399 protein-coding genes, 3 tRNA genes and 8 pseudogenes (1 of these 410 cut by a window edge) are annotated in these 459,501 nt (G+C 62.0%); 240 read left to right on the forward strand and 170 right to left on the reverse strand.

Annotated features, from left to right (window positions below):
- Positions 1-85: 85 nt before the first annotated feature.
- The 7 genes from phbB (at position 86) to CLU92_RS05100 (ending at position 8,573) form a co-directional block, all read left to right on the forward strand.
- Entirely contained in the window at positions 86-808 is a 723-nt protein-coding gene (gene phbB / locus CLU92_RS05070; RefSeq protein WP_101480996.1) for an acetoacetyl-CoA reductase, read from the forward strand.
- A gap of 72 nt (positions 809-880) precedes the next feature.
- Complete coding sequence (locus tag CLU92_RS05075; RefSeq protein ID WP_101480997.1) at positions 881-3,013, forward strand: [FeFe] hydrogenase, group A; 2,133 nt, start codon at positions 881-883, stop codon at positions 3,011-3,013.
- Positions 3,014-3,171: 158 nt separating this feature from the next.
- The gene (locus CLU92_RS05080) at positions 3,172-3,618 is read left to right on the forward strand and encodes an Hsp20/alpha crystallin family protein (RefSeq protein ID WP_101480998.1); all 447 of its coding nucleotides are present in this window, start codon (positions 3,172-3,174) and stop codon (positions 3,616-3,618) included.
- A 230-nt stretch (positions 3,619-3,848) separates the two neighbouring features.
- A complete protein-coding gene (locus CLU92_RS05085) occupies positions 3,849-5,501 on the forward strand; it encodes a sensor domain-containing diguanylate cyclase (RefSeq protein WP_180338432.1) in 1,653 nt (550 codons plus the stop codon).
- Between the two features lie 281 nt (positions 5,502-5,782).
- Positions 5,783-6,028 carry a hypothetical protein gene (locus tag CLU92_RS05090; RefSeq protein WP_143452540.1) on the forward strand — a complete coding sequence of 82 codons (246 nt, stop codon included), beginning with the start codon at positions 5,783-5,785 and terminating at the stop codon, positions 6,026-6,028.
- A gap of 230 nt (positions 6,029-6,258) precedes the next feature.
- Positions 6,259-7,917, forward strand: coding sequence for a PAS domain S-box protein (locus CLU92_RS05095; RefSeq protein WP_101481001.1), 1,659 nt, complete (start codon positions 6,259-6,261; stop codon positions 7,915-7,917).
- Positions 7,914-8,573, forward strand: a complete 660-nt coding sequence (locus tag CLU92_RS05100) for a response regulator transcription factor (RefSeq protein WP_101481002.1) — start codon at positions 7,914-7,916, stop codon at positions 8,571-8,573. The genes CLU92_RS05095 and CLU92_RS05100 overlap by 4 nt, the downstream gene beginning before the upstream one ends.
- A 60-nt stretch (positions 8,574-8,633) precedes the next feature.
- Here the strand turns inward: CLU92_RS05100 and CLU92_RS05105 are convergent, their stop codons facing one another.
- Positions 8,634-9,464, reverse strand: coding sequence for a helix-turn-helix domain-containing protein (locus CLU92_RS05105; RefSeq protein ID WP_101481003.1), 831 nt, complete (start codon positions 9,462-9,464; stop codon positions 8,634-8,636).
- Between the two features lie 319 nt (positions 9,465-9,783).
- Between CLU92_RS05105 and CLU92_RS05110 the strand changes: the two genes are divergently transcribed.
- Both CLU92_RS05110 and CLU92_RS05115 read left to right on the forward strand, forming a co-directional pair.
- On the forward strand, positions 9,784-10,422 hold the full coding sequence (locus CLU92_RS05110) for a response regulator transcription factor (protein ID WP_101484499.1): 639 nt from the start codon (positions 9,784-9,786) through the stop codon (positions 10,420-10,422).
- 234 nt (positions 10,423-10,656) lie between these two features.
- Positions 10,657-11,022, forward strand: a pseudogene (locus CLU92_RS05115) (thymidine phosphorylase); the annotation flags it as partial.
- A gap of 41 nt (positions 11,023-11,063) precedes the next feature.
- On the opposite strand, the gene CLU92_RS05120 reads toward CLU92_RS05115, so the two are convergent.
- The 4 genes from CLU92_RS05120 to CLU92_RS05135 all read right to left on the reverse strand — a co-directional run bounded on the left by CLU92_RS05120 (position 11,064) and on the right by CLU92_RS05135 (position 13,621).
- Positions 11,064-11,507 carry a universal stress protein gene (locus CLU92_RS05120; protein WP_101481005.1) on the reverse strand — a complete coding sequence of 148 codons (444 nt, stop codon included), beginning with the start codon at positions 11,505-11,507 and terminating at the stop codon, positions 11,064-11,066.
- 70 nt (positions 11,508-11,577) lie between these two features.
- A complete protein-coding gene (locus CLU92_RS05125; RefSeq protein ID WP_101481006.1) occupies positions 11,578-12,411 on the reverse strand; it encodes a Crp/Fnr family transcriptional regulator in 834 nt (277 codons plus the stop codon).
- Positions 12,412-12,413: 2 nt separating this feature from the next.
- Positions 12,414-13,109, reverse strand: a complete 696-nt coding sequence (locus CLU92_RS05130) for a Crp/Fnr family transcriptional regulator (protein ID WP_101481007.1) — start codon at positions 13,107-13,109, stop codon at positions 12,414-12,416.
- An 83-nt stretch (positions 13,110-13,192) separates the two neighbouring features.
- Positions 13,193-13,621, reverse strand: coding sequence for a hypothetical protein (locus CLU92_RS05135; RefSeq protein ID WP_143452541.1), 429 nt, complete (start codon positions 13,619-13,621; stop codon positions 13,193-13,195).
- A 311-nt stretch (positions 13,622-13,932) separates the two neighbouring features.
- On the opposite strand from CLU92_RS05135, the gene CLU92_RS05140 reads away from it, so the two are divergent.
- Positions 13,933-14,577, forward strand: coding sequence for a SagB/ThcOx family dehydrogenase (locus CLU92_RS05140; RefSeq protein WP_208327735.1), 645 nt, complete (start codon positions 13,933-13,935; stop codon positions 14,575-14,577).
- A gap of 36 nt (positions 14,578-14,613) precedes the next feature.
- Here CLU92_RS05140 and CLU92_RS05145 read toward each other — a convergent pair whose 3' ends face one another.
- The 4 genes from CLU92_RS05145 to CLU92_RS05160 all read right to left on the reverse strand — a co-directional run bounded on the left by CLU92_RS05145 (position 14,614) and on the right by CLU92_RS05160 (position 17,601).
- Positions 14,614-14,982, reverse strand: a complete 369-nt coding sequence (locus CLU92_RS05145; RefSeq protein ID WP_101481009.1) for a hypothetical protein — start codon at positions 14,980-14,982, stop codon at positions 14,614-14,616.
- 170 nt (positions 14,983-15,152) lie between these two features.
- Positions 15,153-15,623, reverse strand: a complete 471-nt coding sequence (locus tag CLU92_RS05150; RefSeq protein WP_101481010.1) for a pyridoxamine 5'-phosphate oxidase family protein — start codon at positions 15,621-15,623, stop codon at positions 15,153-15,155.
- Between the two features lie 408 nt (positions 15,624-16,031).
- A complete protein-coding gene (locus CLU92_RS05155; protein ID WP_101481011.1) occupies positions 16,032-16,676 on the reverse strand; it encodes a BON domain-containing protein in 645 nt (214 codons plus the stop codon).
- 85 nt (positions 16,677-16,761) lie between these two features.
- Positions 16,762-17,601: a universal stress protein gene (locus CLU92_RS05160; protein WP_101481012.1), complete on the reverse strand. Its 840-nt coding sequence runs from the start codon at positions 17,599-17,601 to the stop codon at positions 16,762-16,764.
- Positions 17,602-17,833: 232 nt separating this feature from the next.
- Here CLU92_RS05160 and CLU92_RS05165 point away from each other — a divergent pair, with 232 nt between their 5' ends.
- From CLU92_RS05165 to CLU92_RS05180, 4 genes are all read left to right on the forward strand, one after another.
- A complete protein-coding gene (locus CLU92_RS05165) occupies positions 17,834-20,086 on the forward strand; it encodes an AAA family ATPase (protein WP_180338433.1) in 2,253 nt (750 codons plus the stop codon).
- Positions 20,087-20,472: 386 nt separating this feature from the next.
- A complete protein-coding gene (locus tag CLU92_RS05170; RefSeq protein WP_180338434.1) occupies positions 20,473-22,044 on the forward strand; it encodes a phage tail sheath C-terminal domain-containing protein in 1,572 nt (523 codons plus the stop codon).
- Positions 22,045-22,064: 20 nt separating this feature from the next.
- Complete coding sequence (locus CLU92_RS05175) at positions 22,065-22,544, forward strand: phage tail protein (RefSeq protein WP_257560979.1); 480 nt, start codon at positions 22,065-22,067, stop codon at positions 22,542-22,544.
- Complete coding sequence (locus CLU92_RS05180) at positions 22,541-25,168, forward strand: AAA family ATPase (protein ID WP_101481015.1); 2,628 nt, start codon at positions 22,541-22,543, stop codon at positions 25,166-25,168. The genes CLU92_RS05175 and CLU92_RS05180 overlap by 4 nt, the downstream gene beginning before the upstream one ends.
- A 62-nt stretch (positions 25,169-25,230) precedes the next feature.
- On the opposite strand, the gene CLU92_RS05185 is transcribed toward CLU92_RS05180, so the two are convergent.
- Together CLU92_RS05185 and CLU92_RS05190 are read right to left on the reverse strand one after the other, a co-directional pair.
- Positions 25,231-25,767 carry an ankyrin repeat domain-containing protein gene (locus tag CLU92_RS05185; RefSeq protein WP_101481016.1) on the reverse strand — a complete coding sequence of 179 codons (537 nt, stop codon included), beginning with the start codon at positions 25,765-25,767 and terminating at the stop codon, positions 25,231-25,233.
- 39 nt (positions 25,768-25,806) lie between these two features.
- Positions 25,807-27,006 carry a YbfB/YjiJ family MFS transporter gene (locus tag CLU92_RS05190; RefSeq protein WP_101484502.1) on the reverse strand — a complete coding sequence of 400 codons (1,200 nt, stop codon included), beginning with the start codon at positions 27,004-27,006 and terminating at the stop codon, positions 25,807-25,809.
- A gap of 306 nt (positions 27,007-27,312) precedes the next feature.
- Between CLU92_RS05190 and CLU92_RS05195 the strand changes: the two are divergent.
- The 7 genes and pseudogenes from CLU92_RS05195 to CLU92_RS05220 form a co-directional block, all read left to right on the forward strand.
- A pseudogene (locus tag CLU92_RS05195) lies at positions 27,313-27,707 on the forward strand (CsgG/HfaB family protein); the annotation flags it as partial.
- Positions 27,708-27,729: 22 nt separating this feature from the next.
- Positions 27,730-27,984 (forward strand): annotated as a pseudogene (locus CLU92_RS05200) (GNA1162 family protein); the annotation flags it as partial.
- 720 nt (positions 27,985-28,704) lie between these two features.
- Complete coding sequence (locus tag CLU92_RS05205; protein ID WP_101481018.1) at positions 28,705-29,238, forward strand: hypothetical protein; 534 nt, start codon at positions 28,705-28,707, stop codon at positions 29,236-29,238.
- A gap of 121 nt (positions 29,239-29,359) precedes the next feature.
- Positions 29,360-29,782 carry a hypothetical protein gene (locus tag CLU92_RS05210; protein ID WP_101481019.1) on the forward strand — a complete coding sequence of 141 codons (423 nt, stop codon included), beginning with the start codon at positions 29,360-29,362 and terminating at the stop codon, positions 29,780-29,782.
- A 319-nt stretch (positions 29,783-30,101) separates the two neighbouring features.
- Entirely contained in the window at positions 30,102-30,431 is a 330-nt protein-coding gene (locus tag CLU92_RS27390; protein ID WP_143452542.1) for a hypothetical protein, read from the forward strand.
- 505 nt (positions 30,432-30,936) lie between these two features.
- Positions 30,937-31,599 (forward strand): response regulator transcription factor, encoded by a 663-nt coding sequence (locus tag CLU92_RS05215; RefSeq protein WP_101481020.1) that lies wholly within the window; start codon positions 30,937-30,939, stop codon positions 31,597-31,599.
- Positions 31,599-32,906: an ATP-binding protein gene (locus CLU92_RS05220; protein ID WP_101481021.1), complete on the forward strand. Its 1,308-nt coding sequence runs from the start codon at positions 31,599-31,601 to the stop codon at positions 32,904-32,906. Before CLU92_RS05215 ends, CLU92_RS05220 begins: the two co-directional genes overlap by 1 nt.
- A gap of 57 nt (positions 32,907-32,963) precedes the next feature.
- On the opposite strand, the gene CLU92_RS05225 is transcribed toward CLU92_RS05220, so the two are convergent.
- Both CLU92_RS05225 and CLU92_RS05230 read right to left on the reverse strand, forming a co-directional pair.
- Positions 32,964-33,602, reverse strand: coding sequence for an NAD(P)H-dependent oxidoreductase (locus CLU92_RS05225; RefSeq protein ID WP_101481022.1), 639 nt, complete (start codon positions 33,600-33,602; stop codon positions 32,964-32,966).
- 107 nt (positions 33,603-33,709) lie between these two features.
- Positions 33,710-34,714, reverse strand: coding sequence for an aldo/keto reductase (locus CLU92_RS05230; RefSeq protein WP_101481023.1), 1,005 nt, complete (start codon positions 34,712-34,714; stop codon positions 33,710-33,712).
- A 114-nt stretch (positions 34,715-34,828) separates the two neighbouring features.
- On the opposite strand from CLU92_RS05230, the gene CLU92_RS05235 reads away from it, so the two are divergent.
- Positions 34,829-35,716, forward strand: a complete 888-nt coding sequence (locus CLU92_RS05235) for a LysR family transcriptional regulator (RefSeq protein ID WP_101481024.1) — start codon at positions 34,829-34,831, stop codon at positions 35,714-35,716.
- Here the strand turns inward: CLU92_RS05235 and CLU92_RS05240 are convergent, their stop codons facing one another.
- Positions 35,717-36,802: an ATP-binding protein gene (locus CLU92_RS05240; protein ID WP_101481025.1), complete on the reverse strand. Its 1,086-nt coding sequence runs from the start codon at positions 36,800-36,802 to the stop codon at positions 35,717-35,719. It lies immediately after the preceding gene.
- Positions 36,802-37,554, reverse strand: a complete 753-nt coding sequence (locus CLU92_RS05245; protein ID WP_101481026.1) for a response regulator — start codon at positions 37,552-37,554, stop codon at positions 36,802-36,804. Before CLU92_RS05245 ends, CLU92_RS05240 begins: the two co-directional genes overlap by 1 nt.
- Before the next feature lie 133 nt (positions 37,555-37,687).
- Between CLU92_RS05245 and CLU92_RS05250 the strand changes: the two genes are divergently transcribed.
- The 3 genes from CLU92_RS05250 to CLU92_RS05260 are packed head-to-tail and all read left to right on the forward strand — an operon-like array spanning position 37,688 to position 43,421.
- The gene (locus CLU92_RS05250) at positions 37,688-38,851 is read left to right on the forward strand and encodes an efflux RND transporter periplasmic adaptor subunit (protein WP_101481027.1); all 1,164 of its coding nucleotides are present in this window, start codon (positions 37,688-37,690) and stop codon (positions 38,849-38,851) included.
- Positions 38,852-38,895: 44 nt separating this feature from the next.
- Positions 38,896-42,042 (forward strand): efflux RND transporter permease subunit, encoded by a 3,147-nt coding sequence (locus tag CLU92_RS05255; RefSeq protein WP_101481028.1) that lies wholly within the window; start codon positions 38,896-38,898, stop codon positions 42,040-42,042.
- The gene (locus CLU92_RS05260; RefSeq protein ID WP_101481029.1) at positions 42,042-43,421 is read left to right on the forward strand and encodes an efflux transporter outer membrane subunit; all 1,380 of its coding nucleotides are present in this window, start codon (positions 42,042-42,044) and stop codon (positions 43,419-43,421) included. Before CLU92_RS05255 ends, CLU92_RS05260 begins: the two co-directional genes overlap by 1 nt.
- Here the strand turns inward: CLU92_RS05260 and CLU92_RS05265 are convergent.
- Positions 43,369-43,860, reverse strand: coding sequence for a hypothetical protein (locus tag CLU92_RS05265; protein ID WP_180338436.1), 492 nt, complete (start codon positions 43,858-43,860; stop codon positions 43,369-43,371). The two genes, CLU92_RS05260 and CLU92_RS05265, sit on opposite strands and share 53 nt — an antisense overlap.
- Before the next feature lie 21 nt (positions 43,861-43,881).
- Positions 43,882-44,169 carry a DUF6150 family protein gene (locus CLU92_RS05270; RefSeq protein ID WP_101481030.1) on the reverse strand — a complete coding sequence of 96 codons (288 nt, stop codon included), beginning with the start codon at positions 44,167-44,169 and terminating at the stop codon, positions 43,882-43,884.
- 197 nt (positions 44,170-44,366) lie between these two features.
- On the opposite strand from CLU92_RS05270, the gene CLU92_RS05275 reads away from it, so the two are divergent.
- The 8 genes and pseudogenes from CLU92_RS05275 (at position 44,367) to CLU92_RS28140 (ending at position 50,551) form a co-directional block, all read left to right on the forward strand.
- Positions 44,367-46,034, forward strand: a complete 1,668-nt coding sequence (locus CLU92_RS05275; protein ID WP_257560980.1) for a DUF4394 domain-containing protein — start codon at positions 44,367-44,369, stop codon at positions 46,032-46,034.
- A 121-nt stretch (positions 46,035-46,155) separates the two neighbouring features.
- Positions 46,156-47,436 carry an arsenic transporter gene (locus tag CLU92_RS05280; RefSeq protein ID WP_101481031.1) on the forward strand — a complete coding sequence of 427 codons (1,281 nt, stop codon included), beginning with the start codon at positions 46,156-46,158 and terminating at the stop codon, positions 47,434-47,436.
- Positions 47,437-47,495: 59 nt separating this feature from the next.
- Positions 47,496-48,080 carry a TetR/AcrR family transcriptional regulator gene (locus CLU92_RS05285; protein ID WP_218973447.1) on the forward strand — a complete coding sequence of 195 codons (585 nt, stop codon included), beginning with the start codon at positions 47,496-47,498 and terminating at the stop codon, positions 48,078-48,080.
- Positions 48,081-48,154: 74 nt separating this feature from the next.
- A complete protein-coding gene (locus tag CLU92_RS28130) occupies positions 48,155-48,352 on the forward strand; it encodes a hypothetical protein (protein WP_257560981.1) in 198 nt (65 codons plus the stop codon).
- A 66-nt stretch (positions 48,353-48,418) separates the two neighbouring features.
- On the forward strand, positions 48,419-48,766 hold the full coding sequence (locus CLU92_RS05295; RefSeq protein ID WP_257562362.1) for a nuclear transport factor 2 family protein: 348 nt from the start codon (positions 48,419-48,421) through the stop codon (positions 48,764-48,766).
- Positions 48,767-48,831: 65 nt separating this feature from the next.
- Complete coding sequence (locus CLU92_RS05300; RefSeq protein ID WP_101481032.1) at positions 48,832-49,461, forward strand: NAD-dependent dehydratase; 630 nt, start codon at positions 48,832-48,834, stop codon at positions 49,459-49,461.
- A gap of 46 nt (positions 49,462-49,507) precedes the next feature.
- A pseudogene (locus tag CLU92_RS28135) lies at positions 49,508-49,945 on the forward strand (GNAT family N-acetyltransferase); the annotation flags it as partial.
- Positions 49,946-50,551 carry a flavin reductase family protein gene (locus CLU92_RS28140; protein ID WP_257562364.1) on the forward strand — a complete coding sequence of 202 codons (606 nt, stop codon included), beginning with the start codon at positions 49,946-49,948 and terminating at the stop codon, positions 50,549-50,551. It abuts the pseudogene before it with no gap.
- Here CLU92_RS28140 and CLU92_RS05310 read toward each other — a convergent pair whose 3' ends face one another.
- The 5 genes from CLU92_RS05310 to CLU92_RS05330 all read right to left on the reverse strand — a co-directional run bounded on the left by CLU92_RS05310 (position 50,552) and on the right by CLU92_RS05330 (position 54,625).
- Positions 50,552-51,472, reverse strand: coding sequence for a DUF2145 domain-containing protein (locus CLU92_RS05310; protein ID WP_101481034.1), 921 nt, complete (start codon positions 51,470-51,472; stop codon positions 50,552-50,554). It lies immediately after the preceding gene.
- A gap of 8 nt (positions 51,473-51,480) precedes the next feature.
- On the reverse strand, positions 51,481-51,912 hold the full coding sequence (locus tag CLU92_RS05315) for a hypothetical protein (RefSeq protein ID WP_101481035.1): 432 nt from the start codon (positions 51,910-51,912) through the stop codon (positions 51,481-51,483).
- A 92-nt stretch (positions 51,913-52,004) separates the two neighbouring features.
- Positions 52,005-52,838 carry an HDOD domain-containing protein gene (locus tag CLU92_RS05320; RefSeq protein ID WP_257560982.1) on the reverse strand — a complete coding sequence of 278 codons (834 nt, stop codon included), beginning with the start codon at positions 52,836-52,838 and terminating at the stop codon, positions 52,005-52,007.
- Positions 52,839-52,971: 133 nt separating this feature from the next.
- Positions 52,972-54,069: an acyl-CoA dehydrogenase gene (locus CLU92_RS05325; RefSeq protein WP_101481036.1), complete on the reverse strand. Its 1,098-nt coding sequence runs from the start codon at positions 54,067-54,069 to the stop codon at positions 52,972-52,974.
- Between the two features lie 226 nt (positions 54,070-54,295).
- The gene (locus CLU92_RS05330) at positions 54,296-54,625 is read right to left on the reverse strand and encodes a hypothetical protein (protein ID WP_101481037.1); all 330 of its coding nucleotides are present in this window, start codon (positions 54,623-54,625) and stop codon (positions 54,296-54,298) included.
- A gap of 160 nt (positions 54,626-54,785) precedes the next feature.
- Here CLU92_RS05330 and CLU92_RS05335 point away from each other — a divergent pair, with 160 nt between their 5' ends.
- Entirely contained in the window at positions 54,786-56,447 is a 1,662-nt protein-coding gene (locus tag CLU92_RS05335) for a SulP family inorganic anion transporter (protein ID WP_101484506.1), read from the forward strand.
- A gap of 49 nt (positions 56,448-56,496) precedes the next feature.
- On the forward strand, positions 56,497-57,117 hold the full coding sequence (locus CLU92_RS05340; protein WP_101481038.1) for a ParB-like protein: 621 nt from the start codon (positions 56,497-56,499) through the stop codon (positions 57,115-57,117).
- 6 nt (positions 57,118-57,123) lie between these two features.
- Here CLU92_RS05340 and CLU92_RS05345 read toward each other — a convergent pair.
- Positions 57,124-57,372, reverse strand: a pseudogene (locus CLU92_RS05345) (DUF4337 family protein); the annotation flags it as partial.
- Positions 57,373-57,531: 159 nt separating this feature from the next.
- Between CLU92_RS05345 and CLU92_RS05350 the strand changes: the two are divergent.
- Positions 57,532-57,984: a PaaI family thioesterase gene (locus CLU92_RS05350; RefSeq protein ID WP_101481040.1), complete on the forward strand. Its 453-nt coding sequence runs from the start codon at positions 57,532-57,534 to the stop codon at positions 57,982-57,984.
- Positions 57,985-58,006: 22 nt separating this feature from the next.
- Here CLU92_RS05350 and gstA read toward each other — a convergent pair whose 3' ends face one another.
- Together gstA and CLU92_RS05360 are read right to left on the reverse strand one after the other, a co-directional pair.
- Positions 58,007-58,621, reverse strand: a complete 615-nt coding sequence (gene gstA / locus CLU92_RS05355; protein ID WP_101481041.1) for a glutathione transferase GstA — start codon at positions 58,619-58,621, stop codon at positions 58,007-58,009.
- Between the two features lie 270 nt (positions 58,622-58,891).
- A complete protein-coding gene (locus CLU92_RS05360; protein WP_101481042.1) occupies positions 58,892-59,752 on the reverse strand; it encodes a LysR substrate-binding domain-containing protein in 861 nt (286 codons plus the stop codon).
- Between the two features lie 122 nt (positions 59,753-59,874).
- Here CLU92_RS05360 and CLU92_RS05365 point away from each other — a divergent pair, with 122 nt between their 5' ends.
- From CLU92_RS05365 to CLU92_RS05395, 8 genes are all read left to right on the forward strand, one after another.
- On the forward strand, positions 59,875-61,413 hold the full coding sequence (locus CLU92_RS05365; protein ID WP_257560983.1) for an MFS transporter: 1,539 nt from the start codon (positions 59,875-59,877) through the stop codon (positions 61,411-61,413).
- 72 nt (positions 61,414-61,485) lie between these two features.
- Positions 61,486-62,313, forward strand: a complete 828-nt coding sequence (locus CLU92_RS05370; protein WP_101481043.1) for a hypothetical protein — start codon at positions 61,486-61,488, stop codon at positions 62,311-62,313.
- A gap of 176 nt (positions 62,314-62,489) precedes the next feature.
- Positions 62,490-63,002 carry a DUF1579 domain-containing protein gene (locus tag CLU92_RS05375; protein WP_101481044.1) on the forward strand — a complete coding sequence of 171 codons (513 nt, stop codon included), beginning with the start codon at positions 62,490-62,492 and terminating at the stop codon, positions 63,000-63,002.
- A gap of 336 nt (positions 63,003-63,338) precedes the next feature.
- The gene (locus CLU92_RS27395) at positions 63,339-64,007 is read left to right on the forward strand and encodes a hypothetical protein (RefSeq protein ID WP_143452544.1); all 669 of its coding nucleotides are present in this window, start codon (positions 63,339-63,341) and stop codon (positions 64,005-64,007) included.
- Between the two features lie 172 nt (positions 64,008-64,179).
- Positions 64,180-65,025: a hypothetical protein gene (locus CLU92_RS05380; RefSeq protein WP_101481045.1), complete on the forward strand. Its 846-nt coding sequence runs from the start codon at positions 64,180-64,182 to the stop codon at positions 65,023-65,025.
- A gap of 225 nt (positions 65,026-65,250) precedes the next feature.
- Positions 65,251-65,640, forward strand: a complete 390-nt coding sequence (locus CLU92_RS05385) for a hypothetical protein (protein ID WP_143452545.1) — start codon at positions 65,251-65,253, stop codon at positions 65,638-65,640.
- 127 nt (positions 65,641-65,767) lie between these two features.
- Positions 65,768-66,172 (forward strand): hypothetical protein, encoded by a 405-nt coding sequence (locus CLU92_RS05390; protein WP_101481047.1) that lies wholly within the window; start codon positions 65,768-65,770, stop codon positions 66,170-66,172.
- An 88-nt stretch (positions 66,173-66,260) separates the two neighbouring features.
- A complete protein-coding gene (locus CLU92_RS05395; RefSeq protein WP_101481048.1) occupies positions 66,261-66,803 on the forward strand; it encodes a GNAT family N-acetyltransferase in 543 nt (180 codons plus the stop codon).
- A 286-nt stretch (positions 66,804-67,089) separates the two neighbouring features.
- On the opposite strand, the gene CLU92_RS05400 is transcribed toward CLU92_RS05395, so the two are convergent.
- Positions 67,090-68,151 carry a nitronate monooxygenase family protein gene (locus CLU92_RS05400; RefSeq protein WP_101481049.1) on the reverse strand — a complete coding sequence of 354 codons (1,062 nt, stop codon included), beginning with the start codon at positions 68,149-68,151 and terminating at the stop codon, positions 67,090-67,092.
- Positions 68,152-68,250: 99 nt separating this feature from the next.
- On the opposite strand from CLU92_RS05400, the gene CLU92_RS05405 reads away from it, so the two are divergent.
- Together CLU92_RS05405 and CLU92_RS05410 are read left to right on the forward strand one after the other, a co-directional pair.
- On the forward strand, positions 68,251-69,126 hold the full coding sequence (locus CLU92_RS05405; RefSeq protein ID WP_101481050.1) for a LysR substrate-binding domain-containing protein: 876 nt from the start codon (positions 68,251-68,253) through the stop codon (positions 69,124-69,126).
- Positions 69,123-70,262: a YbfB/YjiJ family MFS transporter gene (locus tag CLU92_RS05410; protein WP_257560984.1), complete on the forward strand. Its 1,140-nt coding sequence runs from the start codon at positions 69,123-69,125 to the stop codon at positions 70,260-70,262. The genes CLU92_RS05405 and CLU92_RS05410 overlap by 4 nt, the downstream gene beginning before the upstream one ends.
- 155 nt (positions 70,263-70,417) lie before the next feature.
- Here CLU92_RS05410 and CLU92_RS05415 read toward each other — a convergent pair whose 3' ends face one another.
- The 3 genes from CLU92_RS05415 to CLU92_RS05425 are packed head-to-tail and all read right to left on the reverse strand — an operon-like array spanning position 70,418 to position 73,277.
- Positions 70,418-71,470 (reverse strand): serine hydrolase, encoded by a 1,053-nt coding sequence (locus CLU92_RS05415; protein ID WP_101481051.1) that lies wholly within the window; start codon positions 71,468-71,470, stop codon positions 70,418-70,420.
- Positions 71,461-72,264: an alpha/beta fold hydrolase gene (locus tag CLU92_RS05420; protein ID WP_101481052.1), complete on the reverse strand. Its 804-nt coding sequence runs from the start codon at positions 72,262-72,264 to the stop codon at positions 71,461-71,463. Before CLU92_RS05420 ends, CLU92_RS05415 begins: the two co-directional genes overlap by 10 nt.
- Positions 72,261-73,277, reverse strand: coding sequence for a M14 family zinc carboxypeptidase (locus tag CLU92_RS05425; RefSeq protein WP_101481053.1), 1,017 nt, complete (start codon positions 73,275-73,277; stop codon positions 72,261-72,263). Before CLU92_RS05425 ends, CLU92_RS05420 begins: the two co-directional genes overlap by 4 nt.
- Before the next feature lie 451 nt (positions 73,278-73,728).
- On the opposite strand from CLU92_RS05425, the gene paoA reads away from it, so the two are divergent.
- The 6 genes from paoA to CLU92_RS05455 all read left to right on the forward strand — a co-directional run bounded on the left by paoA (position 73,729) and on the right by CLU92_RS05455 (position 82,853).
- The gene (gene paoA / locus CLU92_RS05430; RefSeq protein WP_101481054.1) at positions 73,729-74,385 is read left to right on the forward strand and encodes an aldehyde dehydrogenase iron-sulfur subunit PaoA; all 657 of its coding nucleotides are present in this window, start codon (positions 73,729-73,731) and stop codon (positions 74,383-74,385) included.
- On the forward strand, positions 74,382-75,341 hold the full coding sequence (locus tag CLU92_RS05435; protein ID WP_101481055.1) for a xanthine dehydrogenase family protein subunit M: 960 nt from the start codon (positions 74,382-74,384) through the stop codon (positions 75,339-75,341). Before paoA ends, CLU92_RS05435 begins: the two co-directional genes overlap by 4 nt.
- A 4-nt stretch (positions 75,342-75,345) precedes the next feature.
- Positions 75,346-77,544, forward strand: a complete 2,199-nt coding sequence (gene paoC / locus CLU92_RS05440; protein WP_101481056.1) for an aldehyde oxidoreductase molybdenum-binding subunit PaoC — start codon at positions 75,346-75,348, stop codon at positions 77,542-77,544.
- A gap of 122 nt (positions 77,545-77,666) precedes the next feature.
- Positions 77,667-79,304, forward strand: coding sequence for a response regulator (locus CLU92_RS05445; protein WP_257560985.1), 1,638 nt, complete (start codon positions 77,667-77,669; stop codon positions 79,302-79,304).
- Entirely contained in the window at positions 79,301-80,326 is a 1,026-nt protein-coding gene (locus CLU92_RS05450; protein WP_101481058.1) for an ABC transporter substrate-binding protein, read from the forward strand. Before CLU92_RS05445 ends, CLU92_RS05450 begins: the two co-directional genes overlap by 4 nt.
- 10 nt (positions 80,327-80,336) lie before the next feature.
- A complete protein-coding gene (locus CLU92_RS05455; RefSeq protein ID WP_101481059.1) occupies positions 80,337-82,853 on the forward strand; it encodes an ATP-binding protein in 2,517 nt (838 codons plus the stop codon).
- Positions 82,854-83,082: 229 nt separating this feature from the next.
- On the opposite strand, the gene CLU92_RS27400 is transcribed toward CLU92_RS05455, so the two are convergent.
- The 4 genes from CLU92_RS27400 to CLU92_RS05470 form a co-directional block, all read right to left on the reverse strand.
- Positions 83,083-83,280, reverse strand: a complete 198-nt coding sequence (locus tag CLU92_RS27400; protein ID WP_143452546.1) for a hypothetical protein — start codon at positions 83,278-83,280, stop codon at positions 83,083-83,085.
- Positions 83,281-83,327: 47 nt separating this feature from the next.
- Positions 83,328-85,748: a TonB-dependent receptor gene (locus CLU92_RS05460; RefSeq protein ID WP_257560986.1), complete on the reverse strand. Its 2,421-nt coding sequence runs from the start codon at positions 85,746-85,748 to the stop codon at positions 83,328-83,330.
- 62 nt (positions 85,749-85,810) lie between these two features.
- Positions 85,811-86,779 (reverse strand): FecR domain-containing protein, encoded by a 969-nt coding sequence (locus tag CLU92_RS05465; protein WP_101481061.1) that lies wholly within the window; start codon positions 86,777-86,779, stop codon positions 85,811-85,813.
- 1 nt (position 86,780) lies between these two features.
- Positions 86,781-87,293, reverse strand: a complete 513-nt coding sequence (locus tag CLU92_RS05470) for a sigma-70 family RNA polymerase sigma factor (RefSeq protein ID WP_101481062.1) — start codon at positions 87,291-87,293, stop codon at positions 86,781-86,783.
- A gap of 186 nt (positions 87,294-87,479) precedes the next feature.
- Between CLU92_RS05470 and CLU92_RS05475 the strand changes: the two genes are divergently transcribed.
- The gene (locus CLU92_RS05475) at positions 87,480-88,466 is read left to right on the forward strand and encodes a magnesium and cobalt transport protein CorA (RefSeq protein ID WP_101481063.1); all 987 of its coding nucleotides are present in this window, start codon (positions 87,480-87,482) and stop codon (positions 88,464-88,466) included.
- Positions 88,467-88,620: 154 nt separating this feature from the next.
- Here CLU92_RS05475 and CLU92_RS05480 read toward each other — a convergent pair whose 3' ends face one another.
- From CLU92_RS05480 to CLU92_RS05500, 5 genes are read right to left on the reverse strand one after another with little or no spacing between them, the layout of a single operon-like run.
- On the reverse strand, positions 88,621-89,163 hold the full coding sequence (locus CLU92_RS05480) for a cytochrome b (protein ID WP_101481064.1): 543 nt from the start codon (positions 89,161-89,163) through the stop codon (positions 88,621-88,623).
- A 49-nt stretch (positions 89,164-89,212) separates the two neighbouring features.
- Positions 89,213-90,439 (reverse strand): TolC family protein, encoded by a 1,227-nt coding sequence (locus CLU92_RS05485; protein WP_101481065.1) that lies wholly within the window; start codon positions 90,437-90,439, stop codon positions 89,213-89,215.
- On the reverse strand, positions 90,436-90,762 hold the full coding sequence (locus CLU92_RS05490) for a DUF3240 family protein (RefSeq protein ID WP_101481066.1): 327 nt from the start codon (positions 90,760-90,762) through the stop codon (positions 90,436-90,438). The genes CLU92_RS05485 and CLU92_RS05490 overlap by 4 nt, the downstream gene beginning before the upstream one ends.
- The gene (locus tag CLU92_RS05495) at positions 90,749-93,853 is read right to left on the reverse strand and encodes an efflux RND transporter permease subunit (protein WP_101481067.1); all 3,105 of its coding nucleotides are present in this window, start codon (positions 93,851-93,853) and stop codon (positions 90,749-90,751) included. Before CLU92_RS05495 ends, CLU92_RS05490 begins: the two co-directional genes overlap by 14 nt.
- Positions 93,853-95,034, reverse strand: a complete 1,182-nt coding sequence (locus tag CLU92_RS05500) for an efflux RND transporter periplasmic adaptor subunit (protein WP_257560987.1) — start codon at positions 95,032-95,034, stop codon at positions 93,853-93,855. Before CLU92_RS05500 ends, CLU92_RS05495 begins: the two co-directional genes overlap by 1 nt.
- A gap of 137 nt (positions 95,035-95,171) precedes the next feature.
- Between CLU92_RS05500 and CLU92_RS05505 the strand changes: the two genes are divergently transcribed.
- The 3 genes from CLU92_RS05505 to CLU92_RS05515 are packed head-to-tail and all read left to right on the forward strand — an operon-like array spanning position 95,172 to position 97,954.
- Positions 95,172-95,849: a response regulator gene (locus tag CLU92_RS05505; RefSeq protein ID WP_101481068.1), complete on the forward strand. Its 678-nt coding sequence runs from the start codon at positions 95,172-95,174 to the stop codon at positions 95,847-95,849.
- Positions 95,846-97,243, forward strand: coding sequence for an ATP-binding protein (locus tag CLU92_RS05510; protein ID WP_101481069.1), 1,398 nt, complete (start codon positions 95,846-95,848; stop codon positions 97,241-97,243). The genes CLU92_RS05505 and CLU92_RS05510 overlap by 4 nt, the downstream gene beginning before the upstream one ends.
- 12 nt (positions 97,244-97,255) lie before the next feature.
- Positions 97,256-97,954 carry a VIT family protein gene (locus CLU92_RS05515; protein WP_101481070.1) on the forward strand — a complete coding sequence of 233 codons (699 nt, stop codon included), beginning with the start codon at positions 97,256-97,258 and terminating at the stop codon, positions 97,952-97,954.
- 5 nt (positions 97,955-97,959) lie between these two features.
- Here CLU92_RS05515 and CLU92_RS05520 read toward each other — a convergent pair whose 3' ends face one another.
- The 7 genes from CLU92_RS05520 to CLU92_RS05550 form a co-directional block, all read right to left on the reverse strand.
- Entirely contained in the window at positions 97,960-98,805 is an 846-nt protein-coding gene (locus CLU92_RS05520; protein ID WP_101481071.1) for a universal stress protein, read from the reverse strand.
- 31 nt (positions 98,806-98,836) lie between these two features.
- Positions 98,837-100,654: an alpha/beta hydrolase gene (locus CLU92_RS05525; protein WP_180338438.1), complete on the reverse strand. Its 1,818-nt coding sequence runs from the start codon at positions 100,652-100,654 to the stop codon at positions 98,837-98,839.
- 62 nt (positions 100,655-100,716) lie between these two features.
- Complete coding sequence (locus CLU92_RS05530; protein WP_101481072.1) at positions 100,717-104,265, reverse strand: response regulator; 3,549 nt, start codon at positions 104,263-104,265, stop codon at positions 100,717-100,719.
- Positions 104,262-105,407, reverse strand: a complete 1,146-nt coding sequence (locus CLU92_RS05535; RefSeq protein ID WP_101481073.1) for an FIST signal transduction protein — start codon at positions 105,405-105,407, stop codon at positions 104,262-104,264. The genes CLU92_RS05530 and CLU92_RS05535 overlap by 4 nt, the downstream gene beginning before the upstream one ends.
- 14 nt (positions 105,408-105,421) lie before the next feature.
- Complete coding sequence (locus CLU92_RS05540; RefSeq protein ID WP_101481074.1) at positions 105,422-106,480, reverse strand: HD domain-containing phosphohydrolase; 1,059 nt, start codon at positions 106,478-106,480, stop codon at positions 105,422-105,424.
- Between the two features lie 52 nt (positions 106,481-106,532).
- The gene (locus CLU92_RS05545; RefSeq protein WP_101481075.1) at positions 106,533-107,036 is read right to left on the reverse strand and encodes a chemotaxis protein CheW; all 504 of its coding nucleotides are present in this window, start codon (positions 107,034-107,036) and stop codon (positions 106,533-106,535) included.
- Positions 107,037-107,096: 60 nt separating this feature from the next.
- Entirely contained in the window at positions 107,097-108,002 is a 906-nt protein-coding gene (locus tag CLU92_RS05550) for a GGDEF domain-containing protein (RefSeq protein ID WP_180338439.1), read from the reverse strand.
- Positions 108,003-108,359: 357 nt separating this feature from the next.
- On the opposite strand from CLU92_RS05550, the gene CLU92_RS27405 reads away from it, so the two are divergent.
- Positions 108,360-108,632, forward strand: coding sequence for a hypothetical protein (locus CLU92_RS27405; RefSeq protein WP_133991842.1), 273 nt, complete (start codon positions 108,360-108,362; stop codon positions 108,630-108,632).
- Positions 108,633-108,639: 7 nt separating this feature from the next.
- On the opposite strand, the gene CLU92_RS05560 is transcribed toward CLU92_RS27405, so the two are convergent.
- The 8 genes from CLU92_RS05560 to CLU92_RS05595 form a co-directional block, all read right to left on the reverse strand.
- Entirely contained in the window at positions 108,640-109,926 is a 1,287-nt protein-coding gene (locus CLU92_RS05560) for a DUF445 domain-containing protein (protein ID WP_101481078.1), read from the reverse strand.
- Positions 109,927-110,001: 75 nt separating this feature from the next.
- Positions 110,002-111,399 carry an amino acid permease gene (locus CLU92_RS05565; RefSeq protein ID WP_101481079.1) on the reverse strand — a complete coding sequence of 466 codons (1,398 nt, stop codon included), beginning with the start codon at positions 111,397-111,399 and terminating at the stop codon, positions 110,002-110,004.
- 208 nt (positions 111,400-111,607) lie between these two features.
- Positions 111,608-113,401: an MFS transporter gene (locus CLU92_RS05570; protein ID WP_101481080.1), complete on the reverse strand. Its 1,794-nt coding sequence runs from the start codon at positions 113,399-113,401 to the stop codon at positions 111,608-111,610.
- A gap of 38 nt (positions 113,402-113,439) precedes the next feature.
- Positions 113,440-114,534 (reverse strand): N-acetylglucosamine-6-phosphate deacetylase, encoded by a 1,095-nt coding sequence (locus CLU92_RS05575; RefSeq protein WP_101481081.1) that lies wholly within the window; start codon positions 114,532-114,534, stop codon positions 113,440-113,442.
- 3 nt (positions 114,535-114,537) lie between these two features.
- The gene (locus CLU92_RS05580) at positions 114,538-115,305 is read right to left on the reverse strand and encodes a DeoR family transcriptional regulator (protein ID WP_101481082.1); all 768 of its coding nucleotides are present in this window, start codon (positions 115,303-115,305) and stop codon (positions 114,538-114,540) included.
- Positions 115,306-115,340: 35 nt separating this feature from the next.
- Positions 115,341-116,684, reverse strand: a complete 1,344-nt coding sequence (locus CLU92_RS05585; RefSeq protein WP_101484511.1) for a D-tagatose-bisphosphate aldolase, class II, non-catalytic subunit — start codon at positions 116,682-116,684, stop codon at positions 115,341-115,343.
- Positions 116,684-117,637 (reverse strand): ROK family protein, encoded by a 954-nt coding sequence (locus CLU92_RS05590; protein WP_101484512.1) that lies wholly within the window; start codon positions 117,635-117,637, stop codon positions 116,684-116,686. Before CLU92_RS05590 ends, CLU92_RS05585 begins: the two co-directional genes overlap by 1 nt.
- Entirely contained in the window at positions 117,624-118,772 is a 1,149-nt protein-coding gene (locus CLU92_RS05595; protein WP_101481083.1) for an SIS domain-containing protein, read from the reverse strand. Before CLU92_RS05595 ends, CLU92_RS05590 begins: the two co-directional genes overlap by 14 nt.
- A gap of 347 nt (positions 118,773-119,119) precedes the next feature.
- On the opposite strand from CLU92_RS05595, the gene CLU92_RS05600 reads away from it, so the two are divergent.
- Both CLU92_RS05600 and CLU92_RS05605 read left to right on the forward strand, forming a co-directional pair.
- Complete coding sequence (locus tag CLU92_RS05600; protein ID WP_101481084.1) at positions 119,120-122,470, forward strand: TIM-barrel domain-containing protein; 3,351 nt, start codon at positions 119,120-119,122, stop codon at positions 122,468-122,470.
- A gap of 100 nt (positions 122,471-122,570) precedes the next feature.
- Positions 122,571-125,516 (forward strand): TonB-dependent siderophore receptor, encoded by a 2,946-nt coding sequence (locus CLU92_RS05605; protein ID WP_101481085.1) that lies wholly within the window; start codon positions 122,571-122,573, stop codon positions 125,514-125,516.
- Here the strand turns inward: CLU92_RS05605 and CLU92_RS05610 are convergent.
- The gene (locus CLU92_RS05610; protein WP_143452547.1) at positions 125,513-125,800 is read right to left on the reverse strand and encodes a hypothetical protein; all 288 of its coding nucleotides are present in this window, start codon (positions 125,798-125,800) and stop codon (positions 125,513-125,515) included. The two genes, CLU92_RS05605 and CLU92_RS05610, sit on opposite strands and share 4 nt — an antisense overlap.
- Before the next feature lie 224 nt (positions 125,801-126,024).
- On the opposite strand from CLU92_RS05610, the gene CLU92_RS05615 reads away from it, so the two are divergent.
- The 3 genes from CLU92_RS05615 (at position 126,025) to CLU92_RS05625 (ending at position 131,898) form a co-directional block, all read left to right on the forward strand.
- Entirely contained in the window at positions 126,025-129,066 is a 3,042-nt protein-coding gene (locus CLU92_RS05615; RefSeq protein ID WP_101481087.1) for a TonB-dependent receptor, read from the forward strand.
- A 66-nt stretch (positions 129,067-129,132) separates the two neighbouring features.
- Positions 129,133-130,527 (forward strand): Gfo/Idh/MocA family protein, encoded by a 1,395-nt coding sequence (locus CLU92_RS05620; protein ID WP_101481088.1) that lies wholly within the window; start codon positions 129,133-129,135, stop codon positions 130,525-130,527.
- Between the two features lie 63 nt (positions 130,528-130,590).
- Entirely contained in the window at positions 130,591-131,898 is a 1,308-nt protein-coding gene (locus tag CLU92_RS05625) for a DUF3472 domain-containing protein (protein ID WP_257560988.1), read from the forward strand.
- A gap of 6 nt (positions 131,899-131,904) precedes the next feature.
- On the opposite strand, the gene CLU92_RS05630 is transcribed toward CLU92_RS05625, so the two are convergent.
- Positions 131,905-132,417 carry a hypothetical protein gene (locus CLU92_RS05630; RefSeq protein ID WP_101481089.1) on the reverse strand — a complete coding sequence of 171 codons (513 nt, stop codon included), beginning with the start codon at positions 132,415-132,417 and terminating at the stop codon, positions 131,905-131,907.
- A 192-nt stretch (positions 132,418-132,609) separates the two neighbouring features.
- Here CLU92_RS05630 and CLU92_RS05635 point away from each other — a divergent pair, with 192 nt between their 5' ends.
- From CLU92_RS05635 to CLU92_RS05645, 3 genes are all read left to right on the forward strand, one after another.
- Positions 132,610-133,122: a sigma-70 family RNA polymerase sigma factor gene (locus CLU92_RS05635; RefSeq protein ID WP_101481090.1), complete on the forward strand. Its 513-nt coding sequence runs from the start codon at positions 132,610-132,612 to the stop codon at positions 133,120-133,122.
- Positions 133,095-134,096 (forward strand): FecR domain-containing protein, encoded by a 1,002-nt coding sequence (locus CLU92_RS05640; protein WP_257560989.1) that lies wholly within the window; start codon positions 133,095-133,097, stop codon positions 134,094-134,096. The genes CLU92_RS05635 and CLU92_RS05640 overlap by 28 nt, the downstream gene beginning before the upstream one ends.
- A gap of 85 nt (positions 134,097-134,181) precedes the next feature.
- Positions 134,182-136,644 (forward strand): TonB-dependent receptor, encoded by a 2,463-nt coding sequence (locus CLU92_RS05645; RefSeq protein WP_101481092.1) that lies wholly within the window; start codon positions 134,182-134,184, stop codon positions 136,642-136,644.
- Between the two features lie 4 nt (positions 136,645-136,648).
- Here the strand turns inward: CLU92_RS05645 and CLU92_RS05650 are convergent, their stop codons facing one another.
- Together CLU92_RS05650 and CLU92_RS05655 are read right to left on the reverse strand one after the other, a co-directional pair.
- Positions 136,649-137,026, reverse strand: a complete 378-nt coding sequence (locus CLU92_RS05650; protein ID WP_101481093.1) for a SirB2 family protein — start codon at positions 137,024-137,026, stop codon at positions 136,649-136,651.
- Between the two features lie 87 nt (positions 137,027-137,113).
- Entirely contained in the window at positions 137,114-137,560 is a 447-nt protein-coding gene (locus tag CLU92_RS05655; RefSeq protein ID WP_101481094.1) for an N-acetyltransferase, read from the reverse strand.
- Between the two features lie 282 nt (positions 137,561-137,842).
- On the opposite strand from CLU92_RS05655, the gene CLU92_RS05660 reads away from it, so the two are divergent.
- From CLU92_RS05660 to CLU92_RS05670, 3 genes are read left to right on the forward strand one after another with little or no spacing between them, the layout of a single operon-like run.
- A complete protein-coding gene (locus CLU92_RS05660; protein ID WP_101481095.1) occupies positions 137,843-139,087 on the forward strand; it encodes a nitrate/nitrite transporter in 1,245 nt (414 codons plus the stop codon).
- Positions 139,088-139,095: 8 nt separating this feature from the next.
- Entirely contained in the window at positions 139,096-140,481 is a 1,386-nt protein-coding gene (locus tag CLU92_RS05665; protein ID WP_101484514.1) for a NarK family nitrate/nitrite MFS transporter, read from the forward strand.
- 54 nt (positions 140,482-140,535) lie between these two features.
- A complete protein-coding gene (locus tag CLU92_RS05670; RefSeq protein ID WP_071077551.1) occupies positions 140,536-141,228 on the forward strand; it encodes a carbonic anhydrase in 693 nt (230 codons plus the stop codon).
- A 121-nt stretch (positions 141,229-141,349) separates the two neighbouring features.
- Here CLU92_RS05670 and CLU92_RS05675 read toward each other — a convergent pair whose 3' ends face one another.
- Positions 141,350-141,721, reverse strand: a complete 372-nt coding sequence (locus CLU92_RS05675) for a ribonucleotide reductase subunit alpha (RefSeq protein WP_101481096.1) — start codon at positions 141,719-141,721, stop codon at positions 141,350-141,352.
- Positions 141,722-141,950: 229 nt separating this feature from the next.
- On the opposite strand from CLU92_RS05675, the gene CLU92_RS05680 reads away from it, so the two are divergent.
- From CLU92_RS05680 to CLU92_RS05720, 9 genes are all read left to right on the forward strand, one after another.
- The gene (locus CLU92_RS05680; RefSeq protein WP_101481097.1) at positions 141,951-145,649 is read left to right on the forward strand and encodes a nitrate reductase subunit alpha; all 3,699 of its coding nucleotides are present in this window, start codon (positions 141,951-141,953) and stop codon (positions 145,647-145,649) included.
- Position 145,650: 1 nt separating this feature from the next.
- On the forward strand, positions 145,651-147,201 hold the full coding sequence (narH, locus tag CLU92_RS05685) for a nitrate reductase subunit beta (protein WP_101481098.1): 1,551 nt from the start codon (positions 145,651-145,653) through the stop codon (positions 147,199-147,201).
- A gap of 21 nt (positions 147,202-147,222) precedes the next feature.
- Complete coding sequence (gene narJ / locus CLU92_RS05690; protein WP_101481099.1) at positions 147,223-147,879, forward strand: nitrate reductase molybdenum cofactor assembly chaperone; 657 nt, start codon at positions 147,223-147,225, stop codon at positions 147,877-147,879.
- Positions 147,880-147,906: 27 nt separating this feature from the next.
- Complete coding sequence (gene narI, locus CLU92_RS05695; protein WP_101481100.1) at positions 147,907-148,593, forward strand: respiratory nitrate reductase subunit gamma; 687 nt, start codon at positions 147,907-147,909, stop codon at positions 148,591-148,593.
- 14 nt (positions 148,594-148,607) lie between these two features.
- Entirely contained in the window at positions 148,608-149,369 is a 762-nt protein-coding gene (locus CLU92_RS05700; protein WP_101481101.1) for a peptidylprolyl isomerase, read from the forward strand.
- A 102-nt stretch (positions 149,370-149,471) separates the two neighbouring features.
- Positions 149,472-150,458 carry a GTP 3',8-cyclase MoaA gene (gene moaA / locus CLU92_RS05705; protein ID WP_101481102.1) on the forward strand — a complete coding sequence of 329 codons (987 nt, stop codon included), beginning with the start codon at positions 149,472-149,474 and terminating at the stop codon, positions 150,456-150,458.
- 122 nt (positions 150,459-150,580) lie between these two features.
- Positions 150,581-152,482: a type IV pili methyl-accepting chemotaxis transducer N-terminal domain-containing protein gene (locus CLU92_RS05710; protein WP_101481103.1), complete on the forward strand. Its 1,902-nt coding sequence runs from the start codon at positions 150,581-150,583 to the stop codon at positions 152,480-152,482.
- A gap of 24 nt (positions 152,483-152,506) precedes the next feature.
- Positions 152,507-153,169 carry a response regulator gene (locus CLU92_RS05715; protein ID WP_180338441.1) on the forward strand — a complete coding sequence of 221 codons (663 nt, stop codon included), beginning with the start codon at positions 152,507-152,509 and terminating at the stop codon, positions 153,167-153,169.
- A gap of 135 nt (positions 153,170-153,304) precedes the next feature.
- Positions 153,305-154,516 carry an NnrS family protein gene (locus CLU92_RS05720; protein WP_101481104.1) on the forward strand — a complete coding sequence of 404 codons (1,212 nt, stop codon included), beginning with the start codon at positions 153,305-153,307 and terminating at the stop codon, positions 154,514-154,516.
- A 129-nt stretch (positions 154,517-154,645) separates the two neighbouring features.
- Here the strand turns inward: CLU92_RS05720 and CLU92_RS05725 are convergent, their stop codons facing one another.
- The 9 genes from CLU92_RS05725 to CLU92_RS27410 form a co-directional block, all read right to left on the reverse strand.
- Positions 154,646-158,104: a response regulator gene (locus tag CLU92_RS05725; RefSeq protein WP_180338442.1), complete on the reverse strand. Its 3,459-nt coding sequence runs from the start codon at positions 158,102-158,104 to the stop codon at positions 154,646-154,648.
- 126 nt (positions 158,105-158,230) lie between these two features.
- On the reverse strand, positions 158,231-159,940 hold the full coding sequence (locus CLU92_RS05730) for an ATP-binding protein (RefSeq protein WP_257560990.1): 1,710 nt from the start codon (positions 159,938-159,940) through the stop codon (positions 158,231-158,233).
- A gap of 142 nt (positions 159,941-160,082) precedes the next feature.
- Positions 160,083-162,305 (reverse strand): hybrid sensor histidine kinase/response regulator, encoded by a 2,223-nt coding sequence (locus tag CLU92_RS05735; protein ID WP_101481107.1) that lies wholly within the window; start codon positions 162,303-162,305, stop codon positions 160,083-160,085.
- Positions 162,302-162,664 carry an Hpt domain-containing protein gene (locus CLU92_RS05740; RefSeq protein ID WP_180338443.1) on the reverse strand — a complete coding sequence of 121 codons (363 nt, stop codon included), beginning with the start codon at positions 162,662-162,664 and terminating at the stop codon, positions 162,302-162,304. Before CLU92_RS05740 ends, CLU92_RS05735 begins: the two co-directional genes overlap by 4 nt.
- A 34-nt stretch (positions 162,665-162,698) precedes the next feature.
- On the reverse strand, positions 162,699-163,325 hold the full coding sequence (locus CLU92_RS05745) for a response regulator (RefSeq protein WP_101481109.1): 627 nt from the start codon (positions 163,323-163,325) through the stop codon (positions 162,699-162,701).
- A 74-nt stretch (positions 163,326-163,399) separates the two neighbouring features.
- Entirely contained in the window at positions 163,400-164,314 is a 915-nt protein-coding gene (locus tag CLU92_RS05750) for an HDOD domain-containing protein (protein WP_101481110.1), read from the reverse strand.
- Entirely contained in the window at positions 164,311-164,949 is a 639-nt protein-coding gene (locus CLU92_RS05755; protein WP_101481111.1) for a hypothetical protein, read from the reverse strand. The genes CLU92_RS05750 and CLU92_RS05755 overlap by 4 nt, the downstream gene beginning before the upstream one ends.
- A 93-nt stretch (positions 164,950-165,042) precedes the next feature.
- Positions 165,043-166,740 carry a methyl-accepting chemotaxis protein gene (locus CLU92_RS05760; protein WP_101481112.1) on the reverse strand — a complete coding sequence of 566 codons (1,698 nt, stop codon included), beginning with the start codon at positions 166,738-166,740 and terminating at the stop codon, positions 165,043-165,045.
- Between the two features lie 63 nt (positions 166,741-166,803).
- Positions 166,804-167,055 (reverse strand): hypothetical protein, encoded by a 252-nt coding sequence (locus CLU92_RS27410; protein WP_143452548.1) that lies wholly within the window; start codon positions 167,053-167,055, stop codon positions 166,804-166,806.
- Here CLU92_RS27410 and CLU92_RS05765 point away from each other — a divergent pair.
- Complete coding sequence (locus CLU92_RS05765) at positions 167,054-169,504, forward strand: membrane-bound PQQ-dependent dehydrogenase, glucose/quinate/shikimate family (RefSeq protein ID WP_101481113.1); 2,451 nt, start codon at positions 167,054-167,056, stop codon at positions 169,502-169,504. The genes CLU92_RS27410 and CLU92_RS05765 overlap by 2 nt on opposite strands.
- 97 nt (positions 169,505-169,601) lie before the next feature.
- Entirely contained in the window at positions 169,602-169,958 is a 357-nt protein-coding gene (locus CLU92_RS05770; protein WP_101481114.1) for a hypothetical protein, read from the forward strand.
- A 66-nt stretch (positions 169,959-170,024) separates the two neighbouring features.
- Here the strand turns inward: CLU92_RS05770 and CLU92_RS05775 are convergent, their stop codons facing one another.
- Positions 170,025-173,501: a DUF748 domain-containing protein gene (locus CLU92_RS05775; RefSeq protein WP_257560991.1), complete on the reverse strand. Its 3,477-nt coding sequence runs from the start codon at positions 173,499-173,501 to the stop codon at positions 170,025-170,027.
- Between the two features lie 244 nt (positions 173,502-173,745).
- Here CLU92_RS05775 and CLU92_RS05780 point away from each other — a divergent pair, with 244 nt between their 5' ends.
- The 9 genes from CLU92_RS05780 (at position 173,746) to CLU92_RS05815 (ending at position 183,416) form a co-directional block, all read left to right on the forward strand.
- Complete coding sequence (locus CLU92_RS05780) at positions 173,746-175,890, forward strand: TonB-dependent siderophore receptor (protein WP_180338444.1); 2,145 nt, start codon at positions 173,746-173,748, stop codon at positions 175,888-175,890.
- Between the two features lie 180 nt (positions 175,891-176,070).
- Positions 176,071-176,469 carry a DUF2946 domain-containing protein gene (locus CLU92_RS05785; protein WP_101481115.1) on the forward strand — a complete coding sequence of 133 codons (399 nt, stop codon included), beginning with the start codon at positions 176,071-176,073 and terminating at the stop codon, positions 176,467-176,469.
- An 89-nt stretch (positions 176,470-176,558) separates the two neighbouring features.
- Entirely contained in the window at positions 176,559-178,646 is a 2,088-nt protein-coding gene (locus CLU92_RS05790) for a TonB-dependent receptor (RefSeq protein ID WP_101481116.1), read from the forward strand.
- Positions 178,647-178,873: 227 nt separating this feature from the next.
- Positions 178,874-179,095 (forward strand): hypothetical protein, encoded by a 222-nt coding sequence (locus tag CLU92_RS27415; protein ID WP_133991750.1) that lies wholly within the window; start codon positions 178,874-178,876, stop codon positions 179,093-179,095.
- Positions 179,064-179,537 carry a hypothetical protein gene (locus tag CLU92_RS05795; protein WP_101481117.1) on the forward strand — a complete coding sequence of 158 codons (474 nt, stop codon included), beginning with the start codon at positions 179,064-179,066 and terminating at the stop codon, positions 179,535-179,537. Before CLU92_RS27415 ends, CLU92_RS05795 begins: the two co-directional genes overlap by 32 nt.
- A 121-nt stretch (positions 179,538-179,658) precedes the next feature.
- Positions 179,659-180,990 carry a D-serine ammonia-lyase gene (locus CLU92_RS05800; protein ID WP_101481118.1) on the forward strand — a complete coding sequence of 444 codons (1,332 nt, stop codon included), beginning with the start codon at positions 179,659-179,661 and terminating at the stop codon, positions 180,988-180,990.
- Entirely contained in the window at positions 180,990-181,928 is a 939-nt protein-coding gene (gene dsdC / locus CLU92_RS05805; protein ID WP_101481119.1) for a DNA-binding transcriptional regulator DsdC, read from the forward strand. The genes CLU92_RS05800 and dsdC overlap by 1 nt, the downstream gene beginning before the upstream one ends.
- A gap of 72 nt (positions 181,929-182,000) precedes the next feature.
- A complete protein-coding gene (locus CLU92_RS05810) occupies positions 182,001-182,816 on the forward strand; it encodes a ferritin-like domain-containing protein (RefSeq protein ID WP_101481120.1) in 816 nt (271 codons plus the stop codon).
- Between the two features lie 375 nt (positions 182,817-183,191).
- Positions 183,192-183,416 (forward strand): hypothetical protein, encoded by a 225-nt coding sequence (locus CLU92_RS05815; protein ID WP_101481121.1) that lies wholly within the window; start codon positions 183,192-183,194, stop codon positions 183,414-183,416.
- Here the strand turns inward: CLU92_RS05815 and CLU92_RS05820 are convergent.
- Positions 183,376-184,473: a DNA topoisomerase IB gene (locus tag CLU92_RS05820; RefSeq protein WP_101481122.1), complete on the reverse strand. Its 1,098-nt coding sequence runs from the start codon at positions 184,471-184,473 to the stop codon at positions 183,376-183,378. The two genes, CLU92_RS05815 and CLU92_RS05820, sit on opposite strands and share 41 nt — an antisense overlap.
- A 92-nt stretch (positions 184,474-184,565) precedes the next feature.
- On the opposite strand from CLU92_RS05820, the gene CLU92_RS05825 reads away from it, so the two are divergent.
- Positions 184,566-184,949: a YkvA family protein gene (locus CLU92_RS05825; RefSeq protein WP_101481123.1), complete on the forward strand. Its 384-nt coding sequence runs from the start codon at positions 184,566-184,568 to the stop codon at positions 184,947-184,949.
- On the opposite strand, the gene CLU92_RS05830 is transcribed toward CLU92_RS05825, so the two are convergent.
- From CLU92_RS05830 to CLU92_RS05840, 3 genes are all read right to left on the reverse strand, one after another.
- Positions 184,946-186,136: a serine hydrolase gene (locus CLU92_RS05830; RefSeq protein WP_101481124.1), complete on the reverse strand. Its 1,191-nt coding sequence runs from the start codon at positions 186,134-186,136 to the stop codon at positions 184,946-184,948. The genes CLU92_RS05825 and CLU92_RS05830 overlap by 4 nt on opposite strands.
- Before the next feature lie 122 nt (positions 186,137-186,258).
- Entirely contained in the window at positions 186,259-187,554 is a 1,296-nt protein-coding gene (locus CLU92_RS05835) for a sodium:proton antiporter (RefSeq protein ID WP_101481125.1), read from the reverse strand.
- A 73-nt stretch (positions 187,555-187,627) separates the two neighbouring features.
- Positions 187,628-188,743 (reverse strand): mechanosensitive ion channel family protein, encoded by a 1,116-nt coding sequence (locus CLU92_RS05840; RefSeq protein ID WP_101481126.1) that lies wholly within the window; start codon positions 188,741-188,743, stop codon positions 187,628-187,630.
- Positions 188,744-189,002: 259 nt separating this feature from the next.
- On the opposite strand from CLU92_RS05840, the gene CLU92_RS05845 reads away from it, so the two are divergent.
- The 3 genes from CLU92_RS05845 to CLU92_RS05855 are packed head-to-tail and all read left to right on the forward strand — an operon-like array spanning position 189,003 to position 193,919.
- Complete coding sequence (locus CLU92_RS05845) at positions 189,003-191,270, forward strand: trehalose-6-phosphate synthase (RefSeq protein ID WP_101481127.1); 2,268 nt, start codon at positions 189,003-189,005, stop codon at positions 191,268-191,270.
- Positions 191,270-192,061: a trehalose-phosphatase gene (gene otsB, locus CLU92_RS05850; protein WP_101481128.1), complete on the forward strand. Its 792-nt coding sequence runs from the start codon at positions 191,270-191,272 to the stop codon at positions 192,059-192,061. Before CLU92_RS05845 ends, otsB begins: the two co-directional genes overlap by 1 nt.
- A complete protein-coding gene (locus tag CLU92_RS05855) occupies positions 192,033-193,919 on the forward strand; it encodes a glycoside hydrolase family 15 protein (protein WP_101481129.1) in 1,887 nt (628 codons plus the stop codon). The genes otsB and CLU92_RS05855 overlap by 29 nt, the downstream gene beginning before the upstream one ends.
- Before the next feature lie 54 nt (positions 193,920-193,973).
- Here the strand turns inward: CLU92_RS05855 and CLU92_RS05860 are convergent, their stop codons facing one another.
- Positions 193,974-194,891, reverse strand: coding sequence for a LysR family transcriptional regulator (locus CLU92_RS05860; protein WP_101481130.1), 918 nt, complete (start codon positions 194,889-194,891; stop codon positions 193,974-193,976).
- A gap of 115 nt (positions 194,892-195,006) precedes the next feature.
- On the opposite strand from CLU92_RS05860, the gene mdcA reads away from it, so the two are divergent.
- Genes mdcA through mdcH form a run of 9 tightly spaced genes read left to right on the forward strand, consistent with a single transcriptional unit; the run spans position 195,007 to position 202,314 of the window.
- The gene (mdcA, locus tag CLU92_RS05865) at positions 195,007-196,683 is read left to right on the forward strand and encodes a malonate decarboxylase subunit alpha (RefSeq protein ID WP_257560992.1); all 1,677 of its coding nucleotides are present in this window, start codon (positions 195,007-195,009) and stop codon (positions 196,681-196,683) included.
- The gene (locus CLU92_RS05870) at positions 196,683-197,579 is read left to right on the forward strand and encodes a triphosphoribosyl-dephospho-CoA synthase (protein ID WP_257560993.1); all 897 of its coding nucleotides are present in this window, start codon (positions 196,683-196,685) and stop codon (positions 197,577-197,579) included. Before mdcA ends, CLU92_RS05870 begins: the two co-directional genes overlap by 1 nt.
- Positions 197,566-197,874: a malonate decarboxylase subunit delta gene (locus tag CLU92_RS05875; protein WP_101481131.1), complete on the forward strand. Its 309-nt coding sequence runs from the start codon at positions 197,566-197,568 to the stop codon at positions 197,872-197,874. The genes CLU92_RS05870 and CLU92_RS05875 overlap by 14 nt, the downstream gene beginning before the upstream one ends.
- Positions 197,871-198,725, forward strand: a complete 855-nt coding sequence (locus tag CLU92_RS05880) for a biotin-independent malonate decarboxylase subunit beta (protein ID WP_101481132.1) — start codon at positions 197,871-197,873, stop codon at positions 198,723-198,725. The genes CLU92_RS05875 and CLU92_RS05880 overlap by 4 nt, the downstream gene beginning before the upstream one ends.
- Positions 198,722-199,534 carry a biotin-independent malonate decarboxylase subunit gamma gene (gene mdcE / locus CLU92_RS05885; protein WP_101481133.1) on the forward strand — a complete coding sequence of 271 codons (813 nt, stop codon included), beginning with the start codon at positions 198,722-198,724 and terminating at the stop codon, positions 199,532-199,534. The genes CLU92_RS05880 and mdcE overlap by 4 nt, the downstream gene beginning before the upstream one ends.
- A 60-nt stretch (positions 199,535-199,594) precedes the next feature.
- The gene (gene madL / locus CLU92_RS05890) at positions 199,595-200,008 is read left to right on the forward strand and encodes a malonate transporter subunit MadL (protein ID WP_101481134.1); all 414 of its coding nucleotides are present in this window, start codon (positions 199,595-199,597) and stop codon (positions 200,006-200,008) included.
- On the forward strand, positions 200,001-200,765 hold the full coding sequence (madM, locus tag CLU92_RS05895) for a malonate transporter subunit MadM (RefSeq protein WP_101481135.1): 765 nt from the start codon (positions 200,001-200,003) through the stop codon (positions 200,763-200,765). Before madL ends, madM begins: the two co-directional genes overlap by 8 nt.
- Positions 200,765-201,382: a malonate decarboxylase holo-ACP synthase gene (locus CLU92_RS05900; protein WP_101481136.1), complete on the forward strand. Its 618-nt coding sequence runs from the start codon at positions 200,765-200,767 to the stop codon at positions 201,380-201,382. Before madM ends, CLU92_RS05900 begins: the two co-directional genes overlap by 1 nt.
- Positions 201,379-202,314, forward strand: a complete 936-nt coding sequence (gene mdcH / locus CLU92_RS05905) for a malonate decarboxylase subunit epsilon (RefSeq protein ID WP_101481137.1) — start codon at positions 201,379-201,381, stop codon at positions 202,312-202,314. Before CLU92_RS05900 ends, mdcH begins: the two co-directional genes overlap by 4 nt.
- Here mdcH and CLU92_RS05910 read toward each other — a convergent pair.
- Positions 202,311-203,573 (reverse strand): PepSY domain-containing protein, encoded by a 1,263-nt coding sequence (locus CLU92_RS05910; RefSeq protein ID WP_101481138.1) that lies wholly within the window; start codon positions 203,571-203,573, stop codon positions 202,311-202,313. The two genes, mdcH and CLU92_RS05910, sit on opposite strands and share 4 nt — an antisense overlap.
- A gap of 415 nt (positions 203,574-203,988) precedes the next feature.
- Between CLU92_RS05910 and CLU92_RS28145 the strand changes: the two genes are divergently transcribed.
- From CLU92_RS28145 to CLU92_RS05925, 4 genes are all read left to right on the forward strand, one after another.
- Positions 203,989-204,117, forward strand: coding sequence for a hypothetical protein (locus tag CLU92_RS28145; RefSeq protein ID WP_257560994.1), 129 nt, complete (start codon positions 203,989-203,991; stop codon positions 204,115-204,117).
- Between the two features lie 25 nt (positions 204,118-204,142).
- On the forward strand, positions 204,143-204,664 hold the full coding sequence (locus CLU92_RS05915) for a hypothetical protein (protein ID WP_101481139.1): 522 nt from the start codon (positions 204,143-204,145) through the stop codon (positions 204,662-204,664).
- 3 nt (positions 204,665-204,667) lie between these two features.
- Complete coding sequence (locus CLU92_RS05920) at positions 204,668-205,612, forward strand: protein phosphatase 2C domain-containing protein (RefSeq protein ID WP_143452549.1); 945 nt, start codon at positions 204,668-204,670, stop codon at positions 205,610-205,612.
- 68 nt (positions 205,613-205,680) lie between these two features.
- Positions 205,681-206,379, forward strand: coding sequence for an aspartate/glutamate racemase family protein (locus CLU92_RS05925; protein ID WP_166674796.1), 699 nt, complete (start codon positions 205,681-205,683; stop codon positions 206,377-206,379).
- Between the two features lie 50 nt (positions 206,380-206,429).
- Here the strand turns inward: CLU92_RS05925 and CLU92_RS05930 are convergent, their stop codons facing one another.
- The 4 genes from CLU92_RS05930 to CLU92_RS05945 form a co-directional block, all read right to left on the reverse strand.
- The gene (locus tag CLU92_RS05930; RefSeq protein ID WP_101481142.1) at positions 206,430-207,647 is read right to left on the reverse strand and encodes an MFS transporter; all 1,218 of its coding nucleotides are present in this window, start codon (positions 207,645-207,647) and stop codon (positions 206,430-206,432) included.
- 283 nt (positions 207,648-207,930) lie between these two features.
- Positions 207,931-208,404, reverse strand: a complete 474-nt coding sequence (locus tag CLU92_RS05935; RefSeq protein ID WP_101481143.1) for a DUF6328 family protein — start codon at positions 208,402-208,404, stop codon at positions 207,931-207,933.
- Between the two features lie 73 nt (positions 208,405-208,477).
- Positions 208,478-209,185 (reverse strand): hypothetical protein, encoded by a 708-nt coding sequence (locus tag CLU92_RS05940; protein WP_133991691.1) that lies wholly within the window; start codon positions 209,183-209,185, stop codon positions 208,478-208,480.
- Between the two features lie 109 nt (positions 209,186-209,294).
- A complete protein-coding gene (locus tag CLU92_RS05945; protein WP_034751103.1) occupies positions 209,295-209,507 on the reverse strand; it encodes a hypothetical protein in 213 nt (70 codons plus the stop codon).
- Positions 209,508-209,768: 261 nt separating this feature from the next.
- Between CLU92_RS05945 and CLU92_RS05950 the strand changes: the two genes are divergently transcribed.
- Positions 209,769-210,188, forward strand: coding sequence for a YidB family protein (locus CLU92_RS05950; RefSeq protein ID WP_101481145.1), 420 nt, complete (start codon positions 209,769-209,771; stop codon positions 210,186-210,188).
- Between the two features lie 177 nt (positions 210,189-210,365).
- Here the strand turns inward: CLU92_RS05950 and CLU92_RS05955 are convergent, their stop codons facing one another.
- A complete protein-coding gene (locus tag CLU92_RS05955) occupies positions 210,366-211,442 on the reverse strand; it encodes a LacI family DNA-binding transcriptional regulator (RefSeq protein ID WP_243858093.1) in 1,077 nt (358 codons plus the stop codon).
- A 470-nt stretch (positions 211,443-211,912) separates the two neighbouring features.
- On the opposite strand from CLU92_RS05955, the gene CLU92_RS05960 reads away from it, so the two are divergent.
- The 5 genes from CLU92_RS05960 to CLU92_RS05980 all read left to right on the forward strand — a co-directional run bounded on the left by CLU92_RS05960 (position 211,913) and on the right by CLU92_RS05980 (position 216,438).
- On the forward strand, positions 211,913-213,163 hold the full coding sequence (locus CLU92_RS05960) for an Hsp70 family protein (protein ID WP_101481147.1): 1,251 nt from the start codon (positions 211,913-211,915) through the stop codon (positions 213,161-213,163).
- A 37-nt stretch (positions 213,164-213,200) separates the two neighbouring features.
- Positions 213,201-213,830: a PolC-type DNA polymerase III gene (locus tag CLU92_RS05965; RefSeq protein WP_180338445.1), complete on the forward strand. Its 630-nt coding sequence runs from the start codon at positions 213,201-213,203 to the stop codon at positions 213,828-213,830.
- Positions 213,831-214,006: 176 nt separating this feature from the next.
- Positions 214,007-215,395 (forward strand): tetratricopeptide repeat protein, encoded by a 1,389-nt coding sequence (locus CLU92_RS05970; RefSeq protein ID WP_101484521.1) that lies wholly within the window; start codon positions 214,007-214,009, stop codon positions 215,393-215,395.
- A gap of 126 nt (positions 215,396-215,521) precedes the next feature.
- Positions 215,522-215,998, forward strand: a complete 477-nt coding sequence (locus CLU92_RS05975) for a DUF4262 domain-containing protein (RefSeq protein WP_101481148.1) — start codon at positions 215,522-215,524, stop codon at positions 215,996-215,998.
- Positions 215,995-216,438, forward strand: a complete 444-nt coding sequence (locus tag CLU92_RS05980; RefSeq protein ID WP_133991689.1) for a DUF6386 family protein — start codon at positions 215,995-215,997, stop codon at positions 216,436-216,438. The genes CLU92_RS05975 and CLU92_RS05980 overlap by 4 nt, the downstream gene beginning before the upstream one ends.
- Positions 216,439-216,469: 31 nt before the next feature.
- Here the strand turns inward: CLU92_RS05980 and CLU92_RS05985 are convergent, their stop codons facing one another.
- Positions 216,470-218,257, reverse strand: a complete 1,788-nt coding sequence (locus CLU92_RS05985; protein WP_101484522.1) for a GGDEF domain-containing protein — start codon at positions 218,255-218,257, stop codon at positions 216,470-216,472.
- A gap of 416 nt (positions 218,258-218,673) precedes the next feature.
- On the opposite strand from CLU92_RS05985, the gene CLU92_RS05990 reads away from it, so the two are divergent.
- Positions 218,674-220,863 carry a prolyl oligopeptidase family protein gene (locus tag CLU92_RS05990; protein ID WP_208327726.1) on the forward strand — a complete coding sequence of 730 codons (2,190 nt, stop codon included), beginning with the start codon at positions 218,674-218,676 and terminating at the stop codon, positions 220,861-220,863.
- A gap of 75 nt (positions 220,864-220,938) precedes the next feature.
- Here CLU92_RS05990 and CLU92_RS05995 read toward each other — a convergent pair whose 3' ends face one another.
- From CLU92_RS05995 to CLU92_RS06020, 6 genes are all read right to left on the reverse strand, one after another.
- The gene (locus CLU92_RS05995; RefSeq protein ID WP_101481150.1) at positions 220,939-221,838 is read right to left on the reverse strand and encodes an STM4011 family radical SAM protein; all 900 of its coding nucleotides are present in this window, start codon (positions 221,836-221,838) and stop codon (positions 220,939-220,941) included.
- On the reverse strand, positions 221,832-223,211 hold the full coding sequence (locus tag CLU92_RS06000; protein ID WP_208327725.1) for an STM4012 family radical SAM protein: 1,380 nt from the start codon (positions 223,209-223,211) through the stop codon (positions 221,832-221,834). The genes CLU92_RS05995 and CLU92_RS06000 overlap by 7 nt, the downstream gene beginning before the upstream one ends.
- Positions 223,208-224,050, reverse strand: coding sequence for an STM4013/SEN3800 family hydrolase (locus CLU92_RS06005; RefSeq protein ID WP_101481151.1), 843 nt, complete (start codon positions 224,048-224,050; stop codon positions 223,208-223,210). The genes CLU92_RS06000 and CLU92_RS06005 overlap by 4 nt, the downstream gene beginning before the upstream one ends.
- Positions 224,043-225,143, reverse strand: coding sequence for an STM4014 family protein (locus CLU92_RS06010; RefSeq protein ID WP_101481152.1), 1,101 nt, complete (start codon positions 225,141-225,143; stop codon positions 224,043-224,045). The genes CLU92_RS06005 and CLU92_RS06010 overlap by 8 nt, the downstream gene beginning before the upstream one ends.
- A gap of 29 nt (positions 225,144-225,172) precedes the next feature.
- The gene (locus CLU92_RS06015; protein WP_101481153.1) at positions 225,173-226,099 is read right to left on the reverse strand and encodes an STM4015 family protein; all 927 of its coding nucleotides are present in this window, start codon (positions 226,097-226,099) and stop codon (positions 225,173-225,175) included.
- A gap of 91 nt (positions 226,100-226,190) precedes the next feature.
- On the reverse strand, positions 226,191-226,766 hold the full coding sequence (locus tag CLU92_RS06020; protein ID WP_071323776.1) for a helix-turn-helix domain-containing protein: 576 nt from the start codon (positions 226,764-226,766) through the stop codon (positions 226,191-226,193).
- 220 nt (positions 226,767-226,986) lie between these two features.
- Between CLU92_RS06020 and kbl the strand changes: the two genes are divergently transcribed.
- The 3 genes from kbl to CLU92_RS06035 are packed head-to-tail and all read left to right on the forward strand — an operon-like array spanning position 226,987 to position 230,645.
- Positions 226,987-228,210 carry a glycine C-acetyltransferase gene (kbl, locus tag CLU92_RS06025; protein ID WP_101481154.1) on the forward strand — a complete coding sequence of 408 codons (1,224 nt, stop codon included), beginning with the start codon at positions 226,987-226,989 and terminating at the stop codon, positions 228,208-228,210.
- A 20-nt stretch (positions 228,211-228,230) separates the two neighbouring features.
- On the forward strand, positions 228,231-229,196 hold the full coding sequence (locus tag CLU92_RS06030; RefSeq protein ID WP_101481155.1) for an NAD-dependent epimerase/dehydratase family protein: 966 nt from the start codon (positions 228,231-228,233) through the stop codon (positions 229,194-229,196).
- Between the two features lie 48 nt (positions 229,197-229,244).
- A complete protein-coding gene (locus CLU92_RS06035) occupies positions 229,245-230,645 on the forward strand; it encodes an L-serine ammonia-lyase (protein WP_101481156.1) in 1,401 nt (466 codons plus the stop codon).
- A gap of 122 nt (positions 230,646-230,767) precedes the next feature.
- Here the strand turns inward: CLU92_RS06035 and CLU92_RS06040 are convergent, their stop codons facing one another.
- Positions 230,768-231,511: an AAA family ATPase gene (locus tag CLU92_RS06040; protein ID WP_166674795.1), complete on the reverse strand. Its 744-nt coding sequence runs from the start codon at positions 231,509-231,511 to the stop codon at positions 230,768-230,770.
- A gap of 287 nt (positions 231,512-231,798) precedes the next feature.
- On the opposite strand from CLU92_RS06040, the gene thrC reads away from it, so the two are divergent.
- The 3 genes from thrC to moaD are packed head-to-tail and all read left to right on the forward strand — an operon-like array spanning position 231,799 to position 234,787.
- The gene (gene thrC / locus CLU92_RS06045) at positions 231,799-233,295 is read left to right on the forward strand and encodes a threonine synthase (protein WP_101481157.1); all 1,497 of its coding nucleotides are present in this window, start codon (positions 231,799-231,801) and stop codon (positions 233,293-233,295) included.
- A complete protein-coding gene (glp, locus tag CLU92_RS06050) occupies positions 233,295-234,521 on the forward strand; it encodes a gephyrin-like molybdotransferase Glp (protein ID WP_101481158.1) in 1,227 nt (408 codons plus the stop codon). Before thrC ends, glp begins: the two co-directional genes overlap by 1 nt.
- An 11-nt stretch (positions 234,522-234,532) precedes the next feature.
- Positions 234,533-234,787, forward strand: a complete 255-nt coding sequence (gene moaD / locus CLU92_RS06055) for a molybdopterin converting factor subunit 1 (RefSeq protein WP_101481159.1) — start codon at positions 234,533-234,535, stop codon at positions 234,785-234,787.
- 48 nt (positions 234,788-234,835) lie between these two features.
- Here moaD and CLU92_RS06060 read toward each other — a convergent pair whose 3' ends face one another.
- Positions 234,836-235,078 (reverse strand): hypothetical protein, encoded by a 243-nt coding sequence (locus CLU92_RS06060; protein ID WP_101481160.1) that lies wholly within the window; start codon positions 235,076-235,078, stop codon positions 234,836-234,838.
- Between the two features lie 155 nt (positions 235,079-235,233).
- Between CLU92_RS06060 and CLU92_RS06065 the strand changes: the two genes are divergently transcribed.
- Entirely contained in the window at positions 235,234-236,475 is a 1,242-nt protein-coding gene (locus CLU92_RS06065) for a TIGR03862 family flavoprotein (RefSeq protein ID WP_101481161.1), read from the forward strand.
- Between the two features lie 33 nt (positions 236,476-236,508).
- Here the strand turns inward: CLU92_RS06065 and CLU92_RS06070 are convergent, their stop codons facing one another.
- The 6 genes from CLU92_RS06070 to hpnC all read right to left on the reverse strand — a co-directional run bounded on the left by CLU92_RS06070 (position 236,509) and on the right by hpnC (position 241,553).
- Positions 236,509-237,315, reverse strand: coding sequence for a head GIN domain-containing protein (locus CLU92_RS06070; RefSeq protein WP_101481162.1), 807 nt, complete (start codon positions 237,313-237,315; stop codon positions 236,509-236,511).
- Positions 237,316-237,325: 10 nt separating this feature from the next.
- Positions 237,326-238,105, reverse strand: a complete 780-nt coding sequence (locus CLU92_RS06075; protein ID WP_243858091.1) for a DUF1700 domain-containing protein — start codon at positions 238,103-238,105, stop codon at positions 237,326-237,328.
- Between the two features lie 28 nt (positions 238,106-238,133).
- Positions 238,134-238,289: a hypothetical protein gene (locus CLU92_RS27700; RefSeq protein WP_166674794.1), complete on the reverse strand. Its 156-nt coding sequence runs from the start codon at positions 238,287-238,289 to the stop codon at positions 238,134-238,136.
- A 130-nt stretch (positions 238,290-238,419) separates the two neighbouring features.
- Entirely contained in the window at positions 238,420-239,784 is a 1,365-nt protein-coding gene (gene hpnE, locus CLU92_RS06085; RefSeq protein ID WP_306821359.1) for a hydroxysqualene dehydroxylase HpnE, read from the reverse strand.
- 7 nt (positions 239,785-239,791) lie between these two features.
- Positions 239,792-240,625: a presqualene diphosphate synthase HpnD gene (gene hpnD, locus CLU92_RS06090; protein WP_035818538.1), complete on the reverse strand. Its 834-nt coding sequence runs from the start codon at positions 240,623-240,625 to the stop codon at positions 239,792-239,794.
- A 46-nt stretch (positions 240,626-240,671) separates the two neighbouring features.
- Complete coding sequence (gene hpnC / locus CLU92_RS06095; RefSeq protein ID WP_101481165.1) at positions 240,672-241,553, reverse strand: squalene synthase HpnC; 882 nt, start codon at positions 241,551-241,553, stop codon at positions 240,672-240,674.
- 287 nt (positions 241,554-241,840) lie between these two features.
- On the opposite strand from hpnC, the gene CLU92_RS06100 reads away from it, so the two are divergent.
- The 11 genes from CLU92_RS06100 to CLU92_RS06150 all read left to right on the forward strand — a co-directional run bounded on the left by CLU92_RS06100 (position 241,841) and on the right by CLU92_RS06150 (position 256,387).
- A complete protein-coding gene (locus CLU92_RS06100) occupies positions 241,841-243,004 on the forward strand; it encodes an efflux RND transporter periplasmic adaptor subunit (RefSeq protein WP_101481166.1) in 1,164 nt (387 codons plus the stop codon).
- Positions 243,001-246,099 (forward strand): efflux RND transporter permease subunit, encoded by a 3,099-nt coding sequence (locus tag CLU92_RS06105; protein WP_101481167.1) that lies wholly within the window; start codon positions 243,001-243,003, stop codon positions 246,097-246,099. Before CLU92_RS06100 ends, CLU92_RS06105 begins: the two co-directional genes overlap by 4 nt.
- Before the next feature lie 174 nt (positions 246,100-246,273).
- Positions 246,274-246,356, forward strand: a tRNA-Leu gene (locus CLU92_RS06110).
- Between the two features lie 725 nt (positions 246,357-247,081).
- A complete protein-coding gene (gene tig, locus CLU92_RS06115) occupies positions 247,082-248,422 on the forward strand; it encodes a trigger factor (RefSeq protein ID WP_101484527.1) in 1,341 nt (446 codons plus the stop codon).
- 84 nt (positions 248,423-248,506) lie between these two features.
- Positions 248,507-249,124 carry an ATP-dependent Clp endopeptidase proteolytic subunit ClpP gene (gene clpP / locus CLU92_RS06120; protein WP_373629889.1) on the forward strand — a complete coding sequence of 206 codons (618 nt, stop codon included), beginning with the start codon at positions 248,507-248,509 and terminating at the stop codon, positions 249,122-249,124.
- Positions 249,125-249,323: 199 nt separating this feature from the next.
- The gene (gene clpX, locus CLU92_RS06125; RefSeq protein WP_101481168.1) at positions 249,324-250,592 is read left to right on the forward strand and encodes an ATP-dependent Clp protease ATP-binding subunit ClpX; all 1,269 of its coding nucleotides are present in this window, start codon (positions 249,324-249,326) and stop codon (positions 250,590-250,592) included.
- 273 nt (positions 250,593-250,865) lie between these two features.
- Positions 250,866-253,277, forward strand: a complete 2,412-nt coding sequence (lon, locus tag CLU92_RS06130) for an endopeptidase La (protein ID WP_101481169.1) — start codon at positions 250,866-250,868, stop codon at positions 253,275-253,277.
- Between the two features lie 204 nt (positions 253,278-253,481).
- Positions 253,482-253,754, forward strand: coding sequence for an HU family DNA-binding protein (locus CLU92_RS06135; protein ID WP_010398442.1), 273 nt, complete (start codon positions 253,482-253,484; stop codon positions 253,752-253,754).
- 125 nt (positions 253,755-253,879) lie between these two features.
- A tRNA-Asp gene (locus CLU92_RS06140) sits at positions 253,880-253,956 on the forward strand.
- Positions 253,957-253,973: 17 nt separating this feature from the next.
- A tRNA-Asp gene (locus CLU92_RS06145) sits at positions 253,974-254,050 on the forward strand.
- A gap of 411 nt (positions 254,051-254,461) precedes the next feature.
- Positions 254,462-256,387 (forward strand): SurA N-terminal domain-containing protein, encoded by a 1,926-nt coding sequence (locus CLU92_RS06150; protein WP_180338446.1) that lies wholly within the window; start codon positions 254,462-254,464, stop codon positions 256,385-256,387.
- A gap of 200 nt (positions 256,388-256,587) precedes the next feature.
- Here the strand turns inward: CLU92_RS06150 and CLU92_RS06155 are convergent, their stop codons facing one another.
- Entirely contained in the window at positions 256,588-257,277 is a 690-nt protein-coding gene (locus tag CLU92_RS06155; RefSeq protein WP_101481171.1) for an arylesterase, read from the reverse strand.
- Between CLU92_RS06155 and CLU92_RS06160 the strand changes: the two genes are divergently transcribed.
- The gene (locus CLU92_RS06160; RefSeq protein WP_373917509.1) at positions 257,276-258,028 is read left to right on the forward strand and encodes an ABC transporter ATP-binding protein; all 753 of its coding nucleotides are present in this window, start codon (positions 257,276-257,278) and stop codon (positions 258,026-258,028) included. The genes CLU92_RS06155 and CLU92_RS06160 overlap by 2 nt on opposite strands.
- A gap of 117 nt (positions 258,029-258,145) precedes the next feature.
- On the opposite strand, the gene CLU92_RS06165 is transcribed toward CLU92_RS06160, so the two are convergent.
- The gene (locus CLU92_RS06165) at positions 258,146-259,696 is read right to left on the reverse strand and encodes an NAD(P)H-hydrate dehydratase (RefSeq protein WP_101484529.1); all 1,551 of its coding nucleotides are present in this window, start codon (positions 259,694-259,696) and stop codon (positions 258,146-258,148) included.
- Positions 259,697-259,826: 130 nt separating this feature from the next.
- Between CLU92_RS06165 and CLU92_RS06170 the strand changes: the two genes are divergently transcribed.
- Positions 259,827-263,399 (forward strand): hydantoinase B/oxoprolinase family protein, encoded by a 3,573-nt coding sequence (locus tag CLU92_RS06170; RefSeq protein ID WP_101481172.1) that lies wholly within the window; start codon positions 259,827-259,829, stop codon positions 263,397-263,399.
- Here the strand turns inward: CLU92_RS06170 and CLU92_RS06175 are convergent.
- On the reverse strand, positions 263,381-264,325 hold the full coding sequence (locus CLU92_RS06175) for an AraC family transcriptional regulator (protein ID WP_101481173.1): 945 nt from the start codon (positions 264,323-264,325) through the stop codon (positions 263,381-263,383). The two genes, CLU92_RS06170 and CLU92_RS06175, sit on opposite strands and share 19 nt — an antisense overlap.
- Positions 264,326-264,503: 178 nt before the next feature.
- Here CLU92_RS06175 and CLU92_RS06180 point away from each other — a divergent pair, with 178 nt between their 5' ends.
- The 3 genes from CLU92_RS06180 (at position 264,504) to CLU92_RS06190 (ending at position 268,852) form a co-directional block, all read left to right on the forward strand.
- Positions 264,504-265,550 (forward strand): NAD(P)-dependent alcohol dehydrogenase, encoded by a 1,047-nt coding sequence (locus CLU92_RS06180; RefSeq protein ID WP_101481174.1) that lies wholly within the window; start codon positions 264,504-264,506, stop codon positions 265,548-265,550.
- A 306-nt stretch (positions 265,551-265,856) separates the two neighbouring features.
- The gene (locus CLU92_RS06185; RefSeq protein WP_257560995.1) at positions 265,857-268,202 is read left to right on the forward strand and encodes a membrane-bound PQQ-dependent dehydrogenase, glucose/quinate/shikimate family; all 2,346 of its coding nucleotides are present in this window, start codon (positions 265,857-265,859) and stop codon (positions 268,200-268,202) included.
- Between the two features lie 11 nt (positions 268,203-268,213).
- Positions 268,214-268,852 (forward strand): TetR/AcrR family transcriptional regulator, encoded by a 639-nt coding sequence (locus CLU92_RS06190; RefSeq protein ID WP_101481176.1) that lies wholly within the window; start codon positions 268,214-268,216, stop codon positions 268,850-268,852.
- Between the two features lie 168 nt (positions 268,853-269,020).
- On the opposite strand, the gene CLU92_RS06195 is transcribed toward CLU92_RS06190, so the two are convergent.
- Both CLU92_RS06195 and CLU92_RS06200 read right to left on the reverse strand, forming a co-directional pair.
- Positions 269,021-269,977: a sensor domain-containing diguanylate cyclase gene (locus CLU92_RS06195; RefSeq protein ID WP_101481177.1), complete on the reverse strand. Its 957-nt coding sequence runs from the start codon at positions 269,975-269,977 to the stop codon at positions 269,021-269,023.
- A gap of 338 nt (positions 269,978-270,315) precedes the next feature.
- Positions 270,316-271,941 carry a tetratricopeptide repeat-containing response regulator gene (locus CLU92_RS06200; protein WP_101481178.1) on the reverse strand — a complete coding sequence of 542 codons (1,626 nt, stop codon included), beginning with the start codon at positions 271,939-271,941 and terminating at the stop codon, positions 270,316-270,318.
- Positions 271,942-272,292: 351 nt separating this feature from the next.
- Between CLU92_RS06200 and CLU92_RS06205 the strand changes: the two genes are divergently transcribed.
- Together CLU92_RS06205 and purL are read left to right on the forward strand one after the other, a co-directional pair.
- The gene (locus CLU92_RS06205; protein WP_101481179.1) at positions 272,293-273,357 is read left to right on the forward strand and encodes a diguanylate cyclase; all 1,065 of its coding nucleotides are present in this window, start codon (positions 272,293-272,295) and stop codon (positions 273,355-273,357) included.
- Positions 273,358-273,561: 204 nt separating this feature from the next.
- Positions 273,562-277,611, forward strand: coding sequence for a phosphoribosylformylglycinamidine synthase (purL, locus tag CLU92_RS06210; RefSeq protein ID WP_101481180.1), 4,050 nt, complete (start codon positions 273,562-273,564; stop codon positions 277,609-277,611).
- Between the two features lie 106 nt (positions 277,612-277,717).
- Here the strand turns inward: purL and CLU92_RS06215 are convergent, their stop codons facing one another.
- Both CLU92_RS06215 and CLU92_RS06220 read right to left on the reverse strand, forming a co-directional pair.
- A complete protein-coding gene (locus tag CLU92_RS06215) occupies positions 277,718-278,863 on the reverse strand; it encodes a DUF3800 domain-containing protein (RefSeq protein WP_101481181.1) in 1,146 nt (381 codons plus the stop codon).
- A 44-nt stretch (positions 278,864-278,907) separates the two neighbouring features.
- A complete protein-coding gene (locus CLU92_RS06220) occupies positions 278,908-279,714 on the reverse strand; it encodes a lipid II flippase Amj family protein (protein ID WP_101484530.1) in 807 nt (268 codons plus the stop codon).
- A 313-nt stretch (positions 279,715-280,027) separates the two neighbouring features.
- On the opposite strand from CLU92_RS06220, the gene CLU92_RS06225 reads away from it, so the two are divergent.
- Complete coding sequence (locus CLU92_RS06225) at positions 280,028-280,483, forward strand: tellurite resistance TerB family protein (RefSeq protein ID WP_096235317.1); 456 nt, start codon at positions 280,028-280,030, stop codon at positions 280,481-280,483.
- 366 nt (positions 280,484-280,849) lie between these two features.
- Here CLU92_RS06225 and CLU92_RS06230 read toward each other — a convergent pair whose 3' ends face one another.
- The 4 genes from CLU92_RS06230 to CLU92_RS06245 all read right to left on the reverse strand — a co-directional run bounded on the left by CLU92_RS06230 (position 280,850) and on the right by CLU92_RS06245 (position 283,226).
- A complete protein-coding gene (locus tag CLU92_RS06230) occupies positions 280,850-281,293 on the reverse strand; it encodes a hypothetical protein (protein ID WP_101481182.1) in 444 nt (147 codons plus the stop codon).
- Positions 281,294-281,439: 146 nt separating this feature from the next.
- Positions 281,440-281,859: a hypothetical protein gene (locus CLU92_RS06235; protein ID WP_101481183.1), complete on the reverse strand. Its 420-nt coding sequence runs from the start codon at positions 281,857-281,859 to the stop codon at positions 281,440-281,442.
- A gap of 6 nt (positions 281,860-281,865) precedes the next feature.
- Positions 281,866-282,315, reverse strand: a complete 450-nt coding sequence (locus CLU92_RS06240; RefSeq protein WP_143452550.1) for a hypothetical protein — start codon at positions 282,313-282,315, stop codon at positions 281,866-281,868.
- Positions 282,316-282,500: 185 nt separating this feature from the next.
- Entirely contained in the window at positions 282,501-283,226 is a 726-nt protein-coding gene (locus tag CLU92_RS06245) for a helix-turn-helix transcriptional regulator (protein WP_166674791.1), read from the reverse strand.
- A gap of 277 nt (positions 283,227-283,503) precedes the next feature.
- Between CLU92_RS06245 and CLU92_RS06250 the strand changes: the two genes are divergently transcribed.
- The 6 genes from CLU92_RS06250 to CLU92_RS06275 all read left to right on the forward strand — a co-directional run bounded on the left by CLU92_RS06250 (position 283,504) and on the right by CLU92_RS06275 (position 291,419).
- Positions 283,504-284,187 carry a VWA domain-containing protein gene (locus tag CLU92_RS06250; RefSeq protein ID WP_101481186.1) on the forward strand — a complete coding sequence of 228 codons (684 nt, stop codon included), beginning with the start codon at positions 283,504-283,506 and terminating at the stop codon, positions 284,185-284,187.
- Between the two features lie 14 nt (positions 284,188-284,201).
- Positions 284,202-284,960 carry a PP2C family serine/threonine-protein phosphatase gene (locus tag CLU92_RS06255; protein ID WP_101481187.1) on the forward strand — a complete coding sequence of 253 codons (759 nt, stop codon included), beginning with the start codon at positions 284,202-284,204 and terminating at the stop codon, positions 284,958-284,960.
- The gene (locus tag CLU92_RS06260) at positions 284,957-287,305 is read left to right on the forward strand and encodes a hypothetical protein (RefSeq protein WP_143452551.1); all 2,349 of its coding nucleotides are present in this window, start codon (positions 284,957-284,959) and stop codon (positions 287,303-287,305) included. Before CLU92_RS06255 ends, CLU92_RS06260 begins: the two co-directional genes overlap by 4 nt.
- A gap of 9 nt (positions 287,306-287,314) precedes the next feature.
- Positions 287,315-288,661 carry a toxin-antitoxin system YwqK family antitoxin gene (locus CLU92_RS06265; protein WP_101481189.1) on the forward strand — a complete coding sequence of 449 codons (1,347 nt, stop codon included), beginning with the start codon at positions 287,315-287,317 and terminating at the stop codon, positions 288,659-288,661.
- Positions 288,646-290,019, forward strand: coding sequence for a toxin-antitoxin system YwqK family antitoxin (locus CLU92_RS06270; protein WP_180338447.1), 1,374 nt, complete (start codon positions 288,646-288,648; stop codon positions 290,017-290,019). The genes CLU92_RS06265 and CLU92_RS06270 overlap by 16 nt, the downstream gene beginning before the upstream one ends.
- Positions 290,020-290,414: 395 nt before the next feature.
- A complete protein-coding gene (locus CLU92_RS06275; RefSeq protein WP_101481191.1) occupies positions 290,415-291,419 on the forward strand; it encodes a DUF3800 domain-containing protein in 1,005 nt (334 codons plus the stop codon).
- 433 nt (positions 291,420-291,852) lie between these two features.
- Here CLU92_RS06275 and CLU92_RS06280 read toward each other — a convergent pair whose 3' ends face one another.
- Both CLU92_RS06280 and CLU92_RS06285 read right to left on the reverse strand, forming a co-directional pair.
- Positions 291,853-293,088, reverse strand: coding sequence for a hypothetical protein (locus tag CLU92_RS06280; RefSeq protein WP_101481192.1), 1,236 nt, complete (start codon positions 293,086-293,088; stop codon positions 291,853-291,855).
- A gap of 566 nt (positions 293,089-293,654) precedes the next feature.
- Positions 293,655-294,881: an FAD-dependent monooxygenase gene (locus CLU92_RS06285; protein WP_101481193.1), complete on the reverse strand. Its 1,227-nt coding sequence runs from the start codon at positions 294,879-294,881 to the stop codon at positions 293,655-293,657.
- 137 nt (positions 294,882-295,018) lie between these two features.
- Between CLU92_RS06285 and CLU92_RS06290 the strand changes: the two genes are divergently transcribed.
- A complete protein-coding gene (locus tag CLU92_RS06290) occupies positions 295,019-295,960 on the forward strand; it encodes a LysR family transcriptional regulator (RefSeq protein ID WP_099419983.1) in 942 nt (313 codons plus the stop codon).
- 355 nt (positions 295,961-296,315) lie between these two features.
- Here the strand turns inward: CLU92_RS06290 and CLU92_RS06300 are convergent, their stop codons facing one another.
- The 3 genes from CLU92_RS06300 to nadB form a co-directional block, all read right to left on the reverse strand.
- Positions 296,316-297,557 carry a hypothetical protein gene (locus CLU92_RS06300; protein ID WP_101481195.1) on the reverse strand — a complete coding sequence of 414 codons (1,242 nt, stop codon included), beginning with the start codon at positions 297,555-297,557 and terminating at the stop codon, positions 296,316-296,318.
- 142 nt (positions 297,558-297,699) lie between these two features.
- Positions 297,700-297,990 carry a hypothetical protein gene (locus tag CLU92_RS06305; protein WP_101481196.1) on the reverse strand — a complete coding sequence of 97 codons (291 nt, stop codon included), beginning with the start codon at positions 297,988-297,990 and terminating at the stop codon, positions 297,700-297,702.
- A 137-nt stretch (positions 297,991-298,127) separates the two neighbouring features.
- Entirely contained in the window at positions 298,128-299,741 is a 1,614-nt protein-coding gene (gene nadB / locus CLU92_RS06310; RefSeq protein WP_101481197.1) for an L-aspartate oxidase, read from the reverse strand.
- A 203-nt stretch (positions 299,742-299,944) separates the two neighbouring features.
- Between nadB and CLU92_RS06315 the strand changes: the two genes are divergently transcribed.
- From CLU92_RS06315 to CLU92_RS06340, 6 genes are all read left to right on the forward strand, one after another.
- Entirely contained in the window at positions 299,945-301,333 is a 1,389-nt protein-coding gene (locus CLU92_RS06315) for a TIGR03013 family XrtA/PEP-CTERM system glycosyltransferase (protein WP_101481198.1), read from the forward strand.
- A complete protein-coding gene (gene prsK / locus CLU92_RS06320; RefSeq protein ID WP_101481199.1) occupies positions 301,330-303,381 on the forward strand; it encodes an XrtA/PEP-CTERM system histidine kinase PrsK in 2,052 nt (683 codons plus the stop codon). Before CLU92_RS06315 ends, prsK begins: the two co-directional genes overlap by 4 nt.
- Positions 303,382-303,393: 12 nt before the next feature.
- Positions 303,394-304,749 (forward strand): PEP-CTERM-box response regulator transcription factor, encoded by a 1,356-nt coding sequence (prsR, locus tag CLU92_RS06325; RefSeq protein WP_101481200.1) that lies wholly within the window; start codon positions 303,394-303,396, stop codon positions 304,747-304,749.
- 105 nt (positions 304,750-304,854) lie between these two features.
- Complete coding sequence (locus CLU92_RS06330) at positions 304,855-305,298, forward strand: hemerythrin domain-containing protein (RefSeq protein WP_101481201.1); 444 nt, start codon at positions 304,855-304,857, stop codon at positions 305,296-305,298.
- A gap of 35 nt (positions 305,299-305,333) precedes the next feature.
- Positions 305,334-306,281, forward strand: a complete 948-nt coding sequence (locus CLU92_RS06335; protein ID WP_101481202.1) for a hypothetical protein — start codon at positions 305,334-305,336, stop codon at positions 306,279-306,281.
- A gap of 201 nt (positions 306,282-306,482) precedes the next feature.
- A complete protein-coding gene (locus CLU92_RS06340) occupies positions 306,483-307,052 on the forward strand; it encodes a DUF1439 domain-containing protein (RefSeq protein WP_101481203.1) in 570 nt (189 codons plus the stop codon).
- A gap of 1 nt (position 307,053) precedes the next feature.
- On the opposite strand, the gene CLU92_RS06345 is transcribed toward CLU92_RS06340, so the two are convergent.
- Positions 307,054-307,290: a hypothetical protein gene (locus CLU92_RS06345; RefSeq protein ID WP_101481204.1), complete on the reverse strand. Its 237-nt coding sequence runs from the start codon at positions 307,288-307,290 to the stop codon at positions 307,054-307,056.
- Between the two features lie 156 nt (positions 307,291-307,446).
- On the opposite strand from CLU92_RS06345, the gene CLU92_RS06350 reads away from it, so the two are divergent.
- On the forward strand, positions 307,447-308,169 hold the full coding sequence (locus CLU92_RS06350) for a hypothetical protein (protein ID WP_133991607.1): 723 nt from the start codon (positions 307,447-307,449) through the stop codon (positions 308,167-308,169).
- A 118-nt stretch (positions 308,170-308,287) separates the two neighbouring features.
- Complete coding sequence (locus tag CLU92_RS06355; protein ID WP_101481206.1) at positions 308,288-310,336, forward strand: M13 family metallopeptidase; 2,049 nt, start codon at positions 308,288-308,290, stop codon at positions 310,334-310,336.
- 45 nt (positions 310,337-310,381) lie between these two features.
- On the opposite strand, the gene fdx is transcribed toward CLU92_RS06355, so the two are convergent.
- From fdx to lpxO, 3 genes are all read right to left on the reverse strand, one after another.
- A complete protein-coding gene (gene fdx / locus CLU92_RS06360) occupies positions 310,382-310,714 on the reverse strand; it encodes an ISC system 2Fe-2S type ferredoxin (RefSeq protein WP_101481207.1) in 333 nt (110 codons plus the stop codon).
- Positions 310,715-310,775: 61 nt separating this feature from the next.
- Positions 310,776-311,174 (reverse strand): DUF6331 family protein, encoded by a 399-nt coding sequence (locus CLU92_RS06365; RefSeq protein ID WP_101481208.1) that lies wholly within the window; start codon positions 311,172-311,174, stop codon positions 310,776-310,778.
- A 95-nt stretch (positions 311,175-311,269) separates the two neighbouring features.
- Positions 311,270-312,169 (reverse strand): lipid A hydroxylase LpxO, encoded by a 900-nt coding sequence (gene lpxO, locus CLU92_RS06370; RefSeq protein ID WP_101481209.1) that lies wholly within the window; start codon positions 312,167-312,169, stop codon positions 311,270-311,272.
- A gap of 144 nt (positions 312,170-312,313) precedes the next feature.
- Here lpxO and CLU92_RS06375 point away from each other — a divergent pair, with 144 nt between their 5' ends.
- From CLU92_RS06375 to CLU92_RS06385, 3 genes are all read left to right on the forward strand, one after another.
- Positions 312,314-312,739, forward strand: a complete 426-nt coding sequence (locus CLU92_RS06375) for a hotdog fold thioesterase (protein WP_101481210.1) — start codon at positions 312,314-312,316, stop codon at positions 312,737-312,739.
- 255 nt (positions 312,740-312,994) lie between these two features.
- Positions 312,995-314,575, forward strand: a complete 1,581-nt coding sequence (locus CLU92_RS06380; protein ID WP_101481211.1) for a methyl-accepting chemotaxis protein — start codon at positions 312,995-312,997, stop codon at positions 314,573-314,575.
- A gap of 80 nt (positions 314,576-314,655) precedes the next feature.
- Positions 314,656-315,192 carry a CPBP family intramembrane metalloprotease gene (locus CLU92_RS06385; protein WP_101481212.1) on the forward strand — a complete coding sequence of 179 codons (537 nt, stop codon included), beginning with the start codon at positions 314,656-314,658 and terminating at the stop codon, positions 315,190-315,192.
- On the opposite strand, the gene CLU92_RS06390 is transcribed toward CLU92_RS06385, so the two are convergent.
- Positions 315,174-316,673, reverse strand: a complete 1,500-nt coding sequence (locus CLU92_RS06390) for an MFS transporter (RefSeq protein WP_101481213.1) — start codon at positions 316,671-316,673, stop codon at positions 315,174-315,176. The genes CLU92_RS06385 and CLU92_RS06390 overlap by 19 nt on opposite strands.
- Before the next feature lie 110 nt (positions 316,674-316,783).
- Between CLU92_RS06390 and CLU92_RS06395 the strand changes: the two genes are divergently transcribed.
- The 5 genes from CLU92_RS06395 (at position 316,784) to CLU92_RS06415 (ending at position 320,866) form a co-directional block, all read left to right on the forward strand.
- On the forward strand, positions 316,784-317,677 hold the full coding sequence (locus tag CLU92_RS06395) for a LysR family transcriptional regulator (protein WP_101481214.1): 894 nt from the start codon (positions 316,784-316,786) through the stop codon (positions 317,675-317,677).
- A gap of 147 nt (positions 317,678-317,824) precedes the next feature.
- On the forward strand, positions 317,825-318,322 hold the full coding sequence (locus tag CLU92_RS06400) for a VOC family protein (RefSeq protein ID WP_101481215.1): 498 nt from the start codon (positions 317,825-317,827) through the stop codon (positions 318,320-318,322).
- 111 nt (positions 318,323-318,433) lie between these two features.
- Complete coding sequence (gene purT / locus CLU92_RS06405; protein ID WP_101481216.1) at positions 318,434-319,663, forward strand: formate-dependent phosphoribosylglycinamide formyltransferase; 1,230 nt, start codon at positions 318,434-318,436, stop codon at positions 319,661-319,663.
- Positions 319,663-320,112 (forward strand): DUF6678 family protein, encoded by a 450-nt coding sequence (locus CLU92_RS06410; RefSeq protein WP_243858085.1) that lies wholly within the window; start codon positions 319,663-319,665, stop codon positions 320,110-320,112. The genes purT and CLU92_RS06410 overlap by 1 nt, the downstream gene beginning before the upstream one ends.
- Before the next feature lie 16 nt (positions 320,113-320,128).
- Positions 320,129-320,866: a hypothetical protein gene (locus CLU92_RS06415; RefSeq protein ID WP_101481217.1), complete on the forward strand. Its 738-nt coding sequence runs from the start codon at positions 320,129-320,131 to the stop codon at positions 320,864-320,866.
- Here CLU92_RS06415 and CLU92_RS06420 read toward each other — a convergent pair.
- Genes CLU92_RS06420 through CLU92_RS06445 form a run of 6 tightly spaced genes read right to left on the reverse strand, consistent with a single transcriptional unit; the run spans position 320,853 to position 325,590 of the window.
- Positions 320,853-321,569 (reverse strand): tetratricopeptide repeat protein, encoded by a 717-nt coding sequence (locus CLU92_RS06420; RefSeq protein ID WP_133991585.1) that lies wholly within the window; start codon positions 321,567-321,569, stop codon positions 320,853-320,855. The genes CLU92_RS06415 and CLU92_RS06420 overlap by 14 nt on opposite strands.
- Positions 321,566-322,855 carry a glycosyltransferase gene (locus CLU92_RS06425; RefSeq protein WP_257560996.1) on the reverse strand — a complete coding sequence of 430 codons (1,290 nt, stop codon included), beginning with the start codon at positions 322,853-322,855 and terminating at the stop codon, positions 321,566-321,568. Before CLU92_RS06425 ends, CLU92_RS06420 begins: the two co-directional genes overlap by 4 nt.
- Positions 322,849-323,736 (reverse strand): hydrolase 1, exosortase A system-associated, encoded by an 888-nt coding sequence (locus tag CLU92_RS06430; RefSeq protein ID WP_101481219.1) that lies wholly within the window; start codon positions 323,734-323,736, stop codon positions 322,849-322,851. The genes CLU92_RS06425 and CLU92_RS06430 overlap by 7 nt, the downstream gene beginning before the upstream one ends.
- Positions 323,733-324,590, reverse strand: coding sequence for a hydrolase 2, exosortase A system-associated (locus tag CLU92_RS06435; protein ID WP_101481220.1), 858 nt, complete (start codon positions 324,588-324,590; stop codon positions 323,733-323,735). The genes CLU92_RS06430 and CLU92_RS06435 overlap by 4 nt, the downstream gene beginning before the upstream one ends.
- The gene (locus tag CLU92_RS06440) at positions 324,587-324,832 is read right to left on the reverse strand and encodes an acyl carrier protein (RefSeq protein ID WP_101481221.1); all 246 of its coding nucleotides are present in this window, start codon (positions 324,830-324,832) and stop codon (positions 324,587-324,589) included. Before CLU92_RS06440 ends, CLU92_RS06435 begins: the two co-directional genes overlap by 4 nt.
- Positions 324,811-325,590, reverse strand: coding sequence for a hypothetical protein (locus CLU92_RS06445; RefSeq protein ID WP_101484532.1), 780 nt, complete (start codon positions 325,588-325,590; stop codon positions 324,811-324,813). The genes CLU92_RS06440 and CLU92_RS06445 overlap by 22 nt, the downstream gene beginning before the upstream one ends.
- 186 nt (positions 325,591-325,776) lie before the next feature.
- Here CLU92_RS06445 and CLU92_RS06450 point away from each other — a divergent pair, with 186 nt between their 5' ends.
- The 3 genes from CLU92_RS06450 to CLU92_RS06460 all read left to right on the forward strand — a co-directional run bounded on the left by CLU92_RS06450 (position 325,777) and on the right by CLU92_RS06460 (position 330,601).
- Positions 325,777-327,381 (forward strand): acyl-CoA ligase (AMP-forming), exosortase A system-associated, encoded by a 1,605-nt coding sequence (locus tag CLU92_RS06450; RefSeq protein ID WP_101481222.1) that lies wholly within the window; start codon positions 325,777-325,779, stop codon positions 327,379-327,381.
- Between the two features lie 113 nt (positions 327,382-327,494).
- On the forward strand, positions 327,495-328,673 hold the full coding sequence (locus CLU92_RS06455) for a pyridoxal-dependent decarboxylase, exosortase A system-associated (RefSeq protein WP_101484533.1): 1,179 nt from the start codon (positions 327,495-327,497) through the stop codon (positions 328,671-328,673).
- Positions 328,670-330,601, forward strand: a complete 1,932-nt coding sequence (locus tag CLU92_RS06460) for an asparagine synthetase B (RefSeq protein ID WP_101481223.1) — start codon at positions 328,670-328,672, stop codon at positions 330,599-330,601. The genes CLU92_RS06455 and CLU92_RS06460 overlap by 4 nt, the downstream gene beginning before the upstream one ends.
- On the opposite strand, the gene CLU92_RS06465 is transcribed toward CLU92_RS06460, so the two are convergent.
- A complete protein-coding gene (locus CLU92_RS06465; protein ID WP_101481224.1) occupies positions 330,510-331,445 on the reverse strand; it encodes a polysaccharide deacetylase family protein in 936 nt (311 codons plus the stop codon). The genes CLU92_RS06460 and CLU92_RS06465 overlap by 92 nt on opposite strands.
- Positions 331,442-332,740 carry a putative O-glycosylation ligase, exosortase A system-associated gene (locus CLU92_RS06470; RefSeq protein WP_101481225.1) on the reverse strand — a complete coding sequence of 433 codons (1,299 nt, stop codon included), beginning with the start codon at positions 332,738-332,740 and terminating at the stop codon, positions 331,442-331,444. Before CLU92_RS06470 ends, CLU92_RS06465 begins: the two co-directional genes overlap by 4 nt.
- A gap of 152 nt (positions 332,741-332,892) precedes the next feature.
- Between CLU92_RS06470 and CLU92_RS06475 the strand changes: the two genes are divergently transcribed.
- The 6 genes from CLU92_RS06475 to CLU92_RS06500 all read left to right on the forward strand — a co-directional run bounded on the left by CLU92_RS06475 (position 332,893) and on the right by CLU92_RS06500 (position 341,404).
- Positions 332,893-334,977: a glycosyltransferase gene (locus tag CLU92_RS06475; protein WP_257560997.1), complete on the forward strand. Its 2,085-nt coding sequence runs from the start codon at positions 332,893-332,895 to the stop codon at positions 334,975-334,977.
- Positions 334,978-334,992: 15 nt separating this feature from the next.
- Positions 334,993-336,462, forward strand: a complete 1,470-nt coding sequence (locus CLU92_RS06480) for an oligosaccharide flippase family protein (RefSeq protein WP_101481227.1) — start codon at positions 334,993-334,995, stop codon at positions 336,460-336,462.
- A 37-nt stretch (positions 336,463-336,499) separates the two neighbouring features.
- Entirely contained in the window at positions 336,500-337,573 is a 1,074-nt protein-coding gene (locus tag CLU92_RS06485) for a glycosyltransferase (RefSeq protein ID WP_257560998.1), read from the forward strand.
- Complete coding sequence (locus tag CLU92_RS06490) at positions 337,563-339,116, forward strand: MBOAT family protein (RefSeq protein WP_101481229.1); 1,554 nt, start codon at positions 337,563-337,565, stop codon at positions 339,114-339,116. Before CLU92_RS06485 ends, CLU92_RS06490 begins: the two co-directional genes overlap by 11 nt.
- 2 nt (positions 339,117-339,118) lie before the next feature.
- Entirely contained in the window at positions 339,119-340,312 is a 1,194-nt protein-coding gene (locus CLU92_RS06495; protein WP_101481230.1) for a hypothetical protein, read from the forward strand.
- 87 nt (positions 340,313-340,399) lie between these two features.
- The gene (locus CLU92_RS06500) at positions 340,400-341,404 is read left to right on the forward strand and encodes a 2-hydroxyacid dehydrogenase (protein WP_101481231.1); all 1,005 of its coding nucleotides are present in this window, start codon (positions 340,400-340,402) and stop codon (positions 341,402-341,404) included.
- Here the strand turns inward: CLU92_RS06500 and CLU92_RS06505 are convergent.
- On the reverse strand, positions 341,393-341,755 hold the full coding sequence (locus CLU92_RS06505; protein WP_101484534.1) for a TfoX/Sxy family protein: 363 nt from the start codon (positions 341,753-341,755) through the stop codon (positions 341,393-341,395). The genes CLU92_RS06500 and CLU92_RS06505 overlap by 12 nt on opposite strands.
- A gap of 135 nt (positions 341,756-341,890) precedes the next feature.
- On the opposite strand from CLU92_RS06505, the gene CLU92_RS06510 reads away from it, so the two are divergent.
- The 4 genes from CLU92_RS06510 (at position 341,891) to CLU92_RS06525 (ending at position 343,603) form a co-directional block, all read left to right on the forward strand.
- Entirely contained in the window at positions 341,891-342,124 is a 234-nt protein-coding gene (locus tag CLU92_RS06510; protein ID WP_101481232.1) for a hypothetical protein, read from the forward strand.
- Positions 342,121-342,603, forward strand: coding sequence for a MepB family protein (locus CLU92_RS06515; protein WP_101481233.1), 483 nt, complete (start codon positions 342,121-342,123; stop codon positions 342,601-342,603). The genes CLU92_RS06510 and CLU92_RS06515 overlap by 4 nt, the downstream gene beginning before the upstream one ends.
- Before the next feature lie 161 nt (positions 342,604-342,764).
- Positions 342,765-343,154, forward strand: a complete 390-nt coding sequence (locus tag CLU92_RS06520) for a GNAT family N-acetyltransferase (protein ID WP_218973448.1) — start codon at positions 342,765-342,767, stop codon at positions 343,152-343,154.
- A gap of 8 nt (positions 343,155-343,162) precedes the next feature.
- Positions 343,163-343,603, forward strand: a complete 441-nt coding sequence (locus CLU92_RS06525; protein WP_101481235.1) for an SUKH-3 domain-containing protein — start codon at positions 343,163-343,165, stop codon at positions 343,601-343,603.
- A gap of 299 nt (positions 343,604-343,902) precedes the next feature.
- On the opposite strand, the gene CLU92_RS06530 is transcribed toward CLU92_RS06525, so the two are convergent.
- Positions 343,903-344,112 (reverse strand): hypothetical protein, encoded by a 210-nt coding sequence (locus CLU92_RS06530; protein ID WP_208327723.1) that lies wholly within the window; start codon positions 344,110-344,112, stop codon positions 343,903-343,905.
- A gap of 227 nt (positions 344,113-344,339) precedes the next feature.
- Here CLU92_RS06530 and CLU92_RS06535 point away from each other — a divergent pair, with 227 nt between their 5' ends.
- The 6 genes from CLU92_RS06535 (at position 344,340) to CLU92_RS06565 (ending at position 351,491) form a co-directional block, all read left to right on the forward strand.
- Positions 344,340-345,902 (forward strand): M28 family metallopeptidase, encoded by a 1,563-nt coding sequence (locus CLU92_RS06535; protein WP_143452552.1) that lies wholly within the window; start codon positions 344,340-344,342, stop codon positions 345,900-345,902.
- A 271-nt stretch (positions 345,903-346,173) separates the two neighbouring features.
- Positions 346,174-347,538: a chitinase gene (locus tag CLU92_RS06540; RefSeq protein WP_257560999.1), complete on the forward strand. Its 1,365-nt coding sequence runs from the start codon at positions 346,174-346,176 to the stop codon at positions 347,536-347,538.
- Between the two features lie 638 nt (positions 347,539-348,176).
- Positions 348,177-349,232 (forward strand): sensor histidine kinase, encoded by a 1,056-nt coding sequence (locus CLU92_RS06550; RefSeq protein ID WP_101481236.1) that lies wholly within the window; start codon positions 348,177-348,179, stop codon positions 349,230-349,232.
- The gene (locus CLU92_RS06555; RefSeq protein ID WP_306821360.1) at positions 349,229-350,014 is read left to right on the forward strand and encodes a LytTR family DNA-binding domain-containing protein; all 786 of its coding nucleotides are present in this window, start codon (positions 349,229-349,231) and stop codon (positions 350,012-350,014) included. The genes CLU92_RS06550 and CLU92_RS06555 overlap by 4 nt, the downstream gene beginning before the upstream one ends.
- A 166-nt stretch (positions 350,015-350,180) precedes the next feature.
- Positions 350,181-350,912 carry a DUF4386 family protein gene (locus tag CLU92_RS06560; protein ID WP_101481238.1) on the forward strand — a complete coding sequence of 244 codons (732 nt, stop codon included), beginning with the start codon at positions 350,181-350,183 and terminating at the stop codon, positions 350,910-350,912.
- Positions 350,913-351,062: 150 nt separating this feature from the next.
- The gene (locus CLU92_RS06565) at positions 351,063-351,491 is read left to right on the forward strand and encodes a DUF2061 domain-containing protein (protein ID WP_101481239.1); all 429 of its coding nucleotides are present in this window, start codon (positions 351,063-351,065) and stop codon (positions 351,489-351,491) included.
- 113 nt (positions 351,492-351,604) lie between these two features.
- Here the strand turns inward: CLU92_RS06565 and CLU92_RS06570 are convergent, their stop codons facing one another.
- Positions 351,605-353,044 carry an amidase gene (locus tag CLU92_RS06570; protein ID WP_101481240.1) on the reverse strand — a complete coding sequence of 480 codons (1,440 nt, stop codon included), beginning with the start codon at positions 353,042-353,044 and terminating at the stop codon, positions 351,605-351,607.
- Between the two features lie 101 nt (positions 353,045-353,145).
- Here CLU92_RS06570 and CLU92_RS06575 point away from each other — a divergent pair, with 101 nt between their 5' ends.
- The 3 genes from CLU92_RS06575 (at position 353,146) to CLU92_RS06585 (ending at position 357,647) form a co-directional block, all read left to right on the forward strand.
- Positions 353,146-354,069 (forward strand): LysR family transcriptional regulator, encoded by a 924-nt coding sequence (locus CLU92_RS06575; RefSeq protein ID WP_101481241.1) that lies wholly within the window; start codon positions 353,146-353,148, stop codon positions 354,067-354,069.
- Between the two features lie 177 nt (positions 354,070-354,246).
- Positions 354,247-356,265 (forward strand): c-type cytochrome, encoded by a 2,019-nt coding sequence (locus tag CLU92_RS06580; protein ID WP_101481242.1) that lies wholly within the window; start codon positions 354,247-354,249, stop codon positions 356,263-356,265.
- An 80-nt stretch (positions 356,266-356,345) separates the two neighbouring features.
- On the forward strand, positions 356,346-357,647 hold the full coding sequence (locus tag CLU92_RS06585) for an NRAMP family divalent metal transporter (RefSeq protein ID WP_101481243.1): 1,302 nt from the start codon (positions 356,346-356,348) through the stop codon (positions 357,645-357,647).
- 3 nt (positions 357,648-357,650) lie between these two features.
- On the opposite strand, the gene CLU92_RS06590 is transcribed toward CLU92_RS06585, so the two are convergent.
- Entirely contained in the window at positions 357,651-358,445 is a 795-nt protein-coding gene (locus tag CLU92_RS06590) for an SDR family oxidoreductase (protein WP_101481244.1), read from the reverse strand.
- 70 nt (positions 358,446-358,515) lie between these two features.
- Between CLU92_RS06590 and CLU92_RS06595 the strand changes: the two genes are divergently transcribed.
- The 7 genes from CLU92_RS06595 to CLU92_RS06625 all read left to right on the forward strand — a co-directional run bounded on the left by CLU92_RS06595 (position 358,516) and on the right by CLU92_RS06625 (position 363,465).
- Positions 358,516-358,908 (forward strand): MerR family transcriptional regulator, encoded by a 393-nt coding sequence (locus tag CLU92_RS06595; RefSeq protein ID WP_101481245.1) that lies wholly within the window; start codon positions 358,516-358,518, stop codon positions 358,906-358,908.
- Positions 358,909-358,911: 3 nt separating this feature from the next.
- Entirely contained in the window at positions 358,912-359,562 is a 651-nt protein-coding gene (locus CLU92_RS06600; protein WP_101481246.1) for an SMI1/KNR4 family protein, read from the forward strand.
- Between the two features lie 99 nt (positions 359,563-359,661).
- Positions 359,662-360,213 carry a DUF4142 domain-containing protein gene (locus CLU92_RS06605; RefSeq protein WP_101481247.1) on the forward strand — a complete coding sequence of 184 codons (552 nt, stop codon included), beginning with the start codon at positions 359,662-359,664 and terminating at the stop codon, positions 360,211-360,213.
- 67 nt (positions 360,214-360,280) lie between these two features.
- On the forward strand, positions 360,281-360,703 hold the full coding sequence (locus CLU92_RS06610) for a hypothetical protein (protein WP_101481248.1): 423 nt from the start codon (positions 360,281-360,283) through the stop codon (positions 360,701-360,703).
- Between the two features lie 10 nt (positions 360,704-360,713).
- Positions 360,714-361,151 carry a hypothetical protein gene (locus CLU92_RS06615; protein ID WP_101481249.1) on the forward strand — a complete coding sequence of 146 codons (438 nt, stop codon included), beginning with the start codon at positions 360,714-360,716 and terminating at the stop codon, positions 361,149-361,151.
- A 227-nt stretch (positions 361,152-361,378) separates the two neighbouring features.
- A complete protein-coding gene (locus tag CLU92_RS06620) occupies positions 361,379-361,843 on the forward strand; it encodes a cache domain-containing protein (protein ID WP_257561000.1) in 465 nt (154 codons plus the stop codon).
- Positions 361,844-361,914: 71 nt separating this feature from the next.
- Positions 361,915-363,465, forward strand: a complete 1,551-nt coding sequence (locus CLU92_RS06625; RefSeq protein ID WP_257561001.1) for a methyl-accepting chemotaxis protein — start codon at positions 361,915-361,917, stop codon at positions 363,463-363,465.
- On the opposite strand, the gene CLU92_RS06630 is transcribed toward CLU92_RS06625, so the two are convergent.
- Together CLU92_RS06630 and cadR (CLU92_RS06635) are read right to left on the reverse strand one after the other, a co-directional pair.
- Positions 363,462-364,544: a hypothetical protein gene (locus CLU92_RS06630; protein WP_101481251.1), complete on the reverse strand. Its 1,083-nt coding sequence runs from the start codon at positions 364,542-364,544 to the stop codon at positions 363,462-363,464. The two genes, CLU92_RS06625 and CLU92_RS06630, sit on opposite strands and share 4 nt — an antisense overlap.
- 12 nt (positions 364,545-364,556) lie before the next feature.
- Entirely contained in the window at positions 364,557-364,988 is a 432-nt protein-coding gene (gene cadR, locus CLU92_RS06635) for a Cd(II)/Pb(II)-responsive transcriptional regulator (protein WP_034787498.1), read from the reverse strand.
- Positions 364,989-365,086: 98 nt separating this feature from the next.
- On the opposite strand from cadR (CLU92_RS06635), the gene CLU92_RS06640 reads away from it, so the two are divergent.
- The 3 genes from CLU92_RS06640 (at position 365,087) to CLU92_RS27420 (ending at position 368,104) form a co-directional block, all read left to right on the forward strand.
- Entirely contained in the window at positions 365,087-367,363 is a 2,277-nt protein-coding gene (locus CLU92_RS06640) for a heavy metal translocating P-type ATPase (RefSeq protein ID WP_101481252.1), read from the forward strand.
- 83 nt (positions 367,364-367,446) lie between these two features.
- Entirely contained in the window at positions 367,447-367,803 is a 357-nt protein-coding gene (locus tag CLU92_RS06645) for a hypothetical protein (protein WP_101481253.1), read from the forward strand.
- Positions 367,691-368,104, forward strand: coding sequence for an alpha/beta hydrolase (locus tag CLU92_RS27420; RefSeq protein WP_143452553.1), 414 nt, complete (start codon positions 367,691-367,693; stop codon positions 368,102-368,104). The genes CLU92_RS06645 and CLU92_RS27420 overlap by 113 nt, the downstream gene beginning before the upstream one ends.
- On the opposite strand, the gene CLU92_RS06655 is transcribed toward CLU92_RS27420, so the two are convergent.
- A complete protein-coding gene (locus tag CLU92_RS06655; RefSeq protein ID WP_101481255.1) occupies positions 368,094-369,596 on the reverse strand; it encodes an MFS transporter in 1,503 nt (500 codons plus the stop codon). The two genes, CLU92_RS27420 and CLU92_RS06655, sit on opposite strands and share 11 nt — an antisense overlap.
- 109 nt (positions 369,597-369,705) lie before the next feature.
- Positions 369,706-370,290, reverse strand: coding sequence for a GNAT family N-acetyltransferase (locus tag CLU92_RS06660; RefSeq protein ID WP_166674785.1), 585 nt, complete (start codon positions 370,288-370,290; stop codon positions 369,706-369,708).
- A gap of 97 nt (positions 370,291-370,387) precedes the next feature.
- Between CLU92_RS06660 and CLU92_RS06665 the strand changes: the two genes are divergently transcribed.
- The 3 genes from CLU92_RS06665 to CLU92_RS06675 all read left to right on the forward strand — a co-directional run bounded on the left by CLU92_RS06665 (position 370,388) and on the right by CLU92_RS06675 (position 372,200).
- The gene (locus CLU92_RS06665; protein ID WP_180338448.1) at positions 370,388-371,269 is read left to right on the forward strand and encodes a LysR family transcriptional regulator; all 882 of its coding nucleotides are present in this window, start codon (positions 370,388-370,390) and stop codon (positions 371,267-371,269) included.
- A 207-nt stretch (positions 371,270-371,476) separates the two neighbouring features.
- Positions 371,477-371,698, forward strand: a complete 222-nt coding sequence (locus CLU92_RS06670; protein WP_101481258.1) for a DUF6434 domain-containing protein — start codon at positions 371,477-371,479, stop codon at positions 371,696-371,698.
- Positions 371,699-371,741: 43 nt separating this feature from the next.
- Positions 371,742-372,200 (forward strand): hypothetical protein, encoded by a 459-nt coding sequence (locus tag CLU92_RS06675; protein WP_143452554.1) that lies wholly within the window; start codon positions 371,742-371,744, stop codon positions 372,198-372,200.
- Positions 372,201-372,217: 17 nt separating this feature from the next.
- Here CLU92_RS06675 and CLU92_RS06680 read toward each other — a convergent pair whose 3' ends face one another.
- Both CLU92_RS06680 and CLU92_RS06685 read right to left on the reverse strand, forming a co-directional pair.
- Positions 372,218-373,270: an FAD-binding oxidoreductase gene (locus tag CLU92_RS06680; RefSeq protein WP_101481260.1), complete on the reverse strand. Its 1,053-nt coding sequence runs from the start codon at positions 373,268-373,270 to the stop codon at positions 372,218-372,220.
- 22 nt (positions 373,271-373,292) lie between these two features.
- The gene (locus tag CLU92_RS06685; RefSeq protein WP_101481261.1) at positions 373,293-373,835 is read right to left on the reverse strand and encodes a GNAT family N-acetyltransferase; all 543 of its coding nucleotides are present in this window, start codon (positions 373,833-373,835) and stop codon (positions 373,293-373,295) included.
- 96 nt (positions 373,836-373,931) lie between these two features.
- Here CLU92_RS06685 and CLU92_RS06690 point away from each other — a divergent pair, with 96 nt between their 5' ends.
- Genes CLU92_RS06690 through CLU92_RS06705 form a run of 4 tightly spaced genes read left to right on the forward strand, consistent with a single transcriptional unit; the run spans position 373,932 to position 376,588 of the window.
- Positions 373,932-375,143, forward strand: coding sequence for a citrate synthase (locus CLU92_RS06690; protein ID WP_257561002.1), 1,212 nt, complete (start codon positions 373,932-373,934; stop codon positions 375,141-375,143).
- 45 nt (positions 375,144-375,188) lie between these two features.
- Positions 375,189-375,680 (forward strand): MarR family winged helix-turn-helix transcriptional regulator, encoded by a 492-nt coding sequence (locus tag CLU92_RS06695; RefSeq protein ID WP_101481262.1) that lies wholly within the window; start codon positions 375,189-375,191, stop codon positions 375,678-375,680.
- 33 nt (positions 375,681-375,713) lie between these two features.
- The gene (locus CLU92_RS06700; protein ID WP_034748275.1) at positions 375,714-376,166 is read left to right on the forward strand and encodes a PaaI family thioesterase; all 453 of its coding nucleotides are present in this window, start codon (positions 375,714-375,716) and stop codon (positions 376,164-376,166) included.
- Positions 376,163-376,588, forward strand: a complete 426-nt coding sequence (locus tag CLU92_RS06705; RefSeq protein ID WP_101481263.1) for a GNAT family N-acetyltransferase — start codon at positions 376,163-376,165, stop codon at positions 376,586-376,588. Before CLU92_RS06700 ends, CLU92_RS06705 begins: the two co-directional genes overlap by 4 nt.
- On the opposite strand, the gene CLU92_RS28470 is transcribed toward CLU92_RS06705, so the two are convergent.
- The 3 genes and pseudogenes from CLU92_RS28470 to CLU92_RS06720 all read right to left on the reverse strand — a co-directional run bounded on the left by CLU92_RS28470 (position 376,585) and on the right by CLU92_RS06720 (position 377,985).
- Entirely contained in the window at positions 376,585-376,764 is a 180-nt protein-coding gene (locus CLU92_RS28470; RefSeq protein ID WP_101481264.1) for a pirin-like C-terminal cupin domain-containing protein, read from the reverse strand. The two genes, CLU92_RS06705 and CLU92_RS28470, sit on opposite strands and share 4 nt — an antisense overlap.
- Positions 376,761-377,357, reverse strand: a pseudogene (locus tag CLU92_RS06715) (NADPH-dependent F420 reductase); the annotation flags it as partial. The pseudogene CLU92_RS06715 and the gene CLU92_RS28470, both read right to left, overlap by 4 nt.
- 19 nt (positions 377,358-377,376) lie before the next feature.
- Entirely contained in the window at positions 377,377-377,985 is a 609-nt protein-coding gene (locus CLU92_RS06720) for an FMN-dependent NADH-azoreductase (protein WP_101481266.1), read from the reverse strand.
- 313 nt (positions 377,986-378,298) lie between these two features.
- Between CLU92_RS06720 and CLU92_RS06725 the strand changes: the two genes are divergently transcribed.
- On the forward strand, positions 378,299-379,201 hold the full coding sequence (locus CLU92_RS06725; RefSeq protein ID WP_101484539.1) for a LysR family transcriptional regulator: 903 nt from the start codon (positions 378,299-378,301) through the stop codon (positions 379,199-379,201).
- Positions 379,202-379,213: 12 nt separating this feature from the next.
- Here the strand turns inward: CLU92_RS06725 and CLU92_RS27705 are convergent, their stop codons facing one another.
- Positions 379,214-379,375 carry a hypothetical protein gene (locus CLU92_RS27705; protein WP_180338449.1) on the reverse strand — a complete coding sequence of 54 codons (162 nt, stop codon included), beginning with the start codon at positions 379,373-379,375 and terminating at the stop codon, positions 379,214-379,216.
- A gap of 55 nt (positions 379,376-379,430) precedes the next feature.
- Entirely contained in the window at positions 379,431-380,450 is a 1,020-nt protein-coding gene (locus CLU92_RS06730; protein WP_101481267.1) for a tyrosine-type recombinase/integrase, read from the reverse strand.
- 221 nt (positions 380,451-380,671) lie between these two features.
- On the opposite strand from CLU92_RS06730, the gene CLU92_RS06735 reads away from it, so the two are divergent.
- Positions 380,672-381,694, forward strand: a complete 1,023-nt coding sequence (locus CLU92_RS06735; RefSeq protein ID WP_257561003.1) for a DNA-binding protein — start codon at positions 380,672-380,674, stop codon at positions 381,692-381,694.
- Between the two features lie 203 nt (positions 381,695-381,897).
- Here the strand turns inward: CLU92_RS06735 and CLU92_RS06740 are convergent, their stop codons facing one another.
- From CLU92_RS06740 to CLU92_RS06750, 3 genes are read right to left on the reverse strand one after another with little or no spacing between them, the layout of a single operon-like run.
- On the reverse strand, positions 381,898-382,461 hold the full coding sequence (locus tag CLU92_RS06740) for a hypothetical protein (RefSeq protein WP_101481269.1): 564 nt from the start codon (positions 382,459-382,461) through the stop codon (positions 381,898-381,900).
- On the reverse strand, positions 382,458-382,892 hold the full coding sequence (locus CLU92_RS06745) for a DUF1801 domain-containing protein (RefSeq protein ID WP_101481270.1): 435 nt from the start codon (positions 382,890-382,892) through the stop codon (positions 382,458-382,460). Before CLU92_RS06745 ends, CLU92_RS06740 begins: the two co-directional genes overlap by 4 nt.
- 14 nt (positions 382,893-382,906) lie before the next feature.
- Positions 382,907-383,287: a hypothetical protein gene (locus tag CLU92_RS06750; RefSeq protein WP_101481271.1), complete on the reverse strand. Its 381-nt coding sequence runs from the start codon at positions 383,285-383,287 to the stop codon at positions 382,907-382,909.
- A 331-nt stretch (positions 383,288-383,618) separates the two neighbouring features.
- Here CLU92_RS06750 and CLU92_RS06755 point away from each other — a divergent pair, with 331 nt between their 5' ends.
- The 3 genes from CLU92_RS06755 to CLU92_RS06765 all read left to right on the forward strand — a co-directional run bounded on the left by CLU92_RS06755 (position 383,619) and on the right by CLU92_RS06765 (position 387,462).
- Positions 383,619-384,581: a DUF535 family protein gene (locus tag CLU92_RS06755; RefSeq protein WP_143452555.1), complete on the forward strand. Its 963-nt coding sequence runs from the start codon at positions 383,619-383,621 to the stop codon at positions 384,579-384,581.
- An 11-nt stretch (positions 384,582-384,592) separates the two neighbouring features.
- Positions 384,593-385,966, forward strand: a complete 1,374-nt coding sequence (locus tag CLU92_RS06760; protein WP_101481273.1) for a serine hydrolase — start codon at positions 384,593-384,595, stop codon at positions 385,964-385,966.
- A 131-nt stretch (positions 385,967-386,097) separates the two neighbouring features.
- Positions 386,098-387,462 (forward strand): serine hydrolase, encoded by a 1,365-nt coding sequence (locus tag CLU92_RS06765; protein WP_101481274.1) that lies wholly within the window; start codon positions 386,098-386,100, stop codon positions 387,460-387,462.
- Between the two features lie 3 nt (positions 387,463-387,465).
- Here CLU92_RS06765 and CLU92_RS06770 read toward each other — a convergent pair whose 3' ends face one another.
- The 3 genes from CLU92_RS06770 to merR form a co-directional block, all read right to left on the reverse strand.
- Positions 387,466-387,819 carry a hypothetical protein gene (locus CLU92_RS06770; protein ID WP_101481275.1) on the reverse strand — a complete coding sequence of 118 codons (354 nt, stop codon included), beginning with the start codon at positions 387,817-387,819 and terminating at the stop codon, positions 387,466-387,468.
- On the reverse strand, positions 387,816-388,925 hold the full coding sequence (locus CLU92_RS06775) for an EAL domain-containing protein (protein ID WP_257561004.1): 1,110 nt from the start codon (positions 388,923-388,925) through the stop codon (positions 387,816-387,818). The genes CLU92_RS06770 and CLU92_RS06775 overlap by 4 nt, the downstream gene beginning before the upstream one ends.
- 628 nt (positions 388,926-389,553) lie before the next feature.
- A complete protein-coding gene (gene merR, locus CLU92_RS06780; RefSeq protein ID WP_071080209.1) occupies positions 389,554-389,952 on the reverse strand; it encodes an Hg(II)-responsive transcriptional regulator in 399 nt (132 codons plus the stop codon).
- Positions 389,953-390,017: 65 nt separating this feature from the next.
- Between merR and CLU92_RS06785 the strand changes: the two genes are divergently transcribed.
- The 3 genes from CLU92_RS06785 to CLU92_RS28155 are packed head-to-tail and all read left to right on the forward strand — an operon-like array spanning position 390,018 to position 390,866.
- Positions 390,018-390,362 carry a mercuric transporter MerT family protein gene (locus tag CLU92_RS06785; RefSeq protein ID WP_101481276.1) on the forward strand — a complete coding sequence of 115 codons (345 nt, stop codon included), beginning with the start codon at positions 390,018-390,020 and terminating at the stop codon, positions 390,360-390,362.
- A gap of 11 nt (positions 390,363-390,373) precedes the next feature.
- Positions 390,374-390,649: a mercury resistance system periplasmic binding protein MerP gene (gene merP / locus CLU92_RS06790; protein ID WP_071080211.1), complete on the forward strand. Its 276-nt coding sequence runs from the start codon at positions 390,374-390,376 to the stop codon at positions 390,647-390,649.
- Between the two features lie 4 nt (positions 390,650-390,653).
- Positions 390,654-390,866, forward strand: coding sequence for a GDCCVxC domain-containing (seleno)protein (locus CLU92_RS28155; RefSeq protein ID WP_081344990.1), 213 nt, complete (start codon positions 390,654-390,656; stop codon positions 390,864-390,866).
- Positions 390,867-390,991: 125 nt separating this feature from the next.
- On the opposite strand, the gene CLU92_RS06800 is transcribed toward CLU92_RS28155, so the two are convergent.
- Both CLU92_RS06800 and CLU92_RS06805 read right to left on the reverse strand, forming a co-directional pair.
- Positions 390,992-391,195, reverse strand: a complete 204-nt coding sequence (locus CLU92_RS06800; RefSeq protein ID WP_071080212.1) for a hypothetical protein — start codon at positions 391,193-391,195, stop codon at positions 390,992-390,994.
- Between the two features lie 179 nt (positions 391,196-391,374).
- On the reverse strand, positions 391,375-392,406 hold the full coding sequence (locus tag CLU92_RS06805; RefSeq protein WP_071080213.1) for a DNA-binding protein: 1,032 nt from the start codon (positions 392,404-392,406) through the stop codon (positions 391,375-391,377).
- A 252-nt stretch (positions 392,407-392,658) separates the two neighbouring features.
- Between CLU92_RS06805 and CLU92_RS06810 the strand changes: the two genes are divergently transcribed.
- Positions 392,659-393,609 carry a site-specific integrase gene (locus CLU92_RS06810; protein ID WP_071080214.1) on the forward strand — a complete coding sequence of 317 codons (951 nt, stop codon included), beginning with the start codon at positions 392,659-392,661 and terminating at the stop codon, positions 393,607-393,609.
- Between the two features lie 234 nt (positions 393,610-393,843).
- Here the strand turns inward: CLU92_RS06810 and cadR (CLU92_RS06815) are convergent, their stop codons facing one another.
- Entirely contained in the window at positions 393,844-394,278 is a 435-nt protein-coding gene (gene cadR / locus CLU92_RS06815) for a Cd(II)/Pb(II)-responsive transcriptional regulator (protein ID WP_071080215.1), read from the reverse strand.
- A gap of 85 nt (positions 394,279-394,363) precedes the next feature.
- Here cadR (CLU92_RS06815) and CLU92_RS06820 point away from each other — a divergent pair, with 85 nt between their 5' ends.
- The 3 genes and pseudogenes from CLU92_RS06820 to CLU92_RS06830 form a co-directional block, all read left to right on the forward strand.
- Entirely contained in the window at positions 394,364-396,766 is a 2,403-nt protein-coding gene (locus tag CLU92_RS06820) for a heavy metal translocating P-type ATPase (RefSeq protein ID WP_071080216.1), read from the forward strand.
- Positions 396,763-397,839, forward strand: a complete 1,077-nt coding sequence (gene lspA, locus CLU92_RS06825) for a signal peptidase II (RefSeq protein WP_071080217.1) — start codon at positions 396,763-396,765, stop codon at positions 397,837-397,839. The genes CLU92_RS06820 and lspA overlap by 4 nt, the downstream gene beginning before the upstream one ends.
- Positions 397,840-397,871: 32 nt before the next feature.
- A pseudogene (locus CLU92_RS06830) lies at positions 397,872-398,185 on the forward strand (Tn3 family transposase); the annotation flags it as partial.
- 899 nt (positions 398,186-399,084) lie between these two features.
- On the opposite strand, the gene CLU92_RS06835 reads toward CLU92_RS06830, so the two are convergent.
- Genes CLU92_RS06835 through CLU92_RS06850 form a run of 4 tightly spaced genes read right to left on the reverse strand, consistent with a single transcriptional unit; the run spans position 399,085 to position 405,146 of the window.
- Entirely contained in the window at positions 399,085-399,414 is a 330-nt protein-coding gene (locus CLU92_RS06835; RefSeq protein ID WP_071080219.1) for a P-II family nitrogen regulator, read from the reverse strand.
- A gap of 48 nt (positions 399,415-399,462) precedes the next feature.
- Positions 399,463-402,555 (reverse strand): efflux RND transporter permease subunit, encoded by a 3,093-nt coding sequence (locus tag CLU92_RS06840; RefSeq protein ID WP_071080220.1) that lies wholly within the window; start codon positions 402,553-402,555, stop codon positions 399,463-399,465.
- 9 nt (positions 402,556-402,564) lie between these two features.
- The gene (locus CLU92_RS06845) at positions 402,565-403,779 is read right to left on the reverse strand and encodes an efflux RND transporter periplasmic adaptor subunit (protein ID WP_071080542.1); all 1,215 of its coding nucleotides are present in this window, start codon (positions 403,777-403,779) and stop codon (positions 402,565-402,567) included.
- Between the two features lie 47 nt (positions 403,780-403,826).
- Positions 403,827-405,146, reverse strand: a complete 1,320-nt coding sequence (locus CLU92_RS06850) for a TolC family protein (RefSeq protein ID WP_101481277.1) — start codon at positions 405,144-405,146, stop codon at positions 403,827-403,829.
- A gap of 542 nt (positions 405,147-405,688) precedes the next feature.
- Here CLU92_RS06850 and CLU92_RS06855 point away from each other — a divergent pair.
- From CLU92_RS06855 to CLU92_RS06925, 14 genes and pseudogenes are all read left to right on the forward strand, one after another.
- On the forward strand, positions 405,689-407,641 hold the full coding sequence (locus tag CLU92_RS06855) for an FTR1 family protein (RefSeq protein ID WP_071080221.1): 1,953 nt from the start codon (positions 405,689-405,691) through the stop codon (positions 407,639-407,641).
- Positions 407,642-407,868: 227 nt separating this feature from the next.
- A complete protein-coding gene (locus CLU92_RS06865) occupies positions 407,869-408,411 on the forward strand; it encodes a cell wall metabolism sensor histidine kinase WalK (protein ID WP_257561005.1) in 543 nt (180 codons plus the stop codon).
- Positions 408,412-409,167: 756 nt separating this feature from the next.
- Complete coding sequence (locus tag CLU92_RS06870; protein ID WP_071080223.1) at positions 409,168-410,493, forward strand: TolC family protein; 1,326 nt, start codon at positions 409,168-409,170, stop codon at positions 410,491-410,493.
- Complete coding sequence (locus CLU92_RS06875; RefSeq protein ID WP_071080224.1) at positions 410,490-412,010, forward strand: efflux RND transporter periplasmic adaptor subunit; 1,521 nt, start codon at positions 410,490-410,492, stop codon at positions 412,008-412,010. Before CLU92_RS06870 ends, CLU92_RS06875 begins: the two co-directional genes overlap by 4 nt.
- A 14-nt stretch (positions 412,011-412,024) precedes the next feature.
- Positions 412,025-415,210: a CusA/CzcA family heavy metal efflux RND transporter gene (locus CLU92_RS06880; RefSeq protein WP_071080225.1), complete on the forward strand. Its 3,186-nt coding sequence runs from the start codon at positions 412,025-412,027 to the stop codon at positions 415,208-415,210.
- A gap of 376 nt (positions 415,211-415,586) precedes the next feature.
- Positions 415,587-415,829, forward strand: a complete 243-nt coding sequence (locus CLU92_RS27425) for a hypothetical protein (protein ID WP_071080226.1) — start codon at positions 415,587-415,589, stop codon at positions 415,827-415,829.
- 247 nt (positions 415,830-416,076) lie between these two features.
- Positions 416,077-416,469 carry a hypothetical protein gene (locus CLU92_RS06890; RefSeq protein ID WP_081344992.1) on the forward strand — a complete coding sequence of 131 codons (393 nt, stop codon included), beginning with the start codon at positions 416,077-416,079 and terminating at the stop codon, positions 416,467-416,469.
- 45 nt (positions 416,470-416,514) lie between these two features.
- Entirely contained in the window at positions 416,515-417,282 is a 768-nt protein-coding gene (locus CLU92_RS06895; protein ID WP_242428561.1) for a ZIP family metal transporter, read from the forward strand.
- Between the two features lie 112 nt (positions 417,283-417,394).
- The gene (locus tag CLU92_RS06900; protein WP_101481278.1) at positions 417,395-419,986 is read left to right on the forward strand and encodes a heavy metal translocating P-type ATPase; all 2,592 of its coding nucleotides are present in this window, start codon (positions 417,395-417,397) and stop codon (positions 419,984-419,986) included.
- A 338-nt stretch (positions 419,987-420,324) separates the two neighbouring features.
- Positions 420,325-422,241 carry a DUF4158 domain-containing protein gene (locus tag CLU92_RS06905; protein ID WP_071080229.1) on the forward strand — a complete coding sequence of 639 codons (1,917 nt, stop codon included), beginning with the start codon at positions 420,325-420,327 and terminating at the stop codon, positions 422,239-422,241.
- Positions 422,127-423,083 (forward strand): annotated as a pseudogene (locus tag CLU92_RS28160) (transposase); the annotation flags it as partial. The gene CLU92_RS06905 and the pseudogene CLU92_RS28160, both read left to right, overlap by 115 nt.
- 112 nt (positions 423,084-423,195) lie before the next feature.
- Entirely contained in the window at positions 423,196-423,624 is a 429-nt protein-coding gene (locus CLU92_RS28165) for a tyrosine-type recombinase/integrase (RefSeq protein ID WP_242428562.1), read from the forward strand.
- A 156-nt stretch (positions 423,625-423,780) separates the two neighbouring features.
- Positions 423,781-424,452, forward strand: a complete 672-nt coding sequence (locus tag CLU92_RS06920; RefSeq protein WP_071080232.1) for a heavy metal response regulator transcription factor — start codon at positions 423,781-423,783, stop codon at positions 424,450-424,452.
- Entirely contained in the window at positions 424,449-425,876 is a 1,428-nt protein-coding gene (locus CLU92_RS06925) for a heavy metal sensor histidine kinase (protein ID WP_071080233.1), read from the forward strand. The genes CLU92_RS06920 and CLU92_RS06925 overlap by 4 nt, the downstream gene beginning before the upstream one ends.
- Before the next feature lie 42 nt (positions 425,877-425,918).
- Here CLU92_RS06925 and CLU92_RS06930 read toward each other — a convergent pair whose 3' ends face one another.
- From CLU92_RS06930 to CLU92_RS06965, 8 genes are all read right to left on the reverse strand, one after another.
- On the reverse strand, positions 425,919-426,404 hold the full coding sequence (locus CLU92_RS06930) for an arsinothricin resistance N-acetyltransferase ArsN1 family B (protein ID WP_071080234.1): 486 nt from the start codon (positions 426,402-426,404) through the stop codon (positions 425,919-425,921).
- 103 nt (positions 426,405-426,507) lie between these two features.
- Complete coding sequence (locus tag CLU92_RS06935; RefSeq protein ID WP_218973449.1) at positions 426,508-427,167, reverse strand: NADPH-dependent FMN reductase; 660 nt, start codon at positions 427,165-427,167, stop codon at positions 426,508-426,510.
- 78 nt (positions 427,168-427,245) lie between these two features.
- A complete protein-coding gene (arsH, locus tag CLU92_RS06940) occupies positions 427,246-427,989 on the reverse strand; it encodes an arsenical resistance protein ArsH (RefSeq protein ID WP_071080235.1) in 744 nt (247 codons plus the stop codon).
- Positions 427,982-428,413: an arsenate reductase (glutaredoxin) gene (gene arsC, locus CLU92_RS06945; RefSeq protein ID WP_139174851.1), complete on the reverse strand. Its 432-nt coding sequence runs from the start codon at positions 428,411-428,413 to the stop codon at positions 427,982-427,984. Before arsC ends, arsH begins: the two co-directional genes overlap by 8 nt.
- Before the next feature lie 14 nt (positions 428,414-428,427).
- The gene (locus CLU92_RS06950) at positions 428,428-429,711 is read right to left on the reverse strand and encodes an arsenic transporter (RefSeq protein ID WP_071080238.1); all 1,284 of its coding nucleotides are present in this window, start codon (positions 429,709-429,711) and stop codon (positions 428,428-428,430) included.
- A complete protein-coding gene (locus CLU92_RS06955) occupies positions 429,705-430,214 on the reverse strand; it encodes an arsenate reductase ArsC (RefSeq protein WP_071080239.1) in 510 nt (169 codons plus the stop codon). Before CLU92_RS06955 ends, CLU92_RS06950 begins: the two co-directional genes overlap by 7 nt.
- Positions 430,215-430,283: 69 nt before the next feature.
- Entirely contained in the window at positions 430,284-430,784 is a 501-nt protein-coding gene (locus CLU92_RS06960; RefSeq protein WP_071080240.1) for an arsenate reductase ArsC, read from the reverse strand.
- Between the two features lie 57 nt (positions 430,785-430,841).
- The gene (locus CLU92_RS06965; protein ID WP_101481279.1) at positions 430,842-431,168 is read right to left on the reverse strand and encodes a helix-turn-helix transcriptional regulator; all 327 of its coding nucleotides are present in this window, start codon (positions 431,166-431,168) and stop codon (positions 430,842-430,844) included.
- A gap of 554 nt (positions 431,169-431,722) precedes the next feature.
- Here CLU92_RS06965 and CLU92_RS06970 point away from each other — a divergent pair.
- Positions 431,723-432,067, forward strand: coding sequence for a CzcE family metal-binding protein (locus CLU92_RS06970; RefSeq protein WP_081344994.1), 345 nt, complete (start codon positions 431,723-431,725; stop codon positions 432,065-432,067).
- 39 nt (positions 432,068-432,106) lie between these two features.
- On the opposite strand, the gene CLU92_RS06975 is transcribed toward CLU92_RS06970, so the two are convergent.
- Positions 432,107-432,535, reverse strand: a complete 429-nt coding sequence (locus CLU92_RS06975) for a DUF4440 domain-containing protein (RefSeq protein WP_081344995.1) — start codon at positions 432,533-432,535, stop codon at positions 432,107-432,109.
- Between the two features lie 459 nt (positions 432,536-432,994).
- Between CLU92_RS06975 and CLU92_RS27430 the strand changes: the two genes are divergently transcribed.
- The 10 genes from CLU92_RS27430 to CLU92_RS28410 all read left to right on the forward strand — a co-directional run bounded on the left by CLU92_RS27430 (position 432,995) and on the right by CLU92_RS28410 (position 442,864).
- The gene (locus CLU92_RS27430; protein WP_139174853.1) at positions 432,995-433,348 is read left to right on the forward strand and encodes a hypothetical protein; all 354 of its coding nucleotides are present in this window, start codon (positions 432,995-432,997) and stop codon (positions 433,346-433,348) included.
- A 1-nt stretch (position 433,349) separates the two neighbouring features.
- Entirely contained in the window at positions 433,350-434,735 is a 1,386-nt protein-coding gene (locus CLU92_RS06980; RefSeq protein ID WP_071080242.1) for a TolC family protein, read from the forward strand.
- Positions 434,732-436,123, forward strand: coding sequence for a multicopper oxidase family protein (locus CLU92_RS06985; protein ID WP_071080244.1), 1,392 nt, complete (start codon positions 434,732-434,734; stop codon positions 436,121-436,123). Before CLU92_RS06980 ends, CLU92_RS06985 begins: the two co-directional genes overlap by 4 nt.
- Positions 436,124-436,147: 24 nt before the next feature.
- On the forward strand, positions 436,148-436,477 hold the full coding sequence (locus tag CLU92_RS06990; protein WP_071080246.1) for a copper-binding protein: 330 nt from the start codon (positions 436,148-436,150) through the stop codon (positions 436,475-436,477).
- 21 nt (positions 436,478-436,498) lie between these two features.
- On the forward strand, positions 436,499-436,867 hold the full coding sequence (locus CLU92_RS06995) for a copper resistance CopC family protein (RefSeq protein ID WP_071080248.1): 369 nt from the start codon (positions 436,499-436,501) through the stop codon (positions 436,865-436,867).
- Positions 436,868-437,767 carry a copper resistance D family protein gene (locus CLU92_RS07000; protein ID WP_071080250.1) on the forward strand — a complete coding sequence of 300 codons (900 nt, stop codon included), beginning with the start codon at positions 436,868-436,870 and terminating at the stop codon, positions 437,765-437,767.
- Between the two features lie 41 nt (positions 437,768-437,808).
- Positions 437,809-438,312 (forward strand): plastocyanin/azurin family copper-binding protein, encoded by a 504-nt coding sequence (locus CLU92_RS07005; protein WP_373918910.1) that lies wholly within the window; start codon positions 437,809-437,811, stop codon positions 438,310-438,312.
- Positions 438,313-438,411: 99 nt separating this feature from the next.
- The gene (locus tag CLU92_RS07010) at positions 438,412-440,793 is read left to right on the forward strand and encodes a heavy metal translocating P-type ATPase (RefSeq protein WP_081344997.1); all 2,382 of its coding nucleotides are present in this window, start codon (positions 438,412-438,414) and stop codon (positions 440,791-440,793) included.
- A 42-nt stretch (positions 440,794-440,835) separates the two neighbouring features.
- On the forward strand, positions 440,836-442,227 hold the full coding sequence (locus CLU92_RS07015) for a hypothetical protein (protein ID WP_232731428.1): 1,392 nt from the start codon (positions 440,836-440,838) through the stop codon (positions 442,225-442,227).
- Positions 442,228-442,324: 97 nt separating this feature from the next.
- A complete protein-coding gene (locus CLU92_RS28410) occupies positions 442,325-442,864 on the forward strand; it encodes a flagellar basal body protein (RefSeq protein ID WP_306821361.1) in 540 nt (179 codons plus the stop codon).
- 161 nt (positions 442,865-443,025) lie between these two features.
- Here the strand turns inward: CLU92_RS28410 and CLU92_RS07025 are convergent, their stop codons facing one another.
- The 5 genes from CLU92_RS07025 to CLU92_RS07040 are packed head-to-tail and all read right to left on the reverse strand — an operon-like array spanning position 443,026 to position 449,779.
- Positions 443,026-443,286: a hypothetical protein gene (locus tag CLU92_RS07025; protein ID WP_070289049.1), complete on the reverse strand. Its 261-nt coding sequence runs from the start codon at positions 443,284-443,286 to the stop codon at positions 443,026-443,028.
- A 58-nt stretch (positions 443,287-443,344) separates the two neighbouring features.
- Positions 443,345-443,704 carry a hypothetical protein gene (locus tag CLU92_RS27435; protein WP_131687601.1) on the reverse strand — a complete coding sequence of 120 codons (360 nt, stop codon included), beginning with the start codon at positions 443,702-443,704 and terminating at the stop codon, positions 443,345-443,347.
- A 5-nt stretch (positions 443,705-443,709) separates the two neighbouring features.
- Positions 443,710-446,865 (reverse strand): efflux RND transporter permease subunit, encoded by a 3,156-nt coding sequence (locus tag CLU92_RS07030; RefSeq protein WP_071080257.1) that lies wholly within the window; start codon positions 446,863-446,865, stop codon positions 443,710-443,712.
- Positions 446,862-448,433: an efflux RND transporter periplasmic adaptor subunit gene (locus tag CLU92_RS07035; protein ID WP_071080259.1), complete on the reverse strand. Its 1,572-nt coding sequence runs from the start codon at positions 448,431-448,433 to the stop codon at positions 446,862-446,864. Before CLU92_RS07035 ends, CLU92_RS07030 begins: the two co-directional genes overlap by 4 nt.
- Positions 448,430-449,779: a TolC family protein gene (locus CLU92_RS07040; RefSeq protein ID WP_257561006.1), complete on the reverse strand. Its 1,350-nt coding sequence runs from the start codon at positions 449,777-449,779 to the stop codon at positions 448,430-448,432. Before CLU92_RS07040 ends, CLU92_RS07035 begins: the two co-directional genes overlap by 4 nt.
- A 755-nt stretch (positions 449,780-450,534) precedes the next feature.
- Here CLU92_RS07040 and CLU92_RS07045 point away from each other — a divergent pair.
- Positions 450,535-453,507 carry a Tn3 family transposase gene (locus CLU92_RS07045; protein ID WP_070289053.1) on the forward strand — a complete coding sequence of 991 codons (2,973 nt, stop codon included), beginning with the start codon at positions 450,535-450,537 and terminating at the stop codon, positions 453,505-453,507.
- Here CLU92_RS07045 and CLU92_RS07050 read toward each other — a convergent pair.
- On the reverse strand, positions 453,483-454,019 hold the full coding sequence (locus CLU92_RS07050) for a CSS-motif domain-containing protein (RefSeq protein WP_257561007.1): 537 nt from the start codon (positions 454,017-454,019) through the stop codon (positions 453,483-453,485). The two genes, CLU92_RS07045 and CLU92_RS07050, sit on opposite strands and share 25 nt — an antisense overlap.
- Positions 454,020-454,120: 101 nt before the next feature.
- On the reverse strand, positions 454,121-455,617 hold the full coding sequence (locus CLU92_RS07055; RefSeq protein WP_101481280.1) for an MFS transporter: 1,497 nt from the start codon (positions 455,615-455,617) through the stop codon (positions 454,121-454,123).
- A 72-nt stretch (positions 455,618-455,689) separates the two neighbouring features.
- Between CLU92_RS07055 and CLU92_RS07060 the strand changes: the two genes are divergently transcribed.
- Positions 455,690-456,577 (forward strand): LysR family transcriptional regulator, encoded by an 888-nt coding sequence (locus CLU92_RS07060; RefSeq protein WP_166674885.1) that lies wholly within the window; start codon positions 455,690-455,692, stop codon positions 456,575-456,577.
- 12 nt (positions 456,578-456,589) lie between these two features.
- Here CLU92_RS07060 and CLU92_RS07065 read toward each other — a convergent pair whose 3' ends face one another.
- Positions 456,590-457,159: an XRE family transcriptional regulator gene (locus tag CLU92_RS07065; RefSeq protein ID WP_101481281.1), complete on the reverse strand. Its 570-nt coding sequence runs from the start codon at positions 457,157-457,159 to the stop codon at positions 456,590-456,592.
- Positions 457,160-457,250: 91 nt separating this feature from the next.
- Here CLU92_RS07065 and CLU92_RS07070 point away from each other — a divergent pair, with 91 nt between their 5' ends.
- Complete coding sequence (locus tag CLU92_RS07070) at positions 457,251-457,781, forward strand: GNAT family N-acetyltransferase (protein WP_101481282.1); 531 nt, start codon at positions 457,251-457,253, stop codon at positions 457,779-457,781.
- 69 nt (positions 457,782-457,850) lie between these two features.
- Here CLU92_RS07070 and CLU92_RS07075 read toward each other — a convergent pair whose 3' ends face one another.
- Positions 457,851-459,035: a low temperature requirement protein A gene (locus tag CLU92_RS07075; protein WP_373918912.1), complete on the reverse strand. Its 1,185-nt coding sequence runs from the start codon at positions 459,033-459,035 to the stop codon at positions 457,851-457,853.
- A 50-nt stretch (positions 459,036-459,085) separates the two neighbouring features.
- Positions 459,086-459,501: the final stretch of a 2-hydroxyacid dehydrogenase gene (locus CLU92_RS07080; protein ID WP_101481284.1), read on the reverse strand. 538 nt of this gene lie beyond the right edge of the window; only the last 416 of its 954 coding nucleotides appear in the window; its start codon lies off the right edge, out of view; its stop codon occupies positions 459,086-459,088.

Below are 459,501 nucleotides of genomic sequence, written 5' to 3' on the forward strand. Positions count from 1 at the left end.
CGGTAGTGGCCACGCTTGCCGCCATGAGCGTGTGGGATTAAGCTGCCGCAATATCGACCGGATTGCCACCATGGGAGTAATTTTCATGCAACGAACCGCACTCGTCACTGGTGGCACCCGAGGCCTGGGCAAAGCCATTTCGCTCGCATTGCAAGCAGGCGGTCACCGGGTCGCCGCTGTCTACCACAGCAATGCGGACACCGCCGCTACCTTTTCCGAGGCCACAGCGATTCCCGTATTCCGATGGGATGTCAGCGATTTCAACGCCTGCCGCGACGGCATTGCCGCTGTGGAACAGCAACTGGGACCCATCGATATCCTGATCAACAATGCCGGCATCACCAGCGATGCGCTATTGCACCGCATGGACCCGGATCAGTGGTGGCAGGTCCTCAATACCAATCTCGGCTCGATGTTCAATATGTGCCGTCATGTCATGGAAGGCATGCGGGCGCGCGAGTTCGGCCGTATCGTCAATATCAGTTCGGTCAATGGAGAGAAGGGCCAGCTTGGGCAGGCCAACTACGCCGCCGCCAAAGCCGGTATTCTCGGTTTTAGCAGGGCGCTGGCGCTGGAGGGTGCGCGCAAGAAAATCACGGTCAACGCGGTCGCTCCCGGCTATTGCGATACCGACATGGTGGCCGAGGTCGCCCCCGATGTCTTGCAAAAAATCATTGCCGGCATCCCCGTTGGGCGGCTCGGCACGCCCGAGGACATCGCGCGCCTGGTGGCATTCCTGGCCGACGACGCCAGTGGCTTCATCACGGGGGCAACCTTTGATGTCAATGGCGGCCAATACATGGGCTAGCGCTACCCGTAGCCGCGCATGCCGCTTGACGCGGTGCAGCGGCGTCTTTGCGGTAGGCCGGGGGTGGCTCGCATGATCTCGCTGACGGTCAATGGGCGGGCTGTTGACGTCGAGGAAGGCGCGACCTGCCTCGATGCCGCCAGGGAGGCAGGCGTGCATATTCCCACGCTTTGCTACTATCCGCGCTTGCCCACTCATGCCGTGTGCCGCATGTGCCTCGTGCATGTCGCAGGCCAGCCGCAGCTGCAGCCGGCCTGCATCACGCTGGCAAAAGCAGGCGACGTTGTCGAGACGGCATCGCGCGACCTGCAAGCATTTCGCGCAATGGATGCACAATGGCTGCTGGCGCGCCATCCGAACGATTGCCTGCGCTGCGAAGTCAACGGGTCTTGCCGCTTGCAAAGCCTGATCAGCGAAAATCAATGGGAAGAGCGCTGGGAAAAGATGCCGCGCGGCTCGGTGGCGCATCCCGAGCACCGCTTGATCGATCATACCTCGCCGAGTATCTGGCGCGACCTGTCCAAATGCATCGAATGCGGCCTGTGCGTGGAAGCGTGCGGCGCGTCGGGACAGCAGCAATACGTGATCGGCTTTGCCGAACGCGGCTCGGGGCGCTTGCCGGTGACTGTGTTTGACCATACCCTGGCCAATACTCAATGTGTTTCCTGCGGTCAATGTACGCTGGTCTGTCCCGTCGGGGCGCTCGTCGAGACGCCGCACTGGCATGCGGTGCTCCACACCCTGGATGCGCACAAGCGCGTCTCCGTGGTGCAAGTTGCGCCCGCCACCCGCGTTGCCATCGGCGAAGAATTCGGCATGCAGGCCGGCAAGGTCAGTACGGGAAAAATGATCAATGCCTTGCGACAACTTGGTTTTGACTACGTGTTCGACACCAATTTCGGCGCCGACCTGACGATCATGGAAGAAGCCAGCGAGTTGCTGGCGCGTATACAAGGGCAGGCAGGAAACGCGCAGCCCTTGCCCCTGTTGACTTCCTGTTGCCCGGGATGGGTGAACTGGGTGGAAATCAACCGGCCCGACCTGCTGGACCACCTGAGCACGACCCGGTCGCCGCAGCAAATGCATGGCGCCTTGACGAAGCGCAGCGCCTTCGCGCGCACGCTCGGTCCCGCCTTTGCCGAGGGCAGGGAGGAGCCTTACGTGGTCAGCGTCATGCCCTGCACGGCCAAGAAGGATGAGGCGGTCCGGCCCGGCCTGTCCGGCGATGTCGACCATGTCCTGACTACGCGGGAACTGGCCAGGATGATCAAGTCGCGCGGCATCGCCTTTCATGCGCTGACCGACGATGGCGCATTCGACGACCCCTTGGGGGAAAGCACGGGTGCCGCGCAGATTTTCGCCGCGTCGGGCGGCGTCATGGAGGCCATGCTGCGTACCGCCGCCTACTTGCTCGGCAGGCCAGAGCCGCTGGCGCTGGCGTGGCTGCCACTGCGCGGCATCGGGCCAGGGATCAGGACAGCGCAGATCGCCGGCTTGGGGGCGGTCGCCATTTGCAATGGCATCGCCGCGGCACAGCATCTGCTGGAGACAGAGGCCTGGCGCGATCAATTCGTCGCCATTGAGGTCATGGCCTGTGTCGGGGGCTGTCTGGGCGGCGGTGGCGAGCCCAAATCGATGGATCCCCTGGTGCTGGACAAGCGCATGCGGGCGATTTACGCACTCGACGAGCAGGCAGCGCAGCGCAGTGCACATGAAAACCGGGCCGTGCAAACCTGGTACGCCACTGAGCTGCAGGAACCCCATGCCGTCCAGGCGCGCGCGCTGCTGCACACAAGCTATGCCGCGCGCAATTCCAGGCGCCTGTTGTTGATGCAATTTCTCGATTGCGTGGACCGGCGCGACGGCGCGCAGGCGGCAGCCTTGCTGCATCCTGATGCGTGGTGGTCGACGGCGTCACCATTCGGCGACGTTCACGGCGCCAGCGCGATCCAGGCGCTGATCGATACAAAGTTGCCTCCACGCAAGTATGGACCGGCGTTCGCCCGGCACCGGATGGTATCGGTCGCCGATGTGGACGACCTGGCCGTCATCACCCCGATGGGCGAGCTGTGCAGCTTCAGCGTGGAGGTTGACCGCAGCCAGTCACCGATGGTGATCAGCAGGCTGGTGCGCACCATGCGCCAGGAATGCGTTCTGTTGTCAGCTGCTGCAGATCCGGCCCTCCTGGCAAAGGGAACGGGGTGAGACAGCGGCTTTCCGTGGTGAAATGGCTGGCGCCGCCGCGCTTTCCGGCATAAGGATCCTTGCGCCGTTTGATGTGCATCATTCATTTTCCTGTAGCAAATCAATATCATAAGTTCAAGCATCTATCCGGGTGCCGGTAAAAGGGAGGGAACATTGTCATGGTTAATCGTCTGACTCGATTCGATCCATTTTCTGACATCGCACGCTTCGAACCCCTGAACGGCATCGAGGACTGGTTTCGCGATTTTCAGCTTCGACCCTCCTTGCGCGACTGGAATGTGGAGCCGCGCATCAAGATCGATGTGTCGGAAACGGATGTGGCGTATACCGTGAAGGCGGAGATTCCCGGCGTGAAGAAGGAGGACATCAAGGTGGACGTCGAGGGCGGTGTCGTGTCGATCACGGCCGAATTGAAACACGAGAGCGAAGTGGAAACCGGCAAGTTGCTGCGTACGGAGCGTACATACGGCGAACAGCGCCGCAGTTTTACGCTGGCGCAGGATATCGACGATGCCAAGGTGGTCGCCAGTTATGCCGACGGCGTGCTGACCCTCAGTTTGCCGAAAAAGAGTGGCAAGGCAAGCCAGCACATCCCGATCAGCTAGGACTGTTGCGCGGCGGGTATGAGGCTGTCCTGACATGCGCGCCAGCGTAGGAACTGCATGCCGGGATGCAACAGGAACGTTGCCGGGGGAGGGGGCGCCGCATGCTGCATCCCATGTGGGCAATGTGGCTGCGACGAGCCACCGGGCACTTCCAGTGACGCCAGGGCCGCGTTCACCGCGCATCGTTTCCGTCTTGCTGCATCTGTATGCCGAGTGAAAAGGGCGAGTCTATGTCTGCTACGGTGCGTTCTGCCACCCATCCAGGGTGGATTGTTTTCCGGAAATTTTCCCTGGTCGCGTTGGCGGCTGGATGTGTAGTGCTGGCATGCCTTTTTATCCTGGCGATCCAGTTGTCGACGATATGGCGCGCGCGCGAAGTGCGGTTGCACGAGGCGGGCGACGCGGCTGCGAATGTCAGCCAGGCGGTCGCACAGCATGCCTATGACACGCTCAAGGAGGTCGATACGCTGTTGCTTGGACTGGTCGAGCGCGGCGACATTTTGGGGCCGTCAGACATCGATCGTTCCCGCATGCAGGCGCTGTTGAGGAGCCGCGTCGCCGAACTTCCCCAATTGCAGGCAATCGTCGTGTTTGCCGATGACGGCAGGGCGCTGATCAGTTCCGGTACGGGCATGCCAGTCCATTTCGATAGCGCAGACAATGAATATCTTGGCCACCATCGTCAGCAGAATGACTTGCAGCCGTATATAGGGATGGGGGTGGGAAACCAGGCAAATGGTGACTGGATCATGGCAGTGTCGCGCCGAATCAATCTGCCCGACGGGCGGTTCGGCGGCGTTGTGCTGGCCACCCTCCGCCTCGACTATTTTAGAAAGTTCTACGAAGAGTTTTCCATCGGCGAGCAAGGGGCGATCCTGATGCAAAGCGCTGCTGGCCGTATCGTGCTGAAAAGGCCATTTGATGGTGACCTGCCAGAAATTGAGACACGGCCATCGACTTTCTTTTCGGAAGCCCTGGCGGCGGTGAAGCTCAAGGAAACGCGCGCCAGCCAGGGGCAAGACGGGAAATCAAGGATCATCAGCTATCGTAAAATCACCGACTATCCATTGGTCGTATTGACTGCCTTGTCACAGGATGAAGCCTTGAGGGCCTGGCGTAATGATGGCTGTCTGCAAATTGCGGCGTTGAGCGCCCTGATCCTGCTCATCGGATTTTTGGGCTGCCGCATGATCAGGCAGCTGACTTCGCGCCTGATCATCGAGGAGGAATTCAAGGAGTCGAGCGATGAATTAAAAGTATCCAACCAGCTTCTGACGCACCTCGCCCTGCAGGATGGATTGACGGGCTTGGCAAATCGACGCAGTTTTGATGACGCATTGACTGTGGAGTTCAGTCGTGCCCAGCGCGCGGGAAATTCCCTGGGCCTGATGATGGTCGATGTTGATTTTTTCAAGCAATATAATGACCTTTATGGCCATGTGGCCGGTGATGAATGCTTGAAGAAAATTGCCTGCGTGGTCGCCACAGGCATGCGCAGGGCGGGCGATATGGCGGCACGCTATGGCGGCGAGGAAATGGTGTTGTTATTGCCAGGATCGGATATCGCCGGAGCCGTATCGCTTGCGGAAACCATACGTCATGGCATAGAGAGTTTAGGCATTTCCCATCTTGGCAGTCCCCTGTGCAAGGTGACTGTAAGTATCGGGGTGGCGGTGTTCCCCCTGATTAAAATGGATACGATGGCCATTACCCTGCTAAATGCTGCCGACCATGCCCTGTACAAGGCCAAGGCCTCGGGGCGCCATAATGTATGTACCTGCGATTCGCGCGAAAAGAAGTTCTTCCGCAGCAATGCCGTTGAAATCAATGAGAACTGGTGCCAGGAATATGTGGCACAGGCAGACGTGCGTTCGGAACGTTAGCGACGGCTGCCAGGCAGATCCGCAAATGGCATGAGAACCAGCTTGTCCATCGGGCGAGAAAATTCCAATATATAACATTCTATTTTTGATAACTGTGTTGTTGTCAGGCTCAGTTATTCGCCTCATTGATGTAGATCATTCATCTGCCGTGACTGTACCTATTTGGAACGATACAGTACACATCAGCAAGCACCCCATTCACCCTTCCCCAGCAACGGCTTGGGTCGACCCAAGGCAGAGCCCAGCACAGCGGGCATATGCACAACGATAGGAAGCTCTCCATGCATGCAGATATCTGGATAGTTCGGAACGGTAGCGATTATCTCTTGTTGCATGGCCATTTGCGCCTGCATTCCACCTTGAACGGCGAGGGTGCCGCCTATGTCGAGGTGGCGGACGAAGGTATCGTCAAGATCACCTGCGTATCGGGCTGCCTTCAGGTCGATTCCGGCAATGCGCTGTCACCACTTTGTGTCCAGGGGGCAACAGTCAAGGCCCTGGGCGAAAACCTGCCCAACGCTTGGTGACGGACAGCGGCCTGGCGAGCCACAGCGCCGGGCGATCACATCGATCCATGCGGGTTATTCTGGCCGCATGTTGTGCAAAAAAACGGCATATTTTTTTCGCGACTATGACTGAGCTCGCTATTGCGCTAATATAAATTAGATTGCTTGTTAGTACATTCCATCCATGAACCTTGCCAAGATGTGATGCGGCAGGGGGACAACTTGCTAACGATGGATATGGTTAACGAATTATGTGCGCGAAGCGAAGAAAGTATTTTGCCGCTCCCTTTCAGACTGAGCAATATTGGCACTCATTGCGTCAGCATGCGGAGCAGCGGCTGAAATTACAACAGGGATCGTCCAGGCGTCTCTCTCATGAGCGTTATCCCGCGTCGCTGCAAGCAGTGCGGCGAGAAATGAGCGTGCGGGAGATCGAGCTGGAAATGCAGAACGATGAACTGCGCGCCGCCCAGGCCGCATTGAAGAATACTGGCGAATTGTATAACCGCCTGTACGACCAGGCGCCCGTCGGCTATGTCAGCATGGATGCCCGCGGCATCATCATCCAGTCGAATCTCACCGCTTCGGCCTTGCTGGCCATTTCGCCGGAAATGCTGCCTGGCCAGCCGTTCACGCGTTTCATTGTGCCGGATGACCAGGATATCTTTCACTTTTTACGCCAGCGCCTCCTCGCTGGCACCGCATCGTGTTCGGCCGTACTGCGCATGAAAAAGGGCGAGGGTGCCACATTTTCAGCGATGGTGGAGGCCAAGCTGAGCCAGGAACATTTTGGGCCCGGCGTCGTGTTGTTGGTACTCAATGATATTACCGAGCGCACCGTGGCGGCGGCACAGTTGCATGCCAGCGAGGAACGTTTTCGCGGTGTGTTTGAAAACGCCACACTGGGCATGATCATTGCTGACATGCATGGCAGCTGGGTCAATGTAAACCGGGCGCTGTGCGAGATGCTGGGCTACACGGGGCCGGAACTGCTGGCGAAGGGATACCTGAAACTGACGCACCCCGACGACGTGGACAATAGCGTGCAGTTCGGGCGGCGCCTGTGCAGCGGCGAGATCGGCAGCTATCGCATCGAAAAACGCTATGTGCACAAGGATGGCACTGCCATCTGGACCGTGCTCAGCGCCACGACGGTATGCGATGCCACCGGGCTTACCCGGCAGTACGTGGGTTTGGTGGAAGATATCAGCGTGCGCAAGCTGGCATTGGAAACGCTGGAACTATCGCATGAGAAACTGCGCCAGTTCATTGCCCACCAGGAGCGCGTGAAGGAAGGGGAGCGTATACGGATTGCCCGGGAAATGCACGATGAACTCGGTAGTGTATTAACTGGGGTCAAGGCCCACCTTTCCGTTGCCCTGATACATGACCAGCGCAATGGCGGCACGCTGCAACCCCGCCTTGACGATGCCTGTTCCTTGCTCGATACGGCGACCGCCGCCGTGCGCAGGGTGATTACCGAACTGCGCCCCAGCGTGCTCGACCAGCTTGGTGTCTGGGCAGCGCTGGATTGGCACGCGGAGGAGGTCTGTGCCAGGGCGGGACTCATTTGCCATGTCCGCCTTCATCCTGAAACTGTTCTGCTGGAGATCGACCCCGAGCGCAGTACCGCCTTGTTCCGTATCTTGCAGGAAGCGCTCACCAATGTCGTCCGCCATGCCGGGGCAACGCGGGTGGACGTGCGCGTCAGTCATGCCTACTCATCGATCCGGCTGGAAGTGGAAGACGATGGCAGGGGCATGGATTGCGAAAGCCTGTTGACGGCCAACTCCTGGGGGCTGGCGGGCATGCGGGAGCGCGCTCATCATTTTGGTGGCGATATCCGTTTCATGGCGGTCGAGCGTGGCACCTTGCTGGTTTTGCAGTTGCCGATACGGGGGGGCGCATGAGAAGCGGAAAAATCAGGGTGCTGCTGGTGGACGACCATGTTGTCGCCCGCAACGGCATTCGGCTGATGCTGGGCACGGATGATGGCATCGAAGTTGTGGCCGAGGCCGAAACTGCGCGTGCGGCATTGTATCTGCTGCAGTCTCAGCAATTTGACCTTGCCATTGTCGATATCGGACTCCCCGATCAGAACGGTTTGCAATTGCTGAAGCAATTTCGCCGGGAGCAACCACGCCTTGCCGTGCTGATGCTTTCCATGTATGCCGAGACGGTGTACGCCGTGCGGGCCCTGCAATACGGCGCTGCCGGCTATCTGACCAAGAACTGCAACGCGTCCGTACTGCTCGGGGCGGTACACAAGGCTGCCTCCGGAGGGAAGTACATCAGCTCGGCAGTGACGGAAGATCTCGCCGACATGATCAGTGGCAGCAGGATGGCCTGGCACGAGAAACTCTCGGACCGCGAGCTGGAAGTCCTGCGCCTGCTTGCCGCCGGCGAAGACCTGGCTGATATCGCGCAAATATTGCATTTGAGCATTAATACCGTGGGGACTTACCGGGCGCGCCTGTTGGAAAAGACGCGCGCCAAGAACAATGTGCAGCTGACGCGCTTCGCCATCGAACATGGCGTCGGTCCGCCGATTCTTGGCGGCGCTTAGCCTGTGCGCCGGCACCGATGCAAGGCCGCTGGATCCGGCACTGCATCGATGTGGCGCTGCTCAAGCCTGCTTCGCTGTCCTTGAAATGGAGGCCAGTATCGCCGTGGTGTGCTCCGTGAGCGATTCCATGCCTGATACTGTTTCCATGCTTTCGCCGTTGGCCAGCGCCGCGATGGCGGCATGATTGAGGATATGCAGGTCTTTGCCGTCCGTGCTGATCCAGCCCTGGCGGCGGAACTTCGACATCAGGCGACTGACGCTTTCCATCGTCAAGCCGATATAGTTCCCGATGTCTTCACGTGACATCAGCACCGTGAAGTCGTAGCGCGAATATCCCCGGGCCGCGAAACGGTTCGACAGATCCAGCAGGAAAGTGGCAAAGCGCTGCTCGGCCGAGCTGCCCAGGAAGCGCATGACGCGCTGGTCGCGATTGATTTCCTCACTCAAGATGCGGTGGAAATGTTGTTGTAGTGCTGGAATGCTGGCGCACAGGATCTGCAGCTGGGCAAAGGGAACTTCGCAGACCTCGCTATCTTCGAACGCCATCGCATTGCTGTCATGAATGCCGGTACTGATGGCGTTCATGCCGAGAATTTCGCCTGCCATGTGAAAGCCCATCACATGCTGCTTGCCATGTGCGCTATCGCGGAACGTCTTGAACTGGCCGCCGTGAATAATGTACAGGCAATGAAAGGGTTCGCCTACCCGTATCAGCAGCTCATTGCGTTCCACCCAGTGGCGTTTGCCGATAATTCTGTCGAGCTGAGCGACGCCGCGCTCGTCCAGGCCAAATGGCAGGCAGCGCAGCTTCGAACTGCATTTCGCGCAGGTATTGTTTGCCGTGTAGTTTTTCTCTGGCAACGATTGACAGGTCGAGAGTTGGACGTTCATGGGATCCTCTTATTGCTGTTCATGGTTTGCATTGAGCGTCTTGTGTTTCTGATTACATTGTTTGCTACATGCTTAATAGTATGTGCGCACGCAAGCACCGTGCATATAAGACTTAACCCCTGCCTCGCGTAGCAATTTCCTCATATCGAAGAGTAGGGGAATCCCTGCAAGCATCCTTGGCCCCCTACGCATGGGCTTTGTTTGCCGCGCAGGCACGCCGGTTTCAGCCTGGCGTTGACGCCGCTTGCCGTTGGGCGCAGAATCAAATGCATGAAAATCATCGATTCACGCTAGGCTAGGCATGTTCAGGACGTCGGTCATGGAAGCGAAAAACATTCGGGTGCTCTTGGTTGACGACCATGCCATCGCGCGCAATGGCGTGTCGCTGATGCTGGGCACGGCAACGGACATTTGCGTTGCCGCCCAGGCGGCATCCTTTGACGACGCGAGCGAACGTATTGCTTCCGAGGAATTCGATGTCGCCCTCGTTGACATTGCCATGCCAGGCAAGAGCGGTTTGCAACTATTGCAAATGCTGCGGTTGACCAGGCCGCGCATGCCAGTGGTCGTACTGAGTCATTACTCGGAGGAAGTCTATGGCTTGCGGGCGCTGCATTTGGGGGCAGCGGGCTACCTGACCAAGGATGTTTCAGCCGACGTGCTGGTGCAGGCCGTGCGCAAGGTGGGATCTGGAGGGAAATATGTCAGCGAGGCAATGGCGGAGCGGCTGGGAATGCTGGTTGCGCAGGGACCGCTGGGTGCGCACGAGAATCTGTCCGAGCGCGAATTGCAAGTGTTCCAGCGCATCGCCGCTGGCCAGTCGCTGGTGCAGATCGGCACCGCATTGAATTTGCGCCCGAATACCGTCACCAGTTACCGTGCACGCGTTCTGAAAAAGATGAAAATGGCATGTAACGCCGATTTGACCCGCTATGCGCTGGAACTTGGCATGCTGTAGGCTAGTCAGGGCTCTGTCGGCAGGGAAGCCGCGTCACACGCGCGCCATGGGACGGGACGTTCAGTAGCGACTGAACGTTGTGCTGCTGACTTGGGGGCAATGCTGCAACTGACGTTTTTGGGCGCGACGGGGACGGTCAATGGTTCGCAATATCTGCTCACCAGCGGGAATGAGCGGATTCTCGTCGATTGCGGCCTGTTCCAGGGGTATAAGCAGTGACGCTTCGGCAGAAGACGCGGCATCGGTCCGGCGCGCGAAGCGCTCGACGTGCTGGCCGTGTTGCAGAATCACAGCGGTGGGCCGGATGACTTGCGCCAGCGGGCGCTGGCCGCAGGCTTGCTGGAGCTCGCCGGCAAGGCGTCCCAGGGTGCCGGCACGGTCATGGCCATCGACAACCGACTGCTGGCCCGGACAGCCAAGCTGGCCGGCGCACCCAAGACGCCGGCGGCAGGCATGGTATTTCATGCGCCGCTAGGTACGCTGGTGGCGGTGGGGCAACCGCTGTTTACCTTGCACGCAGGCTCCCCCGGCGAACTCGCGTATGCGCTTGCCTATGCACAGTCGCAGGATAATCTCATCACGATCGGCGAGGCGGGGTAGGCGCCGGTCTGGCCGGCGCTGGACCAGGCTTCCGCGCGTGCTCAGGCGGCACGAAAGACCAGCACCGGCAGAGGGCTGTGCACGAGGACTTTGTGTGTTTCGCTGCCCAGCAGCACGCCTTTCAAGCCGAATTTGCTATGCGTCCCCATGGCGATCAGGTCGCAGCCGTTTGCCTCGGCCGTCTCGAGTATTTTTTCGTGGGGGTGATCGGAGCGCGTCAGGAAGGTGCCACACTCGACACCGGCTTCGCGCGCCTGCCCGCAGACGAAATCGAGCACTCTCTTGCCGTTCTCCATGCTTTCGTCCAGATAAGTTGTGCGGGTCGCCTCCAGCATCTCCGTATCATGGCTGAGGACGTGAAAATCCGGCACCACATGCAGCGCGGTAATGCGCGCGCCGCACGAGCGCGCCAGCGCGATGGCCGACAGCAGCGCAGGCCTCGAGGCGGGCGAACCATCCGTTGGAACCAGTATGTGCTTGAACATGGTGCTCTCCTCAAACTTGTTGTGGTGCGTCCAGTGTGACGTTTATACTGCAGAGTAACCATGATCCTGATCATTCTGGCGACAGCAAATGTATGCCTGGCATGGGCTGCCACGCCGGGTGATGGTCGGTATTGTCGCTTGCCGTACTCGCACTTCCTTTCGATGCAGGATGCTGCCCTGCGGCAATCTGATGCAGGCCAGGGCGGTCGAGCAGGCGAAGCTGGCGATATCTGACGGAGATGATGCCGAGCTCCTGCAGGCGCGAGATCATGCGCGTGACGGTGGCATGCGTCAGGTCAAGATAGTCGGCAATCTCCTTGCGCGACAAGGCAAGGTGCAATTGAGGCACGTGGTCGTTCTGGTCGCCGCCTTTCCAGGCCTGGTGCGACAGGAACTGCGCGAATTTCTGTTCCGCATAATCACACCGGACCAGCAGGCCCAGCTCCTGCTGTTGCCCCAATTGCTTGCTCAGCCGCCATTCCAGCGAACGCGCAAGTCCAGGAAAGTGCCGCGCCGCTTCAATGAGTTGGGGATAGGAAAACTCGCACACTGTGCTGTCGCAGAGCGCCGTCGTTGAGTCGGTGTAGCGATCGAGGTCGAGGCTGTCGAGTCCCAGCAGGTCTCCTTCACTGGCGAACCTGGTAATACAGGGTTTTCCATGCTGGTCTGCCTGAAAGGACTTGAACTGGCCACTGCGAATGGCATACCAGCGACCGCGCACCGGTTCATTGACACCTTGCAAGGCATCGCCCCGCACCAGGTGATGCTGCTGCAGCACCAGGCCGCTGACCCTGCCGCAGTCCGCGTCGCTCATGTCTGCTGGCAAGCATACGCCGCGCGTGCTGCACTCGGAGCATGGAAGAGGAGAGGCCGCATCGCTGGCGGAACTGGAGGTCTCGTACATGATTAGCTCGTCGAAGAGTGGCTGATGGCAAAGGGGGAGCGGGCAGCATGGGGTGAAGCTGGGTGCGCGGCAGTGGCGATCGTTTCCATTGCGCCGGCATCAAGGAGCACGATATAGCGGTTTTCCAGCAAAATGAGACCGGCTTGCTTGAAGTGATGCATGACCCTGCTGACGCTTTCCGGCGACAGGTGCAGGTAGTTACCGATGTCGCAACGCGACATGGGCAAGCGATAGCATGGCGGCGTGCCTTCCAGGCGGGTGTGCCTGGCCCGCTCAAGCAGAAAAGCGGCCAGTCGCTGCTCGGCCGTGGCCTGATGCATTTGCACTGTGCCTGCGCGCATTTCCCGGATGCTCAATGCGAGCAGGTGGTGCAATATGGTCAGCTGCTGGCGCAATATGGCGTAGCTGATCACATACACTTCGCTGTCTTCCAGCGCCACGGCGGTACAGGGATGCCAGTCAAGCCCGATACTGTCGAGCGCAAGGAAATCCCCGCGGGCAGGGAAACAGGTGATTTTCCTTGCCCCCGTCTCATCCGTACGATAGTGCTTGAAACTGCCGGCGTGTATGAAAAACACGCAATCGGTGACGCGATCTCCAGAACGATACAGGCTGGTATTGCGCCTGATCCACTGGCGCTGCCCACCGGCGATGTGATCGGGAAACCCGCGAGCGGCAGGTGTAGTGTCATTGTGCATTACGTCCTCGCTTGCCAGGGCGCGCGAACCAGCCGCCTGTGCACTAAGATAGTCAGGGAAACCATCGCCTCATGCTCCCGCCGCTAGCGGTCCGGCATTGCGCAGTCGTTGAGCGACAGGGACACGAATGGCCCCGCTTCCACGCCGGTCTGCAGCCCGGTGCCCAGTTTGAAGAAGGCGGGAGCGCTCCAGCTGCCATTCTCCCGCTTGCGCAGCAGTACACCGGTGCCGCCGCTGGCGCCGAAGGCCAGCGTGGCGCGGCGGCAGGAGGGCAGTATGAAGACTCCTTTCGACCAGCGCAGCGCTTCCGTCATCAGCGTATCCTTTTCCAGCAAGGCCACAGCAGTGCGCGCGTTGTCGACATGCTCATTTGCCGTCGCTTGCAACTGCACTCTTGCGATTTCCTGGTCGGACGCAAGTCCATCCTTCGGCTGGGTTAGGGCGAGCATGGGAACGCAAGCGAGCAGGATGCCGCACAGCACGCTGCCAAGCGGTTTTATATGGGCAATCATGGCCTTACTCCTGTTTTAGGGGGGCAACTGCCTTTCACACTACAGGCAGGCAGCCACCGCTTGCCATGATCTGTATCAATACCGCGCTTGAATAGTGTTGTGCAGCCCCTGTGCCATCCGCGATGGCTGTCACCCGGGCAAGGTCTGCGTCTGCCGATTACCGTCGCTTTTGATATCGATCATTGTTCGGACAGACAAGTGGAAATTCACCCTTTATAGTGAGCTTGGGTACACGGTTGCCGCTGCCCGCGAACGCCCGGCGATACGGCGACGGGAGCTTGGCCAGCCGATTTTCAGGTAATGGAGGGGAAGTGAAGAAAAATGCACTGACAAGCGAACCTTTGCCGTTGATGGGGCCGGGTACGTTCGAACTCGATGCCGATATCAGTGCCCTGGGCATGGCCCTCATCGAGGTGTTGAAATTGCGCCAGTCGCAGCGCGAATTCAGCGAGCACGAGCTGTCCTGGTACCGGCTCTCGCGCCTGCTGTGGGCCGCCGATGGCTGCAACCGCCCCAGCACGGGCCATCGAACGGCGCCATCCGTTTGCAATGCGCAGGAAATTGAGATTTATGTCGCCATGTCCAGCGGCCTGTACCGATATGATCCGGTGGCGCCATCACTGCGGCAACTGAGCACTGTCGATATCCGGGCCGTGACGGGGAAGCAGGATTTCGTGGCGACGGCGCCCGTCAACCTGCTGTATGTCGCCAATTTGTCGCGGATGCCGCCCGAGGAGCAGGCCAGGCAGTTGCTGTTTGCCGCCCTCGACGCCGGTCACATCAGCCAGAACGTGTACCTGTTTTGCGCCGCCGAGGGCCTGGCGGTGGTATCGCGTGGCTGGTTCGACCAGGGAGAGCTGGCCGCGGCCATGGGCTTGGCGGATGGACACCACGTGATGCTGGCGCAATCGCTTGGCCATCCGCTGGCTGTCGCGGCGCCACCGCGCTACTCCTGAGTGTCGGGGCGGCTGGGGAGGGCATGCGGCACCTGACTAGGACGAGCCGATTTTCTGCCACTGCTTGTAGCCGTCATAGAGGGTCGAACTGCCGCCTTCCACCAAGGTGCGTTGCATGTCCAGCAGGATGGCGAACAGATTCACGCGGTAATCATCGCCCAGTGTGCATTGCGCTTTCAAACTGGCAGCATCGAACTCGTACAGGTGGGCGACGCCTTTCTCTTGCACGCGCTGGAGCAGCGTGTTCATGTTTGCCTGTGACAAGTCTTGCAGGTAATGCAGTGTCAGGCGCGCGGCGTCTGCGCCATTGTCGAGTGTGTGCTCCGCCATCGCATGGTAGTGATCGAGCAAGCTGCTGCTGCCCGAAGTGAGCAGCTTGGCAAAGTTGATGTTGATGTCGGGCATGTTGGCTCTCCGGCGTAGGCGTGTCGCGGCACGCAGGGTTTGCTGCGGGAAACGCAGTGATGACGTCAGTGTAGTAGCCGGCATCCGCAGCGGAAGGCGGTGAATTGATGCGTATCAAGCGCGACATTAATCTGCCATGCCCAGGCGCAAAGCCGGTGACGCGCCATGTATCAGCTGACAGCAAATAATTCGGTGTTGCCGAACCCCAGTTCATAGTTCAGCAAGGAAATGACGCTTGGCTTGATGCGCAGGAAGACGAGGCCAGGCCACGGCGCGGCCGTGTTGGCCCCCATGACGTCGCGCAGTTGGGGAAAGCGAAACAGCATCAGGTCGGCCACCTGCTCGTTTTCGCTGGCATTGTCGACCAGGGTTGCCGTGCCCGCCATGGAAAGGCCGCGGATATGCTGCCAGTCATGGTACGGGGGCGTAATGGCCAGAGAGACCTTGTCGTGCTGCCGGATATTATGCGCTTTCTGGCTGTTCAGGCCGATGCTGCAATACAGCGTCAGGTCGTCGTGCACGTAACTGACCACCGTCGTCTGAGGGTAGCCATCCGGACGCACGGTGGCCAGGGCCATGTCCGGCGTGGCTGCGAGTATATCGGCAATGAACTGGCGATGGGATGAGTCCAGCGGCATCATGATGGCTCCTTGACGCAATGCACGGTGGGCGCACTGGGCCCGGACTTTGATAGTAGTAAGTTGCACGGTGTTTGGCAAGGCGCCAGATCATGTGCCTGCGATGTTGCCCGGCCGGCGTGCCGCAGACGCCAGCGACTTTGTAGCGTTAATGTGATATGCCTAAAATTGCCAGGAAGGCAACGTTATCGCGACGCGCTACAGTGGACGGGTGGCGGCGCGAACATGCTGCTCAGACTACATCAAGGTGCGGCAGCCATGACTCAGCGTAATCGCAAACGGCAGGCGCGTATCGAGCAACTGGAGCAGGAGCCGGGACACGATGGGCGGCAGCGGGAAACCGTAGCGCCATGCGCACTGAAGGGCTGCCGAATCCTCGATGCCGGTGTCCCGCCCATATGGGCGGACGCTTCAGTTGCCAACCTGAAGCTGGTTCGTGACGGCAGTGATGCCAGGCGCCATCCAGGCCGCGCGCTCGACCTCGTCGCGTTCAGTCCAGGAACGTACCTTGCCGCTCAGGATGACCGCATCGCCATCCGCCTCGACCTTGATGCCGCTGGCCTCGATCAGGGCGCTGCGCTTGAGGGCTGCCTGGATGCGCGCCTTGATATCGGCCGGGATGGCCTTGTGGCTGATATCGATGGCGCTCTCGATGCTGCGTATGCCATGGACATGGCGCAGTGCCAGCTGGGCGTGCTCGCGCTGGTAGTTCCAGTCAACCGTGCCTTCCAGCCTGACATGGCCATGCTCGACGATGACCTTGATCGTTTTTGACGACACGGGCAGTTGCAGTGCGATGGCGGCGATGGCATCGTGGGCAATTTCCGCGTCCAGCCGCGAGTGGGGGCGCACCTCGATGTCATTGGCCACGCCCAGCACGCCAGCGAGGCATTGCGCGTCGCGCTCGGCGTGCAGCTTGTGGCTGTAGGCATGCACAAAGCCCGACAGCGTGACGACACGGTCGTTGACCGAGACGCCGATGTGGCTGGGATTAATGCGTGCATCCCACAGTAATTCCTGTTCGACTTGCGCCTTGATGTCGTTGTCGGTGATCATGAGTGTGCTCCCTGGAGGATGAAAAGGCGCTTGCTGCCTGCGCCTCGGCATCAGCAGTGCGCAAGCGGCCGGGCGGCGACGCCGCTCAATGGCCCAGCAATACCGGCAAGCGTGACTGGCTCAGCAGGCTTTGCGTCGTCCCGCCGAGCACCCATTCCTGGAAGCGGCTGCGGCCGAAAGCCCCTGCCACAATCAGGTCCGCGCCGCTCTCCTGGGCCAGGCGGCACAATGCCGTACCGCATTCTTCGGTGGTTTCGCTGCGAATGACTTCCGCCCGCACGCCATGGCGCACCAGGTAGGTGGCCAGGTCGGCTCCTGGCTCCTGCCCATGCTGCGCATAATGCTGGCGCGGGTTCAGGACGACGATTTGCACACGCTGCGCCCGACGCAGCAGCGGCAGCGCGCCAGCCACCGCGCGGCTGGCCTCGGCAGTGGCATTCCAGCCGATGACGATGGAGCGGCCGGGGATGGTCACCGGGCCATCGCCATCGGGTATGACCAGCAAGGGACGGGCGCTGTGCAGCGCGAGATACGCGGGCAGGCGGGTCGACCAGATGAGCGACCGGTCGCTCAGGTCGCTCTGGCCCGTAATGAGCAGATCACAGTACAGCGATTGCAGTATCAGTGCGTCGGCCGCGCTGCTATCTTGAAAGCGGGTTTCGTACGAGGCGACGCCGAGCTGGCGGCAGCGCTCGTCGAAGCGGGCCAGCTGTTCCCGCGCCGCGTCGCGCAAGGGCTCGTGATCGATCGGCGGGGGCGGCGCCAGCGTTACCGCCCCGTAGACCAGGTAATCGAGTTGCGGCCCGCCGCTGGCCACAGTGCCTATCAAATGCGAGTCGGCTTCGCTGGCGAGTGCCGCCGCCACTTGCAGGCGCCGTTCGAAACCGGAAAACTGGTCGGCATACATCAGGATGGTTTTGTACATGGTGGCCTCCAGAAAAGACTTACGATACGTGTTTCAGCCTTGCTTGTAATGAGCGCCAACTGATCCAGGTCAAGCCAGCCATCAATTCATGGGTTTTGGGAACTGGCGCCGGGCAAGCAGTGATCCGGATCATGTTTTCTGGCGGAGTAGCCATGCTAGGATCACTGCCGGAAAGCTGATGCACAGCAAGAAGTGGCGGTTTGCCCGAAGCGTCTGGCCCCAGGAGGAAAGCATGTTGACCGATGCTCAAGTCAAGCAAAATGTAGAGCATGAACTCAGCTTTGTTGCCCGGATAGGGCCGCCTTCCATCGTGGTGTCCGTCAATCACGGTGTCGTCGCCTTGTCGGGACGCGTGCATTGTTTTCCCGATAAGATGCGGGCCGGGCGCTGTGCCGCAGGCATGGCCGGGGTGGCTGGCGTGCTCAATAACATCGAGGTGGCGCTGTTGGGCGAGAAGCGCCCGGATGCGGACCTGGCGCGCGCGGCGGTGGCGGCCGTCAAGGCGCAATTTCCCAGCTCCGCCGACGCCATCGCGGTGCTGGTACAGCACGGCATGCTGCGGCTCGAAGGGACGCTGTGCTGGAACTATCAGCGCAAGCGGGCCGAGGAAGCAGTGTATGCCTTGTGCGGGGTGCGCGGCGTCGAGAACCGCATTGCCCTGGCGCCCGCAGGCCCTTGCAGTGAAATACGATGGAAAAGACGGCTGCCTTCCCATGTCAATGGCGACATCCATGCTCTCCGGAAAAACCCGGCCGCGCAGGCCAACGCTGTGCGATTCGGCGACAAGGCAGCCAGGCAGACCGGTGTACTGCCCCTCGTCGCGCAGGGGCCGATGCACATGCCGCAAAGCGAGCAGCAGTGGCCGGATAGCAGGCAAAGCCACGTGGAGGAGTACGAGGTTTTGCGGCAAACCAGGCTATTGCGCCGTCTGGCCCATCGCCTCGACAGCGAAGGTGCGCCGGTGCAGGTCATCGTCACCGATATTTCACGCATCATGCTGGTGGGCGACCTGGCCTACAAGTTCAAGACGGCCCTGCATCGCGACGTGCTCGATTACAGTACCCTGTCAGCGCGGCGGTATGCATGCGAGGAAGAGTTGCGCTTGAATCGGCGCCTGGCGCCGGAATTGTACCTGGGCTTGGCAAGCATTACCGGTACGCGGGCCTGTCCCGCCATCGACGGCGAGGGCCCGGTAATCGAGTACGCCGTGCGCATGCGTCGCTTTGAGCAGTCCGCCCTGTGGCAGGCGCGCTTGAATGCCGGCCAGTTAGGCGTGGATGAAGTCAGCGCTCTTGCGTTGTTGCTGGCGGATTTTCATGCGGGCGCTGCGCGGGCGACACGCCAGTCGCCCTGGGGCAACGGTGCATTGATCGTTGCCCGCACCCACGAGGATGTGGCTGGCATTGCCGCCGTACTCGACGACACGCGCCAGCGAGCCATGCTCGACGAGATTGCTGCCTGGTTGACGCGGCAGGAGCAGGCCCTGGCGCCGCTGTTTACCCGCCGCAAGGCTGATGGCTGGGTGCGCGAATGCCATGGTGATTTGCATTGCAGCAACATCCTGACCCTGGCCGGACAGGTTCGCGTGTTTGACGGCATTGAATTTAACACCGCATTGCGCTGGATCGACGTGGCGCAGGACCTGGCGTTTGCCTGGATGGACTTGCAATGCCAGGGCCGCCGCGGTCTGGCCGCCCGCTTGCTGAACAATTATCTGGAGCGTTGCGGTGACTACGGCAGCCTGGCGCTGCTGCCGTATTACCGGGTGCAGCGGGCACTGGTGCGCTGCAAGGTGTTCCTGTTGCGCTCCCGGGCTGGCAGCCGTGGACGCTCTGCGGCGTTGCTGCAGGCGCAGCGCTATCTGGCCTTCGCGCATGCGTGCATCGCACCGGCCTCGCCGGCGCTGCTGATCTCCTGCGGACTGGCCGGCAGCGGCAAGTCATGGCTGTGCAATGCGCTGGTCGAAGGGCTGGAGGCGGTGCGTATGCGCTCGGATGTCGAGCGCAAGCGCCTGTTTGCGGGGCCGGCCGCCACCGGCACCACAGCTTCGCCTGCGCAGGGAATGTATGACCAGGCCTGTAACGCAGCGACCTACCGGCGGCTGGCGCAGCTCGCACAGCAAGGGCTGGCGGCCGGCTTCGTGATGGTGGTGGACGCCACTTTCCTGGAGCGCCGCCGGCGCCTGGCCTTTCGCGCCTTGGCGCGCCGCAGCCAGGTGCCGTTCCTGCTGCTGCACGTCGATGCGCCGCTGCCCGTGCTGGCGTCCCGTCTGGCCTCCCGTGCGCGAGCCGGTACCGACCCATCCGATGCGGACATGGCCGTTCTCGCCGGCCAGATCGAGCGCTGCGCCGGTCAAGGCTTGCGTCCGGACGAAGCGGCTGACGTCATCGAGATCGCCAACGGTCCCGAATTTGACGCCGCAGCGTTGGCGTTGCTGGTGGAACAGCTGCGCCAGGCCTTGCTGCGGCGCGCCGCAGCATACTAGCCGCATCGGAACACGACATGATCTGCCTCCACGGGAGCCGTGTGGTGTGAACTGCTGAAGCGGCTCCGACGCCCATCCACTGCGACTTGACCCGGCGCCCACGGCCCGGAAGCGGTGCGCTGAACGCGAACAAGCGCCGGGGGGGCGGTTGATCTACGCTCTGTTTGCGCAATGTCTCTTTTTAACTGTGGATACAGCAATATTCTTTTAATTTATTAAAAAGCAAAATTTCATATTAAAATTACTACTTGATTGCCAGGGCTGTGCCAACTTGGCTAGTCACGAATCACTGACACGGTGATTTTTGCCGTTGTTATTTGTATGTTGATAGTCAGCTTGCGGCCGCCGCGACAGCCTCCAAGCCCAGTATCGGACAAGGAGTGATGATGCAATTGAAGACCCCCGGCGTGTATATCGTCGAGCAGGATGCATTTCCCAATACGGTCATCGAGGTGGCCACGGCAATACCGGTGTTTCTTGGCTACACCGAAAAGGCTGTCGATGGAGCGGTTCCCAAGGCTGGCATTCCCACCTGTGTAGGCTCGCTGCTGGACTATGTGCGTATCTTCGGCGGCCCACCGGTGCCGAGGTTTTCGCTGGCCCCCAGCGTCGGCCAGGAGACCCTCACCGCCGCATTGGCGCAGCAGTTTTTCCTTTATCACGGTGTGAAGCTGTACTTCATGAACGGCGGCGGACCGGCCTACGTGCTATCGGTGGGAACTTTCGCCAGCGTCAAGGCTAATGGCATCCAGGCCTCGGATTTCATGCCGGAACCTGATCCCGCTAGTGATAGGGTAGCACCGTTCGATGCCTTGGAAAAAGTGCCGGAGGTGACGCTGATCGTGGCGCCAGACAGCACCCTGCTCGATAGCGCAGACGATTGTTACAGGTTCTGGCAGGCGGCGCTCCAGCATTGCAGCACGATGCAAAGCCGCATGGCGCTGATCGACATCCATGCCGGCGGCATGAAACGTAGCCATGACCCGGACGGTGATGTTATTTCCGGCAAGAACGATGGTTTTCGCGAGAAAATCGGCAGCAATTTCCTCAATTACGGCGCAGCCTATTATCCGTGGCTTAATTTTGATGTCGTTGACGCAGGCAGCATTAGCTACGACAACCTGACAGACGCAGGGCTGGCGGTGCTGGCTGACGCGCTCAAGGGCGAACTGGCGGCGATGAAGCCGCAACCCTCCGCGCAGATGCAAGTCCGCATGAGCACCCTGTATGCCGCCATCCGACTGCGGCTGCCTGCCGACACCGCTCCGCTGCCAGCCGGCACGGAAAGCCGCACGGCGGTCATCGCGCGCGGCCATCAGCAGCTCATGCAGGTGAGTTCCCTGTACCAGCGCGTGGCGGCCGACATGCTGACGCTGGCCAACCAACTGCCGCCTGCCTGTGCCATGGCTGGCGTGTACGCGCAGACGGATGCAAACAGGGGCGTGTGGATGGCGCCGGCGAACACCAGCATCGTGGGGGCGGTCTCGCCGATGGTGGATATCTCGCAGGACGACCAGGAGGATCTGAACATGCCGCTCGACGGACGGGCGGTCAACGCGATCCGCACCATTCCCACGCGTGGCCTGGTGGTGTGGGGCGCCCGCACGCTCGATGGCAATAGCGACGACTGGCGCTACATCAATGTGCGGCGCACGCTGCTCATGATGGAGCAATCGATCAAGAACGCGATGCTCGCCTATATCTTCGCGCCCAACGTGGCTACCACCTGGGTGGCGGTGCAGAACATGATTTCCAACTTCCTGATCAACTTGTGGGCGCAGGGTGCGCTGGCCGGCGCCAAGGCGCAGGATGCGTTCAGCGTCCAGGTCGGTCTGAACAGCACCATGAGCAGCGACGATATCCTGAACGGCTATATGCGCGTGTCGGTACGCGTGGCATTGGTCCATCCGGACGAATTCATCGTGCTGACATTCCAGCAGCAACAGCCGGTTTCCTGAGCGCTTATTGAGGAGTCATTATGATGGCAGGTGAAGCGCAAGACGCAGGCATATGGCCGTTGCCGAAGTTCCATTTTTCGGTGGACATCGGCGACATGAAGGACCTGGCGTTCCAGGAAGTGAGCGGATTGGAGGCGGAGGCGCAGATCATCGAGTACCGCGCCGGCAACAGCAAGCAGTTCTCCGGCGTGAAGATGCCCGGCATCGCCAAGTGCGGACATGTCACGCTGAAGAAAGGCGTTTTCGCCAGGGACAACAGCTTCTACGCCTGGTACGCGCAAATCTCGATGAGCCTGATCAAGCGGGTAACGATGGTGATCAGGCTGCTCGACGAGAAGGGCAACCCGACCATGGTCTGGACCTTGCAGAATGCCTGGCCTACCAAGGTCAGCGGCACCGACCTGAAAGCCGACGGCAACGAGGTGGCGGTCGAGACGCTGGAAGTCACCTACGAGAGCCTGGTCATTGCTGTTCCGCCGCCACCCGGGGGCGCCGCATGAATGTTTCGCCGCTGGACGGCGAGACTGACCTGGTGTCGATGACGGTCATGCTGAACGGGCATGCCATGTCAGATGACTATGTAGTCGAATGCATGCACGTCACGCGCGAGGTCAATCGCCTGGGCACGGCCCGCATCGTGCTCGCCGACGGCGATCCATCGATGGGGGGATTCAAGCTCAGTACGGCAGACACGCTGGCACCCGGCGTGATGGTGGAGGTCAGAATGGGCTACCACCAGAACACCAGCACCGTGTTCAAGGGCATCATCGTCAAGCACGGCGTGAGGATGGACCAGCAGGGCCGTTCGCAGCTGGTACTGACCTGCACCGACAGCGCCGTCAAACTGACGGCGGGCCGCAAGAGCGCCGTGTATCGCGGCCAGTTCGAGGCCGATATCTGGCGGGCACTGCTGGAGGCGCAGGGGCTGACGCTGGTGCAGGGCGGGGCAGCCGGAACAGGGGAGGGTGCGGTGGCCGGACCGTCGGACCTAGTGCGCTATGACAGCAGCGACTGGGACTTCATGCTGGCCCGCGCCGAGGCTGGCGGCCTGGTGCTGCTGGTGGACGACACCGAGGTCGCCATCGGTGCGCCGGTGCATGCCGACAACGGCTGCGGGCTGCTACTCGCCTATGGCGTGTCGATGATCGCGTTCAATGCCGAGATCGATGCGCGCAACCAGCTCAGCGCGGTAAGTGCCGGCGAGGTGCCCGGCGCAGGCGTGCGCGGTACGGTGAGTTTCCAGGGCAACGCACTGGCGGTGCCGGGCAAGACCATCAAACTTGCCGGACTGGGTGGGCGCTTCGACGGCGACGTGTATATCGCCCGTGTGGAGCACACGCTGGAACAAGGTAACTGGGTGACCGAGGTCGCTTTCGGCCTGCCGCCGCGCTGCTTCGCCAGTGACGACGCGCAGGTGTATGCCCCGGCCGTGTTGGGCTTGCAGGTTGGCAGCGTGCAGCAGATCGAAGCCGCCCCCCAGGGCCAGTTGCGCGTCCGTGTCAGCTTGCCCATGCTTGACGCCGAAGACAAAGGCGTGTGGGCACGGCTGGGCACGCCATACGCGACGGACCAGGGCGGGTTGACGGTATTGCCGGAGGATGTCAGGAAGATCACCACCATCAGCACGCCGGGCGGCCATACGCTGGTGCAGGATGATGACGGCCAGTCAAACACCATCACCGACTCGGATGCGAAGATGGTGGCCATGTCGAAGGAGGGCGTGGTCCAGTGCAGCAAGACCCGGCTGCCCCTCAGCGCCGACGGGGACAGCGAGATCACGGCCGCCAGGGCGCTGGAGGCCGAGCTGGCTTGGCTGGATGGCGTCATCGCGTCGTCGATGGCGCATCATTTCCAGTGCGCCGACGCTCCTTGCATGCTGGAGCCGCCCACCTTGCCGGCGCACGCGCCGTATGCCTTGGCGTTGCACAAATGGGGGCTGAGTGCCGAGGAGCGGCTGGTGCTGATACTCGCGCTGGCGCCGCATGTGCGTCCGCAGGCGCTGGACAGTTTTCTGATTCGCAACGCCAGCCTGGATTTGCCGTTCAGCGAATTCGGCGGGCAGGGCGGTAGCCACCGGGGCTTCTGGCCGACAGCCGAGACCGCGTCATTTCTGCTGGCCGGCGACCGGCTGGCGGCACGCGTGGCCACGCAGCGCCTGTTCGGCGCCGGCGCGCCGCTGCGCAGGCTGGGCTTGCTGGCCTGGGATGAGTGGCCAGCCGACGGCGCTGCGCCCCGGGCCCTGTTCAATCACCCGCTGACACTGGGACGCGATGCGCTGTCGTTGCTGGTCACCGGAGAGTCTTGGCAGCCCGACTATGACGGCGACTTTCCGGCCCGGCGCCTCAGTACCACCTTGGACTGGGACCAACTGGTGCTGGCGCCGCAGCTGCAGGACCAGGTGGACGAAATCCGCGCCTGGATCGAACACCGCGACACGCTGCTGCGTGGCTGGGGATTGGAGCGGCGCATCCAGCCGGGCTTCCGCAGCCTGTTTTATGGCCCGCCCGGCACCGGCAAGTCGCTCACCGCCGCGCTGCTGGGCAAGCAGAGCGGCTTGCCGGTGTACCGCATCGACCTGTCGATGGTGGTGTCGAAGTATGTCGGCGAGACGGAGAAAAACCTGGCGCGCGTGTTTGAACAGGCCGAGCAGCAAGACTGGATCTTGTTCTTCGACGCGGCTGATGCACTGTTCGGCAAGCGCAGCGGCGGCTCCGGCGTCAACGGCCGCTACGCCAGCGAGGACGCTGCCCGCCTGTTGCAGCGGATAGAGGATTACCCAGGCGTGGCCATTCTGGCGACTAATCTCAAGGACGATATCGACGAGGCCTACGCGCGGCGCTTCCAGTCGATGCTGCATTTCCCGATGCCGGACCGCGCCGAGCGCCTGCGGCTATGGCAGGACGCCTTTGCGCCGCCGTGCCGGTTGGCGCCGGACTGCGTGCTCGATGTGCTGGCCGATGAATTTGAACTGAGCGGCGGCGCCATCATCAACGTGCTGCGCTACGCGGCGTTGGCTTGCCTACGACGCGGCAGCGAGGAGATCGGCATGGACGACGTACGCCAGGGCGTGCGGCGCGCGTTGCGCCAAGACGCTTGCCTTCCCCTTCTGGAGAAACGATGTTAGGGCAGAGCGTTTCCTGAACTCTCCAACGGCAGTCGCAAAACTGCCGGCGATACCTGCATCGACTACTCTGTCGTCTGCCCCAGGCTGACCAGGCGAGCCAGCGTCTCCTGTGCGTTCATTGACTTGGCCAAGGAAACGGCAGTCATGCCGCGGCTGTCCACGGCATCGATGCGCGCGCCGTGCTGCAGCAGCAGGTCGAAGATGGCCAGGCGGTTGAACATGGCAGCCATCATCAACGGTGTCTTGCCGTCCGGGCTGGCGCCTTCCACGCTGGCGCCGTGCTGCAGCAGCAGTTCGGCGATCTTCAGATAGCCCTTGTAGGCCACGCCGGCCAGCGGCGTCTGGCCCTGGTCGTTGGGCACGTTGGCGTCGGCGCCCGCTTCGAGCAGCAGGCGCGACGTTTCCAAGTGGCCGAGGTAGCTGGCCAGCATGATCAGGCTGTCGCCTTTTTCGTTGCGGAAGTTCACTGGCACGCCGTGGGCGAGCATGACGCCCAGTTGCTGCGTGTCGCCTTCGCGCACCAGGGCGAACAGGCCCTGGATGAATTCCAGCGTTTCGGCATCCATCGTTGCCGGGATTTTTCGTGCATCGGTGTTCATCGTATGTTTTCCGCAAAGGTGGGTCATGCCTGTAGTCTACTATGTGGCTGGCGCCAGCGCCTTTTGCCGCGAGGCCAGCGCAGCGCCGATGAAAAGGGCGATGGCCGAGGCGATCAGCCCCCGCTCCAGGCCGGCGGGCCCGTCGGCGATCCAGCCGACCACGATGGGGCCGACGATCTGGCCCAGCGCGAATACCGTCGTGTAAGCGCTGATGCCGGCCGTCCAGGATTGCTGCGGAAGGTTATGCCGCACCAGGGCCGTGGTCGACGCCACCACCGACAGGAACACGGCGCCGAAGACCAGTCCGGACAGGAACACGACGGGGACAAAGCTGGTTAGCGCAGGCAGGATGGTGACCACGCCCAGCACGCCATTCAATATAGCCAGCGATTCGCCGCCCCTGTAGCGGTCCAGCATGCGTGCCCAGATGCGCGACGACGCCACCACCGCCAGGCCCAATACCGTGTAGAACACGGTGATCAAGGCAGGCGGCATGCCTTGCTGCTTGAGCAGGGCGATGACGAAGGTCATGTAGCCGATGTAGCCGACGCCGAACATGAAGTAGCCGGCCAGGCTGGGGAAAAAGTCGCGCCAGGCGAAGCGCAGCGGCGTGTCGAGGGTGCGTGGCGCTTCGCCGATGGCTTTCGCCGGCAGGGCCATGATGGCAGTGGCGGCCAGGCAGGCGATGCCCAGTGCCAGCCATGGCCATTGCCAGGCATGCGCGGCGCCATGCTCCTGTGCAGATGTCAACGCGGCCGGCACCAGCAAGGCCGACAGCGCGATGCCGAAACCCGTGCCGCCGTAGTACAGGCCGATATAGAAGCCGGCGCGCTGGCTGTGCATGGAACCGAGGCGCGCCGCCAGCACGCCACCGGCGATGAACATGAAGGCGCTGGCCACGCCCGCACACACACGCTGCAGGAACAGGGTAGTCGTATCGCTGACGAGGCCCGACATCAGCATGAAGATGCTGGCCAGCACGGAGCCGGCGATCAGCAAGCGCCACACGCCCAGGCGGCGCATCAGCGCTGGCGTGGCCAGGGCACCGAGAAAATAGCCGAGCGCATTGAAGGTGTTCATGGCGCCGGCCAGCAGGTAGGACCAGCCCAGGTCGGCACGCATGGGCGGCAGCAGCAAGCCATAGGAAAAACGCGACAGGCCCAGGGCCACGGCGGCACCCAGCGAGAGTGCCAGCGCCGTGGCCAGCGGATGGGAGGGGGAATGATCGTGTGACGGCATGGCCTGGTGACCCATCTAGAGGAAAGCGTGCGGTGGAGTTGGCGCCGGGGCTGGGCGCGGTGCAAGGTCTGTCGGTCGCGGTGGCACTCACCATACGCCGTTTTTTACTGCCAAGTTAATGAATTGAGCTTGAGAAGTCAAGCATGCGCCGTAGCTGCATGGCACTGGCAATAAGGCAATCCTTTCCGCCTTTACTTTTGGAAAAGATTATGAAACACGCAATCCCATTTGATTGCAAGCAGAAAATTAACTTTCTTGCAATTAATTTTGCAGCTTGCTCCTGATCCTCCATGGCATAAGGGCACTATGAACAAGAACAAACCTGGCGCATTGTTGGCTGGCTGCGCTTCGGAGTCGTCGCAAGCCCTGGCTGTCCTCACGTTGGTCCACGCACCCTGAGCGCTGTCGGCAAGTTCGACAAGCGCGAGAATTTCATGCGCGCCATCTTTTCCGATGGCATTGACCGTCTGGGCAGCCAGTTGAAAACGTTTTTGATTGTGCACCTGCAGACGTCCAACCGTTTCAATGTGCTCAACCGCGATAACGTGGCCGAACTCAAGCAGGAAGCGCAGTTCAAGAAGGATGGCCAGAATATCAAGAGCGCAGATGTCGTCGTCACGGGCGACGTGACCGAATTCGGCCGCAAGGAAGTGGGCGACAAGCAATTGTTCGGCATCGTGGGCCGCGGCAGGACGCAAGTGCGCCAGCAAGCAGGCTGCTGATGACTATATGGCGTTCAAGGCGGCCAAGCCCCGTTCCATCGTGGTCTTGCCGCCGTTGAACAACTCGCCGGAAGTCAATGCCGGCAACAGCGTTTACGCGCAAGTGAGCTATCAACTGGCCGAGGCAGGCTACTATGCGTCGCCGGTTGCCATGGTCGGTGAAACCTTCAAGCAGAACGGCTTGACGAACGCGGCCGATATCCACGGTGTCGATGCCAAGAAGCTCAACGAGATTTATGGCGCCGATGCGGGCCTGTAAACTGCTGCACAGGCCCTGCATCTGCCAGGGCCTGTTGTGGGCAGTGGCATGCGAGCGACGCCGCATCGTTTGCAGTGACGACCAGTGCCAGAGGAAATCGCGGACTCGTCGTCCGGCGCTGCTTTTCTTGAGTCCGGGAAGAGCCTAAGAGAGAGCAAACGATATCTTGCCTGATTCTTGCCGTGCTAGGAATCTATGAGTATGAAAATGGCACAGCAGGAATTGGTATTGCGACTGCGGTCATCACAGAGTTCGCTCTAGCGGTAGTATTTTTCAATCTTTGGCGAAGTGACCGGACGCTGTTAGCGCGCATGCTGATCGGCCGTACATAAATCTGACAGGATGTTAAAGGGTAAGCGCTGCCGTAGTCTGATATCGCCAGGAGCAGACCTATTGCGAGGCTACGCCTTAACTCGTCATGTAGTCGTTACATCGAATTCTCATTGTTCGTTGTTCGACTTCAGAGATAATCATCAGTAACCCCAGATTCAGCATCCTCCAAACGTAGCAAGAAAGGATTCAATGCGCCGTCTCGTCACCTTAATTCCCCTGATGTTTTGCACTCCTATGGCCTTTGCTGCCGTACCAGTGAATATTCACGTTCCACCTAATGTACAAGCGTGCACTCGTGCGCAACCCTGTCCAGTTGCAATCCTTAGCCCAGGATATGGGCTTTCCGGTTCAGACTACTCATTCGTCACACGAAATCTCAACCGAATGGGTTACTTGGTTGTCGCGTTGCAAGATAGCTCTGGCGGCATAGAGTTAGATCGAGACGCGCCGATTAGGAAGCAACTACAGGCGATGGCCCGCGTAGCTTCACGGTCGATCTCCACCGTGATCGACGGGACCTCAGTCCGCTATCCTCAGTTCGATTGGCGACACTTGCTTCTCGTCGGGCACTCCCTTGGTGGCGACAGTTCGGCTCAGTTTTCCGCTGACAACCCGAGCCGCGTATCCAGCTTTATCAGCCTCGACAGCCGTCGGGTCGCGTTGCCCCGCTCAGCTGGTATCCACGTCCTGACAATTCGTGCCAGTGACACCACTGCCGACCCCGGTGTACTGCCGAACAAGAAAGAGCGCGGCTACTACGGTACATGCGTGGTCCACATCAAAGGCTCGCGCCACAAGGATATGCAAGATGCTGGTAGTGAACAATTGAAGGCCAAAATTGTATCCGCTATCGATACTTTCCTCGCTCCAGCGCAGCACCCTAAATACGCTTGCGACCGAGACTCAAAGCTCGAATAATGTTCAGGCGATCATTTTGATATTGCAAAGTCCGCTAAGGGGTGGAACCTGCCGATGACTGCGACCGGCCAGGAGCGGACAGTCGGTAATTGACCAATCAAACTTTACTCAGAAAGTCAGCATGTCTCACCTTGATCCTTTTGATGTTATTTCATGCACCGTTGATCTGGATGATCCGGCAGAGCACGGTGATGCTCAACGCTTTATGGTTAACGCCCTGGCTCGGGTGATCGGATGTCTACCCGTTACCGCGCAATCTTCTGTTTTGGCTGCTAAACGATATCTTGAGGGCGCGGCAACGGATAGCGAGGCCTTAGCTGTCCGGGCGAGGCTTTGGGAGGCCATCCGAGGACGCGATTTGTCGGATGACCCTGAGGTGTTGCGCATCAGAACCACGATTTGTGCGCTGCACGGCATGGACGCTGAAGCTCCTTACGACAAGTTGGAATACTTTCTGACGTCTTGGGAGCGCAGCGGCTTAAGCATGGTCGAGCTAGCTGGAGCGATGTTCGACACATACGGCGTTGTATATCACGACGCTTAATCGGCTGCGGTGACATATGTCGAATGCGCCAGAACTATGTCTCTATGTCTGCTTCGAGGCGGAGCCTGGCAACGATGGCAACCGGCCCAGCGGACTTAAGTACTGCATGAAAATTGATAAATATTTGATCACACGACTGCCAAAGAACGGTAAGGATGTGGACGCTGCCAAAGAACTGTTGGCCTTAGAGCAAGATGTCCATTCGGGGCGATAGTGGTCGTTTTGCGAGGCTACTTTGAGCCGAGCTGCTCGAAAGCAGAGGCTCGCTAACCCTGTCGCCCCTGTTGAATGTCCGCTTAGTTTATTTAAGGAAGAATTGATGTCAAAAATATCTATATCGCTCGCAATGCCAAGTAATAATTTGGATGCTGTGAAATTGATTCATAAGGTAACGGGGTTGCCACTTGGTGTGGCAAAAGAAAAGATTTTGATGGGTGAAAAGGGAGTATTTTATTCTGCTGAATTATTCCTTAATGATCACGTCACTAGGGACAAAGAAATTAGAGCACTAATCCATGGACTTCATGAAATTGGTCTCGATTTGTATATTGCTGAAATACCTTATGATCAAGATTGGGATGCTGCAGTTGATATCGGTCGTATAGATGAAGAAATATTGGAGAATATGTTGGATAGCGCATACGATTAGAAAAGGAACAAGAAGGCCGGCCCTGTGGCTCCTGCGGGAATATGCGTCAGGGGAGCTTCCGCTTTGGGGTGCAGACGGTCGCCTGACGTGATGTGTCAGCTCAAGTCTGAGCTACTGCAATTCAGGTCAGCTTCAACGTGGTATCGGAAGAGATGCGGGACAAGACCGCGCTGGTCTTCCTGAAACCGCAGAACCCGCAGAGCAAATGCCAGATCCATGCCTGGCAAGTGTTGACGGGCGTGCCTGACACCACCAAATCTTTCGTCTACCCCCATATCCAATTCGACGGCAACTGCTACGTCGTCGCCAGACCCGTCGGGCCATGCAATATGTCGATGCGCACTCGGCCACGATGCAGAGCGTGGCGCCGGTCCCGGCCGGCGTCAGTTGGCAGCGGCGACAATGCCTGCGTACCGGGTCACTTGCTTGCTGACCTGGCAGGCGGCAGCCGGCTTCTCCCAGCCGCGTTAAGATAGCGGTATTTTCAAGACTGTGAGGGGCCTGCGTGCGCGTGTTACTGGTGGAGGATGATCCGATGATCGGGGAAAGCCTGGTCGAGGGCTTGCGCGGTGAGTGCTATGCCGTGGACTGGGTGCGCGATGGCCACGATGCGGAGCTGGCGCTGGCCGGTTTCGCCTACGATTTGATGCTGCTGGACCTGGGCTTGCCCGGCAAGGAGGGCATGGAGGTGTTGCGCGCCATGCGTGCGCGGGGCGCCGAATTGCCCGTGCTGATCATCACGGCGCGCGATGGCACGCCGGCACGCGTCGATGGACTCGACAGCGGCGCAGATGACTACCTGATAAAACCGTTCGACCTCGATGAATTGCTGGCGCGCATACGCGCGCTGCTGCGCCGCAGGGTCAGCCGTTCGCGCTCCGTCATTGAACATGGCGCGCTGACCCTGGACCTGGCCAGCCACGACGTCACTTATGAAGGTGCACAGATCAAGCTGCCGCCGCGCGAGTTTTCCGTGCTGCGCGCTTTGCTTGACCATCCGGGCAAGGTGGTGTCGAAGCGCCAGCTGAGCGAAAAGCTGTACGGCTGGGATAGCGAAGTGGAAAGCAATACCGTTGACGTGTATGTCTACCAGCTGCGCAAGAAGCTGGGCGCGGACAGCATCCAGACCGTGCGCGGCGTGGGCTACAAGATGCGGGTAGTAGCTTGATGACCATCCGCCGCCAGTTGCTGCTGGGTTTACTGGCGGCCACCTTGCTGTGCGTGCTCGGCGCAGGCATTTCGCTGTTCCGTTCGCTGCTGGAAGAAGCCAATGAACTGGCCGATTTGCAGCTGCGCCAGCTGGCCGTGGCCTTGCCCGACGAGTTCGAGCCGCAAACGGGCCTGGCCGCCGCGCAAGAGCCGGAAGAAGCGTTCGCGCTGCAGGCGTGGGACGAGGACGGCCAGCCGCTGTCCGTCTTGCCGGACCAGCCGGCACTGCCGCGCTATGCGCTGGCCGGCTTTGCCGATGTCACCTTGCGCGGCGAGGACTGGCGCCTGTACGGCGAGACGCGGCGCGGCCGCTACGTGCAGGTGGCGCAGGCGCAGGCCGTGCGCGACCAGCTGGCCTGGCAGATGACGATGCGCGCTGGCGCACCCCTGCTGGTGTTCGCGCTGATCCTGGCGTTGCTGATCGTCGCCGTGGTGGGACGCGCGCTGGCGCCCCTGCACCGGCTGGCCGAATCGGTGGCGGGCCGTTCGCCGGATACCCTGACGCCGCTGGTGGCCGACGCCATGCCGCCTGAGCTGCGGCCCGTGGCGCTGGCGCTGAATGGATTGATGGGGCAGTTCGAGGCGGCGCTGACGGCGCAGCGCACCTTCGTTGCCGATGCCGCGCATGAATTGCGTTCGCCGCTGACGGCGCTGAAATTGCAGCTGCAGGTGGCCGAGCGGGCGGGCAGCGAGGAAGAACGCCGCGTCGCGCTGGCGCGTCTGCATGAACGGCTGGACCGCAGCACGCACCTGGTGCGGCAACTGCTCAGTCTGGCGCGCCACGAAACGGCGCTGGCGGCCAGCCAGCTGCACACGGTGGACCTGGGGCAGTTGCTGGAAGCGGCCGTGGCCGATCACAGCGCGCTGGCCGACAGCCGCGCCATCGACCTGGGCGTGGTGGATACGTTGCCGGCCAGGGTGCTGGTGCAGGCCGATCCCGATGGTTTGCAAGTGTTGCTGAATAACCTGATTGACAACGCCTTGCGTTACACGCAGCAGGGCGGAAGGGTCGACTTGCAGGCGGCGGTGGAAGAGGGCCGGCCCGTGCTGCGCGTCTCCGACAACGGCCCCGGCGTGCCGCGCCAGCACCATGCACGCCTGTTCGACCGCTTCTTCCGTCCCGACGGCAACGACGCCTGGGGCTGTGGCCTGGGCCTGTCCATCGTGCGCCATATCGCCGAGCACCACCGGGCCGATATCGCGCTGGCCGATGGGGAAGCGGGGCGGGGCCTGCAGGTGACGGTGCGCTTTCCGCAGCCAGCCTGAAAGTAAAAAAAGCGGATGCCGTCGCCAGCATCCGCTTTGCAGTCACGGGCGAAGCGCTTACGCCAGCTCGGTGATGAACTGCTCGCGCGCAGGGCGCACTTTTTTCAGGTCCACCAGCCAGTCGCCCTCGTCGGCGCGGTAGCCCAGCGGCAGCATGACGACGGAACGCAAGCCTTTTTCGCGCAGATTCAGGATTTCATCGACCTTGGCCGGATCAAAACCTTCCATCGGCGTCGAATCGACTTTTTCCTGCGCTGCGGCGATCAGAGCCGTGCCCACGCCGATATACGCCTGGCGCGCCGCGTGCTGGTAGTTGGTTTCCGCATCGCGCTGCGGATACGTGGCCAGGATTTGCTGGCGGTACGCTTCCCAGCCTTCATTCTTGAAGCCGCGCACGGTGTTGACCAGGTCAAAGCGCGCGTTGATGCGTTCTACCGTGTAATTGTCCCAGGCGGCAAACACCAGCAGGTGCGAGGCGTCCGTCACTTGCGACTGGTTCCATGCATGCGGCTTGATCTGCTCGCGCAGGGCCGGATTCGTCACGACGAATACTTCATACGGGTGCAGACCGCTGGAGCTGGCTGTCAGGCGCACGGCTTCCACAATGCGCTCGACCTTGTCTTGCGGCACCGTTTTCGTCGGGTCCATCTTCTTGGTGGCGTAGCGCCATTGCAGTGTTTCGAGCAAATCGGACATGTAAGTCCCTTTCATAATGAATAGTTCAGATTGGAAATGATAGCGGATTCAGGCATTTCAAGTGCAAAGGGCCAAAGAACTTGTATAGCGCACTCAAACGGGGTTGTCTACAGGCCAAGCATGGCAAGCTCATGCTGTGGATAGCGCGCGCCCTGCACGCTGGCGGGCGCAAAGGCGGCGCCGATGGCGGCCAGTTCGGTTTCGCTCAGGGTGATCTGCGCAGCAGCCACATTCTCTTCCAGGTGCGTCACGCTGCGGGCGCCAGGAATGGGCACGAGATCGGTGCCCTGGGCCAGCAGCCAGGCCAGTGCCAGCTGGGCCGCTGTGGCGCCGCGCGCCGCCGCCAGGCGCTGCAGCTCGGCAATCATGTGCGCGTTGGCCGCCATCGCCAGCGGCTGGAAACGGGGCAGGCTGTGGCGGTAGTCATCCGGCGCCAGTGCGGCGCTGGACGTGAGCTGGCCCGTCAGGAAGCCCCGGCCTAGCGGGCTGTAGGGGACGAAGCCGACGCCCAGCGCGCGGCAGGCGGGCAGCACTTCGGCTTCCACGTCGCGGCTCCACAGCGAATACTCGGATTGTACGGCCGCAATCGGGTGCACTGCGTGGGCGCGGCGCAGGGTGGAGGCCGATACTTCCGACAGCCCCAGGTTGCGCACCTTGCCCGCGCGCACCAGATCGGCCATGGCGCCCACGACGTCCTCGATGGGCACGGCGGGGTCCACGCGGTGCTGGTACAGCAGGTCGATACACTCGATGTCCAGCCTGGACAGCGATGCTTCCACGGCGCGGACGATGTGCTCGGGGCGGCTGTCCACGCCCGCCATGCGTTCCACACCCTGGCCGTGGGGCAAGATCTTGAAGCCGAACTTGGTGGCCACACTGACCTTGACTTTGCCGCGCAGCTGCTTCAGGGCGCGGCCCACCAGCTCTTCGTTGGCGTAGGGGCCGTAGACTTCCGCCGTATCGATCAGGGTGACGCCCAGTTCCACGGCGCGGTGCAGCACGCGCAGCGAGGTGGCTTCGTCGGCGCCGCCGTAGGCAAAGCTCATGCCCATGCAGCCCAGGCCGATGGGGGCGACGCGCAAGCCGGACTTGCCCAATGTTCTGTATTCCATTTCCATTCCTCGTCAAAAAAGATGCAATGAGTATGGACGAAGCAACAGCATGCGATAAGATCACTTATTCTGCATGTATTACTGAATATGGCTCATTAATCTTTTTCCTCCATCATGGCTGACCTGAATGAATTGACGGCCTTTGCCGCCGTCGCCCGCCTGCGCAGCTTTCGCAAGGCGGCCCTCGAACGGGGCGTGTCCGCCTCGGCCCTGAGCCATGCGCTGCGCACGCTGGAAGAGCGCCTGGGCGTGCGCCTGCTGAACCGCACCACGCGCAGCGTCACGCCGACCGAGGCGGGGCAGCAGTTGCTGGCGCGCCTGGCGCCGGCCATGCGCGAAATCGATGATGCCTTGCTGGACCTGAGCACCTTGCAGGATGTGCCTGCAGGCAAGCTGCGCCTGAACGTGCCCCGTCCGGCCGCGCGGCTGCTGCTGGCGCCCATGCTGAGCTGTTTTGTGGCCCGCTATCCGCGCGTGCAAGTGGAACTGGTTACCGATGACGGCATGATCGATATCGTGCGCGACGGTTTTGACGCGGGCATCCGCTTCGGCGAGCAGGTGGCGGCCGATATGATTGCCGTGCCTGTGGGCGCGCCGCAACCGTTCTTGGTGGTGGCGTCGCCCGCCTACCTGGCTGCGCATGGCGCACCGGCCACGCCGCACGTGCTACTGGAGCATGCCTGTATCGGTCGGCGTTTTCCCAGCGGGCGCCAGTATGCGTGGGAGTTCGGGCAGGAGGGGGAAGCCGTCAGCATCGCCGTCAGCGGTCCGCTGGTATTCGACGATGATGAGCTGATGCTGCGCGCGGCCCGCGATGGCGCGGGACTGGCGTATGTGTACGAGGCCGATGCGCGCGCCGATATCGCGGCGGGGCGCCTGGTCAATGTGCTGGAGCGCTGCTTGCCGCCGCCGTCCCGTTACTTCCTGTATTACCCCAGCAGGCGGCAGATGCCGGCCGTATTGCGCGCCTTTGTCGACATGCTGCGTGCGCCGCCGGTGTAGTCAGCCGGTGGCCGGCGGCGCGCCATGCTCGACCGGCCACTTGATCGTAAACAGGCTGCCGCCCGCCTTGCCGCGCGTGCACACCGCGCTGCCGCCATGGGCGCGGGCGATGGCTTCGACCACGGCCAGCCCCAGGCCGCTGCCCGCGTTCAGGTCGACACGCGCGCTGTCGCCGCGGCGGAACGCCTCGAACACGTGCGGCGCCAGTTCCTCGGCAATACCGGGACCCGCATCCTCGACGCTCAGGTAGTACTGGCCGGCCTGTACGCGGGTGCGCAGGCGCAGCAGGCCCGGATGCGCATAGCGGCGCGCGTTGTCGAGCAGGGCCAGCACGATTTGCCGGATGCGCGCGGCGTCGCAGCAGACGGGATGGTCGGACAGGTGCAACTGCAGGGAAAAGCCGGCCGCTTCCATGTCCGGCGCCAGCAGGCGGCCCACTTCCTCGATTTCCAGCGTCAGGTCCGTCCACGCCATGCGCAGCTGCATGTAGCCGCTGTCGGCCAGGCTCAGGGTGCGCAAGTCCTCGATCAGGCGGCCCAGGTCCTCGACTTGCGATAGCAGGCTGGAAAACGGCACTTCTTCGGGCTTGAAGACGCCGTCGACCACACCCTGCAAGGTGCCGCGCAGGATGGTCACGGGCGTGCGCAGTTCGTGCGCGATGGCGGCATTCCACGTCTCGCTTTCCTTGGCCGCCCGCTGCAGGCGCTCGGCCATGCTGTTGAAGTCATCGACCAGCATGGCCGTCTCGCCCAGGCTGCGGTCGCCCGCGAAGGCGCGCGCGGACAGGTCGCCATGCGCCACGCGGCGCACGCTGTCCATCACCGAATTGATGGGTTTCAGGATGCGCGAAGCGAGTTTGATGGCGAAAAACGCGGCCAGCAGCAAGCCGAAGATGGTGATGGCGAAGATCCACAGCCACTCGACGGTACTGGGCGACCAGTCGTCGGGTTCGGACAGCATGTTGGGGTCGATCTTGAAGGCGACGGCAAAGAAGATCCATGAACCCATCCAGATGAGCAGGATGCTGCTGACCATCAGCACGGACATCGACAGCACGATCTGCCGGTTCAAGCCTGTGAAGCGCATCAGTCGCTTTCCAGCCGGTAACCTACGCCGCGCAGGCTGGCCGGCATGTTCATGACGCCCGCTTCCTCGAGCTTCTTGCGCAGCTTGCTGACATGGCTGTCCACCGTGCGTTCCAGCGAATTGCTCTCGGGCATGCACGACTCCAGCAATTCCAGGCGGCTGCAGACGCGCCGCGGCGTGCGCGCCAGGTGGGCCAGCAGGCGAAATTCCGTCAGCGTCAGGCTGAGCATGAGGGGCTGGGGCGCGCCTTCGCGCAGCACGCTGGCCACATACGTTTCCTGGTCGATTTCGATGGCCCCGCAGCGCAGGCGCTGGCCGCCCACCGGGTGGTGGCGCACGCGCGAGCGGCGCAGCACGGCCGCCACGCGCGCCACCACTTCGGCTGGATTGAAGGGCTTGATGATGTAGTCGTCGGCGCCCACGCGCAGGGCGGCCAGCTTGTCCGCATCCTGGTCGCGCGCCGTGAGCATGATGACGGGCGTTTCGCCGCGCCGCCGCACTTCCGTCAGCACGCCCCAGCCATCGACCTTGGGCATTTGCACGTCGAGCAGCAGCAGGTCCGGCGCCAGCGCCAGGTGCTGCTGCAGCGCTTCCTGGCCGTCCAGGGCGAAGGCCGTGCGGTAGCCATCTCGCTCCAGGTAACCGGCGAGGATGCGGGCGATTTGCGGTTCATCTTCAGCGATCAGGACGAGGGCGGAAGGGGGTATGGTGGCAAGAAACGAGGGCTGCGTGGCGCTGTGATGATAGTTCATATAAATAGTCTAGCATTCTTCGCGCTCTCCATCGAATCTCCACATTTCTTTGACGAAACATCCACGCAAGGCTTTTATGCTGCGCTTATCTGTCGACCGGACCGCCGGTTGGGATCCGCCATAGAGAAAAGTCATGCCAGTAAAGTACCTCACCAGGAAAAACATATTCATCGCCGCGGCACTGCTCAGCCTTGCCGCCTGTTCCAAACCCGCGCCGGAAGAAGGCGCCGCACCGCCCGCCGCCGTGACGGTGCTCAAGCTGCAAGCGGCGCCCGTGGTCCTCAGCGACGAATTGCCGGGCCGCGTGGCCGCCTTCCGCACGGCCGATATCCGCCCGCAGGTGGGCGGCATCGTGCTGCGTCGCCAGTTCGAGCAGGGCGCCGAAGTGAAGGCGGGGCAGAAGCTGTTCCAGCTCAACCCCGCGCCGTTCCAGGCGGAAGTCGATTCGGCCGCCGCCGCCCTGCAGCATGCGGTGGCCACGGCGAACCGCGCCAGCAGCCAGGCCGACCGTTTGAAACCGCTGGTGGAGGCGGACGCCATCAGCCGCCAGGCATATGACGATGCAGTTGCCCAGCGCGAGCAAGCCGTGGCCACCGTGGCGCAGGCGCGGGCCAGCCTCGCGCGCCGCCGCCTGGACCTGGCCTTTGCCAGTATCGAGGCACCGATTGCCGGGCGCATCGGCTCCGAACTGGTGACCGAAGGCGCGCTCGTGGGCCTTGCCGATGCAACGCCGATGGCGCGCATCCAGCAAATCGACAAGGTGTATGTCGACGTGCGCCAGCCAGCCGCCGCGCTGGCAGCGCTGCAAGCCTCAGGCAACGGAGGCGCTGACAAGCTGCCCGTGACGATCCTGGGCGCGGACGGCCAGCCGCATCCCGTGACGGGGCGCATCCTGTTCTCGGGCATCAGCGTCGATGCGGGCACGGGCGACGCCGTCATCCGCGTGCTGGTCGACAATCCGCAGCGCCAGCTCTTGCCGGGCATGTTCGTGCGTGCCCGCATCGCCCGCGCCGTGCAGGCAAATGGCGTGCTCGTGCCGCAGCAAGCCGTCTTGCGCAGCAGCGATGGCCAGGCGCAGGCCTGGGTGCTCGATGGCACGCACAAAGCCAGCCTGAAACCGATTGCCGTGGGCGACGTGGTCGAGCACCAGTATGTGGTCAACGGCGGATTGAAGGCCGGTGAAACCGTCGTCATCGAAGGCCAGGAACGCCTGCAGCCAGGCGCCACCGCCGCGCCCCAACCGTGGAAGCGCGCCGCCGCCGTTGCCAAAGCACCTCCCGTCAGCGCCGTGCGCTGACCCGTACGCATTGAAAGTGTACTTACTGAAAGTGGTTTAATCACATGCCTCAATTTTTCATCAACCGCCCCGTCTTTGCGTGGGTGGTGGCGGTCTTCATCGTCCTGTTCGGACTGATCGCCATACCGCAATTGCCGATTGCGCGCTTTCCTTCCGTGGCGCCGCCTAGCGTCAGCATCAGCGCCAACTACCCTGGCGCCACGCCGCAAACCATGAACGATTCCGTGGTGGGCCTGATTGAACGCGAGCTGTCTGGCGTCAAGCACCTGCTGTATTTCGAGTCGTCCACCGATACGTCGGGTTCGGCCTCGATCACCGTCACTTTCCAGCCCGGCACCGATCCGGAAATGGCGCAGGTGGATGTACAAAACCGCCTGAAAGCCATCGAACCGCGCCTGCCGCAAGCCGTGCGGCAAAATGGCCTGACGGTGGAATCTGCGTCGTCGGGCTTTTTGATGATCGTCAGTTTGATCTCCGAGAATGGCCAGCACGATGAAGTGGCGCTGGGCGACTACCTGGCGCGCAACGTGACGGAAGAACTGCGCCGCATTCCCGGCGTGGGCAAAGTGCAGCTGTTCGGCTCCGAGCGGGCCATGCGCATCTGGGTCGATCCGGCCAAGCTGGTATCGTACAACATCGCCATGGGCGAGCTGACGGCCGCCATCGCGCAGCAAAATGCGCAGATTGCCCCGGGCCGCCTGGGCGACTCGCCCGCCGTCGAAGGCCAGCGTGTCACCATTCCGCTGACGGTGCAGGGCCAGCTGCAAACGCCGGCCGAATTTTCCGCCATCGTGCTGCGCGCGAATGCGGATGGCTCGAAAGTGACGATTGGCGACGTGGCGCGCGTGTCCTTGGGGGCGCAAAGCTTCAACTTCAGCATCCGCGAAAACGGACAAGCCGCGTCTGGCGCCGCCATCATGCTGTCGCCGGGCGCCAACGCCGTGCAGACGGCGGCCGCCGTGCGTGCGCGCATGGCCGAGTTGGCGCACACCATGCCTGCCGGGATCAAGTACTCGGTGCCGTTCGACACGGCGCCGTTCGTGAAAATCTCGATTGAAAAGGTCATCGTCACCTTGCTGGAAGCGATGGTGCTGGTGTTCCTTGTCATGTACCTGTTCCTGCAAAAGATACGCTACACCCTGATTCCCGCCATCGTCGCGCCGATTGCCCTGATGGGCACTTTTACGGTGATGCTCCTGGCCGGCTATTCGGTCAACGTACTGACCATGTTCGGCATGGTGCTGGCCATCGGCATCATCGTCGATGACGCCATCGTGGTCGTGGAGGCGGTGGAGCGCCTGATGGCCACCGAAGGCTTGTCGCCAAAAGAAGCGACGTCGAAAGCGATGCGCGAAATCACGGGCGCCGTGGTCGGCATCACCCTGGTGCTGACTGCCGTGTTCATCCCCATGGCCTTGGCCAGCGGTTCCGTGGGCGCCATCTACCGCCAGTTTACGCTGGCCATGGCCGTGTCGATCCTGTTTTCGGCGTTTTTGGCGCTGACCCTGACGCCGGCCCTGTGCGCCACCATGCTGAAACCGATCGGCCTGCACGACCACGATAAAAAGGGATTTTTCCTGTGGTTCGACCGCCAGTTCGAGCGCATGACGGCCCGCTATGAAAAGGGCGTGGTGGCGATGCTGAAACGCGCCGGCCGTTCGATGGTGCTGTATGGCGCCATCGTCGCGGCGCTGGGCGTGGCCTTCATGCAGCTGCCATCGGCCTTTTTGCCCGAGGAAGACCAGGGCTATTTCATCACCTCGATCCAGCTGCCGTCCGACGCCACCATGGAGCGCACGCTCGATGTCGTCAAACTGTATGAGCAGCACGTGGCCACGCGACCCGGCATTGAGGTGAATCAATCGATCCTCGGCTTCAGCTTTTCCGGCGCGGGACCGAATGCGGGCCTGGCGTTCACCATGCTGAAGGACTGGAAAGAGCGCAAGGGCGCCACGGCGCAGGAAGAAGTGGCGCTGGCGCAGGCCGCCATGTCGCAGGCGAAGGAGGGCGTGATCATGAGCCTGATGCCGCCCGCCATCGATGAACTGGGCAACTCGTCCGGCTTTTCCCTGCGCCTGCAAGACCGCGCCAACCAGGGTATCAACGCTTTGCAGGCGGCGCAGAACCAGTTGCTGGGCCTGGCCGCGCAAAGCAGCAAGGTGGCGGGCGTGTATCCGGACGGCTTGCCGCCCGGCGCCAGCGTGCGCCTCGATATCGACCGCACCAAGGCCGAGGCATTGGGCGTGTCATTTACAGCCATCGCCGACATGCTGACGGCGGCCATGGGCTCGACCTATGTCAATGATTTCCCGAATGCTGGCCGCATGCAGCAAGTGATCATCCAGGCCGATGCTGCCGCGCGCATGCAGTTGAACGACGTGCTGGCCTTGCGCATCCGCAACAACGCGGGCGGCATGGTGGCCTTGGGCGAGCTGGTGCGCCCCGTGTGGAGCGAATCGCCGCTGCAACTGGTGCGCTACCAGGGTTATCCGGCGGCGCGCATTTCGGGCAGCGCGGCGCCCGGCGTGTCCAGCGGCGACGCCATGCTGGAAATGGAACGTCTGGTGAAACAGCTGCCGCCCGGCTTCACGCTGGCGTGGACGGGACAGTCGCTGCAAGAGAAGGAATCGGCCTCGCAGGCGCCCATGCTGATGGCGCTGTCGATGCTGGTGGTCTTCCTCGTGCTGGCGGCCCTGTATGAAAGCTGGTCGATTCCCGTCTCCGTGATGCTGGTGGTGCCGCTGGGATTGCTTGGCGCCGTGCTGGCCGTGATGGTGCGCGGCATGCCGAACGATGTGTTCTTCAAGGTGGGCATGATCACGATCATCGGCCTGTCGGCGAAGAATGCCATTTTGATCGTCGAATATGCGCGCCAGTTGCAGGCGCAGGGCAAGGGGCTGGTCGAAGCGACAGTGGAAGCGGCCCGCTTGCGTCTGCGCCCGATTCTGATGACGTCTTTGGCGTTCGCGCTGGGCGTCGTGCCGCTGATGCTGGCCACGGGCGCCAGCGCCGAGACGCAGCATGCAATCGGCACGGGCGTGTTCGGCGGCATGATCACCGCCACCGTGCTGGCCGTGTTCTTCGTGCCCGTGTTCTTTGTCGTGGTGCTGGGCGCCGTGGACAAGATGGGCAGGTACTTCAACAAACGCAGTAATCGCATCGCCGTCAAGGCGGTGGAAGGAGAGTTGTAATGCGTTTATTTTTTATTACGCCGCTGGCTGCGCTGGCCTTGTCGGCGTGTTCCTTGACGCCGCCGCTGGTCAAGCCGGCGCCGCCCATTCCCGCCAGTTATGAGGCGACGCCGACAGTGGCGCCAGGCATGGCTGACACTGCGGCCGACCTGGGCTGGCGCCAGATGCTGCTCGATGCGCGCCTGCAGCGCCTGGTCGACATCGCACTGGAAAACAACCGCGACTTGCGCGTGGCCTCGCTCAACGTGGAAGCCGTGCGGGCCCAGTACCAGATCCAGGATGCGGGCCGCACTCCGGCCATCGGCGCCAATGCGGGCGGTGTGCGCCAGCGCGGCACCGATGCGGTGACACAGAATCAGTTCACTTCGGGCATCGCCATGAGCGCGTTCGAGATCGACCTGTTCGGCCGCCTGCGTTCCCTGTCGGACGCCGCGTTTGCCCGCTACCTGGCCACGCAGCAGGGCCAGCGCGCCGCGCACATGGCCTTGATCGGGGCCGTGGCCGATGCCTACCTGGAACAGCGGCTGGCGGAAGAGCAACTGGCGCTGGCCCGGCAAACCCTGGCCGACTGGCGCCAGGCTTTGATCTTGACGCAGCGCCTGCACGGCGCGCAGCAGGGCAGTGGCCTGGACGTGGCGCAGGCCGAAGGGCAGGCCGCCACGGCGGAAGCGGATGTGCAGGCCCGGGAGCGGGCCAGCGCCTTGGCGCGCAACAACCTGGAGCTGCTGCTGGGCGCGCCCCTGCCAGCAGATTTGCCGGCCGGCCGCGCACTCGACGGCCAGCCCGTGCTGACGCAGCTGCCCCCCGGGCTGCCGTCGGACTTGCTGGTGCGCCGGCCCGATATTTTGCAAGCCGAGTACACGCTGGTGGCGGCAAATGCGGAAATCGGCGCCGCCCGCGCCGCCTTCTTCCCCCGTCTATCCTTGACGGCGTCGCTGGGCATGGCCAGCCCGGAGCTCGGTGACCTGTTCCGTGGCAGCGCGCGCAGCTGGTCGTTCGCGCCGCAAATCACCCAGCCCCTGTTCCAGGGCGGCCAGCTGCGCGCGGAGCTGCAACTGTCGCGCCTGCGCAAGGACGTGGCCGTGCTGCAGTACGAGCAAGCGATCCAGGCGGCGTTTCGCGACGTGCGCGACGGCCTGGCCGGCAGCGCCACGTATGCGCAGCAAATCGATGCGCAGCAGCGCGTGGTGGTGGCGGCGCAGCAGCGCCAGCGTCTGTCGCAGCTGCGCTACGACGCGGGCCAGGACAGTCGCCTGGAATTGCTGGATGCGCAGCGCCAGTCCTATGCGGCCCAGCAAACCTTGCTCGACGTGCGGCGCGACCAGTTCAAGTCGGCCGTGGCCCTGTACAAGGCGCTGGGGGGAGGGCTGGAAGAGTAGTTGCTGCGCGGGCCTGGCCCGTACATGCCCCGATCGATCGCTTGCGCGCCAGGCTCCAGCCCGTCGTGTGTTCGGCTGCAGGCTGGCCGTCCGCCTGGTGCAGGCTGTAGGTCCAGAGGCTTTCCGTCAAGCGCAGCTTGAACTGCTCGGTCGGCATGTCATTGGGATGGGTTTGCAACTCGATTTCGCTGATCAGGGCGTCGCGCAGGGCGATGGCGATGACGGGGCGCCCCTGGGTGCGCGCCGCGTTGCTGACGTCTGTCGTTAACTGCAGCTGTATGCCCTGGACCTGGTGCAGCGAAACCAGTTCGATGCAGTTCGTCCTATCCTGGAATGTGGCGCCATCGCCCCAGATGGCATCGTTGCCACTGCTGCCGTCGTTCGGCGCCTTGCCGAACACGAGGTCAGGGTTGGCGGGTTCCGGCAAAATCAAATCCATGACGCGCTCCTCCGCCTGATGTCAGGCGCCGCCGTGCGACAGGCAGCCCTTGTACCGATGTGGCCTGGCCCAGCCTGCTTCGCTGGCCTGGTCGACAAAACAGATGGTCAGATGCGCAAAGCCTTGCGAGGTGAAATACACGCTGGCCGTGGCATCCTGGCGCTCACGGGTGATGAACCACTGCGCGTCGCCATGCGCCAGGCCCAGGCTGGCAACGCGGTGCACGAACAAGTCGGCGTTGCCGCGCGGCACGATGGCCACCCGCAAGTCGGCTTCGGCCATGTTGTTGGTCTGAAAGATGCGCGCCACTGTCCTGCCCCCTGTTTCAATCGTGCCTGCGACTATACATCGATTATGTTGCTTAACGACAATCAAATACGGCGGTGGTGACACTTTTTTTCCACCGCTGCATCCAAAAGCGCGCATGGGGGGTAGTACCGGGGTGCGCTCGCTGCAACAGCGGCTTGGGCGGCACTTCCATTCACTCACTTACCGGAGTCACGCTCATGTCCACACTGCCATCCTTGCCATTTGCCAAGCTGTTGCTCGCTTCCGCCGTCGCCATCACCTTGTCCGCCTGCGGGGGCGGCGACAGCCACGATGATGTCGTCGTCACGCCTCCGCCGCCACCGCCGCCAGCGGTCGTCACGGGCGACGTGTTTGTGCTAACGGCCAGCAACAAACTGTTGTCGTTCGACCGCGCCGCGCCGGGCACCATTCGCAGCGCGGTCACCGTGACGGGCTTGCAGGCGGGGGAAAACCTGCTGGGCATCGATTTCCGGCCCGCCGATGGCCAGCTGTATGGCGTTGGCAGCACGGGCCGCATCTACACCTTGAATGGCAGCACGGGCGCCGCCACCGTGAAAGCCAGCCTGGCGGCCGATGCAGCCGACACCACGGCGCCCTACACGGCGCTGGCCGGCACGGAATTTGGCGTCGATTTCAACCCCGTCGCCGACCGCCTGCGCATCGTCAGCAACACGGGCCAGAGCCTGCGCATCAATGTCGATACGGGCGCCACCACCACGGATGGCAACATCAATGGCGGCGTGGCCAGCACCGCCATCACGGCTGCCGCCTATACCAACAGTTTCGCGGGAACGGCCAGCACCACTTTATTTGTCATCGATGGGGTCAACGCCACCCTGTACACGCAAAATCCGCCGAACAACGGCACCCTGGCCGGCGCCGTGCCGCTGGGCGTCACCGCCACGGCGGTGGCCGGTTTCGACATCGATGCGCGCACGAACACGGGCTACGCCGTCATGACGGTGGCCGGTGCGCGCAATCTGTACAGCGTCAACCTGGCGGCGGCCAGCGCCCCGGCGACCCTGGTAGCGGCCATCGGCGTGACGGAAGAGCTGCGCGGCATCGCCTTGACGCCGCTGGCGGCGCCCGTCGCCTACGGTTTGACGGACGATGGCCGCGTCGTCACCTTCAAGACGGCTACGCCAAACACGCTCGATGCCAACGTGGCCGTCACGGGCCTGGCGGCGGGCGAGCGCCTGCTGGGCTTTGACATTCGTCCCAAGGATGGCCTGCTGTACGGGATATCCTCGACGGGCCGTATCGTCACCATCGACCCGGCTACGGGCGCCGTCACCGTCAAGGCGACGCTGGCGGCCGACGCGGCGGACAGCAGCGCACCATACACGGCCATCGCCGGCACTGCCTTTGGCGTGGATTTCAACCCTGTCGCCGACCGCCTGCGCGTGATCGGTAACACGGGGCAAAGCCTCCGCATCAATGTCGATACGGGCGGCACCACCACCGATGGCGCCATCAACCGCGCGGGTGCGGCGCCTGTCGTCACGGCTGCGGCCTATACCAACAGCTTTGCGGGCACGGTGACGACCATGCTGTTCGATATCGACACGGCAAGCGCCAGTCTCGCGCTGCAAAACCCGCCGAATGACGGCACCCTGGCCAATGTGGGGCTGCCGGGCGCGCTCGGTGTCGCCGTGGCGGGCGACGTAGGCTTCGATATCGCGGGCGGCGCCAACGGGCTGGCGCTGGCGGTCCTGCGCACGGCGGCCGGCGGCCCCAGCTCGCTGTACCGCATCGACCTGGCGACGGGGGCGGCGGTGCTGAGCGGCGGTGCGGCCACGCCGGCCCTGTCGGCTATCGGCAATGGGACGGTGGGATTGAGCGATATCGCCATCGCACTGAAATAGGGCAGCTTCGCCGCAGCCTTTGCATCCATTCAATAATTCCAGTATTATGGAATTATTGTTGACATTCACAGGCTGCGGCGCATGGTGCCCGCGATGCCGCATCGCACGGGACCATAGCCGCATGCTGACCGCTTTCCTCATCTTTCTCGCTACCCTGATCCTCGTCATCTGGCAACCGCGCGGCCTGGGTATCGGCTGGAGCGCCGTCATCGGCGCTTGCGTCGCCTTGCTGGCCGGCGTGATCCACTGGGGCGACATCCCCGTCGTCTGGCATATCGTATGGAACGCCACCGGCACCTTCGTCGCCGTGATCATCATCAGCCTGCTGCTGGACGCGGCCGGCTTCTTTGAATGGGCCGCCTTGCACGTGGCGCGCTGGGGCGACGGCAGCGGGCGCAAGTTGTTTGTCTTGCTGGTCTTGCTGGGCGCCGCCGTGTCCGCCGTGTTCGCCAACGATGGGGCCGCGCTGATCCTGACGCCCATCGTCATCGCCATGTTGCGGGCGCTGAAGTTTTCCACCAGGGCCACGCTGGCCTACGTGATGGCGGCCGGTTTCATCGCCGACACGGCCAGCTTGCCGCTGGTGGTGTCGAACCTGGTGAATATCGTCTCGGCCGATTTCTTCAAGATCGGCTTTGCCGAGTACGCTTCTGTGATGGTGCCCGTCAACGTCGTCGCCGTGCTGGCAACCTTGGCGGCCTTGCTGCTCTTCTTCCGCCAGGATATTCCACGCGACTATGAAGTGGCGCAGCTGAAACGCCCGGACGCCGCCATTCGCGACCTGGCCACCTTCCGCGCCGGCTGGGCGGTGCTGGCGCTGCTGCTGGTGGGCTTTTTTTCCCAGGAACACCTCGGCGTGCCGATCAGCCTGATCGCCGCCGCCGGCGCCGCACTGCTGCTGGGCGTGGCGGCCAAGGGCCACGTGATTTCCACACGCCACGTGATCCGCCATGCGCCGTGGCATATCGTTGTCTTTTCGCTCGGCATGTATCTGGTCGTGTATGGCTTGCGCAATGCGGGCTTGACGGCTTACCTGACGGGCATGCTGAATCACTTTGCGCAGTACGGCGTGTGGGGCGCGGCCATGGGCACGGGCGTGCTGACGGCGTTATTATCTTCCGTGATGAACAACCTGCCGACGGTGCTGGTGGGCGCGCTGGCCATCGACCCCACGACGGCGCAGGGAGCTGTGCGCGAAGCAATGATCTACGCGAACGTCATCGGCAGCGACCTGGGGCCGAAGATCACGCCTATCGGCAGCCTGGCTACCTTGCTGTGGCTGCATGTGCTCGACAGCAAGGATATCCACATTTCCTGGGGCTACTATTTCCGTGTCGGCATCGTGCTGACCGTGCCCGTGCTGCTGGTGACCCTCGCGGCATTGGCGCTGCGCCTGGGGTGATGCCAGAGGCGAATATCGTTTACTAGACGATCGGTCAGATTTGTTGCTATACTGGTCGCATGAGCAAAAAATCCTCCGCTGACATGCGCCAGCACCTGATCGATATCGCCAAGGCACTGATGGCAGAGAAGGGCTACACGGCCGTGGGCCTGGCGGAACTGGTGGCGGCGGCCGGCGTGCCGAAAGGTTCCTTTTACTATTATTTCAAGTCGAAAGAAGAGTTTGGGCAAGCCTTGCTCGACGATTATTTCAGCAGCTATCTGCAGACGGTCGACGCCTTGCTGGCGGGGCCTGGCAATGCCCGTGAGCGCCTGCTGGCCTATTTTGACAACTGGAGCGCGACCCAGGCAAGCAGCGCGCCGGAAGGCAAATGCCTGGTGGTCAAGCTGGGTGCCGAAGTGTGCGACTTGTCGGTGGACATGGGCGCCGTGCTGCAGCGAGGCACGGGCGCCATCCTGGAACGCCTGACGCTGGGCGTGGAAGCTGGCCATCTCGACGGTTCCGTGGCGACGACGACACCGGCGCGGATGCTGGCGGAGTCCCTTTACCAGTTGTGGCTGGGCGCTTCCCTGATGGTCAAGGTCGCCCGGAGCGGCGGGCCGTTCGACTCGGCGATGGTGACCACGCAACGGCTGCTGTCGTAGCCGTTTTTTTAATCACAAATTAGACGACCGGTCAGTTATTTCGGTTTTTTCTCACAGAACATGAAAGCAATACGATGATCGAGCAGCATGAAAGCGATTTGTTTTCTCCCGTCAAACTGGGTGCGCTCGCCCTGGCGAACCGCATCGTCATGGCGCCGCTGACGCGCAGCCGCATGGACGACGATGGCGTGGCGCTGGCCGTGGCGCCGCGCGAGGCGTACTACGGTCGTGGCGCCCATGGCTACACCGACTGGCCCGCAAGCCCATACTGATTTCTTTTTCACCCACCCAGGGAGCGCAACATGAACAACACCACTTATGTGTAGGATTACCAGGCGATTGTCGCCGTGCTGAATCAATACAATGCGGGCGGCGCGCAGGCCGACAGCAGCATCATGCGCCCGGCTTTCAGCAGCCAGGCCACCATTTTCGGCGTCGATGGCGAAGATAAGCTGACGGGCGGGCCTATCGAGGGCCTGTTCGAGATCATCGACAGTGCCTTCCGGCCATCGCCGCAGGCGCAGGCGGCCATCGTGCGCGTCGATATCGTGGGCACGGCCGCCAGTGCGCGCGTCGACACGGATGATATCTCGGGTTTCCGCTTCACCGACTTTTTCAACCTGCTCAAGGTGCAAGGCGAGTGGAGCATCGTCAGCAAAATCTATCACACGCACGCAGGCGCCTGACGCACAGGCGGGTACAGGGGCATCAGATGCTGTATCGTGTGGCGTCGAGCATGCGGGGAGAAGGAATGAAACTGATACTGATAGGCGCCACCGGCCTGGTGGGCCGCGAAGTACTGCGCCTGGCGCTGATGGATGCCCGCGTCAGCAAGGTCGTGGCGCCAGCGCGCAAGGCTTTGCCGGCGCATCCAAAACTGGAAGCGCCCGTCGTCGACTTCGACCGCTTGCCGCCCGACGCGCCCTGGTGGCAGGCGGATGCCGTCATCTGCACCCTGGGCACGACCATGAAGGTGGCCGGCACGCGGCAGATGTTCATGCGCGTCGACCACGACTATCCCCTGGCCGTGGCGCGCCTGGCACTGGCGGCCGGCACGCGCACGTATGCGCTCAACTCCGCCGCCGGCGCCAACGCCGCTTCGCGCTACTTCTACAACCGGGTCAAGGGCGAGCTGGAACGCGACCTGGAAGCGCAGGGCTTTGCCTCCCTCACGCATGTGCGCCCCGGCCTGATCGGCGGCGAGCGCGACGTGGCCCGGGCGGGCGAGGGCGCCGCCTTGCGCCTCCTGCGTGTGCTGGGCCCCGTGCTGCCGCGCCGCTGGCGCATCAATCCCGCACCGCGCATCGCCCGTGCCTTGCTGGAGGCTGCCATCGCCGCTGCGCCAGGCGTGCATGTGGTGACGTCGGAACATCTGCTGTGAAGGGCGGAGCCGACTAATTTCCCTTCCTGTTTTTGAAAGGATAGCAATGCAGACAGTACGTCCTTACCGGGCCAGTGACCGCGATAGCTGCCTGGCCCTCTTCGATGGCAATACGCCGCGTTTTTTCGACCTCTCGGAGCGCGCCGGCTTTGCCGCCTGGCTCGATACATCGACGCACCCGTATCTGGTCATCGAGCGCATCGTCGATGGTGACGCGCGCATCGTCGCCTGCGGCGGCCATGCGCTGGACGCGGGCGGCGCCGTTGCCAGCCTGTGCTGGGGCATGGTGGCGCAGGATCTGCATGGGCAGGGACTGGGCCGCGCGCTGACGCAGGCGCGCCTGGACGCCATCCGTGCCGTGCCGGGAGTCGCCGGCGTGAGCATGAATACCAGCCAGCACACGCAGGGTTTTTATGCGCGCTTCGGTTTTGAGACAGTTAAAGTGACGCCGGACGGCTTCGGGCCAGGCATCGACCAGTGGGATATGCACCTGTCCCTGAAAAACGAGGAGCCTGAACATGGTCATATCGCCCCCGTGCCACTGGAAAAAGCCTATCGCCTGCTCAACCACGGCCCGTCCATCCTCGTCTCGGCCCGCCATGCTGGCATCGACAACGTCATGGCCGCCGCCTGGGCTTGCGCCCTCGATTTTGCGCCACCGAAACTGACCGTGGTGCTGGACAAGGCCACGCGCACGCGCGCGCTGGTCGAGAGCAGTGGCACGTTTGTCATCCAGGTGCCGACGGCGGCGCAGCTGCAACTGACGCATGCCGTGGGCACGCACAGCCTCGACGCGCAGCCCGACAAGCTGGCGCGCGCCGGCGTGCAGCTGTTTCACATGGCAGGCTTTGATTTACCGTTCGTGGCGGGCTGCTCCGCCTGGCTGGCCTGCCGTTTGATTCCCGAGCCGCACAACCAGGCTGCGTATGATCTGTTCATCGGGGAGGTGGTGGGTGCCTGGGCCGATACGCGCGTGTTTCGCGACGGGCATTGGCATTTCGAGGAGGCCGATCCATCCTGGCGCAGCCTGCACTATATCGCGGGCGGGCGCTTTTACGCGATTGGCGAAGCGCTCGACGCGGATACCTAACTAATCGAGGGCGATGATCCGGTCGTTTGCTCCGGGCACGCAGCCGTCGGCGATCGGTTCCCAGCCCCGGTGCACCACCACCTGCTTGCCGTCGTGGCAGATTTCCACGCGTTCGCTGGCGGGCAGGCGCTGGCGCGCGAACGCTTCCAGACTTGCCGGCAGGCTCACTGCCAGCTGCATCGTGCCGATGGCCTCCTGCGGGTGGTCGTCCATATGTACCAGGGGGACGAAAATCGAACCGAGCATCAGCCAGCGCGCGCCCACGTCGACGGGGGCGGGCGCATACGGCGCGGCGCGCAACCAGTCCTGGGCGCGCGCGCGCAAATCGCTGCCCTCGGCCAGCTCGCCCCAGGCGGCGGCCAGCAATTCCACCACCCATTGATTGCAATTCTGGTATTTCAGGCTGAACGCATAGGCGTTGGCGCTGTAGCGGCCAGCCAGCAACTGCTGCACGCGCACCGGGTCGAGCAGGGCGCGGCGCAGGGGCGGCACGGTTTCCGCAGGCAGTTTCACGACAGAGATGTAGCCGAGTGAGGGATTGTCCGTACCCATGGCGAAACCGGCCGTGCCCTGGTCGAAGATGCGCGGGCGGCCTTCGTCGCAGGCGTAGTAGAGCTGGCGCGCGGACCAGCCCTTGTCATCGTCATGACGCCAGGCAAGCGCAGCGTGCGAATAGCGGATGCCGAAGCGGGCCAGGTCCAGGCCGGAGCGGCTGATCAGGGCCACGCTGCCTTCGCTGGCGGCCAGCTCCTCGCGCACCACGGCGGCAAAGCGCAACAGGCGATCCTGCTCCGTGGCCGTGAGTTCCTGTGCGCGGTCGCAAAAGCGCGATGAGGCGAGCGAAGTAGCTGCCTGGGCGGTGCCAGCCAGGACCAGGGTGGCGCAGCAGGCCAGCAGCCGCGCCAGGTGACGCGAGGTCAAACGAGGGATCAAAGGCTGACGGGACGCGTGGCCAGTTCGCCGTACCAGTCATCGGCCAGCACGAGGAAGAAGGCGGCGCGCGTGTCGTTGCGCGAGAATTCGATGCCGTAGGCGCGGTTTTGCGCATGCACCATGTCGCCCTGCGCCAGCTGCTGCTTGTCGAGCGCCGCTTGCGGCAAGTCCAGCACCAGCGGCGTTGCCGTGGCATCGGCCTGCATCGTCAGGCGCGTCATGCCGTCGCGGCCCGGCATGGCGGCCACGTCGATGATGCGGTAAGGGCCATTGGCCACCTTGTTGTCGCGCGAGGAGCTGTTGCTCGAACCGTTGAGCGAATCGGAAATGCTGCCGCTCGACTGGGAACCGGCGCTGGAGGCCGAAGAAACGAAGCTGTCGGCGTTGGCGTTGCACGCCATGGTCAAAGCTGCGGCCAGGCCGAGCATGCGTAAGGAGGTAGTCAAGGCAGTTTTCCAGTGGACGTCAATGAAAGCGGGCCGGGTCTATCCCAGCCTGCGCCATCATAGCAGATCGGCTATCAGCTGAGCAGTACCTCGATCAGGCCCTTTGCTTCGGCCGACGGCTCGGTGCGCAGCGCCTGCAGCACGGGATCGTGCTCCAGGTAGGCTTGCAGCGGAGCGCTGACGGTGACGTTGGCCTGCGGTAGCGGCGAGGGCACGGGCGCGAGCGCCTTGGCCAGCAGCAGGGTATCGCGCAAGCCTTCGGGCGGCAGCATGATGGTCGAGCCGGGCAAGGCATTGACGGCATCAGCGACGGGCAGCGGCACGTTCAACTGGCGCATCAGCGCGCGGCCAATCACTTCCAGGGTGGATGCCATCTGGATTTCCAGCTGGGCGTACAGGCCCGGAGTCTTGTCGGCCTGGGCCAACATGTAAAAGCCGGCCACTTCATGCACGATGCCGGCGAACAGGGCCGTATCGGCATCCGTGTGCGTGACGGCGCCGGCCAGCGCATGCGCCAGCGCCGCCACGTGCACGGTGTGTGCCCACAGCTGGGTGGCCCGGGCGCGCAAGGCTTCGTCGCGGATGCCGGCGTTCAACTGGCGGATCACGGCTGCCGTCGCCAGCGCATACAGGTTGCGGTGGCCAAGCCGTTCGACGGCGGCGCGCACGCTGGTGATGGAGGGCGCCTGGCCCGGCGAGAACAGGGCCGAATTGGCCAGCGCCACGGCACGTGCCGACAAGGTCGGTTCGCACAGCAGCAGCCGGCTGATGTCGGACGAATGGCAATCCGGGTTGGCCAGTTCCTTTTGCAGGAGCAGGGCCGTGTTGATGCTGGTGGGAAAGGCCAGGGTTTCCGTTTCGGCACTGGCCAAAAGTTGCGCCAGGCTGCTGAGCGTGTTGACGTGCATGGATAGGGGGGAGCGAGAAGTAGCAATGCCCCATCTTATCAGGCAATCCGGCCCGCATGGCGCCCGCCAGCCTTTTCAGCCATGCGCCTGCCCGGGGGCAAGCTGTTGCGCGGCGTTGCCGAGGCCGTCACTGTCAAGGCAGCAGCAGCGTATGCTGGCTGGCCGTATGAAAATCGCGCCACACGCGGTTGATGGTGCTGTCTTCGCGGGCTGCGTACAGGCCGCAGTAAGGATACAACGCGTCGACGGCCGCGCGGCAGACGGCCACCAGGGCCAGCGAAGTGGTTTGCACGGCCTGCATGGCGTCGTCGTCCAGCGCCGCGCCGGCAGCCACTTGCGCCCAGCTGTCGTCCAGCACGGTGTAGTAGCGGGTGCGGGCGGCGGTGAACGCATCTTTCCTGTCCTGCAACATGTTGGCCACTTCCGGCACGTCCAGCAGCGGCAAGCCGGCGCGCGCATGGCGGCGATGGCGCATGCATGCTTCGGCCAATTCCATGAAATGCCCGGCCATGCCGGCCATATTCGCGGCCAGGGTCACATAGGCTAGCGAGTAAAACGGGTAGCGGTACAGGGGGCCGCCAGCCGTCGCGGCTGCGGGGCTGATCGTAAAACCGTGTTCCTTGCTCAGCCACTGGCCGTCGATGCGGTAGCTGTGCGAGGCGCTGGCGCGCATGCCGATGCTGTTCCACGATGGCACCAGTTGCACCAGCGCGGCAGGGACCAGGAAGGCGCGGATGCGCGGCTTGCCTTCTGCATCGAGCAGGGGCTGGCCATCGCGCTGCAGCCGGGCGTTCAGGGTGAAATGCGTGGCCATCGGCGCGCCGCTGGCGTAATCCCAGCTGCCCGTGATGCGGTAGCCGTCGCCTTCCTCTTCCGCGCAGCCCGTGGCCGCTCCGCTGCCGCCCAGGCAGACACGGGGCGTGCCGATGATGCTGCGCGCCATGTCAGGGGCCAGAAAACCCGCGAACCAGCCCGCGCCCGCGCACAGGGTCAATACCCAGCCCATGCTGCCGTCGACGCCGGCCACGGCTTCTTCCAGGCGCACCACGTGCGGCAAGGGCAGCTCGGCGCCGCCCGCGCTGCACGGCGCCAGCATCGTCAGCCAGCCGCGCCGGTGCAGCAAGGCTTGCTGGGCCGGATGCAAAAAGCGGGCGGCGTCGGCTGCCGGCGCATGGCGGGCGATGCGGCGGGCGTCGCGCTCGCAAAGGGTATCGATGACAGCGTGCGGCATGGGCAGAATCCGGCAATGGCGAAGGCGGGCATTTTCGCACAGCCCGGCGCGCCGGGGCCAGCCTTCGCCCGTTATCGTCCCAGTCCGGCGCCTCCAAGCTGCAGGAAAGGGGACGCCATGAGCAGATCGGGAACGTCATCTATGCCACCACCGCAGTGCTGCGCAGGTGACAGCGGTGACCGTTCCCGTCGTACAACAAGGGGGGCGATAGGGACGGACGGCAAGGCTATTTGCCGATTTGTTTGCTGACCACATTTTCCTGCTGGTTCAGGGCGCGCTGGTCCGCCTTGGTGATATGGCCGTTATCGAGCTTGGCCATACTGCGCTCTTCGCGGCGGATACTGCGGTCTTCGCGGTGCAGGGCGGCCGCCTGCCCTTTGGTGATGTCGCCTTCCTTGACTTCCTTGTGGATGCGCGCGTTTTGATGCGCGAGGCGGTTGTTCACCTGTTCGCGGCGCGGATGGTTTTTCTGCCAGGTCGTTTCTGCGGCAAAGCTGGTGGCGGTAGCCGAGGCAAGAGTCATCAGGAGGATGGCGGACAGAGTGGTGGTTTTCATTGCAGTCTCCAGGTGGATGGTCAGGGATGTGACCCTGCTCAAACGTGCCGCCGGGGCCGCTGGTGCACAGCATATTTGTTTCAAATGTAAGCAAATGTGGCTGGAACGGCGGTTTTGCCGCATCATGGAGTGGACCAGTGCCACCACCAGGAACATCGCCATGAGCGCATCGGCTGCGACGCAATTGAACCGCTGGCAAGATGTCAGTGCCGGCCTGTCGATCGCCGGCCTGCTGCTGCCGGAAGCGGTGGCGTATGCCAGCATCGGCAATCTGGCGCCACAGGCGGGTATCCTGGCCCTGTTCGCGGGCTTGCTCTGCTATGGCGTGCTGGGCACGAGCCGCTTTGCCATCGTTTCAGCCACGTCGTCATCGGCCGCCGTGCTGGCCGCCGCCATGGCGTCCATGCCGGGCGGTACGGCGGGGCACCGGCTCATGCTGATGGCGGGATTGGTGATGTTGACGGGGGCATTTTTCCTGCTGGCCTGGGTGGCCAGGCTGGGCAGCGTCACGCAATTCATCGCCAAGCCGGTATTGCGGGGCTTTTCCTTCGGCCTGGCCATCGTCATCATCGTGAAACAGTTGCCCGGCGTGCTGGGCGTGCAGCCGCCGCAGGGCGACATGCTGCACCTGGTGCCCGGCTTGCTGGCGCGGGCAGGGCAGTGGAACGGGGTTGGCGCGGGCCTGTGCGCGGCGGCCCTGCTGTTGCTGTTCCTGCTGCGGTGCTGGCGGCGCTGGCCCGCCGGCCTGATCGTCATTGCGCTGGGCATAATTGCAGGCCGCTGGCTGGATCTGCCTCGCCACGGCGTGGCCCTGGTGGGCGCCATCGATGTCAGCCTGGCCATGCCCGTCCTGCCGCGCCTGACGCAAGAGGAATGGACGCGCCTGGCCGAGCTGGCGTTTGCACTGGCGCTGATCCTGTATGCCGAATCGTATGGCGCCATCCGCAGTTTTGCCTTGAAGCACGGCGACCCTGTGGCGCCCGAGCGCGACTTGCTGGCGCTGGGCGCGGCGAATGTGTTGGCGGGATTGCTGCAAGCCATGCCGGTGGGCGCCGGCTATTCGGCCACCTCCGCCAACGAGGCGGCGGGCGCCACCTCGCGCCTGGCGGGCCTGGTGGCCGCCGCCGTGGTAGGCCTGATCGTGCTGACCCTGCTGCCGCTGGTGGCGTTCACGCCCCTACCCGTGCTGGCCGCCGTGGTCATCCACGCGGTCAGCCATACCCTGAATCCTGTTTCTTTGCAGCCATACTTTGCCTGGCGCCGCGACCGCCTGCTGGTGCTGGCGGCGATTGCCGGCGTGCTGCTGTTCGGTGTCCTCGACGGCTTGCTGGTGGCCATCGCCATCAGCCTTCTGCTGATGCTGCGCCGCCTGTCGCGGCCGGGCATGTCCGTGCTGGGGCGGCTGGGCAACAGCCACGACTACGTCAAGCTGGCGCTGCATCGCGATGCCCGGCCGCAGCCGGAGCTGCTGATACTGCGTCTCGATGAACCCCTGTTCTTTGTTAACGCCGAGCGCAGCCTGCACCTGGCGCGTGCCATGCTGGAAGAGCGGGCCGGTCCGCTGCGCAAGGTAATCCTCAGTCTGGAAGAGTCGCCCGACCTCGATGGCAGCAGCGTCGAAGCCTTGCGCGACTTTGCCGCGTTTGTGCGTCAGCAGGGGCTGGCGCTGGCGCTGGCGCGGCTGAAGGAGCCGGCCTGCAGCGTGCTGCAACTGGCCTTGCGCGACATGCTGGCTGTCCAAGCCGGGCCGGCACTGCTGCTCAGTGAATTGAGCGTGGCCGAGGCCGTGCGACTGCTGGACTGCCCCACGCCTGAACAGTAGCGGCGACTATGCTACGCTGGCGGCCAGGCGATGCACCTGGGGAGATAGCATGACAAGCGCGAAACCGCAACTGGTCAAGGCAAGGCTGAACAAGCTGCTGCCCACGCAAATCACGGTCGGCATGGCTGAGGTGGCGCTCAAGCGCGCGCACTGGGCCAGCCTGGGCAGGAAGGCACGGACGGCGGCGCTGGCCGATCACTGGTTTCCCAGCATCATCGGCCCGGAAGGACGCCACTACATCGTCGACCATCACCATTTCGGCCTCGCGCTGCACCAGGAAGGCGTGAAAACCGTCAGCCTGATGATACTCAAGGATTTGTCCTGGCTGGAGCCGCTGCACTTCTGGCATGTAATGGACCACCACCAGTGGGTGCACCCCTACGACAACGAAGGCTTGCGCCGCGATTTTTCCGCCATTCCCCGGCACCTGAGCGGTTTGCACGACGATCCTTACCGCAGCCTGGCCGGCGAATTGCGCGGCGCAGGCGGTTATGCCAAGGATGTGACGCCGTTCAGCGAGTTCCTGTGGGCCGATTTCCTGCGCAGCCGTATCGCGCCCGCAAGCCTGCAAAAGAATTTCCCCAAGGCACTGGCGCAAGCGATGAAGCTGGCGCGCGGCCAGCAGGCGCGCTATCTGCCAGGCTGGAGCGGCGTCGTGCCACCGGCCTGACAGCGTCTACAGCAGGAAGGCGCTGCCGGCCGCCAGTATGCCGGCCGCGGCAGCGCCCACGGAGCCCCACAGCAGCCAGCGGCGCCGCGTCAGCACCGTGATGGCGGCCAGCGCGACGGCGATCTGGATGAAGGTCAGGGCCACGGCCAGGCGTTCGTGCGGGCGCAGCCTGGCTGCCGATTCCTCGCCCAGCTTTCTTGATTGAACTTCCAGCTGGTGCGTGATGGATTGCACCACCAGTTTTTCCCTTTCCTGCCTAGCCTGCTTTTCGCGGGGGCAGGTGGGAGCGAAGAAACTGGTATTGACATGATGTCACTACCGCATCCGCCATGCAAGCTGGCGAGCGCCGCAACATGGTGCGAACAGGCATAAGCGGGTACAGTACAGCGTTCCGTCCCTGAAAGCGTATAGCCCATGAGCACGTCCCGTCTTCCCGACCCGCAATTTGCCGACAGAGTCCGCGCCAGTTTTGATTTGCAGAATGCCATGACCCTGATCCAGGCCAGCCTGCCCGTGGTGGCGCTTGGCAGCACGGAAATCCACGTGCCGCACTGGAGCGGCATCGAGCAGCAGCACGGTTTTGTGCATGGCGGCGTGGTGGGCATGATCGCGGACTCGGCCGCCGGCTACGCGGCCATGAGCATGGTGCCGGACGGTGCTTCCGTGCTGACAGTGGAATACAAGATGAATCTGGTGGCGCCAGCCGATGGCGAGAAACTGATCGCGCGCGGCAAGGTGGTGCGCCCGGGCCGAACCCTGATCGTCACGCAGGCCGAAGTGTTCGCCGTCAAGGATGGCCGGGAAACGCTGTGCGCGCTGATGCAGCAAACCATCATGGTGATGCACGGCAAGTCGGAAAAAATCTGAACCGTACACCACGGCACGCGATTCAAGCGGCTTTTGCCAGGCCTTCCGCTTCCCAAGCAGCCTTGACGCTGTCGCGCTGGGCAATTCTGCCCAGGAAGGCCTGCATATTTGCCAGGCCCGACAAATCCACGCCCACGCGCGGCGCCCAGCCCGTGATGACGAACAGGTAGGCATCGGCCACGGTGAACGTGTCGCCCGTCAGGTAGGCCTGGCCTTCCAGGCGGCTGTCCACCCATTTGAACTTCTTGCCAAGTTGCTCAATGAATAAGGCCTTGGTGGCGGCGTCGTAGCGGGGATCGAACAGGGGACTGAACGATTTGTGCAGCTCGGACGTGATGTAGTTCTGCCATTCCAGCACCTTGTAGCGGGCAAAGTTGCCCACAGGGGGCAGCAAGTCCTGCCTGCCCGCCAGTTCGGCGATGTATTGGGCGATGACGGGGCCTTCGCTCAATGTCGTCCCATTGTCGAGCGCCAGCAGCGGCACCTGCCCCTTTGGGTTAAGTTCGTAGTAATTGCCGCCTTCCTGCGTCTGGTGCTGGCCCAGGTCGACCTTGACCAGGGTGAATGGTGTGCCCGTTTCGCGCAGGATGATGTGCGGTGCCTGGGAGCAGGCGCCCGGCGAGTAAAAGAGTTTCATGGCGATCCTTGAACAGGTGGGAAAGAAGCCACTATAGACCTGCATCGCCGCACGGTAAACGCGTGTTCGTGTGGTGACTGTGCACGTCGTGTGTCGTTTGCGCGTCAGTACGTTGTTCGAGCAAGCCACGCATAAAGAAAGTCGAGGTCACGTCCAAGTCCTATCCTTCCTCCTGTGGCTAGGGGGGCGATCACAGGAGCCGCACGACTGGCACGGTGGCTGTAGTGGACGGTGAGATTTTTCATCAAGCTGCCTTTGCTGCTGCTACTGTCATATCGCCGCAGCCGCTGACCACTCGCGCAGCAATTGCCCGAACGCTTCGGCCGCCGCCGTGGTACTCGCGGCACGCCAGAGCAGCTGGAACTGGGCGGCGGGCAGGGCGGGCAAGCCATGCTGGCCATCGATGACCACCATGCCCGGCTCCAGATCGCCCTGTGGCAGGGCCGTGATCGCCAGGCCCGCCAGCACGGCGGCGCGCAAGCCCTGCTGGCTGGGCGAGGTGAACGCCACGCGCCAGTCGAGGCCGGCGCCGTCGAGGGCGTCGACGCCCACTTGCCGGTGCATGCACGGCGCCGGTGAAAACGCCAGCGGCAGCGGCGCCTGGCCGTCATGGCGAAAATCCTGCGCCGCCGCCCAGACGAAGCGCGTGCGGCGCAGCACGGCCGGCTCATCTTGCCCGCCGGCCAGCGCCATGACGACGGCCAGGTCCAGCGCATCGGCGGCGACCAGTTTCTGCAAGTCGAGATACGTGCCGACTGTCACATCCAGGCGCACGGCGGGAAACAGGTGCGCAAACTGCGCCAGCAGGGCCGGCAGGCGCGCACCCATGAAATTTTCCGGTACGCCAAAACGCACGGCGCCAGCGATCGAGGAACGCTGGAAGCGCCGCGACAGCGCATCCTGGGCCGCCAGGATTTGCCGTGCGTGGCGCAGGAAATCCTCGCCATCTTCCGTCAGGCGCAGGCTGCGCGTCGTGCGTACCAGCAGCGCGGCGCCCGCCTGCTCTTCCAGGCGGCGGATCTGGTGGCTGATGGCGGACTGGCTCAGGTGCAGCCGTTCGGCGGCGCGCGTAAAGCCGCCTGTGTCCTGGACGGCGACGAAGGCGCGCAGCAGGGCGGTATCGAAGTCCATCGTGTCTGGCTCCTGTGATTCATGATGAAAATGAATGAATTGTACAAAACTTTATCATTTCCCTCATGAGTCGATGCTTTCTAAAATGGTGGCTCCAGCGCGCCGGCACCACGCGCTCCTCCATGACTACCGACATCAAGGCTTCGATGCACCTGACTACTTCGCAACAAAATGCACTGACCCTGGCCGCCGTGTGCCTGGCCTCGCTCATGTTCGGCCTGGAAATTTCCAGCGTACCCGTCATCCTGCCCACCCTGGAAACCGTGTTGCACGGCGACTTCAAGGACTTGCAATGGATCATGAACGCCTACACCCTGGCCTGCACCACGGTGCTGATGGCAACGGGCACCCTGGCCGACCGTTATGGCCGCAAGCGCTTGTTGCTCGCCAGCCTGGCACTGTTCGGCCTCAGTTCGCTGGCATGTGGATGGGCCGGCAGCACCGGCCTGCTGATCGCCGCGCGCGCGCTGCAGGGCATGGCCGGTGGCGCCATGCTGATTTGCCAGGTGGCCGTACTGTCGCAGCAATTTCCGGCCGGCGCCGCGCGGGGCAGGGCGTTTGGCGCCTGGGGCATCGTCTTTGGCCTGGGCCTGGGTTTTGGCCCTATCATAGGCGCGGCCATCGTCGCGCTGTCAAACTGGCAATGGGTATTTCTCGTGCACGGGCCGCTGGCGCTGGCGGCCCTGCTGCTGGTGGCGCTGTGCGTGAGCGAATCGCGCGATCCGCAGCAGCGCAAGCTGGACGTGGCGGGTATCTCCACCCTGTCGCTGGCCGTGTTCAGCCTGGCATGGTGCCTCACGCAGGGGCCGGCGCTGGGTTTCACGGACCCGCTCACGGTGGCCAGCCTGGCCGTGGCGCTGCTCAGCCTGATGCTCTTTGTCATGATCGAGCGGCGCCAGCCTGAACCGATGATCGACTTCAGCGTATTTCGCATTCGCCGTTTTTCGGGAGCACTGCTCGGTTCGGCGGGCATGAACTGCAGTTTCTGGCCGCTGATGATTTATCTTCCCCTGTACGTGCAACATGGCCTCGGCTACAGCAGCCTGGGCACGGGCCTGACCTTGCTGGCCTACACCTTGCCCACCTTGCTCGTGCCGCCCCTGGCCGAACGGCTGGCGCTGCGCTACCAGGCCGATACGGTCATTCCTGCCGGCTTGCTGGCCATCGGCCTGGGTTTTCTGCTGATGCTGTGGGGCAGCAGTGTGGATGCCGCCAACTGGCTGACGATCTTGCCCGGCTGCCTGCTGGCCGGCACGGGCCTGGGCTTGACGAATACACCCGTCACCAACACGACGACGGGCGCCGTGCCCGGCGAACGGGCCGGCATGGCGTCCAGCATCGACATCAGCGCGCGCATGGTCAGCCTGTCGATCAATATCGCGCTGATGGGCTTTATCCTCGTCGAAGCCATACAGTCCGCCTTGCGGCCCCATCTGCCAAATGGACTGGACGCGGCCACATTGCGCGCCATGGCGGAAGATTTGTCTGCCGGCAAGGGGGCCGTCGAACTGCCGGCCGGCGTGGCGCAGCTTGCGCTGGCACAAGGCTTCGGCGCCGTGATGCTGTACGGCGGCGTGGCCGCCTGCCTGTTCGCCGTGGCCAGCTGGCTGGTATTTGGCGCCGGGCGGACGCGGCAGGCAGCCGGGCAGCCGGTGCGCTGAAATCCAGGAGCAGGGGAGGCTATAATCTGGGCACGTTGGCAAGTGTTGCTCAACGTCATAACGAGGCTGCCCATGCATAAACTGATTTCCGAACTCACCCGCCTGTACCTGTTCGAGGAACAGCAGCATTATCTGGATGCGGATGGCGGCGCGCAAGCGCTGACGCCGGCTGTGCTGGCGCGCCATCTGTCGGGCGAGCAGACGGTGGCCGTAGAACTGGTACAGGATCGCGGCCATGGCGGGCTGACGCGCGCGCTGGTGCTGGAGTTTGGCGGCAAGGGCGGCGGCGAAGCGCACTGGAGCGCGCTGTGCACGATCGCCAATGCCGTGCAGCACGAGCTGGACTTGCCGGCGCCCGCCGTCAGCATCTCGGGCACGGCGTTCCAGTTATGGCTGTCGCTGGCCACGCCCGTACCCGTCGCCCAGGCGCGCCAGTTCGTGCAGCTGCTGCGCTCGACCTTTTTACCCGCCGCGACCGACATCCTTGCCGTCGCGCCGCCAGGCGACGTGGAACAGGTGGCGCTGCCGCCATGTTTGCAGCCGTCGGGCAAGTGGGCAGCTTTCATCCACCCCAGCATGGGGGCCGCCTTTGTCGACGAACCGGGCCTGGACATGCCGCCACCGCCAGCCGCCCAACTGGGCTTCCTGGAAAGCTTGCGCAGCATCAACCCGGCCCAGTTCGCGCAGGCGCTGGCGAAGTTGCAAAGACATGCGGGCTTGCTTGATGTCGTGTCAACTTCCGTGCCCGTGCCCGTGCCCGCTCCCGTCGCCGCCGCATTGCCAGCGCCTATGCCTGTTACACAACCAGGCTTGCTGCTGCAGGACGCCACCCTGGAAGACATCGTGCGCTGGCTGCACGCGCGCAATATCGAGCCCACTTTCCGGCACCGGCTGCCGTAACGGGGGAGCCTGCAGATAACGGCAGCGGGCGGCCAGCAGTGGATATTTCCACTGGTGTGACAATGTATGCATTTTTCTTACCGGCAATTTGCTATCGTTCACGGCCGCTCTCGACTCATGTTTTCAATGAAAAGCCAGGCCGAGCATCGCAACAAATCAAATCCAGGAAACCGTCAATGCAACTGCCAGCCGATAAAAATGCCCCCCGGGATTTTGATTTCATCATCGGTGACTGGCTCGTGAAACATCGCCGGCTCAATTCCAGATTCACCGATTGCAAGGAATGGACGGAATTTGACGGGCTATCTTCGACCGTAAAGACACTGGGTGGCTTTGGAAACCTGGAGGATAACGTACTCTACTTCCCGGAAGGCAGCTTCCGCGCCCTTGCACTGCGCTCGTTTTGTATTAAATCCGACACCTGGTCGATCTGGTGGCTCGATGCACGCAAGCCGACAACGCTCGATGTCCCAGTTGTTGGAAAATTCTCCAATCACGTCGGCGTATTTTTTGCCGATGACCTACTCGATGGTCAAGCAATAAAGGTGCGCTTTACCTGGACTGCAACACCTGGGAAAAATCCTCGCTGGGATCAGGCTTTTTCCAAGGACCAGGGAAGAACATGGGAAACGAACTGGACTATGGATTTCATGCGCACCGCACAGGCAAGGGCACCCATTCAGCCTTGAAGGCTGCCACTGCCAACGGTAGCAAGCGGCCAGAAGCGGACGTAGTGAAAATGAGGACAGATGGTTATGCTTCCAGCTATACAGATCTTCACAGCCATCATCAGTGCAGCGTGCGCCGTTATGATCGCCTCGTATGCAACGTGGTTGTTGATGCATCGGCTGAGGCAACAAGAGTCCAAACGCCTCGCGTTTAGAAATTGGGTTCGTCATCTCTTCGAGGCTGTTATGGGCCTCTAAGATTTATAGTGCTTGCGCCGGGTGAATGTCCGCAGGCGGAACCTGGCAACGGCGGCAACCGGCCACAAGCGGCCAGTCAATTTACCCTAGGCAAGCGGAATGAACAGAATCCCACGTGAATGGCTGAAACTTACTTACCATCGCCCTAGAATAATCTTAAATGGGTTGAGACGCATTCAATGTGGCGGACAGTTAAACGGCTTGCCATATACAATTGCAGCGCTTCGTACTCGTGAATTGAAGCCATTTTTGGAAGGTCGTCAAGCAGCTCTTTTTTGCCATGGCATTGGAACGCGTATCGGTCGGGAAGTGTCCTTCGCTCTCTTCGAGTCAGCGGACTATGACATTGTGGCTAGATACGAAGATGGCGGCGTTATGAGAATGGTGCCGGTTCAATTAAAAGAGCTTCCGCCTTCGGCGGTCAATTCAAATGTCGATTTACAGCAGATATTGGATAAGCTTGGAAAGAAGCTTCCAGACTCTAAGGATCTCGTGGTGGCCATTCACCTGAATCGAGATATACAGGGATTACATACAGAGGGGTTACGAATACCGACAGGGTTTGGTCAAATCTGGTTGTATGGTGGAAAAGATCATACGCAGCAGGCTTGGTCTTTGATAGGTGATTTGCTAAAGAATTCGAACCTTGTTAGCGACTTCCACTATCCTTCCGATATGATCTACTCGGCAATGTGGCAACAGGACATAATAGGACGTTGTTTAGGAAGCATCAGTTTGTCATTTGGATTAAATCCTATATGTCAGTAAAAAATATGAGCGTCTGCAAATTCGCCGGTCCGCAAGGGAGCGGCTTCAGCCCGGCGTGACAATTCGATAGCTTCTCACATAAGCAAAATGCTACCCCTGCTATGGACCGAGTTCGGCCAATAGCAGCCTCCGACATGAAATTTAAATTTTCAAACTTACCTCCGGTCCTTAAATGCATATAGTGAATTTCGTTGCGCGTGCGCCAACTGCCGCCGTTGGGTGGAGTGTATATGTTCCGTTGTATAGTGCACTCATAGCTTCGTTTGTAACAATTCTGGGGATAATCTTAAATAATTATTTTTCGCGGGTACACAAGAAGGAAGAACAAGCGCACTCCATTAAAAAGGAGATTTTTTTAAATTTTGCCGAATATATTTCTAGTTCGATGGCATTGTTGCAGTCTGTGGCAGACCCGAATTCTGACCTGCAAGGTCTACTTTCGAAGTATAAGGAGCAGACTGGGGTTATCGGAAAAATGTATGTGGTTGCAGAGCCAAGTCTTTTACTTGAGGCGAGGGCGCTGGTAACAGAACTCGAAGAATGCGGCTCTGAGATGGTTGCATTGCGCCAAGGTGTGGATCAAATAAAATTAAAGGTCGAAAGTTTGAAGGGGCAGCGTGTGGATACCTCGAAGGCGCTTGATAATCTTACCAATCATCATTTATCGCTGATTAGGACGGGAGTAATGCCTCCTGAAAATGTTCAGCTTGCTCTTCAGTGGGAACGTGATTTTACGACGAAGCGATTGGATAGTCTTAGCGATGAGATTTATAAAGCCGAGGTTGAGGCATATCATTCGGCATTATCTCTTTTCGAATTCGGTATCCTGGCCTCTCAGAAGGTGGAAGCCAGTACGTTACCAACTTTACGGCGAATAAAAAGTGAATTGGGCATTCCTCATGACGCGCTTAACTATGAAAAGGTAGTTGAAGCGCAGAATAAGAGGAGAATTGAAGCGGCGAGGAAGCAAATTGGGTTGCAAAAGACTACCAACCCTGATGCTCAGAAAAATGACTGAAATACATTGCCTCCAATTTTTCTCCAGCAATAGTCAAATCTCGAATTCCGCAAATTGCGGAAGGTCGGCTTTGGGGCGAATCCAGCATGACGATGCAGCCGCTAGATTTTCACCCTGACAACCTGCTATGCTGCCCGAACGGCCGGGTTCGGCCACAAGCGGTCGTTGATCATGAGTAGATCGTTGTACGGTAACGTTAATCATAGCGTGCGAAATAGGATGTATATGCCAATCAAAGCTAGACCATTTGGCTGTCGAGAACAATTCGACTGGGGGGCGGACATTCATTCAGTTACCTACAATGGACAATTGGTAATACGTGTCGTCCGCAACCATCACAAGGACGATGGAATCGAGGTCACATTTGCTCAGGTGAATGGCTTCAGGCTCTTGGATGAAGTGCCGCTCGCAGAGTACTGGACCGATGAGGACTTTCCTTCTGGGTATCCGGTCCTTGAGGTATTCGATGGCGGATGGGCGATGGAAGAAGATAGGCGGCTTGGCTATACGCAGAAGCAGCGAGAGTGGATCATTGTCACAGCTGGGGCATGTGTCAGCGTTTTCTCAGAACACGAACCAATGATTCGCGACGCAGCCGGTCCCGCCGAAACCTAGCCGTTGATACAAGCTACGCACCTTCAGCTGGCAAGTATTTTGTCAACCGTCTTTATATTCGCCACGGGGCGGAAGCAGCCAAAGACGGCAACCGGCCAGAAGTATACAAAAAACCACAGGAAGGCCCATGAAGATCAAACCCTTCCCTATGAAATCCTTGTTTTTGGCGCCGCTGTCGAGTATCCCGGCAGTCACATTGGCAGGTATCGGAAGCTCCGATGCAGGTATCGCGTCTGATGTCGGGATCGGACTTCTTTTTTCCGTACTACTCGCTGTTCCGATGTCATTTGCGGGTTTGGCACTGGTGGGCCTGCCATTGCTCATACTCCTGCGCAAATATGATTCTCTGCTGCTGCTGGCCACCTGTATTGCCGGGTGCGGTGTGCCCTACATAATGTTTCTGGATGCACCGACTCGCACAGCGCTAAGTGCAATCGCTGCTGGTCTTACCGTCGGCATTACAGCCTATCTCCTTCGTCCAGTTGTACGGAACAATGAACTGGACGACCGTTCGAACCCTCATCAAATTTAAGTATCAATGTCCGCAATGGGGCGATTGCTGACGTAAAATCTGCGCTGTAGAATGAAGTAAATTTCAGAACTGTGTTAAGGATTTTTCAATGTTCCTATCTCTTCCAGATGTGTTGCGTACGCAAAGAATGATATTGCGTAAACCGCGTCAATCAGATGTCCGGATTATTTTTGATGCATATGCCCAAGATGTTGAAGTAGTACGCTACATGGTATGGCGTCCACACCGCACATTGGCCGAGACTGAAGCCTTCATTTCATATTGTATCGAGGAGTGGGATAGTGGTCGTAGCCGTCCTTATGTTTTGGCCCTTGAGGAAAATGACGACGAGCCAATTGGTATGTTGGAAGCAAGTTTGCATGATCACATGATAGATATTGGATACGTTTTGCAACGCAAGTATTGGGGCGCGAAACTCATGTCCGAGGCAATAAATACTTTGAGTGAAGCAGCCTTGGCGCTGCCGCACTGTTTTCGTATTCAGGCAACCTGTGACACAGAAAATTATGCATCTGCGCGTACATTGGAAAAGTCCGGGTTTGTACTTGAGGGCAAGCTTGCGCGACACCTGGTTCTACCAAATCTTGCTGACGAACCTCGGCCATCTCTGATGTATGCCCGCTGCAGGTAAGGCGCCAAAGGTACGGACTTGAAAGGAGGTCGCTACCGTTCAGGAGCAGATTTTTAAGAATCCGTATGCGTGTACCTTATGATTGCGCTCAGAAAATGTATACTCACTAGACATTCAATAGTTTGCGATAGGTGCCAGTGTGCATCTTCTGACGATTGGATGTCCGCAAAGGCGAAAGCGGACACTCCTGTGTAGCCGTAGCGCCGGGCCACCTTTTTATCTCCAGGTAACACATGGCCTGTGGCATAGCTGTCCTGGCGGCAATCATGTCAACGGCATGCTGAAATCAGCGCGCCATTTCCCTAGCCAAAGTCAACACCAGTTCCTCCGCGCCCATTTCCCGCGCCAGCGGCGCGCCCTGGCCGGCCCATTGCGCGGCGAATTCACTGTTGCCGTGCTGGCTGGCTGCTGCGTTCAATTGTTTTGCGGCATCGTAGGCGACCGGGTAGTCGGCCGGCGGTGGGCTGCCTGGCGCTTCGCCATGTTCGATCAAGCGGTTCACCATGCCGCGCGCCAGCCGGCCCGACAAGGTCGCCGTCAATCGCGTACTGGCGGCCCGTTCGCTTTTCAGGTTGGCGCGGTAGCCCGCGTTGGCCGCCGATTCCGGGCATAGCACGAATGCCGTGCCCAGTTGGACGGCGGCGGCGCCCAGGTCCAGCGCGACGCGGATGCCTTGTCCATCCATGATGCCGCCGGCGGCGATGAGGGGCAGGGCAGTGCGGCCCGCCAGCAGGCGCAGCAGCACGCTGGTGCTGTGGCGCTCGTCGTGCGCTTGCGGATCGAAGACGCCGCGATGCCCGCCCGCTTCCACGCCCTGCGCCACGATGGCGTCGACCCCTGCCTGTTCGATCAGGATCGCTTCGCGCACGCTGGTGGCCGTGGCCATCGTGTAGATGCCGGCCTGGCGCAGGGCGGCAATCTGCTGCTGCGTCGGCAAGCCAAAATGAAAGCTGACGACGGCAGGGCGCTGCTCCAGCAACAGGGCGAATGCCGCCGCATCGCCGATAAACGTCCGGTAGATTTCTTCCAGTCCTGCCGGCACGGCCGCGCCCAGCTCCGCAAACAGGGGCGCCAGATGGGCCAGCCAGGCCGCTTCGCGCCGCGCATCCCTTGCCGCAGGCGCATGGCAAAACACATTGATGTTGAAGGGGCGGTCCGTCAGCGCGCGCGTGTCTGCGATCATCTGGCGCGCCTGCGCCACGCTGCCGGCGCCAATGCCCAGCGAACCGAGGCCGCCCGCATTCGAGACGGCGGCGGCGAGGCGCGGCGTGGAGACGCCCGCCATTGGCGCCTGGATGATGGGCAATTGCAGGCCGAGGCGGTCGAGGAAGCGCTGGGACGAGCTCATGATGTTTCCTTCAGGAAGTTGAGGATGCTGTGTCGTACGCATATTCGTATTCGTATTTTGAGAATATAATAGCATAATCATTTCAAATGAGAGAACATCATGGAGTTGGAGTCATTGACGATTTTTTGTGCCGTGGCCAGTGAACTGAGCGTCACCCAGGCCGCAGCCAGGCTGGGCCGCGCGCCGTCCAGCGTCACGACGCGCATCCAGCAGCTGGAAGCCGATATAGGCGCCGAACTGTTCGTGCGCACGAACAAGCGCATGGCCCTGACGGCGGCCGGCGAGCGCTTTCTCGAGTATGCGCAGCGTCTGCTGGCGCTGGCAGAAGAGGCCAGGCATGTCGTCACGGGCGGGCGCGAGGGCGGCACCTTGCGCGTCGGCAGCATGGACAGCACAGCGGCCAGCCGCCTGCCGGCGCTGCTGGCCGCATATCACGCCCGCTATCCGGCGACGCGGCTGGCGCTGAGCACGGGGCCGTCGCGCCCCCTGATCGAGCAGGTGCGCACAGGTTTGCTCGACTGTGCTTTTGTCGCCTTGCCGCCATCCTTCGGCGGCGCCGCCGCCTTGGCGGAGCTGGGCCTGGCCGCGACAGCCGTGTGGCGCGAGGACCTGTGTTTGCTGCTGCCGGCCAGCGAAGCGCAGGCGCGCCGCGCCGCGGACGTGCGCACGCGCTCGCTGGCGGCGTTTCCGCAGGGCTGCACCTATCGCGGCATCGCCGAAGAGTTGCTGGGCGTGGCCGGCGGCACGCAGTGGCGGGTGCAGGAAATGAGTTCGTATCACACCATGATCGCTTGCGTGGCGGCCGGCGCCTGCGTGACCCTGCTGCCGGCGAGCGTGCTGGCGCTGTCCGAGGCGCCGGCCGCCTTGGTGACGCTTTCCGCTGGACAAGCCGACACCTTGCTGGTGTGGCGCGCCGGATTCGACGTGCCCGCCTTTCAACACTTGCTGGCGCAGCTGGGCGAGGTGGCGCCGTGAGCGCGCCAGCCAGGCTGCGTGCAGCCATCGCCGCAGCGGCCATCCTCGCCATCGGCATGGGCTTCGGACGCTTCGCCTTCACGGCCATCTACCCGCATATGCTCAGCGAAGGCGTGCTGACCTTGCGCGATGGCAGCCTGGCCGCTTCGGCCAACTATGCCGGTTACTTGCTGGGCGCCATCCTGGCCATGCGCGCGCGGGCCCACAGCGCGCACCGGCTATGCCTGTGGTCGGTGGCCGGTACGGCGCTGTGCCTTGGCGTGCTGGCCTTGACTATGCCGGTCTGGCTCATCGTGACGGTGCGGGGCGTGGCGGGCGTCTTCAGCGCCCTGGCCATGGTCGCCGCCTCGCTGTGGCTGCTGGAACAGCGCCGGCATGGTCGCGGTGCGCCGCTGCTGTACGCGGGCGTGGGCGCTGGCATCGCCGGGTCGGCCGAATTGCTGGTGCTGGCATCGCACCTGGGCTGGCGCAGCGCCGGCATGTGGCTGCTGCTGGCCGGCGTCACCGTGCTGCTGGGGCTGGCGGCTGCGCCCGCCATCGCCGCCAGTGGCCAGCCTACGCTGGATGCGCCGCCGCATGCCGCTGCATCGACCTTGGCGCCCGTGGCGCCGTGGCCGCTGGTGCTGATCTACGGACTGGCGGGGCTCGGTTACATCGTTACGGCTACGTATCTGCCCGTGATGGTGGGCGTGGCCTTGCCCGGGCTCAATTCCGCCCATGTGTGGGCCATGTTCGGCCTGGGCGCGGCGCCGTCGTGTTTCCTGTGGCACCGGCTGCACGAGCGTCTGGGCACGCGCCAGGCACTCAGGCTGAACTTGCTGCTGCAGGCGCTGGGCGTGGCCTTGCCCGTGCTGGCGCCTTCGGCCGCCGCTTATCTGCTCAGCGCCATCCTCGTCGGCGGCACGTTTGTCGGCACGGTGACCATCGCCATGCCCGCCGCGCAGCGGGCCGCCGGCAAGGTGGGCAAGTTTGGCACCAACATGATGGCCATCATGACGGTGGTGTATGGCATCGGCCAGATCATCGGCCCCGTGCTGGCGGCCAGCCTGTATGCGCAGTCGCACAGTTTTAATAGTGCGCTATTGGCGGCGGCCGGCGCGCTGCTGCTGGCCATCGCCGTGAGCTTGCGCCTGTAAGAACGCCTATCAACACCTGCTGCGCGTCGTAATTTGCGGCCTGCGATGCTCGCTGACTCGGCGTCCCCGTACCTTCGTACAGTTGCGCTTCTCGAGCCAACGGGGGCGCCGAGCCTTCCTTCCGCTCGCTACGGTTTTGTTAGGCGTTGTAAAACTTAGAGACCGAATGCGCAGCGCATGACGTCGCTCCGCAGCGCGTTGATCCTGGTGAAATCGCGCGTGTAATACAGCTTGTTCGTCAGCAGCACCGCATAGCGGGCGCGCCTGGGGCTGATCCACATGGCCGTGCCGGTGAAGCCCAGGTGGCACCAGACGTCGTCTTCCGGCCCGGTGCCTGCCGCCGGATGCCAGAACAGGCCGCGCGACGGAGTCAGCGAACCGGTCTGCACCGTCAGCGAAGCGCGCACCCAGTTGGCGTCCAGCACCTCGCCCTGCAGGTCCTGCGCCAGCATCGCCTGCAGGAAGCGCTGCAGGTCGGGTACGTTCGAAAACAGCCCGGAGATGCCGCACACGCCCCCCAGCAGGCGGGTGGAGAAATCATGCGTGACGCCAGAAAGGTGTGCGCCCGCCTGCTCGCAATATTCAGTCGGCGCGACCTGCTTGCCATGCGCAGCTGCCAGCGGGCCGAAGCCCGTGGCAGCCATGCCCAGCGGCCGCAGGACATGCTCGGCCAGGGCCTGGTCCAGGGGCAGATCCAGCAGCCGCTCGATGACCAGGCCGAGGATCAGGGCCGCGCGGTCCGTGTATTGCACGGCTAGTCCCGGCGTGCCTTCCAGCGGCTCGCGCAGTACGCCACGCACGATATCGTCGTACACCTCGCCATAGCTGGCGCGCAGGCGGGCGCGCAACGGCAAGCCAGCCGTATGGGTGAGCAGCTGGAAAATCGTGATGGGCGCCAGCGCATGGCCCTGCGTGCCGGGCAGCACGTCGGCCAGGCAGCTGTCCAGGCGCAGGCGATTTTTGCGCAGCAGCCAGCCCGTCAGCGACCAGACGCTGATGATCTTGGTCAGCGAAGCGATGTCGAACAAGGTGTCGACCTGCATCGCTGCACTGCCGGGCTCGGGCGTGAGCCGCCCGGCCGCGCCCGCCACGCCGTGGTCGCTGGTGCCCATAGCCCAGGCCGCGCCTGGAAAAATCTGTTCCTGCACGCCGGCTTGCACCAGCGCTGTCAGCTGTTCTGTATGGTCTGTCAGGTTTGCTATTGGCATATTGATTGTGTCGTGGAGGTCTTGTCATGCACTGCCGCGTCCACCCCCAGCCAGCGCGCCACCGATTGCGCCACCCATTCCCCTTCATCCAGCGGCAAGTCGTGCCCGGCGTCGCGGTGGATCAGGCAGTCGGCCTGCCAGGCGCGCGCCAGGCGCTGCGAGCAGCGGTGGTCGACCAGCTGGTCTTGCGCGCCGGCCATCACCAGCACGGGCATGGCGGGGCGAATGAGGGGCGCGCGGTAGCGGGCGGCCGACAGTAGCTGGCGCAGCGCGTTGCGGCGGCTGACGGGATACTCTTGCTGATATGCACACCAGTCGGCAAGCAGGGCGGCGTTGCCCTGTGCATGCCGGCGGCTGGTCAGGCGCAAGATCAGCGCTTCCTGGCTGCGTTGGTCGCCCAGCAGTAGTTGGCGCAGCAGGGCGCCGTAGTTTTGCCAGCGCAGGCGCCGGTAAAACGGATTGAACGGCCGCATGCTGGTGTTGAGCAGCACGCAGCGGGCGATTTCCTGCGGGTAGCGGCTAGCCCATTCGACGGCCACCATGCCGCCCAGCGACAGGGCCAGCAAGTGGTACGGTGCAGCGATGCCCCGCGCCGACAGGTCCTGGCGGCAGGCTGCCACCATATCTGCCACACGGGTGGCGCTGTCCTGCGCGTGGCGCCTGCCATTGCCGGGCAAGTCGGGCGTGACAATGCTGGCGCCGGGCAGGGCGCGCGCCAGGGTGGCGGGGAAGTCACCCCAGTGGCGTTGTTCGCGCATCAGGCCGCGCAATAAAATCCAGGTGGGCTGCGTCATGACTCATACCATTGCGCCAGGGCGCGCCGGCGCTGCGCCTTGCGCAGCAAGCCTTCCGGCATCCAGCGGCCGTGGCTGCTGGCGGCGCGCATGAGGAAATCGAACCACACCAGGTGCCGCCGCAACACCCGCTGCAGGCGGTGCGCGGCCGTGGGGTTGAAGATGCTGACCCGGTTGAACAGCTGGCGCGGGTTTTTCTTGACCCACAGCCACGAGCCCATTTCCAGGGTCAGCGGCAGGAACACGCGCCCGCTGTAGCTGGTGCCGTTCAGGTACAGATAGTCCCACAGGTCGCCATGCGTGCGGTATTGCCGGCTTTGCGGCTCGAACACATAGTTGTGGTTGGGGTAGCTTTGGCTGAACAGTTCTTCCAGGGCGCCGATCTCGGCCAGGTGCTCTATCGGCACCTTGGTATGCGCATGGGGAAACCAGATGCGGTCGCGCAAGCCGAAGCCGGAATGGCAATCGAGGGCGATGCTGAACTGGCGCGACAGCAGCTCGCGCTCGACCAGGTCGCACACGGCCTGGCTTTCCTGCTCCATGGGCGCATCGGCTGCGCCCCGGTACCAGGGCAGTCGGGCGCTGTAGCGCTGTCCACCCAGCATGAACGGCACTTTTTCGCGCGCGCTCAGCGGTGCGTTGCGCATCAGGTCCACGCCGCGCGGATTGCAGCGCGTGGCTTGCCACATGCCGCCCGGGTTGACCAGCGGCATGAATACGAGGCGCATGGTTTCCAGCTGCTGGTGCAGGGTGGCATCCCAGCGCAGGCGCGCGATCAGGCTTTCCAGGAAGGACAAAAGCACTTGCGTGCCGATGCGTTCAAGGCCGTGGATGCCGCCAAAAAAGCCCAGCGCGGGCACGTCGGGGCCGGGATTGCCCAAGGCGATGGAGTACACGGGAAAGTCGCGCCCATCCATGGCGATGCTGCAGGGCGCGGCCACTTCCAGGTGGCTGCCGCCCTCGTCGATGAGACGCTTCAGCATGACCAGTTCGGGCAGATTCTTTTCGATCATCAGGCGTCAGAAAGGGAAAGTAACAGCCAGTGTAGCCGAAATAATTGCTGCGCCAGACGTCCCGCATGGCGAAATTTATTGATGGCAAGCATGTCACGAAGCCGTCATGTTTGCTGTGTAGGCTATTGCAGCTGACACAAGAATTATTACTCGGCACTACCCCATTGCCACGCCGTTCCACCCTCACGCAATAGCGACACGATAGCAATATGACAGGCAGCCCGGCATCCGTCCATGTGCTGGCGCTGGGGGATATCTGGTGCTGCCGGGCTTCCTGGTTGCGGTAGGGCCCGCACGGGCCATGCGGCGCTGGGCGGCGTCTGCGCGACCCGGCGCAGCCTGAGGCTGAACGTTCGTTCGCGTACAGACGCGTCACATTCCTGCCGCCAGACTGGCACTTCGGGCCTGCAAGCGCCCACCCAGCCAGTCCACAGCCAGGAGGAAGCGCGAGATGACAGAGTGTAATCACATCAATGCCGGCCGGCGCGGTTTGCTGATCGCCGGCGCGCTGTCGGCCACGGCCGTGGCTGTGCCCGGCGTGGCCGGGGCCGCTGAAGCTGCCCATGCTGCGGCCCAAGCCGGCCAGGCGCCGCCCGTCCTGATGAAGGTCAATCTGGATATCAACGGCCAGCGCCATAGCCTGGAACTCGACACGCGCACCACCTTGCTCGACGCCTTGCGCGAACACCTGCATCTGACGGGAACCAAAAAGGGCTGCGACCACGGCCAGTGCGGCGCCTGCACCGTCATGCTGGACGGCCAGCGCATCAACGCCTGCCTGAGCTTGGCCGTGATGCACGAGGGCGCCCGCATCACCACCATCGAGGGACTGGGCACGCCCGACAAGCTGCACCCGATGCAGGCCGCCTTCATTGCGCATGACGGCTATCAATGTGGCTATTGCACACCGGGGCAAATCTGCTCTGCCGTCGCTGCACTGGGAGAAATCCGCCAGGGCATCCCCAGCCACGTCAGCGTGGACTTGAACGCTGCCCCGCAGGCGACGCCGGAAGAGTTGCGCGAACGCATGAGCGGCAATCTCTGCCGCTGCGGCGCCTATTCCAACATCATCGAGGCGATTTCCGAGGTGGCGGGGAGGCCGGCATGAGAGTGTTCAGCTACCAGAAGGCTGCCACGCCGGCCGAAGCGGCGGCCGCCGCCTTGCACACGCCGGGTGCCCGCTTTATAGCCGGCGGCACGAATCTGCTCGATCTGATGAAACTGGAGATCGAAACGCCTACGCATTTGATCGATGTCAATGGCCTGGCTTTGGACAAGGTGGAAACGACTGCGGACGGCGGCTTGCGCATCGGCGCCCTGGTACGCAACACGGCGCTGGCCGCCCACGCCACGGTGCGGCGCGATTACGGCGTATTGTCGCGCGCCTTGCTGGCCGGTGCTTCGGCACAATTGCGCAACAAGGCGACGACGGCGGGTAACCTGCTGCAGCGCACCCGCTGCCCGTATTTTTATGACACCAACCAGGCCTGCAACAAGCGCGTGCCGGGGAGCGGCTGCTCGGCCATCGGGGGTTTCAGCCGGCCGCTGGCCATCCTGGGCGGCAGCGATACCTGCATCGCCACGCATCCCAGCGACATGGCCGTGGCCATGCGCGTACTCGACGCCGGCATCGATACCGTGCGGGCCGACGGTGCCGTGCGCACCATCCCGATTGCCGATTTTTACCGCTTGCCGGGCACCACGCCGCAGCTGGAAACGCTGCTGCAGCCGGGCGAACTGATCACCAGCGTGACCTTGCCCCCGCCCGTCGGCGGCACGCACGTCTATCGCAAGGTGCGCGACCGCGCTTCTTACGCGTTCGCGCTGGTGTCCGTGGCGGCGATTATCTTGCCCGATGGCACGGGCAGGCTGGCTCTGGGCGGCGTCGCGCCGCAGCCGTGGCGGGTTGCCGGCGCGGAGCAGGCGATGCCCGCTGGCGCCGCCGCCGTGAACGAACGCCTGCTGGCCGGCGCCAAACCGACTGCCGACAATGCCTACAAGCTCATCCTGGCGCAGCGTACCGTGGCAGCCGTGTTGAGGGAAACACCAGTAATGAAAGGCTAAGTCCATGAAATTCACGACACCCGCCACCACCAACCCCGTCGACCAGCTGAAAGTCGTAGGCCGCCCCACGGACCGCATCGACGGCCCCCTGAAAACCACGGGCACGGCGCCGTACGCGTACGAGCAGCACGCCGCCGCGCCGCATGCCGCCTACGGCCATGTCGTCGGCGCGGCCATCGCCAAGGGGCGCATCGCCTCCATCGACACCAGCGCCGCGCGGCGCGCACCGGGGGTGCTGGTCGTGGTGACGGCGGAATCCGCAGGAAAACTGGGCAAAGGCAAGATGAACACGGCGCATCTGCTGGGCGGCCCGGAGATTGAGCACTATCACCAGGCCATCGCGCTGGTGGTGGCGGAAACCTTCGAACAAGCACGCTCGGCCGCGCAGTTACTCGACGTAAAGTACATCGAGCAGCCGGGCGCGTTCGACTTGGCCAAGGCGAAGAACACGGCGGCCAAGCCGAAGGACGGCAAGCCCGACAGCAAGGCTGGCAATTTTGCCGGCGCCTTTGCCCATGCCCCCGTGCGCCTGGACGCCAGCTACACGACGCCTGACCAGTCACATGCCATGATGGAGCCGCACGCCTCGATTGCCGCCTGGGAGGGGGGCAAGCTGACGCTCTGGACGGCGAACCAGATGGTGGACTGGAGCAGGGGCGACCTGGCCCGCACCCTTGGCATTGCGAAAGACCAGGTGCGCATCGTCTCGCCCTATATCGGCGGCGGTTTCGGCGGCAAGCTGTTCTTGCGCGCCGAAGCGCTGCTGGCGGCCCTGGGCGCGCGCGCGGCACAGCGTCCCGTAAAGGTGGCCCTGACGCGGCCCTTGATGTTCAACAACACCACGCACCGGCCCGCCACCATCCAGCGCCTGCGCATTGGCGCCACGCGCGACGGCAAGATCACGGCCATCGGCCACGAATCGTGGTCGGGCGACCTCAAAGGCGGGCAGCCGGAAACTGCCGTGATGCAGACGCGGCTGCTGTACGCGGGGCCAAACCGCATGACGGCCATGCGCCTGGCCGTACTCGACTTGCCGGAAGGTAACTCCATGCGCGCGCCGGGCGAGGCGCCGGGCTTGATGGCGCTGGAAATCGCCATGGACGAGATGGCGGAAAAGCTGAACATGGACCCCGTCGTCTTGCGCATCTTGAACGACACGAAAGTGGACCCGGAAAAACCGGGCCGCCCGTTTTCCCAGCGCCGCCTGATCGATTGCCTGCGCACGGGCGCCGTGGAATTTGGCTGGAAGGAGCGGCAAGCACAGCCCGGCAAGCGGCGCGACGGCCGCTGGCTGGTGGGCATGGGCGTGGCGGCTGCCTTCCGCAATAATCTCGTCATGCGGTCCGCCGCCCGGGTGCGCCTGGACGGCAAGGGCATGATCACGGTGGAAACGGACATGACGGACATCGGCACGGGCAGCTACACCATCATTGCCCAGACGGCGGCGGAAATGCTGGGCGTGACCCTGAACCGCGTCGTCGTGCGCCTGGGCGACTCGGATTTTCCCGTCTCGGCCGGTTCGGGCGGGCAATGGGGCGGCAACAGTTCCACGGCGGGCGTGTATGCGGCTTGCGTGCGCTTGCGCCAGGCCATCGCAGGCAAGCTGGGCTTTGACGAAAATCAAGCGCGCTTTTCCGATGGGCAAGTAAGTCAGGGCGAGCGCAGCGTGCCGCTCGCTGCCGCTGCCTTGCATGGCGATGTGGTGGCGGAAGACCACATGGAATACGGCGACCTCGACAAAAAATTCCAGCAATCCACGTTTGGCGCCCATTTCGTGGAAGTGGGCGTGGACAGCGACACGGGCGAAGTGCGCGTGCGCCGCATGCTGGCCGTCTGCGCGGCCGGCCGCATCCTGAATCCGAAAGCGGCGCGCAGCCAGGTGATCGGCGCCATGACCATGGGCGTGGGTGCGGCCCTGATGGAAGAACTGGTGGTCGACCGGCGCCGCGGCTTTTTCGTCAACCACGACCTGGCCGGCTACGAAGTGCCCGTGCACGCCGACATCCCGCACCAGGACGTCATTTTCCTGGACGAAACAGACCCCATATCCTCGCCCATGAAAGCCAAGGGCGTGGGCGAGCTGGGCATCTGCGGCGTGGCGGCGGCCATCGCGAATGCCGTGCATAACGCCACGGGGGTGAGGGTGCGCCACTATCCGCTGACCCTGGACAAGCTGCTGCGTGGGCTACCCGAGGTCACCTAGCACCGTTGCGCCGCCGCGCGCGTGACAAAGCGTGTATTTTTGGTAATTTTCAAGTGCTATGCTCGGAACGCATGCTGCGGGGCAAGTTCCCGGTCCGCAAGGTCATGCCGCCAGGAGAATGCATGAATAGCTCATCAATGCCGCCGCGTATCCTCATCGTCGATGACGAACTGGCGCATGTGCACGCGCTGTGCGATACCTTGCGGGGGCAGGCGTATGACACGACGGGGCTGGCTTCGGGCGAGGCGGCGCTGTCCCTGCTAGCCGTCGAATCGTTCGATCTGCTGCTGGTCGACCTGATGATGCCGGGCATGAACGGCATCGCCGTGGTGGAAGCGGCGCGCCTGATCGATCCGGACCTGGCCTGCGTCATCATGACGGGCGAAGGCACGATTGCCTCGGCCGTGCAGGCCATGAAGGCGGGCGCGCTCGATTATGTGGTCAAGCCGTTCAAGGTATCGGGCATCCTGCTGATACTGGCGCGGGCGCTGGAAACACGCCAGCTGCGCATCGCCAATGCGCGCCTGGAATTGCTGCTGCGCCAGCACACGGCCGAACTCGACGCCATGAACAAGGATTTGCAGCTGGCCCGCGAAGTGGCCGAGCGGGCGAACCAGGAAAAGACCAATTTCCTGTCCAGCATGAGCCACGAGCTGCGCACGCCGCTCAACGCCATCCTGGGCTTTTCGCAGATGCTGATGTCCGATTCCATCCCCTCGACGGCGCAGGAAAAGAAAACCTTTGCCTCGCACATTTTCGGCGCGGGCCGGCATTTGCTGACCCTGATCAACGATATCCTCGATATCGGCAGGATCGAGTCGGGCAATATGTCGCTGGCGATGGAAGCCGTGGAACTGGCCGGCATCTACCATGAATGCTGGCAAATGATGGAACCGCTGGCGCACAAGCGCGGCATCACCTTGACCTTCGTCGATGCGGGCGGCATGCATGTGCTGGCCGACCGCACGCGCCTCAAGCAGGTGCTGCTCAACCTGCTGTCGAACGCCGTCAAGTACAACCGTGAACAGGGCGAGATCCACGTTGATTGCCAGCCCGTCGATGCGCGGCAACTGCGCCTTTCCGTGCGCGACACGGGCGGTGGCATGAGTAGCGCGCAGCTGGAGGCGCTGTTCCAGCCCTACAACCGCCTGGGACGCGATGCGCGCGACGAAGAGGGCACGGGCCTGGGGCTGGTGGTCAGCAAGCGCCTGGCCGAAGCCATGCAGGCCAGGCTGGGCGTGGACAGCACGCCCGGACGCGGCACCACCTTCTGGCTCGATATCGCCAGTTGCCCGGCGCGCCAGCCGCTGCAGGAAAGCCCACGCCTGTCCGCCATTGCCCGACCCGCAGAAACGATACGGCTGCCGGACCGCAAGACGCTGCTGTATGTGGAAGACAATCCCCTGAATCTGGCCCTGGTGGCGGGCCTGATCCATTTTCGCCCCGATCTTGACCTGCTGTCGGCCGGCGACGGCCAGACGGGCCTGGAGCTGGCGCGCCGCCACCTGCCGCAACTGATTCTGATGGACAGCGACCTGCCCGATATCAGCGGCACGCAAGTCATGCAGCTGCTGCGCGCCGATGCCCGCACCGCGCATATCCCCGTCATCGCCCTGACGGCCATGGCCGGGCCGGGAGATGTACGCCAGGGGCTGGCGGCGGGCTTCTACCGCTATCTCACCAAGCCGATCGACGTGGTGGCGTTTTCCGAGGCCATCAACAGTGCGCTGGAATCGGCCACGGCGCAGCGCAGCGCATGAATGGCGAGGCGCCGGTGCGGCGGGCGATCTGGCTGGCGGCCGCAGTGCTGCTGGCGCTGGCCGCTGCAGCCGTCTGGCTGCTCAATGCCCGTCCTGGCCCGCCGCCCGGCCCCGTGGAAGTATTGCGCGTGGCCGTGAATGCGGAATATGTGGGCAGCTGCCCCGTGCTGGCCGCGCGCGCACAGGGCTATTTTGCGCGTGAAGGCATCGACGCGCTGCTGCAACCGTATTCCTCGGGCAAGGCGTCGATGGAAGCCGTGTTGGGGGGCAGGGCCGACCTGGGCACCGTTTCCGACATCCCCGTGGTGCTGGCCAGCCTGAAGAACCAGTCCGTCGTCATCATCGCCAGCATTTTCGAGGCCGAGCGCGACCACGGCATCGTGGGGCGCCTGGACCGCGGCGTGTCTACGCCCGCCAGCCTGAAAGGCAAGCGCATCGGCGTCACCCTGGGCACCTCCGGCCATTTCACGCTGGACGCTTTTTTGAACCGCCAGAAACTGTTGCCCGCTGAAGTCACCTTGCGCAACTACACGCCGGACAAGCTGGCCGGTGCGCTGGCCCGGGGCGATGTCGACGCGGCGGCCGGCTGGGAACCGTTCCTGACGGGCATGACGCATGCTATCGCTGGCAACGCGGCCATCTTCTATGGCGAAGACGTGTATGCGGGCCTGTTCAACGTGGCCGGCACGGGCGATTATGTGCGCAGTCATCCGGCGACGATGCGCAAGGTGCTGCGCGCGCTGCTGGCCGGGGCGCGCTTTTGCCGCGACGAACCCGACGCCGCGCGCGCCCTGTTTACCACGGCGTCGGCCAGCGAGGCGGCGCGCCTGCAAGCGGCCTGGCACGGTTATCAGTTCGGCATCGTGCTCGACCAGGGCTTGCTGCTGGCGCTGGAAGACGAGGCGCGCTGGGCCATCAAGAACCGGCTGGCCGAACGCGGCGAGATGCCGAACTTCCTCGATGCCGTCTACCTGGACGGCCTGGAAGCCGTGGCGCCATCGGCCGTGACGGTCATTCATTGAGAAAGCCACCGTGAAAATCGTAACGCGCTTCAAGCTGGCAGAACTGTTTTGCGTGGTGCTCGTGGCCATCATCGTCGCCATGCTGTTCTCCACCACCATGGCGATGCAGCGCGAACTGGCGAAGAACAAGGCTGCGGGCGATATCCTGCAAGCCGTCACGTCGCTGCGCTACCTGTCGATCGAATATGCGCTGCACCACGGCGCGCGCACGCGCGCCCAGTGGCAGCTGCGCAGCGAATCGCTGTCCACGGGCTTGCTGTCCACGCCCGCCTTCAGCACCGGCGAGGAGCGCGCGTTGCTGCGCGAATTGCAGACCGACCTGGCCGGCGTGGGCGCTCTGTTCGAGCTGTTTGTGGCGAATCACCGCGAGCTGGGGCAGGACCCGCTGCGGCGCGAGGTGCTGGGCGAACTGGAGTCGCGCCTGTCCGGCCAGATCATGGGCAAGGTGCAGGGCATGATCTCGGATGCGATGCGGCTGTCCGAATTGAGCCGGCAAGGCGTGCTCGATGCGCAGCAGCGGGCCAATGTCGCCGTGATGTTGTTTGGCGGCGTGATCATCGCCCTGGTGGCCGGCCTGATTTACTTCACCATGACCAGCGTCACGGGACCGCTGGAAAAGCTGCGCCAGGGGACCTTGATCGTCGGCGCCGGCAAGCTCGATTTTGCGCTGGGCGTGCACACCAAAAATGAAATCGGCGACCTGGCGCGCGCCTTCGACGGCATGACGGAAAAGCTGCGCCGCACCACCGTCTCGCGCGACGAGCTGGCGCACACGAATGCCGCCCTGGAAACGCAGATCGCCGAGCGCCAGCTGGCCGAGCGCAAGGTGCATGAGCAGCTCGAGCGCCTGAACCTGCTGCAGCAGATCACGCGCTCGATCGGCGAGCGGCAGGACTTGCGCAGCATCTTCCAGGTGGTGGTGCGCAGCCTGGAAGACCAGCTGCCCATCGATTTCAGCTGCATCTGCCTGTACGAGCCGTCCCAGCACGCGCTGCAGGTAACGTGCGTGGGCGTGCGCAGCGAAGCGCTGGCGCACGCCTTCATGATGGGCGAACAGGCGCACATCCCCATCGACGAGAATGGCCTGTCGAGCTGCGTGCGCGGTAAGCTCGTGTATGAATCCGATATCGCCGAGGTAGCGTTTCCGTTTCCACAGCGGCTGGCGCAAGGGGGCTTGCGCGCCCTCGTCATGGCGCCGCTGCTGGCCGAAAACACGGTTTTCGGTATCCTGATCGTGGCGCGCCGCACTGCGCACAGCTTCACCAGCGGTGAATGCGAGTTCCTCAGCCAGCTGAGCGAGCACGTGGCGCTGGCCGCCAACCAGGCTCAGCTCTACGGCGCACTGCAGCGCGCGTATGATGATTTGCGCCAGACGCAGCAATCGGTGATGCAGCAGGAACGCTTGCGCGCGCTGGGGCAGATGGCCAGCGGCATCGCGCACGACATCAATAACGCCATTTCCCCCGTGGCCCTGTACACGGAATCGCTGCTGGAGACGGAAACCAGCCTCAGTCCACAGGGCCGGCATTGCCTGGAAGTGATCGAGCGCGCCATCGACGACGTGGCCGCCACGGTGGCGCGCATGCGCGAATTCTACCGCCAGCGCGAACCGCAACTGGCGCTGTCGCCCATCAATGCCAACCTGGTGGTGCAGCAGGTGCTCGACCTGACGCGCGCGCGCTGGAGCGACATGCCGCAGCAGCGCGGCATCGTCATCGCCCTGCGCACGAAGCTGGCGGACGAGTTGCCCATGCTGCCCGGCAGCGTGGGCGAACTGCGCGAAGCGCTGACCAACCTGGTCTTCAATGCCGTCGACGCCATGCCGGACGGCGGCACCCTGACTGTGCGCACCAGCTGCATCGGGGTGCCCGGCCAGGCGGCGCGCCAGGTGCAGATCGAGGTGGGCGATACGGGCATCGGCATGGATGAGAATACGCGCCGCCGCTGCCTGGAACCGTTTTTCACCACCAAGGGCGAGCGGGGAACGGGCCTGGGCCTGGCCATGGTGTACGGCATGATGGAGCGCCATGGCGCCAGCATCGACATCCTCACGGCGCCGGGGCAGGGCACGGCGGTGCGCCTGGCTTTTCCCGCCTGCGCGGCAGGCGAGGGGGAGGAAGCGCCCGACACGGCCCACGCCGTGCCGCCGCGCCTGCGCATCCTCGTGGTGGACGATGATCCGATGGTGCTCAAGTCCCTGCGCGACATCCTGGAAATCGATGGCCACGAAGTGGTGTCCGCCGATGGGGGGCAGGCCGGCATCGATTGCTTCCTGGCCGCGCGCGACCGGCACGAACACTTTGCGGTGGTCATCACGGACCTGGGCATGCCCCACGTGGACGGGCGCAAGGTGGCCAGCGCGGTGCGCCAGTGCTCGCCGGACACGCCCATCATCATGCTCACGGGCTGGGGCCAGCGCCTGGCTGCCGACAGCGATTTCCCCGAACACGTCGACTGCGTGCTGGGCAAGCCGCCCCGGCTGAAGGAGTTGCGGCGCGCGCTGAACGCGGTCATGTCGATGGGGTAATGCCATGCAGGGAGGAGCAAGGCCGTCGGCGCCTTGCCGCGTTGCCGGCCGGGGAGGGGCGTACTATGCTCCCGTGCAAGTCGTTTCGGTCATATTCAAATGTGCGGGATTGATGCGGGCATTCAGGCGGAATTCCCGGCCCCGTCCAACTGGCGCATCTTGCGTGCTATAGATGCCGGCGCCGCCATCATGTGCGGCACCGGGACCCGTGATGATGCCCTGGTTAAGATTAGCGTGTGTGCCGATGCCCCAGATACGGGTAGTGGGCGAGGCCAGATATCTGCAAGGTATCGCCGGCGCCGTCGGCGATCTGTCCCAGCGCCTGCGAGCCGGTTGCACACTTCCACTTGCCGTCCGATGTACCGCTGCTGATGGCCGCGATGCGCGATGGCGCGGTGGCATCGCCACCGCTATCGCTCTCTAGCAATGTAAAAAACCGGAGCCGTCGCGCCTGGCCTGCTCCGGTGCCGGGGTTCAGAACCGGTACGTCAAGGTTCCCCGCACGCTGCGCGGCGCGCCATACGTGCCTTGCGCATAGGTATTGATGTTGATGTATTTTTTATCCAGCACGTTTTCCACGTTCAGCTGGGCCGTCAACTGGCGCGACAGCTGGTACGTGGCCATCAGGCTCACCGTGCTGTAGGCCTCCTGCGTCACGCGCTCCTTGCCGTTCGGCCCTTCGTCGTCAAAGTAGAACTTGCTTTGCCAGTTGACGCCGCCGCCCACGGTGAGGCCGGGCTTGACTTTCCAGGTGGTAAACAATCGCGCCGTCGAGCGGGGCGACAGGGTGTTGATGTCCTGCTGCTCGCGGTCCCTGGCCCGGAAGTGGCTGGCGCTGGCCGTCACATTCCAGCCCGGCGCCACGCGGCCCGACAATTCCCCCTCGATGCCGCGGCTGGTGGCACCCCGCGCCGCATAATACGCTTGCGTGGTGGTGCCGGGGACGCGGTGCGCGCCGTCCGGCTGGGCCAGCTTGTCCTGCTTGATTTCAAAGATGCCGATGGAACCGTTGGCCCGGCCCTCCGCCAGTTCTCCCTTCAAGCCCACTTCCATGCTTTGCCCTGTCAGCGGGTCCAGCCAGGCACCTGTGCGGTCCTGGTTTTCCTGAGGGCGGAAGATGTCCGTGTAGCTGGCATACAGCGAATACGTGTCGTTGAGGTCCACCACCACGCCCGCGTAGGGAACAAACTTGCTCTTGGCGAAGGCAAAGCGGGCGCTGCCGTCAAAGCCGATGCGCTCCTTGTCCCAGCGGCTCAAGCGTCCACCGAGGATCAGCTTGGTGTTCTCGGCCAGATTCAGGCGCGCGGCGCCATACGCGCCATATTGCTTGGTGGTATATTTTTCCGACAGCACGGGTTCGCCCCAGGCCGGCTGCGGGTAGCTGCCATCCCAGGCGAGGAAATTGCCGATCGGTTCAGGGTCGAGCGCTTCCTTGACGCTGAACTCGGCGTGCTGCAGCGTGTAATTGGCGCCGACGATGACTTCATGCTGGCGTCCGCCCAGGGTAAGCGGGCCGGACAGCTTCACGTCGGCGCTGCTCTGGTCGCGCGCGCCGATGTAGCGGTTCGGGTAGCCGAGCATGCCCAGGCCCGTGATGCGGTCCGGCCGCTCGGCCAGGAACACCAGCGGCGTGTCTTCCGTGTGCTTGCTGTACATGGCTTGCGCCTGCGCCTTCCAGCCCTGGCCCAGCGCGTGTTCCAGGGTGGCGTGCACATTCGTCTGTTCCGTGGCCCAGGCGGCCCAGCGGGGCGCCGTCGTGACGGAACGGTCGAAATCGGTGCGCGAGCCGTCGCTGTACCACAGGGGGAAGCCGCCCCAGTTGCTGCCTTTCGGATCGTTCTTCTGGTAGCTGGCGCCCACCATGGCCACGCTGCCGGGAGCCAGGTCCGCCTCGACGGTCGCGTAGGCGAGCTGGCGCTGGTTCGAATAGCCATTGGTAAACGATTTGCGGTCCTGCCAGGCGCCCGCCACCCGGCCGCGCACGGAGCCGTCCCCGTTCAGCGGCGTGGCCAGGTCGAGCGTGCCCCGGTAATCGCTCCACGAGCCGGCCGCCAGCGACCATTGCCCTTCGAATTGCCTGGCGCTGGCGCGCTTGCGCACCAGATTGATCGAGGCCGACGGGTAGCCGGCGCCCGTCAGCAAGCCCGTGGCGCCCCGCGTCACTTCCACGCGGTCGTAGATCAGCGAGTCCATTTCCGACTCGCCGCCAGAATACTGCACCTTGTAAGTGGTGGGCACGCCGTCGTACTGGAAATTGTCGACGTCGAAGCCGCGCGCGGAAAAGGTGCTGCGTTCCGTGTCGAACTGGTTGACGGCGATGCCGGGCGTGTTGCGCAGCACGTCGCGCACTGTCAGCAAGTCCTGGTCGTCCATGCGCTGGCGCGTGATGACGCTGACCGATTGCGGCGTCTCGCGCAGCGACAGCACCAGTCCCGTGGCGCTGGCCGTGGCCGGCGTCGTGTACGAACCCGTGCCTTCCGTGCTGGTGCTGCGTTCGGCCGTGGCGCGCACGGAGATGCCGGGCAGGGTGGCCGCGTCGGCTATCGAGGGCAGCCTGCGCACGGCGTAGTGGCCGCCGCCCTGGTCGACGGCAATGAGGCCGCTGCCATCGAGCAGGCGGGCGAAACCGTCAGCCACCTGGTAGTTGCCGTTCAAACCGCGGCTGTGCAAGCCCGCATACAGGCTGGCGGCGCCGGAAATGCTGACGCCGGCGTCGGCCGCAAACGCGGACAGGGCCGTGCCGATGGGGCCGGGCGCCACCTGGTAGTGGCGCGCGGGCGCCTGCTGCGGTTGCTGCTGGGCGAATGCGGGCGCGGCCAAGGCCAGGCTGCCCAGCAGGGCCAGGGTCATGGTAGTGTGGCGGGGGTGCTTCATCAGGTGTTTCCCTTCGTTCATGTGTTGGTCCTGTGTGGATTGACGGGGTACATGCGCGAAAGGGACATACTTTTCCAAAAACTTTATGCGGACTCGACAGAAATCCACCAACGGCTGTGGCGCCGTACGCGGATGGGCAGCGACGCCTGCAACAGGGCCAGCAGGGCGTCCGTGTCGCGCAACTGGTACACGCCCGACACGCGCAGCCGCGCCACGACCGGATCGCAGCGCACCACGCCGGGGCGGTAGCGGGCCAGCTGCGTCAGCACGTCGGCCAGCGGCGTGTCGTCCGCGTACAGCAGGCCCTTGAGCCAGGCGGCCGCATGCGGTGCCAGCGGCCGCGGCGCGCTGGCGGCCATTCCATCGAAACTGGCTTGCCAGCCCGCCTGCACGATGACGGGCCTTCCATCGGCGGGCCGCACTTCGACGGCGCCCTGTGACACGGCCACGTGGGTATGCGCGCCCAGCAGGCGGTCCTCCTGGCGCACCGTGAAGCGCGTGCCGATGGCGCGGATGCTGCCATTGCTGGTGCGCACGAGGAAGGGCCGCCGCAGGGAATCGGGGCTGGTCGCCACGTGGATTTCGCCGGCACGCAGGTGCACCAGGCGCAGGGACGCGCCGAAGACGATGTCGGCGGTACTGGCCGTATTCAGGCTCAGCGCGCTGCCATCGGCCAGGGGGACATGGCGGATTTCTCCCGTGGCCGTGTGCAGGTCGGCCGTCCATGCCTGCCATGGCGCCACGCGCAGCAAGGCCCAGCCGGCTGGCCCGGCGACGATCAGCACGGCCAGGGTTCTCAGGATGGCGCGGCGCTGGGCGCGGGCCGGGCGGTCCAGCACTTGCCTGGACAACGGCATGGCCAGCGGCGGGGGCAGCATGCCAAAGGTGCGGCACACTTGCTCGGCCCGCTGCCACGCCGTTTCATGGTCGGCGTGAGCGGCGCGCCAGCGGGCCAGTCCCTGTTGCGCGGCAGCGTCCAGTTCGCCGCCTTGCAGGCGCATCATCCAGTGCGCCGCTTCGCGCGCGGCGCGCGCATCGAGGGCTGCGCTCATGTCAGGCCAGCAGCAGGATGCATCGTTCGAACGCCTGCACCATGTAGCGCTTGACAGTGCGCTCGCTGACGCTCAGGCGCGCGGCGATGTCCGCATACGCCATGCCTTCCAGCTGCGACAGCAGGAAGGCCGTGCGCACTTTCGCACCCAGGCCGTCGAGCATGGCGTCGATCTGGTGCAGGGTTTCCAGGATCAGCAAGCGGTCTTCCGCCGACGGCGTGACGGGGGCGGGCAGCTGCGCCAGGGTGGCCAGCCATGCCTGCTCCAGCGACTGGCGACGGTAATGGTCGATCAGCAGGCGGCGCGCCACGGTAGTCAGGTAGGCGCGCGGCTCGCGCAGGGTGACGGCGCGTTCGTCGGGCGTGGCCAGCAGCTTGACGAAGGTATCCTGCGCCAGGTCGGCCGCGTGATCCGTGCAAGACAATTTTCCGCGCAGCCAGCGCAGCAGCCAGGGGTGGTGCTGGACATACAGATGAGCTAAAGAATCGGCGGCAGGCGATACGGCATACGTCACGGCACACTCCAGGTTGGCGCGAAAGTCCCGTGCCGCTGGCGCATGCAGGCCCTTCTTAAATGCGAATGGTTCTCATTTTACATTGGCGCGCCTGAATGTCAATGCGGCAAGCTCCGTTGGCAGGGCAATCACGGTCTTTCCGCTATACTGGCCCCCCGATATTGCCGCCATTCTTAGAAAATCACCATGGACCTGAGTACCCACGCCGCCGTCGTCAATTGCGAAGCCTATCGCGATGGCAAGAAAATCGCCCATTTCGACATCGACAAGGTGGGCGACTTCCTCGGCGACTCCGATTGTTTCGTCTGGATCGGCATGGCCAGCCCCGACGTCACGGCCATGCAGGCGTTGCAATCGGCCTTCGGCTTGCATGAACTGGCGGTCGAGGATGCGCAGGGCGCGCACGAGCGGCCCAAGCTGGAAGAATACGGCGACACCCTGTTCATGGTGATGCACACGGCCACCCTCGACGGCGACGCCATCGTTTACGGCGAAACCCACGTCTTTCTCGGCCCCCGCTTCATCATCACGGTGCGCCACGGCGCCTCGGCCGGCTATGCGAAGTTGCGTGAGCGCAAGGAAAGCGTGCCCGAGAAACTGGCGAGCGGCCCCGGCTACGTGCTGTATTCCATCATCGACTTCATCGTCGACCAGTACCAGCCCTGCATCGACCATTTGCAGTCCCGCTTCCAGCACTATGAGCTGCAACTGTTCAAGCCCAGTCTCTCCGAAGACAAGCTGCAGGATTTCTACCAGCTCAAGACGGAGCTGCTGAAGCTGGACGCGGCCGTCAATCCCCTGCATGACATTTGCACTCAGCTGATCCGTTTCCATGGCGATATCGTGCCCAAGGAAAACCGCATCTATTACCGCGACATTCTCGATCACGTCAAACGGGTCACGCACACGGCGGGACAGATGCGCGAACTGGTCAATTCGGCCATGCAGGTGGCGCTGGGGCAAATTTCCATCCGCCAGAACGAGGTGGTCAAACGCCTGGCCGCCTGGGCCGCCATCCTGGCCGTACCCACCATGGTCTTCAGCCTGTACGGCATGAACTTCGAATTCATGCCGGAGCTGAAGTGGCGCGGCAGCTATCCGGCCGTGATCGTTGTCATTGTCGCCGGCTGCTACTGGCTACACCGGCGCTTGAAGCGCGAGGGCTGGCTGTAGGCAGCAGGCCGATTCTTAGGCCACCGCGCCGCTTCCTGGATCGACGCAGCCGCTTCTGCTTATGTGCTACCCCCTGGTGTGGGGTGGGAACATCGGCGCCCTGCATGAAGCACGGCTAAGCGCCGCATGAAGACAGGCTGAAGGGCGGTGCGCGCTACAGCATGCGCTGGAAGACGCCGTCCTTGTCCAGCAGCAGATGTTTGACGCCCGCCAGTACATGCAGCACGATCAGACCGGCCAGGGTCCAGGCGCCCAGTTCATGCAGGCCGAACCACTGTTCGGCCAGCGCATGGTTGGGCGCAAACCAGCGCGGCAGCACCAAACCGAAGAAGGCCACGCCGCTCTTGCTTAGCAGCGCCCCCGCCAGGCCAGCGGCAGGCACCAGCAGCATGCCCGCGTACAGCAGGCAGTGGCCCAGGCGCGACAGGCGCGCTTGCCACGGCGCCACGGACGGCGGCAGGCTTGCCGGCCTGTGGCCCAGGCGCCAGGCGGCGCGCGCGGCGAGCAGCAGCAATAGCAGCAGGCCCAGCGATTTATGCAGATTGAAGTACACCTCGCTGCCGGGATCGTCTTCGACCTCCATCATATACCAGCCCAAGGCCAGCATAACGGGGATCAGCACCGCCATCAGCCAGTGCAGCAGGCGTGCCGGAGCTGCATAGCGCCAGTCTTGCGTCGTCCATTTCTCGGTGTTCATGGTGTTTCCTTTTCGGTGAGTCGCATGGATGAATCGTGTAAGCGCCGCATCAGTCGATGGACCAGATGGCGTGGGCGTCGAGCTGCAGGCGCGCCTGGGCCGCCAGCGCCTCGATCTGGGCTGTCTGCGCCGTCAGCGCCGCGTCGAGCGCCTGCCGCCTGCCGGCCAGCGCTTCGGCCAGCGTGCATTCGCCCGCCTGGTAGGCGCGCTGCATCAGTTCGGCCTGGCGGATGGTTTGTTGTTGTACCTCTTGCAATGTAGTCCATATTGCGTGGCTATGCACGCTGTCGCTGGCGGCACGCCGGGCCGCCAAAGCGACGCGCAGCTGTGTCTGCGCCACCCGTTCGCGCGCCATCGAAGCCTTGATGGCCGCCGCCGACTTGTCCGCTGCACGTCCGGCGCCGGGCAGGGGAAACGACAGGCTGACGCCGAATACCCGCTCCTGGCCGTCGCGCTCGCGCGCGGCCCGCAGTGCCAGCGTCGGGTCGGGCATGGCGTCGCTGGCCAGCCGGCTGGCGCGCATGGCGTACAGGTCCGCTTCCGCCTGGGCCAGCTGCAGTTCGTGGTTGTCGTGCACGATGCGCTCGGCCAAGCCGTCTACGGCTTCGCTGCCGGCTTGCGGCAGTGGCAGCGAGTCGGCCAGCGGACGCGGCAAGCCGGGGTAGCTGATGGCCAGCAGCGCGAGCGTCTGTTCGCTGCGCTGGCGCGCCTGTTGCAACAGGGCCAGCACGCGCCGCTGTTCCGTGTCGGCCTGCAGCAAGTCGAGCGCGGCGCCGTCGCCGGCCTGCACGCGGCGCGCAGCAATCGATTGCAAGCGCTGCGTCACGGCCAGCTGCTCTTCCAGCCGCGCTACGCCGGCCAGGTCGCGCAGCGCGTCGAACCAGTCGCGCAGCAGGGTGCGTCCCGCCTCGTGCCAGGCGTCGCCATGCAGCGCGCGCGCCACAGTCAGCCCTTGCTCGCCCAGCGCCTGGTCCAGGCTGGCCTTGCCGAACCAGCGCAGGGGCCGTTCCAGCGCCACTTCCTGCTCCAGGTAGCGTTCCGCGCCGGGGGCGGTGCGCCGGCTGGCGCCGGCACGCACCGTCCATTCATAGGGGCCGGCCGCCAGTTTGGCCCGTTCCGCGCCGGCCAGTTCGGTGTTTTGCATCCCCTGGCGCAGCGCAGGCAGGCTGGCCAGCACGCGCCGCACCTCGGCTTCGGGCGGCAGCGCGGAAGGGTTGCCAGGCGCCGCCTGCGCTCCCGCCGCGAGGAACAGCAGCGCCAGGGCGCGCGCCTTCATGCCAGCCTCCCGTGGCACAGCACGGGGCTGATCCAGTAGGCGATGTCGGGCTTGGGCAGCTGTGCCGCCAGCGCCTGCACGAGCAGGCGCAAGTTGGTATCGGCGCCGGCGATCAGGACCAGCTTGCGCCGTCCCCGTCCCCGTACTTGCTCCAGGCTGGAGGGGTAGGCGGCGCCCGGTCCCATGCCTTGCGCATCGAGCACGGAAAAACCGGCCGCCCAAGCCGGGTGCAGCAGCAGGAAATCGAGGACGTCCTCTTCGAGGGCTACGGGCATGGCCAGCGTCAGCATGGCGTCGCAGGGGGAATGGTCAGGGTGCTGCATGGTGGGCTCCAGTCAGGGCAATGGTAGGGACAGATGGCCGCGCCACGCCGTAGCGGCGGAACAGCAGGGGCAGCAGCACGAGGGTCAGCACGGTGGCGCTGAGCAGGCCACCGATGACGACGATGGCCAGCGGCTTCTGGATTTCCGAGCCAGGCCCCGTGGCCAGCAACAGCGGCACCAGGCCCAGGCCTGTAATACAGGCCGTCATCATGACGGGACGAAAACGCCGGACGGCGCCTTGCAGGACCAGTTCGCCGACGGCCGCGCCGCGCGCATGCAGATCGTTGAAACAGGTGATCATCACCAGGCCATTGAGCACGGCGATGCCCATCAGCGCGATGAAGCCCACCGAGGCGGGCACGGACAGGTATTCGCCCGTCAGGGCCAGCGCATACACGCCGCCCGTCAGCGCGAACGGGATGTTGACCAGCACCAGCAGGGTTTGCCGGATGCTGCGCAAGGTACAGAACAGCAGCAGGAAGATCAGTGCCAGCGCCACAGGCACGACCAGCGCCAGGCGGGCTGCCGCACGCTGCTGGTTCTCGAACTGGCCGCCCCAGGCAATGCGGTAGCCTGGCGGCAGCGGCACCTGGCGCGCCACCAGGGCCTTGGCCTCGTCGACAAAGCCGACCAGGTCGCGGCCGCGCACATTGGCGCGCACCACCACCAGGCGCGCGGCGTTTTCCCGTTCCACCTTGACGGGGCCGTCGACCGTGCGCAGGCTGGCCACCTGGCTCAAGGCGATGGCCGGGCCGTCGGCCATGGGCAGCCGCAGCTGCTGGAACAGGTCGGCCGACAGCTGCAGCTGTTCGCCGCCGCGCAGCAGCAGGGGCAGTCGCTTGCCGCCTTCGATGACGATGCCCGCCTGGCGCCCTTCGACAAGGGTGCGCAAATCGCCCTGGATCTGTTCCACGGAGAGGCCCAGGCGGGCGGCCGCCACGCGGTCGATATCGACTTGCAGGTATTGCACGCCCGAGTTTTGAGTCGTCAGCACATCTTCACTGCCGGCCAGCGTTTGCAGCTGCGTCACGATGCGCGCGGCCAGCGCGCCCAGCGCCTTGCTGTCCGGGCCGTAGATCTTGACGGCCACGTCGCCGCGCACGCCGGACAGCATTTCAGAGGTACGCATTTCGATGGGCTGGGTAAAGCTGATGTTGACGCCTGGAAAGCTTGCCGTGGCCGCCCGCAAGGCATCGACCAGCGCTTCCTTGTCCGCGCTGCGCCATTGCGCGCGCGGCTTGAGCACGAGGAAGGAGTCCGTTTCGTTCAGGCCCATGGGATCGAGTCCCAGTTCGTCCGACCCCAGGCGTGCCACGATGCGCTGCACCTCGGGCACCTGTTCCAGGATGCGGCGCTGGATGGCCTGGTCCAGGCGCGCCGATTCCTGCAAGTTCACGGATGGCAGTTTTTCGATCTGCATGATGATGTCGCCTTCGTCCAGCGTGGGCATGAACGATTTGCCCACGTGCAGGAAGACGCCGGCGGCCAGCAGCAGCGCCGCCACGGCCACGCCGCCGACCAGGCGCTCGCGGCGCAGGGCGCGCCCGAGCAGAGCCAGGTAGGCCGCTTCCATTTTCTGCACCAGGCGCGGCGTGCCCGCGTGGCGTTCGGACAGCAGCAGCGAGGCGAGCACGGGAATGACGGTCAGCGACAGCAGCAGCGAGGCGGCCAGCGCGAAGAGGATGGTCAGTGCCACGGGGGCGAACAGCTTGCCTTCCAGGCCCTGCAGGGTCAGCAGGGGCAGGAAGACGATCATGATCACCAGCATGCCGGCGCTGACGGGCAGGGCAACCTCGCGCACGGCCCGGTAGATGCGGTGCAGGCGCGGCACGCCCGGCTGGGCATGGGCGCCATGGGCCTCGATGTTTTCCACCACCACGACGGCCGCATCGACCAGCATGCCGATGGCGATGGCCAGGCCGCCCAGCGACATCAGGTTGGCGCTCAGGCCATATGCCTGCATAAGCAGGAAGGTGCCCAGCGCCGCCAGCGGCAGGATGCAGGCGACCACCAGCGCCGAGCGCAAGTTGCCCAGAAAAACAGTCAGCAGCACGATCACCAGCACGGTGGCTTCGGCCAGGGCGCCCGTGACGCTGGCCACGGCCCGCTCCACCAGCTTGCCGCGGTCGTAGAAGGTGCTGATGCGGGTGCCTTTGGGCAGGCTGGGGCCCAGCGCATCGAGGCGGGCGCGCACTTGCTGCACCACTTGCTGTGCATTCGAGCCGCGCATGGCCAGCACCAGCGCCTGCACGGCTTCGCCGCGCCCGTCCTGCGTGACGGCGCCGTAGCGCGTCAGCTGGCCGATGCGCACCGTGGCCACCTGGCCCACGTTCACCGCCATGTCGCCGCGCCGCGCGATGCCGATGGCGCGCACGTCAGCGAGCGTGCGGATGCCCGCGTCGCTGCGGATCAGCAGCGCCTCTTCGCCGCTGCCCAGGCGGCCCGCGCCGTCGCTGCGGTTGTTCGCTTCCAGTGCCTGCTGCAGCTGGGCCAGCGACAGGCCGCGCGCGGCCAGGGCGGCCAGGTCGGGTACCACTTCGAAGCTGCGCACCATGCCGCCAAGGGAATTGACGTCGGCTACGCCGGCGATGTTGCGCAGCTGTGGACGGATGGTCCATTCGAGCAAGGTGCGTTTTTCCATCAGGCTCAAAGGCCCCTCGATGGTGAACATGAAGATTTCACCCAGCGGCGTGGTGATGGGCGCCAGGCCGCCGCTGACGGAGGCAGGCAAGTCCTTCAGCACGCCAGCCAGCCGCTCGCTCACCTGCTGGCGCGCCCAGAAGACGTCCGTGCCTTCCTGGAAGTCCAGTGTGATGTCGGCGATCGCATACTTGGACTGCGAGCGCAGCACGGCCTGGCGCGGTATGCCCAGCAGTTCCTGCTCGATGGGGGCGACGATGCGCGCCTCGACTTCTTCCGGCGTCATGCCGGGCGCTTTCAGGATCAGCTTGACCTGGGTGCCGGCGACATCGGGAAAGGCGTCGATGGGGAGCGCGCGGAAGGCTTGCACGCCGGCCGCCGCCATCAGCGCGGCCAGTACCAGTACCAGCATGCGCTGCGACAGCGACAGGGCGATCAGGCGGGCCAGCATCACTTGCCTCCTTGGGCGGGCGCGTCCGCAGCTTGTCCCAGGCCGCTCCAGCTGCCCTTGAGGGCCGCCAGGCCGCGTACCGCCACCGCGTCGCCTGCGGCCAGTGCGCCGCGCACCCAGGCCATGCCGCCGCCGGCCGGCGTGGCTTGCACGGGGGTGACCAGGAAGCCCCTGGCGTTGGCGACAAAGACATAGTCTTGCCGCGCCTCGCCCATGCCGTGCACCAGCGCCACGGCCGGTACGGCCACGCCGCCCACCGCGCCCGCCCGTTGCGCCGGGCGCAGCAGGCGCGCTTCGACAAAGGCGTTCACCTTCAGGCACGGATCCTGGCCCACTTGCTGTGCGCGCAGCTGCGCGCTTTGCGTGGCGCCGTCGACGACGGGAGAGATGGCCGTCACGCGCAGCCTTGCGCAGCCGTCCACCTGCAGCAGGTCGCCCACGTGCAGCAGCGGCAGTTGCACACGGCTCGCCTGCAGCTGCACCCACAGGGGGCCGCTGGCGGCCATGCGGGCCAGCAGCGCGCCCGCTTCGACATGCTGCCCCTCCTCGACAGGCAATGCCAGCACGCTGCCGGCGCGGCTGGCGCGCACCGTCAGAAGGGGCGACAGCGTGCGTTGTTCGCGCAGGCGCCGCAGCGCCACGCCATCGAGGCCGGCGCTGCGCAGCGCCTGTTCGCGTTCGCTGGCCGCCAGCGTGGCCAGCTGCGCCGCATCGCGGCTTTCATCAAGACGGGCACGGGCGATGATGCCGTCGCCGTACAGTCCTTCGTCGCGCGCCAGCCTGGCATGCGCCAGCCGCGCCGCACTGGCCTTTTCCAGGTAGGCGCGCTGCCACTCCAGCCAGCCCTGGCTGTACAGGGTTAGCAGCGGCATGCCTGCACGCACCTGTTGCAGCGGCGTCACGTGCACCTGCTGTACCACGCCGCCCTGCACGGCGCTGGCCACGGCGCCCGAGCTGGGCGGCGCCACCACGGTGCCCGACAGGACCAGGTCGTTGCCCGCCGGCGTCCCTTCGCCGGCCAGCGTGGCGACTGCCGGCGTGGTGGCGATGCCGGCACGGCTGATCTGTTGCGGATTCAGCAGAAGTTGCTGTGGCGCGGCCGCCGATAGCAGCGGCCAGCCGAACAGGGCCAGTATTGTCCAGCAAGGCTGGCAGCGGTTAAGATGGGGAGAAGCGGGCATGGGAGGCAGCCGGAAGTGGATGATGGACGGATAGTCGCCAGCAGATGTTAAGAAGTTCTTAATGTCCGGCGCCTACGCTGCCAGCATGAAATTCGGACACGACAGCCGGACACGACATCCAGACAGGACAAGCCACGATGCGCATATTGCTGACAGAAGACGACCCCCAGCTGGGGCGCGCCACGCAGATGGGGCTGGAGCAGGCCGGCTATGCGGTCGACTGGGTACAGACGGCTGAAAGCGCGCATATGGCCGTGCGCCTGCACCGCTATGGCTGTTTGCTGCTCGACCTGGCCCTGCCGGGCGAGGATGGCATGCAGGCGCTGGCGACCCTGCGCCGCGGCGGTTACGACGGGGCGATCCTGATCGTCACGGCGCGCGACCAGATCGCCGACCGCGTGACGGGCCTGGATGCGGGCGCCGACGACTTCATCGTCAAACCCTTCGACCTCGATGAGCTGGCGGCGCGCATGCGCAGCGCCTGCCGCCGCGCGGCCGGGCGCACGCACGAAGAACTCGTGCATGGCGATATCGTCATCGATGTCGCCGCCCGCCAGGTGCGTCAGGCTGGCGTGGCGGTGCCAGTGACGGGCAAGGAGTTCAGCATCCTGCTGATGCTTGTCGAGCAGCGCGGGCGCATCCTGAGCCGCGTGCAGCTGGAAGAAGGCGTCTATAGCTGGGGCGAGGAAGTCGACAGCAACGCGCTGCAGGTACATATCCACCATTTGCGGCGCAAGCTGGGCAAGGCGCTGATCCGCACCGTGCATGCCATCGGCTACAGCATCGACAAACCTGATACCCAGGAGTGTCCATGACGACGCGCGCCCTGCGCGCCGCCGGCGCATGGTCGCTGCGGCGCACGCTGCTGGCCGTGTTGCTGGGACTGACGTTCACCTTATGGGGCTTCAGCGCCGCCATCGTGTACCTGGAAGCGGGGCGCGAAAGCCAGGAACTGTTCGACCAGTCGCTGGCCGAGACGGGGCATTTGCTGCTCTCCCTGGCCGAGCACGAGGTGCAGGAACATGGCGCGAGCACGTCGCTGGTGATGCCGGTGGCGCAGAACCGCAACCACCGCCAGTATCTGCTGTTCCAGGTGTGGGATGCGCAGCGGCGTCTGTTGTACAAGAATGCCGGCGCGCCGGACCAGGCGTTCGCCGCGCCGGCCGATGTCGGCTACAGCTGGCACGACAACGATGGCCAGCTGTGGCGCATCTACACGAGCTGGAATCATGACGCGCAGCTGCAGATCCAGGTGGCGGAACCGGCCAGCCACCGCCAGGAAATCAGCAGCCGCTTCGCCCTGAAGCTGCTGGCCATCGGCTTGCCGATGGCGGCCCTGGCGGCGCTGGCAATCTGGTGGAGCATCAACCGCGTGTTTCGCGCCCTGCGCCGTAGCGCCGATGAAGTGGCGCAGCGCACGCCCGACGATCTCGCCAGTGTCAGCGTGACGGGCGCGCCGCTGGAAGTGCAGCCGCTGCTGCAGGCCATCAACCGCCTGTTCGTGCGCGTGCGCCAGACGCGCGAGCAGGAGCAGCGCTTCACGGCCGATGCCGCGCATGAATTGCGCACGCCGCTGGCGGCCATCAAGACCAACCTGCAGGTGTTGCAGCGCGCGCGCAGCGATGCGGAACGCAGCGAGTCCGTGACGGGCCTGGGCTTGAGCGTGGACCGTGCCACGCGCCTGGTGGGGCAGTTGCTGACCCTGTCCCGGCTCGACCCGCAGTCGCAGCCTCCGCCCGACCTGCCCGTGCTGGACCTGGCCGCCGTGCTGGCTGAACAGCTGCCTGGCTGGATGGCGCAGGCGCAGCGCCAGGATCTGCAACTGCGGGCCGACCTGGCCACGGCGCCGTGCCGCCTGCAGCTGGACCATGTCCTGATCCTGGTGCGCAACCTGATGGACAATGCCATGCGCTATACCCCGGCCGGCGGCACGCTGATGCTGGCCTGCCGCACCGAGGCCGATGGCGTGCTGCTGCGCGTGAGCGATACGGGGCCCGGCATCGCCGAGCAGTTGCGCGAGCGCGTGTTCGAACGCTTTTTCCGCGCCGCCGGCGCGCACCAGCCAGGCAGCGGCTTGGGCTTGTCGATCGTGCGGCGCATCGCCGAAACGCATGGCGCCAGCGTGCAGCTGGCCGCCGGACCGGATGGCGCGGGCCTGGTGGTGACGGTGCACTTCCCCGCGCCCGCCGGCGCGCCCATTCATGAATAAAGGAGGCTGACCATGCCATTGCGACACCGCGAGTTTCACCGGATGGACAACGTGGGCTGGCTGCGCGCCGCCGTGCTGGGCGCCAATGACGGCATCGTTTCGACGGCCAGCCTGGTGCTGGGCGTGGTGGCGGCGCACGCCACGCACGACAGCATCCTGGTGGCCGGCGTGGCTGGCCTGGTGGCGGGCGCCATGTCGATGGCCACGGGCGAATATGTCTCGGTGCAGTCGCAGGCCGATACGGAACAGGCGGCGCTGGAACGCGAGGGCGGCGAACTGTTCGATGATCCCAAGGGGGAGCTGCACGAGCTGACGCACATTTATGTGGCGCGCGGCCTGGAACCGGCGCTGGCCGCGCAAGTGGCCAGGGCCCTGACGGCGCACGACGCGCTCGGAGCGCATGCGCGCGATGAACTGGGCATCACCGAAAGCATGCGCGCGCGCCCGCTACAGGCGGCGCTGGCCTCGGCGCTCAGTTTTGCCGTCGGCGCGGCGTTGCCGCTGCTGGTGGTGCTGCTGGCGCCCATGCCCATCCTGGCGCCGGCCATCGTTGCTTCCGCGCTGCTATTTCTGGCGCTGCTCGGTGGCTTGGCGGCCAGGGCCGGCGGCGCGCGCTTGGGCCGGGGCGTGCTGCGCGTGGTGTTCTGGAGCGCGCTGTCGATGGCGGCGGCATCGGGCATCGGGGCGCTGTTCGGCGCCACGGTCGCGTGATGCTGTCAGTGTGATACCAGCACCGGCAAGGTCATCTCCTGTAACACCGTGCGCGTGACGCCGCCTAGCAGCGTCTCGCGCAGGCGCATGTGGCCGTAGCAGCCCATCACCACCAGGTCGCAGCGCCGCTGCGCCGCCATCGCCAGCAGGGCCGTGCCCACGTCCTGGGCAGGCGGCGTGTCATGCTGCAGCACTTCGACGTTGACGCCGTGGCGCGCCAGGTACAGGGCCAGGTCGGCACCCGGCTGCTCGCCGTGCGCGGCCGGCTGGGCGTGCGAATTGACGACGGCCAGGCTGACCTGCTGCGCGCGTTGCAGCAGCGGCAGCGCGTCCGTGATGGCGCGCAGCGCTTCGGCGCTGCCGTTCCAGGCCAGCAGGGGATGCTGCGCGCTGCCCGATAGTGCGGCGGACGGGGCGTGCGGCACCATCAGCACGGGCCGGCCGCAATGGAGCATCAGGTATTCGGGCGTGCCGGCGATGACGCGCGACGGCGTATCCTGCGCGTCGGTCTGGCCGAGGATCAGCAAGTCGCAATAGCGCGCCTGCAGCAGCAGAGCGCCTTGCGCGTCGTCGTCGACGAAGCGCGTTTCGTAGGTGCCCAGGCCTTCTTCGCGGGCGATGCGCTCGAATTCGTGCAGGGCTTCGCTGGCCTGGCTGCGCAGCGCCTGCATCTGCGCCGGCGCAAATTGCAGCGCGTTGACGCCGCCGCCATACGCATAGCGCGAGATGCCGCTCATGGCCGAGCCGATCAGGTGGGCGCCTTCTGCGACGGCCAGGCGTACGGCCAGGCGGATGCGCTGGGCACAGTGGCGGGAATTGTCTACGTGGACCAGCAGGGTAGTGTAGGGCATGGCGTTTTCCTCGGTTGTCTGAAGTCGGTTGTCAAGTCTGCAGCACGTAGTTGCCCGGCGCGTCGCCCAGGTCTGGGCGCATGGCTGGCGGCGCCACCTGCGCGCCCGAGCGCTCTGCCAGCCAGGCTTGCCAGGCAGGCCACCATGAACCGTCGTGACGCGTCGTGTCGCGCTGCCAGCTGTCCGCGTCGATGTAGGGCGCGTCGTGGGCGTGCGTGGCCAGCTGGTAGCTGCGGCGCGCCTGTCCCGGTGGCGAGACCACGCCTGCATTGTGCCCGCCCGAGGTGAGCAAAAAGGTGACGTCCGTGTCGGTCAGCAGCTGCAGCTTGTACACAGAGCGCCATGGCGCCACGTGGTCCGTCAGCGTGCCGACGGCAAAGATGGGCGCGTCGATGTCCGGCAGGGCGATATGGCGGCCTGCCGTGCGGTAGCGGCCTTCGGCCAGGTCGTTGTGCAGGAAAAGGCGGCGCAGGTATTCCGCATGCATGCGGCAGGGCATGCGCGTGGCGTCCGCATTCCAGGCCATCAGGTCGCTGTCCTGCTCGTCCAGCCCCAGCAGGTAATGGCGCAGCCGGCGCGACCAGATCAGATCGTTCGAACGCAGCAGCTGGAAGGCGCCCGCCATCTGCCGCGTATCGAGGTAACCCTGCTTCCACATGGCCGCCTCCAGGAAGCTCACCTGGCTCTCGTCGATGAACAGCGACAGTTCGCCCGGTTCCTTGAAGTCCACCTGCGACGCCAGCATGGTGAGGCTGGCCAGGCGCGCATCGCCGTCGCGCGCCATGCTTGCTGCGGCAATCGCCAGCAGGGTACCGCCCAGGCAGTAGCCGGCCGCGTGCGCCTGCGGCGCGCCCGTGATGCGGGCAATGGCGTCGAGCGCGTCCATCACCCCCAGCTGGCGGTAGTCTTCCAGCGACAGCTCGCGGTCTTCTTCGAGCGGATTTTTCCATGAAATCATGAACACCGTGTGGCCTTGTTCCACCAGGTAGCGCACCAGGGAATTGTGCGGCGACAGGTCGAGTATGTAGTATTTCATGATCCAGGCCGGCACGAACAGCAGGGGCGTGGCATGCACGGTCGCTGTCGCTGGCGCGTACTGCAGCAGCTCGATCAGGTCATTGCGGTAGACCACCTTGCCGGGCGTGACGGCCACGTTGTCGCCTGCCTTGTAGCTGCGCTGGTCGGGCGCATGCGCGCCCATGGCGGCGCGGCGCCAGTCGTCAGCCAGATGCCGTGCGCCATTCGCCAGGTTGGCGCCGCCGCTCGCCAGGGTTGCCTGCTGCACCACGGGATTGGTCAGCATGAAGTTCGACGGCGCCAGCATGTCGAGCCACTGGCGCACGGTGAACGTGACGACATCTTCGTGATGCGGCGAGACGCCGCGCACGCCAGTGGTGGCGCGGTGCCACCACTGCTGCTGCAGCAAGAAGCCCTGGTAGGCCAGGTTGTAGGGCCAGCGCTGCCAGGCCGGGTCTTCGAAGCGCCGGTCCTGCGGCAGCGGCGCGATGCAAGGCGGCTCACTGGCGCTGCCGGTCTGGGCCGATTGCAGCGCAGATTGCAGCGCGTACTGCTGCCAGCGGCCGATCTTCTTCCACGCTTCCTGCAGCAAGGTTAGCTGCTTCGATGGCGCCAGTGCCAGGTGGCTGAGCCAGTCGGCATAAGCATTGCCCAGCGCGGCCGGCGAAATGCCGCCCGTGAACTTGCCCAGCCAGGCGTTTAGCAGCAGGTCGAGAGTGGCGCCTTCCGGTGCGCTCTCCGGATAGTCGGGCGCCGGCACGCCTTGCCAGGCGCTGCCCTGGCGCTCATGTTCAACTTTTTGCTCCGCATTGCTCGGCTGCGTCTTGCTCATCCAGGACTCCTGTCATTTTTTTACAGGATAGCAAGAGCTTGTTCAAAAAATTATGATCTACATCAAGTTTGCCCGGATGCGTGCAGTGTCCCGCCTGTCGCCTCGATGGCCGCGCCCGTTTCCTGCACAAACAGCCGTAACTGTTCCTCTAGCGCGTCGAGGCGCGCCAGCAACGCCGTTTGCGGGGCCTGGGCTGCTTCGCGCTCGATGGCTGAGACGATGGCGACGGCGGGGAGGGCATGGAAGTTGGCCAGCAAGCCAGCCAGGGTATGTGCCTGCCGGCTCGCGGTGGGCCGGTCGCTCGCCAGCATGGCTGCGCGCAAGGCCGTCAGTTGCTCCGGCAAGCCGGCCAGGAAGGAGGCGCCGATGATGCCGATCACGTCGGCGTCGGCGTTGGCCAGCGCGGCGGCGTAGTCGAAGTGCGGCGCGCTGCCGGTGGCCGGCGCTGCCACTTCCGGCGCCATGGCGGGCGGCAGCGTCAGCTTGCTTATCTGCAACACATGCTGCTCGATCAGACTTTGGAAGGCGGCGGTGCGGAAAGGCTTGGACAGGTAATCGTCCATGCCGCCGGCGATGCAGCGTTCGCGGTCGCCTTCGAAGGCGCTGGCCGTCATGGCGATGATGACGCTCTTCGGCATGCCTTGCGCTTCGCGCTGGCGTATCTGCGCGGTGGCTTCGAAACCGCCCATTTCCGGCATCTGCAGGTCCATCAGGATCATGTCGAAATGGGCTGCCGCCTGGCAATCGAGGGCGATGCGGCCGTTCGCCGCATGCGTGACCCGGTGGCCCGCATTGGACAGCAGTACGGTGGCCAGTTCGCGGTTCATGGCGTTGTCCTCGACCAGCAGGATGTCCAGGCTGGACGTGCCTTCGCGCACGGAATGGCGCGTCACCACGGGCGCAGCGCTGGGCATGCCGCGGCAAGTGCCCAGCACGCTCATGGTGATGGCCAGCAATTCCTCGGGGCTGGCCGGCTTGAGCAGGTAGCCCTGGATGCCCAGTTCGCGGCAGCGCGCCGCATCGCCCAGGCTGCCGCTGGAGGACAGCATGACGATGGGCACCTGGCTCCAGTGGGGCAGGGCGGCGAGGGCCGCTGCCGTGTCGAAGCCATTCAGGCCGGGCATGGCAAAGTCCATGATGATGCAGTCGACCGGCAGGGCGGTGCGGCAGTGCTCCAGCGCCGCCTCGCCCGACTCGCAGGCGGTGACGCTGGCGCCGCTGTGCTCGAAGATCTTGCGCAGGATGGTCAGGCTGCTGGAATTGTCGTCGACCAGCAGGATCGCCCGCCCCGCCAGCGAGGCAGCCGGCGGCGGCAGGCACGGCTGATTCTCGCCGATGGGCAGGGCCAGATCCACGGTGAAGCTGCTACCCTTGCCCAGTTCGCTCGACAGGCCGATGCTGCCTTCCATCATCGTCACGAGGCGGCGCGTGATCGACAAGCCCAGTCCCGTGCCGCCGAAGCGCCGCGTGGTCGAACCGTCTTCCTGCTGGAAGGCATCGAAGACGGCCTCCTGCATGTCGGCGGCGATGCCGATGCCGGTGTCGCGCACGCACAGCTGCACCCGGGCCATGCCATCGGCGCAGGCGCGCAGCTGGGCACTGACAGTCACCTCGCCGCGGGGCGTGAACTTGATGGCGTTGCCCGCCAGGTTGGTCAGCACCTGGCGCAGCCGGCCAGGGTCGCCGAGCAAGGTTTGCGGCAGCGCGGGATCGACGTCGAGCACCAGTTCCAGGCCCCTGGCCTGGGCCCGCATGGCCAGTGCCCGCATGGTTTCCTGCATCAGCTGGCGCAGATTGAAAGGAATGCTTTCCAGGGTCAGCATGCCCGCCTCGATCTTCGAGAAGTCGAGGATGTCGTTGATAATGCACAGCAGGGCGTCGGCTGAAGCCTTGACGATTTCCAGGTATTTGCGCTGGTGGACGTCGAGTTCGGAATCGAGTACCAGATCCGTCATGCCCAGGATGCCATTCATCGGCGTGCGGATTTCGTGGCTCATGTTGGCCAGGAATTCGCTCTTCGAGCGGCTGGCCGATTCGGCCACTTCCTTGGCCAGCAACAGCGCGCGCTCGGCCGCCTTTTGGCTGGAAATGTCGACTATGGTGCCCACCAGGCCGAGCAGGCTGCCGTCCGACTTCAGCAGGGCCGCCTTGCTGAACAGGACATCGACCTGGCGCGTGCCGATGGTCAGGCGGTCTTCAAACGTCTGCTTGCCCTGGTCCTGCAGCAGGTGGCAATCGTGCAGAATCACTTGCTGCGCCCCCTGCTGCGGCAGGATGTCGGCCATCGTCATGCCCAGGATGTCCGTTTGAGCGAGATCGAAGAAGGCGCAAAAGGCGCGGTTGGCGCGCAGGTAGCGGCCCTGCACATCCTTCAGGTACAGGGGAATCGGGATGGTCTCGATCAGTGCATCGACGAAGTTGAGGTTGTGCTGCAGGTCGCGCGCCGCCAGGCGCCGTTCGGTGATATCGGTCAGGCTGCCGGTGATGCCAGCCAGGCGCCCCTGGCCATCGCGTTCGGCGCGTGCGCACACGTCGACCCAGCGCATGTTGCCGTCCTTGGTGACGTAGCGCGCTTCATGGCGCATCGTGTCCACCTGGCCGGCCAGAAGCTGTGCCAGGCCGATGCCGGCGCGCTCCCGGTCGCGCGCATCGATGAATTGCAGGACATTCTTGCCCATGCTGTCGGCGGCGCTGAAACCGGTGATGGTGTGCCATGCGGGGTTCAGGAAGGTCCAGGCGCAGTCCAGGTCTGTGCGGAAGACCACTTCATTGAGGCTGTTGACGACGTTGCGGTATTCGCGCTCGCTTTTCGCGATGGTTTCGGCCATGCGCTTGCTTTCGCTGATTTCCGTGCGGATGGCGATGTACTGATAGGGCTTGCCGGCCGCATCGAGGAAGGGCACGATGGTGGCGTCGACCCAGTATTGCCCGCCATCCTTGGCGTGGTTGCAGATTTCCCCGTGCCACACCTGGCCGGCGGTAATGGTTTGCCACATCTGCGCAAAGAAGGCGTCAGGATGCGTGCGCGAATTGATCAGGCGGTGCGTCTTGCCGATCAGCTCTTCGCGCACGAACCCGCTGATGGCGCAGAACTTGTCGTTGACGTAAATGATGACGCCGGCTGTGTCGGTAATGCTGATAATGGCATGCTGGTCCATCGCAAAGCGCTGGTTCTGCAGTTCGATGCGGCGCAGTTCCTGTTGCGACACCAGCTCGGCGAGCAGCACCGAGAGGCCTTCGATATCGCCTTCCTGCGGCAGGTGCTGGCCGGAATCGTCGTTGTCTAGCAGGTGCACGGCCGCCACGCGCAGCGATTGCAGGACGCGGTTGCGGCTGGCCAGTTCCGTGCGCAGCAGATCGTTGGTCATGCTCAGTTCTGTCGAACTCAGCTCCAGGCTGCGCGAGCGCAAGTCCAGGTCGCGTTCGGACTGTTCGTAGGCGCTGTCGATGCGCAGCAGCAGGGCCGGCAGGCCGGCCAGGAAAGCGGCCAGTTCGGGGGGCGTGCCGGCTTGCGCCCCCAAGGTTTGGGCCTGTTCCAGCAAAGCGATGCAGGCGCTTTCCGAGTCGATATTGCAGACGCGGCTCAGTTGGCGGGCAAGGGTACGGTTCATGCTTCGCTCAGCACGGTCACGGTCATCGTCTGGTTATGCAGCTGGCACGCGCCATGCGGCTGCGTGATGCCGATTTCGCCGTTCGAGTAGAAACCGGCGATACAGGTGGCACCGCTGCCCAGTACGTCGGCCACCGCTTCGACCTCTTCCTCGACACTGTCGCCCATGACCAGCTTGCGCCCCACGCAGCTGACCAGCAGGGCCAGCTGGTCGCCCACCGTATCGGCGTGGTGCTGGACGCTGCGCGCGGCCGTTTCGGCCCCGTCTATCAGCCGGTTGGTGCTGGAATGCATTAATTTCAGGTAGCCGTCGGCGAGGATGTCACCAGCCAGTGTCAGCGAACCCTGTTCTTCATCGACGGCGAGGATGGTGCGAAATACATTGCTTTTTTCATGCGCCGCCGTGAGCATTTCAAACGGAAACAGCAGGCCCGAGCCCGGCAGGTCGCGCGCATAGTCGCCCAGGTACAGTTTGTAGATGTCCAGCGCCCGCGCGCCATCCAGCCCATACAGCACGTTGTCGACGCAGCGCGTCACCTTGCGCGCCGGACCGAACGCTTCCCAGCCCGCATGGCTGCCGTAGCCGAGGCGGATATGCTCGCCGTACAGGCCGATGGCGACGATGGTATTGTCGGCCGTACCGCGCGGACCCAGGGTCCAGGTCTGGAGGAAGGCGCCGCCGTCGGCGGCCAGCCCGCCGGATATGGTGACGCCCGGGGGCAGATTCGCCTGCAGGCCAGCGATGAGGGCACTGCCGTTAATGGCCACGCCCGTGCCCAGCATGAAGACCGCCGTCAGGTTTTCCTGCGGCAGCGCCTGCGCCAGGCGCTCGCCCGCATCGTGCGAGTCCGCCATGTCGCAGATAATGGCGTCGGCGATGGCCACCGCCGTGTGCGCGAAGGCGATGGCGGTGATGACGCAGCTGTCGTCATAGACGCGCTTGCCGGCGATCTCGCCGGCCGTGGAGCAGCCGGCGATAACGGCGCCGGGCAGTTGGCGGCGCAGCGCCGTCGTCAGTTCCGGGGTGGAGAAATAAGTGCAGGCGCCAAAGACCAGCACCAGCTGCGGTTGCATGGCGGCCAGGGGCGCCAGTGCGGTATCGATGTCGTCACGGTTTTTCAGGATCAGTTGTTGCACGCGCATGGCAGGGTCCTCGCTTACAGTGGGTGGGCGTGATGCTGGACGGGGTCGGGCAGGCTGCTGCGGATATCGAGCACCTCGTCCCAGGCGCCCAGGAAGGCGTCGATGCAGCGCGGGCAGAAATGACTGCCCGTATTCTGTTGGAGGAACAGGTACGCCTGCTCCACCGGCCAGGCCGGCTTGTACGGGCGTTCCGAACTGAGCGCGTCGAAGACGTCAGCCACGGCGACGATGCGCGCCGACAGTGGTATCTGTTCGCCCGCCAGGCCGTCCGGATAGCCGCTGCCGTCGTATTTTTCGTGGTGGCCGCGGGCGATTTCCTCGGCCAGCTGGATCAGCGGGGCATCGCTGCCGGCGAGGATCTGGCCGCCGATTTCCGCGTGCTGGCGCATGATGGCCATTTCCTCGCGGTTCAGTCGCCCCGGCTTGAGCAGGATATGGTCGGGCGTGGCCAGCTTGCCCACGTCGTGCATGGGCGCTGCCTTGAGCAGCAGTTCCTGCCATTGCGCATCCATGCCCAGGTCCCTGGCGATCAGCGCCGAGTAGCGGGCCATGCGCATGATGTGAGCGCCCGTTTCAGGGTCGCGGAATTCGGCCGCCCGCGCCAGGCGCGTGACCAGTTCCATCTCGCGCGCCGTGACGTTGGCGATGGCCTCGCTCACTTCATGCTCGAGCAGCTTGGCGCGGTCGGCCAGCATGGTTTGCGCCGTGCGCAGGGCCAGCAGATTGCGCACACGCAGGCTGAACTCGATGGTGTCGACGGGCTTGGTGAGAAACTCCGTGACACCGAGCGAAAATGCCTGTTTGCGCACGGCGCGGTCGTTCTCGGTGGTGACCATGATGATGGGGATGTCGGCCATGCCTTGCATCTTGCGGAAAATGCTGAGAAATTCATTGCCCGACAGACTGGGCATCCGGTAGTCGAGCAAGACCAGGTCCGGCACATGCGACTCGCACCAGGTCAGCGCATCGATGGGGTCGTTCATGCAGACGGGCTCGATGCTGCTGGCCTTGCGCGCCAGGGTCGATAGCAGGCTCAGGTTGGTGTCGTTGTCATCGACGATCAGGATGCTCATGTTGTCTCCGGAGGGGGGCTGTCAGGTGGCGGCCGGGATGGCGATGGCTGCCTCAGGCAGCCAGTTTGCCCGTGGCGGGCATGCCCAAGCCTGACAGCAGGCTGTCCATGTCGAGCACGATCAGCAGCCGTTCATCCAGGCTGCCGATGGCCGTTACATGGCCGGCCATCGCCGAGCCGTGCAACTGCGGCGGGGGCTTGAGCTGTGCCGGCATCAACGGCACCACATCGGCCACGCGGTCGACCACGATGCCGGTGGCGCCATGCGCGAAGATGAGGATGATCACCACGGTCGAGGCGTCGTATGCGGGCGCGGCCTGGCCCAGTGCAATGCGCAGGTCGATCAGCGGCACGATGCTGCCGCGCAGGTGGATGAAGCCCTTGAGGAAGGCGGGCGCATTGGCGATACGGGTCACGGCGCCGTAGCCGCGGATTTCCTGCACCAGGCCGATGTCGATGGCGTATTCCTCATTGCCAAGGCCAAAGACCAGCAATTCCCGGGCGCCCGCTTGTGCCAGCTGGCTTGCTGCTGCTGAATGTGTCGTGGTGGTTTCCATGTGCTTGCTCCTGTCAGGTGATGCGTGATGCATGAAACTGCGAGGGTTGCCGGGTGGTGCTCAAACCTGCTCGATGCGGTTGCGGCCATTGCTCTTGGCCTGGTACAGGGCGGCGTCGGCTTGCATGAAGCCGGCTTTCCAGTCACCGTCTGCCGGCAGCGGCGCCAGGCCGATGCTGATCGTCACCGTGATGGGCGTGTGCTCGAAGTCGACGCACGTTGCGGCCACGGCAAGACGGATGCGTTCGGCCACCTGGCGCGCCATGACCATGTCTGTATGGAGAAACAGCAGGCCAAATTCCTCGCCGCCCATGCGGGCGACGACATCGGATGCCCGCGCCTGGCTCTGGAGCACGGCCGAGATGGCTTGCAGCACGGCGTCGCCGGCGGCGTGGCCATGCCGGTCGTTGACGAGCTTGAAGAAATCGATGTCGGCGATGCCGATGGTCATCGGACTACCCGCGCGCCTGGCCCGCGTGGACGAACGCACGGCGTCTATCTCGAAGGCGCGGCGATTGGGCAGGTGAGTCAGGGGATCGCTCAGGGCGATGCGCTGCAACTGCTGCCAGCGAGCCGCGTTCTGCAGTTCGATGGCGCGTTCGTGGCGCTGGTCGATGAAGAAAGCGCCCATGTAGTTTTCATTATCCAGCTTGCCCAGGTCCATGGCCTTGAGCATGATGGGCAGCATCGTGCCATCGCGATGGCGAATGGCGAAACGGCGCTTGTTGCCCAGCACCTTGGGGTTCTTGCAGCTGCCGGCCAGATAGGCGCCGACCTGCTCGCCATGCTGTACGCGCACGGCGTTGGGCAGCAGCGTTTCGATCTGCTGGCCCGGCAGGCTGCCTGCGTCATAGCCGCTCAGCGCATACATGGCATCATTGGCATAGTGGATGCGTGAAGCGGCATCGATGATGATGGCTGCGTCGTCGGCGACGTCGAGCAGGCGCAAGGCCAGGATTTGGTTCATGTACTTCTCCCCTGCAAAGAATACGGAGATGCCGGGTGGTCGAGGCTGCGATAGCTGTTGCACCACTTTGATTTCTCCTTGGAAATCATCATACATCAAATAAAATTGATTTCAACAAATATTTTGATTTTCATGATTTTATTTGGTTTTTTTGCACGCGACAAAATCCCGCTCTTGATCGCCTTGCCAGCGTATCGGTCGTCATTTCACTCTCCGGGTAGCTGTATTTTCCCAGTATTCGTTTGCCTGTCGGCAAAGGAAACTATATTTTTCGGGTATATATTTATTGTATTTGGTAAATTTATGCAGCAAAATACCAGGGATACAGGTTGGTCACTGAGGATGGAGGAGATGGACATGCGTACGAAGATGCCGGTCAGGGGCAGGGCAGTGGTGCACAAGGGCGGGCCGGCATCCGGCAGCGCTCCCCATCGGCACAGGCTGGGCGATGGCGTCTCCCGTTCAGCGTCGCGGCGCCTGAAGGCGATCGCCTGTCTGATCTTGTTGCTGGCCGTGATACCGGCCGCGACTTGCATCGCCACGGGGCACGCCGGCGTGCCGAAGCTGTTCAGCACCGTGTGCGGCGTGGTGTCGTGCGCGGCCGCGGCTGGCAGCGTGCACGGCTGGTAGGTGGCGCTTACAGCGCCTGGCTGGCGGCGTAGATCAGCAAGCCGGCCAGGCCGCCCACGATGGTGCCGTTGATGCGGATGAATTGCAGGTCACGCCCGATGGCCAGCTCGATGCGCTCGCTCATTTCTTCCTTGCTCCACAGGTCCAGCCGGCTGGCGATGAAGGCGCCCACTTCGCCACGGTAGCGGCGCACCAGCGCACCGCTGCCGGTGACGATGGCGTCGTTCAGCCATTGCCGCGCAGCCGTATCCGCGGCCAGCACCTGGCCCGTGTTGCGCGCCAGGCTGGCGATGGCTTGCGCCAGCACAGGCTGGGCCGCGTGCAGGTCGGCCAGCAAGCGCGTACTGAGGTTGTTCCAGACGTCGCCCAGCATCGCTTGCACCGTATCGCTGGCGATCAGCTGCAGCTGGTAGCGGCGCACGGTCTCTTGCCACTGCGGGTCGGCCTTCAGGTGCAAGGCGCTGTCGGCGATCCAGCCGGCGATGCGCTGGCGCAGCGGGTGCTGCGGATCGACGCGCACGGCGAGGGCAAATTTTTGCAGCGAGGCGATCATGCGCGGCTCATACGCTTTCACGGCTTTTTTCACCAGCGTGTTTTCGATCTGGAAGGCGCCCAGCACGAAGTCGCCGATGGCGGCGTGGTGGCGCTCGTCGTCCAGGTAGGCGGCGCTGCGGTCGAGCATGAAGTCCAGCAGTTCCTGCGGCTTGCCGTCAGCGATCAGCGCGTCGATACAGTCCGCCGCCACCTCCGATACATTCAGTTGGCCCAGGTAGTTGCTGGCCTGTACACGCAGCAGCCGGCCCAGTGCTTCGTGGTCGGCCATTGCCAGCAGTTGCCTGGCGACGCCGGCGCTGGCCATGCCCAGCTGCTGCGCATGGGCAGGCTGGGCCAGCCAGGTGCCCAGGCGTGCGGCAGGATCGGCCTGCACGATGCGTTCGGCGATGCCTTGTTCGGTAATGAAATGGTTTTCCACGAAGGCACCCAGGCTGCGGCCGATGTCCGCCTTGCTGTTCGGGATGATGGCCGTATGCCACAGCGGGATGCCCAGCGGGTGGCGGAACAGGGCCACCACGGCGAACCAGTCGGCAATCGCACCCACCATAGACGCTTCGGCGAATGCCTCCACATAGCCCCAGGCGGGATGGCTGCCGCGCTGCGAACGGGCCACGGCGAAGACCAGCGCTGCGAGCAGCAGCAAGCCGACGGCCAGCCACTGCATGCTGCGCAGGCGCGCGCGCTTGAGCTGGTCCGTGCTCTGGTCCAGTTGTTTGATGAGGTCGGGGGAACGTTGCATGGATGGCGGCCTGTATTGCTGCGAGACCGCCATCTTAACTGGGACAGCGACAGAATATGTCGCTGCAGGGACTTTTTACTGCGGCGGGTGCAGCAGCGAGCGCCGGCGCGCGTAGCCGAAGTAAATAACCAGGCCGATCGCCAGCCAGATGCTGAAGGCCATCCAGGTGACCCAGCTGAGGAAGGTCATCAGGCCCACGCACAGGATCACGGCCAGCGCCGGTACATAGGGCACGCCGGGGCAGCGGAAGGCGCGTGGCAGGTCGGGACGCTTCTTGCGCAGCACCACCACGGCGACGGAGACCATGGTGAAGGCGGCCAAAGTACCAATGTTGATCAGCTCGGCGAGGATATTGAGCGGGATCACGGCGGCGATCAGGCCGAAGACGATGCCGACCAGCCAGGTGGCGAAGAACGGCGTGTGGAAGCGCGGGTGCACGGTCGACAGGCGCTTTGGCAGCAAGCCGTCGCGTGACATGGCGAAGATGATGCGCGTCTGGCCGAAGGCCATCACCAGGATGACGGTCGTCATGCCAAGGATGGCGCCCAGGTCGACGAAGCCGGCGATCCAGTTTTCGCCCGCGTATTGCAGGGCCAGCGAGACGGGATGGTCGACGCCGAGGAATTTCTGATACGGCACGATGCCCGTCATGATGGCCGAGACCACCACGTACAGCACGGCGCACACGGCCAGGGAGCCGATAATGCCGATCGGCAAATCGCGCGATGGTTTCTTGACTTCCTCGGCGGCCGAGGTGACGGCGTCAAAGCCGATGAAGGCGAAGAACACGAGCGCGGCGGCGCTCAGCATGCCGTGGTAGCCGAACGGCATGTAGGGCTGCCAGTTCGCCGGCTGCACGTGGCGCGCACCGAAAATGATGAACAGCAGCACCACGCCCACCTTGATGGCCACCATGATGTTGTTCAGGCGCGCCGATTCGCGCACTCCCCAGCCCAGCATGGCCGTCAGCAGCAGCATGATGACCAGGGCCGGCAGGTTGATGAAGGTGGTGACGCCCGGCAGCGCGCCCGGCGCGGCCGTCAGGGCCGCAGGCAGGGCGATGCCAAAGCCCGACAGCAGCGACTGGAAGTAGCCGGACCAGCCGACGGAGACGGCGGCCGCGGCCAGGCCGTATTCGAGCAGCAAGTCCCAGCCTATCATCCAGGCGGCCAGCTCGCCCAAAGTCGCATAGCTATAGGTGTAGATGGAGCCGGCCACGGGCACGGTGGAGGCGAATTCCGCATAGCACAGGGCGGCGAAGCAGCAGGCGACGGCGGCCACGACAAACGACAGCGAGAGGGCGGGGCCGGCCGTCAGCGCACCCGTGCCGGTGAGCACGAAAATGCCTGTGCCGACGATGGCGCCTATGCCCATGAGCACCAGGTCGAAGGGCCCAAGCACCTTGGCCAGTCCTCCCGGCTTCTTGCTGTGGGCAATCATGTCATCCAAATTCTTGGTTCTAAATAAGCTCACTGTGTCTCCTGGTAGTTTTTGTCATGGCGCCATTGCCGCCTCGTGAGTAGCACGACGCAGCCAGATTCTAGCCCAGGCGGCGCGCATTCCAGAAGGAAAACTGTACTGTGCCGTGCCTGCCCGCCTGCAAGCTTGTCTGGCAGGCAAAAAAAAGCCCCGGGATGATGGACCGGGGCTGTAAAGGAGACTGCTTTATTTATCTATTTTGCTATTTTGCAAAATGGGCTTCGATCTCTTCCAGGGTCTTGCCCTTGGTCTCGGGCAGCAAAAACGCGGCCGCCAGGAAGTACAGCACGGTGCAGCCGGCGCCGAAGAAGAACAGTGTCGAATAGCCGTGCAAGCCCACCGTCGGCAGGAAGATGGCGGCGATCACCGTCGAGACGAACTGGTTCACCAGCAGGGCGATGCTCATGCCATTCGAGCGGATACGGGTCGGCATCAGTTCGGACAGGGCCAGCCATACGCACACGCCCGGTCCCACGGCAAAGCTGGAGACAAACACGCAGATGGCGATCGCCACCAGCCAGCCGTGCGTGGACGAGGGCACGGGACCCAGGCTGGCCTTCTCGATCCGCAGCGGCGCTTCGCGTCCGGCGGCCGGGTCGGCGAACGGGTTCAGGTGCAGCTTGCGGAAGAACACGCCGATCACGCTGTCGGCCTGCACGGCGTCTTCGCGGGCGATGCTGACCTGGCGCAGCACGGGATCATCGCTGCGCAGGCTTTTCACATTCGTGAACGGGCCGTAGGCGTAGGCGATGGTCAGCTGCTGCGGCGTGCCGTCGGCCGCCGCGCCCAGGGCGGTCAAGGCGGCCGCATCGAGGCGCACGGCCAGGGCGTCGTTCTGCACCTGGGTGGCGATGGCGGGGCGCACGTCAACCAGATGCGCTTCGGCGCCGCGGAACAGCAAACCGGCCGCCAGCAGAGAGACGACGATGCCGCCCGTGCCCAGCATCAGCAGGAATTTGCGGCCCTTGCGGTCTACCAGCAGCACGGCCACCACCGTCATCACGGCATTCAGTACTTTCAGCAGGACGTCCGCCATGTTGGCCGAGGCGCCCGACAGCCCCGCCTGGTTGAGGATGTTGACAACATACGCGAGGATGGAATTGATGCCCGTCGCCTGCGTGCAGGCCAGGATCAGGCAAGCGAGCAGGAAGGGCAGCACATAGCGGCGGCTCAGCAGCGGGTCTTTCGCCTTGCCGTTTCCGCTGGCCTTGGCCGCATTTTCGGGGGTATCGAGCATTTCGCGCAGCTCCAGGTCGGCAACGGCGGGCAGGCGCGTGCGCAGCAGCGACTGGCGCGCCTGGTCGATGCGGCCGCGTTGCGCCAGCCAGCGCGGCGATTCGGCCAGCAGCAGGGCACCGATGGTAAACACCAGGCCCGGCGTCAGGCAGACCCAGAAGATGCTGCGCCAGGCGTGGTCCTTGGCCGTGAAGATGGCGGCGATGCGGCCCGCTTCCGGCAAGGCTTGCGCCGCTTGTGTGGCCGTTTCCACCGTCTGCGCCTGCTGCAGGCCGATCAGGGCGGCGGCTACCAGGCCGATGGTCAGCAGCAGCTGGAACAGGGCGGCGCCCCGTCCACGCTGTTGCGCGGGCAGGCATTCGGCCAGGTACAGGGGCACGACGACGCCGATCAAGCCGCCGCTGATGCCTTGCAGCAGACGGCCCAGCAGCAGTGGCGTGTAGCCATCGGCCAGGGCGATCAGGGGAATGCTGGCGCTAAACAGGGCGCCGGCCAGGAACATCACCCAGCGCCTGCCGAGGAGATCGGCCAGGGCGCCGGCGAACAGCGAAGAAAGGACTGAACCCAATAGCACGGCGGCGACGATAAAACTCAGCTGCTGGGCCGTCAGTTTCCACGCCACCGAGGCCGTCGATTCCAGGTAGGGCAGGGCGCCTGCGATGATGCCGATGTCTATGCCGTACAGCAATCCCCCCATGCCGGCAATGAATAGCAGGTAGCGCATGGCCCACACGGGGGCCTTGTGTGACGTGTCGTGCATGAAAACTCCGGGACGGGGTTGAGGTAGGTTGAGGTGGTCTAGCGGGTGGAAAGATCGATGGCCGCGCCTTCGACGAAGACGGACACTGGCTGCAAGTTGGTATCGAGGACAACGATATCGGCCCAGGCGCCGGGCGCCAATCGGCCCCGTTCGGATTCGCCCAGGTAATCGGCGGGGTACAGCGACAGGCGGTTCGATGCGTCGGCCAGGTCGAGGCCCAGCTCGACGAAATTGCGCAGGGCCTGGTCCATGGTCAGCACGCTGCCTGCCAGCGACCCTGTGGCCAGGCGCACGCAGCCCAGGCATTTGTAGACGCGCTGCGTGCCCAGGCCATATTCGCCATCGGGCATGCCGGTGGCCGAGGTGGCGTCCGTCACGCCGTACAGGCGCGGAATGGCGCGCAGGGCCGCGCGCAGGGCGCCCTTGGCCACGTGCTGCAGGTCGGGGATGATTTCCGCGTACTCGGCATGCGCCAGCGCGGCGCCCACCATGCCCGGGTCGTAATGGGTCATGCCCGTCATGCCGTTGTACAGGTGGGTAAAGCCGGAGACGCCGGCTTTCAGGGCCGCCACGCCTTCGTCATACGTGCCGGCGCTATGGCCGATCTGCACGCGGATGCCCATCGCCGCCAGTTGCGGGATCAGTTCCATGTGGCCGGGGATTTCCGGGGCCATGGTGAGCACCTTGATGGGGGCGATGGCGTGAAAACGCTGCACCAGCGCCAGGCTGGCTTGCACTACGTCGGGCGGCTGCGCGCCCAGGCGGTGCAGGTTTAAAAAAGGTCCTTCCAGGTGCACGCCCAGCATGCGCGCGCCGTTGGCCGGGCGCTCGGAGATGACGCCGGCCAGACCTTGCAGGGCGCGCAGGATCGAGGGTTCCTTGGCCGTCAGGGTGGTGCCCAGCAGGGCGGTGGTGCCGTGGCGCGCATGCACTTGCGCCACGGTGGCGCCCGCGTCGCCCCCTTCCATGATGTCGACGCCGGCCGCGCCATGCACGTGCAGGTCGATAAAACCGGGCAAAATGGTCAGCGCGCTGTCGGCGGCAGGGTCTTCTTGTATCTGGACGATACGCTGGTCAAAAGTGATGGTGCCCGTGATCCAGCCAGATGGGGTAAGGATTCTGCCGCTCAGCATGTGTTATTCCGCTATAAAAAGTTCGATGCCCAGCTTTTGCAGCCCTTCGCGGTATTCCTGGCTGATGCTGGCATCGGTGATGACGGTATCGACGCGGTCCAGCTGCACGATGCGGTGCAGGCTGACGCGGCCGAACTTGGAGGCGTCCGTGAGGACGATGATTTTCTTGGCCCGTTCCACCATCTTGTGGTTCAGGCTCGCTTCCGCTTCGTGGTGGGTGGTGACGCCGAACTGCAGGTCGAAGCCGTCCACGCCCAAAAACAGCTTGTCGAAACTGTAGGCTTGCAAACAGGTTTCCGCCTGGCTGCCCTGGATCGACAGCGATTGCTTGCGCAGCAGGCCGCCCGTGAGGATCAGGTCCACGCCGGGCGCGTCGGCCAGTTCCCACGCGATGTTGAGGCCATTCGTGGCCACCGTCACGCCGGTTGCATCGCGCAAATGGCGCGCCAGCGAGATGGTGGTGGTGCCCGAGTCGATGATGATGTTGTCGCCCGGTTCCACCAGCCGCGCCGCATAGGCGCCGATGCGCTCCTTTTGCTCGTGGTTGATGGCGTCCTTCTGGCGTATCGTGTGCTCGGGCGGCGGCGTGCGCGTCAGGGTCGCGCCACCGTGGCTGCGTGTGGCCATGCCTTGCGCTTCCAGCGCATTCAAGTCGCTGCGGATGGTGACCGCGGACACGCCGAGTTTTTCCACCAGATCGGTGACTTGCACCGAGCCCTGCTGGGTAAGCATTTGGAGGATGGATTCACGGCGTTGGCTGGTATTTCGCATGGTGGCGGGCTCAGTAAAAAATGAAAATATCGAGCTTAACAGATTGCCGCTTCGGCAACGACGGGGACTGCCGTATTGCGGTTGCAGGCACGCGCGTATTGCGCCAGCAGGCTGCCGATCTTGTGTTCGATCAAGGCCGGCGCCTCCGCCCTCAAGCTGCCCTGCACCACAGCCAGGTACTGCTCCGGCAAATGCTGGCTCAGGAGCGGCAGTGGAATCGTCAAGGCGTCCAGGTTGGCCAGCAGCTTGTCGACGGTGGCTGCCACTTCCGGCTCGCCCCAGTAATAGCGGCAACGGTCGCTCAAGCCGTAGCGGCGCATCAGACGCTGTTCTTCCGGCGTGCCCAGGTAATGCTTGATCCAGTTCTTCGGCTTGGCCAGCATCACGTCGTCGAGTACCTGCATCAGCCGCGAGGTGGCGTGCGCCGGCAGCAGTTCCTCCTCGATCTGGCATAGTGCATACAGCGCCTCGCGCAGGGCGAAGGTGGCGGCCGGACCCACTTTCAGGATGGCGAAATGGTCGCGCACCATGGCGTGCAGGGCCGATTCGCGCTGGTAGTCGGTGGAATGGGCTTCGAACACGAGGCCAGGCTGCTCAGCCACGAAAGCCGACAGTTCGGCGGCGGCCGGCGCATCGTAATGCTGGATGCTGCTCTGGTCAAAATCAACGCCCGGCTGCACCACCATGGCGATGACGCGGCGCCAGGCGCCGTGCAAGTCATTTTCCAGGAAGGCGCTGCGGTGCACGTCCAGGGTACGGCGCGCGGCCTGCGGGCTGGTGACGGCGCCGGCCTGCGCCAGCGATGCTTCGCCGCCGGGTATCGGCACTTCCGTGCCGATCACGTAGACGGGCGGCGCGAAGCCGGCGGCGGCGGCGGCCGCTTCGGCGACGATGCACAGGCGCGCCGAACGGGCGGCCACGGTTTCATCGTCGAGCTGCAAAGGGTCATCGGCACAGCGCATGCTGCAATCGAGGTGTATTTTATGGAAACCGGCCGACGCATACGCGGCGATCAGGGTCTCGGCGTGGTCCATGGCGGTGGCCGCGTCGAGGTGCTGCCAGGCGTTCGGGCCAAGATGGTCGCCGCCCAGCACCAGGCGCTCGGTCGGGAAACCCTGTTCCCGCGCCAGTGCCAGCATGGTATCGCGGAAAACGGCCGGCGTCATGCCCGTGTAGCCGCCGAACTGGTCGACCTGGTTCGAGGTCGCTTCGACCAGCAGCACGGTGTCGTAGTCGCTGGCCACGCGCATGGCGGCGCGCAGCACGCTCGGGTGGCTGCAGCAGACGGCGTACAGTCCCACGCGTTCGCCGCGGCGGTGCGCCTTGATCACTTGCTGGATGGGGGAGAGTGTAAAGGTCGGGTTTTCCACTTGCTTCATCATGTTGACGCCTTTGTATGTTGTCGTATCAAAAGGGCCGCGCCGCGCGCGCCGCCGGCGTCGCCAAAGCGGGGCGGCAAAATGGGCGGCACGTGCACGCCGGGGAACAGATGGCGCTTGACGGCGGCCGGCAGCCTGTCGTACAGGTGGGGCAGCTTGGACAGGCCGCCACCGAGCACGATGACGTGCGGGTCGTATGCCAGCACCAGGCCGGCCAGGGCGTGGCCCAGCACATCGAGGTGCACGGCCACCGTGCGTTCGGCCACGGCATCGCCCATGTTGGCCCGGGCCACGATGGCCAGCGGCTCGGCGCCGTCGCCGCCGAAATGCGCGTGGATTTTGCTCATGGCTGGGCCGGAGACGTAGCGTTCCAGGCAACCCGTCTTGCCGCACGGGCAGGGGTATTCTGCCAGGCCGTGCTGTGCCAGCAGGGTGGCGGGCAGGCTCCAGTGGCCCCATTCGCCGGCCACGCCGTTAAAGCCGCGCAGCAGCTGGCCGCCCACGCAATAGCCGCCGCCGGCGCCCGTGCCGAGGATGGCGCCGAACATGCTGGCGGCATTCTCGGCCGCGCCGCCTTGCGCTTCGGACAGGGCGAAACACTGGCAATCGTTGCCGATGGCAACCGGGCGCTGCAAGGCCTGTTGCAGGGTTTGCGCCACCAGCCGGCCGTTCAGGGCGGGCACGTTGGAACTCAGTTGCCGGCCGCTGGCGCTGTCGATCACACCGGGCAAGCCGATGCCGACAGGCGCCGCCGTGCCCAGGGCGGCGTCGCCGCGCGCTACCAGGTCGACGATGGCTTGCACGAAGGCGGCAAAATCGTCACCGGGCGTGGCCACGCGTTCGCGGAACATTTCCGTCAGCGTGCCGTCGCGGTCGGCAAAGGCCACCAGCTCCATCTTGCTGCCGCCGATGTCGATGCCGTGGTAGCCCGCGGTAGGGTTAGAATTGGTCATGGCCATAGATGGTGACGCCCTGCACGACACGGTTGACGATGCCGCCGGCAAATGGATTGTCGGGGCGCAGTTGCAGCAGCGCGGACTGGTGCAGCGCATATTGCTGCGCCATCAGCAGCCACAGCGGGGCCAGCCACGCATCGGGCCAGGCCGGTGCATCGGCCGCTAAGGTGGCAGATAAGTCGCCGCCGATGCCCACCGTCAGGCAGCGCTGTGCCACGCTGTCGCGCTGCAGCTCTTTAAGTAAGTCATCTTCATACTGGCGCGCCAGCGGCTTGCTGCTGCGCAGCAGTATCACCAGCGACTCCGTGGTGACGGCCGATTTCGGGCCGTGGCGGAAACCCAAAGGGGTATTCGCCATCGCCATCACGCGGCCACCCGTCAGTTCCAGGATCTTCAGGGCCGCTTCCTTGGCCAGCGCTTCCAGCGGACCGCTGCCCAGGTAGACGACGCGCTGCACCGGGGTTGATCCCAGGTCCGCTACAGGCGCCGACCAGTCGCACAAGGCTTGTTCGCCCAGTTGCGCCAGCGTCTCCAGGCGGGTCAGGTCCGTGTCCTTGCCCAGCACCGACAGGGCCGCCAGCAGCATGCTGCTAAAGCTGCTGGTCATGGCGAAGCCGCGATCACAGCTGCCTTCCGGCATCAGCAGGTTATAGGTATTGCTGTCATTGGCGCCCTGGCGCGCCAGCTTGCCGTCCGCGTTGCAGGTGATGTTGAGGAAGCGCGCGCCGGGCACGACCTGGCGCAGCAATTCCACGGCGGCCAGGCTTTCCGGGCTGTCGCCGCTGCGGGCAAACGAAACGAGCAGGGTGGGCGCGTCCGCTTCCAGGTACAGCTCGTGGTGCGTCAGCAGGGTGGTGGTGGCGATGGCGCGGATCTGCGCGGGCCAAGCGGCATTCAAGGTGTCGACGACGATTTCGCCCACGTAGGCCGAGCTGCCGGCGCCCGTCAGGATGACGCGCTGCACGGGATTGGACAGCGCGTCGCCCAGGAAGGCGGCCAGGCTGGCCTGCTCGCTGCGCAAAATGCCGGCCAGCGCACGCCAGATGGCCGGCTGGTGGGCGATTTCCTCGGCCGTGTGCAGGCCGCCGATGTCGCGCCAGGTTTGAATGTCACGCTGAAGTAGGGTAGTCATGGAGTGTCAGTAAAGTGTTTGTTGGAGAAAGCATAAATACTAAATTTCGAAAAGTCAAATACGAAAGCAAAACGAAAGTAAATTGTTTTTCGACTTGCGAAATAATGTCGTTTTATCGGGTCTGTATCGTGTTGCGGTGCCGCATGAAACCCAGTTGTGCTGCTGCTTGTCGCTGAAATGCGACGATAACGAAAGTATGTTTTGTGACATTTTGGTGAAACGTAAGAAAAATGCGCCAATTTTGGGCATTTTATTAATAAATTGCTTGCAAAACTTTGTTTTGATTGACGATATTTATTTTTCTTCTTAAAGTATTTCCATCACTTCGATTTTCTGAAAGCCGCCTGATGAAACCACTCCCGCTTCCCCGCCGCGTCCTTGCCGCCTGTGTCCTCGCCGCCCTTGCCACCCTGGCTGCCCCTGGCCTGCATGCCGCGCCGCTCGGCAATTTGCAGTCGCTCTCCGCCGTGCACCTGGCCGACGTGGCCAAGGGCGAGGCGCTGGGCTGGGATGTGCGCAGCGATACGGGCATGCAGTTGCGTATCAGCCTGCCACAGGTGGACGTGCTGCGCATCCAGGCGGGCGGCAAGGCCGGTTTGACGGGGCCGGGCGACAAGGCCGCGCCCATCGTTGTCGGTCAGCCTGCGGCGCAGGTGGCGTATCAGCTCAGCGAGCAGCCCGACCATGTCCTGATCAGCACCGAGGCCCTGAGCTTGCGCATCGACCGCAAACCCTTGCGCTTTACCTTGTTCCGCAAGGGCGACGCGGTACCGCTGTGGCGCGAGGTGCAGCCTTTGTCGCTGGACGACAAGCAGGGCGTGCAGGTGCTTTCCAGCCTGCCGGGAGAACGCTATTTCGGTGGCGGCCAGCAAAATGGCCGCTTCGAATTCAAGGGCAAGCAGGTGCCCGTATCGTATTCGGGCGGCTGGGAAGAGGGCGACCGCCCGAATCCCGCGCCATTTTTGATGAGTTCACGGGGCTGGGGCATGCTGCGTAATACCTGGTCCGACGGTAATTACGACTTGCGCGACAAGGAGCAGATCTCGCTGCAGCACGCGGAAGGCCGCTTCGATGCGTATTTCTTTGTTGGCAAGGACCTGCGCGACGTCGTCGCCCGCTACACGGACTTGACGGGCCGCGCGCGCATGTTGCCCCGCTGGGCACTGGAATACGGCGACGCCGATTGCTACAACGACGGCGACAATGTGAAAAAGCCCGGCTCCGTGCCGAAGGGCTGGACCGATGGCCCCACGGGCAAGACGCCGGACGTGGTGGAAACGGTGGCGCGCCAGTACCGCGAACACGACATGCCGGGCGGCTGGATCTTGCCCAACGATGGCTATGGCTGCGGCTATACGAACTTGCCGGAAACGGTGAAGGGACTGGCTGGCTATGGCTTCCGCACGGGCCTGTGGACGGAAAATGGTGTCGACAAGATCGCCTGGGAAGTGGGCCAGGCGGGCAGCCGCGTGCAAAAGCTGGACGTGGCGTGGACGGGCAAGGGCTACCAGTTCGCCATGGATGCGAACAAATCAGCCTACGACGGCATCCTGAACAATTCCGACAGCCGCCCCTTCCTGTGGACGGTGATGGGTTGGGCCGGTATCCAGCGCTACGCCGTGGCGTGGACGGGTGACCAGAGCGCCAGCTGGGACTACATCCGCTGGCACATTCCGACCCTGATCGGTTCGGGCCTGTCGGGCCAGGCGTATGCGTCCGGCGACGTCGATGCCATCTTCGGCGGCAGCCCGGAAACCTATCTGCGCGACCTGCAGTGGAAAAGCTTTACGCCCGTCCTGATGGGCATGTCCGGCTGGGCCGCGGCCGAGCGCAAGCATCCGTGGTGGTTCGATGAGCCGTACCGCGACATCAATCGCCGCTATTTGAAACTCAAGATGCGTTTGACACCGTATATGTATACGCTCGTGCGCGAAGCGGAGCAATCGGGCGCGCCGCTGGTACGCGGCCTGATGTGGGATTACCCGCAAGACCCGGCCGCCTACACGGAAGCGTACAAATACCAATTCCTGCTGGGGCGCGACGTGCTGGTGGCGCCCGTTTATCGCAGCCAGGCCGTCAGCGGCGGCTGGCGCAAGGGCATCCACCTGCCGCAAGGTACATGGTACGACTACTGGGATGGCCGCCAGGCCACGGCGGACGCGAAAGGGCGCGACCTGGATATGCAGGTGACGCTGGACAAGCTGCCCGTGTTTGTGCGCGCTGGCGCCATCCTGCCCATGTATCCGGAAATGCTGTACGACGGCCAGAAGCCCAAGGATCAGCTGACCCTCGATATCTACCCGCATGGCGATTCCGCGTATACGCTGTATGAAGACGACGGCAACACGCGCCAGTACCAGGGCGGCGCCTTCAGCCAGCAAGTCATCCGCATGCGCCAGACGGGCGGCGATGTGCAGGTCGACATCGGCGCCGTCGATGGCAAGTACCAGGGCCAGGAGGCGCGCCGCGTTTACGCGCTGCGCATGCTGGCGGGCAAGGCACCGGCCGCCGTGCGCGCAGGTGAGCGCCTGATCGCGGCATCCGGTGACCGTGCCGCCTATGACAAGGCGATCGAAGGCTGGTATTTCGACGCGGCAGAGCGGCAAGGCACCCTGCACGTGAAAGTGGCGTCGCAGGACATCCGCCAGCCTTTGATGCTGCAGGTCGCTGGTGCGCTGGCCGTGGCGAGAATCGATGCAGATTTCCCGGCCGCCCCCGTGCCGGGCCGCGCCTTGCCGGCCGACGCCATGCAGGTGGTGGCGCGTCCGTTTGAAGAAAGCGGCTATCCGCTGGAAAACGCCTTCGATGGCAAGCCGGAGACATGGTTCCGCACCGTGCGTAGCCCGTCCGTGAAAAGCGGTCCGCACGAATGGGTGATCGGCTTTACGGAACGGCGTTTGGTGGACGGCATCGAACTGGCGCCGCGCAACGACCAGCACTGGAAGCATGGCCAGGTGCGCGACTATGAAATCTACATCGGCGACAACAACGGCGAGTGGGGGGCGCCGCTGGTGCGCGGCACCCTCAAGCTGCAGGAAGGCACACAGACGATCAATTTCCCCGCCACGGCCGGGCGCTTGCTGCGCTTCCGCGTCATGAGCACGCAAAATCCGGAAGGCGACGGCGCAGCGTCCACCGATCCGATGGTCACTGCGGCGCAAGCGGGGCCGGTGGCGCGCGCGTTTGATGCGGCGCTGGCGACCGATGTGGCGCCAGTGACCTTGTCCGAATTCCGCGTGCTCGAACACCGCATGGCCGAAGGCGAGGAGGTGCAGCGCTACCTGTCGGACCTGGCGCTGCCGAAGAGTATCGCGAAAGACCGGCCGGCCGGCAAGGCGGCCGAGATGCGCATGAACGGGCTGTGGTTCCGCAAGGGCCTTGGCGTGGGACCTGCCAGCCGCATCGACTTGCAGCTGGCTGGCAACTGGAATCTGCTGCGCGCCGACCTGGGCGTGGACGATAGCTGCCGCAGCGCGGGCGGCTTGCAATTCCAGGTATGGAGCGGTGAGCGGCTGCTGTACGACAGCGGCCTGGTCACGGCTCCCGGGGTGGTCAAACCCGAAATCGACGTGCGCGGCCTGAGCCAGCTCAGTTTGCGCACTCTGGGCGCGCGCGGCGTCCGGCCGGCCCAGGTTTGCGGCAACTGGGCCAATGCCGTACTCACCGGCACGGAAGGCGCGACAGTCAAGCCGCGCTAACCAGCCTTCAATCATTTCACTAAAAACGAGCCCCTCTTCGGACCGGGGAGGGGCTCTTGCAGCCTGACGAAAACAAATCACTTATAAGAGGGAGATGGGAATGCACTTGAAAAAACTGATGGCCGCCATGGTGGCGGTAGGGTTGGCGTCGACAGCGCTGGCGGCGGAGGAGGAGAAACTGGCGCGCGTCGAAGTGACGGGCTCGAGCCTGAAGCGCATCAACGCGGAAACGGCGTCGCCGGTACAGGTGATCAATGCCAAGCAGATCGAAAACATGGGCGCGCTCACCTTGCTGCAGGTGCTCGACAACCTGCCCGCCGCCCGCCCGGCGCAGCAGGACTTCCGCTCGATGTTCACGGGCTCGGACGGCGGTTCGCAAGCGAACTTGCGCGGCCTGGGGGCGCAGGGCACCTTGGTGCTGCTGAATGGCCGCCGCCTGTCGTTCTATGGCGCGCCAGCCGGCTTCCAGACCATGTTCGTCAATATCGACGCCATTCCTGCCGCCGCCATCGAGCGCATGGAAATTTTGACGGACGGCGCGTCGGCCGTGTATGGCTCCGACGCCGTGGCCGGCGTGATCAACGTGATCACCAAAAAGAGCTACCAGGGCCTGGAAGCGCGCGCCAATGGCGAGTTTTCTCCCCGCGTGAAAGCCTATGGCGAGCGCCAGGCCAGCGTGCTGTACGGCCTGGGCGACCTGGCCAGCGACGGCTACAACGTCTACGGTTCCGTGAACGTCTACCAGCGCGACCGCATCGCGCTGGCCGATACCTACCAGAAGCGTCCCTCGTATTTTTATGTAAACAATCCCAATTTCATTCCGAACATGCGCGTGGGCGTCGGCAGCGAACCGGGTGTGATGAATCCCGGGACCTTCTTTGTCTTCGACAAGGCCAACAACAATGCCCGCACCCAGCGCGCCGCGCCAGGCTGCAACAACAGCATCACCGAGGCGTCGGGTAGTCGCTGCGTGTGGAATGCGCTGCCCAACCAGCTCGACACGGGCCCGACCTCGGAGCGTGCAACGGCTTACCTGAGCGGCCGGCTGAAACTGGGTGGCGACATGGAAGCGTTCGCGGAAGGCGCCTTCACTCACATCAAGATGCGCGGCGAGAATGGTCCGTCCAGCTTCAACAGTGGCAGCACGAATAACTGGTTCGCGCGTAACACAGGCAATACCCTCAACACCTTCGCCACGCCTTTCCTGAGCCCGAACAACGTCTACCTGAAAGGCAAGCTCGATGCCGACATGGTGGCCAAAATGGGCGGCGCGGCCGGCTTGAATTACCTGTTGCAGGATGCGACGAGCCACTTCGGCCAGAAGAATGTCGATGAAAACTACCGCGCGCTCGTCGGCTTGCGCGGCAGCATCGGCGGCGGCTGGGATTTTGAAACGGCGCTGAGCGTGGCGGGCAGCCACTCCACGCTGTTCCAGACGGCGAATATCAACATCAAGGGTTTTGAACAGGCGTTTGGCCCGTTCACGAAAGACCCTGTCAGCGGCCGCACGTATATCTCGGACAATCCCGCCTACAAGTTCGGCGAAATCAGCGACGCCAACGCGGCGCTCCTGCGTGCCGCCTACCCGACCTTCGCCATCGAATCCTGGACCAAGCTGATGACCTGGGATGCGAAGCTGGAAGGCACCTTGTTCAAGCTCGGTGAGCGCGAAGTGCGCGCCGCCGTGGGTACCAACATCATGCGTGAGAGCTTCCTCACGCCCGGCAACGCGGACGCGGCCAATGGCCTGATCACGCAGCAGGGCGGTTCCTGGTTTGATGGCCGGCGCACCATCGCCGCCGTGTTTGGCGAAGTGGTGGTGCCGCTCAGCGACACGCTGGAAGTCAATGCGGCCGCGCGCCTGGACAAATATCCGCATTTCGCCGCCAACCTGGCGCCCAAGCTGGGCGTGATCTGGCGCGCGCGGCCTGACCTGATGCTGCGCGGGACATATTCCGAGGGCTTCCGCGCGCCCAATCTGGCTGAAGCGGGTTCGGGCGGCGTCTTTGCGCAGGTGGGCGGCATCCGCGACACTGTGCGCTGCGATGAAACGAACGCCATGGCGCGCGCCCTGATGAAGTCCCGGGTGGCGACGGATGCGGACCTGGGCAAGAGCTTGCTCAATTCGAATTGCTCGACGACCGTGGGCGGCCTGACCCCGCCGAACCAGAACCTGCGTCCGGAGAAGGCCAAGATTTCGACCGTGGGCCTGGTCCTGCAGCCGGCCAAGGACGTGAGCATTTCGCTCGATTACTGGTTCATCAACCGCCGCGACGAAATCGTGCGCCAGGACTTCAACGAGCTGTTTACGGAGTTGGTGGACAAGTATGGCCCCACCCTGGCCGGTACGTCGAGCGCCATCCGCAATGGCTTGACCGACGCGGACCGGGGCAACATGGCGGCGGTGGCGGCCATGTGCGCCAATCCCGCCAACGCGGGCGTGTGCGCGGCTGGCGTGCCGGGCTACTCGGTGGGCAACCTGGGCGGCTTGATCAACTCGTATTCGAATCGTGGCCGTACCCTGATGGACGGCGTGGACATCGATGCGCGCACGCGCTTTGCGCTGGGCGACTGGGGCAAGCTGAGCACCGGCATCGCGGCCACCATCCGCAAGCGCGACACCCATGACAGCGAAGACGGCAGCGACATCAAGGGCAATACCGTCGGTTACTACGATTCGCCGCGCTACCGCGCTACCGTCAACGCCGACTGGAGCTACCGCAACTTCGTCAGCAGCGTGTTCGTCAATTACTCGGGCAAGACGCGCTGGGCGTATGGTCCTTGGGACAAGGACAACACACCGGAAAACTGCACTGCGGCCTCCGTGGCCCTGCCTGCAGGACAGTGCAAGGGAGCGCCGTCGTACACCACGGTCAACCTGGCCTTCAGCTGGAAGCCGATCAAGCACCTGGACGTGGGCCTGAACGTGAAAAACGCGTTCAACAAGCAGCCGTACTACGACCCGAACGGATGGGAAGGCTACAACCATAGCCAGGACCTGTTCGGCCGCCAGTTTGCCCTCTCGGCCAGCTACAAGTTCTTTTAAGACGTGATGATGCCCCGGCCCGTCAGCGCGACCTGCGTTATGGCGAGCTGGGCTACTGTCATGAAAAGAAAAAGACAGCATTCCGAAATGCGCAATACGAAAGATAAGCGTAAGCGAAAGTGGATAGCCATGTCCACTTTCGCGTTTTTCTCCCCCGGTTCCTGTGCGAAATATGCGCTGCCGACCTTCTCCTTGCGTTCAGGTGTATCTGCCACACCACGGTAACGAAAGTTACCTGCCCCGACACTCATGAAATCGAAAGATAAATCGCCTTTTCGTGCCACGTTTAACGATAATTTTGCCTTATAACTTTCTTTTCATTGACGATACTTATTTTTCTTTTTAAAGTAATCCCAAGAAAACGAAAATCGGCCGATACGGACCGATTTCCCGAAAGGTGCGGTTGCCTGGCTGCACCGGCCGACGACCACCATAAAAATTGCGCCCCCGACTCCGCCCTGGAGCTGGGAGGGCGCGTAAAACCCTCGATATAGACGGAGAGACAATCATGCATACCACCCGACTCAAATTGCGCGACATCAGCCGCGCCGCCGCGATCGTGATCGCACTGGCGGCCGGCGTGCCAGGCCAGGCCTGGGCACAGTCGAACGCCACCAGTACCATTTTCGGCGAAGTGAGCGCACCTGCCGGCGCCACCGTGGTGCTGGAAAACCTGGCGACGGGCGTGCAGCGTACCCTGACGCCGGATACGTCGGGCCGCTATGTGGCCAACTCCATGCCGCCAGGCCGCTATGCGGTGCGCGTGCTGCGTGCCGGTTCCGTCGAGGCATCTCAGGAAGTCGAAGCGCTGATCGGCGCGGGCGCCGAAGCCAACTTCGGCCCTGCCAGCGCGGCTGGTACCGTGGGGCAGGAGCAGACCGTCGTGGTGAAAGCGTCGCGCAATCCGATCGACGTGTCGAATACGAACAATGGCGTGATCTTCACCGCCAAGGAATTGAAAGCGCTGCCAGTCGGTAACGACGTGGCTTCCATCGTGCAGCTGACGCCGGGCGTGGCGCGCGGCACCAACAGCGTGTACGGCAATGCGCCATCGATCGGCGGCTCGGGCCAGTCGGAAAACGCCTTCTACGTCAACGGCTTCCCCATCACCAACATCCTGACCCAGGTGGGCGCGTCGGAGCTGCCGTTTGGCGCGATCTCGAACCTGCAGGTGCTGTCGGGCGGCTATGGTTCGGAGTTTGGCCGCTCCACGGGCGGCGTGATCAACATCACCACCAAGAGCGGCGGCAACAAGGTCGAATTCGGCGGCAAGGTGTCCATCATCCCCCGCTCGCTGAAGGGCGAGCCGGAAAACACCTATTACCCGAATACGGGCGCCAATCCCAAGACGGACGGCAATCTGCTGTACTGGAACCGCGACAATGGCAGCACCAGCAAGGTGGTGGGCTTGTACGGCAGTGGCCCCCTGATCAAGAACAAGCTGTTCGCCTTCGTGGCGCTGGAACAGACGCGGACCGACAGCCAGGCCGTTGCCGCCACGGCCGACTCGGGCACGGCCCTGGCGCGCGGCTGGAGCACCAGCCAGAGCAAGGTGGACCGCATGATGGCCAAGCTGGACTACAACCTGACGGACGACCATCACTTCGAATACACCAAGCTGTACGACCGCACGAAGACGGACAGCCAGGCGTATGGCTACAGCTACGCCACGCATGCGAGCAACGGCGTACAGGCAGGCAAGGGCGAGACGACGGTCAACTGCTGCGGCTCATCGGCCGCGCCGGGCGCCAATATCGACATCTTCAAATACACGGGCTACCTGACGGACAATCTGACGGTGACGGCCATGATGGGCGAATCGCGCACTTCGCACACCCGTACGCCCAATGGCTACAATCCGCTGCTGGCGCAAACGTCGTCGAATGCATCGACACAGGTGCCTGGCCTGGCGTACGCCAATCCGCAAACGGTGACAGGCACCCTGGTCGACCCGTCGTCGGAAGACCGCCAGAAAGCCAAGCGCCTGGATCTCGAATACAAACTGGGCCAGCACTCCCTGCGCGGTGGCATCGATCGCATCGACGTGGAATCGAAGGTGGGCCTGAGTCTGGCCGGCGGCTACCGCTGGAGCTACCAGCGGGCGACCGATCCGAACCGGGCTATCAACGGCGCTTTTGAGACGCCGGCCCAGGGGGGCGGCTATGGCGCGCAAGGCTATTACGTCAGCAAGGACCTGAACGCCAACCTGGCGCGTCCGACCAGCGTGCAATCGGCGCAATACATTCAGGATCACTACCAGGTCACCGAACGGGTGCTGCTGGATCTGGGCTTGCGCCGCGAACAGTTCACCAACTACAGCACCGATGGCGTGGCTTTCATTTCGCAGCGCAACATGATTGCCCCGCGCTTGGGCGCCACCTGGGATTACCTGGGCGACGGCACCCTGAAATTCTTTGCCAACGGCGGCCGCTACCACTTGCCGGTGCCATCGAATTTGTCGAGCAACATGGCCAGCCCCTTCCTGGCCACCAGCGAGATGTACACTTACACGGGCGTCGATCCCGTCACTGGCGCGCCGACGGGCCTGCATGCGATCAGCAAGCCATATTCGGCCAACAACGCTTATGGCCAGAGCCGCGATGCGCGCGAAGTGACCGCCATCGGCCTGAAACCGCTGTCGCAGGATGAATTCTCGCTGGGCTTCGAACGTGCCCTGAGCAAGAAACTGGTGGTGGGCGCCAGCGTCCTGTACCGCAAGCTGAACGACACCAACGACGACGTCTGCGACGCGCGTCCGCTGCAAGCCTGGGCCACGCGCAACAGCGTCGACACGAGCAACTGGGGCGGCTTCCAGTGCGCCATCATCAACCCGGGCCGCGACAACAGCCTGATGGTGGACTTCGATGACGGCAAGGGCTTGCGCCGCGTGGATATCTCGGCGGCAGAGTGGGGCAATCCGCTGCCATCGCGCACCTATCGCGCCTTGAACATGTTCGTCGAACATCCTTACACGAACGGCTGGTACGGCAAACTGACCTACACCCTGTCCGCGCTGAAGGGCAATATGGAAGGCCAGACGGACAGCATCGGCGGCGGCGACGTGGGCCTGACAGTCAGCGACGACCACAAGGAACTGATGTACAACGCCTATGGCTACTTGCCGGGCGACCACCGCCACGCCTTCAAGGCCTACGGCTTCATGCAGGTCATCCCGGACGTGACGGTGGGCGCCAACCTGTCGCTGACCTCGGGCGCGCCGCGCAACTGCATCGGCGCGCTGCCCGATAACCTGAAGTTCGAGAACGATTACGGCGATTCCTACTTCTATTGCAATGGCAAGCCGGCGCCACGCGGCAGCCAGGGCCGCCTGCCATGGCAAGCCCAGCTGGACATGAATGTGGCCTATACTCCCAGCGCCGTCAAGGGCCTGAGCCTGAAAGTGGACGTCTTCAATGTGTTCAACAGCCAGACCGTGACCCGCTATAACGAGACGCGCGAAGACCATGGCGCCATCGCCCGCAGCTATTTGCAGGTGGCCGGCCGCACGGCGCCGCGGTCCGTGCGCTTCACTGCTGAATACACCTATTAAACTGCAGCCGGTCTGCCAAGCGGCGGGCCGGCGACGATCATTACCAATGGAAGCGAGAAGAGACCAATGACGACAACACAATTCAATCGACGCAATTTCCTGTCCGCCAGCGCCGCGCTGGCCGGTGGCGCCATGGCCGGCAGCGCATTGCTGCCTGGCGACGCCAACGCCGCCCCTGCCGCCGGCCGCGACAAGGTGCGCCTGGGCCTGATCGGCACGGGCATGCGTGGCCAGGTGCTGCTGGCGGAACTGGTGCGCCGCGATGATGTGGAAGTGGTTGCCCTGTGCGATATCGAACCGATCATGCTGAAACACGCGCTGGGCCAGGTGGAAAAAGCCGGCAAGCCGCGGCCGCGCACGTATGGCGAAGACCGCGACCAGAAAGCCTACAAGCGCATGCTGGACGCGGGCGGACTCGATGGCGTGATCATCGCCACGCCGTGGGAATTCCATGCGCCCATGGCGATCGCCGCCATGCAGGCCAAGATACCCGTCGGTTGCGAAGTGGTGGCCGGCATCACCCTGCAAGACCACTGGGATGTGCTCAACACCCAGCTGAAAACGGGCACGCCCTACATGTTGCTGGAAAACGTATGCTACCGCCGCGATGTGATGGCCGCGCTGCAGATGGTGCGCGCGGGGCTGTTCGGCGAACTGCTGCACCTGCAGGGCGGCTACCAGCACGATCTGCGCGCCGTCAAATTCAACAGCGGCAATCCGGCCAAGCCATATGGCGGTGGCGTGGAATTCGGCGAAAAGGGCTGGTCGGAAGCCCATTGGCGCACGCAGCACTCGGTCGAGCGCAATGGCGAACTGTATCCTAGCCACGGCATCGGCCCGTGCGCCATGTACACGAACATCAACCGCGGCAACCGTTTTACGCGCATCAACGCCTTCGCCACCAAGGCGCGCGGCCTGCACGACTACATCGTCAAGCAGCCGGGCGGCGCGCAGCATGCGAATGCCAAGGTGAAATTCAAGCTGGGCGATATCGTCACCACCACGCTGGCGTGCGAAAACGGCGAAACCATCATCCTGCAGCACGACACGAGCCTGCCGCGTCCGTATTCGCTGGGTTTCCGGGTGCAAGGCACGGACGGCCTGTGGATGGACTTGAACAACTCGATTCACATCGAAGGCGTCAGCAAGCCGCACCAGTGGGACGACTTCAAGGCCTACCAGGACAAGTATGACCACCCGGTCTGGCGCAAGTACGCGGCGCAGGCGGAAGGCGCGGGCCACGGCGGCATGGACTTCTTCGTCATCCACGCCTTTGTCGAAGCCCTCAAGGCCAACGCGCCGATGCCGATCGATATCTACGATGCCGTGACGTGGAGCGCCATCACGCCGCTGTCCGAACAGTCTATTGCCGCCAACTTCCAGACCCTGGACTTCCCGGACTTCACGGGCGGGCAGTGGAAATCGCGCAAGCCGATCTTTGCCCTCGACGGCAAGTACTAAGCCTTCACAACCCGCTACCGCGCCTGCCGCCGTAGCGGGTTTTTTCTATTCCAGGAGACGTTGATGAAACACCGAGGTTCATTGCTGTACGCAGTCCTTCCCGCCATGCCCTTGCTGCTGGCAGCCTGCGGCGGCGCCACCGCCACCAGCACGGGCGGAACCGCGTTGCTGGCCGCCAGCGTGGCTGCGCCGGCCACGTCCGCCAGCGTGGAACTGGCCGGCAATGCTTTCATCACCAGCGGGCAGGAGGGCGCCGTCATCGGCGAACATGGCCTGGCCGGCTGGAGCAATCCGGCTGCAATAGCCAGTACGTATTTCCGTGTGGACGGGGCGGGCCCCGTCCAGGTGGCGCTCGATGCCAGCCTGGCCGATGGCGGCAACAGCACCATTCGCGTGAAGATCAATGGCACGCCGTTCGACGTCAAGCTGGCCGGCAAGGCCAGCAAGACCTACGCCGTCGGCACGGTCAATGTGCCGGCGGCCGGCTATGTGAAGGTGGACTTGCAGGGATTGACGCGCGCCAAGGCCACGTTCGGCGACGTCACCGCGCTGAAAGTGACGGCGAATGCCGCGCTCAATTATGCCAACGATCCGGCTAATTATTACTGGTCGCGGCGCGGACCTTCCGTGCACATGGGCTACACGGTGCCGGCCAATACCGAGTATTTTTATAACGAGATGACGATACCCAAGGGGCAGGATGCCATCGGCTCCTATTTCATGGCCAACGGCTTCGGCCAGGGCTATATGGGCATCCAGGTGAAGTCACCGAGCGAGCGCTGGATATTGTTCTCGGTGTGGGATGCCGACAATGGCGCGAAGACCACCCTGGTCAGCAAGGGCGCCGGCGTGGTCGATAATGCTTTCGGTGGCGAAGGCACGGGTGGACAGACTTATCTGTCGTATGACTGGGCGGCAGGCACCACCTACCGTTTCATCACGCGCGCGCGGCCAGATGGCAAAGGCGGCAGCGATTACTCGGCCTGGTTCTTCGCGCCCGAAACGGGCAAGTGGCGCTACATCGCCACCTGGAAGCGACCGGCGATTTCCACGTATTTGACGGGCGTGCATTCCTTCCTCGAGAACTTCATCGATACCCTGGGGTACACGGAGCGCCGCGTCCAGTTCGGCAACCAGTGGGCGAGGAACGTTGCCGGCACCTGGTCGGAAGTGACGGCAGGGCGCTACACGGGCGACGCCACGGCCACCAACGCGCAGCGCATGGATTACGCAGGCGGCCTGGAAAACGGCAAGTTTTACCTGCATAACGGCGGCTTCTTTGCCGATGTCGTGAAAACCGGCCAGAACTTCACACGCCCGGCCACGGGCCAGGCGCCGGCCGTCGATGTGGCAGCCTTGCCGATGCAATAGGCGCCCTTAGCCCAGCCGCTTGCCCACCATCGCGTCGATGCCGCGATAGTAGGTGAGTGGCCGGCCTATCGTCACTCCCATCAACGCTGCCGCCTGAATGATGTCGTTTGTATCGCGCCTGTACACCAGCAGCGCATCCATTTCGTCGGAACCGTTGCCGTCGATCTGGATCAGGTCATAGCCGCCTTCTTCCACGGCGCGCTGCGCCAGTTCCGTGTCCAGCCACTCGAAATAGGGCAGCGCGCTGCCGCCACTTTCCTTGAGCAGTTCGTACGGGAAGTCGGGGAATTCGTCGAACATGTCTTGTATCTGTTCGTGCAGTTCATCGAGCTTGTCGCTCGACGCGATATAGTCGGCCAGGTGCGAGAGGATCGCGACCGCGTAGGCTTGCGCATCGCTGTCGATCCACTCGTCGCGTGGAGCGGAGGGCGCATCGGTGATGGCGGTGACAGCCTCGTCGAGCTCCTTTCCTTCCAGGTCACCGCAGGTCAGCTTGGTCAGCAGTTCAGATAGCAGCATGTTTGCCTTTCGATGGGGGCGGCATGGCCGGGATGGCCAGCTTGTGCAAGATGTCATAAATACTATCATTGCCGTGCAAGCTGGCGCGTTCTGCAGAACCGATCACGCGCCCTCCGCCGACCGCTTGCGCCGCAGCACCGCCTAGATATAGAATGCGAATCATTATTATTTGCGAACCAGGGAGTATGCGACGTGTCGGCTGCCCAATCCGGCGTCCACCAGGAGGTGGGCAGCCTGTATCACGAACACCACAGGTGGCTGCAAGGCTGGCTCAGGCACAAGTTGGGCAATGCGTTTGACGCGGCCGACGTGGCGCACGACACCTTCATGCGCCTGCTGAGCCGCGACGAGGCCATCGCCGCGCGCGAGCCGCGTGCCTTTCTGACGACGGTGGCCAAAGGCGTGCTGGGCAATCTGTACCGCCGCCGCGACCTGGAGGCGGCCTACCTGGAAACCCTGGCCAGCCTGCCGTCGCAAAGTGCGCCCGATCCCGAGGCGCAGGCGATTTTGCTCGAAGCCCTGTTCGACATCGACCGCCGCCTCGATGGCCTGGCGCCTGCCGTGCGCCGCGCCTTTCTGCTGTCGCAGCTCGATGGCATGCCGCAGGCGGCCATCGCGCTGGAACTGAATATCTCACTGGCCACCGTACAGCGCCACCTGGTTAAAGCCATGCACCAGTGTTTCTTTTCCCAGCCGGCGCCGTGATGGGCGCCTTGACGCCGGAAGCGGCCAGCTTGCAGGCGGTCGAATGGCTGGTGCGCCTGCAGGACGGTGACGCCACGCCGGAAGTGGAGCAGGCGTGGTGCGCCTGGCGCGGCAGCGACCCGAAAAACGAGCAAGCCTGGCAGCATGTGGAAGGCTGCATGGCGCGCATGCGTGCCTTGCCCGCGCCGCTGGCGCACGGCATCCTGGCGCGCAAGCCCGCGCATGCGCAGGCCAATGCGGCGCGCCGGCAGTCGCTCAAGTTGCTGGCGCTGCTGGCCGTGGGTGGCGGCGGCTGGCTGGCGGGCGGCGATGAGCAGGCGCGATACTGGCTGGCCGATTACCGCACCGGCACTGGCGAATTGCGCCACGTCGTGCTGGCGGACGGCACGCGCATCACCCTCAATACGGCCACCTCCATCGACGTGCGCTACGACGCGGACCAGCGCCTGGTGACCCTGTTAAAAGGCGAGATCATGGTCGCTACGGCGCGCGATGTGGCGGGCCCGCCTTTTTTCGTGCGCACGGCCCACGGCCGCTTGCAACCCGTGGGCACGCGCTTTGCCGTGCGAGCTGGCAGCGAAGTCACGCGCCTGGGCGTGTTTGCGGGCGCCGTCGACATGGTGCCGGAACAAGCGCCCGATGCGGCGCGCAGGCTGCAGGCCGGCCAGCAAACCAGCTTTACGGCGGCGCAGATCGGTGCAGTGCAAGCCCTGCCTGCCGGCGCGGATGCGTGGACGGCAGGCATGCTGGTGGCGCACGACATGCCGCTGGCCGATTTTGTCGGTGAGCTGGCCCGCTACCGCCATGGCCGCCTGGCCTGCGATCCCGCCATCGCCCACCTGCGCGTTTCGGGCATCTATCCGCTGGCCGATACGGGGCAAGTACTCGACATGCTGACGCGCACCTTGCCCGTCGACGTGCGCGAGAGCACGCGCTTCTGGGGGACCGTGGTGCCGCATCGGAAGAATTCATGATTATTTTCTGAAAAACTGAGGGGTTTTCGATTTTCGCGTGACATAGCAAGTGAACCCTTCATTCACTTTCAGGAAAACAGTCCGCATGCCCAGCACAACACCTATTTACGCCTCTTCCGCTTCCAGCACATGCCGCCGCAGCGTGGTGGCGCTGGCCGTCAGCCACGCCCTGTGGCTGCTCGCCGCCAGCGGCGCCTCGGCTGCCGCACCTATTGCCCAGGCAGCCAATGCGGCGCGCATCGAACTGGCGATACCCGCCGGCACCCTGGAACAGGTGCTGGTGCGCTTCGGCCAGGAGACGGGCACCATGATCTCTTACCAGGCCGCCACCGTGGCGGGCAAGCGCAGTGCCGGACTGACGGGCAGCTACAGCGTGCCCGAGGCGCTGGGCGCCATCGTCGCCGGTTCCGGCTTGCGCGCCGTGCCGCAGGCAAATGGCGGTTATGTGCTCGACGTGGCTGCGGCCGATGGCGGCCAGACCATGCCCGAGATGAAGGTCAGCGCCAGCGCCGAGGCGAATGGCGCGACGGAAGGCAGCGGCTCGTATACGACGCAGACCATGCGCTCGGCCATGCGCCTGGGCCTGTCCGTGCGCGAGACGCCGCAAGCCGTCAGCGTTGTGACGCGCCAGCAGATGGACGACCAGAATTTACAGACGGTGGAGGAGGTGCTGCAAAACGCGGCCGGCGTGGCCATCAACCGCTACGACAGCGACCGTACTTCATTCTTTGCGCGCGGCTTTTCCATCGCCAGCTACCAGTACGACGGCATTCCCACCACGGTCGACAATGCCTACAACGTGGGTGACAGCACTCTGGACATGACGGCCTACGACAGGGTCGAGATCGTGCGCGGCGCCACGGGCCTGCTCACTGGCGCTGGCGAGCCGTCGGCCACCATCAACCTGGTGCGCAAGCGCGCGTCTTCGAGGCAGCTGGCCGGGAATGCCGCCCTGAGCCTGGGTTCCTGGAACAATGCGCGCGCCAGCGCCGACCTGTCCACGCCCTTGAGCAGCGATGGCAAGGTGCGTGGGCGCGTCGTGGCCAGCTACCAGGACAGCGAATCGTATGTGAACCTGTATCACGGCAAGAAAGCCATGGCCTACGCCACCGTGGAAGCGGACCTGGCGCCCGGCAGCGTGCTGATCGCCGGCTATGAATACCAGGATAACCGCCCGCGCGGCGGCATGTATGGCGGCTTGCCGCTGTGGTATGCGGATGGCGAGCACGCCACGTTTTCCCGCTCCACCACGACGGCAGCCACCTGGAGCCGCTGGTTCAGCACCAGCCAGACGGCTTTCCTGCGCCTGCAGCAGGACCTGGGCAAGGGCTGGAACCTGACGGCCATGCTGAATCGCGGCTGGGGCAATTATTCGGCCGCCGAGACCTTCGCCTATACCTGGCCAGACAAGGCCACGGGGCAGGGCGTGACGGGCAGCCCCGGGTTTTACTCGGGCACGCGGCGCCAGGATAGCGTCGACGCCTATGTGCAAGGGCCGCTGCAGCTGCTGGGCCGCACGCACGACCTGGCGTTCGGCGTCTCGGGCAGCAACCAGTTCGCCAGCAATCCTGGCATTTCGGGCGGCAGCGTCGATTACGCCAATTTCCATCAGTGGCAGGGCGTGGCGCCGGAGCCGGACTGGAATGACCCGAATTTTTACCGCTGGAAGCTGCTCGATACGGTGCAGCAGCGTGGCATCTATGGCACGGCGCGCTTGTCGCTGGCCGACCCATTGAAATTGATCGTCGGCGCGCGCTACAGCCGCTACAAGGCTGACCACGTCGATGACTGGGGCGGCAACTACTCCTATGCCAAGCACGCCGTCACGCCCTACGCGGGCCTCGTGTGGGATATTGATGCACAGCATGCGCTGTACACCAGCTACAGCAAGATCTTCAAGCCGCAGGGCTACCAGGACCGCTTCGGGCGCTACCTTGATCCCGTACAATGCAAGAATCTGGAAGCGGGCGTGAAGGGCGAGTATTTCGGCGGCAAACTCAATGCGGCGCTGGCCGTGTTCCGCATCGCGCAAGATGGCCTGGCGCAGGAAGACACGGGCCATTTTGTCGGCAATTCGCTGACGCAGGCGTATTACGCGGCATCGGGCACCACCAGCAAGGGCGTGGAACTGGACGTCTCGGGCGAGCTGGCACAGGGTTGGAACGTATCGGCCAGCCTGTCGCACGCGGCGGCCGAGGACAACAAGGGAGCGCGCCTGAACAGCTATGTGCCGCAAACCCTGGCGCGCGTGTTTTCCACATACCAGCTGCCTGGCGGCTGGCGCGCATTGTCCGTGGGCGGCGGCGTGAACTGGCAAAGCGGCGCCTACCGCGACGCCACCGGACCGAAGGGCACGCAGCGCGTGGAGCAGGGCGGTTATGCCGTGGCCAGCCTGATGGCGAAATACGCGCTGTCGCGCCAGTTGTCCCTGCAGGCGAACATCAACAACCTGTTCGACAAGCATTACTACAGCCAGCTTGGCATGTACAACCAGGGTTACTGGGGCGCCCCGCGCAACGCCAGCGTCACCCTGCGCTATATCTTCTGATGTATCAGAGTGGCCATGCCTGTTTGGTGACGGCCACGGCGACGATGTAGGCAAATACCAGCACGGCGAGTGCGAAGGCGGCGCCGCGCACGGCTGGCGTCTTGCCACGTTTCAGGGCGATGGTGCCCAGCACGATGTAGGCCACCAGCGCGCACAGCTTGGCGGCCAGCCAGGGCTGGCTGCCCGGCGACTGGCCGCTCCACACGGCCAGGGCGATGGCGCTGGCCAGCAAGGCCGTGTCGACCAGGTGCGGCAGGATTTTTACCCAGCGCTGCTGCAAGGCGGGCGAGGCGCGCAACATCCAGGCGCCACGCAAGAGGAAAAGAAAGCCGCTGGCAGCGGCGCAACCCATGTGGAAATGCTTGAGGCTCAGATAATCCATGCGTGATGTGATGGGCGTTGATTGACGATGGCGCCAGCATAGCCGCCTTTGACGTGCCGCGCCATACGCCGTCGGGAGGACGCGCAGTCAGCGGCACCATTTCACGTACACCAACTCCGGATCACCCTCATCGAGATGGTCGATCTGGCCGCTGCGCACGAAGCCCGCGCGGGCGAACAGCTGTTGCGCTGCCAGGTTGGACGCGTTGGTCGAGGTGAACAGTTTGGGCGTCGTGCAGGCGTCTTCGGCGGCCGCCAGCAGGCGCAAGCCCACGCCTCGCCGCTGCTGCCCGGGAGCAACCACCACCAGCGACACAAAACCGTAGCCGAAGAAGTCGTCGTGCGTGAGGACATAGCCGGCCACCTGGCCGGCGCAAATGGCCACCTGGCAGTGGCCCTTGCCTACGGCGGCGCCCACGGCATCGCCCCGGCTGGCGTGCGCCTGCGCGTACGCATCGCAGGCCAGCATGGCTTCCACATCGCCAGCCTGGGCGGCGCGCGTGCGGACGGTGTCTGTTTCGTTCCTGTTCTCCATGCCGCTCCTTTTCTCCAGGCGCCGAGTGTGCCAAAAATACGTCCGTTTGTAAAACGCCCGCCATCCAGGCTAGGTCCGCGTGCCTGCATCTAGTCACTTTTGCCGATGCGGCTATCCAGATTGCCTTCCCAAAATCACCCTGTGGCCGATAGTGCCTTTCGTCACTGCCACGTAAGCTGGTCGGGACGGCTGGCCAGACGGCCAGTGCATTCATGGAGAAACATCGTGGTTACCCTAGATGGCACTAAGAACAACAGTAGTAACAAGGCAGTCGAACCGGGCATGCGGCGCAAGCAGGCGTCCGTGCTGATCAGCAGTACCTTCGCGTTTACCATCTGCTTTGCGGTATGGATGATGTTTGCCGTGCTGGGCATCCCGATCAAAACCAGCCTGGGCTTGACGGAGACGCAATTCGGCCTTCTGGCCGCCATGCCCGTGCTGACGGGCTCCCTCGTGCGCGTGCCGCTGGGTATCTGGACGGACAAATACGGCGGACGCCGCGTTTTCTTCCTGCTGATGCTGGCCAGCGTGGTGCCGATTTACCTGATTTCCTACGCCACCGCCTATTGGCACTTCCTCTTGCTGGGCATGTTCGTGGGTCTGGCGGGCGGCTCGTTCTCCGTCGGTACGCCGTATGTGGCGCGCTGGTATGAAAAGGAGCGCCGCGGCCTGGCAATGGGCATTTTCGGCGCGGGGAACTCCGGTTCGGCGCTGACCAAGTTCGTCGCGCCGGGCATCGTCGCCGCCTTTGGCTGGCAAATGCTGCCGAAGGTGTATGCGGTGGCCATGCTGGCCACGGCCATCATCTTCTGGCTGTTTTCGTACACGGACAAATCGCACCTGGCACCATCGGGCGAAAGCTTCTCGGCGCAAATGAAGGTGCTGAAGGACCCGCGCGTGTGGCGCTACTGCCAGTACTACTCGGTGGTGTTCGGCGGCTATGTGGCGCTGGCGCTGTGGATGACGAAGTACTACGTGGCCGAATACGGCTTCGACCTGAAGCATGCGGCGCTGCTGGCCGCCTGCTTCTCGCTGCCTGGCGGCGTGCTGCGCGCGCTGGGCGGCTGGATCTCGGACAAATACGGTGCGGCAAAGGTGACGTGGGCCGTGATGTGGGTGTGCTGGGTGTGCTTCTTCCTGCTGTCGTATCCGCAAACGCAGATGGTGGTGGAAACTGTCACGGGGCCGCTGGCTATCCACATCGGCCTGTCGCCGCTGTGGTTCACCGCGCTGCTGTTCATCGTCGGCATCGCCATGGCCGTGGGCAAGGCGTCCGTCTTCAAGTTCATCGGTGATGACTTTTCCGACAATATCGGTGCCGTGTCGGGCGTGGTGGGCCTGGCGGGAGGTCTCGGTGGCTTCATCTTGCCCGTGATGTTCGGCGCCCTGGTGGACTTCACCGGCGTGCGCTCGAGCGCCTTCATGCTCCTGTACGGCACCGTCTGCGTTTCCCTCGTCTGGATGTATTTCTCGTTCAAGCCGCTCCGTGCGGCGACTAACCCTCAACCTGCAGGAGTAACGTTATGAGTAAGCTCGTGAGCCGCTACATGATCAATACGTGGGAGCCGGAAACCCCGAGCTTCTGGCAAAACACGGGCAAGGCCACGGCCGCGCGCAACCTGTGGATTTCGATTCCCGCGCTGCTGCTGGCGTTCGCCGTGTGGATGGTGTGGAGCGTGGTGGTCGTCAACCTGCCCAACATCGGTTTCACCTACAGCAACAACCAGCTGTTCTGGCTGACGGCCTTGCCTGGCCTGTCCGGCGCCACCTTGCGCATCTTTTATTCGTTCATGGTGCCCATCTTTGGCGGCCGCCGCTGGACGGCCATTTCCACGGGATCTCTCCTGATTCCCGCGATCGGCATCGGCCTGGCCGTGCAGGATGTAAACACGGGCTATCCGACCATGCTGATCCTGGCGCTGCTGTGCGGCTTCGGCGGCGGCAATTTCGCCTCGTCGATGGCCAACATCAGCTTTTTCTATCCGAAGGCGAGCAAGGGCTTCGCGCTGGGCATGAATGCTGGCCTGGGCAACCTGGGCGTGTCGGTGGTGCAGTTCGTCGTGCCGCTGGTGATCACCTTCGCCGTCTTCGGCGCCTGGGGCGGCGATTCGCTGACCTGGGTCAAGAATGGCGTGAGCAAGGACATGTGGCTGCAAAACGCGGGCTTCATCTGGGTGCCGTTCATCGCCTTGAGTACCTTGCTGGCCTGGTTCGGCATGAATGACCTGGCTTCGGCCAAGGCTTCGTTTTCCGAACAGGCCGTGATCTTCAAGCGCAAGCACAACTGGCTCATGTGCTGGCTGTACACGGGCACCTTCGGCTCCTTCATCGGTTATTCGGCCGCGTTTCCGCTGCTGATCAAGATCCAGTTTCCCGACGTGAACCCGCTCGATTACGCCTTCCTGGGCCCCCTGGTGGGTGCGCTGGCGCGCGTGGCCGGCGGTGTGATTTCCGATAAATTAGGCGGCGCCCGCGTCACCCTGTGGTCTTTCCTGCTGATGATAGGCGCCGTGCTGGGCGTGCTGTACTTCATGCCGCAAGCTGGCGTGGGTGGTAGTTTTAGTGGCTTCTTCTGGATGTTCATGCTGCTGTTCGCCGGCACGGGCATCGGCAATGCGTCGACCTTCCGCATGATTCCCGTGATCTTTTTGACGGAGCATCAGCGCGCGGCCGCCGGCAAGGGCAAGGCGGCGCAGGAGCAAGCCATCGTCGACGCCAACAAGGAGGGCGCGGCAGTCCTGGGCTTCACGTCGGCCGTGGCGGCCTACGGTGCCTTCTTCATTCCGAAAAGCTATGGCACCTCGATTTCGCTGACGGGCAGCCCCGATGCGGCCCTGTGGTGCTTCATCGGCTTTTATGTCAGCTGCATCGCGATCACCTGGTGGTGCTATGCCCGCAAGAACGCGCCGATGCCTTGCTAGTTAGAACGTCTGGCAAGTCGTTCTTGCCAGACGTTGAGGAAATGAAAGTATGTCATGGAAGAACTGGAAAAATTCGTCAACGGCTTCAGCCTGTTTCAGCAGCAGTACTTCAGCGAGCCGCAGACCTTGTACGACAGCTTGCGCGATGGGCAGCGGCCCACGACCTTGCTGATCGGTTGCTGCGATTCGCGCGTCGACCCCATGCTGCTGACGGGCAGCGACCCGGGTGACATGTTCGTCGTGCGCAATATCGCCAACCTGGTGCCGCCGTGTACGCCCGACGCGCCGCCCGGCGTCAGCTCGGCCATCGAGTTCGCCGTCTGCAAGCTCGAAGTGGCCAGGGTGATCGTGCTCGGACATGCGCGCTGCGGCGGCATCCGCGCGCTGCTGGAACCGCAGCCGCGCGCGGAAGGACAGGAAACGGACTTCGTGGGCCAGTGGATGCGCATTGCCGAACCGGTGGCGCAGCGCGTGCGGCGCGAGCTGGCGCACCGCTCATCGGAAGAGCAGCACCATGCGTGCGAACTGGCCAGCATCCTGCAGTCGCTGGACAATCTGCTGACCTACCCTTGGCTGAAGCGCCGGGTGGAGCAGGGGGTGTTGAAACTGCATGGCTGGTATTTCGACATCGACAGCGGCGCCCTGATGGCGTATTCGGCGCGCCAGCAGCAGTTTTTGCCCCTGGTATGCCCGATAGAAAGGGCGCGCCACCTGCACGAGCGCCCGTGGCCCGATGCGGCCAGGTAATCCGAAACGTGCCGCCAACAATGTGTCGGATTACGCTACGCTAATCCGACCTACCTTGCATAATTGGTGGAAGAATGATGTAGGTCGGATTAGCCCGCAGGGCGTAATCCGACAAGTTCCCTCAGCTAAAACGTAACAAATCCCCGCTGCGGTCAAACGCCAGCAGGCCGTCGATGCGCCCTTGCTCGATGGCTGTCACCATGGCGCGCAGGGGCGCTTCGCATTCCTGCGCGGCGGGCGGCTGGCCGTCCTGGCCCGCCAGTCCCGCCACGAAGACCACGTCCCAGTGCGTCTGCATCTGTTTCGACTCCTCCTTCAATGTCTCGAAGCTGTCCAGCTCCTCGGGCAGCTTGTCTGCGCACATCACAGGCGTGAGGGACTTGCCCTGGCCGCCAGGCTGGGCCTGCGCCTGGGTAAAGGTGAACAGCAGGCGTTGCGGCTGCTCCTGGTTGCGGGCGCTGCGCAGCAGGCTGGCGTAATCGGTGATGGACATGGTTTTCTCCTGGTTGAACGATGGCGACAGGTATACCGCAGCAGGTCTGCGGTGCCCATAGGCAATAGTGACTACCCGCCTATGCATTCCTGGTGCGGGAAACCGACTTCTTGCCAATACCGCCGAGCAGGGCGCATCGATAGACTGTTTGTATCGACGCTTGAGCCATCCTGCTTGCAGCGTTTTTTAAGACCTGGCGCCGCTGTCCGCGGCGTAATGTGGAGGTAGCATGAGTCACTTTCTGGACCGCCTGAAATTTTTTAGCAAGCCCGCCGAGCCGTTTTCCAACGGCCATGGCACCGTGGTCGATGAAGACCGTACCTGGGAAAACGCCTATCGCCAGCGCTGGCAGCACGACAAGATCGTGCGTTCCACGCATGGCGTGAACTGTACCGGCTCGTGCAGCTGGAAGGTGTATGTCAAGAATGGCCTGATCACCTGGGAAACCCAGCAAACCGATTACCCGCGCACGCGGCCCGACCTGCCCAATCACGAGCCCCGCGGCTGCCCGCGCGGCGCCAGCTATTCCTGGTACGTGTATTCGGCGCAGCGCGTGAAGTATCCGATGGTGCGCGGCCGCCTGATGGAAATGTGGCGCGAGGCGCGCAAGACCATGGACCCCGTGACGGCCTGGGACTGGATCAGCCAGGATCCCGTGCGCTCGCAGCAGTACAAATCCATCCGCGGCCTGGGCGGCTTCGTGCGCGCCACGTGGGAAGAATCGAATGAAATCATCGCCGCCGCGAATGCGCTGACGATCAAAAAATATGGCCCGGACCGCATCGTCGGCTTCTCGCCGATTCCCGCCATGTCCATGGTCAGCTATGCCTCCGGCACGCGCTACCTGTCGCTGATCGGCGGCGTGGCCCTGAGCTTCTACGACTGGTACTGCGACTTGCCGCCCGCCAGCCCGCAAGTGTGGGGCGAACAGACGGACGTGCCGGAATCGGCCGACTGGTACAACTCGACCTATTTGATGGTGTGGGGCTCGAACGTGCCGATGACGCGCACGCCGGACGCCCACTTCTACACGGAAGTGCGCTACAAGGGCACGAAAACCGTGGCTATCTCTCCCGATTACGGCGAAATGGTGAAGTTCGGCGACATCTGGCTGGCGCCTAAACAAGGCACGGACGCCGCGCTGGCGCTGGCCATGGGGCACGTCATCCTCAAGGAATTCCACTCGGAAGGGCAGAGCGCCTACTTCCGCGAGTATGCGCGCCAGTACACGGACTTCCCCATGCTGGTGCTGCTCAAGGAGCATAACGGCACCCTGGTGCCCGACTACTTCCTGCGCGCTTCGCACCTGGACAACAACCTCGACGAAACCAATAACCCGGAATGGAAAACCCTGGTCATCGACGAAACCACGGGGACAATCACGGCGCCGGCCGGCTCCATCGGCTTCCGCTGGGGTGAGTCGGGCAAGTGGAACCTGGAACAGAAGGCGGGCGGCAGCGGCGTGCCCATCGTGCCGATGCTCTCCATGATCAACGACAGCGACGCCGTCACGGAAGTGGGTTTCGCCTACTTCGGCGGCAAGGATGCGGCTGACATGCTGCTGCGCAAAGTGCCGGTGAAGACCATCCGCCTGGCCGATGGCACGACGGGCCTGGTCACCACCGTGTTCGACCTGACCCTCGCCAACTACGGCATCGACCGTGGCCTCGGTGGCGGAAACGTGGCGGAAAGCTATGACGACGACGTGCCTTACACCCCCGCGTGGCAGGAAAAGCACACAGGCGTGAAGCGCGCCGACGTCATCACCGTGGCGCGCCAGTTCGCGCAAAACGCGGACCAGACGCGCGGCAAGAGCATGGTCATCGTAGGCGCCGGCCTGAATCACTGGTACCACATGGACATGACATATCGCGGCATCATCAACATGCTGATGATGTGCGGCTGTATCGGCCAGTCCGGCGGCGGCTGGGCCCACTACGTGGGCCAGGAAAAACTGCGTCCGCAAACGGGCTGGACGCCTTTGGCCTTCGCCCAGGACTGGGTGCGTCCGATGCGCCAGATGAACGGCACCTCGTTCTTCTATGCCCACACCAGCCAGTGGCGCCATGAAAAGCTGGAAACGGGCGACATCGCCTCGCCATCGGCGGCCGGCGGCACGGGCGACCTGACCCTGCTCGACTATAACGCCAAGGCTGAACGCATGGGCTGGTTGCCATCGGCGCCGCAGCTGCAAACCAATCCGCTGGAAGTGGCCAGGGCCGCCAAGGCGGCAGGGCAGGCACCGGCCGCATATGCGCTCGATCAGATCAAGGCGGGCCAGCTGCAGTTCTCGTGCGACGATCCGGACAATCCAGCCAACTTCCCGCGCAATATGTTTGTCTGGCGCTCGAATATCCTGGGCAGCTCGGGCAAGGGCCACGAGTACTTCCTCAAGTATTTGCTGGGCACGCAGAATGGCTTGCTCAGCGACGAAGACGACTGCATCACGCCAAAGCAGGTGAAAGTGCGTCCCGCCGCCGAAGGCAAGCTCGATCTGCTGGTGGTGCTGGACTTCCGCATGTCGACCACGTGCCTGTATGGCGACGTGGTGCTGCCGACGGCCACCTGGTATGAAAAGGATGACTTGAATACGTCGGACATGCACCCCTTCATCCACCCGCTGTCGGAAGCCGTGCAGCCCCTGTGGCAATCGAAGTCGGACTGGGAAATTTACAAGGGCATCGCCGAGAAATTCTCGGAAATCGGTGGCGAACTTCTGGGCACCCAGCAAGACATCATCCTCACGCCGCTGATGCACGATACGCCAGGTGAGCTGGGCCAGCCTTTCGATCCCAAGGACTGGCGCGCCGGTGAATGCGAGGCCATCCCGGGCAAGACCATGCCGAATATGACGGTGGTCGAGCGCAATTACCGCGACGTGTACAAGAAGTTCACCTCGATCGGACCACTGCTGGAGAGCATCGGCAACGGCGGCAAGGGCATTTCCTGGAAAACGGGCCATGAAGTCGAGGTACTGCGCGGCATCAACCGCACGGTGCTCGATGAAGGCGTGTCGAAGGGCCAGCCGCGCCTCGACACGGCCATCGATGCGGCCGAGATGATCCTGACGCTGGCGCCGGAAACGAATGGCCACGTGGCAGTCAAGGCCTGGGCCGCGCTGTCCGCCATCACGGGACGCGAGCACACGCATCTGGCCAAGCCGCGCGAGCATGACAGCATCCGCTTCCGCGATGTACAGGCGCAGCCGCGCAAGATCATTTCCTCGCCCACCTGGTCAGGCCTGGAAAGCGAAGAAGTCAGCTACACGGCCGGCTATACCAACGTGCATGAAATGATCCCATGGCGCACCCTGACGGGCCGCCAGCAGTTTTACCAGGATCACCTGTGGATGCGCGATTTTGGCGAAGGGCTGTGCGTGTACAAGCCGGCCATCAACACGAAGACGACGGAAGCGCTGTTGGGTACCAAGCCGAACGGCAACAAGGAACTGGCGCTGAACTTTCTGACGCCGCACCAGAAATGGGGCATCCACTCCACGTATTCGGACAACCTGCGCATGCTGACCCTGTCACGCGGCGGGCCGCACGTATGGCTGTCGGAAATCGATGCGAAAACGGCCGGTATCGTCGACAACGACTGGATCGAAGTCTTCAACGTGAATGGCAGCCTGACGGCGCGTGCCATCGTCAGCCAGCGCATCCCGGCCGGCATGACGATGATGTACCACGCCCAGGAAAAGATCATCAACGTGCCCGGCGCGGAGATGACGGGCAAGCGGGGCGGCATCCATAACTCGGTGACGCGCGCCGTGCCCAAGCCGACGCACATGATCGGCGGCTACGCCCAGCTGGCCTACGGCTTCAATTACTACGGCACGGTGGGCTCCAACCGCGATGAATTCGTATTGGTGCGCAAGATGAACAAGGTTGACTGGCTCGAAGGCCCGTTGCAGGAAGAAGGAGCATAGTATGAAAATCAGAGCGCAAATCGGCATGGTGCTGAACCTGGACAAGTGCATCGGCTGCCACACCTGTTCCGTCACCTGCAAGAACGTATGGACCAGCCGCGACGGCGTCGAGTACGCATGGTTCAACAACGTTGAAACCAAGCCCGGCATCGGCTATCCGAAGCAGTGGGAAAACCAGGACAAGTGGAATGGCGGCTGGCGCCGCACGGACGCGGGCAAGATCGAGCCGCGGCAGGGCAGCCGTCTGAAGATCCTGGCGAATATCTTCGCCAACCCGAACCTGCCGGCCATCGACGAGTACTACGAGCCGTTCACCTACGACTACGAGCACCTGCAAAGCGCACCGCTGTCGCAGACGCCGCCGACGGCCCGTCCGATCTCCGTGCTGACGGGGAAAAAGATGGAAAAAATCGAGTGGGGTCCGAATTGGGAAGATGACCTGGGTGGTGAATTTGCCCAGCGCAGCAAGGACAAGCTGTTCGACAATATGCAGAAGGAGATGTACGGCACCTTCGAAAACACCTTCATGATGTATCTGCCGCGCCTGTGCGAGCATTGTCTCAACCCGACCTGCGTGGCGTCCTGCCCGTCCGGCTCCGTGTACAAGCGCGAAGACGACGGCATCGTGCTGATCGACCAGGACAAGTGCCGCGGCTGGCGCATGTGCATCTCCGGTTGTCCGTACAAGAAGATTTACTACAATTGGTCGTCAGGCAAGGCGGAGAAGTGCACCTTCTGCTTCCCCCGCATCGAGGCAGGCCAGCCTACCGTGTGCTCGGAAACGTGCGTGGGCCGCATCCGCTACCTGGGCGTGCTGCTGTACGACGCCGACAAGATCGAAGCTGCCGCCTCCGTGCCGCAGGAGCAGGACTTGTACCAGGCGCAGCTGGACCTGTTCCTCGATCCGCACGACCCGGCCATCATCGCCGAGGCGCGCCGCCAGGGCATTCCCGACCTGTGGCTGGAAGCGGCCGTCAAGTCGCCCGTCTACAAGATGGCCGTCGAGTGGAAAGTGGCGTTCCCGCTGCATCCCGAGTACCGTACCTTGCCGATGGTGTGGTACGTGCCGCCCCTTTCGCCGATCCAGGCGGCTGCCGAATCGGGCAAGCTGGGCGTGAATGGCGTGTTGCCGGACACGCAAAGCCTGCGCATTCCCGTGCAATACCTGGCCAATTTGCTGACGGCGGGCGACCAGCCGCCCATCATCTCGGCGCTGGACCGCATGCTGGCCATGCGCGCCTACATGCGCAGCAAAACCGTCGAGAAGGTGGAGAACCTGACGGTATTGAAACAGGTGGGCCTGACCAAGGCGCAGGTGGAGGACATGTACCACATCATGGCCATCGCCAATTACGAAGACCGCTTCGTCATTCCCAGCAGCCACAAGGAAATGGCGGAAGACAGCTTCAACGAGAAGGGTTCGTGTGGCTTCAGCTTCGGCAATGGCTGCTCGGACGGCAGCAGCGAACCGACCTTGTTCGGCAAGAAAAAACATGGTTCGGCCATCTTCATGCAGATGCCGAAGTCGCGCAAAACGGCGCCAGGCGCTTAAGGAATCGATATGACACACGCTATGAATCACTATCAAATCCTCTCGCGCCTGCTGCTGTATCCCGAGCCCGAGCTGATCTCGCACCTGCCGCAGCTGGACGCGGCGCTGGCCGCCATGCCGGAACAGCACGCCTTGCTGCGGCCCTTGCTGTCGCACCTGGAAAGCAGCAGCCTGATCGACCTGCAGCAGCAGTACGTGGCCACGTTTGACCGCAATCCATCGCACTCGTTGCACCTGTTCGAGCATATCCACGGCGAATCGCGCGACCGGGGCCAGGCCATGGTTGACCTGATGGAGGAATACAAGCGCCATGGCTTGCAGATGACGGGGGACGATCTGCCCGACTTCGTGCCCTTGTTCCTGGAATTCCTGGCGCAGCTCGACGCGGCGGCATCGGCGCCGCTGCTGGGCGACGCCGTCCACGTACTGGCGCATATCGGCCGCAAGCTGACGGCCAACGGCAGTCCATATGCGCCCGTCTTCACGGTGCTCGAACGACTGAGCCCCGTGGCAGCCGAAATGCTGGCCGAACCGCCCATCCGCGACATGGATGAAGCGCTGGAAACCTTCGGTCCTGGTGCGGATGGCGTCGAGCCATTGCTGCGCCCAGGTCAGGGCCAGGTCGCAGGCGGCGTCCATCCCGTGCATTTTCACCCGCAGCCGCGGCGCGCAGCTTGAAGCGCGCCCGCATGAGGAGAGTACATCATGAATAATTATCTGCATCAATTTGTGTATGGCATCTATCCATACATCGCGCTGGCCATCTTTTTCCTTGGCAGCCTGATCCGTTTCGACCGCGAGCAATACACGTGGAAGTCCGACTCCAGCCAGCTGCTGCACCGTGGCAGCTTGCGCCTGGGCAATATCCTGTTCCACATCGGCATCATCGGCCTGCTGTTCGGCCATGCGGCCGGCTTGCTTACCCCCGTCTGGGTGTGGGATACCCTAGGCATCACGCACAGCCTGAAGCAGGGCGTGGCCATGGCGGCAGGCGGCATCATGGGCGGACTGTGCCTTGCCGGCCTGCTGATCCTGCTGGTGCGCCGCTTTTCCAATGACCGGCTGCGCGCCGTCACCACGGCCGGCGACAAGCTGGTGATGGTGTGGATTTTGCTGACCTTGCTGCTGGGCTTGTCGTCGATCTTTGTCTCGGCTTCGCACATGGATGGCCACATGATGGTCTTGCTGATGAATTGGGCGCAGCACATCGTCACCTTCCGCGGCGACGCGGCCAGCTTCATCTTTGACGCGCCGCTGGTCTTCAAGCTGCATCTGTTCATGGGCATGTCACTGTTCGTCATCTTCCCGTTCACCCGTCTGGTGCACGTGTGGAGCGGCTTTGGCGCAGTTGCCTATTTGGGCCGCGCCTATCAACTGGTGCGCCGCCGCTAAGAAAGGAGTCAGTCATGGGAATCTCCGTCAATGGCATCGATATCGACGATGCCGACATCGCGCAGGAACTGCCGCATCACGACCGTGCCGGCAATCCGCTGAAACAGGCTGTGCATGAACTGGTGCTGCGCCGGATGCTGCAAGACGAGGCCGAGCGCCTCGATGTGTCGGGCGACAGTATCGACGACCGCATCGAGGCGCTGTTTGAGCAGGAAGTGCGCGTACCACCCGCCGACGATGCGGCTTGCCGCACCTTTTATGCGCAGCGTCCGCAGCTGTTCCGCAGCGGCGCGCTGGTCGAGGCGCGCCACATCCTGTTCCAGGTGACGCCGGAAGCGCCACTGGAGCTGCTGCGCGCGACGGCACAAGCCGTGCTCGATGCCCTGAAACAGGCACCGGAACGCTTCGCCGAACTGGCAGCGCAGTATTCGAACTGCCCGTCAGGCGCGCTGGGGGGCAACCTGGGCCAGCTCTCACCGGGGCAGAGCGTGCCGGAATTCGACGCGCTGCTGTTCCGCCTGGAGGCGGGTGCGCTGGCCGGGCACTTGCTGGAAACGCGCTTCGGCTACCACATCGTGCAGGTGCAGCGCCGGGTCGAAGGCCAGGCTATCGCCTACGAGGCGGTGCAGGCACAGATCGCCGACCGCCTGTCGCGCGCCGCGTGGCAGCGCGCCGTGCACCAGTATCTGCACATGCTGGTGGCGCGCGCCGAGATCTCGGGCATTGAACTGGAAGGTGCAAGCGTCGAAGGCACCGCCAGCCCGCTGGTTCAGTAGGCTGAAATGCCTAGGCCGGAAGGCGTAGGCCGCTAGGCCTTATGGGGCACAGTCAGATCGTGCCCCAGCCTTTACAATCAAGGAAGAAACAGGAGTAGCGTCATGGGTAGCGTCAAGTTGCAGGACCGTTTTGGCCGTTCGATCGATTATGTGCGGCTGTCCGTTACCGACCGCTGCGATTTGCGTTGCAGTTATTGCATGCCCAAGGGCTTTCGCGGCTTCGAAGAGCCGAAGGACTGGCTGACGTTCGATGAGATCGAGCGCTTGCTGGGTATTTTTGTTCGCCTCGGCACGCGCCGCGTGCGCCTGACGGGCGGCGAGCCGCTGTTGCGGCGCGACCTGCCCGAACTGGCGCAGAAGCTTTCCGCGCTGCCCGGTTTGCAGGATTTGTCGCTGTCGACGAACGCTACCCAATTGGGCAAGCATGCCAAGGCACTGCGCGCGGCGGGCGTGGACCGCATCAATGTCAGCCTGGACTCTTTGGACCGCGCCTGCATGCAGCAGATCACGGGACGTGACAGCCTGCAGCCTATTTTGGACGGCCTGATGGCGGGCAAGGCGGCCGGTTTCGACCCGATCAAGATCAATATGGTGGCCATGCGCGGCATTAATGACGGCCAGATCGAAGCCATGGCGGCCTTCTGCATCGAGCAGCAGTTCATCCTGCGCCTGATCGAAGCCATGCCCATGGGCAGTACGGGCCGCAATGCCAGCTACATGCCCCTGGGGCCCGTGCGCGAGCACCTGGCGTCCCGCTTTGGCCTGGTGCCGCAGGCGATGGAACTCGGTGGCGGGCCGGCGCGTTACATGGCGACACCCGATGGACGCTCGAGCATCGGCTTCATCACGCCCATGTCGCAGCATTTCTGCGCCAGCTGCAACCGCGTGCGCCTGTCCGTCGATGGTACCCTGTATCTGTGCCTGGGCCAGGAAGAAAAATTCGCCTTTGGCCCCATGCTGCGTGGCGGGGCCACGGATGCGGAGATCGAAGCGGCAATCCGCGCCGCCATCGAACTGAAGCCGCAGCAGCATGATTTCAATACGCAGCCGGACAAGATCGTGCGCTTCATGGCGCAGACGGGCGGCTGAGTGGAGGTGTCACTGCTGGGGTCAGACCCGCCGGGTCTGACCCCGGATCTTGGCCTGTGGGTGGAGTGATGTCGCTGACTTGACTGCATAAGGGCCACAAACAGGCATTTATTAGGGGTAGTATGAAAATCAAGGCGATGTTTTCCTCCTGGCAGAAGCTGTCGACCAAGATCGTCGGCGCGCTGCTGCTCATGCTGGTGCTGGCCTTGAGTGCCATCGGCTGTACCCTGTTCCTGTCGTGGCAGCTCGAAGGCAGCTCGGCCGCCATCAACGAGACGGGCCGATTGCGCATGCAGACTTACCGCCTGACCCTGCTGCTTGCCAGCGACGCCGATGAGCAGGCACGCCAGCAAGTGCTGCTGATCGACGAGACCCTGGCCAAGATCGGCCACGGCGACCCGCAGCGCCCCTTGTTCCTCCCCCCCAGCACGGCCATCAAGTCGGAATTCGAGCGCATCAGCGCCGCCTGGCGCGGCGCCTTGCGCCCGGCCGCCCTGGCTGCCGCTTCCGCCGCGCGCGCGCGCCAGTTCGAGCACGACGCCGATACCTTTGTCGGCCAGGTCGACCAGCTGGTGCGCCTGATCGAGCATGATAGTGAACAGCGTACCTTCTGGCTGCGCGCCTCGCAGCTGATCCTGGTGGGCATGGCCGTCATCGGCACGGTCAGCATGATTTACCTGATGTTCATGCTTATCATCGAGCCTGTGACGCGGCTGCGCCTGGGCATGCAACGCATGAAGGAACGCGATTTCAGCGTGCGCCTGGCCGTCGAAAGCAATGACGAATTCGGCCAGCTGGCCAGTGGCTTCAATCAGATGGCCGACCGTCTGCAGGCCCTCTACGGCAACCTGGAAGAGGGCGTGCGCAGCAAGACAGCTACCCTGGAGTACCGCAACCGCGAATTGGCCCTGCTGTACGAAAGCTCCGCTTTCCTGCAGCGCCCCCAGCCCCTGGAAGATCTTTGCGGGGGCTTCATGCAGCGCATCGTCGATTATTTCGAGGCGGACGGCTCCACCGTGCGCGTGCTCGATGCGGAGCGGGGCAACCTGCACATGGTGGTGCACCACGGCCTGTCCGAGGAACTGGTGGCGTCCGAGCATTGCCTGAAGGTGGGCGACTGCCTGTGCGGCACGGCCGTCGAGATGAAGGTGGCGAAGGTGCACGACATGCGCCGTATCGACAAGGCACACGAGCTGCGCTGCCACCGCGAGGGCTTTGCCACCGTCTCCGTCTTTCAACTCCACGCGCACGAACAGCACCTGGGCTTCTTCAACCTGCATTTCCGCCATGCGCGCGTGTTTTCCGCGCGCGAGCTGGCTTTGCTGGAAACCCTGGGCCAGCTGCTGGGTATCGCCCTGGAAAACATGCGCCTGGCCGCGCGCGAGCGCGAGATGGCCATTTCCGAAGAGCGCAACCTGGTAGCGCAGGGCCTGCACGACAGCATCGCGCAAAGCCTCAATTTCCTCAACCTGCAAGTGCAGATGCTCGACGATTCCGTGCGCAATGCGCGCTTCGATGAAGTGGCGGGCATCGTGCCGGCCCTGCATGCGGGCGTGAAGGAAAGCTATGAAGACGTGCGCGAACTGCTGGCCAACTTCCGCAGCCGCCTGATGGAGGATGATCTGATCGGCTCCCTGCGCGCGGCAATCGATAAATTCCGCCGCCAGACGGGCATCGAGGCCGAGCTGCTGGCCGATGTCGACGGCGCGCCATTCCCCCGGGAACAGCAATTGCAGTTACTATTCATCGTGCAGGAAGCGCTGTCGAACATCCGCAAGCACGCCCAGGCCAGCCATGTCGAGGTGCGCCTCGCTGATCACCAGGACTTTACGCTGACGATCAGCGACAATGGCGTCGGCTTCGATGCTTGCGCCTTGCTGGAAAAGGGCGACAGCCATGTCGGCATCCATATCATGCGCGAGCGCGCGCAGCGCATCGAAGCGACGTTCGACGTGCACGCCTGTCCCGGTGGCGGTACGACCGTCGAACTGCATCTGTCGCGCGAGCAGCGCCGCGCCGCCTAAGCCACTATCTGAAAGTACAAAAAAATGGAGATTCCCGATAAACCGATCACCGTCATGCTGGTGGACGACCACGCGCTGTTCCGCAGCGGCATACGCTCGTTGCTGCAGCGGCATACCGAATTTTCCGTGGTGGGCGAGGCGGCCGATGGCGTGGAAGGCATCAAGCGCGCCATCCAGCTGCAGCCCGACGTGGTCCTGCTGGACCTGAACATGGCCGGCATGTCGGGCGTCGAAGCGCTGCAGCTGATGCAGCATGACTGTCCCGACACGGCCATCGTCATGCTGACCGTGTCCGAAGATGCCGAGGACCTGGCGACAGCCCTGCGCGCGGGCGCCTGCGGTTATCTGATCAAGAATATCGACGCCGACTACCTGGTGCGCGCCATCCGCCGCGCGGCCGCCGGCGAAGTCGTCATCGCCGAAGCCATGACGGGCAAACTGGTGGCGCAGCTCCAGGCGGGCACGCGGCGCGAGGAACCTGTGTCGGAACTCGACAAGCTCACGCCGCGCGAAAAGGAAATCATCGACTGCCTGTCACGCGGCGAGAGCAACAAGGGCATCGCGCGCACCCTCGACCTGGCCGAAAGCACGGTCAAGATCCACGTGCAGAACGTGCTGAAAAAACTCAATCTCACCAGCAGGGTGCAGGCGGCCGTGTATGCGGTTGAGCACCGCCAGGGCAAGTAGCCCGGTAAATGGGGGCTGACCCGCCGGGTCGGACCCCATGCCCACTTCCATCTATTTCGCTAGTTCTTTTTGCCGATAGCCGTCTTTGTGCTTTTAAAGTAGTATATTGAATATATCTTTAAAAACGAGTCCATCATGGCCATCACCCCGATCAGCGAACCTACCCCATCCTCCACGACAGCCGGCGCCGCGCCCTGGCATGCCCGCCATGCCGTCTGGCAGCTGGGTTTTCGACCGTTCTATCTGCTGGCGGCCGTGTTTGCGGCCCTCAGTATTCCGCTGTGGCTGGCCAGCTATGCCGGCTTGTTGACGGGCAGCCTGCAAGTGGGCCTGGGCTGGCACATGCATGAAATGGTGTTCGGCTTCGCGCTGGCCGTCGTCGTGGGCTTTTTGTACACGGCGGGCCGCAACTGGACGGGCTTGCCCACGCCGCATGGTGCCCAGCTGATGGCGCTGCTTGGCCTGTGGTTGGCGGGGCGCATCGCCATGCTGTGCGGGCCCGGGCTGTTGGCGGCGCTGGTCGATTGGCTGTTCCTGCCGCTGGCCGCCTGGCCCCTGTATCAGGTGCTGCGCCGCTCGGGCAATACGCGCAATCTGTTTCTGGTGGGGCTGCTGGCCTTGCTGGCGTTGGCCAATGGCCTGTTCCACGCGGCCGTGCTGGGGTGGCTGACGCTATCCGTATTCCTACCCGTGCAGGCGGCCATCTTCCTTATCGTGCTGATCGAATCGGTGATCGGCGCGCGCGTCATTCCCATGTTTACCCGCAATGGCGCGCCTGGCAGTACGCCCGTGGCCAGCCCGAAGCGTGCGCTGGCGGCCGTGGCCTGCATGGCGGCGGCGGCCAGCGCGTGGCTGGCCGGCGCGCCAGCCTGGCTGACGGCGCCGCTAGCCCTGGCGGCAAGCGGCGTGTCGCTGGCCAATCTGCTGGCCTGGCAGCCGCATCGCACCGTGCGCGTGCCCTTGCTGTGGATTTTGCACCTGTCGTATGCGTGGATAGGCGTGGGCTTTGCGCTGCTGGCGCTGGCCAGCCTGGGGCTGCTGCCGGCCAGCGCCGTATTTCACGCGCTGACGGTGGGCTCGATGGCGGGATTGATCATCGGCATGATGACGCGCACCACGCTGGGCCACACGGGCCGCCCTTTGACGGGCGGCCGGGCAGAAGCGGCGATGTACTGGCTGATCCAACTGGGCGCGCTGGCACGCCTGCTGGCCGCCGTCGGTCCAGCAGCACTGGCCATGCCACTGCTGCTGGCTGCCGGCACGTGCTGGTCGCTGGCCTTTGGCGCGTATGTGTGCGTGTATGCGCCCTATCTGTGGCGTGCCAGGGTGGACGGGCGAGAAGGGTAGGCGGCTGTCAGAAAGGGCGCCAGGCCATCAGTTTCCTGATTTCCGGCGTCCAGTAGGACAGCGATTCGCCCACGACGAATAGCAGCAGGCCCAGCATCAAGGCTCTCAGTAGCACATCCCTGCACCAGATCATAGCGTCCCCCGAATTTTCATATTGGCAAGTTTACCATTGGTATGCGCTGGCAGGTTAAGTTTATGGCGCTGACCCTGGTCATTGCAGGCACAGCTTGCCAGGTTCATTGCACCACTCCTGCCCCCACGGCTGGCTGGCTGGCTGGGTGGCGGTGTTTGCGCCGTGAAGGCAGCGACGGCATCGATGGCGCGCGCCAGGGCCTGTTCCAGTGTATCGAGCGCGGCCGACGCATCGTCGCCGGCATGCAGCAACTGCTCTGCTTGCTGTGCAGCCTGCAGGGTGGCGGGCAGGGCCAGGCTGCCAGCCTCGCCCGCCAGCTTGTGCGCGAGCGCGGCGGCATCGTCGCGCGCGTTGGCCGCCAACAGTTCGCGCATGGCGCCCACCGCGTTGCGGTAGTTGCGGCCAAAGCGCGACAGATGCTGGCGGTAGGGCGCCTCATCGAGCCACTGCGCCATGCCTTGCGCCAGGTCGATCACGGATGCCGCGCCGCATGGCGGCACGGGCATCGTCGCTTCGGCCACGACCGGGGCCAGGGCTGGCAGACCTTGCGCATGGCGGCGATGCGCGCGCGCGATCAGGGCGATGGTCTGCGGCACGTCGAATGGTTTGCTGATGAAATGATTCACGCCCGCTTCGAGTGCCGCCGTGCGCTGTGCCTGGAACGCCCCGGCCGTCAGCGCCACCACGGGCAAGTCTTGAAACTGCGGTAGCTGGCGCAACGCGCGCGTCGCCTGCAATCCATCCATGACGGGCATCTGCACATCCATCAGCACGATGTCGACGTCGGCGGGGTGGGCCTGCAGCCAGTCCAGCGCCTGCCTGCCATCGCAAGCGAACGATGGCACTGCCCCCTGGTCGCACAGGATATGGTTGACCACATCGCGGTTGATTTCGCTGTCGTCGACCACCAGCACCCGCACGCCGGCAAGCACGCGTCCTTCCAGCGTACCCGGGCTGGCATCCACGCCGGCCGCCCGGGCGCGCTGCTGGCGCGCTTCCATCGTCGCGTTGTACAGGCTGGAAGCCGTCACCGGCTCGTTGAGGACGGCGTCGGCAGGATCGGCCGGGTCACTATGGCGCCGCGCCGGCCGCGTGGCTGGCACGTCGCTGGCCGCCAGGATGATGACGGGGCAGTCCTGCGGTGGCAGGTGTTCGCGCAGCGCGCGCGCCGTGGCTTCGCCGTCCAGCTCGGGCATGCGCGCGGCCAGCAGGACGACGCCGGGCCGCGCGCCCTCGGCGCAGGCGAGCGCATAGTCGAGGGCCGCCCGCCCGCCGGACACGGCATGCACGCTCCAGCCCAGGCCGCGCGCCACGGCGGCAACGGCATCGCGCGTGTCGGCATTGGCATCGGCCAGCAAGGCATGCAGGGCTTTCATGTCCGGCGAGGACAGGGCGCCGGCGGGCAGTAGTTGCAGCGGCACCGTGAAACTGAAGTCGCTGCCCTGGCCCAGGCCGCTTTCCAGGCGCAGCGAGCCGCCCATCAGGCTGACCAGCTGGCGGCAGATGGTCAGGCCCAGGCCCGTGCCGCCGAAGCGGCGCGTGGTGGATGTGTCTGCCTGGGCGAAGGCGGAAAAGATCGTCTCCTGCACCTCGGGGGCGACGCCGATGCCCGTGTCGCGCACGCTGAAACGCAGTACGGCGGCGTCGCCGTCGCGGCGCTCCAGTGTGGTCAACAGCGCGACCGTGCCTTGCGGCGTGAACTTGATGGCATTGCTGGTCAGGTTGACCAGCACCTGTTCCAGCCGCAGCGCGTCGCCCAGCACCTGGTCCACGCCATCGGGCAGCGGCCCGATGCGCACGGCGATGGGTTTGTCATGCGCGGCAACGTCCATGCTGGCGGCGATCTTCTCGATCACCTCGGCCAGGCGGAACGGCGCTTGTTCGATGGTCATGTGGCCTGCCTCGATTTTCGACACGTCGAGCACGTCGTTGATGATGCCCAGCAAGGATTGGCCGGCGGCGCGGATCTTGCGCGTCATCTCGAGTCCTTCCCCGTCGAGCCTGCCACGTTCCAGCAGCCATGCCATGCCGAGGATGGCGTTCAGCGGCGAGCGGATTTCATGGCTCATGTTGGCGAGGAATTCCGCCTTGCTGCGGTTGGCCGCTTCGGCCGCATCGCGCGCCAGCAGCATGGCCTCTTCGGCCTGCTTTTGCGCGGAAATATCCTGCGCAAAGATCAAGGTGGCCGGTCCATCCTTGAGCATCACGCGCGTGGTGGTCTTGAACACGGGCACGGAAAGGCCCTGCTTGCCCAGGCCGATGGCTTCGAATACCTGTTCGCTGGGCGAGTCCGCCTCGATCAACGCCTCGTTGGTAGCCAGTGCCGCCTGCGATTGTGCGGAAATCATGGCGGACCAGGGCAGGCCGTTCAAATCGTCTTCAAACGAGTAGCCATGCAGCCTGCGGTAGCGGGGATTCGAGTAGATGAAGCGTCCGTGGCGCAGGATGGCGATGGCCACGGGCGCATCTTCGATCAGCGTGCGAAAGCGCGTTTCGCTGTCGGATATGGCTTGCATGGCCTGGCGCTCCGCTTGCTGTTTCGCATGCCAGGCCGCCTGCTGCCGGCGCCGCCGCTGGCTCCAGAACAGCAGGCTGGCCGCGGCCAGCGCCAGCACGGCAAAACAGAGGGTGTAGGCCAGCGCCTGCCGCCGCAATGGGGCGGCGATGGCCGCTTCGTCGCGGCTCAGACCAATGATGATGGCGCGGTCCATGTGCAGCGCGGGAGGCGCGATGGTCGCCATGGCCATGATGCGGGGTGCCGCCACGCTGGCGCCGGCGATCTCGACGCCGCTCAGCACGCCAGCCTCATAGCCGCTGTCGCGGAAGCGCCGCAGGAAGCTGCCGGGGACATCCATATTGCCGCCATCAGCAGTCCTGGCAGGATAGTTCAGGAATTGCCGGCCGTCGCCATGCAGCAGCACGGCCCAGACATCGGGGGCATACATGGCGGTGCGGAACTTGGCCGTGAAGTATTCGGGATCGAGGGTAGCCACCACCACGCCGGCAAAGCGGCCCTGCTTGTCCTGCACCATGCGCGACGCCGTGATGACCAGGTCGCGCTTGAAAGACAGGAAGGGGGCCGAGATGTACAGCATGCGCGCATCAGGGGCGTCGCGCGCCGTCTGGTAGTAGCCGCGGCGCGAAAAATCCTGGTCGGCCAGTTCCGGGATATTGGTGGCGATAGGCTTGCCCTTCGCATCGATGACCAGCATGGTGCGCACGCCCGGCATGGCGTCGACCACTGCGGCCAGGCGCCGGGGCAGGGCTTGCGCGGAGTCCGTAGCGCCGGCGGCAAGATAGTCGCGGATCACGCCGTCGAGCACCAGGTTGGTCGCTGCCAGGTCGACTTCAATATTTTTTGCCAGCAGTGCCGTCAGCACGCTGAGCCGTTCACGCTCGGCCGCGTCGTGCCGCGCCGCTTCGGCCAGATGCGCGTAGGCAAGGGCAGCCGCCACGAGGAGCAGCCCGAGGAGTAAGAAAAGCCATTCGATCCATCGTCTGCGTACCGCCGCCGCATCTGTGTGGTAGGTCATGGGACGATGCTATACCCGATATGCACGGAGGACAACGTTTGCGTACGACTACGCATGCGATAGTGTGGTCAATTTGCCGCCAGCCGCCATCGCGCCGGCCGTGCCGCCGAGCGGCAGCCGCAGGCGGAAGGCGGCGCCGTGGCCCGGCGCGGATGCCACGCCGATGCTGCCGCCCATCAAGGTGGCGAGCTGGCGCGCGATGGCCAGCCCCATGCCGGCGCCACCATGGGCGCGGCTCGGCGAGTCGTCCGCCTGCGAGAATTTGTCGAAAATGGTGGCTTGCTGCGCCTGCGCAATGCCGATGCCCGTATCGCGCACCTCGAGTTGCAGGTCCGCGCCATTGCGCATGACGTGGACATCGACCCGCCCAGCGGACGTGTAGCGGATGGCATTGTCGAGCAGTATATCGAGCACGCGCACCAGGCGGACCCGGTCGCAATCGATGCTGAGCGGCGTTGCGGGCGCGACGTGCGAGGCCAGCAGCAGGCCCTTGTGCGCCGCGCGCTGCCGGTGCGGCGCCAGCGCCAGCGCCAGCAGCTGGTCCAGCGGCACGGCGCCAGACTCCAGCCGCACCTGGTCGTTTTCGAGCGCGCTCAGTTCCATCGCGGCCTCGACCATGCCAAGCAACTGGCGGCCGCTGTTCTGTATCGTTTGCGCGTAGGCGGCCTGTTCCGGCTCGTGCAGCTGCTCCAGCAGCAGCTCGGAGAAACCCAGGATGGCATTGAGGGGCGTGCGCAATTCATGCGACATGTTCGACAGGAAGCGCGACTTGGCCTCACTGGCGGCGATGGCCCTGGCGCGGCTGCCGACGAGGCGGCCGATCAGCAGCACCAGCGCAGCCCAGGAAAGCACGATCAGCGCGCTCGTGACTGCGGCCATCAGCAAGGCCTGGTTGCGGCGCGACACATAGTCTGCCAGCACCGTGTCGTGGTCCAGTCCGACCAGCATGTAGAGCGGGTAGTTGGCCAGTTTTTCGAAGGCGTAAATGCGCAGGGTGCCGTCGACGGGACTGCGCTCGGTGAAGCTGCCCCGCGTGTTACCTTGCATCAAGCCAAATACCTTGCTGCCGCTGACATCCTGGCCGATGGTGTTGTCGGCGCCGACCCGGCGCGCGCGCACCACGCCGTCGCTGCCGACGAGCGTGATGGAACTGTTCGCGCCCAGGTCGACTTCGTCATACAGGCGCGTAAAGTAATACGGGTCCATCGAGACCACCACCACGCCCTTGAAGTGGCCGTCGGCATGGTTGATGCGGCGCGTCATCTGGATCGACCATTTTTTCGACACGCGGCCCAGCACCGGCTTGCTGATATACAGTTCGCTGCTGTCGCCTTGCATGTGTACCCGGATGTGTTCGCGGTCGGCCAGGTTGGTCGGTTTGAAGGGGCGGCTCGACAGTACTGTGTCGCCACGTTCGTCGACGATGGTAAACAGGTTGTACAGGGGGCCGGGATTGAGGCCTTGCTGCAGGTCCGCCACGATGTCGAGTTGCTTGCCCAACGCCTGGTAGCGGCTGCGCAGGTAGGTGACCGCCTGGTCCGCCGCCTCGATCGTGCGGATCGCGTGTTCGTCGAAGACGCGCGCCATGCTGCGCGCATCGCGTCCGGCATCGGTGATGGCGGTATCGTGCGCGCGCTGCAATTGCAGCAAGGTGATGCTCCACAACCCTGCCAGCAGGACCGCCATGAAGAGCGACAGTAGGCTGCGCGTATCGCAGCGCTCCCAGGCCATGGCTTTCCAGTATCTGTACTCCCGCATGCTGCCTCCGCAAGGTCTGCCGTTCGCCTGGGTACCCGGCGTCACCGGCGCGTTGATTTGTCAATTATAGCGAATATAATTGATTTCATCAAATAAAACGATTTTTATGAGGAGGTGTTGTTTTCAGCGCAGGCCCGCGGGGCTAGCGCATTGCCGCCTGGCGCGTCAGCCAGTGCTCCACCGTCGCGCGCAACTGGGCGGCGGTAAAGGGTTTGGAGAGATAGTCGTCCATGCCGGCCGCCATGCAGCGCTGCCGGTCGTCCTCGGTAACGCCGGCCGTCAGGGCGATGACGGGCAGGCGTGCCGCGCCGCTGGCCGTTTCGCGGGCGCGCAAGGCCTGGCAAGCCTGGTAGCCATCCATGACGGGCATCATGCAATCCATCAGGACCAGGTCGTACTGCTGTTCAGCCAGCGCTTCCAGGCCCAGTGCGCCGTTCTCCGCAGTGTCGATGCTGTAGCCGCGGCCGGCCAGCTGCAGGCATACCAGTTGGCGGTTCAGCGCCGTATCCTCGACCAGCAGGATGCGTGCGACCGGCACGGATGCCGATGCGGGTGTGGCTGCGGGTAGTGGCGCAGGACCCGGCTCCGGCATGGAAGCGGCCGTTGTCTGGGCCACCTGGCAGGGAATGCGCACGGTGAAGCGGGAGCCGGCGCCGGGCTCGCTGCTGCAGAAAATTTCGCCGCCCAGCAACGCCACCAGGTGCTTGCAGATGCTCAGACCCAGTCCCGTGCCGCCATAGGCGCCGCTGATGCTGTCGTCGGCCTGGCAAAACGGCTCGAAGATGCGGCTCAGCTGCTGCCCGGTCATGCCGATGCCCTGGTCGTTGACGCTGGCGACGAGGCAGGGGCCGGCGCCGTCCGGCGTGGCCGGTTCCAGGTGCAGGCGCACGGTCACGCTGCCGGAGGGCGTAAACTTGATGGCGTTGCTGAGCAGGTTGCCGAGGATTTGCGCGATGCGCGTGCGGTCCGAGCACACCAGCTGCGGCACGCTGTTGCCGATTTCGCTGGCAAGTTGCAGCTTCTTCCTGTCGGCTTGCGGGCGGTGCAGCGCCAGCACGTCATCAAGCAGCAGGCGCGGGTCGAAGTCGCGCAGTTCGATGCTCATCTGGCCTGCTTCCACCTTGGACAGGTCGAGGATGTCATTCAGGATGCGCATCAGGTGCTGCACGCCATCGCCGATGCGGTGCGCATATTGCTGCTGCGAGGCGTCGAGTTCGGTTTCCCGCAGCAGTTCGCCCATGCCGGCGATACCGGCCATCGGCGTGCGGATCTCGTGGCTCATGATGGCCAGGAAGCGCGACTTGGCCGCATTCGCCGCGTCCGCGCGCGCCTGCAGTGCCAGCGCCATGGCCGCGTCGCGTTCCTGGCGCCGCAGCAGGGCCATGATCAGCGCAATGGCCAGGGCCAGCACGAGCAGGCTGATGACCGCGGCGCCGCCCATGGTGCGCAGCATGCGCCGCCAGGCCGCCAGGTAGACGTCGTCGCTAATGGTCACGTTGATGGCCAGCGGATAGTCGCGCACCAGCCGTACGCCGGCCAGGCGGTCGACCGTGCGCCCCTGCTCGGCCGTGCGCGGCGAGTCCACCTGCAGCACGCCATCGGTCTTGCCCTGTTCCAGCAGGCGGTAGGTGCTGCCCGTCAGGTTGCGCTTGCCCATCATCGCGGGTACGGCTGGCCATCGCGCCAGCAGCGTGTAGTCGCTGCGATACAGGGAAAAGGCCGTGTGCTCGCCGATGCTGGCGTTCTGGAAGAACTTGCTGAAGAAATCGCACGACAGGCCCACCAGCACCACGCCCAGGAAGCGGCCGTCGGGGCTGCTGATGCGCCGGCTGATATAGAAGGTCCAGGCGCCATTGCCCTTGTTTTGCACGGGTGCGCTGACATGCATGCCGCCGTCCGGGTGGCGCCGGTGATATTCGAAGTAATCGCGCTCGTCGAGGCGGATGGGCGGCGCGGGATACGCGCGGCTGAAGGCCAGTACGCTGGCATCGCTGCCGACGATGGATACGACGTCCACTTGCGGTACGCCGCCGATCTTGTGCAGCAGCATCTGGTGCATGGCCGGGGTGCCGACGGCGGCCGCCAGCGCGTGCGCGTCTGCGGGGGCGGCGGCCTGGATGTCGCTGCTGACGCCGTCGAGCACCAGGCGGGCCGCCGTCATGCTTTGCGCCGTGTTTTCCGCCAGCAGCAGCGACAGGTTGGACAGATCCTGCTTCCAGTCATCGACAGCTTCGCGGTGCAGCAGTACGCCGGAAACGACGATGCGCAGCGCCAGCAGGCACACCAGCACCAGGCCCACTACGGCTGCCGTGCTGCGCGGGCGATAGCGGTGCGCCAGGCGCAAGACGGCCTGGCGTGGGTTCATGCCTGCGCGCCCGTGTACTCGCGCATGCTGCGGCGCACCTCCTGCTCCACTGCGCCGACCAGTGCTGCCGTTTCCGCCAGCCAGCCGGCTGCCGCCACGCCCTGGTGGCGCACCAGCTGTTCCAGTTCCGCCAGGCGCGCTACCAGCGCGCTGGCGCCCAGCAGGGCCACGGTGCCGCGCAAGGTATGGCAGCTATGCACGATGGCTTGCGCCGCACCGCCCCGTACGGCCTGTTCCACGCGCGCGAACATGGCCGGTGAAGTGTCGAGGTAGGTCTGGGACAGGGCGCGGAACATCTCCAGGTCATGGCCGGTGGCCTGGAACAGCACGGCTGGATCGATGTGGCGATAGGCTTGCATGGCGGCTCCGTGGCGAGGGAAAAACGGTGGCGGGCTAGGCGGCCAGGCTGTTGCGCCGCGCATGGCCGGCGCAGCAGGCGCGCAGATAGCCACGCAGCTCGTCGTAATTGACGGGTTTGGCAAAGAACACCACGCCGGGCGGCACGCCACCGCGTTCTTCCAGTTCCTCCGGCGTCAGGCTCGACAGCATGGCGATATGCATGTCCGCCAGCAGCGGGTCGGCCAGGATGGTACGGATGACCTCGTAGCCATCGATGCCTTCCATGACGATGTCGGCCAGCAGGATGTCGGGCTGGTCGCGGGCGATTTCCATCAACGCCTGGTAGCCGTTCTCGCAAAAGCGCAGGCTTGCCTGCAAGCCCCATGAACCGATCTGCTTTTCATACAGCGCACGTTCGATCGGATTGTCTTCGATCACCAGGATGGACGGCGGGCGGCCCGATGGTGCGGGGCGGCTGGCGCGTGCCGTGCGCTGATCCTGGCCTTGCTGGCCCGGGTTGCCCTTGTAGGCCTCGACGGCCGCGAGGGGAATGCGGCGGTGGCCGCCCTTGGTCTTCCAGGCTTCGATAACGCCGGCCTCGACCAATTGCTGCACCGATGTGACCGAAATGCCGAGGATTTCGGCGGCCTTTTGGGTAGTGCATACGTCTGCAGTGTGCATGATGGACTTTATGGTCGAGGATGAGGATGAATGGAATGATACGCAATCACGCTCAAAAAATCAATTTCAACAAATTAGATGAATTCACTAAAAACCTGCCGCGCGGCGGGCCCGATTCTGATGCGCGTGCGGCAAAGGGCAATATGGGCGTGCGGTTCGAGGATCTCGCGCCATTCGCTCCACTCCGCGTTGCTGTGGCGCAGCAGGGTTTCCATGTGGTCCACATCCAGCCCCAGTACTTGCGCTGCGGCCGTGGCCGGCCCCCGCGGTCCCTGGCCATTGCGCAGTATCAGGTCGGCGAAACTGCTGGCCAGTTTCAGCAGCCAGGCCAGGTCTGTCATGCGTCCGGCCTGCCCGAAACCGGGTGGCGCGGCATGGCAGCGCACGGCGTCGCACAGGATGTCCGGCATGCCCCAGCCCCGCATGAGGCTAGCTGATAGCGCCAGTTGATGGTGGCCGAAACGCCGCGATTCCTCGCGCAGCAGCAGCGCCCTGGCAGTGCTCCCGTGCTGGTCCAGCAGTTGATCATACGCTTGCGGATGCAGCACAGCCAGGGCCAGTTGGCCGGTATTGGCCAGCAAGCCGCAAGTGTACAGCTCTTTGGGCGGCGCCAATTTCAGCGCATCGCCCGCCACGCGGGCAGCGCAGGCCATGGCCTGCGAATGCGACCAGTAACGCTGTTCGTCGAAGTGCGCACACGTGGCCGCTGGCAGGGCCGGGATGGCGAACGCCTGTCGCAGGGCGGGCAGGCCGATGGCTTCCAGCATCGCGGCGTCGACTGCCGCATGCTTGTGCCCGCCCGGTGGCTCGGCCCCATTCGCCAGGCCGATGATCTTGCCGGTCAGGGCCGGATCGCAGCCCAGTTGTTCTGCCATTTCATCGAACGGTACCTGCTGCTGGCATAGCGTCGCCAGCCAGTGGCGCCGCCAGGCGGGCGAGGGCAGGATGGCGCCGCCGAGCAGGCGCGCCAGGTCGATGTGCGCGCTCATGGCCGGCTCTCTACGCCGTCGCGATCATCGGCCAGTACCGCGCCCGTTTGCAGGGCGGTGACCGCTTGAGACAGGGCATCGAGCGCCATCAGCAGGTCCGCGTGCAGGTGGCGCAGCGCGCCGATGTCGTTGGAAAAGCCAGCATGCACGGCCTTGCGCGCCAGTGCCTGCAAGGGAAGCAGGCCCATGGCCTGGCTGCTGTCGAGAATTTCCTGCGCCAGTACGCGTGCCGGGGCGGGGCGTTCGCAGCGCAGCGCATGGGCGATGCCGGCCAGGCGGTCGCGCGTCTCGGCCACGAAGAGGGCCAGAATTTCACCCTGCAGGCGCCGGTCGTGGCCGAACATGGCGTCCAGGCGGGCCAGCTCGAACGGCGGCCTGTCCAGTGCCTCTGGCTCTGGCGGCGGTGCCGTGTCTGCCGCCTTGGCCGGCTGGTTGGCCTTGCGCATTTGTAGCAACTGATGCAGATCGACAGCTGTCGCGTTGGCGGCAGGTGCACAGCCGGCCTGGCGCCAGCGGAGGCGGCGCCAGAGCAGGGCGGCCAGCAGCAGCATCAGGCCTGCCAGGGCCAGCGCCGGCCGCATCAGCGAGACGTCGTCGCAGCGAAGGAATGGTTGGGCGGCGAGGAAGGCGTTCATGGCAAGGCCTGCATGCAGTAAGAATGGTTGGAAACGGATGTCATGGCGATGCTCCAGGATGATCGATGCTGATGTAGCTGCGTGCTGGCTGGGTCAGAATTCTTCCCAGTCGCCGCCGGCACTGGTACTGGTCGTGCTGCGGGCATGGCCGGGGTCGCGCTGCGCGACCAGCTTGAGCCGCGCCACCTTGCGCGCTGCAGGCGGCTTGGCGGCTGGGGCTGGGCGCACCGGCGTGCTTTGTTGCACCGCGTTGGCTTGACCATGCGCCAGCTTGAAGGCGCCGACCAGGTTGGCCAGGTTGCCTGCCTGCTCCTGCAGCGATTGCGATGCCGCCGCTGCTTCTTCGACCAGGGCTGCATTCTGCTGCGTGACTTCGTCCATCTGCGTGATGGCGCGGTTGATTTCGTCGATGCCCGTGCTTTGCTCGGCGCTGGCGGCCGAGATCTCGCTGACGATGTCGGTGACGCTGCGTACCGTGTCGACCACTTCCGTCATGGCCGCGCCGGCTTGCTGGACCAGCTTGCCACCTTGTTCCACCTGCTCCACGGAATCGCTGATGAGTGCCTTGATTTCCTTGGCCGCCGCCGCCGAACGGTGCGCCAGGTTGCGCACTTCGGTGGCCACGACGGCAAAGCCGCGTCCTTGTTCCCCCGCCCGGGCCGCTTCCACGGCCGCATTCAGGGCCAGGATGTTGGTCTGGAAGGCGATGCCGTCGATGACGCTGATGATGTCGGCGATCTTGTTGGACGAGCTGTCGATCGCTTCCATGGTGCGGATGACGTCGCCCATCACCTCGCCGCCCCGCACCGCCTTGTCCGAGGCGCTGACGGCCATTTGCTTGGCCTGGCGGGCGTTGTCCGAGTTTTGCCGCACAGTAGCCGTCAGTTCTTCCATGGCCGAGGCGGTTTCTTCCAGCGAGCCGGCCTGCTGTTCCGTGCGTGCCGACAGGTCCAGGTTGCCTGCCGCGATCTCGCCCGAGGCCGTGTTGATGGTCTCCGTGCCGGAGCGCACTTCGGAGACGATGCGCACCAGGCTCTCGCTCATGTCGGCCATGGCGGTCATCAACTGACCTACCTCGTCGTTCGAGGCGGCGCTGATCTGCACGCTGAGATCGCCGCCTGCAATGGTGCGGGCAACACCGACGGCGCTGGCCAGCGAGGAGGCGATGCGCCGTGCCAGCATCAAGCCCATGCCGGCCACCAGCACCGTCACGGCCAGGGCCAGGACTATGGAAATCCAGCGCGCACTGGCAGCGGCAGCGGCGCCGTCGGCGGCGCCCTTGGTGGCCAGGCTTTCGTTGTAGTGGTGGTGGGCGGCGAGGGCGTCGACCAGTTCCTTAATGATGGGCTGGTTCTGCATCAGCAAGTCGCGTGCCGCGTCGAGCTCACCCGCCTTCGACAGCGCCAGTACCTTGTCGCGCACGCCATCGTAGCGCAGCAATACGGCACGGTCCGTGGCCAGCAGCGCTTTGTCTTGCTCGTCGGAAATATCCTCTTTTTCATATTTGTCGAGCGCCTGGCTGACTGCCGCGCGCGCTTCATTGATGCTCGCTTCCAGCTTGGCGCGCGCGGCGGCATCCTTGCTGGCCATATGTTGCCAGACGGCCGTGCGCATCTGTGTAAAGGGCACGAAAGCCTGGTTCAAGGTCAGCAGGCTGGGAACGGTGTTGACCGTGGCATAGCTGGCCGCTGTGTAGACGCGGTCCATTTCATAGATGCTGAAGCCCGTCAGCGCGGCGAGTCCGAGGACGACGGAGAGTATTAATGCATACAGGCGTTTTGCGATTGTCATGATGGGTGCCGCTCCACGTGAAGGTTGAAAATCGGGAAAATCGGTTGCAAAAGTTCATATTTTTCATTTTACGGGAAAAATTTGATTTATTCGAGAAATTTGTGATTTATTTGATTTATTTTGTGTTTTTTTGAAATCACAAGATGAAGGGGCTGCTGGCGGGGACGGATTGTGATGAAAAGCAACACCGCGCGGATATCGCTTTCTGGCGTGTGCCACGCTTGGCAAAATAGTGAAAAAATGGAACTCCTTGATTGCCATCAAATACGGTGCGCAGGCGCGTGCCGCCGACCGACTCTTGTAAAGGAGCATCATGACTGCCTCTGCCCGGCCTGGACCCTTGCTTATCCTCACCGCAGTCATCTTCATCTTGCTGGGCCTGGCGCTTGCCGGCGGCGGCGCCTGGCTCGTCAGCCTGGGCGGCTCCTGGTATTACGTCGTGGCCGGCATCGGCATGCTTGTCGCCGGTGCGCTGGTATGGCGAGGGCGGCGCAGCGCACAGCTGTGTCTCGCGCTGCTTTTGTTCGCCACCCTGATCTGGTCCGTGATCGAAGTGAAGTTCGACTGGTGGCAATTGCTGCCCCGCCTCGATATTTGGTTTGCCGCTGCCGTCTGGCTGCTGCTGCCCTTCATCGACCGCCGCCTCGATCCGCCATTGACGGCCGGGGCGAAACCGCGCGACGCCGGCAAGAGCGCCCTGGCCGCCGCGGTGCTGCTGACGGCGGCCGTGGGGGTGTTCTCGCTGTTCCAGGATTACACCACCTTGCACGGCGAAGTGCCGGCCGAGAACATGGCCGCCGCGCCGCAAGGCGATTTTGCGCCTGGTGTGGCGCCCAACGACTGGGCTGCGTATGGCCGCTCCGGCTATGGCGATCGCTACGCGCCGGCCGCGCAGATCACGCCGGCCAACGCCGCGCAGCTGAAACAGGCGTGGGTGTACAACACTGGCGACTTCAAGGGGCCGAACGACCCGGGCGAGATCGCCAATGAAGTCACGCCCCTGAAAGTGAACGGCATGCTGTATCTGTGCACGCCGCATAACATCGTCATCGCGCTGGACCCCGACACGGGCAAGGAAATCTGGCGCCACGATCCGAAGATCAACCGCGACGCATCCAGCTATCAGCACATGATCTGCCGCGGCGTCTCCTACTGGGATGTCAACGCTGGCCGTGCCAAGGATGATCCGGCGCCCGAGGCGGCAGGCATGGAATGCCCGCGCCGCATCTTCGCTCCCACCATGGATGCGACCCTGATTGCCGTCAATGCCGATACGGGAGTAGCGTGCAAAAGCTTTGGCGAAAACGGGGTGATTGGCCTGTACCACGGCATGGGCATGAAGAAGCGGGGCTTTTTGATGCCGACGTCGCCGCCGGCCGTGGCGCAAAACGTGGTGGTGATGGCCGCCAGCGTGACGGACAACTTTTCCACGGAAGAGCCGTCGGGCGTGATCCGTGGTTACGATCCCGTTACCGGCAAGCTGATGTGGAACTGGGATGCTTCGAATCCGGACGACACGGCGCCGATTGCCGAGGGCAAAACTTACACGAACAATTCGCCCAATTCCTGGGGCGTGTCCAGCGTGGATGAAAAACTGGGCATGGTGTATATCCCGATGGGTAATGAAACGCCGGATACCTGGGGCGGCAACCGCAATCCAAACGGAGAGAAATACAATAGCGCCATCGTCGCGCTCGATCTTGCCACCGGCAAGGTGCGCTGGGTCTACCAGACCGTGCACCACGATATCTGGGACATGGATATCGGCGGCCAGCCCACCCTGGTCGACATCGACACGCCGAAAGGCAAGGTCCCGTCCGTGGTCGCCACAACCAAGCGGGGCGACATCTATGTGATCGACCGCCGCGACGGTAGCCTGGTCGTGCCGGCGCCGGAAAAACCCGTGCCGACCGCCAACGCGGCCCCTGGTGACAAGCTGTCGCCCACGCAGCCATTCTCGGCCCTCACTTTCCTGCCCGAGAAAAACATCAGCGAAACGGATATGTGGGGCACGACGCCGTTCGACCAGCTGGCGTGCCGCATCATCTTCCGCCAGCACCGCTATGAAGGGCCGTTCACGCCGCAGACGGTGGCCGAAGGCAAGATCAAGGGCGCCATCATCTCGCCGGGTCCGCTGGGCATCTTCGAGTGGGGCGGGGCGGCCGTCGATCCCGTGCGTCAGTTGCTGTTGGTCAATCCCGACTACATGGGATTCCTGGAGCGCCTGGTGCCGCGCGCGCAAGCCAACGCGAAAGGCGGCACGGGCACGGAAATGGGCTTGCAGCCGCAGACGGGCGTGCCGTTTGCCGTGGAAATCAAGCCCTTCCTGTCGCCACTGGGCTTCCCATGCCAGGCGCCGCCGTGGGGCTATATCGCCGCCGTCGACCTGCGCACCATGAAAAAAGTGTGGATGCACAAGAACGGCACCACGCGCGACAGCGCGCCCGTGCCCATCGCCTTGCCGCTGGGCGTGCCCAGCCTGGGCGGCATGAGCACCACGGGCGGCGGCGTGGCCTTCCTCAGCAGCACGCTCGACTACTACATCCGCGGTTACGACGTGCGCAATGGCAAAACCGTCTGGAAAGCCCGCTTGCCGGCCGGCGGCCAGGCTACGCCGATGAGCTATGTCTCCGACAAGACGGGCAAGCAATATGTCGTCGTCATGGCTGGCGGCCACGGTTCGCTGGGCACCAAGATGGGCGATAGCCTGGTGGCGTTTGCCTTGCCGGATGAAGCGGTGAAGGAGGCGGGGAAAACGAAATAGAGCATGGACGGTGCGGCGCCATCGCGTGGATGGTGCCGCATGCAATTGCGCATGGCGGCACTCGGCCACCTGCGCTTGTTTTATTTGAAAGGCAGCCATGAGTACAGCCAGGACCAGATTGATTGGAGCGCTCAGTGCCGTCCTGAGCTTTCTCGCGGTATTTCTCGTCTACACGAGCTTTGAAAATTTCCCAGGCATGGTGCATGTATTGGCCATCGCTTCATGCGGATTGGTCATCGGCATATGCCAGGGTTTTTTTATCCAGCGTCCACAACATCGAACCATCGGCATGGCGACCTTCGTCGGTGTGTTGATTTTATGGCTGCCGGTGGTCTTTGTTACTTACGGGTTTGCCTTGCTGGCACTGCCCCTGCTGGCTGCATTTTCGCTGCTGGTCTTCTACGGTGCCAGACTGGGTAGCCATATACGCGCGTCGGCTTGCCGGTCCGCATAGCAAGCAGCCGGCACTGCTGCCGCTTGCATGGCGTTGCCGCAAGCTTGTTGCGGCAACGCCTGTCGATTACTGCGCAGCCAATCCCAGCTTCAGGCCCACTAGCTTGCCCGGCGCGGCCTCCGTTTTTTCCGGGGGGCCCGCGCTGACCCTGGCTGCTGGCGTTCCGTCCTGCTGCAGGGCCGCCAGGATGGCTGCGCTGCGCTGGGTACCCAGCTTGCTCAAGGCATCGGCAGGCAAGGGCTGCTTGGCTTCCAGCTGTTCGCGCAAGCCGGTATAGAAGGCGCCCGTATCGGCCACTTGCGGCTCGCCTTCAATCAGCTTGCCCAAACGTTGGAAGACGGGGATTTTTGCCGCTGCGGGAGCGGAGGCGGCAGATGAGGCCGCCGCTGTCGCCGGCGCGGCCGATTCCGCCGCCTTCTTCTGCTTGTCCAGCTCGGCCTTGCCGAAGCGTTCGCCGTACAGGTCGCGCAGGGCGCCCCGTATCTTGCGTTCGCCCAGGTTCAACGGTCCCGGTTCTTCTCCCGCTTCCAGCTTGATGCCGGCCTTGGCGGCGACGGCGCGGCGCACGGCTTGGGCGCGCAGGGCAGCCGCATCCGTGTCGCTGTACTGGCCCGGCACGGCCAGCTTCAGCTGTTCGCGTTTGGCCAGGATTTGCGCCACCTGTTTGAGCTTTTCCCGTTCGGGCGGCAGCAGCACGGCGCTGCCCGCGTCGAAGTCGATGGCTTCGAGCTTGTCGGCGCTGATGCCCAGCAAGTTGCCCAGCGCGCGGAACGGCGCCGTGACGATTTTTGTCAGCACATTGCCCAAGGCTTTCCAGATCAGGGCGCCATAGCTGAATTGCGGGTCGTTCATGTCACCCGACACGGGCAAACCGAGGTCGATGCGCCCGTCGCTATCCTTGAGGATGGCCAGCGCCAGTTCCAAAGGCAGTTTCAGGGCGTCCGGGCTGTCGATGCGCTCGCCCAGGGTCAGCTTGTCGAGCACGATCTGGTTGGTGCCGTCGAGCTGGCGGTTGCGCACCTTGTATTGCAAATCCAGCGAAATCTTGCCTTCGGCCACCTTGTAGCCGGCGAATTTCATCGTGTACGGCGAGGCGGACACCATGTCGACGTTCTTGAAGACCACATTCAAGTCCGTGTTGTCGGTGGGCGCGAACGGGTTCAGCTGGCCGCGCACGCGGGCCAGGCCGAATTCGTCGATGCGGCCATCCAGTTCGATCTGGCTGCGCGCATCGCGTTTCGTCGACAGGCTCGTGACGACGCCATTGAGTTCATAGATCTTGGCGGCGAACTGGGGCCGCAGGCTGAGGTCGGCGAAGTCCAGCTTGGCGTTTTGCAGGCGCACGCGGCGCACGCGCACGGGGAAGGCGGCGTCGGCCGCCGGCGTGGCGGTGGCGACGGGGGCGGCGGCGGACGGCGCTGTTGCCGGCTCCGGCGCCTTGACCAGCAGGCGCTGCGCATTGAGGCTGCGGTCGTTTTCGATGATCAGCTGGGCGTTCGGTTCCACCACGCGCAGTTCGGGGATGTCGACAAAATCGGGGCCCACGCTGGCCGTCAGCTTGTCGGCGCGCACGCTCTTCCACGACGCAAAACGCTTGCCATCCGTTTCATTGAGCACCAGGCCGGCGATATCAACGCCGCCCTCATAGCGTACTTTTGGCGCTTTCGGCGCACCGCCGCCCGTCGTCAGGCGGCCGCTGCCGGAGAGCGAGCCGCCCGCCAGTTTCAGCTTCACATGCTGCGCCAGCAAGGGTTGCACTGGCGCCAGGGTCAGCTGTTTCAGGTTCAGCTGCGCATCGACGGCGCCCGTGCCAGGCACGAACTTGCCATTGGCCGTGAGCAAGCCGCCTTCGCGCAAGCCCACGCCCAGCTCGAACGGCAGCGCCTGTTTCATGTCGTTGCTGACGTTGTGCAGGGACAGGCGTGCATCCTGCAAGTTGCCCTTGATGCCAGTGCCCGCATCATCGAAACGGGCGCCGAACTTGCTCAGTTCCACCTTGTCCACCTTGGTGGACCATGGTGCGGATGGTGCGTCCTTGTTTGCGTCGGCTTTGCCGGAGCCAAAGACCGGTAGCTTTTGCGAAATTGCAAATTCCCCCTGGCGGTTGCGCGCCAGGTCGATCTGCGCGCCACTGGCCGTCAGCACGCCCAGGTGCACGGTATGCGCTGCCAGATCGATCTTGCCTGCCGTAAAGCCCAATTGGTCCAGCTTGAACGGTGTTTGTGCACCGCGCTGCATGGTGAGATCGGCCAGGCCGAAACTGGCGCCATCGACAATGATGCTGTTCCCCGCCTGCGCCTGCTGCAAGGCCAGTTGCAGGTTCAGCTGCAGCTGCCTGGCGCTCAGTTGCAGGGCCGGCGAAACGGTTTCATCAATGGCGAACACGTCCACGTTGGCCAGCGCCAATTGCTTCAAGTCCACCTTCCACCTGCCAGGCTTGGATGGTGGGGTAGGCGCGGCGGAGCTTGTCGGTGCAGGGTTGCCTGGCAGCATCAAATTTGCCACGTCGATTTCGCCCCTGGCATCGCGGCGCACGGCCACCTTGCCGCCATACAGATTGATTTTATCGACGGTGACGTTCTGGTGCGCCAGGTCGGCGTTCACGCCGGCAATACCCAAGGTGTTCAGCGACGTAAATGCTTCTCCCTTGCCGTCGCGTACCAGCGCCAGGTCGCGCAAGGCCAGGCCAGCGCCTTTGACCGTGGCTTCCAGCTTGCCGTCGGTATAGGAAAAGGCGTAGGGCAGGCGCGCGGACAGCTTGCCGCTAGTCACTTGCGCGCGCGTATAGGCTTTCAAATACGCGGCCAGGCCGGGCAGGGAGGCGTCGTTCAGGATCAGTTCGCCTTCGCCACGGATGGGGCTGAGCGAGGCCGTGCCGCGCCAGTGCAGCTTGCCGCCGCGCGCCGCATCGGCGCTGAGGCTATAGCTGCCGTTGGCGTCGGGCAGGGTGGAGATATTATCGAGCGTGAAGTTGATCGGCGTGAAGTTGTCCGCATAGCCGGCCTTTTGATCTTGCCAGTCCACTTTGCCTTGCTCCAGCGCAAAGTGGGCGATGACGAGGCGCGGCATGCCGCCGTCGGTCTTTTCCGGGTGATTGCGTTGCCAGGTGGCCAGCACTTCGGCCAGGTTGAACTTGCCGTCGGGCGTGATCGTCATATGCGTTTGCGGTGCCGTGATGCGGATTTCTGCCAGGCTCCAGGCGCGGCGCACGATGGACTTCCATTCCAGTTGCACGGCCAGCGCACCAATGGACAGCAGCGGCGCACCGGTTTTGCCATCCGCGCTGGCCGCTTCCTTGAAATCGATCTTGTCCGCTTCCAGGCGCAAGGTAAACGGGTTGAAGCGTACGTCGTCTATGCTGGCCTGGCGCGCGAGTTCTTTTTCGGCAAATTTGGGTAACTGGTTTTTGATGACGTAGGGCACCAGCCAGAAGCCGGCCGCACTGTAGGCGGCCAGGGCGCAGCCTGTGCCAACGGCCCAGCGCTGCCAGCGTTTCCAGCGAAATGTTTTCGTCTGCACGCTTTTGTTGTCGATTGTGTTCACGAACTTACCTTTTGATCTTGTTGGGCGGCGCACCTGTGCGCCGTGACTGTCAGTATGCCTCTTTGCGGCCTCGTCTGCAAAATCCAAACGTGTTCATGTGATAACAGGCGCCAGAGGGAGCTTGTTTCTTCTGTAAAACTCACACAAACTCACCATTTCTTGATAATGATTCTCATTACGAGTATCATGCTCGCTTACCGTAAGTTTCCATTTGTACATATTTTCTCATTGAAAGCCCGATGTCATGCCTGTCGTTTCTCTCCGCACCCGCCTGCTTCCACTCGCCGCTTCGCTGTCGCTGGCCTTCGCTCCCCACGCCGCGCTGGCGGTCAATGGGGCCAGCGGCCAGGACGACTTGACGGCGGACGATGCGAAAGTCATGCAAGCCGTGCAAGTGACGGGCGCACGGGCACAAGGTCTGGTGCCCGTCACTACGGAGGCGGGCAGCTTTCGCGGCGCCAACATCATGGATGTGCCATCGACCGTTAACGTGATCACGCGCGAATTGCTGGAACAGCAAGCCGTCTCCGGCCTGTACGATGCCGTGCGCAATACGGCCGGCGTGACTCGCCAGCAAAATGGCGGCGAAACCTGGGACCAATTGGTGATACGCGGCATCGCCGTGGAAAACCGCACGAATTACCGCCTCAACGGTTCCATGCCCATCATGAACTTCTCGCAAGTACCCATGGAAAACAAGGAAAGGGTGGAAGTGCTGAAAGGCGCTTCGGCCCTGTACTACGGTTTCACCTCGCCGGCCGGCGTCGTCAACTTCGTCACCAAGCGGGCCGGCAGCCAGCCCGTCACCAGCATGGGCCTGAGCCTCGATGACCGGGGCAGTGCCGTGGCGAACGTCGACGTGGGCCGCCGTTTTGGCGCCCAGCAGGAATTCGGCGTGCGTCTGAATGCGGCCGGTGGCACCCTGGGTTCTTACCTGGACCATGTCGGCAACGGCAACCGCCGTTTTATCTCCACGGCGCTGGACTGGCGCGTGACCAACAAACTGCTGCTGAAGGCGGACCTGGAATACGAGCGCCGCAAGGTGACGGAGCAGGCGGGCGTGGCCTTGCCGGCCGCCGTGAAAGGCGTGATCACCTTGCCTCGCGCCGTCGATCCGCGCCAGCTGATCGGCCCCGACTGGTCCGCTTTCGAGGCGCAAACGAAAAACGCGCAATTGCGCGCCGATTACGCCATCACGGATGGCTGGGCCTTGACGGTGGAGGCGGGCCACTCGGAAACGGCGCGCGACCGCCGCCTGGCCATCTTTCGCCTGAACAATGCGGCGGCACTGGCCACGGGCGCGGGCCGCATCACGGGCAATATCCAGCACAGCGTGACGGCGTCGGACTTGCTGCGCTTTGAACTGGCCGGCAATTTCCACACGGGTTTGATTGCCCATGAACTGACCCTGGGCGCCTCGCGCACGGACAAGTCGCAAGACCCGATTTACCAGAGCAATTACACGATTGCGTCGCAAAACCTGTACAACCCTGTGCCCGTGACGAATGTCGTGTTCGGTCCCAAGCCAACTTCGCCCACGACGGCTGCGCTCGACACGCGCGATACGGGCTTGTACGCGCTCGACCGCATGGTCTTCAGCCCGCAATGGCAAAGCGTCATCGGCGTGCGCCGCAGCAGCTATCAAAGCGACCAGGGCGCCAGCCACTACGACGTCAGCAAGACGACGCCGATGGCCTCGCTGATTTACAAGGCCACGCCCGAACTGTCGTTCTACGCGTCCACGGCGCGGGGGCTGGAAGAGGGAGAGACAGGCCCGACGGGCACCGTCAACCAGGGCGTCAAGATGGCGCCCGGCGTGAGTAAACAAAAGGAACTGGGCGCGCGCTGGCTGACGCCTGCTGGCACCTTGCTGTCGGCCGCGCTGTTCGACATCACGCGCCCCGGCTATTACACGGATGCCAGCAATGTGTTTACGTCGGATGGCGAACAGCGCTACCGCGGCCTGGAACTGTCGACGCAGGGCAAGCTGACGCGCCAGCTGTCGTGGCAGACGTCGGCCCAGTTCCTCGACCCCAAGTTTGCCAATATCAATGCCGATTACAACGGCAAGGCGCCGGAAAACGCTTCCAAGCGCACGGCCAGCGCCTTCCTCGCCTACGCGTTTGACGCTGTGCCGGGCCTGTCCGTCAACGGCGGCGCGTATTACTACAGCGCCCGTCCCGTCAACGATTTGAACCAGGCCTTCCTGGGCGGAGTGACACTGTTCAGTGCGGGCGCCCGCTATGCGAGCCGCGTGATGGACAAGTCTGTCGTGTGGCAGCTGAACGTGGAAAACCTTGCCGACAAGCGCTACTGGGCCGGCGCCGGCACGCGCCTGGCCTCGGGTGCGCCGCGCGCCATCAAGCTGTCGATGAAGGTGGATTTGTAAGAACGCCTATCAAAACCTACTGCGCGTCGGTATAGGCGGCCTGCGATGCTCACCGTGCTCAAGCACGGTTGCGCTTCTCAGCCACCTCTTCCTTCCGCTCGCTACGGTTTTGTTAGGCGTTGTAAGTCAGGTTTGACCTGCGCCCTGTGCGCAGGGTGCTTGCCCTGATACAATGTTGCCATGTTCATCAGCAAAAGCAAGGCTAGCATCGTCCTGTGGATCGCGTGTATCGCCATCTTCCTGGCCACGCTCGCCCCTACGGTGTCGCGCGCGCTGACGGTCGCCAGCGGCATGGCCGTGCCCAGCCTGGAAATCTGCTCGGTGGCGGGCGGCATGCAAGCCATGCCCATCCGCTACAGCGCGGAGCAGCCATCGGCGCCTGAAAAATCGGGCATGCGCATGGCTGATTGCCCCTGCTGCAGCATGCATGCTGACACTTTATCGATTCCGCCCACCTCTCTCGTGCTCGCTTCCGGAGAACTGCTCACGGGCTTGCTGCCCGAGCTGTTCTACCAGTCCGCCACGCCGCTGTTCGCCTGGACGCCCGTCCAGCCCCGTGGCCCGCCCGCCGCTTTCTGATCTGTCTCTTTTCCTGAACAGCCTTGCGCCGCGCGTGTCGTGCGCTTGCGTCTGTTCGACTTACCTATACAGAATTTGAAAGCAGCACCATGAAACATTTACCGTTATTGATTTCCCTCGCCATCGCCATGCCTGCCTTGGCGCAATCCCGCAATGAAGCAGATAGCACCGTCCTGCCCGAGATGAAAGTCATCGTTACGGCCATTGGTGATGGCTACCGGCCCGTCGCCGACACGGCGCTGATGCTCAGCAGTACGCCTGGCTATAGCGTGGCGGCAGGCGGCGGGGTGTCCGGCTTGCCAGTGGTCAATGGCTTTGCGGATGACCGCATCAAGATTCGCATCGACGGCATGGAATTGACGTCGGCCTGTGCCAATCACATGAATGCGCCGCTTTCCTACATTGATCCGCAACAAGTGCAGCGCATACGCCTGATCGCCGGCGTCACGCCCGTCAGCGCGGGCGGCGACAGCATAGCCGGCACCATCGAGGTGCAATCGAACGTACCCGTGTTCGCCCAGCCCGGCGCGCCGCTGTTGACGCAAGGCAGCTTTGCCGTGTCGGGCCGCAGCGTCAACAATAGCGTGGCGACCAGCGTGCATGCCTCGGCCGCCAGCGACAGCCTGAGCGTCGGCTACAGCGGCGCCTATACACGCGGCCACAGCTATGACGATGGTCATGGCAACAAGGTGCTGGGCAGCATGTTCGAGAGCATCAACCAGGCCATCGTGCTGGCGGCAAAAGGCCAGGGCCAGCAGCTGACCCTGCGCGCCGGCGTGCAGCACATCCCGTACCAGGGCTTTCCGAACCAGTATATGGACATGACGGACAACCACGGCCAGTTCGCCAATCTCGCTTACAAGGGCGAATTCGGCTGGGGCGTGCTTGATGCGCGTGCCTACTGGCAACAGACGGACCATGAAATGGGCTTTTTTACGCCCGAGCGCACTGGCACGATGCCGATGCTGACGCACGGGCGCAACACGGGCTATGCGTTGATGGCCAGCCTGCCCACGGGCATGGGCGAGTTGCGCCTGGGGCAGGAGTGGCACGGTTTTCGCCTCGACGATTACTGGCCGGCCGTACCCGGTTCCATGATGATGGGGCCGCGCACCTATCTGAACATCAACGACGGCAAGCGCGACCGCACCGTGCTGTTCGGCGAACTGGAAACGCGCCACGATGCGCGCTGGACGAGCGTGCTGGGCTTGCGCGGCGAATCCGTGCGCATGGACACGGGCGACGTGCAATCGTATGGGACCAATATGATGAACATGCCGGACGTGATGGCCGCCAGGGCCTTCAATGCGCGCGACCGGAGCCAGCGCGACACGAATATTGATGCCTCGGCGCAAGCGACCTTCACACCGGACGCTGCCAGCAACTATGCATTCGCGCTGGCGCGCAAGGTGCGCTCGCCGAATCTGTACGAGCGCTACTCGTGGGGCCGCGGTTCGATGGCCATGACCATGACCAATTGGTTTGGCGATGGCAACGGTTACGTGGGCGATATCGACCTCAAGCCCGAGACGGCTTACACGGCAGCCTTCACGGCCGACTGGCATGGCGGCGGCGAGGAGGGCTGGTTCCTGCGCGTCAATCCCTATTACAGCAAGGTCGACAATTACATCGATGTCGATGTGCTGGCGTCTTTCCACCCGTATATGAAAATGGGCGCGAACGGCAATTTGCTGCGCTTCGCCAACCACGACGCCAAGCTGTACGGCGCCAATGTGGCATGGCAGCTGCCGCTGGCCAGCAGCGCACGCTGGGGCCGCTTCATGGCGACGGGCAATGCTGCTTACACGCGGGGCAAGCGCAGCGATGGTGGCGACCTCTACCGCATGATGCCGTTCAACGCCTTGCTGGCCGTCGAGCACAAGCTGGGCGCCTGGAGCAGCCGCATCGAAACGAAGATCGTTGCCCGCAAGGACAAGGTCGACGCCCGCCGCTTTGAGCCGGAAACGGGCGGCTATGCCCTCGTGAACCTGCGCAGCAGCGTGGCATTGAGCAAGATGGCTAGCCTGAGCGCGGGCGTGAGCAACCTGTTCAATCGCACGTATGCGGACCCGCTCGGTGGCGTGTATTTGTCGGGCTTGAAGGCGAACGGTGGCGAGCTGCAAGCCTTGCCGGCCGAGGGCCGGTCGATTGATCTAGGGCTGCAGCTCAAGTTCTAAGGTTGCCATCAGAAAGGGCGTCTTCCTGCTGCCGATGCCGGGAGCGGAAGGCGCCCGCTGACTTTTCGTATCGGCGACAGCCAGATGTTCGTGACAATGTGCGCATGTTTCGTTTCGGTAATTTGTTATTGTTTACAACTTACTGTTTCCGGCATTTTCCACACAGGAGTGCAATAGCGAGGCTCGTCGTTGTCGGTGGATGATGCTGACTTGCAAAAAGGGTGTACATGATCGCATTTAAAGATTTTCGTTCGTCGACTTCAGGCAGTCCTCTCTCCGATGGCATCGACAGATCGCTGGTATTGGCCAATGAATGGCTGCAGAAAACGGGTGTCCGTCCTGTCAACATCGAAACCATCACGGAAACCAGGGGCTCGATGACGATAACCTTGGTTGAGCGGGGTCTGCGGGTGTGGTATGAAGTGGGCTCCATGCCGCTTACTCCGTAAGGGGATTGGTATTTTTCCCCGCAAACTGCTAGGCGAAGACGCCGCCGCCATCGTGCTGTCCCTGACCGTTGTCGCGTATGTGGCATCCTTGTTGTTAACGGCAATCGTGGACTCCCACGAAGTCTTGCTGGGTGGGGGCGTGTTATTGCTCGGCTGGTTAGGGCCGTTGACCGGCAGTTTTGCCTGGTTTGCCAATCCGCTGCTTATTTTTGCCATGTACTTCTCGAAAGAGAAGCCCAGTGCCGCAATGGTGGCCGCCTTTTTTGGCTTTGCACTGGCACTGACTACCTTTGGCATCAAGACAATTCCCATTGATAATGGTTACTACACGGCGCTGGGGTTCGGTGCCGGATGCTATCTTTGGCTGGGCTGTTTTCCAGCCGTGTTCATCGCATCGTTCTTAAGCAGCAGAAAATCCACGGCCCTTGCTCCTGGCGAATAGCATGGTGTTTTCTGTAGCAGCATGACAGATGACCTCTCGTCATCCATTGCTTGATCAACCATCCTTTGCCAGCGGCGCCCGGATGCGGTCTAATCATGGCTTGTTCCTTCACGAGGTTGCCATGCTGCCCACTTCCGCCATCGCCGCGCTGCGCGAAAAATTTCCCCTGATTACAGACCTGATGGCCTTGCAGCCCTTGAGCTGGTTCAATCCCGGCATCGCGCCGTCGGCCGAAGCCTTGAACGACGTGGGCTTGACGGCTGCTGACGTGGCGGACGCCAGCGCGCGCCTGGCGCGCTTTGCGCCGTATCTGGCCAAGGCATTTCCTGAAACGCAGGCCAGCGGCGGCATCATCGAGTCGCCCGTCGTGCCGCTGCCTGCCATGCAGGCGGCGCTGGGTTTGGCGTTAGGCATGACGAGCGGTCAGCTATGGCTCAAGCAGGATAGCCATTTGCCCATTTCCGGCTCCATCAAGGCGCGTGGCGGCATCTATGAAGTGCTGAAGCACGCGGAAATGCTGGCGCTGGACGCGGGTTTGCTCAAGGAGGGCGACGATTACAGCCTGCTGGCCAGCGACGCCGTGCGGGCGTTTTTCGGCCAGTACGCGATCGCCGTCGGTTCCACGGGCAATCTGGGCTTGTCGATCGGCATCATGAGCGCGCGTCTGGGCTTTCGCGCCACCGTGCACATGTCGGCTGACGCGCGCCAGTGGAAAAAGGATAAATTGCGCAGCCATGGCGTCACCGTCGTCGAGTACGCGACCGACTACAGCGTGGCCGTGGAAGCGGGGCGCAGGCAGGCGGAGAGCGACCCGACCTGCCACTTCGTCGACGATGAAAATTCGCACGATCTGTTTCTCGGCTACGCGGTGGCGGGCCAGCGCCTGAAAGCCCAGTTCGACGCAAACGGCGTCAATGTGGATGCGGATCACCCCCTGTTCGTGTATTTGCCGTGTGGCGTGGGCGGCGGCCCCGGCGGCGTGGCCTTCGGCTTGAAGCTGGCGTTTGGCGATGCTGTTCACTGCGTCTTCGTCGAACCGACCCACTCGCCGTGCATGCTGCTGGGTGTGTACACGGGCTTGCATGAAGCCATCAGCGTGCAGGAGATCGGCATCGACAACCTCACGGCCGCCGATGGCCTGGCCGTGGGCCGGCCTTCCGGCTTCGTCGGGCGCGCCATGCAGCGGTTGATCGACGGCTACGCCACCGTCACGGATGAAGAACTGTACCGTTTGCTGGCGACGCTTGAGCAAACGCAAGGCTTGCGTTTGGAACCGTCCGCCGTGGCCGGTTTCGCGGGCATAGCACCTGTGCTGGCCGCGCCGCAATATCAGCAGCACCTGGAAACGGCGACGCACCTGGTGTGGGGTACGGGCGGCAGCATGGTGCCGCAAGAGGAAATGGCCGCCTACGTGGCCCGTGGCCGCGCACTGCTGGTGGCCGGAGCCGCCTGATGCCGGCCGGCGCGCCGCTCAAGGCCACGCTGACGGCCAGCCAGTTCGCCAACCTGCACACCTTCCTGGTGGCGGCGCGCCACGCCAGCTTCGCGCTGGCCGCGCAGGAACTGGCGCTCACGCCCAGCGCCGTCAGCCACCGCATCGCCCGCCTGGAAGCGAGCCTGGGCCTGCGCCTGTTCGAACGATTGACGCGGCAGGTAAAACTGACGCAAGACGGCGAACGCATCTTCGCCGCGCTGCAAATTGGCTGGGATGGCTTGCATGCGGCCATTGCCGGCGGCGATACGCTGGCGGGCAGCATCACCGTGCATGCGCGCCCCTCGGTGGCGCAATGCTGGCTGGTGCCACGCCTGGCAGGGTTCGCTGCGCAATATCCGGCATTGTCGATTGACTTGCGTGTGGGCAATGATAGCGTGGACTTTCGCGCGGGCCAGGTCGACCTGGCCTTGCACTATGGCGACGGCAGCTTCCCCGGCCTCGCATCGCGCAAGCTGATGGACGAATGGCTGGCCCCCGTGTGCAGTCCCGCGTATGCACGCGAGCACGGCTTGTTTGACGCGCCGCAACAGCTGTCCGGCGCGACGGTGCTGCACGACACCCTGGCCTGGCCCGCCTGCGCGCCCGATGCCGAGTGGCGCCTGTGGCTGGACGCGCAGGCGCCAGAGGTGAACTTGCCCGTGCGCAGCCTGCGTTTCGACCGCGCCGACCTGTGCGCGCAGGCGGCCATCCACCACGCGGGCGTGGCCATGGGCCGGCGCCAGCTGGTGCAGCCGTGGCTGGCTAGCGGCCAGCTGGTCTTGCCGTTTGGCGGATTTACCCTGGCCAGCCCGCAGGCGTATTACCTCGTGCATGCCGCCCGGCCACTGCCGGCGAGAGTGCAGGCGCTGCTGGATTGGTTGCTGGGGCAAGGCCGGGGTCAGACCCGGCGGGTCTGACCCCAGTACGCCACTTCAGCCACATTTGATACACTGCGGCCCTTGCTGGAATCAGCGCAGGAAGGAAGCACCATGCACGCATCATCTTCATTGACCTCCACGCCGCCACAGGAATTGCGCACGTATGCGCTTGCTTGCCTGCTCGAACCAGACCCGGCAACCAAGGTGGCGATGGTGGCGGCCATGGCCGAGGCGCCACTGGCACTCGATGCGCAATCGCCTTTGGCCCCCACCGGCCCCGTGCCGGGCCGTCCCGAGCGCCCGGAATTGGTGCCGCCGCGCCTGGTGGGGCGGCGTTCAATGATCACGTCGGAAGGGCGCGCCATGCTCGTGCATGCGCTCGCGCATATCGAATTCAATGCGATGAACCTGGCACTCGACGCCCTGTGGCGCTTCCCGGACCTGCCCTTTGACTACTACACGGACTGGCTGCGCGTGGCCAAGGAAGAAGCCACGCATTTCGCCATGCTGCAGGCGCATCTGCAGGTGCTGGGCCATACGTATGGCGATTTTCCCGGGCACGACAGCCTCTGGGAAATGGTCGACAAGACGCGCGGCGACGTGCTGGCGCGCATGGCGCTGGTGCCGCGCACCCTGGAAGCGCGGGGCCTGGACGCGATTCCACCGCTGCGCGCCAAGCTGGCGCAGGCGGGCGACATGGCCGCCGCCGCCATCCTCGACATCATCCTGCACGATGAAGTGGGGCATGTGGAAATCGGCAACCGCTGGTATGGCTACCTGTGCCAGCAGCGGGGCCTGGAGTTGCGTGCCACGTATGCCGAACTGGCCCTGCGCTATGAAGCGCCCACCCTGCGCGGCCCGTTCAACCTGCAAGCGCGGCGCCGGGCCGGGTTTTCGGAGCTGGAACTGTCCGATTTGCCGGCCTGATTAAGCGACCCACATACTGTCGGGTGGGATCAACGCGCCCGCGTTGACCAGGTCCGGCGTGGCTGGCTCATGCGGCGGTTTCCCGATGACGATCCAACGCTGCCAGGGCAGGTGGAAGACGTGAACCGGCCGTGGCACTACGACCATATCCCTCCGCAAGGCTTGCTTTGCAATGAAATGCCTGGCGCGCTCCGTGACTGGCCGCGCTCGCTTGGACATTTGCGCAGGATGATACCTTAACCATGAACCGCGATTGTTGAGCCTGTCAGCGTTGTCCTACCCGTCTTGTCGAAACTGTCTGATTGTATGCCTTGTGGAAACACGCGATGATCGTGTTCAAGCTGCAACAGCCAAACCAATCCGATGGAGTATGCGATGCACAAGCCAGACCAGTCCATTCACGTGAACAAGCCTTTCCTGCTGATCTGCCTGTTCACCTTCTCGACCCTGGCGGCGACGTTGATGAGTACTGGCGAAGCGCAGTCGAGCGATGCCACACCGGCCGCCGTGGCGCGCGATGCGGGCCACGGCGCCTTGCCGGTGTGCAGCAGCGATGCCCTCAAGCTGTCGGCACACTGCCAGCCTGGGCGCCAGGCTTGACTTGAGCTGCCCCTTGCAGCCGTTGCTGCAGCAAGGCCAGCACGGCCGCTTCTTCCGGCGCCAGCGCCGGCAAGTCTTCCTGCAACTGCTGGCGCGCCCGTACGCGCATGCCTTCCAACAGACTGCCATCCAGATACGACGCCAGCACGGCCGGGTGCACATAGCACTTGCGGCAGATTGTCGGCGTGTTGCCTAGTTTTTTTGCCACCGACTCGATCGCCTGCACGATGTTCTTCTTGGCCTGCGCCTGGGAATCGACTTGCTCGAACGCCTGCAGGGCCAGCGCGGCGAGCACGGTGCCGGACCAGGTGCGGAAATCCTTGGCCGTGTAATCCTCGCCCGTCACCTCGCGCAAGTAATCGTTGACGTCGCCCGAATCGATGCCGTGGCGCTCGCCGTTTTCATCGACATATTGAAACAGTTCCTGCCCCGGCAGCTCGCGCATGCGTTGCAGCACCCTGGCCAGCTTGCGGTCGCTCAGGCGGATATCGTGGCGCACGCCGCTCTTGCCCCTGAAGTGAAATGCCACGGCGCTGCCATCGACCTGCACGTGGCGCGTGCGCAGGGTGGTCAGGCCGAACGATTTATTCGTGCGCGCATATTCTTCGTTGCCGATGCGCATCATCGTCAATTCCAGCAAGTGCACGATGGTGGCCAGTACCTTTTCACGGGGTAAGCCAGGCAGCTGCATGCCGCGCGCGACGGCGGCGCGGATGACGGGCAGGGCGCCGCCAAAGCTGAGCATGCGCTCGTACTTGGCCTCGTCGCGCACCGCGCGCCAGCGCGCATGGTAGCGGTATTGCTTGCGGCCCCGCGCATCGCGCCCCGTCGCCTGCAGGTGGCCGTTCGCACGCGCGCAGATCCACACGTCCGTCCAGGCCGGGGGGATGGCCAGTGCCTTGATGCGCGTCAAGGTGGCGGCATCGCGCAGGAGCTGGCCTTCGCCGTCGCGGTAGCGGAACTTGCCGGGCTTGCCCAGGCGGATGATGCCGCTTTGATGGTCGCCCGTGTAGCGCAGGCCGGCGGCGCGGGCCGTAGTGGTAGCAGATATTTCCATGACGATAGCTTACCTTGCACACCGCCCGTCCGGCGCGCCGTTATGCTAAGGTGCGCATTCGTAACGCCGTGCGCGGCAGACAGGAGCAACAGATGTTTGGCAGAAAAAAGAATCTGGAAGAAGACCACGCCCCCCAGGCCGACAAACAGTATGAAAAGAAATACACGGAAGACAGCTTCTGGGACAAGGTCGTCAAGTTCGCCAAGACGGCAGGGCGCGAAGTCATCGAGAAAGCCCTGTGGCTATACTACGCGGCGCAGCAGCCGAACACCCCGCTATGGGCCAAGACGGCCATTTACGGCGCGCTCGGCTACTTCATATCCCCCATCGATGCGATTCCCGACATCACGCCCGTGATCGGTTATGCGGATGACCTGGCCGTGCTGGCGGCGGCCGTTGCCACGGTCGCCACCTATATCACGGCCGACGTCAAGGAACGCGCCGCCGAGAAACTGCGCGGCTGGTTCGGCGCCTAGCCTTTCTTGACAGCACGCGCGCCGCTGCCGCCATGCGCCAGCAGGCGCAGCACGACTTCTTTCTGGAACGAACGAAACTCCTTGTCGGCGCCGACGTTGGCGAAGGCGAGCACGGCGGTCTTGCTGGCGCGGTCGACGCAGACGACGGACGCGGCGCCCGGGTCGCCACCACTGTGCGTGGCCAGCGCCTTGCCGTCGACATCGCGCAGCAGCCACACCAGGGCCTGGCGCACGGACGAATCGGCAGGCACGACGGCAGCCGTTTGCGGGGCAAAAAATAATTGCAGGGTGGCATCTTGCAGGTAGCGGTGGCCATCGACCCGGCCACCATTGCTGAAAATGGCCAGGAAGCGGGCAAAATCATGCGCCGAGCTGCGCAGCAGGCCGGCCGGCCAGTCCGGATAGCCGACTGGCGGCAGCACTTGCAGGCCCGGCTCCTTGTGCGCATATGGCTGGGCAACGATGGCCCGCCGCGGCAAGCCGGCCAGATTCCAGGCTGTGCTGTCCATGCCCAGTGGCTCGAACAGGTGCTCGTGCGTGTAGGCATCAAGACCGTCGGGGTTCAAGCGGCCCACCAGATAGCCGAGCAGGGCGATGGCCACATTGCTGTAGCGCCATTCCGTGCCGGGCCGGGCGGCAAACGATACATCCGCGTCATACCAGGCGCCGCCGCGCGACAGATAGCCCTTGACGAAGTCGCGCAGGGGTAATCGCGGATCGCCCTGCACGGCAAACGCCGTCGTCTTTTCGTACACGGCATCGGAAATGCCTGACGTGTGGCTGAGCAAATGGCGAAAGGTGATGGGCACGTCGGGAAACTTCGGATGCATGAGCGGGAAGTCCAGATAGGCGGCCACCTTGTCGTCGAGCTGGAAGACGCCCTGTTCCATCAGCATCATGACGGCCGTGGCCGTGACGAGCTTGCTGACGGAGGCGACATGGAACACCGTGTTGGCATCGGCCTTCTTGCCGGCCTGGATGTCGGCCCAGCCATAACCGCGCGCGAAAATGGTTTGCTCTCCGCGCACCACGGCCACGCTCATGCCCGGCGTTTCCGTGCGGGCCAGCCCGTCGCGCATGAAGCCGTCAAATTCTGTTTCCCACGCCAGCCTGGCCGGATCGGTGGCGCAGCCCGTTTGCAGCAGGGCCAGTGAGACACCCAGTCCCAGCACGCTTCTTCGTTTCATTGATTCTCTCTTTTACCGTTTTTAATTATCTTAACAATATTTCCGCCCGTCATAGGGGCAATTGACAAAACATTGCTTTGCAGCAATGACAAAGGGGGCTGACCAGTGCTTATTTGCACCAGTTATTTGCGCCAGTAGCGTTCCAGCAGGGGTTTGACGGTCAGGCCGTGCGCGACGATGGAGAGGATGACGACGACGATGGTGATGTCGGCCAGTTCGCGCGCCAGGGTGCGCGGCAAGCCATGCGCGATGGCATAGCTGAGGTAGTACAGCGAGCCGATGCCGCGCACGCCGAACCAGGCGGCCAGGCCCCGCAGGCGCACGCTGGTGCCCGAAGCCAGCAAACCGAGCATCACGCTGGCCGGGCGCGCTACCAGCAGCAGGAACAGTGCCACGCTCCACGCCTGCCAGCTCCAGGCGGCCGCCGTGACAGTACCGCCCAGCAACAGCACCAGGGTCAGTTCGGACAGGCGTTCCAGGTGTTCCTTGAAGACGAGCGATTCGCCGCTGACGGTCAGCGGCACCTCGCTGTCGTGCGGCTTGGTGGCGGACACCGCGTGGGTTTCCTCCGCTTGCAGCAAGCCTTGCCTGTCCTTCGGCGCGCCGGCCAGCCGCAGTTCCGTCTGGCGCAGGGCCACGCCGGCAAAGAATACGGCCAGGAAGCCCCAGGCGTGCAGCCACGTCGCCACGCCATACACGAGGGCGATCAGGCCCAGGGCGGCCAGGTCGTCCAGCATCGCGTGTTTCGGTTCCTTGGCGCGCACCTGCCAGCCCAGCCAGGCCAGCAGCGCGCCGCCGGCCGCGCCCAGGGCGATGGCGGCCCCGCTGGCCCAGAATAAATCGCGCCACAGCCAGGTGGCGCCATGCGGCCCCAGCTCATGCAGGCCCAGCAAGCCCAGGCCCAGCATGACGAAAGGAAAGCCGCTGCCATCGTTCATGCCCGCTTCGCTGGTCAGCATGAAGCGCAATTGCTCGCTGTCGCCCGCATGGCGCAGCTGCACGTCGGTAGCCAGCACGGGATCGGTGGGCGCGAGGATGGCGCCCAGCAGCACGCCCGCACCCAGGGGCAGGCCCAGCACCAGGCACGCAAAGGCCGCCACCAGCGCCACGGAGACAGCCATCGATAGCCAGGCCAGGCGCAGCGACGGCAGCCAGCGTGCCAGGCTGAAGGGGACGGGCATCTTGACGCCGGCGGAAAACAGGGAGATGAGGACGGCGATTTCCGTCAGGGTTTCCAGCAGCGGGGCCTGCTGCAGCAGGTCGAACGCAAACAGGCCGAGAAACATGGGCCCCAGCAGCAGGCCCACGCCCAGGTAAGCCATGGCCGAAGTCAATGGCAGGCGCGCGATGCGGTCGGCGCCCAGGCCACGCGCCAGCATCAGGCAGCCGATCAGGATGAACCAGGCGGTGGTGCTCATGCGGCCATTGTAGCGGCGCGTGGGCCAGGGCAGCGCGCCGCAGGTTTTTTCAAGCCTGGTTTTTAGCCTGGTCCTAAGCCTTGTACAGCGACACGCTGTCGTTCTGCGCCTGCATCTCGCGCACTTCGATGGGGTCGTGCGTGGAGCGCAGGCGGGGCAGGCCGTGCGGGTAATTGGCCGTAATAAATGCCAGCATCTGCTCGCGCACGATGCAGCGCAGTTCGAAGGCCGTGCCCGAATCTTTCGCACTGATCAGAAAGCGTACGCGCACGGCCCGCTCGTTCGAATCCGTCGCCTGCACCGTGCAGACCCGGCCATCCCATTGTGTGGCGGACTCGCAGATGCGCGTCAGTTCCGCGCGCAGCGGCTTGATCGGGATGCTGAAATCGAGCCACAGAAACACCGTGCCCAGGATGTCCGAAGAGGTATGCGTCCAGTTTTCGAACGGATTTTCGATGAACCACTGCAGCGGCACGATCAAACGCCGTTCATCCCACACGCGCACGACCACATACGTGCCCTTGATTTCCTCGACCGTGCCCCATTCGCCATTGACGATCAGCACGTCGTCGATGCGGATGGGTTGAGAGAACGCAATTTGCAGCCCTGCAATGAAATTACCGAGCACGGGGCGGGCGGCGATACCGGCCACCAGGCCTGCCACGCCGGCCGAAGCGAGCAGGCTGGCGCCAATCTGCCGCGCGCCCGGCAGGGTCAGCAGTACGAAGGACAGGCCTAGGATGACGACGATGGCGTGTGCGCTGCGCGTCAGCACGCGCGCCTGGGTGATCCGGCGCCGCGCGCGCAGGTTGTCGGCCGCGTCGACGGGATTGATCTGGGAAATCGTGATGGAAAGCGACTCGATGCATTGCATGGCTAGCCAGGTCAGCGCGATGATCAGCGCCACGCTGGTGAGATGCGACATGGCGACCAGGCCCGGCGTGTCGTCGGGCGCGCCGGCCAGCACCATGCGCAGGCCGAAGACGATCATGCACAGCTGGCTGGCGCGGAAGGCCACGCGCGCGACGTTGCTGGTGAACGGGTGGCCATTGGCCAGTTTTTTCAGCAAGCCGATGCCGGCCCGGTGCACGACGATGGCGACCAGGGTGACGAGCAGGGCGGAAACGAGCACGGTCAGCGCCGAGCGCAGCGGGCCTCCCATCAGCGAGTGGAACGTGCTGAGATCCATAGGCGAAAACTCCTTGAAATGGTGAGATGGATATCGGAAGCGGCTATTTTACGGGCAGATGACGTCGCGGGGGCGTGCGTTGCCGTACGGATAAGACTTGGATCAAGGTAGATACTGGCAGAAATTGCTGCGGTGCGCCATGTCACGTTGACGTTTCAATACGCAAAGCAAACGGGCGCCGCCTTTTTGGAAATGTAGCCATACTTGCAATGGTTGTTTATGTCTGCAAAGGAAAACGATGATAGTACGATCACTCCGAATGTCCTTGCGCTTCATCCTGCCACTGGCCCTGGTGCTGGGATTGTTTGCTTATATTGTGGTACCCCTGCTCGATAATATTACCTTGCGCTGGTATGTGCGCGACCTCGACAGCCGGGCGGAATTGCTTGCTGGAACACTCCGGCCCTCGCTCAGCGAATACCTGCCCGCCCAAGACGCCACGCGCGTCAAAGAACTGTTCCAGGGCGCCACGCGCGACGAACGCCTGATCGCCATCGGCTTTTGCGACAATGCGGGCCACCTCGTCTACCAATCCGCGCAATTCCCGGCCTCCATCGGCTGCTGGACCACGCCTTCCACGGGCGGCCTGTACAAATCCCTGGCGCAGTTGCCGCAAGGGCAAGTCCACATCAGCGAAACTCCCGTCATGCAGGACGCGACCCAGCTGGGCCGCCTGGTGCTGGTGCAGGACATGAGCTTTGTCGAGCGCCGCAATACGGATACCAAGCGTTTCATCTTTGCCTTCCTGGCCGTGCTGGCCGTGCTGATTTCCCTGATGACCGTGTTCGTGGCGCATCTGAGCTGGCGCGGCTGGCTGTCGGCCGTGAAGGATATATTGCGGGGCGAGTTGATGCCGCGCAGCGCCATGGCCGTCCAGGCCGCCGATGCGCCCGCCGCCGCGCCCGCGCCGCCGCCGGAAATGCAGCCGCTGATCGGCGACTTGCGCGAATTGCTGCAGGAGTACCATCTGGAACGCCAGGGCGACAGTGGCTGGACCTCGGAATGGACGCCGGAAAAACTGCGCGGCTTGCTGGAAGCGGATCTTGCGGGAGATCAAGTGCTGGTGGTATCGAACCGCGAACCGTATATCCACACCAAAACGGAAGATGGGATAGCGGTGCAGCGCCCGGCCAGCGGCCTGGTCACGGCCGTGGAAGCGGTGATGCGCGCCTGCTCTGGCACTTGGATCGCGCATGGCGCCGGTTCCGCCGACCGCGAAACGGTGGATAAACTCGACCACGTGCCCGTGCCGCCCGATCATCCCAGTTATACCTTGCGCCGCGTGTGGCTGACGGAAGAGGAAGAGCAGGGCTATTATTATGGCTTCGCCAATGAAGGCATGTGGCCGCTGTGCCATATCGCCCACGTGCGCCCCGTGTTCCGCTCGTCCGACTGGGATCAGTATGTGAAGGTCAACCGCCGCTTCGCCGAAGCCGTGATCGCCGAGGCGAAGACGGACAATCCCGTCGTGCTGGTGCAGGATTACCACTTCGCCTTGCTGCCGCGCATGGTGCGCGAAGCCTTGCCGAAAGCGACGATTATTACCTTCTGGCATATCCCTTGGCCTAACTCGGAATCGTTCGGCATTTGCCCGTGGCGCGAAGAAATCCTCGACGGTTTGCTGGGCAGCACGATCCTCGGCTTCCACACGCCATTCCACCGCAAGAATTTCCTGGAAACGGTGGACCGCTACCTGGAAACCCGCATCGAGCCGGAAGCGTCGACGATTTCGTATGGCGGCGAGATGACGCAGGTGGAGGATTACCCGATTTCCATCGCCTGGCCGGAAGTTGATCCGGCACAGCCCGACGTGGCTACCTGCCGCGCGCAAATCCGTGCCGAGCTGGGCGTGGCGCCCGATCACTTGCTGGGCATCGGCGTGGATCGCCTCGATTACACGAAAGGCATCGTCGAGCGCTTCCAGGCCGTCGAGCGCATGCTGGAACAGCAGCCTGGCATGGTCGGCAATTTTACTTTCGTGCAAATTGCCGCCCCCAGCCGTGCTTCCCTGGACGAATATCAAAGTTTCGATGCCCGCGTGCGCAAGATGGTCGAGCGCATCAACCGCCGCTTCGGCAGCGGCAACTACGTGCCCATCCTGCTGAAAGCCGAACACCATGGCCAGGACGACTTGCAGCGCTATTTCCGCGCTTCCGAGGTGTGCATGGTGACAAGCTTGCATGACGGCATGAATCTGGTGGCCAAGGAATTCATCGCCGCGCGCGACGATGAGATGGGTGTGCTGGTGCTGTCCCAATTCACGGGCGCGGCGCGGGAACTGCATGAAGCGCTGATCATCAATCCGTATCATATCGAGCAGGGCGCTGATGCCTTGTACCGTGGCCTGGTGATGCCGCCCGTGGAGCAGCGCGAGCGCATGAAGAGCATGCGTGCCCGCGTGAAACATTTCAATGTCTACCGCTGGGCCGGCCGCATGCTGCTGGACGCGGCCCGTTTGCGCCAGCGCGACAAGGTCATGACCAAGATCGACGCCCACAGCCGCATCAAGCGGCGCAAGGGGATTTGATGACGGACATGCCTGACGATAGCGCTGCCCTTTTGGCGCTGCTGAGTACCCCCGGCAGCGCCGTCTTTCTCGACTTCGACGGCACCCTGGTCGACCTGGCGCCCACGCCCGATGGCGTGCGCCTGGAACCGGGTGTGGTGGAAGCGCTGGCGCTGCTGGCCGAGCGCCATGGCGGCGCGCTGGCCCTTATTTCCGGGCGTCCCGTGGCGCAGATCGATGCCATGCTGGCGCCCCTGGTCTTGCCGGTGGCGGGCGTGCATGGCGTGGAGCGGCGCGGCGCGGACGGCGCGCTGCATGTAGCGGTGACGCCCGACGTGTCGCCCGTGCTGGCGCGCGCCCGGGCGCTGGCGGCGATTCACCCCGGCTTGCTGGTGGAGCAGAAGCGGGGCGCCGTGGCCCTGCATTACCGGCTGGCACCCGAACTCGAACATTTGTGCTCGCAGGAAATGACGGCCGCCGTGCAAGCGTGCCCGGGGGTGTTGCTGTTGCATGGCAAAATGGTCCTGGAAGCCAAGCCGGCCGCCACCGACAAGGGCGGCGCCATCGCCGCCTTCATGCAGGAAACCCCATTCGCCGGCCGCCGGCCCGTATTCGCGGGCGACGACACCACCGATGAGGCAGGCTTTGTCTTTGTACAACAAGTTGGCGGGCAGGGCGTGAAAGTGGGCAGCGGCCCCAGCGCCGCCACCCTGCGCCTGGCCAGCCCCGGCACCCTGCGCACAGCGCTGCTGGCCGCCTCCGTATCCCCAGAAGGAGTAAATGATGACGCAATCCCAGGAACAACCGTATGACACGCCCAGCGGCGCCGCCGATTCGCTGGCTGCTTCCGCCACTGCCGCAGCCAGCGCGTCGGCACCCGTCACGCCCATCCAGGCTAGTCTCAACTGCGGCGTGGTGGGCAATTGCGCCTTCAGCGCCCTGATCGACCAGGCAGGGCAGGTCGTCTGGTCCTGCTTGCCCCGTTTCGATGGCGATCCCGTGTTCAACAGCCTGCTGGACGCGACGGAAAACGGCAGCGTGTGGGGCATCGATATTGAAAACTATGCGCGCAGCGAGCAATTCTACGAGCCGAACACGGCCGTGCTGCGCACGCGCCTGTACGACACGGAAGGGCGCGGCGTGGAAATCACGGATTTCGCGCCCCGTTTTCTCAGCCGCGACCGCATGTTCCGCCCGCTGATGCTGATCCGCCGCGTGCGTCCGCTCGATCACGCCGTGCGCATCAGGGTACGCCTGCGCCCCCGCTACGACTGGGGCAAGCTGGCGCCGCAGATCACGCAGGGCAGCCACCACATCCGCTATGTGGGGCCGGAACAGACCTTGCGCCTGAACACGGATGTATCGCTCAACTATGTACTGAGCGAAACGTATTTCGTGCTGGGGGGCACCGCCAACTTCCTGCTGGGCCCTGATGAAACCCTGGCTGGCGGCATCGACGAGACGGCGCGCATCTTTGAAAAGGAAACCGTCAACTACTGGCGCACCTACACGCGCCGCCTGGCCGTGCCCCTGGAATGGCAGGATGTAGTTATCCGCGCCGCCATCACCCTGAAACTGTCGCTGTATGAAGACACGGGCGCCATCATCGCCGCCATGACCACCAGCATCCCGGAAGCGCCGGGCAGCAGCCGCAACTGGGATTACCGCTATTGCTGGCTGCGCGACGCTTTCTTTGTCGTGCGCGCGCTGAACAGCTTGTCCGAAGTGGGCACGATGGAAGAGTACTTGCGCTGGCTGACGAATATCGTCGCCCGCTCGAAGGGCGGCCATATCCAGCCCCTGTACGGTATCGGCCTGGAAGAGCAATTGCCGGAATCGACGCTAGCCCACTTGCCCGGCTACCGGGGCAACGGGCCCGTGCGCGTGGGCAACCAGGCGCAGGAACACTTCCAGCACGATGTCTACGGCAATATCGTCCTGGGCGCGGCGCAGGCTTTTCTTGACCACCGTTTGTTCCACCGGGCCGGCAAGGCCGAGTTTGCCGCGCTGGAAGCCGTGGGCGACCAGGCATTCCGCTTGCATGCGGAACCGGACGCGGGCATGTGGGAGTTGCGCACGCGGGCGCGTGTCCACACTTCGTCCATGCTGATGAGCTGGGCCGCCTGCGACCGTCTGGCGAAAGTGGCGTATAAGCTGGGCTTGCCGGACCGGGCCGACCACTGGAACAGCCGCGCCGTGCTGATCCGCGAACGCTTGCTGCGCGAAGCGTGGAGCGAGGAGCGCCAGGCCTTCGCCGAAAGCCTGGGTGGGCGCGACCTCGACGCCTCCGTCTTGCTGATGGCGGAAGTCAACTTCATCGACCCCATGGACCCCCGTTTCATCGCCACCGTCGACGCGCTGGAAGCATCGCTGTGCGACGGTCCCTACATGCGCCGCTACGAGGCGCCTGACGACTTCGGCAAGCCCGAGACCGCCTTCAACATCTGCACCTTCTGGCGCATCGACGCCCTGGCGCGCATCGGCAGGAAAGACGAGGCGCGCAAAATTTTTGAGACCATGCTGCTGGCGCGCAACCACCTGGGCCTGCTGTCGGAAGACACGCATCCGGTGACAGGCGAAATGTGGGGCAATTTCCCGCAGACGTATTCGATGGTGGGCTTGATTAACTGCGCCGTGAGGTTGTCGGCGCCGTGGGATAGCGCTATTTAAGTGCGGGCCTGGATCGCGGGCCCGGGGAGCCCGAGGTTTCGGGCTTCGATGTAATCATGCGCTTCGCTCGCCACGCCCATACAAGCGGCACTCGGCCGCCAGCGCCAGCAAATTCGGGTCGCGCTCGCGGCTGCTCAGCATCAGCAGGGTGATCTGCTGGTGCGAGCCGTAGCGCGCGTCCAGCGGCAGCAGTTCGATGCGCGAGCTGAAGGCGCGCACCCGGCCGGGCAGCAGGCTGTAGCCGATGCCGCCGCTGACCAGGTTGATCAGCGAGAAGATATCGCCCACGCGCATGGCCGTGTCGGGCACGAAGCCCGCCAACTCAAACGCGTGGTTGAAGCTTTGCGAGGTGACGAAACCCTCGTTGAGCGTGACGAATTTATCGTCGCGCAGCTGCTGCAAGTCGACCGATGCGGCTCCCGCATAGGGCGAGGCTAGCGGCGCGGCTAGGTAGACGTCGTCCTGGAACAGGGGCACCGCTACCAGGCCCGCATGCTGTTCGTCTTCCTGCACGCCGATGATGATGGCGTCCAGGCGGCCGTCAGCCAGGCTTTGCAGCAGGTCGCGGTTCGAGCCCAGGGTCAGGTCGATGTCGAGACCGGGCCGGCGCAGCTTCAGGGCGATCACCAGCTGCGGGATGCAGTGCAGGGTCAATGAATACAGCGAACCGATCTTCAGGCGCACGGGGTTGATGCCCGACATTTCGCGCACCTTGCGCACGCCTTCCTCGCATTCGGCCAACGCGCGCCGGGCCGATTCGGCAAAGGTGTAGGCCGCATGCAGGGGGATCAGGCTGCGCCCCTCGCGCTTGAACAGGGGGCAGCGCAAGCCGTCTTCCAGCGAGTGCAGGGCGCGGTGCACGCTGACGGTGCTCTGGCCAAGTGCATCGGCCACCCGCGCCAGGTTGTTCAATTCCATGAAGCTGAGAAAAACTTCCAGCTTTTTCAGGGTAATTTCTTCGTTGATGGCCATGGCTAGCCCCTTCCAAGGGAGTTCATTAACTTCAGGGTAATGAACATGGTAGCAGCTTGATTGTAGTGGTGCCGCCTTTTCACTATCGTTGAAGTTCGATAGCTAACAGGGAGGCATGATGTCAACCGCCACAGCAGCGCCAGCGCAGCGGCAAAAACAATGGGACACGCGGCGCACCGAGAAACGCCGCCGTCTCGACGCCGTGCGCCATTACGCGAACGGTCCCGTCCTGCAACAGGGGGACATGGTCGCCGTGCTCGAAGCCTTGCTCGCGCCGGGCGACCGCGTTGTTCTTGAAGGCAATAACCAGAAGCAGGCCGATTTCCTTGCCCGCATGCTGACCCAGGTCAACCCCGACAAGATCCACCATCTGCACTTGATCATGCCCAGCGTCAGCCTGCCCGAGCACCTGGACCTGTTCGAACGGGGCATCGCCCGCAAGCTGGACTTTTCCTTTGCCGGCACGCAAAGCCTGCGCATCGCCCAGTTCCTGCAGGATGGCTTGCTGGAAGTGGGCGCCATCCATACCTATATCGAGCTGTATGCGCGCCTGTTCGTCGATCTCACGCCCAACGTCGTCATGGTGGCCGGCTATATGGCTGACCGCCAGGGCAATCTGTACACGGGCCCCAGCACGGAAGACACGCCCACCCTGGTGGAATCGGCGGCCTTCCGCGACGGCATCGTCATCGCCCAGGTGAACCAGATCGTCGATGATGTCAGCGACTTGCCCCGGGTCGACGTGCCCGGCTCGTGGGTCGATTTCGTCGTGCAGTCCGACAAACCGTTCTTCATCGAGCCTCTGTTTACCCGCGACCCGCGCGTGATCAAGCCCGTGCACGTGCTGATGGCCATGATGGCGATTCGCGGCGTGTATGAAAAACACCAGGTGCAGTCGCTCAATCACGGCATCGGCTTCAATACCGCCGCCATCGAGCTGATTTTGCCCACCTACGGCGAGCAGCTGGGGCTGAAAGGCAAGATTTGCCGCAACTGGGTGCTGAACCCCCATCCCACCCTGATACCGGCCATCGAGACGGGCTGGGTCGAGAGCGTTCACTGCTTCGGCGCGGAGCTGGGCATGGAAGGCTATGCGGCCGCGCGGCCCGACGTGTTTTTCACGGGCCGGGACGGCTCCATGCGCTCGAACCGCGCCCTGTGCCAGCTGGCGGGCCAGTACGCGGTCGATCTGTTCATCGGTGCGACCCTGCAGATGGATGGCCTGGGCAACTCGTCGACCGTGACGAATGGCCGCCTGGCGGGCTTCGGCGGCGCGCCCAATATGGGCCACGATCCGCATGGCCGGCGCCACCCGACACCCGCCTGGCTGGACCTGATCGAGACGGACGACCCTCTGGCACGCGGCAGGAAGCTGGTGGTGCAGATGGTCGAGACGTTCCAGGATGGCGGCCAGCCGACCATCGTCGAATCGCTCGATGCGGTGGCCGTGGGCCAGGCCAGCGGCATGCCGCTGGCGCCCGTGATGATCTATGGCGACGACGTCACCCACGTGCTGACGGAAGAGGGCATCGCCTATCTGTACAAGGCCCGCTCGCTCGACGAGCGCAAGGCCATGCTGGCGGCGGTGGCTGGCGTGACGCCCATCGGCCTGCGCCACGACCCGAAAACCACGGCCAGGCTGCGCGCCGACGGCCTGATCGCGCTGCCCGAGGATATCGGCGTGCAGCGCGGCGACGCGAATCGCTCGCTGCTGGCGGCGAAAAGCATTGCCGATCTGGTCGAATGGTCCGACGGCCTGTATCAACCCCCCGCCAAATTCAGGAGCTGGTAATGACCACAATGATGACAATGACTATCGCGATGCCGCTGCGGGAACGCTCTGCCGCGCTGGCGCGGCAGGTGCTGCAGGCGCTGCTCGACGAAGTGACCCTGACGCCGAAACCGGGCCTGGTCGATTTGCGCAGCCGTGGCGCCCACACGGACTTGAACTGGGCCCTGATGTGCCATTCGGCCTGCGCGCTGCAGCCCGTGTTTGCCGCCATGGCGCAAGCGGGTTGGGAAAGTAACGATGACGACGATGACGACGGCCTGCGCCAGCGCATCGGCGCCATCGGCCGCGATGGCGAAGCGCTGATGCTGGCGGCCACGGATGGCGTGAACACGCACCGGGGCGCCATCTGGGCACTGGGATTGCTGGTGACGGCGGCGGCGCAGCTGAGCGCGCGCGGCGCGTCGCTGGCGCCGCGAGCCGTGGCGGCGCGGGCCGGTGCGCTGGCCCGTTTGCAGGACCGCAGCGCGCCCGGCGAGACGGGTAACAAGGGCGAGCTGGCGTGCCGCCAGTACCAGGTTGGGGGCGCACGGGGCCAGGCCCGCGCCGGTTTTCCCCTGGTGACGGGCGTCGGCTTGCGGCAGCTGCGCGCCTCGCGGTCGCGCGGCGACAACGAAACGACGGCGCGCCTGAATGCCTTGCTGGCCATTATCAGCCAGCTGGACGACACCTGCGTGTTGTCGCGCGGCGGCGAGACAGCCTTGCTGGAATTGCAAGCGGGAGCGGCGCAGGTGCTGGCGGCGGGCGGCGCGGCCACGGCCGCCGGGTCGCAGGCGCTGCTGGCGCTGGAAGCGTGCGCGCTGGCGCGCGGCGTGTCACCGGGCGGCGCGGCTGATTTGCTGGCGGCGACCCTGTTCCTGGATCGATTGACTGAAGGAGAAGCGCATGGAAACGCGTGACTATACATTCCCGGCCGGGAAGCCGGCGGCAGGGCGCGCCTTGGCCGGCGTCGTCGGTTCGGGCGACCTGGAAGTGCTGCTGCAGCCTGGCGACGATGGCGTGACACGCATCGTCGTCAACACTTCCGTCGATGGCAAGGGCGCTGTCTGGGATGCGCTCCTGCAGCGCGTCTTCGGCGGCGAGCCACTGCCAGCGGCCAGCATCGCCATCAACGATTGCGGCGCCACGCCGGGCGTGGTGCGCATGCGCATCGAGCAAGCCTACGAAGAATTGCAAGCGGGGAGGGCGGCATGAGCACATTGAAGGAATTACTCGCGCGCGACAGCTTCATCGAACGGAGCGCGCGCAGCCGGGCACGCGCCTTGCTGGACGCAGGCAGCATGCGCGAACTGCTCGACCCGTTCTGCGGTATCGCTTCGCCCTGGCTGCCGCAGCAGGGTGTCACGGCGCAGGCGGACGACGGCGTGGTGGTGGCCAAGGGCCTGTTCGACGGCCAGCCGGCCGTAGTGCTGGCCATCGAGGGCGCCTACCAGGGCGGCAGCATGGGCGAAGTGGGCGGAGCAAAAATCGCCGGCGCCCTGGAACTGGCGGCGCGCGACAACCGCCAGGGCGTGCCGACACGGGCCGTGATCCTGTTCGAGACGGGCGGCGTGCGCCTGCAGGAAGCCAACCTGGGCCTCGCGGCGATTGCCGACATCCATGCGGCCATCGTCGACCTGCGCCGCTACCAGCCCGTGATCGGCATCACGGCCGGCACGGTCGGCTGCTACGGCGGCATGTCCATCGCGGCGGGCCTGTGCAGCTACCTGGTGGTCACGCGCGAAGCGCGCCTGGGTCTCAACGGCCCGGCCGTGATCGAGCAGGAGGCGGGAGTGGACGAATTTGACTCGCGCAACAAGCCCTTCATCTGGAGCCTGACGGGCGGCGAGCAGCGCTTTCACAGCGGCCTGGCCGACGCCTATGTGGCAGACGACACGGCGCAGATGCGCGCCACGGTGGCTGACTTGTTCCGCCGCGGCCTGCCGGCGCAGCACCGCAGCGATCAGGCAGAGGGCTTTCTGGCCTGTTTGGCCGAAGTGGACGCCAGCGTGCAAGCGACGCCGGACGCCGTGCGCACCATCTACAGCAAAGGAGTCGCAGCATGAACGCCATCACCGACACGAGCCGCGGCGCCACCTGGCTGGCGGCACTCACGGATAACACTGCGCCGCTGGAAGGCTATCCGCTTTCCGTGCGCGTGGTGGACGCGCCACTGGCGGGCGAACTGGCGCGCTACCTGGCCGTGCTGCCGGACCCGGACAACCGCTTTACGCGCGCGCGCACGGGTGAAATCGGCCTGGTCGAAGCGTGGCAACTGGCGCGCGCCGTGCAGCAGGTGGTTCATGAAGACCACGCGCTGGCCGTCAAACGTCCCATCGTCGCCGTCATCGACGTGGCCAGCCAAGCGTATGGCAGGCGCGAAGAGGCGTATGGCATCCACCAGGCGCTGGCCGGCGCGGCGGGAGCTTATGCCAGGGCGCGCCTGGCCGGCCACCCCGTCATCGGCCTGATCGTCGGCAAGGCCATGTCGGGCGCTTTTCTGGCGCACGGCTACCAGGCCAACCGGCTGATCGCGCTCGACGATCCGCAAGTGATGGTGCACGCCATGGGCAAGGCGTCGGCGGCGCGTATCACCTTGCGCACTGTGGAGGCACTGGAAGCGCTGGCCGAGACCATCGCGCCCATGGCCTACGACATCAGGAATTACGCCACCCTGGGGCTGCTGTGGCAAACCTTGCAGGTGGCGCAGCCGGACGCGCCGTCAGCGCTTGATCTGGCGCAGGTGCGCGCCAGCCTGCAGGCAGCGCTGGCCGACATCCGCGCCGACCCGCTGCCGGATCTCTCCAGCCGGCTGGGCGCACCGCACCGCCAGGCCTCGGCCAGGGTCAGGGAGGTGCTACGGCAGCAATGGTAGGTGAAACAAAAGAGAAGACAAAAAGTCATTCCTATTCCTCATCCTGTAACGGAGACAATCATGATCATTTACGGAACCGCACTGCTGGCCCTGTGCCATTTGCTCGGCATCTTCCTGGGCGACTTGCTCGGGCAGCTGATGGGCGTCAAGACCAACGTGGGCGGGGTGGGCATCGCCATGCTGCTTTTGATCTGCGCCCGGCTCTACATGCAGCGGCGATCCTGGCTGCCGCAGATGACCGAACGGGGCGTCGAATACTGGGGCGCCATGTATATTCCCGTGGTGGTGGCCATGGCGGCGCAGCAGGATGTGGTCGCGGCGCTGCGCGGCGGCCCGGTGGCCGTGCTGGCCGCCATCGGTTCCGTGCTCGTCTGCGGCGCCGTGATTTCTCTGATGAACAGGATGGAAAGCCCGGCCGCCGTCGCCGCCGCCGAAGCTGAGTCGATTCTGATCAAGGAGCACCGTCATGCTTGAAATTTTTGAAAAAGCCGCCATCCACAATGGCTTGGTGACGGCATTCGCCTTTGTCGGCCTGATCATGCTGCTGTCGGTGGCGCTATCGAAGTATCTGACCCTGGGCCGCGTGCACGGCTCGGCCATTGCCATCGTGATCGGCCTGGGCCTCGCATACTGGGGCGGGGTGCATAGCGGCGGCCATAAGGGCCTGGCCGATTTGTCGCTGTTTGGCGGCATCGGCCTGATGGGCGGTGCCATGCTGCGCGACTTTGCCATCGTTGCCACCGCTTTCGAAGTGCAGGCGACGGAGGCGCGCAAGGCTGGCCTGATCGGCGTCGTGGCCCTGATGCTGGGCGTGGTGCTGCCCTTTCTCGTCGGCGCTGGCGTTGCCTATGCGTTTGGCTACTCGGACGCCGTCAGCATGACCACCATCGGCGCCGGCGCCGTCACGTATATCGTCGGCCCCGTCACGGGCGCGGCCATCGGCGCCAGTTCGGATGTCATGGCCTTGAGCATCGCGGCGGGCTTGATCAAGGCCATCCTGGTGATGGTGGGCACGCCCGCAGCGGCGCGCTTCCTGCGCCTGAAAACGCCGCGTTCGGCGATGGTCTTCGGCGGCCTGGCCGGTACCGTCAGCGGCGTGTCGGCCGGCCTGGCGGCAACCGACCGCAGGCTGGTGCCGTATGGCGCGCTGGTGGCCACGTTTCACACGGGCCTGGGCTGCCTGCTGGGTCCATCCTTGCTGTTCTTTGCCGTCAAGGCGCTGGTGGCCTGATGCAAAATCTTCGCGCGCATGATCTGCTCTGGGCATCCGGCCTGCCTGAGGGGGCGCCGTTGCCCGCCTGGCTAGACGCGCTCTGGCTGCGGGCGGCGCCGCTGGTGGTGCGGCGCGCCAGCTGCGCGCCCGGACGCATTCCCGTTGGCGTGCGCAGCATGCTGCGCAGCGAGCGGCACGCGTGCGAAGTGGAGGCCGCCGCCGTGCTGCACCGCGTGACGCCGGAAATGCTGGCGCGGCTGGCGCACGCGCCGCTGCCTGGCTTTTCCTGCGCTGCGCTCGATGCGCTGCGGCAGGTGGCGCCCCTGCTCGACGCCACGGGCTGGAACTGGGGCCCGACGGGAGGCGTGGGTTTCGCGCTGGCCAGCGGCTTGCCCGTGCTGCGCGCCGACAGCGACCTCGATCTGCTGCTGCGCATCGCCGCGCCGCCGGATGGCGCGCAAACCGATTCCCTGCGCGCCATCGCGGCGAGTGTCACGGCGTGCCGGCTGGACTTGCAGATCGACACGGGCATAGGCGGCTTTGCGTATGCCGAATGGGCGGCGGACCGGGGCAGGGTCTTGTTGAAAACGGATCGCGGCCCGCTTCTGACGGCCACGCCCTGGGAGCTTGCATGAGCGTGTTATTTACCTTTCCGGGCCAGGGGGCCCAGACTCCGGGCATGCTGCATGCGCTGCCGGACGATGCGGCCGTGACGGATACCCTGGCCGCAGCGGCGGCCGTGCTGGGCCGCGATCCGCTGGCGCTGGACACGGTCGCCGCACTGGCCTCGACGCGGGCCGTGCAACTGTGTTTGCTGATTGCCGGCGTGGCGATGGCGCGTTCCCTGGCCACGCGCGGCGCGCTACCGGACATGGTGGCCGGCTTTTCGATCGGCGAGTATGCGGCGGCCGTCGTCGCCGGCGCGCTCGATTATGCCGATGCCCTGCGCCTGGTGGCGCGGCGCGGACAATTGATGGAACAGGCGTATCCCAGCGGTTATGGCATGGCGGCCATCATCGGGCTTGACTTGGCGCGACTCGAATCGTTGCTGGCGCAAGTGCACGGCGCCGCCACGCCCGTGTATATCGCCAACCTGAATGCGCCGCGCCAGATCGCCATCGCCGGCAGCGAACCCGCCCTGCAAGCCGTGATGGCGCTGGCCCTGGCGCATGGCGCCAGCAAGGCCAAGCGCCTGGCCATCAGCGTGCCGTCGCATTGCCCGCTGCTGGACGGTGCCGCGACCGACATGGCCGCCGCCTTCGATGGCGTGATTGTGCGCCGGCCGTCGCTGGTCTACCTGAGCAGCAGCACAGCGCGCGCGCTGTTCGACCCGGCCCGCATCCGCGACAGCCTGGCCGCCAACATGGCGCAGCGCGTGCAGTGGACCGCTACCTCGCGCCTTGCATGGGAGCGGGGCGCCCGGCTGGCGCTGGAAATGCCGCCGGGCAGCGTCCTGACGCGCCTGACGGCGCCTGACTTCACCGATGGCGTGGCCGTCTGCTGCGACGGCAACCGGGGCGACAGCCTGCTGGCGCTGGTGCACCGGGAGCGGGGTAGTGCCGCTTAATCGGCCGCCGCAAGCTTTTTCTTCGCCTGCAGCCGGCGCGAACGGCGTTTTCTTTCCCATATGACGATGCCCGTCACCGACAGCACGGCGACCATGACGCCCATGAAGGACATCAGAATGCGTCCCGGCAAGCCGAGGATGCGGCCCGAGTGCAGGGGGAACTGCAGTTGCACGAAGACGTCGGCGGCCGTGCCTTGCCACGGCTTGTGCTGGCCGATGATAGTGCCGTCCATGCCATCGACGTAGAGGTTGGACAAGCCCATGCCGGCCGCGCCGAACTCGTCGGCCGGGTCGAAGAACGACACGTTGTAGAAGGAATAATTACCGCCATAATAGATGCCGCCTATGGGTGCCGTGATTCCGCGCTGCACGGCTTGCTCTTTTGCAATATCCACGGCCTGCTCGAAACCGATCACGGGCTTGATGTAGCTGCCGTAGGGGGCCGGCGTCTGCGTTTCATACGGGCCTGGCGTGGTTGTCGATACCAGCGACATGAGGGGATAGAACACTTCGCGGTACAAATTCAGCGAGAACGAGGTAAACGCGACGACAATGATGATGGCCCACACCCACAGGCCCCCCGCACGGTGCAAATCGAAGTTGAGCTTGTAGCCGCCGGCCGCCCAGCGCACCACCCACGATGGTTTCCAGCGTTGCCACCAGCTGGCAGCATCGCGGTGGCGCGGCGCCTCGTCCGGGGCGCGCGGGCGCAAACGGCGTGGCGTGGTCAGATAAAACGCCACCATGCTGTCGAGCAGCCAGATCAGGGCGACCGTTCCCATCAGCCAGTAGCCCCAACGGTCGGTGCCCCAGAAGGCGGGCACGTGCAGCCTGTAGTGCAGGTGGCGCAAGAACGGCATCAGGCTGCGGCGCGACAGGGAAATGGCGGTCGAATCGCGCGTGCCCGTGATGTGGGCCGTGACGGGGTCGATGTAGACTGTGTCGTAGTCGAGCACGAACGGCTTGTTGCTCGCCGGGTCCGTCAATGGGCGGACCATGAAGGCGGCGGCATGGCCTTCTTCCAGGCCCAGGGTCAGGTAATTGACTTCCACGCGCGGGTCTGCGGCGGCTACCTTGTGCGCCAGCGCAAACGGCGCCTGCAGGGGGCCGCGGCCCGGCGTGTCCATGATGTCGGCGTTGAGCCACTCGTCCAGTTCATGGTCCCACGAGGTGACGGCGCCCGTGAGGCCTGCGACGATGAGAAAAAGGGCGATGGTGAGGCCAGCCCAGCGGTGTATGACAGTCCAGAAAGCGCGCATGCAGTACAAACCTTCAACATGAAACCGGCTTGTTGCCGCCAGCGGGCGCCATAGCGGCGCACAGGGAAAGCCAGGCACACGCCTGGAATTTTGATAATAGGAATCGTTCTCATTATCCGTCGTGGCCAAGCGTTTGTCCAGCGCGAACGGTGTTGCCCAAGGTGCAATTGTGCATGCTAAGATGCCGGCAAGTAGGTAATTTACATTCCCAATGGAAATATTCTGGGCATGCGCATGGAAGATCTGCAGCATGTCCGCGTGAGCGAATGCGCCGGTGCGCCGCAGGCGTCGTGGTGTTCATGCACGGCCATGCCGTCAGCGGAGGTCCCCTGATTTGCGTGGGCCACTTCTGCGCCATGAACGCCTTGCCGGCTGCCATCGCCGCAGCGATCCCTGCGGCTAGCATCTCATCGTCGTGGCCATCACGGGCCAGGACAAGGACCGCCAACTGGCGTCCGATGGGGGCTTTGATTTGCACCTGAGCAAGCGCGCGGATGTTAATGCGCTCGATGCGATGTTGCAAAAGATGCTGCAAACGGGGTGAGGATGGTATGAGTAAAATGAAAGACATGGAACAACTGACAGAACTTGAAATCGCCGTTTTCCAGCTCGACATGGGTTTTGCTCCGGCTGAGCGCTGCGTGGACTGGGCCGTGGAACGCCTGCGCCTGGACCAGGAAGGCGACGACCTGGAGGTCGTGCTGCTGGCCAGCGCCCGGGGGCGCGATGAAGTGCTGCCGCTGGCCGACGTGATCATCGCGCGCTACCGTGGCGCGCAGCGGCGCGATCAGCAGTTTTTGGCTGGCAAATACATCGTCGAGTTGCGCCTTGCCTATCTGCAAAGACTGGAAAGCGTGTCGTCGCTCGATGCCATCTTTACCCGCTTGTACCCGGCGCTCGCTTATCCGGACTGGCTGGTCATGTTGAGCCGCAATTGCGAGTATGCGATGGACGTGTCCGATTTTGAGCAGCCGTTCGAAGAGGAATTCAATTACATCGCCGCATTGTGGGCGAATGCTGACAGTCGCGCTGACTTTGATCGCCTGTATAGCCGCGAGACGTCGAACCGGCATGATGTCATGCTGGGCTAGGGAATGACCACACTGGCCTTGCCAACCATCGTTGAGAAAAGAATCCACAGTCTGATGAAAATTGTCCACGTATCCGATGCAGCCGGCGCAAAGAGTAATGAAGATCTGGTGGCGGTTTATCTGCACAATGCGGGAATCGTGGATATCCTGATATTTGATGGTGCAAGCTCGGTCTCCGAAAAGAATTATTTCGATACGCTGGTAGGCGACGCCGCCTGGTTCGTGTCGGCTTTTGCGGCCCTGCTGAAAGAGGTGGTCGCGCCCGGATTAAGTCAGCATGACAGCATCAAGCTGGCATTGGCACATTTTCAGCGCGATGTGCAGGCGAGTTTTAATCTGGCGCAGATTCCTGCGTATGCCTACCCGATTGCCGCCTTGACGTGGGCACGCATTGTCGAAGGCGGCGTGGATGCCGCTGTACAGATCTACGCGCTTGGCGATTGCAAGGTGTTTGTCTCGAACGCAGCCGGGGAAGTGCGCGATATCGATCCCTACGAGAATGCGCAAGAAGATATTCTGAAGGCGGCCATTGCACAGTTGAAAGCGCAAGGTATTGAGGATAAGGCGCAGGTATTCGCGGCCTTGCTGCCGATGTTGCGGGAGCGGCGCGCATTCCAGAATATGCATGCTGCGCCGACGATACTGTGCATGTATCCGCAAGGGGAATTCGAGGCCAGGCAATATGCGTTTGACATGGAGGGGCAATCGCAACTGCTGGCAATGACAGATGGCTTCTACCGCCTGGTCGATACCTATGGCCTGTATTCCATGGTCGGACTGGTGCGGCGCTGTGCTGAAACGGAACTGGACACGCTGCTGCAGGAATTGCGCCAGTTTGAACAGGATAATCTGGCGTCCGGCGCACATTCCGTCAAAAAGTCCGACGATGCCTCGGCCGTGCGTTATGCGCGGCGCGCGCTCAACGGCGAGAGCATTGCAATTTTGTAAGCCTGGCCACGCCTTTGCTTGGCTTGCCTCAACGTATAATTTACGCAATTCATGGCGTGGGATTTGACGTGCAAAACAAGACTATCGGTTTAATTGGCGGCATCGGCTGGGCTTCCACCCTCGAATACTACCGCTTGCTCAATGAAATGCTGGTGGCGCGCATCGGTCCCGCCCATAGCGCGCGCATCTTGCTGGTCAGCATAGACCAGGCGGATTTTGTCGCGCACGCATCGCAGCCCGATTCCCATGCTATAGAGCAATTTCTGGTCGGGGAAGGGCAGCGTCTGCAAGGCATGGGTGCGGATTTCTTCCTGCTGTGCGCGAATGGCGCGCACCGTTTCGCCCCGGCCGTTGTGCCGCAGATCGGCTTGCCATTCATCAGCATCGTCGAGGAAACGGCGAAAAGGGTGCAGCAGTCGGGCGCTCACAAGGTGGGCTTGCTTGGCGTCAAACAGACGATGGGGGGCAGGTTTTATCACCAGGCACTGGAACAGTGCGGCATCGCGACGGTGACACCCGATGCGGCCGACCAGGAAATCGTCCACGACATCATCTACAAGGAACTGGTGCAGAATATTTTTACCGACGCCAGCCGGGAAATTTTTCTCGGCATCATCGAGAAACTGCGGCTGCAAGGCGTGCAGGGCGTGATTTTGGGTTGTACGGAGATACCGCTGCTGATCCGGCAGGGCGATGTCGACTTACCGCTATTTAATACTACGGAGATTCATTGCGAGGCGGCGGTGGCATTTGCCGTTGCGGACTAGGCGCAGGCAAATGAGCGGCCGACCAAACTGGTCGCCGCTCTTGTCAATCATCAAGCCGGCTGCGCGCCGCTCAGGTTGCGGCTGCGGTTTTCCACCAGTACGGAAATGCCGAGCACGACGATGCCGCCGCAGGCCAGCATGGCGCCGACCCAGCCTGTCGAACGCAAGCCCATGCCCATGGCGATGGCGATGCCGCCGGCCCAGGCACCCAGCGCGTTGGCGATGTTGAAGGCGGAATGGTTGAGGGCGGCGGCCACGGTTTGCGCGTCGCCGGCCACGTCCATCAAGCGCGTTTGCACGGCGGGGGCGACGGCGATGCCGGCGCCGATGGCGAACAGGTTGATCGCCGTCAGCCAGACATTGCTGCTGGTGTAAGTAAACGCGGCCAGCGCGGCCACGTTCCACAGCAGTACGCCAAAAATCGTCCACAGGCGCGAGCGGTCGGCCAGCCAGCCGCCGATCAGATTACCCAAGGTCATGCCGACACCGATGATGGCCAGCAAGATGGAAATGACCAGCGGTGACACTTTCGTGATTTCCAGCAAGGTGGGCGTGATGAACGTGTAGACGGCGAACATGCCGCCGAAGCCGATCGCCACCATCAGCAGGGTCAGCCATACTTGAAGGCGGCGGAACACGCCCAGTTCGCGGCGCGGGCTGGAATCGCCGGCAGCGACCATGGGCACGAAGATGCGCACCATCAGCATGGTCAGCAAACCCAGCGCGGCGACCAGCAAAAAGGCGGAGCGCCAGCCCAGAGTCTGGCCGATATACGTGGCCAGCGGCACGCCGAAGATATTCGCGACCGTCAAACCCATCAGGACACGCGCCACGGCCTGGCCCCGCTTGTCCGGTTCGGCCAGGGCGGCCGCCACCAGGGCTGCCACGCCAAAATAGGCGCCATGGGGAATGCCGGCGACGAAGCGGGCCACCACCAGCAAGCCATAGTTGGGGGCGATGGCGCTGAGCAAGTTGCCGCCAGCGAACATCAGCATCAGACACATCAGCATCAGCCGGCGCGGCATGCGCGCCAGGAAGATCGTGATCAGGGGCGCGCCGATGACCACGCCCAGCGCGTAGGCGCTGATCATGTGGCTCATCTGCGGCAAGGTCGTGCCCAGGTCGTCGGCCACCACGGGCAAGATGCTCATGGAAGCAAATTCGCCCGTGCCGATGGCGAGGCCGCCGATGGCCAGGGCCAGGTCGGCATAGCCAGCGCCAAAAGGCGCGGTGACGCGCGGAATGAGGGGATCTACGGAGGCGTGCATGTTCTTGTTAGTTGGGTAAGGAATGACAGGGTGGAGAGGCGTGCTGTGGCCCGTCCGGAAGTGGCCATATGCCACCAGAGTCGACGGCTGGCCGGTATTTTCGGGCGATAAGAACTACTCAAGGACAACATTGTAAAAGATTCGGGCAAGCTCTGCTGGGCGATGGCTAAAATCTGCTGCACTGCACACACCAGCGATTGCTATGTTTGTTAACGATAACACGGAACGCGTCCGCTGGTGGGATCTTCCGCGAGACCTTGCTGGAGCAGGCGGGCATCGCCGCCTAGATTTTCCTGGCGTGCTTCAAGTGCAAGGGCAGCCACCACCACATGCAGATGATGAGTGAGCCCATCAGCACGCAGGCGACGATGCCGGCGACGTGGCCGAAGACTTCCGACATCACCAAATTGGTGCCGAGGATGAAGGCCAGTGCCAGGGAGAAGGCACCGCACATCATGATGCGGTCTGCCACGCGCTTGAAGCGCTCGCGGTCTTGCAGGGGGCGCATGACGCGGTGCTGGATGGCTGGCGCGCTGAGCAGCACCAGGCTGGTCATGGAGAGGAAAAACGTCAACAGGAAGACGATCTTTTCCGCTTGCACGATCTTTGCGAAGCCGCCGTTGAAGGGCAGGATGATGAGGAAGGCCGTCAGCATTTGCGCGCCCGGCAGCAGGATGCGCAATTCGCTGAGCAGGTCGGACAAATCGCCTTCGTCGCCTGGCTGGCCATCTTCATCCTGGTGTTGCGCGTGTGGCATGGGAGCGTCCTCGTGGTGGTGATGGGGCCAGTCTACGCACAAGCGCCCAGGCCGACTGTGGCCCGGCGCACCGTCAGAAGCATTGCGTGTAGTGTCGACGCAAACGCCACAGGGGCGTCGAAACGATGGGCGTGGCGCTGTGCGAGGCATCATGGCCGCAATGGCCGCAACTGTGGCGCCGGTGCGGCGCCAGCGCGAAGCTGCCCAGGTCCAGATGCGGGTGGCCGCAGCGGGCGCAGTCGCTGCAGTCCATCGGCATGGCCGCCTGCAAGGCGGCGGCGTAGGCTTGCGCGGCGGGCGGCGTGATATTCAGCTGCACGATGTCGGGAGGGAACAAGCCGGGCAGGGCGCGGCAGTCGATGGCCAGCGCGGCTGCGTTGCGTGCCAGCAGGGTGCCGCCGTCACCAGTCCGGGCGCGCAGTTGCAGCAAGCCATCGGGGCCCAGACGCAAGGTGGTGGCGTGAAACTGGCTGGGGTCGAACAGCACCGGATACAGTACATAGCCCATGGGACTGGCGTGCTGGCGGCAACGCATCTGCTGGCTTGCTTGCCGGTCGGCCAAGTCGGCCTGAGTGCCCCAGTAGCATTGGTGCGTGCGGCACCAGTGGCGTGCTGCGCCATTGCGAAACTTTCCGGCGGGGAGCAGGTCGCACAGGACGATGGCGTCTTCGCCCGCGCCGGCGCGAAAGTGGCCGGTGATGTGGGCGGTGGTGACGGCCAGATGGCCCGTGCTCGCTTGCAAGGGCCAGCAGATGCCGGGCAGGGTCAGCGGCATAGACAATGGCGGCTCCGCGCAGCTATCGGCTTGCCAGCCAATAGCCTCCCGGAATGAAAAAGCCCGCCGACTTGGGCGGGCTGTGCTGACGGGCTTGGCTGGTGCATGTTCCCGTCTATTCTTCCGTATCGGCCAGGGTGACGATGGCGCGCGCCCACTTCGAGTATTTCAGGTTCGCCAGGTCGCGCACGGTCTTGATATTGAATGCCTGCTTGAGCAGCTCTGCATCCTTCTCGCTTACGCCTTGCAGCGCATCAACAGGGGCATCAGCGATTTCCTTGAACGTTTTTTTCTCGTAGGCTTTGTCTACCGCTTTATTGATGTTCATGTATTGATACTCCTCAGTAAGTAGGAAAATTAATTCTACACGTTTTTGCGAGCCGTCAATTTACGCTTGCATGTTGTGCCGAACTAAATATGATGGAGGTGGGCGCAGCTGAGGCCAAGCCTGTTTTTGAATAGCTTGTTGCATTGTAAATATGGCATGTGAATTATGTATAGTATAATTGTTGTGTATGTCGGCGACTAGGCGTCGGCCTACCGGACGCCGCTATACGCGGCACTAATGGACAGCGTTCAGGAGAATACGATGAGTTTGCTAGATCAACTTGCGGGACAGGCGATGAGCGCTTTGGGCAATAAGGGCGCGGATGGGGAGGCCCCGTCGGGGCTGATGGCCAGTGTAATGGATCTGGTCAACCAGCATGGCGGCTTGCCGGGCCTGCTGCAGAAATTCCAGGAAAGCGGCCTGGGCGACCAGGTGGCCAGCTGGATCGGCACCGGTGCCAATGCGCCTGTCTCCGGCGAACAGATCAAGGATGCGCTGGGTGCCGACACGATCTCCCAGATCGCTGAAAAAGCGGGCGTCGCACCGGACGCGGCCTCGGGCGGCCTGGCAGCCTTGCTGCCCCAGCTGATCGACAAGCTGACGCCCAACGGTCAAGTGCCAGAAAGCAATGACCTCGTCAGCCAGGGCTTGAATATGCTCAAGGGTAAGTTCTTCGGTTGATTTTCTGGTCTTGGAAGTGAAAAACCTCGCAGCGATGCGAGGTTTTTTTATGCGCAAGGTCTTGCGTGTAATGTGTGAACGTCTGAAAAACGCCTGCGGCCAGGCGCCGCCCCGATGGCAGTAGGCCAGTACGGCGAAGGACTAGAGTAAGCCCGGCAACAACGCCACGGTTTTTTTTCAGGCAGCGGCCATCATGCCGAAATGGGGTTGCGCGTCGGTCAGCCGCGCCGTACTTCCCTCCACCAGATAGGAACAATAGCGCCGCCGCTCGGCGATGCCGCCGCGCCGCTCCATCAGTTCGCCCAGCATGGCGACGGCATCGGCAGCCATTTTTTGCACGGGCTGGCGCAGGGTGGTGATGTCGTAGCTGAGCCAGCCGGACGCTTCCAGCGCGTCGAAACCGGCCACCGACATTTGCAGCGGCACCTGGATGCCCAACTGGTGGCGCGCCGTGTCCAGGCAGCCGATGGCCATGATGTCGTTGCCGCAAATGACGGCGTCCGGCACGCGACCCAGGCGGTCGATGACCTTGCGCAAGCCCCGACCGCCGCTGGCGTAATCGTAGTTGCCGCTGACGACGATGGGCGCGGGCAAGCCCAGCGTGAACAGCCGGTCCAGCACGCCGGCCTTGCGTTCCTGCGCCACGGCCGAATCGCCGGGGCCATCGATGATGGCGAACTGGCGGTGACCCGCCTCGGCCAGGCGCGAGACGAGCAGGCGCGCCGCTTCCGCCTGGTCGCACAGCACGGCATGCACGGCGTGCTCTCGGGGGCTGCGGTTGAACAGCACCAGCGGCACGTCGCGGCGGCCAAATTCGGCCATTTGCTCGTCCGACAGGCAGGCGGCCACGACGGCGCCATCGACCTGGTATTGCCACACATCGCTCAAGACTTTGCCGATGTCCGCTTCGCGCTCCAGGGTAAATAGCAATAAACGCTTGCCCTGGCGGGCGATTTGCTGGCTCAGGTCGGACAACACTTGTGGATAGTACAAATTGGCCAGGTTGGAAATGATGACGGCAACCAGGTTCGAGCGGCGCGTGATCAAGCTGCGCGCGGCCGCGTTGGGGATGTAGTCGAGGCTGATTGCCGCCTGCATGACCTTGGCATGCGTGGCGGGCGAGATGCTGGCGCCCGGCTTGAAGCATCGCGATACGGCCGATTGCGACACGCCGGCAAGCAGGGCCACATCATACGAGGTCACGCGCCGTCCGGCACCGGGTGCGGGGCGGGTGGTGATGGGTGTCCGGGCCACAGTATTCTTTTTTCGCATATTGGTCTGGCAAGCAATCTGTCTCAAAATATTCCTGCAGGCCCGGCCGCTCGTGGCGGCCTGGGCGGGCAGAATGAGCATAGCGCAAAAGATTGCCGCATGGCAAGACTGTTTTCTTGTTCATGTTGCAAAAAATATGACTGAATGGCAAGTGGTATGCTTGCCCTTGAATCGGTACCGCGCCGCCGCCGTCGCAGCAGACCAGGGAAACGAGGAGGGCAGCCAGCAACGCTGCGGCCAGGGCGCGCGGGCGGTGCATGGGGGCGTAGGGCGCGATGGGTCTCCGGGAGCTGGCCGAGTTGCTCGGTGTCACTTCCCAAGAGTAGCTTTTGCACGCCGTAGCTACTTGATGAAAAGCAAGCTTGTTGTCTTGGCCGTACCGGAAGTATTTTTCTGGTGCAATGGCGTGCATTCTGATAAGATAACGCCCCTTTATTCAGGGAAGGGTCGACATGGCCAATGCTTGCGGCGTCGATTTCGGCACGTCAAATTCCACGGTAGGCTGGGCGCGTCCCGGGCAGAGCACCATGCTCGGCCTGGAAGATGGCAAGACGACCTTACCGTCCGTTGTCTTCTTCAATGCGGAAGACGAGGAAGTCAGTTTTGGCCGCGCGGCGCTGGCCGGCTATCTGGCCGGCTACGAGGGGCGCTTGATGCGCTCGCTGAAAAGCTTGCTGGGCACCAGTCTCATCGACGGCCAGACGGAAGTGGGCGGCCGTGCGCTGCCATTTCGCATGTTGCTGGCCCAATTCATAGGCGAAGTGAAGCGCCGCGCCGAGCAATCCGCCGGCCGCGAATTTTCGTCCGCCGTGTTCGGCCGTCCCGTCTTCTTTATCGACGACAATGCGCAGGCCGACCAGCTGGCGCAAGATACCCTGGCCGAGGTGGCCCGTTCCGTGGGCTTCAAGGACGTTGCTTTCCAGTTCGAGCCGATTGCCGCTGCGTTTGACTACGAGTCGCAAATCGACAGGGAAGAGCTGGTACTGATCGCCGACATCGGTGGCGGTACATCCGACTTTTCCCTGGTGCGGCTGTCGCCGGAGCGTGCGAAGAAGACGGAGCGGCGCGAGGATATCCTCGCCACCGGCGGCGTACACATCGGCGGCACGGACTTCGATAAATACCTGAGCCTGTCTTCCGTCATGCCTCTGCTCGGCTATGGCAGCCGCCTGCACAACAATAGCGAAGTGCCATCCAGCTATTATTTCAACCTGGCTACCTGGCACACCATTAACCTGGCTTACACCAAGAAGATCTGGATGCAGCTGGCCGACGTGTGTCGCGATTCGCGTGAGCAAGACAAAGTGAAACGTTTGCAAAAGCTCATCGACGAGCGCGCCGGTCATTGGCTGGCCATGAAAGTGGAAGAGGGCAAGATTGCCCTGTCCGACGCGGCCGAAGTGCAGTTGGAGCTCGACCGTTTGTCGCCCGCGCAAAGCCTGTTGCTGAAGCGCACGCAATTCGACGAAGCCATCGGCCATTTGTGCGGTTCCGTGGAAGAAACCGTGCTGCGTTTGCTGCGCGATGCGGGCGTGGCGCCGGAAGCCGTTGACACCGTGTTCTTCACGGGCGGCTCTTCCGGCGTGCGCTTGCTGCGCGAAAAGATCGCCGCCCTGGTGCCGGCCGCGCGCAAAGTCGAAGGCGACTTGTTCGGCAGTATTGGCGCGGGATTGGCGCTGGACGCAGTACGTAAATTTGGTTGATAATCATCACCCCGCCGCACCTCCGAAAGAACGCCCCATGAATGTGTTTGACAAACCGATCGTCATGATCGACTTCGAGACGACCGGTCTGTCACCCGACATGGGCGATCGCATCACGGAAGTGGCGGCCTTGCGCATCGAGGGCGGGAAAATCACCGACCGCTATGTGACCCTGATCAATTGCAATGCGCGCATTCCCTCGTTCATCACGGGCTTGACGGGCATTACGCAGGCCATGGTGGACAAGGCACCGCCCGTGGCCGAGGTGGTGCCGCAGCTGATCGATTTCATCGGCAGCGATGCCTTGTCGGCGCACAATGCCAGTTTCGATGAAAAATTCCTGCGCGCGGAAAGCGCCAGGCTGAACCTGACGCCCGCGCACCAGTCGCTCGTGTGTTCCTTGAAACTGTCGCGCCGCGTGTTTCCCGGCATGGCCAGCTACAAGCTGGGCTTGCTGTCGAGCCAGCTGGGCATCGCCTTCAAGAGCGCCGCCCACAGGGCCGAGTCCGACGCGGAAGTGGCGGCGCAAGTGCTGATCCATATTGGCCGCCATTTGCGCAGCAATTACGGCATTGCCGATGTCGACGCCGACCTGCTGGTGTCACTGAACAAGCTGGCGGCCGCGAAAGTGCCGCAATTCCTGCAAAAGCACCCATCACGCCGCTGAGCTGCATCGCGCATCGAAGCGGGCTCATCAAAACGATATGATTTTGCTATTTCGTTTGAGCCTGCTCAAGTCCTTCCCCCGCATCGAATTTACAATTTAGGCAACACACGATTTCGCCGCCCTGGGCCGCCGTTTTGCGCGTGCCGCCGGCAAGCGCGATGTGGGTGGGGGCGCACATGGACAAGCACCATACTGCCAGAGATAGCCATCAGGCGTATATCTGGTTCCGCACGGCTGCCGAGCAGGGCAATGCCTATGCCCAGTTCAACCTGGGATTGCTGTACAGGAAGGGCGAAGGCGTGGCGCAGGACGACGCGCGCGCCTTTGTCTGGCTACGCCTGGCCGCGCTGCAAGGGCTGGCTTATGCGCAGAACCACCTGGGCGCCCTGTATTACCACGGCCGCGGCGTGGCGCAGAGCGACGAGGACGCCGTTCTGTGGTTTCGCCGCGCGGCCGCCCAGGGCGATGCTTCGGCCCAGCATAACCTGGGACAGATGTACCGCAAGGGGCGGGGCGTGCTGCAGAGCGACGAGCTGGCCCTGGCGTGGTTTTACCGCGCCTCGGAGCAGGGCGTGGCCAGTGCGCAATCGCTGCTGGGTGTAGCGTATGCCCGAGGGCTGGGAGCGCAAAAGAACGATGCGCTTGCCCTGGCCTGGTTCCGCAAGGCAGCCTTGCAGGGCGATGCGCAGGCGCAGCTGAACCTGGGGTTCGTCTACAAGCGCGGCCAGGGCGTGGCGCAAAACGATGCGCAGGCGCTGTCCTGGTTCCGCCAGGCCGCTGCCCAGGGCTTGGCCGTGGCCCAGCGGCAACTGGGCGTGGCGTATGCGGAAGGCCTGGGCGTGGCCCCCGATCAGCGGCGTGCCTATGCCTGGCTGCAGCGTGCAGCCGAGCAGGATGATGCCGAAGCCCAGTTCAACCTGGGTCTGATGCTGGCGCGCGGCCGGGGCGTGGAGCAGGACGAGGCGCGCGCCCTTGCCTGGTACCGGCGCGCTGCCCTGCAGGGCCATGGCATGGCGCAATACAATCTGGGCGGCATGTATGCGGGCGGGCGCGGCATCGCCCGCGACTTGCGCCAGGCGCTGGACTGGTATGCCAGGGCGGCTGCCCAGGGCGCGTCGAATGCGCAGTTCAACCTGGGCGTGATGTATGCCAATGGCCAGGGCGTGGAACGCGACGAAGTCTGTGCCGTGCGCTGGTATCGCACGGCCGCCGAGCAGGGCGATGCCAGCGCGCAAAACAACCTGGGCGTCATGTATGCGAATGGCCATGGCGTGCCGCAAGATGACAGCCTGGCCGTGCAATGGTATGCGCGCGCGGCCAGCCAGGGCCTTGCGCTGGCCCAGTACAACCTGGGTTGCATGTATAACAGCGGGCGCGGCGTGGAGAAGGACTTGCCGTGCGGTTACATGTGGCTGGCGCTTGCGGCCGAGGGTGGCGATAGTGGGGCGGCCAGGGCCAGGGAAGCGGCGGCCGCCAGCCTGGAACCGGCACAGTTGGAAGAGGCGCAGCAGCGCTTGCGGCAATGGCAGCAGGGGCGTTACCCGCCGTCGCCGTCGCCTGACTGAAGCGCGGCCACTGTGCGCGCACGCACGCGCACTGCATGCGATAATTGCTCACCGGCATGTCGCGCCGCATTGAGGCAATGCGCGCATGCGTGCGGCGCAGATTTTTGGCATAGTGAAAGGTGGAACATGGTAAGGCAGGCAGGCGAGGATGCATCCGAGCAAAAAGTCATCGACGACATCGCCACGCATGGCTGGCATGGCGTCCATATCAGTGCTGATGAAGAAGGTCCCGGCTATGCCTTCACCATAGGGGCTGGCCACAGCTTTGGCCAGCCCGAATTTCTCATCATGGGCTTGCCGCGCGCCATGGCCCATCAGATACTTGACCTGGCGCTGGATGCCGTGCGCAGCGGCGCCATCACGGATTTCGCGGCCACCACGGACGTCTTGCTGGAAGGCCATCAGTGCGCCTTCGTGCGCGTGCCCGTCGAGCAATACCGCAACTATGTGGGCTATGCGCGCTGGTACTACCAGGGCGACGATTTTACCTTGTACCAGATCGTCTGGCCGTCGCGTGATGGCCATTTCCCGTGGCAGGCGCAGGCCAGTGCGCAATATGTGGATAGCCAGCCCCTGCTGGGACCGGCGCCGCTGGCGGCATGACGGCAGGGACGACGGCCAGGGTTTGTACCGATACGGCTACCCTGTGCGTGTTCGACCCGGCGCTCTTGCGTCACAAGCTGGACGATGACTGCGACTGGTGGAGCATCCCCGGCGCGGAACTGGCGGCCGTGAATGCGGGCCAGGTGGCTTTTTTTAACGTGAGCGGCGACGGCGCGTATGACCTGGTAGTGCACGCAGAACTTGCCGAGCCGCACGTGAGCGTGCATCTGGCCGTGGTCTCGGGCCGCGTCTTCATCGGTGCCGGGGAAGACGTCACGGGCGGCGGCCTGGAACCGGACACGGCATTTGGCGGCCTGTTCGTGGACGTGCCCGTGGGCGGCTGCCGCGTGCAGGCGCGCCGCGATGGCGACTTGATCAGCCTGGCATTCGTGCCCGATGCGCGCAGCAGCAATGCATTTGGCGACCTCGTGCGTATCTGATCCCCATTCATTCTCTTGCTATCGACCCTGGCTAGGCATCCAGGCGCGCCACGCCCGCACCTTGCCGCCGGTCCAGGAACAGGCTGTTGCCGTGGATTTTTTTCGCCTGCTTCTTTGCTTCGGCCGCCTGCGTGGCAATCTGATGGTGGGTGTAGTACTGGTGCGCCTCGACCTTGATGACGCCCAGGGATAAGCTGATCAATGAATAAAACACTTTCTTGCCCTGCCGGTCTTCGCTGATGTAGCCGCCCCGTTCGCAGTCGCTTGTGCTGTAATAGGCGAGAATGGCGGCGGCAAAGCGCTCCAGGATGGCCTGGCAGCGCGTTTCCCAGTCTTCGCTCTGGAACAGAATCATGAAATCGTCGCCGCCGATGTGGCCGATGAAGTCGCGGTTCGGGTCGCAATGGCTGCTGAGGATTTCCCCCGTCAGCTGGATCACGTCGTCACCCTTGCGGTAGCCGTATACATCGTTGAAGGGCTTGAAGTGGTCGAGGTCGCAATAGCAGACCCAGAAACGGGCACCGCTGTGCAGCAGGCGGTCGATATGCTCGTTAATGGGCACGTTGCCGGGCAGTTGCGTCAGCGGGTTGGCGTAACGCGCTGCATTGATCTGCATCTGCGTGATTTCGCGCATCAGGTCGTGGCCCGTGCCCATGCCCAGGTAGCGGCCCTCTTCGGTGATGATGAAGCCGTTGAACAGATGGTGGGCATCGGACTGCACCATGGTGTAGCTGAGTTCCTGCAAGCTCGTCTCGTGATCGGCAATCAGGGGCGTGGCATCCATGAACAGGCTGCATGATTTCTTGCCATACAGTTCGCGCTGGTAGGGACGGGCGAAGTGGTCGATCATCTCGAAGCGGCTGATCAGGCCCAGCGGCACGCCGTCATCGACGACGGGGATGATCATCAACTTCGGTTCTTTCAGGAAGATATCGTATACCTCGTTATTATTGCGCTGCGGCGAGACGGCCGCCACCCGGTGCAGCAGCTTGCGGATGCTGGAGCCGTTCTTTTCCAAGCTGCTGCGCTGCGGATACACGGCCACGCCGTTGCGCCCCAGCGCCTGCACCACTTCGGCCGGCAGCGCGCGAGCCGGCACCGCGTTGGGCCGTCCCAGGTGATAGCCTTGCCCGAAGGCCACGCCCAAGTCGCGCAAGACCAGCAATTCCGTCTGCGCCTCGATGCCTTCGGCAATGACCAGGGTGCCCGATTTTTCCGCGATTTCCTGGATCGAGCGCACGAACTGCAGTTTCACGGGATCATGATTGATGCCCTGGATGAAATGCATGTCGATTTTTACGTATTCCGGGCGCAGTTCCGACCACAGGCGCAAGCTGGAAAAGCCTTCGCCCAGGTCGTCGATGGCGATCTGGAAACCCATATTGCGGTAATGTAGCACCGCTTCGCGCATCAGCTCGTAATCGTAGGTGGGTTGGTTTTCCGTCAGCTCGATGATGACACGGTCCGGATTGATGCCGATGTGCTCGATGTATTCCAGCGTTTCGCCATGGCGGGCATTGCGTAGCAGCAGGCATTCGGGGCTGACATTGAGAAACAGCTTGCCCGGTAGCTGCAGTTCGGCAAAGCGTTCGAGCACCACTTGGCGGCACAAGTGTTCCACTTCCAGGGTCAGGTCATGCGCGCGCGCCACCTTGAACAGATTCATCGGCGCGTGCAGGGGGCTGTCGGACGGTCCCCGTATCAAGCCTTCGTAGCCGATGATGTCGCCGCTGTGCATGTGGATGATGGGCTGGAACAGTGCGCTGAGTTTGCGGCCCGCCAGGATCTCGTGCAAGGCATCCGTTCCTTCGATGGGCATGGGGGCCGATGGCGGCTTCAGGTAAGCCACATTCGATGGCATCGCGCCGGGCGGCGCGGCGGTGGTGGAAGGGAGGGCGAGAGTGTGCATAGGAGGATGTGGCGGCACGGCCTCTGGACGGGCCATGAACATGTTGCCTATAGTAAAGAAGATTTATGACAGCTTGATGAAACGTATTAGCTTTTGATAATGTTTCTTTCCTACCTGTCAGTTTGCCGATTCTCCCCAAAAACGTGATTTACCACGGCGTTTACTGTGGAAGTCCCAAACAAAAAACGGCAAATCCCGCAGATAACTGTGCTTTAAAAGTGGCAATCCGCGCTATGATTTCTCTTGGCGAAAGTCAACATGGGCAGCCGCCACGCGTGTTTGCGCGGCCTGCTTTCCTCGACATCCAACAATGAGACAAACAACCCATGCAATTACGTAGTGCAACCCTCATATTCAGCTTGCTGGCCGCTTTCGGTGGCAATGCCATGGCACAGTCCGCACCAGCATGCCCGGCAGGCGACGGCGCTCCCGTGACGTATCCGCTCAGCAAAAAAGTCGACCAGCAAGACAGCTATTTCGGCACCACCATCGCCGATCCGTACCGCTGGCTGGAAGACGCCAACAGTGCGGAAACGGGCGAATGGGTCACGGCGCAAAACAAGCTGACGCAGTCGTACCTGGGCACCATTCCCGAGCGCGCCGCGATCAAGCAGCGCCTGACCAAGCTGTGGAATTATGAGCGTTTCTCTACGCCAACGAAGCAGGGCGGCCGCTACTTCTACAGCCGCAACGACGGCTTGCAGAACCAGGCCGTGCTTTACACGGTGAAAAAACTGACGGACGAACCGCGCCTGCTGCTGGATCCGAACACCCTGTCCACCGATGGCACGGTGGCGCTGGCCGGCACCTCGATCAGCCCGAACGGCAAATACCTGGCCTATGCCACATCCGCTTCCGGTTCCGACTGGAACGAGTGGAAAGTGCGCGACATCGAATCGGGCAAGGATTTGACGGACCACATCAAATGGGCCAAGTTCTCGGGTGCCTCGTGGACCAAGGACAACAAGGGTTTCTTCTATAGCCGCTATGACGCGCCGAATGAAGCAACCAAGCTGGCTGATATCAATTACTTCCAGAAATTGTATTTCCACAAGATCGGTACGCCGCAAAGCGACGACGTGCTGGTCTTCGACCGTCCCGACCAGAAAGAATGGGCGTTTGGCGGCAGCACCGTCAGCGATGACGGCAATTATTTGATCATCACGGCCACGCAGGGCACGGAACGCAAGAACCGTGTCTTCTACAAGGATTTGCGCCAAAAGAACGCCAAGGTGGTGGGCTTGCTGGAAGCGTTCGACGCTTCCTACTCCTTCATCGACAACGACGGCCCCGTGTTCTTCTTCAAGACGGACAACAATGCGCCGAAATCGCGCGTAATCGCCATCGATACGCGCAAACCTGCGCCTGCCGACTGGAAAGAAGTCGTGCCGCAAAGCGCGGAAACCCTGGTTGCCGTCAACCTGATCAACAATCAGCTGGTGCTCGATTACCTGAAAGATGCGCAAACGCAAATCAAGATCGTCGACCTGAACGGCAAGCTGGTGCGCGAAGTGGCCTTGCCGGGCATCGGTTCGGCGGGAGGCTTTGCCGGTAAACGTAGCGACACGGAAACGTTCTACTCGTTTACCAGTTTTACGACGCCAGCGACCATCTACCGCTACGACATGAAGTCGGGCAAAAGTACGGTGTACCGCCAGCCGAAGGTCGATTTCGACCCGAATGCCTTTGAAACGCGCCAGCAATTCTTTACCAGCCGCGACGGCACCAAGGTGCCGATGTTCATCGTCTCGAAAAAAGGCATGAAGCTCGATGGCACGAACCCGACCTATCTGTACGGCTATGGCGGCTTCAATATTTCGCTCACGCCTAGCTTCTCCGTGGCGAATCTTGCCTGGGTGGAAATGGGCGGCGTCTACGTGATGGCCAACCTGCGCGGCGGCGGCGAATACGGCGAAGCCTGGCACCAGGCTGGCACCAAGCTGAACAAGCAAAACGTGTTCGACGATTTTATCGGCGCGGCGCAATGGCTGGTGGACAACAAGGTTACCTCGCCATCGAAACTGGCGATCGGCGGCGGCAGCAATGGCGGCCTGCTGGTGGGCGCGGCCATGACGCAGCGTCCGGACCTGTTCGCTGCAGCCATCCCGCAAGTGGGCGTGCTTGACATGTTGCGTTTCCACAAGTTCACCGTGGGCTGGGGCTGGGTGCCTGACTACGGTTCGTCGGACGACGCAGAGCAGTTCAAGGCGCTGGTGAAATACTCGCCATTGCACAACCTGAAGGCGGGCGGCTGCTATCCGGCCACCATGATCACCACGGCCGACCACGACGACCGCGTCGTGCCAGCCCACAGCTTCAAGTTCGCCGCTGCTGCCCAGGCGGCGCAAGGTGGCCCGGCACCCGTGCTGATCCGCATCGACAGCAAGGCGGGCCATGGCGCCGGCAAGCCGACGACCAAGCAGATCGAAGAAGTGGCTGACCGCTGGGGCTTCCTCAGCCGTTCGCTGAAGATGACGCCGGTAGTGGCGGAGCCGGCCAAGGTAGCGGCGCAGTAAAACACGGCAGGTCGGATTAGCGCGGCATCGCCGTGCGTAATCCGACACCACCTGTCATGTCAGCACGATGTCGGATTACGCGGGGCTTTTCGCCCCGCTAATTCGACCTACAGTCACAATCCTCGCCAGCACACCCTCCCCAAACAAGGCCTGAAACGGCAAATCCTTGCGCTGCGCATAGCCGATATAGCAATCGCACTTGAAGCGGGGGCAGGGCCGTTCCTGCAGCATGTCCTCCAGTTCATCCGCATACAAATTCCCCAGCCGCTCGGGCACGAAGTGGCAGCGCGCCAGTTCGCCAGCGCCATCGACGGACAGCGACGCTTCGCCCGCCAGGCAAGGTTTGCCGCGTGAGGGAGACGGGCGGCGGTTTTGCGCGAACCACGGGTCGACGCCATCGAGCCAGGCCAGGTCTTGCTCGCTGTAGTAGCCGGGGCCACGGCGGTCATACGCGTTCAGCCACAGGTAGACGTGGGCGGGCAGGGCCGTGCGCAGGGCGCGGATGGCATCCAGGTGTTCATTCATTGCCACGACGCCCACGGAGTAGCGCACGCCCATGGCGTCCAGGCGCGCGCAGCGTGCGAGAAAACGGGCCAGTGTCGTCTGGTCCGGATGGTAGGTGCACCACAGGCCGATCTTTTCCAGCCCGTCCATGTTCTCCAGCCAGCCCAATGGGCCGGACAGATTCGTCTGCAGCGCCACCTGGCGCACGTGCGGCAGCGTTGCCAGGGTTTGCATGGCCGTACGGTAGTGGCGCCGCACCAGCGCTTCGCCCCAGGGCGTGAACAGGACACTGATGTTCCGGTTTTGCGCCGCCACCCAGCTGGTGAAGCGTGCCACTTCGCGCGCATCGCGGGCCAGCGCAGCGCGGCTGTCGCGTTTTTTGGCAAACGGGCAGTAGCCGCAGGCGTAATTGCAGCTCGATAGCGTGCCCCGGTACAGCAGGGACAGCGTTGCTGCCGGCGCTGTCAGCACGCCTGGCCGCCTTCGGCCATCAGCGCCCGCACCGTATCGGACGCCAGCCAGGGGCCGATGGTATCGGCGTAGCTGTAGCCCCGCTCATTCAGGCGCAGCAGCGGGCCATCCTCTTGCACCAGGGCCAAGGAGTGCAGCTCGGCCAGTTGCGGCAAGTCTTCTTCGCAGCGCGTGCCGAAGCGCGCCATGTAGGTGTCGCGGTCCAGGCCCGGTTCGGTCAGCAGCGACTGGATCACGTAGCGGCGGCGCTGTTCTGCTTCATCAAGCTGGTAGCCGTGTTCTGCCTGCGCGAAGCGCGCTTCATCGAGCGCCAGATACTGTTCGATGATGTTGATGGTGTCCGTGCGCGCCACTGCGTACTCGCTCGAATAATGGAGGTTGGCCGTGTAGGAGCGGGCGCCCGCGCCCAGGCCCACCATGCCATCGTTCTGGCAGCAGTACGATGGCCCGTTTTGTTCCGGCGCATGGGGCGCGCGGAACATGCGCATCGAGACCTGCTCGTAGCCTTGCGCGCGCAAATGGTCGCGCGCGGCCGCGTACAGGGCCAAACGGCTGTCGCCGTCCTGCGCCAGCATGATGGGATTGAGCGATTGAGCGCCCTGGCGGCGCGCCACCTTGCCGAGGCCCGTCTGCTCGCGCACGTACAGCGGATACAAATAGATTTCCTCGGGCGCGAAGGCCAGCGCGCTGTCGATGGAGGCCAGCAGGCTGGCCACGGTTTGCCCGGCGATGCCGTAGATAAGGTCCAGGTTCAGGGTCGGAAAACCGGCGGCGCGTATCAGGCCGATGGCGTGATGGACGGTGGCGTTTTGCTGCGGCCGGGCCAGCGCGCGCATTTCGCCGGCGGCAAAACTCTGAATGCCCAGGCTGACCCGGTCGATGCCATGCGCGCGGCACACGGCCAGGCGTTCGGTGGTGATGGTTTCTGGCGACGCTTCGATGCCGGCCGGCGTGTGCTGCAGGTCGATGCCGAGGATATCGCGCGCGCCGCGCAGCAAGGTGTCCAGCTGCGCCGGCGACAGATAGGTGGGCGTGCCGCCGCCCAGCGCGAAGCGGGCAAAGCGCCGTTCGCCCAGTGCGCCGGCCAGGGCGCGCATCTGCACCAGCACTTGCTGCACGTAGCGCTCGACCATGTCGCCGCTTGGGCGGGCCATGGCGAACAGGTTGCAAAAGCCGCAGCGCATCTCGCAAAACGGGATGTGGATGTAGGCAAAGAGGGCGGAACGGTCTTGCTGCGCCCACAGTGGCGCGAGGGGCGCCGCCTGCGGCAAGGCGCGGTAGGCTGCCTTGTGCGGATAGGAGTAGGAATACGCCTGGTAGGGCGTGTGGCGCATGCGCTGCGCCAGGGTGCCAGGCTGTTCGGCTGGGTTCACGGTGGGGACTCCTTGGGATGTGTATCGGGGGCGATGAGGAAGTGCGCGTACGGCACGTTCCAGACGCTGTCATGGGCCACCCTGTGGCCCCGGTAACCGTCTTCGCCATACGCGCTGCCGTGATCCGAGCAGACGATGGCAAACGTGGGCGCGCGCGCGGCGCAGGCGGCAAACAGTGGCGCGAGCGCCTGGTCGACATAGCGCAGGGCCGCCGCATGGCTTTCCAGGCAGTCGGCGCGGCAGCCGGGCAGGTAGGCGCGGTTCGGCGTGTGCAGGGCCGCCACGTTGATGAACAAGAAGGTGCGCTGATCGCTGTCCGCCAGGCGGGCTATGGCCAGTGCCACCTGTTTTTGCGTCGAATGGCGGCTGGCCACGCCCATGCCGGCGTTCCAGTGGCTTTCCTGGAACAGCGACGGCAGCACCGTGCCCAGCGCCGTCTGTTTATTAAAGAAACCCACGCCGCCGATGCAGATGGTGCGGTAGCCGCGCGCGGCCAGCGCGGAGGGAAGGTCCGCTTGCTCGAACGCAAACGTGTGCGGCGAGGTGGTTTCGCTGCCCGCGAAGGCGGAAGCGAACAGGCGCGGATGGCGGCCCGGTGCGGCCGGCGTGGGCAAAAAACCCGCGAAGAAGGCCTGGTGCGCCGCATACGTGAAGGTCGCAGGCGAGTGGCGCCGTTCCCAGCCTCCCGGTGGTAAAAAACGCCCCAGCACGGGCAGTTCGCCTGCTTCATGCAGCGCTTGCGCCACGTCAAAGCGCAGGGTGTCGAGCGTGATGAAGACGATGTCGTGGCTGCCGACGATGGCGTGCATGTCAGGGATGGTCGGTGGTTCTTTAGGCATGTTGGCTGAAATGAGAGAGCTGCGCCGTGTACGTATCCGCGTCATGCCACAGCAGGCCGGGCAGCAGGTCGCCAAAGGCATTGGCTTCGAGCACGCGGGCCTGGCCGTTGCTCACGACAAGGTCGTAGCCTGTCACATGGCTGGCGGGGAAGGCGCGCGCCGCTTGAGAGCTTGTGTCCTCCAGTGCGCGCATGTCGGCGTCGTTCAGCAGGCTGGAAGCGTCGCCGCGCCGGTTGTCGAGGTGCAGATTGGTCACCATGTGTTGTCCGATGCGCGCCACGCGGTGCGCGGGTTGGCCGGCTACGGTCACCACGCGCAGGTCGTAATGGCTGTCGCCGCAGCGGGGTTTGTTCAGCCACGCTTCCGCGTACAGTTCCTGCGCGGCCAGCGCATCGACCAGGGCCGCGATGTCGTGTTGCGTCTCGTAGCGCGCCATGCGCTTGACATTGAACAAGCGTGTCTGGCCATCCGCCTGCGATAAGGTGGCCGAGGTGGTGGCTTGCTGCCGCCCGGCCTTGTTCCTGCGGTAGGCGACGACGCCGGACGCGGACGAGCCGTAGCGCGGCTTCAGATACACGCGGTCCAGGTCATGCTGGTGCAGCAGCGACTGCAGGTGCGCGTAGCCGTGCACGGGGCCGAGCAGGGTGGGAATGGCGACGCCATGCGCGGCCAGGTGGCGCTGGCAGGCCAGCTTGTCCGTCATGAGGCGGATGTCGGCCGGCGCATTGACCACGCGCGCCTGCGGCAGCTCGGCCAACTGCGCGGCCAGGGTCGCCATGGCAGACGTAAAACCGGCAAACCAGGCATCCATGGCCAGCAGTTCGCCATGCGCGGGCGCGGCGACCGGCGGACGGTCCAGCAGCCGGCAGCCTGCCTGCAGCAACAGCAAATGGGCGGCGGGATCGTCGCCGGGAGGTTCGATTTTCAATAGGCCGGGATGCGCCAACGCGACATTGAGCAAGGCGGGCTGACTTAGCCAGTCGCGCCATTCCAGCACCTGCGCGGGCGGCAGGCGCAGCTGCGCGCGCGCCGCCTGCATCAGGCGCACGCGCTTGCTGCCAGCGGTCGCCAGCAGGGTGAGATGCGTGTGCAAGGAATGAAACTCCGTTTACTTGACCACGACTACTCGCCCACTGCCACGTAACGGTAGCTTTCACCGTCGTCTTCGTCCGCTTCCTGGGGATCGTCCAGCACCACCTCGAAGGGCAGCGCCTTCAGTTTCGCCTGGTTTTCCTCGGAAATGTAGTGGTGCGACAGGTCCAGGCGCGTCAAGCCGCCCAGCTGCGTGTGATTGAGCACGGCCACGGCGCCCAGGTCGCCGATGGTGCCCAGCGACAGGTCAAGCGTGGCGAGCTGCGCCACCAGCGGTTCTTCCGCCAGCCAGACGGCCAGGTCGTCGGCGATTTCCGCGTCGCGCAGGCCCAGGTAACGCAGGGAGGGCACGGTCAGCTGTGCCAGCACCTTGCGGTACAGGTCGACGTCGCCCGAAAAGCCATAGTCGTCCGTGCCCAGCCACAGTTCCAGGTGCTCCAGCTGCGGCATGCTCGATTGCGCCAGTGCTTCGGCGATCTTTTGATCGAGTCCGCCCGCTTCGATGATGAAGCGACGCAGGTGCTGGTGGGCGAACGGTTCGATGACAAGTTCATTGCCGCCGCGGATACGCAACTCTTCGAGCTGAGGAAAGGCATCCAGCAGGGGCTTGTAGCTGCCTTGCACGATCCACGAGATTTCGCATTCCTCGTACGTCATGTCGCCGATGAACAGGGCGCGCAAGCTGGGCAGTTCGGCGGCGTGGGCGATCAGCGCGGCCATCACCTCGTCGGCGCCCGATTCGTACGGGTCGCCCCACATGCCGATGATCAGCGCTTCGAGCGCATTCTTGTCGGCCTTGCCGAGGAAGCCGGCGATCAGCTCGTCCATCTTGCGCTCGTCGTCGTACTCGAGCGACAAACGGTAGACGATGTCGGGCGAGGCGTCGAACGGCAGGTCCGGGTCGTACTGGACGACTTTCTTGTTGTGGAAGGTGGTGGTGCTGTCGGAAATCGTCATTGCTAAGGCTCCATGAAAGACAGTGAAAATCTTGTCTAATCCAAAATCTTAGCATGGGCGAAAGAGCTTATTGCACACTGCTGAAAAGCAACTATCTATGGATGACCACTAATAAGGCCTTGCCTTCGGTCTTGCCCAGGTTGCGGATGATATGCGGCTGGTCCGCCGGATAGCGTGCCGTACCGCCATTCTTGACCTTTTTCTTTGCCGCGCCCACTTCCAGTTCCAGGTTGCCGTGGATGACCGTCAAATGCTCGGTGGTGCCCGGATCATGCGGCTGCGACGCCAGTTCGCCACCCGGTGCCAGGGTCACTTCATACCATTCATATTTGCCCGCCAGTTCCATCGGCCCCAGGATGCGCAGCACGTAGCCCGCATGGTCGCCGGGCAGGGTGGGGGTTTCGTGGGCGTCCGTGATGCGGATGGTTTCCACGGCTTTTTCCGCGCTGGACAGCAATTCGCCGATCTGCACGCCCAGGGCGTTGGCCAGGCGCCAGGTGATGGCGATGGTGGGATTGGCTTTTTCGCGCTCGATTTGCGACAGCATGGACTTCGAGACGCCCGCGATGCGCGACAAATCCTCGAGTGTCAGGCCGCGCGCCAGGCGCAGCCGTTGCAGGGTGGCACCCACTTCAGGGGGAGAATTGGTCGAAACACTGGTTTTCATCGGCGGGTGGCTTGCAAAGTTCAATAGGCTTGGGTAATATCCACTATATTGAATTTCAGTTCGACATAGTGGATTTTGAGGAAAAACACGGAAACGTGTAGACTTCAAACAGCGCTTCACGGTACAGCAAACTGCGCGCACCGGTCAAGCGGCCGCTCCCCCTATGACGGCTGAGGTCACCCGGCTACCACACATACAACAGGGACACACAAGGATCATCATGAGCGAGCAAGCGAAGAACACCTTTTTCAGCGGTCTGCAACAGAATCTCGATCAATTGCGCCAGCAGGGCTTGTACAAGCCCGAGCGCGTGATCGCCTCGCGCCAGGGCGCTGAAGTGGTGTGCGACGATGGCCGTACCCTGATCAATATGTGTGCGAATAACTATTTGGGCCTGTCCGGCGACCTGCAAACGCAGGAAGCGTCTATTGCCGCTACGCAAAAATACGGTTACGGCCTGTCGTCCGTGCGCTTCATTTGCGGCACGCAAACCGTGCACAAGGAACTGGAACAGGCGATTTCCGCTTTTCTGGGTACCGAGGACACGATTTTGTACGCGGCCGCATTCGATGCCAACGGCGGCGTGTTCGAGCCTCTGTTCGATGAAAACGACGCCATCATCTCGGACGCGCTGAACCACGCCTCCATCATCGACGGCATCCGCCTGTGCAAGGCTGGCCGCTACCGCTATGCGCACAACGACATGGCGGACCTGGAAGTGCAGCTGCAAGCAGCGATTGCCGCCGGCAAGCGCCATAAAGTCATCGTGACGGACGGCGTATTCTCGATGGATGGCACGATTGCGCAACTCGACAAGATCTGCGACCTGGCCGACAAATACGGCGCGCTGGTGATGATCGACGAATGCCACGCCTCCGGCTTCATGGGCGCGACGGGCCGCGGCACGCACGAACACCACAATGTGATGGGCCGCATCGACATCATCACGGGCACCCTGGGCAAGGCACTGGGCGGCGCCATGGGTGGCTTTACCTCGGCGCGCAAGGAAGTCATCGACACGCTGCGCCAGAAATCGCGCCCGTACCTGTTCTCGAATACCCTGGCGCCATCGATCGCAGGCGCCTCGCTGTCGGTGCTGGAGCGTCTGGCCAAGTCGACCGAGCTGCGCGACCGCCTGCATGAAAACACGGCTTTCTTCCGCAGCGAGATCGAGCGCATCGGCTTCACCATCAAGCCGGGCACGCATCCGGTGGTTCCCGTGATGCTGTTCGACGCCCCCGTGGCGCAGAAGTTCGCCGCCCGCCTGTATGAACTGGGCGTGCTGGTGACGGGTTTCTTCTACCCGGTCGTGCCGATGGGCCAGGCCCGTGTCCGCGTGCAACTGTCGGCTGCCCATACCCGTGAACAGCTGGTGCAAGTGCTGGCCGCCTTCGAGCAGGCCGGCAAGGAACTCGGTCTGCTGACCACTACCACTACCAATTAACAAGAACCCAGGAAAATAGCATGGAACGCATCTTAGTCATAGGCGCAAACGGCCAAATCGGTAGTGAGTTGGTGGGCGCGCTGGCGCAGCAGCACGGCGCGGACAACGTCATCGCCAGCGACATCGGCACGAACAACCTTTACCAGGCCAAGCGCTATGCCCAGCTGAACGTGCTGGACAAGGACGGCCTGGCGAAAATCATCGCCGACGAAGGCATCACCCAGGTATACCAGCTGGCGGCCATGCTGTCGGCCACGGGCGAGGCGGCGCCATTGAAAGCGTGGAGCCTGAACATGGATGGCTTGCTCAATATCCTGGAACTGGCGCGCGAGCGGGGCGAAGCGGGCAAGCCGCTGCGCATCTTCTGGCCATCGTCGATTGCCGCATTTGGCCCGAACACGCCGCAGGTCAATACGCCGCAAATGACGGTGATGGACCCGACGTCGATGTACGGCATCAGCAAGCTGGCCGGCGAACGCCTGTGCGAGTACTACTTCAACAAGTATGGCGTGGACGTGCGCAGCATCCGCTACCCTGGCATCATCAGCTATAAATCGCCTCCGGGCGGCGGCACCACAGATTACGCCATCGCCATCTTCCATGCGGCCTTGCGCGGCGAACGCTACGACTGCTTCCTCGATGCGAACACCACCTTGCCGATGATTTACATGCCCGACGCCATCCGTGCCACCATCGAACTGATGGACGCGCCGGCTGCATCGATCCAGATCCGTTCGTCCTACAATGTGGCCGGCGTGTCGTTCAATCCCGAGCAACTGGCGAAAGCCATCGTGCACATGGTGCCGGACTTCAAGATCAGCTACAAGCCGGACAGCCGTCAGGCCATCGCCGACAGCTGGCCGCAAAGCCTGGACGACAGCAAGGCCAGTGCCGACTGGGGCTGGAAGGCGCAGATCGGCGTCGAGCAGATGGTCACTGACATGCTGGCCAATGTCGATGCAGGGCAGCCGGCCAAGGCAGCCTGAGTCCCACACAAGCATTCATAAAAACATACTAATATAAAGAGACACTACATGGATATGAGCGTATTTGACCTGTTCAAGATCGGCATTGGGCCGTCGAGTTCCCATACTGTGGGGCCGATGGCGGCGGCGCGGCGTTTTCTGGTCGAATACGGTCCGCTGGACCAGGTAGTGGGCGTCGAGGCGGCCCTGTATGGCTCGCTGGCGCTGACGGGTGTGGGCCATGCGACGGACAAGGCCGTCATTCTGGGTTTGATGGGTGAAACGCCGCAAGACGTCGCGCCCGATGCGGTCGACAGCAAGCTGGCCGCCATCGAGTCGGCCGGTGAAATCGCGCTGCTGGGCACGCATGTAGTGCCGTTTACGGCGGCCACAGGCTTGATCTGGCACAAGAGCGAGTCCCTGCCCGAGCACCCGAACGGCATGCGCTTTACCTTGAAACTGGCGGACGGCAGCCGTGTCGACAAGGTGTATTACTCGATCGGCGGCGGTTTTATCCGCGAAGCGGGCGAGGCGCAGGCCGAAGCGGCCGTGGAGTCGGCCGCCAGCGCCAGAGTTGTGTTTCCGTTCGACACCATGGAGCAGTTGCTGGCGCATGGCGTGGAAAGCGGCCTGTCGATTCCGGAAATGCTGCGCGCCAACGAGTGCGTCAAGCGCAGCGACGAAGAATTGAATGCTGGGCTGGACCGCATCTGGCAGGTCATGCGCGACTGCATCGCGCACGGCCTGGAAACGACGGGTAACCTGCCGGGCGGCTTGAACGTCAAGCGCCGCGCCGCCAAACTATGGCGTCTGGCGCAAGAGGCGAAGGCGTCCGACAACCGCGCCAACGACTTGCCGCACGACGCCGTGCACCTGGTCAGCCTGTACGCGATGGCTGTCAACGAAGAAAACGCTGCCGGCGGGCGCGTGGTGACGGCGCCGACCAACGGCGCCGCCGGCATCATCCCGGCCGTGTTGCGCTATTACGCGCAGGATTGCCGCCCCAGCGACCCCGTGGGCGGCGTGCGCCGCTTCATGCTGACGGCAGCGGCCATTGGCATGTTGTGCAAACGCAATGCCTCGATCTCGGGCGCCGAAGTGGGTTGCCAGGGCGAAGTGGGCGTGGCCTGCGCCATGGCGGCTGCCGGCCTGGTGGCGGCCCTGGGCGGCACGAACGAACAAATCGAAAACGCGGCCGAAATCGGCATCGAGCACCACCTGGGCATGACCTGCGATCCTATCGGCGGCCTGGTGCAGATTCCCTGCATCGAGCGCAACGGCATGGGCGCCGTGAAAGCGATTACGGCCGCCTCGCTGGCGCTGAAGGGCGACGGCACGCATTTCGTCAGCCTCGACGAAGTCATCGAAACCATGCGCCAGACAGGCGCGGATATGCAGGACAAGTACAAGGAAACGTCGCTGGGCGGCTTGGCCATTCACGTCATTACGGTGAACCACGCCGCTTGTTGATGCGCTGGCGGTGGTGTCGGATTACGCGCGCAGCGCTAATCCGACCTCCGATACGCCACGGTCGGCGTAGGTCGGCTTAGCCCGCAGGGCGTAAGCCGACATCACCACCTCAGCCACCAACTTCACTCCTCCTCAAACAGCTGCTCCAGCCTTCTCGGGTAGTGATTCAAAAAATCGCGCGTCACGGCATAGTGTTCCGTATCCTCATACGCCACTTCGTGGATGCCGCCGCCCGTAAACATCAGGATTTTCGCGTTCGGGTAGGCCAATAAAATCGGCGAGTGGGTGGCGATGATCAGCTGCGAGTCGTCCTGCACCAGCTGGTGGATCACGGACAAGGCCGCCATCTGACGGCTGGGCGACAGGGCCGCCTCGGGCTCGTCCAGCAGATACAGACCCTTGCCCCGCAGCTTGTTGATCAAGGTCGCCATGAACGCTTCGCCGTGCGATTGCGCGTGCAGTGACTTGCCGCCATAGCTTTGCAGGTATTCCGGCGGCATCTCGTCCATGTAGGTGGCGACGTTGAAAAAGCTCTCGGCGCGCAAAAAATAACTGTCATCGGGCTTCTTGTAACTCTTGCTCAGACGCAAGTGCGCGTGCAAGCCCGATTCCTCGTCCGATGGCAGGGCGATGCGCACATTGCGCGTGCCGCCATCCTTGCCGAAGCCCAGCGCCACGGCCAGCGCTTCGAGCATGGTCGACTTGCCGCTGCCATTCTCGCCGACGAAAAACGTCACGTCGCGGTGGAAGTCCATGTGCACGAAGTCACGGATGGCGGGGATGGTGAATGGATAGTGGTCCAGGTCGACGACGGCGTCGGTGCGCAGCGTGGCGCTTTGCAGATACGGTTTTTTACTCAGCGACATGGCCTGTTCCATGAATGGCCGCAATTCGGCCGACAAACACCAGTGTGGCGCAAATCAGGCGCGTACGCCAGTATGCGAGCCCTACTTTACGCGGGGCGTTGATCTCGCCATAGAAAATTTCCAAAGTGCAATGGTTCTAGCTCTGCCGGGCGCTGCTGTTTGACAACAGATGCGGAGGGCAGGACGGCTGTGTTCGCAGGCGATTCGCCTTGGGGAGCGGCTGGCACTATAATATCCGCTGCCATTCATGATCAACCGCACTCAGCTCAACTGGACTCTTCAAATCTATGCATTACGTGTCTACCCGCGCTGATAAAGCGCCTTTGCAGTCGCAACAGTCATCTTTGCAGCAATTTTCCGACATCCTCCTGGGCGGCCTGGCCCCCGATGGCGGACTGTATCTCCCAGAACACTACCCGCAAGTCACTGGTGCCGAGCTCAATGCCTGGCGCACATTGTCGTATGCCGACCTGGCATTCGAAATCCTGAAGAAGTTCGCCACCGATATCCCGGCCGCGGACCTGAAGGCACTGACGGCGAAAACCTATACCAAGGCAGTTTACAAGAACGCCCGCGCCGGCGAAAACGCGGCCGACATCACGCCGCTGCGCGTGCTCGAAGAAAACGTCGTCAAGGGCGGCCAGACCACCCTGATGCTGCAGGCGCTGTCGAACGGCCCGACCCTGGCCTTCAAGGACATGGCCATGCAGCTGCTGGGCAACCTGTTCGAATATACCCTGGCCAAGCAAGATGCCGAGCTCAATATCTTCGGCGCCACGTCCGGCGACACGGGCAGCGCGGCTGAATACGCGATGCGCGGCAAGAAGGGCATCCGCGTCTTCATGTTGTCGCCGCACAAGAAAATGAGCGCCTTCCAGACGGCGCAGATGTTCAGCCTGCAAGATCCGAACATCGTCAACATCGCCGTCAAAGGCGTGTTCGACGACTGCCAGGATATGGTCAAGGCCGTGTCGAACGATTTGCCGTTCAAGGCGAAACAGAAAATCGGCACCGTCAATTCCATCAACTGGGCTAGAGTCGTGGCGCAAGTCGTGTATTACTTCCGCGGCTACCTGGCGGCCACCACCAGCAATGAGCAAAAAGTGTCGTTCACGGTGCCGTCTGGCAACTTTGGCAATATCTGCGCCGGCCATATCGCCCGCATGATGGGGCTGCCGATCTCGAAACTGGTGGCGGCGACGAATGAAAACGACGTGCTCGACGAATTCTTCCGCACGGGTGTGTACCGTGTGCGCAAGTCGGCCGAAACCTACCATACGAGCAGCCCGTCGATGGATATCTCGAAAGCGTCGAACTTCGAGCGTTTCGTCTACGACCTGGTGGGCCGCGACAGCGAGCGCGTGCGCGCGCTGTTTGCCAAAGTGGAAACGCACGGCGGTTTTGACTTGTCCGGCAAGCCTGGCAGCGATGGCGACGAGTTCAAGCTGGTGGCAAAATATGGTTTCAAATCTGGCAAGTCCACGCACCGGGACCGCCTCGACACCATCCGCGACGTGGCCGACGACTACGGCATCACCATCGACACGCACACTGCCGACGGCATCAAGGTGGCGCGCGAGCACCTGGAGCCGAACGTGCCGATGATCGTGCTGGAAACGGCGCTGGCGGCCAAGTTCAACGAAACCATCCTCGAGGCGCTGGGCGTCGACGCCGAGCGCCCGGCCGGCTTCGAAAACATCGAGGACTTGCCGCAAAAGTTCGACGTGATGGATGCCGACGTCGAGAAAATGAAGGCGTACATCGCCGCCAACACGGGACTGTGATGACAGACGCCAGCACTGTACGCAAGCCGATGCTGTCGGTGGCCGAGGCGCAAGCCTTCATGCTGGGCGCGGCGCGTCCGGTGGCCGAGGTGGAGCATATTGACACCATGCGCGCCAATGGCCGCGTGCTGGCGACGGCGCAAACGTCGACCCTGAACGTGCCCGAACGCGACAACACGCAAATGGATGGCTACGCCGTGCGCGCGCAGGATTGCGCCAGCGGCGCGGCCATGCTGGCCGTGTCGCAGCGCATCGCGGCTGGCCACGTGGGCCAGCCCCTGCAGCCGGGGACGGCGGCGCGCATCTTTACGGGCGCCTTGCTCCCGGACGGCGCCGATTGCGTGGTGATGCAGGAGCAGTGCACCTTGCTTGAGGGCGTGGTGACGGTGAATCACGTGCCGCAGGCGGGTGAATGGGTGCGCCGCCAGGGCGAAGATATCCGCGCCGGCGGCGAGATCCTCGGTGCGGGGCGGCGCCTGCGCAGCCAGGAAATGGGCCTGGCTGCCTCCGTGGGCCTGGCCCAGGTGCCCGTGCTGCGCAAGCTGCGCGTCGCCGTCTTCTTTACGGGCGATGAACTGGCCATGCCCGGTGAACCCTTGGCGCCGGGCGCCGTCTACAACTCGAACCGGTTTACCCTGCGCGGCCTGCTGGAAAACCTCGGCTGCGAGATCACGGACCTGGGCATCGTTCCTGATAGCCTGGAGGCCACGCGCGCCGTGCTGCGTCGGGCTGCCCAGGGCAATGATTTGATCATCACCTCGGGCGGCGTGTCCGTGGGCGAGGAAGACCATATCAAGCCGGCCGTGGAAGCGGAAGGGCGGCTGAACATGTGGCAGATTGCCGTCAAGCCGGGCAAACCGCTGGCGTTTGGCGAAGTGCAGGATGCGTTCTTTGTCGGCCTGCCCGGCAATCCCGTGTCCAGCTTCGTTACCTTCCTGCTGTTCGTGCGTCCGTTCATCCTGCGCCTGCAGGGCGTGGCGGGCAATCTGGCGCCTCGCAGCTACAGGCTGCCGGCTGCGTTTGAACGCCTGAAGGCGGACAGGCGCAACGAGTTTTTGCGCGCCAGGATCAATGAGGAGGGCGAACTGGAACTGTTTGCCAACCAGAGTTCGGGCGTGCTGACGTCCACCGTGTGGGGTGACGGCTTGATCGATTGCCCGCCGGGGCTGTCGATCGCGCGCGGCGACATGCTGCGCTTTATCCCGTTTAACGAATTGCTGTACTAAGGGAAGTATCGATGAAGATCAATCTGCGTTTTTTCGCCAGCGTGCGCGAGCTGGTGGGCACGGGCCAGGAAGTGCTGGAGGTGGCCGGGCCGCTGACGGTGGGCGAGGTGAGAACCCTGCTGATCGCCCGCGGCGGCAACTGGGAATATGCGCTGGCGCAGGGCCGTGCGCTGCGCATGGCGCATAATCAGGTGATGTGCGATGCCGATACCGTGATTGCGGAAGGCGATGAAGTGGCATTCTTCCCGCCCGTGACGGGTGGCTGATCGGGCTTGCCCAAATGAAACGGCCACTTCATCGAAGTGGCCGTTTTTTCATGAGGACTTGGTTTTCGGCTTGCTGGCCGGTGTATCGCTGCAGGTGGCGCAGGCGATGGCTTTCTTGTAGCGCCAGTATTTCGAGCCGATGAAGATGGCCGACGCCACCAGCGACCAGGCCAGGGCACTGAGGATATCGGCCTGGCTGGTCGTGCCCTTGCTGTACTCGACCACTGAAAGGATGATGAATAAAATCGAGCTGGCCAGCAGATAGCGGGAAATCCAGAATCCTGCACCCATGTGTTTCTCCTCTTGTCGTCTCATTGTCTCGTGAAGTCAAAGTACTGATCGCTACAGCATGTCCGCGCAGTATGCATCATTTTTCGGCATTATTGCCATCCCCTGGCCTTATCTCGACTAAAATGCCGGGGTTTTCAGCGTCTTCCCTGCTTGCCATGACCAACTCCAGTTCCCCTCCGTTTCACATCGCCGTCATCGGCGGCGGCCCCGCCGGCCTGATGGCCGCACAGGCGGCCGCCGACCAGGGCGCGCAGGTGGAATTGTTCGACGCCATGCCGTCCGTCGGCCGCAAATTCCTGCTGGCTGGGCGCGGAGGCATGAATATCACGCACGCGGAAGGCTATCAGGCCTTTGTCTCGCGCTACGCCAGGCAGGCCAGCCGCCTGAAACCGGCGCTGGACCAGTTTGGCCCGCAGAGGGTGCGCGATTGGGTACACAGCCTGGGCGTGGACACCTTCGTCGGCTCATCGAACCGCGTCTTCCCCACCGATATGAAGGCCGCACCCTTGCTGCGCGCATGGCTGCACCGCTTGCGCGAAGCGGGCGTGCAATTTCACATGCGCCACCGCTGGACGGGCTGGCAGGACGGCCAGCTGGCCTTCGCCACGCCGGACGGCGAACGCCTGCGCTCCTTCGACGCCGTGATCCTGGCGCTGGGTGGCGGCAGCTGGGCGCGCCTCGGTTCCGATGGTGCCTGGGTGCCTTTGCTGCAAGGGCAGGGCGTGGCCGTGGCAGCGCTGGCACCGGCCAATTGCGGCTTCGACGTGGACTGGAGCGAATATTTCAGCAGCCGTTACGCGGGCGAGCACCTGGCCACGGTGGCCATCACGGCGCATGACATCGACGGCCTAACTGTCAAGCGCCAGGGGCAGTGCGTCATCACGGCCGGCGGCGTCGAAGGCGGCCTGATTTATGCGCTGTCGGCCGCACTGCGCGAGCAGATCGCCGCTGAGGGTCACACCACCATCTGGCTGGACCTGGCGCCCGACCACAGCCATGAGCGGGTGTTCGAGGAAGTCACGCGCCCGCGTGGCGCCCGTTCCATGTCCAGCCATCTGCAAAGCCGGCTGGGCATCAAGGGCGTGAAATCGGGCTTGCTGCGCGAATGCCTGGGCGCGGCAGACTTTGCCGACGAGGCCAGGCTGGCTGCCGCCATCAAGCTGCTGCCCGTCACTTTGCAGCGCCCGCGCCCCATCGATGAAGCCATCAGCAGCGCCGGCGGCGTGGTCTTCGATGGCATCGACGGCTGCATGCTGCGCGCCATGCCGGGCGTGTTTGTCGCCGGTGAAATGGTGGACTGGGAAGCGCCCACGGGCGGCTACCTGCTGACGGCCTGCCTGGCGCAAGGCAAGGCGGCCGGCGAGCAGGCGGTCAGTTGGCTGGAAGGGAATTCTTGAAATTACAACAGCATTTGATCATTCACGCCATCATTAATGCCAGATGATGTCTCCTGAGCCACTCTTTTGCGCATCGCGCTGGCGCGGGTTGCCGTGGACGTGGATGTCGCCGCTGCCGCGCAAGGTCAGGTTGGCGGCGTCGCGCACGAAGACGGTGCTCTGACCCGAGCCTTGCAGGCTGACGCTGGCCTTGTCGGTGGCCAGATGCTCGGCATCGATGTCGCCTGAGCCGCTCAAGTCGGCGCGCAGGAATTTCGTGTTGCCGCTGGCGGCGATACGCCCGGAACCCACCATTTCCAGGACCACGCTATCGCTGTTGCCGCCATTGATGTCGAGGTCACCGCTGCCGTTGACCGTCGCTTGCACCTGCTTGTAGCGTCCCGTGAAGCTGACGTCGCCCGAACCCGTCAATTCCAGGATGAAACTATCGCCCGAAAATCCCGTGATCTTGCTGTCGCCATTGCCGTGCACTTCCAAGCGCACAAGCGATGGCAGCACCAGTTCCACCTGTAACGGCTGGCGATGGTGGAAGAGCATGCCTTTCTGGCCGATATGCAGGGTCGTGCCGTCGGCGGTGGTCGCGACGTTCGACAGCAAACGCTGCTCGCCGCTCACCTTCATCGATGGCATGGCGCCGCGGCGCAGCACCAGGTCGATGGGGCCGGCCAGGTCGATGCTGTTGATATCGGCGGAAATCGGGCGCGTTTCGCTACGCACGGCGCGGCCGGCAGCGCTGCTGGGATTGCTGATTCCCTTGGCGCGCAGCGCCGCATAGGACATGGCGATCAGGACCATTGCCAGCAGCAGCATGGACAGGCCAACTTTGAGCAAGCGTTTCATGGCAGCCTTTCTAGTGACCTTTGAGCAGGGAGACATTCATGGCGATGTAGCGCTTGATACCGATCAAGGTGTAGCGCGTTACCACCAGACTGAGCAGGAAGATGGCGATGCCGCCGAGCAGCATGCCCACGCCGAAGACGGTTTGCGTGGTGCGCGCATCGCGGTCCATATCGGTGGAGATGCGGATGCCGCCTCCGGCCAGCGCTTCGGCCCGTTCCATCATGCGCGACGACGCGCCAGGCGCCTCGGGTTCGGACTCAGCTTTGACGGGGCCGGGCAGGTGATCGACTTCGATGCCCGTGTCGCCGATGGTGATGCGTGTCTCGCGGCGCTCGCCGCCATCGTCGTCATGGATGAAGACGTGGCGCAAGGGGCCGTCGAGCACCAGTTCGTTGGCGCCGGACAGGCCGCTGGCCGTGATGGCGATGCCGGCCAGGTAAAAGCTCAGGCCCACGGCATACAGGGTGGCCAGCAGGGCCGCGTAGACGGCGGCAGGCACGACCATGAACAGGTTGAAGATGGCCAGGCCCACCAGCGAGACGAGCAGGCGCAGCAGGTTGACGGGGGTTTTTTTGTGTTCGAAGGCCTGGCGGTGTGTGCTGTTGCGCAAGGTCAGGGCGATTTTCTTCGGGTCGCCCAGGTCGTCGGCCATCTCCTGCTCGCTGCGGCCGGCTGCAGCGCCTTCGATGAAGGTCTGTTCGTAATAGTCGAGCGTCTTGGCCACCAGATCCGGTGGCAAGCCTGCCAGCGCGCGCCGCAGAGAGTCGAGATAGTCTTGCTTGTTCATCATATTCTTCCTGTCCGTCCGCTTCGCCGCCTCAGCCCACTGCTGGCAGCAACATGCTTGCCTGGCTCAGCAGCAATGGCGCTTGTGGCGCCTGCTGACCGTGTATGACGATCAGGGTGGCCAGCGCCACGCAAGCCAGCAGCGCCAGGGCTTTCAAGCTGTTTTTCAAGTGCAAGGTGGTGTGCATGGTATTCCCCGTGGCATGGCCGTTGTCGATGATCAGACTGTACCCAAGCGCACGCGAGCGCACCAGCGCGGTGCGACAGAATGCAATTTCGCGGGGGCGAGCGACACCAGGGGAGGATGCACCGTCAAGTCTACTTTGCCACTTTGCCCGCGGTGACGGCCTTTGCCGCCGCCATGCCGCTGCGCACGGCCGCCTCGATGGTGGCCGGATAGTCTTGCGTTCGGTCATCATTGGCCGTGTAATCGCCCGCCAGCAGCAGGCCCGGCATGCCGCTGGCGTTGCCGGGACGCAATAAATCCGGCGTGCAGGCAAAGGTGGCGCGTTTTTCCGTGATCAGCTGGGTCCAGATCGGTTGTGCCAGTTCCGCCCGCTGCAATACCTGCGCCAGCTGCGCCGCGATGGCTTGCGCCAGCGGCCCATGGCCTTGCTCGGCGGCAGGGCCGGAGGCGCTGATGACAACGGCCAGCAAGCCCGCCTGGCGCGCGTCGAGCTGACCCCGGTCGAAGACGAACTGGCCCCAGTGCTGCCGCTCCGGCGCATCGACAAGGGCGTAAAACGGCAAGTCCAGGCGCACGGTGGCGTCGTATTGCAGGTAGCAGGTGCTGATGGCTTCCGGCGTGAAAGCTTGCATGCGGCTAATGACGTCCTCGAGGCGCGGATCCTGCAAGCCTTGCAGCAGGCTGGCCGCCTGCACGGACGAGGTGGCCACGATGACGCCGTCATAGTGCTCGCCATCATGGCCGCCGTCATCGAGCCGCCAGCGGCCATCGGGCAAGGCGTGCAAGGCGGCCACCTTGGCGCCCGTGCGCACTGCGCCGCCATGCTGGACCAGATATCGGGCGGCGGCCTCGGGAAACAGGGCACTCAGATTTGCTTTCGGAATCAGCATGTCGGATGCGCGGCGGCGGCTCGCGCCCAGGCTGTCGCGTAGCACATTGATGAAGACGCGCGCCGAGGCCCGCTCGGGCGGCGTATTCAGCGCGGCCAGGCACAGTGGATACCACATCAGCCGGTTCAGGCGGTCCGTCTGGTCGAAGCGCTGCAGCAGTTCGCTGACAGTGCAATCGTTGTACAGTTGCCAGCCCATCGTCCGCATGGCGGTGGAAAAGCGCATCAGAGCGAGCTTGTCGGCGCGCAGCAAGCCCTGGGCGCGCAGCAGGGCCCACGCCAGATGCAGCGGTGCGGGCAGGCGCGGCGCGATGAAATCCATGCCGCCAGCACCGGGCGGATAGCGCATCTGCAGTGGCAGGGTGAGGATCACTTCGGCCGGGTCTTGCCCCGCCAGCTTGATCAGGCGCAAGGTTTCCGTGTAGGCGCCCAGCAAGATGTGCTGGCCGTTGTCGAGGACAGTGTTTTCTCTCTCGACCCGGCGCGCGCGCCCGCCCAGGGTACGCGCCGCCTCGAAAACGGTGACGGCATGGCCGGCGCGCGCCAGTTCCATGGCCGCCGCGCAACCAGCCCAGCCGGCGCCGATGACGGCGTAGCGTTGCTTCACGCTACTCTCAGCCACGAACCCAGGTCTTCCAGGCCAGCCACAGCTTGCGGATCGGCGTGAGCGAAATGCGCTGTTTCAGCACGTGATAGCCGTCGCGCTCGACTTCATTGAGCACGGTACGGTAGATGGCCGCCATGATCAGGCCCGGGCGCTGGGCACGGCGGTCCTCGGCTGGCAGGAGCGCAAACGCTTCGTCATACGCCTTTTGCGCGCGCGCTACCTGGAAACGCATGAGATTTTCAAAGTTTTCGCTGTGGCGCGCGTTCAGCAGGTCGGCCGCCGTGACATTAAATTGCTGCAACTCGCTGATCGGCAGGTAGATGCGCCCCTTGCGCGCATCTTCGCCCACATCGCGGATGATGTTGGTCAGCTGGAAGGCGTGGCCCAGCTTTTCCGCGTACAGCAGGGTTTCCGGGCGCGTCGCGCCAAAGATGCTGGCCGACAAGATACCGACCACGCTGGCCACGTGCCAGCAATAGCGGCTCATGGCCTGGTAGTCGAGGTAGCGGGTCTGGTTCAAGTCCATTTCCATGCCGTCGATGATGGCCTGCAAATGCTTTTCTTCCAGCTTGTAGATGTCCAGATGGGGCTGCAGCGCGCGCATCACGGGATGCGTGGGATTGCCCTCGTACATGGCCTTGACTTCCTTGCGCCACCAGACCAACTTGGTGCGTGCCACGGCTTCGTCCGTGCATTCATCGACCGTGTCATCGACTTCGCGGCAGAAGGCATACAGGGCCGTGATGGCCTTGCGGCGCTCCGCAGGCAGGAACAGAAAGCTGTAGTAGAAGCTGGAGCCGCTCTGGGCGGCCTTTTGTTGGCAGTATTCGTCGGGAGACATAGTCAAAAGAGCAAGGGTTGCAGATCGAAGCCGCTATTCTATCGTCTTACAGACTGGGCGACGGGGGAAAAGCCGTTTTTACTTGCGTCTCTTGATGCAGGCTTTTGCGCGACATGCGCAAGGCGCGCCAGAAAATGATCAGCCAGTCGCGTTTCTCCAGCTTGGGGCGGCGCCGGAACACGTCGTAATTGACCGCTTCGATGGCTTCGAGAATGCGCAAGCCTCCTTGCACCACGAGACGCAATTCCCAGCCGATGCGCCCCCGCAAACGCAGGGCCAGCGGCGCGCCGGACAGCATCAGGGCGCGCGTGCGGGCCACTTCGAAGCGCATCAGGGCGCTCCACTTGCCGTGCGCTTCGGGCCGCTCAAAGGAGGCGGCGGAGACGGCAAAGCGGGTCAGGTCTTCCATCGGCAGGTAGATGCGCTCCTTTTGCTGGTCGATGGCGACGTCTTGCAGGAAATTAATTAGTTGCAAAGCTGAGCAAATCGCATCGGAATCGCGTACATTCTGTTCATCGGCCGCACCGTACAGATGCAGCATCAGCAGCCCCACCGGGTTGGCGGAACGGGCGCAGTAATCGAGCACGTCGTCGTAGCTGGCATAGCGCGTCGTTTCCACATCCTGCTTGAAGGCCGACAACAGATCGTAAAACGGCTTGAGCGGCAGCTGGAATTTGGCGATGACGGCGGCCAGGCGTTCGAACATGGCGGCGTTCTCGCCCGCATGGCCTTCGTGGCGGGCTATGCGGCCCAACGCCTCTTCGTAGGCGTGCAGGGCTGCCAGGCGTTCGGCCGGCGTGGCGTCGCCTTCATCGGCCAGGTCGTCGGCGCTGCGGGCGAAGGCATAGATGGCCTCGACAGCGGGCACCAGGCGGCGCGGCAGCAGGAATGATGCAACAGGAAAATTTTCGTAATGGTCTACAGGCATGAACACACTTCTCTAGTCTTGCGTTTGTCCGGCACCCTGCCAACGCAGGAAGCGCCAAACGTTGTACGTCTCAAGATTAATGACGCAAAAGTCACTAAAAGCTTTTGCGCACGATTATAATTAATAACCAGAAAGTCATTAGGGGGAATCGCTCCCTGTCATGACCAAGCTGATATTGTCACAAATTTAAGGATATCGTGTGCGAAAAAGTTTGGCTAGCATCACTTAGCAAGCGAAAAGTTTCCTCACGCAAAAATCTAACAGCCCGCATAGTAAAGGAAAATACCTTGTTTGCCCTGAAAACCCTGCGCCGCGAGACCGGCGCACCCGCACTGCCCGCTCTGTGGCTGATTGCCGCCGCCGCCCTGGCACTGACCCTGGCGGCCTGTTCCAAGCCGGCCGTCAAAGTGGAAGATGTGCGCCCCGTGCGCGCGATGGTGTTGTCTAGCAGTAATGTTGACGTCAGTGCGGAACTGGCGGGCGAGGTCGTGCCCCGCGTCGTGTCGCAGCTGGGTTTCCGCGTGGGCGGCAAGATCGTCGCGCGCAAGGTCGATGTGGGCGCCAGCGTGAAAAAGGGGCAAGTGTTGATGCAGCTCGATCCCGTCGACTTGCAGCTGTCGCAAGCCCAGGCCAAGGCGTCGCTGGTCAGCGCGGAAACGAACCGCGACCTGGCACGCGCTGAATTGAAGCGCTACCAGGATTTGCGCGCGAAGAATTTCGTCAGCCAGGCTGTGCTTGATGGCAAGGATGCCACTTACAAGGCGGCGCAGGCCAACGTGGAAGCGGCCCAGGCCCTGCACCGCGGCCAGGCCAACCAGTCCGGCTATGCCAGCTTGCTGGCCGACGTCGATGGCGTCGTCACGCGCATCGAGGCCGAGGTGGGGCAGGTCGTCGCGGCTGGCACGCCCGTGGTGCAGGTGGCCAAAAGCGGCGAAAAGGAAGTCGTGATCGGCCTTCCCGAAGACAAGGTCGAGACCTTGCGCAGCGTCAAGGATGTGGTGGTGCGCCTGTGGGCCGATCCGAAGCAGGGCTGGCCGGGCAAGATACGCGAAGTGTCGCCCGTGGCCGATGCCGCCACGCGCACTTACCTGGCCAAGGTCAGCATCCCGGACGTGCCGCAAGCCCGCCTGGGCATGACGGCCGTGGTGCAGTTCGCTTCGCAGTCGGCCACGCCGCAGATCAAGGTGCCGCTGACGGCCCTGTTCAATGAAAAGTCGCAAAGCTCAGTATGGGTGGTGGAAAACGGCGCCGTGAAACTGGTCCCGGTCACCGTGGGCGGCGTGGCGGGCAATGAATTGCTGCTGACCTCGGGCGTGAAAGCGGGGCAGACGGTGGTCACGGCCGGCGTCAACTTGCTCAAGCCTGGGCAAAAAGTCTCTATCCTTGGCGCAGAACTGGCCAGCAAGCCGGATGTGGCCGCCGCCGCAGTCAGCGTGGGGGCCGGCAAATGAAGGGCGGCTTCAATCTGTCTCGCTGGGCCCTCGAACACATCCCGCTGACGCGCTACCTGATGGCCGTGCTGCTGATCGGCGGCATGCTCAGCTATGCCAGCCTCGGCCAGGATGAAGATCCCCCGTTTACCTTCCGCGCCATGGTCTTGCAAGCGTACTGGCCCGGTGCAACGGCGCTGCAGATGGCCGAGCAGGTGACGGACAAGCTGGAAAAGAAGCTGCAGGAAACGCCCTACATCAATGAAATCACCAGTTATTCGAAGCCCGGCGAAACCCTGATCTTGCTGGAGCTGCGCGAATCGGCGCCGCCCAAGGAAACGGCGGCCGCCTGGTACCAGGTGCGCAAAAAGATCGGCGACATCAAGGGCACCTTGCCGGCCGGCGTGGTGGGACCGTTCTTCAATGACGAGTTCGGCGACACCTACGGCTCCATCTTCGCACTGTCCGGCGACGGTTTTACCTACGCGGAAATGAAGGATTACGCGGACAAGGTGCGCCAGGAGCTGCTGGCCGTGGGGCAGGTATCGAAGGTGGAACTGTTCGGCGTGCAAGACGAGAAGATCAATATCATCTTTTCGCACAAGAAATTTGCCCAGCTGGGCATTCCTTTTGACGCCATCGTGCAGCAATTGTCCGAGCAAAACAGCATCAACGCCACGGGCGTGCTGGTGACGCCGACAGACAATCTGCAAGTGCGCGTGACGGGCGCCATGGTTACCGTCAAGGATCTGGAAAACCTGGAGCTGCGCGCCAACGGCACGACCTTCCGGCTAGGCGACTTTGCCACCGTGAAACGCGAATTCGTCGATCCGCCGAAGGACAAGATGCGTTTCAATGGCAAGGAAGTGATAGGCCTGGGCGTGTCGATGGAAAAGGGCGGCAACATCATCGACATGGGCAAGGCCTTGCAAGCGACGGTGACGCGCATGAAGAGCGAATTGCCGGTGGGCATAGAGCTGCAGCGCGTGTCGAACCAGCCGGAAGCCGTGTCCGCCTCCGTGGGCGAGTTCGTGCATACCCTGATCGAAGCCATCCTGATCGTACTGGCCGTCAGCTTTGTCGCGCTGGGCCTGCACACGAAACCGCTGCGTATCGACGTGCGGCCCGGCCTGGTGGTGGCCCTGACCATCCCCCTGGTGCTGGCCGTCACCTTCCTCTTCATGCGCCTGCTCGACATCGACTTGCACAAGATTTCCTTGGGCGCCCTGATCATCGCGCTGGGACTGCTGGTCGATGACGCCATCATTGCCGTCGAAATGATGGTGCGCAAGATGGAAGAGGGCATGTCGCGCTTCGACGCGGCCACGTTCGCCTACACGTCGACAGCCATGCCCATGCTGACGGGCACCCTGATCACGGTGGCGGGCTTCCTGCCCATTGGCCTGGCCAAGTCGGCCGCTGGCGAATACACGTTCTCCCTGTTCTCCGTCAATGCGCTGGCCCTGATCATTTCCTGGGTGGTGGCCGTCGTCTTCACGCCCTATATCGGCTACGTTTTGTTGAAAGTGAAACCGCACGCGCATAACGACCATGAATTGTTCGATACGCCGAACTTCCGCCGCTTCCGCCGTGCCGTCACATGGTGCGTGGAATGGCGCAAGACGACGATCGCTGCCACCCTGGTCATCTTTGCGCTGGGTATTTATGGTTTTAACTTCATCGAAAAGCAATTCTTCCCCGATTCCAGCCGTCCTGAATTGATGGTGGAGCTGTGGTCGCCCGAGGGCACGACCTTTGCCGCGAATGAAAAGCAGGTGAAAAAATTCGAGGCCTATGTGGGCAAGCTCGACGGTGTGGACAGCGTGACCAGCTATGTGGGCACGGGTAGCCCCCGTTTCTACCTGCCGCTGGACCAGATCTTCCCGCAGACCAATGTGTCACAAGTGGTGATCTTGCCCAAGAGCCTGGCGGATCGCGAGCAACTGCGCCAGAAGATCATCGATGTCTTCAAGAAGGATTTCCCGGAAGTGCGGGGCAGGGTAAAACTGTTGCCGAACGGGCCGCCCGTGCCGTATCCCGTGCAATTCCGTGTCACGGGGCCGGAAGTGGCGGGCGTGCGCACCATTGCCGACCAGGTCAAGGACATCTTGCGCGCCAATCCGAACACTCTGGGCGTCAACGATAACTGGAATGAATCGGTAAAAGTGCTGCGCCTGGACCTGGATCAGGACAAGATGCGCGCGCTGGGCGTCACTTCGAAAACCGTGATGCAGGCGGCCAATACGATTCTGTCGGGCACCGTCATCGGCCAGTTCCGCGAAGACAATAAGCTGATCGATATCCAGGTGCGCCAGCCACTGGAAGAGCGGGCGACGATATCCGTGCTGAATGACACGAATATCCCGACGGGAACGGGCAAGTCCGTGCCCATCTCGCAGCTGGCCCGCGCGCATTTCGTGTGGGAGCCGGGCGTGGTCTGGCGCGACAAGCGTGAATGGGCCATTACTGTGCAGTCCGACGTGGTCGACGGCATCCAGGGCGCGACGGTCTCCACGCAGCTGGCGCCGCAGCTCGACGCCTTGCGCGCCAAGATGCCGGCCGGCTACCGCATCACCGTGAAGGGCGTGGCGGCCGACAGCGGCGAGGCGGAAGCGTCGATCGCGGCCAACCTGCCGCTGGCCATCTTCATCATCTTCACCTTGCTGATGCTGCAGCTGCACAGTTTCTCGCGCTCCCTGCTGGTGTTCCTGACGGGCCCGCTGGGCGTGGCGGGCGCCGCATTTGCCTTGCTGCTGCTGCATCGCCCGCTGGGCTTTGTGGCCAACCTGGGCGTCATCGCGCTGTTCGGCATGATCATCCGCAACTCCGTGATCCTGGTCGACCAGATCGAGCAAGACATCAAGGATGGCTCGGCCCCCTGGGATGCCATCATCGACTCGGCCGTGCGCCGTTGCCGCCCCATCGTGCTGACGGCCGCCGCCGCCGCACTGGCCATGATTCCTTTGTCGCGCTCCGTCTTCTGGGGGCCGATGGCGGTCGCCATCATGGGCGGCCTGATCCTGGCGACGGCCTTGACCTTGCTGTTCCTGCCGGCCCTGTATGCGGCCTGGTTCCGGGTCAAGAAGCCCGAGCCGGTGAGCGCAAAAGAGGGCTAGGGACAGGCGCCAGGGTATCAGCATAAAAAAGGCGGCATTCCTCTGGGAAATCCAGTAGAATGCCGCCTTTGCTTTAGCGCGGGCTTGCTCGACAAGTCCAAGGTAGCCAGATCGTTCCCGAGTTGTTAAAATCAGTAACGGCAGGTGTGTAGCCTGCGGCAAGTAGTACGAAATGCGGATGTGGTGGAATTGGTAGACACGCTGGTCTTAGAAGCCAGTGCTTCGGCTTGGGAGTTCGAGTCTCCCCATCCGCACCAATCCGGGTTGTTCCAGCCCGGATGTGCAGCACCATCAAGTTGTTCTTCAGCCTCGTTGCAGGCATCTTTTTTGTTTTCCTGTTGCCTTTGCTATATTTCCGTCATTCGGGATGTCTTCGTTTGCACTATTTTTTGCCAGAGATCGGGCGGCGGTGCAGGAGCCGGGCGGAGATTTGCCTGGAAAATGGCCAAATTGAGGTAAATCAAAGGTTTTTTGCCCGAAATCTTCGCCAAGAGCGCATTTCTTTGTTTCGGACGGAGCGACAGTTCGCATATACTAATGAACGAAGCAGGCTGGAAAGCCTGTCTCTGGCGAAATAAAGAATGCCGGTGCAAGAGTAAAGACAGGGCCATCCAGGCTGTGGCGATTCGTTCGCCGCCGCTGGTATCCTCTGTGGTCGGGCTGCAAAGCCAGCCACTTTCCCGAAGTCCTTTGTTATAATGCCACGCTTTACCGAATGATGGCCGGCCTTGCATTTACTTGGAAGCAAAGCTGGACGCTCGGAGCCCTGTCGCAGTACTGGAAGCGGCGGATTGTTTGGTGCCTGGTGCGGGGTTTTCCCTCAGCCGGGTAGGCCAGGTCCATCGTCCTGTTTTCCAGTACTTTTACAGATGAATATGCGAGCGAGTGAAGCTGGACCCATGTCTTGCCGCCAGTGATGGCGCAAGGGGTCGGGTCTTCTTTTCTCGCACCAACAGTGTTTATTTTTTGGACGATTTTTTACATGGCAACTGCAGTCGAAACCTTGGGCAAACTCGAACGTCGTATCACGATCTCCTTCCCGCTGACGGACGTCCGCACGGAAGTTGAGAAGCGCCTGAAAGTGCAAGCCCGTACGGCTAAGGCACCGGGCTTCCGTCCGGGCAAAGTGCCGTTGAAAATGGTCGCAGCACAATACGGCTACCAAATTGAATCGGAAGTGCTGAATGACAAAGTCGGCCGCGCGTTCAACGACGCCGCCAACGAAAACAATCTGCGCGTGGCCGGTTTCCCGAACATCGTGCCGAAAGAAGAAGCAGCCGAAGGCCAGCTGGCTTTCGATGCAACCTTCGAAGTGTATCCGGAAGTCGCCATCGGCGACCTGACGGCTGTTGAAATCGAAACCGTGCAAGCCGACGTGTCGGAAGCCGAAATCGACAAGACCATCGACATCCTGCGCAAGCAGCGCGTGCACTTCCACACCAAGGGCGAAGCTGGCGAACACGGCGACGGCGGTGAGCCGATCGCTGCCAACGGCGACCGCGTGACCGTCGACTTCGTCGGTTCTATCGATGGCGTTGAATTCCCGGGCGGCAAAGCTGAAGGCTACGCTTTCGTGCTGGGCGAAGGCCGCATGCTGCCAGAATTCGAAGCAGCGACCCTGGGCCTGAAAGTGGGCGAGTCCAAGACTTTCCCATTGTCGTTCCCTGAGGATTACCATGGCAAGGACGTGGCCGGCAAGACCGCCTCGTTCACCATCACCCTGCAAAAGCTGGAATGGGCGCACCTGCCGGAAGTTAACGCTGAATTCGCAAAGTCCTTGGGCGTTGCCGATGGCGACCTGGCCAAAATGCGCGAAGACATCAAAGTCAACCTGCAACGCGAAGTTGCTGGCCGCGTAAAAGCACGCAACAAGGAAGCCGTCATGGACGCGCTGATCAAAGTTGCTGAGCTGGACGTGCCAAAAACGCTGATCGCTCAGGATTCCGAGCGTCTGGCCGAAATGACCCGTCAAGACATGGCGCAGCGCGGCATGAACGTCAAGGACGTGCCTTTCCCAGCAGAACTGTTCGCAGAAAAAGCCGAGCGTCGCGTACGCCTGGGTCTGATCCTGTCGCAACTGGTGGGCGACAACAAGCTGCAGGCAACGCCTGAGCAAGTCAAGGCGCAAATCGAAGATTTCGCTCAAAGCTACGAAGATCCACGCGAAGTGCTGAAGTACTACTACAGCGACCGTCGTCGTCTGGGTGAGATCGAAGCCCTTGTATTGGAAGAAAACGTCGTCACTTACGTGTTGGGCCTGTCGAAAGTCACGACGAAAGCAGTTGCTTTCGACGAACTGATGGGAAGCAACGCACAAGCGTAAACCAGTTGGTATTGGGATGCCATTGTTGCTGAAAAGTAATGGTGGTATCCCCTAACTGCTTCACAAGGAAATGAAATGACAGGTATGAACCGTAATCCAGCGCTGGACACAGAGATGCTCGGCCTGGTGCCGATGGTGGTGGAACAAAGCGGTCGCGGCGAGCGCTCGTATGATATTTACTCGCGCCTGCTGAAGGAACGCTTGATTTTCATGGTCGGCCCGGTCAATGACCAGATGGCCAACCTGGTTGTCGCCCAGCTGCTGTTCCTGGAAAGCGAAAATCCGGAAAAGGAAATTTCGCTCTACATCAACTCGCCAGGTGGTTCGGTCTCGGCCGGCATGGCCATCTACGATACCATGCAGTTCATCAAGCCGGACGTCTCGACCCTGTGTACGGGCATGGCTGCTTCGATGGGCGCTTTCCTGCTGGCCGCTGGCGCCAAGGGCAAGCGTTTCTCGCTGCCGAACTCGCGCATCATGATTCACCAGCCGTCCGGTGGTTCGCAAGGCATGGCGTCCGATATCGAGATCCAGGCAAGGGAAATCCTTTACCTGCGCACCCGCTTGAACGGCATCATGGCCGAGCGCACGGGCCAGTCGATCGAACAGATCGCCAAGGACACCGACCGCGACCGTTTCATGTCCGCCGACGAGGCCGTTGAGTATGGTTTGATCGACAAAGTGTTGACCAGCCGCGCTTGATGAGCCCCTACCGGTATTGCTAAGCTTGTAAGTAAACGCCCGGGCGATCAAACGTTCGGGCGTTTCGCTTTTATTTCGGGTAGCATGGAGCTTGTGCACGTTGTTGGCTTGCGCCATGGGTGGCTGTCTTTCGGACAACTACCGCACTCCGGCTTGCGATTTTGCAATATTGTTAATGCAGTTCCAACCAAAATGCCTTATGTCAGACAAAAAATCCTCTAGCGGCGAAAAATTACTGTATTGCTCGTTCTGCGGCAAAAGCCAGCACGAGGTGAAGAAACTCATCGCCGGCCCGTCCGTGTTCATTTGCGACGAGTGCATCGACCTGTGCAACGACATCATCCGTGATGAAACGTCGAGCATCGAGACGGTGACCGGTAGCAAATCCGACCTGCCGACGCCGCAAGAAATTGCCGCCTTGCTCGATCAGTACGTGATCGGCCAGCAGACTGCCAAGCGCATCCTGTCGGTGGCGGTGTACAACCATTACAAGCGCCTCAAGCACCTGGGCAAGAAAGACGACATCGAGCTGGCCAAGAGCAACATCTTGCTGGTCGGTCCTACCGGCTCGGGCAAGACCCTGCTGGCACAGACCCTGGCGCGCATGCTCAACGTGCCGTTCGTGATCGCGGACGCCACCACCCTGACCGAAGCCGGTTACGTGGGTGAAGACGTGGAAAACATCATCCAGAAGCTGCTGCAAAGCTGCAACTATGACGTCGAGAAAGCCCAGCGCGGCATCGTCTACATCGATGAAATCGACAAGATTTCGCGCAAGTCCGACAATCCGTCCATCACGCGCGACGTGTCGGGCGAGGGCGTGCAGCAAGCCTTGTTGAAACTCATCGAAGGCACGATGGCTTCCGTGCCGCCACAAGGCGGCCGCAAGCACCCGAACCAGGATTTCGTGCAGATCGACACGACCAACATCATGTTCATCTGCGGCGGCGCCTTCGACGGCCTGTCGAAAGTGATCGCCAACCGTTCCGAAAAGAGCGGCATCGGCTTCTCGGCCACGGTGCGCAGCAAGTCGCAAAGCTCGGCCAGCGAACTGATGCTGCAAGCAGAACCGGAAGATCTGGTCAAGTTCGGCCTGATCCCGGAACTGGTGGGTCGTCTGCCCGTCATCGCCACCCTGGCGGAATTGACGGAAGAGGCGCTAATCCAGATTCTGGTCGAGCCAAAGAATGCGCTGATCAAGCAGTATTCGAAGCTGCTTGAGATGGAAGGCGCGGAACTGGAGATTCGTCCGGCCGCCCTGCATGCGATCGCCAAGAAGGCGCTGGCGCGCAAGACCGGTGCCCGTGGCCTGCGTTCCATCCTGGAACATGCTTTGCTGGACGTCATGTACGAACTGCCGAGCGAACAAAATGTGGTGAAGGTCGTCATCGACGAAAATACCATCACCAGTGGTGCCAAACCTTTGTTGATTTACCAAGAGACTGCCAAAGCCTCCGGAGAAAATTGAAAACTGCCGAGACAAATGCATAAAAAGGGTTTTGATTCCTTAATGCATGGCAGTACAATTTAAATTAATGAGTGCAGGCTTCAATCGTAAAGCCACTCGCGGCGCTTAGCTGCGCGTGGCTTTTTTACTGTTAAAACTGCATTTGTTACAGTCATGCGGGTGTGTTTTGCGAAATAGACTCTATGTTTGTTTCACAGAATTATTTATTCTCGCCGGTCTTGTGTTTTGGCAGCGAGCGCCAACATCGTAAACACGCTTTCTATAAGGTACGCCATGACAACTTCCAAATTAACTGAGCAAACTCAACTGCCGTTATTGCCGTTGCGGGATGTCGTCGTTTTCCCGCATATGGTGATACCGCTGTTCGTTGGCCGTCCAAAGTCGATTAAGGCGCTGGAAGCTGCGATGGAGCAGGGCAAGAGTATTATGCTTGCCGCTCAAAAAGCAGCCGCGAAGGACGAGCCGTCCCCTTCGGATATCTATGAAATTGGCTGCGTCGCCAATATTCTGCAAATGCTGAAGCTGCCCGATGGCACCGTCAAGGTGCTGGTCGAAGGCGCGCAGCGTGCCCGAATCAACCACATCAGCGATTCGCCGACGCACTTCATCGCCGACCTGACGCCGCTCGAGTCCGAGCCGGGCGACGAGTCGGAAGTCGAAGCCATGCGCCGCGCGATCGTGCAGCAGTTTGACCAGTACGTCAAACTGAACAAAAAGATTCCACCGGAAATCCTCGCTTCGCTGTCGGGCATCGACGATGCCGGCCGCCTGGCCGACACGGTGGCCGCGCATCTGCCTTTGAAGCTTGAGCAAAAACAAGTCATCCTGGAAATTTTCAGCGTGGCCAAGCGTCTCGAGCACCTGCTGGGCCAGCTCGAAGGCGAGCTCGACATTCTGCAGGTGGAAAAGCGCATCCGCGGCCGCGTGAAGCGGCAGATGGAAAAATCGCAGCGCGAGTACTACCTGAACGAGCAAGTCAAGGCTATCCAGAAAGAACTGGGCGAGGGCGAAGATGGCGCCGACCTCGACGAGCTGGAGAAAAAAGTCGCTTCGGCAAAAATGCCGAAGGAAGCGCTCGACAAGGCCACCAACGAGTTGAAAAAGCTCAAGCTGATGTCGCCGATGTCGGCCGAAGCCACCGTCGTGCGCAACTACATCGACACCCTGGTCAACTTGCCTTGGAAAAAGAAATCCAAGGTCAATAACGACCTGGCGAATGCGGAAAAAGTGCTCGAAGGCGACCACTACGGCCTCGACAAGGTCAAGGAACGCATCCTGGAATACCTCGCGGTGCAACAGCGCGTCGACAAGCTGAAAGCGCCTATCCTGTGCTTCGTCGGTCCTCCGGGCGTGGGTAAAACCTCGCTGGGCCAGTCCATCGCCCGCGCCACGAACCGCAAGTTCGTGCGTATGGCTCTGGGCGGCGTGCGCGACGAAGCCGAGATCCGCGGCCACCGCCGCACCTACATCGGCTCGATGCCGGGCAAGATCTTGCAATCGCTGTCGAAAGTCGGCGTGCGCAATCCCCTGTTCCTGCTCGATGAAGTCGACAAAATGGGTGCCGATTTCCGTGGCGACCCGTCGTCGGCCCTGCTGGAAGTGCTCGATCCTGAACAGAACCACACGTTCTCCGACCATTACATCGAAGTTGATTTCGACCTCTCCGACGTGATGTTCGTGGCGACGTCGAACTCGTACAACATTCCGCCAGCCTTGCTTGACCGCATGGAAGTGATCCGTCTGTCCGGTTACACTGAAGATGAAAAGACCAGCATCGCGCAGCGTTACCTGCTGCCGAAGCAGATCAAGAACAATGGCTTGAAGGAAGAGGAAATCTCGGTGGCCGAGTCGGCCTTGCGCGATATCATCCGCTACTACACGCGGGAAGCCGGTGTGCGTTCGCTCGAGCGTGAAGTGTCGAAGATCTGCCGCAAGGTGGTCAAGATGCTGCTGCTGAAGAAATCCGACAAGAAGGTCATCGTCAACTCGAAGAACCTGGATAAATTCCTTGGCGTGCGCCGCTATGATTTTGGTGTCGCAGAGAAAGAAAACCAGGTGGGTCAGGTGGTCGGTCTGGCATGGACGGAAGTGGGCGGCGATCTGCTGACCATCGAAGCCGTGTCGATGCCGGGCAAGGGCGGCATCATCCGCACGGGTACCCTGGGCGACGTCATGAAAGAGTCGATCGAGGCAGCCCGCACGGTGGTGCGCAGCCGGGCGCAGCGCCTGGGCATCAAGGCGGACGTGTTCGAGAAGAGCGATATCCACATCCACGTGCCGGAAGGCGCGACACCGAAGGATGGTCCTTCGGCTGGCGCGGCCATGACGGTGGCGATGGTGTCGGTCTTCACGGGCATCCCCGTGCGCGCCGACGTGGCGATGACGGGCGAGATCACCTTGCGCGGCGAAGTGTTGCCGATTGGCGGCCTGAAAGAGAAGCTGCTGGCGGCCCATCGCGGCGGCATCAAGACGGTCCTGATCCCAGAGCAAAATGTGAAAGACCTGGCCGAAATTCCGGACAACGTCAAGAACAAGCTGGAGATCGTGCCTGTGCGCTGGATCGACAAAGTGCTGGAAATCGCCCTCGAGCGCATGCCTGAACCGTTGGTCGAAGTCGCTGCGGTGGAGGCTGTCACGGCCGCCGCAGCCAAGCCTGACGCGGCTGGCGAGGTGGTAAAACACTAACGTTTTACCCCTGTTTTCCCCAAACAAGCGCTTTTAGAGCGCTTGTTTTATATTGAAACGTGAATTGCGCCCCCAAAGCGCTTGACACATATACAGTGTGGCTTGTTTAATACGCCTGCACATTTTTTTCGCCGGACAGCTGTGGTGCCAAAAGTGCCGCAACGATACGGTAAACGTTTTATACCTTTGTAATTGGGGATGCTAGTGAACAAGACTGAATTGATCGACCACATTGCTGAAAAAGCTGACATTTCCAAAGCCGCCGCTGCGCGCGCACTCGACGCTGTTATCGGCGGCGTGACGGAAACTTTGAAAAACAACGACAGCGTGACGCTGGTTGGTTTTGGCACTTTCTCGGTCAGCGAACGCGCTGAGCGTACCGGCCGCAATCCGCGTACCAAAGAAGCGATCACGATCGAAGCAGCAAAAGTTCCAAAATTTAAAGCTGGTAAAGCTTTGAAGGATGCTGTAAACTAACGGACTTCGGTGAGGTGACAATCACCGGAAACATTTGGCGGTGCCCCCGGGTGCCGCGATTTCAGGATCGAAGTTCCTTGAATAACGATCCTGGATGCAAATGCAAGTAGTACTGTGTATTTTTCGGAGTGGTAGTTCAGTTGGTTAGAATGCCGGCCTGTCACGTCGGAGGTCGCGGGTTCGAGTCCCGTCCGCTCCGCCAAAAAAATACGCTCTTAAGGAGTGGTAGTTCAGTTGGTTAGAATACCGGCCTGTCACGTCGGGGGTCGCGGGTTCGAGTCCCGTCCGCTCCGCCAGAATATAGAAGCCCGCGCTGCTGAATAAGTAGCGCGGGTTTTTCTTTTATGCGTCCGATTATCTTGGTGCTCCTTCATTTTCAATTATCCGCCTGCCGTTTTTAATTGGACGGTGCGGGTATTTAAATCCGCTTTAAGCTTTGCCGTGTTTAATGTCCCTGCTGGCGCCTTGCCAGCCCGGCGCCGCCGGGGCAGGGCGCGCGCCCTGATTTACTCTTGCTATAGCGCTATGGGCATTGTAGAATCAGGAGATAATGGCTTGGGCGTCAGAATCCTGCTTTAGTTCCAGCGCCAAGTTGTTGAATCTAAAGGGGAAGTGGACATCTGTCCCGTCCATTCCGCCGAAGAAATCAAGGCGAACGCATGTTCGCCTTTTTTTATAGTGATCCACTCATCCCGAATTGGCTGACCATGTTTGAATTTATTCGTACCCATCGACGCTTGATGCAGTTTCTCTTGATGCTGGTCATCGTCCCGTCTTTTGCACTGGTCGGTATCAGCGGCTACCAAAGCTTCGGCGACGGCGCGAACACCATCGCCAAGGTCGGCGACCAGGTCGTGACGCAGCAGCAATATGAAGAAGCGCAACGTCAGCAGATCGACCGCTACCGCCAGATGATGGGCGAGCAGTTCGACCAGAAAATGTTTGACACGCCGGAAGCGCGCCAGAGCATCCTCGACAATCTGATCGCCGAGCGTGCCGTGGCCGCCGAAGTGGGCCGTAGCCACCTGGTCATCAGCGATGCCGCGCTGCAAAAGGAAGTGCTGGAAATCCCAGGCTTGACCTTGCCGGACGGTAAATTCGACCTGGAACGCTACAAGTCCATGCTGGCCGCCCAAGGCATGACGCCGCAGATGTACGATGCGCGCCGCCGCAGCGACATGGCCCTGCAGCAATTGGCCGGCGCCGTGCAAGGCACCGCCTTCGCGCCGAACACCGTCGCCAAGCGCCTGTCCGACATCACCTCGGAAGAGCGTGAAGTGCAGGAATTGCTGTTGCCGATCGCGCAGTACGTGCCGGAAGTCAAAGTGACGGACGCCATGATCAAGGCTTTCTATGACAAGAACAGCAAGTTCTTCGAAATCCCGGAACAAGCCAAGATCGAATACGTCGTGCTGGACGACAGCGCTGCCGGCGAGCAAGTCGACGTCACCGACGCCGACGTGACCGGCTACTACGCGAAGAACCAGAAAGCCTACACGACCGAAGAAGCGCGCCAGGCCAGCCACATCCTCGTAGCCGTCAAGAAAGACGCATCGGCCGCCGACAAGGCAGCTGCCAAGGCCAAGGCTGAAGCGATCCTGGCCGACGTGCGCAAGGCACCTGCCAGCTTTGCCGCCGTGGCCAAGGCCAAGTCGGAAGACCCGGCCTCCGCCGAACAAGGCGGCGACCTGGGCGTGATCGGCAAGGATGGCTTGCCGGCACCACTGCTGAGCGCAGTCAGCAAACTCAAGCAAGGCGAAATCAGCGATGTTGTCGCTTCCGATTTCGGCTACCACATCCTGACCGTTACCTCGCTCAAACCACAGCACGTGCGGGCGCTCGATGAAGTACGCGGTGAAATCACGGCCGACCTGCGCAAGCAATTTGCTGCCAAGAAATACTCGGAAATGGCTGAGACGTTCACCAACACGGTCTACGAGCAATCGGACAGCCTGAAACCGGTGGCTGACAAGTTGAAGCTGAAAGTGGAAACCGCCGCCAACCTGTCGCGCACGCCGTCGCCAGCATTGGGCAATGCGCCGTTCAACAACGCCAAGTTCCTCGCCGCCATCTTCTCGAACGATACACTGAAAGACAAGCGCAACACGGAAGCCGTCACCGTTGCACCGAACGTGCTGATCGCCGGCCGTGTGGTGGAATTCAAGCCTGCCTCGAAGCGTCCTCTGGCTGAAGTCGAAGCGATGATCCGTCAGCGCGTGACGATGGAAGAAGCGGAAAAGCTGGCCAAGAAAGCAGGCGAGACCAAGCTGGCAGCCTTGAAGGCATCTGGTGATGCCAGCGGTTTTGGCGCCGCACAATGGGTGTCGCGCAGCAAGCTTGACGGCATCAACCGTGCCGCCATTGCGCAAGTCATGAAAGCGGATACGAGCAAGCTGCCAGCCTATGTGGGCGTGGACTTGCCAGCCCTGGGCTATGGCATCTATCGCATCGGCAAGGTGCAGCAGCCGGCGCAAGTCGATGCAGCACGCCGCCAGCAAGAGAAAGACCAGATCAGCGGCATCCTGGCACAACAGGAAATGTTCGATTACGTCGAGTACCTGAAATCCAAGGCCAAGGTGAAGATCGTCAAGCCGGTCACCGCCCCGGCAGCACCAGCGCCGGAAGCACCATAAGAGTTAGTTTCCACGCATAAAAATAGCCGCTTTCGAGCGGCTATTTTTTTGTCTGCGTGTCGTGAACTTTATTCAACCCGCCGGCGTAAGCCTAGGGTCAGTCACTTCGTAATCGGAATACGCTCCATTGGAGCGTATTCCCCTGGGGGGGGCTGACCCCGGATTCTTGCCTCGGGCTGGAGGTAACGTCTACAACTGGCTTACTTCGCGTTCAGTAACGGCGCTAGCCGCGGCCAGATATTCTTCAGTATCGTTGGATGCGCCTGCGCATTCGGGTGCATGCGGTCGGCCTGGAATAGCTGCGGCTGGTCGGCGATGCCTTCGAACATGAAGGGCACCAGCGGCGCCTTCCATTCCCTGGCCAGCTTGCCGTACACGCCATAAAACTGCTCGCCATAGGCGCGGCCATAGTTGGGCGGCATCCGCATGCCCACCAGCACCACTTGCGCGCCCGATTTCCTGGCCGCCTCGCCCATGGCGCGCAGATTCGCTTCGGCCGCCGCCACGGGCAAGCCGCGCAAGCCGTCGTTGGCACCCAGTTCGATCAGCACGATGTCGGGCTGGTGCTTGGCCAGCAGCGCAGGCAGGCGCGCGCGGCCGCCGCTGGTGGTCTCGCCGCTGATGCTGGCGTTGACGATGCGCGTATCGTTCTTTTGCGCTGCCAACCGCTGTTCCAGCAGCGCCACCCAGCCCGTGCCCCGTGCCAGCCCATACTCGGCCGACAGGCTGTCGCCGAGCACCAGCAGCGTTTTTGGTGCAGAATAGGCATTCGTCATGCTCGATACCAGCAGCAGGGCTGCCGCAGGAAGCAGGGACAGCGTGCGCCGCCGCATGCGGCTGCTGCCCTTGACACTTATTTGTTCACGAAATTTTTTAAGATAGATCAGCATGCCCGAATTCCCTAAAGCGACTTCCACCAGTTTTCTCCCGTCCGACGCAGCGGCCCAGCGGCCTGCTGCAGCCAACAGCCAAAATGCCCAGCCGGCCATCGAAGTGGTCCAGCTGGCCAAGCGCGTACCCGATGCCGATGGTGAGCTGACCATCCTGCATCAAGTCGATTTTACCGTGCAAACGGCCGAGACGCTGGCCATCGTCGGCGCCTCCGGTTCCGGCAAGTCGACTTTATTGGGCCTGCTGGCCGGCCTGGACACGCCGAGCGAGGGCAAGGTCATCCTCGATGGCACCGATATCTTCGCCCTCGACGAAGACGGTCGCGCCGGTTTCCGCAAGGAAAAGCTCGGCTTCGTGTTCCAGTCCTTCCAGCTGCTGGCCCACCTGACGGCGCTGGAAAACGTCATGCTGCCGCTGGAATTGCGGGGCGACCCGGACGCGAAGGAAAAGGCGCAAGCCATGTTGGGCAGAGTCAACCTGGGCAGCCGCCTGAAACACTATCCCAAATACCTGTCCGGCGGCGAGCAGCAGCGCGTGGCCCTGGCGCGCGCCTTTGTGACGGAGCCTCCGCTGCTGTTTGCCGATGAGCCGACTGGCAGCCTGGACGCGGCCACAGGGGAGGCCGTGATCCAGCTGATGTTCGAGTTGAACCGCGAACGGGGTTCGACCCTGATTCTCGTCACGCATGACAGTTCCATTGCGGCCCGTTGTGGGCGCACCATTACGATTGCGGCGGGCAGGTTGGTGTGATTGCGGCGCGGTGGTGTTGGATTACGCTGCGCTAATCCAACCTACGGCTTGAGGATATCGGACGTCGGGTAGGTCGGATTAGCGGAACGCGTAATCCGACAAACACGCACCGTATACCTATGCCGACAAGGCATTGATCAACCTGCGTATCGCCGGGATCAATTCCCCTGCCGTCAGGCCGATGGGGCCGCTGCCTGCGGCCACCAGCGCATCGGCTGCCGCACCATGCAGCCAGACGGCGCCGAGCGCCGCTTCCCATTCCGGCCAGCCCTGCGCCAGCAGGCTGCCGCACAGGCCGGACAGCACATCCCCCGTGCCGGCAGTCGCCAGTGCGGGGCCGCCCGTGTTGTTGATGACGATGCCACCATCGGGCGCGGCGATGACCGTGCCCGAACCCTTCAACACCACGATGACGCCCAGCTGCGTGGCCAGCTGGCGCGCCGCGCCCAGGCGGTCGGCCTGGACCTCGGCCACTGTCAGGTCGAGCAGGCGTGCCGCTTCCAGCGGATGGGGCGTCAATATTGTCGCCCCCGCGCCCGTGCGCACGGCCAGCGCCGATTGCAGTTCCGGTTCGGCCGCCATCAGGTTCAGCGCATCGGCGTCGAGCAGCAGCGGGCTGTCGCTCTCGAACGTCCGCTGCAGCAGCTCCACTGTATCGACATCGTCGCCCAGGCCTGGTCCCGCCACCAGCGCGGCAAAGTGCAGGCCCGAGAAATCCACGTCCCTGGCGTGCCGGCACATCAGTTCCGGCTGGCCGCTGTCAAATGCTGGCGGCGTGTCGGGAAAGGCGATATAGACTCTTCCCGCGCCCGCGTGCAGGGCCGTGCGGGCCGCCAGGATGGGTGCGCCCGCCATGCCTTGCGCGCCGCCGATGATGGCCACGCTGCCGTAGCTGCCCTTGTGCGTATTCTGGCGCCGTGGCTGCAACTGGCGGGCGAACAGGTGCAGGCCGCCCAGCTGGGCTTTGGCGGGCTGCAGCAGGGAAGGATCGATGGCCAGCGCGGCCACTTCCACCTCGCCCGCATAATCGCGGCCGTTTGCCGTGTGCAGACCAGGCTTGTCGCCGATGAAGGTGAGCGTATGCGTGGCGCGGATGGCGACGCCGTCGATGGCGCCCGTGTCCGCTTGCAAGCCGCTGGGCACGTCGAGCGCCAGCACGGGGCATGCCAGCTTGTTGACCAACTGCGCCACTTCGCGGCATTCGCCGTCCAGGGGGCGCGATGCGCCGATGCCGAACAGGCCATCGATGACGAGGTGCCATGACGCTGCGCCCACTGCCGCCGAGGCCATGGAAGTTGCCGCGTCCATGAAGCGCGCGGCGCTGTTGCGCGCGCGGCTCAGGGCCTGTTCGCGCTCGGGCGACGTGGCTTGCGCCTCGGGCGCCAGCCATATCAGCACCTCGGTGCCGCTGGCGGCCAGGTGCGCGGCCGCTTCCAGCGCATCGCCGCCGTTGTCGCCGGGGCCGGCCAGCACCAGTACGCGCCGGTGGCCCGCTTCGCCGTCTTCCGTAGCGTGCAGCAGCTTCAAGGCGGCACTGGCGGCGGCCTGGCCCGCCCGCTGCATCAGCAGCCCTTGCGGCAGGTCTTGCATGGCGGCTTGTTCGATGGCGCGCAGTTCGGCGACGGAATAGAGGGGAAGGGCGGTGCTGGCAAAGTCGGTCGGGGTCATGGTGCGTTCCATTTGTTGGTATGCCTTCAACATAAGGCCGATCCACGCGGAAGGCAAGGCGCGCACGGCTGAAACGCGCGTCTGTTTGGCGGCTACAATAGCCATCTCACATAAGTACGGGGGCGTGACGATGGACTGGCAATTCTGGATCGACCGGGGCGGCACCTTTACGGACATCGTGGCGCGCCGTCCTGACGGCAGCCTGGCCACCCACAAGCTGCTGTCGGAGAACCCGGGCCAGTACCGCGATGCGGCGCTGGCCGGCATGCGCCGGCTGATGGGCCTTGCACCCGGCGCACCGCTGCCCGTCGAACGGCTGGGCGCCATCAAGATGGGCACGACGGTAGCGACCAATGCGCTGCTTGAGCGCAAGGGCGAGCCCACCGTGCTGGCCATCACGCGCGGTTTTCGCGACGCCTTGCGCATCGCCTATCAGAACCGGCCGCAGCTGTTTGCGCGCCAGATCATCTTGCCGGAACTGCTGTACGGCGACGTAATCGAGATCAATGAACGCCTGGGCGCCCACGGCGAAGTGGTGCAGGAGCTCGACGAGGCGGCTGCGCGCGCGGCGCTGGAACACGCGCATGCGCGCGGCGTGCGCGCCATCGCCATCGTGCTGATGCACGGCTACCGCTACCACGCGCACGAGGCGCGGGTGGCGCAGCTGGCGCGCCAGGCGGGATTTACCCAGGTATCCGTGTCGCACGAGGTGAGCCCCATGATGAAACTGGTGGCGCGCGGCGACACCACGGTGGTCGACGCTTATTTGTCGCCCATCTTGCGCCGTTATGTCGACCAGCTGGCAGCCGAGCTGCCCGGCGTGCACCTGCAATTCATGCAGTCGAACGGCGGCTTGACGGATGCGCGCGCTTTCCAGGGCAAGGACAGCATTTTGTCCGGCCCCGCGGGCGGCATCGTCGGCATGGTGCGCGCCAGCGCGCTGGCCGGTTTCGATAAGGTCATCGGCTTCGACATGGGCGGCACGTCCACCGATGTGTCGCACTACGCGGGCGAGTTCGAGCGCGTGTTCGAGACGCAGATCGCCGGCGTGCGCATGCGCGCGCCCATGATGAGCATCCACACGGTGGCGGCGGGCGGCGGCTCCATCCTGCATTTCGATGGCGCCCGCTACAAGGTGGGGCCGGACAGCGCGGGCGCCAATCCCGGCCCCGCCAGCTACCGGTGCGGCGGCCCGCTGGCCGTCACCGACTGCAATGTCATGCTGGGCAAGCTGCAGCCGGCATTCTTCCCGCGCGTTTTCGGCCCGGACGCCAATGAAGCGCTGGACGCGGCCACCGTGCGCGCCCAGTTTGAGGCGCTGGCGCGCACGGTGAACTCGACGCCGGAGCAGGTGGCCGAAGGCTATATCGCCATCGCCGTGGGCAATATGGCCAACGCCATCAAGCAGATTTCCGTGCAACGTGGTCATGACGTCACCGAATATACCCTGACCAGCTTTGGCGGCGCGGGCGGCCAGCACGCCTGCCTGGTCGCCGATGCGCTGGGCATGCGTACGGTCTTCATCCACAGCCTGGCGGGTGTGATGTCGGCCTACGGCATGGGCCTGGCCGACCAGAGCGCCATGCGCGAGCAGGCCATCGAGGCGGTATTGGGCGTGGACCTGGCGCGTGATGTCGCGGCGCTGGGCGAGCTGGCGCGGGGCGACTTGCTGCGCCAGGGCGTGGCAGGGCAGCGTATCGCGCTGGTGTCGCGCGTGCACCTGCGCTATGAAGGCACAGATTCTGCCCTCGTCGTGCTGTTCGACACCCTGGCCGGCATGCAGGCGCAGTTCGAGGCGGCATACAAAAAGCGCTTTTCCTTTTTGATGCCGGCGCGGGCATTGATCGTCGAAGCCATCTCCGTGGAAGCCATCGGCGCGTCCGATGCGCCGCCAGTGGCCACGCCGGCGTATGTATCGCGTGAAGGCGGGCTGGCGCCCCTGCAGACGGTGGAGATGTACTGCGCCGGAAGGTGGCGGCCAAGCGGCCTGTTTGGGGCTGACAGTCTGCGCCCCGGCGATACCATAGCCGGTCCTGCCATCGTCAGTGACGCCAACGCCACCACCGTCATCGAGCCGGGCTGGCGCGCGGCAGTGACGGCGCATGGCCATTTGATCTTGCGCAGGGTCGTCGCCTTGCCGGAGCGTGTCGCTATCGGGACGCAGGCCGACCCCGTGATGCTGGAAATATTCAATAATCTGTTCATGTCGATCGCCGAGCAGATGGGACTGCGCCTGCAAAACACGGCCCATTCCGTCAACATCAAGGAGCGGCTCGATTTCAGCTGCGCCATCTTCGACGCACAAGGCCACTTGATTGCGAATGCGCCCCACATGCCCGTGCACCTTGGTTCCATGGGCGAGAGCATCCGCACGGTGATGACGCGCAACGCGGGCGTCATGCAGTCGGGCGACGTCTTCATGCTGAACGACCCGTATCACGGGGGCACGCATTTGCCCGACGTGACGGTCATTTCTCCTGTCTTCGATGAAGAGGGCAAGGCCATCCTGTTCTATGTCGGTTCGCGCGGCCACCATGCGGACATCGGCGGCACCACGCCCGGTTCGATGCCGCCCGATTCCACGCGCATCGAGGAAGAGGGCGTGTTGATCGATAATTTCAAGCTGGTGGACGGCGCCACGGGACGGTTAGCAGAAGACGAGACCCTGGCCATGCTGGCGGGCGCCACCTGGCCCGCCCGCAATCCCCGGCAAAACCTGGCCGATTTGCGCGCCCAGGTGGCGGCCAACCAGAAGGGGGCCGAGGAACTGCATGGCATGGTCGCGCATTTTGGCCTGGACGTGGTGCAAGCCTATATGGGCCATGTGCAGGACAATGCCGAGGAAGCCGTGCGCAGGGTCATCACGACCCTGAAGGATGGCAGCTACGCGCTGGACCTGGACAACGGCGCGCGCATCGAGGTGGCGATCAGGGTCGACGTGGCTGCGCGCAGTGCCACCATCGACTTTACGGGGACTTCAAGCCAGCTGCCGAACAACTTCAACGCGCCGTCCGCCGTCTGCATGGCGGCCGTGCTGTACGTGTTCCGCACCCTGGTTGACGACGAGATTCCGCTCAATGCGGGCTGTCTGAAGCCTTTGACCGTGATCATCCCACCCGGCTCCATGCTCAATCCGCAGTACCCGGCCTCCGTCGTCTCGGGCAATGTGGAAACCTCGACCTGTATCACGAATGCCCTGTATGGCGCGCTGGGGGCGATGGCTGCCTCGCAGGGCACGATGAACAATTTCACGTTCGGCAGCGCCAAATACCAGTATTACGAGACGATTTCGGGTGGCTCTGGCGCCGGCCCGGGCTTCGACGGTACGGATGTGGTGCAGACGAACATGACCAATTCGCGCCTGACTGACCCGGAAATCCTCGAGTGGCGTTTCCCCGTGCGGCTTGACAGCTATAGCATCCGCGCAGACTCTGGCGGCGCGGGGCGCTGGCACGGCGGCAATGGTGGCGTGCGCCGGGTGCGCTTTTTGGAAGCGATGACGGCGGCGATCTTGTCGAACAACCGTGTCCATCCTCCGTTTGGCATGGATGGCGGTGCGGCGGGCGCGCTGGGGCGCAACTACGTGGAGCGCGCGGACGGTACGGTGGAGCACCTGGCGCATATCGGCAAGACCGGCATGCAGGCAGGTGACGTGTTCGTGATCGAGACGCCGGGCGGCGGCGGTTACGGCAAGACGGAATAGGCGGTGCCGGCGCTGGCCCCGCTGAGCTGCGCGCGCACCTGGCCCACGTCGCGCATCGGTGCGCGGCCGAACTGGCGGCTGTATTCGCGGCTGAACTGCGATTCGCTGGCGTAGCCGACCCGGTAGCCGGCCGTGCCTGCGTCGATCTGCTCGACCAGCATCAATCGCCGCGCTTCCTGCAGGCGCAGCAGCTTCTGGTACTGCATCGGCGTCATGGCGGTAATCGCCTTGAAGTGGTGGTGCAGCGACGACATGCTCATGTTCGCCATGCCGGCCAGGTGCTCGATGCGCAGCGGCTGCGCGTAATGGTGCTTGATCCAGTCGATGGCTTGTCCCACCTGGTGCGACTGGCTGCTTGCCAGCGCCATGTGGCGCAGGCGCGCGCCGACAGGGCCGTTCAGCAGCCGGTAGGTCAGCTCGCGGCGGATCAAGGGCGCCAGCGCGGCGATTTCTGCCGGTTTGTCCAGCAGGCGCACGAGGCGCAGCATGGCGTCGAGCAGCTCGGGCGAGACGTCGCTGACGGAAATGCCGCGCGTGGCGGGCAGGATTTTCTGCTGCGCCGCACCGCATGCGCTTTCACTGTCGAGCAGCGCCGCCACGTCGGCGATGTCGATGCCCAGCACCACGCACAAATGTGGTTGTTCTTCGCTCGCTTGCGCCACGCGCACCTGGACGGGCAATTCGACGGACGTCAGCAGGTACTGCATGCGGCTGTAATGGAAGGTTTCCGTGCCCAGGGTGACGTCCTTCGCGCCTTGCGCGATGATGGCCACGCTGGGTCGCGCCGCATGGAACAGCGATTCCGTGACGGACGACTGGCGGTGAAACGTCAGGTTGCCGATCGCCGTCGCGTAGTCGCCGTTGCGCGGCGCGTGGCGGCTGATCAGGGCGGCAATTTCATCTTGCGGAGCGAGTGGTGTGGGCATGGAGTTCAGTATGCGTCAGGCGAGGAGGGGCAGGGGGTGATCTTACGCAGATTTGGAGGATCGTGCAAAGGTCTTGCAGGATCGCGGTAACGGCGGGCCGGCATCTCGGGCACACTTGTGCAATCGCATGCATGGCAGGCGTCCCCCTCGTCACACACATATAGATACAGGAGTTTTCATGACCACCATCGCCAAAGGCTACGCCGCACTGGGCCCGACTTCCGCACTGCAACCGTTCACGTTCGAGCGCCGCGCCCCGCGCGAAGACGACGTGGCCATCTCGATCAAATACTGTGGCGTGTGCCATTCCGACATCCACCAGGCGCGCGACGAATGGGGTGGCGCCGCCTTCCCGATGGTGCCTGGCCATGAAATCGCCGGCGTCGTCACGGCCGTTGGCGCCAACGTCAGCAAGTTCAAGGTGGGCGACCATGTGGGCGTGGGCTGCTTCGTCGATTCCTGCACCACCTGCAAGACGCGCAATGTGGACCTGGAGCAGTACATGCCAGGCCTGATCCAAACCTACAACGGCCTGGAAGCGGATGGCAAGACGGCCACGCAGGGCGGCTACTCGGACAGTATCGTCGTCAAGGAAGGCTATGTGCTGTCGATTCCCGACAACCTGCCGCTGGACGCAGCCGCGCCACTGCTGTGCGCCGGCATCACCCTGTACTCGCCGCTAAACCACTGGAAGGCCGGCCCTGGCAAGCAGGTGGCCATCCTGGGCATGGGTGGCTTGGGCCACATGGGCGTCAAGATCGCCCACGCCATGGGCGCCGAAGTGACGGTGCTGAGCCAGACCCTGTCGAAGCGCGAAGACGGCTTGCGCCTGGGCGCCAAGCATTACTACGCCACCAATGATGCGGAAACCTTCAGCAAGCTGGCCGGCACGTTCGACCTGATCATCTGCACCGTGGGCGCGTCCATCGACTGGAACCAGTACATCAACTTGCTGAAAGTCGATGGCAGCATGGTCATCGTCGGCATCCCGGACGGTGCCGTGCCGCCGATCAGCGCCTTCGGCCTCGTGGGTGCGCGCCGCAGCCTGTCTGGCTCCATGATCGGCTCGATCAAGGAAACCCAGGAAATGCTGGATTTCTGCGGCAAGCACAATATTGTCTCCGACATCGAAATCATCCGCATCCAGGAGATCAATGAGGCGTTCGAGCGTGTGGTGAAGAGCGACGTCAGATATCGTTTTGTGATCGACATGGCATCGCTGTAACACCCGACGCAGCTGTGTTTGTCGGATTAGCGCGCAAGCGCGTAATCCGACAATCCCACCAACGTCCCCATCCCCGCCAAAAATCAAGCTCGCGCGTCACTTTCTTTACTTGCGTCAAGAATCGGCCTAAAATGAAACCGTACAGTACAGTTTCACTACGTAGATTTAAAAAATCAGCCATCCCCGGCGTATTTGCCTGGGCAGGGGAGGCGTCTTGGATAAAAAATGGATACTTCAACAAAGAATGGAGCGGCGGCAATCCCACCGGTCTCCAGGGGCAAGCGCATTGCGCTGGCGGTTTTTGGCATGTTTCTTGGACTTTCCGGCCTGGCCCTGGCGGCGGGCGGCATCAAACTCATTACCCTTGGCGGTTCCTGGTATTACCTGCTGGCCGGTCTCGGCCTGATCCTGGCCGGCGTGCTGTATCTGCGCCGCAAACCGCTGGCGGGCAGTATCGTCGGCGCGCTGCTCGCCGCCACCCTGATCTGGGCTGTATGGGAAATCGGGTTTGCCTTCTGGCCCATGGTGCCGCGCCTGGCGCCGTTCCTCGTCATCGGCCTGGTGGCCACCCTCGTGCATCCGTGGCTGACTGGCCAGGCACACACTGGCCAGTCGCGCGGTTTCGCCGCCCTGTTTGCCGTCGTGCTGGTGGCCGGTTTCGCTGCCATGTTCAAGCCGCATGGCGTGACGGACGCTGCGGTGCAGCCGCAGCAGGATGCCGTGACGCCCGTCAATGACGGCAGCGCCAACTGGGCACACTATGGGTATGGGCCGAAAGGCACGCGCTTCGCGCCGTACACGCAGATCGACAAGGCTAACGTCGATCAGTTGCAGGTGGCCTGGACCTACCGCTCGGGCGAATTGGCCGAAGGCGCTTCCGAGTCGCAAAACACGCCGCTGCAGATCGGCGACACCATCTACACGTGCACGCCGACCAGCAAGGTCATCGCGCTGGATGCGGACACGGGCAAGGAGCGCTGGACCTTCGATCCCAAGCCGGCCAACACCAAGACGTGGAACCGCTGCCGCGGCGTGGGCTATTACGAGCCTGCCAAGGTCACAAAACCCTTCCAGTTCGAAGGCATGCAGGCGGCCAGCGCTGCGGCGGCGGGCGCGTGTGCCAAGCGCATCGTGCAAGTGACCATGGATGCGCGCCTGATCGAGATCGACGCGCAGACGGGCAAGCAGTGCGAAGGCTTTGGCGACAAGGGATCCGTCGACCTGACGGTCGGCCTGGGCAAGGTGAAGATGAACGTGCCGTATTACGCCTACACGTCCGCGCCCACGGTGGCGCGCAACCTGATCATCCTCGGCGGCTGGGTGTTCGACGGCCGCTCCACCGATGAACCATCGGGTGTCGTGCGTGCCTACAGCGCCGACACGGGTGAACTGGTATGGGCCTGGGACCTGGGCAATCCGGCCATCACCAAGCTGCCGCCGGAAGGGCAGACGTACACGCGCAGCACGCCGAACATGTGGTCGGCGCCCGCGTTCGATGATGCACTGGGTCTGGTGTACCTGCCGACGGGGAACGAGCAGCCCGACTTCTGGGGCGGCAAGCGTCCGCCGCTGACGGAAAAATACGCGTCGGCCATCGTCGCCCTCGACATGGCCACGGGCCGCGAGCGTTGGACCTATCAAACCGTCCACCACGATATCTGGGATTACGACGTGGCCGCGCAGCCGGCACTGTACGACGTCCCGGACGGCAAGGGCGGCAAGATCCCTGCGCTGGTGCAGCTGACCAAGCGTGGCCAGATCTTCATGCTGGACCGCCGCACGGGAAAACCCATTGCCGACGTGGTGGAAAAACCCGTGCCGCAGGAGCACGCGGCCGGCGACTGGGTGGCAAAGACGCAACCCTATTCCACCGGCATGCCGGCCCTCGGTGCAGAAACGCTGACGGAGCGCGACATGTGGGGCGCCACTTTCTTCGACCAGCTGGCGTGCCGCATCAGCTTCCGCAAGCTCAATTACCGGGGCGAGTTCACGGCCCCAAGCACAAAGGAAACGCTGATCTACCCGGGCTATTACGGTGGCTTCAACTGGGGCGGTGCAGCCGTCGATGAAAGCAACGGCTATATGTTCGTCAACGATATCCGCATGCCGCAAGTGGTCAAGCTGGTGCCGCGCGAAACGGTGGACGTGGCCAAGCTGACGGCTGGCCACGGCGTGGGCAGCACCTATCCGATGGATGGCACGCCGTTCGTCATCGACCACAAGGCCTTCAATTCGCCGCTGGGCATACCTTGCCAAAGCCCGCCCTGGGGCGTGTTTGCCGCCATCGACCTGAAAACCCGCACGAAAGTGTGGGAACGTCCGGCCGGCACGGTGCAAGACGCCGTCATTAACGGCGTGCGCGCGCGCCTGCCTATCCCGCTGGGCATGCCTACCCTGGGCGGCGGCATGAGCACGGCGTCGGGCCTGGTGTTTTATGCGGGCACGCAGGATTACTATCTGCGCGCCATGGATATCGCCACTGGGCGTGACGTGTGGAAGGTACGCATGCCCGTGGGCTCGCAAGGCACGCCGATGACGTATGTGTCGCCCAAGTCGGGCCGCCAGTATGTCGTGGTGGTGGCGGGCGGCGCCCGCCAGAGTCCGGATCGGGGAGATTACGTGATAGCATACGCGCTTCCCAAGACACAGTAAGAGTTTGCTTCATGCCCCAGTTGCGCACCGTTCCAGCTTCCCCGACTACCCGAAGCGAGGAGCGGCGCCGCAAGCTGCTGGTGGCGGCCGCGGACCTGTTTCTCGCCTCCGGCTACGACGGCGTCAGCATGGATGCCATCGTGGCCGAGGCGGGTGGCTCGAAAGCCACCGCCTACCGCTACTTCGGCAGCAAGCAGGAGCTGCTGGTGGCGGTGGTCGAATACCTGTGCGCGGACTTCATCATCGCGCTGCGCCAGCTCGACACGTCGCAAGCGGGCCTGGAACAGGGTTTGCAGCTGATCCTCGATGAACTGGTGGCCGTCGTCACCAGCCCCCGCCACGTGGCTTTCTACCGTCTCGTCGTAACCGGCGCCGCCGCCGTGCCGGCCGTGGGCCTGACCTGGTACGAACACGGCCCGCAAGTGTGGCACGCCCTGATATTGCGCCTGCTGGAGCAGCAGCGCGCCCAGGGCCGCATCGCGGCCGATACCTCGTTTTCCAACCTGCCGCAGATTCTGTTCGACGCCGTCTTCTCGCACCTGACCACGCGCACCGTCATGCTGGGGCAGGGCGGCAACGCAGCCACCTTCCGGCCATTGATTGCGGAATTGATCGAGCTGGTGGTGGCGAGGGTGGCGCGAGTAGTTTAAGGACTCAGGCTGGATCAGGGCGGCCGGCGATCACAGGTTTGAGCGATACAAGCATACCGACGTATGCTTGAAGCTCGGTATCTTCTGTCGCCAGCCCTTGGCCGCTTGCAATCGTTGCCAGGTTCCGCCCGAAGGGGAAGTTCGGCTAGTGCGCATCGGCGCGCAGGATTACGACTCGGCGTCGCATATACGGTCGCGTCCCGCAGACTTGGCCTGGTAAAGACGGCGGTCTATCCTGTCCAGAAAAACATTCGGGTCAAGCAGGGCGTTGGGCAAGATAGTGCCGACGCCCATGCTGACAGTAACTAGGCGACCAACGCCGGAACGCGCATGCGTGATTTCCTTTCGCGCCAGCAGCTTGCGACAGCGCTCGGCCACGTTGCGGGCTGCACCCTCGTCCGTGGCTGGCAGCAGCAGCACAAACTCTTCGCCCCCAAGGCGGGCGCATAGGTCGCGTGAGCGTGACGCGCCCTCATCCATCGCCTGGGCCACACGTCGCAAGCATTCGTCACCTTGCATGTGGCCATAATGATCGTTGTACTGTTTGAAATAATCTATGTCGATCACGATCAGGGACAGCGGTTCGCCAGTGGCGCGCGCCTTGGCCCATTCGATCGGGTACAGATTGTCGAACATGCGGCGGTTTGCAACGCCTGTCAGGCTGTCGCGGTAGGTGAGGGCCTCCAGTTCGCGCTGCAACTTGAAGATCTTCTCTTCAGCCTGCTTACGCTCGGTAATGTCGAACATGAAGCCAACCAGCGACTCGACATCGCCGTCCTGGCGACGCACCACATGCACGACGTCGCGTATCCAAAGCTGTTCGCCGTCGGACGTCAGCGCCCGATAGTCGGCTTCGTGATCGACGCCCATTTGCGATTGTGCGACACAAAAATCGACCGTCTTCTGGCGATCCTCCTCATGGATGCGTTCAGCCCAGTCATTTACGGACTGCCAGCTTGACTGTTTCCAGCCGAGCAACTCCTCAATTTGGGGGCCTATGTAAGTGAAGCGCATCGTGGCCCAGTCGATCCGCCAAGGAATGGCGCGGGTCGACTCCAGCAAGGTTCGATATACACCAGCATCGTCGCAGGCGACGATGGAAGAATCGGGAGTAGAGGCAGTCATAATTTATACATGTGAGGAGGAAGGCATCGTGCACCGGGTGTACTTTTTACCGTCAAGGAAAGCTATTTTGTACAGCACGGGCGTGCGATGACGAGCCTGGCTTGCAAAACTTGCCAATCAGGAACTCTTGATAATCACGCTGGATTGCTGTACTGGACCGACCGTCCGCAGTTGGCTGATAGCGGACGTGAGCGCTCGGAATGAGCGAGTGTACGAGATTGTTGTTTGCCGAGCAAGCAAGAGGGCTTGTCAGGCCCCCGAAAACCCGCGTGCGAAGACCGAGGCCGGACTCACAGGGGCCGACCCCGAAGTTACAGGGTTCAGTGGGCAGGCAGGAGTCAGGTCGCAATACCGTATTTATGCTGGGTCGCCGCATACTGCTGCTTGAGCGACTCCAGCTTCGGATGCCTGGGGTCTATCTTGCGGATCACTTGCATCTGGTGCTGCGCCTGTTCGGCCAGCGGGGCTTCCCAGCCCAGCATATTGAGCTGGCGCAAGATGGCATCGACGGAGGCGAACAGCACGGGCAGGTTGCCTGGGGTCTTGCGCAGGGCCTGGCGCAGTACGAACACAGCTCCCTTGAGTTCTCCGCTTTCCGACTTGCTGGCCGCATCCTGCATCAATTCCTGCACCTGGTTCGTGATCTGCTGGCCCATGCCTTGCGCCAGGTCATGCCGGCCCGCCTTTTCAAACACGTCGACGGCCGCTTCCATCGTCACGTCGCTGTCGGCTTCGTTGACGAGTTTCATCATGACGTCGGACGCTGCCTGCTCCAGGTTGTTTTTCAGGCAGCTCTGCACCAGGCCTACCTTCAGTTGGGTCGACAGGCCCCGCGCCGTGTCCAGGGCGGCGGCGGCCAGCTGCAGTTCGCTGGCGGCGGCGATGTCGTTCCCAGACAGTTCATGCAGCATGGCGGCCGAGATGGCGCGGCAGGCTTCCACATTGGCGCCGCCCCGCAGGGAGCGCTCCATGTCGCGCAGCACGCCGCTCGCTTGCGGCGCATCGCCCTTCTTGACCAGCGTCTTGACCAGGTTGACGTGATCTTCGGGGTCGCGGAATTCAGAGTACTTCGCTTTCGTCACCACTCGCTTGTAGGCCCGTTCGGCCGCGCCGATATCGCCCGTGTCAAACGCGATGCCGCCCAGGTGGCGCAGGCGGCGCACCATGTGCGGCGAAATGGCCACCGCGTCTTCGAGGATTTTCTTCGCCTGCAGCTGCTGGCCCATGGCTTCATGGTTTTGCGCCAGCAGGTCGTAGGCGGCCATGAAGCGGGGATAGGTCTCCACCAGTTCCAGCAGCGCTTCCTGCGCCTCTTCGTGGCGTTGCTGTTCGAACAGGGTGCGCGCCAGGCCCAGGTGGGCCCAGGCCATGGGCCGCGTGGCCAGCATGTCGGCGTACAGCTGTTCCGCCTCCTTCCATTCATCGAGGGAGATGTGCAGCTCGGCGCGCAGGCGGGTGAAATCGGCCGCCAGGCGCGGGTGCTGCAGTTCGGCCGCGCGGCAGCTTTTCACGGCTTCGCGCAAGTCGCCCTTGTCGATCAGCTGATACGTGGGCAGGAAGATGGCGCGCCGTTCGATGGCGCGTGCGATGCGTCCGCTCAGCACATCGACGGTGAAAGGTTTCAATATGTAGTCGGACGGGGTCAGTTCGGCCGCGCTGATCACCTTGCTGTGGATGGCTTCGGAGGTCAGCATGATGAAGATCGTCCACAGGCCGATCAGCTTGTGGTGGCGCAAGTCTTCCAGCAATTGCTGGCCATCCTGGCCGTCCGTGCCACTACCAAGATCGTATTCGCACAGGATGATGTCGAACGGTTTCTTCATCAGCAGGCGGATGGCCGTGCCTGAATTGACGGCATATTCCACCTTGGTGATGGCCGCCTGGTTCAGCATATTGTGCAGATTGCCCCGCATGCTGGGGTTGGGGTCGACGATCAGGACAGATAAATCGCTAGTTTCTGGCATTGTTCAGCTCTCGTTCATCTGTTCGGTCATTTGCGGGAACTCTCTTTTATATGTCTCTGCCCGGCAGCATTATTTTTTATCAGCATACTGCAAAGCTGGCTGGCACTGCCAGCAAAATGCATGCAATCCGGCGCGCTGCGTGAGGGCAGGCGCGTCCGGCGCCGTCCAGCGTTGTATTTCATGACACAGGGTTCCGCTTGTGGCGGTGCCAGCAGCTGTTTTTTCGTCCATTGATTGACTAGCGTGATAGTATTTTATAAATGCAACATTTGTTGCATACCGCGCCATGTCGCGGCCAGGCATGCGCAGGCTGTACGGGCGCTTTCTCCCTCTCTGGTATTGAAACCCGTCATGCGCTTACCTGATCTGTCTACCTTGCGGCGTATTGCCGTTCCGCTTGCATTTGGCGGCAACAGCGAACAGCAGCATACCTATTTTGCGGAACTGCACCGGGTCGGCATGGTCACGCAGCTGCTGGGCATCATCGCCTACAGCCTGACCTGGCTGATGATGCCGGAGCCCTATCATCCGAATCTGGTGCACGCCGTGCTGGCGCTGCTGGGCATGCTGGCCAGCCTGGTGGTGCGCTACCGCTGCACCACCCTGGCCGTGCTGACTGTCACCGGCGCTTGCGCCGTGCTGGCCCTGACCTTCGGCCTGCGCACCATGGCCGACGCCGTCCAGCACGCCAGTTTCTGGGTCTTGCCCGTGGGCGTCTTCATGACCCTGGCCATCGCCTCCATTTTCAATGGCGGCCTCAGCTACTTGGCCGTGGTGGCGGGCGTCTGGTGGAACGTGGGCCACGGCCTGTACCCGGTGAACGCGGGCTTGCCTGACCAATCCTGGGCGCCCTTGATGATTGCCGTCAGCGTCCTGTTCGGGCTGGCGCTGAATGTCAGCTTCAGCTTATTGCGTTTGCGCAACTATCACGCCAAAGTGGAATTGACGCGGCTGGCCTTTCAGGACAGCCTGACTGGCCTGAATAACCGCCGCATGTTCACGCAGCGCGCCCAGCAGATGCACGGCGCGACTCGCGGCGGCATGCTGTATTTCCTGATGATCGATATCGACGATTTCAAGGTCATCAACGACCAGCAGGGGCACGATGCGGGCGACGAGGTGCTGGTGCGCACGGCCGCCATCATCGCCGACAAGGCGCAAGGCCATTTGTGCGGACGCCTGGGCGGCGAGGAATTCGGCGTGGTCTACGCGGGCAGCCGCGAGGATGCGGGCGCCTTTGCTGGCGGCCTGGTCGAGGCCGTCAGCCAGGCCTTCCTGACAGCACAGTTCGTGTCGATCAGCGTGGGCGTGGCCGAACTGGACCGGGGCAAGGAGCTGGGCCACAGCTACCGGCTGGCCGACGAAGCGCTGTACCTGGCCAAGCGCCAGGGCAAGAACCGCTATGTGATCGCCTGATGATTGCCAGAGGGTGTTGCTGGCGTGTCAAAAACTGCCGCTGTGCGGGGCAAAAGGGTGGCAAAAGGGGGGCAAAACCGCAAGTTCCGGTCATAAGGCAGGGGTAAAACGGGTATAATGCGCGCAAAGGAAATTTGCCGTACGAAAGATATTGTCATACCTACCTTTAACCCGCAGCCACGCTGCATCAACCACCTTCCAATCATGTTGATACTGCCGGGTTCCAATGCCCTGTCCGTTTTCCGTAGCCACCGTCTGTTAAGCCAACTGCAAGCCGTGTCGCCTGCGATTGTTGCCGTACAAGCACGCTATGTCCATTTCATCGATGCCAGCGCGCCTCTCACCAACGACGACAGCACGCGCCTTGGCGCCTTGCTGACGTACGGCGAGCCGGCCCAAGCTGACAATACGGAAGGCGCTGCCGAAGAATTCTTCGTCATCCCCCGTTTCGGCACGATTTCGCCGTGGGCCTCGAAAGCCACCGACATCGCGCACAATTGCGGCATGGCGCACATCAAGCGCGTCGAACGCGGCATCGCTTTCCGCATCAACCTGAAATCGGGCATCCTGGGCAGCGCCATTGGCGCCGGCAAATTGTCGGACGAGCAGGTGCAGACTGTGGCCGATCTGCTGCACGACCGCATGACGGAATCCGTTTTGCGCAGCGCCGACCAGGCCAAGGACTTGTTCCGCACCCTGGAAGCGCGCCCGCTCGAATCGATCGACTTGCTGGGGCAGGGCAAGCGTGCCCTGGAAACGGCGAACACGGAACTGGGCCTGGCGATGTCGGAAGACGAAATCGACTACCTGGACGCCGCCTTCACCAAGGCTGGCCGCAATCCGACGGACGTGGAACTGATGATGTTCGCCCAAGCGAACAGCGAGCATTGCCGCCACAAGATCTTCAACGCCGACTGGACCATCGACGGCGTGGCGCAGCCAAAATCCTTGTTCGGCATGATCAAGAACACGCATGAATTGCAGCCGAAGGGCACCGTCGTCGCCTACAGCGACAATTCCTCGATCATGGAAGGCGCGACGGTATCGCGCTTCTACCCGCGCGGCGCCAGCCACGAATATGCGGCATCGACGGAACTGACGCACACCCTGATGAAGGTGGAAACGCATAATCACCCGACGGCAATCTCCCCATTCCCCGGCGCCTCCACGGGCGCAGGCGGCGAGATCCGCGACGAAGGCGCGACGGGCCGCGGCGCCAAGCCAAAGGCTGGCCTGACCGGTTTCACCGTATCGAACCTGTCCTTGCCGGATGCCGTGCGCAGCTGGGAAACGGCCGCTTCCGTGACGGCGCCTCTGGCTGGCCGTACTGACGCCGATCAATACGGCAAACCGGAGCGCATCGCTTCGCCGCTGCAAATCATGATCGAAGGCCCGTTGGGCGGCGCCGCATTCTCGAACGAATTCGGTCGTCCCGTGCTGGGCGGCTACTTCCGCACGTATGAACAGAACGTCGGCGCAAAAGAAGCGGGCGCCCCTGACGCCGTGTTCGGCTACCACAAGCCGATCATGATCGCCGGCGGCATCGGCAATATCTCCGCGCAGCACACGCACAAGAACGACATCCCCGTTGGCAGCCTGCTGGTGCAGCTCGGTGGCCCGGGCATGCGCATCGGCATGGGTGGCAGCGCCGCCTCGTCGATGACCACTGGCAGCAACACGGCCGACCTGGACTTCGATTCCGTCCAGCGCGGCAATCCGGAAATGGAACGCCGCGCCCAGGAAGTCATCAACGCCTGCTGGCAAATGGGCGCCGACAATCCGATCATCTCCATCCACGACGTGGGTGCGGGCGGCTTGTCGAACGCATTCCCGGAAATCACCAACGACGCCAAGCGCGGCGCGATTTTCGACCTGCGCAAGATTCCACTGGAAGAATCGGGCATGGCGCCGAAAGAAATCTGGAGCAACGAGTCGCAGGAACGCTATGTTCTCGCCATCGCGCCGGAAAGCCTGCCACTGTTCAAAGCCATGTGCGAACGCGAACGCTGCCTGTTCGCCGCCGTGGGCGTGGCCACCGAAGAGCGTCAACTCAAGCTGATCGACCCGGAACTGGGCAACGAGCCGGTCGACATGCCGATGGACGTCTTGCTGGGCAAGCCGCCCAAGATGCAGCGCGACGTGGTTCACGTGGCCAACGATTTCCCCGCCATCGACCTGACGGGCATGGACCTGGTGGACGTAGCGCAAAAAGTGCTGCTGTTGCCGACCGTGGCCGACAAATCCTTCCTGATCACCATCGGCGACCGTAGCGTGGGCGGCATGACCGTGCGCGACCAGATGGTGGGACCATGGCAAGTGCCGGTGGCCGATTGCGCCGTCACCACCATGAGCTTCGAAGGCTACCTGGGTGAAGCGATGGCCATGGGCGAACGCACGCCGCTGGCCGTCATCGACGCCGCTGCCTCGGGCCGCATGGCCGTGGGTGAAGCCGTCACCAACATCGCCGCCGCCGCGATTGCCGACATTTCCGACATCAAGCTGTCCGCCAACTGGATGGCTGCCTGCGGCCAGCCTGGCCAGGACGCAGCCCTGTACGACACGGTGAAAGCCGTCGGCATGGACCTGTGCCCCGCGCTGGGCATCAGCATCCCCGTCGGCAAGGATTCGCTGTCGATGCGCACGACGTGGAAAGACGATAGCACGGGCGCGGCGAAATCCGTCACGTCGCCAGTGTCCCTGATCGTGTCGTCGTTCGCGCCAGTCACGGACGTGCGCAAGTCGCTCACGCCGCAGCTGAAAACGGACAAGGGCGACACGTCATTGATCTTGATCGACCTGGGCCGCGGCAAGAACCGCTTGGGCGCCTCCGCCCTGGCGCAAGTCATGGGCCAGCTGGGCAATGAGACGCCGGACGTGGACAGCGCGGAAGACCTGAAAGGCTTCTTCGCCGCCATCCAGAAATTGAACAGCGACGACAAGCTGCTGGCCTACCATGACCGTTCGGACGGCGGCCTGTACGCCACCCTGACGGAAATGGCCTTCGCCGGCCACACGGGCATGTCCGTCAACCTGGACATGCTGACCATGGAAGGCGAGCACTCCAGCGACTGGGGCGACGCCAAGAACTGGACAGGCCAGGTAGCGGAACGCCGCAACGAATTGACCCTGCGTGCCTTGTTCAGCGAAGAGCTGGGCGCCGTCATCCAGGTGCGTGCGGAAGAAAAATCGCTCGTCATGGACGTACTGCGCACCTTCAATCTGGGCGCCTGCAGCCATATCATCGGCAAATTGAACGACCGCGACGTGATCGAATTCACGCGCGACGCCAAGCTGATTTACACCCAGCCACGCGCAGCCCTGCACCGCCTGTGGAGCGAAACGAGCTGGCGCATCGCCCGCCTGCGCGACAATCCGGCTTGCGCCGACGCCGAATACGATCGCCTGCTGGACGTGCAAGACCCGGGCATGTCGCCTATCGTCACGTTCGACCAGAACGAGAACATCGCCGCGCCATTCATCGCCACCGGCGTGCGTCCGCGTGTCGCCATCCTGCGCGAGCAGGGCGTCAACTCGCACATCGAGACGGCTTACGTGATGCACCAGGCAGGTTTCACGGCTGTCGACGTGCACATGAGCGACCTGATTGCGGGCCGCGTCAAGCTGGACGACTTCCAGGGCGTCATCGCCGTGGGCGGCTTCTCGTACGGCGATGTGCTGGGCGCGGGCGAAGGCTGGGCGAAAACGATTTTGTTCAACGCCAGCCTGGCGGAACAGTTCGCGCGCTTCTTCAACCGCACGGACAGCTTCGGCCTGGGTATCTGCAACGGCTGCCAGATGATGAGCAATTTGAAATCCATCATCCCCGGCGCCCACGCCTGGCCCAAGTTCACGCGCAACAAGTCGGAGAAATTCGAAGGCCGCTTTGCCATGGTCGAAGTGATGGACTCCCCATCGATCTTCTTCAACGGCATGGCCGGCACGCAAGCCGGCATCGCCATCGCCCACGGCGAAGGCTATGCCGACTTCTCGCAAACGGGCGACATCACCCAAGTCAGCAAAGCCATGCGCTTCGTCGACAACAAGGGCGCCGCCACCGAAGCGTACCCGTACAACCCGAACGGCTCGCCGGAAGGCATCACCTCCGTCACCACGCCAGACGGCCGCTTCACCGTGCTGATGCCGCACGCAGAGCGCGTGTTCCGCAGCGTGCAGCAGTCGTATCACCCTGAAGCATGGGGCGAGGATTCGCCGTGGATGCGCATGTTCAGGAATGCGCGGAAGTTTGTGGGGTAATTCAGAGCTGTTTGCGGCGCGGAGCCTTGGTTCAAGGCGCTGCTGCTGGGGTAGGAATGAGAAAGCCGCTGTCGGGAGACAGCGGCTTTTTATTTTTTAAAATACATCACTTCATATTTTTAATGATAGCTTGCAAATTCTGAAATCGTTGCTCATTAAGAAATTTTACTTCACCTATGCTTCCAAGGTCGAAAATCTCGGCAGCTTTTTTTAATCGACTAAGTAAAGGTATGGCAATTCCATCTACCAAATCTGCAAAACCTATCATGTCGGAATAGCTAGATGGTATTTTGTAACCCTTAGTCGAACTGGCTATTACAACATCATGATCTCTAAGTTTTGCAATTATATTTGAGCGTAGATACTGCTTGGTAATCTCATGAAATCCTTGATTTTTTAAATGTTCAAGAATTTCATTTGTTGATGTGAATGTTTTTCCAGAAGGGAATCTGGCACAAAAAAGCAAGTAGCTGAGCGTTGCGTACTGAATTTCTATTTCCGGATCCGATGAATTAAAATTATTTCTTAAAAATTCAGATGCTCTAAGAAGTGAGATGGTGGAAATTTTTGAGTCAATGTCGGTGGATGAGTTGTTGGCTGCTAGTTCTGTTTCGAATTTCGGCGGCCACTCATCTATCCTTATTCTCCTATTTTGAATGAAGCTTAGAAAACTGTCTCGTACGTTCCCAGAAACTTTTTCCTCGTACAGCTTTGCTGTGGTGCCAACCAAAAAGTCAGCAAGCTGAACTAATATTTGGGTTCTGCTATCCACAATCTCAATTTTCGATTCGAAAAAAAGATCTGGAACATGAGTTTTGGTGACGTATTTTCTAAAGCTGTTAATGAAATCTGAACCCCCGTGGCCATCAGCATAAATCGTTATATTTTTTACTGACTTGAAAAGTTGATTGTATAGGAGTCCATTTATGAATTTAATGAAAGATTTTTTGTATTGCAATCCGCTATCTTTTATTATTCGTGATTTATCCACGCAAACTGCATAAAATCTGAAATTTAAAGGTGATATCTCATTGATTATTTTCAGTCTTTTGGCGTCGCTTAGTTTGTTTGATTTAATTTCGCCAGAATTGAAATATTTTATTCTAATATTCTCCATCGATGCTTCAAGTTCCGATCTTTCTTCGGTTGGAATTATTACTGCTAGTACTATGAAGTAATTTGAGGCGCCATCCTTCTCGGTTGCTAAATCATGGTTTCCGGATTCATCAACAAAGGCAAAGTAATCACTCATTAGTAGCCCATTTTAAATTTGTACTTTTGGATATTCTTGAATATTCACAACCCCTTCGCCACCCCTACAATCACCACCGCCGACGGCACCAGCAAAAACTGCGCAATCAGCGTCCCCGCCAATCTGCTCCCCACCAGCCACACCACCGTGCGGCGGAATTGCGATTCTTCGATCTTGCCTTCGATGACGTCGTCCGTCATGCCCGAAATGTGCGGGTCGATGAAGACGGCCATCATGATGGTGGCGCCGCCGTTGATGATCGATGAAAGCGTGCTGGAGGTGACGCGCACGCTGGGGTCGAGCACGCCTGCGTACAGGGCGGCGAAGACGCCCACCGTCCACAGGGCCGTGGCGATGACGTTCATGGCGGTCATGGAGACGGAAACGCCGGATTGTTGGCGCAGGCCCGTGAAGTTGGCGGGCTTGGGCAGGCTGGCGGAGGTCTTGAGGTGGGACAGGCCACCCTTGAAGACGGCGTGCAGCAGCAGTTTCGGTACCGACCTGTGCACCTGGAAATGCTCGACGGCGCGGCAGAAGGCGCGCTGGAAGGTGGGGATCAGGATCGCGCCGAGTATCGTCGCCAGGCTGGCGGAGAATAGCAGCCAGCGGAAATCTGCCAATAGCGTGCTGGCGGCGACGTGCTGGTCTATGCCCGTTTCCACGCGCTTGGCGAGGAATGGTCCCAGGAAAGAGTTCGAAGTGCGCGATAGCAGCATCAGAATGCTGAACAGGGCCAGCGATACGGCGATGCGCCGTGTGCGGATGCCGGCGATGCGCACGGAGTAGGCGAGGGTGCCGATAATGTGGATGATGAACGTCAGTGCGCAAATCAACAGCAATTGCTTGTCCATCACAACCTTGCAGTAAAGAAAATGTAATTCCATGCTGCCATGTTGTTACTTATTTTTCAACTGCAAATAAGATAATTTTATGTGATTGGGGTTTTGTGGTGGTTTGTGTGGAGTTGACTGAATTTCATCCCAAGGCAGAAACTGGGGTCAGACCCGACGGGTCTGACCCCGGCCTTTGCCTGTGGGGGAGATAAATGCCGCCAGTGAGTGTATGACGTGGTTTCATTGCTTGTATTTCAAGCTTGCACCCTCAACTACCGCACATGGCGGCGTGTCTTGCCGTATTGATCAATGAACAACCCGGAGGTACACCATGAGTTTCGATTCCTTTCTGTCCAAACTGAAGACCAAAGCCAGCGAACTGAAAACCGAGGCCTTGAAGTATAAGAACAAGGATTTCCTGAACGCCGCGATGGCGGGCTCGGCCTTGATCGCCATGGCCGACGGCAGCGTCAGTGCGGAAGAGAAGCAGAAGATGGTGAAGTTTATTGAAAGCAATGATGCGCTGTCCGTGTTTACTACCACGGACGTGATCAAGGCTTTCCAGGACTATGTCGGCCAGCTGGAGTTCGACAAGGATATCGGCGAAGCCAAGGCGTATCAGGCGCTGGGCAAGATGAAGTCGAATGTGGAGGCGTCGCGCCTGCTGGTGCGCATGATTATCGCCGTCGCTTCGTCGGACGGCAATTTCGACGCCAACGAGCAGCGCGTGGCCAGCAAGATCGCGCGCGAGCTGGGCTTGACTCCTGCGGAGTTCGAGCTGCAGTAACTGCCAAGCCAGCCGACCCCGGCTGGCTATCTCAAGCCTTCCAGGTCATCGTCATGCCGCATCGGCTTGCCAGCGTCATAGGTAAAGCGCAGGATGACTTGCGTGGGCTTGCTGGCAGGATGGATGGCGCGTGGTGCTTGTGCAGGCGGCGCTGACCAGGGCCGGCAGTGGCAAGGCCAGCAGGCGCAGGCCGCCGCCCAGCACAGTCAATATCGGGCTACTGCGAGTGTCTGCATTGCGCTCCATGGGTCGTTGCCATTCCTTCAAGGAAATGGCGGCGATGGTAGCATGCGATGGCAGCGCAAACCTTCCTGGCACTCTGCTACGGTATAGCGCCATTCGTTTCTATTAACGGTGCCCGCCGCCTCAACGCGACGCCAGGCCGATGGTTTGCACGTGGGAGGGCACGATGCCGCCGCTCGACACATTCTGCGACGGCACCACCATCACCAGTTCGCCATCCACGCTGCCGTCATCGTTGTGGTCGATGCGCACCTTCAACTGGCGGTCCAGCGCGACGAAGGCGTTGTGGTCGGTGGCGACGATGCGGTGCTCTTCCTGCTGGCCGATCCGCGCATACTTGACAGCGCCGGCGAGGCGCAGTTCCAGGGTGTCGCCATTCGACAGATCATAGGTGCCGACGAATTTCTTGAAATCCTGGCGCATCATGTAGCGCTGGTGTTCTGGCACGTCGATGCTCGGCGAGTTGCCCGGCACGGTGACAGTGTGTTCTGGCGGCAGGGTCTGCGCGATGGCTGCCGTGCTGGCGGCGGCGAGACACAGGAGTGTGCTCAGGATGATGGTTTTCATTGTCGTCCTCGTTGGTTTGTGGCCTCTGGCGCATGGTGCGGGTGGGCTAGGGGCAGTAAGCAGTCTAGGTGCGGGTTTGGCGATGTGCATTGTTCATTCGATGGAGAGCCGCAGTTCATGCGGCGTCGATATTCAGCGGGACCATGCTAGGACGCGCCGTGATTCAATTCCTGCAGTACTTTCTTGCACAGCAGCCCGTATCCCATGCCCGTGCCGCGTTTGTGTGCGGCCAGGTCGTAGCTGGCGCTGATATCGTCCCACGCCACGCTGCCGGGCAGGGGCCGCAAATCGTCGTCCAGGTCCATCTCGAAATGGATGAAGTGGCCGTCGGCGCTCAGCAGCTTGCCGTACACGGCGGGCATGCCAGGGTAGGCCAGTTGCAGGTCAAGCATGAGGGCCGTGCCCAGTGCCACGCCATGGTTGGCGGCGCACTGGCGCAAGGCGTCGGGCAAGGGGCGGGCGCGCCACCAGGCCGCCGTCTGTCGGATGGCGGCCAGGGTCAGCGCGTTTTGCTGTTGGACAGAATATTGTTTGCTCATGGCTGCCACCGATGCGGAATGCAACATGCCCCCTCAACGTGATGCCAGGCCCATGTTTTGCACGTGGGCAGGCACGAGGTCGCCGTTCGCCAGTTTCTCGGCCGGTACCTGCATCAGCACTTCGCCACCCACGCTGCCATCGTCGCGCAAGTCGATACGCATGGCCAGTTGCCGGTCGAGCGCCACGAAGGTATCGCGGGAAGAAGCGACGATGCGGTGTTCTTCCTGGTCATCGATGCGCGCATACATGAAGGCGCCGATGCTGCCCGCATTGCGCAGGTGGAGCACCTGGCCGTTCGCCAACTCATAGCCGCCGCGGAACGGGGCAAATTCTTGCGCAGTCATAAGGTGCCTGTGGGCCGGCAGTTCGATCGCGTGCAAGCGTCCACCGGGAATGGTGACGGTCTGGCTGTCGGGAAGCGTTTGCGCATTTGCCAGCAGGGCGCAGACGCCCATGGTGCCGGCCAAGATCCATGTTTTCATTTTTTTACCCATCCTTGAACTTTGGTGCCGTCCGCTGCCGGCGCGGCGATGTTGATGTGGGTGCCAGGGAACCAAACCGGCTGGTCCGTGTGCGGTGCTGTCACTCTGGCAAGGCGCGGGCTACCGGTCTTGCCAGTGTAGGCAGGCAATATGCACCGCGCATCATCCGATCGGATGACATGTCCTCATGCATCAAGGACGGCCAGGTGCGCCGTTGCGCCGTGGATCAGGGCGATCAGCTCGCCCTGGCGCCGTGTATCCGTCTTTAAATAGGTGTGGTGCAAATGCGTCTTGACGGTGTTGACGCTGATGCCGCTTCGTGCGGCGATTTCCTCGATGGTGGCCCCTTGCGCCAGCGCCTTGCCGACCTGCGCTTCGGCTTGCGTGAGGTCAAACAGCTGCCGCAAGGCCGGGACGGAAGTGCTCGTTTTTGTGGGGTCGTGCGCGATCATCAGCGCGCAGGCGGGCTGGCAATCGGCAAGCGGGGTGACAGTCATGGCCAGTGGCGCTTGCTGCTTGCGCGCCAGGCGCAGCGACTGGCATTGCTGTGCGCCGTCGGCGCTGGCGATGACCAGGCGCACGGCGCGCGCCAGGGTGGGCGGCACGGACGGTTCCAGTTGTGCCGCATGCAGGGCGTGGCCGGCGGGGGTGGCAAAGCGCAGTCCGAGGCCCGCGTCGAGCACCAGCACGGCGGCGCCCATGGCGTCGAGCGCCGCCAGTGCGCAGTGGCTGGCCAGTTGCGCTTCGCGCAGGCGCTGCTGCAGGCACAGTGCGCGTTGCAGATGCGGCAAGAGTTCCTGCCATTGCTGGCCGCTCAGACCCGCGCTGTCGAGTTGCGGCCAGTCGCCTGCGCCGCAGGCCGAGTCGTACATGGCCCCGATCAGCTTGCTTACATCTGTTGCCGTGCCCATGCTTGCCCCCATTGCCCGATGACATCAGTGTGCCGCAGGCGTGCAGGTGCGGAACTGGGTAAGGGCGGTGTTGCGCAGCGATCCTCCCCACCTTTGTGAGGAAGGGGTGGTCGCTGCCATCTGGCCTGGGCAACTTTCAAGATAGTACAAAGATAGTGCTGCTGCAATGGCGCGCGCAAATCTGCCTGGATAGTGTTCTGTAGGAAACTCGCGCGGCTAAAACGCGTCCATGATGTAAGATTCGCACTATGTCCGATTTCACATTTACCGATTGCCCATGAGTTCAATAATGATTCCCGACGTCGCCCTGGTCGACAACACCGAACAACGCACGCCGCTGGTGCTCGTGCTGGACTGTTCCGGCAGCATGGATGGCGAACCCGTGTCGCTGCTGAACGAAGGCCTGGCCTTGCTGGAACAGGAACTCAAGTCAGACGTGATCGCCGCCAAGCGCGTGCGCATTCTGGTGATTCAATATGGCGCCCACGATGAAGCTGTGGTCGCCAGCAACTGGTGCGATGCCATGGATTTCACGGCGCCCCACCTGGAAGCGAACGGCACCACGCCGACCGGTGCAGCTGTCGAGTTGGCCCTGGCCGAGATCGAGCAGGAAAAGCAGCGCTTCCGCCAGGCGGGCGTGGCGTACACGCGGCCATGGCTGTTCCTGATGTCGGACGGCGAACCGACGGACCGCTGGCAGCATGGCGCCGAACAGGCGCGCGCGGCCGAGCAGGCCAATAAAGTGGCGATCTTCCCCATCGCCGTGGGCGACAACGCGAATATCGATAGCCTTGGGCAGTTTTCCAGCCGTGGCGAGCGGGGCGTGAAGCAGCTGAAAGGCTTGCAGTTCCGCGAACTGTTCCTGTGGCTGAGCGCCAGCATGCAGGTGGTGTCGCAATCGCGTCCTGGCGCGCAGGCGCAGCTGGCCTCGACGGACGGCTGGTCTGTCGTGAATACGTGAAAGCCCGCTGATCCATGGCGATAGCAAATAAGCAGTGGCGCGTGTTTGGCGCCTCCGTCACGGGCAAGGCGCACCTGGATAAAGATATCCCATGCCAGGATGCGCACGCGCATGCCGTCGTCAACGGGGTACTGGTGGCCATCGTTTGCGATGGCGCCGGTTCGGCGCGGTTGAGCGAGCAGGGCGCGCAGTTTGTCGCAATGCAAACCGTGCAGGCGCTGGCCGGACGGCTGGAGCAGGGTGCCACCGTGCAGGATTTGCATGACGGTGCGCTGGCGGGCGCCCTGGCGCAGATCCGTGCCGCACTGGACGACATCGCACGCGCCGCCAACGCCACCCTGGACGACTATGCCAGCACCGTGGTGGGCGTGGTCATGGGCGCCGACCAGGGCTTCTTTTTCCACCTGGGCGATGGCCTGGGCGTGGCGCAATTGCCGGACGGTGGAGAGCTGATTTCGCTGCCCGCCAACGGCGAGTATGCCAACGAAACCTACTTTATCAGCGGCGAGCGCTGGCGCGAACAGCTGCGGCTGCTTGCGATTCCGCAAGCCGCGCGCGGCGTCGTGCTGATGTCGGACGGCTGCATGCCCTTTGCCATGAGCAAGAACAATGCGGCGCTGTATGCGCCGTTCATGGATGCCGTGCAAGGCTATCTGCGCACGGTCGGGAGTATCGAACTGGGCAACGAGGCGCTGGCGTCCACCCTGGCCGACCCGCGCACGCACCAGATCACGGGCGACGACAAGACCCTGCTGCTGGCCTTTCGCGCATGAGCCAGAAGCAGGGTGTGACACCGGGCCTGAGTCCGGGTGGAAAAATTTGGCTGGATAAAGTCCGTAGTTTGATCCTGGGTAAACTCGTCAAGAGCGGCGGCGCGGGTAGCGTGTATCTGTTGCCCGGCGCGCCCGCGCAGGTGGCCAAGCTGTACCACCCGCACCTGGACCGGGCCGCCAACCGGCGCAAGCTCGAAGCGATGCTGGAACTGTCGCCCGAGCTGCCCGATCAATTGGAAAACGGCAAGCGCTACGTGCAGATCGCCTGGCCGCAAGCGGCCGTGTTCGACGGCCAGGGCGGCTTTGCCGGTTTCGTCATGCCCCTGCTGGATATGGCGCAGACGGCGGAGCTGGAACAGATCATGCAGGAACGCCAGGCGCGCGCGGCCGGTTTGCCCACGGGGCTCGGTCCCAAGCTGACCCTGGCCGCCAACCTGGCCGCCGTCATCGATGCGCTGCACCAGCAGCAGCATTACGTGGTCGATCTGAAACCTGTGAACTTGCGCTTTTACCGCGATTCGCTGTACATCGCCATGCTTGACTGCGATGGTTTCAGCATCCAGGGCCATGCCGAGCGTTTTCCTGCCGAGCAATTCACGGCCGACTACCTGGCGCCGGAATTCCAGCGCAAGGGCATGCCGGCGGGCACCGAAATGGCGCAAGACCGATTTGCGCTGGCCGTTATCATCTTCCAGTTGCTCAACTTCGGCATCCACCCGTACAGCGGGCGGCCAGGCAATGCGCAGGTGGCCACCGACATTCCCGGGCGCATTCGCGACGGCTGCTATGCGTATGGCGTGAAGCGCCACAAGCAGCTGGCGCCGAACGCCACCAGCGGCCACACGCTGATGCCGCCCGAATTGCGCGCCATGTTCGACCGTGCGTTTTCCCAGTCCCCCAAACCGCAGCGCCCGTCGGCTGCCGACTGGGCGCAGTTGTTGCGCGGGTATGCACAGCGCAGCGGCGGCAAGCTCGTCGTGTGTACCGTGAATCCCGAACACCAGCATTTTGCAGGCCAGGGTTGCGCCGCCTGCGCGCGCGACAAGGTCATCGTCGCGGCCGCGCAAGCGTCCGTGAAGGCGCAGCAACAGCCATCGTTGCCGCAGCAGCGCAGCGCGCGCCGCACGGCCCCGGGCCAGGCGCCGGTCGCCATTCCCGCTGCCAACATGCCTGGCTATGTAGCCGGCAACACGGGCGGCGGCATCACGGGCAAGGGCTGGGCCGTCGTGGTGCTGCTGATCGTGCTGTTCCTGATCGGCTTTACGGCCTGGACCTCGTCGCCCGATGAAACCAAGGCCAAGGCCAGCTTGCAGGCGCAAGCCGAGCAGGCGGCTGGCCTGGAAGTGTTTCGCTGGCGTACGCGCAAGGCGGCCGGTTTCCAGCCGTCCGATGCGCGCAAGGCCGTGCGCAGCCTGTCGCAAGCGATCAGCAAGGGCGACGATGACGCCGTCACGCGCGGCTTGCAGCTGTTGTACCGTTCCGGCCAGGAAAAGCCGTCCGACTACGGCGTCGACCGCACGCAGGCGCAGCTGCGCGCCTCGTTGCTGGAGGGCCTGGGCTGGGTGCCCGGCTATGAGCCGGGGCTGGTCGCGACCTATCTTGACCTGCTGCAAGCGAACCCGCGCGACCATCTGGTGGCGGCGGCCATGGGCCGCATGCATCTGAGCCTGAACGAACCGCAGGCGGCGCGCCAGTACTTCGAGCAAGCCGTGTGGGCGCACCCAACGGATGGCACGGCCTGGCTGGGCATCGCGGCCGCGGCGCAGCTGCGCGGCGGCGACGAGAGCGATGCCGTCAATCTGGTGGCGCTGGCGCAACTGACGGCTTACCGCTACGCCGTGGAGCATGCCTTGCCAGCCGAGCCGGGTCAGCCGGCCGACAATGGCGTCGCGCGCATGACGCAGCGCATGGATCTGAACGCCAAGGTGCTGCGTCTGGCGCAGCCGGGCGCTTACCAGAAACGCTGGGACAAGGTGCTGGCCGAGGGCGCGCTGCTGGCAGCCAAGCTGAAGGCCTTGCCGCCCTTGCGGGACCAGGTCGGCAGTGTACAGCGCGAGACGATGACGACGGTTGCGTATGGCGTGCTGGACGAAAAGCACGCAACGGGTGAAAACCGCCTGACCCTGACCATCGCGGCCGACGGCACCCTGACCTATGCGGCGGCCGAGTTGCCGATGGAGCCGATGCTTAACAAGGTGCTGCTCGATAGCGTCAAGCGCTGGACCTACTTGCCGGCCGTGCAGCACGGTCAATTGCGGGATGCCGAGGTGGTGGTGCTGGTGCGCTACCGCGATGGCCGGGTCAGCTTCGTGCCGGGCGGTGTGGCCGTCACGGCGGAAAATTAAAGGAATACCATGAAAATCAAGATTATATGCGCCTTACTGGGCGCCTCCTTGCTGGCCTCAGGCATGGCGCAGGCGGACATCGTGCAGCGCCTGGTATTGACAGCCATGGCGGCCGAGCCAGATAGGGAAGGCGGCGATGTGTTCAGTATTGCGGGCACGACGGCCTGCGGCGGCAAGCAGATACGCATGGATGCCCGCTCGGTGAACCTGGACGAGGCGCCTTACGACGCGCTGAAAGCCGATCTGGCCCGGTACATTCGCAACAAGACGCCCATGCGCGTCACCCTGAAAAAATGCCCGGAGGATGTGAGCGTGCCCATCGTGCGCCACATCGCCGCCTGCACGCCATCGGTCTGCGCCGATGGCCGGGCGCGGCTGTACCTGCACGAACGTTTCTTCCCCATCGAGCAAGAAAAGGCACCGAATGTGCTGCTGTTGCCCTTGCCGAAAGGCAAGCTGCCAGGCACGTGGAAAGTGGAGATTTATAGCGTCGCCGGCCACAAGCTGCGCTTGTCCGGCCAGGTCAACAAGGCCGATTATGCATCCGGGGAACTGGTGGGCGGCTATGTCACGTATTACCCGAACGGCAAGATCGAGAAACAGGTTGCGCAAGATGGGCAGGGTCGGCAGCACGGCATCGGCAGCAAGTACTTTCCCGATGGCACCCTGGAGTTGCGCGGTAACTGGCGCCATGGCTTGCCCGAGGGCGAGCACCAGCGTTATCACGCCACGGGCAAGCTGAGCGAGACGACCAGCTACCGAGATGGCAAGCAACTCGACGGGCCCGTGCAGAAGTTTGATGAAAATGGCAAGCTGAGCAGCAGCTACACTTTGCGCGGCGGCAAGATGGAAGGAGAGATGCTCACGTACTTCCCGGATGGAAAAATCTCCAGCCGCGCGGAAATGCAGCACGGCAAATTTAATGGCGTGAGCACGAATTACTACCCCGATGGCGCCGTGCGAGCCAGGATGACGCAGGTTAACGATTTACCCACGGGCGTGGCAATGGAATTCTATCCAGATGGCAAGGTGGAGAGCCGCCAGGAGTATGGCGACAAGGGCGGGCTGCTGAGCTTGCAGCGCTACAGCCCCCAGGGTGTGCTGGTGCTGGAAAGACGGTGGGATGCGCAATTGCGTGAACAAGGCACGTCGCGCTCGTGGTACGAGAACGGCAAGCCCGAGCAATCCATCGAGTACGTGAACGACCGGCGCGAGGGATGGAGCCGCAGTTGGCGCGAGGATGGCAGCCTGAAGAGTGAATGCCAGTATGTGGCCGGCAAGGCTCAGGGGGCTTGCGGCGAAGCGCCGCCAGCGCCAGAATTGTTGCGCAAGGAGCAGGCATGGCGCGCACTTTGAAACATTTATTTGGTGCCATGCTGCTGTTACCGGCGCTGGCCAGCGCCGAGATTGAGCAGCGGCAAGTAGTCACCGCGATCAAGGCGACGCCCGACGGCGATGTGCTGACCCTCGCCAGCGACAGCGGCTGCGGCGGCAGGCAGGTGCTGATGAATGCCGTTTCCGTGCGCCTGGATAAGGATCAGTATGTCGCCATGAAGCATCAATTGGCTACCTTGATCCGCAACAAGACGCCGTTGTTGATGCGTATCACATTCTGTCCCGCGCCAGGCAAGGTGGGAGCCGAAGCGGGAGCGCTCGCCATGCCCGAAGTTGGCAAGCTGGGCCGCTGCGAGCCGCAGGCCTGTGCCGACGGCAAGCCGCGTTTGTACCTGAATCACAATCTATCGCGCGGCGAAGTCAAGGAACATGCGCGCTATGCGCTGGTCCTGCCGCTGCCGCCAGGCAAGACGCCAGGCACCTGGCAAGTCGAGGTTTATCATGTGCGCGAAGGCGAGCCGAAGCGTCTGACGGGCCAGGTCAACGATCGCGATTACCTGCGCGGCAAGCTGGTGGGCAACTACAGCATGTATTACCCGCATGGACAGCTGGAAATGCAGGTTGAGCAAGATGGGCGAGGCGTGCAGCAGGGGACGCAGACCCGCTATTACCCTGACGGCAAGATGTCCATACGCGGCACGTGGCGCAACGGCGTGCAGGAGGGGGAAGAGCAGACCTATCACCAGAATGGCAAGCTGATCGAGTCGCGCACCTACCGCAACGGCGCCCGTGCCGATGGCCTGGTGGAAACGTTCGACAAGGATGGCAAGCTGCGCACGCGCATGACGCAGGTCAATGGCCAGACGGAGGGCGAATTGCTGCTGTTCTATCCGGACGGCACAGTAGAAAGCCGCAGCCTGTATGTGAACGGCATCCAGACGGGGCCGAGCACCAGTTATTTCCCGGATGGCAAGGTGCATCGCACAGGCAACTATGTCGACGGCAAGCCTGCCGGCGAAAGCGTCGAGTATTATCCGGACGGCAAGGTCGCCAGCAAGCGCACGCATAGCGGGCACTACGTCATGCGCAGCGAACAGCGCTTCAGCCGGGCCGGCGTCTTGATCGTGCAAAAGCAGTGGAATGCAGGTGGGCGCGAGGAGGGCGCATTGCGTTCGTGGTACGCCGATGGCAAGCCGCGCCAGCTGATCGAGTACGTGAATGGCGAACGCCAGGGCTGGACCCGGCACTGGCGTGCAGATGGCAGTGTGGAAAGCGAATGCCGCTATGTAGCTGACGAGCCCCAGGGAAAGTGCACTGGAGATTCAGCCAAAATGTCGTACACGGAAGATGGGATTGCGTTCGACATGCCGGAACCCTGACCAGGGAAAGTTATTGCCTTTCGATCCGTAATGCGTGGCCTGACTTTTTGCGACGCATGTACCGCTACTGGAAAGGACACTGGGGGGAGTTCAGACTTTGTCCCGTCGCGTCACGGTGCCGGTGGCGTCGTTTCGCGTATAAACACCGCTGCCAGCCTGCACCGGACCGTGGCGCACGGCTGCCTGCGCCGAGCAGGACTTGTTGTGGTCGGCAGCTGTCTCCCCAAAGCGGACGTGGACAAACAAGCCCTCTCTTGCGTCTTCAAACACTGGCGCACTTGTTGAACGTAAAGTACAGTTGTAAAAGCTTACGGCTATCAGAACAAATAAGAAGTTTGTTAGAGTAATAACTTCTGCCATTCATAGCGTGCTCACTCGGCCATTAAATATCAATCATGTTCATTTTTGTAGATGAGTCAGGAACATTTGTGCACTCGGCTGAAACCAGCACTTGGTGCACAGTTGTCGCCTACGTGACGCCCGAGCACCGGCGTCGGGACTTGGAACGTCTGGTCGCCCAAATTCGCGCTTTGAATAACGGACGCGAAACTAAGCTCAAGCAGCTGACAGAAGAGCAGTATTTGATGTTTCTTGGTGCATTGCGCAAGCTGGACGGGATAGCCTTTGCAGTGGCGGTCGACGCAGGAAGACAGCGCCCTGAAGCGATCGTTGAGCATCGAACACGTCAAGTTGAAAAGATCCTGGAGCATCAGGACAAAATGATTTATGAACAAGGACGACAGTCAATAGCAAATCTTGCTTCATTGCTAGACTCGATACCCCCTCAGTTATATATCCAACTCATCGCGCAGGTACTCCTCTTCAACCAAATTATCGAATGCAGCACTCTCTACTACGCCCAACGCCATCCGCCTGCACTCGCCAATTTTAGGTGGCGAATCGATCGGAAGGCAAAGGTGGAGACGAAATACGAAAAGGCGTTTTACCGCCTTCTTAGCCCACTTATCCAAAGTCAGACACTGGCTGAGCCGTGGATCATGTTGGAAGGCGCAGATTATAGTCACTTCGAAAAATTTAGCTTTACCAAAGGTGAAGAGCCAACTTATCTGCAAGACGACTACGGTATGGAGATTGATAATCCAGGCGACCTTGGACGGATCATCCGGGAGGATTTCCAGTTTGTCGATTCTGCCACTAGTGTTGGCGTGCAGGTAGCCGACCTCCTTTCGGCAGGAGTTTTTCGCCTGCTAAGGGGACGGTTTGAAAGGAGCGACGATATCGCCAAGGGGCTAGGTGCAATTTTCACGTCTCCACTGAAACAAGATCATTGCGTCCGATTCATTACGATGGACGCCACTGGTGATGTCGAACGTCACGTCGCGCGTGCTGTTGCGCTAATGGACCGGCATAGCCGTCCATTAATCGCACGGCAGGACTAGTACGATAGCGTTAGCAGCGAAATCAGTGTGCTCAGGGTTCAGCGTCTCCTTCTGGCCGAACGCGGCCATAGTGCTGCTAGGATAGCAATTTTCCCAGCTGCAAAAACTCACAAATTCTCTCATCAGGCCGAAGCCGCCCCAAAACGGACCTTTACACACGAAATCGAACTAGTGACTCTCGGGCTGCTGGATTGTAGGTCTACTCCCTTTCCTTTCCTGCGCGGCCCTCCGTTCGCCCCCTTGTTCAAGCCGGACACCATAGTCCCTAGCATGGAGCGAGCTGGCATAGAATCCCGCATTGTGGACAGCGATGTTGGTCGCGGTGACAACGACGACGTACTGGTCTACGTACTCAAGGAATACGGACTGGTGCGTGCCATGCACGGGCAGCCGCAGATAGTTATGATGTCGGTTTGGGACCCTGGCTGGACTGCTATTTTTTTAAGCAAGCGCCTTTAGCCTGTAGCCCGGCCACCTCGCGGCTCAGCATCTCGACTAAGTCAGAAAGGCGTGACACTACGATCGTGCCATGCCGCTTTACTTGCTTCTGAATGTGCGGCGCCATATATCGGTCTGCTCTGAACACGCACACATATGGCGCGTACATGGCGTGCAGTGAATCCACCGGCTGGCTGTCGCTCGGTTCTTCCTTCCGACCTGCCGCCACATTGTCCCATGCCGAAGAATATAGCGATCTGATAGTTGCCGAGATACCAGGGCAATATTTTTCGATGTCCTTCGGATTAACATTTTTTAGGGTAATCCCCTTCGCCTGCGCTGCGTATTGAACGAGTTTTATCAGCTGGTTATCTTGCTGTTCTTCCCACCTACGCAGTATTTCTCCATTTTTCCCCGTCGGAGCGGTATCCGTGCCGCCTTCGGTCAGCACTGCCACATGGCGGACTGCCAGCGCAACAAGCTCACGGAGATGTGTGCCTAACTCCCGCCCAGGCCGGCGGACGATGTCGGAAATCGGGCTGGCCAAAGCATGATTGGTAGTGAACCACTTCATCATATGATGCGGGTCTCTGAGGCTCTCGTAGAGCGCCTTATCAAATTCGGCTTCGGTTGCACGCCCTAGCCAGAATCTGACAACCATTTCGGCATATTCGGGTTTCATTGGAAATGGTTTCGAGAATTCAGCAGCTAGTGGCTCGACGTTCTGGCTGTCCATGTATCTTTTAAACTCGCCCTTGGGAACGCCGTTCTTGATCATTTTTCGCACCGCCGTCCGGCTTTGCTGACGGGACATCCCAGTCTGCCCAAGCTCCCGTTCCATCCGCTCCTGCATGTATTTGAACGGTGAGCGGGGCACATCTCGTGTGTCGACCTCAGGGAACCAATGCCCGTGTGGGTCTAGGACCTTAGCCGGTGCTGCAAATCCCTTAGCCAGCGCTTCAGCTTCTGCCGCCACGAGGCGGTCAAATGAGATCAAGGCATTGGTACCGCAGAGCTGCACAAGCAATTGGGCCTTAAGTTCAGCCAGCTTGGAGGTGTCCGGTGAAATTGGTGCTGCCTCAGAAATAGCAGCTGCAGAGAACACGAATTTGACCAGGCCCTCCTTCGCAAAATTCAGAAGTGCAGCCCGTATTTGCTCCTTTTCAGGCGTCCATCCCTTCGGGTCACTTAGGGTTGAGTAATCTTGAGAATCGAGGTAGCAGGTGATCATTGTCGCAGATGCCTTTTCCTACTTATTTCAACCATAAACGTGGGCATTGTGGAATTCCGAGAGAGAGAGGCCCGCAATCGAAAAATATATTCCAAGGAGAAGCGCGATATCCATGCCAACAGCATACCTCCACAAATAGGCCGTTCTGGAGCCTTTACGCAAGGGAAGCCGCTCTGCGCCATGCGCGGTGAACGATTGAGCAAGGACTGCTGTGACAAAGAGTTAGTGCAGGATTCTCAGTTTCATTCGCCAGGGGCAGTTCATTTGAAGGGCGGCTTCTGGCCGAACCCGGCCGTTCGGGCAGCATAGCAGGTTGTCAGGGTGAAAATCTAGCGGCTGCATCGTCAGGCTGGATTCGCCCCATAGCCGCCGTTCGAGTTTCGATGGCCACGGTCTGCTATGTAACGCTTACCGGCTGATGCCCACATGCAAGCTGACCGGATGCGTGGGAAGAGGCGCTTGCATAAAACCTGAAAAATCGCATCCAGCTCCTGTCAAGCTCAGCCGGCCGCTCGGCTTTCGTCACTGGGGACATGACTTTCTATCCGCGTGGAATCCCGTACACATCATTCAATGCGGTACAGGCTGTCAAAGCCGCCTACCTCCACTGACGTGCTGTCTGCGCCACCAAGCAGCGGTAGACCCTGGCTCCATCCGGCTGCCAAGACCTGCACGTCACGCACAGGATCGGACGCCTTGGCCCTCTCGTTGCGGATGCGACAGGTTTCGGTATCTGTGGCGAACAACCCACGTGCGAAGACCCGGCCCTGTTCCGCCAGCCTTGCGGTTTTGGGAGCGCGAATTCTCGCAAACGCCTGGAAGATGTCTTCCAAGCCTCCACTTGCACCATCCAAACACCGGGCCAAATGCCACGCATCCTCAAGCGCCTGGCAGGCTCCTTGCCCCGACGTCGGCAACGGCGCGTGCGCCGCATCTCCCACGAGCAGCACATTTGCCCGGCTCCACGTGTGCAGCGGCTCCAAGTCGTGCACGGCAATCAGTCGGATGGCATCCGCCGGTGTCGCCTGGATGAGACGTGTGACAGGCTCAGGCCATTCCGCGAACAGGTCCTCAATTTCCTTACGCATATCCGCTGCAGGCGCCGCCATCGGCAATGGCCGTGCCTGCGCCGCCGCCCAGTAGACCAGATCCGGCCGGACCGGCACGCAACCGAAGCGCTTGCCCACCCCCCAGAAGTCTTGAATCGAAACATCGTTCACCAGCGCATGCGGCCCCTGCGCTACGCCAATCCAGTTCACAAAGCCTTGATAGATTGGTGTGTTGTCACCCGCGACAAACCTGCGCGCCACTGATTCCATGCGGCCGTCGGCCCCAATGAGCAGATCCGGGCGGACGCTCGCGCCATTTTCGAAATGGGCCACGGCTCTGCCATGAGTATCAAGCTCAATAGCCACCGCCCGGTGCCCGAACTCCACCGGAATCCCTGCCCGTGCCGCATGATCCAGCAACACCTCCTGCAGGTGCCTGCGCAGCACCGTGTAGGTCGGGTATCCCATCGTCCGGTCCAGCAAACCAATATCGAGGCCCCCCAGTGCATTTCCCGCAGCATCCTGGCGACGCATTGTCAGCGGTCTACCGCCAATGGCCTCAATGTCTTGCAGCAGTCCCAGTTCTTCCAGCACAAAGCTGGCATTGGGCCAGAGCGTCACGCCAGCCCCCATGGTTGCCGGCCCTGCCCGGCGCTCATATACGCGGGGACTGTACCCCCGCTTGCTCAAGGCAAGCGCCACGCTCAACCCTGCAATGCCGCCGCCAAGTATTCCGATTTCCATGCTAAAGCTCTCCTATTCAATCCGTCCCGACGTGCCGCCGACGGCGATTCATCGGATGAGATGGCATATTAAATTCCGCCACTGTGGAGTACTAGTATGTGAAAATGGATAGCTTTCATACCTTAATCGGGATAATAATGCGCAATGCCCTCGACCTGAATACAGTCCGTGTCTACGTGGCGGTCGTCGATGAACAAAGCTTTGCCGGCGCAGCACGCCTGCTGACCCTGCCATCTTCTAACGTTAGCCGCCACGTCGCCTCGCTGGAACGCATGCTGGGCGTCCGCCTGCTGGAACGCAGCACCCGCCACCTGCGCATGACGGAAGCTGGCAGGCTACTCTACGAACGCGCAAAACCCTTGCTCGACGCCTTGCTCTCCACCGAGGAAGAGCTTGGCGCAGTACAGCGTGAGCTGCGTGGCCCCCTAAGGATGTGCATGCCAGGCGAAGCGCCAAGGCTGCTAGCTCCTATCCTGGCCGAATTCTGTAGCCTCCATCCAGGCATCGAGCTTGAATGCGATACCCGGATGACCGGACTTGAGGTACTTCGTGAGGACGTCGATCTTTCAATCGTCTTCCACCGTGGCCATCAGGAGGACAGTACTTTCATCACCCGCGAACTCGCCACCCTGCCCAGCATCGTGGTTGCCGCCCCCACCTTGCTAGCCAAGACCGGCATGCCACACTATGTGCGCGAACTGAAGTCTCTACCGTGCATCACCACCCTCAGTGCGCTGAAAGGTCAGCCCTGGCAGTTTCAGAACGCTGCGGGAGAAATCGTCAAGGTGCCGGTCCGCAGCCGTTACCGCGTCAACAGCGGAGAACTGGCAGTGGCAGGCGCACGGCAAGGCATCGGCTTCGCGATTGTGGCGGCCTATCCCTGCCAGGAAGATCTTGCTACGGGCCGATTGCAGGAGGTACCACTGGACCTGTGTCCCGCGCCCCTGAAATTACTGGGGGCATACAGCCATCGCCATTCCGTGACCGCGCGTGTGCGGGCGCTGCTGGATTTGATACAAGTGCGGTTGGCTGGGTCGGTTAACCCTCCCGTGGACCCCATAACTTGTGGAACGGTCTAGGATCTAAGTAGTGCACTGGACTCAAAGTGGAGTTCTTCGGAGCAGAAGCAGTCGCTCGGTATGACTTTCTCAATGTCAGCTTCTGGCCGGTTGCCGTCGTTGGAGTTTCCGCCCCAAAGCGAAGTTCGAAATTATTCCTCATCACGCAATCGCGTCCGAGCTTTTGACAGCGCTTGACCATATTCCATATTAAATGGAGCTACTGATTTCTTCTCAAAAAAGCAGCACAGATTCCAGAGCGCTCTTTGTTCTGCTTGGTCTACTATGTTCAACTGGTCTGAATCAGAGTAGCGGCTCAACAGCTCAAATAACACAAGGGCTACGTCAGCAGTAAGTGTTATTCCCTCCAACCCTTCTATGGTGTCACGAGCTGCGCAGAAGCGCTGCCTTCGGGGATAATCAGGGCAAAGTCGTAGCCGTTGATCAGGTTAAACATTTCAATGTCGCCCCCCGCCAGTTTGCGCGAGCCTGGCCGCAGTGACCGCAGATCAAATAGAGACCAGCTGCCGTCGGTGGCGCCTGCACTGGCCAGCAGATTGAAGGCCGGGCTGTCAAGTTCGATGTGTGCCGGCTGATATGGCTTGCGCGCTCCCGCGAATCTCAGTTGCGCACCCTTCGCCGCCAGCACGATCAGGTGCAGCGAGGTATGGCCCTGGCCTTCGGCGCGTTCAGCCAGAAAGTTGCCAATGTCACGATTGTTGAGTGGATTAATACCCTTGTATGCGTGATTTGCGCCGACCTTGACCACCAGCTTTTGCTCTTGCATGCCGAGGCGGGTTTCCAGGGTCCGCTTTAACAGCGTCAAACGTAAGCGGTTGGAGAGGTCGCGATCACCGGGCACTTGAGAGGCGCTTTTCTGATAGATGGCGCGGGTGGCCAGCAATGCATCGAGCAGCCCTAGCGCGGTTTGCTCTTTGGGGCCGGCAAGTAGCGGGCGCAACGAGGTCAGTTCCTCGCTTGGGGCCGATAGCATAAAGTACTCGAAGGGATTGCCGGTGGCTGCCGCCTTTTGAGATGCGACAGCTTCCATTTGACGCAAGGCTTCGAGCTTCGCGCGGGCGGCCGGATTAACCGGCTGGGCCAGCATCAGGGTGATCAGGTATTTGGCCGCCCCCACGAATTCCTGATCGATGCCCCAGTGCTTGAAGCGCGGTCCTGCGGCCAGAGCAAAGCCGGCGAGCATCTCTGCTTCCTGGCGCATGGTGTAGAAAGCAACGGAGTCCGGATAGGTGGCGTCGAATCTGGCGATAGCAGCAACCGCGTCGGGGCCCTTGAGTATCCCTTCGAGCGCGCTCGTCACGGCTGGACCATTTTCAGTTACCAAGGTCGTGAAGCCGGCAGGGGGCAAGGCATTGAAGTAGGCGGATGAGAATTGGGCGATCTCGGCGACACCGTGATCCTCGCCGAGGAGGACGTACTGCGCCTGGCGCGAAGCCTGTAGCAGCAGTGCCGCACCGGGTCCCGATAACGTGCCTTTGTCAACGGTGATAGCGAGCCGGCTGGCCGTGAGTTTTTCAAGGACGGCGGTATCGGCGACGGCCGAATCGGCGAAGCCGAGCGTCAGGGTGGCGGCAAGGAAGGCGAGACGGAAGAACATAATAGTGTGGGCCGATCAGGGCGGTCAGTGAATGTATCAACAGTTTAACTGTCGCTGGCAACATCGGCTTCTGGCCGAAAGCTGCTATTGCCAGGTTCCGTTCCAAAGCGTACCGTTTGACCTCACGCTGAGGCCTATAGGATCAAGTTATTTCTACCCGCACGCCGTTGTCATGGATGCGGCAACACCATTTCGCGGGTTTGCTCCACTCGCCATTGGCAGCAACGTCATTCAATTCAGCATTGCCCTCGGCAAACAAGTACTCTTCGGTGCCATCGGCGTAGCAATTGTATTCATAAACAAATACCGGCAGGCCTTCACTAAGCAATACACTGGCACTCGTTGCATCAATAACAAGGTCGGTTTTTGATAGCAACACCACATCCGGTTGAACCAGTTCGTTGCAGTCCACTTGTATTCTTGGCTTTTCCATCGCTCTCATCGTAAGCGAAGCGTGATGTCAATCAAGTAATTAGTTGCGATGGCCGCTACTGGCCGATAGCGGAACACCGCAATGACTGATCGCACGATGCGCCTGCCTTCCGAATCAGGAGGTGGTTGCTTTGTCGTCTACCTGTGCGGCGGCGTCAGCACGCTGGCGATGGCTTTCGGCAAGGTTTCCGGATAATCACGGCTGAAGTGCAGGCCACGGCTTTCGCGGCGCGACAGGGCGCTGTTGACGATCATCGACGCCACGTCGACCAGATTGCGCAATTCCAGCAAGTCGTGCGTGATGCGGAAGTTGCGGTAGTACTCGTCGATTTCCTCTTTCAGCAGGGCGATGCGGTGCTGGGCCCGCTCCAGGCGCTTGGTCGTGCGCACGATGCCCACGTAATTCCACATGAAGCGGCGCAGTTCATCCCAATTGTGGGAAATCACCACTTCTTCATCCGCATCCGTGACGCGGCTTTCATCCCAGTCGGGCAAATATGGCGTGCCCAGCTTTTCCTTGCTTTCGATATCCTGTGCGCAAGCGCGGCCGATGACGATGCATTCCAGCAAGGAATTCGACGCCAGGCGGTTCGCGCCGTGCAAGCCGGTACAGGCAGTCTCGCCCACTGCATACAGGCCCGGCAAGTCGGCGCGACCGGACAGGTCCGTGACGACGCCGCCGCAAGTGTAGTGGGCGGCAGGCACGATGGGGATAGGCTGCTTGGTGATGTCGATGCCCAGTTCCAAACAGCGCGCGTAAATTGTGGGGAAGTGTTCGATGAGGAACTCGGCCGGCTTGTGGCTGATGTCCAGGTGCACGTAATCGAGGCCGCGCTTTTTGATCTCAAAGTCGATGGCGCGCGCCACCACGTCGCGCGGCGCCAGTTCGGCCCGCTCATCGTGGGCCAGCATGAAGCGCTGGCCGGCCGCTGCGCCCGCTTCGGGCGGCAGTTTCAGCAAACCGCCTTCGCCACGGATGGCTTCGGTGATCAGGAAGGATTTCGCATACGGGTGGTACAAACAAGTCGGGTGGAACTGGATGAATTCCATGTTCGACACGCGGCAGCCGGCGCGCCAGGCCATGGCGATGCCGTCGCCGCTGGCCGTGTCAGGATTCGTTGTGTATAAATACACCTTGCCGGCGCCTCCCGTGGCCAGCACGGTGTGCTCGGCGGCAAAGGTGTGCACCTTGCCCGTTTGCTCATCCTGCACGTACAGGCCGTGGCAATGCGGTTGCGCATTGCGCTGTGTCGGCTTCATGCCCAGCTTGTCGGAGGTGATCAGGTCGATGGCGCAATGGTGTTCGAACAGGCTGATGTTCGGGTGGGAACGTACCTTTTCTTCCAGAGTCACCTGCACGGCGTGGCCCGTGGCGTCGGCTGCGTGGATGATGCGGCGCTGGCTATGGCCACCTTCGCGGGTCAGATGGAAGCCCAGTTCGGCCGTGGCGTCGCGCGTAAACGGCACGCCTTGCTCGATCAGCCATTCGATGGCTTCGCGGCCGTGTTCGACGATATAGCGCGTGGCGCTCTCGTCGCATAGGCCGCCGCCCGCTATCAGTGTGTCTTCGATGTGCTGCTGATGGCTGTCGCCCGAGTCCAGCACGGCCGCGATCCCGCCTTGCGCCCAGTTGCTGGCGCCATCGAGCAGCGCGCGTTTGGAAATGATCGCGACAGTGCGCGTCTCAGCTAAATGCAGTGCAACCGATAAACCCGCCAGGCCACTGCCGACAATCGCTACATCAAATTTCATGACATTCATCTCATTTAGGGGAAGCATACTATATGCCATTTCCCCTCATTCGGTAATGTGTTGAGATAAATTCTGCAAGCGAAAGATCGCCGGGGGCGTAGCTTGTGGCGCATCAATGTCCTCGCGGAACAGTTGGCCATCATGGCAAGACAGCAGCAGGCCGCCCTGTGCGCGGCGTGCCGCTTTTTGCCGCAGGAGGAACCATGATCCGCATCTTCAGCCATTATGTCTCGAAAACAGCGTTTATATTGCTGTTGCTGGAAATCATGATCCTGTTGCTGTCGGCCACCCTGACATCGATGCTGTGGCTGGCGGACGACAGCCGCCTGGTGCGGGTGGGTGAGCTTTACCTTTCGTCCACGATCTTTGCGCTGGTCATCGTGTTGAGCATGAGTGCGCTGGGCATGTACCAGCACCGCTCGCGTGAGGATATCCGCAACACTTTATTGCGCATCCTGCCTTCGTTTGCGCTGGGTTTTGCCGTGCTCAGCGTCTTGATCCGTTTCATCCCGTCCTTGCATTTCGGGCGCGGCAGCGTGCTGATCTTTGGCCTGGGCGCCATCGGCGTGCTGCTGGCGCGCCTGGTGGTGTTCAAATCCTCGCAATCGCCGCTGATGGAAGGCCGGCTGATCCTGGTGGGCGGCGGGGCACTGGCGCGCGAATGCATGGACTTGGCAGCGAGCAAGATCGGTTTCCACCAGTTTACGGTGGTCGGCTGCGTCGATGTGGCGGGAGAGCAATGCTGCGTGCCGGTCTCGGCCTTGCTGCCGGCCGAGCCGTCGCTGCTGGCCATGGCCCAGCGCCATGCGGCGCATGAGATCGTGGTGTCCGTCAGCGACCGGCGCAATGGGGCGTTTCCTGCCAAGCAGCTGTTGGAATGCGCGCTGGGCGGCGTGAAGGTGATCGACGCGGCCACGTTTTTCGAGCGCGAAGCGTGCCAGATCCGCATCGATTCCTTGCAGCCCAGCTATCTGATCTATGGCGGCGGCTTCGACCAGAGTTTTTTCCGCGCCGCCTCGAAGCGCCTGTTTGACTTGGCCGCCAGCAGCGTCATCTGCCTGGCGGCGCTGCCCGTGATGCTGGTCACGGCAATGTGCATCCGCCTGGAAGACGGCGGCCCCGTGTTTTACCAGCAGGAGCGGGTGGGGCGCGACGGCTTACCCTTTAAGGTGCTGAAATTTCGCAGCATGCGCTGTGATGCCGAGCGCGATGGCAAGCCCATCTGGGCGCTGGCCAATGATGCGCGCATCACGCGGGTGGGCAATCTGATCCGCAAGCTGCGCATCGACGAATTGCCGCAAATGCTCAATGTGTTTCGCGGCGAAATGAGTTTTGTGGGGCCGCGCCCCGAGCGTGTCTACTTTGTCGAGCAACTGAAGCAGCAGGTGCCGTACTACAACATTCGTCATAGCATCAAGCCCGGCATCACGGGCCTGGCGCAAGTGCGCTACCAATATGGCGCTTCCGTCGACGATGCCGTGAAGAAGCTGCAATACGATTTATATTATGTGAAAAATAACAGCCTCTTCCTCGACTTGCTGATCCTGCTCGACACGGTGCAGGTGGTGCTGTTTGGCAAGGGCAGCCGATGATGCGGGCGCAATCGGCCTGGCTGGCGCAGACTGATGCGGCGGCCCTCAGCCACGGCCTCGCGTCGCTGGCCTTCTTCGCGCTGGCGCTGCTATTCATCAGCAACTGGCGCGCGCGGCAAAACGTGCGCGCCTTGCTGCTCGCCTGCCTGGCGACGGGGGGCTGGGCCACGGGCACGGTGGTGCTGGTGCTGCTGGGGCAACGCATCGCGCTGGCCGGCGATGCGCTGGAGTTGCTGCGCACCCTGGCCTGGCTGGTTTTTCTGCTGTTGCTGATCGAACCGTCGCGGCCCCGCTTGCGTCTGGTGCTGGCCGGCGTCGCCCTCACGGCGCTGGCGCCCTGGCTGCTGTCCATGGCCTCGTCGTGGCTGGCGCTGCCTTTGCCGGCGCGTATCATCGCCAGTGTCTGCCGTTTGCTGCTGGCCGTGCTGGGCATGCTGCTGGTGGAGCAGTGGTACCGCAACACGCCGCCCTTGAAACGCTGGGGCATCAAGTTTGCCTGCCTGGGCGTGGGCGGCCTGTTTGCCTACGATTTCTATCTGTACAGCGACGCCTTGCTGTTTCGCGCGATCAACGATGATATCTGGGCCGCGCGCGGCATCGTCGACGCCCTGTGCGCCCCGCTGCTGGCCGTGTCGGCCGCGCGCAATACGGGCTGGGCGCTGGGCCTGTCCGTTTCGCGCCAGATGCTGTACCGCTCGGCCGCCTTGCTGGGTTCGGCCATCTATTTGCTGGCCATGGCGGCCAGCGCCTACTACTTGCGCTATGTCGGCGGCACCTGGGGTTCGCTGATGCAGATGGCCTACCTGGGCGGCGCGGCCCTGTTGCTGGCGGGCGTGCTGTTTTCCGGCAGTCTGCGCGCCAAGCTCAAGGTCACCATCAACAAGCATTTCTATAACGCCATCTTCGATTACCGCGAAGAATGGCTGCGTTTTACGCGGGCCTTGTCTGAAGATGGCCCGGCCCTGGGCGAACGCACGATACAGGCCATGGCGCAGCTGGTCGAAAGCCGCGCCGGCGCGCTGTGGATAGTGCGCGAACAGGGGCAGTTTGCCCCGGCCGCCACCTGGAACTGGCCACCGAGCACGTGGAGCGAGCCGGCGACCGGCAGCCTGTGCCAGTTTCTGGAAGCGCGGCAGTGGGTGATCGACGTGCCTGACTGTCGGCAAAACCCGCGCCAGTACGGTGGCTTGCAGCTACCGCCTGCGCTGCTGGCGCTGCCCGACGTGTGGCTGCTGCTGCCCTTGATGCTGCATGGCCAGCTGTTCGCCTTTGTCGCGCTGGCGCGGCCCCGTACGCGTATCGGCTTGAACTGGGAAATCCGCGACGTGCTGAAAATTGCCGGCAGCCAAGCCGCCAGCTATTTGGCGCACCGCGAATCGCTCGACACCCTGACGGTGTCGCGCCAGTTTGACTCGTTCAACCGCATGTCCACTTTTATTGTGCATGACTTGAAAAACCTCGTGTTCCAGCTGTCCTTGTTGTTAAGCAATGCCGAAAAGCACCGCGCCAATCCCGCCTTCCAGCAGGACATGCTGGGCACCCTGGACCATTCCGTGCAGAAAATGAAGACCTTGCTGCAGAAGCTGGCGCGTGGCGAGGCGCCGGAAGCGCCGGCGCCGCTGCTGCTCGATGGCTTGCTGCGCCAGGCCGTGGCCGCCAAGGCCAGCCTGGCGCCGGCGCCCCGACTGGAAATTGTCGATGCCGAGCTGACGGTGCTGGCCAACCGCGCTCGGCTGGAAAGAGTGCTGGGCCATTTGATCCAGAACGCCATCGAGGCCACAGCCAGCGATGGCAAGGTGGCCGTACGGCTGCGGCGCGAGCAGCACACGGCCGTGGTCGAGCTCGACGATACGGGGCAGGGCATGAGCGAGCAATTCATCCGCGAACGCCTGTTCAAGCCCTTTGACACGACCAAGACGGCGGGCATGGGCATCGGCGTGTTCGAAAGCCGCGAATACCTGCGCGAAGTGGGCGGCAGCCTGGAAGTGCGCAGCGAACCCGAGGTCGGCACCAGGTTTCGCGTGATCCTGCCGCTGCACGCGGCCTAGAAAAGGAGTGCCATGGGCAAGCAAAAACTGCTGGTCATCGAAGACGACCCGGGCCTGCAAAAGCAGTTGCACTGGAGTTTTGACGGCTATGAAGTCTTGTTGGCGGGCGAGCGTGAAACGGCGCTGGCGCTGGTGCGGCGCCACCAGCCATCCGTGGTGACGATGGATCTGGGCTTGCCGCCGGACCCGGACGGCGCCACGGAAGGCCTGGCCACCCTGCAGCACATCCTCGCGCTGGCGCCGGACACCAAGGTCATCATCCTCTCGGGCAACCAGGAGCGGGCGCATGCGTTAAAGGCCATCGCCCTGGGCGCCTACGATTTCCACCAGAAACCGTTCGACGCCGACATGCTGGGCCTGGTCATCGCCCGCGCGTTCTACCTGCACGCCATGCAGCAGGAAAACCGCCGCATGCTGCAGACGCAGGCGGACTCGCCGCTGGCCGGCATCGTCAGCCGCGATCCGGGCATGCTGAAACTGTGCCGCAGCGTGGAAAAAGTGGCGCCCTCGTCGGCCAGCGTGATGCTGCTGGGCGACTCGGGCAGCGGCAAGGAATTGATTGCGAAGGGCTTGCATGCACTGTCCAGCCGCCATGCGCAGCGTTTTGTGGCCATCAATTGCGCGGCCATCCCGGAAAACCTGCTGGAAAGCGAGCTGTTCGGTTATGAGCGGGGAGCATTTACGGGCGCGGCGCGGCAAACCTTGGGCAAGATCGAGCTGGCTCACGGCGGCACCTTCTTTCTCGACGAGGTCGGCGACATGCCGATGGCCCTGCAGGCGAAATTGCTGCGCTTCCTGCAGGAAAGAGTCATCGAAAGGGTGGGCGGGCGCGCTGAGATCGCCGTCGACGTGCGCATCGTCTGCGCCACGCACCAGGATTTGAAAATGCTGGCGGAACAGGGGCGTTTCCGCGAAGACCTGTTCTACCGCCTCAGCGAAATCGTCTTGCGCATTCCGCCCCTGCGCGAACGGGCCGGCGATGCAGCCTTGCTGGCCCACCATTTCAAGAACAAGTTCTGCGCCAGCGAGGGACGCAGCAACCTGCATTTCAGCGCGGGCGCGCTGCAGCTGATCGAAAGCCATGGCTGGCCCGGCAATGTGCGCGAGGTGGAAAACTGCATCAAGCGCGCCGTCATCATGAGCGACGGGCCGCAGATCGCGGCCGACGATCTGGGCTTGTCCGCCAGCGCCCAAGCGGCGCCCATGGACGAGGCCATCAACCTGCGCCAGGCCCGCGAAGCGGCCGAATACAAGGCCATGGTGCGCGCGCTGGCGCGGGCCGACGGCAATATCGCCCGCGCAGCTGACTTGCTGGGAGTGAGCCGGCCCACCTTGTACGACCTGATGGGCCATCACGGCATCAAGTAGCTGCAGGATACTGATATGAATTGAATATCAAGTTTGTGTAAGGCGTCGCACATACGCTGACGCCGCCATGGCGCATCCTTGTCTCATCCACAACAAGGAGGCGCCATGAATGCGATCAGTTTATTAATGCAGGACCACAAGGCCGTCAAAGCCTTGTTTACCCAATATGAAGGCTTGAGCGACCGCTCATTCGCCACCAAGAAAAAGTTGGCCGACCAGATCTGCCAGGAATTGACCGTGCACACGCAGCTGGAAGAAGAAATCTTCTACCCGGCCGTGCGCCGCCCCATCCACGACGGCGATTTGATGGATGAAGCCGTCGTCGAGCACGCGAGCGCCAAGGAACTCATCGCGCAGATCGAAGCGATGGATCCCGCCGACAACCTGTACGACGCCAAGGTCAAGGTGCTGTCCGAACAGATCGAACACCACGTCAAGGAAGAAGAGGGTGACATGTTTCCCAAAGTGCGCCGTACAGCCGTCGACCTCGATGCGCTGGGCCGGGAAATGGCCGCGCGCAAGGAACAGCTGAAGGGCGTGGCCACCTGAACGGCTTAAAAAATCAACAACCAAGGGAGAATTCCATGCAAGCTACACAATTGTCCGTGTCGGACCTGAACAATCCGGGCGTATCCTGGGGCGCCGTGCTGGCGGGCGCTGCCGCTGCTGCGGCCTTGTCCTTCATCTTGCTGATCCTCGGCGTGGGGCTGGGCTTGTCGTCCGTGTCGCCGTGGTCGTTTAACGCCACGGCCATCGGCGTGTCGACCATCGCCTGGCTGGCCTTCATGCAACTGGCCGCGTCCGGCATCGGCGGCTACATGGCCGGCCGTTTGCGTGTGAAATGGAGTTCCATCCACACGGATGAAGTGCATTTCCGCGATACGGCGCATGGCTTGCTGGCCTGGGCCGTGGCCACCCTGATCACCGTGGCCGTGCTGGCCGGCGGCACGCGCGCCGTGCTCAGCGGCGCAATCGATGCGGGCAGCGGCGTGGCGGCGGCAGTGTCCCCGGCCGCAGCGGCTGGTGCTGGCGTGGCTGCGTCCAAGGCGGGCGAGGGCGGCAGTGCCATCAATCCGCTCGATTATTTCTCGGACATGCTGCTGCGCGCCGCACCCGCACCCGCATCCGCAGCTGCTGCCGTCAGCGGCGCGCCCATGCCAGCATCTGCTGGCGTCACGCTCGCCGACCAGCGCGTGGAAATCGGCAAGATCTTTGCAACGGGCCTGTCCACGGGCAGCCTGGCCGCCGATGACCGCGCCTACCTGGGCCAGGTCGTGGCCAGCCGCACGGGCTTGACGCAAGCTGAAGCAGAAGCGCGAGTCGACGCTGTCTACGGCCGCGCCGCCAAGGCCGCCGCCGATGCCAAGGCAAGTGCCCAGCAAGCGGCCGATACGGCACGCAAGGCCGGTGCCCACACGGCCCTGTGGATGTTCGTCGCCTTGCTGCTGGGCGCTTTCGTCGCCAGCCTGGCCGCCACTGTTGGCGGGCGCCAGCGCGACCATGAGCGCGTGCTGCGCCATGTGACCATTTAAATCATCCATTTCAATCTAGGAGACTGCCATGCGTTCCATCCTCTTGCTGCTGCTGGGCATTCCATTGCCCATCGTCATACTGATCGCCCTGTTCGTGCACTAACAAAGCAAGAACCGGCGCCCGCCGCAAGGTGGGCGCCGGTTTTTGCGTGAAAGCGGCCGCATGTGTAAGATGGCGCCATCTTTCCACCGAGACTATCCATGAATGTGACCGCCATCCGTCCCTTGCTGAAAACCGCCGCCATCGCCGCTTTTACCTGCACGCTGCTGGCCTCGTGCTCCACCCTGATCGGCCCGCGCGACGTGAATGTGTCGCTGAGCAAGATGCAGCAAGGCCTGGAGCGCCGCTTTCCCATCGACAAGCGCGTGTTGTCCGTGCTGGACGTCAAGCTGACCCACCCGCAACTGTCCTTGCAGCCCGAGCGCGAGCGCGTGGCCCTGAGCGTGGATGCGAGCGTCTTGCCGCCGTTCATACGTCAGAGCTGGCGCGGCAGCCTGGCCATGTCGGGCCGTCTGGTGCTCGACGCCCAGCGCAATGCCGTCTACCTGAGCGAAGCGAGCGTGGACAAGGTAAGCATCGACGGCATGGATGAAGCGCAGCAGCGCCAGTTCGCCAAGGTGGCCAGCCTGGTGGCCGACCAGCTCATGCATGAAACGCCGATCTACACCTTCAAGCCCGATGAATTGCGCTACGCGGGCGTGCAATTCGTGCCCACGCAGATCAGGACCACCGGCAATGGGCTGACGGTGACGTTCGAGCCGGTGAAATAGGCTAGACCTCGAACGCTGGCGAGCTGATTTGCGTTGCCGTGTTATTGCGCGGCGTCGCCTCTTCGTGGAACAGGTCAGCCAAGTATTCGCACAACGCATCGGCTTGAATATCGTCCGGAATAATGAAATCGGCGGGCCGGCGCTTGCCTTCCGTGCCGAGATAGAATGCGCGCCATGCTCCCGGATTTCCCCGGACGGCAATCAGCGTGCCGAAAATATTGAATCTGCATTCCTGCATCAAGCTGCTCCATTTCCTTGCTCAAGTTTGACATTTGTTGTGCTATAGTAATATTTACTTATATAGTAACATTTACTTATCCAAGGGCGGGCAATGGTCAATATCAGCACGGCGGGAATCCAACCCGGGGCACTGTCTGCCGCGGAAGGCAGCAAGGTGTCATCAGGCAAGGCAGCATCGGACAAGGCCCAGACAACCCAGGCGCCGGCCGGCGCTGGCGCCGTGGCGGACGATGTCGTGATTTCGACCCTGGCCGGGCGCCTGGGGAAGGCTGCCACGGCCACCAGCGCCACCATCCGGGGCTTCGATCATGCGGCGCTGGGTCGGTGGGTGAATGACAATACCGATGACATCCTGTATCCGCTGGACGCCGAACACAAGGCGGCCGCGGCAAAGCAGGTGCCGCAACCGAATGACGCGGCATCGGCAAAGTCGGCCGCCGCCGCCACCGCTTATGTCGACAGGAAGGGCCCCAATCCGTTTGCCGGGCTTTCGCGCGAGCAATTGTCCGCCATTTCGAACGATGACAGCGGGACATTTACCATCAACGAGCGGCGTGCCGCCTTTATGCAGGCGTATCAGGAAGAAGAGGCCTGGCGCACTCAAGTCGTGGCGCAAGCCATGCATGAATACAATACTACCGGCAAGACGACCAATTTCTTCAAGTCGGTGCTCGCGCATTTCAATGCATTGCCCCAGCTGGAACAGTCACAATATCCCGCCAATTATGCGAGCGACCTGGAAGACAAGATCAAGCTCGATTTTAACTATTTCAATCATGCGGCCGGCAATGGGGGGCCAACGCCGGGTTCGCTTGCAGACATGCTGAAAAATCAGGATAGAAAAGGCCTGGATCTGTTTGATCTCCTGGGCCGCTGACCTCTGGAATTGTTCAACTGTCATTGTTGCCCGCAGGCAGGCCGACTATAATCCTGCCTCCCATGCCTGGACACAGCATGTTACCCAACATGAAGTTAAAACAATTAAAGGAATCTTCGTGAAACGTTCACTCATCAGCGCCGCTTGCTGCGCCTTGCTCGCCTTATCTTCGCCATCGCTGTACGCCCAGCAAGGTGCTACCGCCGCCGCGCCAGTCTCCGGCATCGACCTGAAAACCCTGGACCCCGCGGTCAGCCCCAGGGATGATTTCTACGGCTACGTCAACGGCGTGTGGACCCGCAATACGGATATCCCGGCCGACAAATCCGTCTGGGGCACGTATATCGAATTGCGCGAAATCGCGCAAGGCCAGCTGCGCGGCCTGATCGATGCCACCGTCAAGAACCCCGGCAAACCCGGCAGCGAGGCGCACAAGATCGCCGACCTGTACACGAGTTTCATGAACGACAAGGCGCGCGATGCGGCCGGCTTCAAGCCCCTGCGCACCGAGCTGGCCCGCGTTGCTGCCGTAAAAGACAAGAAGGACTTGCCGGCGCTGTTCGCTTACCTGCAAGGCAATGGCGTTGCCACGCCGTTTTCCGCCTATGTGGCGCCCGATGCGCAAGATCCCGAGCACTACACGGTCAACATCAGCCAGTCCGGCCTGGGCTTGCCTGACCGCGACTACTATCTGAAGGAAGACGACGCCAAGCTGCAAGCCGTGCGCGCCAAATACCTCAAGCATATCGAGACCATGCTGGCCATGAGCGGCGACAAGGGCGCCGTCGAACACGCGGCGCAGATCCTCGATGTCGAAACGCGTCTGGCGGCCGTGCAGTGGACGCGCGTGCAGATGCGCGACCCCGTCAAGTCCTACAACCGCGTCGACTTCGACAAGTTCGCGGCACTGGCGCCGGCCTTCGACTGGAAAGCCTACTTTGCCGCCGCCGGCCTGGCGCCGAAAGCCTCTTCGGCCGTCGTGCGCCAGCCCAGCTTCCTCAATGGTTTTTCCGAGGCTGTGGCTGCCGTGCCGCTGGCATCGTGGAAGAGCTATCTGAACTGGCGCATCATCGAAAGCTATGCGTCCTACCTGGACAGCGCCAGCGTCAAAGAGCGTTTTGCGTTCGACGGCACGGTGCTGCGCGGCGTGCCGCAAAGCGAACCGCAGTGGCAGCTGGCGCTGCGCTTCACGGATAACGCCATCAGCGACGCCGTCGGCAAGCGCTACGTGGACATGTATCTGCCGCCGGAAACGAAGCCGCGCGTGATGGCCATGTTTGACAATTTCGTCGCTTCGTTCAAGGATGGCATCGAGCAGCTCGACTGGATGGGCCCGGAAACCAAGAAGGAAGCCCAGCTCAAGCTGGCCGCCTTGAAGCCGAAGATCGCCTATCCGGACACCTGGCGCGACTACAGCAGCATGAAGACGCAGCCAAACGACTTGATCGCCAACGTGCGTGCGTCGCGCGCGTGGAGCCGCCAGCAAAACCTGGACAAACTGGGCAAACCCGTCGACCGCGACGAATGGTCGATGACGCCGCAAACCGTCAACGCCAGCTACAGCCCGGCCCTCAACGCCATCACGATTCCCGCCGCCATCCTGCAGCCGCCATTTTTCAATGTGAAAGCGGAAGATGCCGTCAATTACGGCTTGCTGGGCATTACTTTCGGCCATGAAATCAGCCATGCCTTCGACGATTCGGGCAGCCAATATGATGCCAAGGGCCGTTTGCGCAACTGGTGGACGGCAGAGGACCGCACGGCCTTCAAGGCGCTGGCCGCCGGTCTCGTCAAGCAATACGGCGCCTACAGCCCCGTGCCTGGCTACCACATCAATGGCGAGCTGACCCTGGGTGAAAACATCGGCGACAATTCCGGCCTGTCCATCACCTACAAGGCCTATCAGCGTTCGCTCGGCGGCAAGCCATCGCCCGTACTCGACGGCCTGACGGGCGAACAGCGCCTGTACATCGGCTTTGCGCAGAAATGGCGCGCGAAACTGCGTCCGGAAGCGGCGATTGCCCAGATCAAGAGCGACCCGCATTCGCCGGGCGAATTCCGCGCCAAGGGCACGGTGAAGAACCAGCCCGGCTTCTATGAAGCGTTCGGCATCAAGCCGGGCGACCCGATGTATCTGCCGCCCGAACAGCGCGTGATCATGTGGTAAATCATGTGGTAAGCCCGTAGGGCCGTCGGGCAAACGCGCCGGGGACTATTCCTTGGCGTGGTTGAGCGTGTACCGGGGCAGTTCCACGGTCAGGTCTTCCTGGCTAACGCGTGCCTGGCACGACAGGCGGGAATGGGGCTGCAAGCCCCAGGCCTGGTCAAGCATGTCTTCCTCATTGTCGCCCAGTTCATTGAGCGAGTCGAAACCCTGCACCACGACCACGTGGCAGGTGGAACAGGCGCCCACCTGGCCGCAGGCGTGTTCCATGTCAATCTTGTTGAGCAGCAAGGCGTCGCAAATGCTCATTGTTTCTCGCGCGTCGAACACGGCGCCGTCGGGGGCCAGCTCGGGATGGGGCAGGACGGTGATTTTTGGCATGTGGGGTTCTCCTCGGTTATTCTTCAATCCCGTCACCTTGGACCTTCCCGCCTTGGCAAGGTCAAGCCCCTGCGCGATCCTGTCCGACGATGCACGCATCCAGATGGTCGAGCAATTGCAGGAACACGCGTTTATCTGCAATGTGATTCATCGTGGCACTCGTCAATACATCGCTGGCAGCCGCCGTCACGGCCTCCTTGGCCGCTGCGCAGGCGGCATGCAGTTGCGCGCGATCCAGTTCCTGCAGCGCCGTGTCGATGCCTGCGCGCGTGAAATCGAAGGCATCCATGCCGCAGCAGCCGGCCACGCAATGGGTTTCCAGCCGGCAAATCAGTGGCCACAGCCCGTCCAGCAGGGCATCGATGTCGCCGGCCTGATGATAGCGCTCCCCGATGTCGATGCATTCGATCCAGTCATCATCGGCGATCTGGATATCGTATTGGTGCTCGCGTTGAGTCATTTTTCAACATTCTCCTGGTCTGTGGGATCGCATTATAAAAAAAACCGCCCGAAGGCGGTTTGCTTGCATCCGAGACGGCGCGTCAGCTAAATAAGCTAGATAAAGTAGATCAGCGCGACCACACCTACGACGAGGGCCACGCGGGTAATTTGATACGCGGTCTTGTTCCACGCCTTGAAGCGGCGGCGGTACTGGCCCATGGTCCAGGAAATCTGGAACAGTTTGCTGACACCGCCCACCTGGTCGCCCAGTTCGTTGGGCGAGGCGGCGGCCGTCATCAGGGTGCGGCCCAGCCAGCGGTTCAGACCTTGCGCCCAGCGGTAGCGCATCGGGCGCTCGATGTCGCAGAACAGGATGATGCGGTCGCTGTCGGCATCGTTACGGGCCCAGTGTATATACGTTTCATCGAACATCACGGCCTGGCCATCGCGCCAGCTGTGGCGTTCGCCATCGACGTCGATGAAGCAGCGGTCATCGTTGGGCGTCTGCAAGCCCAGGTGGTAGCGCAGCGAACCGGCGAACGGGTCGCGGTGCGGGTTGAGCTTGCCGCCTTGCGGCAGTTCCGCAAACATGGCTGCCTTGATCGAGGGAATCGATTGCAGCAGCGCATAGGTTTGCGGGCACATCTGCTGAGCAGACGGGTGGTTCGCGTCATACCATTTCAGGTAGAAACGCTTCCAGCCATATTTGAAGAAGGAATTGAAGCCCACGTCATTGTTCTTTTCCGCCGCTTTGATCTTTTTCATTTCCTGCATGCGCAGCGCTTCATCGCGGATGATCTGCCAGTTCTGCTGCAGCGGCGCCAGTTCGGGAAATTGATCGACGGAAAGATATGGCGTGGCCGGCACCTTGGAAAAGGTGTGCATGAACAGGTTCAGCGGCGCCATGAACGAGGAGTGATCGAAGATCTGGCGGCGAAACGGCAGGCGCACCTTGCCACGAAAATGAATATGTAAAACAGAAAACACAAAAATGCCCAGCAAGGCCCACTTCATACACAACCTCGTTTTTTAAGAATGGGGCAATTATAACCAGTTAATGCCACCGCTACCCCCTGCGACGGTGAAGGAAAGATGAAGCAGCGCGTGCGCGCCGCCTGCCCTACAATGGTTTTTTCTCCACACTTATCCGAGGTAACAATGGAAATCTGGCACGCACCGCTCGACCTGGCCACCCTCAACGCCGCCTGTGTAGGCACGGCCATGCGCCACCTGGGCATTGCATTCACGGCCTTCGGCCCCGACTGGATCGAGGCGACCATGCCCGTCGACCACCGCACCATGCAGCCGTTCAAGCTGCTGCATGGCGGCGCTTCCGTACTGCTGGCCGAAACCCTGGGCAGCATGGCCGCGAATGCCTGCCTCGATTCCAGCCGGCAAGTGAGCGTGGGACAGGAAATCAACGCCAACCACGTGCGCGGCGTGCGCGGTGGCCACGTGACGGGGCGCGCCACGCCGATACACCGGGGCCGCAGCAGTCAGGTGTGGGAAGTCCGCATCGTCGACGATGACGGCAAACTGTGCTGTATATCGCGCATCACCATGGCCGTCATCGACGCGCCTTGACTTGCATCAAAGCAATAAAAGTGAGCGCGTGAAATCATCCATAACGCTGTTCGCTTATAATTCAGTGTGCTGTTGTGTGGCGTGGGGTGTCTCCCGCATGCCTGCATTGCCCGAATATTAGAAGCTGACTGCCCAAAAAACGCCAGTTGGATACTGATATTGCTCTCTACGCAATATCGGCAAATGACGGTGAGCAGATCGCCCGGTTCCAGCGGAGCCGGCAAAAATCAACTTTATTACAGGGCAATAATAACAATGATGTCATTCAATCGTTTGACGATAGGCGCACGCCTGAGCGCAGGTTTCGGCTTGCTGGTGGTATTGATGCTGGTGCTGGCTGCCTTCGCGCTGCTGCGCATCGCTGCCATCTCCGGTGCCATGGACGCGCAGGACAAGGTACAGCAGGAAAAACTCGACCCGCTGTACGTGGCGCGCGAAGCGCTGGACCAGACGGGCCTGGCCGCCCGCAACGCGTATATCTTTCATGATCAGGCCGCCGCCGAAAAAGAGCTGGCCATCCTCGACAGCCAGAAGGCGCTGTACCTGGAAGCGCTGGCCAGGCTGGCGCCGCATTTCGCCGGTGACGCGCAATTCGAGAAAGTCAGCACGGGCCTGAAAACCATGGCGCAGGAATTGCAGCGTCCGCGCCAGTTCCGTGCCACGGGGCAGATGGAGCAGTACGGCACCTTCCTCGTCGAGGAGTGCAGCCCCCTGCGGCGCCAGATCGTCGCCGACATCGATGCCGTCCTGAAAAAGGTGCAGCACGAATCGGAGCAAGCCAGCGTGGCCGCGCGCGCCATCTACGGCCAGTCGCTGCGCTGGATCGGCGTGCTGGCCGCGCTCAGCGTGCTCATTTGCATTGCGGTGGCCACCGTCATCACGCGGGGCCTGCTGCGCCAGCTGGGCGGAGAACCGGCGTATGCGGCTTCGATTGCCGGGCGCATCGCGCTGGGCGAACTGGCCATCGACGTGCACACGCGCCACGGCGACGATAGCAGTTTATTATTTGCCATCAAAACCATGCGCGACAACCTGGCCACCATCGTCGGCAAGGTGCGCCACGGTACGGAAAGCATCGCCACGGCCTCGACCGAGATCGCTACGGGCAACCGGGATTTGTCGCAGCGCACGGAGCAGCAGGCCGGTTCGCTGGAAGAAGTGGCGTCGTCGATGGAAGAACTGATCTCCACCGTGCGCCAGAATGCGGACAACGCGCAGCAGGCGAACCGTTTGGCGCGCGAAGCGTCCACCGTGTCTGAACAGGGCGGCAAGGCGGTGGCCGAAGTGGTGCACACCATGGGCTTGATCAATGCCTCGTCGAACAAGATCGTCGACATCATCGGCGTGATCGACAGCATCGCCTTTCAGACCAACATCCTGGCCTTGAACGCGGCCGTGGAAGCGGCGCGCGCCGGTGAACAGGGTCGCGGTTTCGCCGTGGTCGCCACCGAAGTGCGCAGCCTGGCGCAGCGTTCGGCCGCCGCCGCGCGTGAAATCAAGACCCTGATCGACGATTCCGTCAGCAAGGTGGGCACGGGCACGGTGCTCGTCGAGCAGGCAGGCGCCACCATGCATGAGGTGGTGGCCGGCATCGGCAGGGTGACGGGCATCATGGCCGAGATCAGCCACGCCACGCAGGAGCAGGGCGCCGGCATCGAACAAGTCAACCGCGCCATCGTCGACATGGACCGCGTCACCCAGCAAAACGCGGCCCTGGTGGAACAGGCGGCCGCCGCCGCGCATGAGCTGCAGCAGCAGGCGGCCCAGCTGGAACAGGAAGTGGGTATCTTCAAACTGGCCCAGCCGGCCAACGCTCCCTTGCGCCTGGCGGCCTGAGGCCGTTCGCGCAGCAGCGCGGCGCGCCAGCAGACTTATTACGCGCTACAATAAGAGCTGGATCACCGCCAGGACTACTCATGCAAGTGCGCAGCAGCCACGATCTCTCCAGCCCGGACGACGACAAGCCGGCGCCGCCCGTGCTGCAGCTGGCCCTTGCCGGCCTGGGCTGGGGCTTGCTCACCTGCATGCTGTGTTTTGCCATCCTGTTCCTCACCAAATGGCTGCTGCCGCCCGACTACTGGGGCGCGCACACGGGGCTGACCAAGTTCAAGCGCGAAATGTCGCTGCCCTTGCTGGTGTTCTGGGTCGTCATCTATTCTCCCATCCTGGAAACCTTCCTCGGCCAGCTCCTGCCGCTGGAAATTCTCAAGCGCCTGGGCGCCAGCCGCCAGCTGAGCATTTTCATCGGCGCTGTCCTGTGGGCCATCGTGCATTTCATCAGCGGCGGCTTGCTGCACGCCATTGTCGCGCTGGGCTCGGGCGCCATGTTCAGCTTTGTCTACCTGCGCTACCGTGCTCCCGGCGTGGCTGTTGCCTATGCGACGACGACCTTTTCCCGCGCCTGCAACAATATCGCCGTTCTGGTCGCCGTGTTCTATGGCCTTGATGCCTGAGTCCCATCCTTTCTGAGCAAACACGGCACCAGCGCCGCCAGTGCCACGGCCAGCCCCGCCAAGCCGCCCAGCAATTGGCGGAAGGCGGCGTCATAGCTGGCGCGCAGCAGCGCTTCCTGCCCGCCCAGCAGTTGTGTTGCCTGTTGGATATCGCCGAGCGCGGCGCGGCTGGCGGCCGCCAGCACGGGCAGATCGGCAGGCAGCTGGCGCGCCAGGCCCGCGCCGATCAGACCGGCCAGCACGGCGCCCGCCAGGGCCAGCGCCACGCCATCGGCGCTGATGCGCACGGTATTGAAGATGCCCGTTGCCATGCCGGCCCGCGCTGTTTTCACCACGTTCAGCGCCATGCCGTCCATCAAGCCCCAGGGTAAGCCGATGCCCGTGCCGATCAGTAGCAGCGGTCCGGCCCAATCCGCAGGGGTGCCATGACCCAGGACCTGCGCCAGCCAGGCCAGGCCCGCCGCCGCCAGCAGCAGACCTGCCGCGCACACGGTACCGGCCTTGACCCAACGCAACAGCAGCGGCGCCAGCATGGGCACGAGCAGCAGCGGCGCGGCCAGGGCGGTCATCAGGCGGCCCGCCGCCAGCGCGGACATATTGTCGATGCCGATGAAGCGCCCCGGTAGCATGACGATGAGCACAATGAACAGGAAGGCGGGCGAGGCGGCCAGCACTTGCACGGCGACAAAGCGACGCTGGCGGAACAGGCTCAAGTCCAGCATGGGCTGCGTCGTCCTGCGCTCGATCGCGATAAAAACGCATGCCAGGATCACGGACAAAGTGACGGGCAACAGCACGGCCCCGCTGTGCCAGCCGTGTTCGGGCGCCAGCAGCATGCCCAGGGTCAACAGGGCCAGCGCGGCGCTAAAGCTGAGGGCGCCAGGCCAGTCCAGCCGGCCCTTGCCGCGCGGCGGATCGGCCGGCACCTTGCCCCATACCAGCAATATGCCAATGACGCCCAGTGCGGCCGTGGCGTAAAAGATGGCGGGCCAGCGCGCCAGTGCCAGCATGGCGCCCGCTACCAGCGGACCGAAAGCCAGGCCCATGCCAAAGGTCGTGCCCAGCACGCTCATCACGCGGTTGCGCGCCGCACCGTGGAACAATGGCGCCAGCGACGACATGGCGGCGGCGAACGCGGCCGCGCCACCGAGGCCTTGCACGAAGCGCAGCGCAGCGATCCAGGCCACCGAGGGCGCAACGGCAATGGCCAGGGTTGCCACGCAAAACAGCGCCAGCCCCGCGAGCCAGACCCGGCGCCGTCCCAGCACATCCGTCAGGCTGCCCGCTACCATCATGGCGCTGCCATAGCTGAGGATATACGCGTTGATGACCCAGTTCAGGGCGGCGGCGCTGCCGTGCAATTCGGCGGCGAGGGCTGGCAGCGCCACGGCCGGGCCCGTGAAACACAGGGGTATCAGCAAGCCCGTGAGGCAGGCGGCCAGCACTTGCAGGGAGAGTGAAAAAGATGAGGAAGAGGGCATGGAAATCGGCTCGGAGTGAAGGAGTGGCGAGTATGGCGCGCCCGTCATTGAAGAAAAATGGGCTAAACTGCCGAACATATCGGACAAAAATGTCCGCAATTGGGAATCATATGGATAGCTTGAGTGGCATCGCCATGTTTGTGCAGGTGGCCGACAGTGGCAGTTTTTCGGCCACGGGCCGGCTGCTGGGCTTGTCGTCGTCGGCCGTGGGCAAGAGCGTGGCGCGCATGGAGGCGCGACTCGGCGCGCGCCTGTTCCAGCGCAGCACGCGGCACTTGGCGCTGACGGACGAGGGCGAGAAATTCCTGCTGCGCTGCAAGCGCATCCTGGCCGAGGTGGCGGCGGCCGAGCGCGAACTGAGCGAGTCCAGCAGCGGTCCCAGCGGACGCTTGCGCATCAGCCTGCCACGCTACAGCGGCCTGTTCGAGCCGGCCATCGGCGCCTTCATGCAAGCCTATCGCGCCATCGAACTCGATCTCGATTTCTCCGACGCCATGGTCAACCTCGTCAACGACGGCTATGACGTCGCCGTGCGCACGGGCGAACTGGACGACTCGGGCTTGACGCGTCGCAAACTGTGCACGTTTCGCCGCCTGCTGGTTGCGTCCCCCGCCTACCTGGCGCGCCATGGCCGGCCCCTCGATGGCGCCGAGATGCTGCTGCACCGGCGCCTGGATTACCGTTTTCCCGCCACGGGCCGCCTGGAACAGTGGCCGCTGCCGGACGAGGCAACCCAGCCGGCGCCCGGCATGGTTTGCAACAGCGTGGAAATGCGCGTCTTCCTGGCCGTGCAGGGGCGGGGCATAGCCTACCTGCCTGCCTTTGCCGTGCAGCGCGAGCTGGCGGCGGGACAACTGGTGTCGTTGCTGGACGAGCATACGCAGGCGCGCACGGCCTTCTGGCTGCTGTGGCCAGCCAGTCGCCACCTGCCGCCGCGCCTGCGCGTGTTGATCGATTTCCTGGTGGAACAATTGCAGGATCAGGCTTTTGGCGCGCAGCCCTGACGCTTGCTTCTTCCCGGGAAGCGCCGTAGCTGCATGTGCCTGGTGCCATCGCGCGCCATGGCCGCGCAATAGTGACTATATTGATAGCTATCCTTCCCGGCGCGGGAAGGCGTTCCTATCCTGACTATTCCGACCTAGGGAGACATCATGCACAGCGTACAAAAGATTACCCCATGCCTATGGTTCAACGGCAACGCCGAGGCGGCGGCCCGGTTTTATACGGGAATATTTCCCAATTCGAAGCTTGGCCAGATCCTGCGCTACGGCGAGGAGGGCAGGGAAATTCACGGCCAGGAACCGGGCAGCGTACTGACGGTGGCCTTCGAACTCGATGGCCAGACGTTTACGGGCTTGAACGGCGGCCCTTTGTTCCAGTTTTCCGAGGCCATCTCGTTTCAGGTCAATTGCGAAACCCAGGACGAAGTCGACCACTACTGGAAGCAGCTGTCCCAAGGTGGTCCACCGGAAGCGCAGCAATGCAGCTGGCTCAAGGACCAGTTTGGCGTGTCCTGGCAAATCGTGCCCACCCTCATGATCCGCCTGTTGACGGACCCTGATCCCGTCAAGGCCGCGCGGGTGATGAAAGCCATGATGGGCATGAAAAAAATCGACATTGACGAGATCAAGCGGGCTTACGCCGGTTAGTGCGAGCCGCCGGATGGGGACGAGCGACCGCACGCCAGCGGCGCGCCCTGTCCAAGATGGCCCGCATTTGTTATAGTCCCAGCCATCTTTCCAACGCCACCTGACCCTGCCATGACCTCAAGCACCAGCAGCACCATCGCGCCCCGCACCTTCGGCACGCCCCTGTCGTCCACCGCCATCAAAGTCATGCTGCTGGGCTCGGGCGAACTGGGCAAGGAAGTGATCATTTCGCTGCAGCGCCTGGGCGTGGAAGTGATCGCCGTCGACCGCTATCCGAACGCGCCGGGCCACCCCGTGGCGCACCGCTCGCACGTGATCGACATGAGCGATGGCGTGGCGCTGGCCGCCCTGATCGACCTGGAAAAGCCGGATTTGATCGTGCCGGAAATCGAAGCCATCGCCACCGATACCCTGGCGGCGCTGGAAGCGGCCGGCCAGATCACCTGCATCCCGAACGCGCGCGCGGCCGTACTGACGATGAACCGCGAAGGCATCCGCACGCTGGCGGCCGAAACGCTGGGCGTGGCAACGTCGCCATACCGCTTCGCCAGCAGCCTGCAGGAGCTGCAGCTGGCGTGCCAGGAAATCGGTTTCCCTTGTGTCGTGAAACCCGTGATGTCGTCGTCCGGCAAGGGCCAGTCCAAGCTCGATAGCGCCGCTGACGTGGACGCGGCGTGGGCGTATGCGGCCAGCGGCGGCAGGGTCGACACGGGCCGGGTCATCGTCGAAGGCTTCATCGACTTCGATTACGAAATCACCTTGCTGACCGTGCGCGCCGTCGGTGCCTCGGGACAGATCGAGACGCAGTTTTGCGAACCGATCGGCCACTTGCAGGTGCAGGGCGATTACGTGGAATCGTGGCAGCCGGCCCGCATGGCGCCGCTGGCCCTGGAGCGTTCGCGCGACATCGCCCGCAGGGTGACGGATAACCTGGGTGGCCTGGGCCTGTTCGGCGTGGAACTGTTCGTCAAGGACGACATGGTATGGTTCTCGGAGGTAAGCCCCCGTCCGCACGACACGGGCATGGTCACCATGGCCAGCCAGGTGCAGAGCGAATTCGAGCTGCACGCGAAAGCCATCCTCGGCTTGCCTGTCAACGTGGCGTTGCGTTCGCCCGGCGCATCGGCCGTCATCTACGGCCAGCTGGAAGCGAAGGGTATCGCCTTCGAAGGCGTGGCCGACGCCTTGAGCGTGCCGGGCGCAGACTTGCGCCTGTTTGGCAAGCCGGAATCGTTCGCCCGCCGCCGCATGGGCGTGGCGCTGGCCACGGCGGACGATACTGACACGGCCCGCGCGCGCGCCGTGCTGGCCGCGTCCAAGGTCAAGCCGGTCGCGAGGTAATGGCTGGCCTGATGGTGGCCCCCAGCCTGCCGCTGGCCGACGCTGGCGGCGACGACATCAAGCGCAAGCTGCGCGGCCACATCGCGCGGCGCAACCTGGCCGGCGCCGCCAACGACTGCAAGTGGAACGAGCTGCTGGCCTTCATGCGCGGGCAAACTGAATGGCTGCCGTCGTACCGCTATGGTTCAGTGTCCGGCTATGTCTCGCGCTGGGATACGGAATGGGATTACCATCCGCCGTTCCCGTTCATGGGCGTGGAATGGTTCGACATCGGCCTGACCTCGGAAGAACACGTGGGCATGCTGCTGCCGAAGATCATCATCGACCATGGCGTGTGGATCGTGCCTGAACTGGAACGTATCGGCTTCGATTTCGAGGTGCGGGACCGGGTGGCGCGCATCTGGGGCTATTTGCCCCGCAACTATCACGACTTTCCACCCGCTGACTAATTCAAAGAGTAATCTCATGCCTGAAAACGATATCCCGCAAGTACCGCAACCGGACGACGCAGTCGTCGGCAAGGAAGCGGGCGCGCAGATGCTTGCTGCGGCCTGCGCCGCGCGCGACGCTTTTTATGCCACCCTGGGCACCATGGACGCCGACGTGCTGGCGCCGCTGGTCAATCCCGCCTTCATGGGAGGCCCCCGCTGGCCGTCACTGCGCCAAGCCTGGCGCGTGATCCGCCGGCCTGACTCGGTCATTATCGCCAGCGACGGCTTGAGCGACCCGTTCGAGGATGACGACGACGTTTTCGTCCCGCGCGGCCACCTGCTGGAAGTGTGCATCGAGGCGCCGCTGGCCGCCTTCGACGGCGATCCGGTGCAGGCCTCGTGGCTGTTCGACGTGATCTATCAAATCAGCCAGAACGTGGCCGATCATGGCTCCGTCGATTTGCTGCTGCAGCGCCACGGCAGCGTATCGATGGTGCTGGATGTGCAGGATGCGCCGGAGGGGCTGGAAGACGAGAACGAACAGGTGGGCGTGCTGCTGGCGCAGGGGGCAAGCACCATCCCGCCATTGTTCGCCACGCCATATGGGGAAGTGATGCTGCTCACCGCCACCGTGCTGCAGCCGGCCGAACTGGCGTACATCAGCGAGGCCGCCGACAAGGCGCAGTCGCGGCGCGACCTGGCCGCTGCGCTGGCTGCTTCGCCGACGGGGCATTTGAGCGTGGCCAAGCGGCCGGCCGTCATTCCCCGCTAGTTTTTTCGGCTGGCACGGCAGTTGCAGGTACTGGCGTTTCTTCCGTTTTAGGGGCTGCCTTCGCTTCTTTATCTTGAATGACGGCCGGCGGCGGATCGCGCCACTGGCCCGCCGCTTTCAGTTTATTCTTCAGCCCCGGCAGGGGAAAACCCAGCGCATAGGCTTTTTGCGCGTGCGCGCTGGCCTTGTCGTATTCCTTCTTTTTGACATACATCAGGCCCAGGTTGTACTGGATGGTGGCCTGGTCGGGCGCCAGGCGGCTGGCCGCCTCCAGCTGTTCCAGCGCCGTCGCATCCTGGCCCATGGCCAGCAGGTAGTTGCCATACACCATGCGTGCCGTCACGTCGTGCGGCGCGAAGGCGATGGCCCGTTCGAAAAAGCAGCTGACCGTATAGCGGGCGCCGACTGGCTGCGCGCTTTTCAGGCGCAAGCCCAGCCTGGCCATGGAGGCCAGTGCACGGTGGTGGTTCGGGAAGTGCTCCAATGTGTAGCTGATGTCGCCCCCCAGACTGCCCGTCATACCTTGCGTGAGCGTTTCCACGGCGCGCGAAAAATGGAATTTCTCGACCACGGACAGGCCGGAGCGGTCTTCCGCGCTCGTATAGTCGCCGCCCGGCGTGTGCTTGACGTAGGGCGGGCAGTCGGCGGCGCCGGTATGGGCGCAGCAGGCGGCGAGGGCGCAGGCAAGTATCAGGTGTTTCATGTTCTTCTCCTGTGGCTGACCTGGTCCAGCAAGTCGGCCAGGGCGTTGCTGCGGGCTTGCCGCGATTGCAGGGCGATGGCGTTGGGACTGGCCAGAGGGGCGCGTCCCTGGCGCGCCAGTTCCAGGAAGCGCAGCAACGCGCGCGCGCAGTCGGTGCTGGAATCGAGCCGGCCGATGGTGTCGATGCCGCAGTGGCGCAGCTTGGCCGCGCTGTCGCCCGCCAGGTCGGTCAGGGCCAGGATGGGCCGGCGGCAGCGCAGGTATTCATACAGCTTGGCGGGAATCTGTGCATTGCAATTAGCCGCCTGCAGCAGCAGCAAGCCGTCGGCCGCCAGCATTTCCTGCAGCGCCGCACCGTGTGGCTGCAAAGGTTCCAGGCGCACCAGGTCCCGGATGCCGTATTTCGCCAGCAGGCAGGCCAACCATGCATCGTGGCCCGTGGCGCGCAGCACCAGCTGGAAATTATGCGCCTGCAGCACGCCGTCGTGGCGCAGCCTGGCCAGGGCCTCGAACAGCGGTTGGGGATCGCGCTCGGACGGGTAGATCACGCCGCTGTGCAGCAGCAGGAAGCGGCTGCGGTGGCCGCCCGGCCCGTGCGGCGGCGCGTCGCCTTCGTCATCGTCATGGCCATTTTCGATCAGGCGGAAGCGCTCGCGCCCCAGCTGCGCCAAGCGCCGCCGGTGCGCGTCGATGGCGCCCGGCGTGGTGCAGACGATGGCCGCGCTGCGCGCCGCGATGCGCTGTTCTATCCACGCATGCATGCGGTGCAGCTGCGGTTCGGTCGGATACGGCGCCAGCGGGTCGCTGTCGTCCAGCATGGGGTCACGCTGGTCGGCGACCCACGGCAGGCCGCTGAGTTTTTGCAAGGTCAGCGCGATCAGGTGCGCCGTGGCGATCGGGTACGTGGACCAGATGGCGTCGGGGCGGTACTGGCGGATCATGCGCAGGCCGGCCGGCACGGCGCTCAGCCACCAGGAACTCCAGCGGTCGGGCAGCGCCAGGCAGCGCGGATAGCGCCCGGCGATGGCCAGGTGGCGCGCCGCGTCCAGCGCCAGGGTGCGCCGCACGGTGGCTTGCGCGCCGATCCGCGCCAGCTGCGCATCGCCCCGCTGCGCATACGCGAGCGGCGCGGGGCTGAGCACCAGCGGCTGCCATCCGCAGTCGGGCAAATGGCGCGCGAAGCCCAGGGTGCGCAGGATGCCGCTGCCGCCAGCAAGGGGCGGGAAATGGTAGGCCATCATCAGCACCCGTTTTGGTCGGGCCGCGTCCGGCGTGCTCCCTACCATGACTGTAGCCACCGTGCACACAGTTGTTCGACTTCGCCGCGCCAGGCGGCGCTGGCGAAAGTGTGGTTGGCGCCAGCCACCTGCGCCTGCGTCCATTGCGCGCGGGCGGTCACGGTGCGCCAGGCCGGATCGCCATCGAGCAGGGCTTGCCACTCGCGCGCGCCCAGATCGTCGCCGCTGAGGATCAGCAGCACCTTGCCCTGGAATTGCGCCAGCGCCCGCAGCAGGGCCGGCGCGGGCGCATCGTCTTGCTGCATTGCCTGCAGCTGCGTGGCGGCCGCCACCTGCCGCAGCGAGGCCAGGCTGGCGCCCAGCTGCAGTCCGCCGCCAGCCAGCTTGCGCCAGAACGCACCTTGCAGCAGGCGTGGCAGATAGTAGTGGCGCAAAGTGGCCCGCGCCAGGCCCGTGCTGCTGCGTACCCACGGGTTGAGCAGGATCAGGGCGACGATGCGCGCGTCGCTTGGCGCATGGCAGGCGGCGGCCGTGGCGCCATCGCACAAGCCCCACAGTGCCACTTCGCGCAGCGACGGCACGCTGTCGAAGAATTGCGTGAGCGCGCCCGCGATGTCGGGGCCGGCGGCGCGGTAATCACGCGCGCTCCCTTCGCTGTCACCCATGCCGCGCAAGTCGAAGCGCAGCACGGGCCAGCCTTGCGCGGCCAGGGCGCGCGCCAGCAAGACAAACTGGCGGTGGCTGCCCACCCGGTACTGGGGCCCGCCCGTGATGATCAACACGCCGCGCGGCCCTGGTGCGGCGGGCAGGCTGAGGATGCCGACCATGCGCGCCGGCGCTTCGGCGTCGTCGGCCGCGCTGCGAAAGCGCTGGGGCAACTCGCGTACGGTGTACCCTGCGAGGTGCTGCTGACTGCTGTCGCGCTTCATGGCCGCGTCCTTTCCTCGCCGAGCCAGTCGTGGCACAGTTTTCGCGTGGCGTCCAGCAGTTGCGGACACGCCAGCAGCTCGCCGCTGTGCCAGAACGGACCGTCGCCGAAGCTGGCCACATGCACGGCGGCGCCATGTTCGCGCCACTGGCGCGCCAGCGGCGGCACTGGTGCGCAGGTTTGCTCCGGTGCCTGGTAATCGAGCCAATAGACAGGTACCGCGGGCAGCAGCGCTGCTGCGCTGACGCCATCGATGGCCAGCGCCAGCTCGGGCGCCAGCAGGTAGCCGGCCACTTCCACAGCTTCGCCTTTCGCCAGTGTGGCGCGCGCCTGGCCGGGCGCTTCCCGCGTGCTCCTGGCCAGCATGCTGGTGGCCAGGCGCAGGCGCAGGAAGCGGTCGATGCTGCGCCGTCCATCGAGTTCCGGTTGCCAGAGCAGCAAACGCGCCAGGGGCAGCGGCGCGCGGCTGGCGAAATCGAGGGCCAGCAGGGCGCCCAGGCGCAAGCCCCACACGGTCAAGGGACCATCGACCCGCTGCGCCAGCCACGCGCAAGCCAGGTGCAGGTCGTTGTGCCAGATGTCCCAGCGCGCCTCGCCGAAGTCGCCGCTGCTGTCGCCGCAGCCAAACAGGTCGATTTGCAGCACGCTGTAGCCAGAGGAGGCAAAGGCGCGCGCCTGCGCGGCAGCCACGTGGCGACTTTTATTGAGTTCTTCCGTAAATGGATGCACATAGAGAATGCCGCCGCGCGCGCTGCGGCCCGGCGGCGGCAGGTGCAGCAGGCAGTAGCGCTGTCCGCCGCTGGCGGGCAGGAAGAATGGCAGCAGCGGCAGCGCGTCGATGGCGGCGCTGTTCATGGTCGCAGCTGTGCAGACACGAAATCATGCAGGGTGCCGACAGTGGCGAAGTGGCGCGCGTGGATGTCGTCGTCGGCGACAAAGATGCCGAAATGGTCTTCCAGCGCAGCGATCAAGCCGATCACGGCCATCGAGTCGAGCTCCGGCACGCTGCCAAGGAGCGGCGTGTGGGCTTCCAGCGCGCGCCCGTTCAAGCACAGCGTGGTGTCGAGGATGTATTTTACTGCTTCAAGATGCGGCATGTCAGCTCCAGGGATGGGTAGTGGGGCAGGCGGCTGGTATCGAAGGCCAGGCAGGGAACATCGTCGGGCCGGCGCGACAGGTAGAGATACGGCGGCAGGCTGGCGGCCATCCATTGCCAGTGCCCGCAGCGGATGAACGTGGCCGTGCCCAGCGGGTGCGTGCCCAGGCGCGCATGGGCGCCCAGCGAAGCGCGGTTGAAACGCGAAATGCGGCTGCACGACCAGCGCACGCCCTGCGCGTACAGCACGGCGTTGGCTTCTTCCCACAGGCGTGCGAAGACCAAGCCGCCCCGTTGCGCGGGATGCACCCACACGTCCAGGTCCCACGAAGACTGTCCCGACGCCAGCGCATAGCGGGCGCGCACCTCGTCTTCCTGGCAGCCGTGGCGCAGCAGCCAGATCCAGCCGGACATGCATGCCGTCTTCTCGTCTTGCGCGCTGCGCGCGACCAGGCATTGCGCGCCCTGGCGGTAGCGCTCGCGCAACGCGCCGGGACGGCGCTCGGGACCGGACGGCAAGTCCGCCTCCGCCAGGCAGGGCGTGACGGTGATCGACTGGCCGCGCCCGCGGCACAGCGAGCCGGGCGCCACCGCTTGCGCCACGAACTGGTAGCGGTGCAGCGCGCAGCGCCCGCCCGGCACCATCGCCAGCAGCCGCGCCAGGGCCAGCCAGGCGCTGTCGCACCAGCCCAGCTGGCGAAGGCTGGCGGCAAGCCGTTGCAGGCGGGGGGAATGGAGGAAATGGACGAAGCTGGCCATGGCGCTCAAGAATGGGACGGCTTTGCAGCCAACGCTATTCATTAGAGCGCAGCGGCCAGCGGCGGTCTTGCGCCGGCTCAAGCTGTGTTGCTGAAACTGTTAATTGATCAAAATCAAGACCGTTGTGGCCGTTTGTCTGAATCATAGGGGAATGCATGGCAATCATGGCAACCCGGGAGCGAAACGATGGCGACACTGATACACGAGCTGATCTTCGACGCGGCGCAGCGCGCCCCCCATGCGCCGGCGCTGTCGTGGCAGGGCGAGGAAATCAGCTATGCAGCGTTGGCGCAATCCGTGCGCGATGGCGCAAGCACTTTGCTGACCCTGGGCTTGCAGCGCGGCGCGCGCGTGGCCGTGTACCTGGAAAAACGCCCGGAAAACGTCAGCGCCATGTTTGGCGCGGCGGCTGCCGGCGGCGTGTTCGTGCCCGTCAATCCGCTGCTCAAGCCGGACCAGGTAGCGTATATCCTGGCCGATTGCAACGTGGTCATCCTCGTCACATCGCGCGAACGCCTGGCGCGGCTGGGCCCTGCACTGGCCGCCTGCCCGGACTTGCGGACGGTGCTGTTGACGGGCGAACTACCGCCGCAAAACAGCCTGGACGGCGTACGGCTGCTGCCGTGGAATGGCGTACCCGCGGGCGGCGCGCCCGCGCCCGAACCCCTGTGGCATACGGTAATCGACACGGACATGGCCGCCATCCTGTACACCTCGGGCAGCACGGGGCTGCCGAAAGGCGTGGTGCTGTCGCACCGGAACATGCTGGCGGGCGCGCTCAGCGTGTCGTCCTACCTGCGCAATACGCCGCAAGACCGGATCTTGTGCGTCCTGCCGCTCAGTTTTGACTATGGCCTGAGCCAGCTGACGACGGCATTTGCCAGCGGCGCCTGCGCCGTGCTGATGAATTACCTGCTGCTGCGCGACATCGTCGAAGCCGTGGAGCAGGAGGCCATCACGGGATTGGCCGCCGTGCCGCCCCTGTGGGTGCAGTTGTCTCAGCTGAGCTGGCCCCTGTCCACGCCCTTGCGCTACATCACCAATTCGGGCGGCGTGATGCAGAGATCCACGCTCGACCGTCTGCGCCATGCGCTACCGCGCACCCAGGTCTACCTGATGTATGGCTTGACGGAAGCGTTCCGCTCCACCTATCTGGCGCCGGAACAGCTGGAGCGGCGTCCCGATTCCATCGGGCAAGCGATTCCCAACGCGGAAGTGCTGGTGCTGCGCCCCGATGGCAGCCTTTGCGACGCCGATGAGCCGGGCGAGCTCGTGCACCGTGGCGCGCTGGTGGCGCTTGGCTACTGGAACGATGCGGCGCGTACGGCCGCGCGCTTCAAGCCGCTGCCGCCGCAGGCGAGCGGCCTGGTGCTGCCGGAACTGGCCGTCTGGTCGGGCGACACCGTGCGCCGCGATGCGGACGGCTATCTGTATTTCGTGGGCCGTAGCGACGACATGATCAAGACGTCCGGCTACCGTGTCAGCCCGGCCGAGATCGAGAAAGTCGCGTATGCGAGCGGGCTCGTGGGGGAGGCTGCCGCGCTGGGCCTGCCCCATGCCGTGCTGGGCCAGGCTATCGCCTTGCTCGTCACGCCCGCGCCGGGCGTCGCATTGCTGCGCGAGAGCGTGCTGGCCGCCTGCCGCGCGCGCCTGCCCAGTTATATGGTGCCGCTGTGGGTGGAAATCCGCGACGGCGTGCTGCCGCGCAATCCGAACGGCAAGATCGACCGTCCCTTGCTGGCCAGGGAACTGGCGCGCGCGGGTGCGGTCCAATCAGGAGACGCGGCATGAATGGTCCCGCCATGAAAGACGCCCATTTGAGCAGCCCCGATAGCGCGGAAAGCCCCGATAGGCTGGAGCTGCCCTCGCACGCGCCCCTGCGCCAGTTCGCCGTTGCGGGCGACATGCTGCACGTCGGCGGCATGCCTTTGCGCCGCCTGGCACAGCGCGTGGGCAGCACACCGTTCTATGCGTATGAACGCGCGCACATCACGCGTCGCATGGCGGAACTGCGCGCTGCCTTGCCCGCTGGCGTGCACGTGCATTACGCGATGAAGGCCAATCCCATGCCGGCCGTGGTGCAGTGGCTGGCCGGTCTGGTCGATGGCATCGACGTGGCATCGGGCGGCGAACTGTCGACCGCGCTCGATACGACCATGGCGGTCGAACGCATCAGTTTTGCAGGGCCGGGCAAGAGCGATGGGGAACTGGCGCGGGCTGTGGCGGCTGGCGTGCTGATCAACGTGGAATCTGGCGCCCAGCTGGAAAGGGTGGCGCTGGCCAGTGAACGGCTGGGCGTGACGGCCAGAGTGGCCGTGCGCGTGAATCCCGATTTCGCCTTGCGCCGCACGGGCATGCGCATGGGCGGCGGGGCGCAGCCGTTTGGCGTCGATGCGGCCCTGGTGCCCGCGCTGCTGGGCCGCATCGGCCAGCTGGGCCTGGATTTCCACGGCTTTCACCTATATGCGGGCTCGCAAAACCTGTCGGCGGCGGCCCTGGCTGAAGCGCAGGCGCTCAGCGTGCAACTGGCCCTGCAACTGGCCGACAGCGCGCCGTCGCCCTTGCGTACCCTGAATATCGGCGGCGGCTTTGGCGTGCCATATTTTCCCGGCGAGCAGGCACTCGAGTTGGCGCCCGTGGCGGACGGCCTGCAGCGGCAGCTCGCCATCCTGGCCGAGGCGGCACCCGGGGCGCGCCTGAACCTGGAATTGGGGCGCTATCTGGTGGCCGAGGCCGGTGTTTATGTGTGCAAGGTGATCGAACGCAAGCTGTCGCATGGGCAAGTGTTTCTCGTCACGGATGGGGGTTTGCACCATCATCTGGCCGTTTCCGGCAATTTCGGCCAGCTGATCCGCAAGAATTATCCGGTCGCCATCGGTAGCCGCCTGCAGGGCGGGGCGCGCGAAGTGGCGTCCGTCGTGGGGCCGTTGTGCACACCGCTGGACTTGTTGGCCGACCAGATGGAGATGACGCGCGCCGAGGAGGGCGACCTGGTGGTGGTGTTCCAGTCGGGCGCATATGGCTTGACGGCCAGTCCGACGGCCTTCCTCGGCCATCCTTTGCCGGCCGAGGTGCTCGTATGAGCGGCCTGTGCGGTTGGCTGGCGGCGGCGGGCAGCGTTGCGGCAGCCGATGGCGCGGCGCGGGCCACCTTGGCGAGCATGGCCGCGCCCCTGTCGCGTTTCGATGGCGCTCCCCTGGCCACCAGCGCAAGTGACGTGGGCAGCGTAGCCGTGGCCGCCATCGATGGCAGCCGCCATGTATTTCAGCAGGATGGCTTGCAAGTGGCCATCTGGGGGCGGCCCGTGCTCGACGGCTCGGCAGACGACGTGGCGGGCCGCCTCGCATCCCTGTGGCTGAGCCGGGGCGTAGGCGCCTGCGCCTGCCTGTCCGGCCCCTTTTCGATGGCCATCCTCGATGCTTTTTCCGGCTCTGCCCTGCTGGCCGTGGACCGCGCCGGCATGCATCCGCTCAGCTATGCGAGTAATGCGCAAGGCCTGTTCTTTGCCTCCTCGCACGACGCCTTGCTGGCCCATCCGAGCGTGCGGGGCGCGCTCGATCCCCAAGCCCTGTATCACTACCTGTTCTTCCACATGGTGCCTGGCCCGGCCACGGCTTACCTGGGCCAGCAGCGCTTGCTGCCGGGCGAGTACCTGCATGTGCGGGGCGGCAAGCCATGCAAGGGCCGCTATTGGCAGCTAGCCTTCCAGGAACCAGGCGCGGCGCACGCGCGGGCCAGCTTTGCCGGCAACAAGCAGGAATTCCTGCGCTTGCTGCGCCTGGCCGTGGAAAGCAGCCTGGGGGCGGATGGCGCGGACACCGGCGCATTTCTCAGTGGCGGCACGGACAGTTCCACCCTGGCCGCCATCATGGGCCAGGTGACGGGCCGGCCCGCGCGCACGTATTCCATCGGTTTTGATGCGCCCGGCTATGACGAAATGGCGTATGCGCGCCTGGCCGCCAGTCATGCGGGCAGCATCCACCACGAGCGCTACGTGACACCAAACGACGTGCTGGCCGCGATTCCTGCCATGGCGGCCGTCTTCGACCAGCCTTTCGGCAATGCCTCGGCCATTCCCGCCTTTTACTGCGCGCAGATGGCGCGCGAGGATGGCGTGAGACGTTTGTTGGGCGGCGATGGCGGCGATGAATTGTTTGGAGGCAATGAACGCTATGCGCACCAGGCCTTGCTGTCGCATTACGGGCGCTTGCCCATCATGCTGCGCCAGGCCATCATCGAGCCGCTGCTGTTCCGTGTGCGCGCGGGCAAGCCGTGGCGACTGGGCGACAAGGCGCGCCGCTACATCGAGCAAGCGAGCCTGCCGTTGCCGGCCCGCCTAGACAGCTATAACCTGCTGCTGCGCCATGGCCATGGCACGGTGCTGGAAGCGGGTTTTATAGACACCATCGTCCCGGGCATGGCACCTGGCTGCGTGAACCTCGCCTATTGGGAGCGGCAAGGCCAGGGCTTGAGCCAGATCAATCAGTTGCTGGCGCTGGACATGCGCTTTACCCTGGCCGACAACGACCTGTTCAAGGTGCGCAAGGCCTGCGAGCTGGCCGGCGTGGAAGCGGCCTTTCCCTTCCTGCACGATGCGATGGTAGCGTTCGCTTCGCGCCTGGCGCCGCGCGAGAAGCTCGACGGCAGGCAGTTGCGGCCCTTCTTCAAGCGGGCGCTGGCGGACATCCTGCCGCCGGCCATCGTGCGCAAGAAAAAGCACGGCTTCGGCTTGCCCTTCGGCTTATGGCTGCACAGCCACGCGCCGCTGCGCGAATTTGCCTTTGATAACCTGACGCAGCTGCGGGGGCGCGGCATCGTGCGGCCCGCCTTCATCGACGATTTAAAAGGGCGGCTGCTGGCGGAGCACCCGGCCTATCACGGCACCATGGTGTGGCTGCTGCTGATGCTGGAGCAGTGGCTCAGCCAGCATCCAGGCGCGCTGGGTGCGCTTGCCGGCGGTTTTGCCGCAAGCGCCACAGAAATGCCAGCCGTCCTCGATCCCACGGCGTAAAGCGGGGCAGCTGCAGCAGATCCAGCCCCGCGCCGGGGCGCGCCACGCCCCAGTCCGTGGCCACGGCCGCTTTGAAACCGAGGTTACGGACCATTGCCACGTGCGGCGCGCCATAGTCGCGCCCGGCCTTGCCGTTCGGATAAGCAAACAGGGTGACGGGCGCCTGGATCAAGTCTTCCAGCTGATGCTTGCCCTTGGCGATGTCCAGCCGCGCCTCCCGCTCCGCCATGGTGGACAGGATAGGGTGGCTCGCCGTGTGCGCGCCCAGGCCCATGCCGGCCCCGTGCAACTGGCGCAGCTGCGCCGTGCTCAGCATGGCGGGCGGTCCGGGCGTGGCGCCCGCCTGGTGGCGGATGTGCATGGCCAGCTGCTGGCGTTGGGCGAATGGCAGGTACTTGAGCTGCCCGAGCAAGGTGGCGATGGCCGCTTGCCGCTGCGCCAGGCTGGCGACGGACAGGCAGTCCAGACCGAGGCCTCGCAAATCGAGCACGGGACCGGGCGCATGGCGCACGGCATCGATCACCGTGTCGTTCCACATCTGTCCGCCGTCCAGGTAGCCCGTGGCGATAAAAAACGTGGCGTGCAAGCCATGGCGCTGCAGCAGCGGCAGGGCGACTTGCGCATTGTCCGCGTAGCCGTCGTCAAAGGTAATACAGGCGGCGCGCGGCGCCAGGTTGCCATCCTGCAGCCGCTGCACGGCCACGGCCAGGGGCAGCGGCGCATAAAAGCGTTTCAACAGACGCAGCTGGCGCTCGAACAAGCGCGCATCGACTTCGCCGGGAAACAGGGGATCGGGCCGCGCCAGCACGCGGTGGTAAATCAAAATGCTCAGGCTGGCCGTCATGGCTGCTCCGCGATGGCGGCCCGGGCCTTGGCCTGGCGGGCGGTGGCGTCGGGGGTGAGGATGGGTGCCTGCTGCTCGACGATGATGCGCGTGGCGATCAGGGCGGCCATCAGGTAATACGGCATGTCGAAATACAGCAGGCTGAGGAAGGCGCCGCCCACGGCAAAGCCGATCAGGCTGGCCTGGCTCATGGTGGCCAGGCCGTGTGCCCAGCGCAGTTCCGGCTTGCCCCGCGTGCGGCGGATGATGGCGGCAGCTGTGCGCCAGGTGGCGACGCCCAACGCCAGGTAAATGAACAAGCCGACGAAGCCGTGTTCGCCCAGCGCCTGGAAGTAGATGCTGTGCGCGGCATGCACGTCCATGGGGTTGGGCGCGTAGCGGGCAAAGATGGCGGCGTCGGATACATCGAAGCCACCTCCAGGAAAACGGTCGCGCGCCAGGTTCCAGGCCATGCGCCAGGCATTCAGGCGGCCCATGGCGGACACGTCATCCTGATACGTGTTGATGGTGTCCATGCGTTCGGCCCAGCGCTCGGGCATGAAAGCCAGCAGCAGAGGAGCGACTGCACCGAGCAGCGCGCCCAGCACCAGCTTGCGGTCGCTTTTCAGCCACATGAACAAGCCCATGGCGGCAATGGCCAGCAGGCCACCGCGTGAGTACGAGCCCAGCGCGGCCAGCGCCGACAGCAGCATCGCCGCCGACAAGCCGTGGCGCACCCAGCGCTTGCCCGTGTTTTGCTGCAAATAATACATGAGGGGAATGATGATGATCAGGGCCAGGGCCAGCGCATTGTTATCCCCGATAAACGTTTCTTCCGGCCCCCAGACCCGTTCCGTACCGCCGCTGCGGAGGGTGAAGATACCGCCTTTCACGCCGTAATAGCCGATGGAGCCCACCAGCACCCACACGAGGCGCACGATGTCGCGCCGCGTGCGTATCACCATCATGATCACAAAGCTCATCAGCATGATCTTCATGACCTTGTTCCACTGCACCCACGACGCGTCGGGCAGCAGGGCGAACGGCGCCGTGACATTCATCCACCCGACGAACAGCAGCAGCAGCACGCTGACGGGCGTGAGCGGCAGGCTTTTCGGCGAGCGCGTCATCATCAGGCTGAGCATGGTGGCGATGGCGATGATGAAGGCGAATGGCAAATGGGTGGCAAAGCCCCACGCTTGCGTGTGGGGGTTCATCACGCTGACCCAGACCCACATCAGGCCGCCGATGGCCGGTGACTTCAGGATGAAGGGCAGCGAACCCAGAATGATGATGGTAATCAGTATGTCGCGCATGAAAGGGGACGCTCCTGTTTTTGCCCGGCTTGGCAAGGTCTTGATGCCTGTCAACGGGCTGGCGGGCAAGCTCGGTAGACTGGATTAAACCTGTTCAGCGCTGCTGAAACTGCGGATCAGTTTTGTCATGGTAAGACCAGGGAGGCATGTCCTTGTTGACCGTTCTCATGGCGACCTACAATGGCGCCGGCACCTTGCCCCAGGTATTGCGCGCCTACATGGCGCTGCGCCCGCCCGTGGGTGACTGGCGCCTGATCATCGCCGACAATGGCAGCACGGACGCGACGGCGCAGGTGATCGCCGCCTTCTGCGGGCGCTTGCCCTTGAGTTCGGTCTACGTGGCGCGGCGCGGCCGCAGTCCCGCCCTGAACGGGGCCGTCGAGCACGCCTTGCGCCAGGGCGGCGATGGCAGCGAGCTGTTCGTCTTTGGCGACGACGACGCCATGCCCGCGCCCGACTGGCTGTGCCGCTTGCAGGACAGCGCGCGTGATCACCCCGGCTATGCCCTGTTTGGCGGCGCCATCGTGCCCGCCTGGCGGGAGCCACCGGCGGACTGGCTGCTGCGCCTGACGCCCGTTGGGTTGACATGGGGCATCACCAGCCCCGACCTGCGCGACGCGCCCGTCTATCCGGGCCTGGTGTGGGGCGCCAACATGGCGATTCGCCGCCGCATCTTCGAGGCGGGCGCCCGCTATGACGAAAGCATCGGCCCGCAAGGGAGCAATTACGCCATGGGCAGTGAAACCCGTCTCAACCTGGAGATGCATGCGGCCGGCAACCCTTCCTGGTTCTGTCCGCAGGCCAGAGTGGCGCACATCATCCGCGCCGCACAAGTGCAGCGCGACTGGATACTGCGCCGCGCCATGCTGTTCGGACGGGGCCAGTGCCGGCTGGCGACCTTTGCGCCCAGCGTGGAGCTGCTTGGCGTGCCCCGCTGGATGCTGGGCAGATACCTGCGCGATTCCCTCGGCGCCGCGCGGGCCTGGCTGCGGCGCGACCGCGCCGACCTGTTCCTGCGCCAGTGGGAACGGGCCTGGCTGCGGGGCTTCTTCCATGAAGCGTGGCGGGGGCGACGCAAGCGGCTGCCGCGCATCGTCATCAGCAGTTATTCGGGCGAACTGGGCGGCATGGAGCTGCGCATGGCGCAAGAGGCGAAAGTACTGGGTGCGAGCGGCTATGACAGCGTGCTGGCGCTGCGCCGCTTTCCCGGTTTTCAAGCCTGGGTGCGGGGCTTGCGCGCGCAGCATTTGCAGGTGTGCGTGTATGAACCGCCCTTGTTTCTCGAACACTGGGCGTGGCGCCGCTGGAATCAGCTGCGCGCCAGGGTCTCGGGCGCCTGGCGGCTGCGGCGGCTGCGGCCGGACCTGGTCCACGTGGCGTTTTGCTGGACCAGTTATGGCGCTTCTATCCTCTGGCTGGCCCGGCAATGCCGTTTGCCGGCCGTGATCAGCGTGCACAATGCCTTTCCTCTGGAAGCCTTCAGCGACTGGCAGCGGCCTCGCTTGCAGGAAGCATTCCACAGCGTCAAAGGCGTATATGCCGTGTCGGACTCGGCCATGCGGCGCTTCCTCGACCTGTACCGCCACATGCTGCCGCCGCAAACGCGGCTGGCCGTCATTCCCAATGGCGTCGATACGGACACTTTTATTGTCTCGCCCGAACGGAAAGTGCTGGCGCGCAAGCAACTCGGGCTGCCGCCCGATGCTCTGGTGCTCGGTTGCGTGGCCAGATTATCTACGCAAAAGCGTCCGCAAGCGCTGCTGGCCCTGTTCGCCCGCCTGGCGCCGCAGTTTCCCCAGTTACATCTGGTGCTGGTGGGCACGGGGCCGCTGGAAGCCATGTTGCGGCGGCAGGTGCAACAGACGGGCGTGCAGGAGCGCGTGGTGTTTGCCGGCTTCCAGCAGCGCATCGAGTTGCTGATGCCTGCCTTCGACCTGCATGTGCTGCTGAGTAAAAATGAAGGCTTCGGCATCGCCACCATCGAAGCCATGGCCTGCGGCGTGCCGGCGGTGGGGACGGATGTGCCGGGCACCCACGATATCCTGCACGATAGCGCAGGGGGGCTGCTGCTGCCGCTCGACGACGATAACGCCGCCTGTGCGGCCATCGCAAAGCTGCTGCTGGATGCCCCCCGGCGCGCCCGCATGGGACGGCTGGCGCGCGAGGAAACCGTGCAGCGCTACTCGATGCCACGCCTGGAACGCCAGTTGCGCCAGTTCTATGCAGGCCTCGTGTAGACGCGGGCGGCCCGCATGAGTGCCACCCGCCATTCGTTTTTCTTTTCCTTCGCCGAAAAATACACGGTGCTGCTGCTGGGCATCATCGCCACCATGGTGCTGTCGCGCCTGCTTACGCCGGCCGAGGTGGGCGTGTATTCGCTGGGCGCCGTGCTGGTGGCGCTGGCGCAAGTGGTGCGTGATTTCGGGGTAGGGCAATACCTGATCCAGGAAAAGCAGCTCGATACCGCGAAACTGCGGGCCGCGCTGGCGACCAGCCTGCTCGTTGCCTGGCTGCTGGCGGGCCTGGTGCTGCTGGCCAGCGCGCCGCTGGCGCAGTTCTATGGCGAACCCCGGCTGACCCTCGTGCTGCGCCTGCTGTCGCTCAATTTCCTCTTGATACCGTTGAGTGCCTTGACACTCCCCATGCTGCGCCGGCAATTGCGTTTTCGCGCCATCTACGCCATCAACGCGGCCAATAGCGTGGTCAACCTGCTGGTGGCCGTGCTGCTGGCGCTGCATGGCTACAGTTACATGAGCATGGTGTGGGCGGCGTTGGCCGGTTCCTGTGCTTCGCTGCTGGTGAGCCTGCTGGTGCGGCCTGGCGAGCTGCCGTGGTTGCCGGGCCGGCGCGGCATGGGCGCCATCGCCCGTTTTGGCGCGTATGCGACGGGTGGCAGCCTGGTCGACGAGGCTGGGGTGGCGGCGCCGGACCTCATCATTGGCAAGCTGATCGGCATTGAAAGCCTGGCCCTGTTCGGCAAGGCGCAAAGCGTGCTCAATATCTTTAACCAGGCCATCACCAGCGCCATTTCTCCCGTGGTGTTTCCCCTGTTTGCGGCCCGTGCTCGCGGAGACGGGGGGCAGGGCGGGGCGGAAATCGTGTATTTGCGCACGATCAGCTACATGACGTCACTGGCCTGGCCCTTCTTTTTCTTCCTTGCCTGCATGGCTTTGCCCCTGGTCAAGGTGTTGTATGGCACGAAATGGCTAGCCTGTGTGCCCTTGATCCGCATCATGTGCCTGTCTTCGGCCGTGTATAGCATGTTCAGCATGGCCCGTTATCTGTTGGTGGCGACGGGCCAGCTGCCTGCACAGGTGCGGCTCGATGCCTGCGCTGGCGTAATCAAAGTGGCGCTGCTGCTGGCCGCGGCGCCGTTCGGCCTGGTGGCGGTGGCCTGGGCCGTGGTGCTCGGCAATGTGCTGCGCAGCTGCCTGGTCTATGGCTGCCTGCGGCGCTTGAGCGCTCTGGACTGGCGAATTTTGGCGCGGGCCGTGCGCAAAAGCCTGCTGTTATGCGGCATCAGCGGCATGGCGCCCGTCGCTGCGCTGCTGTGGCTGCCGCTTGATACACCGGCGTTGCTGGCGCTGACGGGCACTGCGCTGCTCTCCTTGCTGTGCTGGCTGGCCGGTCTTTTCCTGTTGAAGCATGAGCTTGCCGGCGAAATCCTGTTGTTGCAACGTCAGCTGCTTGGCCGTTGGCTGGCAGTCAAATCACCGCACTGAGCCGTTGACAGTGGCGCGGGCGCACGAAAGGATGACCATGCGTGTTGGTATCTTGTCCTACCCGATGCTGTTCCAGCGCGACGGCGGCTTGCAGATACAGGTACGTGAAACCATTGCCGCACTGAACCAGCTGCCCCAGCGGGCGGCGCACACGCTGGACGTGCAACTGGTCGACGCCAACCACCAGCGGCTGGCCGATTTCGACGTGCTGCACGTGTTTTCAGCCAGCAATGGCACTTACCGCATCATGGAAACGGCCAGCGAGCAAGGCGTGCCCGTGGTGCTGTCCCCCTTGCTGTCGCCGGGCTGGAGCCGTGCCAGTGCCTGGCGCGCGCGGCTGGCCGACCGGTTGGCCGGGCGCCTGACGGCATGGATGGTGCAAACGAGCTATGCACAGACGCGGCGCGCCTTGCAGCTGGCCGACGTGGTGATCGCGCTGGGCGAGGCCGAGCGCGACGCCATCGTGCAAGGTTTCGGCATGCAGGACGACGCCATTCGCGTCTTGCCGAATGGGATCAACCCGCATTTCTTCACGGCGAATGGCGATTTTTTTCTGCGCGAAACGGGTATCGCCGGGCCATTCGTGTTAATGGTGGCCAGCATTTCACCGTACAAGAATCAGCTTGGGCTGGCCCAGGCGCTGGTCGGGGCCGGTTTGCCCCTGGTGCTGATCGGCGCGGCGCCCCGCGAACAGCAAGCGTATCTGCAGCAGTTGCTGGCTTTGCCGCATGTCAGATGGCTGGGCGCGCTCGATCACGCCGACCCGCTGCTGGCCAGCGCCTACCATGCGGCGGCCGTGGCAGCCTTGCCCAGCCAGGGCGAAGTGTTTCCCTTGAGCGTGCTCGAAGCGCTGGCGACCGGCACGCCCGTTGTCATGACGGCGCAAAGCGCGCTGGACCTGCCCGATTCTGCGTTCGCGCTGCGCAAGGTGGCCTGGAACGATGGCCCCGCGCAGCGCCAGGCCATCCTCGAATTGCTGGAGCTGCCGCCCGAGCGCTGCCGCGTGCGGGCGCTGGTGGAACGTTTTACGTGGGAAAGGGTGGCGGCCCAGATTGCCGATTGTTACTACCAGGTCCAGTCCTTGCCTGCCAGGAGGCAACATGCTGTTTAATTCCTTCGCCTTCCTGTTCGCTTATCTACCCATCGTGCTGGCCGGCTATTTTCTGCTGGACCGCCGGGCGTCCTGCGCCAGTTGGCGCCTGGCGCCAGCCGTGTGGCTGGCGCTCGCCTCGCTGTTCTTCTATGCCTGGTGGGACGTGCGCTATCTGCCGCTGCTGCTGGTCTCCATTTGCGTCAATTATGGTGCCGGGCGCCTGCTGGGGGCCAGCGCGGGCGCGGCCCGAAAGCGCGTGCTGGTGGCGGCGCTGGCGCTGAACCTGGGTTTGCTTGCGTACTACAAATATGCAAATTTCTTCATCGATAGCGTGAACGCCATCGCCGAGCTTGCTGGTGCTCGTGCTGGCGCTGGCAGCCAGGCGTGGCATGGCCTGGCCATCATCCTGCCGATCGGCATCTCGTTCTTTACTTTCACGCAGATCGCCTTTCTCGTCGATTGCTACCGGGGCAAGGTGCGCGAGTACCGTTTCATTCATTACGTGCTGTTCGTCAGCTATTTCCCCCATTTGATCGCCGGCCCCGTGCTGCACCACCGCGACATGATGCCGCAGTTTGCCGACCCGGCCAACGCCCATCCTCGCGCCGCCAATTTCGCCATCGGCCTGTCGATTTTCACCATCGGCCTGGCAAAAAAGGTGCTGATCGCCGACAACCTGTCGCCGCTGGCCATCCCTGTCTTTGCGGCCGGTGCCACACCCGCCCTGATCGAAGCGTGGATCGGCGTGCTGGCCTACACCTTCCAGCTGTATTTCGACTTTTCCGGCTATTCGGACATGGCCATTGGCCTGTCGCGCCTGTTTGGCGTGAAATTGCCGCTGAACTTCAACTCGCCGTACAAGGCGGCCAATATCGCCGACTTCTGGCGCCGCTGGCACATGACACTGTCGCGTTTCCTGCGCGACTATCTGTACATTCCCCTGGGCGGCAGCCGGCGTGGTGTCGCCATGCGCTACCGCAACCTGATGCTCACCATGCTGCTGGGCGGCCTGTGGCATGGCGCCGGCTGGACCTTCGTCATCTGGGGCGGCTTGCACGGCCTGTACCTGGTGTTGCAGCAGGCATGGCAGCGGGTCTTTGGCGCGGCCCGGTCTCGTTGCTGGCCGGCCATCCTGACCTTTCTTGCCGTGATGCTGGCCTGGATATTTTTCCGCGCGCCCGATGTGGCCACGGCCTGGGATATCGCGGGCGCCCTGGTGGGGGCGAACGGCGTGAGCCTGCCGCGCGGCCTGGTGAGTCACGCGGCCAGCCTGGCGCAGTGGGGATTGCATCCGGCCTTCGACGGCATCCGCTGGATCGAACTGGCGGGACCGGGCTTGCCCGTGCTGCTGTGCGCCATGCTGCTCGCTTTCAAGGCACCCAATACGCAAGAAATCTTCTTTCTCTACGAGCCTGCCATTGAAAGAATATTTCAACCCGCAGGACGCTGGGCCTTCAGTTGGCGGCCCACGCGCCGCTGGAGCGTGGGTTGTGCCGCGTTGTTCGTCGCCTGCATCTTTGGCATGAACCGGGTCACCGAATTTCTCTACTTCCAGTTCTGAGCATGGATACCAACGCCCGCCATTACCTCGCCATCTTCCTTGCCTGCGTGCTGGCCGCGCTGGTCCTCGTTTCCGCCGTGAATTACCGTGTCGATCCCTACTTGCTGCACCAGTGGGACACGCCCCTGGTGCAGCGCCTGCGTCCCACGTCTGAAAAGCTGGCCGTGTGGGGCAAGACGTATGCCGTGGCGCGCTACCGGCCCGCCGTCGTCTACATCGGCAATTCGCGCACGGAAATGGGCTTGCCGACGAGCAGCATGCGTACTTTATTCGAGGGCAAGAGTGTCTTCAACAGCGCCGTGTCGGGTGCCTCCATCGGCGACGCCATCTTGCTGGCCGAGCACGCGGCCAGGGTCAGCCATGTCGACACCATGGTCTGGGGCATCGACGCACCCTCGTTTTCCCTGGAACTGGGTTCGGCCGGGGTGGAGCCGGGCCTGACGGAGGGCGGACCCGCGTTTTTCGCGCGGCGCACCTTGCTCAACATCAAGCGCGGCCTGAGCCTGGACATGACGCGCGACACCTGGCGCATCCTCAGCGGCAGCTACGACGGCGCCTGCCTATCCAGCCTGGCCCTGCATGGCCAGCGCGACCAGGCTTGCATCACCAGCCGCAATCACGGCTGGGCCGGCACGGCGCGCGCGTTCACGCCGCGCCTGCAGGAATTCGGCGACGGCCTGGGGCCGACGGCGCCCGCGCTGCAAGCCTTCGATACGAGTGTGGGCAAGCTGTGCCGGGGCGGCACGCGCTTGCGCCTGTACATCAATCCCACGCATGCGCTCACGCTCGACGCCCTGTACTGGCGCGGCAAGTGGGACGCCATGCAGCAGTGGCAGCGCGATCTGGCGTGGATGGCCGGGCGCTATCGGCGCCAGGGCTGTGACGTGCGTCTGTACGATTTTTCAGGTTTCAACAGCATCACCAGCGAGCCGATCCCGCAGGTGACGGGGGGGCGCGCGATGCGCTATTACTGGGAAGCGTCGCACTACCGCGACAATGTGGGCCGCTACATCCTGGCGCGCCTGTTCGGCGGCGCGCCACAGCCGCCGGCGGACTTTGGCGTGGAGCTGACGGAAACCGGCATCGCCGCCCACCAGGCGGCCATGCGCGCCGCGCGCGAGCGCTACCATGCGCAACATGCGGACGAGACAGCGTACCTGCGCCATGCCTTGACCTTGCCCCGCGAGCCCAAATAGGCGGAAGCCGGTGCCAGGCGTACGCCGTGGGGCAGGGCGCTTGCGTTATGATAATGTTTTGCCATTTAGCAAGTTCCAGGACTCCCCATGAAAATCGCCTTCTTTGCCAGCCAACCTTACGACCGCCGCTTCTTTGACGAAGCCTTGCCGTCCCAACCCGACTCTGCCGGCATCGAACTGGTCTTCCACAGTGCCTTGCTGAGCGAGGAAACCGTGGTCCTGGCGCAAGGCGTGGACGCCGTCTGCGTCTTCGTCAACGACGTGCTCGACGCGCAAGTGCTGGAATCCCTGCACGGCTACGGCGTGCGCGCCATCCTGCTGCGCTGCGCCGGCTACAACAACCTCGACCTGGAAGCGGCGAAGCGCCTGGGCTTTTTTGTCGCCCGCGTGCCCGCGTATTCGCCGGAAGCCGTGGCCGAATACACGCTGGCCCTGGTGCAGACCCTGAACCGCCACACGCACCGCGCCTACGCCCGCGTGCGCGAAGGCAATTTCTCGCTCGATGGCTTGCTGGGTGCCACCTTGCATGGCAAGACAGTGGGTATCGTCGGCACGGGCAAGATCGGCCTGGCCACGGCGCGCATTTTCAAGGGTTTCGGCTGTAAGGTCCTGGGCCACGACCCGTATCCGGCGCCCGCGTTCGCAGAACTGGGCACAATGGTGGAATTGCCGCAGTTGCTGGCCGAATCCGACATCGTTTCCCTGCATTGCCCCTTGATGGAAAGCACGCGCCACATGATCAGCGAAGCAACGTTGCCGCTGATGAAGAAGGGCGCCATGCTGGTGAACACCTCGCGTGGCGGCCTGATCGACACGGGCGCCGTCATCGAAGCGCTGAAATCGCGCCAACTGGGTTCCCTGGCCATCGACGTGTACGAGCAGGAGAGCAATCTGTTCTTCCAGGACCGTTCGTCCGACATCATCGACGACGACATCTTCCAGCGCCTTATGACGTTCCCGAACGTGCTGGTGACGGGCCACCAGGGCTTCTTCACGATCGAAGCGCTGCGCGAGATCGCCGCCATCACCTATCACAACCTGCAATGCTTCCTGCAGGGCAAAGTTTGCGAAAACAGCGTATTAGCTGGCTGAAGCAGGTTTTCTGGGCTTGGGCGGCGGCTTGGGTTTGGGCAGCGGTAAGGCGTCCGCCGTGCGCCGCGCCAGCTGGCTCAGCCAGTCGCGCTCGTCCCATAGCCCGCCATCGATCAAAAAGTATGGCTTGGCTTGCGGGTAGGGCGGCGCTTCCTGCAGCGTGCCTTGCGCGCTGATCCAGGCGCGGCCTGCGTCCGTCGGCTTGATGAACAGCTGGTCGTCGGCGACGATGGCGAACATCTTGCCGTCGCAATACAGGCCATATTCGCCAAACATTTTTTTCGCATTGATGTTGCCTGCGCCCGCCAGCTGGTCTAGCAAAAAATCCACTGTGCCTTGCTGTGATGCCATGTTGTCCTCCATTTGAGCGGCCAGTGTAGCGCAAGCTATTTAGCCCAGCGGCCTTTTTTCGGCGGCGCCCTGGCCAGCGGGCGGCCGGCGCGGCTACACTATCGCCATTATTTATTGAGCACTGTTTATTTTTCCATGACTCCCCACCTGATCACTCACCGCGGCATTTCCATCGCCACCCTCGCATCGACCCAGGACGTGGCAGACCACTGCGCGCCGGGCCAGACAGCCATCCGCGAGCAGGGCGACGGCTGGTGGCTGTATTTTGTCGACGAACACGGCACGGTCGACGGCTATGACAGCCCGTTCGCCAGCTACGCCGAGGCGCTGTGGGCGGCCAAGGCCGCAGCCGAGTTCAGCGCGCAATGAAGGCCAGTCCATGGGCTTTCCTGGGCTTGCGGCAAGCGCCAGTGGCGGAAGCGGAAAGCGCGGACTACGGCGCCTGCCGCGCTGAGCTGCACGGCAAGCGGCTGGTCTTGCGCGTGGCGAAAACCACGCCGACGAAAACCGGCCAGTTCGTCACCGTCTGGAAGCGCCCCCATCCCGATGCCGAGATCGCCCCGCTGGATGACGCGGACCCCGTCGATGTCGTCATCATCGCCGTGGGCGACGGGGCGCAGCACGGCTTCTTTGTCTTTTCCCGCGCCGTGCTCCTGGAACGGGGCGTGATGTCGCGCGCGGGCAGCGGCGGCAAGCGCGCGCTGCGCGTCTATCCGCCGTGGTGCGCGCCCGCATCCATCCAGGCCCAGCGCACCCAGCGCTGGCAGGTCGAGTGTTTTGTAGCGGCCGGGGATCAGCAAGGGCTGGAGCAACTATGCAGGAGCGGACAGGTTCAGGGTGAATTTTGATTTTTTCGATCGTTGCCCCAAAAGATGTCGTGCGCGCCTCTTTCGGCAGCTCATCAATATTATGTCGCATACCAAGTGCTAAAGTTATCGAAACGCTTGATCCTTTCAATGGGGAAGGTAAGCGTCGCCAATAAAAGAAAGTCGTGTCGATGCAAATTTCAATGAATGACGTGATCACTGAGCAGGAAGTTATTGACATCTACAAGGCCAATAACTGGTCGTCTGCAGAAAAACCAAAAGAATTGATGGCCGCGCTGCGCAATTCACACAGCCTGGTTACGGCCCGCGCAGCTGGAAAATTAATTGGCATCGGCAATGCCATTTCCGATGGATATCTGGTTGTCTATTTCCCGCATATGCTCGTCGATCCGATGTCGCAAGGACTAGGTGTCGGCAGAAGGATGATGGCTGCCATGCTTGAAAAATACGCGGGGTTTCACCAGCAAATGCTGACAGCAGACGGCAAGGCCATCGACTTCTACAAGTCCGTGGGTTTCGTTCGCGCTGGGAAAACAGAGCCCATGTGGATCTATGCAGGCGACGAGCACTGAAACTGACCATGTTGGAAATACCAAAGCTAATAGAGCCCGTCTTTCGAGAAGCAGGCTGGAAGGGACCGAAGAGCCAAGCCCCGCTAGGCAAGACGCCAGCGTCTGCCTATGCCATCGCCAATCAAATAGTTGATGAGTTCGGAGGGTTGACTGTAGGTACCTGTGGCTTAGGAACAGAAATGGCATCGAGCGACGTGCGCTTCTACGAACGTCTTCGTTGCGGTCTGTTTCAAGCTTGGGCAGAACAAATTGGTGAGGTTGTCGCATTTGCCTCGGCCCACCATGACCACATGATCTTGTCTGTCGGCACTGATGGGACCTTTTATGTATTTACCGATCCTGACGGTCAGCTATACCAAGGGCCGCAGAATTTCGGAGAGCTGATGCGTCGTTTGCTTTGGGGCTTTTCCTACGGTTCCACAATGTCAAAAGACGCGTACCAGTTCTAAGATCGCAACGTTCACCGCTGATTAAAAAGACCGACTTTGCCTGCGGGTAGGGCAGCGCCTCCTGTGGGCGCCGAGTTTGCTGACCAAACCCATTGCGCGCCTAGGCAAACGGCCATCCGGGAACAGGGGCGAATGTAATGCTTTGATTCTGCACTCCTTCAGTGATTTTACATAATATAAATTATGCGAAGTTATGCATAGATCTGAGAAAAGCCCCATTTTGCCAATTCCCCAATCGCAAATGCGATTTTAGCCCTCTGCGCGCAGCTACCGTTGCTGTGCGCCTTCGCTTGAACCAGCTACGTGAAATATGGCTTGTCCCCGTCCGTGTTCGGTTTGTTCACGCCCAGGTTGGCGTGCCGGTGCAAGTCTGGTGCGTCGATGATGCTGGCGATCAGGTCTGCCACGCTCCTGCGCGATACCACGGTACCTTTGAATGGCGCGTGGCGCGTCGTCAGTTCGTAGTCGACTTCGTCTTCATTCCCACTTTCATCATGGCACGGTGCCATGATGAAAGTTACAGGCTTTCTCTGACGAAAGAAACACGGCGCGCTTATAAAAAAGAGATCGCCCCGTGAAGCGTGCCGGCCCATCGCCTTGTCTCGTGGTAAATTGCCGCCCGTGACACATCTTTCATTGCCTGCGATATCAATCAAATCGGCAATAAAATCAGTCCCTTGCCGACTATTTTGAATAAAAAGTCTCAACATTGAGTTTCGATGATCAGGAGACCCGCATGACACAGGCACATCCACGTACCGTGCTTTTATCGCAGTCCCGCCGCTGTCTGTCCCTTGCCGGCGCGCTGGCCATCGCGGCCGCTTTGTCTGCCTGTGCCAGTAAGCCCGGCCCTTGGCCTGCACGCGCCCTGCCGCCGTCTGCTGCCGTGTCTGTAGATGCCACGCAGTTTCTACCCAGGAAGCAACTGGTCGACTGGCAAGTCGACCTCGATGAGCGCCGCCTGCGTGCCACGGGATCGCCGCGGCATGAAGCGTATATCGACGCCCTGCATGAACGCCTGACGCGCGCCGGTGTCAAACAGCTGCGCTACGAGCCGTTCAGTTTCCGGCAATGGTCTGTGGAAGCGGAAAACTGGGGTCTGGACGTGGTCTACGACGACAGATCTGGCGTGCTGCCCTCGGCTGGCTATATTCCGTATTTGGGCGTGACGCCGGCGTCCGGCATTACGGGACGCGTCGTCTATCTGGCGCCAGGGGCCCGGCCCGATGCCAGTCTGGCGGGCAAGTTGGTGCTCGTCGAGATGCCAAAAGTGGCGTGGACAGGCCAGGTTTTCCAGCAATCCGCCGTCCACATTCACGATCCTGACCACGCCATGGGGCCGGACACGCCATATGTGCGCCCGTTCCAGATGCTGGGGCCATTCATCGCCTTGCTGGACAGCTTGCAGGAGGCCGGTGCGGCGGGCGTGATCGTCACTCTCGATACGCCGTCCAAGATGGCGGATGGCTTGTATGCGCCCCACGACGGCGTAGTGCGCCAGTTGCCTGGCGTGTTTATTGACCGCGAACTGGGCAAGCGCCTGCGCGAAAGAGTGCTGGCAGGCACGGCCCCAGTCTTGCGGCTGACCATGGCTGCCACCGTGCGGCAGGTGCAGACGCGCAACCTGGTCGGCATCATCCCCGGCGAGTCCGGGGAATTGATGGTGCTGGCTAGTCACACGGATGGCCCGAACGGGCTGGATGACAATGGGGCGAACGCCATCGTCGACATGGCCCAGTACCTGACGCGCTTGCCGCAGAACAGCCTGCCGCGCAGCGTCATGCTGCTGTTGACGAGTGGCCATTTCGCGGGCGGCGTGGGTATCGAGCAGTTTTTCACGCGCCACCAAGACGATGGATTGACGCAGCGCATGGCCGCGATACTGGCCATCGAGCACCTGGGCGCGCTGGAAGTGCTGCCCGACAGCAATGGTTATTTGCATCCCACTGGCAGGTCCGAGCCGGCCGCCTTGTTTTCGCCGCGCACACCCGCCTTGATGGATGCGTCCTACGCCATGCTGAAACAGGCCAACGCAGCACCCGCGTTCGTGCTGCCGTCGATCCAGCCCGGCCCGAAGCACGCCGCCTGGCTTGGCGAAGGCCGGTATTTCCAGGTGGCGCTGCCCATTCCCACGCTTCATTACATGGCGCAACCGTATTATTTGCTCAACCATGGCATCGACACCACGACCCAGCTGGATTACCGACTGATGCAGCGCCAGACCGTGGCCTTGACGCAGATGCTGCTGGACCTGTCGCGCGTGCCGTCTGCCGATTTGCGCAAGGAAACGGCGCCGTAACCTCCGCAAGACCTTGCCTGGCGTCCTCCTCCCTTCCCCGCCCTGCTCCCGGCACCATTCCGGACACCATACCAGCGCACTGGAAAACAGGCACTGGTATGGCCCGCATAGCCCATCTCCTGGGGTAATGCCACAACTGGTATTGTGATATTGCGCAAAAGACGAAACCAGTTGACTACCAGCTACTGTGCTTGCACTCTGAAAAATCGGACGGTGTCCAGCCGCCCGGCCATGAAAAAATACACAAGGAGATGCGATGAACCGGACAGTCATGAATACCCTCATCCTTACCCTCTTCGGGGGGACGTTGGCCGCCTGCGGCGGTGGCAGCGGCGACGGGTCCAGCGGGGGCGCGAGCCAGCTGCTGGCCGCCTCGACGGAAGCAGTCGCCTGCTTTACGCCGTGGAACAGCGGCACCGCCTACAACGGCGGCGGCAAGGCCAGCTACAATAACGTGAACTACACGGCCAATTGGTGGACGCAAGGCAATAACCCGTCGACCAGCAGCGGCGGCGCCGGTAGCGGCCAGCCCTGGACGGCGGTGGGAGACTGCGGCACGCCGACTCCTACCCCTACTCCAACGCCGACTCCTACCCCGACACCAACGCCTACTCCGACACCAACGCCGACGCCTACTCCAACTCCGACTCCGACACCAACCCCGACTCCAACACCCACGCCTTCCCCCAACGGCCTGGCGAAACACGCGCTGATCGGCTACTGGCACAACTTTACCAACCCCAGCGGCGCCACCTACCCGATCAGCCAGGTCAGCGATGACTGGGATGTGATCGTCGTCTCGTTTGGCGACAATGCGGGCGGCGGCAATGTCAGCCTGACCATCGATCCGGGCGCGGGCACGGAAGCGCAGTTCATCGCCGACGTGGCGGCCAAGCGTGCCAAGGGCAAGAAAGTCATCCTGTCGCTGGGCGGGCAGAACGGCTCCGTTTCCGTCGGCAACACGGCCGAAGCGACGAATTTCACCAACAGCCTGTACGCCATCATCACGAAATATGGCTTCGACGGCATCGACCTGGACCTGGAAAACGGCGTGGCGCAAGGCGCGGCCATTCAGACCTATTTGCCAATTGCCGTGAAAAACCTGAAAACCAAGGTCGGCAGCAGCTTTTATCTGTCGATGGCGCCGGAATGGGTGTATGTGGAAGGTGGATACACGAGCTATGGCAGCATCTGGGGCGCCTACATTCCCATCATCAACGCCTTGCGTTCCGAGTTGACGGTGCTGCACCCGCAGTACTACAACAATGGCGACATCTACACGCCGTATGCGACTGGCGCCATCAAGGCTGGCTCGGCCGACCAACTGGTGGCCACGGCGCGTATGCTGATCGAAGGATTCAACTATGGCGGCAACACCTTCGCTGGCCTGCGTCCTGACCAGGTGGGCTTCGGCGTGCCATCGGGACGCAGCTCGGCCGGCTCGGGATTTACCACCAACGCGGACGTCAGCAATGCCCTCAATTGCCTGACGCGCCTGCTCAACTGCGGCACCATCAAGCCGCTGCAGGCGTATCCGGACTTCCGCGGCGTGATGACGTGGTCGATCAACTGGGACCGCCACGATGGCTATAACTTCTCCGTGCCGACGAAGACTGTGCTGAAGACCTTGCCGTAAGCTGCATTAGCCACGGTCGAGCAGCAGCAGGTCGTCCAGGGAAAGTCGTTCCAGGTGTTCGAACAGGAACTGGCGCTCGCCGCGTTCGTGGACGGAGGCGGCGAGCATCAGCTCAGGCCCCCTTGCAAGAACAGGCCGAACAGGATTTTATCCATGAGAACTGGTACTGGGAGCACTGAATTTTTTTAACAGACGCAACTGGGAAAAAATGACAATAAATCGCGCCACAGCCGCAAAAGTCTTGGAATGGTAAGCGATCCGTGCATTCCTATTTAAATGTAATTGCAAATTTATATATAAAAATTACTAAAAAACCGTGTTAATCCTATCAGGCCGCCATACGATTAAGCGAAGTAACTAATACCACCACCAAGCATAATCAGCTCCCCTCAGCAATATCACCATTCAGGGCATCGCCCGAAGTTGCATTACCGCGATCTCCACCGGATACCATTATTACTTCACCCATAATCAATATTTGCATATTTAATCCTGTTTGGTCAACGATCACTTCTGCGGGCCGGCGCAGGGCGTCACCTGCGCCCCGGACACCGTGCTTCACGCCCGCCGCTATTGCGGGCCGCGCGGCTTTGCCCTATTCTGCTGCTTTTATGGCAATTCCTGGGGCCGTCACATTCATGTTTACACTGCGCTCCGCCATTGATGGCCTGCGAATCTGCCTGTCCGCGCGACGCTTGTGCGTGGCCGGGCTGGCTGCGCTATTCGAATTCTCCCTGTTTTCCCTGTCCTGGGAAGATCCGCTATGGTATCTGGCCATGGCGGTCTTCCTGCCGGCGCTGGCGGCGCTGCTGGCGTATGGCCTGTTCGAGCGCTGGCCGCGCCGCTTGCCCGGCAGGCTGTCCCACTGGGTGTTGCAGGTGGTGGGCGTGGCGCTGGCGATCGTGCTGACCCTGGCCAGCTTGTATCTGTTCAATACCAAGCCCGGTGCGCCGCCGTTCTGGCAAGTGCCGGAGCGCTTGCAGAGTTATGTCGCGCTCGCTTTCCTGGGACTGTTGCTTGGCCCATGGACGGCGATGGCCGCCCTGCTGCGCCAGCGCGACGCCCGCGTGCGCGAAGCCGAGCGCAGGCGCGGCGAGCTGGAACGCCAGGCCCGCGATGCGCGCGTGTGGCTGCTGCAGGCTCAGGTCCAGCCACATTTCCTGTTCAATACGCTGGCCAGCCTGCAAGCCCTGCTTGATGCGGGATCCAGCCATGCGGCGCCAGTCCTGGCGCACCTGGTCACGTATCTGCGGGCCGCCGTGCCGCGCCTGAGCGAAGCGGCAACCCGCCTGGAACAGGAACTGGAGATGGTGCGCGCCTACCTGGTACTGATGCAGATGCGCATGCCTGACCGCCTGCAGTTCGGCATAGCCGTTGCGCCTGGCTGCGAGAGACTGCAGTGTCCGCCCATGACCCTGATGACGCTAGTCGAGAATGCGGTGCGCCATGGCATCGATCCCTGCATGAATGGGGGGCGTATCGATGTACGCATCGGCGAGGTGAATGGCCGTTGCCATATCGAGGTCAGCGATACCGGAGCGGGCCTGCAAGCGGGCAGCCCCGGCCTCGGCACGGGACTTGGCAGCCTGCGCGAGCGCCTGGCGCTGATGTTTGGCGGCGATGCGGCCTTGCGCATCAGCGAACTGGCTCCCCACGGATTCCGTGTTTCCATTGAATGCCCCGCATGGCCATGACATTGACCGCCCTGATTGCCGACGATGAACCCTTGCTGCGCGCCAGCCTGCGGCGCCAGCTGGCCGAGTGCTGGCCGGAGCTGCTGGTCGTGGCCGAAGCGCGCAACGGACCGGAGGCGCTCGCGCTGTTCGAACGGCACCGGCCGGCGGTCTGCTTCCTCGATGTGCACATGCCGGGCCTGTCCGGCGTCGACGTGGCAAGCCAGATCGGCCACCGCGCCCACCTGGTCTTTGTCACCGCCTACGACCAGTATGCGCTGCGCGCCTTCGAGCAGGGTGTGCTCGACTATCTGGTCAAGCCGGTGCAGCTGGCCCGCCTGGCCGCTACCGTGACGCGCTTGCGCGAGCGCCTGGCGGCCATCCAGCCCGGCGCCGCCAGCGAGTCGCTGTTGCGGCAACTGGCGGCGTACCTGCAGGCCGCCCCCGCGCCGGTGCCTGCACCAGCTGCGCTGCGCTGGCTGCGCGCAAGCGTGGGCCCGGCCGTGCGGCTGATACCGGTCGATGATGTCGATTACCTGAAGTCCGACGATAAGTACACGCTGGTTGCCTGGCGAGACGGCGGCAAGCCCGCCGAAGCGCTGCTGCGTCATTCCCTCAAGGAATTGCTGGTGCAGCTCGATCCAGCGCAGTTCCAGCAAATCCACCGGGCCGTGGTGGTCAATCTGCATGCCATCCGCCAAGTCGTGCGCGGCGCTCACGAGACGGCCGAAGTGACCTTGAAGCACCGGCCGGAAGTGCTGCCGGTCAGCCGCACCTTCCTCCACCTGTTCAAGGCGGAATAGTCCCCGGGCGCGGCAGGGCCGCGTCACTCATCGTGCATAGGCGCAATTCGGCCCCTTGGGCGCGTGACGCGTCGGATCGGCCTTGCCGCGGCGCGTCCGTATGCCGACACTGCGCTCGCTGGTCCTGCCTCGGCAGGCTTGATCCCACTCCGACAAAGGTGTATCGATGAACCAAACCAACTCCTCCGCCACGCGGCAAGCCCCTCCCCTGTTCGCCTTGCCCCTGCAGCGAGGCGCCGCCATCCCGTTGGGGCGGTGGCTGGGACTGGGCTTGCTACTTATTTTCGGCCTGGGCATCTGGTCGAATTTCTGGCTGCAGGAACAAGTATTTGCCGCGCCGGGTTTCCTCTTGCGGGCGGCCGGCATGCCGCTACAGGTGGGGCTGATCGTCATGCTCGGTTTGCTCACGGCCTTGATTGGTCTGGCTATCGCGGCAGCCCTGCGCGGCCTGTATGGCGAGCAGCACCCCATCCTGAGCCGCTGCTACGTGGCGCTGGTGGCGGCGGCGCTGGCAACCAGCCTGTTCGAAGGCACGCTAGTGCTGGCCATGCGCAGCCTGAGTATCGCCTTCCTCAACGCCGGCGCAGACGGCAATGTCTATGAGCCGGTGCGCGCCTTGCTGGCGGGACTGCGTAACGGCGTGCACTTTCCGGACAAGCTGCTGGGCGGACTCGGCGTGACCCTGATGTATCTGCTGCTGTACCGCGCCCGGGCGATCCCGCGCCTGCTGGCCCTGGCTGGCATGCTGGCCGGCGTGCTGCAGTGGATCGCCGTGGCGCGCGAACTGTTTGGCCTGGATGTGATGCACGCCTTGCTGATTCCGCTGGGCCTGGTGTACCCGCTGACCGGGCTGTGGCTCTTGCTGCGGGGCCTGGCGCCGCGGCCTGCCGGTCGTTGATGCTGTCGTCCTCGCGGAGGTCGCAATGAAATGAAGACTATTAATAGTCTGTATCTATTGATTCGGTTGAAATATTTTACTTCCTTTTGTAAATGAGAATCGTTACTATCTAAATCAAGGATAAGCGAATTCACCAGAAAGGAGCATCCCTTGTTCACCGCCATCAAAACATTCAGCCAGGTCTGCACGCACATGTCGATCGCCTTCAGCCTCGCCTATTTGCTGACGGGGTCGCTCGCGCTCGGTGGCTTGGCCGCCATCATTGAACCGATCATCAATGTGGGCTTGCTGCCATGGCATGAAAAAGCCTGGCACGCGATCCGCCGCCGCCATGCCGCCAGCCGCGTGGGCTTTGCCGCCCTGGTCGGCGAAAAGCTGAGCCAGACGGCCTTGCACATGGGCGTGGCCTTCGGCGTCATGTACTGGGCCACGGGTTCCATGGCGTTCGGCGGCTTGCTGGCCGTGGTCGAGCCGATCTGCAATGTGATTGTGCTGCCCTTCCACGACCGGCTGTGGGAAAAAGTCCGCTTTCGCCTGGAAAGCCGGGGCGCGGCGCCGCTGGCTACGATGCCCACCTGATACTTTTCACCCAAGAACAAGGACTAGGGTCGGACCCGCCGGGTCCGACCCTGGCTTCTTGTCGCTGGCCAAAGCCGTTATGGTGGCCGGTTTCAGCTTTCTGCAAGGCATGCTTACACCTTGCCCGCCCACACGGGTGGCCGCCTTTGGCCCCATGGCGCCGCCCGTTCCAGTTGCCCTGCCAGGCGCAGCAGGACGCCATCCCTGGCGTAGCCTACCATGAATTGCATGCCTATCGGCAAGCCTTCCTCCGACATGGCCAGCGGCACGGACATGGCCGGCAAGCCCGCCACGTTTGCCAGCGGGGTGTACGGTGAATGCTCGAACAGGCGCGCCGTCCAGCCCAACCCATCGAGTTTTTCCTCGTCCTCGCCATAGCGCCCCAGCTGCCAAGGCACATCCGGCATGGTGGGCGTAAGCAAGACGTCGTATTGCTCAAACAAGGCGCCTGCGTGGCGCGTGACCGTGTTGCGCACGTCGAGGGCGGCGACGAAATCGACGGCCGAGACCATCTGCCCATGGCGGTAGCAGGCCAGGGTCGCCGGCTCCAGGGTATCGCGAGACACATCGCGGCCGCTCTCGCGCGCCAGGCTGTCTATCCATGGCACCAGATTGGCGCACCAGATGCTGGCATTGGCGTGCACGAACGCGTCCCACGACACGCCCAGCGCGGGTGCTACTTCTTCCACGTGGTGGCCCAGGCTTTCCAGCAGGCGCACGGTAATGTCCAGCGCGCCATCGATGGCGGGCGCGGGACGGGCGCCATTGATGGCTGCGCGCTGCACGCCGATGCGCAAGGTGCCCGGCGCCACACTCACCTGCGACAGCCAGCTGTGGCCGGGAGGACTCGTCAGATAGGGTTCACCGGGTAGTACTGCCTGCGTGCAATCGAGCAAGGCGGCGCTGTCGCGCACGGTGCGGCTCACGCCCAGTTGCACGCCCAGGCCGCTGAAAATCTCGTCCATGGCAGGGCCGTTCGACACTCTTCCCCGGCTCGGTTTGAAGCCGAACAGGCCCGTGGAGGCGGCTGGAACGCGGATGGAACCGGCTGCGTCCGTCGCATGGGCCAGCGGCACGATGCCGGCCGCCACGGCTGCCGCTGCGCCGCCGCTGGAGCCGCCCGCGCTCAAGCTGACGTTCCACGGGTTGCGCGTGGCGCCGTACAAGACCGGTTCCGTGGTGGTGGCAAAGGCCATTTCAGGCGTGCTGGTGCGGCCGAACGTCACCAGTCCTGCCTGGCGGAACTGCGTCATCAGATGGGAATCGACGGGCGCGACATGGCCGGCCCCCAGGCGGCTGCCCGCTTCGCTGCGCTGGCCCGCCATTGTCACGGCCACATCCTTGATCAGGAATGGCACGCCGGCAAACGGCGCCGCATGGTCAATCTTGGAAAAATCAGCTGGCCACAGCTCGACCACGGCGTTGAGGCGCGGGTTGACTGCGGCGCAGGCGCGCACGGCCGCGTCGTGCAATTCGGCGGCCGAGACGGCGCCAGTGCGCAGCAGTTGTGCCAGTCCTAAACCATCAAAGCTTGTATATTCATGGAGTTGCATCACTTAGTTCCTGTAATAGATTAAGAGTGGATATCACAGAAACTACTCTAAGGCTTGCGCTATCATAGTGGAAATGAATAGATGATATACAAGGTATAGCCATGAACAATTTGCGCAAGCTGGACTTGAACCTGCTGCTGACCCTGAACGCGCTGTTAATTGAACGCAACGTCACACGGGCGGCCGCGCGGCTGCACCTGAGCCAGCCTTCCGTCAGCGTCCAGCTGGGCAAGCTGCGCAAGGCTTTCGACGATCCCTTGCTCTTGCCCGGTCCGCGCGGCATGCTGCCCACAGCGCGCGCGCTGGCCTTGTTTGAACCACTGCAAGCCGTGTTGGCCCAGCTGGAGCAAGTCTTGCAGCCAGGACAGGCGTTCGAGCCGGCCACGGCCCAGGTGTGCTGGAACCTGGCGGCGGCCGATGCCACCGAATACGCGATTTTGCTGCCCCTGCTGCCGTCCCTGCGCGCGCAGGCGCCCTTGTCGCGCATGGCCGTGTTCGAAGCCGTGCCGGCGCGCATGGCGAAAGACCTGGAAAGCGGCCAGGTCGACCTGGGCTTTTTGGCGCAGGAGGAAGCGCCGCCCGGCTTGCGGCACCGCAGCCTGTTTACCGAGCACTATGTGCTGGCAGGCCGCCACGATCACCCGCTGCTGCAGGCACCGCCCGACCTCGATCAGTTTTGCGCGCTGGAATTCATCGTCGTCTCGCCCAACGGCGGCGGGTTTCGCAGCAACGTCGATACGGCCTTGCAGCAGCGGGGCCGCACGCGCAAAGTGGTGCTGTCCGTGCCGCATTTCCTTATCGTCCCGCCCCTGCTGGCGGCGTCCGACATGGTGGCCCTGCTGCCGTCGCGCCTGCTGAAGAATGCGCTGGACGCGCTGCGCACGTGGGAGCCGCCCGTCACCTTGCCCGACTACGAGATGGCCATGGTCTGGCACGAGCGCATGCATCTGGATCCGGCGCACCGCTGGCTGCGCGAGCGCATCATGGCCAGCTTGCAGCCTGCCTTACACGATTTTCTAGTGTGAAACACTAGGGAAGATTACCTAGTTGATCGAAAGAAACTCCCAATTTTCGCCGTGGTGACGAATGCGTAAGCTTGCGCGTAATAATAAAGGGTCACCATGAACGCCATTTCCATCCTGCATCGCGGTGCGCACCGCTCTCTTGCCTCTATCTTTGCGACAACTACCTGGCTGGCGACAATGCTGCTACTCTTGGGCATGCTGGCCGTTTGCGCCAACGCCTGGGCCGCGCCCGCCATGCCCGCCGCCTCTGCCAAACTGATCAAGCGCGGTGAATATGTCGCCCGCCTGGGCGACTGCGTGGCTTGCCACACCAGCCCGAACGGCGCCTCCATGGCCGGCGGTCTGGAGCTGAAAACGCCGTTCGGCACCATTTACAGCACAAATATCACGCCCGACGCCAAGACAGGCCTGGGCACGTACACCTTCGTGCAATTCGACCGCGCCATGCGCAAGGGCGTGGCGGCTGATGGGCACAAGCTTTATCCGGCCATGCCCTACCCTTCCTACGCGAAGATCACGCCGGACGACATGCAAGCGCTGTACGCCTACCTGCAACGGGGCGTGGCGCCCGTGGCGCAGCAAAACCGCGAAACGGACATGAAATGGCCATTTAGCATGCGCTGGGGCTTGTCCTTGTGGAATGCCGTCTTCCTCGACGATGCGCCATTCAAGCCCGACAGCGCCAAGTCGGCCATGTGGAACCGGGGCAGCTACCTCGCCCAGGGCCTCGGCCATTGCGGCTCCTGCCACACGCCGCGCGGCGTGGCCTTCCAGGAAAAAACCATGAGCCAGGATGGCAGCAGCGGCAAGCAATACCTGGCCGGCTTCACGTTCGACGGCTGGCATGCGGTGAACCTTCGCAATCTGTGGACGCCGGGTGACATCGTGCAATTGCTCAAGACGGGCCGCAACAGTTTCGGCACGGCGGCCGGCAGCATGACGGAAGTCATCACCCACAGCACGCAATACTTTACGGATGGCGACCTCGATGCGCTGGCGCATTACCTGCACGGCTTGCCGGCCAAGGACGCGACTGGCGCGCCGCCGAAGAAAACGGCGCCCCTGGTGGCGGCCAGCAACGATGCGCTGTACAACACGCGCGGCGGCCTCGGCTACCTGCAGTTTTGCGCTACCTGCCACCGCCGCGACGGCCGTGGCGTAGAAAACATCTTCCCGCCGCTAGCGCAAAATGACACGGTGCAGTCGAAGGACGCCACTTCCGTCATCCATATCGCGCTGACGGGCTGGCAGTCGGCCGTCACTCAGCACTCGCCCCGTTCCTTCGGCATGCCTTCATATGACCGCCTGTCGGACACGGAACTGGCGGAAATCCTCACCTTTGTGCGCGGCAAGTGGGGTAACCATGGCGCCCCCGTCACGCCCGCGCAGATCGCCAGGGTGCGCAAGGAGCTCAAGCTCAAGGCGCCGGACGCGGGCGGCTTCGTCACGCCCCGCTTCGCCGCCCTGACGGCCGATCCGAATGCCAGCCAGCTGATCCACGGCATGCAGCTGATGACGGAAACGCGCGCGCGCCTGCCCCAAAACGTGGGCAACGACCTCAATTGCAGCAGTTGCCACCTGAATGGCGGCACCGTGGCCGACGGTTCGCCCTTCCTCGGCATTGCCGCCTTCTTCCCGTCGGAAGCACCGCGTGCCGGCAAGGTCATCAGCCTGAGCGAGCGCATCAATGGCTGCTTCCGCCGCTCCATGCACGGCAAGCCGCTGCCCGTGGACGGCCCCGACCTGCAGGCGATGGTCGCCTACATCGACTGGATGAAGGGCGCCACGCAAGCGAACGACAAGGTACCGGGACGGGGCGTGGCGAAGATAGCCCGCAATCTGCTGCCCAATGCCGTGCATGGCAAAAAAGTGTATGCCGAGCAATGCGCCGTCTGCCATGGCGCGAATGGCGAGGGCATCAAGGGCGCCAACGGCGTGGTGGCATTCCCGCCGCTGTGGGGCGAGCGTTCGTTCAATATCGGCGCCGGCATGGCCCGCACTTACACGGCGGCCGGCTTCGTCAAGGCGAACATGGTGATGGGCCACGGTCAGAAATTCCCGCTGGGCCAGGGCAACCTGTCCGACCAGGATGCCGTCGACGTGGCCGAATATTTTACGCACATGCCGCGCCCGGACTTCCCCGACAAAGTCAAGGATTGGCCGAAGGGCGGCAAGCCCAAGGATGCGCGCTACTGAATCGCGTCACCTGTGGCGGCACCCTTCTTGGCGCCGCCCGCCTGTGATACGCTGCTGGCTCCACCACACAGGAGTGACGCATGCAGATCGATAGCGGCCGCGAGGATGCCGTCCTCCAGCCGGCCGCCCCTTCCGACACCTGGCTGGGCAAGCTGGGGCCGGGCCTGATCACGGGCGCGGCCGACGACGACCCCAGCGGCATCGCCACGTATTCGCAGGCGGGCGCCCAGTTCGGCTTCGGCATGCTGTGGACCGTGTGCCTGACGTTTCCCCTGATGCTGGGCATTCAAGTCATCAGCGCCAAGATCGGCCGCGTCAGCGGCCATGGGCTGGCGACGAATATCCGCCGCCACTATCCCCGTTCCTTGTTGTACGCCATCGTCGGCTTGCTGCTGCTGGCCAATGTCATCAATATCGCCGCCGACGTGGCCGCCATGGGCGATGCCTTGACCCTGATCATCGGCGGTTCCACCCATTTGTACGCCGTGGGCTTCGGCCTGCTGTCCCTGCTGCTGCAAGTATTCATTCCCTATCAAAAGTACGTGCGCATCCTGAAATGGCTGACCCTGGGCTTGCTGGCCTATGTGGCCACCGTGCTGACCGTGCACATTCCATGGGGCGAGGTGGCGCTGCGCACCGTCTGGCCTCAGTTCGCCTGGTCGGCCGCCTCGGTGACCATGATCGTGGCCGTGTTCGGCACCACCATCAGCCCCTACTTATTTTTCTGGCAAGCTTCGCAGGAAGTGGAAGACTTGCAGGCGGATTCTGGCGCACAAGCCTTGCGCCGCACGCCCGAGCGGGCGCCACGGCAATTCCAGCGCATCAAGATGGACACGGCCATCGGCATGGGCTTTTCCAACCTGGTGGCGTTCTTCATCATGTTGACCACGGCCGTGACACTGGGCGCGCAAGGCATCACGCACATCGACACCTCCGCGCAAGCCGCTTCCGCCCTGCGCCCCATCGCGGGTGAGTTCGCCTTCGCCCTGTTCAGCCTGGGCATCATTGGCACGGGCTTGCTGGCCATTCCCGTGCTGGCCGGCTCGGCCGCCTACGCCATGGCGGGCGCCTTTCACTGGAAAAACAGCCTGGAACTGGCGCCCAAGGCCGCCAAGAAGTTCTACGGCATCATCGTCACGGCCACCGTGATCGGCGCCGCCCTGTGCTTTTCGCCGCTCGACCCCATCAAGGCCCTGTACTGGAGCGCCGTCATCAATGGCGTCATTTCCGTGCCCATCATGGCCCTGATGATGGTGATGGCTTCGCGCCCCGCCATCATGGGCACGCTGACCATTTCGCGACGCCTGCGGGCGCTGGGCTGGCTGTCGACCATCGTCATGGCGACAGCCGTGCTGGCCATGTTCGCCACCATGGCGTTCTGAAGCCTACGCCGCCCTCGGCTTGAGCATGCCTTCCACGATGCCCAGCACGGTCTGGCGGGGCAGCAATCGCGGCAACCAGGCCAGCAGCCGGTTGGGACGGCCCGCCACGTGGCTGCTGCGGCCCCGGTCCAGCGCGCGCAGCGCTTCATCGACGACGTCTTGCGGCGCCATGCGCTTGCCCACGGCAGCCTCGGGCGCGGCCACCACGTCGAAGAACGCCGTTTCCGTGGCGCCCGGGCACAGGGCCAGAACGCGCACGCCGCGGCTGCGGTTTTCCGCCCACAGCGCTTCCGAAAACGACAGCACGAAGGCTTTGCTGGCACCGTAAATCGCCATGTAGGGATCGGGCTGGAGAGCGGCCGTGGACGCCACGTTGATGATGGCGCCCCGCCCTTGCGCCAGCATGTGCGGCAAGGCGCAGTGCGTGAGTTCCATGAGGGCCGTGCAATTGACGGTCACTTCGGCCGCCTGGCGCGCCAGATCGATGCTTTCGAAGCGGCCATGGGTGGCAAAACCCGCGTTATTGATCAGCACGTCGGGCGGCATGCCAAGCGCGCACGCTTGCGCATGGGCGTGGGCGGCCGCGCCGGGCAGGCTCAGGTCGGCCACCAGTGCATGCGCGCGGATGCCGTGCCGCCGGGAAAGATTGGCGGCCAGCGCATCGAGCACGGCGCCCGAGCGGGCCAGCAGCAGCAAATGCGCGCCGCGTGCGGCCAGGGTTTCCGCAAAGACACGGCCGATGCCGGACGAGGCACCTGTGATCAGCACGGTTTGATTGGTGTAATTGAAAGCGGTCATGGCAGCGGTGTGGAGTGAATGGAGTTTTCACTGTAAACTGTGGTCTTTAGTCCACGGTCAAGGGGAATCGATGCGCATCGGAGAAATCACCCGCCTGACGGGCGTCAGCAAGGATACGGTGCGCTTCTACGAGCGCCAGGGACTGCTGGATGAAGCGCCGCAGCCGGGCATGACGAACAACTATAAAGAGTACTCGGCGCAAGCCTTGCGGCGCATCGAGTTGATCGGCCACGCCAAGGCGCTGGGCTTTACCTTGAAGGAAATCGCCGAAGTCATCGCCGTATGGCAGGAAAATGACCTCGATGCGGCGACCAAGCGGGTCATGCTGGAAACGAAAATCGCCCAGATCGACGAAAAGGCCCGTTCGATGGCCCTGCTGCGCGCCGGTCTCGTCGATGCGCTGGCAAAGGTAGAGACGGGCTGTGAGGACGGTGTGGCGATCGCAAGAAATTTACAAGGATAATCAATGACTTATTACACGCAATACCGCCACCTGGCGCTCGAGGGCGCCAAGCCTGCTCCCACGGCGCAGCAGATTGCCGCCATCGAAACCTTGCTGGAAGCCCCGCTGCCGCCCGCCTTCCTGGCTTTCCTGCAAGTGGCCAACGGCGCATACTTCGATTACACCACGGATGTGCCGGACGGCAGTGGTGGCGTGGAAAGAATGGGGTTCAACACCTTCTTCAGCGCCGACGAAGGTGATTTCTGCGATGAAACGCTGGTGGGCGAAATCCGCGCCGCGCGCCAGCATACGGACATGCCGGTGCGCATCCTGCCCTTTGCCCGCGATGGCGGCAATTCCATGGTTTACCTGGATTTGACGCAAGAAGGCGGCGGACGCGTGCTGGCCTATGTGCAAGAGTTGCCCGAGTGGACGGGCAAGCGCGCCCACGGTTTCATCGAACTGGCGCCCTCCTTCGATGCCTGGCTGGACAGCCTGTACATCGACCGCGACACGGTGCTCGACGAACTTGAACACAGCGTCTCTGAGCCGTCCCATCTGGACGCGATGAGGGAGTGGCTCGATATCGGCATGCCCGCCTGGCGCCGCGATGCCGGCATCGCCGCCTTGTTTGCTCTGAAACAAGTTGAACTGTGCGCTAACGAACAGGACTAGTCCTACGGGCATGGCCGCGACTGTCCTATGGGTGTGCGCAGGCTGGGGGCTTAACATTGCCATCAGCTTGCAGAAAAAACCATACCTGAAAGGCATCCCATGCGCATCTCGATCACCAGTTCCCGTACCCCCTCCCTGAAAAGCGTGGCCATCGGCGCCGCCGTGGCGCTGTTGAGTGGCATCGCCATCAACAGCATCGCCGCTGCCGCACCGGGCGCGTACGACAAGCAATTCCTCAGCAAGGCTGCCGACGCGGGCAGTACGGAAATCGCCGCCAGCAAGGTGGCGCAAAGCAAGAGCAGCAATCCCGAGGTGAAAAAATTCGCCGACGCCATGGTGACGGACCACGCGAAAGTAGCGGAGGAACTGAAACAGCTGGCCAGCAGCAAGCAGATCGCGGTCAGCGACCAGCCCGGCGCGAAGCACAAGCTACAGATCGACAAGCTGGGCCGACTGGAAGGCCAGCAATTCGACAAGGAATATGCGGCCAGCATCGGCGTCGCCGCGCACAAGGAGGCCGTGAAGCTGTTCACGGATGCCAGCCAGAAAGCCGGCGATCCCGACATCAAGGCTTTTGCCGCGAAAACCTTGCCAGCGTTGCAACATCACCTGGATATGGCGAATGCCTTGCAGGCAGCATTGGCGAAATAGGCAGCCATACGGGGCGAGATGCGCGCTGTACGTGCTGTACGGCAAGCACTTCCGGTCTTGACATACAATGCGGCAACTCAGTTTCTGGCACCGCCATGACCTCATGCAGCTACTCAAGAAAACCGGCCTGATCGCCGCCGCCGTCCTGTTTGCCATCACGCTGGCAGGCTGGCTCTTCATCAAGGTGAGCGCGGCGCGCAATGCCACCGTGCATACCCAGCAGTGGAACGACCAGGGCACGTGCGTGATCAAGACCTATGTGCCGCACTATGGCAATGGCGTGCCGCAGAACATCGTGCGCGCGCTGAGCACGTCCACCTTCTTTCGCGTGTACCACAAGGATGGCACCTTGCTGGAAAGCACGGAATGGGTGCTGGACATGCATGAAGACGGCATCCTTGACCATGCCCGCTGGGGCCAGAACCAGAACCGCGCCATCTACCCGACCGACATGGGCTATGAAGGCTGGACCTTGCCCGAGTGCGCGTAAGCCAGCCATAATGCCGAAAGCTAAGTCTACAGGCCTACGCAGCCCCTGGGTCGACGTGCCATATGAACCCACGCTGTACCATTTCCTCGGCCCCTTCGACGTGTATGACCGCGAAGAAACCCTGGGCGTGGAGCTGGACGCCTGGGACATGAACGATGCCAGCCAGCGCGCGGCGCTGATACGGCGCGACATCACGTCGCAATACAAGGAACTCAGTTACCGCCACCGCCATGCGCTGGTGGCCGTGCTGGCGCAGGCGCTGCAAGACCCTGATTATGACTTCCAGGCCATCCTCGAACATGACCCGGAGAGTACCTACGCCCTGCCCGCCCGGTGGGATGAGATGGCCGACCCGCGCGCTTTTTTCGCCGATATCTACCGCCTGGTGCAGCAGGACTGGCGCGACGACCTGGCGCGCGCGGCGGCGGAAGACCCGTCCAGCTGGTAGGACGGTGTGGATGCCACACTAGCGTATCGATAGTCTGCCGCCCTCTTTCTCCTCTGAAAACTCCATGGTGGCAAGGTGCAAGTGGCGTTGCAAAAACGCCCATCTGAAAAAAAATCTGTTGCACCAGCGCATGCCCGTCGGCATCGCGCTACCATCAACCGTCAGCATTCCCCCTACCGCACCGGTTCCCCGCCGGCTTTCCCTGCCGCAATGTGAAGGAGATTCTCATGTCCAAGTTCGCCCCTGCCGTTGGCCTGTCGCTCATGCTTGCCGCCACCCTGCCATCCATCGCCAGCGCTGCCGACGGCGGCGCCACGCGCCCCGATGCCGAAGCCATGGTCAAGAAAGGCGTGGCCTACATCAAGAGCGCCGGCGACGCCAAGGCGTATGGCGAGATCACGGCCAAGGCGCCGCAATTCATCCTGCACGACCTGTACCTGGTCGTCTACAAGCTCGACGGTACGGTCGTCGCGCATGGCGCCAACCCGAAAATGGTGGGCAAGAACTTGATCGAGCTGAAGGATATCGACGGCAAGGCCTTCGTCAAGGAGCGCGTCGACCTGGCCAAGAGCAAGGGGACGTTCTGGCAGGAATACAAATTCACGAATCCGGAAACCAAGAAGATTGAGCCAAAGGTGATGTATTGCGAAAAGCTGTCCGAAACCGTCGTCTGCGGCGGCATCTACCTGTAGCCATCGCCGCGCCGCCAGTGGCGCGACGGCACACCGATCTCGCAACGAATTTCTCAACGATACAGGCCCCGATGAAAATCGCACAGAAGATGTTGATCGTCCCGGTGGTCGCTCTGGCTTGCCTGCTGGCCATGGGGGCCTTGTCTTACTTCGCCATGCAGCAGAACGAGCAGCGCATGCGTGACCTGAAAGACGTCACCCTGACGGCCGAGCGGCTTGCCAACCAGCAAGCTATCGCCCTGGGCCAGGTGCATGCCGACGTGTATGCGAAGATTGCCATCGCCGCCAGTCTGTCGGACGAGCAGTTCAAGCAATTCGGCGCGCAAACGGATGGCCAGCTGAACGCCATCGTGCAAGGCTTGACGGAACTCAAGAAATTTTCTGGCGCGGCCACGGAAGCAAGCCAGGCCCTGCCGGGCGTCAAGCGCTACCGAGCCAGCGTGGCGCAGGCACTGGATCTGGCCTCGATGGACCCGAATACGGGTGTGGCAGCGATGCAAAATGCCGCCACGCACTACCAGCAGGTGCGCGGGCAGCTGCACCAGGTGCTGCTCAATCTCGACCATCGCACTGTCGATGCGCTGCAGGAGACAAAAAATGCGGGCCAGCGCGCCGGCTGGCTGTCGCTGGGCACCATGGCCATCGGCTTTGCCCTGCTGGCCCTGATCGCCATCTGGGTGGCGCGCTCCGTGGTCGGCCCCATCGACGAAGCGTACCGCGCCGCCGAAAGCCTGGCCGCCGGCGACCTGACCATGCGCATCGATGCCCGGGGCGACGACGAGGTGGGCAAGCTGTCGCGGGCACTGGCTACCGTGGTGAAAAACTGGAGTACCTTATTGGGCGAGATACGCCAGGCGGGCTCCACCATCACGGTGGAAGCGAGCGAAATCGCGCTGGGCAATGCTGACTTGTCGGCCCGCACGGAGTCGCAAGCCCATTCCTTGCAGGAAACGGCAACCTCCATGCATGCCTTGACCGATACCGTGCGCGAAAACGCCAGCCATGCGCACCAGGCCAACCAAATGGTGCTGTCGACCTCGAACGTGGCGCTGGAAGGCGGCCGCGTGGTGGGCCAGGTAGTCGAGACCATGGGTTCGATCAAGGCCAGTTCCGGGCGCATCGTCGATATCATCGCCGTCATCGACGGCATTGCCTTCCAGACCAACATCCTTGCCCTGAACGCGGCCGTAGAAGCGGCGCGCGCGGGCGAACAGGGGCGCGGCTTTGCCGTCGTCGCCACCGAAGTGCGGGGCCTGGCCCAGCGCTCGGCCACGGCGGCGCGCGAAATCAAGCAGCTGATCGAGGATTCCGTTGCCAGGATAGAAACGGGCAGCGAGCTGGCCGACAGCGCCGGGCGCACCATGGGCGACATCGTCGCGTCCGTCCAGCAGGTGACGGCGATCATGAACGACATCACGGCGGCCAGCCAGCGCCAGAGCAAGGGCATCGAGGAAGTCAACAATGCCATCACGGAAATGGACGAATTGACCCAGCGCAATGCCGCCCTGGTCGAGCAATCGGCCGCTGCCGCGCAAAGCATGCAGGACCAGGCGCATGATTTGCTCAGGGTCGTCGACGCCTTCCGCCTGGGCGATGGCGGCCCGCCGCTGTTGCCGCGTTAGTGGCGTTGCGGCAACGCGGCCTTGGCGCAGGCCAGCATCTTATTGCCCGCTTCAGCCAGTGCGGGGTCCGGGTCCGCCTGCAAGACGCTGCCCCTGCTGTTCTGGTCATCGTAACTGCCCAGCATGGCCGCATACAGCGAGGCCTGGTCCTGCAGGCGCCAGGTGGCGCTGCGGGAATTGCCGGGCGCGGCAGGCATACTGGCGCTGAAGTAACTATACAAGCCGCCGACCTGTTTCTTGTGCAGCCATTCCATCAATTGGACGATGCGGTACTGTTCCAGCAGGGTCAATTCGCTGACATTGACGCCGGACAGGGTGTAATACAGTTCCAATCGGGCCATCCAGTTGCCCTTTGCGCCAGCCGCCACCAGCGCATCCCAGGCGGGGCCGGAGCGTACGCTGCGCACGGCGCGCGGCGCGCCTATCCAGGCGTCAACGGCGGCCTGGTCCGGCACGGGGCCGTAGTGGCCGGGTGCGCGGCAGACGAACTGGCGCGCGTCTGGCCCACCATCCTTGAGCGCGTTGCTAATCTGCGCGGCAACCTTGTCGCCTATGCCCAGCAGGCGCTTGCCATAGCCTTCCAGGGTCCAGCTCGACGGCAGGCGCCCCAGCCAGGCCAGTGCATCGTCGTTGGCCCTTGCCGCCACCGCATAGGCGGCGATCCGGGCCTGCATCTTGGCGTCCTTCTGCTGCTCCGCCAGCTTGAGCGCATCCTGCTCTTCGTCATAGCGGCTCGTGGTTTTGGCCAGTTGCATGCATTGCTGGAAGGCGTCAGGGGCGCCCAGCCAGCATTGCGCGGGGACCTTCAGCTGCCAGCGCATGCTGACGGTTTTCAGGATATAGTTTTCTTCGCCCTCCTCCGCCTTGACATAGGCGCGGCCATCGGCCTTCGTCACCCCCTTCGTCAGCTGCTTGCCGCCAGCCGTGCTCCAGGTGTACGGGTCATCGTCCTGCGGCACGCCGGGTACGGCGTACAGGGTCAGGTAATGGCCAGCAGCGGCAGGCGTATCGGCCGCATGGCTTAGCGGCGACAGCAGGGATAAGGTCAGCAGAGTTCTTCCAGGTAGCAGTTTCAGCATGCAGTAATCGGTTCAATGAAGTTCGGTATGGCAGGCGCAGTCGTGGCCGCTGGCCGCCTCGGACAGGTTTTGCAGGATGGCGCAGTCTTGCGACGGCTGCGGCTGGTCACACTGATGGCGCAGAGTCACCAGTTGCTGCTGCAGGGTTTGCAAATTCGCCATCTGTTCGGCAATGCGCAAGATATGGTGGTCGAGCAATTCATTGACGCTTTGGCAACCTTCGGCAGGATTGTTCTTGAACTCCAGCAAGGCGCGGATATCCGTCAAGCCGATTTGCAGGGAGCGGCAATGGCGGATGAACTGCAGCCGTTCCTGGTGTTCTTCGCGGTATTCGCGGTAGCCGGCGCTGTTGCGCCCCGGTTCCTGCAGCAAGCCCGCCTTTTCATAGTAACGCACGGTTTCAACGTCACAATCTGTCCGTTTGGCTAGTTCTCCGATACGCATGGCATCCCCTTTTCATTCCTTCGTGCAAATTCTGCTTGACCCTGTAGCGGCTACAGGGTTTCTAATGGAAGCATACACCAATCCTGAAGGATGATGCGATGCCGCACGATAGCCATAACCACGCGCACGACCATGACCACGAGCACAAGCCTGCGCAAAATGCCAAGCCTAGCCACGGCGGCTGCTGCTCACACAGCCACGCCGCCCCCGCTGGCGACTCCGCGCCTGTCCTGCCCAGCGCTCCCATCGCTGGCGCGAGCACGGCCAAATACCGGATTGCCAACATGGATTGCCCCACGGAAGAGCGTTTGATCCGCAACAAGCTGGCCAATATGAGCGGCGTGGTGGGCCTCGATTTCAACCTGATGAACCGCGTGCTGGACGTGCACCACACCTTGCCGTCGCTGGCCACGGTGGAAGCGGCGCTGCACGGCATCGGCATGCAGGCGATTCCCATGGAGGCGGACACCGTCGTCGCGCGTGATCCGAACGAAGGCAGCCTTAGCGGCTTGCAGAAAGGCTTGCTGGTCGTCTCCGGCCTGGCTGCCGCCTGTGCCGAGGCGCTGGCGTGGACCACGCATGAAGACAGTTCGCCCCTCGTCATCGCCCTGGCCCTGCTATCGATCGCCACGGGCGGCTGGCCGACTCTGAAAAAGGGCTGGATTGCCCTGAAAACCTTCACTCTGAACATCAATTTCCTGATGAGCCTAGCGGTGTTTGGCGCCATCGCCATCGGTCAGTGGCCAGAAGCGGCCATGGTCATTTTCCTGTTCGCCATTGCCGAGCTGATCGAAGGCTTGTCCCTGAACCGCGCACGCAACGCTGTGCACAGCCTGATGCAACTGGCGCCCGACACGGCGACGGTCGCCGACGCCAGCGGCGCCTGGCAGCCAGTATCCGTCGCCACGGTTGCCATCGGCACCTTGATGCGCGTCAAGCCGGGCGAACGCATCGCGCTCGATGGCGTGGTGGCCAGCGGCGCATCGTCCGTCAACCAGGCGCCGATCACGGGCGAAAGCATGCCGGTGGACAAGGCCGTGGGCGACGTCGTGTATGCGGGCACCATCAATGAACGGGGCTTGCTCGACGTCACGGTGACGGCCAACAGCGGCAACAGCACCCTGGCCAAAATCGTCAAGGTGATCGAGGAAACCCAGGGAAAACAGGCGCCCACGCAGCGCTTTGTCGATAACTTCGCCCGCTATTACACGCCGGCCGTGGTCGTGTTCGCCATCCTCGTGGCCGTGCTGCCGCCACTGCTGCTGGGTCAGCCCTTCATGGCCTGGGTCTATAAAGCGCTGGTGATGCTGGTGATCGCCTGCCCGTGCGCGCTGGTCATTTCCACGCCGGTGACGGTGGTCAGCGGCCTGACGGCGGCTGCGCGTCGCGGCATCCTGGTCAAAGGCGGGCAATTCCTGGAAACGGGCTACCGCATCAAGGCCATCGCCGTCGACAAGACGGGCACCTTGACCATGGGCAAACCGGCCGTGACGGACGTGGTGGCCATGGACGGCAGCAACCGCGACGCCATCCTGCTGCTGGCCGCCAGCCTGGACGCCAATTCGGCCCACCCGCTGGCTGCCGCCATCGTCAAGGCCGGTCCGCCCGCCAGCAGCCACTTGCCCGTCACCCAGTTTGCCGCCCTGCATGGACGCGGTGTGCAAGGCGATATCGCTGGCCAGACCTATTACCTGGGCAATGCGCGCCTGATGGCGGAATTGAAGGTCTTGACACCGGAACTGCAAGCCATCCTGGCGCGGCTGGAACAGCAAGCGTACACGGCCATGGTGCTGTCCACCTCAGCCGGCGCCTTGGGCGTGATCGCCGTGGCCGACGTGCTGCGCTCCACGGCGGCGTCCGCCATCGCCAGACTGAATGCCCTGGGCGTGACCACCGTGATGCTGACGGGAGACAATTTGCTGACGGCGCAGCGCATCGGCGCCGAGGTGGGCGTCAGCCTGGTCAAGGCGGAATTATTGCCGGAAAACAAACTCGATGAAATCAAGGCCTTGCAGCGGCAATTCGGCGTGGTGGCCATGCTGGGCGACGGCGTCAACGACGCCCCGGCCCTGGCGCAGGCCGACATCGGCTTTGCCATGGGCGCAGCCGGCAGCGACACGGCCATCGAGACGGCGGACGTCGCCCTGATGGATGATGAATTGGGCAAGTTGCCCGAATTCATCAGCCTGAGCCAGCGCACACGCAGCATCCTCGTGCAAAACATCAGCTTTGCCATCGGCATCAAGGCCGTCTTCTTTGGCCTGGCCCTGGCCGGTACGGCGACCCTGTGGATGGCCGTCTTCGCGGACGTGGGCGCCAGCCTGCTGGTGGTGGCCAACGGGCTGCGCTTGCTGCGTCATGACAAGCGCCCTTAAATTACTGGAAAAATATTTCCATCTGGACAAGTGTGGTAAAAAACGCTACTTTGGGGCTTTTCACAACAACCCCACAATAGCCGATGCAACCCACCTTCCGCCTGGCCCTGCTGTCCGGCCTGCTGTTGTCTAGCACCAGCTTGCACGCCGAACCCGCCGGTAGCATCTGCGCCTCGCCCGCGCAGCCCGTGCGCGAACAGGGTTACGTGGCCATCAATGGCATCGAGCAATGGATCACGGTCACGGGAGCCGCCTGCGGCAATCCCGTGATCCTGTTCATCCATGGCGGGCCAGGCAATGCGCTCAGTCCGTATGCGGACGCCATTTATGCCTGCTGGGAACGCCACTACACGCTGGTACAGTGGGCCGGTAACGGATGCGCCGCCCAAGCATTGGTGGCAGCCGGCACCGTTCTACGCCACGCCGCAAGCGGCGGCTGATTTTGATGCTGCCGACGACTACTCCTACATCCAGTTCATCGGCGGGCGCGGCGACGGCATGTTTGCCAAGGTCGACTTGCCCGCGCTGGGCACGCGTTTTGACTTGCCCGTGTTTTTCATCATGGGCGAAGCGGACCTGCTGACCTCGCCCGCCATCGCGCGTCGCTACTTTGACAGCATCAGCGCGCCGGCCAAGGATTTTACGGTGGTGAAACGGGCCGGACACGATCCGAACCAGCTCGTACTGGACGCGCAATGGACGGTCTTGCACGACAAGGTAGCGCCGCTGCTCAAGCGTTGAGCGGACTAGCTGCGCGGCGCGCCCGCAGATGCAGGTGGCGGATAGTGGCCGATGCCAGCATCAGGATCGCGGAAGCCGTGGCCAAGACGACAATAAACGCCTTGTCGAAGGCCGAACGGGCCAGCTCCGACACTTGCAAGCCCAGTTCGGCCGGCAATTGCTCGGCCGCCAGCAACGCAGCATCGAGGGTGTCATGGGCATTCGGCAACAGGCCCGCGCTTTCCGGAATCACCAAGGTGGCGCTGTAGACGGCCGACAGGATGGTGCCCAGCACCGTGACGCCGATCACGGCGCCCAGTTCGTACGACACTTCCTCGATCGAGGCGGCCATGCCGGCCTGTTGCGGCGCCACGTTCAGCATCACGGCGCTGGATGCGGCCGTCATGACGGCGCCCAGGCCCAGGCCCAGGATCACCAGGCTGGCCACTTGCGCCGAGACGGCGGCGTCATGCAGCACCAAATACGATGCCATGCCGATACCGGACAGCAGCAGCGAACCCCACAATACCTTGGCCTTGTCGGCGCGCGGCAGCATGAAACCCGTCAGCGGGCCGGCAAATACGGACGCCAGCGGCAGCGGCAACAGCAGCAAGCCAGCTTCCAGCGGTGACAGCTCGCGCACCAGCTGCATGTGCTGGCTCAGCGCCAGTTCCATGCCGATCAGGGCGGCGGACGCCACCATAGCGGCCGCCACGGCGCTGGAAAACGGCAATTCGCGGAACAGGGCGAAGTCGATCAGCGGCTTGGCTTGGCGCTTCTGGCGGCGCACGAACTTCAGCATGAAGAAGGCGCCCACGGCGAACGAGGCGGCCGCCAGCGCATACGAGGGCTGCGACTTGCCCAGCTCCTTGATCGCATACACGCCACCAAGCAGACCCATCATGATTTGCAACGAGCCCTTCAAGTCCCACGGCTTGTCGCGGTTACCGGCCCGTTTTGGCAGTACCACGGCGGCCAGCACCAGGGTTAGCAGCACGATGGGCACGTTGATCAGGAAGACGGAGCCCCACCAGTAGTGTTCCATCAGGAAACCACCCAGCACGGGGCCAAACGCGGCGCCGCCGGAGGCAATCGCCGCCCATACGCCGATGGCGAACGAGCGCTCGCGGTTGTCCGTGAAGGTCAGGCGGATGATGGACAAGGTGGCCGGCATCATCAGCGCGGCGCCGATGGCCAGCAGGATGCGGGCAAAAATCAGCCATTCCGGCGCGGGCGAAAACGCGGCGCACAGCGAAGCGATGCCGAACACGGCCAGGCCGGCGAGGAAAACGGGTTTGTGGCTCAAACGGTCACCGAGGGTGCCGAGGCCGGGCAGCAGACCGGAGACGACCAGCGCGTACACGTTGATGATCCACAGTTTTTGCGAGGATGTCGCCTGCAAGTCGCGCGTCAGCGCGGGCAAGGCGGTGTAGAGCACGGTCATGTCGACCACGATCAGGAACAGGGCGCTGGAGACGATGGCCAGCGTCAGCCATTTTTTCATTGGATGCATAAACAACTCATGTATTATTTAACAACTATCGGTTTGGATAAAGCGGGTGCTGCGCAAATATTTACGTTCCAGGCTGCCACGGGCCTGGCCTTGTCGGGGGCGGCGGGCGTCAGCCACGGTCGCCATCCTTGTCATCTACCGCGGCGCTCGCTGGGGAAGCGTCCAGTTCGCGCAGCATGACGACGGACACTTGCTTGAAACCACGACCCTGGAAGAATTTCTGTGCCGTCAGGTTATGCGCGCCGCATTCGAGGAATAAACGGGCGATGCCGTGGCTGCGCAGCTCGTCGGCTACCCACTCCACCAGCAAGCTGCCGATGCCGCTGCCGCGCACGGAAGGCAGCAAGACCAGGTCGTCCAGCGCGGCGAACGATTTCGAGGCGCGCTGGCGCGTGTCTATCGACACGAGGGCCATGCCGACGATGGCGTCGCCGGACATGGCGACAGCCAGCAGGGTCGAATCGCCATGCGCCCAGTCATGCGACAGCGCAGCGCGGATTTCGCCGCGTATCACCTCAGGCAAGTCCGCGCGCCAGTTGCCAGGCGCATCGGCGCGCTCTCCCTGCAGCTCCGAATGGGAGATATAGTCGGCGCTGACGTTGTCAAGATATAAATTGCACAAGGTATCTTCGGCGGTGGCGTCGTGACACCAGCTGAAGCTGATGGCGGGGGTATGGGCTTGAGCGTTTTTCATGGCGGATCTCATGTTATTGAATTAGTAAAGGCATTTTATGTCGCCCCTGAGTGGCATTCAAGTTAAAATCCATCTGTAAAACAGATAGGTGGATGCCATGCAATGGACTTTGGAACAAATGCGCTACTTTGAGGCGGCTGTCGCGGCCGGTTCTTTCTCGGGCGCAGCGCGCCGCCTGGGCCGCGCGCAATCGGTGGTCAGCACCTCGATCGGCTTGCTGGAAGCGGAATTCGGCGTGGAACTGTTCGATCGCTCGCGCCGCAGCGCCGTGCTGACAGAAGCGGGCAAGGTAATGCACCTGGAAGCGTGCGAACTGCTGCGCCAGGCCGAGCGATTGCAGCTGCGCGCGCAACTGTTGAGTGTGGCACCCGAAGCCCAGCTCACCCTGGCACTGGACGAAGCCCTGCCCTACCTGGCCATCAGTACGCTGGTGAAAGAATTGGCGGCACGCTACCCGGCGCTGGAACTGGTCATGCTCAACGCGACGGCGTCGGAAGTGGCGCAATACGTGGAGCAGCAGCAAGCCGACGTGGCCTTCCACTTCGACCGCGGCCCCATCTCGCCCGTGCTGGAACAGCAGCACATCGGCAGCGTGGCGCAAGGCGTGTTCGTCGCGAAAGGCCACCCCATGGCCCACGGCCAGGAAGTAAGCCGCAACGAGCTGACCCGCTACCGCCAGCTGATCATGGATTCCGAGTTGAACCGCGAACACGCCTTCAGCCCCGCCGTCTGGTTTTCCGACAGTTTTTACAGCATCGCGGAAATGGTCGCGGACGAGCTAGGCTGGGCCATTCTGCCGCTGAATATCGCCAATTACGACAACTACAAGGGTTATTTGCAGGAAGTGCCCTGCCCTGCCTTGGCCTTGTCGCGGCTGCCGGTGCGGCGCTTGTCGATTCATGGGAAGAAACTCAGCGAGACGAGTTTGTGGCTGACGACGAGGCTGGCGGAGTTGTTGGTGGATGGGCCGAGGGGCTAAGGCTTACTGCAGTCATTCAAGTAATAAAGAAGTAAAAACCGGTTCCGGCATTTTGGCGGCATGGCAAAGGCAGTATGATGGCCGTAGTTGAAAGGTATATCGAAAAGATGACCCTTGCATTGAATGCCATCTCATTCACAAGCAGAACTGGCGGCATAAAATTGCACTGCACGGTGACATTACTGTGACTGCGAGAAGGAGCACAGCATGGATTTCGATTGGCACGGCGGCGTCATTAAGCGGAACACGGTCGTTGATGCCCACTACAGGAGCACGCAAAACGTCAGGCGTTTCCTGTTTGACCAGTGCGGTCCCGCATTCAAGCTTGACCGTGATTTCATGGCCTGGATACGCGACGGCGCCGTCAAAACCATGGGCGATGTCGCGGATGAATGGATGCGCAGGCATCATCAAGCCAGTGATGCGTAAATAAACAAATTAAACAAATATTAATAAGTACTGAAAGCTTTACATGATGCACTCAACTGTCGTTAGCAACTGGCTCGCCATGGCGAAAGACGATGCCGTGGAGATTGATCCCGACGACATCAATCACGAAGCATTGAGCAATATGTGGAGGTTTTCGCCCACGGACGAGGAAACGCCGCAGATCCATGCGGCGGATATCGTTGCGTTCATCGGCCAGGTGATTGCGGCCCGCAGCAGCGCACTCAAAGGCGAGGACATGCTGTTCTATTGCTGGCACGATGCGCAATGCCGCCAACTACGGTTCAGCCTGGTGTCGCGTTCGCATGGCCGGCTGCCGTTTCGCTGCGAGTTGCGCGAAACGCAGGATCTGGCGCTGATCGTTGACCGCGTGGTGAACGGGGACTGGCGCAACGAGCACTATATGCAGGAACCGCCAGAGCAAGGGGATGAACAGGAACCGGGGCCGTTCGTCCTGCCCGTGTTTGTAGTGCCTGTGCCGTAGAAATCAGCGCGGCATAATCACGCCAGGAAACGCCCGGGCCGGCAAGCCTCCAGGGCTGACGCTGGCTGTTCATCGACGATTTCTTCGCTGGCGAGCTGGCCCACGATGGCCGCCAGCACCACGCCCGGATGCATGGCGCATACGTACACGCTTTCGACCTGCGGCAAATAGCCGATGACGGGTATGCCGTCAAAGGGGATGGGGCGCAGGCCGACACAGGCAAGTTCCAGCGCGATGGCGTCGGCGCCCTCGAGTTCATTGCGGATCGCGCTGGCCGTTTGCTGTGCCATGGCGGCAGGCTGGTTTTCAGGCGCGTCATCCACGTAGTATTCCGATGCCAGCAGGGTCCCGTCTTCGGCTTGCCGCACTTCCATTGCATGGCTGGAAATAGTGCCGCGCACCAGGCCGGGAGGCGCCTTGTAGCGCAGGAAGATGGCGGGCGAGGCGTGAATCGGCAGGCTGGCCCCCAGTTTCTGCGCCAGCGCGGCAGTGCCTGTGCCCGCTGCCAGCACGACCATATCGGCCTCGATGACCTTGGTGGCCGTTTCCACGCCCGTCACCCGCCCGTCCTGGATGGAAAAGCCCAGCACGGGCGTGTGCGTGCGGACAGCCGCGCCCAGCGCCCGGGCCGCTGCCAGCAAGGCATGCGTGGCGGCAACGGCGTCGAGGGCGCCCTGCTCCGGCTCGTACAGCGCTTGTTCCGGCGGCTGCCGCAGCTGCGGTTCAAGCTGGGCGATGCGCGAGCGGTCTATCAAGATGGACCCGGGCGACACCCGCCCATCCTGCGTGCCATACGACAAGGCGCCATGCCAGCGCACCGTCAAGCCGGGCACTTGTGTTTCCAGCTGCCGATAGGCCTCGATGGCGCCGCCGCGCAGGGCCGCAATGGGGGCGGACCCCGCGCAGGACGTGTTAATCCAGGCAAACGAGGTGCTCGTCACGCCGGAAGCGATGCCGCCCGCCTCGACCACGGTGACTTGCGCGCCCTTGCTGGCCAGGTGATACGCGAGCGACGCACCGACGATGCCGGCGCCGATGACGATGATGTGTTGCGGCTTTTTTCGATTCATATTTGCCAACTTTGAATATTTGTCACAGGGCAGAGTCTACCCCAGCCACCCGCAAATCCAGCGTGTAGGCATGGCCATCGACGACCTTGCCTTCCACCATGGCAATATCGGGTACGGCCCTTCCCTGCACGAAACCGCAGCGTTCCAGCACGCGGATTGACGCCGCATTGCCATCGATGGCGTAGGCGCACAGGCTGGCAAGCTGCCATTCGTCTTGCGCCAGGGAAATCAGGAAGCGCAGCGCGGCCGTGGCCAGGCCCTTGCCCGCCTGCTGTTCCCCGATGCGGTAGCCGACTTCGGCCGTTTTAGCCTGCGCGTCTATATCCTTGAGGTTGGCGCGGCCGATCAAATGTCCGTCTTCATCGACAATGACGCAGGGGTGCAAACGCTCCTGTTCGTGCTCGTCCAGGAATTGCCTGACGTGAGCATGGATGCCCTCAATACTGTAAAAATCGTCCGGGCGCGAGTCGATATGGCGCTCGAACCAGGCCCGGTTGGCTTGCTCAAATGCCAGCAGTGGCCCGGCGTCGTCCCGGTGCAAAATACGGATGGTGTATGTGCTCATGGATGCTCCGAACTATGCCGGTGTGGGCAGGGAAAGGCATGAGTCTAGTGATGCGCCACCCGGCCCGTCAATCTTGATTCCATCAATCAATATAAAATGACAAACGCTACAATGGCCGCCATGAACAACGATTTGTCCGCTACTGAGGCGGCGCGCCTCTTGGGCGTCAGCCTGCCTACCCTCTATTCCTATGTCAGCCGGGGCTTGCTGGTTTCCGTCAGCAATGGCGCGGCGCGCCGCAAGCGCTATCCGCAAGAGGAAGTATTGCGCCTGGCAGCCCGCAAGAATGACGCCAGGCGGGGTGGCCAGGCGGCCGTGACCGCCATGCACTGGGGTTTGCCCGTGCTGGAAACGCAGATTTCCCACATTCTCGAAGGACGATTGCTGTACCGGGGCTGCGATTCGACGTTGCTGGCGCAGCACGCAAGCCTGGAAACGGCCGCCAGCCTGCTGTGGGACGATGGCGCAAACGACTATTTTAAGCAAGACGCACCGCCCCTGCCGCCACAGCTGGCCAGCGTGCCGGACGCCACGCCACTCACGCGGGCCATGGTCGCCATGGCCATGCCGGCGTCCACGCCCGCGCCGGCGACTACGCCTGCAAGCATGCTGCAGGCCGGCCCCGCCCTGATGCGCACCCTGGCCGCCGCCCTGCTGCAGACGGCGCCGTCCGCCCTGCCGTTGCACCAGCAACTGGCTCAGGCGTGGCAAGCCGACGCGGAACAGACTGAATTGCTGCGCGCCGCGCTGGTGCTGCTGGCCGACCATGAATTGAATGCGTCGACCTTTGCCGTGCGCTGCGTCGCTTCGACGGGCGCCAGCCTGCCCGCCGCGCTGGGTGCGGGCTTGGCGGCCCTGTCAGGAGACAGGCACGGCGGCGGCAGCGCAGCGGCGCGGCGCATGTTGACGCAGGCGTTGGCAGCGTCTGACGCCAGGGACGCCGGCGGCGCCTATTACATGAGCATCGCACCGGAGTTTGCCGGCTTTGGCCACCCGCTGTATCCGCACGGCGACCCGCGTGCCGCGTATCTGCTGGGAATCTTGGCGACGCTGGCGCACGAGCACCCGCGGCTGCATGCGATCCTGGCTGCATGCGCCACGGCGGAAGAGTTGCTCGACGCCCGCCCGAATGCCGACCTGGCGCTCGCCGCCATGGAGCTGGCTTTCGGCTGGCCCGAGGGCGCGGGCATGAGCGTGTTTGCGCTGGCCCGCTCGGCCGGCTGGATCGCGCATGCTGCCGAGCAAGCCGCCAGCGCGGCCCTGATACGGCCGCGGGCCCGCTACATCGGGCGCCACCTGCGCGATTAAAAATCCAGGCTTGATTTATTACGCATACGTAGTAGTATACTTCGCATGCGTACCAATACCTCCACCACCCCAGACATTCCCGATGCTGCAGCCTGCCCGCTGGGCGAGCGTTCGCCGCGACTGTTCAACTTGCTCAATCTGGCGCGCCAGAACCTGTTCCGCTCGGCCGATGCCGTCTTTACCAGCGAACTGGGCTTTTCCGGCACACAAGTTGTCGCCCTGTTTGCCCTGAAGGGCGAGGAAGGCTGCCAATTGAAGGATCTGGGACGATTGCTGCAGCTGAAAAATTCGGCCGTGACGGGTCTGGTGGCGCGCATGGAAGAAAACGGCCTGATCGTGCGCGGCCAGTCGGCGTTAGATGCGCGCGCCGGCACCCTGCACATGTCGGCCAAGGGCGGCGAGGTGCTGGCCGCCGCCCTGCCCCTGCTCGACAGCCTGAATGAACAATTGAAGCAAGGTTTCAGCGAAGAAGAACTGGCCGTCGTCGCCCGCTTCCTGCTGCACGCCTCGCGCCTGCGTTTTGCGCAGGACGTCTGAGTCATCCCCACATCACCACCACAGGAGTTACCCATGCACCCGAACGACATGACTGGCTTGCAACTGATGCAAGCTTTCGCGCAAGGCCTGTTTCCACGGCCCGGCATCTCCAAGACCATGCCCATGGACGCGCACACGGTGGAGCATGGCCGCGTGATTTTCACGGCCACGGCAAATGAAACGCACACCAATCCCATGGGCGGCGTGCATGGCGGTTTCGCCGCCACCGTGCTCGACACGGTCACGGGCTGTGCCACGCACACGGTCTTGCCGGCCGGCGAAAGCTATGGCACGACGGACCTGAACATCAAGATGTGCCGCCCCCTGCCCTTCAACGTGACGGTCTACGCAGAAGGCAAAGTGATCAATGCGGGGCGCAACCTGGTCATTTCCGAAGGCACCATCCGCGACGAAGCCGGTAAAGTCTACGCCCATGCGACGGCCACCTGCATGATCATCCGCCCCCGGGAGCAGGCGGCTGCATGATACGCATGGGTAACATCGAGGAAGCCTGGCACCTGCTGCAGGCGATACCCGAGTTCGACCAGCGGCGCAGCCTGTCGCAGCTGCGAGACCGGCTGCCCGCCGGCGCGCTGATCCTGATCGCGGAAGCGGACGGCCAGCCCGTCGGTTTCAAGCTGGGATATGGCGCCGAGGATGGCTCTTTATATAGCTGGCTCGGCGCCGTGCTGCCCGCGTACCGCAAGGCGGGGCTGGCGCAGCGCCTGCTGGCAGCCCAGGAAGCCTGGGCTGCCGAAAACGGCTTTGCGGCCGTCACGGTGAAATCGATGAACCGCTACCCGTCCATGCTGCGTTTGCTGATACGCAATGGATACCAGATCCGGCTAGTGGAGCACTTTGGCGACCCGGCCAGGGAGCGCATCCACTTCATCAAGCCCTTGCCCTAAAGCGCCACGCAAATCGCCTCCTTAATCTCATCGACGCAATTCATGACGAACGACCCGTCTTGTACCAATGTGTCGCCAATTGTTCGCCCATGCAGCAACAGCAATTCGCCTGGCTCAAGACCATTAACTAACTCCAGCGGTTTGGAACAGCAAACTTCGATAGCTGTTGGACTCAATTTAACTTAATGAGGTTCTGGAGCACCAACGGCCCGCCTTTTTCCAGCAAAACACCACCCTCATTAAGTTTGCCCAATGTAAGCGGAGCGAAACCAAGATTTGCTACCAATTCCACGATAGCCACAATCGCACCGGCGTCGTTGCCCGCGACGAACATCACCCGGCGTCCGCCACCTTCGAGCGGGTCTGAGGCCAGTAGTTTTGCTGGCAACTGGTTGAGAGTTTTGACGACATCGGCGCCTTTAAATGCGGATGCCACGATGTCGCTTGAGGCTTTGCCTGCAAGCAGTTCAGGCGGCACACCATATGTGTTCATCGCGTCGACAACTATTTTCCCCGCCCAGTCCGGCGCAGCTGCGGCGATAGCCGGGTGCGCCATGAAGGGGACGGCCAAGATGATGACGTCCGCTTTCAGTGCGTCTTCGAGTGAGACAGCGGTGACATTGCGCCCTAGCTCGGACGCCAGTGCCGAAAGTGTGGCAGGCCCTCTTGAGTTGGCGATGTTGACGGATATTCCGGAGCGGGTGAATTGGCGGGCGAGTGCGGTGCCAACATTGCCGGAGCCGATGATGGAATAGGTCATGATGATTTCCTTTAATCGTGATTTATATTTATGCCGCGATTGCGGCGATGTCTTTTAATGCATGGGTGACTGCTGCTTCCCTGGCATCTGGGCCAAACGCAATGCCTTCAGCCCGGATGACCGTCACATCTGTTACGCCAAGGAATGCCAGTAAACCGATGAGGTAACTTTCCTGATGCTCTATCGCTGCGGCATGGCTCCCTGCCGAGTAGACACCACCCCGTGCGGAAGCGATAAACGCACGTTTGTTCTTCAATAATCCTTCGGGTCCCGTAGCCGTGTATTGAAAAGTTTTTCCTGCAACTGCAATACGATCTATCCACGCCTTGAGCGACGTCGGAATCGACAAGTTGTACATGGGGGCGCCGATTACGATGATATCTGTGGCGAAGAGTTCATCCATATAGGCGTTGCCCTTCAAGATATCCGCCGTCAAGACTGCGTCCTCGACAACTGCGCCTTGAAACGCAGCCATGTGAGCGCCCGACAGATGCAGGGCCGGCTCGGCCGCCAGATCACGGGCGATAATCGTGATGTCAGGGTGTGACGCTTTGTAGCGAGCAACGATCCCAGCAGAGAGTTGACGGCTTACCGAAGCGGTGCCAAGAACACTGGAGTCGAGGTGGAGAAGTTTCATGATATGCCTGTATGGTAAGTAAATAAAAGGATGTATTGGCGTCTAGAAATGGCCGTCTGAATGACTCTATGACAGCTTCGACTTGAATTGCGAGCTTGACTGTGCTGGGCATGCCCAGGTCGACACCCCGAGAATTTTCTCAAGTTGTGGATTCCACAGAGGCCTGCGAATGGGTCGAAATCGAAACTGCGCCTACCGGCAATCGCGGCTTGATTGCCGTTTCGATGAAAGACATGATGCTCCGCAATCCATACTCTGAAAAGATGATATATTGAGATGCGAAGTATCTATAATCGAGATGGAGGAATACAGCATGTTAGACGGGGTTTCCTTAGATCAACTAAGAACCTTCATCACGGCGGTCGACGAAGGGAGCTTTTCAGCAGCGGCCCGCAAGTTAAATCGAGTGCAATCTGCCGTGAGCGGCTGGGTTAGCAGCCTTGAAGGCCAAATCGGTGTCGTTCTATTTGACCGGACGGGCCGATTTCCCAAGCTGACGCCAGAGGGCACGGTCTTGCTGGCAGATGCTCGCAACATTGTGGCCGGAGTGGACGCGCTTAAGGCACGAGCAAAAATGATGAGCGGAGGGCTTGAGGCGGAACTCTCTGTTGTCATTGATGTTTTCTTCCCGACCGCTGTAGTCAGCGCGGCAGTAAAGGCCTTTTCCGAGCGTTTCCCGTTCACACCGTTGCGGCTTTTTGTCGAGGGCTTGGGAGCGGGCTATCAGCCAGTGTTGGATGGCCGTTGCAGCTTAGGTATATTGGCAGCTCTTCCCGTCTCATTTCCCTCGCTGCTTAGTGTACGTCTGGGCGAAGTACCGCTCGTGGTGGTCGCGTCAGCCAAGCATCCGCTTGCTCAATTTGACAAGGAAATCCCGAAGAGTGAGCTGAGCAAGTATGTTCAGTTGGTGCTGACTGACCGTTCTGATTTGATGGGCGGGAAAGACTATGGCGTGATGTCACCCGTAACGTGGAGACTTGCCGACCTATCGACGAAGTATGCGTTTCTCAAAGATTGCGTGGGCTGGGGAAGTATGCCGCTCCACATGGTCGAACACGATATCGATGTTGGGGAGCTAGTTGTGCTCGAGGTGGAGGGGATGCCTCGTTCCGGCTACCCTTTGTCCATGTCGGCCGTTCATCAGGCAGCCTCTCCGCCAGGGCCTGCCGGCAGCTGGTTTATTGACCAATTAAGGGGCTGGGCGGCAAAGTCTTAATGTTTCGCTGGGTCAATCAGCAAATGCCCCAATGCCAACCCTGTTCGCCCCCTTGTTCAATTTCATCAGCGCTTTCATCAGAAGTAAACTGCCAAGCTTCATGGTCCGCTTCGGGCCGAAGCTAGCCGATTTCGCAGATTGCGCATCGGCCATGGTAGACGGGCAGACCTTCATCAAGCGTTCCTTTCACTCCTTCTGTAGGCACGCAGCAAGGTCTTGTCGGGCGCCTTCAGCCCGCCGGCTTCTTCTTTCCCTTCAATAAACTGCCCGCCGCATTTTCCTCGAAGCGCCCCGCCTCTTCTATATAGCCATGCACGGTGCCGTCGTGGCGCCAGCCGCCCTGGCGCTTGATGGCCTGGAAATCGGCGCCTGCCCGGTGCGCGCTGGTGGCCATGCCGCGGCGCAGGCTGTGGCTCGATAGTTCCGGCACGTAATCGAGCGCCGCCAACCCGGCGCAGCTTGCCAAGATCGTATTGATGCTGCTCGCGTGTAATTCTTTCATGCTCACGTGGCCCCACTGATTGACGGGGCGCAAGAGCGGTCCTGTGCGGATATGCGCGGCGGCCAGCCAGGCGCGCAGGGCCGTGGCTGGGCAGCAAACGCCGTCGCCAAACGGGATCGCCTTGACGATGCCCTCCCCCAATTGGTCCGTTTTCGAGCGGGGCAAGGTGATCACCATGCCCTGCGGTTCCCAGCTCACGTCTTCCAGCATCAATCCCACCAATTCGCTGCGGCGAAACCCTCCAAAAAAGCCTAGTTGCAGCAGCGCGCTGTCGCGCAGGGCCTTGACGCTGCCCAGCGCGGCCAGTTTGGCGACAATTACTTCCAAATCTTCCAAAGGCAAAGCCTTGGCCTTCTTCTTCGGCTTGCCATGCAGGCGGGCGATGCCGGCCAGGGTCTTGCGCACGGTGGGCGTGGACGCGGGGTCGGCAAAGCCCTGGTACACATGCCATTGCGACAGAGCCGTCAAACGCAGGGCCAGGGTGCGCGCGTTCAGGCTATCCGCATAGGCCAGCAGGTAGCGGATGACGGTGGACTCGTCCGCAGGCAGCGCCCCGCCCCAGCCCTGGAAGTGGCGGATGGCAGAACGGTAGGTGCGGCGCGTATTTTCGGACGTGGCGGCCGCAATAAAAGCCTGGTGGCGCGCGGCAAGCTCGGCATCGATCAGGGTGCCGCGTAATGGCGCAGCGGCGACGGCGACGCTTTTCGGTACGACAACACGGCGTTTCGGGAGGGGTAAATCAGGCATGGCGGCAGCGAAATCGTGGTTTTGTACTGTGAGGTACGCAGAATAGCATGCAAAACACCCCCATAACACGTGATAAGCAATCTTATCGCAACTTATATTTCTAAAAAATATGCAAAATTTCTATCGTAATATAATGCCATATTACGTATCATGTAATACGTTACTAAATTTCGCTCATAGGTGGTTTTATGGCCCGCACCGGCATTTTGTACTCTGATGTTATGAAAGCAGCTCAAATCGTCGCTGCCGATGGGCGCAATCCCACGGTCGACAGCGTGCGCGAAGCACTGGGCAGCACGGGCAGCAAGAGCACCATCGCGCCCCTGCTGAAACGTTGGAAGGAAGAGTTCCAGGGCGCGGGCGCCGTGAAAACGGAGGCAGGCTTGCCGGCCGAACTGATGGAAGCAATGCGCGGCGTCTATGACAAGCAGCAGCGCGACGTGGCGCACCAGCTGGAAACGGGCATGCAGCAAAACCGCGCCGAACTCGATGCGGCGCTGGAAAAGCTGAAGAAGACGGAAAACGAAGGACTGAAACTGACGGAGGCGCGCGCCGCCCTCACCCAGGAGTTGCGCGCCACCCAGCATGCGCTTGCACAACTGAAGGAAGAACACCATTTTCGCGCTGTCACCCTGGCCACCTTGCACAGCGATAACGCGGGCCTGACGCAGCGCCTGGCCGACCGCAGCGAAGAAATCGCCGCCCTCAACCGCCAGCTGGCGCAAGTGCGCTCGCAGTTCGACCATTACCAGGAAGCGGCAGCCGCACAACGCAGCGAGGAACGGGCGGAGGCACAGCAACGGATCAGCCGGCTGGAACAGGACAACGCGCAGCTGCAACAGCGCCTGCAAGGCCAGCAAGCGGCCCTGGTGCAGCAAGACATGCGCCTGGCGCAACTGCAGGCGGAACACGCGCATTTATCCAGCGTAGCGACCGCCGACCGCGAAGCGCTGGCCAGCGTGCGTCCCGAGCGCGACCAGTTCGAATTTCAATACTTGCAGGCGGCCGCGTCCGCCGACGCCTTGCTGGCCAAGCTCGACACGGCCTTGCTGGCGCTGAATGACGCCAAGGTCGCGCTCGCCGCGCAAGACCGGCAGCTCGACATGCTGGCGGAAAATACACAGGCATCGCAGCAGAAGATAGAAAGCCTGGCGCAGGAGCGCGATGGTTTGTTGCGCGACAATGCCGGCATGGCGGCCAGGCTGGCCCTGCTCATGGATAGCAAGGAGAAACGTGATGGTTGAACCGGTTTGCGTGGCATGGGATATTGACGGTGCCAGCCAGGTCGGGCCTGGCCAGCGAACAATGACTGAAAGCGCTGCCAGGCGGCGTGCTGCGTGCAGGCGAAGCGCAGTGTTCACTTTGCGCCACGTCCAATCTGAAGCTAATCTGACGCGTCACTCTCGCTTTCGGATACAAGTGGCAGCCCCGTATTGGCCAGCAACTGCTACAGGCGGCGGTTCAGCACGCTGTCGATATCGTGGCTAGGCAGTTCAAGGTCGACCTTGCCGTCTTGCAGCCAGTAGCCGTCACCTCCCCGTTGCAGCGCATCCATGTCGAGCGTGCCCAGCGCTGGCGGGATGACGCCCGTGAGCATCGCTGCCACGTCATCCCACGCCGCATAGAAAAGTTTCAAATACCAGCCGTCGTCATGGGCAAAGGCGAGAAAGCGGCTGCGCAGGGACGGCAGCGGCGTGAGGGCGCCGCGATGGTCGAGCATCGCGGCCACGTCCGCCTCAAGGGAAGCAGGCGGCTTGCCCTGGCAATCCCTGTGCCAATCGGCCCAGGCATGGCTGCCGCAGGCGTACAGGTCTTCGTGCGCCATGGCCGGCAGTTGCTGCCGCGCCAAGGTCTGGTAGCGGCCAGGTTTCCTGGCCGTCCCGGCGCTGCCCGTGCGCAGCACGATGCCGTCCGCCTTGCCGAGGGCGGGGATAAAGTCTTTGAACTCGATGCCCGAAGCAACCAGCATGCGTTCGGCCGGCTCGTGCCAGATATACAGATAATGTCTCAAGTAGAAGTCCGTTTTGGTTTTGGCGCCGTATTTGCGGCCACCGCGGCGCGTATCAGCGCCTTGAACGCCGCAGTGTCGAGGTGCCCGCCTTCGTGTATGTCGATGGCGCGGCGCGTGTTGCCGTCCAGGCTGGCATTGAACAGGCGGGCCGGATCGGGCAAGGCGGCGCCCTTGGCGAAGGTGAGCTTGACAGCCAGTTGATAGGTTTCGCCCGTGCAAATCATGCCCGCGTGCGACCAGACGGGCACGCCGCGCCATTTGACTTCTTCGACCACGTCCGGGTCCGCCTCGTGGATCAGTGCGCGCACGCTGGCCAGGGTCTTCCCGCGCCAGTCCGCCAGCGAGGCGATCTTCGCGTCGATCAGACTGGCGGCGGGCCCTGCGTTCGCGGCGTCATCGTCGGGCGGCTTGCCCGCTGCTGCCTTTTTCATGGCTGGTATCTCCTTCAATGCGCGTACGCCTTAAGTGCCGTACAGGCCATGCAACTGACCAGGGAGGCAAGGAACTGGTCGCGCAAGGCCTGGTATCGCCCATCCGTCGAAAAGTCACGCAGATCGGCAGGCTGGTTCTGTATGCAGGCGGTGGCGACCGTGCGGCTGGCGGCGTGCAGCAGCCAATACAGACTGATGATACCCGGTGCCTGCGCGATACTGGCGCTATGCAATCCTGGCACTTCCACGCCATCGCGCGCGTCCGTTTCCAGAGGCAGCTGCTGCGGCGGCTTGCCCGTGGCGGCCATTTCCTGCATCTGCGCCGCGACGGTCTCGCGGTCGGCGGCAAACTGGCCTTCGGCGCTGCGTTCGATCTTCAGGTTCGCGAAAAGCAAGCTGCTCTTGCGCCTTGACCTTGAACTCGCTGCGATTGATGCATTGTGCCAATGACGCCAAAGGATCTGCCTTGCGGCCTTGCGCCTGGACGCCCGGGGCGGCAAGCAAGGCGGGGATGGCAAGCACATGGCGGCGGTGCATGAAAGGCATCCATCATGGAGTCCAGGTGCCGCGAGCATAACTGTGCATATTACCAGAAGGCAAATGTTTAGTTGTCATCCTCTAAGTACCCACGGGGATAGCTTCTTAATATGAACTTCACCTTGCCCGCGTAGCATTCAAACTGGCAAGGCTCTCATTGTGCAGCGCCTGCCATTTCCCGGCAAAACCATGAATGACATCGCTTTAACCTTGTGCCACGGCACCGCCGTGGCGCCACATCGCGCCAGCGGGCACCGCCTGAAAGCGGCGCTGGGCGCCCTTTTCTTCCCCCGCCAGCGCACACGCTGGCAAGCCTTCCTGGGCAGCATGCCCGGCTTGAACTCTCTGGCGCAGCTGCATCCGTGCTTGCGCTTCAAGATTTACCGCCCTTATGCCTCGCGCCAGCTTGCTTGCGCAGATCGCCTGGCCTTGCTGGAAGGGCACTATCGCTTCCTGTGGCAGGCAGGCGCGCGCACGCTGGTCGAGCGCGCCGCGCGCCTGCCCGTGGTGCTGGCCGCGTTCGAAGGCAAGGATGGGGCGCTGTACCGCTTGCAGTTGACGGCCATCCACGACAGCTACCGCGAAGGCGAACTGTGCCTGCGCTTGACACGCGACGGCCAGCCCCTGTACCTGGCCAGTTTTTTGTTCCTGCCGCGCGCCGATGGCGTGTCCTTGCAGCTGGGGGCGCTGCAAGGCTTGCGCTCCGAGGCGGGCAAGCTGGCTGTCAAGGACGCCACGCGGGCCTTGCACGGTTGCCGTCCGAAAAACCTGATGGTGACGGCCTTGCGCGATTTCGGCGATTTTTTTGCTTGCAATAACCTGTTTTTGATCTGCAATGACAACCGCATCGCCCTGAATGCGCGCCGGCGCCGCCATATCGCCGCCGACTATGACCTGGCGTGGCAGGAATTGCACGCCTTGCGCATGCGCGACGGTAATTATCACTTGCCTTGCGCGCCCTACCGGGTGCCCGACATGGCCGAGGTGCCGTCCAAGAAACGCGCCGATGCGCGCCGGCGTGGCGAATTGTTGTTCGGCATGGCCGCCGACATGCGCGCGCAGCTAGCGGCCATGATCACCGCGCCATCTTGCCAAAACGGCCATCTTGTCAATGAAACTGTTATGCTGTACTCCCATCAATCACATACCTGACGGAATCGACGATGCTCCCACGCTTACGCACCCTGCTGCTACCCATGCTGTCCCTGTCCAGCGCCGCCACCCTGGCCGCCCCCGCCCTCGATGCCGCCGTGCGTGAACGGGCAGAAGCATTGGTGCGTGACGGCAAGCATGCGAGCCTGGTCATCGCCGTGATCGACGGCAAGGACAGCGCCGTGTACGGCTTCGGCCGCGCGCGGCCCGGCGACAAAGGCGTGCCCGATGCGGATACCGTGTATGAAATCGGCTCCGTGACGAAAACCATGACGGGCTTGCTGCTGGCCGACGCCATCGTGGCAGGCAAGGCGCAGCTGGAACAGCCGGTGGCCGAACTGCTACCAGCCTACGCCATCCCCGCGCTGGCGAGCCAAAAAATTACTGTAGGCCAACTGGCCACTCACTTTTCCGGCTTGCCCCGCCTGCCCGCCAATCTGGCGCCGGCGGACATGCGCAATCCCTACGGCGACTATGCCGAAGGCCAGTTGCGCACTTTTTTGGCCGGCCATGCGCTGGCGCGCGCGCCGGGCGCCGCGTATGAATACTCGAACCTGGCGTATGGCTTGCTGGGCACGGCATTGGCCACGCAAGCCAATATGTCTTACGAAGAACTGCTGCAAGCGCGTATTTTCCGTCCGCTGGGCATGGCCAGCAGCTCGGCAGTGACGACGCCCGCCCTGCGCGTGCGTCTGGCGCCGGGCCACCTTGCCGACGGCAAGCCGGCCGAGAACTGGGACTTCCAGGCCATCGCAGGGGCTGGCGCCGTGCGTTCCAGCGCCCGCGATATGATTGCCTACATGCAATCGTACATGCGGGCGACCAGTCCCGCGCAGCAACTGGCCGTGCAGCCGCGCCGGGTACTGGCCGGCGAAGGCGATGGCGATGGCGTGAAAAAGATCGGCCTGGCGTGGATGCTCGACCAGGTCAAGGGCCAGCCTTTTGCCTGGCATAACGGGCAGACGGGCGGCTATGCCAGCTTTGCCGGCTACACCCTGGATGGCAAGCGGGGCGTCGTGGTGCTGAGCAGCACGGCACGCGACGTCGATGGGCTGGGTGTGGGCGTGCTGCTACCCGGCAACCTGCCGCCGCCAAATGCCCCGGCGCGGAAGGAAATCGCCGTCGCCCCCGCCGAACTGGCCCAATATGCGGGCCAGTATGCGCTGGCGCCCACGTTTGTCCTCAGCGTGCGCCAGGGTCCGGACGGTTTGCTGGTGGGCGCCACGGGCCAGCCCGAAGCCCCCGTGTACGCCAGCGCGAAAGACACCTTCTTTTACAAGGTGGTCGAAGCGCAACTGGTATTCCAGCGCGATGCCCAGGGCGCCATCACGGGCGTCGTCCTGCACCAGAATGGCCAGGCGATGCCGGGCAAGCGAAAACCCTGAATATTGCCAAATCAGAAAAAGTGGCATAAAACTCAGGCGGCCTTCATGTTGGCGCCGTATCCTTCCCAGCGCATGCCAGCCACCTTATCCAGGCGCTGGCCTGTATTCGGCCCACCCTGGACAAGGTTCCCATGACACCCACTTTCGCCCTTCTCCCCCTTTGCCTCATCGGCAGCAGCGCCCTGGCCGCCCCCACCCTCGACGACGCCGTACGCCAGCGCGCGGAAGAACTCACGCGCACGGGCATGCACGCCAGCATTGTCATCGCCGTGATCGAGGGCAAGCACAGTGCCGTGTACGGCTTTGGCAGCGTACATGCCGGCAAGAACATCAAACCGGGCGCCGACACCGTCTACCAGATCGGCTCCGTCACCAAGACCATGACGGCCTTGCTGCTGGCTGATGCCGTCGTCGAAGGCAAAGTGAAACTCGACGAGCCGGTAGCGGCATTATTGCCCGGATATACGGTGCCTGCGTTCGAGGGCAAGACGATCAGCCTGCTCGACCTGGCCACGCATTACTCCGCGCTGCCACGCCTGCCCGACAACTTCGCGCCGAAAGACCCCGCCAATCCGTATGCAGATTACACGGACGCCAAACAGCGGCAGTTTCTCGCCGCCTACCATCTGCCGCGCGCCCCCGGCAGCGCCTTTGACTATTCGAATATAGGCTATGCCGTGCTGGGCACAGCCCTGGCTACGCAGGCGGGCAGCAGTTATGAAGCGCTGCTGCAGTCGCGCATCGCCGTGCCCTTGGGCATGCGCTCGACCTCGAACACGCCCACCCACGGGATGCTGGCGCGCCTGGCGCCCGGCCACCAGCTGTCGGGCGAACCGACGCCGGCCTGGGACTTGAACGTGGTGGCGCCGGCCGGCGGCGTGTATTCGAGCGCGCGCGACATGGTTGCCTATCTGCAAGCCTACATGTTCAAGCCGCTGCGTCCGTATGCGCTGGCGATCAAGCCGCAGCGTCCGCTGGCGCCGGACAGCGACACAAAAATCGGACTGGCCTGGCTGCTGGAGCAGCAACAGGGACAAAGCTACGCCTGGCACAGCGGGCAGACAGGCGGCTACACCAGCTATGCGGCATTTACCACGGATGGCAAGCGGGGGGTAGTAGTGCTGACGAACACGGCGCGCACCGTCGACGCCCTGGGCTTGTCCGCCTTGCTGCCTGGCACGCCCTTGCCACCCCTGAAAAAGCCGCTAGCCGCCATCGAGCTGCCGCGCGCAGCGTTGGCTGAATACGTGGCCGACTATGTGCTCGAGCATTCCCCTGAGGAACATTTCACCTTGACGGTGAGTCAGGGCAAGCATGGGCTGGAAGCGGCCGGCACGGGCGTCGGCTCGGCGCCCCTGTTTGCCAGCGCAAAAGACCAGTTTTTCTTCCGCGCCATCGAGGCGGAGCTGACCTTTACGCGCGACGCCACGGGCAAGATCGTCAGCGCCGTGCTCAAGCAAGGCGGGCAGGACGTGGTCTTGGCGCGCAAACAGTAAAACTCAAGCTGCCGGGTCTTGCATGAATTGCTCGACCCGTTCAACAAACGCCGCCTTGCTGCGCGTGCGCCATTCCCCAAGGAACACCTCGCTGCCCTTGACGGCTTTGCCGTGGCGGTCATAGTCCACCTTGCCCATTTCCAGCACGAATTCACCGTCTGGATCGTCTTCCGGCTCGAAGTGCGAATTGAAGCAGTAGCCGCTATCGCGACTATGGCCCCACAGCAGCAGCGCGCTGCTGAACCACTGCATGGTGTCCGGGCCCGGTTCCACCTCGAACAGGGTATTGACGGTGATGTGCCAGCCACCGGGCACGCGCAGCGGCTGTAGCGGATAAGGGAAGTTTGCCTGTTTCATGTGGACGATGGCGCGCGGCGCGCCCGGTAAAAAGTGAGGAATTCTGCAGCCGGCAGCGCTTTGGCAAACAGCCAGCCCTGGCCGAATTCGACTTTGCGTTCCAGCAAATAATCGGCTTGCTGCTGCGTTTCTATGCCTTCGGCCACGATCAGCATGTTCAAGGTGCGGGCCATGGCGATGATGTGCGGCGTGACGCTGCTGGTGGCGGCGTCCGTGCCGATGGTGTCGACGAAGGATTTGTCGATTTTCAGGGCGTCGAGCGGCAGGTTTTGCAAGCTCGACAGGCTGGAGTATCCCGTACCGAAGTCGTCGATGGCCACGGCGTGGCCGCGTGCTCTCGCCTTGTCGATGGTGGCGCGGGCCGCTTCCACGTTGATGAAGCCCCGTTCCGTTGCTTCCAGCCAGATCTGCTGCGCCTCGATGCCTGTGCCGTCCAGCGCACGCTCGAGCACGTCGAGCACCCTGCCCGTTTCGATATCGCTGGCGCACAGGTTGATGGCGATGTGCAGATCGCGGTCGGCCAGCAGCGCGGCGCGCATGTCGGCGATGACGCATGCGATGACCTGGTCGGTGATGGGCAGTATCAGCTCGCTTTCTTCGGCAACGGGGATGAACAGGTCAGGCCTTATCATGCTGCCATCGGGACGGCGCCAGCGTATCAGCGCTTCGGCGCCCACGCACACGCCCGTGTCGAGCGCGATGATGGGTTGATAGTGGACAAAGAATTCGCGCCGCTCGATGGCGATCTTCAGTTCTCCCATCAGCGACAAACGGCGGCGCGACAGCCACACGACGATGCCGACGATGAAGGCGGCCATCAGCAGGCCCAGCGGCAAAAGCAGCAGCTGTTCGCGCCGCAGCCTGTCGTTCAGCTTGCTGCGCGGCTCGATCATGACGGCCGTCAAGCCGTCGCGGTACAGCATGGCATGGATGCTGCCGTCCTCGGTGGCGCCGCCCGCCCCTGGCTGGCCGGCGAGCAAGGCTTGCACCAGCGCGGGATCGGGATGGTGCAAGGTGTCGAGCACGCCACCCTTGCCGATGGCCACGGCCATCTGGATATCGCTGTCGACGATGACGTCGGAAAAGCGCACGGGATCGATCAGCACCTTATAGAGGGTCGGCCGGGATTGTGGTTTTTTTCGCGAAAAGCTAACTAAGCTATTGATTACATGGAAAGAAATAGTAAATCGACACAATTCTCTATCCCCCGTGGATACAATAGCCTCCCATTGATGTTTTTTTATAAACGGATAGACTTCTATGTCGTGGGTCCTGTGGTCTATCCAATCTACATGTGCGCCGACAGCATTTTGAGCACTCCCGCTGTGCTACTTAATCAACTCCTGCCCTTGCGCCAAGCCGGCTGTCACTCCAATGATTGCTCTTGCAGGCGTAGACGCTGATAGATGGCTATCTTGTGCCCGGACAGAGGAGCACGCTCTACGTCCTCATGCCAGTCAATCATGGATACTTCTTCCGATGTCACATCGTTTGTCCAAAGAAGATCAGCCAGTTCAGTGGCATCAGAGTGCGATAAACGAAGGCCGCTTTCGCAGTCCGCAACTAATGCATCATCGACAAGATAGATTCTCGCTCTCACAAAAGTCCTTTTAAGAAAACGCCAAGTGATCCGCACCCAACTTTTGTTTCGAAGGTCCTTATCATATGATGGCATTATGGTAGTACAGCTCGGCCTCAACGGCTTTTCGTGTCTGGGCTATAAGGGTTTGCATTTCAGTCGTCGATCAGCGCCTGAATGATTGGGCACCATTCGTCCCGTTCCTCGTTGTCGCACCGAGCAACCATGCCTGTGAGAGCGATTTTCATCGCCTGCAGATCGGCCAATTTGGACTCCACCATGGCAAGCTTCCTGGCAGCCAGATCGCGCGTGCCGATGCAGGCCAGCGAACCTTCCAGTTTGAGCAAGCTCGTAATTTCATCGAGCGTGAAGCCAAGTAGCTGCGCGCGCTTGATGAACCGAATCCGACGGATGTCTTCTTCTCCATAGGTCCGGTAGCCTCCGTGCGGCCGCGCCGGTTCGTCGATTAGCCCGCTACGCTGGTAAAACCGGATTGTTTCCACGTTCACGCCGGCGGCGCTGGCCAAACGGCCGATGGTCATTTTCTCGATCATGCACTTGACTCCGTATCTATGTACGGAGTTTATCCTATTCTCGTGTAAAACCAATTGGAATCACTATGACGATCGGAACGAAAGGCACTCTGGCCGCTGGGGTATTGGCGGCGCTTGGCGCATCCGCATGCTGCGCCGGCCCGCTCGTCCTGCTGATGCTTGGCGTCGGCGGTGGTTGGGCGTCGCGCCTTATCGCATTTGAGCTGTACAGTCCTTATTTCACCGGCCTGACGCTGCTGCTTCTCGGCCTGGCCTTCTACAATCTCTATGTGCGTCGACGCGCTTGCGCGCCGGGTGACGCGTGCGCTGCAGATCGAGTCATCAGGAACCAACGCATCCTGTACTGGCTCGTTACGTTGCCAGTGATACTGCTGCTGGCATTTCCCTTGTATGCCCCGCTGTTCTATTGAAAGGATATTCTATGCGCATCCCCACCTTCATTTTCTCGCTGCTACTGGCTGGATCGGTTTTCGCCAGTTCGCCGAAAACCGTCACCCTCCATGTCCAGAATATGACTTGTCCGGCATGCCCGATCACCGTCAAAAAAGCGCTGGAGCAGGTTCCAGGTGTGAATGATGTGAAGATCGATTTCGAGCACAAGACCGCAACGGTGCATCTGGATGCGGACAAGGCCAATATCGCGCTGCTGACCAAGTCAACCACCGATGCGGGCTTCCCGTCCACGGTCGGGAAGTAACGCCATGGCCGAGGCAATTCTCACATCGACCCTGTCCTGCCCGCACTGCGGACTAAGCAAGCAGGAAGTCATGCCTACCGATGCGTGCCAGTTCTATTATGAATGTACGGGCTGCGCCATCGTGTTGAGGCCGAAGGCCGGCGACTGTTGCGTCTTCTGTTCATACGGCACAGTGAAATGTCCGCCAATCCAACTGCAGCGTGGGTGCTGCGGCTAACCAGCCGCTGAATGGACTGCTACTGATCGACATAAACACGCAAAAACAATTAATTTGACTCAAAAACGATTACAAAACGGTCATTTTCTCAAAAAACGATTATATAATTGTCATTCTGGCATTTCTCATAGGCGGATGCTCAGTGGGTCTGTCTTTGAGGTTGCTGGGGTGGCTGCGATCTTGTCGAGGTAGGCCCGCAAGTGCTCGTCGATTTGCTCCTGGGCCTGAACCTTGGCGTTGGCCTGCGCGAGCATGAACTCCAGCTCGCTGATCTGCGCCTTCAGCGGCGCCATACCGTTGTTGGCGTCCCTCAGCTGTTCAGCCAGCAATTCCGACTCGGCAATTTTTCTGGCAAGTCGGCGCTCGGTATCGAGGGTCGGCCGGGATTCCTGTAAAAATTCCCAAAATTTGATCTAAGTTTCTGTTTTTAAAGAATATTAATTCTGATTTTTGTTGCAATATCTCTTCATTTAGACTGGCGGCCGGCTGTCCAGACCAATCTCTACCTCTACTCTGAGGCGGGTGGTCGGTCCAGTGAATGCAGATAACCCCGCAATTCCTCACTGATGCCTTGGCTCGCTTCGGCTCTAGCGTTAGCTTGGACCAAGGACAATTCGAGTTCACGGAATCGGGTTTTCAGTCCCCCCATCTCCATGCCCAATTCTGCCACCTGTCCCAGCAATACCTCATTCTCAGTCACTTTGGCGGCAAGTTGTCGTTCCAGGTCTTTGGCGTGCTGCTGCCCCGCATGAAGCTGCTCGATCTTTTGATCTTGCCGGCGGCCGAGCGCTTGTTGCTCGTAAAGCGCCTGTTTGTAGTGTGACAGCTCGGCAACCAACTTAGCGCCTTCCTGGTTCAATCGAGTCGCTTCTTCCTGTTTGAGCACCACGGCTTGTTGCTGTTGCCGTAGCTCTGCTTGCAGTTGCTGTATCTGCTGTTCATGGCGCCGCTGGTCCTGATCGCGCTGTTCCTTGACTGACTGACGATAGTGCTCCAGGGAGTCGCGCGCATGGGCATGCTTTTCCTCCAGCGACCGCCGGTGCGCCTCATTTTCGACCAGGCGCTCTTGCAAATCGGCCACCTGCTGCTGCGTTGTGTGGCGCAAGATGGTCTCATTTTGCAGACTGGAACGAGTTTGGGTATGCGTCCGTATTTCCTCGATGCCGTCATCCCTGGCCTGGCGCAATTGCTGTTGTAGCGCCGCCAGTTCTTTCTCATAGTTGTTCACGGCCGCGGCATGGTCGCGCTCCTGCTCGGCGTTCCGAGACTCGATAGCCGAGGTCCGTTCGTCGGCTTCTTCATGCAGTCGCGCGGCCAGTCGAACCACAATATCATGCAAGGCATCGCTGATCGGCGCCTTGCGCCCGTCGCCAGAGCCTTCTTCCGTCTCCAGTTCTTTCAGATATTTGTGGATGGTGGTCTTGGACCCCGTGTTGCCTAAGGCAACGCGGACAGCGTCGACCGAGGGGTAGCGCCCTTGGGCCAGCAACGCATCGCGCGCTTTTTTGATATCAGATTGATACAGTCCGGCGCGGGCCATGGCGTCTCCACGAAATAAGATGATGGATTACATACCATGTAATTACATACCATTTTTCGAGAAATTCAAGCTCAAATTTTCCTTGAAATTGAAGCAGGATAATATAAGGTTATCCTGTGTCAGACCTGCTTTCGTGCCATTTTGGCCGCGTGTGTTGTACATTTGCCGATAGCGCCAGACATAATTGGTTACGCCGCTCGCTACGATCTACACGCCGGCGTTACCCGCCCGCTTTTTCTCCCTTGTCATGCCATGTCTAATATCGACCTCTTTCTGCAGGCCGCCACGCGCGAGAACACGCGAAAAAGCTATCAAAGCGCGATCCGCGACTTTGAAGTGGAATGGGGTGGTTTTTTGCCGGCGACGTCCGATAGCGTGGCACGCTACCTGGCCGATCGTGCCGGCAAACATGTCGTCAACACCCTGCGTCAGCGATTGGCCGCATTAGCTCAGTGGCATCTCGACCAAGGCTTTCCAGACCCAACCAAAGCTCCGGTAGTACGCCAGGTCTTGCGCGGTATCCAGACGCTGCATCCAGCCGAGGAAAAGCGGGCAAAACCATTTCTGATCGATCAACTCATGCTGGTCGAGCACTGGTTGACGGCCAACGTCGACGCCGCGCAATCCCAGGGAGAAATGGGCACCGAGCTGCGGTACCGCCGCAACAAAGCGTTGTTTCTGCTTGGTTTCTGGCGCGGGTTTCGCGGCGACGAGTTGACGCGCCTGCAAATTGAGCATGTTCACATCACGCAAGGTGAAGGGATGACTTGCTTCTTGCCGCGCACCAAAGGTGATCGCCAGTTCAAGGGCGGCAACTTCAAGGTGCCGTTGCTATCGCGCCTGTGCCCGGTCAGCGCTTATGAGGAATGGATCGCTGCGGCGAGATTGACGGCTGGACCGGTGTTTCGTGCCATTGATCGCTGGGGCAACATCAGCGATAACGGACTAAACATCGATAGCCTGGTACCGCTCCTGCGTAATATCCTGCAGGAAGCCGGCGTTGATGCGCCTGAGTTGTACAGCGCTCACTCGCTGCGGCGCGGCTTTGCCAGCTGGGCAACAGCCAATGGATGGGATCTCAAAACGCTAATGGAGCACGTGGGCTGGAAAAACGCCCAGTCCGCCATCCGCTACATCGACAGTGAAGATCCCTTTAACCGGCACCGCATCGAGCAAAATCTGCGTCCTCCTGAGAGCAAGTGATCGCACATCTGCGGCTGTACCGAAGGCGCGTATCCACTGAGCACCTTATGCAGGGCCGATTCGAATGAAGTGATGGGTTTGGTAAAGGCCATCAGCCTGAGCCTCGATCTGATGCGTAAACCTGCCGCCCACGACCGATACTGCTCAGTCAGTTCGGCTATCCGCACCGAGTTATTGCCCATATGGGGGGTATCTCAGAAAACGAAAAATTAAGCACGTGAAGCCCTGGCTTGCTCAGATGGCTGACTGTTCGGCACTTACAACATGGCAATTGCAATTGCCCAACCCTTGCAAAATGCCGCATGCCTGCACAGGGCGAGCACCTGAACACTGTTCGCGCAGAACAAGCAGGTATTGCCTCAACTGCAACAACGCTTCCACACGTACTTCCACTTGCTGGATATGGGTGTCCAGTAGCACATTAACCTCGCCACAATCCTGCGTTGGGTTGTCTCTCAGACCTAACAACGCCCGAATCTCGCTCAACGTCATGTCGAGCGAGCGGCAATGACGAATGAATTGCAAGCGCTCAATGTGAGCATCGCCGTACAGCCGGAAGTTACCACCGCTTCGCGCCGGCTTCGGCAGCAGCCCTTCCTTTTCGTAGTAGCGGATGGTCACAGCCACGCACCCAGAGCGCTTGGCGAGATCGCCAATTCTGATTTCCATGCCTCAATCTCCATTTATTACTTGACTCTATAGTGACTATAGGGATTTTAATTGAGATTGTATAGAACATTTGAAGGAGTTATCCATGAGCGAATGCGCTTCAAAGGGGTGTGGCTGCACAACTGAGCCGATCATCCAACCCACGACACAAGTCCCGCAGACAACCGAATCGGCTCAAGCGGTGTATCGCATCGAGAACATGGATTGCCCCACGGAAGAGGCGTTGATTCGAGGCAAGCTGGGCGGGCTGCCCGGCGTAGTCGGACTCGACTTCAACTTGATGCAGCGCACTTTAGCCGTGCGGCACGAATTGCCCTCGCTATCTTCCGTTGAGCAAGCGCTGACGGCCATCGGTATGCAAGCCGTGCGCATGGATCAGGCATCGACCGAAAAAAAGACCAAGCTGTCCATCGCCAAGATGGATTGCCCGACCGAAGAAGCGTTGATCCGCAACAAGCTCGGCACCGTGGCTGGGGTTGCCGATCTCGATTTCAACCTGATGCAGCGCACGCTGTCGGTACGCCATGCTGACCAAGCTCTACCTGACGTGCTCGCGGCTCTGCAAACGCTTGGATTTGAGGCGCAGGTGATGGACACGACCGAGGCCGCACCATCCACTTCTCCTTTGACCGCGCCAACCAACTGGTGGCCGCTGGGCATCTCGTTGGTAACTGCATCGGCGGCCGAGGCGGTCTACTGGTTCCACAATGGCAATCATTGGTCGGTCGTCGCTTTGGCCCTGGTCGCAGTCTTCACGGGCGGCCTCTCCACCTACAAGAAGGGTTGGATTGCGCTCAAGAACCGTAACCTCAACATGAACGCTCTGATGTCGATTGCCGTCACGGGTGCCATGTTGATCGGTCACTGGCCCGAAGCGGCTATGGTGATGGTGCTCTTCGCGCTGGCCGAAGTGATCGAAGCCAAGTCATTGGATCGCGCCCGCAACGCAATCCGTGGCCTGCTCGACCTGACCCCGGAACTGGCCACGGTGCAACAGATTGACGGTACATGGAGGGAGGTGAGTGCAAAGCAAATTGCCATTGAAAGCCGCGTCCGGGTCAAGCCGGGTGAGCGCATCGCCCTTGATGGTGAGGTGCTGGAAGGCCGCTCTGCCGTAAACCAAGCCCCGATCACGGGTGAAAGCCTCCCGGTCGAAAAGGCCCCCGGTGATTCGGTGTTCGCTGGCACCATAAACGAATCCGGTTCATTCGAGTACCGCGTCACCGCTGTAGCCAGCCACTCCACACTAGCCCGCATCATTCACGCGGTTGAGGCTGCTCAGGGGAGCCGTGCACCAACCCAACGTTTTGTCGATCAGTTCGCCCGCTGGTACACACCCATTGTGTTTGGCGTTGCCATCGCCGTTGCGTTGTTGCCGCCGCTGTTCATGGGTGCGGCATGGCTCGACTGGATCTACCGTGCATTGGTTCTGTTGGTGGTCGCCTGCCCATGCGCACTAGTAATCTCTACACCGGTCAGCATTGTCAGCGGCTTGGCCGCTGCCGCCCGCCACGGCATTCTCATCAAGGGCGGCGTCTATCTGGAAGAAGGCCGCAAGCTGCGCTGGCTGGCTTTGGACAAGACCGGCACGATCACACACGGCAAGCCCGCACAGACCGATTTCGTCGCATGGGGCAATACACTCGCCTTGGACAGCCGCAGCATCGCTGCCAGTCTGGCTGCCCGCTCCGACCATCCTGTATCCAAAGCGGTGGCACAGGCCGCGCAGACTGATGCAGTTGCCCTATTCGACGTAGCCGAGTTCAGCGCGTTGCCCGGTCGGGGTGTGCAAGGTAAAATCAACGGGGAGACCTACCATCTTGGCAACCACCGGATGCTCGAAGAGCTGGGACAGAGCACTCCAGAGCTGGGACAGCGCATCGCTGCGCTGGAAACCGCGGGCAAGACCGTCGTGATGTTGGTAGGCGCAAAGGAGGTACATGCCTTATTCGCCGTAGCGGACACCATCAAGGACAGCAGCAGGAACGCCATTGCAGAGCTGCATGCACTGGGCATCAAAACCATGATGCTGACCGGCGATAACCCCCATACGGCACAGGCCATTGCCGCACAAGCCGGAATCGACCGTGCGCAAGGCAACCTGCTCCCAGACGACAAACTGCGCGAAGTTGAGAAACTTGCCAGAAACGGCAAGGTTGGCATGGTCGGTGATGGCATCAATGATGCCCCGGCCTTGGCACGAGCGGACATCGGCTTTGCAATGGGGGCTGCTGGCACGGATACCGCAATCGAGACCGCCGATGTGGCTCTGATGGACGACAACCTGCGCAAGATTCCGACGTTCGTGCGCCTGTCGCGTGCGACGGCGCAGGTGCTGATGCAAAACATTGTACTGGCCCTTGGCATCAAGGCAGTGTTTCTGGTGCTTACCTTCACGGGTCACGCGACCATGTGGATGGCTGTGTTTGCTGATATGGGGGCTAGCTTGCTCGTCGTTGGCAATGGCCTGAGGCTGTTGCGCAGATGAGCTGGAAATTCTTTCTCTATGACTGGGGTGGCCTGAACATCGCGTTGTTTCAAGCCATCAACACGGGTACACCAGCCACGCTGGGGCAGCTAGCGTGGTTCTTCAGCCTCGTGGGGAGTTACTGGACAGCGCCGCTGATGATGCTGGGTTTGTGGCGGTGGTCGAAGTTGGCCATCAACCCGGCGCGTGGCGCGGTCGTTCTGCGCCGCCTTATTGGATTTAGCGCGGCCGTCTTGCTGGCTTTCCTGGTCACCACCGTCTTGAAGCTATGGCTTGACTTTCCACGCCCGCCTGCCGTTCTCGGCGACCTGGTACGCGTCATCGGTGAGATTGAGCAGCACTACAGCCTGCCCAGCGGGCATGCTACCTATGGCGCGCTGGTGGGCGGCGCGCTCTGGCCTTTGATGGGCCGTCGTGGCCACATCGGTTTAATGCTGTACGCCATGCTGGTCGGCTGGTCGCGCATCGCAGCCGGAATGCACTTTCCAGCCGATGTGCTGGCGGGGTGGGTATTAGGATTAAGTTGCTCGGCGCTCACCGGGCGGCTGACCCTGCTGGCTGCCCCTGTGTGGCAATTGCCTCGCCGCACATCGACTTGGATCTGGTTTGCAATGGCCGCCAGCGCTGTCATGACCGATCAGCTCGCGAAGTTCGCCATCACCCGCACGTTTGCCTACGGTGAGCAGGTCGAAGTCACCACCTTCTTCAACTTTGTCCATGTTCTGAATCCCGGCGCGGCATTCAGCTTCTTGGCGAATGCCGGCGGCTGGCAACGTTACTTCTTCATCACGCTGGGTCTGGCCGTTTCTGTTTGGCTGGGACGCATGCTGTGCCAGCAACGGCCACGGCTTGAAGCGGCGGGCTACAGCCTGATTCTTGGTGGTGCGCTTGGCAATGTCGCGGATCGCGTGTTGCGTGGACAGGTTGTTGATTTCCTCGACTTCCATTGGCGGCTCGCGCACTGGCCCGCCTTCAATGTCGCCGATGTGGCAATTTCTGCCGGAGCCGTCTGCTTGCTTTTGGTAGTTGTAATCCAAAGAGGTGTAACCGCAGAAGGCGAATTGTCCGGTTGAGCTATACCCTGCGGCCGGAACTGGATGCAATGCTGGCTCACCAGAACCGTCTGCTCAAGATTGCCCGCGAGGGCGGCCAGATGACGCCTGCCGACCTGGCTAAGTTATCGAGGGCATGGCCACCGTCACCGACGAAATCATCGACCTGCACGACCGCATTATGGGCAAGCTGTTTAATGCTGCCCAGAACAAGCATCAGCAGCAGTTCCAGGCGTCCAGCATGGCGATCAATGCCAAGGCGCGCCTGTGCGGACGCATCGGCCAGGTGCTGGTTGACGCCAAACAGTCGGGCCGCGACCCATTCGCCGCCATTGAGGCCGTCATGTCCTGGGATGCCTTCGTCGATCAGTCCTTCCTCGGTCGGGCAATCCATATTTTCGATGTGATATGTCGCGCGACTTTGGTCTGCAAGCGAGGAGGTCATCATTGACGTCGATGATGTCACCGCACAACCGCAACTTGTTGATTCGTTTTTGTCTTCAAAGAACTCCTTTATTCATGTTTCCCTAGTGTACTGAGTTGGAAATTCGTTGATGATTAAATGTGTTGAAATCGCATGGAGACAAGGAACAAAGCACAGCTAGGCCGGGGCCTGGCGCGCATTTGTGACGCAGTATCGGAGCGATTCTCGGCATATTTATTCAACGAATTTTTAACTCGGGACACTAGCGTTATTTTGCAGGGTTAGCGCTGATGACTGTTTCAGAGAGAATACCGGAAAAGCGTTACTCTCTAGGCTAGGCCAGTGTACGCCACTCGGCGCATGCTATCGAAGGTGACCAGCTTGGTGGCTTGGGCTACTTTTTGTCCCGAGTGAGAGGCGTTTCGGGGGAACTGTCAGGCGAAACACTACCCGACAGGATCTGTATTACTTCCGGCACGTTCCCGTCCTTGCAGTATTGTGGGGATATTTCGACCTTGTCGTAAAGCTCAGGCTTGATCGATGAAGGCACATGCGCGCTGAGATATTCGCCGTGGCGGCCGTGGGGAACCTTGATTCCTATATAAGTTCCGGCAGCGATCTGCGCTGATGTCAATGACGTAAGACAGCGCGGCGGGGATACGCGTAAATTCTCAACGGTGTAGATTTCGCTAACATAGCCGGCTCGGCTGTTGGGACCCAATCCCGGATCTGTCGCACATCCTGTTAGAGTTAGAACCGCAGCCGTCAATGCCGATGCTACCAATGCAAATATGTGAGTTTTCATCGCAGTCTATTTCCATGAAAGTGAGGTCACCTCGTCACTAGCCAACTTTAGTGGCGCTTTGAATGTCGTTGATGAAGACCCATCCTGTGCTGGGCTGCGCAGCCTGAATAATGAGCTGCTGCAGCGACTCAGCCAAGCCGTCGTCACAAATGAGTTCCAACTTTATTTCCGCCACTACCGGCTCGGCAAGCTCGACGGAATAGTGTTGCTGGTGCGGGTCCGCACTGGTGTACAGTCTTTGCACAGTTGAGACTGTCAGGTGATAGCAACCGATACCCGAAGTGATATCGCACATTCCGGAGTCACGCAATGCCTCGGTCACTGCGGTGATGTGATGAGGATGTACAAAAGCGTTAATCTGTTTCATGTCATGCTCCGCTAAGGGATGCCGCCCGTTGGGGCGGCAAATGGTCGATTAAGTCGCCGAAAGAGCTTTACGTTGCTTGCGATTCTCCACCCACTCGTAGAGCAGCGGAAGTAGTAAGAGGGTCAACGCCGTCGAAGTGAATAGACCGCCAACAACAACGGTGGCCAGCGGTCGCTGTGTCTCGGCCCCGACTCCGCTCGACAACAGCATCGGTACCAGACCAAAAATCGCGATCGATGCGGTCATCAGGACCGGTCGCAAACGCAATGCCGCTCCTTGCCGCACCGCGTCGCGAATCGACATGCCTTGTTCGCGCTGGTCATTCAGGAAGGTGACCAGGACTATGCCATTGAGCATGGCAACGCCAAAGACCGCGATGAATCCGATCGCCGACGGCACGGACAGGTATTGTCCCGTGATGAACAGGCCCACCACACCGCCGATTGTCGCGAAGGGCACGTTGGCGATGATGAGCGTGGCGTAGGTGAGTGAATTGAAAGCTGTGTAGAGCAAAATAAAGATCAGGCCGATGGTCAAGGGAACGATGATGGCCAGTTTGGTCATCGCTCGTTGCTGATTCTCGAAGGCACCGCCCCACTCGATCACATAGCCCTCCGGAAGCTTGACCTGTTGAGCGATTTTTGCGCTGGCTTCCTTCACGAAGCTATCTACGTCCCGGCCTTTGACGTCCATCTGGATGACCGCATAGCGCTGCAGCTGTTCCCGGCGGACGAACGAATAGCCTTCGTCGAGTTCGATTGTCGCCACATCCGACAGGGGCACCAGGGCGCCGCTCTCGGTGCGAATCGGGATGGCACTGATGCTTTGGACGCTGTTGCGAAATTCTGGCGCCAACCACACCTGGATGTCGAAGCGTCTGGTGCCCTCGATCACCGTGGACACGGCCTTGCCGCCGATACCTGCCTGGACCACATCGAGGATGTCATTGGCGTTGATCCCGTAGCGCGCTGCGGCGTCCCGGTTCACATTAATGACCAATTGCGGCTTACCCTTGTTTGCTTCGAGCGACAGATCCGCTACGCCAGGAACTTTGTCAAGTACGCCCTTGAGCTGGCCGGATAGCCGGTCCAGCGTGTTCAGGTCCTCACCATACAGCTTCAATGCCAACGTGGCGCGTACGCCTGAAATCAGCTCTTCTACGCGCATCTGGATCGGTTGGGTCGCCGAAATCACCGATGAAGGTGCGGCCTTTTCGAGCTTCTCCTGCATCGTTTTTGCCAACGTCGGCACGTTGATCTTCTCGGGCCAGGTGGCTTGCGGTTTCAGATTCACCAGCAATTCCATGTAGTTCACGTCTGCCGTATCACCTTTTTCGGCCCGTCCAATCATCGCAATGGCCGAGTCAGTTTGGGGGAACGTTTTCAGCGTCTTTTCCAGTTGCTGGGAGATGCGGATCGATTCGTCGAGCGAGGTTGATGGGATGCTGCTTACTCGGAACATGATCGTGCCTTCCTGCAAAGAAGGCATGAACTCCTTGCCCAGAAAAGGAACCAATGCAAAGGACGCGAGCAGCGCCACGACCGCTACGCTGACGACGAGCTTTTTTCGTTCCAGTGCCCAATCCAGCAATGGCAGATAGAGTCGCTTTGCATGCCGAACAACAAAGGTATCCTTCTCTTGCTTAGGTTTCAGAATCAGCGCCGACAATACGGGCACCAGCGTCAGTGTCAGTACCAGTGAACCGATCATGGCAAAGGTGATGGCCAATGCCATCGGCTTGAACATCTTGCCCTCCAATCCGGTCAGGGAGAACAAGGGCAGGAAGACGACAATGATGATCAGGATGGCAAACGCAACGGGGTTCATCACTTCGCGCGCCGCCTCAAGGATGATGTGGGTCTTGTTGACGGACTTGCCGCCTTGATGGGACAGCAAACGAAATCCATTCTCGACCAGCACGACCGCGCCGTCGACCATCATGCCGATCCCCACCGCCAAGCCGGCAAGCGACATCAAGTTCGCTGAGAGACCCCATTGCTTCATCAGGATGAAGCTGATGAGCATTGCCAACGGCAAGGTGACGATAACGACTAGGGCGGACCGGATTTCACCCAGAAACAGGAACAGAATGAGTGCAACCAGAATCGACCCTTCAATCAAAGCGCGTTCCGCCGTGGCGACTGCCTTGTCAACCAATTCGGTACGGTCATAAATGGGCTTAATCGACACGCCTTTGGGCAGCCCTTGTTGAACGACCTTGAGTTTCTCCTTCACCCCTTCAACGACAACCTTGGCATTTTCCCCGATGCGCTGCAGCGCCGTGCCAAGCACGACTTCTTTGCCATCCTTTGTTACGGCACCTGAGCGCAGGGAGGGACCTTCCTTGACCTCGGCGATATCTCGCACATAGACCGGCGTACCGTTGCGGGTCGCCAGTACCACACTGCCAATGTCTTTCACACTAGCGACCAGACCCAGGCCGCGCACCAGATATTGCTCTTGTCCGATGTTCAAATACTGCCCGCCGACCTGGCGGTTATTGGCCGTTAACGTTTCCATGACGGCTTTGAGGCTGATGCCATATTTGATTAACTGATTCGGATTGATCAGCACCTGATACTGCTTTTCATCACCGCCCCAGGATGTCACGTCATCTACGCCAGCCGCCGTGCGCAGTTTGAGCCGCACATTCCAGTCTTGCAGCGTTCGCAAGTCCATTGTCGACATGCTTTGATCAGCCGATTCGACGGTATACCAGAAGACCTGTCCCAGTCCTGAGCTATTGGCACCGAGTGTCGGCTCCCCATACCCTTCCGGTATCCGCTGTTTCGCTTCCAGCAATTTTTCGCTGACCAGTCGCCGCGCGAAATAGGTATCGACGTCATCCTTGAAATTGACACTCACATAGGACAACCCAAACAGCGAGACTGACCGAATCGCCTCCACACCGGCGAGACCAGCCATGCTCGTTTCGATCGGCGTGGTCAGCAGTTTCTCGACATCTTCGGCAGCCAGTCCTGGCGATTCCGTGTAGATATTGACCTGAACCGGGGTGACGTCGGGGAAAGCATCAACCGGCAGATCGCGCCAGGTCTTTATCCCAAAAAGAATAACAATCACGAACGCAACAATGACCAGCACCTTGTAGCGCAGCGATACATCAACAATGGTATTTAGCATAGTGGCCCCTTAATCAGCGTCGCCGATTTGCGACTTGAGCATCTTGGCCTTCAATGCATAGGCACCAGAAGTCACCACTTTTTCGCCTGGCTTGATACCCGACTTCAACACCACGTTTCCACGCAGCTTTTCGCCCAGGTCGACCGCGCGCGCCTCGAAGCCATCGTCCTCGCGCACAAATGCAGTAGGTTGTCCTTGAATTAGTACGACGGCCTGTTCGGGAAGCAGCAGCTTCTTGCTCCCACCTCCCGCCATGATCGCCGCTGTAGCGAACATGTCCAATTTCAGCTTCCCGTCTGGATTAGGAACCTCTACTCTGGCTTTGATTGTGCGCGTCTCCTTGTCCATTAGGCTGCTGATATAAGAGACCTTTCCTGTAAAGCTCTCACCGGGGTAAGCGGTCAAGGTAATGAGTGCCGCTGCGCCGGTCTTGACTCTCGCAATATCCTTCTCGTACAGGTTGACATCAATCCAAACACTGGAGAGGTCCGCTATGGCATAGAGGACCTTATCCGGCTGCGCAAGCTCACCGAGCACCGCTTTTTTTTCCACCACCGTGCCGGCAAACGGCGCGGAGACAGCAAATACAGAGGTGCCGCTTGTGGACGCCTGGTGCCCGGCGACTCCCAAGGTCTGACGCCTATCTTCCGCTGCGCGCAACACGGCCTTGGATTTCTCAAAATCTCCCTTGGCACGCAAATAATCCTTTTGTGGGATGATTTGATCGGCAAACAGCTTGTCAGCACGTTCCGCACCGGCCTTTGCCAAAGCATGTTCGCTGACCGCCTGTATGAATGCAGACTGAGCTTCTCCCACTTCAATGCTGTCGATCAACGCTAGCGTTTGACCCGACCGCACATTGTCTCCCAGATTGCCTATTACTTTGACTAGCCGACCTGCGACTCTCGGCGCGACGTGGGCAAACCGGTCTTGATTGGCACCGATCGATGCTGTCACTTCGATTTGCTCACTGACCTCTTTTTCTTGTAATGGGGCGATGGAGATGTCCGCAGCTTGAATCTCTTCAGCGGAAAGCTGTAGCTTTCCCTTTTCATGTTCGGCGCTTTCTGCCGATTTCCCTTTCTCGCTCGCCGAGTCGGCTCGCTGTCCAGCAGGCTGTTCTTGTTTAGCGGCGGTCGGTGTCGAGGATTGCCCTTTGCCGCAACCGGCGAGGGCCGCTACCAAGAGGAGCGCGCAGGCGCAACGCCATTGGAGTGAGGTCATGGATATTTTTCCGTCAGAATGTTTGGAGTTGGAGTGAATCTCTGGGCTCATCTTGGTGCCCCGGTATCGAGCCATCCGGCTGCCTGCTGCAGAGCAATACGTGTCATCCGCAGTTCGGTTTCGGCATCGATCAGGTCGCGCCGTCCATCGAGTACTTGGCGGTTTACGAGAAGGAGTTGCATCAATCCGATCTCGCCTGCCTGCAGACTCTTGAGCGACAGGCGCTGGTTTTCTTCAAGAGCGGGAAGCGCGGACAGACGCAAAGCGTTCATCCGTACAATTTGGCTCTGTAGTTTTTGCCACATCGCGTTGATGTCCGCTCCTGTGTCGCGAATAGCGCTTTGCCGCTCGATCTGTGCCTGCGTCAGATCAGTACTTGCACGCCCGATTCCGCTGGCGTTATTTCGAAATAGTGGCAACGGCAGTGACAGTGTCAATCGGGTAATCCGTTCGCGGGCATCACTAGCGCCTTCACGGGCGGTCGAAATTCCCATTGTCACGTCCGGGTAACGCGCCGCGTGCTCAAGAGAGAGGCGATGTGTCGCCGCCTGTTCGCGGTGATCGAGTACTCGCAGCTGAGGACGGTTTGCGCTTTGCTCTAGCAATTTTTCCAGTGTGTAGTCGGGCGTCGGAACATCCAGCAAACCTATCGCTTCGGGAAGCTGGCCGGGTGGCAACTGGAGGATCGTGCCCAATTCTGCACGGGCTTGTATCACCTGTTCTTGCAATGAGCCGATTTGATTTCTGGCACGAACCGCTTCGACTTGGGCCAAGTTGCCATCGAGACGGCTATCCTCGCCGGCCGTCACCCGTTTCTTGATTGCCAATGCGGTATCTTCAATGGTCTTCAGCGAGCTCTGTTCCGTTGCCGCACGTTCCTGCAGCGACAGCACTTGGACGAACCGGCGTTCTACTTCACCGCGCAACCGGAGCCGCGCCTCCTCAATCGATGCATCGAGCGCATCAAGTTCCTGTCGGGCCGCTTGGCGCCGATAACCTTGTTGGCCCGCGATTTCGACGGTTTGGGCGATGCCCACCATCCACTCGCGTTGAATGTCGGATGTCAAGCCAGCTTGGGGCACAGTGCGCCGAGTGCGTTCCAATGACAATTCCGGATTGTTACGTAGCAGGCCGCGCGCATCTGCCGCTTCGCCTTCGACCGCCGCCCGCTGTGCTAGCGCACGGCGCAGATCTGGGTTCTGTTGTTCAGCACGCAGAAACGCCTGTTCGAGCGAGAGCGAGGTTCCGGACGTCATGGCAGTAACGGCGGTTTGATCAACTGAGATTTGTATCACCCGTTCACTGGCATGGGCAGCAACGGGAATGACTAGTAGTGCCGCAAAGAGCGGCAGCATAACGACTTGCATCGAATTCTCCAACAAAACGAGGAATATTCGGCGAGAGGTCGCAATAGCGCCAACTAAAGTGTGCGCTTAGAACAGAACGCCCCCGCCAGCTCAGCTGGCGGCAGGCCATTTAGGCCGTATTGGCCCATCGGGAATGTGCGATTGGTATGCCGTGGCATCGGATAAAACGGACACAAAGTCTTGTTCTACCGGAATTAATGAATTGAAGGAGTACGCTGGTGTAGCGGCGGCAAAATTACAAAACAGGTGGCAACCTGGGCAGCAACTACGTTGATATTTGTTGGCAGTTTTCTGAGTGGGCTTATCAACGGTGGAGCGTTGTCCTGCGTTTTCAGACGCAGCCTGCGAAAGACTCGTGTCCGCCAATTCGCGTATGCCTGCTATCGCTGCCCACGCCATGTGGAGCGGCAATAAAGTCATTAGCAGGATAAGGAGCGCACGTTTCATCCCTTAATATTATACACATAAGCCTACGACTAGCAAAAGAAGATTACAATGGGAATTATTCGCATTAACCTTTCGATTTTTGAAGAAAAAACTGTATGTTCACTCTCCGCTTTTTTTCGATTGCCCTGATCTGTCTCGCGTCATCGCTGCTGCCGGTTCATGCAGATGACCTATCCACACAGAACAAAACGAAGCAGGTCTGGCAGTTGCTCGACTATATCGCTGTTGACTATCATAAATCCGTCAAGGACGGTGCGGTGGTCAACCAAGTGGAATACACTGAGATGCAGGAGTTTGCTTACACCGCGGAACGGCAACTGACAGAAATGCCGACCAGCCAGGCCCTACCAGGATTGATAAAGGACGCGGCCACGCTGCGTGCGTCCGTTGCTGAAAAAGCGCCGGCGGCGGCGGTCGGCGACCAAGCGCACGCGTTAGCTGCCGCTTTGCTCGCGATCTATCCTGTTCCGGTTGCTCCCACCAAATTGCCGGATCTGCAGCGTGGTGCAGCGCTCTACCAAAGCCAGTGCGCTTCCTGTCACGGAGTATCGGGCCATGCTGATGGCCCACTGGCCGCCACCTTGAATCCACCACCCATTGCGCTGTCGGACCACAGTCGCGCTCAAGAGCGTAGCGTGTTCGCCCTGCAGCAAATCATCACACAGGGCGTCGCGGGTACATCAATGCCAAGCTTTGCACAACTATCAGAGGATGAGCGTTGGGCTGTCGCCTATTTTGCGTCTACGCTGTCGTACTCTGGGAGTGAGCGTCAGGCAGGCGCAAAGCTATGGTCGTCACGTGCGGATCTGCACGCGGCCGTGCCCACGCTTGCCAAATTGAGCCTGACCGCCGAGGCGGCGCTTGCCAAAACCGCTGTAGGAGATGCGGCGCGGCCGTTGGTCGCCTATTTGAGAAGCACGCCGGACGCCCTCAATGCATCGGGCGCGGACAGTCTTCCGATTGCCAAGAACAAGTTAAGGGAAAGCATTGCCGCCTTGGATAGCGGAGACAAGTCGGCGGCGGCGCGGCTTGCGTTATCTGCCTATCTCGACGGATTCGAACCCGTCGAGCCGGCGCTGGCGGCCAAGAACAAGGGCTTGTTTGAGAATATCGAAAAGACCATGGGCTCTTATCGCAATGCGGTCACTACTGGGAATGTCCCGCAGGCGCATTCCATCGAGCAGCGTTTGCTGGTGTTGCTGACCGAGGCGCAATTAGCGCTCGATTCATCCAATGATCCGCTGTCGACGTTTGTGGGCGCGTTGACGATCCTGCTGCGCGAAGGGCTTGAAGCATTGTTGGTTGTAGTCGCGATGATAGCTTTTCTGAAGAAGGCTGAACGCACCGACGTTCTGCCCTATGTGCATGCCGGCTGGATGGCGGCGCTGGCGGCAGGCGGACTAACATGGGCGGTCGCCACGTACCTAGTCGACCTGAGCGGAGCTAGCCGCGAGATGACAGAGGGGTTTTCGGCCATCTTTGCCGCTATCGTTCTACTCGGCGTTGGCATCTGGATGCATCAAAAGAGTCTGGCGGGGCGCTGGCAATCCTACGTCAAACAAAAGCTGTCGTCGGCGCTGAACAAAAAATCGGCCATGATGCTGTTCCTATTGGCGTTCGTCACGGTCTATCGTGAGGTCTTTGAAACCGTCCTGTTTTACGCGGCGCTTTGGACACCAGAGAACGGTGGGTACTTACTCGCCGGCCTTGCGACCGGCACGGCAATCCTCGCTGCCATCGGTGTGATTTTATTGCGCTCGTCGGCGCGTTTGCCGATCAGCCAGTTTTTCGCGTTCAGCTCGGCTCTGGTTGCAGTGCTGGCAATTGTGCTCATGGGTAAAGGTGTCGCCGCACTGCAAAAAATTGGCTATCTGGAAATAACGCCAATCACCATGCCTCGAATTGACGTCCTAGGTGTCTACCCGTCGATGCAAACCATACTGGCGCAAGTGCTGACCCTGATGATTATTGTGGCCAGCGTTGTCTACAATATCCAGTCTCAACGGAAATCAAGTGCAAAAGCGGATGACGCCATGATGGAACGTTGACTCGGTCAAGATAATTACCGTAATCTCGTCCAAGGAAGATGACCGGCTGGAATACCGTTCGTCGTTTGGGAATTGGCACGAAGTTACTGTAAATGGCGGGGTATCGACGTTGATGCGAATCAGTTTCGTTTCGCCCTCGCACGTAGCAGGCTTCCGGCCGCGTTATCCTCGAATCGACCGGCCTCCTCGATGTAACCTTGCCCCGTGCCATCGTGGCGCCAGCCGCCTTGGCACTTGATGTCGCGGAAGTCAGCACCAGCCCGATGCGCGCTGGTGGCCGTCCCCCGCCGCAGGCTATGGCTCGACAGATCCGGTACGTAGCCAAGCCCGGCCAGCGTCGCGAGTTTTTTGAAGGGTCGGCATCCGACGCCGGGATATCATTCAGCGTCATCGCCACTGGTAAAGTGCTTGCTGATGGACTTCTGCTTCGCCGCGCGGTGAGCAACCTCGTATCGAACGCCATACGGTACACCCCAAAGGGTGAAACTATCACGCTCACGGCGACAGCTAACGACGACGGGGCCGTGGTTTCCGTTTCCAATCCTGGCCCAGTCATCATGCAGGAACACCTGCCGCGGGTGTTTGACCGGTTCTACATTTCCGATAAATCGAGGTCCAGTACGTCAGCCTCGGCTGGGCTTGGACTTTCAATCGTCAATTCCTTCATAGGGCTTCACCATGGCCGTGCCAGTGTCACGAGTGAGCTTGATGGATTTACCCAGTTCACGCTATTTTTTCCTGAGACGACTGCACCGAACGAAACAGTTTGAACTTCCCCTGAAAATTCGTCTTCCACAGGTGACGTAAAATAACGTTACTTTGGAAGACTTAGTTCCTTCGATGGCCAAGGAGCTTGGGCTGAGCGACCAGACGCTGCGCAACTAGATGAAGGCGGCCACTCGGGCCAGCTCAAGGGAGCGGACAACAAGGTGGTGACGCCGGAAGCGATGGAGGTACTTCAGTTTGTGAAATATTGGCTCAGCGCTACGCTCTGAACTTATCGAGGAAATACGCGCAACATTCCAAAGTAATTTCATGCGCTATAATACTTCGCATGGTCAAACGGTTCCTTTACATGATAGCTGTCGCATTTGCTCTCCAGATGAGCTGGGGAGTCGCGAGCGCCTATTGCATGCATGAAACCGGTAAAGCCAGCCAGCATTTCGGACATCACCAGCATGAACACAGCAAATCGAAGGATGTTTGTTGTGGAAATGCGTCTACGCCGAAAAAAACTTCGGTCCACCTCGATTGCCCATCGTGCACTCATGGATCTGTTGGTGTGCTGGCATGGACTGCCAGCTTCCTCGAACCCATGATAGTAGATCATCCGGCGCCCTTGTTGGTACCGGTACTTCCCCCTCCCTACCTCGAATTACCCGAACGCCCTCAGTGGCATGTCGCCGCCTAGTCCGGCGACACTCGTTCCTATACATCTGCACATTTTTAGCTCCCTGTAGATCGTTACGCATACGCGTAGGCGTGTCATCGCCGGATTCTTCCTATTCATTTTTTTGGAGAATTTTATGCGACTATTTTTACTGCCGCTGGGGCTTGCGCTTGCATTGGCATATCCCTTGCAGGCGACTGCACAAACGGCATATCCGCCATCTGCACCTATTATTTCAGAAGCCGCTCAGGTCGGTTCTACGCCTCTCACTCTGTCTGAGGCAATCAGGCTCGCCTTTGAGGGAAACCCGGGATTACGGGCCGCCGCGCGCGATATTGATATCGCCGCTGGTGAGCGTATCCAGGCCGGCGCACGACGCAATCCTGAACTTTCTATCCTGTCCGAGGGTTTGCAGAAAGAACAGCGGACAAGAACCGTACAGTTTAGCCAGCCTTTGGAGCTGGGCGGCAAACGTGCTGCACGCATCGTCGCTGCCGATGTCGGAAGCGAAATCGCTGCCGCTGATCTGGCTGGCTACCGCACGTCGCTGCGTGCAGACGTCGTGACGGCATTTTTCGATGTCGTGGCGGCGCAAGAGCGCTACCAACTTGCACAAGAATCGCAACAACTCGCCCAGCGCGTCAGCGATGCCGCCGCAAGACGTGTCATCGCCGGGAAAGTGTCTCCGGTAGAAGAAACGCGGGCGCGCGTCGCGGGAGCAAGCAGTAAAATTGAACTCAATCAGGCAACTAACGAGTTAACGCTTTCCAAGCGGCGCCTTGCGGCAACCTGGGGCATCCAAACACCGCAGTTCTATTCTGTGGTGGCGCTTGATATGTCATCTACTGCCATTCCGACATCGAACGAATTGCTGACACGCCTGCCAGGCGCACCCCAAACGCTGCGGGCACGGCTCGAAATCGATCGCCAGATCGCACTGGCCAAAGTCGAACGCAGCCGCCGGGTACCCGACTTGAATGTGATTGTCGGCACGCAGCGCGATGAACAACTCGGTCAAGCAGGGCCACGCCGCACCATCCTGGGTCTGTCGATCCCCCTCCCGTTCTTTGACCGCAATCAAGGCAATGTCCTTGCCGCATTGCGCCGTGCCGACAAGGCAAAGGACGAACTGAAAGTGGTGGAGAACAGGTTGACAATGGAAGTTGGCGAAGCATCGGCACGCCTCGAAGCCGCCCAGTCCGAATTGGGGATTTTACGTACCGAAATTTTGCCGGGCGCGCTCAGCGCGTATGAAGCGGCATCCAAGGGGTTTGAGTTGGGCAAGTTCGGATTTCTCGACGTACTCGATGCCCAACGCACGCTGTTCCAGGCCAAAACCCAATATGTACGAGCGCTCGCCGAATCGCATCGGGCCGCTTCAGACATTGACCGCATTCTCGGCCGCGTTGAATCGAACGGCGCATTGATCGCACCTGCGATCTCCTATCAGGAAGCAAAATGAAAACACCGAACATTGAAAAGAAAACAATAGGCGCGATTATCGGCGTTCTGGTCGTCGGCATAGCCTTGCTGATCGCTATTTTATTTACCGGGAAATCCGACAACAAGGAAGAATCCAAGGAGGCCGAAACGTCCGAGAGTGCCGACGCCAAAGGCGGTTCCGGATCCGGCTCGACAAAAAAAGGAGCACACGGTGGCAAGTTATTTGTTCAGGGAGCCACGTCGGTTGAAGTGGTCCTTGCCGAAGAAAACGGCGAGGCCCGCCATCGCCTCTGGCTGTACGAGAACGGCAAACAAATCGCCCCGGCTTCGGCCACTGCGACCGAACAAATCAAACGCGCCGACGGACAAACGCTGAACTTCGACTTTGCCGTCGACAAGGACAGCCTGCTCGCCAAAGGCAGCATCGCCGAGCCACATATCTTCGACGCGTTCATTACCGTGCGCAAGGGTGGCGCGGCGATTCAGATCAAGATCCAGAGCGAGGAAGGCAAAATCGAGCTGAGCGCGGCCCAAATCAAAACCGCCGGTGTGGTCATGGCGACCGCCGGCGGGGCCAAGATCAACAGTGTGTTTCAACTGGCCGGCGAAATACGGTTTAATGAAGACCGTACCGCGCACGTCGTGCCGCGGCTGCAAGGGGTCGTCGAAAGTGTCGCGGTCGAGTTGGGACAGCAGGTCAAAAAGGGACAAGTTTTGGCGGTCATCGCCAGCACGGTACTGTCGGAAATGCGTAGCGAGTCACTTGGCGCCCAGAAGCGCCTGGCCTTGGCGAAACTGACGTATGAGCGCGAGAAGAAGCTCTGGGAAGACAAGATCTCTGCCGAGCAAGATTATCTGCAAGCTCAGCAGAGCCTGCGCGAGGCCGAAATCGCTTCACAAAATGCGACGCAAAAAATCGCCGCCATCGGTGCCTCCACCGGAACTTCGGGCGCATTGAGCCGTTTTGAACTGCGCGCCCCGTTCGACGGCGCTATTGTGGAAAAGCACATTACCCTGGGCGAGTCCGTCACGGCGGAAGCGATGGTGTTTACCATCGCCGACCTGTCCACCGTCTGGGCCGAGATCATTGTCCCGGCCAAGGATATTGGCGCTGTGCGAGTCGGCACGAAAGCCATCGTGAAAGCGACCTCCATGGATTCCGAGGCAAGCGGCGTCGTGTCATACGTTGGATCGCTGCTGGGCGAACAAACCCGCACCGCCAAAGCACGCGTTACCCTGGCCAATCCGAAGCTGGCATGGCGCCCGGGCCTGTTCGTGAACGTCGAACTCACGTCCGATGAGCGCGATGTTGCAGTGGCAGTGTCGAGCGAGGCGATCCAGACGGTGGGCGAAAGTCCTGCTGTGTACATCGGTATCGAGGGTGGCTTCTTTGCCCAGCCAGTGGAAACCGGCCGCAGCGACGGTAAATATACCGAGATCGTCAAAGGCCTTGTCGCCGGTACGGTCTATGCGGCAAAAGGTAGCTTCGTCCTCAAGGCGGAGCAGGGCAAAGACAGCGCCGAACATGCACATTAAGCCGGAGAGAACTCATGTTTGAACGCATAATCCGTTTTTCCATTGAACACCGATGGTTGGTGATGCTTGCCGTTATTGCAATGATGGGCGTTGGTATATTCAGCTACCAAAAACTGCCCATCGACGCGGTGCCGGATATCACCAACGTCCAGGTGCAAATCAATACGTCGGCAGCGGGCTACTCACCGCTCGAAGTCGAACAACGCGTGACGTTTCCTATTGAAACAGTGATGGCCGGCTTACCCGACCTCGACCAGACACGCTCCCTGTCACGTTACGGCCTGTCGCAAATCACCGTGATCTTCAAGGACGGCACGGATATTTACTTCGCGCGGCAACTGGTTAACCAGCGGCTGCAGGAAGCGCGCGAGCGCCTGCCTCAAGGCGTATCGCCAGTGCTCGGTCCTATTTCTACAGGCCTGGGCGAAATCTACCTGTGGACGGTGGAAAGCGAGCCAAATGCAAAAAAAACGGATGGCCAGCCCTACACGCCGACCGATTTGCGCGAGATCCAGGATTGGATCATCAAGCCGCAATTGCGCAATGTGACAGGTGTTACGGAAATTAACTCGATCGGCGGTTACGCGAAGGAATACCACGTCACCCCGAATCCAACAAAATTGTCCTCTTATGGTCTGACTTTCCAGGACATCGTCACCGCGCTCGACAGCAACAACAATAACGTCGGCGCCGGCTATATCGAAAAACGCGGCGAGCAATTCCTGATACGCGCGCCGGGCCAAGTCAAGTCGCTCGACGATATGCGCAATGTCATTCTCAACACAGTACAGGGCGTGCCGATCCGCATCCGCGACGTCGCTGAAGTTGAAGTGGGTCGTGAGCTGCGCACCGGCGCGGCAACCGACAACGGCCGCGAAGTCGTACTCGGTACCGTATTCATGCTCATAGGCCAGAATAGCCGCATTGTGTCGCAGGCGGTCGATAAAAAAATGGAGGAAATTAATCGTACCTTGCCCGCTGGCGTCAAGGCGGTGACGGTCTACGACCGTACTGTCTTGGTGGATAAAGCAATCAATACCGTCAAGAAAAACTTGCTCGAAGGCGCGGTACTGGTAATTGCCGTGCTGTTCCTTTTCCTCGGCAATATTCGGGCCGCACTGATCACCGCGATGGTCATTCCGCTGGCCATGCTTTTCACCTTTACCGGGATGGTTACCTATAAGGTCAGCGCAAATCTGATGAGCCTTGGCGCCCTGGATTTCGGCATCATTATCGATGGCGCCGTTGTGATCGTCGAAAACTGCGTACGCCGGCTTGCGCATGCCCAAGCACACCACCAGCGTGCACTGACCCGCTCGGAGCGCTTTCATGAGGTATTCGCGGCGGCGAAAGAAGCGCGCCGTCCTTTGTTGTTCGGCCAACTCATCATCATGATCGTCTACATCCCCATCTTTGCGCTCACTGGCGTGGAAGGGAAAATGTTTCATCCGATGGCGTTTACGGTAGTTGCCGCTCTGCTGGGTGCGATGATCCTGTCCCTGACATTCATTCCGGCTGCTGTTGCCCTGTTCATCGGCAAGCATGTCGCTGAAAAAGAAAACCGTCTGATGGAGTACGCCAAGCGAATCTATACCCCGCTGTTGGCGAAGGTCATGCTTAACAAGGCAGTCGTGGTAACGGCCTCTGTCGTACTCATTATCCTTTCGGGCGCTCTCGCAAGCCGAATGGGCAGCGAGTTTGTACCGAATCTCAATGAGGGCGATTTTGCCATCCAATCGCTGCGTATTCCAGGCACCAGCCTGACACAATCGCTCGACATGCAGAAAAAGCTCGAAGCCGGCTTGAAAGCCAAGTTTCCAGAGATCGATCGCGTGTTTGCTCGTACTGGTACTGCGGAAATCGCCTCCGATCCCATGCCGCCGAATATTTCGGATGGTTATGTGATGCTCAAGCCTGAAAAAGACTGGCCTGCCCCGAAGAAAACACGGGCCGAGGTGCTGGCCGCAGTGCAGGCCGAGGCAGCAACGTACGCCGGTAACAGCTATGAGTTTTCACAGCCAATCCAACTGCGCTTCAATGAACTCATTTCCGGCGTGCGCAGTGACGTCGCAGTGAAAATTTACGGCGACGACATGGACGTGCTAAACGCCACCGCAGCACAAATCGCCGCGGTGATCGGCCGCATTCCCGGCGCGGCGGAGGTCAAGACCGAGCAAACGTCGGGATTACCGATGCTGACAGTAAATATCGACAGAGAAAAGACGGCGCGTTATGGCCTCAATGTCGGCGCGGTACAAGAGGCCCTGGCCATCGCCACAGGGGGACGCAACGCCGGAACCGTATTCGAGGGCGATCGCCGTTTCGATATCATCGTGCGCCTGCCGGAAAACCTGCGCACCGATCTGGAAGCACTCAAGCGCTTGCCCATCCCACTTGCCCGCGCCGCAGGCAAGGATGGCGTTCCAGGGGAAGTAAGCTTTATTCCTTTGGCCGAAGTGGCAACACTCGATTTTGCACCCGGACCCAACCAGATCAGCCGGGAAAACGGCAAGCGGCGCATCGTCGTCAGTGCCAACGTGCGCGGACGAGACATCGGCACCTTTGTTCCTGAAGCCGAACAGCTGATACAGAGAGAAGTCAAAATCCCGCCAGGCTATTGGATGACGTGGGGCGGTACCTTCGAACAATTACAATCGGCCACCCAGCGACTGCAGCTGGTAGTGCCGCTTGCACTGTTCCTGGTCTTTACCTTGCTATTTGTGATGTTTAACAACGCAAAGGATGGATTGATCGTGTTTACCGGAATTCCATTTGCCTTGACGGGTGGCATCCTGGCGCTCTGGCTGCGCGATATCCCGCTGTCGATTTCCGCTGCGGTGGGCTTCATCGCCTTGTCGGGAGTCGCGGTACTCAACGGCTTGGTGATGATTTCCTTCATCCGTACGCTGCGCGAGGAGGGTATGTCCCTTGATCAGGCGATCACGACGGGGGCACTGACACGCCTGCGGCCGGTGTTGATGACCGCGCTGGTGGCCTCGCTGGGATTCATTCCAATGGCGATCGCAACCGGCACCGGCGCCGAGGTGCAGCAGCCACTGGCGACAGTCGTTATCGGAGGGATTATTTCCTCGACACTGCTCACTTTACTGGTGTTGCCGCTGCTGTATCGCTTGGCGCATGGCAAGGACGACGATGCAGAACCGGTCGGCATCCACAAAAAGGATCCCATTCCAGCTTGATTTTTTGCTACCGAGCTTTTGTTTATTCGGTTTTCCACCTGGATGTTTCAACGCCCAGGTGGATCGAATTTCAGAGCGTCGGCTTGCAATACGCGAGCAAATTATTGCTGTTGATGAAATTTTCAACAGGAAAGTACGAGGAAATTAAATGAGTTACTTAAAAATAATAATAATCTTTTTGAGAGATTGTTCCATGAAAGCCATTCTATTAATTTTACTTGTATTTTTTGTCTATGACTCTGTCTCCTATTGGACCCCGGACATACGGTGGTTGCTGAGCAGATCAAACTAAAAGACAGAAAAATTTAAAAAAAACATCAAATTTTCATCGAATCCCAACCATTAACATCTTTATTTCAGTGAATGAGGGTTTCAAATGATGGATGACAGCCGCACGGCATCTCCGAAAAAAAATAATGAAAGCGTCGCCGTTGTACAGGCGAAGGACATTCATGATGAGGTCACGTGGACCGTGATCGGCACCTCGGCGCTGACGTTTCTACTCGTTGCGGGATTCGTTTTATGGCTGCATTGGTCAAGCAGGACCAAGAAATCCGATCAGAATAAAAAAGGGCATGCGGAGGCACAACCCCGAAAGCGAAAGCGCTCCCGTCGTTAGCCGGGCGCTTGCCTCCGTTTGGTGGCAATAAAGGCTCAAGATAAATGGACTTAAAGAAATGTGTGAACATGTCGGCGACGTGTGTATGAGCGCGCCAGGTGGAAAATGTGCCGATCATGTCCAGGAGATGCACATTAAAATCATTCATATCCTTATTGATCTGGTCGAACGCGCATGCTTTACTTAAAATTATTGAAGACTTGACGTATCCGCAAACCGAGGCGATAACACCAACAGGAAATAGTCGATGAGTCACCAGCCGACAAAACAGCTAGCGGTAAACAAGGCACGAAGGGCAACGCTTTTTTTTATCACGGCGTTTGCCGAATTGGCATCGATCTATTTTGCTCTCGTATGCCTATCGGCTCCTCACAGTGCCTGGTTATGGGCAGCGGTAGCATTGAGCAGCGGTATGTTTTTCGGCTTGGTCATGTTGCACCAATCTGGCAATCAGGGCATGTATTCAATCTATGGCGCCGTTTTCTGTGCCAGCGTAGCGGCTTGGTTTTGGCTCAAGTCGAATCTGCTGATTACGCCGGTCGACTGGTGCGGAATTGCAATCGCTTTATCCTGTGTCGTGCTCATCACTTGGCCGAAGCGTCGCAAGGTGCGGCCTGAGGTTGATCGGTCAGAAAAATGACAAAAAAATCCAGATAAAACAAATAGACTTTTAAAGGGGGGTAAATTGATAAGCGATCATGCCGGCGTAGTGCTCGGCGTATTGGGCTTCGCCATATTCCCCGCGATCGCCGTCGTAGCAGGCGGTCTGGTGGCATTCGTATACCTCCCCCGAAAAGCAGTGCGCAGTGGCATCCAGCACTTCGCTGCCGGACTTATTTTTTGCGTACTGGCCACCGAATTATTGCCTGATCTGGCCCACAGGCGCATGCCGCTGTGGACCATCGTGGGGTTTTCATTGGGCTTCATCACGATGGTAGCGATTAAGTTCTTTTCTGAAAATGCCAAGATGGAAGGTAAGTCTTCGCCAAAGTTGTCCATGGGTTTGCTTGCCGCGATGGGAATCGATATCGCGCTTGATGGACTGCTTATTGGGCTTGGATTTGCTGCAGGAAAAAAGCAAGGCTTGCTGCTCACCATCGCTATGACGTTGGAAGTATTTTTTCTTGGCCTGGCATGTGCCACGTCGCTAAGCGCAAATTCCGAACCACGCGGGCGGATGATCTGGATTCCCGTGCTGCTCGGCGCTTTGCTTCTTGCCGGTGCGGCCGAGGGGGCGATCGCGTTGACCGTGCTGCCTTCGGCGGCGCTCGACGCACTGCTCGCTTTTGGCGTCGCAGCCTTACTGTACCTGGTGACCGAAGAGCTGCTGGTCGAAGCGCACGAGGCTCCTGGAGCTGGTGAGCAGCCCCCTGTCATGCTCATCGGCTTCATGCAGACAGGGATGTTTTTCATCGGCTTCATCGTATTGCTCATCGTAGGGATGATTCTTTAGCGGCAGTATACCGACAGCGGCGCCATAGATGCCGCGCCGGATAAGTTTTAAACATGGCCGGCGTTGTCAGCCGGTGGCCAACTATTACCCTTAAAAGAAAGTAAAAAATTCGATGACCACAGAAACCAAAGTTCGCCTAGACCTGCCCCTTGTGCTACCCGACGTGCGCGATGCAGGCGACCGTTGCGTGGAACGACTGACGAGATTGTTGACCGGTCGCCCTGGCATTGAACAGGTGCATATCACGGGCGTCGATGCGGGCAAGCCTACCTTGTGTGTCCACTATGACCCCGAGGTAATGACTTTGCAGCGCGTGCGCGACTTCGTGAGCGCGGCCGGAGCACAGTTGACATCCAAGTATGTACATCTTTCGCTGCGCACGAGCGCCGCCCTGCATGCGCGTGCGGCCAGAACCTTGGCTGAGAACCTACGCCGCATGCCTGGCGTGTTCGAGGCCGATGTAGCGCCCTCAGGGGCCGTCAGGGTCGAATATGACCGCACACTCGTTTCAGAAACGGTCTTGCGCGATAAAATCTCAGATCCAGAACTATCCGTTTCTGGATCGAGTGGCGCGCAGCCGGGAGCGAACAGCATACCGCCGGGACAACCCGCGCATGAAGAAAGGGACGGCGGTAGCAGTACGGCTCGCCACAAGGACGGCGTGCAAGCAAACAACCATGCAGACCACAAGCATGCCGACAGCGACTCCAAGGACAGCCATGCGAATAACGATCATGCCCATGGCGGGCCGTCCGGCGAAAATTCGGAACTCATCTTTGCAGGTATTGCCGGCATCATGCTCTTGTCAGGTTGGGCAATAGGCCGTCTGGCATTCGGTCCCGATTGGCTGCCAACAGCCATGTTTATCGCGGCGTATTTTTTTGGCGGTTATTTCACCGTCAAGGAAGCTATCGACAATTTACTTGCACGCCGCTTCGAGATCGACACCTTGATGCTCGTTGCGGCCATCGGCGCCGCCGCTTTGGGAAAATGGGCGGAAGGTTCGCTGTTGCTCTTTTTATTCAGCCTAGGGCATTCGCTGGAGCATTATGCGATGGGACGTGCACGCCGAGCGATTGAAGCCTTAGCAAAATTGGCGCCTGAAACGGCCAGCGTGCGCAGGGATGGCAAAGTGGTTGACGTACCCGTAGCTGAGCTACAACTGGGCGATATCGTTATTGTCCTACCGAACGAACGTCTCGCAGCAGATGGCGTCGTTACGAAAGGCACGACCAGCGTGAACCAGGCACCGGTGACGGGGGAAAGTGTTCCAACCGACAAACAGCCGACAGACAATCCTAAGGAGGCGGTATTGGCCTTTGATAAGGTTGCTGCTGAAAATCGAGTCTTTGCAGGAACCATCAATGGCAGCGGGGCTATTGAAGTGATGGTTGCCAGGCGTGCAGATCAATCGACTATGGCCCGCGTGGTAAAAATGGTCACCGATGCCGAGACACAGCGCTCTCCGACGCAAAACTTTACCGAGCGCTTCGAACGTATTTTTGTACCGGTGGTCCTGGGACTGGTAACCCTGCTCTTGTTCGCCTGGGTCGTTGTTGATGAATCATTCGCCGAAAGTTTCTACCGCGCCATGGCGGTACTGGTCGCGGCAAGTCCTTGCGCGTTGGCGATCTCGGTGCCGAGCGCTGTCTTGAGCGGTGTCGCGCGCGCCGCGCGCGGCGGCGTTCTTGTAAAGGGCGGTGCGCCGCTGGAAAATCTGGGTACCCTGACCTCTATTGCCTTTGATAAAACTGGCACCCTCACCGAAGGTAAACCGAAATTGACGGATGCGATCGCAGCCGCAGGGGCGACCGAAGACGAACTGTTATCGGTGGCGATGGCGATCGAGGAACAGAGCGATCATCCGCTGGCGTCCGCGGTCGTGGCCGGCGCGAAGGAACGGTTGGGCGACAAGCCAGCGACCGTGCAGGCATCCGATATCAAGAGTATTACGGGCCGTGGGGTGCAAGCCATGGTGGACGGCGAATTGGTCCATATTGGCAAGCCGGCGCTTTTTTCGGAGATCGACGGCCAGCCGTTGCCGGCGGACGTCGAAGAGTCGAACAGTAAATTGGTGGTGACTGGACGCACGACGATGATAGTACGCAAAGGGCAGCGCTTTCTTGGCGTATTGGGTGTCATGGACACGCCGCGTCCGGTTGCCAGCGACGTCATGGCGGCGCTGCGCAAACTTGGCATTGAACGGCTGATCATGATTTCCGGCGACAACCAGCAAGTCGCCGACGCGGTCGCCAAAAGTGTCGGCCTGACGGAAGCCCGCGGCGATCTCATGCCTGAGAAAAAAGTCGAGGCCATCAAGGAACTGCGCCAGAAACACGGCAAGGTGGCAATGGTCGGCGATGGTGTGAACGATGCGCCGGCGATGGCCAATGCGACGGTTGGTATTGCCATGGGCGCCGCCGGCTCGGATGTCGCGTTGGAAACGGCCGATGTTGCGCTGATGGCAGACGACCTGGCGCAGTTGCCGTTTGCCGTCGGCCTCTCGCGCAGTACGAGCCGCATCATCAAGCAGAACCTATGGGTCAGCCTTGGCGTCGTCGCAGTCCTGATACCAGCCACCATCTTTGGTTTGAACATCGGAACGGCTGTCATTTTTCATGAAGGATCCACGCTACTGGTCGTCATCAATGCCCTGCGTCTGCTTGCGTATGGCGACGTGAAACTAAAACCCACATCCGCTTGAACAAGGTCAAGGCGCCTTTGGGTACCTGACAGACCGCTACAGTGAACGGAACGAACAGGCGCGAACGCGATTGACAGGCAAATCGAACGCATCTAACGACCGCCGCCGAAGTCGCCATTCGACGGCCCGCGGCGCTGGCGGATTCGCCCCCATGGGGTGCATGTCCTCTGGCACGCCGAAAAAAATGCAAGTTGTCAAGTACCCGGCATGAATATAGAATTATTAATATTGAAAATAGAAATTTGATGATTGACCCGCATCTCCCATTCTCCGCCTGAATGGTGCCGAAATGGCGTCAGGCGTAGGGCGGGCGGCGCCACCACGAAGGAGGCCCGTTCTTGAGCAGCATTCATGAAACTGCGTACCCCCGCTTCAAGCCAGAACTCACGCAACGCGAGCTTGAGGATGTCTATACGCCCAACGAAGGGGAAAGTAAATTCATCCACCGTAAGGGCCGAACGGGCCCCGCCAGGCTTTATCTGGCGCTGCTGCTAAAAACAGTCCAGCGCCTGGGTTACTTTCCGATGCTCCATGAAGTGCCGGTGCCGGTTGTTTCGTTTATCGGCAAGACAATCGGGGTGGGGGTCATTTCTGCACGCGACCTTCTGGAAGAAGAGAAGCGGCATCATTCCCGAGAACGAGGTATCGAGGCGGTCAGACAATACGTTGGGATCAGGCCGATCACGAGCGATACCCACAAGGCCATTCTGAGTGCCGCGACCGAGGCCGCGCAGACCAAGCACGAGCTGGCCGACATCATCAACGTCGTCATCGAAGAGCTGATACGCCAACGGTTCGAGTTGCCTGCTTTCAGCACCCTCAATCGCAAAGCATTGACGGTACGCATCGACGTCAACGACCGCTATTTTAAAACGCTCGTGGATCCTCTGCCGGCTGCCTTAATAGAACGGTTTGACGCGATGCTTGTGCCGACGCCGCAGCAGGCGATGAGTGGTTGGCAGCAGCTCAAACAGGATCCCAAAAAACCGACCAATACGGAAGTGCGACTCTATCTGGAACATCTGCAATGGCTCCAGGGTTGGGCGGCCGAGCTACCTGCAGTGGCGCACATCCCCGTGCTAAAACGCAGCCAATATGTGTATGAGGCCCGTGCGCTGGACGTGGCGGACATGAAGGCGCTCAAACACGATAAACGCTACGCGCTGATGGTGCTACTATTTCACGCCCAGATGAGCAAATCTCTTGACGATGCGGTCGAGATGTTTATCCGCAAACTGCGCAAGATTCATACCGGCGCGGAAGAAAAGTTGCGGCAGTATTATCTGGAGCACCAGAAACGCGCGGAGAAACTGATTATCCAGCTGCGCGACGTCCTGGAGGCCTTCGTGGAGGGCGAAACGGACGAGGACAGGGGGGCACGCATCGCCGCGGCCTTCCACGATGAACCGGGCAACCTCCTGATCGAGTGCGACGAACACATCGCCTACACCGGGAACAACTACTTGCCTTTCATGTTGGCGCCTTATCAAACGCAGCGCCCATTGCTGCTAAATTGCCTCAGCCTGCTTAATCTCGAATCGACATCGGCCGATCGGTCCCTCATCGATGCGATCTGCTTTGTATTGGCGAACCGGCAAAGCCATCGCGAAAGCCTGTCGATCGCCGAAACGAACGTCAGTCTAAAATGGATACGGGAAAAATGGCGCAAGCTGGTCACCGGCCAACGATCCGGTGCGGTCTCGGAAGTGAATCGAAAGTATTTTGAACTGTGCGTGTTGACCGAGGCGATGCAAGAGCTACAGTCGGGAGATTTGTTTGTCGCCAATAGCGATCACTTCAGTGACTACCGGACGCAGCTGATCGATTGGGATTTGTATCAGGCCCAAGTGGAAGAATATGGCGCCATGCTCGGCATGCAGACCGAGCCAAAGGCATTCTCGGCAGCGCTCAAGCAATCGCTCGCGGCGATCGCGGCGAGCGTCGACGCCGGCTTGCCGGAAAACGAGCACGTGGATCTGAACGGCACGGAGTTAATCCTGCGCAAGCACGCGAAGGACGCGAAGCCGGAGGCGTTGGAACGAATCGACAAAATTCTCACCACGCGCCTTCCCGAAAAAAACATCTTAGACATCTTGGTGGAGTCGGAGGGGTGGCTGGATCTGCATAAACAGTTCGGCCATTGTCCGGATTCGATTCCAAAGTCGACGACCCGCGCAAGCGCTTTATCACCACGCTGTTTTGCTATGGATGCAACCTTGGCGCCACCCAGACTGCCCGTTCAGTCAAAGATCTAAGCCGTAAACAGGTGGCTTGGCTCAATTTGCACCACATTACAGAAGAGCGCTTGGAAAAGGCCATCGTCCAGGTCATCAATGCATACAACAAATTCCTGCTACCGAAGTACTGGGGCTCGGGCAAGAGCGCGTCGGCAGACGGAACTAAGTGGAACATGTACGAGCAGAACCTGCTGTCCGAATACCACATCCGTTATGGCGGCTATGGCGGTATTGGGTACTACCACGTCTCAGACATGTATATCGCATTGTTCAGCCATTTCATCCCGTGCGGCGTGTACGAGGCGATTTGCATCCTGGATGGACTGATCAAGAACGAGTCGGACATTCAGCCCGATACCTTGCACGGTGACACCCATGCGCAAAGCGCTCCAGTATTTGGCCTGGCCTATCTGCTGGGGATCAATCTGATGCCCCGCATCCGGAATCTGAAAAGCCTAGTATTTTACAAGCCAGACCGGGGCAAACGTTACGAAAATATTAACGGTCTGTTCAGCGAGTCAATTAACTGGGAGCTGATCGAAACCCATTTGCCGGACATGCTTCGCATCGCGTTGTCAATCAAGGCCGGCAAGATCACGCCGTCGACAATCCTGCGCAGACTTGGCACGTCAAGCCGCAAAAACAAATTATATTTTGCCTTCCGTGAACTAGGCAGGGTTGTGCGAACCGAGTTTCTTTTGAAATATATCGGTGACGTGGAACTACGCAAAACCATCAACGCGGCGACCAACAAGAGCGAGGAGTTCAACCAATTTATCAAGTGGCTGTTTTTTGGCAATCAGGGCATCATCGCGGAAAACGTGCGACATGAACTGGCCACGGAGCTGCGGTACCGCCGCAACAAAGCTTTGTTTCTGCTTGGTTTCTGGCGCGGGTTTCGCGGCGACGAGTTGACGCGCCTGCAAATCGCAGCATGTTCACGTCACGCAAGGTGAAGGGATGACTTGCTTCTTGCCGCCCACCAAAGGTGATCGCCAGTTCAAGGGCGGCAACTTCAAGGTGCCGTTGCTATCGCGCCTGTGCCCAGTCAGCGCTTATGAGGAATGGATCGCTGCGGCGAGATTGACGGCTGGACTGGTGTTTCGTGCCATTGATCGCTGGGGCAACATCAGCGATAACGGACTGAACATCGATAGCCTGGTACCGCTCCTGCGTAATATCCTGCAGGAAGCCGGCGTTGATGCGCATGAGTTGTACAGCGCTCACTCGCTGCGGCGCGACTTTGCCAACTGGGCAACAGCCAATGGATGGGATCTCAAAACGCTGATGGAGCACGTGGGCTGGAAAAACGCCCAATCCGCCATGCGCTACATCGACAGGGAAGATCCCTTTAACCAGCGCCGTATCGAACAAAACCTGTATCCTCTTTATAGCAAGTAATTAAACAGCTGCAGGTGGACCTTTAATTCTGACAAGATTGTAATCCTGGCGTTAGACGATTGTCATCTTTCCAAGGTAGACTGAAGACAGAGACCGACGGCGATCTTCACCATCCGCATAACGTGGACACAGCAGTTGAACTAGTGGAAAAGTGACATGCGATTATTAGTGGTTGAGGACGAGCAAAAGGCGGGCGAATATATTCAGAAAGGTCTGAGTGAGTCTGGTTTTGTTGTTGACTTGGCGAGAACTGGGCCCGACGGACTTCACGCTGCCACGACTGCCCATTACGACCTGATCGTGCTTGACGTCATGCTTCCGGGCTTAGATGGTTGGCAAATCATTGCTGAGTTGCGCAAAACGGTCGATACGCCTGTGCTGTTTCTTACCGCACGGGATGGACTCGATGACCGCATCAAAGGTCTGGAGCTTGGTGCGGATGATTACTTAGTCAAGCCATTCGCTTTTGTTGAGCTGCTTGTTCGTATTCGAACGTTGTTGCGCCGGGGGCCGATCAGAGAAGCTGATATTTTTCAGATTGCCGATCTGGAACTGGACATTCCTAAGCGAAGAGTCATACGGGCCGGTGTTCGGATTGATTTGACTGCGAAAGAATTTGCACTTTTGCATTTGCTATCCAAGCGGGTCGGACAAGTTTTATCCCGGCCGTTGATTGCATCGCAAGTATGGGATATGAATTTCGACAGCGACACAAACGTGGTGGATGTCGCAGTACGCCGTCTACGAGCAAAAATTGACGACCCCTTCGAGGTAAAACTGATCCATACGATTCGGAGTATGGGCTATGTGTTAGAAGATAGACAATGAAGGCCAAGAACTGGTCTCTCACCACGCAGCTGGGGGCGCTCTTCGTCTGCATCTCGGCAATTGTATTTTCGGCCTTAGGCATCTATCTCTATCAAGCTCTCGCGGTGCAGCTCCAAGCACGGGATGATGCAGACCTTGTCGACCGTATTGTGTTCATCAGACATATGCTTGAGGAGACACCGAGTGTAGAGTCGATTCGTGTGGATCCGCACCGTTTTTTAGATGCTGTCGATTTGCATGGCGGCTTTTTGCTCGTTATGCAGGCACAAGACGGTGAAGAATTAACCCGCAATACCCGTGACCGTTCATTCATGCATGCCAGCGGGGCTGTGCCGGTAGAGACGATGCCAGAGCCATCTCACGTACGTGCTGCACTAGGGCATAGCGAACCCAACCTAAGAGTTATTGCTGCGCTGGGTACCGTTGGTTCGACAGGTTCCGTGGTGAAAATCACGCTCGCCCGAAGCGAAGAGAGCCGCGCAGCTGTTCTATCTGCATACAAGTTAAAAGTGCTTGCATCGGGCTTCTTTGGTGCGGTGCTAACAGCCCTACTGGGGTTTCTACTAGTACGTCGCGCGTTGCACAAAGTAAAGCTCATCGCGCAGCAAGCTCAGCAGGTCAGTGCGCACAATTTGGAAGTGCGCTTGCATGCAAAATCAGCACCGAAGGAAATCCAGATACTGGCTGATTCGTTCAATGAGGTGCTTGACCGCCTGCAAAATAGCTTTAATAACCTTTCCCAATTCGCAGATGACCTGGCACATGATTTGCGTACGCCGCTCAACAATCTGATGGTTCAAACAGAAGTTGCTCTGTCTCACCCCAGAGAATCGGAGGAATATCAAAACCTTCTCTCATCTAACTACGAGGAGTTTGGCCGTCTTGCTAGAATGGTGGAAAGCATATTATTTTTGGCGCGGGCTGACCATGACCAAGTTTTGCTAGCAACTGAACAGCTTGATATGGATGTTGAGCTGACGCGAATCGCCGAGTATTTTGAAGGGCCAGCGTCCGACGCCGGGATATCATTCATCGTCATCGCCACTGGTAAAGTGCTTGCTGATGGACTCCTGCTTCGCCGCGCGGTGAGCAACCTTGTATCGAACGCCCTTCGGTACACGCCGAAGGGCGAAACTATCTTGCTCAAGGCGATAGAGGACGACGACGGGGCCGTAGTTTCTGTTTCCAATCCTGGCCCAGGCATCGCGCAAGAACACCTGCCGCGGTTGTTTGACCGGTTCTACCGTTCCGATAAATCGAGGGCCAGTACGTCAGCCTCCGCTGGCTTGGGTCTTTCAATCGTCAAATCCATCATGACGCTTCACCATGGCCGTGCCAGTGTTACGAGTGAGCTTGATGGAGTTACCCAATTCACGCTATTTTTTCCTGACACGACAGTATCGATCGAAACAGTGAAGCGCTGAAAACGCATTTTTGAGGACAGAAATCTTGTGCTCAGCGGTTAACTACGCAAGCTGCAGCTCCCAGTATCCCACATCAATCCACTGATCAAATTTACAGCCAACCCGCTTGAACATAGCCACCTTCTCAAATCCTAGGCGCTCGTGCAAAGCAACGCTAGCTTCATTGGGCTGCGCAATACCACCAATGACCACCTGCAGTTGGCGGTGGCGGAGCTCCTCGATCAGGGTACTGTAAAGCTGTCGGCCGATGCCCTGACCGACACCATCGTGCGCCACGTACACCGTTGACTCGACCGAAAAGCGATAGGCGCTGCGGGCACGCCAGGGCGTTGCGTAAGCGTAGCCGACTATCTCTCCGTCGCGTTCAAAGACGTACCACGGCAACTGCCCACCCACAGAGGCGATGCGCTGGGCCATCTCATCGATGGCGACTATCTCCTCTTCAAACGTGATGGTGGAGCTGCTAACGTAATGGTTGTATATCGTGGCGATCGCAGCAGCATCGGCGGTAGTGGCAAGTCGAATCATCAGCGGGATCCAAATAGACGTGAAGTGGCAGCAAGGAGCACGGCAGCAAACTGCGCACGGCCCCCTAAAGTGTCATCCTAGCAATGGTCCATCATATGTGGCCTCACGGCGCATTGCGTTGAGTAGGATCGCGCAGAAAAGCTGGTGAAGGCCCTGTTCCTCCCGAGCGGGCCCGCTCCCGTCCTGCGGCCTCGGCCCACCAGATCAACTGGGAAAAGGTGCGCTCGATATAGGAAACCCAGCGCATGCTGTCGACTTCGGGCGCAAAGCTGCCGTCGGCGGCGAAAACAGTGTGTGCGGCCGGAATATGGATCATGGCCGACACCGGCAAACAGCCCAGCTCGGACAGAAAAGCGCGCATGCCCACCGCCGCCCGCACACCACCCCACTGGCCCGCCGAATAGGTGACGATGGCGCTGGGCTTGAAGGCAAACAGGGAACCGCCAAAGTGGTTCAGTAAATGCATCAGTGCCGGACTCATTGAATGATTGTATTCAGGACTAACCATCACATACCCATCGGCGCCGGCAATCTCACTTGCCAGTTGCTCCAACGGCAGGGGCGCCCGCCCCTGCGCATAGGAAAAGTGTGGCTTGAACACGTCACCCAGGTCGTAATCAAGTGGATCAATGAGCACCACATTGTGACCATCACGGCTGCACTGCGCCGCGCAGGCCTTGGCGACGCGTTCGCCCACGCGCGCTGGCAGGGGCGGTATGCTGGTGCGAATAGAACCGAGAAACACCAGAATTTTCATCTTCATCTTACCCTTTTCAGCCAAAACTTCGGCTATGTCATAGTGCAGTGACGACCCGGGGGAGCGGGCCAACGTGAAAACAGCCTATTTGCTTGGCGTCTCGAGATCCATGGCCGCTTCGGCGAGGGCGTGTACTTCGGCCGGCATGGATTCCTTGCGCTCGCTATAGCGGCTAGTCAGGTAATCCGAGCGATCGCGCACCACCAGGGTGAATTTATACAGCTCCTCCATGACGTCGACCAGGCGGTCGTAGTACGGCGACGGCTTCATTCGGTCGTTGTCGTCGAACTCCTGGTATGCCTTGGCAACGGACGACTGGTTCGGGATGGTCACCATGCGCATCCAGCGGCCCAGCACGCGCAAGCCGTTGACGGCGTTGAACGATTGTGAGCCGCCAGAGACTTGCATTACCGCCAGGGTGCGCCCCTGTGTGGGACGCACGCTACCCATTTCCAGCGGCAGCCAGTCGATCTGTGACTTGAATACACCCGTCACAGCGCCATGGCGCTCCGGGCTGCACCAAACCTGGCCTTCCGACCAGAGCGACAACTCGCGCAGCTCCTGCACCTTGGGATGGTCCGGGCTGACGCTGTCGACCATGGGCAAGCCATGCGGATCGAAGACCCGCGTTTCAGCGCCAAAGTGCTGCAGCAGGCGCTCCGCCTCCAGTGTCAGCAAGCGGCTGAACGAGCGTTCACGTAGCGAGCCGTACAGCAAGAGGATGCGCGGCGGATGCGTTGCCACCGTCGCCGGCACAAGTTTATCAACCGTCGGCGTATCGAGGTGCGCGGCGCTGACGTTGGGCAAGTTATCCGTGAGCTTATGCATGGGGCACCACCCGCTTTCCTTGCGCATCGATGACCGCCTCGCCGTCTTCTTTGGCAAACGCGCCCAGTTGCGGCAAGGGCAGAATGTCAAGCACCAACTCAGATGGGCGGCATAGGCGCACGCCAAGCGGCGTGACCACGAACGGACGATTGATGAGGATGGGATGGGCCAGCATGGCGTCCAACAGTGCCTCGTCGCTGATTTGGGCCTGGTCGAGACCCAGTTCCAGGTACGGCGTACCTTTCTGGCGAATGGCCTCGCGCACGCTCAAGCCAGCACGGGCAATCAAATCGACCAGGATCTCGCGCATTGGCGGTTGCTGCAGGTATTCGATGACCTGCGGCTCAGTGCCAGTATTGCGGATCAACGCCAGGGTGTTGCGCGAAGTGCCACAGGCCGAGTTGTGATAAATAGTGATATCCATGATGAATCCTTTCTTTAATAACTGAGGCGCAGTGCCAGCGCAGCCAGTGTCACCAGCAACACAGGCAAGGTGAGGACAATGCCGACGCGGAAGTAATAACCCCAGGAGATGTGAATCTTCTTACTGTCGAGGACATGCAGCCACAGCAGAGTCGCCAGGCTGCCGATTGGGGTAATTTTCGGTCCCAGGTCACTGCCTATGACATTGGCATAAATCATCGCCTCGCGCACGGCGCCTTGCGCCGAGGTCGGATCGATCGACAAGGCGCCGATTAGCACCGTCGGCATATTGTTCATAATCGAGGACAGAACAGCCGTCAGCACGCCGGTGCCCATGGCCGCTCCCCACACACCATATTGGGCAAAGTAATTGAGTACGCCAGTCAAGTAGCCGGTCAGGCCCGCGTTGCGCAGGCCATATACGACCAGGTACATGCCCAGAGAAAAAACAACGATCTGCCATGGCGCATTGCGGATGACTTCGCGCGTGGGTATCACATGGCCTTTGGCGGCGACAGCCAGCAACAGCGCGGCGCCGACGGCGGCCACGGCACTGATCGGCACGCCCAGGCTCTCCAGCCAGAAAAAGCCGATCAGCAGCAGCGCCAGGACCAGCCAGCCGGCCTTGAAGGTCGCCATGTCGCGGATCGCGGCACCGGGACGTTTGAGCTGGGAGACGTCATAGTCTTGCGGGATGTCCTTGCGGAAAAACCACATCAGTACAAGCAAGGTCGCTATCACTGCCACCGCGTTGACCGGTACCATCACAGCCGCATACTCGGCAAAGCCGATCTTGAAATAGTCGGCAGAAACGATATTGACCAGGTTCGACACCACCAGCGGCAGGCTGGCCGTGTCGGCGATAAAGCCGGCCGCCATCACGAACGCCAAGGTCGCCTTGGCTGAAAACTTCAATTCCAGCAGCATGGCGATCACGATGGGTGTCAAAATCAGCGCGGCGCCATCGTTGGCAAACAGGGCTGCGACGGCGGCGCCCAACAGGACCAGCAAGACAAACAGCTTGCGACCGCTGCCGCCACCCCAGCGTGCCACGTGCAATGCGGCCCATTCGAAGAAACCGGCCTTGTCGAGCAGCAGGCTAATGATGATGACGGCGATAAACGTGCCGGTTGCATTCCATACGATGTGCCAGACGACGGGAATGTCCGACAACTGGATGACGCCAGCCAGCAGCGCGACGCCAGCGCCGATGGCCGCGCTCCAGCCAATACCCAGGCCACGCGGCTGCCAGATAACCAGTACCAGAGTCGCCAAGAAAATCAGGAAAGCAGTCAACATACGAGTGCCTCCTTGGGGGCAGCCGGGGCAAAGACACTGGAAATGTTGTCGACTTCAGCTTTCAGGCGTACAGGGTCATGCCGCAGCTGCTCTAGCGGCAAGGCGAAGAAAGCCTCGATGCGTGCGCGCAAAATGCCATACGTCACCTGGAAAGCAGCGTCCTTTTCTGCATCTGTCCCCGTGACATGGCCAGGATCGTCTACACCCCAGTGGCTACGAAGCACTGGGCCCAGGTAGGCCGGGCACGTCTCGCCAGCGGCGTTGGCACACACGGTGATGACGATATCGGGCACGGAAGGCAGAGCGTCCCAGGACTTGCTGTAATACCCTTGGGTCGATATCTGCTCCTTGGCCAGCAACGCCAGTGCTCCTGGGTGCAGCGCCCCGGCCGGATGACTGCCTGCGCTCAGCGCACGCCAGTCTGCCGGCGCCAGATGATTGAAAGTCGCTTCTGCCAGGATGGAGCGGCAAGAGTTGCCAGTACACAAAAAAAGAACGTTCATGAAATTATCGCAAAAGAGTGAAAAGTAAGGCATGCCCGTGATCTGTGGGCATGCCGAGACGCTCGCCCATCAGACTGCGCTTTGCCCGATGGCTTTGATTTCGTGCTGGATCGCGTTTTTTTCGAGCATGTGCAGCGGCAAACTGACGAAAACGTTCATCCGGGTCATGATCTGCCGGAACACCTTATGGAATACCTCGCGCTTTTCTGCATCAGTGCCAGTAGCTGCAGCCGGGTCTTCGAAACCCCAATGCGCTGAGAGCGGATGACCTGGCCAATATGGGCAGACTTCGCCGGCGGCGTTGTCGCACACAGTAATGATGAAATCCATGTGCGGTGCGTCTGCGGTACCGAATTCATCCCAACTCTTGCTGCGCAGTTTGTCGAGCGGATAGCCGGTCGCTTCAATTTGCTCAATGGCGAATGGGTTGACGCTGCCGCCCGGGTGGCTGCCAGCCGAAAAGCCACGGAAGCGGCCCTTGCCCATGTTGGAGACCAGCGCCTCGGCCATCACGCTACGGGCTGAGTTGCCGGTACAGAGGAACAACACGTTGTACACTTTGTCGATCATGACGACTCCTTTAATCACTGCGTTGGTGGGGGGGCGATTCAATTTGTACGTTTGGATTCATGCGGCATCACAGGCTGCGCCTTGCGCAGTAGTGCAAGGCGCGCCGCCGCAGCAGTTTTCGGTCAAAAAGCCGATCAGGGCATTCAGGCTGTCGATATGCGCGGCGTAGATGACAAAGCGTCCATCTTGGCGCGGCACGATCAGGTCCGCGTGCACCAGTTCCTTCAAGTGAAATGACAGGGAAGATGGCGGGATGCCCAGCTGTTCGGCAATCTTCGTTGCCGCCATCCCTTGCGGTCCGGTCTGGACAAGCAAGCGAAAGATGGCCAGGCGTGACTCCTGTGCCAGTGCCGCCAACGCAGCGATGACATTTTTAGTTTCCATGTGCACTCCTTTTAATTTCATAATTCCATAATAATCGAATTATGAAATTAATGTAAACCTATTTTTATGCGCGGCTATGATTCACCTTGGTACGGAACTCTTGTCGTCCGGGTCTTCTCCAGACGTGTCGACATACCAATTAGCTGAATCTTCGTACAGAGTGGCAGAGGTATGTGTCTCTCAGCACGTTGGAAACTTTGGTATCGCACGTATCTGGCGACAAACGACTTATCGAGAGGTAATAAGCTGCTCAATCAAATGGCGGTAGCAAAGGCGATTGGCTGATAGCGCTTAAAGCGAATGCTTGGCGGCTGCAACGACGGCATGCCTATCTTCACACTCGACCTACTCTTGATAAACCATTGCTGCGCCTAGCATGTTGCCGCAAGAAAGTCGCGGTTCCACTTCGAACCTACTACCTTAATCAAATTATTAAGGTTTCTGTAATGTAAATGTAATGTTTCCGTCATTCGGGTGTGCGGGTCACCTACGTAGAATAGCTTCATCGGATCCGCAACCTCATTCACCCGCACCTGAAAAATAAGGACATTCCAATGAAATCCCTCAAAGCAAACATCATCGCCGTTTTCGCTGTCATCGCGCTCAGCCCCCTCGCCGCGATGGCACACCAAGGCGAAATGCACTCGAATCCTGCGTTTGGCAGTGCTGCTCCGGCGCCGGCCGCCACGCGCACTATCACGATTTCATCGACTACGAAGTATGTGAATGTCGCCCAGGGCGACGTCGTCAAGTTTGATGTGGATGGTAAGACGTTCACTTGGCAGTTCGATACACTGCGAGCCAATTCGAGCTTTGACTTTTCGGCAATTGCGCCGTCTGGCGTGAATACCCACGGCGTACGTGTGTATGTGGCACCTAACCCGACCTACGCCAACTAACTACATGTACGCCCGCCAGTGTACTGCTGGCTCATGAAGTTACTGAGATTTGCGGGACGACCAGTGCAGATGAAAGATGACCCATTGATCGCCCTGTTTTTCGAGCAAAGCTGTTTCAGTGCCGAATAAGTGCACATTTTTGCCCTGAAATTGTCCTGTGGTCTCTGTTTCCTGCATCACGACGGCCAGGTTTCCGTCAATACGTTCGTTTTGTTTTAGGACTTTGCTTTTAGTGGCCTTAGCAAAGGCGGTATCGGCTGGCAGGTGATGGCCAGCGTATTCATCACGTGAACGCTCAACATGCCCAGATTCGTAGATTTTAATTTCCGGGCTAAGCAAAGTGCTCGCGTGCTCGGAATTGCCGCTGGCGAGTGCCTCGTGAAATGCGGCAACGGTTTCAGTTGGTGTGGCGGCGTATAGGGGAAGACTGAATATGGAAATAGCGAGAAGGGAAGTCAGTTGGCGCACAAGGTCTCCAGTGTTTTTGTTTATATGATGAATTGCATTGGTGCAATTAAATCAGCGGGCGGTGATTGTGGCAAGGTGGAAGTGAAAATACTCTGGCAAACTGAAATTCGCTTGACCTTCCGTTCATTGGAAGGTGTAGCGTGAGGAAGCAATTTCATTTCGGGTGGTTCTGGAAATGTACAAGCAACTCGGTTGACCATCACAGGGAAGATACTGCAGATGAATTTCATGCTCACGCGCATTGTAAGCAACCTGGCCCAGGTAAGGTACAGGATAGCGTACGCCTTGCCCTACCTTTGGAGGCAACGCCACGGAGCTGACAATGGTCATTACTCGTTCCTCGCGCCCCTTGAGCTCCCTTCACACCACTTTCCCCGCCGCTTGCTGAAATCATGCACTGGCGTTCGCCTCACCTCGTGCTGTATCCACCCAATTACCAGTCAATTTTGAAAGAGACTCATGCAACGCTTCCACTTATTGCTTCTGGCAACGGTTAGCTTCTCGCCGGTTGTCTATGCACAGTCCGCTCAGCCCGCTAGTGCCACTGCGGCGGTGACAGATGCTAACGCTACGGTGCCGCCGCTGAAATATGTCTCCGCTTTTGCTGATGTTAAGCCGATTGGGGAGTCCCAAACATCTCCAGATAAGGCCTGGATTCAAGCAAATCAGGATGTGACAGGAGGCTCTCACCATGGAGCTCAAGGGGATATGTCGATGGAAATGGCACCCAGTGCAAAAGGCCCGGAAAACTCCAAGCCGTCTTCGGCCAGCGATCCGCACAAAGGCCATCAAATGAACATGAAAGGCAAATGACATGAAGCGATTATCGTTGCCAGTGCCCAATCGGGTAGCTGCTGTGTTCGGTGTGGTATTTCTTGCCGGATGCGCCAGCTTTTCACCGGATGGTGGCTTAAATGATGTCTCTCAGCTAACGCAAGAGCGAATTGGACAAGTCAAGCCCTTCACGAAAGAGAGCCTGAAAGACGGCCAGCATTCCGCTACTCAGGTGCAGACCTTGCTGTCCGCACCCCTTACGCCAGAGTCTGCGGTCCAGATTGCGCTTCTCAATAATGCAGCGCTGAAGGTCTCCTTCGCCGAATTGGGGGTCTCGGAGGCTGAGTTTGTGCAAGCTGGACGGATGCGCAATCCTAGTTTTAGTTTCGGCCGCGTCAGCGGCGGTGGCGACGCGGAAATCGATCGCAGTGTGATGTTTGACATTGTAGGTTTGCTGACGCTGCCCACGCGTCGACGCATTGAGCAAGGACGCTTTGAACAAGCCAAGTTGCTAACAGCTGCTCAGGCTGTGCAGTTGGCGGCAGAGACACGTCGGGCATATTTTATGGCCGTTGCGGCGGCCCAATCGGCCGCTTTCGCGGGGCAAGTGCGCGGCGCCGCCGAGGCATCATCGCAGCTCGCCGACAGCATGACCAAGGTCGGAAACTGGAGCACACTTGACCAGGCCCGTGAGCGTGCGTTTTACCAAGATGCGTTGACACAGTTGGCGAGGACAAAGCATGAAGCAACAGCGACGCGTGAGCAGCTCATTCGCCTCCTTGGCCTATGGGGTGAGCAACAAAACTTTGTATTGCCAGACAGATTGCCCCCCCTGCCGGAAAAGCCGCGGGAAACGAACAATGCGGAAGCACAGGCCATGTCACAACGCCTCGATATGCTGTCGGCCCGCCGCGAAACCGAAGCGATGGCCGCAGCACTCGGCTTAACAAAGGCAACTGGCTTCATCAACGTCTTTGACGCAGGCTACACCAACAAGAGTACGACAGGCTTGCCACGCGAGAACGGTTACCAGATTTCCCTCGAACTACCGATCTTCGATTGGGGTGGCGCCAAGGTGGCGCGGGCGGAAGCGCTCTATATGCAGTCCGTCCATCGCACCACCGACACTGCCGTACGGGCACGCTCAGAGGTGCGGGAGGCCTACTCCGCATACCGCACTAGCTATGACATCGCCCGTCATTATCGCGACGATGTCGTGCCATTGCGGAAAAAAATATCCGACGAGGTTCTGCTTCGCTACAACGGGATGCTTGCCAGCGTTTTCGAATTACTGGCGGACTCGCGTGAGCAACTGGTGAGCGTGAACACAGCCATCGAAACCCAGCGCGACTTTTGGATAGCAGAAACCAAACTTCAGTCCACCATCAACGGTGGAAGTACGAACGATACAAGGGCCATGCCATGATTTCACGTAGAGACTTTTTCAGAGGTGCAGGTGCTGTAGCGGTAAGCGCCGCTGCCGTGAGCAAGGCTGGTGCCGCGTCATTGCCTGAGGCAATGTTGATGGACAATGCCAAGACGCACATCCCCTCGGCGCCACCCACTGGCCGGCCCTACAATCCGGTCGTGACCCTGAATGGCTGGTCATTGCCATGGCGGATGAAAAACGGTGTAAAAGAATTCCATCTGGTGGCCGAACCCGTGGTGCGTGAACTTGCACCAGGGATGAAAGCCAACCTGTGGGGCTATAACGGCCAATCCCCAGGTCCGACAATTGAAGTGGTCGAGGGTGACCGGGTACGCATCTTCGTGACGAACAAGCTACCTGAGCACACCAGTGTTCATTGGCATGGCCAGCGCTTGCCGAACGGCATGGATGGCGTCACGGGCCTTACGCAACCGGGTATCGCTCCTGGAAAGACTTTCGTCTACGAATTCGAGGCCAAACGGCCAGGTACGTTCATGTATCATCCCCACGCCGACGAGATGGCCCAGATGGCGATGGGGATGATGGGTTTCTGGGTGACCCATCCAAAGGATCCATCGCTCCATGCTGTGGACCGTGATTTCGTTTTCCTGCTCAACGCGTATGACGTGGAGCCGGGAAGCTATACGCCGAAGATCAACACCATGCTGGACTTCAACCTGTGGACATTCAATAGCCGCGTCTTCCCCGGCATTGATTCATTGCCTGTGCGCCAAGGTGACAAGGTACGCATCCGTGTCGGTAACCTGACGATGACGAATCACCCTATTCATATACATGGCCATGAGTTTTTCGTCACCGGTACGGATGGCGGCTGGACACCACCGGCGTCTCGCTGGCCTGAAGTCACCACCGATGTCGCAGTTGGGCAAATGCGCGCCATCGAGTTCGTCGCTACTGATCTGGGTGACTGGGCACTTCACTGCCATAAATCCCACCATACCATGAATGCAATGGGCCATTCGGTACCGACAATGATTGGCGTCAACCACCGTGGCGTTGCTGAAAAAATTAACAAAATCGTCCCTGAATATATGGTGATGGGCGACAAGGGCGGCTCCATGGGAGGCATGGAAATGCCGCTGCCAGATAATACTTTACCGATGATGACGGGTGAAGGACCGTTCGGTGGGGTTGAGATGGGGGGAATGTTTACCGTATTGAAGGTGCGCAAGGACCAGAAGCGCGGCGACTACTCCGATCCTGGCTGGTACAAGCATCCGGCCGGAACCGTGGCATACGAGTGGACGGGTACCCTTCCTGAGCCAGAACGTGCAACTAACGCTGGGGGGCAGTCGATGCCAACGATGAACAAACCCAATATTGAAGTTACGGTTCGTAAACCGACCGGGCATAGCGGTCACTAGTTTTTTTAACTGAAAGGAAACATCATGAAAAACCTGCACAAAGTTGTATTGGCAACCTTGATTGGCCTGTCATCCGTGGCAACGACCTCCGTGGCGCTCGCCCAGCAGCAGAGCGCCTCCGCGACGCAAGACGCGATGAGCGAAGGGGAAATCAAGAAAGTGGATAAGGACGCCGGCAAGCTTACCATCAAACATGGCGAGCTGAAGAACTTGGGCATGCCAGGGATGACCATGATGTTCAAGGTCAAAGAGCCGTCGATGCTCGACAAGGTCAAACAAGGCGACAAGGTACGTTTCGTGGTGGAAAAAGTTAACGGTGCACTCACGGTCACTTCCATCGAAGCAGTAAAGTAAATTTAACAAAGAGAGTTGAACATGAAGACACTGCGGAAAATGATTCTTGCCACATCCATTGTGGCGGCAACGCTGGCTACCCCATTTGCCTTGGCACATGCGAGCTTGAAGAGCTCCAATCCCGAGGCAGGTGCCTCCCTGGCAGTTGCACCAAAGGAGATTGCGCTGACCTTCAACGAGAAGGTGGAAGAAGCCTTTAGCTCAATCACTCTGAGCGATGGCGAAGGCAAAGCCGTTGCTGCAGACAAGGCAAAGGTTGATGCAGTAAATCCGGCCATCTTACGCTTGGAAGTACCGACATTGAATGCTGGCGCCTATACCGTGAGCTGGGCAGTTGCAGGGCACGATGGACACCGTCGCAAAGGCGACTTTAAGTTCACGGTGAAATAAATGGATGCAGTCTCGCTGTTGCAAGTCAGTTCAGCTTTGCTGCTGAACTTCGGCTTTGCCTGGCTCGTCGGATCATGGTTTGCACGTTACTGGATGCGTTCTAGCGGTGTCGATCATGATCATTTCGAACCAGCGCTGCGCAAACTTGACTTGATGGCAGCGGCAATCAGCATGGTTGGTAGTGCATCGGCACTATTGAGCGCGACGGCGGTCATGGGAGGTGTAGGGCTACGCGAAGCGTGCCCGATGTTTTGGATGATGGTGTCTACAACCGACTACGGACATGCAGGCTGCGCCATTGTTGTGGCGATGCTTGTTCTCTTTTTTGTTCGATTAACAGGCGGAGTCGGCCGCAGCAGCGATATTGCTGTCGTTCTGCTTTTGGCTACTTTTTCTGCAACACGGGCGTCCATGGGGCATGCGGGCGAGGAAGGCTTCTGGACTATTCCGCTAGCGGTTGAAGCGATTCATTTTTTTGCCATCGGCCTATGGACTGGTGCGGTGATGGTGTCCGGCTGGTTTGTTCTACATGAGACGCGGATAAGGACATTTGATACGGGGTCCATCGATCAATACCTCGAACTGATGTCCCAGGCCGCAATGCTTGCAGTAGTTGCCATTGTTGCTACTGGTATCTACAGCGCCTGGCACCGTGTGGGGAGTTCAGAGCATCTTGTTCATACCACCTATGGCATCACTTTGCTGGTCAAAGTTGCAATGGTCTTCCTGGCCATCGTCTTGGGCGGCTACAACAAATTTCTTGGATTGCCTGCCGCCTCCCGCTCCTCCCGCGGCGTCACTCTGGTGAGAGTTGTTTTACAAGTAGAGACCTTGCTACTGCTCGGTGCACTGTTTGCGGCGGCAATTCTTACCACTCAACAACCACCTACCGCGATGTAATGTCGCGACGGTTTTCTACAAGGGAGTACGATATGAAAAAGATGACCTCAAATGCAATTGCAATAATGTTACTGGCCAGCTTGAGCACTTTCAGCAATGCTGCGGTACCGGATAGCAGCCCGGCAGCACATGGTGGTCATCAGCATGGCGCAAATGAGCAGAGCGTATCTCTTGTCGGCAAGGCGGGCGACCCGAAAAAAGCGACGCGTACCGTCACTGTCGATATGAACGACACCATGCGCTTTAACCCAGCGTCTATTGCCGTGAAACGGGGCGAGACCATTCGCTTTGTCGTCAACAATTCCGGCAAGATCAAGCATGAGATGGTCATTGGTTCTGAGAGCGAGTTGAAAGAACATGCCCAACAAATGGCAAAGTTTCCGGAGATGGAGCATGCGGAACCCAATCAGGTGACCTTGACGCCTGGAAAATCGGGAACCATTGTCTGGCAGTTCGACAAAGCCGGCAAAGTGGAATTTGCGTGCTTACAACCCGGCCACTTTGAGGCGGGCATGAAGGGGCAGGTAGTGGTTTCTGCCAAATAGATGACTTCATTCGGCGGGAATGTTCAATTCCCGCCGTTGCCGCAATAGCTGGTTCCACCACAGCCAACGAAACAGGCGAATCTGGCCAAGGAGTGATTCATGAGTAGAACTGACGCCGAGCATCATGCACACGAGCATCATCACGACAGCCACAGTAAAACTGAACCCGACGATGCGCGGCTGGCAGTAGACGAAAAACCATTCATTGACCCGGTATGCGGTATGCACGTTGGCGCAAATCCCGAAAAAGAAATCACCTACAAAAGTATGGTCTACCACTTCTGTAGCGGAAAGTGCATGACAAAGTTCAACGCAGCGCCAGATTCCTTTATCGATAAAGCGAATGCGGCACCCAACCCTACGCATGCCCCCCAGGAGGGAGCAGTCTACACCTGCCCGATGCACCCCGAGATTCGCCAGCCAGCACCGGGAACTTGCCCTATTTGCGGCATGTCGCTCGAACCTGAAATGCCGACGCTAGATGAGGCGGAAAACCCGGAGCTAGTCGATTTTCGCCATCGTTTCTGGTGGACGCTGCCTCTTACCTTAGTGGTGTTCTTACTGGCGATGTTTGGGCATGTGTTCCTTTCTATGGGGCTGCCAGGCCAAAACTGGATTGAATTCGCATTAAGTACACCTGTCGTACTGTGGGCCGGCTGGCCATTTTTCAGACGCTGGGCGCAATCGCTGGCACGCATGAGCCCGAATATGTGGACTTTGATTGGCTTTGGCGTAATGGCTGCTTATGGCTATAGTGTCGTCGCCACAATCGCACCGGGCCTCTTCCCGCTTACCTTTGCTGCACATGGCCGCATAGGCGTATATTTTGAAGCAGCGGCAGTCATTGTTTCGCTCACGCTTCTTGGACAGATACTTGAGCTGCGCGCACGCTCCCAAACTTCCGCCGCAATCAAATCCTTACTTGGCCTCGCTCCAAAGACGGCTCGACGCATTCAGGACGATGGCTCCGAGGATGACATCCCGCTCACGCACGTCCACGTCGGCGACAAACTCCGTGTCCGACCCGGTGAGAAGGTACCAGTTGATGGCGTAGTGCTCGATGGCGAGAGCTCGCTCGATGAGTCAATGCTGACTGGCGAGCCCTTACCTGTGACAAAGCGTGCAGGAGACACGTTGATTGGCGCAACGATCAATACCAGCGGGAGCCTGATTATGCGTGCCGAAAAAATCGGCAGCGACACGATGTTGTCTCAAATCGTACAAATGGTCGCGCAGGCGCAGCGCTCCCGCGCGCCTATGCAACGACTCGCCGATAGTGTTGCAGGCTATTTCGTGGTCGTTGTCGTGGCAATAGCGCTACTGACGTTCGTGTTATGGGGAATGTATGGCCCTGAACCGAGCTGGGTCTTTGGTTTTGTTAACGCCGTTGCAGTACTGATCATTGCTTGCCCATGTGCATTGGGGTTAGCCACGCCGATGTCCATTATGGCCGCCACAGGCCGCGCGGCCACCCAAGGTGTGCTCTTTCGGGATGCCGCAGCGATAGAAGACCTCAAGAAGGTCGACACACTGATTGTCGACAAGACGGGGACCCTCACTGAAGGTAAGCCTTCCTTTAACAGCGTGGTCGCAGCGCCCGGTTTCAAGGACGAAGACGTCCTGCAAATGGCGGCGAGCATAGACCAGGGCAGCGAACATCCGTTAGCGCACGCGATCGTCTACGAAGCGAACAGGCGAGCACTGGTGCTAACCAAACCTGACAGTTTTGAGTCTGCCAGCGGTATTGGCGTGCGCGGCACGCTTGGCGGGGTGCACATCGCACTGGGCAACACCGCGCTGATGGATGCTGACAAAGTCGATTGGAGGCCGCTTGCTGAGGTCGCTGAACGCCTGCGGACAGAAGGTGCTAGCGTCATGTATCTATCCTCTGACGGCGTTTTGGCTGGACTGATTGCGGTGTCGGATCCCATCAAGGCAACGACGCATGAGGCCATAGAAGGCTTGCGCGCTGAAGGGCTGACCGTAATCATGGCCACTGGCGATGGCGTCACCACTGCGAAGTCCGTAGCCGAAAGGCTGGGCATCACGGAGTTCTACGGCGAGGTGAAACCACAGGACAAGTTGGCCTTGGTAGAAAAACTGCAAAAGCAAGGCAAGGTGGTCGCAATGGCCGGCGATGGAATCAATGATGCCCCCGCACTGGCGAAGGCCAATGTTGGTATTGCCATGGGTACAGGAACAGACGTGGCTATCAATAGCGCTCACGTCGCTTTAGTAAAAGGAGATCTGCGTGGGATTGCCCTTGCCCGTCGAATCTCGGTCGATACTGTTCGAAATATGTGGCAGAACCTGGGCTTCGCGTTTGTCTACAATGCCTTGGGCATTCCCCTGGCTGCCGGTGTGCTGTATCCATTTACTGGCCAACTGCTATCGCCGATGATCGCCGCGTTAGCGATGAGCCTGAGTTCCGTGTCTGTCATTACCAATGCACTCCGGTTGCGCGGTACCGGTCGGCCTTAACCGCTGACTGTGGCACCGAGCGACATTCTTGTGGAAGCAAACATGAATATACCTGCGATAGTGAAAGCTGCATCGAATAATGGCTGCTTGCTTAGCAACGAAGAATTGAATTTTCTTCCGGCTGCACGCCTCAATAGAGACTGTTTCTGCACCAGTTTGGATAGCTCCGCATTGAAAATAGCGCTTTCTAGCGAACCGGGCATGGACGGATTGCACGAGTTGATCGAGGAGCGGTGTCCCTATCTATTTTCTGCGCGGCCTATTTTTGTCTCGTATCGCCAAAGCAAACGTATTGCGGACGTTATTGCAGCGATTGAATCCGTAATATCGCTGCCATCGTATCGTGCGCGCGTTCTGACTGATGCTCCTGACATTGCCAAGCATAATCCTGATGATGCAAAAGGAGTATTTTTTGGCTATGACTTCCACATCCACGACGATACCTTGGCGCTCATCGAAATCAACACAAATGCCGGTGGAGCGATGCTCAACGCCGCGATGGCAAAAGCCCATAGATCGTGCTGTCTCAGCGATAGTGAATTGACACGAGCCATTGATAGCGGTGCGACCCTTGAAGATACCATCTTCAACATGTTTGAGTCGGAATGGGCGCTCTCTCAACGTTCACAGCCACTTCGGACAGTCGCGATAGTTGACGATCATCCAGAGCAGCAGTATCTCTATCCCGAGTTTGTTCTTTTTCGACGCTTGTTCGAACGCCACGGCATAGAGGCCGTTATTGCCTCACCATCGGACCTTACCTATCGTGATGGCGTTTTACGTCATGGGGATCTTGCTATCGACTTGGTCTATAACCGGCTGACCGATTTCATGCTTGAGTCGCCCCAGTGTCTCCCATTGCGTTCGGCGTATCTAGAAAGCGCAATCGTGCTAACGCCGCACCCCCAAGCGCATACCCTCTATGCAAATAAGGCAAATCTGGTTCTGCTATCGGATAAGAAAGAGCTCGTAGCGCTTGGCGTAGCCCCCGCCGTGCAAGATATTCTGCTCAAGAGCATACCGCGAACGCAGATTGTGACGGCCTCCGATGCGGACCGCTTGTGGACGGAGCGCCGAAAGTTGTTTTTTAAACCTGTTGCAGGTTACGGGGGGCGAGCCACGTACCGTGGTGAAAAGATCACCAAACGGGTATGGCAGGACATTCTGGCTGGTGACTACGTCGCTCAGGCCCTCGTCATACCCGGTGAGCGCTCGATCGGTTCCACCGATAATCCTAGCTCGCTGAAATTCGACCTTCGAGTCTATGTTTATGACGGAAAGGTGCAGTGGACCGCGGCCAGGATGTATCAGGGGCAAACCACCAACTTTCGCACCCCTGGAGGTGGTTTTGCACCTGTTTATAGTTTGGACGACGAGCGCACTGCGAATGAAATCAGCTCTATCGCGACTAGAGCTAGTTCCCATCACGATTGAGACGTGTTTGATCCTTAAAGCGAACAGGTTAGTTAGTTACTCTATCCGACCAGCTCTCTGAAACGTCAGAAATCGAATGTCAATGAGGGAGGAATCCATGAATAAAATTGAATCGATCCAGGCATCTATCGGGCTCACAGTTAAGGGTAGCACCAGCGCGGAAGGCAAGACGGCAGGGCAAATGTTTTCTGCCACATTAGCTAATGCACTAGGATCGACGCCAATAGTGGCAATGGCCTTGCCTCCAGTGGCAACTATTCAACACACACAGTTTGACCTTCCATTGAATTTGACCGCTGCTAAGATTTGGCAGCAGGTGAGTATCAATGAACGTGCGCTCGGACTGCGGGCGTACCGTCAAGAACTTCTCGCATCCAATATCGCGAATGCCGATACGCCTGGATATGTGGCGGTAGATATTGACATTGAGAAGGCCTTAAAAACAGGAAAGTCAAAAGATGACGTTTCCCTGCAATTTCGTATTCCAGCCCAAGGTAGCATTGATGGAAACACCGTTGATATGGATGTTGAACGGGCCCAATTTGCTCACAATTCCCTCATGTATGAATACAGCGTTGATCGTGTCAAGGGACGCTTCAAGGAACTAGATGACCTTTTGAAAAATACACCATATTAGTAATCTCTTCTTGGAAATACTGACAGTAGCGACTTAATGCAACTACCGCAGGCAACGGAAAGATTAAGTCATGGCGTGATCGGGTAAGCACCTGAATGGATACGATCGCTGCTGGCCGCATATGCCACCAGCAGCGATCGCATCCAGCACTCAAAACCGCGTTACTTTTTCTTCATCATTTCCTGACAGTCCTTCATCATTTGATCCATTTTTTCATACATTTTCGGATCCATTTGATGATCCTTTTTTGGCTCCATCTGATGTTCCATTCCAGCTTGCGGGGCTTTATTGGCCGCTCGCATCATTTGCGCCTGCTTGGCCTTGCGCCCTTGCTCAATCAGTTGCCAGTCCGGGCCAGCGAAGGCGGGAAATGCAGTGCTAAGAGTGCTGATACAGAGCAGCGTAAGTAGTAATTTTTTCATGATAGACTCCTCGATAAACTAATTTGATGTATGCATCGTCATCCCCATGGTCAAGTGGCTAATTCAACCATCGACAATACAAAAGCCGCAGCGCAACTGCGGGAACGTCTGACATATCAGAAAAAAAATCACTTCTATCCGTTTGCGAAACAAAACGCATCGTAGCAGTGGTAGCACCGAGATCCGGATAGTCGCCGCCTGCGTTATGGTCGGCAAAAGGTGGTCCCATATAGCAGAAGGCGCATGTCTGGCAGCTTGGCATGGCCATCGGCTGCGCAATCGCCGCAGATGCAGGCATGTCGTTTTGCAGTGGAAACGCCGGTATATGGCTGCACCAGATAAAACCGAACAACACCACCGCACACCTCACGAAATACACGAGGTGCTTAGCCGAGCGGTAGGTGCCGAACGGTCTCATGACGGCTAATTCTCCTCTGCTGCTGCCGAGCCGGCGGCACGGATCTGACGCCGACGAAGCAGCAGATAAACCGCAGGGACCACAAACATGGACAACAACGGCGCGGTAATCATGCCGCCAACCATCGGCGCGGCGATGCGCTGCATGACCTCCGACCCGGTGCCGGTGCCCAGCATAATCGGCACCAGGCCGGCGATAATGACCGCCACCGTCATTGCCTTGGGCCTCACGCGCAAGACCGCCCCTTCACGAATTGCATCGAGCAGATCGGTTTCACTAGCGTTACCATTCGCCAGACGTTCATCCCAGGCATGCTTTAAATAAAGCAGCATGATTACGCCGAATTCGGCCGAGACGCCAGCCAACGCGATGAAGCCGACGCCGCCGGCGACTGACAGGTGATAGTCGAGCAACCACAGTAGCCAAATGCCGCCGGCCAGCGCAAACGGCAGCGTTGCCATGATCAAGGCCGCTTCATCGAAGCGCTTGAAGGTCAAATAAAGCAGCACGAAGATAATAAGCAAGGTCGCTGGCACGACGATTTTGAGTTTTTCAGTGGCACGCTCTAGATATTCGAACTGCCCCGACCATGCAATGGAGTAACCCGCCGGCAATTTGACTTCCCTGGCGACGACTTGCTTCATGTCATACACAGTCGAACTCAAGTCGCGATCGCGAATATCGACATACACCCAGCCTGACAGCCGGGCATTTTCACTCTTGAGCATCGGTGGGCCGTCGTCGATGCGGATCGCGGCGACATCACCCAGCCGGATTTGCGCCCCCCGCTCTGTCAGCACCGGTAGCTGGCGCAGTTTCTCAATTGAGTCGCGCACCTCGCGTGGATAGCGCACATTAATCGGGAAACGCTGCAATCCTTCAACAGTTTCACCGATATTGTCGCCGCCGATCGCCGCCGACACCACGCTTTGCACGTCTGCTATATTCAAGCCATAGCGGGCGGCCGCGTCGCGATCGATGTTGACGTCGATGTACCGTCCGCCGTTCAGGCGCTCGGCCAGCGCTGAGGAGACACCCGGCACCTTCTTGACTGCGCGTTCTATCTCACCAGTGATGCGGTCAATTTCCTGCAAGCTAACGCCTGCGACCTTGACGCCGACCGGGCTTTTTATGCCGGTGGCCAGCATGTCAATCCGGTTGCGGATCGGCGGCACCCAGATGTTGGACAGCCCAGGCACCTTGACGGTGCGGTCCAGTTCCTGTATCAATTTTTCCGGCGTCATGCCAGGGCGCCACTGATCGCGCGGCTTGAACTGGATCATGGTTTCGAACATTTCCAGCGGCGCCGGATCAGTGGCGCTCTCGGCTCGACCGGCCTTGCCGAAGACGCTTTGTACCTCTGGTACCGTTTTAATCAGCCGGTCAGTCTGCTGCAACAACTGCGCGACCTTGCCGGCCGACAGACCGGGCAACGCCGACGGCATGTACAGCACATCGCCTTCATCCAATGGCGGCATGAATTCGCCGCCGAGCCGGGTCATGGGCCAGATCGTGATGGCTGCTACCAGTGCTGCCGCCAGCAAAGTCAGCTTTGGAAAACGCAGTACGACATCGAGCAAGGGGCGGTATAGCGCGACCAGGAAACGATTGAGGGGATTCTTTTGCTCATCGGGAATCCGGCCGCGGATCAGATAGCCCATTAAAATGGGAATCAGCGTCACCGCCAGTCCAGCCGCCGCCGCCATCGCATACGTCTTGGTAAAGGCCAGCGGCGAAAACAGACGGCCCTCTTGCGCTTCCAGAGTGAACACGGGAATAAACGAGAGAACGATGATCAAAAGCGAAAAGAACAGTGCTGGTCCAACCTCAACAGCAGCGTCGCCAATGACGCGCCAATGCTCATGACCCTTTAGCTGTTTACCTGGATGGGCATGATTCCAGGCTTCAATATGCTTATGGGCATTCTCGATCATCACCACGGCGGCATCGACCATCGCGCCTACAGCAATGGCGATACCGCCCAGCGACATGATATTGGCGTTGACTCCCTGGTAGTACATGACGATAAAGGCGATCAGGATGCCGATCGGCAGCGTGATGATGGCCACCAGCGCCGAGCGCAAGTGAAACAGGAACAGCGCACAGACCACAGCGACGACAATGAATTCCTCGATCAGCTTTTCTTTCAGGTTGGTCACAGCGCGCTTGATCAGGTTCGATCGGTCGTAGGTGGGGATGATCTCGACGCCGGGCGGAAGGCTCGCTTTTAGCTTTTCCAGCTTGACCTTGACGGCATCGATGGTTTCCAGCGCATTTTTCCCGGAACGCATGATGATCACGCCGCCAGCAACTTCGCCCTCACCATTCAAATCGGCAATCCCGCGCCGCATCTCTGGCCCGATCTGGATGCGCGCGACATCGCCCAGCCGGACCGATACGCCAGCGTCAGTCGTCATCAACGGAATCTTGCGGAAGTCGTCAAGCGACTTCAGATAACCAGAGGCCCGTACCATGTATTCGGCCTCGCCCAATTCCAGCACGGAACCGCCCGTTTCCTGGTTGGCTTTCTGCACGGCATCGATAATTTTGCCATGTGGGATGTTAAAGGCGCGCATCTTGTCTGGATCGAGCACGATCTGGTACTGACGCACCATGCCGCCAATGCTGGCCACTTCCGAGACGTTGGGCACCGCTTTCAACTCATACTTGAGAAACCAGTCCTGCAAGGCGCGCAATTGCGACAAATCGGTCTTGCCGCTACGGTCGACCAGCGCATATTCATAGACCCAGCCGACGCCGGTCGCATCTGGTCCGAGCGCGGTTTTTGCCTGCGGTGGCAGGCGTGACTGCACCTGGTTCAGATATTCCAACACCCGTGAACGCGCCCAGTACGGATCGGTACCGTCTTCAAACAGAATGTAGACGAAGGAGTCACCGAAAAACGAGTATCCGCGCACCGTCTTGGCACCCGGCACCGACAGCATGGTGGTGGTCAGTGGATACGTGACCTGGTTCTCGACGATTTGCGGCGCTTGCCCCGGATAGCTGGTGCGGATAATAACCTGCACGTCCGACAGGTCGGGAATGGCATCGAGCGGCGTGCGCGCCAGCGACCAAATGCCCCAGACCGTAATGAATACAGTCGCCAACAAGACCAGAAAACGGTTGCTGATAGACCAGCGGATCAGTTTTGTGATCATTTCGCCACTCCCGCGGGTGCTTTCATGCCACCCATGGGTTTATTTTCGGGTTTCGGCGCACCGGAGGTCGGCGCAATGGCCACGATCTCAAAGCTGCCATCCTCGCCTTGCTGGATGTCGAAGGCGACTCGGTCACCTATGCCAATATTGCGCTGCAAGCCCGTGGAAGACACTTTGAAACCCATCGTCATCGCCCCCCACTGCAGCGACGTGATAGGGCCATGCGAAATGGTGATTTCATCCTTGCCGATCTGTTCGACCTTGCCTACCCCATGGTGGCGCGGAAGTGCCTTGTCTGCGTCAGGGGACTGCGTATCGCTCATGCGTGTCGTCGTTCCCTTCAGGCTGGCCTCGGAATCGATCAAGAACTGCGCCGAGACGACCACTTTCTGACCAGCGGATAGGCCCTTGCGAATTTCGGTGAGACCACTGCCTTCGCTGCCGACCTCCACATCGACGGGCATAAACTTGCCGCCCTCCTGGGCAAGCATGACAACGCTGCGCGTACCCGTCTGGATGACTGCCTCCGACGGCACCTGCAAAACATCGGTGCCACTGTTTGACGCGAAGGTCAGAGTAGCAAACATACCGGGCAACAACTGAGCGCCGGGGTTAGCCAGCTCCACACGGGCTTTCAGGGTTCGCGTCGCGGCATTAACTTCCGGCAAAATGGCACCCACCTTGCCCTTGAAAATAGTTCCGGGTAGCGCCTGTACCTGCGCTTCGACGGCGTCACCAGGGCGAACCTTGGCCGCCACGCTTTCGGGAACCTCCGCGTTGACCCATACTGTCGCAAGTCCATTGATGCGAAACAGCGGCGCACCAGCGGAGACGGTCATTCCTTCGCGGGCGCCAAGCTCTGCGATCACACCGCTGATGGGTGCTGAAACCGTCAAGCGAGGATGGACCTTTCCACTTGACTCGACTAGCCGGATTTGCCCCTCACTCATACCAACTAGCCGCATGCGCTGGCGGGCAGCGTCGACCAGGGATGCTGTTTCATTGCCTTGCATACGACGGCTTGCCAGATAGTCTTCTTGTGCCGCGATCCAGTCAGGGACATACAAGTCAGCCAAGGGTTGCCCCTTTTCCACCGGATCGAGCAGGGCACGCGCATACAAGCGCTCTACAAATCCACCGCTACGCGCCTGCACCAGTGCCACGTCGCGCTCGTTATAGGCAACGTTACCGACGGCAACCAAGCCGGCGGACATCCTTCCTGATGTGACGAGCGCTGTGCGCACTCCCAGGTTTTGCTGGACCCGCGGGCTAATCGTAACATTACTGTCCTCACCATCCCCCGCAGCATAGACGGGCACCAGCGGCATATCCATGAACGGTGACTTACCGGGTTTGTCAAACTTCTGGCCCGGCACCATGGGGTCATGCCAATATAATGGTTTCTTGTTGGCAGCACTCGCGGCGCCTGCTGCGTTGCCGGATACCGCCTTGACGTCACCTGTAGATACTGTCTGATGTGCTTGTCGTAAACCAAACTGGTAACCGGCATAAGCGACCGCTGCAAGGGATCCCGCAAGTACCAGGACGCGTAATTTCTTATTGTTCATTTGAATTCCTGCTGGCGATGTACTGCGGAAATCTGCGTGATTGCGATGTCGGGAAAGAGGAAGCGAAGCTGTGCCCAGAACTGGGCTGTATTCATCTGCAACTGCAGCAACTGAACGTGCATGTCCGCACTGTTACGCCTGGCAGCGAGCACCTCAGCCAAAGAGGCTTTTCCGCCACGATAAGAGGCCAGGACCGCTTGGCTTCGCTTGTCGGCAAGGGGCAATAGCTGGAGCGCGTAGCGCTCGCTACGTTCTTGGCCACTCCTCCATTCGATGAGCAAGGCACGGATGTTGGCGGCATCTTCTCGCAGCAGTTCGTCGCGTTCGCTCCTCGCTTGTTCGACCAAGGCGAGTTTGGAGCCTAGTTCGCGGTCCTGCCGGTTTTTGCGATCCCACTGTAATGGCAGGGATAGGCCAACGGAGACCATGTTCGAGTAGGCCGCGCCGCGCTGCTGGAATGCGAACTCGATACTCCAGTCCGGATGCCGATTCGCTTGCGCCAGATTGACGTCGGCCTGGGCGACTTCTTCCTGCCGATTCAACACCATGATCTGCGGGCGGTGCGCCAGTTCAGTGTCGAGCAACACCGGGTCCAGAGGGATGGTGCCCAAGTCGGGCATGCTGGAATCGGCAAGTTCGCCGCTGCTGCCAGTCCAACGCACCAGCATGTTTTTTGCCGTATTGAGGTCGCGTTCGACCTGACTGGCTCGGTCCTCAAGGGTTAACAAGGCAGAACGCGCAGCCAGCACGTCGGCCTGGCTGCCACGCCCGCCCCGATAGGCGGCCGTAGCGGCGTCAATTTCCTGGCGGGAAAAGACCACTTGTTCTGTCAGAACTACTGACATTTTCCGAATGTAGTAGACGTTGAGCCAGGAGATCGCCGTGTCGCGCTGAATCGCGGCGAGTGCGACATCTTTTTGCGCCTGCGCCTTGTCGGCTTCGCGCTCAAGACGTGCGGAACGCCAGCGCAATTTATCGGCGCGTGTCAGTTCCTGCGAAATGCCGATGCGCCGCATCGTCATGAAATCCCCGCTCAAACTAAAGCGATCGGTGCCACTTAAGGGCACATTATCGATGCCGACCTTGAGAGTGGGATCGGGGCGCTGCGCCACTGCTACCGCCATTTCGTGTGCGGCGACAGTTGCCTGGTCCTGCGCATGAAGTTGGCGCGAGCGGGCGACAGCCTGCTGCAGCGCCTCGGTGAAGGTGACTGGCTGGGGGGCCGCGCGCGCATCATGAACGAAGGCAAGCAGCGGAACAGTAAGGGCGAGAGTTAACGCCGTCTTCATGAATGGGTGAAGGCGGACGATGCGTGCATTTGTATGCACGGTGTACGGGATTGACATGGCAGCTCCAGAATGCGATGGGAGGCATCGCCTTGTCGAACCCGACAAGGCGATGGCGATCTAGGCAGTCTGGAGTGTTAAATACGGAAACAGCAATGGCGGATAGCGATAGGCGGTGCCGTTGGCCTCGCCAAGGTAATGAGCAAAGGAGGTTTTGCTGAATACACTACGGGAGTGTCATAAATAGCTAACGTCAGAAGCAGGACAACAGGTACGAAAGATGGGTGGTCGGCGACAGGCGTCTTGTCCAGCGACTGCCTGGACGCATCCCCCACAGCATAAATTTGACACAACGTCGACTGGTCAGTGTCCATGCCGGCGCAGTCTGTCATCGCGGGCATCGCAGACACCCCAACACCTGCGGATGTAACGGAACTACCGACTCCCATCGGTACGCCGGGGCATAGGTATGAAGCGACCGCATGCTGCATGAACAGCATGCTAAGTATCGCGACAAGAGCCGTGAACAATCGCACTGTGCGGGAGGTCTTCATAAACTATCTAAACGGATGATATTCGTAGCCTAGGTTGTATCAAACCAACTGTCAAGCTATTGCTATGCTGTCACTTGACCGTGAGCAAGTACGGATCGAATGACAGATATCATCACTATACGCATTACCATAATGGGAAGGTCAATCAAAGACATATGTCGCCGGATTGGAATGCTTTACGTTTAATTGCTTGACAAAAAACTTGCAATCGATGCACCATTTCCAGCAATTCCTTCGCTGGACCGGTGTCGATTGATTTCAATGACGAATATCCATGAAACGGCTTATCCACGCCTGAAACAAGAGTTCACTGAGCAGGAGCTCGGGGCGATCTACACGCCTTCGCGCGCACAAATTGACCATATCTTCACGCTGTATCGCCAAGCATCGCATCGTACTTTTTTGCTGATCCAACTTATGCTGTTGCAAAGGCTCGGTTATTTCGTCCCTTTGTCGAGCATCCCGTCTATCGTGGTGCGGCATATCTGCGAACATAGCGGTCTGCGCGTTCCGGCAAAACGAGCGCTGGCGCAATACGATCAATCCGGTAGCAAGACAACACACCAGCGCCGTCTGCGCGGGTACGTGGGGATCCGGGTGATGGACTCGTCCGATGAATACTGGCTGGAAGATCAGGCCCTGCAGGCTGCCCATACCAAGCAGGAGCTACCCGACATTATCAATGTCCTGATTGAAGAGTTGGTCCAGCGTCGCCTGGAACTGCCTGGATTCACCTACTTGTTCAGGCTGGCTCGCCATTCCCGTACCAGCGTCAATGACGGCATCTATAAGGCGGTGGCTGGCGGATTGCCAACTTGCGTGGTCGAGCGTTTTGAACACATGCTCACTGCGGGTAAGAACCTGCGCATATGGGATAGCCTCAAACGCGAGCCGAAGCAGCCCAATGTGCGTGCGGTGACGGATTTCCTGGCCCACATTGAGACCATGATCGCGCTGGCGCAGGATCTGCCCAATACCGAGGCCATCGCCGCAACCAAGCGTGAACAACTCGTTTTGGAGGCGCGTGCCCTGGATGTGGCGGAAATGCGGCGGCTCAAGCCACTCAAGCGCCACACCCTCATCGTGCTGCTGATTCAAAGCCAGTTGCAGAAGGCAATGGACGATATCGCCGAAATCTTCATCAAGACCATCCGCAGCTTGCATAACGGTGCCGAGGAACGGTTGCGGCAATATCACCTGCAGCACGCCGAACAGATTGAGCGTTTGATCGGACAGTTCCGCGAAGTGCTGACCGTCCTGAGCGACGAGGGCAGCGACGAGGAGCGCGTCGCTAGGGTCGAGCAATCCCTCGACGGGGATCTTGGGGCATGGATCACTGAATGCGACGAGCACATGGCGTATGCTGGCAATAACTATTATCCGTTCATGCTGGTCGGGTATGTTGGCAAGCGCAGCCTGCTCTTCAAGTGCCTCGAAGCGCTCAGTCTGAAATCGAGCTCCCAGGATCAGAGCCTGCTGGCGGCGATCGCCATCATCCAAAAGCATCGCTCCAGCCACAAGGAACAACTGCCAGCGGCAGAAGGTGCGCTACCTGAATTGGCACTGGACTGGATGTCCGATAAGTGGCGCAAGCTGGTTTTTGGCCGAGTCGCAGCCGATGCCCCAGCGAACGTGCATCGCAAGTATTTCGAACTTGCCGTGATGACGCAAGTCATGGATGAACTCAAGTCGGGCGATCTGTACGTCGAGCATAGCGGCGACTACGATGATTATCGCAACCACCTGGTGGACTGGGAGCAATACGAGCGTGAAGTGAAAGCCTATGGTGAACTGGTAGGGCTGTCGGTGGAAGCTCCGGCGTTTGTCGCGCAGTTGCGCGACAAACTCGGCAGTCTAGCGCGCGACGTTGACAGCCGATTCCCGCAAAATAGCCTTGCCGATATAGACGAGAGCGGCATTGTGATCCGTCGCATGGAGCGCCCGAAGCCGCCACCCGAACTTGACGCCATCGAGCAGATGGTCACCAATGAAATGGATCCGGTGAGCATCCTTGATGTATTGACCGAGACTGAAAAATGGTTGGACTTGCATAAACTCTTCGGTCCGTTGTCCGGCTTCGAGGCCAAAGTAGACGATCCGCGCAAGCGCTTCATCACTACGTTGTTTTGCTATGGTTGTAACCTGGGCGCCACGCAAACCGCACGCTCGATCAAGGGACTGAGCCGCAAGCAGGTGGCCTGGCTCAATCTCAAGCATGTCACCGAGCAGCGTCTGGACAAGGCGATCGTCAAGGTGATCAATGCATACAACCGCTTCGCATTGCCACGTTATTGGGGGTCGGGAAAGAGCGCGTCGGCCGACGGTACCAAATGGAACATTTACGAGGCTAACCTGCTTTCCGAATACCATATCCGCTACGGTGGATACGGCGGCATTGGCTACTACCATGTGTCCGACAAGTACATCGCGTTGTTCAGTCACTTTATTCCATGCGGCGTCTATGAGGCGGTTTACATCCTCGATGGGCTAATCAACAACCAGTCGGACATCCAGCCAGATACGCTGCACGGCGATACCCAGGCCCAAAGCACGCCTGTCTTTGGCCTGGCTTCGCTGCTGGGTATCGACCTGATGCCCCGCATCCGCAATATCAAAGATCTGGTGTTCTTCAAGGCGGACAAGGCCGACCAGTATGACAATATTGGCAGCCTGTTCCGTGGATCGATCGACTGGGAACTGATCGCGCGCCATATGAAGGACATGCTGCGCGTCGTTATTTCCATCAAAGCGGGCAAGATTGCGCCATCGACGATCCTGCGCCGCCTAGGGACCGCTAGCCGCAAGAACAAGCTCTACTACGCGTTCCGCGAGCTCGGTAGGGTACATCGGACAATGTTCCTGCTCAAGTACATCAACGACGCAGAATTGCGTCGTACCATCCATGCAGCAACCAACAAGAGCGAGGAATTCAACGGCTTCATCAAATGGTTGTTTTTTGGGGGCGAAGGCATCATTGCCGAAAACGTTCGGCACGAACAGCGCAAGGTTATCAAGTACAACCAGCTCGTTGCGAACATGGTCATCCTGCACAATGTCCATGAGATGACGCGGCTCCTCAAGACAATACAGGCAAAGGGATATGTGCTAACGGAGGAGGTGCTTCGCGGCTTAGCGCCATATCGGAAAGGGCACATCAACCGATTCGGCGAATATATGCTGGACCTTGAACGCGAGGTAGCCCCGATGAATTATAAAGTCGAATTTACCAAATAAATCAATTGGTTAGGTCGGTTTTTGCGAAAAAAACTGCAATCCCGGCCGGCCCTCTTATACGCGCGGTATGTCAGCCCCACCATGCGCTTGCCGCCACTGACGACGGGGCGCAGATTGAAATCGAGGCCCATGCCATTGTCCAGGATGAAATCGGCGGGCGTGACGGCGATGCGCTCGTCCTCCATGCCCGTGGAGGTGCATTTAAGCAAACCATTCTCGATATAGCCGATATCGTCGATACTGCGCGTGGTGATGGTGATGCGGCGCAGTTGCTGGACATGCGCTTCCGAGCACGGCGCCAGGTCCAGCGCATCGGCGCTGCGCAGGGCCATGCTGGCCGAGGCAATCGAACGGTGGGCACGCTCGAGCGCGTAGCCGGCCAGCAGGCGCAGGCGTTCCTGCTCGCCTTGCTCGGCGCGCACGGACGACAGGTAGAAGGCCAGGCTCAAGGGAGCGGCCACGCCGATGACTGCGACCAGCACGCTGGTGATGATGATGCGTTTTCTGCGCATGCGATTGCCTGTGGTAGTTATATGATTGCCATGTATTTCCTGATGGAATCATATTACAAGCCGAGGCCGTGTACTTGAATATTGCTGAACAGTTACACTTTTCACACTTTCTGTACCGGCCGGGCCAGCACGAAGACCAGCGCCGCCACCACGGCCGCCAGCCCGCCAGCCAGGTAGAGCACGCTGGCAAAGCCATCGATAAAGGCGTGCCGGGCCGCTTCCTGCGCCACGGCCTGCATGGCGGGCGGTAGCTGGCCGAAAGCCTCGGCCGCGTTGCCGGCGACGATACGCCCTATCATCTCGGGTGAGGCCTTCAAGCCGTGCAGCCACGCCAGCTTGTCGAACGAGGCGGCCGTGCGCATGGCCAGCACGGCGCCCAGCGCCCCCACGGCCAGCACGATGCCGACAAAGCGCGTGGTGGTGCTGATGCCAGACCCCATGCCCGTGCGTTCGCGGGGGATGCAGGCAAGGATGGCCTTTTGCGTCGTGCCATTCAGCAATCCGGCGCCCGCGCCCGTGACGACCATGCCGGCCGCCACCAGGCCGTATTGCAGGCTGGCGGCGGCCAGTGCCGTGGCTACGTTGCCCACGGCGACGATCAGCAAGCCCGTCACCAGTATGCCGCGGTCGTCCAGCCAGCGCATGGCGCGCGGCGCCAGGCGCGACAGCACCACCATGGCCACGGCAAACGGCAACATGGCGCAGCCGGCCAGCACGGCGGAAAAGCCGAAGGCGTTCTGCAAATACAGGGGCAAGAAGGTCATCATCACTTGCGCGGCGATGGCGTAGCCGAACATGCCCAGCACGGCGCCGACAAACACGCGGCGGCCAAACAGGGACAGATCGACCATGGGCGCGCGCTGGCGCCGTTCCACCAGCACGAACACGGCCAGCAGCGCCGCGCCCGCCATAAACCGCAGCACAGTGGCGTGGCTGGCCCAGCCCGCCACGCTGGCGTCGATCAAGCCCCAGATGATGCAGAACAGGCCGGCCGAGAACAGCAGCGCCCCCAGCGGGTCGAAACTGGCGTTGGACGCATCCTTCGATTCATCCACATGCTTGCCTACCAGCCACATCAGGATGGCGACTACGGGCAGGTTCAGATAAAAAATCCAGCGCCAGTTGATGGCGCTCGTGATCAGGCCGCCCAACAGCGGCGCCACCGTCATGGCCACGCCCATGGCCGCGCCCCACACGGACCACGCCCTCGCCCGCTCCTTTTCCGCGTGAAAGGTGTGGCCGATGACGGCCAGCGCGGACGTGAGCAGCAGCGCGGCGCCCAGGCCCTTGATGGCGCGCGCCACGTTGAGCACGAACGGCGTCCACGCCAGGCCGCACAGCAGGGATGCCAGCGCGAACACGGCCAGGCCAAACAGCATCACCCTGCGCCTCCCCAGGCGGTCGGCAATGCTGCCGGCCGGCAGCAAAAACGAGGCGAACGCCAGCATGTAGGCGCTGACCACCCATTCCACGTCGACAAAGCTGGCATTGAGCGAGCGGGCGATCGACGGCAGGGACACGGCCACCACGTTGGTGTCGAGCATGATCAATGCACACACGCCCGAGCACGTATATAAGGTCCAGTTGGTATTCTTCATGCCTCGATTGTAAGCAAGCTTGTATTATTTCCTGTTATAAGATGAGCGCCTTATAATTCACCCATGGTGAATATAGACAAAGACATGGAGTTGCGGCACTTCCGCTGCGTGCTGGCCGTGGCGCACAGCCTGCATTTCGCGCGGGCGGCTGCCGAGCTGGGCATTTCGCCTCCCGCGCTGACCAAGCAGGTGCAGGAAACGGAGCACCTGCTGGGCACGCGCCTGTTCCAGCGCAGCAAGCGCGCCGTGGCCCTGACGGCCGCCGGAGAATTGTTCGTCATCGAGGCCACGCGCGCGCTGGCGCAGCTGGCGCAGGCGCAGGACGTGGCGCGGCGCGCGGGCCGGGGAGAGCTGGGACGGCTGGAAATCGGCTACGTGGCCTCGGCCGCCTATTCCGGCGTGCTGCAAGACCAGTTTGCCCGCTTTCGCGCCAGCCACCCCGGCATCCACATCTGTGCGCGCGAACAGGCGATGGATACCCTGCCCGGCTTGCTGGACCAGGGCCGCGTTGACCTGGCGTTCGTGCGCCCGCCCCTGCACCTGCCGGACGGCATAGACATGGTGGTCTTGCTGCGCGACCGCTTCGTGCTGGCCCTGCAGGCAGACAGCCCGCTGGCCCGCCTGGACGTGGCGGAACCGGCCGCGCTGGCGCAGCAGGCCTTCATCGTGCCGGAACAGGAGCTGGGAACACTGGAAGTCAGCCGGCGCGGCGGCTTTGCGCCACAGGTTGTGTCGCGCCCCGGCAGCCTGGTGGCCGTGCTGACGGAAGTATCGCTGGGCGTGGGCTGCGCCATCGTGCCCCACTCCGTGATGGCCAGCGTGCAATTGCCCGGTGTGTGCTTCCGCGACCTGGCAGCACCGCAGATCAGCTCGGAAATCGCCGTAGCCTTCCGCCGCCACGAACAGGCGCCCGCCGCGCGCGCCTTCATTGCCCAGCTGCGCGCCGCGGCGCTGAATTGAGAAGATGCTGCCTCAGCCCTGCTTCAGCACGACCACGGCATAGGTGCAATCGCTGGCCGTTTCATTGCTGAACACGCAGTCGGCGGGCGGACCCAGTTCCAGGCAATCGCCCGCGTCCAGCACGTGGCGGGTATCGCCTTCGATGAAGACGAGGCTGCCGCTGAGTGACCAGATCAGCTGGCGCCGCGCCACATAGGCGGCGGCCGGCATCGCCACCACGGCGCCTGGCGGCAAGCTAATATGCACGAGGTCGAGCGGCATGTCGGACGCGGGCGACACATGGCGCCGCACATAGTCACTCTGCGGGTCGATCCACACGGGCTGCTCGGCCTTGCGCAGCAAGCGCCCTTCGCGCATCTCCGCGCGGGCGATCAGTTCTGACATGCTCAGGCCGAAGGCGCCGGACAGCCTTGCCAGCAAGGTGGCCGTGGGGCTGCAGTCGCCCCGCTCCACCTTGTGCACCATCGCGCGCGAGACGCCCGAACGGGCCGCCAGTTCCGTCAGCGACCAGCCCAGCGCTTCCCGTTCGAGGCGCACCCTGGCGCCGATGCGCTGGTTCAATTCGTCTGGTTTAGTGGACATGGGTCAGATTCTATTCGGATTCTATTGGACAAGGCTTGGACGGCAATCTATGATTTGTCCATTATAGTAGACGACTAGCAAGGAGATCAACATGCACATCCGCGATGCCCATGCGGGCGATATCGAGGCAATCACGGCCATCTATAACGATGCCGTCAGCAATACCCTGGCCATCTGGAATGAACGGACCGTCGATGCGGCCAACCGCGCAGCCTGGCTGGCCGACCGCGAGCGGGCCGGCTATCCGGTGCTGGTAGCCATCGATGCGCAGCACAATGTCGCCGGCTACGCCTCGTTTGGCGACTGGCGCCCGTTCGAGGGTTTTCGGCATACGGTCGAGCATTCCGTGTATGTGCGGGCCGATCGCCGCGGCGCCGGCGTCGGCAAGGCCTTGATGGGGGAACTGATCGTGCGCGCGCGCGGCCTGGGCAAGCACGTCATGGTGGCGGGCATCGAAGCGGGCAACGCCGCCTCGATCGCCCTGCACAAGCAGCTGGGTTTCGAAGAGGTGGGATTGATGCGCCAGGTGGGCACCAAGTTTGGCGCCTGGCTGGACCTGACATTCCTCCAGCTTCAGCTCGATGCGCGCAGCGATCCGGACGGCATCACGCCGTCCAGATAAGGTCAGGCAGGCATCAGGGATCGCGTATCAGAGATCGCGTATCAAAGATCGCGTATCAAAGATCGCGTATCAAAGATCGATATCCGGCGGCGGGCGGCGCAAGGCCATGTGTTCCCAGACGGCCACCAGGACCAGCACGCAACTGGTGATGCAGGCCAGGGTCAACGGCGTGTACAGGCGGCCATAGGCCATCGGGATCAGCGCCAGGATGATCAGGATGCCCAGCAGATGCGACAGCGGCGGCGTGGCGCGGTCATTGCTGACCCATTTGAACAGCGCATTGCCCAGCAGATACAGGATCGGCCCGCCCAGCAAGGCGCTGATGCCGGCGAAGCTCGCTTCATCCGGATGCACGAGCGCCAGTTCGTCGGCCACGGCGCTGACGATCACGCCGCCCACGATCAGCACGTGGATATACGTGTAAGCCTTGCGGGCGATGCGGCCCGGGTCCTTCGAGTGGGCGATGCGGTGGTGACCCGCCTCGGCGCCCGTATCGAAATAAATCCACCACATGGCGATGCTGCCGACCAGTGCCGACAAAAAGCCCAGCCAATTGCCGGCCGTCCATTCCAGACCCGCGAAGGTGGCGCCCGTCACCAGCAAGGATTCACCGAGGGCGATGATGACGAACAGGCCGCAGCGTTCGGCCATGTGGCTGCCATCGACATCCCAGTCGGCGATCGTCGAACGGCCCAGGCCCGGCAGGCCGAACTGCATCCATGGGCCGGCCAGGTCGATCAGCAGGGCCGCGCCCCACCAAAAGATGCGCTGCTCGGGCGACGCGAGGCCGCCGGCGATCCAGAAGATGCCGGACAGCACGGCCCACAGCGCGATGCGCTGGAAATTGCGGCGGCGCGCCAGCGCTTCATGGCGCACGGCCCACCAGGCGAACAGGGGCCGACCCACCTGCATGGCCACGTAGGCGCCCGCAAAGCCCAGGCCCCGCGTGCCGAACGCTTCAGGAATCGAGGCCGACATGATCAGGCCGCCCAGCATCAGCGCGAACAGGCTGATGCGCACGGGAATGCGCTCGGGGTCGAGCCAGTTGGTGATCCACGACGTAAAGATCCATGCCCACCAGACGGCCATCAGGAGCAGGCCCGTCTGCAGCCAGCCCATGGCGCTCAGGTGCGCCAGCAAGCCGTGCGACAGTTGCGTAACGGCAAACACGAACACCAGGTCGAAGAACAGCTCGATCATGCCCACCTTGCCGCTGTCCTGCCCGCCGCGCGTGCGCAACAGCGATTTTGTCAATTCCATAGATACTCTTTCATTCATGCTAGTAAAACGTTCAATTCGGGCGTTTATGACTTTACCGGCGTCAATAAGGGCAAGCCGGCAAAGTGCGCCGCCAGATTATCGACGACCAGTTGCCCCATCGCATGGCGCGTTTCCACGGTCAGGCTGCCCACATGCGGCGTCAGCACCACGTTCGGCAAGGCGCGCAAGGCGGCCGGCACGCGCGGTTCGTCCGCAAACACATCCAGACCTGCCGCGCCCAAGTGGCCATCCTGCAAGGCGGCAATCATGGCGTCTTCGTCGATGAGGGCGCCACGGGCGATATTGATCAGGGTGCCTTGCGGGCCCAGCGCGTCTAGCACGGTGCGGTCGATAATCTTGCGCGTGGCGGGCGTGCCCGGCGCGCAGACGATCAGATAATCGCATTCCTGCGCCAGGGCCAGCAAGGATTCGGCGCGCGGTACGGATGTGCCGGCAATGG

It is taken from the genome of Janthinobacterium sp. 61 (assembly GCF_002846335.1).
Lineage (GTDB): Bacteria > Pseudomonadota > Gammaproteobacteria > Burkholderiales > Burkholderiaceae_D > Janthinobacterium.

Bases quoted from the DNA above. Each gene is read 5' to 3' on its own strand.
- CLU92_RS06655 (WP_101481255.1), bottom strand. From the start codon at position 369,596: ATGCATCCAATGAAAAAATGGCTGACGCTGGCCATCGTCTCCAGCGCC.
- madL (WP_101481134.1), top strand. From the start codon at position 199,595: ATGATCATTTACGGAACCGCACTGCTGGCCCTGTGCCATTTGCTCGGC.
- CLU92_RS06105 (WP_101481167.1), top strand. From the start codon at position 243,001: ATGAAGGGCGGCTTCAATCTGTCTCGCTGGGCCCTCGAACACATCCCG.
- CLU92_RS06520 (WP_218973448.1), top strand. From the start codon at position 342,765: ATGAATGACGTGATCACTGAGCAGGAAGTTATTGACATCTACAAGGCC.
- CLU92_RS07070 (WP_101481282.1), top strand. From the start codon at position 457,251: ATGCACATCCGCGATGCCCATGCGGGCGATATCGAGGCAATCACGGCC.
- CLU92_RS06690 (WP_257561002.1), top strand. From the start codon at position 373,932: ATGACAAACGCTACAATGGCCGCCATGAACAACGATTTGTCCGCTACT.
- CLU92_RS06315 (WP_101481198.1), top strand. From the start codon at position 299,945: ATGATCCGCATCTTCAGCCATTATGTCTCGAAAACAGCGTTTATATTG.
- CLU92_RS06550 (WP_101481236.1), top strand. From the start codon at position 348,177: ATGTTTACACTGCGCTCCGCCATTGATGGCCTGCGAATCTGCCTGTCC.
- CLU92_RS07030 (WP_071080257.1), bottom strand. From the start codon at position 446,865: ATGATCACAAAACTGATCCGCTGGTCTATCAGCAACCGTTTTCTGGTC.
- CLU92_RS06990 (WP_071080246.1), top strand. From the start codon at position 436,148: ATGAAAAACCTGCACAAAGTTGTATTGGCAACCTTGATTGGCCTGTCA.
- CLU92_RS06755 (WP_143452555.1), top strand. From the start codon at position 383,619: ATGAATGACATCGCTTTAACCTTGTGCCACGGCACCGCCGTGGCGCCA.
- CLU92_RS06900 (WP_101481278.1), top strand. From the start codon at position 417,395: ATGACCACAGAAACCAAAGTTCGCCTAGACCTGCCCCTTGTGCTACCC.
- CLU92_RS06625 (WP_257561001.1), top strand. From the start codon at position 361,915: ATGAAAATCGCACAGAAGATGTTGATCGTCCCGGTGGTCGCTCTGGCT.
- CLU92_RS07055 (WP_101481280.1), bottom strand. From the start codon at position 455,617: ATGAAGAATACCAACTGGACCTTATATACGTGCTCGGGCGTGTGTGCA.
- CLU92_RS07045 (WP_070289053.1), top strand. From the start codon at position 450,535: ATGACGAATATCCATGAAACGGCTTATCCACGCCTGAAACAAGAGTTC.
- CLU92_RS05625 (WP_257560988.1), top strand. From the start codon at position 130,591: ATGAAACACCGAGGTTCATTGCTGTACGCAGTCCTTCCCGCCATGCCC.
- purL (WP_101481180.1), top strand. From the start codon at position 273,562: ATGTTGATACTGCCGGGTTCCAATGCCCTGTCCGTTTTCCGTAGCCAC.
- CLU92_RS05205 (WP_101481018.1), top strand. From the start codon at position 28,705: ATGGGTTACTTGGTTGTCGCGTTGCAAGATAGCTCTGGCGGCATAGAG.
- phbB (WP_101480996.1), top strand. From the start codon at position 86: ATGCAACGAACCGCACTCGTCACTGGTGGCACCCGAGGCCTGGGCAAA.
- CLU92_RS06695 (WP_101481262.1), top strand. From the start codon at position 375,189: ATGCGTACCAATACCTCCACCACCCCAGACATTCCCGATGCTGCAGCC.
- CLU92_RS05370 (WP_101481043.1), top strand. From the start codon at position 61,486: ATGCATAAACTGATTTCCGAACTCACCCGCCTGTACCTGTTCGAGGAA.
- thrC (WP_101481157.1), top strand. From the start codon at position 231,799: ATGCATTACGTGTCTACCCGCGCTGATAAAGCGCCTTTGCAGTCGCAA.
- CLU92_RS06970 (WP_081344994.1), top strand. From the start codon at position 431,723: ATGAAATCCCTCAAAGCAAACATCATCGCCGTTTTCGCTGTCATCGCG.
- CLU92_RS06725 (WP_101484539.1), top strand. From the start codon at position 378,299: ATGTTAGACGGGGTTTCCTTAGATCAACTAAGAACCTTCATCACGGCG.
- CLU92_RS05185 (WP_101481016.1), bottom strand. From the start codon at position 25,767: ATGAACACCGATGCACGAAAAATCCCGGCAACGATGGATGCCGAAACG.
- CLU92_RS05960 (WP_101481147.1), top strand. From the start codon at position 211,913: ATGGCCAATGCTTGCGGCGTCGATTTCGGCACGTCAAATTCCACGGTA.
- CLU92_RS06560 (WP_101481238.1), top strand. From the start codon at position 350,181: ATGAACCAAACCAACTCCTCCGCCACGCGGCAAGCCCCTCCCCTGTTC.
- CLU92_RS05605 (WP_101481085.1), top strand. From the start codon at position 122,571: ATGCACTTGAAAAAACTGATGGCCGCCATGGTGGCGGTAGGGTTGGCG.
- CLU92_RS05820 (WP_101481122.1), bottom strand. From the start codon at position 184,473: ATGGAAATATCTGCTACCACTACGGCCCGCGCCGCCGGCCTGCGCTAC.
- CLU92_RS06395 (WP_101481214.1), top strand. From the start codon at position 316,784: ATGGATAGCTTGAGTGGCATCGCCATGTTTGTGCAGGTGGCCGACAGT.
- CLU92_RS06485 (WP_257560998.1), top strand. From the start codon at position 336,500: ATGCGTGTTGGTATCTTGTCCTACCCGATGCTGTTCCAGCGCGACGGC.
- CLU92_RS05930 (WP_101481142.1), bottom strand. From the start codon at position 207,647: ATGCACGCCTCCGTAGATCCCCTCATTCCGCGCGTCACCGCGCCTTTT.
- CLU92_RS06460 (WP_101481223.1), top strand. From the start codon at position 328,670: ATGAGCGGCCTGTGCGGTTGGCTGGCGGCGGCGGGCAGCGTTGCGGCA.
- narI (WP_101481100.1), top strand. From the start codon at position 147,907: ATGAATAATTATCTGCATCAATTTGTGTATGGCATCTATCCATACATC.
- CLU92_RS06720 (WP_101481266.1), bottom strand. From the start codon at position 377,985: ATGAAACTTCTCCACCTCGACTCCAGTGTTCTTGGCACCGCTTCGGTA.
- CLU92_RS06380 (WP_101481211.1), top strand. From the start codon at position 312,995: ATGATGTCATTCAATCGTTTGACGATAGGCGCACGCCTGAGCGCAGGT.
- CLU92_RS05510 (WP_101481069.1), top strand. From the start codon at position 95,846: ATGACGACGCGCGCCCTGCGCGCCGCCGGCGCATGGTCGCTGCGGCGC.
- CLU92_RS06240 (WP_143452550.1), bottom strand. From the start codon at position 282,315: ATGAAAACATGGATCTTGGCCGGCACCATGGGCGTCTGCGCCCTGCTG.
- CLU92_RS05130 (WP_101481007.1), bottom strand. From the start codon at position 13,109: ATGCACAATGACACTACACCTGCCGCTCGCGGGTTTCCCGATCACATC.
- CLU92_RS06820 (WP_071080216.1), top strand. From the start codon at position 394,364: ATGAGCGAATGCGCTTCAAAGGGGTGTGGCTGCACAACTGAGCCGATC.
- CLU92_RS05835 (WP_101481125.1), bottom strand. From the start codon at position 187,554: ATGAGCACCACCGCCTGGTTCATCCTGATCGGCTGCCTGATGCTGGCG.
- CLU92_RS05165 (WP_180338433.1), top strand. From the start codon at position 17,834: ATGTTGACCGATGCTCAAGTCAAGCAAAATGTAGAGCATGAACTCAGC.
- CLU92_RS06575 (WP_101481241.1), top strand. From the start codon at position 353,146: ATGAACAATTTGCGCAAGCTGGACTTGAACCTGCTGCTGACCCTGAAC.
- cadR (WP_071080215.1), bottom strand. From the start codon at position 394,278: ATGGAAATCAGAATTGGCGATCTCGCCAAGCGCTCTGGGTGCGTGGCT.
- CLU92_RS05630 (WP_101481089.1), bottom strand. From the start codon at position 132,417: ATGCTGCTATCTGAACTGCTGACCAAGCTGACCTGCGGTGACCTGGAA.
- lon (WP_101481169.1), top strand. From the start codon at position 250,866: ATGACAACTTCCAAATTAACTGAGCAAACTCAACTGCCGTTATTGCCG.
- CLU92_RS06285 (WP_101481193.1), bottom strand. From the start codon at position 294,881: ATGGAAATCGGAATACTTGGCGGCGGCATTGCAGGGTTGAGCGTGGCG.
- CLU92_RS05585 (WP_101484511.1), bottom strand. From the start codon at position 116,684: ATGAAGCAAGTGGAAAACCCGACCTTTACACTCTCCCCCATCCAGCAA.
- CLU92_RS05460 (WP_257560986.1), bottom strand. From the start codon at position 85,748: ATGAACGAAGGGAAACACCTGATGAAGCACCCCCGCCACACTACCATG.
- CLU92_RS06850 (WP_101481277.1), bottom strand. From the start codon at position 405,146: ATGCAAGTCGTTATGCTGCCGCTCTTTGCGGCACTACTAGTCATTCCC.
- CLU92_RS06700 (WP_034748275.1), top strand. From the start codon at position 375,714: ATGCACCCGAACGACATGACTGGCTTGCAACTGATGCAAGCTTTCGCG.
- CLU92_RS05840 (WP_101481126.1), bottom strand. From the start codon at position 188,743: ATGGATCTCAGCACGTTCCACTCGCTGATGGGAGGCCCGCTGCGCTCG.
- CLU92_RS05235 (WP_101481024.1), top strand. From the start codon at position 34,829: ATGGCTGACCTGAATGAATTGACGGCCTTTGCCGCCGTCGCCCGCCTG.
- CLU92_RS05285 (WP_218973447.1), top strand. From the start codon at position 47,496: ATGAGCAAAAAATCCTCCGCTGACATGCGCCAGCACCTGATCGATATC.
- CLU92_RS06985 (WP_071080244.1), top strand. From the start codon at position 434,732: ATGATTTCACGTAGAGACTTTTTCAGAGGTGCAGGTGCTGTAGCGGTA.
- prsR (WP_101481200.1), top strand. From the start codon at position 303,394: ATGGGCAAGCAAAAACTGCTGGTCATCGAAGACGACCCGGGCCTGCAA.
- CLU92_RS05655 (WP_101481094.1), bottom strand. From the start codon at position 137,560: ATGGAGAACAGGAACGAAACAGACACCGTCCGCACGCGCGCCGCCCAG.
- otsB (WP_101481128.1), top strand. From the start codon at position 191,270: ATGACGGACATGCCTGACGATAGCGCTGCCCTTTTGGCGCTGCTGAGT.
- CLU92_RS06595 (WP_101481245.1), top strand. From the start codon at position 358,516: ATGCGCATCGGAGAAATCACCCGCCTGACGGGCGTCAGCAAGGATACG.
- glp (WP_101481158.1), top strand. From the start codon at position 233,295: ATGACAGACGCCAGCACTGTACGCAAGCCGATGCTGTCGGTGGCCGAG.
- CLU92_RS06270 (WP_180338447.1), top strand. From the start codon at position 288,646: ATGGCGCGCACTTTGAAACATTTATTTGGTGCCATGCTGCTGTTACCG.
- CLU92_RS05265 (WP_180338436.1), bottom strand. From the start codon at position 43,860: ATGGATTTGATTTTGCCGGAACCCGCCAACCCTGACCTCGTGTTCGGC.
- CLU92_RS05990 (WP_208327726.1), top strand. From the start codon at position 218,674: ATGCAATTACGTAGTGCAACCCTCATATTCAGCTTGCTGGCCGCTTTC.
- CLU92_RS27415 (WP_133991750.1), top strand. From the start codon at position 178,874: ATGATCGCATTTAAAGATTTTCGTTCGTCGACTTCAGGCAGTCCTCTC.
- CLU92_RS05420 (WP_101481052.1), bottom strand. From the start codon at position 72,264: ATGACGCAGCCCACCTGGATTTTATTGCGCGGCCTGATGCGCGAACAA.
- CLU92_RS06160 (WP_373917509.1), top strand. From the start codon at position 257,276: ATGCCCGAATTCCCTAAAGCGACTTCCACCAGTTTTCTCCCGTCCGAC.
- CLU92_RS06620 (WP_257561000.1), top strand. From the start codon at position 361,379: ATGTCCAAGTTCGCCCCTGCCGTTGGCCTGTCGCTCATGCTTGCCGCC.
- CLU92_RS05860 (WP_101481130.1), bottom strand. From the start codon at position 194,891: ATGGCCATCAACGAAGAAATTACCCTGAAAAAGCTGGAAGTTTTTCTC.
- CLU92_RS06385 (WP_101481212.1), top strand. From the start codon at position 314,656: ATGCAAGTGCGCAGCAGCCACGATCTCTCCAGCCCGGACGACGACAAG.
- CLU92_RS06685 (WP_101481261.1), bottom strand. From the start codon at position 373,835: ATGAGCACATACACCATCCGTATTTTGCACCGGGACGACGCCGGGCCA.
- CLU92_RS07010 (WP_081344997.1), top strand. From the start codon at position 438,412: ATGAGTAGAACTGACGCCGAGCATCATGCACACGAGCATCATCACGAC.
- CLU92_RS06980 (WP_071080242.1), top strand. From the start codon at position 433,350: ATGAAGCGATTATCGTTGCCAGTGCCCAATCGGGTAGCTGCTGTGTTC.
- CLU92_RS06805 (WP_071080213.1), bottom strand. From the start codon at position 392,406: ATGGCCCGCGCCGGACTGTATCAATCTGATATCAAAAAAGCGCGCGAT.
- CLU92_RS05260 (WP_101481029.1), top strand. From the start codon at position 42,042: ATGCGTTTATTTTTTATTACGCCGCTGGCTGCGCTGGCCTTGTCGGCG.
- CLU92_RS06195 (WP_101481177.1), bottom strand. From the start codon at position 269,977: ATGACTGCCTCTACTCCCGATTCTTCCATCGTCGCCTGCGACGATGCT.
- CLU92_RS06930 (WP_071080234.1), bottom strand. From the start codon at position 426,404: ATGATTCGACTTGCCACTACCGCCGATGCTGCTGCGATCGCCACGATA.
- CLU92_RS06420 (WP_133991585.1), bottom strand. From the start codon at position 321,569: ATGAAACACCTGATACTTGCCTGCGCCCTCGCCGCCTGCTGCGCCCAT.
- CLU92_RS06745 (WP_101481270.1), bottom strand. From the start codon at position 382,892: ATGAAAAAGGCAGCAGCGGGCAAGCCGCCCGACGATGACGCCGCGAAC.
- CLU92_RS06645 (WP_101481253.1), top strand. From the start codon at position 367,447: ATGCAACCCACCTTCCGCCTGGCCCTGCTGTCCGGCCTGCTGTTGTCT.
- CLU92_RS05620 (WP_101481088.1), top strand. From the start codon at position 129,133: ATGACGACAACACAATTCAATCGACGCAATTTCCTGTCCGCCAGCGCC.
- CLU92_RS06215 (WP_101481181.1), bottom strand. From the start codon at position 278,863: ATGAGTGATTACTTTGCCTTTGTTGATGAATCCGGAAACCATGATTTA.
- CLU92_RS06465 (WP_101481224.1), bottom strand. From the start codon at position 331,445: ATGACGGCCAGCCTGAGCATTTTGATTTACCACCGCGTGCTGGCGCGG.
- CLU92_RS06925 (WP_071080233.1), top strand. From the start codon at position 424,449: ATGAAGGCCAAGAACTGGTCTCTCACCACGCAGCTGGGGGCGCTCTTC.
- CLU92_RS05965 (WP_180338445.1), top strand. From the start codon at position 213,201: ATGAATGTGTTTGACAAACCGATCGTCATGATCGACTTCGAGACGACC.
- CLU92_RS05325 (WP_101481036.1), bottom strand. From the start codon at position 54,069: ATGCCGCACGCTGTCATCGATACCCTTTGCGAGCGCGACGCCCGCCGC.
- CLU92_RS05105 (WP_101481003.1), bottom strand. From the start codon at position 9,464: ATGAACGTCCAACTCTCGACCTGTCAATCGTTGCCAGAGAAAAACTAC.
- CLU92_RS06490 (WP_101481229.1), top strand. From the start codon at position 337,563: ATGCTGTTTAATTCCTTCGCCTTCCTGTTCGCTTATCTACCCATCGTG.
- CLU92_RS06375 (WP_101481210.1), top strand. From the start codon at position 312,314: ATGGAAATCTGGCACGCACCGCTCGACCTGGCCACCCTCAACGCCGCC.
- CLU92_RS06175 (WP_101481173.1), bottom strand. From the start codon at position 264,325: ATGCCCACACCACTCGCTCCGCAAGATGAAATTGCCGCCCTGATCAGC.
- CLU92_RS05790 (WP_101481116.1), top strand. From the start codon at position 176,559: ATGAAACATTTACCGTTATTGATTTCCCTCGCCATCGCCATGCCTGCC.
- CLU92_RS05800 (WP_101481118.1), top strand. From the start codon at position 179,659: ATGCTGCCCACTTCCGCCATCGCCGCGCTGCGCGAAAAATTTCCCCTG.
- CLU92_RS05745 (WP_101481109.1), bottom strand. From the start codon at position 163,325: ATGCACACTGCAGACGTATGCACTACCCAAAAGGCCGCCGAAATCCTC.
- CLU92_RS05680 (WP_101481097.1), top strand. From the start codon at position 141,951: ATGAGTCACTTTCTGGACCGCCTGAAATTTTTTAGCAAGCCCGCCGAG.
- CLU92_RS05380 (WP_101481045.1), top strand. From the start codon at position 64,180: ATGCATATAGTGAATTTCGTTGCGCGTGCGCCAACTGCCGCCGTTGGG.
- CLU92_RS05495 (WP_101481067.1), bottom strand. From the start codon at position 93,853: ATGCTGGCCCGCCTGATCGCCCTGTCGCTGTCGCAGCGCATGCTGGTA.
- CLU92_RS06040 (WP_166674795.1), bottom strand. From the start codon at position 231,511: ATGTCGCTGAGTAAAAAACCGTATCTGCAAAGCGCCACGCTGCGCACC.
- CLU92_RS06225 (WP_096235317.1), top strand. From the start codon at position 280,028: ATGAGTTTCGATTCCTTTCTGTCCAAACTGAAGACCAAAGCCAGCGAA.
- CLU92_RS06230 (WP_101481182.1), bottom strand. From the start codon at position 281,293: ATGAAAACCATCATCCTGAGCACACTCCTGTGTCTCGCCGCCGCCAGC.
- CLU92_RS05740 (WP_180338443.1), bottom strand. From the start codon at position 162,664: ATGCAAGCCTATCGCCACATCGATCCAGCCGTGCTGTTCCAGGCCACC.
- moaD (WP_101481159.1), top strand. From the start codon at position 234,533: ATGAAGATCAATCTGCGTTTTTTCGCCAGCGTGCGCGAGCTGGTGGGC.
- CLU92_RS06480 (WP_101481227.1), top strand. From the start codon at position 334,993: ATGAGTGCCACCCGCCATTCGTTTTTCTTTTCCTTCGCCGAAAAATAC.
- CLU92_RS28130 (WP_257560981.1), top strand. From the start codon at position 48,155: ATGATCGAGCAGCATGAAAGCGATTTGTTTTCTCCCGTCAAACTGGGT.
- CLU92_RS05400 (WP_101481049.1), bottom strand. From the start codon at position 68,151: ATGAGCTCGTCCCAGCGCTTCCTCGACCGCCTCGGCCTGCAATTGCCC.
- CLU92_RS06855 (WP_071080221.1), top strand. From the start codon at position 405,689: ATGTTCACTCTCCGCTTTTTTTCGATTGCCCTGATCTGTCTCGCGTCA.
- CLU92_RS06425 (WP_257560996.1), bottom strand. From the start codon at position 322,855: ATGGTAGGGAGCACGCCGGACGCGGCCCGACCAAAACGGGTGCTGATG.
- CLU92_RS05715 (WP_180338441.1), top strand. From the start codon at position 152,507: ATGGAGATTCCCGATAAACCGATCACCGTCATGCTGGTGGACGACCAC.
- CLU92_RS06950 (WP_071080238.1), bottom strand. From the start codon at position 429,711: ATGTTGACTGCTTTCCTGATTTTCTTGGCGACTCTGGTACTGGTTATC.
- CLU92_RS06840 (WP_071080220.1), bottom strand. From the start codon at position 402,555: ATGCTAAATACCATTGTTGATGTATCGCTGCGCTACAAGGTGCTGGTC.
- CLU92_RS05535 (WP_101481073.1), bottom strand. From the start codon at position 105,407: ATGCGCGTGCAACAACTGATCCTGAAAAACCGTGACGACATCGATACC.
- CLU92_RS28410 (WP_306821361.1), top strand. From the start codon at position 442,325: ATGAATAAAATTGAATCGATCCAGGCATCTATCGGGCTCACAGTTAAG.
- CLU92_RS06235 (WP_101481183.1), bottom strand. From the start codon at position 281,859: ATGTTGCATTCCGCATCGGTGGCAGCCATGAGCAAACAATATTCTGTC.
- CLU92_RS05100 (WP_101481002.1), top strand. From the start codon at position 7,914: ATGAGAAGCGGAAAAATCAGGGTGCTGCTGGTGGACGACCATGTTGTC.
- CLU92_RS06665 (WP_180338448.1), top strand. From the start codon at position 370,388: ATGCAATGGACTTTGGAACAAATGCGCTACTTTGAGGCGGCTGTCGCG.
- CLU92_RS05945 (WP_034751103.1), bottom strand. From the start codon at position 209,507: ATGAACATCAATAAAGCGGTAGACAAAGCCTACGAGAAAAAAACGTTC.
- CLU92_RS05795 (WP_101481117.1), top strand. From the start codon at position 179,064: ATGAAGTGGGCTCCATGCCGCTTACTCCGTAAGGGGATTGGTATTTTT.
- CLU92_RS06430 (WP_101481219.1), bottom strand. From the start codon at position 323,736: ATGAAGCGCGACAGCAGTCAGCAGCACCTCGCAGGGTACACCGTACGC.
- CLU92_RS06995 (WP_071080248.1), top strand. From the start codon at position 436,499: ATGAAGACACTGCGGAAAATGATTCTTGCCACATCCATTGTGGCGGCA.
- CLU92_RS07035 (WP_071080259.1), bottom strand. From the start codon at position 448,433: ATGAACAATAAGAAATTACGCGTCCTGGTACTTGCGGGATCCCTTGCA.
- CLU92_RS06960 (WP_071080240.1), bottom strand. From the start codon at position 430,784: ATGATCGACAAAGTGTACAACGTGTTGTTCCTCTGTACCGGCAACTCA.
- CLU92_RS06880 (WP_071080225.1), top strand. From the start codon at position 412,025: ATGTTTGAACGCATAATCCGTTTTTCCATTGAACACCGATGGTTGGTG.
- CLU92_RS05390 (WP_101481047.1), top strand. From the start codon at position 65,768: ATGAAGATCAAACCCTTCCCTATGAAATCCTTGTTTTTGGCGCCGCTG.
- CLU92_RS06640 (WP_101481252.1), top strand. From the start codon at position 365,087: ATGCCGCACGATAGCCATAACCACGCGCACGACCATGACCACGAGCAC.
- CLU92_RS05150 (WP_101481010.1), bottom strand. From the start codon at position 15,623: ATGATGCCGCTGGACTCATCCCATCGCCAGTTCATTGCCGATATACTC.
- CLU92_RS05900 (WP_101481136.1), top strand. From the start codon at position 200,765: ATGCAAAATCTTCGCGCGCATGATCTGCTCTGGGCATCCGGCCTGCCT.
- CLU92_RS05880 (WP_101481132.1), top strand. From the start codon at position 197,871: ATGAGCACATTGAAGGAATTACTCGCGCGCGACAGCTTCATCGAACGG.
- CLU92_RS06255 (WP_101481187.1), top strand. From the start codon at position 284,202: ATGGCGATAGCAAATAAGCAGTGGCGCGTGTTTGGCGCCTCCGTCACG.
- CLU92_RS28155 (WP_081344990.1), top strand. From the start codon at position 390,654: ATGGCCGAGGCAATTCTCACATCGACCCTGTCCTGCCCGCACTGCGGA.
- CLU92_RS05780 (WP_180338444.1), top strand. From the start codon at position 173,746: ATGCCTGTCGTTTCTCTCCGCACCCGCCTGCTTCCACTCGCCGCTTCG.
- CLU92_RS06515 (WP_101481233.1), top strand. From the start codon at position 342,121: ATGAAGGCCAGTCCATGGGCTTTCCTGGGCTTGCGGCAAGCGCCAGTG.
- lspA (WP_071080217.1), top strand. From the start codon at position 396,763: ATGAGCTGGAAATTCTTTCTCTATGACTGGGGTGGCCTGAACATCGCG.
- CLU92_RS06615 (WP_101481249.1), top strand. From the start codon at position 360,714: ATGCCGAAAGCTAAGTCTACAGGCCTACGCAGCCCCTGGGTCGACGTG.
- CLU92_RS06875 (WP_071080224.1), top strand. From the start codon at position 410,490: ATGAAAACACCGAACATTGAAAAGAAAACAATAGGCGCGATTATCGGC.
- CLU92_RS05435 (WP_101481055.1), top strand. From the start codon at position 74,382: ATGAGAGTGTTCAGCTACCAGAAGGCTGCCACGCCGGCCGAAGCGGCG.
- paoC (WP_101481056.1), top strand. From the start codon at position 75,346: ATGAAATTCACGACACCCGCCACCACCAACCCCGTCGACCAGCTGAAA.
- CLU92_RS27410 (WP_143452548.1), bottom strand. From the start codon at position 167,055: ATGATGCTCCTTTACAAGAGTCGGTCGGCGGCACGCGCCTGCGCACCG.
- CLU92_RS05545 (WP_101481075.1), bottom strand. From the start codon at position 107,036: ATGGAAACCACCACGACACATTCAGCAGCAGCAAGCCAGCTGGCACAA.
- CLU92_RS05530 (WP_101481072.1), bottom strand. From the start codon at position 104,265: ATGAACCGTACCCTTGCCCGCCAACTGAGCCGCGTCTGCAATATCGAC.
- CLU92_RS06340 (WP_101481203.1), top strand. From the start codon at position 306,483: ATGAATGTGACCGCCATCCGTCCCTTGCTGAAAACCGCCGCCATCGCC.
- CLU92_RS05825 (WP_101481123.1), top strand. From the start codon at position 184,566: ATGTTTGGCAGAAAAAAGAATCTGGAAGAAGACCACGCCCCCCAGGCC.
- CLU92_RS06250 (WP_101481186.1), top strand. From the start codon at position 283,504: ATGAGTTCAATAATGATTCCCGACGTCGCCCTGGTCGACAACACCGAA.
- CLU92_RS05095 (WP_101481001.1), top strand. From the start codon at position 6,259: ATGTGCGCGAAGCGAAGAAAGTATTTTGCCGCTCCCTTTCAGACTGAG.
- hpnD (WP_035818538.1), bottom strand. From the start codon at position 240,625: ATGTCTCCCGACGAATACTGCCAACAAAAGGCCGCCCAGAGCGGCTCC.
- CLU92_RS06890 (WP_081344992.1), top strand. From the start codon at position 416,077: ATGAGTCACCAGCCGACAAAACAGCTAGCGGTAAACAAGGCACGAAGG.
- clpP (WP_373629889.1), top strand. From the start codon at position 248,507: ATGAACCGTAATCCAGCGCTGGACACAGAGATGCTCGGCCTGGTGCCG.
- CLU92_RS05750 (WP_101481110.1), bottom strand. From the start codon at position 164,314: ATGAGCGCGCACATCGACCTGGCGCGCCTGCTCGGCGGCGCCATCCTG.
- CLU92_RS06470 (WP_101481225.1), bottom strand. From the start codon at position 332,740: ATGCGCGACATACTGATTACCATCATCATTCTGGGTTCGCTGCCCTTC.
- CLU92_RS06785 (WP_101481276.1), top strand. From the start codon at position 390,018: ATGACGATCGGAACGAAAGGCACTCTGGCCGCTGGGGTATTGGCGGCG.
- CLU92_RS05350 (WP_101481040.1), top strand. From the start codon at position 57,532: ATGAGCACGTCCCGTCTTCCCGACCCGCAATTTGCCGACAGAGTCCGC.
- CLU92_RS06200 (WP_101481178.1), bottom strand. From the start codon at position 271,941: ATGCCAGAAACTAGCGATTTATCTGTCCTGATCGTCGACCCCAACCCC.
- CLU92_RS05145 (WP_101481009.1), bottom strand. From the start codon at position 14,982: ATGCCCGACATCAACATCAACTTTGCCAAGCTGCTCACTTCGGGCAGC.
- CLU92_RS06660 (WP_166674785.1), bottom strand. From the start codon at position 370,290: ATGAAAAACGCTCAAGCCCATACCCCCGCCATCAGCTTCAGCTGGTGT.
- CLU92_RS05250 (WP_101481027.1), top strand. From the start codon at position 37,688: ATGCCAGTAAAGTACCTCACCAGGAAAAACATATTCATCGCCGCGGCA.
- CLU92_RS06335 (WP_101481202.1), top strand. From the start codon at position 305,334: ATGCAAGCTACACAATTGTCCGTGTCGGACCTGAACAATCCGGGCGTA.
- CLU92_RS05255 (WP_101481028.1), top strand. From the start codon at position 38,896: ATGCCTCAATTTTTCATCAACCGCCCCGTCTTTGCGTGGGTGGTGGCG.
- CLU92_RS06435 (WP_101481220.1), bottom strand. From the start codon at position 324,590: ATGAACAGCGCCGCCATCGACGCGCTGCCGCTGCTGCCATTCTTCCTG.
- CLU92_RS05720 (WP_101481104.1), top strand. From the start codon at position 153,305: ATGGCCATCACCCCGATCAGCGAACCTACCCCATCCTCCACGACAGCC.
- mdcH (WP_101481137.1), top strand. From the start codon at position 201,379: ATGAGCGTGTTATTTACCTTTCCGGGCCAGGGGGCCCAGACTCCGGGC.
- CLU92_RS27420 (WP_143452553.1), top strand. From the start codon at position 367,691: ATGCCTGCTGGGAACGCCACTACACGCTGGTACAGTGGGCCGGTAACG.
- CLU92_RS05445 (WP_257560985.1), top strand. From the start codon at position 77,667: ATGAATAGCTCATCAATGCCGCCGCGTATCCTCATCGTCGATGACGAA.
- CLU92_RS06280 (WP_101481192.1), bottom strand. From the start codon at position 293,088: ATGATCACCTGCTACCTCGATTCTCAAGATTACTCAACCCTAAGTGAC.
- CLU92_RS05320 (WP_257560982.1), bottom strand. From the start codon at position 52,838: ATGCACGTCAACACGCTCAGCAGCCTGGCGCAACTTTTGGCCAGTGCC.
- CLU92_RS06505 (WP_101484534.1), bottom strand. From the start codon at position 341,755: ATGGCATCACAGCAAGGCACAGTGGATTTTTTGCTAGACCAGCTGGCG.
- CLU92_RS05375 (WP_101481044.1), top strand. From the start codon at position 62,490: ATGCAACTGCCAGCCGATAAAAATGCCCCCCGGGATTTTGATTTCATC.
- CLU92_RS05765 (WP_101481113.1), top strand. From the start codon at position 167,054: ATGACTGCCTCTGCCCGGCCTGGACCCTTGCTTATCCTCACCGCAGTC.
- CLU92_RS06415 (WP_101481217.1), top strand. From the start codon at position 320,129: ATGCCTGAAAACGATATCCCGCAAGTACCGCAACCGGACGACGCAGTC.
- CLU92_RS05365 (WP_257560983.1), top strand. From the start codon at position 59,875: ATGACTACCGACATCAAGGCTTCGATGCACCTGACTACTTCGCAACAA.
- CLU92_RS06300 (WP_101481195.1), bottom strand. From the start codon at position 297,557: ATGTTCTTCCGTCTCGCCTTCCTTGCCGCCACCCTGACGCTCGGCTTC.
- CLU92_RS06920 (WP_071080232.1), top strand. From the start codon at position 423,781: ATGCGATTATTAGTGGTTGAGGACGAGCAAAAGGCGGGCGAATATATT.
- CLU92_RS06020 (WP_071323776.1), bottom strand. From the start codon at position 226,766: ATGAAAACCAGTGTTTCGACCAATTCTCCCCCTGAAGTGGGTGCCACC.
- CLU92_RS06455 (WP_101484533.1), top strand. From the start codon at position 327,495: ATGCTGCACGTCGGCGGCATGCCTTTGCGCCGCCTGGCACAGCGCGTG.
- CLU92_RS05815 (WP_101481121.1), top strand. From the start codon at position 183,192: ATGCACAAGCCAGACCAGTCCATTCACGTGAACAAGCCTTTCCTGCTG.
- CLU92_RS05870 (WP_257560993.1), top strand. From the start codon at position 196,683: ATGACCACAATGATGACAATGACTATCGCGATGCCGCTGCGGGAACGC.
- CLU92_RS06955 (WP_071080239.1), bottom strand. From the start codon at position 430,214: ATGAACGTTCTTTTTTTGTGTACTGGCAACTCTTGCCGCTCCATCCTG.
- CLU92_RS05505 (WP_101481068.1), top strand. From the start codon at position 95,172: ATGCGCATATTGCTGACAGAAGACGACCCCCAGCTGGGGCGCGCCACG.
- narJ (WP_101481099.1), top strand. From the start codon at position 147,223: ATGAATCACTATCAAATCCTCTCGCGCCTGCTGCTGTATCCCGAGCCC.
- CLU92_RS05395 (WP_101481048.1), top strand. From the start codon at position 66,261: ATGTTCCTATCTCTTCCAGATGTGTTGCGTACGCAAAGAATGATATTG.
- CLU92_RS05875 (WP_101481131.1), top strand. From the start codon at position 197,566: ATGGAAACGCGTGACTATACATTCCCGGCCGGGAAGCCGGCGGCAGGG.
- CLU92_RS06835 (WP_071080219.1), bottom strand. From the start codon at position 399,414: ATGAAACAGATTAACGCTTTTGTACATCCTCATCACATCACCGCAGTG.
- CLU92_RS06495 (WP_101481230.1), top strand. From the start codon at position 339,119: ATGGATACCAACGCCCGCCATTACCTCGCCATCTTCCTTGCCTGCGTG.
- CLU92_RS05125 (WP_101481006.1), bottom strand. From the start codon at position 12,411: ATGTACGAGACCTCCAGTTCCGCCAGCGATGCGGCCTCTCCTCTTCCA.
- CLU92_RS06205 (WP_101481179.1), top strand. From the start codon at position 272,293: ATGCGCTTACCTGATCTGTCTACCTTGCGGCGTATTGCCGTTCCGCTT.
- CLU92_RS06070 (WP_101481162.1), bottom strand. From the start codon at position 237,315: ATGAAACGCTTGCTCAAAGTTGGCCTGTCCATGCTGCTGCTGGCAATG.
- CLU92_RS06570 (WP_101481240.1), bottom strand. From the start codon at position 353,044: ATGCAACTCCATGAATATACAAGCTTTGATGGTTTAGGACTGGCACAA.
- CLU92_RS05485 (WP_101481065.1), bottom strand. From the start codon at position 90,439: ATGAAGGCGCGCGCCCTGGCGCTGCTGTTCCTCGCGGCGGGAGCGCAG.
- CLU92_RS05490 (WP_101481066.1), bottom strand. From the start codon at position 90,762: ATGCAGCACCCTGACCATTCCCCCTGCGACGCCATGCTGACGCTGGCC.
- CLU92_RS05595 (WP_101481083.1), bottom strand. From the start codon at position 118,772: ATGACTACCCTACTTCAGCGTGACATTCAAACCTGGCGCGACATCGGC.
- CLU92_RS05600 (WP_101481084.1), top strand. From the start codon at position 119,120: ATGAAACCACTCCCGCTTCCCCGCCGCGTCCTTGCCGCCTGTGTCCTC.
- CLU92_RS06260 (WP_143452551.1), top strand. From the start codon at position 284,957: ATGAGCCAGAAGCAGGGTGTGACACCGGGCCTGAGTCCGGGTGGAAAA.
- lpxO (WP_101481209.1), bottom strand. From the start codon at position 312,169: ATGAAGTGGGCCTTGCTGGGCATTTTTGTGTTTTCTGTTTTACATATT.
- CLU92_RS05570 (WP_101481080.1), bottom strand. From the start codon at position 113,401: ATGCACGACACGTCACACAAGGCCCCCGTGTGGGCCATGCGCTACCTG.
- CLU92_RS06605 (WP_101481247.1), top strand. From the start codon at position 359,662: ATGCGCATCTCGATCACCAGTTCCCGTACCCCCTCCCTGAAAAGCGTG.
- CLU92_RS06760 (WP_101481273.1), top strand. From the start codon at position 384,593: ATGCTCCCACGCTTACGCACCCTGCTGCTACCCATGCTGTCCCTGTCC.
- CLU92_RS07040 (WP_257561006.1), bottom strand. From the start codon at position 449,779: ATGTCAATCCCGTACACCGTGCATACAAATGCACGCATCGTCCGCCTT.
- CLU92_RS05280 (WP_101481031.1), top strand. From the start codon at position 46,156: ATGCTGACCGCTTTCCTCATCTTTCTCGCTACCCTGATCCTCGTCATC.
- CLU92_RS05645 (WP_101481092.1), top strand. From the start codon at position 134,182: ATGCCCAGCACAACACCTATTTACGCCTCTTCCGCTTCCAGCACATGC.
- CLU92_RS05330 (WP_101481037.1), bottom strand. From the start codon at position 54,625: ATGAAAACCACCACTCTGTCCGCCATCCTCCTGATGACTCTTGCCTCG.
- CLU92_RS06590 (WP_101481244.1), bottom strand. From the start codon at position 358,445: ATGACCGCTTTCAATTACACCAATCAAACCGTGCTGATCACAGGTGCC.
- CLU92_RS06155 (WP_101481171.1), bottom strand. From the start codon at position 257,277: ATGCTGATCTATCTTAAAAAATTTCGTGAACAAATAAGTGTCAAGGGC.
- CLU92_RS27390 (WP_143452542.1), top strand. From the start codon at position 30,102: ATGTCAAAAATATCTATATCGCTCGCAATGCCAAGTAATAATTTGGAT.
- CLU92_RS05710 (WP_101481103.1), top strand. From the start codon at position 150,581: ATGAAAATCAAGGCGATGTTTTCCTCCTGGCAGAAGCTGTCGACCAAG.
- CLU92_RS05560 (WP_101481078.1), bottom strand. From the start codon at position 109,926: ATGCAACGTTCCCCCGACCTCATCAAACAACTGGACCAGAGCACGGAC.
- CLU92_RS06265 (WP_101481189.1), top strand. From the start codon at position 287,315: ATGAAAATCAAGATTATATGCGCCTTACTGGGCGCCTCCTTGCTGGCC.
- CLU92_RS05550 (WP_180338439.1), bottom strand. From the start codon at position 108,002: ATGAACCAAATCCTGGCCTTGCGCCTGCTCGACGTCGCCGACGACGCA.
- CLU92_RS05855 (WP_101481129.1), top strand. From the start codon at position 192,033: ATGACGCAATCCCAGGAACAACCGTATGACACGCCCAGCGGCGCCGCC.
- CLU92_RS05085 (WP_180338432.1), top strand. From the start codon at position 3,849: ATGTCTGCTACGGTGCGTTCTGCCACCCATCCAGGGTGGATTGTTTTC.
- CLU92_RS06450 (WP_101481222.1), top strand. From the start codon at position 325,777: ATGGCGACACTGATACACGAGCTGATCTTCGACGCGGCGCAGCGCGCC.
- CLU92_RS06005 (WP_101481151.1), bottom strand. From the start codon at position 224,050: ATGCCTAAAGAACCACCGACCATCCCTGACATGCACGCCATCGTCGGC.
- CLU92_RS07000 (WP_071080250.1), top strand. From the start codon at position 436,868: ATGGATGCAGTCTCGCTGTTGCAAGTCAGTTCAGCTTTGCTGCTGAAC.
- CLU92_RS06065 (WP_101481161.1), top strand. From the start codon at position 235,234: ATGACCAACTCCAGTTCCCCTCCGTTTCACATCGCCGTCATCGGCGGC.
- CLU92_RS06305 (WP_101481196.1), bottom strand. From the start codon at position 297,990: ATGGAAAAGCCAAGAATACAAGTGGACTGCAACGAACTGGTTCAACCG.
- paoA (WP_101481054.1), top strand. From the start codon at position 73,729: ATGACAGAGTGTAATCACATCAATGCCGGCCGGCGCGGTTTGCTGATC.
- CLU92_RS27700 (WP_166674794.1), bottom strand. From the start codon at position 238,289: ATGCACACCACCTTGCACTTGAAAAACAGCTTGAAAGCCCTGGCGCTG.
- CLU92_RS05950 (WP_101481145.1), top strand. From the start codon at position 209,769: ATGAGTTTGCTAGATCAACTTGCGGGACAGGCGATGAGCGCTTTGGGC.
- CLU92_RS05810 (WP_101481120.1), top strand. From the start codon at position 182,001: ATGCACGCATCATCTTCATTGACCTCCACGCCGCCACAGGAATTGCGC.
- CLU92_RS05845 (WP_101481127.1), top strand. From the start codon at position 189,003: ATGTCCTTGCGCTTCATCCTGCCACTGGCCCTGGTGCTGGGATTGTTT.
- CLU92_RS05525 (WP_180338438.1), bottom strand. From the start codon at position 100,654: ATGAGCAAGACGCAGCCGAGCAATGCGGAGCAAAAAGTTGAACATGAG.
- CLU92_RS05730 (WP_257560990.1), bottom strand. From the start codon at position 159,940: ATGCGGGAGTACAGATACTGGAAAGCCATGGCCTGGGAGCGCTGCGAT.
- CLU92_RS06845 (WP_071080542.1), bottom strand. From the start codon at position 403,779: ATGACCTCACTCCAATGGCGTTGCGCCTGCGCGCTCCTCTTGGTAGCG.
- CLU92_RS06555 (WP_306821360.1), top strand. From the start codon at position 349,229: ATGACATTGACCGCCCTGATTGCCGACGATGAACCCTTGCTGCGCGCC.
- CLU92_RS27435 (WP_131687601.1), bottom strand. From the start codon at position 443,704: ATGAGACCGTTCGGCACCTACCGCTCGGCTAAGCACCTCGTGTATTTC.
- moaA (WP_101481102.1), top strand. From the start codon at position 149,472: ATGGGTAGCGTCAAGTTGCAGGACCGTTTTGGCCGTTCGATCGATTAT.
- CLU92_RS06410 (WP_243858085.1), top strand. From the start codon at position 319,663: ATGGCTGGCCTGATGGTGGCCCCCAGCCTGCCGCTGGCCGACGCTGGC.
- CLU92_RS06075 (WP_243858091.1), bottom strand. From the start codon at position 238,105: ATGATGAACAAGCAAGACTATCTCGACTCTCTGCGGCGCGCGCTGGCA.
- CLU92_RS06765 (WP_101481274.1), top strand. From the start codon at position 386,098: ATGACACCCACTTTCGCCCTTCTCCCCCTTTGCCTCATCGGCAGCAGC.
- CLU92_RS05170 (WP_180338434.1), top strand. From the start codon at position 20,473: ATGCAATTGAAGACCCCCGGCGTGTATATCGTCGAGCAGGATGCATTT.
- CLU92_RS05385 (WP_143452545.1), top strand. From the start codon at position 65,251: ATGCCAATCAAAGCTAGACCATTTGGCTGTCGAGAACAATTCGACTGG.
- CLU92_RS06290 (WP_099419983.1), top strand. From the start codon at position 295,019: ATGCGCAATGCCCTCGACCTGAATACAGTCCGTGTCTACGTGGCGGTC.
- CLU92_RS07015 (WP_232731428.1), top strand. From the start codon at position 440,836: ATGAATATACCTGCGATAGTGAAAGCTGCATCGAATAATGGCTGCTTG.
- CLU92_RS07065 (WP_101481281.1), bottom strand. From the start codon at position 457,159: ATGTCCACTAAACCAGACGAATTGAACCAGCGCATCGGCGCCAGGGTG.
- CLU92_RS06870 (WP_071080223.1), top strand. From the start codon at position 409,168: ATGCGACTATTTTTACTGCCGCTGGGGCTTGCGCTTGCATTGGCATAT.
- CLU92_RS06580 (WP_101481242.1), top strand. From the start codon at position 354,247: ATGCTGCTACTCTTGGGCATGCTGGCCGTTTGCGCCAACGCCTGGGCC.
- CLU92_RS05520 (WP_101481071.1), bottom strand. From the start codon at position 98,805: ATGCCCTACACTACCCTGCTGGTCCACGTAGACAATTCCCGCCACTGT.
- CLU92_RS05575 (WP_101481081.1), bottom strand. From the start codon at position 114,534: ATGCTGAGCGGCAGAATCCTTACCCCATCTGGCTGGATCACGGGCACC.
- CLU92_RS05135 (WP_143452541.1), bottom strand. From the start codon at position 13,621: ATGATTGCCCATATAAAACCGCTTGGCAGCGTGCTGTGCGGCATCCTG.
- CLU92_RS27395 (WP_143452544.1), top strand. From the start codon at position 63,339: ATGAACAGAATCCCACGTGAATGGCTGAAACTTACTTACCATCGCCCT.
- CLU92_RS05075 (WP_101480997.1), top strand. From the start codon at position 881: ATGATCTCGCTGACGGTCAATGGGCGGGCTGTTGACGTCGAGGAAGGC.
- fdx (WP_101481207.1), bottom strand. From the start codon at position 310,714: ATGCCAAAAATCACCGTCCTGCCCCATCCCGAGCTGGCCCCCGACGGC.
- CLU92_RS05475 (WP_101481063.1), top strand. From the start codon at position 87,480: ATGGACCTGAGTACCCACGCCGCCGTCGTCAATTGCGAAGCCTATCGC.
- CLU92_RS05080 (WP_101480998.1), top strand. From the start codon at position 3,172: ATGGTTAATCGTCTGACTCGATTCGATCCATTTTCTGACATCGCACGC.
- CLU92_RS05300 (WP_101481032.1), top strand. From the start codon at position 48,832: ATGAAACTGATACTGATAGGCGCCACCGGCCTGGTGGGCCGCGAAGTA.
- cadR (WP_034787498.1), bottom strand. From the start codon at position 364,988: ATGCGTATCGGAGAACTAGCCAAACGGACAGATTGTGACGTTGAAACC.
- CLU92_RS05540 (WP_101481074.1), bottom strand. From the start codon at position 106,480: ATGAGCATCCTGATCGTCGATGACAACGACACCAACCTGAGCCTGCTA.
- prsK (WP_101481199.1), top strand. From the start codon at position 301,330: ATGATGCGGGCGCAATCGGCCTGGCTGGCGCAGACTGATGCGGCGGCC.
- CLU92_RS28140 (WP_257562364.1), top strand. From the start codon at position 49,946: ATGCACCTGTCCCTGAAAAACGAGGAGCCTGAACATGGTCATATCGCC.
- CLU92_RS05700 (WP_101481101.1), top strand. From the start codon at position 148,608: ATGGGAATCTCCGTCAATGGCATCGATATCGACGATGCCGACATCGCG.
- CLU92_RS05980 (WP_133991689.1), top strand. From the start codon at position 215,995: ATGACGGCAGGGACGACGGCCAGGGTTTGTACCGATACGGCTACCCTG.
- CLU92_RS06770 (WP_101481275.1), bottom strand. From the start codon at position 387,819: ATGAAACAGGCAAACTTCCCTTATCCGCTACAGCCGCTGCGCGTGCCC.
- arsC (WP_139174851.1), bottom strand. From the start codon at position 428,413: ATGGATATCACTATTTATCACAACTCGGCCTGTGGCACTTCGCGCAAC.
- CLU92_RS27430 (WP_139174853.1), top strand. From the start codon at position 432,995: ATGCAACGCTTCCACTTATTGCTTCTGGCAACGGTTAGCTTCTCGCCG.
- CLU92_RS27705 (WP_180338449.1), bottom strand. From the start codon at position 379,375: ATGAAGGTCTGCCCGTCTACCATGGCCGATGCGCAATCTGCGAAATCG.
- CLU92_RS05315 (WP_101481035.1), bottom strand. From the start codon at position 51,912: ATGCTCGGCCTGGCCGCAGCTTTGACCATGGCGTGCAACGCCAACGCC.
- clpX (WP_101481168.1), top strand. From the start codon at position 249,324: ATGTCAGACAAAAAATCCTCTAGCGGCGAAAAATTACTGTATTGCTCG.
- CLU92_RS05155 (WP_101481011.1), bottom strand. From the start codon at position 16,676: ATGATCACCGACAACGACATCAAGGCGCAAGTCGAACAGGAATTACTG.
- CLU92_RS05160 (WP_101481012.1), bottom strand. From the start codon at position 17,601: ATGTACAAAACCATCCTGATGTATGCCGACCAGTTTTCCGGTTTCGAA.
- CLU92_RS06035 (WP_101481156.1), top strand. From the start codon at position 229,245: ATGGATATGAGCGTATTTGACCTGTTCAAGATCGGCATTGGGCCGTCG.
- CLU92_RS06610 (WP_101481248.1), top strand. From the start codon at position 360,281: ATGCGGCAACTCAGTTTCTGGCACCGCCATGACCTCATGCAGCTACTC.
- CLU92_RS05225 (WP_101481022.1), bottom strand. From the start codon at position 33,602: ATGTCCGATTTGCTCGAAACACTGCAATGGCGCTACGCCACCAAGAAG.
- CLU92_RS05915 (WP_101481139.1), top strand. From the start codon at position 204,143: ATGGAACAACTGACAGAACTTGAAATCGCCGTTTTCCAGCTCGACATG.
- CLU92_RS05735 (WP_101481107.1), bottom strand. From the start codon at position 162,305: ATGAACCCACGCCAGGCCGTCTTGCGCCTGGCGCACCGCTATCGCCCG.
- CLU92_RS05240 (WP_101481025.1), bottom strand. From the start codon at position 36,802: ATGCGCTTCACAGGCTTGAACCGGCAGATCGTGCTGTCGATGTCCGTG.
- CLU92_RS06180 (WP_101481174.1), top strand. From the start codon at position 264,504: ATGACCACCATCGCCAAAGGCTACGCCGCACTGGGCCCGACTTCCGCA.
- CLU92_RS06060 (WP_101481160.1), bottom strand. From the start codon at position 235,078: ATGGGTGCAGGATTCTGGATTTCCCGCTATCTGCTGGCCAGCTCGATT.
- CLU92_RS06015 (WP_101481153.1), bottom strand. From the start codon at position 226,099: ATGACGATTTCCGACAGCACCACCACCTTCCACAACAAGAAAGTCGTC.
- CLU92_RS05450 (WP_101481058.1), top strand. From the start codon at position 79,301: ATGAATGGCGAGGCGCCGGTGCGGCGGGCGATCTGGCTGGCGGCCGCA.
- CLU92_RS06585 (WP_101481243.1), top strand. From the start codon at position 356,346: ATGCAGATCGATAGCGGCCGCGAGGATGCCGTCCTCCAGCCGGCCGCC.
- CLU92_RS05975 (WP_101481148.1), top strand. From the start codon at position 215,522: ATGGTAAGGCAGGCAGGCGAGGATGCATCCGAGCAAAAAGTCATCGAC.
- narH (WP_101481098.1), top strand. From the start codon at position 145,651: ATGAAAATCAGAGCGCAAATCGGCATGGTGCTGAACCTGGACAAGTGC.
- CLU92_RS05275 (WP_257560980.1), top strand. From the start codon at position 44,367: ATGTCCACACTGCCATCCTTGCCATTTGCCAAGCTGTTGCTCGCTTCC.
- hpnC (WP_101481165.1), bottom strand. From the start codon at position 241,553: ATGCCTGTAGACCATTACGAAAATTTTCCTGTTGCATCATTCCTGCTG.
- CLU92_RS06535 (WP_143452552.1), top strand. From the start codon at position 344,340: ATGACACAGGCACATCCACGTACCGTGCTTTTATCGCAGTCCCGCCGC.
- kbl (WP_101481154.1), top strand. From the start codon at position 226,987: ATGAGCGAGCAAGCGAAGAACACCTTTTTCAGCGGTCTGCAACAGAAT.
- CLU92_RS27405 (WP_133991842.1), top strand. From the start codon at position 108,360: ATGCGTACGAAGATGCCGGTCAGGGGCAGGGCAGTGGTGCACAAGGGC.
- CLU92_RS05335 (WP_101484506.1), top strand. From the start codon at position 54,786: ATGAGCGCATCGGCTGCGACGCAATTGAACCGCTGGCAAGATGTCAGT.
- tig (WP_101484527.1), top strand. From the start codon at position 247,082: ATGGCAACTGCAGTCGAAACCTTGGGCAAACTCGAACGTCGTATCACG.
- CLU92_RS06220 (WP_101484530.1), bottom strand. From the start codon at position 279,714: ATGGACAAGCAATTGCTGTTGATTTGCGCACTGACGTTCATCATCCAC.
- CLU92_RS06165 (WP_101484529.1), bottom strand. From the start codon at position 259,696: ATGACCCCGACCGACTTTGCCAGCACCGCCCTTCCCCTCTATTCCGTC.
- CLU92_RS05970 (WP_101484521.1), top strand. From the start codon at position 214,007: ATGGACAAGCACCATACTGCCAGAGATAGCCATCAGGCGTATATCTGG.
- CLU92_RS06275 (WP_101481191.1), top strand. From the start codon at position 290,415: ATGTTCATTTTTGTAGATGAGTCAGGAACATTTGTGCACTCGGCTGAA.
- CLU92_RS06400 (WP_101481215.1), top strand. From the start codon at position 317,825: ATGCACAGCGTACAAAAGATTACCCCATGCCTATGGTTCAACGGCAAC.
- CLU92_RS05090 (WP_143452540.1), top strand. From the start codon at position 5,783: ATGCATGCAGATATCTGGATAGTTCGGAACGGTAGCGATTATCTCTTG.
- CLU92_RS07050 (WP_257561007.1), bottom strand. From the start codon at position 454,019: ATGCGCAGAAAACGCATCATCATCACCAGCGTGCTGGTCGCAGTCATC.
- dsdC (WP_101481119.1), top strand. From the start codon at position 180,990: ATGCCGGCCGGCGCGCCGCTCAAGGCCACGCTGACGGCCAGCCAGTTC.
- CLU92_RS06525 (WP_101481235.1), top strand. From the start codon at position 343,163: ATGTTGGAAATACCAAAGCTAATAGAGCCCGTCTTTCGAGAAGCAGGC.
- arsH (WP_071080235.1), bottom strand. From the start codon at position 427,989: ATGCATAAGCTCACGGATAACTTGCCCAACGTCAGCGCCGCGCACCTC.
- CLU92_RS06730 (WP_101481267.1), bottom strand. From the start codon at position 380,450: ATGCCTGATTTACCCCTCCCGAAACGCCGTGTTGTCGTACCGAAAAGC.
- CLU92_RS06390 (WP_101481213.1), bottom strand. From the start codon at position 316,673: ATGCCCTCTTCCTCATCTTTTTCACTCTCCCTGCAAGTGCTGGCCGCC.
- CLU92_RS06680 (WP_101481260.1), bottom strand. From the start codon at position 373,270: ATGAATCGAAAAAAGCCGCAACACATCATCGTCATCGGCGCCGGCATC.
- CLU92_RS05360 (WP_101481042.1), bottom strand. From the start codon at position 59,752: ATGGACTTCGATACCGCCCTGCTGCGCGCCTTCGTCGCCGTCCAGGAC.
- CLU92_RS06345 (WP_101481204.1), bottom strand. From the start codon at position 307,290: ATGCAGGAATGCAGATTCAATATTTTCGGCACGCTGATTGCCGTCCGG.
- CLU92_RS06150 (WP_180338446.1), top strand. From the start codon at position 254,462: ATGTTTGAATTTATTCGTACCCATCGACGCTTGATGCAGTTTCTCTTG.
- CLU92_RS05675 (WP_101481096.1), bottom strand. From the start codon at position 141,721: ATGTCCATCACCGATTACGCCAGCCTGCTGCGCAGCGCCCGCAACCAG.
- CLU92_RS05910 (WP_101481138.1), bottom strand. From the start codon at position 203,573: ATGCGCGCTTTCTGGACTGTCATACACCGCTGGGCTGGCCTCACCATC.
- CLU92_RS05480 (WP_101481064.1), bottom strand. From the start codon at position 89,163: ATGAACACCGAGAAATGGACGACGCAAGACTGGCGCTATGCAGCTCCG.
- CLU92_RS05935 (WP_101481143.1), bottom strand. From the start codon at position 208,404: ATGCCACACGCGCAACACCAGGATGAAGATGGCCAGCCAGGCGACGAA.
- CLU92_RS05770 (WP_101481114.1), top strand. From the start codon at position 169,602: ATGAGTACAGCCAGGACCAGATTGATTGGAGCGCTCAGTGCCGTCCTG.
- madM (WP_101481135.1), top strand. From the start codon at position 200,001: ATGCTTGAAATTTTTGAAAAAGCCGCCATCCACAATGGCTTGGTGACG.
- CLU92_RS07025 (WP_070289049.1), bottom strand. From the start codon at position 443,286: ATGAAAAAATTACTACTTACGCTGCTCTGTATCAGCACTCTTAGCACT.
- CLU92_RS06705 (WP_101481263.1), top strand. From the start codon at position 376,163: ATGATACGCATGGGTAACATCGAGGAAGCCTGGCACCTGCTGCAGGCG.
- nadB (WP_101481197.1), bottom strand. From the start codon at position 299,741: ATGAAATTTGATGTAGCGATTGTCGGCAGTGGCCTGGCGGGTTTATCG.
- CLU92_RS06600 (WP_101481246.1), top strand. From the start codon at position 358,912: ATGACTTATTACACGCAATACCGCCACCTGGCGCTCGAGGGCGCCAAG.
- mdcA (WP_257560992.1), top strand. From the start codon at position 195,007: ATGATGTCAACCGCCACAGCAGCGCCAGCGCAGCGGCAAAAACAATGG.
- CLU92_RS05210 (WP_101481019.1), top strand. From the start codon at position 29,360: ATGTCTCACCTTGATCCTTTTGATGTTATTTCATGCACCGTTGATCTG.
- CLU92_RS06540 (WP_257560999.1), top strand. From the start codon at position 346,174: ATGAATACCCTCATCCTTACCCTCTTCGGGGGGACGTTGGCCGCCTGC.
- CLU92_RS05500 (WP_257560987.1), bottom strand. From the start codon at position 95,034: ATGCCCGCTTCTCCCCATCTTAACCGCTGCCAGCCTTGCTGGACAATA.
- CLU92_RS05405 (WP_101481050.1), top strand. From the start codon at position 68,251: ATGGAGTTGGAGTCATTGACGATTTTTTGTGCCGTGGCCAGTGAACTG.
- CLU92_RS06810 (WP_071080214.1), top strand. From the start codon at position 392,659: ATGTCTAATATCGACCTCTTTCTGCAGGCCGCCACGCGCGAGAACACG.
- CLU92_RS06735 (WP_257561003.1), top strand. From the start codon at position 380,672: ATGAAAGCAGCTCAAATCGTCGCTGCCGATGGGCGCAATCCCACGGTC.
- CLU92_RS06445 (WP_101484532.1), bottom strand. From the start codon at position 325,590: ATGGCCAGCTTCGTCCATTTCCTCCATTCCCCCCGCCTGCAACGGCTT.
- CLU92_RS06510 (WP_101481232.1), top strand. From the start codon at position 341,891: ATGACTCCCCACCTGATCACTCACCGCGGCATTTCCATCGCCACCCTC.
- CLU92_RS05340 (WP_101481038.1), top strand. From the start codon at position 56,497: ATGACAAGCGCGAAACCGCAACTGGTCAAGGCAAGGCTGAACAAGCTG.
- CLU92_RS05830 (WP_101481124.1), bottom strand. From the start codon at position 186,136: ATGAAACGAAGAAGCGTGCTGGGACTGGGTGTCTCACTGGCCCTGCTG.
- CLU92_RS06365 (WP_101481208.1), bottom strand. From the start codon at position 311,174: ATGACTCAACGCGAGCACCAATACGATATCCAGATCGCCGATGATGAC.
- CLU92_RS05615 (WP_101481087.1), top strand. From the start codon at position 126,025: ATGCATACCACCCGACTCAAATTGCGCGACATCAGCCGCGCCGCCGCG.
- CLU92_RS05180 (WP_101481015.1), top strand. From the start codon at position 22,541: ATGAATGTTTCGCCGCTGGACGGCGAGACTGACCTGGTGTCGATGACG.
- CLU92_RS05190 (WP_101484502.1), bottom strand. From the start codon at position 27,006: ATGCCGTCACACGATCATTCCCCCTCCCATCCGCTGGCCACGGCGCTG.
- CLU92_RS05515 (WP_101481070.1), top strand. From the start codon at position 97,256: ATGCCATTGCGACACCGCGAGTTTCACCGGATGGACAACGTGGGCTGG.
- CLU92_RS05465 (WP_101481061.1), bottom strand. From the start codon at position 86,779: ATGAGCGCAGCCCTCGATGCGCGCGCCGCGCGCGAAGCGGCGCACTGG.
- CLU92_RS05650 (WP_101481093.1), bottom strand. From the start codon at position 137,026: ATGGATTATCTGAGCCTCAAGCATTTCCACATGGGTTGCGCCGCTGCC.
- CLU92_RS06965 (WP_101481279.1), bottom strand. From the start codon at position 431,168: ATGGAAACTAAAAATGTCATCGCTGCGTTGGCGGCACTGGCACAGGAG.
- merP (WP_071080211.1), top strand. From the start codon at position 390,374: ATGCGCATCCCCACCTTCATTTTCTCGCTGCTACTGGCTGGATCGGTT.
- CLU92_RS05120 (WP_101481005.1), bottom strand. From the start codon at position 11,507: ATGTTCAAGCACATACTGGTTCCAACGGATGGTTCGCCCGCCTCGAGG.
- CLU92_RS07005 (WP_373918910.1), top strand. From the start codon at position 437,809: ATGACCTCAAATGCAATTGCAATAATGTTACTGGCCAGCTTGAGCACT.
- CLU92_RS05920 (WP_143452549.1), top strand. From the start codon at position 204,668: ATGACCACACTGGCCTTGCCAACCATCGTTGAGAAAAGAATCCACAGT.
- CLU92_RS06675 (WP_143452554.1), top strand. From the start codon at position 371,742: ATGATGCACTCAACTGTCGTTAGCAACTGGCTCGCCATGGCGAAAGAC.
- gstA (WP_101481041.1), bottom strand. From the start codon at position 58,621: ATGAAACTCTTTTACTCGCCGGGCGCCTGCTCCCAGGCACCGCACATC.
- CLU92_RS05590 (WP_101484512.1), bottom strand. From the start codon at position 117,637: ATGACCAATTCTAACCCTACCGCGGGCTACCACGGCATCGACATCGGC.
- CLU92_RS05415 (WP_101481051.1), bottom strand. From the start codon at position 71,470: ATGCCAATAGCAAACCTGACAGACCATACAGAACAGCTGACAGCGCTG.
- CLU92_RS06030 (WP_101481155.1), top strand. From the start codon at position 228,231: ATGGAACGCATCTTAGTCATAGGCGCAAACGGCCAAATCGGTAGTGAG.
- purT (WP_101481216.1), top strand. From the start codon at position 318,434: ATGACCTCAAGCACCAGCAGCACCATCGCGCCCCGCACCTTCGGCACG.
- CLU92_RS05580 (WP_101481082.1), bottom strand. From the start codon at position 115,305: ATGCGAAATACCAGCCAACGCCGTGAATCCATCCTCCAAATGCTTACC.
- CLU92_RS05175 (WP_257560979.1), top strand. From the start codon at position 22,065: ATGATGGCAGGTGAAGCGCAAGACGCAGGCATATGGCCGTTGCCGAAG.
- CLU92_RS06500 (WP_101481231.1), top strand. From the start codon at position 340,400: ATGAAAATCGCCTTCTTTGCCAGCCAACCTTACGACCGCCGCTTCTTT.
- CLU92_RS05220 (WP_101481021.1), top strand. From the start codon at position 31,599: ATGACCATCCGCCGCCAGTTGCTGCTGGGTTTACTGGCGGCCACCTTG.
- CLU92_RS05660 (WP_101481095.1), top strand. From the start codon at position 137,843: ATGCGGCGCAAGCAGGCGTCCGTGCTGATCAGCAGTACCTTCGCGTTT.
- merR (WP_071080209.1), bottom strand. From the start codon at position 389,952: ATGATCGAGAAAATGACCATCGGCCGTTTGGCCAGCGCCGCCGGCGTG.
- CLU92_RS05985 (WP_101484522.1), bottom strand. From the start codon at position 218,257: ATGCCCATCGAAGGAACGGATGCCTTGCACGAGATCCTGGCGGGCCGC.
- CLU92_RS05760 (WP_101481112.1), bottom strand. From the start codon at position 166,740: ATGACAATCGCAAAACGCCTGTATGCATTAATACTCTCCGTCGTCCTC.
- CLU92_RS06170 (WP_101481172.1), top strand. From the start codon at position 259,827: ATGGACTGGCAATTCTGGATCGACCGGGGCGGCACCTTTACGGACATC.
- CLU92_RS06185 (WP_257560995.1), top strand. From the start codon at position 265,857: ATGTTTCTTGGACTTTCCGGCCTGGCCCTGGCGGCGGGCGGCATCAAA.
- CLU92_RS05425 (WP_101481053.1), bottom strand. From the start codon at position 73,277: ATGATCGAAAAGAATCTGCCCGAACTGGTCATGCTGAAGCGTCTCATC.
- CLU92_RS05670 (WP_071077551.1), top strand. From the start codon at position 140,536: ATGGAAGAACTGGAAAAATTCGTCAACGGCTTCAGCCTGTTTCAGCAG.
- CLU92_RS06935 (WP_218973449.1), bottom strand. From the start codon at position 427,167: ATGAAGATGAAAATTCTGGTGTTTCTCGGTTCTATTCGCACCAGCATA.
- CLU92_RS05785 (WP_101481115.1), top strand. From the start codon at position 176,071: ATGTTCATCAGCAAAAGCAAGGCTAGCATCGTCCTGTGGATCGCGTGT.
- CLU92_RS05110 (WP_101484499.1), top strand. From the start codon at position 9,784: ATGGAAGCGAAAAACATTCGGGTGCTCTTGGTTGACGACCATGCCATC.
- CLU92_RS06190 (WP_101481176.1), top strand. From the start codon at position 268,214: ATGCCCCAGTTGCGCACCGTTCCAGCTTCCCCGACTACCCGAAGCGAG.
- CLU92_RS06330 (WP_101481201.1), top strand. From the start codon at position 304,855: ATGAATGCGATCAGTTTATTAATGCAGGACCACAAGGCCGTCAAAGCC.
- mdcE (WP_101481133.1), top strand. From the start codon at position 198,722: ATGAACGCCATCACCGACACGAGCCGCGGCGCCACCTGGCTGGCGGCA.
- CLU92_RS05245 (WP_101481026.1), bottom strand. From the start codon at position 37,554: ATGAACTATCATCACAGCGCCACGCAGCCCTCGTTTCTTGCCACCATA.
- CLU92_RS06670 (WP_101481258.1), top strand. From the start codon at position 371,477: ATGGATTTCGATTGGCACGGCGGCGTCATTAAGCGGAACACGGTCGTT.
- CLU92_RS06630 (WP_101481251.1), bottom strand. From the start codon at position 364,544: ATGCTGAAACTGCTACCTGGAAGAACTCTGCTGACCTTATCCCTGCTG.
- CLU92_RS05230 (WP_101481023.1), bottom strand. From the start codon at position 34,714: ATGGAATACAGAACATTGGGCAAGTCCGGCTTGCGCGTCGCCCCCATC.
- CLU92_RS06530 (WP_208327723.1), bottom strand. From the start codon at position 344,112: ATGGCACCGTGCCATGATGAAAGTGGGAATGAAGACGAAGTCGACTAC.
- CLU92_RS06245 (WP_166674791.1), bottom strand. From the start codon at position 283,226: ATGGGCACGGCAACAGATGTAAGCAAGCTGATCGGGGCCATGTACGAC.
- CLU92_RS05755 (WP_101481111.1), bottom strand. From the start codon at position 164,949: ATGAACGCCTTCCTCGCCGCCCAACCATTCCTTCGCTGCGACGACGTC.
- CLU92_RS06440 (WP_101481221.1), bottom strand. From the start codon at position 324,832: ATGCCGCATCTTGAAGCAGTAAAATACATCCTCGACACCACGCTGTGC.
- CLU92_RS27425 (WP_071080226.1), top strand. From the start codon at position 415,587: ATGATGGATGACAGCCGCACGGCATCTCCGAAAAAAAATAATGAAAGC.